This window comes from Pseudomonas sp. RL_5y_Pfl2_69 (assembly GCF_963970465.1).
GTDB lineage: Bacteria > Pseudomonadota > Gammaproteobacteria > Pseudomonadales > Pseudomonadaceae > Aquipseudomonas.
Genome location: NZ_CAXAOU010000003.1, coordinates 111,117 through 504,648, shown reverse-complemented (window position 1 = coordinate 504,648; position 393,532 = coordinate 111,117). Strand labels below are relative to the sequence as shown.

352 protein-coding genes, 2 tRNA genes, 1 other RNA gene and 1 pseudogene (1 of these 356 running past the window's edge) are annotated in these 393,532 nt (G+C 57.8%); 176 read left to right on the top strand and 180 right to left on the bottom strand.

Annotation, left to right across the window (positions count from 1 at the left end; translation table 11 throughout):
* From AACY07_RS08470 to AACY07_RS08420, 11 genes are all read left to right on the top strand, one after another.
* Positions 1-587, top strand: a 587-nt coding sequence (locus AACY07_RS08470) for an electron transfer flavoprotein subunit beta/FixA family protein (protein ID WP_339474358.1), incomplete at its 5' end; no start/stop codon positions are given.
* 2 nt (positions 588-589) lie between these two features.
* Positions 590-1,519 carry an electron transfer flavoprotein subunit alpha/FixB family protein gene (locus AACY07_RS08465; RefSeq protein WP_339474356.1) on the top strand — a complete coding sequence of 310 codons (930 nt, stop codon included), beginning with the start codon at positions 590-592 and terminating at the stop codon, positions 1,517-1,519.
* Between the two features lie 137 nt (positions 1,520-1,656).
* On the top strand, positions 1,657-2,475 hold the full coding sequence (locus AACY07_RS08460) for a substrate-binding periplasmic protein (RefSeq protein ID WP_339474354.1): 819 nt from the start codon (positions 1,657-1,659) through the stop codon (positions 2,473-2,475).
* Positions 2,476-2,484: 9 nt separating this feature from the next.
* Positions 2,485-2,841 carry a DUF4398 domain-containing protein gene (locus AACY07_RS08455; protein ID WP_133075626.1) on the top strand — a complete coding sequence of 119 codons (357 nt, stop codon included), beginning with the start codon at positions 2,485-2,487 and terminating at the stop codon, positions 2,839-2,841.
* Entirely contained in the window at positions 2,838-3,653 is an 816-nt protein-coding gene (locus AACY07_RS08450; RefSeq protein ID WP_339474352.1) for an OmpA family protein, read from the top strand. Before AACY07_RS08455 ends, AACY07_RS08450 begins: the two co-directional genes overlap by 4 nt.
* A 247-nt stretch (positions 3,654-3,900) precedes the next feature.
* Entirely contained in the window at positions 3,901-5,373 is a 1,473-nt protein-coding gene (locus AACY07_RS08445; protein ID WP_339474350.1) for an aminotransferase-like domain-containing protein, read from the top strand.
* A 71-nt stretch (positions 5,374-5,444) separates the two neighbouring features.
* Positions 5,445-5,918 (top strand): translation initiation factor 2, encoded by a 474-nt coding sequence (locus AACY07_RS08440; RefSeq protein WP_219262513.1) that lies wholly within the window; start codon positions 5,445-5,447, stop codon positions 5,916-5,918.
* A 153-nt stretch (positions 5,919-6,071) separates the two neighbouring features.
* Complete coding sequence (locus AACY07_RS08435; RefSeq protein ID WP_133075623.1) at positions 6,072-6,326, top strand: YkgJ family cysteine cluster protein; 255 nt, start codon at positions 6,072-6,074, stop codon at positions 6,324-6,326.
* A 47-nt stretch (positions 6,327-6,373) separates the two neighbouring features.
* A complete protein-coding gene (locus AACY07_RS08430) occupies positions 6,374-6,982 on the top strand; it encodes an START domain-containing protein (protein WP_133075622.1) in 609 nt (202 codons plus the stop codon).
* A 264-nt stretch (positions 6,983-7,246) separates the two neighbouring features.
* Positions 7,247-7,588 (top strand): ribonuclease E inhibitor RraB, encoded by a 342-nt coding sequence (locus AACY07_RS08425; protein ID WP_019827425.1) that lies wholly within the window; start codon positions 7,247-7,249, stop codon positions 7,586-7,588.
* Between the two features lie 642 nt (positions 7,589-8,230).
* Positions 8,231-8,953 (top strand): amidotransferase, encoded by a 723-nt coding sequence (locus tag AACY07_RS08420; RefSeq protein ID WP_339474346.1) that lies wholly within the window; start codon positions 8,231-8,233, stop codon positions 8,951-8,953.
* 110 nt (positions 8,954-9,063) lie between these two features.
* Here AACY07_RS08420 and AACY07_RS08415 read toward each other — a convergent pair whose 3' ends face one another.
* From AACY07_RS08415 to AACY07_RS08405, 3 genes are all read right to left on the bottom strand, one after another.
* On the bottom strand, positions 9,064-10,035 hold the full coding sequence (locus AACY07_RS08415; protein ID WP_339474345.1) for a magnesium and cobalt transport protein CorA: 972 nt from the start codon (positions 10,033-10,035) through the stop codon (positions 9,064-9,066).
* 83 nt (positions 10,036-10,118) lie between these two features.
* Positions 10,119-10,901 (bottom strand): lysophospholipid acyltransferase family protein, encoded by a 783-nt coding sequence (locus tag AACY07_RS08410; RefSeq protein WP_339474343.1) that lies wholly within the window; start codon positions 10,899-10,901, stop codon positions 10,119-10,121.
* Positions 10,902-11,120: 219 nt separating this feature from the next.
* Positions 11,121-11,810, bottom strand: coding sequence for a crotonase/enoyl-CoA hydratase family protein (locus AACY07_RS08405; protein ID WP_339474341.1), 690 nt, complete (start codon positions 11,808-11,810; stop codon positions 11,121-11,123).
* Between the two features lie 306 nt (positions 11,811-12,116).
* On the opposite strand from AACY07_RS08405, the gene AACY07_RS08400 reads away from it, so the two are divergent.
* Positions 12,117-12,206 (top strand) — tRNA-Ser (locus AACY07_RS08400).
* Positions 12,207-12,353: 147 nt separating this feature from the next.
* Here the strand turns inward: AACY07_RS08400 and AACY07_RS08395 are convergent.
* Genes AACY07_RS08395 through AACY07_RS08385 form a run of 3 tightly spaced genes read right to left on the bottom strand, consistent with a single transcriptional unit; the run spans position 12,354 to position 13,998 of the window.
* Positions 12,354-12,584 (bottom strand): pyocin S6 family toxin immunity protein, encoded by a 231-nt coding sequence (locus tag AACY07_RS08395; protein WP_339474339.1) that lies wholly within the window; start codon positions 12,582-12,584, stop codon positions 12,354-12,356.
* Positions 12,585-12,615: 31 nt separating this feature from the next.
* The gene (locus AACY07_RS08390) at positions 12,616-12,855 is read right to left on the bottom strand and encodes a pyocin S6 family toxin immunity protein (RefSeq protein ID WP_339474338.1); all 240 of its coding nucleotides are present in this window, start codon (positions 12,853-12,855) and stop codon (positions 12,616-12,618) included.
* Positions 12,856-12,867: 12 nt separating this feature from the next.
* Positions 12,868-13,998 carry an S-type pyocin domain-containing protein gene (locus AACY07_RS08385; protein WP_339474337.1) on the bottom strand — a complete coding sequence of 377 codons (1,131 nt, stop codon included), beginning with the start codon at positions 13,996-13,998 and terminating at the stop codon, positions 12,868-12,870.
* 464 nt (positions 13,999-14,462) lie between these two features.
* On the opposite strand from AACY07_RS08385, the gene AACY07_RS08380 reads away from it, so the two are divergent.
* The 5 genes from AACY07_RS08380 (at position 14,463) to AACY07_RS08360 (ending at position 18,911) form a co-directional block, all read left to right on the top strand.
* Entirely contained in the window at positions 14,463-14,981 is a 519-nt protein-coding gene (locus tag AACY07_RS08380; protein WP_339474336.1) for a hypothetical protein, read from the top strand.
* 363 nt (positions 14,982-15,344) lie between these two features.
* Entirely contained in the window at positions 15,345-16,520 is a 1,176-nt protein-coding gene (locus tag AACY07_RS08375) for an acyl-CoA dehydrogenase family protein (protein ID WP_339474335.1), read from the top strand.
* Positions 16,521-16,522: 2 nt separating this feature from the next.
* Entirely contained in the window at positions 16,523-16,798 is a 276-nt protein-coding gene (locus tag AACY07_RS08370) for a MoaD/ThiS family protein (RefSeq protein WP_339474333.1), read from the top strand.
* 4 nt (positions 16,799-16,802) lie between these two features.
* Positions 16,803-17,636, top strand: a complete 834-nt coding sequence (locus AACY07_RS08365; protein ID WP_339474332.1) for a hypothetical protein — start codon at positions 16,803-16,805, stop codon at positions 17,634-17,636.
* A 63-nt stretch (positions 17,637-17,699) separates the two neighbouring features.
* Complete coding sequence (locus AACY07_RS08360; RefSeq protein ID WP_339474331.1) at positions 17,700-18,911, top strand: ThiF family adenylyltransferase; 1,212 nt, start codon at positions 17,700-17,702, stop codon at positions 18,909-18,911.
* 102 nt (positions 18,912-19,013) lie between these two features.
* Here AACY07_RS08360 and AACY07_RS08355 read toward each other — a convergent pair whose 3' ends face one another.
* Positions 19,014-19,349, bottom strand: coding sequence for a hypothetical protein (locus AACY07_RS08355; protein ID WP_339474330.1), 336 nt, complete (start codon positions 19,347-19,349; stop codon positions 19,014-19,016).
* A 210-nt stretch (positions 19,350-19,559) separates the two neighbouring features.
* Here AACY07_RS08355 and AACY07_RS08350 point away from each other — a divergent pair, with 210 nt between their 5' ends.
* Complete coding sequence (locus AACY07_RS08350; protein WP_339474328.1) at positions 19,560-20,078, top strand: DUF4142 domain-containing protein; 519 nt, start codon at positions 19,560-19,562, stop codon at positions 20,076-20,078.
* Positions 20,079-20,141: 63 nt separating this feature from the next.
* Here AACY07_RS08350 and AACY07_RS08345 read toward each other — a convergent pair whose 3' ends face one another.
* From AACY07_RS08345 to AACY07_RS08335, 3 genes are all read right to left on the bottom strand, one after another.
* Positions 20,142-20,438 carry a DUF6388 family protein gene (locus AACY07_RS08345; RefSeq protein ID WP_133077879.1) on the bottom strand — a complete coding sequence of 99 codons (297 nt, stop codon included), beginning with the start codon at positions 20,436-20,438 and terminating at the stop codon, positions 20,142-20,144.
* A 106-nt stretch (positions 20,439-20,544) separates the two neighbouring features.
* Entirely contained in the window at positions 20,545-21,747 is a 1,203-nt protein-coding gene (locus AACY07_RS08340; protein WP_133077878.1) for an MFS transporter, read from the bottom strand.
* 147 nt (positions 21,748-21,894) lie between these two features.
* Positions 21,895-22,212, bottom strand: a complete 318-nt coding sequence (locus AACY07_RS08335) for a DUF883 family protein (RefSeq protein ID WP_133077877.1) — start codon at positions 22,210-22,212, stop codon at positions 21,895-21,897.
* A gap of 178 nt (positions 22,213-22,390) precedes the next feature.
* On the opposite strand from AACY07_RS08335, the gene AACY07_RS08330 reads away from it, so the two are divergent.
* Positions 22,391-22,642 (top strand): hypothetical protein, encoded by a 252-nt coding sequence (locus AACY07_RS08330; RefSeq protein ID WP_133077876.1) that lies wholly within the window; start codon positions 22,391-22,393, stop codon positions 22,640-22,642.
* A 102-nt stretch (positions 22,643-22,744) separates the two neighbouring features.
* Here AACY07_RS08330 and AACY07_RS08325 read toward each other — a convergent pair whose 3' ends face one another.
* Complete coding sequence (locus AACY07_RS08325; protein ID WP_339474325.1) at positions 22,745-23,227, bottom strand: GreA/GreB family elongation factor; 483 nt, start codon at positions 23,225-23,227, stop codon at positions 22,745-22,747.
* 124 nt (positions 23,228-23,351) lie between these two features.
* Between AACY07_RS08325 and earP the strand changes: the two genes are divergently transcribed.
* From earP to AACY07_RS08310, 3 genes are all read left to right on the top strand, one after another.
* The gene (earP, locus tag AACY07_RS08320; protein WP_339474324.1) at positions 23,352-24,485 is read left to right on the top strand and encodes an elongation factor P maturation arginine rhamnosyltransferase EarP; all 1,134 of its coding nucleotides are present in this window, start codon (positions 23,352-23,354) and stop codon (positions 24,483-24,485) included.
* Between the two features lie 49 nt (positions 24,486-24,534).
* Positions 24,535-25,107 carry an elongation factor P gene (locus AACY07_RS08315; RefSeq protein ID WP_016780001.1) on the top strand — a complete coding sequence of 191 codons (573 nt, stop codon included), beginning with the start codon at positions 24,535-24,537 and terminating at the stop codon, positions 25,105-25,107.
* 134 nt (positions 25,108-25,241) lie between these two features.
* Entirely contained in the window at positions 25,242-25,994 is a 753-nt protein-coding gene (locus AACY07_RS08310) for a sulfite exporter TauE/SafE family protein (RefSeq protein WP_339474323.1), read from the top strand.
* Here AACY07_RS08310 and AACY07_RS08305 read toward each other — a convergent pair.
* Positions 25,984-26,841 carry a LysR substrate-binding domain-containing protein gene (locus tag AACY07_RS08305; protein WP_133077872.1) on the bottom strand — a complete coding sequence of 286 codons (858 nt, stop codon included), beginning with the start codon at positions 26,839-26,841 and terminating at the stop codon, positions 25,984-25,986. The two genes, AACY07_RS08310 and AACY07_RS08305, sit on opposite strands and share 11 nt — an antisense overlap.
* A gap of 96 nt (positions 26,842-26,937) precedes the next feature.
* On the opposite strand from AACY07_RS08305, the gene AACY07_RS08300 reads away from it, so the two are divergent.
* Entirely contained in the window at positions 26,938-27,117 is a 180-nt protein-coding gene (locus tag AACY07_RS08300) for a DUF1127 domain-containing protein (RefSeq protein ID WP_133077871.1), read from the top strand.
* 135 nt (positions 27,118-27,252) lie between these two features.
* Here AACY07_RS08300 and AACY07_RS08295 read toward each other — a convergent pair whose 3' ends face one another.
* Entirely contained in the window at positions 27,253-28,599 is a 1,347-nt protein-coding gene (locus AACY07_RS08295; protein WP_339474320.1) for a class II 3-deoxy-7-phosphoheptulonate synthase, read from the bottom strand.
* Positions 28,600-28,757: 158 nt separating this feature from the next.
* On the opposite strand from AACY07_RS08295, the gene AACY07_RS08290 reads away from it, so the two are divergent.
* The gene (locus AACY07_RS08290) at positions 28,758-29,513 is read left to right on the top strand and encodes a spermidine synthase (RefSeq protein ID WP_133077869.1); all 756 of its coding nucleotides are present in this window, start codon (positions 28,758-28,760) and stop codon (positions 29,511-29,513) included.
* Between the two features lie 370 nt (positions 29,514-29,883).
* On the top strand, positions 29,884-31,554 hold the full coding sequence (locus AACY07_RS08285) for a DEAD/DEAH box helicase (protein ID WP_133077868.1): 1,671 nt from the start codon (positions 29,884-29,886) through the stop codon (positions 31,552-31,554).
* Between the two features lie 172 nt (positions 31,555-31,726).
* On the opposite strand, the gene AACY07_RS08280 is transcribed toward AACY07_RS08285, so the two are convergent.
* On the bottom strand, positions 31,727-32,494 hold the full coding sequence (locus AACY07_RS08280) for a DODA-type extradiol aromatic ring-opening family dioxygenase (protein ID WP_339474319.1): 768 nt from the start codon (positions 32,492-32,494) through the stop codon (positions 31,727-31,729).
* A 101-nt stretch (positions 32,495-32,595) separates the two neighbouring features.
* Between AACY07_RS08280 and AACY07_RS08275 the strand changes: the two genes are divergently transcribed.
* Positions 32,596-33,261: a thiopurine S-methyltransferase gene (locus AACY07_RS08275; protein ID WP_339474318.1), complete on the top strand. Its 666-nt coding sequence runs from the start codon at positions 32,596-32,598 to the stop codon at positions 33,259-33,261.
* A gap of 55 nt (positions 33,262-33,316) precedes the next feature.
* On the opposite strand, the gene htpX is transcribed toward AACY07_RS08275, so the two are convergent.
* Together htpX and AACY07_RS08265 are read right to left on the bottom strand one after the other, a co-directional pair.
* Positions 33,317-34,204: a protease HtpX gene (gene htpX, locus AACY07_RS08270; protein ID WP_133077865.1), complete on the bottom strand. Its 888-nt coding sequence runs from the start codon at positions 34,202-34,204 to the stop codon at positions 33,317-33,319.
* Between the two features lie 313 nt (positions 34,205-34,517).
* Complete coding sequence (locus AACY07_RS08265; protein ID WP_339474316.1) at positions 34,518-35,729, bottom strand: pyridoxal phosphate-dependent aminotransferase; 1,212 nt, start codon at positions 35,727-35,729, stop codon at positions 34,518-34,520.
* 222 nt (positions 35,730-35,951) lie between these two features.
* Here AACY07_RS08265 and msrB point away from each other — a divergent pair, with 222 nt between their 5' ends.
* A complete protein-coding gene (msrB, locus tag AACY07_RS08260; RefSeq protein WP_133077864.1) occupies positions 35,952-36,347 on the top strand; it encodes a peptide-methionine (R)-S-oxide reductase MsrB in 396 nt (131 codons plus the stop codon).
* Between the two features lie 15 nt (positions 36,348-36,362).
* On the top strand, positions 36,363-36,848 hold the full coding sequence (locus AACY07_RS08255) for a glutathione peroxidase (RefSeq protein WP_326425728.1): 486 nt from the start codon (positions 36,363-36,365) through the stop codon (positions 36,846-36,848).
* A gap of 126 nt (positions 36,849-36,974) precedes the next feature.
* Here AACY07_RS08255 and AACY07_RS08250 read toward each other — a convergent pair whose 3' ends face one another.
* Positions 36,975-39,290, bottom strand: a complete 2,316-nt coding sequence (locus tag AACY07_RS08250; RefSeq protein WP_339474313.1) for a response regulator — start codon at positions 39,288-39,290, stop codon at positions 36,975-36,977.
* 175 nt (positions 39,291-39,465) lie between these two features.
* On the opposite strand from AACY07_RS08250, the gene AACY07_RS08245 reads away from it, so the two are divergent.
* Together AACY07_RS08245 and AACY07_RS08240 are read left to right on the top strand one after the other, a co-directional pair.
* Positions 39,466-40,359, top strand: coding sequence for an ATP-binding protein (locus AACY07_RS08245; protein ID WP_133077861.1), 894 nt, complete (start codon positions 39,466-39,468; stop codon positions 40,357-40,359).
* Positions 40,352-40,834: a GAF domain-containing protein gene (locus AACY07_RS08240; RefSeq protein ID WP_339474312.1), complete on the top strand. Its 483-nt coding sequence runs from the start codon at positions 40,352-40,354 to the stop codon at positions 40,832-40,834. The genes AACY07_RS08245 and AACY07_RS08240 overlap by 8 nt, the downstream gene beginning before the upstream one ends.
* Before the next feature lie 6 nt (positions 40,835-40,840).
* On the opposite strand, the gene AACY07_RS08235 is transcribed toward AACY07_RS08240, so the two are convergent.
* The 8 genes from AACY07_RS08235 to AACY07_RS08200 form a co-directional block, all read right to left on the bottom strand.
* Positions 40,841-43,795, bottom strand: coding sequence for an HD domain-containing phosphohydrolase (locus tag AACY07_RS08235; protein WP_339474311.1), 2,955 nt, complete (start codon positions 43,793-43,795; stop codon positions 40,841-40,843).
* Positions 43,796-43,890: 95 nt separating this feature from the next.
* Positions 43,891-47,514, bottom strand: a complete 3,624-nt coding sequence (locus AACY07_RS08230; protein WP_339474310.1) for a transporter substrate-binding domain-containing protein — start codon at positions 47,512-47,514, stop codon at positions 43,891-43,893.
* Between the two features lie 8 nt (positions 47,515-47,522).
* Positions 47,523-48,149, bottom strand: coding sequence for a response regulator transcription factor (locus tag AACY07_RS08225; RefSeq protein WP_219262499.1), 627 nt, complete (start codon positions 48,147-48,149; stop codon positions 47,523-47,525).
* A 388-nt stretch (positions 48,150-48,537) separates the two neighbouring features.
* Positions 48,538-49,869, bottom strand: a complete 1,332-nt coding sequence (locus AACY07_RS08220; RefSeq protein WP_339474308.1) for a deoxyguanosinetriphosphate triphosphohydrolase — start codon at positions 49,867-49,869, stop codon at positions 48,538-48,540.
* 107 nt (positions 49,870-49,976) lie between these two features.
* On the bottom strand, positions 49,977-50,315 hold the full coding sequence (locus AACY07_RS08215) for a hypothetical protein (protein WP_133077855.1): 339 nt from the start codon (positions 50,313-50,315) through the stop codon (positions 49,977-49,979).
* Positions 50,312-50,686, bottom strand: a complete 375-nt coding sequence (locus AACY07_RS08210) for a phage holin family protein (protein WP_133077854.1) — start codon at positions 50,684-50,686, stop codon at positions 50,312-50,314. Before AACY07_RS08210 ends, AACY07_RS08215 begins: the two co-directional genes overlap by 4 nt.
* Position 50,687: 1 nt before the next feature.
* Positions 50,688-51,002: a DUF883 family protein gene (locus AACY07_RS08205; protein ID WP_339474306.1), complete on the bottom strand. Its 315-nt coding sequence runs from the start codon at positions 51,000-51,002 to the stop codon at positions 50,688-50,690.
* A 141-nt stretch (positions 51,003-51,143) separates the two neighbouring features.
* Positions 51,144-52,877, bottom strand: coding sequence for a cation:proton antiporter (locus AACY07_RS08200; RefSeq protein ID WP_339474305.1), 1,734 nt, complete (start codon positions 52,875-52,877; stop codon positions 51,144-51,146).
* Positions 52,878-53,087: 210 nt separating this feature from the next.
* On the opposite strand from AACY07_RS08200, the gene AACY07_RS08195 reads away from it, so the two are divergent.
* Together AACY07_RS08195 and AACY07_RS08190 are read left to right on the top strand one after the other, a co-directional pair.
* Positions 53,088-53,324 carry a glutaredoxin family protein gene (locus AACY07_RS08195; RefSeq protein WP_046809656.1) on the top strand — a complete coding sequence of 79 codons (237 nt, stop codon included), beginning with the start codon at positions 53,088-53,090 and terminating at the stop codon, positions 53,322-53,324.
* A 67-nt stretch (positions 53,325-53,391) separates the two neighbouring features.
* Positions 53,392-54,282 (top strand): pseudouridine synthase, encoded by an 891-nt coding sequence (locus AACY07_RS08190; RefSeq protein ID WP_339474304.1) that lies wholly within the window; start codon positions 53,392-53,394, stop codon positions 54,280-54,282.
* 75 nt (positions 54,283-54,357) lie between these two features.
* On the opposite strand, the gene AACY07_RS08185 is transcribed toward AACY07_RS08190, so the two are convergent.
* Positions 54,358-54,579 (bottom strand): YgdI/YgdR family lipoprotein, encoded by a 222-nt coding sequence (locus AACY07_RS08185; RefSeq protein ID WP_133077850.1) that lies wholly within the window; start codon positions 54,577-54,579, stop codon positions 54,358-54,360.
* Between the two features lie 104 nt (positions 54,580-54,683).
* Entirely contained in the window at positions 54,684-55,253 is a 570-nt protein-coding gene (gene mobA / locus AACY07_RS08180; protein WP_339474303.1) for a molybdenum cofactor guanylyltransferase MobA, read from the bottom strand.
* A gap of 78 nt (positions 55,254-55,331) precedes the next feature.
* Here mobA and moaB point away from each other — a divergent pair, with 78 nt between their 5' ends.
* Positions 55,332-55,871 (top strand): molybdenum cofactor biosynthesis protein B, encoded by a 540-nt coding sequence (moaB, locus tag AACY07_RS08175; RefSeq protein ID WP_133077848.1) that lies wholly within the window; start codon positions 55,332-55,334, stop codon positions 55,869-55,871.
* Complete coding sequence (locus tag AACY07_RS08170; protein WP_339474302.1) at positions 55,855-57,081, top strand: molybdopterin molybdotransferase MoeA; 1,227 nt, start codon at positions 55,855-55,857, stop codon at positions 57,079-57,081. Before moaB ends, AACY07_RS08170 begins: the two co-directional genes overlap by 17 nt.
* 75 nt (positions 57,082-57,156) lie before the next feature.
* On the opposite strand, the gene AACY07_RS08165 is transcribed toward AACY07_RS08170, so the two are convergent.
* Positions 57,157-58,605 carry a mannose-1-phosphate guanylyltransferase/mannose-6-phosphate isomerase gene (locus AACY07_RS08165; protein WP_339474301.1) on the bottom strand — a complete coding sequence of 483 codons (1,449 nt, stop codon included), beginning with the start codon at positions 58,603-58,605 and terminating at the stop codon, positions 57,157-57,159.
* Between the two features lie 158 nt (positions 58,606-58,763).
* Between AACY07_RS08165 and yegS the strand changes: the two genes are divergently transcribed.
* The 3 genes from yegS to AACY07_RS08150 all read left to right on the top strand — a co-directional run bounded on the left by yegS (position 58,764) and on the right by AACY07_RS08150 (position 61,565).
* Positions 58,764-59,660, top strand: coding sequence for a lipid kinase YegS (yegS, locus tag AACY07_RS08160; protein WP_133077845.1), 897 nt, complete (start codon positions 58,764-58,766; stop codon positions 59,658-59,660).
* A 91-nt stretch (positions 59,661-59,751) separates the two neighbouring features.
* Entirely contained in the window at positions 59,752-60,687 is a 936-nt protein-coding gene (locus tag AACY07_RS08155) for a chemotaxis protein CheV (RefSeq protein WP_339474300.1), read from the top strand.
* Between the two features lie 71 nt (positions 60,688-60,758).
* A complete protein-coding gene (locus AACY07_RS08150; RefSeq protein ID WP_339474299.1) occupies positions 60,759-61,565 on the top strand; it encodes an MOSC domain-containing protein in 807 nt (268 codons plus the stop codon).
* Between the two features lie 182 nt (positions 61,566-61,747).
* On the opposite strand, the gene AACY07_RS08145 is transcribed toward AACY07_RS08150, so the two are convergent.
* The gene (locus AACY07_RS08145; RefSeq protein ID WP_339474298.1) at positions 61,748-63,676 is read right to left on the bottom strand and encodes a transglycosylase SLT domain-containing protein; all 1,929 of its coding nucleotides are present in this window, start codon (positions 63,674-63,676) and stop codon (positions 61,748-61,750) included.
* A gap of 214 nt (positions 63,677-63,890) precedes the next feature.
* Here AACY07_RS08145 and AACY07_RS08140 point away from each other — a divergent pair, with 214 nt between their 5' ends.
* Positions 63,891-65,807, top strand: coding sequence for an ATP-binding cassette domain-containing protein (locus AACY07_RS08140; protein ID WP_219262488.1), 1,917 nt, complete (start codon positions 63,891-63,893; stop codon positions 65,805-65,807).
* Between the two features lie 77 nt (positions 65,808-65,884).
* On the opposite strand, the gene AACY07_RS08135 is transcribed toward AACY07_RS08140, so the two are convergent.
* Positions 65,885-66,325 (bottom strand): universal stress protein, encoded by a 441-nt coding sequence (locus tag AACY07_RS08135; protein ID WP_019827477.1) that lies wholly within the window; start codon positions 66,323-66,325, stop codon positions 65,885-65,887.
* Between the two features lie 103 nt (positions 66,326-66,428).
* Between AACY07_RS08135 and AACY07_RS08130 the strand changes: the two genes are divergently transcribed.
* From AACY07_RS08130 to AACY07_RS08100, 7 genes are all read left to right on the top strand, one after another.
* A complete protein-coding gene (locus AACY07_RS08130) occupies positions 66,429-66,866 on the top strand; it encodes a hypothetical protein (RefSeq protein ID WP_339474295.1) in 438 nt (145 codons plus the stop codon).
* Positions 66,867-67,274: 408 nt separating this feature from the next.
* Positions 67,275-69,422 (top strand): fatty acid oxidation complex subunit alpha FadB, encoded by a 2,148-nt coding sequence (fadB, locus tag AACY07_RS08125; protein ID WP_133077839.1) that lies wholly within the window; start codon positions 67,275-67,277, stop codon positions 69,420-69,422.
* 27 nt (positions 69,423-69,449) lie between these two features.
* The gene (gene fadA / locus AACY07_RS08120; RefSeq protein WP_133077838.1) at positions 69,450-70,625 is read left to right on the top strand and encodes an acetyl-CoA C-acyltransferase FadA; all 1,176 of its coding nucleotides are present in this window, start codon (positions 69,450-69,452) and stop codon (positions 70,623-70,625) included.
* Between the two features lie 86 nt (positions 70,626-70,711).
* On the top strand, positions 70,712-70,948 hold the full coding sequence (locus AACY07_RS08115; RefSeq protein ID WP_133077837.1) for a DUF1653 domain-containing protein: 237 nt from the start codon (positions 70,712-70,714) through the stop codon (positions 70,946-70,948).
* 114 nt (positions 70,949-71,062) lie between these two features.
* A complete protein-coding gene (topA, locus tag AACY07_RS08110; RefSeq protein ID WP_339474293.1) occupies positions 71,063-73,690 on the top strand; it encodes a type I DNA topoisomerase in 2,628 nt (875 codons plus the stop codon).
* A gap of 279 nt (positions 73,691-73,969) precedes the next feature.
* Complete coding sequence (locus tag AACY07_RS08105; protein ID WP_339474291.1) at positions 73,970-74,491, top strand: DUF6586 family protein; 522 nt, start codon at positions 73,970-73,972, stop codon at positions 74,489-74,491.
* 119 nt (positions 74,492-74,610) lie between these two features.
* Complete coding sequence (locus AACY07_RS08100) at positions 74,611-74,844, top strand: hypothetical protein (protein WP_003446620.1); 234 nt, start codon at positions 74,611-74,613, stop codon at positions 74,842-74,844.
* Positions 74,845-74,913: 69 nt separating this feature from the next.
* Here the strand turns inward: AACY07_RS08100 and sulA are convergent, their stop codons facing one another.
* Positions 74,914-75,387, bottom strand: coding sequence for an SOS-induced cell division inhibitor SulA (sulA, locus tag AACY07_RS08095; RefSeq protein ID WP_133077834.1), 474 nt, complete (start codon positions 75,385-75,387; stop codon positions 74,914-74,916).
* Positions 75,388-75,397: 10 nt separating this feature from the next.
* Positions 75,398-76,006: a transcriptional repressor LexA gene (lexA, locus tag AACY07_RS08090; RefSeq protein ID WP_019827486.1), complete on the bottom strand. Its 609-nt coding sequence runs from the start codon at positions 76,004-76,006 to the stop codon at positions 75,398-75,400.
* Positions 76,007-76,266: 260 nt separating this feature from the next.
* On the opposite strand from lexA, the gene AACY07_RS08085 reads away from it, so the two are divergent.
* Positions 76,267-76,974 (top strand): TetR/AcrR family transcriptional regulator, encoded by a 708-nt coding sequence (locus AACY07_RS08085; protein WP_133077832.1) that lies wholly within the window; start codon positions 76,267-76,269, stop codon positions 76,972-76,974.
* A 181-nt stretch (positions 76,975-77,155) separates the two neighbouring features.
* Positions 77,156-78,154: a beta-N-acetylhexosaminidase gene (nagZ, locus tag AACY07_RS08080; protein ID WP_219262539.1), complete on the top strand. Its 999-nt coding sequence runs from the start codon at positions 77,156-77,158 to the stop codon at positions 78,152-78,154.
* Between the two features lie 202 nt (positions 78,155-78,356).
* Here nagZ and AACY07_RS08075 read toward each other — a convergent pair whose 3' ends face one another.
* Together AACY07_RS08075 and mfd are read right to left on the bottom strand one after the other, a co-directional pair.
* Positions 78,357-81,059, bottom strand: a complete 2,703-nt coding sequence (locus tag AACY07_RS08075; protein WP_339474289.1) for a DEAD/DEAH box helicase — start codon at positions 81,057-81,059, stop codon at positions 78,357-78,359.
* A gap of 11 nt (positions 81,060-81,070) precedes the next feature.
* On the bottom strand, positions 81,071-84,520 hold the full coding sequence (mfd, locus tag AACY07_RS08070; RefSeq protein ID WP_339474288.1) for a transcription-repair coupling factor: 3,450 nt from the start codon (positions 84,518-84,520) through the stop codon (positions 81,071-81,073).
* Positions 84,521-84,806: 286 nt separating this feature from the next.
* Here mfd and AACY07_RS08065 point away from each other — a divergent pair, with 286 nt between their 5' ends.
* The gene (locus AACY07_RS08065) at positions 84,807-86,270 is read left to right on the top strand and encodes a glyceraldehyde-3-phosphate dehydrogenase (protein WP_133077828.1); all 1,464 of its coding nucleotides are present in this window, start codon (positions 84,807-84,809) and stop codon (positions 86,268-86,270) included.
* 154 nt (positions 86,271-86,424) lie between these two features.
* Here AACY07_RS08065 and AACY07_RS08060 read toward each other — a convergent pair whose 3' ends face one another.
* Positions 86,425-87,723 (bottom strand): MFS transporter, encoded by a 1,299-nt coding sequence (locus AACY07_RS08060; RefSeq protein WP_339474287.1) that lies wholly within the window; start codon positions 87,721-87,723, stop codon positions 86,425-86,427.
* Between the two features lie 155 nt (positions 87,724-87,878).
* Positions 87,879-88,442: a chalcone isomerase family protein gene (locus tag AACY07_RS08055; RefSeq protein ID WP_339474286.1), complete on the bottom strand. Its 564-nt coding sequence runs from the start codon at positions 88,440-88,442 to the stop codon at positions 87,879-87,881.
* Between the two features lie 325 nt (positions 88,443-88,767).
* Here AACY07_RS08055 and sthA point away from each other — a divergent pair, with 325 nt between their 5' ends.
* Entirely contained in the window at positions 88,768-90,162 is a 1,395-nt protein-coding gene (sthA, locus tag AACY07_RS08050) for a Si-specific NAD(P)(+) transhydrogenase (RefSeq protein ID WP_219262483.1), read from the top strand.
* A gap of 42 nt (positions 90,163-90,204) precedes the next feature.
* Here sthA and AACY07_RS08045 read toward each other — a convergent pair whose 3' ends face one another.
* Both AACY07_RS08045 and AACY07_RS08040 read right to left on the bottom strand, forming a co-directional pair.
* Entirely contained in the window at positions 90,205-90,927 is a 723-nt protein-coding gene (locus tag AACY07_RS08045; protein WP_133077824.1) for a glycerophosphodiester phosphodiesterase, read from the bottom strand.
* 36 nt (positions 90,928-90,963) lie between these two features.
* Complete coding sequence (locus AACY07_RS08040) at positions 90,964-91,548, bottom strand: PilZ domain-containing protein (protein WP_133077823.1); 585 nt, start codon at positions 91,546-91,548, stop codon at positions 90,964-90,966.
* Between the two features lie 94 nt (positions 91,549-91,642).
* Between AACY07_RS08040 and AACY07_RS08035 the strand changes: the two genes are divergently transcribed.
* The 3 genes from AACY07_RS08035 to AACY07_RS08025 all read left to right on the top strand — a co-directional run bounded on the left by AACY07_RS08035 (position 91,643) and on the right by AACY07_RS08025 (position 94,892).
* Positions 91,643-92,893: a lipoprotein-releasing ABC transporter permease subunit gene (locus tag AACY07_RS08035; RefSeq protein ID WP_219262481.1), complete on the top strand. Its 1,251-nt coding sequence runs from the start codon at positions 91,643-91,645 to the stop codon at positions 92,891-92,893.
* Between the two features lie 7 nt (positions 92,894-92,900).
* The gene (gene lolD / locus AACY07_RS08030) at positions 92,901-93,584 is read left to right on the top strand and encodes a lipoprotein-releasing ABC transporter ATP-binding protein LolD (RefSeq protein WP_219262480.1); all 684 of its coding nucleotides are present in this window, start codon (positions 92,901-92,903) and stop codon (positions 93,582-93,584) included.
* A gap of 63 nt (positions 93,585-93,647) precedes the next feature.
* Positions 93,648-94,892, top strand: a complete 1,245-nt coding sequence (locus AACY07_RS08025) for a lipoprotein-releasing ABC transporter permease subunit (RefSeq protein ID WP_339474284.1) — start codon at positions 93,648-93,650, stop codon at positions 94,890-94,892.
* Between the two features lie 103 nt (positions 94,893-94,995).
* Here the strand turns inward: AACY07_RS08025 and AACY07_RS08020 are convergent, their stop codons facing one another.
* On the bottom strand, positions 94,996-96,345 hold the full coding sequence (locus tag AACY07_RS08020; RefSeq protein WP_339474283.1) for a heavy metal sensor histidine kinase: 1,350 nt from the start codon (positions 96,343-96,345) through the stop codon (positions 94,996-94,998).
* Complete coding sequence (locus AACY07_RS08015) at positions 96,345-97,025, bottom strand: heavy metal response regulator transcription factor (RefSeq protein WP_219262478.1); 681 nt, start codon at positions 97,023-97,025, stop codon at positions 96,345-96,347. The genes AACY07_RS08020 and AACY07_RS08015 overlap by 1 nt, the downstream gene beginning before the upstream one ends.
* A gap of 154 nt (positions 97,026-97,179) precedes the next feature.
* Here AACY07_RS08015 and copI point away from each other — a divergent pair, with 154 nt between their 5' ends.
* Together copI and queF are read left to right on the top strand one after the other, a co-directional pair.
* Entirely contained in the window at positions 97,180-97,716 is a 537-nt protein-coding gene (gene copI / locus AACY07_RS08010; RefSeq protein ID WP_133077817.1) for a copper-resistant cuproprotein CopI, read from the top strand.
* Positions 97,717-97,797: 81 nt separating this feature from the next.
* Positions 97,798-98,628: an NADPH-dependent 7-cyano-7-deazaguanine reductase QueF gene (gene queF, locus AACY07_RS08005; protein WP_219262476.1), complete on the top strand. Its 831-nt coding sequence runs from the start codon at positions 97,798-97,800 to the stop codon at positions 98,626-98,628.
* A gap of 109 nt (positions 98,629-98,737) precedes the next feature.
* On the opposite strand, the gene AACY07_RS08000 is transcribed toward queF, so the two are convergent.
* A complete protein-coding gene (locus AACY07_RS08000) occupies positions 98,738-99,211 on the bottom strand; it encodes a peroxiredoxin (RefSeq protein WP_133077815.1) in 474 nt (157 codons plus the stop codon).
* Between the two features lie 13 nt (positions 99,212-99,224).
* Complete coding sequence (locus tag AACY07_RS07995; RefSeq protein ID WP_133077814.1) at positions 99,225-99,785, bottom strand: glycine cleavage system protein R; 561 nt, start codon at positions 99,783-99,785, stop codon at positions 99,225-99,227.
* A 326-nt stretch (positions 99,786-100,111) separates the two neighbouring features.
* Here AACY07_RS07995 and dapA point away from each other — a divergent pair, with 326 nt between their 5' ends.
* From dapA to AACY07_RS07970, 5 genes are all read left to right on the top strand, one after another.
* On the top strand, positions 100,112-100,990 hold the full coding sequence (gene dapA, locus AACY07_RS07990) for a 4-hydroxy-tetrahydrodipicolinate synthase (protein WP_339474279.1): 879 nt from the start codon (positions 100,112-100,114) through the stop codon (positions 100,988-100,990).
* Between the two features lie 17 nt (positions 100,991-101,007).
* Complete coding sequence (gene bamC, locus AACY07_RS07985) at positions 101,008-102,123, top strand: outer membrane protein assembly factor BamC (RefSeq protein ID WP_133077812.1); 1,116 nt, start codon at positions 101,008-101,010, stop codon at positions 102,121-102,123.
* Between the two features lie 4 nt (positions 102,124-102,127).
* Positions 102,128-102,886: an MBL fold metallo-hydrolase gene (locus AACY07_RS07980; RefSeq protein WP_133077811.1), complete on the top strand. Its 759-nt coding sequence runs from the start codon at positions 102,128-102,130 to the stop codon at positions 102,884-102,886.
* Positions 102,887-102,914: 28 nt separating this feature from the next.
* A complete protein-coding gene (gene purC, locus AACY07_RS07975) occupies positions 102,915-103,628 on the top strand; it encodes a phosphoribosylaminoimidazolesuccinocarboxamide synthase (protein WP_019410660.1) in 714 nt (237 codons plus the stop codon).
* 91 nt (positions 103,629-103,719) lie between these two features.
* Positions 103,720-103,809, top strand: a tRNA-Ser gene (locus AACY07_RS07970).
* A gap of 249 nt (positions 103,810-104,058) precedes the next feature.
* Here the strand turns inward: AACY07_RS07970 and AACY07_RS07965 are convergent.
* From AACY07_RS07965 to AACY07_RS07955, 3 genes are all read right to left on the bottom strand, one after another.
* A complete protein-coding gene (locus AACY07_RS07965) occupies positions 104,059-104,496 on the bottom strand; it encodes a hypothetical protein (RefSeq protein WP_339474278.1) in 438 nt (145 codons plus the stop codon).
* 388 nt (positions 104,497-104,884) lie between these two features.
* Entirely contained in the window at positions 104,885-105,262 is a 378-nt protein-coding gene (locus AACY07_RS07960; protein ID WP_339474277.1) for a hypothetical protein, read from the bottom strand.
* Between the two features lie 41 nt (positions 105,263-105,303).
* Entirely contained in the window at positions 105,304-106,119 is an 816-nt protein-coding gene (locus AACY07_RS07955; protein WP_339474276.1) for a P-loop NTPase, read from the bottom strand.
* Positions 106,120-106,587: 468 nt separating this feature from the next.
* Between AACY07_RS07955 and AACY07_RS07950 the strand changes: the two genes are divergently transcribed.
* Entirely contained in the window at positions 106,588-107,565 is a 978-nt protein-coding gene (locus tag AACY07_RS07950; RefSeq protein ID WP_339474275.1) for an AraC family transcriptional regulator, read from the top strand.
* A gap of 231 nt (positions 107,566-107,796) precedes the next feature.
* Here the strand turns inward: AACY07_RS07950 and AACY07_RS07945 are convergent, their stop codons facing one another.
* Complete coding sequence (locus AACY07_RS07945; protein WP_339474274.1) at positions 107,797-108,519, bottom strand: pirin family protein; 723 nt, start codon at positions 108,517-108,519, stop codon at positions 107,797-107,799.
* A gap of 249 nt (positions 108,520-108,768) precedes the next feature.
* On the opposite strand from AACY07_RS07945, the gene AACY07_RS07940 reads away from it, so the two are divergent.
* From AACY07_RS07940 to ycaC, 5 genes are all read left to right on the top strand, one after another.
* On the top strand, positions 108,769-109,719 hold the full coding sequence (locus AACY07_RS07940) for a GlxA family transcriptional regulator (RefSeq protein ID WP_339474273.1): 951 nt from the start codon (positions 108,769-108,771) through the stop codon (positions 109,717-109,719).
* Between the two features lie 122 nt (positions 109,720-109,841).
* Positions 109,842-110,666, top strand: coding sequence for an alpha/beta fold hydrolase (locus AACY07_RS07935; protein ID WP_339474272.1), 825 nt, complete (start codon positions 109,842-109,844; stop codon positions 110,664-110,666).
* A 115-nt stretch (positions 110,667-110,781) separates the two neighbouring features.
* Positions 110,782-111,393 (top strand): antibiotic biosynthesis monooxygenase, encoded by a 612-nt coding sequence (locus AACY07_RS07930; protein ID WP_339474271.1) that lies wholly within the window; start codon positions 110,782-110,784, stop codon positions 111,391-111,393.
* Complete coding sequence (locus AACY07_RS07925) at positions 111,390-113,228, top strand: amidohydrolase (RefSeq protein ID WP_339474270.1); 1,839 nt, start codon at positions 111,390-111,392, stop codon at positions 113,226-113,228. The genes AACY07_RS07930 and AACY07_RS07925 overlap by 4 nt, the downstream gene beginning before the upstream one ends.
* A gap of 32 nt (positions 113,229-113,260) precedes the next feature.
* Complete coding sequence (gene ycaC, locus AACY07_RS07920) at positions 113,261-113,887, top strand: isochorismate family cysteine hydrolase YcaC (protein WP_133077800.1); 627 nt, start codon at positions 113,261-113,263, stop codon at positions 113,885-113,887.
* Positions 113,888-114,023: 136 nt separating this feature from the next.
* Here ycaC and AACY07_RS07915 read toward each other — a convergent pair whose 3' ends face one another.
* A complete protein-coding gene (locus tag AACY07_RS07915) occupies positions 114,024-115,451 on the bottom strand; it encodes a mechanosensitive ion channel family protein (protein WP_339474269.1) in 1,428 nt (475 codons plus the stop codon).
* A gap of 118 nt (positions 115,452-115,569) precedes the next feature.
* Here AACY07_RS07915 and AACY07_RS07910 point away from each other — a divergent pair, with 118 nt between their 5' ends.
* The 4 genes from AACY07_RS07910 (at position 115,570) to AACY07_RS07895 (ending at position 118,951) form a co-directional block, all read left to right on the top strand.
* Positions 115,570-116,466 (top strand): LysR family transcriptional regulator, encoded by an 897-nt coding sequence (locus AACY07_RS07910; protein WP_326398280.1) that lies wholly within the window; start codon positions 115,570-115,572, stop codon positions 116,464-116,466.
* A gap of 175 nt (positions 116,467-116,641) precedes the next feature.
* Positions 116,642-117,691 carry an alpha/beta hydrolase gene (locus AACY07_RS07905; protein ID WP_133077797.1) on the top strand — a complete coding sequence of 350 codons (1,050 nt, stop codon included), beginning with the start codon at positions 116,642-116,644 and terminating at the stop codon, positions 117,689-117,691.
* Positions 117,692-117,705: 14 nt separating this feature from the next.
* Complete coding sequence (locus tag AACY07_RS07900) at positions 117,706-118,191, top strand: (R)-mandelonitrile lyase (protein ID WP_339474267.1); 486 nt, start codon at positions 117,706-117,708, stop codon at positions 118,189-118,191.
* Positions 118,169-118,951, top strand: a complete 783-nt coding sequence (locus tag AACY07_RS07895; RefSeq protein ID WP_445261362.1) for a carboxymuconolactone decarboxylase family protein — start codon at positions 118,169-118,171, stop codon at positions 118,949-118,951. The genes AACY07_RS07900 and AACY07_RS07895 overlap by 23 nt, the downstream gene beginning before the upstream one ends.
* Here AACY07_RS07895 and AACY07_RS07890 read toward each other — a convergent pair.
* The 5 genes from AACY07_RS07890 to poxB form a co-directional block, all read right to left on the bottom strand.
* Entirely contained in the window at positions 118,939-119,832 is an 894-nt protein-coding gene (locus tag AACY07_RS07890; RefSeq protein WP_339474265.1) for a LysR family transcriptional regulator, read from the bottom strand. The genes AACY07_RS07895 and AACY07_RS07890 overlap by 13 nt on opposite strands.
* A 24-nt stretch (positions 119,833-119,856) precedes the next feature.
* Positions 119,857-120,648, bottom strand: a complete 792-nt coding sequence (gene map / locus AACY07_RS07885; protein ID WP_339474264.1) for a type I methionyl aminopeptidase — start codon at positions 120,646-120,648, stop codon at positions 119,857-119,859.
* The gene (locus tag AACY07_RS07880) at positions 120,645-120,887 is read right to left on the bottom strand and encodes a ParD-like family protein (protein ID WP_133077793.1); all 243 of its coding nucleotides are present in this window, start codon (positions 120,885-120,887) and stop codon (positions 120,645-120,647) included. Before AACY07_RS07880 ends, map begins: the two co-directional genes overlap by 4 nt.
* A gap of 483 nt (positions 120,888-121,370) precedes the next feature.
* Positions 121,371-121,718, bottom strand: coding sequence for a DUF6124 family protein (locus AACY07_RS07875; protein WP_339474262.1), 348 nt, complete (start codon positions 121,716-121,718; stop codon positions 121,371-121,373).
* 617 nt (positions 121,719-122,335) lie between these two features.
* Positions 122,336-124,057, bottom strand: a complete 1,722-nt coding sequence (poxB, locus tag AACY07_RS07870; RefSeq protein ID WP_339474261.1) for a ubiquinone-dependent pyruvate dehydrogenase — start codon at positions 124,055-124,057, stop codon at positions 122,336-122,338.
* Between the two features lie 407 nt (positions 124,058-124,464).
* Here poxB and AACY07_RS07865 point away from each other — a divergent pair, with 407 nt between their 5' ends.
* Entirely contained in the window at positions 124,465-125,844 is a 1,380-nt protein-coding gene (locus tag AACY07_RS07865) for a glutamine synthetase family protein (protein ID WP_339474259.1), read from the top strand.
* A gap of 130 nt (positions 125,845-125,974) precedes the next feature.
* Complete coding sequence (locus AACY07_RS07860; protein WP_339474258.1) at positions 125,975-126,625, top strand: class I SAM-dependent methyltransferase; 651 nt, start codon at positions 125,975-125,977, stop codon at positions 126,623-126,625.
* On the opposite strand, the gene ampC is transcribed toward AACY07_RS07860, so the two are convergent.
* A complete protein-coding gene (gene ampC / locus AACY07_RS07855; protein WP_339474257.1) occupies positions 126,622-127,782 on the bottom strand; it encodes a class C beta-lactamase in 1,161 nt (386 codons plus the stop codon). The genes AACY07_RS07860 and ampC overlap by 4 nt on opposite strands.
* A 253-nt stretch (positions 127,783-128,035) precedes the next feature.
* Between ampC and rnd the strand changes: the two genes are divergently transcribed.
* The 3 genes from rnd (at position 128,036) to AACY07_RS07840 (ending at position 130,518) form a co-directional block, all read left to right on the top strand.
* On the top strand, positions 128,036-129,169 hold the full coding sequence (rnd, locus tag AACY07_RS07850; RefSeq protein WP_219262456.1) for a ribonuclease D: 1,134 nt from the start codon (positions 128,036-128,038) through the stop codon (positions 129,167-129,169).
* Positions 129,166-129,459 carry a YcgL domain-containing protein gene (locus AACY07_RS07845; protein WP_133079337.1) on the top strand — a complete coding sequence of 98 codons (294 nt, stop codon included), beginning with the start codon at positions 129,166-129,168 and terminating at the stop codon, positions 129,457-129,459. The genes rnd and AACY07_RS07845 overlap by 4 nt, the downstream gene beginning before the upstream one ends.
* Before the next feature lie 126 nt (positions 129,460-129,585).
* Positions 129,586-130,518 carry a D-2-hydroxyacid dehydrogenase gene (locus AACY07_RS07840; RefSeq protein ID WP_339474256.1) on the top strand — a complete coding sequence of 311 codons (933 nt, stop codon included), beginning with the start codon at positions 129,586-129,588 and terminating at the stop codon, positions 130,516-130,518.
* Positions 130,519-130,609: 91 nt separating this feature from the next.
* Here AACY07_RS07840 and AACY07_RS07835 read toward each other — a convergent pair whose 3' ends face one another.
* Positions 130,610-131,203, bottom strand: coding sequence for a nitroreductase family protein (locus AACY07_RS07835; RefSeq protein ID WP_339474255.1), 594 nt, complete (start codon positions 131,201-131,203; stop codon positions 130,610-130,612).
* A gap of 155 nt (positions 131,204-131,358) precedes the next feature.
* Between AACY07_RS07835 and AACY07_RS07830 the strand changes: the two genes are divergently transcribed.
* The 8 genes from AACY07_RS07830 (at position 131,359) to AACY07_RS07795 (ending at position 141,204) form a co-directional block, all read left to right on the top strand.
* On the top strand, positions 131,359-131,808 hold the full coding sequence (locus AACY07_RS07830) for a YcgN family cysteine cluster protein (RefSeq protein WP_133079340.1): 450 nt from the start codon (positions 131,359-131,361) through the stop codon (positions 131,806-131,808).
* Positions 131,809-131,835: 27 nt separating this feature from the next.
* Positions 131,836-133,065, top strand: a complete 1,230-nt coding sequence (locus AACY07_RS07825) for a hypothetical protein (RefSeq protein ID WP_339474253.1) — start codon at positions 131,836-131,838, stop codon at positions 133,063-133,065.
* 157 nt (positions 133,066-133,222) lie between these two features.
* On the top strand, positions 133,223-133,312 hold the full coding sequence (kdpF, locus tag AACY07_RS07820) for a K(+)-transporting ATPase subunit F (protein WP_037032648.1): 90 nt from the start codon (positions 133,223-133,225) through the stop codon (positions 133,310-133,312).
* 8 nt (positions 133,313-133,320) lie between these two features.
* The gene (gene kdpA, locus AACY07_RS07815) at positions 133,321-135,015 is read left to right on the top strand and encodes a potassium-transporting ATPase subunit KdpA (RefSeq protein ID WP_339474251.1); all 1,695 of its coding nucleotides are present in this window, start codon (positions 133,321-133,323) and stop codon (positions 135,013-135,015) included.
* A 10-nt stretch (positions 135,016-135,025) separates the two neighbouring features.
* Positions 135,026-137,098 carry a potassium-transporting ATPase subunit KdpB gene (gene kdpB, locus AACY07_RS07810; RefSeq protein WP_133079343.1) on the top strand — a complete coding sequence of 691 codons (2,073 nt, stop codon included), beginning with the start codon at positions 135,026-135,028 and terminating at the stop codon, positions 137,096-137,098.
* Positions 137,099-137,116: 18 nt separating this feature from the next.
* The gene (gene kdpC / locus AACY07_RS07805) at positions 137,117-137,668 is read left to right on the top strand and encodes a potassium-transporting ATPase subunit KdpC (RefSeq protein ID WP_133079344.1); all 552 of its coding nucleotides are present in this window, start codon (positions 137,117-137,119) and stop codon (positions 137,666-137,668) included.
* Between the two features lie 131 nt (positions 137,669-137,799).
* The gene (locus tag AACY07_RS07800) at positions 137,800-140,466 is read left to right on the top strand and encodes a sensor histidine kinase (RefSeq protein WP_133079345.1); all 2,667 of its coding nucleotides are present in this window, start codon (positions 137,800-137,802) and stop codon (positions 140,464-140,466) included.
* A gap of 36 nt (positions 140,467-140,502) precedes the next feature.
* Positions 140,503-141,204 (top strand): response regulator, encoded by a 702-nt coding sequence (locus AACY07_RS07795; protein WP_133079346.1) that lies wholly within the window; start codon positions 140,503-140,505, stop codon positions 141,202-141,204.
* On the opposite strand, the gene AACY07_RS07790 is transcribed toward AACY07_RS07795, so the two are convergent.
* Entirely contained in the window at positions 141,171-142,208 is a 1,038-nt protein-coding gene (locus AACY07_RS07790) for a patatin-like phospholipase family protein (protein ID WP_133079347.1), read from the bottom strand. The two genes, AACY07_RS07795 and AACY07_RS07790, sit on opposite strands and share 34 nt — an antisense overlap.
* Positions 142,209-142,418: 210 nt before the next feature.
* Here AACY07_RS07790 and AACY07_RS07785 point away from each other — a divergent pair, with 210 nt between their 5' ends.
* From AACY07_RS07785 to AACY07_RS07775, 3 genes are all read left to right on the top strand, one after another.
* On the top strand, positions 142,419-142,697 hold the full coding sequence (locus tag AACY07_RS07785; protein ID WP_016780105.1) for a hypothetical protein: 279 nt from the start codon (positions 142,419-142,421) through the stop codon (positions 142,695-142,697).
* 28 nt (positions 142,698-142,725) lie between these two features.
* Positions 142,726-143,493, top strand: a complete 768-nt coding sequence (locus tag AACY07_RS07780) for a CHAD domain-containing protein (RefSeq protein WP_133079348.1) — start codon at positions 142,726-142,728, stop codon at positions 143,491-143,493.
* A gap of 77 nt (positions 143,494-143,570) precedes the next feature.
* Entirely contained in the window at positions 143,571-144,368 is a 798-nt protein-coding gene (locus AACY07_RS07775) for an acyl-CoA thioesterase (RefSeq protein ID WP_339474249.1), read from the top strand.
* On the opposite strand, the gene AACY07_RS07770 is transcribed toward AACY07_RS07775, so the two are convergent.
* From AACY07_RS07770 to AACY07_RS07760, 3 genes are all read right to left on the bottom strand, one after another.
* Positions 144,369-144,614: a terminase gene (locus AACY07_RS07770; RefSeq protein ID WP_339474247.1), complete on the bottom strand. Its 246-nt coding sequence runs from the start codon at positions 144,612-144,614 to the stop codon at positions 144,369-144,371.
* Between the two features lie 99 nt (positions 144,615-144,713).
* Positions 144,714-146,195: a methyl-accepting chemotaxis protein gene (locus AACY07_RS07765; RefSeq protein WP_339474246.1), complete on the bottom strand. Its 1,482-nt coding sequence runs from the start codon at positions 146,193-146,195 to the stop codon at positions 144,714-144,716.
* Between the two features lie 256 nt (positions 146,196-146,451).
* Positions 146,452-147,258, bottom strand: a complete 807-nt coding sequence (locus tag AACY07_RS07760) for a TatD family hydrolase (RefSeq protein WP_326425842.1) — start codon at positions 147,256-147,258, stop codon at positions 146,452-146,454.
* Between the two features lie 237 nt (positions 147,259-147,495).
* Here AACY07_RS07760 and AACY07_RS07755 point away from each other — a divergent pair, with 237 nt between their 5' ends.
* The 3 genes from AACY07_RS07755 to AACY07_RS07745 all read left to right on the top strand — a co-directional run bounded on the left by AACY07_RS07755 (position 147,496) and on the right by AACY07_RS07745 (position 150,005).
* The gene (locus AACY07_RS07755) at positions 147,496-148,914 is read left to right on the top strand and encodes a transglycosylase SLT domain-containing protein (protein ID WP_339474243.1); all 1,419 of its coding nucleotides are present in this window, start codon (positions 147,496-147,498) and stop codon (positions 148,912-148,914) included.
* A 103-nt stretch (positions 148,915-149,017) separates the two neighbouring features.
* Positions 149,018-149,452: a DoxX family protein gene (locus AACY07_RS07750; protein WP_133079354.1), complete on the top strand. Its 435-nt coding sequence runs from the start codon at positions 149,018-149,020 to the stop codon at positions 149,450-149,452.
* Positions 149,453-149,696: 244 nt separating this feature from the next.
* Positions 149,697-150,005 carry a class I SAM-dependent methyltransferase gene (locus AACY07_RS07745; RefSeq protein ID WP_133079355.1) on the top strand — a complete coding sequence of 103 codons (309 nt, stop codon included), beginning with the start codon at positions 149,697-149,699 and terminating at the stop codon, positions 150,003-150,005.
* Between the two features lie 165 nt (positions 150,006-150,170).
* Here the strand turns inward: AACY07_RS07745 and AACY07_RS07740 are convergent, their stop codons facing one another.
* The 4 genes from AACY07_RS07740 to AACY07_RS07725 all read right to left on the bottom strand — a co-directional run bounded on the left by AACY07_RS07740 (position 150,171) and on the right by AACY07_RS07725 (position 155,038).
* Positions 150,171-151,448: an NAD(P)/FAD-dependent oxidoreductase gene (locus AACY07_RS07740; RefSeq protein WP_339474240.1), complete on the bottom strand. Its 1,278-nt coding sequence runs from the start codon at positions 151,446-151,448 to the stop codon at positions 150,171-150,173.
* Positions 151,441-153,030, bottom strand: a complete 1,590-nt coding sequence (locus tag AACY07_RS07735) for an aldehyde dehydrogenase (NADP(+)) (protein ID WP_339474238.1) — start codon at positions 153,028-153,030, stop codon at positions 151,441-151,443. Before AACY07_RS07735 ends, AACY07_RS07740 begins: the two co-directional genes overlap by 8 nt.
* 84 nt (positions 153,031-153,114) lie before the next feature.
* Positions 153,115-154,062 (bottom strand): dihydrodipicolinate synthase family protein, encoded by a 948-nt coding sequence (locus AACY07_RS07730; protein WP_339474235.1) that lies wholly within the window; start codon positions 154,060-154,062, stop codon positions 153,115-153,117.
* 49 nt (positions 154,063-154,111) lie between these two features.
* Positions 154,112-155,038, bottom strand: a complete 927-nt coding sequence (locus AACY07_RS07725; protein WP_339474233.1) for a 4-hydroxyproline epimerase — start codon at positions 155,036-155,038, stop codon at positions 154,112-154,114.
* Between the two features lie 166 nt (positions 155,039-155,204).
* On the opposite strand from AACY07_RS07725, the gene AACY07_RS07720 reads away from it, so the two are divergent.
* Positions 155,205-155,978, top strand: a complete 774-nt coding sequence (locus tag AACY07_RS07720) for a helix-turn-helix domain-containing protein (protein ID WP_133079360.1) — start codon at positions 155,205-155,207, stop codon at positions 155,976-155,978.
* A 3-nt stretch (positions 155,979-155,981) separates the two neighbouring features.
* On the opposite strand, the gene greB is transcribed toward AACY07_RS07720, so the two are convergent.
* From greB to AACY07_RS07705, 3 genes are read right to left on the bottom strand one after another with little or no spacing between them, the layout of a single operon-like run.
* Complete coding sequence (greB, locus tag AACY07_RS07715) at positions 155,982-156,479, bottom strand: transcription elongation factor GreB (protein WP_133079361.1); 498 nt, start codon at positions 156,477-156,479, stop codon at positions 155,982-155,984.
* Between the two features lie 34 nt (positions 156,480-156,513).
* Positions 156,514-159,018 (bottom strand): ABC transporter permease, encoded by a 2,505-nt coding sequence (locus AACY07_RS07710; protein WP_339474231.1) that lies wholly within the window; start codon positions 159,016-159,018, stop codon positions 156,514-156,516.
* A complete protein-coding gene (locus AACY07_RS07705; protein ID WP_133079363.1) occupies positions 159,018-159,701 on the bottom strand; it encodes an ABC transporter ATP-binding protein in 684 nt (227 codons plus the stop codon). The genes AACY07_RS07710 and AACY07_RS07705 overlap by 1 nt, the downstream gene beginning before the upstream one ends.
* A 10-nt stretch (positions 159,702-159,711) precedes the next feature.
* Between AACY07_RS07705 and AACY07_RS07700 the strand changes: the two genes are divergently transcribed.
* The 3 genes from AACY07_RS07700 (at position 159,712) to AACY07_RS07690 (ending at position 161,795) form a co-directional block, all read left to right on the top strand.
* Complete coding sequence (locus tag AACY07_RS07700) at positions 159,712-160,317, top strand: arylesterase (protein ID WP_133079364.1); 606 nt, start codon at positions 159,712-159,714, stop codon at positions 160,315-160,317.
* A 58-nt stretch (positions 160,318-160,375) separates the two neighbouring features.
* Positions 160,376-160,669, top strand: coding sequence for a hypothetical protein (locus AACY07_RS07695; protein ID WP_003446817.1), 294 nt, complete (start codon positions 160,376-160,378; stop codon positions 160,667-160,669).
* 97 nt (positions 160,670-160,766) lie between these two features.
* Positions 160,767-161,795, top strand: a complete 1,029-nt coding sequence (locus tag AACY07_RS07690; protein ID WP_133079365.1) for a L,D-transpeptidase family protein — start codon at positions 160,767-160,769, stop codon at positions 161,793-161,795.
* 138 nt (positions 161,796-161,933) lie between these two features.
* On the opposite strand, the gene oprI is transcribed toward AACY07_RS07690, so the two are convergent.
* Positions 161,934-162,185 carry an outer membrane lipoprotei OprI gene (gene oprI / locus AACY07_RS07685; RefSeq protein ID WP_003172710.1) on the bottom strand — a complete coding sequence of 84 codons (252 nt, stop codon included), beginning with the start codon at positions 162,183-162,185 and terminating at the stop codon, positions 161,934-161,936.
* A gap of 498 nt (positions 162,186-162,683) precedes the next feature.
* Between oprI and AACY07_RS07680 the strand changes: the two genes are divergently transcribed.
* Positions 162,684-162,965, top strand: a complete 282-nt coding sequence (locus AACY07_RS07680; RefSeq protein ID WP_019827604.1) for a GNAT family N-acetyltransferase — start codon at positions 162,684-162,686, stop codon at positions 162,963-162,965.
* 49 nt (positions 162,966-163,014) lie between these two features.
* Here AACY07_RS07680 and AACY07_RS07675 read toward each other — a convergent pair whose 3' ends face one another.
* The 7 genes from AACY07_RS07675 to AACY07_RS07645 all read right to left on the bottom strand — a co-directional run bounded on the left by AACY07_RS07675 (position 163,015) and on the right by AACY07_RS07645 (position 169,625).
* Positions 163,015-164,112: a 2Fe-2S iron-sulfur cluster-binding protein gene (locus AACY07_RS07675; RefSeq protein ID WP_339474229.1), complete on the bottom strand. Its 1,098-nt coding sequence runs from the start codon at positions 164,110-164,112 to the stop codon at positions 163,015-163,017.
* Position 164,113: 1 nt separating this feature from the next.
* Positions 164,114-165,178, bottom strand: a complete 1,065-nt coding sequence (locus tag AACY07_RS07670; protein WP_339474227.1) for an aromatic ring-hydroxylating dioxygenase subunit alpha — start codon at positions 165,176-165,178, stop codon at positions 164,114-164,116.
* 240 nt (positions 165,179-165,418) lie between these two features.
* Entirely contained in the window at positions 165,419-166,519 is a 1,101-nt protein-coding gene (locus AACY07_RS07665; protein ID WP_339474225.1) for a DUF2817 domain-containing protein, read from the bottom strand.
* A 29-nt stretch (positions 166,520-166,548) separates the two neighbouring features.
* On the bottom strand, positions 166,549-167,316 hold the full coding sequence (locus tag AACY07_RS07660) for an ABC transporter ATP-binding protein (RefSeq protein ID WP_219261589.1): 768 nt from the start codon (positions 167,314-167,316) through the stop codon (positions 166,549-166,551).
* A gap of 27 nt (positions 167,317-167,343) precedes the next feature.
* A complete protein-coding gene (locus tag AACY07_RS07655; protein ID WP_019827609.1) occupies positions 167,344-168,057 on the bottom strand; it encodes an ABC transporter permease in 714 nt (237 codons plus the stop codon).
* The gene (locus tag AACY07_RS07650; RefSeq protein WP_133079371.1) at positions 168,054-168,743 is read right to left on the bottom strand and encodes an ABC transporter permease; all 690 of its coding nucleotides are present in this window, start codon (positions 168,741-168,743) and stop codon (positions 168,054-168,056) included. Before AACY07_RS07650 ends, AACY07_RS07655 begins: the two co-directional genes overlap by 4 nt.
* A gap of 111 nt (positions 168,744-168,854) precedes the next feature.
* Complete coding sequence (locus tag AACY07_RS07645) at positions 168,855-169,625, bottom strand: ABC transporter substrate-binding protein (RefSeq protein WP_133079372.1); 771 nt, start codon at positions 169,623-169,625, stop codon at positions 168,855-168,857.
* Positions 169,626-169,974: 349 nt separating this feature from the next.
* Between AACY07_RS07645 and AACY07_RS07640 the strand changes: the two genes are divergently transcribed.
* Positions 169,975-170,910: a LysR substrate-binding domain-containing protein gene (locus AACY07_RS07640; RefSeq protein ID WP_339474221.1), complete on the top strand. Its 936-nt coding sequence runs from the start codon at positions 169,975-169,977 to the stop codon at positions 170,908-170,910.
* A 110-nt stretch (positions 170,911-171,020) separates the two neighbouring features.
* Here the strand turns inward: AACY07_RS07640 and AACY07_RS07635 are convergent, their stop codons facing one another.
* Positions 171,021-172,097: a 3-deoxy-7-phosphoheptulonate synthase gene (locus AACY07_RS07635; protein WP_133079374.1), complete on the bottom strand. Its 1,077-nt coding sequence runs from the start codon at positions 172,095-172,097 to the stop codon at positions 171,021-171,023.
* A 131-nt stretch (positions 172,098-172,228) separates the two neighbouring features.
* On the bottom strand, positions 172,229-172,675 hold the full coding sequence (locus AACY07_RS07630) for a PilZ domain-containing protein (RefSeq protein ID WP_339474219.1): 447 nt from the start codon (positions 172,673-172,675) through the stop codon (positions 172,229-172,231).
* Here AACY07_RS07630 and AACY07_RS07625 point away from each other — a divergent pair.
* The 4 genes and pseudogenes from AACY07_RS07625 to cysB all read left to right on the top strand — a co-directional run bounded on the left by AACY07_RS07625 (position 172,674) and on the right by cysB (position 175,696).
* Positions 172,674-173,059 (top strand): annotated as a pseudogene (locus AACY07_RS07625) (thioredoxin family protein). The gene AACY07_RS07630 and the pseudogene AACY07_RS07625 sit on opposite strands and share 2 nt — an antisense overlap.
* Positions 173,060-173,097: 38 nt before the next feature.
* Complete coding sequence (locus AACY07_RS07620) at positions 173,098-174,015, top strand: 5'-nucleotidase (RefSeq protein ID WP_133079377.1); 918 nt, start codon at positions 173,098-173,100, stop codon at positions 174,013-174,015.
* A 92-nt stretch (positions 174,016-174,107) separates the two neighbouring features.
* Entirely contained in the window at positions 174,108-174,608 is a 501-nt protein-coding gene (locus AACY07_RS07615) for a universal stress protein (protein WP_133079378.1), read from the top strand.
* 113 nt (positions 174,609-174,721) lie between these two features.
* The gene (cysB, locus tag AACY07_RS07610) at positions 174,722-175,696 is read left to right on the top strand and encodes an HTH-type transcriptional regulator CysB (RefSeq protein WP_133079379.1); all 975 of its coding nucleotides are present in this window, start codon (positions 174,722-174,724) and stop codon (positions 175,694-175,696) included.
* 77 nt (positions 175,697-175,773) lie between these two features.
* On the opposite strand, the gene AACY07_RS07605 is transcribed toward cysB, so the two are convergent.
* From AACY07_RS07605 to AACY07_RS07570, 8 genes are all read right to left on the bottom strand, one after another.
* Positions 175,774-178,347, bottom strand: coding sequence for a T6SS phospholipase effector Tle1-like catalytic domain-containing protein (locus tag AACY07_RS07605; protein ID WP_339474217.1), 2,574 nt, complete (start codon positions 178,345-178,347; stop codon positions 175,774-175,776).
* Positions 178,332-178,865, bottom strand: coding sequence for a DUF3304 domain-containing protein (locus AACY07_RS07600; protein WP_339474215.1), 534 nt, complete (start codon positions 178,863-178,865; stop codon positions 178,332-178,334). The genes AACY07_RS07605 and AACY07_RS07600 overlap by 16 nt, the downstream gene beginning before the upstream one ends.
* Positions 178,850-179,368 carry a DUF3304 domain-containing protein gene (locus AACY07_RS07595; RefSeq protein WP_339474213.1) on the bottom strand — a complete coding sequence of 173 codons (519 nt, stop codon included), beginning with the start codon at positions 179,366-179,368 and terminating at the stop codon, positions 178,850-178,852. Before AACY07_RS07595 ends, AACY07_RS07600 begins: the two co-directional genes overlap by 16 nt.
* Positions 179,365-179,991 (bottom strand): DUF4123 domain-containing protein, encoded by a 627-nt coding sequence (locus AACY07_RS07590; RefSeq protein ID WP_339474212.1) that lies wholly within the window; start codon positions 179,989-179,991, stop codon positions 179,365-179,367. The genes AACY07_RS07595 and AACY07_RS07590 overlap by 4 nt, the downstream gene beginning before the upstream one ends.
* Positions 179,912-181,633 (bottom strand): type VI secretion system Vgr family protein, encoded by a 1,722-nt coding sequence (locus AACY07_RS07585; protein WP_445261361.1) that lies wholly within the window; start codon positions 181,631-181,633, stop codon positions 179,912-179,914. Before AACY07_RS07585 ends, AACY07_RS07590 begins: the two co-directional genes overlap by 80 nt.
* A gap of 88 nt (positions 181,634-181,721) precedes the next feature.
* Positions 181,722-182,240: an Hcp family type VI secretion system effector gene (locus tag AACY07_RS07580; RefSeq protein WP_219261057.1), complete on the bottom strand. Its 519-nt coding sequence runs from the start codon at positions 182,238-182,240 to the stop codon at positions 181,722-181,724.
* Positions 182,241-182,799: 559 nt separating this feature from the next.
* On the bottom strand, positions 182,800-183,936 hold the full coding sequence (locus AACY07_RS07575; RefSeq protein WP_326425874.1) for a catalase family protein: 1,137 nt from the start codon (positions 183,934-183,936) through the stop codon (positions 182,800-182,802).
* Positions 183,937-183,979: 43 nt separating this feature from the next.
* Complete coding sequence (locus AACY07_RS07570) at positions 183,980-185,794, bottom strand: di-heme-cytochrome C peroxidase (protein ID WP_339474210.1); 1,815 nt, start codon at positions 185,792-185,794, stop codon at positions 183,980-183,982.
* 244 nt (positions 185,795-186,038) lie between these two features.
* Between AACY07_RS07570 and AACY07_RS07565 the strand changes: the two genes are divergently transcribed.
* The 4 genes from AACY07_RS07565 to AACY07_RS07550 all read left to right on the top strand — a co-directional run bounded on the left by AACY07_RS07565 (position 186,039) and on the right by AACY07_RS07550 (position 188,324).
* Positions 186,039-186,758 (top strand): FKBP-type peptidyl-prolyl cis-trans isomerase, encoded by a 720-nt coding sequence (locus AACY07_RS07565; protein WP_219261577.1) that lies wholly within the window; start codon positions 186,039-186,041, stop codon positions 186,756-186,758.
* Between the two features lie 415 nt (positions 186,759-187,173).
* Positions 187,174-187,515 (top strand): helix-turn-helix domain-containing protein, encoded by a 342-nt coding sequence (locus AACY07_RS07560; protein ID WP_133078115.1) that lies wholly within the window; start codon positions 187,174-187,176, stop codon positions 187,513-187,515.
* The gene (locus AACY07_RS07555) at positions 187,512-187,880 is read left to right on the top strand and encodes a hypothetical protein (protein ID WP_339474209.1); all 369 of its coding nucleotides are present in this window, start codon (positions 187,512-187,514) and stop codon (positions 187,878-187,880) included. The genes AACY07_RS07560 and AACY07_RS07555 overlap by 4 nt, the downstream gene beginning before the upstream one ends.
* Positions 187,881-188,324, top strand: coding sequence for a tetratricopeptide repeat protein (locus AACY07_RS07550; protein ID WP_133078117.1), 444 nt, complete (start codon positions 187,881-187,883; stop codon positions 188,322-188,324).
* 54 nt (positions 188,325-188,378) lie between these two features.
* Here AACY07_RS07550 and AACY07_RS07545 read toward each other — a convergent pair whose 3' ends face one another.
* A complete protein-coding gene (locus tag AACY07_RS07545; RefSeq protein WP_339474207.1) occupies positions 188,379-190,460 on the bottom strand; it encodes a carboxy terminal-processing peptidase in 2,082 nt (693 codons plus the stop codon).
* 139 nt (positions 190,461-190,599) lie between these two features.
* Between AACY07_RS07545 and AACY07_RS07540 the strand changes: the two genes are divergently transcribed.
* Positions 190,600-191,562 (top strand): NAD(P)H-quinone oxidoreductase, encoded by a 963-nt coding sequence (locus AACY07_RS07540; RefSeq protein ID WP_339474204.1) that lies wholly within the window; start codon positions 190,600-190,602, stop codon positions 191,560-191,562.
* Between the two features lie 103 nt (positions 191,563-191,665).
* Here AACY07_RS07540 and AACY07_RS07535 read toward each other — a convergent pair whose 3' ends face one another.
* The 6 genes from AACY07_RS07535 to AACY07_RS07510 all read right to left on the bottom strand — a co-directional run bounded on the left by AACY07_RS07535 (position 191,666) and on the right by AACY07_RS07510 (position 196,982).
* Entirely contained in the window at positions 191,666-192,319 is a 654-nt protein-coding gene (locus AACY07_RS07535; protein ID WP_133078120.1) for an HAD family hydrolase, read from the bottom strand.
* A gap of 34 nt (positions 192,320-192,353) precedes the next feature.
* A complete protein-coding gene (locus AACY07_RS07530; protein WP_133078121.1) occupies positions 192,354-193,343 on the bottom strand; it encodes an ABC transporter ATP-binding protein in 990 nt (329 codons plus the stop codon).
* The gene (locus AACY07_RS07525) at positions 193,340-194,140 is read right to left on the bottom strand and encodes an ABC transporter permease (protein WP_339474202.1); all 801 of its coding nucleotides are present in this window, start codon (positions 194,138-194,140) and stop codon (positions 193,340-193,342) included. Before AACY07_RS07525 ends, AACY07_RS07530 begins: the two co-directional genes overlap by 4 nt.
* On the bottom strand, positions 194,127-194,963 hold the full coding sequence (locus tag AACY07_RS07520; RefSeq protein WP_019827637.1) for an ABC transporter permease: 837 nt from the start codon (positions 194,961-194,963) through the stop codon (positions 194,127-194,129). The genes AACY07_RS07525 and AACY07_RS07520 overlap by 14 nt, the downstream gene beginning before the upstream one ends.
* A complete protein-coding gene (locus AACY07_RS07515) occupies positions 194,960-195,775 on the bottom strand; it encodes an alkaline phosphatase family protein (RefSeq protein WP_339474201.1) in 816 nt (271 codons plus the stop codon). The genes AACY07_RS07520 and AACY07_RS07515 overlap by 4 nt, the downstream gene beginning before the upstream one ends.
* Before the next feature lie 139 nt (positions 195,776-195,914).
* Positions 195,915-196,982 (bottom strand): ABC transporter substrate-binding protein, encoded by a 1,068-nt coding sequence (locus AACY07_RS07510; RefSeq protein ID WP_339474200.1) that lies wholly within the window; start codon positions 196,980-196,982, stop codon positions 195,915-195,917.
* 346 nt (positions 196,983-197,328) lie between these two features.
* On the opposite strand from AACY07_RS07510, the gene AACY07_RS07505 reads away from it, so the two are divergent.
* Complete coding sequence (locus AACY07_RS07505) at positions 197,329-198,048, top strand: UTRA domain-containing protein (RefSeq protein WP_339474198.1); 720 nt, start codon at positions 197,329-197,331, stop codon at positions 198,046-198,048.
* A 140-nt stretch (positions 198,049-198,188) separates the two neighbouring features.
* Here AACY07_RS07505 and AACY07_RS07500 read toward each other — a convergent pair whose 3' ends face one another.
* The 7 genes from AACY07_RS07500 to minC form a co-directional block, all read right to left on the bottom strand.
* Positions 198,189-200,348, bottom strand: a complete 2,160-nt coding sequence (locus AACY07_RS07500; RefSeq protein WP_326398255.1) for a mechanosensitive ion channel domain-containing protein — start codon at positions 200,346-200,348, stop codon at positions 198,189-198,191.
* Between the two features lie 118 nt (positions 200,349-200,466).
* Positions 200,467-200,649 (bottom strand): hypothetical protein, encoded by a 183-nt coding sequence (locus AACY07_RS07495; RefSeq protein WP_019828579.1) that lies wholly within the window; start codon positions 200,647-200,649, stop codon positions 200,467-200,469.
* Positions 200,650-200,851: 202 nt separating this feature from the next.
* Positions 200,852-202,141 carry a M18 family aminopeptidase gene (locus AACY07_RS07490; RefSeq protein ID WP_339474194.1) on the bottom strand — a complete coding sequence of 430 codons (1,290 nt, stop codon included), beginning with the start codon at positions 202,139-202,141 and terminating at the stop codon, positions 200,852-200,854.
* A 175-nt stretch (positions 202,142-202,316) separates the two neighbouring features.
* Positions 202,317-202,952: an RluA family pseudouridine synthase gene (locus AACY07_RS07485; RefSeq protein WP_016780153.1), complete on the bottom strand. Its 636-nt coding sequence runs from the start codon at positions 202,950-202,952 to the stop codon at positions 202,317-202,319.
* 90 nt (positions 202,953-203,042) lie between these two features.
* A complete protein-coding gene (gene minE, locus AACY07_RS07480) occupies positions 203,043-203,297 on the bottom strand; it encodes a cell division topological specificity factor MinE (RefSeq protein ID WP_019828577.1) in 255 nt (84 codons plus the stop codon).
* Positions 203,298-203,300: 3 nt separating this feature from the next.
* Positions 203,301-204,113 carry a septum site-determining protein MinD gene (gene minD / locus AACY07_RS07475; protein ID WP_019828576.1) on the bottom strand — a complete coding sequence of 271 codons (813 nt, stop codon included), beginning with the start codon at positions 204,111-204,113 and terminating at the stop codon, positions 203,301-203,303.
* 188 nt (positions 204,114-204,301) lie between these two features.
* Positions 204,302-205,039 (bottom strand): septum site-determining protein MinC, encoded by a 738-nt coding sequence (minC, locus tag AACY07_RS07470; protein ID WP_339474190.1) that lies wholly within the window; start codon positions 205,037-205,039, stop codon positions 204,302-204,304.
* Between the two features lie 119 nt (positions 205,040-205,158).
* Here minC and AACY07_RS07465 point away from each other — a divergent pair, with 119 nt between their 5' ends.
* Positions 205,159-206,091, top strand: a complete 933-nt coding sequence (locus AACY07_RS07465) for a lipid A biosynthesis lauroyl acyltransferase (protein ID WP_339474188.1) — start codon at positions 205,159-205,161, stop codon at positions 206,089-206,091.
* A 27-nt stretch (positions 206,092-206,118) separates the two neighbouring features.
* The gene (locus AACY07_RS07460) at positions 206,119-207,264 is read left to right on the top strand and encodes a patatin-like phospholipase family protein (RefSeq protein WP_339474186.1); all 1,146 of its coding nucleotides are present in this window, start codon (positions 206,119-206,121) and stop codon (positions 207,262-207,264) included.
* A 134-nt stretch (positions 207,265-207,398) separates the two neighbouring features.
* On the opposite strand, the gene AACY07_RS07455 is transcribed toward AACY07_RS07460, so the two are convergent.
* On the bottom strand, positions 207,399-208,187 hold the full coding sequence (locus AACY07_RS07455) for an MlaA family lipoprotein (RefSeq protein WP_339474184.1): 789 nt from the start codon (positions 208,185-208,187) through the stop codon (positions 207,399-207,401).
* A complete protein-coding gene (locus AACY07_RS07450) occupies positions 208,180-209,478 on the bottom strand; it encodes a serine/threonine protein kinase (RefSeq protein ID WP_133078132.1) in 1,299 nt (432 codons plus the stop codon). Before AACY07_RS07450 ends, AACY07_RS07455 begins: the two co-directional genes overlap by 8 nt.
* Before the next feature lie 227 nt (positions 209,479-209,705).
* Between AACY07_RS07450 and AACY07_RS07445 the strand changes: the two genes are divergently transcribed.
* The gene (locus tag AACY07_RS07445) at positions 209,706-210,068 is read left to right on the top strand and encodes a hypothetical protein (protein ID WP_339474182.1); all 363 of its coding nucleotides are present in this window, start codon (positions 209,706-209,708) and stop codon (positions 210,066-210,068) included.
* Between the two features lie 100 nt (positions 210,069-210,168).
* Here the strand turns inward: AACY07_RS07445 and AACY07_RS07440 are convergent, their stop codons facing one another.
* Positions 210,169-211,719 (bottom strand): glycoside hydrolase family 17 protein, encoded by a 1,551-nt coding sequence (locus tag AACY07_RS07440; protein ID WP_339474180.1) that lies wholly within the window; start codon positions 211,717-211,719, stop codon positions 210,169-210,171.
* A gap of 291 nt (positions 211,720-212,010) precedes the next feature.
* Between AACY07_RS07440 and AACY07_RS07435 the strand changes: the two genes are divergently transcribed.
* The 3 genes from AACY07_RS07435 to AACY07_RS07425 all read left to right on the top strand — a co-directional run bounded on the left by AACY07_RS07435 (position 212,011) and on the right by AACY07_RS07425 (position 215,058).
* On the top strand, positions 212,011-212,868 hold the full coding sequence (locus tag AACY07_RS07435) for a glycine betaine ABC transporter substrate-binding protein (protein WP_133078135.1): 858 nt from the start codon (positions 212,011-212,013) through the stop codon (positions 212,866-212,868).
* Between the two features lie 223 nt (positions 212,869-213,091).
* Positions 213,092-213,403 (top strand): DUF485 domain-containing protein, encoded by a 312-nt coding sequence (locus AACY07_RS07430; protein WP_133078136.1) that lies wholly within the window; start codon positions 213,092-213,094, stop codon positions 213,401-213,403.
* The gene (locus AACY07_RS07425) at positions 213,400-215,058 is read left to right on the top strand and encodes a cation acetate symporter (protein ID WP_339474179.1); all 1,659 of its coding nucleotides are present in this window, start codon (positions 213,400-213,402) and stop codon (positions 215,056-215,058) included. The genes AACY07_RS07430 and AACY07_RS07425 overlap by 4 nt, the downstream gene beginning before the upstream one ends.
* Before the next feature lie 260 nt (positions 215,059-215,318).
* Here the strand turns inward: AACY07_RS07425 and gltA are convergent, their stop codons facing one another.
* Complete coding sequence (gene gltA, locus AACY07_RS07420) at positions 215,319-216,608, bottom strand: citrate synthase (protein ID WP_019828565.1); 1,290 nt, start codon at positions 216,606-216,608, stop codon at positions 215,319-215,321.
* A gap of 350 nt (positions 216,609-216,958) precedes the next feature.
* Here gltA and sdhC point away from each other — a divergent pair, with 350 nt between their 5' ends.
* The 11 genes from sdhC (at position 216,959) to brnQ (ending at position 231,346) form a co-directional block, all read left to right on the top strand.
* On the top strand, positions 216,959-217,345 hold the full coding sequence (gene sdhC / locus AACY07_RS07415; protein ID WP_019828563.1) for a succinate dehydrogenase, cytochrome b556 subunit: 387 nt from the start codon (positions 216,959-216,961) through the stop codon (positions 217,343-217,345).
* Entirely contained in the window at positions 217,339-217,707 is a 369-nt protein-coding gene (gene sdhD / locus AACY07_RS07410) for a succinate dehydrogenase, hydrophobic membrane anchor protein (protein ID WP_003446906.1), read from the top strand. The genes sdhC and sdhD overlap by 7 nt, the downstream gene beginning before the upstream one ends.
* 3 nt (positions 217,708-217,710) lie before the next feature.
* Positions 217,711-219,486: a succinate dehydrogenase flavoprotein subunit gene (sdhA, locus tag AACY07_RS07405; protein WP_219261568.1), complete on the top strand. Its 1,776-nt coding sequence runs from the start codon at positions 217,711-217,713 to the stop codon at positions 219,484-219,486.
* Between the two features lie 11 nt (positions 219,487-219,497).
* On the top strand, positions 219,498-220,202 hold the full coding sequence (locus AACY07_RS07400) for a succinate dehydrogenase iron-sulfur subunit (protein ID WP_133078138.1): 705 nt from the start codon (positions 219,498-219,500) through the stop codon (positions 220,200-220,202).
* A gap of 259 nt (positions 220,203-220,461) precedes the next feature.
* Positions 220,462-223,293 (top strand): 2-oxoglutarate dehydrogenase E1 component, encoded by a 2,832-nt coding sequence (locus AACY07_RS07395; RefSeq protein WP_339474176.1) that lies wholly within the window; start codon positions 220,462-220,464, stop codon positions 223,291-223,293.
* A 41-nt stretch (positions 223,294-223,334) separates the two neighbouring features.
* Entirely contained in the window at positions 223,335-224,549 is a 1,215-nt protein-coding gene (gene odhB, locus AACY07_RS07390) for a 2-oxoglutarate dehydrogenase complex dihydrolipoyllysine-residue succinyltransferase (RefSeq protein WP_019828557.1), read from the top strand.
* A 105-nt stretch (positions 224,550-224,654) separates the two neighbouring features.
* Entirely contained in the window at positions 224,655-226,091 is a 1,437-nt protein-coding gene (lpdA, locus tag AACY07_RS07385; protein ID WP_133078139.1) for a dihydrolipoyl dehydrogenase, read from the top strand.
* 226 nt (positions 226,092-226,317) lie between these two features.
* Positions 226,318-227,484: an ADP-forming succinate--CoA ligase subunit beta gene (gene sucC / locus AACY07_RS07380; protein ID WP_133078140.1), complete on the top strand. Its 1,167-nt coding sequence runs from the start codon at positions 226,318-226,320 to the stop codon at positions 227,482-227,484.
* Positions 227,484-228,365, top strand: a complete 882-nt coding sequence (gene sucD, locus AACY07_RS07375; protein WP_019408932.1) for a succinate--CoA ligase subunit alpha — start codon at positions 227,484-227,486, stop codon at positions 228,363-228,365. The genes sucC and sucD overlap by 1 nt, the downstream gene beginning before the upstream one ends.
* Positions 228,366-228,643: 278 nt before the next feature.
* On the top strand, positions 228,644-229,543 hold the full coding sequence (locus AACY07_RS07370) for a zeta toxin family protein (protein WP_339474174.1): 900 nt from the start codon (positions 228,644-228,646) through the stop codon (positions 229,541-229,543).
* 489 nt (positions 229,544-230,032) lie between these two features.
* Complete coding sequence (gene brnQ, locus AACY07_RS07365) at positions 230,033-231,346, top strand: branched-chain amino acid transport system II carrier protein (protein ID WP_133078141.1); 1,314 nt, start codon at positions 230,033-230,035, stop codon at positions 231,344-231,346.
* A gap of 170 nt (positions 231,347-231,516) precedes the next feature.
* Here brnQ and AACY07_RS07360 read toward each other — a convergent pair whose 3' ends face one another.
* Positions 231,517-231,786, bottom strand: a complete 270-nt coding sequence (locus tag AACY07_RS07360) for a hypothetical protein (RefSeq protein WP_133078142.1) — start codon at positions 231,784-231,786, stop codon at positions 231,517-231,519.
* Positions 231,787-232,019: 233 nt separating this feature from the next.
* Between AACY07_RS07360 and htpG the strand changes: the two genes are divergently transcribed.
* Both htpG and AACY07_RS07350 read left to right on the top strand, forming a co-directional pair.
* The gene (gene htpG / locus AACY07_RS07355) at positions 232,020-233,924 is read left to right on the top strand and encodes a molecular chaperone HtpG (protein ID WP_339474171.1); all 1,905 of its coding nucleotides are present in this window, start codon (positions 232,020-232,022) and stop codon (positions 233,922-233,924) included.
* 58 nt (positions 233,925-233,982) lie between these two features.
* The gene (locus AACY07_RS07350) at positions 233,983-234,711 is read left to right on the top strand and encodes a dienelactone hydrolase family protein (protein ID WP_133078144.1); all 729 of its coding nucleotides are present in this window, start codon (positions 233,983-233,985) and stop codon (positions 234,709-234,711) included.
* Between the two features lie 106 nt (positions 234,712-234,817).
* Here the strand turns inward: AACY07_RS07350 and trhP are convergent, their stop codons facing one another.
* The 9 genes from trhP to AACY07_RS07305 form a co-directional block, all read right to left on the bottom strand.
* Entirely contained in the window at positions 234,818-236,158 is a 1,341-nt protein-coding gene (gene trhP / locus AACY07_RS07345) for a prephenate-dependent tRNA uridine(34) hydroxylase TrhP (protein WP_339474169.1), read from the bottom strand.
* A gap of 65 nt (positions 236,159-236,223) precedes the next feature.
* A complete protein-coding gene (locus AACY07_RS07340) occupies positions 236,224-237,090 on the bottom strand; it encodes an aldose 1-epimerase (RefSeq protein WP_339474167.1) in 867 nt (288 codons plus the stop codon).
* 27 nt (positions 237,091-237,117) lie between these two features.
* On the bottom strand, positions 237,118-238,032 hold the full coding sequence (locus AACY07_RS07335; protein ID WP_133078147.1) for an EamA family transporter: 915 nt from the start codon (positions 238,030-238,032) through the stop codon (positions 237,118-237,120).
* 147 nt (positions 238,033-238,179) lie between these two features.
* A complete protein-coding gene (locus tag AACY07_RS07330; RefSeq protein WP_339474165.1) occupies positions 238,180-239,460 on the bottom strand; it encodes a TRAP transporter large permease in 1,281 nt (426 codons plus the stop codon).
* A complete protein-coding gene (locus AACY07_RS07325) occupies positions 239,461-239,988 on the bottom strand; it encodes a TRAP transporter small permease (RefSeq protein WP_339474164.1) in 528 nt (175 codons plus the stop codon).
* A 62-nt stretch (positions 239,989-240,050) separates the two neighbouring features.
* Positions 240,051-241,034 (bottom strand): TRAP transporter substrate-binding protein, encoded by a 984-nt coding sequence (locus tag AACY07_RS07320; protein ID WP_133078151.1) that lies wholly within the window; start codon positions 241,032-241,034, stop codon positions 240,051-240,053.
* Positions 241,035-241,083: 49 nt separating this feature from the next.
* On the bottom strand, positions 241,084-241,971 hold the full coding sequence (locus AACY07_RS07315; protein WP_339474162.1) for a glucurono-1,5-lactonase: 888 nt from the start codon (positions 241,969-241,971) through the stop codon (positions 241,084-241,086).
* 47 nt (positions 241,972-242,018) lie between these two features.
* The gene (locus AACY07_RS07310; protein WP_339474161.1) at positions 242,019-242,846 is read right to left on the bottom strand and encodes an NAD-dependent epimerase/dehydratase family protein; all 828 of its coding nucleotides are present in this window, start codon (positions 242,844-242,846) and stop codon (positions 242,019-242,021) included.
* Between the two features lie 240 nt (positions 242,847-243,086).
* Positions 243,087-244,382, bottom strand: a complete 1,296-nt coding sequence (locus AACY07_RS07305) for an OprD family porin (RefSeq protein ID WP_445261360.1) — start codon at positions 244,380-244,382, stop codon at positions 243,087-243,089.
* A gap of 236 nt (positions 244,383-244,618) precedes the next feature.
* Here AACY07_RS07305 and AACY07_RS07300 point away from each other — a divergent pair, with 236 nt between their 5' ends.
* Positions 244,619-245,701 carry an AI-2E family transporter gene (locus tag AACY07_RS07300; protein ID WP_339474160.1) on the top strand — a complete coding sequence of 361 codons (1,083 nt, stop codon included), beginning with the start codon at positions 244,619-244,621 and terminating at the stop codon, positions 245,699-245,701.
* Here the strand turns inward: AACY07_RS07300 and AACY07_RS07295 are convergent.
* Positions 245,698-247,815: a TonB-dependent receptor family protein gene (locus AACY07_RS07295; RefSeq protein ID WP_339474159.1), complete on the bottom strand. Its 2,118-nt coding sequence runs from the start codon at positions 247,813-247,815 to the stop codon at positions 245,698-245,700. The two genes, AACY07_RS07300 and AACY07_RS07295, sit on opposite strands and share 4 nt — an antisense overlap.
* Before the next feature lie 1,092 nt (positions 247,816-248,907).
* Here AACY07_RS07295 and AACY07_RS07290 point away from each other — a divergent pair.
* On the top strand, positions 248,908-249,177 hold the full coding sequence (locus AACY07_RS07290) for a short-chain dehydrogenase (RefSeq protein ID WP_339474158.1): 270 nt from the start codon (positions 248,908-248,910) through the stop codon (positions 249,175-249,177).
* A 651-nt stretch (positions 249,178-249,828) separates the two neighbouring features.
* On the opposite strand, the gene AACY07_RS07285 is transcribed toward AACY07_RS07290, so the two are convergent.
* From AACY07_RS07285 to AACY07_RS07165, 25 genes are all read right to left on the bottom strand, one after another.
* Entirely contained in the window at positions 249,829-250,257 is a 429-nt protein-coding gene (locus AACY07_RS07285; RefSeq protein WP_339474156.1) for a DUF4304 domain-containing protein, read from the bottom strand.
* A gap of 94 nt (positions 250,258-250,351) precedes the next feature.
* On the bottom strand, positions 250,352-250,957 hold the full coding sequence (locus AACY07_RS07280; protein WP_339474154.1) for a hypothetical protein: 606 nt from the start codon (positions 250,955-250,957) through the stop codon (positions 250,352-250,354).
* A 240-nt stretch (positions 250,958-251,197) separates the two neighbouring features.
* The gene (nuoN, locus tag AACY07_RS07275; RefSeq protein ID WP_339474153.1) at positions 251,198-252,667 is read right to left on the bottom strand and encodes an NADH-quinone oxidoreductase subunit NuoN; all 1,470 of its coding nucleotides are present in this window, start codon (positions 252,665-252,667) and stop codon (positions 251,198-251,200) included.
* A 7-nt stretch (positions 252,668-252,674) separates the two neighbouring features.
* The gene (gene nuoM, locus AACY07_RS07270; RefSeq protein WP_339474152.1) at positions 252,675-254,207 is read right to left on the bottom strand and encodes an NADH-quinone oxidoreductase subunit M; all 1,533 of its coding nucleotides are present in this window, start codon (positions 254,205-254,207) and stop codon (positions 252,675-252,677) included.
* 38 nt (positions 254,208-254,245) lie between these two features.
* Positions 254,246-256,099 carry an NADH-quinone oxidoreductase subunit L gene (gene nuoL, locus AACY07_RS07265; RefSeq protein ID WP_339474150.1) on the bottom strand — a complete coding sequence of 618 codons (1,854 nt, stop codon included), beginning with the start codon at positions 256,097-256,099 and terminating at the stop codon, positions 254,246-254,248.
* Entirely contained in the window at positions 256,096-256,404 is a 309-nt protein-coding gene (gene nuoK / locus AACY07_RS07260; RefSeq protein WP_019412103.1) for an NADH-quinone oxidoreductase subunit NuoK, read from the bottom strand. The genes nuoL and nuoK overlap by 4 nt, the downstream gene beginning before the upstream one ends.
* 1 nt (position 256,405) lies before the next feature.
* A complete protein-coding gene (gene nuoJ, locus AACY07_RS07255) occupies positions 256,406-256,909 on the bottom strand; it encodes an NADH-quinone oxidoreductase subunit J (protein WP_019828520.1) in 504 nt (167 codons plus the stop codon).
* A gap of 9 nt (positions 256,910-256,918) precedes the next feature.
* Complete coding sequence (gene nuoI, locus AACY07_RS07250; RefSeq protein WP_016780194.1) at positions 256,919-257,467, bottom strand: NADH-quinone oxidoreductase subunit NuoI; 549 nt, start codon at positions 257,465-257,467, stop codon at positions 256,919-256,921.
* 12 nt (positions 257,468-257,479) lie between these two features.
* Positions 257,480-258,487 carry an NADH-quinone oxidoreductase subunit NuoH gene (gene nuoH / locus AACY07_RS07245; RefSeq protein ID WP_019828518.1) on the bottom strand — a complete coding sequence of 336 codons (1,008 nt, stop codon included), beginning with the start codon at positions 258,485-258,487 and terminating at the stop codon, positions 257,480-257,482.
* The gene (gene nuoG / locus AACY07_RS07240; RefSeq protein ID WP_339474149.1) at positions 258,484-261,198 is read right to left on the bottom strand and encodes an NADH-quinone oxidoreductase subunit NuoG; all 2,715 of its coding nucleotides are present in this window, start codon (positions 261,196-261,198) and stop codon (positions 258,484-258,486) included. The genes nuoH and nuoG overlap by 4 nt, the downstream gene beginning before the upstream one ends.
* Before the next feature lie 132 nt (positions 261,199-261,330).
* Positions 261,331-262,686 (bottom strand): NADH-quinone oxidoreductase subunit NuoF, encoded by a 1,356-nt coding sequence (gene nuoF, locus AACY07_RS07235; RefSeq protein WP_086796175.1) that lies wholly within the window; start codon positions 262,684-262,686, stop codon positions 261,331-261,333.
* Positions 262,683-263,180 carry an NADH-quinone oxidoreductase subunit NuoE gene (nuoE, locus tag AACY07_RS07230; RefSeq protein ID WP_016780198.1) on the bottom strand — a complete coding sequence of 166 codons (498 nt, stop codon included), beginning with the start codon at positions 263,178-263,180 and terminating at the stop codon, positions 262,683-262,685. Before nuoE ends, nuoF begins: the two co-directional genes overlap by 4 nt.
* Positions 263,181-263,182: 2 nt before the next feature.
* Entirely contained in the window at positions 263,183-264,967 is a 1,785-nt protein-coding gene (nuoC, locus tag AACY07_RS07225; RefSeq protein WP_019828515.1) for an NADH-quinone oxidoreductase subunit C/D, read from the bottom strand.
* Positions 264,968-265,041: 74 nt separating this feature from the next.
* The gene (locus tag AACY07_RS07220; RefSeq protein WP_016780200.1) at positions 265,042-265,716 is read right to left on the bottom strand and encodes a NuoB/complex I 20 kDa subunit family protein; all 675 of its coding nucleotides are present in this window, start codon (positions 265,714-265,716) and stop codon (positions 265,042-265,044) included.
* Positions 265,717-265,726: 10 nt separating this feature from the next.
* Positions 265,727-266,140: an NADH-quinone oxidoreductase subunit A gene (locus AACY07_RS07215; RefSeq protein WP_048358577.1), complete on the bottom strand. Its 414-nt coding sequence runs from the start codon at positions 266,138-266,140 to the stop codon at positions 265,727-265,729.
* Positions 266,141-266,811: 671 nt separating this feature from the next.
* Positions 266,812-268,137, bottom strand: coding sequence for an isocitrate lyase (aceA, locus tag AACY07_RS07210; protein ID WP_003446991.1), 1,326 nt, complete (start codon positions 268,135-268,137; stop codon positions 266,812-266,814).
* Between the two features lie 242 nt (positions 268,138-268,379).
* Positions 268,380-269,117 (bottom strand): secretin N-terminal domain-containing protein, encoded by a 738-nt coding sequence (locus AACY07_RS07205; RefSeq protein ID WP_339474148.1) that lies wholly within the window; start codon positions 269,115-269,117, stop codon positions 268,380-268,382.
* A 123-nt stretch (positions 269,118-269,240) separates the two neighbouring features.
* The gene (locus AACY07_RS07200; protein WP_019828511.1) at positions 269,241-269,663 is read right to left on the bottom strand and encodes a GNAT family N-acetyltransferase; all 423 of its coding nucleotides are present in this window, start codon (positions 269,661-269,663) and stop codon (positions 269,241-269,243) included.
* Complete coding sequence (locus AACY07_RS07195) at positions 269,656-270,822, bottom strand: ribosomal protein uL16 3-hydroxylase (protein WP_133078164.1); 1,167 nt, start codon at positions 270,820-270,822, stop codon at positions 269,656-269,658. The genes AACY07_RS07200 and AACY07_RS07195 overlap by 8 nt, the downstream gene beginning before the upstream one ends.
* 83 nt (positions 270,823-270,905) lie before the next feature.
* A complete protein-coding gene (gene purB, locus AACY07_RS07190) occupies positions 270,906-272,276 on the bottom strand; it encodes an adenylosuccinate lyase (protein WP_019828509.1) in 1,371 nt (456 codons plus the stop codon).
* Positions 272,277-272,404: 128 nt separating this feature from the next.
* Positions 272,405-273,028 (bottom strand): high frequency lysogenization protein HflD, encoded by a 624-nt coding sequence (gene hflD / locus AACY07_RS07185; protein WP_019828508.1) that lies wholly within the window; start codon positions 273,026-273,028, stop codon positions 272,405-272,407.
* Positions 273,025-274,158, bottom strand: a complete 1,134-nt coding sequence (gene mnmA / locus AACY07_RS07180) for a tRNA 2-thiouridine(34) synthase MnmA (RefSeq protein ID WP_133078166.1) — start codon at positions 274,156-274,158, stop codon at positions 273,025-273,027. Before mnmA ends, hflD begins: the two co-directional genes overlap by 4 nt.
* A gap of 59 nt (positions 274,159-274,217) precedes the next feature.
* Positions 274,218-274,664 (bottom strand): NUDIX hydrolase, encoded by a 447-nt coding sequence (locus tag AACY07_RS07175; RefSeq protein WP_339474146.1) that lies wholly within the window; start codon positions 274,662-274,664, stop codon positions 274,218-274,220.
* A gap of 194 nt (positions 274,665-274,858) precedes the next feature.
* Positions 274,859-277,084 (bottom strand): NADP-dependent isocitrate dehydrogenase, encoded by a 2,226-nt coding sequence (locus tag AACY07_RS07170; protein WP_219261555.1) that lies wholly within the window; start codon positions 277,082-277,084, stop codon positions 274,859-274,861.
* A gap of 540 nt (positions 277,085-277,624) precedes the next feature.
* Complete coding sequence (locus tag AACY07_RS07165; protein ID WP_339474366.1) at positions 277,625-277,903, bottom strand: cold shock domain-containing protein; 279 nt, start codon at positions 277,901-277,903, stop codon at positions 277,625-277,627.
* 228 nt (positions 277,904-278,131) lie between these two features.
* Between AACY07_RS07165 and clpS the strand changes: the two genes are divergently transcribed.
* Both clpS and clpA read left to right on the top strand, forming a co-directional pair.
* Positions 278,132-278,494, top strand: coding sequence for an ATP-dependent Clp protease adapter ClpS (gene clpS, locus AACY07_RS07160; RefSeq protein WP_019828502.1), 363 nt, complete (start codon positions 278,132-278,134; stop codon positions 278,492-278,494).
* Between the two features lie 29 nt (positions 278,495-278,523).
* Positions 278,524-280,794: an ATP-dependent Clp protease ATP-binding subunit ClpA gene (gene clpA / locus AACY07_RS07155; RefSeq protein ID WP_019828501.1), complete on the top strand. Its 2,271-nt coding sequence runs from the start codon at positions 278,524-278,526 to the stop codon at positions 280,792-280,794.
* A 53-nt stretch (positions 280,795-280,847) separates the two neighbouring features.
* Here clpA and AACY07_RS07150 read toward each other — a convergent pair whose 3' ends face one another.
* The 6 genes from AACY07_RS07150 to aat all read right to left on the bottom strand — a co-directional run bounded on the left by AACY07_RS07150 (position 280,848) and on the right by aat (position 288,069).
* Complete coding sequence (locus AACY07_RS07150) at positions 280,848-282,476, bottom strand: Na/Pi cotransporter family protein (protein WP_339474143.1); 1,629 nt, start codon at positions 282,474-282,476, stop codon at positions 280,848-280,850.
* 95 nt (positions 282,477-282,571) lie between these two features.
* A complete protein-coding gene (gene mgtA, locus AACY07_RS07145; protein ID WP_339474142.1) occupies positions 282,572-285,286 on the bottom strand; it encodes a magnesium-translocating P-type ATPase in 2,715 nt (904 codons plus the stop codon).
* A gap of 228 nt (positions 285,287-285,514) precedes the next feature.
* Positions 285,515-285,754 carry a hypothetical protein gene (locus AACY07_RS07140; RefSeq protein WP_046809210.1) on the bottom strand — a complete coding sequence of 80 codons (240 nt, stop codon included), beginning with the start codon at positions 285,752-285,754 and terminating at the stop codon, positions 285,515-285,517.
* 555 nt (positions 285,755-286,309) lie between these two features.
* Positions 286,310-286,528 carry a translation initiation factor IF-1 gene (gene infA, locus AACY07_RS07135; RefSeq protein ID WP_002553999.1) on the bottom strand — a complete coding sequence of 73 codons (219 nt, stop codon included), beginning with the start codon at positions 286,526-286,528 and terminating at the stop codon, positions 286,310-286,312.
* A 98-nt stretch (positions 286,529-286,626) separates the two neighbouring features.
* Entirely contained in the window at positions 286,627-287,334 is a 708-nt protein-coding gene (locus tag AACY07_RS07130; protein ID WP_339474140.1) for an arginyltransferase, read from the bottom strand.
* Between the two features lie 54 nt (positions 287,335-287,388).
* Positions 287,389-288,069 carry a leucyl/phenylalanyl-tRNA--protein transferase gene (aat, locus tag AACY07_RS07125; protein WP_133078172.1) on the bottom strand — a complete coding sequence of 227 codons (681 nt, stop codon included), beginning with the start codon at positions 288,067-288,069 and terminating at the stop codon, positions 287,389-287,391.
* Positions 288,070-288,432: 363 nt separating this feature from the next.
* Here aat and ftsK point away from each other — a divergent pair, with 363 nt between their 5' ends.
* The 6 genes from ftsK to cysG are packed head-to-tail and all read left to right on the top strand — an operon-like array spanning position 288,433 to position 295,949.
* Positions 288,433-290,874 (top strand): DNA translocase FtsK, encoded by a 2,442-nt coding sequence (gene ftsK, locus AACY07_RS07120; RefSeq protein WP_374105697.1) that lies wholly within the window; start codon positions 288,433-288,435, stop codon positions 290,872-290,874.
* A gap of 38 nt (positions 290,875-290,912) precedes the next feature.
* Complete coding sequence (lolA, locus tag AACY07_RS07115) at positions 290,913-291,533, top strand: outer membrane lipoprotein chaperone LolA (protein WP_133078174.1); 621 nt, start codon at positions 290,913-290,915, stop codon at positions 291,531-291,533.
* A 28-nt stretch (positions 291,534-291,561) separates the two neighbouring features.
* The gene (locus AACY07_RS07110) at positions 291,562-292,887 is read left to right on the top strand and encodes a replication-associated recombination protein A (RefSeq protein WP_048350824.1); all 1,326 of its coding nucleotides are present in this window, start codon (positions 291,562-291,564) and stop codon (positions 292,885-292,887) included.
* Positions 292,884-293,258: a fluoride efflux transporter CrcB gene (crcB, locus tag AACY07_RS07105; protein WP_133078176.1), complete on the top strand. Its 375-nt coding sequence runs from the start codon at positions 292,884-292,886 to the stop codon at positions 293,256-293,258. Before AACY07_RS07110 ends, crcB begins: the two co-directional genes overlap by 4 nt.
* A 15-nt stretch (positions 293,259-293,273) precedes the next feature.
* Positions 293,274-294,554, top strand: coding sequence for a serine--tRNA ligase (gene serS / locus AACY07_RS07100; protein ID WP_339474136.1), 1,281 nt, complete (start codon positions 293,274-293,276; stop codon positions 294,552-294,554).
* Positions 294,555-295,949, top strand: coding sequence for a siroheme synthase CysG (gene cysG / locus AACY07_RS07095; RefSeq protein WP_339474135.1), 1,395 nt, complete (start codon positions 294,555-294,557; stop codon positions 295,947-295,949).
* A gap of 1,082 nt (positions 295,950-297,031) precedes the next feature.
* Here the strand turns inward: cysG and AACY07_RS07090 are convergent.
* Genes AACY07_RS07090 through AACY07_RS07080 form a run of 3 tightly spaced genes read right to left on the bottom strand, consistent with a single transcriptional unit; the run spans position 297,032 to position 301,764 of the window.
* On the bottom strand, positions 297,032-298,219 hold the full coding sequence (locus AACY07_RS07090; protein ID WP_019828486.1) for an osmoprotectant NAGGN system M42 family peptidase: 1,188 nt from the start codon (positions 298,217-298,219) through the stop codon (positions 297,032-297,034).
* Between the two features lie 23 nt (positions 298,220-298,242).
* On the bottom strand, positions 298,243-299,988 hold the full coding sequence (ngg, locus tag AACY07_RS07085) for an N-acetylglutaminylglutamine synthetase (RefSeq protein ID WP_339474134.1): 1,746 nt from the start codon (positions 299,986-299,988) through the stop codon (positions 298,243-298,245).
* Between the two features lie 3 nt (positions 299,989-299,991).
* Positions 299,992-301,764: an N-acetylglutaminylglutamine amidotransferase gene (locus AACY07_RS07080; RefSeq protein WP_339474133.1), complete on the bottom strand. Its 1,773-nt coding sequence runs from the start codon at positions 301,762-301,764 to the stop codon at positions 299,992-299,994.
* A 349-nt stretch (positions 301,765-302,113) separates the two neighbouring features.
* Here AACY07_RS07080 and AACY07_RS07075 point away from each other — a divergent pair, with 349 nt between their 5' ends.
* On the top strand, positions 302,114-306,910 hold the full coding sequence (locus AACY07_RS07075; protein ID WP_339474131.1) for an NEL-type E3 ubiquitin ligase domain-containing protein: 4,797 nt from the start codon (positions 302,114-302,116) through the stop codon (positions 306,908-306,910).
* On the opposite strand, the gene mnmC is transcribed toward AACY07_RS07075, so the two are convergent.
* On the bottom strand, positions 306,897-308,876 hold the full coding sequence (mnmC, locus tag AACY07_RS07070) for a bifunctional tRNA (5-methylaminomethyl-2-thiouridine)(34)-methyltransferase MnmD/FAD-dependent 5-carboxymethylaminomethyl-2-thiouridine(34) oxidoreductase MnmC (RefSeq protein WP_339474129.1): 1,980 nt from the start codon (positions 308,874-308,876) through the stop codon (positions 306,897-306,899). The two genes, AACY07_RS07075 and mnmC, sit on opposite strands and share 14 nt — an antisense overlap.
* Positions 308,877-309,015: 139 nt before the next feature.
* On the opposite strand from mnmC, the gene pap reads away from it, so the two are divergent.
* Positions 309,016-310,521: a polyphosphate:AMP phosphotransferase gene (gene pap / locus AACY07_RS07065; RefSeq protein ID WP_339474127.1), complete on the top strand. Its 1,506-nt coding sequence runs from the start codon at positions 309,016-309,018 to the stop codon at positions 310,519-310,521.
* A gap of 98 nt (positions 310,522-310,619) precedes the next feature.
* Here pap and AACY07_RS07060 read toward each other — a convergent pair whose 3' ends face one another.
* Positions 310,620-312,011 carry a class II fumarate hydratase gene (locus AACY07_RS07060; RefSeq protein ID WP_339474125.1) on the bottom strand — a complete coding sequence of 464 codons (1,392 nt, stop codon included), beginning with the start codon at positions 312,009-312,011 and terminating at the stop codon, positions 310,620-310,622.
* A 192-nt stretch (positions 312,012-312,203) separates the two neighbouring features.
* On the opposite strand from AACY07_RS07060, the gene AACY07_RS07055 reads away from it, so the two are divergent.
* The 7 genes from AACY07_RS07055 to AACY07_RS07025 all read left to right on the top strand — a co-directional run bounded on the left by AACY07_RS07055 (position 312,204) and on the right by AACY07_RS07025 (position 319,974).
* Positions 312,204-312,719 (top strand): DUF2059 domain-containing protein, encoded by a 516-nt coding sequence (locus AACY07_RS07055; RefSeq protein ID WP_095036428.1) that lies wholly within the window; start codon positions 312,204-312,206, stop codon positions 312,717-312,719.
* 11 nt (positions 312,720-312,730) lie between these two features.
* Complete coding sequence (locus AACY07_RS07050) at positions 312,731-313,027, top strand: BolA family protein (RefSeq protein WP_019826801.1); 297 nt, start codon at positions 312,731-312,733, stop codon at positions 313,025-313,027.
* Between the two features lie 100 nt (positions 313,028-313,127).
* Positions 313,128-314,066: an oxygen-dependent tRNA uridine(34) hydroxylase TrhO gene (trhO, locus tag AACY07_RS07045; protein WP_133077093.1), complete on the top strand. Its 939-nt coding sequence runs from the start codon at positions 313,128-313,130 to the stop codon at positions 314,064-314,066.
* 1 nt (position 314,067) lies between these two features.
* The gene (locus tag AACY07_RS07040; RefSeq protein WP_339474124.1) at positions 314,068-314,703 is read left to right on the top strand and encodes a DsbA family protein; all 636 of its coding nucleotides are present in this window, start codon (positions 314,068-314,070) and stop codon (positions 314,701-314,703) included.
* Between the two features lie 34 nt (positions 314,704-314,737).
* On the top strand, positions 314,738-316,519 hold the full coding sequence (locus AACY07_RS07035; protein WP_339474365.1) for an ABC transporter ATP-binding protein: 1,782 nt from the start codon (positions 314,738-314,740) through the stop codon (positions 316,517-316,519).
* 163 nt (positions 316,520-316,682) lie between these two features.
* The gene (locus AACY07_RS07030) at positions 316,683-319,142 is read left to right on the top strand and encodes an EAL domain-containing protein (RefSeq protein ID WP_339474122.1); all 2,460 of its coding nucleotides are present in this window, start codon (positions 316,683-316,685) and stop codon (positions 319,140-319,142) included.
* Positions 319,143-319,188: 46 nt separating this feature from the next.
* Positions 319,189-319,974 carry a TenA family transcriptional regulator gene (locus tag AACY07_RS07025; protein ID WP_339474121.1) on the top strand — a complete coding sequence of 262 codons (786 nt, stop codon included), beginning with the start codon at positions 319,189-319,191 and terminating at the stop codon, positions 319,972-319,974.
* A gap of 80 nt (positions 319,975-320,054) precedes the next feature.
* On the opposite strand, the gene AACY07_RS07020 is transcribed toward AACY07_RS07025, so the two are convergent.
* The 4 genes from AACY07_RS07020 to AACY07_RS07005 all read right to left on the bottom strand — a co-directional run bounded on the left by AACY07_RS07020 (position 320,055) and on the right by AACY07_RS07005 (position 323,606).
* Positions 320,055-320,795 carry a YciK family oxidoreductase gene (locus AACY07_RS07020; RefSeq protein ID WP_133077097.1) on the bottom strand — a complete coding sequence of 247 codons (741 nt, stop codon included), beginning with the start codon at positions 320,793-320,795 and terminating at the stop codon, positions 320,055-320,057.
* A gap of 42 nt (positions 320,796-320,837) precedes the next feature.
* Positions 320,838-321,509, bottom strand: coding sequence for an N-acetylmuramic acid 6-phosphate phosphatase MupP (mupP, locus tag AACY07_RS07015; RefSeq protein WP_339474119.1), 672 nt, complete (start codon positions 321,507-321,509; stop codon positions 320,838-320,840).
* A 3-nt stretch (positions 321,510-321,512) separates the two neighbouring features.
* Entirely contained in the window at positions 321,513-322,211 is a 699-nt protein-coding gene (gene ubiG, locus AACY07_RS07010; RefSeq protein ID WP_339474117.1) for a bifunctional 2-polyprenyl-6-hydroxyphenol methylase/3-demethylubiquinol 3-O-methyltransferase UbiG, read from the bottom strand.
* A gap of 63 nt (positions 322,212-322,274) precedes the next feature.
* Positions 322,275-323,606, bottom strand: a complete 1,332-nt coding sequence (locus AACY07_RS07005) for a TRZ/ATZ family hydrolase (protein WP_339474116.1) — start codon at positions 323,604-323,606, stop codon at positions 322,275-322,277.
* Between the two features lie 106 nt (positions 323,607-323,712).
* On the opposite strand from AACY07_RS07005, the gene mtnA reads away from it, so the two are divergent.
* From mtnA to AACY07_RS06895, 22 genes are all read left to right on the top strand, one after another.
* Positions 323,713-324,789, top strand: a complete 1,077-nt coding sequence (gene mtnA / locus AACY07_RS07000; RefSeq protein ID WP_339474115.1) for an S-methyl-5-thioribose-1-phosphate isomerase — start codon at positions 323,713-323,715, stop codon at positions 324,787-324,789.
* A 410-nt stretch (positions 324,790-325,199) separates the two neighbouring features.
* On the top strand, positions 325,200-327,860 hold the full coding sequence (gene gyrA / locus AACY07_RS06995) for a DNA gyrase subunit A (protein WP_133077102.1): 2,661 nt from the start codon (positions 325,200-325,202) through the stop codon (positions 327,858-327,860).
* Positions 327,861-328,075: 215 nt separating this feature from the next.
* Positions 328,076-329,161 (top strand): 3-phosphoserine/phosphohydroxythreonine transaminase, encoded by a 1,086-nt coding sequence (gene serC / locus AACY07_RS06990; RefSeq protein ID WP_219261545.1) that lies wholly within the window; start codon positions 328,076-328,078, stop codon positions 329,159-329,161.
* Complete coding sequence (gene pheA, locus AACY07_RS06985) at positions 329,161-330,255, top strand: prephenate dehydratase (RefSeq protein ID WP_016780245.1); 1,095 nt, start codon at positions 329,161-329,163, stop codon at positions 330,253-330,255. Before serC ends, pheA begins: the two co-directional genes overlap by 1 nt.
* A gap of 11 nt (positions 330,256-330,266) precedes the next feature.
* The gene (gene hisC, locus AACY07_RS06980; protein ID WP_326425921.1) at positions 330,267-331,379 is read left to right on the top strand and encodes a histidinol-phosphate transaminase; all 1,113 of its coding nucleotides are present in this window, start codon (positions 330,267-330,269) and stop codon (positions 331,377-331,379) included.
* 4 nt (positions 331,380-331,383) lie between these two features.
* Positions 331,384-333,615, top strand: a complete 2,232-nt coding sequence (locus AACY07_RS06975; protein WP_339474114.1) for a bifunctional prephenate dehydrogenase/3-phosphoshikimate 1-carboxyvinyltransferase — start codon at positions 331,384-331,386, stop codon at positions 333,613-333,615.
* A complete protein-coding gene (cmk, locus tag AACY07_RS06970; RefSeq protein WP_445261359.1) occupies positions 333,612-334,295 on the top strand; it encodes a (d)CMP kinase in 684 nt (227 codons plus the stop codon). Before AACY07_RS06975 ends, cmk begins: the two co-directional genes overlap by 4 nt.
* A 126-nt stretch (positions 334,296-334,421) precedes the next feature.
* Positions 334,422-336,116 (top strand): 30S ribosomal protein S1, encoded by a 1,695-nt coding sequence (rpsA, locus tag AACY07_RS06965; RefSeq protein ID WP_019826775.1) that lies wholly within the window; start codon positions 334,422-334,424, stop codon positions 336,114-336,116.
* 335 nt (positions 336,117-336,451) lie between these two features.
* Positions 336,452-336,748, top strand: a complete 297-nt coding sequence (gene ihfB / locus AACY07_RS06960) for an integration host factor subunit beta (RefSeq protein WP_003447108.1) — start codon at positions 336,452-336,454, stop codon at positions 336,746-336,748.
* Positions 336,749-336,772: 24 nt separating this feature from the next.
* The gene (locus AACY07_RS06955) at positions 336,773-337,024 is read left to right on the top strand and encodes a LapA family protein (protein ID WP_219261541.1); all 252 of its coding nucleotides are present in this window, start codon (positions 336,773-336,775) and stop codon (positions 337,022-337,024) included.
* A 1,040-nt stretch (positions 337,025-338,064) separates the two neighbouring features.
* A complete protein-coding gene (gene rfaH / locus AACY07_RS06950) occupies positions 338,065-338,586 on the top strand; it encodes a transcription/translation regulatory transformer protein RfaH (RefSeq protein ID WP_445261363.1) in 522 nt (173 codons plus the stop codon).
* Positions 338,587-338,747: 161 nt separating this feature from the next.
* Complete coding sequence (rfbA, locus tag AACY07_RS06945) at positions 338,748-339,644, top strand: glucose-1-phosphate thymidylyltransferase RfbA (RefSeq protein ID WP_339474110.1); 897 nt, start codon at positions 338,748-338,750, stop codon at positions 339,642-339,644.
* A complete protein-coding gene (rfbC, locus tag AACY07_RS06940) occupies positions 339,641-340,201 on the top strand; it encodes a dTDP-4-dehydrorhamnose 3,5-epimerase (protein ID WP_339474109.1) in 561 nt (186 codons plus the stop codon). The genes rfbA and rfbC overlap by 4 nt, the downstream gene beginning before the upstream one ends.
* 477 nt (positions 340,202-340,678) lie before the next feature.
* Positions 340,679-341,827 carry a dTDP-4-amino-4,6-dideoxygalactose transaminase gene (gene rffA / locus AACY07_RS06935; protein ID WP_339474107.1) on the top strand — a complete coding sequence of 383 codons (1,149 nt, stop codon included), beginning with the start codon at positions 340,679-340,681 and terminating at the stop codon, positions 341,825-341,827.
* Between the two features lie 4 nt (positions 341,828-341,831).
* Positions 341,832-343,121, top strand: coding sequence for an O-antigen translocase (locus tag AACY07_RS06930; RefSeq protein ID WP_339474105.1), 1,290 nt, complete (start codon positions 341,832-341,834; stop codon positions 343,119-343,121).
* The gene (locus tag AACY07_RS06925) at positions 343,112-344,020 is read left to right on the top strand and encodes a glycosyltransferase (RefSeq protein ID WP_339474103.1); all 909 of its coding nucleotides are present in this window, start codon (positions 343,112-343,114) and stop codon (positions 344,018-344,020) included. Before AACY07_RS06930 ends, AACY07_RS06925 begins: the two co-directional genes overlap by 10 nt.
* A gap of 5 nt (positions 344,021-344,025) precedes the next feature.
* Positions 344,026-345,234, top strand: coding sequence for a hypothetical protein (locus AACY07_RS06920; RefSeq protein WP_339474101.1), 1,209 nt, complete (start codon positions 344,026-344,028; stop codon positions 345,232-345,234).
* 45 nt (positions 345,235-345,279) lie between these two features.
* Positions 345,280-346,440 (top strand): glycosyltransferase family 4 protein, encoded by a 1,161-nt coding sequence (locus AACY07_RS06915; protein WP_339474099.1) that lies wholly within the window; start codon positions 345,280-345,282, stop codon positions 346,438-346,440.
* Positions 346,437-347,420 (top strand): NAD-dependent epimerase/dehydratase family protein, encoded by a 984-nt coding sequence (locus AACY07_RS06910; protein ID WP_339474097.1) that lies wholly within the window; start codon positions 346,437-346,439, stop codon positions 347,418-347,420. Before AACY07_RS06915 ends, AACY07_RS06910 begins: the two co-directional genes overlap by 4 nt.
* Positions 347,420-348,436, top strand: coding sequence for an MraY family glycosyltransferase (locus tag AACY07_RS06905; protein ID WP_339474095.1), 1,017 nt, complete (start codon positions 347,420-347,422; stop codon positions 348,434-348,436). The genes AACY07_RS06910 and AACY07_RS06905 overlap by 1 nt, the downstream gene beginning before the upstream one ends.
* 120 nt (positions 348,437-348,556) lie before the next feature.
* A complete protein-coding gene (locus AACY07_RS06900; protein WP_339474093.1) occupies positions 348,557-350,548 on the top strand; it encodes a polysaccharide biosynthesis protein in 1,992 nt (663 codons plus the stop codon).
* A 110-nt stretch (positions 350,549-350,658) separates the two neighbouring features.
* Complete coding sequence (locus AACY07_RS06895) at positions 350,659-350,988, top strand: ComEA family DNA-binding protein (RefSeq protein ID WP_339474091.1); 330 nt, start codon at positions 350,659-350,661, stop codon at positions 350,986-350,988.
* Between the two features lie 65 nt (positions 350,989-351,053).
* On the opposite strand, the gene AACY07_RS06890 is transcribed toward AACY07_RS06895, so the two are convergent.
* Complete coding sequence (locus tag AACY07_RS06890; RefSeq protein WP_133077121.1) at positions 351,054-351,617, bottom strand: TetR/AcrR family transcriptional regulator; 564 nt, start codon at positions 351,615-351,617, stop codon at positions 351,054-351,056.
* Positions 351,618-351,754: 137 nt separating this feature from the next.
* On the bottom strand, positions 351,755-351,922 hold the full coding sequence (locus AACY07_RS06885; protein WP_019826736.1) for a DUF2897 family protein: 168 nt from the start codon (positions 351,920-351,922) through the stop codon (positions 351,755-351,757).
* A gap of 220 nt (positions 351,923-352,142) precedes the next feature.
* Here AACY07_RS06885 and pyrF point away from each other — a divergent pair, with 220 nt between their 5' ends.
* Positions 352,143-352,841 carry an orotidine-5'-phosphate decarboxylase gene (gene pyrF / locus AACY07_RS06880; protein WP_326399106.1) on the top strand — a complete coding sequence of 233 codons (699 nt, stop codon included), beginning with the start codon at positions 352,143-352,145 and terminating at the stop codon, positions 352,839-352,841.
* Positions 352,842-352,889: 48 nt separating this feature from the next.
* Here the strand turns inward: pyrF and AACY07_RS06875 are convergent, their stop codons facing one another.
* Complete coding sequence (locus AACY07_RS06875) at positions 352,890-353,894, bottom strand: NADP-dependent oxidoreductase (protein WP_339474090.1); 1,005 nt, start codon at positions 353,892-353,894, stop codon at positions 352,890-352,892.
* A 195-nt stretch (positions 353,895-354,089) separates the two neighbouring features.
* Here AACY07_RS06875 and AACY07_RS06870 point away from each other — a divergent pair, with 195 nt between their 5' ends.
* Entirely contained in the window at positions 354,090-354,851 is a 762-nt protein-coding gene (locus AACY07_RS06870) for an SDR family oxidoreductase (protein ID WP_339474088.1), read from the top strand.
* Positions 354,852-354,855: 4 nt separating this feature from the next.
* Here AACY07_RS06870 and AACY07_RS06865 read toward each other — a convergent pair whose 3' ends face one another.
* Entirely contained in the window at positions 354,856-356,046 is a 1,191-nt protein-coding gene (locus AACY07_RS06865) for a benzoate/H(+) symporter BenE family transporter (RefSeq protein WP_339474086.1), read from the bottom strand.
* 226 nt (positions 356,047-356,272) lie between these two features.
* Between AACY07_RS06865 and AACY07_RS06860 the strand changes: the two genes are divergently transcribed.
* On the top strand, positions 356,273-357,040 hold the full coding sequence (locus AACY07_RS06860; protein ID WP_339474084.1) for a GntR family transcriptional regulator: 768 nt from the start codon (positions 356,273-356,275) through the stop codon (positions 357,038-357,040).
* Positions 357,041-357,289: 249 nt separating this feature from the next.
* Here the strand turns inward: AACY07_RS06860 and guaD are convergent, their stop codons facing one another.
* Genes guaD through xdhA form a run of 4 tightly spaced genes read right to left on the bottom strand, consistent with a single transcriptional unit; the run spans position 357,290 to position 363,272 of the window.
* The gene (guaD, locus tag AACY07_RS06855; protein ID WP_339474082.1) at positions 357,290-358,588 is read right to left on the bottom strand and encodes a guanine deaminase; all 1,299 of its coding nucleotides are present in this window, start codon (positions 358,586-358,588) and stop codon (positions 357,290-357,292) included.
* 8 nt (positions 358,589-358,596) lie between these two features.
* The gene (xdhC, locus tag AACY07_RS06850) at positions 358,597-359,454 is read right to left on the bottom strand and encodes a xanthine dehydrogenase accessory protein XdhC (RefSeq protein WP_339474081.1); all 858 of its coding nucleotides are present in this window, start codon (positions 359,452-359,454) and stop codon (positions 358,597-358,599) included.
* Positions 359,447-361,822 (bottom strand): xanthine dehydrogenase molybdopterin binding subunit, encoded by a 2,376-nt coding sequence (gene xdhB / locus AACY07_RS06845; protein WP_339474080.1) that lies wholly within the window; start codon positions 361,820-361,822, stop codon positions 359,447-359,449. The genes xdhC and xdhB overlap by 8 nt, the downstream gene beginning before the upstream one ends.
* Positions 361,815-363,272: a xanthine dehydrogenase small subunit gene (gene xdhA / locus AACY07_RS06840; RefSeq protein WP_339474078.1), complete on the bottom strand. Its 1,458-nt coding sequence runs from the start codon at positions 363,270-363,272 to the stop codon at positions 361,815-361,817. Before xdhA ends, xdhB begins: the two co-directional genes overlap by 8 nt.
* A gap of 224 nt (positions 363,273-363,496) precedes the next feature.
* On the opposite strand from xdhA, the gene AACY07_RS06835 reads away from it, so the two are divergent.
* The 8 genes from AACY07_RS06835 (at position 363,497) to recR (ending at position 374,997) form a co-directional block, all read left to right on the top strand.
* Positions 363,497-364,156, top strand: a complete 660-nt coding sequence (locus AACY07_RS06835; protein ID WP_133077131.1) for a GntR family transcriptional regulator — start codon at positions 363,497-363,499, stop codon at positions 364,154-364,156.
* A gap of 2 nt (positions 364,157-364,158) precedes the next feature.
* Positions 364,159-367,647, top strand: coding sequence for a chromosome segregation protein SMC (gene smc, locus AACY07_RS06830; RefSeq protein WP_339474076.1), 3,489 nt, complete (start codon positions 364,159-364,161; stop codon positions 367,645-367,647).
* A gap of 258 nt (positions 367,648-367,905) precedes the next feature.
* On the top strand, positions 367,906-368,784 hold the full coding sequence (gene zipA / locus AACY07_RS06825) for a cell division protein ZipA (RefSeq protein ID WP_339474075.1): 879 nt from the start codon (positions 367,906-367,908) through the stop codon (positions 368,782-368,784).
* 96 nt (positions 368,785-368,880) lie between these two features.
* Positions 368,881-371,241 carry an NAD-dependent DNA ligase LigA gene (gene ligA, locus AACY07_RS06820; protein WP_339474074.1) on the top strand — a complete coding sequence of 787 codons (2,361 nt, stop codon included), beginning with the start codon at positions 368,881-368,883 and terminating at the stop codon, positions 371,239-371,241.
* 245 nt (positions 371,242-371,486) lie between these two features.
* An RNA gene (gene ffs, locus AACY07_RS06815) (signal recognition particle sRNA small type) lies at positions 371,487-371,583 on the top strand.
* Positions 371,584-371,805: 222 nt separating this feature from the next.
* Positions 371,806-373,857, top strand: a complete 2,052-nt coding sequence (gene dnaX / locus AACY07_RS06810) for a DNA polymerase III subunit gamma/tau (RefSeq protein WP_339474073.1) — start codon at positions 371,806-371,808, stop codon at positions 373,855-373,857.
* An 80-nt stretch (positions 373,858-373,937) separates the two neighbouring features.
* Positions 373,938-374,276 carry a YbaB/EbfC family nucleoid-associated protein gene (locus tag AACY07_RS06805; RefSeq protein WP_019826710.1) on the top strand — a complete coding sequence of 113 codons (339 nt, stop codon included), beginning with the start codon at positions 373,938-373,940 and terminating at the stop codon, positions 374,274-374,276.
* Positions 374,277-374,394: 118 nt separating this feature from the next.
* Positions 374,395-374,997, top strand: a complete 603-nt coding sequence (gene recR, locus AACY07_RS06800) for a recombination mediator RecR (protein ID WP_133077147.1) — start codon at positions 374,395-374,397, stop codon at positions 374,995-374,997.
* Positions 374,998-375,122: 125 nt separating this feature from the next.
* On the opposite strand, the gene AACY07_RS06795 is transcribed toward recR, so the two are convergent.
* The 18 genes from AACY07_RS06795 to ccoN (AACY07_RS06710) all read right to left on the bottom strand — a co-directional run bounded on the left by AACY07_RS06795 (position 375,123) and on the right by ccoN (AACY07_RS06710) (position 391,510).
* Positions 375,123-375,668: an adenine phosphoribosyltransferase gene (locus AACY07_RS06795; protein WP_133077148.1), complete on the bottom strand. Its 546-nt coding sequence runs from the start codon at positions 375,666-375,668 to the stop codon at positions 375,123-375,125.
* A 52-nt stretch (positions 375,669-375,720) separates the two neighbouring features.
* Positions 375,721-376,455 (bottom strand): fumarate/nitrate reduction transcriptional regulator Fnr, encoded by a 735-nt coding sequence (gene fnr / locus AACY07_RS06790; RefSeq protein ID WP_133077149.1) that lies wholly within the window; start codon positions 376,453-376,455, stop codon positions 375,721-375,723.
* 119 nt (positions 376,456-376,574) lie between these two features.
* Positions 376,575-377,957 (bottom strand): oxygen-independent coproporphyrinogen III oxidase, encoded by a 1,383-nt coding sequence (gene hemN / locus AACY07_RS06785; protein ID WP_339474072.1) that lies wholly within the window; start codon positions 377,955-377,957, stop codon positions 376,575-376,577.
* Between the two features lie 205 nt (positions 377,958-378,162).
* Entirely contained in the window at positions 378,163-378,846 is a 684-nt protein-coding gene (locus AACY07_RS06780; protein ID WP_133077151.1) for a sulfite exporter TauE/SafE family protein, read from the bottom strand.
* The gene (ccoS, locus tag AACY07_RS06775) at positions 378,839-379,069 is read right to left on the bottom strand and encodes a cbb3-type cytochrome oxidase assembly protein CcoS (RefSeq protein WP_133077152.1); all 231 of its coding nucleotides are present in this window, start codon (positions 379,067-379,069) and stop codon (positions 378,839-378,841) included. Before ccoS ends, AACY07_RS06780 begins: the two co-directional genes overlap by 8 nt.
* A gap of 19 nt (positions 379,070-379,088) precedes the next feature.
* Positions 379,089-381,539: a heavy metal translocating P-type ATPase gene (locus AACY07_RS06770; RefSeq protein ID WP_339474071.1), complete on the bottom strand. Its 2,451-nt coding sequence runs from the start codon at positions 381,537-381,539 to the stop codon at positions 379,089-379,091.
* A gap of 93 nt (positions 381,540-381,632) precedes the next feature.
* Positions 381,633-382,175, bottom strand: a complete 543-nt coding sequence (locus AACY07_RS06765) for a FixH family protein (protein ID WP_133077154.1) — start codon at positions 382,173-382,175, stop codon at positions 381,633-381,635.
* Between the two features lie 11 nt (positions 382,176-382,186).
* Positions 382,187-383,602, bottom strand: a complete 1,416-nt coding sequence (gene ccoG, locus AACY07_RS06760) for a cytochrome c oxidase accessory protein CcoG (RefSeq protein ID WP_133077155.1) — start codon at positions 383,600-383,602, stop codon at positions 382,187-382,189.
* A 216-nt stretch (positions 383,603-383,818) separates the two neighbouring features.
* A complete protein-coding gene (locus tag AACY07_RS06755) occupies positions 383,819-384,229 on the bottom strand; it encodes a type II toxin-antitoxin system VapC family toxin (RefSeq protein ID WP_339474070.1) in 411 nt (136 codons plus the stop codon).
* A complete protein-coding gene (locus tag AACY07_RS06750; RefSeq protein ID WP_219261519.1) occupies positions 384,229-384,477 on the bottom strand; it encodes a type II toxin-antitoxin system Phd/YefM family antitoxin in 249 nt (82 codons plus the stop codon). Before AACY07_RS06750 ends, AACY07_RS06755 begins: the two co-directional genes overlap by 1 nt.
* A 144-nt stretch (positions 384,478-384,621) precedes the next feature.
* Positions 384,622-385,599 carry a cytochrome-c oxidase, cbb3-type subunit III gene (ccoP, locus tag AACY07_RS06745; RefSeq protein ID WP_133077158.1) on the bottom strand — a complete coding sequence of 326 codons (978 nt, stop codon included), beginning with the start codon at positions 385,597-385,599 and terminating at the stop codon, positions 384,622-384,624.
* Positions 385,596-385,787, bottom strand: coding sequence for a CcoQ/FixQ family Cbb3-type cytochrome c oxidase assembly chaperone (locus AACY07_RS06740; RefSeq protein ID WP_003447209.1), 192 nt, complete (start codon positions 385,785-385,787; stop codon positions 385,596-385,598). The genes ccoP (AACY07_RS06745) and AACY07_RS06740 overlap by 4 nt, the downstream gene beginning before the upstream one ends.
* Positions 385,788-385,792: 5 nt before the next feature.
* Positions 385,793-386,401, bottom strand: coding sequence for a cytochrome-c oxidase, cbb3-type subunit II (ccoO, locus tag AACY07_RS06735; protein ID WP_374105696.1), 609 nt, complete (start codon positions 386,399-386,401; stop codon positions 385,793-385,795).
* 2 nt (positions 386,402-386,403) lie between these two features.
* Complete coding sequence (gene ccoN / locus AACY07_RS06730) at positions 386,404-387,846, bottom strand: cytochrome-c oxidase, cbb3-type subunit I (RefSeq protein WP_339474067.1); 1,443 nt, start codon at positions 387,844-387,846, stop codon at positions 386,404-386,406.
* A 478-nt stretch (positions 387,847-388,324) separates the two neighbouring features.
* Positions 388,325-389,263 carry a cytochrome-c oxidase, cbb3-type subunit III gene (gene ccoP / locus AACY07_RS06725; RefSeq protein WP_219261518.1) on the bottom strand — a complete coding sequence of 313 codons (939 nt, stop codon included), beginning with the start codon at positions 389,261-389,263 and terminating at the stop codon, positions 388,325-388,327.
* Positions 389,260-389,451, bottom strand: a complete 192-nt coding sequence (locus tag AACY07_RS06720; RefSeq protein ID WP_019826673.1) for a cbb3-type cytochrome oxidase subunit 3 — start codon at positions 389,449-389,451, stop codon at positions 389,260-389,262. The genes ccoP (AACY07_RS06725) and AACY07_RS06720 overlap by 4 nt, the downstream gene beginning before the upstream one ends.
* Before the next feature lie 15 nt (positions 389,452-389,466).
* Entirely contained in the window at positions 389,467-390,075 is a 609-nt protein-coding gene (gene ccoO, locus AACY07_RS06715) for a cytochrome-c oxidase, cbb3-type subunit II (RefSeq protein WP_133077162.1), read from the bottom strand.
* Between the two features lie 10 nt (positions 390,076-390,085).
* Positions 390,086-391,510 (bottom strand): cytochrome-c oxidase, cbb3-type subunit I, encoded by a 1,425-nt coding sequence (gene ccoN / locus AACY07_RS06710; protein WP_133077163.1) that lies wholly within the window; start codon positions 391,508-391,510, stop codon positions 390,086-390,088.
* 73 nt (positions 391,511-391,583) lie between these two features.
* Between ccoN (AACY07_RS06710) and AACY07_RS06705 the strand changes: the two genes are divergently transcribed.
* The gene (locus AACY07_RS06705) at positions 391,584-392,270 is read left to right on the top strand and encodes an alpha/beta fold hydrolase (protein WP_339474065.1); all 687 of its coding nucleotides are present in this window, start codon (positions 391,584-391,586) and stop codon (positions 392,268-392,270) included.
* A gap of 90 nt (positions 392,271-392,360) precedes the next feature.
* Here the strand turns inward: AACY07_RS06705 and AACY07_RS06700 are convergent, their stop codons facing one another.
* Positions 392,361-392,708 (bottom strand): DUF6124 family protein, encoded by a 348-nt coding sequence (locus AACY07_RS06700; protein WP_339474063.1) that lies wholly within the window; start codon positions 392,706-392,708, stop codon positions 392,361-392,363.
* A 794-nt stretch (positions 392,709-393,502) separates the two neighbouring features.
* Positions 393,503-393,532, bottom strand: the 3' portion of a protein-coding gene (locus AACY07_RS06695; RefSeq protein ID WP_339474062.1) for a methyl-accepting chemotaxis protein. The gene runs 1,536 nt beyond the window's last position; 30 of the gene's 1,566 nt are visible here — the last part of the coding sequence; its start codon lies beyond the right edge, outside the window; it ends in the stop codon at positions 393,503-393,505.

The window sequence follows — 393,532 nt, the reverse complement described above, 5'->3', positions numbered from 1 at the left end:
CGACTGAAATCGTCGTCGTCTCCATCGGCCCGACCACTGCTCAGGAACAGCTGCGTACCGCGCTGGCACTGGGTGCAGATCGCGCCATTCTCGTCGAGTCCGCCGAAGACCTGACCTCCCTGGCCGTAGCCAAGCTGCTCAAGGCCGTTGTCGACAAGGAACAGCCTCAGCTGGTGATCTTGGGCAAACAGGCCATCGACAGCGACAACAACCAGACCGGCCAGATGCTGGCTGCGCTGACCGGTTTCGGTCAGGGCACTTTCGCTTCCAAAGTCGAAGTGGCAGGTGACAAGGTTGCCGTGACCCGTGAAGTGGATGGCGGCGCGCAAACTGTTTCGCTGAGCTTGCCAGCGATCATCACCACTGACCTTCGTTTGAACGAGCCGCGTTATGCGTCCCTGCCAAACATCATGAAAGCCAAGAAGAAGCCGCTTGAAGTGCTGACCCCGGACGCGCTGGGTGTTTCCACGGCTTCGACCAACAAAACCTTGAAAGTTGAAGCGCCTGCAGCACGCAGCGCTGGCATCAAGGTCAAGTCGGTGGCTGAACTGGTCGAGAAACTGAAAAACGAAGCGAAGGTAATCTAATCATGACTATCTTGGTAATCGCAGAACACGACGGCAAGACGCTGGCTCCGGCCACGCTGAACACCGTAGCCGCTGCCGCTAAAATCGGTGGCGACATCAACGTTCTGGTTGCAGGCCAGGGCATTGGCGCTGTAGCCGAAGCCGCCGCGAAAATCGCTGGCGTGGCTAAAGTGCTGGTCGCCGACAACGCGGCTTACGCCCATCAGTTGCCTGAAAACGTTGCACCGCTAGTTGCTGAGCTGGGCGCTGGCTACAGCCACATCCTGGCGGCTGCCACTTCCAACGGCAAAAACATCCTGCCGCGCGTTGCTGCGCAGTTGGACGTGGATCAGATCTCCGAGATCGTTTCGGTCGTCAGCGCTGATACCTTCACGCGTCCGATCTATGCCGGTAACGCCATTGCCACCGTGCAGTCCACTGCGCCGGTAAAAGTGATCACCGTACGTGCGACCGGTTTCGACCCGGTTGCCGCAGAAGGGGGTTCGGCAGCGGTTGAAGCGGTTGCAGCGGTTCACGATGCAGGCACTTCGTCGTTCGTTGGCGAAGAACTGGCCAAGTCGGACCGCCCTGAACTGACCGCAGCCAAAATCGTCGTTTCCGGCGGTCGCGGCATGCAGAACGGTGACAACTTCAAACTGCTCTACACCCTGGCTGACAAGCTGGGCGCTGCTGTTGGCGCATCTCGCGCAGCAGTGGACGCAGGTTTTGTGCCTAACGACATGCAGGTCGGTCAGACCGGCAAAATCGTTGCGCCACAGCTGTACATCGCGGTGGGCATTTCCGGCGCGATCCAGCATCTGGCCGGCATGAAAGACTCCAAGGTGATCGTTGCGATCAACAAGGACGAAGAAGCACCGATCTTCCAGGTGGCCGATTACGGCCTGGTAGCGGACTTGTTCGAAGCCGTACCTGAGCTGGAGAAGCTGGTTTAATCCAGTCGCTTCACTTATAAAGAGCCCGGTCATCCGGGCTGTGGGGAAGGGCAGGGCACTCAGTGTCTTGCACCGTCTTCATGGCCGGGGTGACCGGGCTTTTTTGTGGGTCTCAATTGTGTGTGGAGCGTAGGGCTATGGATGTGCGTCAACTGAGCAGGTTGCTATTGGGGTTGGCGTTATTGCCTGTGTTGTCTGAGGCGGCGGGCAAGTGTGAGCGCCTGATCGTCACTGGCAGTCCCGATGCACCGCCTTATTTGTGGCGCGACCCAGCCGACCCTGCGCACTTGATCGGCGCCAGTGCTGATCTGATCCAGCAGGCGGGTCATGAGCTGGGGATAAAGGTTGAAGTGCTCTACGGTGGCAAGCGTGCCCAGGCCCAGGACGAAGTGCGTGCCGGGCGCATGGACATGTTGCTGGATGCGCCGCTGACGGTTGGCGGGCTTTCGTCGTTCGACTACATTCACCCGCCCTTGGTGCGTAACGACTATCTGGTGTGGACCCGCAAGGACTCCACCCTGGTCTACGAAACGCCTGCCGACTTGCATGGGCATGTGGGCGCTGTCTCTGAGAAAGCCCGGCTAAGCGAGACATTCAATGAGTTCGCTCAGCATCAGCTCACCCTGGAGCGTCAAGCCGGCTTGACCCAGGCTTTCCAGAAATTGCTGCTCGGCCAGGTCGAATACGTTCTGGCCGGGCGCTATTCCGGTATGGCCACTGCGCAAACCCTGGGCATTGCCGATGACCTATTGGCGCGCTCGCAGCCCATTGATCAGCCCGGGCTGTTTTTGGCCATTTCCCATGACTCGGCCTGCAATGAGCCGTGGTTGCGCGGACAGCTCGCCAAAAAGATGACAGAATTGCCCGCGTCCGGCCTGACCGAGGCGGTACTGCAACGCAATCTAGAGCGGTGGAAGGCCCAATTGCTACAACCGCTCAGCGCCCCAAAACAGTAGGAATCCCTAGTGACAATTCGACCTCTTTTCGCTGCCCTGGCCGTTTTGGCTCTGGCGGGGTGTGCAGCCGATCCTGCGCCGAATGAACAATTGCGTTTGACCGAGCAAGCCCTGGAGCAAGCCAAGGCCGTGGGTGCCAAAGCCGATGACTTGGCTGAGTTGAAACAAGCCGAAGACAAGCTGGCCCAAGCGCTGGCAGATATGGCAGATGAATCCTACAAAGACGCGCGCATGCAGGCCGAACAAGCCGAACTGGATGCCCGATTGGCCGAAGCCCGTGTGCTGACGCAAAAAAGCCAGGAACAACTGAACGTGCTCAATACCCGTATTTCGCGCTTGCGCAAACAACTGGCGGAGGCGCAATGAGCCTTACGCACAGAGCTTTCATGGGGGTGCTGGTTGCGGGTTGCGTCAGCCTGACCGGATGCGCCGGGCATCACAACAGCGAACTGGCCTTGCAGCAGGCCAGCACGGACTTTCAGACCGTGAAGGAAGACACCAATGTGCTGCGCATCGCGCCCAAGGACGTGATCCGTGCCGGTGAGTCCCTGGCCCGTGCTGATCGTTTGTCCAGCTTCTGGGGCAGTGGCGAAGACGTTGCGCATTACGCCTATTTGAGCCAGCGCTACAGTGAAATCGCCCGTGAGCACACGCAACAGGTGCTCAATGAGGAGCGTGGGGCCAAGCTGGAACTTGAGCGTCAGCGTCTGCAACTGGCGCTGCGTGAAGCCAAGTTGTTGAGTGTTCAGCAACAGGGGCAATGGCTGGAAGAGCAAATCATCAGCCTGGCCACTACTCAGACTGACCGTGGTCTGGTCATGACCCTGGGTGACGTGTTGTTCGACACTGGCGAAGCCGACTTGAAAAACTCGGCCAACCGCACGGTGCTCAAGCTGGTGCGGTTCCTGCAACTGAACCCCAAGCGCATTGTGCGGATCGAGGGCTACACCGACAGCACCGGAGGCAAGGAGGATAACCTCAAGTTGTCCCGTGATCGCGCGCAGGCCGTGGCCGATGTGCTGGTCGATCTGGGTATCGACGAGAAACGTATCCAGGTGGAAGGTTATGGCGATCAGTACCCGGTTGATGTCAATGCCACGGAGCGCGGCCGGGCACAGAACCGTCGGGTTGAGATCGTCTTCTCTGACGAAAAAGGCCAACTGGGCGCAGCGCGCTAAAGCCCGATATCGCTGGCTGAATATGGGAGCGGGCTTGCCCGCGATTGAATCAAAGCGGTGTGCCTGGCGCATCGCGGCGGCGAAATCGCGAGCGAGCCCGCTCCCACAACGGGTTCTGTCGCCCATACAGTTTTCCCCCGCACACCCCCTGTACGGCTTAGTTAAGTGACAACTGTGCCCGTACACTTCTAAACTGTTCCGGTATTGTTCTCCACAAAAATAAAGTTTGAACATCGAGAGCGGCGCCATGACCAACCTTTTGCTCTATCAACGTATCGCTCAGCAGTTGGCTGAGGATATTCGGCGTGGCGTTTATCAGCCTGGCGAACGTGTGCCTTCGGTTCGCAAGATGAGCTCTCAGCTCAACGTGAGCCATGCCACGGTGTTGCAGGCTTACGCCAATCTTGAAGATCAGGGCTTGATCAGGGCACGGCCGCAGTCCGGCTATTACGTGCACCAGACCCCCGCATTGACTGCGCCCACGCCTGATATCGCACGCGTGGAGCGTCCGGGCCTGGTCACCCGCAGCAGCATCATCCAGCAAGTATTGGTCGAATCCCGTCGCGAAGGCGTGTTCCCGCTGGGCGCAGCCGTGCCCAGTGTCGATTACCTGCCTGTACGGGCGCTGCATCAGCAATTGGCGAAGGTCACGCGCTTTCATAGCCCGCGGGCGTTCAGCTACATGTTCAGTCCGGGTTTTGAGCCGTTGCGCCGGCAGGTGGCAATCCGCATGCGTGACGCTGGGGTGGTGGTCGATCCCAGCGAAGTGATCATTACCCACGGCTGTGTCGATGCGCTGCAAATGTCGTTGCGCGTGCTGACCCGTCCCGGAGACCTGATCGCGGCTGAGTCGCCGACTTACTACGGGCTGCTGCAGCTGGCTGACCTGCTGGGCTTGAAAGTCATCGAGATCCCCAGCGATCCTGCTACTGGCATGAGCCTGGAAGCCTTGCAGCTGGCGGCCAATCAATGGTCGATCAAGGCCTTGGTACTGACCACGCGCCTGAGCAATCCCCTTGGCGGGACCATGCCAGAAGAGCGGCAAAAGCAGTTGCTGCGTCTGGCTTCCGATTTTGATATCCAGATTGTCGAAGACGATATCTACGGCGAGTTGATGTTTGAGGTTGGGCGCACCAAGGCGCTGAAAGCCTATGATCGTCTGGATCGGGTCATTTATTGTTCGAGTTTTTCCAAAACCCTGTCCCCCGGCGTGCGTATCGGCTGGATGATCGCCGGCAAGTTTCAGCAGGAAATCCAGCGTCTGCAAACCTTTACCACCCATTCGGCATGCAGTGTGACGCAGATGGGGGTGGCGGCTTACCTTGAAAACGGCGGTTACGACCGCCATTTGCGTTATATCCGTCAGGAATACAGAAAGAACCTGAGTGCCTTCCAGCTGGCTGTTCAGCAGCACTTCCCGGAAGGGACGCAGATGTCACGGCCTAGCGGGGGCTTTATCTTGTGGGTCAGTTTGCCGGGCCGGGTCAACACCCAGGAACTGCATGTCCGGGCATTGCAGCAAGGTATCAGCATCGCGCCGGGACTGATTTTCAGTAATACCGAGCAGTTTAACCACTGCATACGACTTAACTGTGCCACACCCTGGAACCGGGAAGCCGATCGGGCCCTGATGACCCTTGGCATGCTTGCCAATCAGCTCTGCCAGGAAGCCGCAGGCCTGTATGGAGGAAGCTCGGTAGCTGCCGGGATGGCATTTTGACCATAATCACCTTGTCACCCTGTGCGTAAAGCGCGAGCATACGCACCTGAACCGTTAAAGCTGTGGGAGTTATGAGAGCGACATTTTGTGTTGGCCTTTTGTTGGTGGGCGCCTTGAGTGCGCTCAATGCTGTGGCTGCGACAGCGGCCCCGGTACAACCTCCATCAACCTCCAGTCAGGCGCAATCTGCCCACTCGCCCGCCAAGCCTGGCGCCAGTGCGAAAAAGGCACCGGTCAAAAAGCGTGCACCCATCGCATCCAAATCCAAGTCGGCCCATGAAATCGCCAAGAAGCGTTTGCCCGCGGCGACTCTCGACTTGCGCTTGCCGCCCGAGATGGTCAAGCAACTGCATCCTTTGGGCACTGTTCCCATGCCTGTGCACAAGCCGTTGCTGCCCAACATGTTTGGCGAGAAACCCGCCGAAGACAGCCCTTTTCAGCTCAACGGGCGGTTGCTCAGCAATGAGATGAACCTGCAGTTGCGCAATGAGGCCCGTCACAATGAAATCGAAGGCGCTGCGCTGGATTTCGAGTTCAAGCAATAAGTGTCGAGTGCTCAAAAACAGGCTTCTAAACTGACTGCTCAGTCACTGTCGTTTATCAGCACATTCTGCTGAACGGTCAATTTCAAACACCTGTTCCAGCGAGTACTATCCCTTGTCATCAACACACTTTGCCCCGAATGAGGTGCTAACGTCATGAATTGCCGTGAAGGCTGTGGCGCTTGCTGCATCGCCCCTTCCATCAGTACACCGCTGCCAGGCATGCCCAATGGCAAGCCGGCCGGGGAACGCTGCCTGCATCTTTCAGCCGACTACTTGTGTGGTTTGTTCGGCCAGCCACAACGTCCTGCAGTCTGTGGAGACTTCAAGGCCGACATCGAGGTATGCGGCAATAACCGGGAAGAAGCCATTAACCTGATCGGTTGGTGGGAGCAGATGACCGCGGCATAGTGTGTTTGTGACCAGTGAACAGACCTTCAACAATAAGGAATAAGACAATGGGTTCGTTGCATCGAGTGGCATTGGTATGTGGTTTGAGTGTTCTGCTGGTGGGCGTGGCCCAGGCCGAAGACTGGAAGGTCGCCAAGGATCAGGACGGCATCAAGGTCTCGCTGAGTGAAGTCGCCGGCTCCCAATACAAGGCCTACCAGGGCGTGACGACCATCAAGGCGCCGCTGGCCAAGATCAGCAAAATACAGGAAGACGTGGCGGGCGCTTGCGCCTGGATCCATGAATGCCAATCGCAAAAGCTGCTCAAGCATGAAGGCGATCAGAGCTGGACCTACACCCAGTTCAAAACACCTTGGCCGGTCACCCCGCGTGACTCGGTGCTGCTGGTGACGACTGCACAGGGCGCAGATGGCAGCCTGACCCGTACGCTCAAAGGCATGCCGACCTACGTCCCGGAAGAAAAGGGCTTTGTGCGGGTGGCTCAGGTCAATGGTTTCTGGAAGCTTGTGCCTAAAGGCGACAACTTGACCGAGGTGACGTATCAGGTTCATACCGAGCCGGGCGGCAGCGTGCCTTCCTGGTTGGCCAACAAGTTTGTGGTCGATGCCCCGTTCAATACCCTCAAGGGGCTTAAGGAGCGTGCTGAAAAGCCATAACGCTGATCGGGCATGCCTGGTCCTGGGCAGCGCATCTGTCCAGGTGCCGGGTGCAGGTTTTGCAGGCAAGCGTAAAACCTGTTGAATTTCATGGCTTACCCCCTTGGCAGGCGCTGCGCCGTGGAGCTACTCTGCATCCAGACCAGCGAAGTAATCGACTGGCTCTGATCTTGTTCGCTACATGCTTATTACTCCCCTTGTCACGGCATACCTGCTGCCGATAGGGGAGCGCTGAATGTCTATCCATTGCGAGGAGGACGTTTCATGAGCACAGCCCATCAAGAAGACCTCAGCAGCTATGTGCTGCGCCGCATGAAAGAAGGCGGTTTTGATTTTTCACGCATCCATCCAATCGAGTTTTACGCGATCTTCCCGGACGAGGAGCGGGCGCGCAGGGCTGCAGGTAAATTTTGTGGTGAATCCCTGAACGCACAAATCAATGTGCGTGATGACGGGGCGTGGTATCTGGAATTAAGCAAAGTGATGTACGCCACCTATGGTGGTATCGGTGATTTTGAGCAGGACTTTGAAGCTGTCGTGGTACCGCTTGGCGGCATTATTGAAGGCTGGGGTGTAAAGCAGGAGGTGCGCGGCCTGTTGAATTGATACATGTTTGACCGGTTAGCGGCTGGCCTCAGGGCTGGCCGTTCTGGTTTTTGCGCCAGGCAATTGAGCCCCCGCAACCTGTAGTCGACGAAGACGCGCAGCAGCTGCGCGTCTTCGGTATTTGGGCGAGTCTTTAGCCGATGACCTTGGTCAAGTTCGGCAAGATCAGCAGCAAGGTGGTAGCAAAGAGGATGAGTCCGGCCTGGCGTACTTTCGTATGTTTGAACATGGCTATCTGCCTTTTTTTGTTATTCCTGAACGACAATGCCTGCGCCAAGAGCACCACGCCTTGAAAACAAAGCGGTCCTGACGACAGGCTTAACCTTAGAGCCCCCATAAGATATGGCTTAGAACCCTTTAACATCATTCAAGTGCAGTAAGTTTCTAAAACGCTATTAGGTTTATTGAGTTCGCCCTGTCAGCCCGTTGCTAGACGCAACGGACTCTTTGCTCGTCAATATTCTTAGCGCCCTACCGTTCGTCCGGGAACATTGTCCAGCCAGGTTTTGCCCTGCAAAAGCCCGGTGCCGTGAGGCTCGAGGGGGTATTACTACGTTCAGTACTTGCCATGAATTACCCTTTCAAGGCAGGCTCTGTCGAGTTGCTATCACTACTTTCGCCTTTATCGTGCCAGGTACTTTTATGTCGCTACGCATCTGCATTCTGGAAACCGACATTCTGCGTCCAGAGTTTGTTGATCAATATCAGGGTTACGGGCAGATGTTCGTGCGCCTGTTCTCCACGCAGCCTATCGCGGCACAATTCAGTGTTTTCAACGTGATGCATGGCGAGTATCCGTCTGACGACCAGTCTTTCGATGCTTATCTGGTAACCGGCAGCAAAGCTGACTCGTTTGGTTCCGATCCCTGGATCCAGACCTTGAAAACCTATTTGCTGACCCGCTATGAACGAGGCGACAAGCTGCTCGGCGTCTGTTTTGGTCATCAATTGCTGGCGCTTCTGCTGGGCGGCAAGAGCGAGCGCGCCATTCAGGGCTGGGGCGTCGGAACCCATCAGTACAAGCTGGCCGCCAAGGCGCCGTGGATGAGCCCTGTGGTTGAAGAGTTGACGCTACTGATCAGCCACCAGGACCAGGTCACGGCCTTGCCGGAAAACGCCACGGTAATCGCCTCCAGCGATTTCTGCCCGTTTGCCGCTTACCACATCAACGACCAGGTGCTGTGCTTCCAGGGGCATCCCGAGTTTATCCACGACTATTCGCGGGCCTTGCTTGACCTGCGCCAGGAACATTTGGGCGAGCAGATCTACAGCTCCGGCATCGCCAGCCTGGATCAAGACCATCATGGGCGCACGGTTGCCGAGTGGATGATGCGTTTTGTTTCGCACAAGCCGCAAACCGCCTGATACCCGGTTTGGCTCTTGTGGGAGCGGGCTTGCTCGCGATGGTTTCTACTCGGCATCGCTGATGCGCCGAGTTGTTTGAATCGCGAGCAAGCCCGCTCCCACGGGGCAGGTTACAGCCAGCCAGAGCGCTTGAAGCTCGCCCACAGGCCGGTCACGCCCAGCGTAATAAACCCCAGTACGCCGAAGTAACCGTAATGCCAGCTTAGCTCCGGCATGTTCTGGAAGTTCATCCCGTAAATGCCCGCCACTGCCGTGGGGAAGGCCAAAATGGCCGCCCAGGCGGCGAATTTGCGCTGCACGATGCTCTGGCGTGAGGACTCCAGCAACACGACGATCTCAATCGTCTGGGTGGCGATATCACGCAGGTTGGTGAGGTCTTCCATCTGGCGGGTGACATGAATCTGCACATCGCGAAAATACGGGCGCATGTTCTTGTCGATAAAGGGGAACGTCAGGCGTTGAAGTTCTTCGCTGATTTCCACCATGGGCGCTACATAACGGCGCAGTCGCAGCACGTCGCGGCGCAGGCCATGCAAGTGCACGATGTCAGCTTCATTGAGGGCGTTGCCCATGATGCTTTGTTCAAGCTGTTCGATTTCGGCGTGGATGGCCTGGCTGACGGGCTGATAGCTCTCAGTCACGAAGTCGAGCAGGGCGTACAGCACAAAGTCCTCGCCATGCTCCAGCAGCAGCGGGCGAGCCTCACAGCGCTGGCGCACGGACTTGTACGAAGCCGAGTGGCCATTGCGGCTGGTGATGATGTAGCCGTTGCCAGCAAAGATATGGGTTTCTACAAACTCCAACTGGCCTTCATGGCGAATGGGCGAGTAGATAACGATAAACAGCGCGTCGCCAAAAGTTTCGAGTTTGGGCCGGCTATGTTGCTCAAGGGCATCTTCGATGGCCAGTTCATGCAGATTGAACTGGCGCTGCAAGTTGCTCAGCTCTTGCGCGTCGGGCTGCTCCAGACCAATCCAGACGAAGTGGTCGGGCTTTTTGGCCCACTCGATCCCTTCGTCCAGAGTGATATTGGTGACTTTCTTGCCTGCGCTGTAAACCGCAGCAGCAACAACTCTCCCCATAGTTCTAATCGCTTCTTCTTCAAAGGGTTATGGCACGAAGATGCAGCTTAGCGTGCAATCCACCACTTTGAGTCTACAAACGTTCAGAGGTTCGGGTTGGACGCAGTCGTGTTGCCCCCTGCCACGGGCGGCACGTGACGGTTTTGTTGGCTCAGCAACTCTCGATCCATGGCTTCGATGCACTCGCGCATCTGCTCGTGGCACTGCTCCATGAGTTGCGGGATGTCGTCCAGAGTCAGGCCGGCGGTCGGTATCGCGGGCAAGGAGCGGATCTGGATATCGGCACTGTGCCAGCGGTTGAGCTTAAGGTGCTGGCTGTAGGTGCTGACACACACCGGCACAATAGGCACTCCGGCAGTAATTGCCATCTGGAATGCGCCTTTTTTGAAGGGCAGCAGGGTTTTGCCCAGATTGCGCGTGCCTTCCGGAAAAACCCAGATGGACGTGTCTTTTTCCTGCAGAGTGCGGGTAGTGGTCAGCATCGATTTGCGGGCTTTCTGGGCGTTGCCCCGATCAATCAGCACGTTGCCCGCCAGCCAGAACAGTTGGCCGAACAACGGTACCCACTTAAGGCTTTTCTTGCCGATGCACACCGTGCGGTGCGGCACTACGTTGCCGAACACAAACAGATCGTAGTTGGATTGATGGTTGGCAATGACCACACAGCTTTGCGGCTTGTCCATCAACGGCCCAACCTCGGTCTTGAGCTTGTAGCCCAGGATCCATCTGGATGGCCAGGCATACAATCGTGCGCACAGACGACTGTTGTCCGGGTTGAAAGGACGACAGATACCCAGCAGTACACCCAGCACGCCTGCGATCATAAAATGCAGACACATCAACAACATACGTATCGAAAGTAGCATTTACAGGCTCGCGAAAACAAAAGTCGGCGCAGTGTACGGATGTGCACTGTATTCAGCAATTACCCCGATACAACTAGGAGATGACTGAAGTTTAAGCAGTTGTTTCAACGTGCTTGTTGAGGGGCGGGCTAGAGATGTTCAGCAAGATATGGCTCAAGGCCAGGGGAGTGAGAATCCCGACCGCAGGCTGCAATCGGGACCCGTCGACAGGGGGCAGGGTCAGAGCGGGTGGAGCTGATCCTCTTCGATGGCCTTGTCCAGCGTCTCCAGCAGCGCTTTGCGTACCTTCAGCTTGGTGTTTTTGTGCGCCTTCATATTGATCTTCTTTAACTGACGGGCCACTTCGAGGGCGGCGGCCTGCAACTCTTCCGGCTTGACCACCTTGTCGAGGAAGCCTGCGTCGACGGCGGTGAGCGGGTTAAACATTTCGCCATTGATGACCGAGCGATGGAATGCGGATTTGCGCAGCCGGTCGCGGGCCAGTTCAATGCCGGCGTGGTGCATGGTCATGCCGATCTGCACTTCGTTCAGGCCGATGCTGAACGGGCCTTCGACGCCGATGCGGTAATCCACCGACAACAACAGGAATGCGCCCTTGGCCACCGCATGACCGGTGCAAGCGATAACCACCGGGAATGGGTGCGCCAGCATGCGGCGAGCCAGGGTCGACCCCTGCCTGACCAGCTCAATGGCTTGCTCGGGGCTGGCCGTCATCACCTTCAAGTCATAACCGCCCGAGAGAATGCCAGGTTGCCCGGTAATAATGACCACCGCGCGATCCTGCTCGGCGCGGTCCAGCGCGGCATTAAACGCAGTGATCACATCCGGTGAAATGGCATTGACCTTGCCATTGCTCAAGGTCAGCGTGGCGATACCGTCTTCCAGGTGGTAGGCAATCAAGTCACTCATGGCGCAATTCCTTGTTATGAAGTGGGGCAGACGTTACCCAGCCCCACGGCACAGGTAAAGGGCTATGACTGACTGGTGAGTCATGGGATTGGCCTTCGCCCTCTATATAGAAGGCAGCGGGGCAGCGATCGGGGCCGAGAGAGCAGCGCGTCAGAACCGGAATTTGGCAGAATCACCCGCGAAGGGCATGCCTCAAAAACGACTATTTTCGTAAGCACATGAAAATTCTGAAAAAACATTTGTCATATCGAAAGCTTTCGACTACATTAGCGCGCCTCGACAGACAGAACTTGTTTGAAGAGATACGGTGAAGTGTCCGAGTGGCTTAAGGAGCACGCCTGGAAAGTGTGTATACAAGAAATTGTATCGAGAGTTCGAATCTCTCCTTCACCGCCACATTAAGTAAACACAAACCCCTGATTTTCCTAGAGAAAGTCGGGGGTTTGTGGTTTCTGGCGTCTGAAAAAGGGCGATATGGGGCCAATCTGGGGCTGGGGTCGGTATTTTGGGGTTGTCAGTCAGCAGGGTTTATCTTTAAGGCGCTCACTTGTACGGACCGGACACATGGTTGATGGGATCACCCAGCACCATCATAACTGCCTTGGATTGATCTGGAGTTAGATCATTTTCACCCATCGGCACATCTCCTAGGCTGTTCCAGCCCATTGCAGCGAGTACTGCTGGCTGTAACTCTTGCGGCACGACTTTTTCGTACAGTATTGAATTGTCAGGGTTGGGATCTGGGTAAAAACCACTGATCAGGATAGCCGTCATGCATATAGCCAAGACCAGTCAGTGAAAATTATCAGGCTCGTACACCTATAAACATGTCTAACGTCATTGGCAGTTGTTCATTTATCGCTGAGGAAATTTTCCGGAGCTGCTCATCGGTCAAAGGCTGCTCGCCATCGCATTCGGCAGCTAAATTTTCCCAGCCTAGAATATCCATTACTGCTTTTTCAAACTCAGGTTGCACTTCCAGTTCAAATTTGATTGAGCTGTCTTCGCTGTCATCTGCAAGAAAGCCTGTGATTTCTAAGAACATGTATTTCTCCATTTACTTTGGTGTTGTTCGGCCTGGCTTTGGAGGCTTGGTCAGCTCGCCAGTCTCGGGATTGAACTCACCTAAGTGTTTGCCCTGTTTGTCATATATTTCAACGGCTCCATGCTGGCTATCCCATTCATAAATCTTGCCTTTTTTATCTTTCCAGCGACTACGTTTCTTGCCGCCCCCTTGAACACTAGATTTAGGACTATCACGTACTGCATCGGGAAAAGCTGTCAGCCCTTTTGGAGCTGGGTGGTAGCTATGGCCGCCACCAAACGGCTTTGCATACACCACATACAGCGACTTTAAGCCGGTTTCTGCCGGAAAGACCAGAATGCAGTCGTCGGTTGTAATGTCATCGCCGGGAAGACCTTCAATCTGGCTGTCAGTGTTTTCCGGGATCGGGTGTACGAGGATGGTACCCAGTTGCTTGCCGCTTTCGTCGGGGTAAGTCAGCGGAGGCATGCCTGAAGAGCTGTGCGGGGGCGTCCAGAGGACGGTGATCCCATTGAGTTCGGCCTCCATCGCGGTTTTGGTTGCGTTCCATTTCACCTGCACGATGCGTACTGAGTCATCACCTGACGCGCCGGTGTGAATACCGTAAATCTGTAGTACGCCTTCTGCATCACGGCGAAATTGAAAACGTACTCGTGTGGGTGCCTTGTTCATGCTGCGCAGTTGTTCGTCAGTATGGAGTGTGCCGTCTCCCATTTTGGCGGGGAGCATGCCCATTATAAAAACGCTAACCGGTCCCCCCGCGCCACGTATTGCCCACGTCATACGCTGTTGCATGATGCCGCCGCCAGCAATACGGGCTAGTCCTGCATCAGCTCCGATGGCCATTGCTATCGCATCTGACGAGGAAGGCAAAAGCATGGAGGCAACCACCATGATGTTGCCGAAGTTAGAGGCGGGCTCGGTGGCAGTCCCTGCGTCGGTTCTGCACCAGTTTTCAGAAACGCAGGACTTGGCGAAGACCAGGTCTGCGCGTTCCTTGGGGGATGGCCATTCATCTTTTGGGACGTACACCGGCTCTGGCACTGGGGGTTTTGCCCAAGCGGCCCATGAGGCGCCACCATTTGGGCGACTCTTCTGCCAAGGCGAGGTTAAAAAAGGGTTGTCCTTTTCGTCCTTCTCCATGTGAAGCCCCTGTATAAGCCCATATCGAACCAAAAAGGTTGCGTCCTGGTATCGGCTCGGGTCAATTGGACTTGGTAACTGGGAGTTTCAGCACGTCGGTGCGTTACAGGGGATTTGACGTGCTTCAACACCGGCACGAGCTGCCCGCAGGCGGCACTCAACCCTGTTTTACTTGGTCTATGCACTGGACTAGATCTATTGACTAACCCATGGGAGGTGGCGACATGCAAACCCACAACATCCATGCAGCCATACGATCATCGTTTGAGCTGTACGTTGCTGTCTTCTTCACCCCCCCCCCCACTCAGCCAATGCCAGCCCTGATTTTCCTAGAGAAAGTCGGGGGTTTGTGGTTTCTGCCGTCTGAAAAAGGGCAGTATGGGAACAATATGGGAACACGACCGCTGAACGGCCCGTATTCTGCTTGAAGGCTCTTCTTCGAACTCAAATGGATTTAGACGATTATGAAAGTGCTTCCCCTTGGTGTGCTGGTGTTGCTGACTGCAGGTTGCGTCCAGGTCCAGCAGTACAGGCCCCCTCCCGGTGCCCCTCAGGCGCAGATCCGCAGCGAAATGGACGCCTTGAGCAATTATCGAAACTACCTGACCCTGACCGAAGCTCCGATTGTGGGCTGCAAGTACGGCAGAACCGTGGCGGTGAAGCCAGGTCGGCAATTGTTCGCCGTGCGGGACAAAACATCCCGGCCAGCAGGCTTTATCCCGGTAGAAGCGGCAAAACCCATCCATTTGGTAGTGGATGGCGCAGCTAATGCCGGCCGTAGATGCAAGATCGAATTCGTCAGCGAGTTCGCCCCGGCTGCCCGTTATGTCATTAAGGGAGGCATTGTCGAGAGCCCCGAGACTTACGATTCGTGCCAGGTCAAAATCTTCAACGAGGACACCGGAGCGCCTCTGTTGATGCTCGAGCCGTCAACGCTCAAGAACGACTGTGCTCTGGACAAGTTGCCGTTTACGGCGCGTTGATTGTTGCAGGCAAGGACGTGTAGTCGCTGACAAGCGGCGTGAGGCTGCGTCGGTCGACGCAGTCGTCGCCCAATGTGCGGCTGCAAGGCACCCGCTAAATCCGAATGGCTGGATGTGTGATCGCCGCGCCAGCGGGTCACGTTAATGATGCCAACAGTCTCATTTTTAATAGTGAGCGTTATCGGTAACTTAGAAGAGTATGAGCGGTGTCATATTTAACGGGTCGGGTTTATTTGCGCTAAGGCGCCTTGCATGTTTTTAGTTCTGACCTAATATCTGTTCGCACTAAGCAGCGCGACACGATTCCAGGACCGGTTTTCTGTCGCGCCTGCTTTCCAATCGTTTGACGTAGAAGGAACTACGATGAATGTTGACTGGCAAGGTGCGGGTGATATTCAGGCTATTTTCGGCACACTGATCGACAAGGAGCTTAATTGCACCGTCGAAGAACGTGACCGTCTCTCTATTCCTATTTCCAACGCGCTGATAGAAAAGTTTGCCCGACGGGGGTTGTATAAATACAACTTGCCCGCCGTGTGGGGCGGTCAGGAAGTTGGTTATGCCCAGTGGGGCCGTGTGCTGGAAAAGCTCGGGTATTTATCCACGGACTTATCGTTTCCCTTTTTGATATCCGTGAGGATGTCATTTATTTCTTTTTTAATTGCGGTAGGGCGGGAGGATATAAATAACGAATACCTGGTTCACCTGATTGAGGGTAAAACAGGTGGTGCATTTGCTTATACAGAAGATGCCGATGCTTTTTCTTTTGTCTCCCGTGCCGTGCCCTCTGCGGACGGTAAAACCTATACGGTTAATGCCGTGAAAAAGATCGTTACCGGCGGTGAGACGGCGAATTATTTTTTACTGTTTGTCCATGGTGATACTGCGGACATGCAAGTGTTTCTTGTGCACGCCGACGATCCGGGTGTTGTGGTGACACCGAGCGTGATGCATGGCTGTCGTTCAACAGGGATTGCCTGCTTGACATTGACAGATGTGCAACTGGATAAACACCGCTTGTTGCTGGCCACGGACGGCCTGAGTTTTGCGCAGCGTTACTTCCTTAATTGCAGGCGCTCATTGCAAACCACCTTGTTTTTAGGGCGCGCCCGCGCCGTGATTGAAACTACCGTGGCGTATTTGCAAAACACTGTGCGTTACGATCAGCAGTTGATCGATATGCAGCATGTTCAGGCCTGTATCGGTGAAATGTATATGGCGCTTGAGTCATCCCGCACCTTGGTCCATTACTCACTGGAGCGTCAGGTCAGGCAAGAGTCTGACGTGTACTGGGATGCAGTGGCTTCAATGGCCAAGTATCAGGCGGTGGAGGATGTGAACAAAATCGCCCTCCAGGCCCTGAACCTGACGGGGGGCTGGGGCTATACCGAAAGCAGCGGTATCGGCCGGGCGCACCGTGACTTTACGGCCCTGGTGGCAGGGGCCGATCCGCAGGAAAAGCTCAAGGTTGATATGGGGATTCGGATGGTGCACGACCTGGACATGATGTCCCGGCGTTCTTCAAAAAAGGAGAGTTGAACATGAAGATCAAGTTGTCAGGCAATTTGGCACGTTTTGTTAACTACAAAAAAGAGTTGCAACTTGAGGGGGATGGTTTTCAGACCGTGGGCGATGCGCTGCACGCGTTGGTGGGGAGTTATCCGGTATTGAAGGATATTATTTTCGATAAGGATCGCAACGTTAAAAAAGGCTATTTGATTTCTTTGAATGGCGAAAAAGTTGACGCGGCAGCTCAGGTAAGTAAAGGCGGTGAGGGTGACTGTATTGATATTTTCACTGCGATAGCAGGGGGTTGATGCTATGCAAACCAGAACAATAAAGGTTTCCCATCCGGTAGAGTCCATGCTGTTTGGACCTTTCCAGTTTCATGCCCATTCGCTGATGTTGCTGAGTTTCAGTTCGATGTGGTCCTGGGGCAGTACCTACTTGTCAGTTTCCTTTCCGGGGATGATCAAGGAGTATCATCAGGGTATGGTGGCTGTGGGCGCCGAAGTTGAATATGTCGAACCTTTTGAAATGTTCTCGGCCGACGAATTTTCGGTGTCGGTCGATGAGTTCAAGGTGCGCCAGGGCAACTCTGTGTTTCAAGTACTGCACCTGATTCGTGCCAAGGGCATTGTGGTTGCCAGGGTCAAGGTTCGCTGGAAACTGCTGGAACTGGATGGTGATGAAGCACTGTCCGCAACCCCAGGGGTTATTCGGCCCGCTTTTTTGCAAAAGTTTCTTCCCGAAGAAGTTGATCCTTCACGGGTTGAGCGGCCTTTACTTGCACAACTGGAAAACTTGAAAGAGCATGGGCAACTCTGTGCCGAGTTTGAACATGACTTCACCCTGTTCCGACATCGCTGTGAAGTGGCTGATCAATGGGCGTTCTTTGAGTTGCCTACACTGGCCTCGGAAAGCAGGGAGTCATTAATCGATTCCCTGCAGGAAGATCCAGGTGAACTTGCCAGTTCACTGGGCTTGGCCCTGAATACTATTTGCATGGAATGGCGTTGCCCTTTTTATCTTTTGGAAAAGGGCCGTGTTAAAACCCAGGCTTATCGGCTGCAGGGAAAACTGTATTTTACACATCATGTTTTCAACCTGACGCGCGCCAATACATTGGCCGCGATCGTGATTGAAGCGTTTTAAAGCGAATCAGGCTTTTTGCCTGTCTCGTCAACCCGATCCTGAAAAAGTGAAGGGAGCAACACCATGAGCAGGGAGGCTAATGCGATCGAGTATGACCAGCTTACCGCGGGTGAGATGGGGATGTATTCCCGTCACTTGCTGATCCCCGCGATCGGCGTCAAAGGTCAACTGGCATTGAAAAATGCCAGTGTACTAATGATTGGAGCGGGCGGCCTGGGGTGCCCGGCGCTGCTTTATCTGGCGGCTGCCGGGGTGGGGCGGCTGGGAATTATCGATGCCGACCAGATCAATGTGTCCAATGTGCACCGCCAGGTGCTGTTTCGCATCACCGATAAAGGTCAGAACAAGGCCGATGTCGCCAAGCGGCGTTTGCAAAAACTCAATCCCTACATCGAGATCGAAACCTGGATCGAGCGCTTTAACCTCGACAATGCCCAGGCGCTTGTGGCCGATTACGACATCATTGTCGATGGCACTGACAACTTTACCGCCAAGTACCTGATCAACGATGCCTGTGTCTATGGCGGCAAGCCGCTGGTGTATGGCGCCATCATGCAGTTCGAGGGGCATGTCACGGTGTTCAACGCGCTGGATGAGCAAGGCCGTCGTGGCGCCAATTATCGTGATCTCTACGATGGTCCGCCTGACGCCGCGTTGGCACCCAACTGCGCAGAAGCCGGGGTGCTGGGGGTGCTGCCCGGCATGATTGGCTGCTTTCAGGCCAATGAGGTGATCAAGCTGATTACCGGGATCGGGCGGCCGCTGATCAACCGCCTGATGGTCTACGACGCCCTTGAGGCCACGAGCCGGGAGATCGGATTTTCGCCTGTCGCCGATAATCCCCTCAGGGACCCGCTGCGCCCGCCAGTGCTGGAAGAAATGGCACAAGTCTGTAACGCGCCAGGCGTCAGCGATGACTTTGTGCTGAGCATTGACGACTTTGCCGCGCTGATCGGTGAAACGTCGATCCATCTGATTGATGTGCGTGAAGGGCATGAGCGCGAACAGGTATCGATCGGTGGCGAACATGTACCGTTAGGGCAGGTGGGCGAGTGGGCAGCACAGTGCCTGGACGACAGGCCGATCGTGATTTACTGCCAGTCGGGTGTTCGCAGCCAGAAGGCTGCGAGAATCCTCGCGCAGCAAGCGCTCAGGTCACCGATTTTCAGCTTGAAAGGCGGCTTGAGTGCGTTTTTGGGCGCAGATAGTTATGCGCAGATGATGGCAGAACTGGTGTTCTGTGAATGTCCCATGAGCCATCAGGCTCGCGTGTAAAAAACGTGTGGGTCAGGCTTGTTTGCGATGCAGATGAAGTGGCTTGTCTGGCATTCAGTCGCAAGCCTGCCTGCTCCCACAGGGTCGTTGTTAGCGCGATGATCAGGTAGACGGGCGATTGATATCCAGCGCCTTGGAGATGGCTTGCTCTGCCTCGACGAAGGCAGGTGTCCTGCCAGCGTCGGCATAAATGTCTTCACCTTCTTCAACCCTGATGACCTCATTACCCTTCACGTATGGCATGGCCTCTTCCGCTTGCATGAGCGCACTGTGGATCAGCCCCCGGGTGATGGTGGCCTCATCCAGCCCGTAGGCTTGCGCGAAGGCCTTGATTTTGACCAGATCATGTTTGTGCAGCTCAAGGGTGTATTCAACCCGCTCACTTGATTCCTGAGACCTGGATTCCCAGTTGTTGAGCATGTCCTTTAAGACGTCCATAAAGCTTCTCCTGTTTGACGGCAGTGTTTGCGGACAGTATGGCTCACGGTTCGCTGACATGATGGCAAGTCCGGCGCAGATCGTTGTTCGGCAAGGGCTGATAGCCTGAAGTGCCACCCGTCAGAAAAAACGGTATTTATCTAAACCTTTGCTCCCACAGGCCTTCAGATCCTGTGCAGGGAATAAACCTGCCTTTTTTTGGAGGACGTGATGAAAACCCTGATTGGCCCTAAACGCTGGCTGGCAAGTTGTGCCTTGGTCTATTCCCTGGTCGCGACAGCCACAGCATTCGCAGCCAGTCCGGCAGACTTTGTTGATGAAGCCCATGCAGCAGGGATTGCCGAGATTGAAACCAGCCGCATGGCGATCAGTAAAACCTCTTCGACGGACATAGAAAGCTATGCCGTGGAGGCAATCAAGGACCATACCAATGCCAACCGGGACTTGAAGGAGATTGCCAGCAAGCTGGACCTGCAGGTTTCCAGCGATGAGCAGCTACTGGACAGGGCCAAAAAGCAGATGCTTGAAGTGCAGGAGGGGGATTCTTTTGATGCGGCCTTTGCGGCCAATCAGGTTAAAACCCATGAAGAGACTATTGAGTTGTTCAAACAGCAGGCCAGCAATGCTGAATCGCCCGAGTTGCAGGCATTTGCCGAGAAATATTTGCCCAAGCTTGAAATGCATCTGGTGATGGCCAGGAAACTGATGGATGCCCATCACAAATCCTGATGCCTTGAAAAAAACAACGCCCGGTGAGTAATCAACCGGGCGTTGTGTGTGCAGCGGGCTGGTTCAGACGGTTATTTCGTTGAAACCGCAATACTCTTCCCAGCTCATGTCCAGCGCCTCGGCGACTTCCTGATGCACTTCAAGGCGCATGCTCTTGAGCTCTTCGGGGGAGCGTGCGATCAGTTCCAGCGCCAGCTCCCAGGCTTCAAGGCCGCGACTTTCGGCTTCGTCTTCAAAGGCCCACAGAATCTGCTGCTGGCGGTCCTCTGCGCTCAGATCTTTCATTTCTTCGATCAGTTCAGGGTGCGCCTTGATAAAAGTATCCAGGGCCAGTTCGTTACGGGATTCTTTAGGGATCATATGGCGTCTCGGATCGTTAGGACGGCCTGCGTGGGCAGACCGTCGTCAGGGCGTTTTCTCGCATGCTAGCGAGTTAGCAATACGATGAAAAGCGCCATATGACCGGTCAGCCTGCGGTTTGTATCTTGCTTTCGCGTTGCAGGCTGTAGCCCCAGACCGCCAGCGCCAGCGTTGCGACCACCGAGCCAACTACCACGATGCCGTCCCAGCCGTACACCGGATAGGTCTGCGCGCCCGCCAGGGAGCCCAGTGCGCCACCAATGAAGTAGCAGGTGATGTAACCGGCGTTCAGGCGGTTGCGTGCGGCAGGACGTACCTTGAACACCGCATTCTGATTGCTGACATGGACCAGCTGCACTGCAAAATCCAGGGCCAGTACGCCGATCAGCAAGGCGATCAACGAGTGACCGGCGAATGCCATTGGCAGCCAGCTCGCCAGCAGGACCAGCAGGCCGACGGTCGTGGCCTGTTGGCCTTTGCCGCGATCGGCCATGCGTCCGGCCCAGTTTGCCGCCACCGCACCGACTGCCCCCGCCAGGCCAAACAGACCGATAACCGCATCCGAGTAGCTGTAGGGCGGTACTGCCAGCAGAAAGGCCAGTGGGGTCCAGAACAGGGCAAACAGCGAGAAAGTCAGCAGGCCCAGTAGCGCGCGCAGGCGCAGTATTGGCTCTTCGACAAACAGGGTGAACACCGATCCCAGCAGTTTTGGATAGCTCAGGCCAGCGCTCTGGTGATGGTTGGGCAGGGCGCAAAACAGGGAGATGGCACTGACCAGCATCAAGGCGGCAGCCACTAGATAGATGGTTCGCCAGTCACCGGCCGACGACAGCGCCCCGGCCACGGTGCGCGCCAGCAATATCCCCAGCAGCAAGCCGCTCATCAGCGTCCCCACCACTCGGCCTCGGCTCAGGGGGTCGGTCAGGCTGGCAGCCATTGGCACCAGTACTTGTGCCGAAACTGAAAACAGCCCGGTTATCGCCGTGCCGACCAAAAGCCACGTCACCGACGGTGCAAACGCGCTGAGCAAAAGGCCCAGTGCGCTGAGCACGGTCATGGTAACGATCAGCCGCCGTTGTTCGAACAGATCGCCCAGTGGTACCAGCAGCAACAGGCCGGCGCCGTAACTCAATTGCGCGGTGATCACCACGTTACCGGCGCTGCTCATGCTCAAACCCAGTTCCTGGGCGATGGTGTGCAGCAAGGGTTGTGCGTAATAGTTACTGGCGACAGCCAGGCCGGTGGCGGTGGCCATCAGCAAGATGAGGGCAGTGCTTAAAGGTTTGGTGGCAGTTGTAGAAGCGGACATTGACTGTCTCATCGGCATGGGGAGTGCGCGGAAGTATCAGAATGCCTGCGTAGAATGTCACTGAATATGTCGATAATTTAATTCTATAAACAACAAAGCCCTTGGCTATGACGGCCAGGGGCTTTGTTTTAAGACGGGATGCGTGACCTAGTTGCGACGGCCCAGCAGCAAGCCCACGACCAGTCCGAAGCCGGCCGAAATAGCCACGGTTTGCCACGGATGGCCACCGATATAGCTTTCAGTGGCATCGACCACAGGCTTGGTACGTTCACGCACGTTAGTGACCGAGTCCAGCGCTTGCTTGAGCTTGAGACCAACCTGCGCACGCAGGGTTTCACCTTCTTCACCGACCAGGGACACGCTCTCCTTGAGCAGCTTTTCAGATTCGGCAATCAGGTCTTGAAGTTCGCTGAACGCTTGATCCTTGATTTGATCTTCAGCTTGTACGGCATTTTTGCGAGCCATTGCGGTACTCCTTGCAGTTGAAATGGGTGATGAGTAATGGAGTCAACCCAATGCCAAAAAGTTGCATCTGTTTTGAGCCGGGTGTTGTTCTGACCTGACAGCGTAGTCAAAAACCAGACGGAGACACTTCTTTGTAGGGTGTAAGATGTCCCCTAAATTTACGCCGCAGGAAATTCTCATGAGCTTCAACCTCGCCAACAAGCCTCTCGCTGAGCGTGCTGCGCTTGAAGATGAAAAATCCCGACTGTATGACCTTTGGCAGAGCAATCTGGGCAAGGCCAAAGGGGATGCGGCGCGCTTGTTCGGGGAGCGCGCCAAGCGCAAGGGCAAGTGGGCTGAATGGGTGCGTTCGGAGCTGGACGCCATGTCGCCACCCGAATACGCCAACATGGTGCGCAGTGAAGTGAATCGCATGATGGCCGCCAAGTAAGCGTTCTGCAAAACCCGTGGGAGCGGGCTTGCTCGCGATGAGGGCGACGCGGTTTACCTGGCTGCTCGAGGTGATTTCATCGCGAACAAGCCCGCAGGTCGCTCAGTGAATCTCGCAGACGGTAAATATTTGCAGCGCCCCGCCCACATTGATCTGCACCTCGTCATCCAGCTGCTTGCCCAGCAAGGCAGCTCCCAGCGGTGAGCGCGGGGTGATGACGGTCATTGAGCGCCCGTCCTGTTCGAGTTTGAGGCCGGCAGCGTCAGGGGCCAGGAACAACCACTGCTCGCTGCCGTTTTCAGCCTCCAGATTGACCAATGCCCCGACTTGAATGCCCTGCGCCGCGCAGTACGGACCCAGGGTCATGCTGCGACAGTTCTTGAGTGCCTGGCGAATCTCTTCAACCCGGCGCGCCTGGCCTGTAGCCAGGTAGGATGCTTCAAGCCCAAGGGTGTCGTACTTGTTCTCGGCAATATTTTCCGCGTGGGTCGCAGCTTCATAGGCGGTTTGAGCTGCGCGCTGGAGCACATCAAGGTCGATTTCGAGTTTTTCCAGCATCAGCAGGTGCACATCGGTCTTGTTCATGGTCGCAGCTTGAGAGTGACGAACGGTGATTGTCGCACGAGTGTCGCGCAGATTTATCCGCCATAAACCTTCTGTACGCGTTGAATTATGCGGACAATCAGCCCTTTGAATGTTGGAGCCCGGAATGAAAGCCTCCTGGGATATTTTTTGCAGTGTGGTCGATAACTACGGCGACATTGGTGTGACCTGGCGTTTGGCCCGCCAGTTGGTGGCCGAGCATCAGCAGGGCGTGCGTCTGTGGGTCGATGATTTGCGGGCGTTTGTGCCGCTGTGCCCTGAGGCCGATGTCGGCGCGGCACGCCAATGGCAGCAGGGGGTCGAAGTGTGTCAGTGGCCGCAGCTGTGGCAATCCGTCGACGTTGCCGATGTGGTGGTCGAAGCATTCGCCTGCAAACTGCCCGAAGGCTACCTGCAGGCGATGAAGGCCCGCGAAACCCCAGCGTTGTGGATCAATCTTGAATATCTGAGCGCAGAAGACTGGGTCAGTGGTTGCCACGGTTTGCCCTCCCTGCGCCCCGATGGCTTGAAGCGGATGTTCTTCTTTCCGGGTTTTGATGCGGGCACTGGTGGCCTGTTGCGCGAAGCCGACCTGTTGCAGCGACGTCGAGCCTTTGAGCTGGATCCCCAGGCCAGGCAGGCGTTTTTGCAGGGGCTGGGTGTTTTTCCGGCAAGCAACGCACGTCTGATTTCACTGTTTGCCTATGAAAATACCGGGCTTGCCAGCTGGCTTGATGCCATGGCCGCGGGCAGCGTGGCGACGCATCTGTTGGTGCCCCAAGGGCGGATCATGGGCGATCTGCTGCGCTGGCTTGAGGTGGATCAGTTGGGGTTGGGGGATGTGCAGCAGCGCGGGGCTTTGACCGTTCAGGCCTTACCGTTCGTCCGTCAAGAAGATTACGACCACCTTTTGTGGAGCTGTGATTTCAATGCGGTGCGAGGGGAAGACTCGTTTGTGCGGGCGCAATGGGCAGGCAGGCCACTGCTTTGGCATATTTATGAGCAGGAAGAAGACGCCCATTGGGTCAAGCTCAATGCGTTCCTCGCGCTGTATGTCAAAGACCTTACGCCGGCCGCAGCCCAGGCATTTACCGGGTTGTGGCACGCCTGGAATGGTGGCTGCGATATGGCTCAAAGCTGGAATCTGCTGCTTGAGCACTGTCCCGAGATCACTGCGCATGCCGAGCAGTGGTGTCTGGAACAGTCATTGCAGGCCGATCTTGCGCAAGCGCTAGTACTGTTTTATAGAAATTGGATATGATACGCGGCCTAGATTTTTGTAAATCTCAATCCAAATTCGGATACTCGCAATGAAAACTGGTAAAGAGCTTAAACCCGGTACAGTCATCAAGCTCGAAAACGACCCTTGGTTGGTTCAGAAAGCTGAATTCACCAAGTCCGGTCGTAACAGCGCAATCATGAAGACCAAGCTGAAAAACCTGCTGACTGGCTACAAGACTGAAATCGTATACAGCGCTGACGACAAGCTCGAAGACGTGATCCTGGATCGCAAAGAAGCGACCCTGTCCTTCATCAGTGGCGACACCTACACGTTCATGGACACCACTGACTACACCATGTACGAGCTGAACGCTGAAGACATCGAAGCCGTTCTGCCATTCGTGGAAGAAGGCATGACCGACGTTTGCGAAGCCATCTTCTTCGAAGACCGTCTGGTTTCCGTAGAGCTGCCGACCACCATCGTGCGTCAGGTTGACTACACCGAAGGTTCCGCTCGCGGCGACACTTCGGGCAAGGTGATGAAGCCTGCCAAACTGAAAAACGGTACCGAGCTGAGCGTTGCTGATTTCGTAGAAATCGGCGACTGGATCGAAATCGATACCCGTGACGGTGGTTCCTACAAGGGCCGCGCCAAGGTTTAAACCTTGCGTTAACCGCACGATGAAAAAGCCCGGTCTTATGGCCGGGCTTTTTTTTGCCTGTCAAAAAGCCTGGTTTAGAGCTTTGCCCTGAGTAGGGGACTGGTTAGCATGGGCGCTCATCATGAGGGGCTGTAATGCTGATCGATTTTGCAATGTATACAGCCCTGGGCCTCGCCCTTGGCGCACTGGGCGGGTTGTTCGGGATTGGCGGCGGCTTGATCGCGATCCCGGTTTTGGGATTATGGTTCGGGCTGGATCAGCAATTGGCGCAAGGCACTGCCCTGGTCATGGCGGTGCCCAATGTGTTTCTTGCCCTGTATCGCTATCACCAGCGCAATAAAATCGATCTGCGCCAGGCCGTGCCGTTGGTGCTGATGAGCTTTTGCTTTGCCTGGCTGGGGGCAATGCTCGCGGTGGGGGTGGATCCGCGCAGCATACGCTGGGGTTTCATCGTCTTTTTGCTGGCGATTACCCTCTACAACCTGATCAAACTCTATAGCTCGCCCGCTCAACCGGTTGCAGGCTCGCGTTACGGCTGGCCCTGGTATGGCGCGCTGGGCGCCTTGGCAGGCACCACGGGCGGGTTGTTTGGTGTCGGCGGTGCCGTAGTGGCGGCGCCGGTACTGACCAGTGTGTTTGGCACCACCCAAGTGGTGGCTCAGGGCTTGTCGCTGGCCCTGGCTGCACCGAGCACTGCGGTGACGTTGCTGACGTACGCGGTGCATGACGAGGTCAACTGGGTCATGGGTGTGCCGCTGGCCATTGGCGGGCTGTTGAGCATCAGTTGGGGGGTCAGGGCCGCCCACGCCATGCCGGAGCGGGTATTGCGCGGCTTGTACTGCGCCTTTCTGTTGTTGTGTGCGGGCTTGCTGGCAATCAAAGCTTAAAACCTTCGACGATGTACTCGGCAAAGCACTCAATGATCGGCGACGACGCACTGTTGGGTTTGCGTAGCAGCACAATACTGGCGGAGGGCAGCACGGGCAGGTTCTCCGCCTCGCCGATAATGCGCAGGTCGGGCGTCAGCAGGCTCTGCAACTGCGCAGTCACGGCCAGCCCGGTGCTCACCACGGCATTGATGGCTGCCAGACTGGCGCTGGTGTAGGCAACCCGATACTCGCGCTGCTGGATATCCAGTGCATTGCAGGCCCAGGTTCGGCAAAAACAGTCGGTATTGAACATTGCCAGTGGCAGGGGCGTTTGTTCGTGGGGCGAGAAACCTTGTGCCACCATCCACACGAACCGCTCCTGACGCAGGATCTGGCCCATCTCGGTGCCAGGTTTGCGGGTCACGATGGTCAGGTCCAGGTCATTGCGCTGCAACAGTTGCGATGACGGTTCACAGTGCACTTCGACATTGATCAGCGGGTAGTCCTGGGCAAAACGCGACAGCACGCCAGGCAAAAATCGCATCACGTAATCATCAGGCGAGCCGATTTTGACGGTGCCCACCATCTGCGGCTGACGCAGTGTGTTGAACACTTCGCTGTGCAGTTTGAGGATACGTCGTGCGTAACCGAGTAACACGTGGCCCTCGGGGGTAAGGCTTACGTTGCGTCCTTCACGCTGAAACAGCGCACATTGCAGCACGTCCTCTTCCAGTCGCTTCATCTGCATGCTGACCGCTGACTGGGTGCGGTTGACCACTTCGGCTGCACGGGTGAAACCACCCTGATCGGCGATCGCAGCAAAGGTGCGCAGCAGGTCGGTGTCGATACTGGGAAATTCGGCCATTGATCAATCTCGCAGATGTATCGCATAAGAAACATTCGTTGGATTGATCTTAAGCCCGGGCCGAGACTTGAGCCATACCTCAGGAGGGCTCAGGTGATGAAAGGTCAAAAAAGTGTGATGTGGTTTGCCCGTATATCCCGCTGGTATCAGCTGTCGCGGGAAAGGGCGAATCTGAGGCAGATCAGTGATGCGGCGCTCAAGGATCTTGGGCTGAGCAGGGCGGATATCGAGATCGAAAGCCATCGGGCTTTTTGGGATGATCCGTTCAACAGGTGAGGCGGGCTCACCTCAACCCACCTGTGGGAGCGGGCTTGCTCGCGATGCAGACACCCCGGTGCCTCAGGCAAAGCGGGTTGATGCCATCGCGAGCAAGCCCGCTCCCACAAGAGTTTCATCCGCAAGGTGTGTGGATCAGCGTTTAACTTGCTTTAACGTCTCGGCAATCAAAAATGCCAGTTCCAGCGATTGATCGGCGTTCATGCGCGGGTCGCAGTGGGTGTGGTAACGGTCCGACAAGCCATCCTCGGTAATCGGGTTGGCGCCGCCGATGCACTCGGTGACGTTCTGGCCGGTCATCTCGATGTGAATCCCGCCGGCGTAGCTGCCTTCAGCCTCGTGAACCTGGAAGAACTGCTTCACTTCCCCAAGAATCTGCGCAAAGTCGCGGGTTTTGTAGCCGCTGCTGGCCTTGATCGTATTGCCGTGCATCGGGTCGCAGCTCCACAGCACCTGTTTGCCTTCGCCCTCTACGGCGCGGATCAGCTGCGGCAGGTGATCGCCAACCTTGTCGGCACCCATGCGCACGATCAGGTTAAGGCGGCCCGGGTCGTTGTCCGGGTTGAGAATGTCGATCAGGCGGATCAGGTCTTCGTTGTTCATGCTTGGGCCGACCTTGACCCCGATCGGGTTGTTGACCCCGCGCAGGAACTCGACATGGGCGCCGTCCAGCTGGCGCGTGCGGTCGCCGATCCACAGCATGTGCGCCGAGCAATCGTAGTAGTCGTTGGTCAGGCTGTCGCGGCGTACGAAGGCTTCTTCGTAGTTGAGCAGCAGTGCTTCGTGGGCGGTAAAGAAGCTGGTCTCGCGCAGTTGTGGCGAACTGTCCATGCCACAGGCGCGCATGAAGGCCAGGGTCTCATCGATACGATCGGCCAGTTGGCTGTATTTATCAGCCAATGCCGAGTTGGCGATAAAGTCCAGGTTCCATTTATGCACTTGATGCAGGTCGGCAAAACCGCCCTGGGCAAAGGCGCGCAGCAGGTTCAGGGTGGCGGTGGACTGGTGATAGGACTGCAGCAGACGTTCAGGGTCAGGGACACGGCTTTTTTCATCAAAGCCGATGCCGTTGACGATATCGCCGCGATAGGCCGGTAGCGTGACCCCGTTAATGGTTTCGTCATTGGCCGAGCGCGGCTTGGCGAACTGACCGGCCATGCGTCCGACCTTGACCACCGGGCAGCCTGCCGCGAACGTCATCACAATGGCCATTTGCAGCAGCACCTTGAAGGTGTCGCGAATCTTGGCTGCCGAAAACTCCGCAAAACTTTCAGCGCAATCGCCACCCTGAAGCAGAAACGCCCTACCTTGAGTGACCTCGGCAAACTGACGGCGCAGTTCGCGGGCTTCGCCGGCGAAGACCAGTGGCGGATAACTGGCCAGGCTTTGCTCGACGCGCAACAGGTGTGCTGCGTCAGGGTAGTGGGGTTGTTGCTGAGCTGGCAGGGCGCGCCAGCTGTCAGGTGTCCAGATTTGGCTCATCGCAGACTCTAGTATTTGTAGGAGATGGCCCATGTTAGCAGCAATTAGTGCGTGACCTCTTGCGCCGCAATGGCCGACAATTGCGCCTTTGCGCTCGACATCGAGTGGCTGTTTTCTACAGCGTTGCGGGTGATGCCGGGACGCGGCAAGGAGAGGAAATGTCTGAGGAGCGCGTAGAGCGTCTGCTCGCTGAAGTCCATGATGACTTCGGCATGATTCGAGTGCTGGAAGTGGCTGACTATCGCTTCCTCGAATTTGGCGATGCGATCGAGCAAAGTTGCGTGTTCACTGCGGATCCCAGCTGGCTGGAATACGACTACACCCGCGCCATGCTGATCGGTGCGCTGTGCCATGACGCCCCCGAGAGCGCGCTGTTCCTGGGCCTTGGCGCTGGAACCCTGACCCAGGCCTGCCTCAAGTTCTTGCCTCTTGAAGATGTTGAAGCCATTGAACTGCGTCCGGATGTGCCGCGCCTGGCTATCGAGTACCTGGGGCTGGACGATGACCCTCGGTTGTATATCCGCATTGGAGATGCCATCGAACTGCTGGACAGCGCCGAGCCGGCGGACCTGATTTTTGTCGACCTTTATAACGACTTGGGGCCTGCCGCCGGGCACCTGGCGTGGACATTCCTTGAAAACTGCCAGAAGAAGCTCGCTCCCAACGGTTGGCTCATCATCAATCAGTGGGCCACCGATGACGGCAAGCCGCTGGGTGCTGCCTTGTTGCGTGGCTTGTATCACCGGCATTACTGGGAACTGCCCGTCAAGGAGGGTAATGTCATTTTGATGGTGCCTGCCGATCTTGATCAGGATCTGGATATCGACGCCTTGACCGCTCGGGCGCAGGCCCTGGCACCCCGTTTGGGCTATTCGCTTGAGTCGTTGATCAAGGCGGTTCGCCCTGCGACCTGATGCCCAAGGATGAAACGTTTTAGCGTTTGCCCCAAGGTGGCCAGGCGTTAAACGTTTTTTTAAGGTCGAAAATATCTTTAAAGCCCGGTCTATAGAGGGATACAGACGATTGTGCCCCAAAAAAACGCTTCTTTTTTTTGATAAATCCGGTATAGTGCGCGCCGGCCTTTAGCCGGGCCACGTTTAGGTGTCGCATTTCCCGAAGCACGCTTCGGCTGCTCGTCCGTTTCGCGGACAACCCTGAACGCTCCATTCATTTAACGTTTTCGCAAATCCCCGCCGACAAAGCAGCCAGGGCGACTCTTGAGTCTTACACGGCATGCGCAGCTTTGGAGCATGGGTCTTTGCGGATGCACTTAGAGGCAGACCCATGACCCAGGAAACCGGCGGCTTCGCCGCTTTTAATCTTAATCCGAACATTCTTGCAGCTGTCATTGCGACTGGCTACGAAGAACCTTCGGCTATTCAGCATCAATCGATCCCGATCATTATGGCCGGTCACGACATGATTGGTCAGGCGCAAACCGGTACGGGTAAAACCGCCGCGTTCGCACTGCCGATCCTGCACCGCATCGATCCTGCTAAGCGCGAGCCGCAAGCCCTGATCCTGGCGCCAACCCGTGAGTTGGCGCTGCAAGTAGCAACCGCTTTCGAAACCTACGCCAAGCAAATGCCGGGCGTTACCGTTGTGGCCGTTTACGGCGGCGCCCCTATGGGTCCACAACTGAAAGCAATCCGTAATGGCGCACAGATCGTTGTCGCCACTCCGGGCCGTCTGTGCGACCACCTGCGTCGTGACGAAAAAGTTCTGTCGACCGTGAACCACCTGGTTCTGGACGAAGCTGACGAAATGTTGAAACTGGGTTTCATGGACGATCTTGAAGTTATCTTCAAGGCTCTTCCTCCAACCCGTCAGACCGTATTGTTCTCGGCAACCTTGCCGCAGTCGATCCGTGCCATTGCCGAGCGCCATCTGCGCGATCCGCAACACGTGAAGATCCAGACCAAGACTCAGACCGTTACCGCGATCGAACAGGCTCACCTGTTGGTTCACGCTGACCAGAAGACCTCGGCTGTATTGAGCCTGCTGGAAGTTGAAGATTTCGACGCCCTGATCATGTTCGTACGCACCAAGCAAGCGACCCTGGATCTGGCCAGCGCCCTTGAAGCCAAAGGCTACAAAGCTGCTGCGCTGAACGGTGACATTGCCCAGAACCAGCGTGAGCGCGTAATCGACTCCCTCAAGGATGGCCGTCTGGACATCGTTGTGGCGACCGACGTTGCTGCTCGTGGTCTCGATGTTCCACGTATCACTCACGTGTTCAACGTTGACATGCCTTACGATCCAGAGTCCTACGTTCACCGTATCGGCCGTACAGGCCGTGCAGGTCGCGAAGGTCGCGCACTGCTGCTGGTAACTCCTCGTGAGCGCCGCATGCTGCAAGTGATCGAGCGTGTAACCGGTCAGAAAGTTGCTGAAGTCCGCCTGCCGGATGCTCAAGCTGTTCTCGATGCTCGCATCAAGAAGTTGACCAACAGCCTGACTCCACTGGTTGCTGACGCTGAATCGACTCACGGTGACCTGCTGGATCGCCTGATTGCCGATATCGGTTGCAGCCCGCGTGCTCTGGCCGCTGCTCTGCTGCGCAAGGCCACCAACGGTCAGGCCCTGACTCTGGCTGCCATCGAACGTGATCGTCCACTGGTGCCGAACAGCGCGCCACGTGAGCGTTCAGAGCGTTCGGGTGACCGTCCGGATCGTGGTGATCGTGAGCGTCGTGCTCCGGTTCCATTGGCTGAAGGCCGTGCTCGTTGCCGTACCGCTCTGGGTGCGCGTGATGGCATCGCTGCCAAGAACCTGCTGGGCGCTATCCTCAACGAGGGTGGCCTGGCACGTGAAGCAATCGGTCGCATCCAGGTGCGTGACAGCTTCAGCCTGGTAGAGCTGCCGGAAGTAGGTCTGGAAGGTTTGCTGGCCAAACTGAAAGACACCCGCGTTGCTGGCAAGCAGCTCAAGCTGCGTCGCTACCGCGAAGATTAATCACTGCTTGCTGTGATTGATCGCTGAAAAAATCCCCGACTGGTTCGGGGATTTTTTTTGTCCGTGATTTGTAGTCGCTGCCGAGGAACGAAGGCTGCGAGCTTTTATTGCGCAGCGCCCAAGATGAAGAGCTCGCAGCCTTCGTTCCTCGGCAGCGACTACGGGCCCGGATTCAACCAAATCTATAGATGTCCATCCCCAGCGCACCCAGTGTCCAGCCCTGGTGGGCAATGCTGAACGGGCCACCTGCGCCCCGGGCGAAGTACAGTGGCAGCAGGTGTTCATCGCTGGGATGATTTTTGGCTGCAAAGGGCGCCAGTTTTCGGTAGTCGTGCAGCATCGTTTCGTCGTCAGAGGCCAGTGTCTCGATCATCCAGTCACGAAAGGCTTTGGCCCAGGGCTCTATGCTCTCTGGGCCAGCGTGCCAGTCCAGTTCGCGCAGGTTGTGGGTGATGCTGCCCGAGCCGATGATCAGGATGCCTTCATTTCTCAAGGTGCCCAGGGCGCGTCCTGTCTCGGTCTGGGCTTTCGGGCCCAATTGGCTGGGCAGTGAAACCTGGACCACAGGAATATCGGCTGCCGGGTACATCAATGACAGTGGCACCCAGGCACCGTGGTCAAAAGGGCGATTGGGGTCCAGCCGGGCCGGTAAGCCTTTGTCTGCAAGCATTTGAACAATGCGGGCGGCCAGCGCCGGATCCCCGGGTGCAGGGTATTGCACGGCAAACAATGCGGGCGGAAAACCACCAAAGTCGTGCCAGGTTTCAGGTGCGTGATGGCTGGCGACCCTTAGATCAGGGCTTTCCCAGTGCGCGGATACCAGCACGATGGCTTTCGGGCGGGGCAGTTCGTTGGCCAGGCGCGTGAGCGCCGGGCCACTGGCGCCCGGTTCCAGTGCTAGCATTGGCGAACCGTGGGAGATGAACAGGCTGGGAAGCATGAAAAACACCCTCAAGGTTAAGATGTCTCATCTTCGTCCTGATCATTGATCTAAATCCAATATAAGTTTTAGTGCTTATCTATCGAATTTAAAGGTGAATCATGCAGCCCGAATTTTGGCACGACCGCTGGGACCGCAATCAGATCGGTTTTCACCTGCAGCAGGCCAATCCGTATCTTCAGCGCCTGTGGCCCACCCTTGGGCTTGAGCAGGGCGGCCGTGTGCTGGTGCCGCTATGTGGAAAGAGCCTGGATTTGAGCTGGCTGGCGGCCAACGGCTACGAGGTGCTGGGCGTAGAGCTCACGCAGACGGCCGTGGAGCAGTTTTTCAGTGAGCAGAAGGTCGAGCCGCAGATTAGCCAGCGGGGCGCCTTCAGGGTGTATGAGGCGGGCCCTGTGACGATCTTGTGCGGTGATGTCTTTGCACTGACTGCGGCCGATGTCGCCACGTGTGTGGGGGTGTATGACCGGGCAGCGATGATCGCGTTTCCCCCCGACATGCGCGAAGCCTACGCTCGGCATCTGACGAAAATCCTCACGCCGGGATGCCAGGGGCTGTTGATCACGCTCGATTACGACCAGTCTCAGATGAATGGCCCGCCGTTCTCGGTGCCGGACGCCGAAGTACAGCGCCTGCTGTCGCCTGACTGGGCGCTGGAAGTCGTCGAGGAGCCGGATGTACTCGACCAGGAATGGAAGTTCCTCAAGGGCGGTGTGACGCGTCTGGTGGAGCGGGTCTATCGCCTGGAAAAAACCGGCAAGGCCTGAATGCGGGCATGAAAAAGGGCGACCTCAGTCGCCCTTTTCTTTGGTTGCCGTGGGGTTAGCCGCGGCGACGCAGTGCATCGATACGTTCTTCCAGTGGCGGGTGGCTCATGAACATCCGCGCCAGGCCTTGTTTGAGGCCGCCGTTGATGCCAAAAGCAGCCATGGTGTCCGGCATGTGAACCGGTAGACCCTGTTCGGAGCGCAAGCGCTGCAGGGCACTGATCATGGCCGACGTGCCAGCAAGCTGTGCACCGGCTTCGTCAGCCCGGAACTCGCGTTTGCGCGAGAACCACATCACGATGGCGCTGGCCAGGAAACCCAGGACCAGTTCAGCGAAGATGGTCGCAACGTAGTAGGCAATGCCGCGGCCTTCGTCGTTCTTGAAAATCACCTTGTCGACAAAGTTGCCGATGATCCGGGCGAAGAACATCACGAAGGTGTTCACCACGCCTTGCACCAGTGCCAGGGTCACCATGTCACCGTTGGCAACGTGACCGATTTCGTGTGCCAGTACGGCTTTTACTTCATCTGGCGAAAAACGCTCCAGCAAACCTTGGCTGACAGCGACCAGCGCATCGTTTTTATTCCAGCCCGTGGCAAAAGCGTTGGCTTCATATGCCGGGAAAATTCCCACCTCGGGCATTTTGATCCCGGCTTCGCGGGACAGTTGTTCAACGGTTTGCATCAACCATTGTTCATGACGAGTGCGAGGTTGAGTGATCACCTGGGTGCTGGTGCTCATCTTCGCCATCCATTTGGAGATGAATAGCGAGAACAAAGACCCTGCAAAACCAAAGACCGCACAGAACACCAACAGCTGACTGAGGTTCAGATCAACCCCGTTGGCCGCCATGAACCCGTCAAAGCCGAACAGGCTCAGGGTGATGCTGGCAATCAGCACGACCGCCAGGTTAGTGGCCAAAAACAGCAGAATGCGCATCATGGTTGTAAGAATCTCCTCGTCTTAAGGGTGTTGCCGTATGCGGGTATATAAGGTGCCGCCTCAGGCTATTCAACCGGGTGACTATTTCAAACTGTGTCCTACAGGCTGATTCTAGTGGCATGCCCGACATTTCCTAATCTGAATGAGCACTTTTTTTGAACAAAAGTTCCACCCAAAGCCAGTAAATAAAGGGCTTTAACGATTTTGGTTTTTTTAAAAAGGAGAGTGCGGGTAGGGAAAGACGGCATGTGAAGAATGTTTCATCAGACACATGCTGTGCGACTTTTGATTGGTCGCACAGCATGTTCAGACGTTACTGACGGTAAGTCTTCAGGAAGTTACCGATCCGGCCGATGGCCATATCCAGTTCGTCAACACGGGGCAGGGTCACGACGCGGAAGTGGTCAGGCCAAGGCCAGTTGAATGCCGTGCCTTGAACCACCAGCAGTTTTTCCGAGAGCAGCAGGTCCAGAACGAACTTCTCGTCGTTGAGGATCGGGCACATCTTGGGGTCGATACGCGGGAATGCGTATAGAGCACCCATCGGCTTCACGCAGCTGACGCCGGGGATGTCGTTGAGCAACTCCCAGGTGCGGTTACGCTGTTCCAGCAGGCGGCCGTTGGGCAGGACCAGGTCGTTGATGCTCTGGTAGCCACCAAGTGCAGTCTGGATGGCATGCTGGCTGGGTACGTTGGCACACAGGCGCATGTTGGCCAGCATGTCGATGCCTTCAATGTAGCTTTGGGCATTTTGCTTGGGCCCGGAGATGGCGATCCAGCCCGAGCGGAAACCCGCGACCCGGTACGACTTGGACAGGCCGTTGAAGGTCAGGCACAGCACGTCCGGGGCCAGCGAAGCGGTGCAGATGTGCACAGCGTCGTCGTACAGGATCTTGTCGTAGATCTCGTCCGAGAACACCACCAGGTTGTGCTGGCGCGCAATCTCCAGCATGCCCAGCAGGACTTCCTTGGAGTACACCGCACCCGTCGGGTTGTTCGGATTGATAATGACCATGGCTTTGGTGTTAGGGGTGATCCGGGCTTTTATATCCTCCAGATCAGGCCACCAGTTGGCTTGCTCGTCGCACAGGTAGTGCACGGGGTGACCACCGGCCAGAGTCACGGCAGCGGTCCACAGCGGGTAGTCGGGTGCTGGCACCAGGACTTCGTCGCCATTGTTGAGCAGCGCTTGCAGCGACATCACGATCAACTCGGAGACGCCGTTGCCCAGGTAGATGTCTTCAATGCCGACACCTTCCACCTGCTTTTGCTGGTAGTACTGCATCACGGCCTTGCGCGCGCTGAACAGGCCTTTGGAGTCGCTGTAGCCCTGGGCGGTCGGCAGGTTGCGGATTACGTCCTGAAGGATTTCGTCCGGCGCTTCAAAACCAAAGGGGGCCGGGTTGCCGATATTCAGCTTGAGGATGCGATGACCTTCCTCCTCCAGACGTTTGGCGTGCTTGAGCACTGGGCCGCGAATGTCATAACAGACGTTGGCGAGCTTGTTTGATTTGCTGACCTGCATGGCGATGTGATCCCGAAAATGAACGATCCAGGCAATGTGATGATCACGGCTCTGGGAAATTCTGTGTTTTCACACAGTGGCTGACACCGGCTTGCTTCAATAATCCGTTTGAATGCAACTAGTGCGGGTGCCAGACTGGCGTTTAACGAGGCGCAATCATACGTGCCACCCGACCCCTGGAAAAGCCACCGATCGGGGTTTTTCAGTTGCAGAGGCAGAACCATGGAAAAGTTGAACAAAACCCTGGACGAATGGAAGGCCATGCTCGATCCGGAGCAATACAACGTGTGCCGCCTCAAGGGCACTGAACGGCCGTTTTCGGGTAAATACAACGCCACTAAAACCGACGGTGTTTATCACTGTATCTGCTGCCAGGAGCCGTTGTTTGATTCGCGCGCCAAGTTTGATTCAGGCTGCGGCTGGCCGAGCTTCTATCAGCCGATTGGCGAAAGCGCGATGGTCGAGATCCGTGACGTCAGCCACGGCATGGTGCGTACCGAAGTGGTCTGCGCCAAGTGTGATGCGCATTTGGGGCATGTGTTTCCCGACGGTCCGCCACCCACCGGTCTGCGCTACTGCATCAACTCGGTGTGCCTGGACCTGGTTCCCCGCGACTAATTTTGAGGCGCCGTCATGAACGACAATCTGCTCAATGTTGCATGCACCACTCTTGGCGGCGAGCCTAAAACCCTGGCGGACTACGGGGGTAAAGCGTTGCTGGTGGTCAATACCGCGAGCAAATGTGGATTTACCCCGCAGTACAAGGGGCTCGAAGCCCTGTGGCAGCAGTACAGGGATCAGGGCCTGGTGATTCTGGGATTCCCGTGTAATCAGTTTGGGCAACAGGAGCCGGGTGACGAAGCCGCCATCTCTGAGTTCTGCGAGTTGAATTTTGGCGTGACGTTCCCGCTGTTCAAAAAAGTGGACGTCAATGGCAGCCAGGCCCATCCGCTGTTTGTCCAGCTCAAGAAACGTGCGCCCGGGCTGCTGGGCTCCCAGGGTATCAAGTGGAATTTCACCAAGTTCCTGATCAGTGGCGATGGCAAAAGCATCAAGCGTTATGCCCCGACCACCAAGCCGGAGGCGCTCAAGTCGGATATCGAGGCGTTACTGCGCTAAGCCGTTGTCGCTCTGAGTCCTTGTAGCCGCTGACTCGCGGAGCGAGGCTGCGTCCGGCGGCGCAGCCGTCGCAAAAGCATACGCGGCGGCTCGCCAGTTAAACCAGGTACTACAGGCAATGCCTTTTCAGGCTGTTTGCGGCACCCAGGTATCGATCAGCGCAGCCAGCTCTTCGCGCCTGAACGGTTTGGCCAGATAGTCGTTCATCCCCGCCGAGCGGCAGCGCTCGCGCTCTTCGGGCATTGCATTGGCGGTCAGGGCGACGATGGGTAACTTTGGCCAGCGCCCACGGTGACGAATTTGTCGGGTGGCCTCATAGCCGTCCATTACCGGCATGTTGCAGTCCATCAACACCAGATCAAAGGTTCTCTGCTCCAATTGTTTCAGCGCCTCGCCGCCGTGGGCCGCTACGACTACGTCACACCCCAATTTGCTCAACATACCCTTGGCCACGAGTTGGTTGACCGGGTTGTCTTCGACCAACAGAATCCGTGCGCGGTGCGAGACAGGCGTGCTGCTGGTCCGATCCGCCGGGATGTCTTGATCGTTTTTCTGTAGCAGATACTGCAAGGTTTGATACAGCGCATGGCGCGATAGCGGCCTGGCTTTTTGCTGCAGGGGTGCCAGTGCACTGACCTGATCACTGGGCATGAAGTTGCCATAGGCAGTGACCAGCAGGATCGGTGCGCTGATTGCAGGCCGCAGGCCAAACAGGCATTCGGGGCAATCAGTAATCAACAGATGAGGGTCTGTGCCGTCCAGGCAGGCGTCCAGTGAATAGTGTGTGTAGTCGAGCCCCCACACTGGCAAAAAGCTGGCAAGCAACTCGCTCAGGCCGCTGCTCGCCGCGCTCACCACAATAACCCGCCCGGACAGTGGTTTGGGCGTGATGGCGGGGGCGTAGCAAGGCAAAGGCAGTTCGGCACAGAACTGGCTGCCAAAACCGATTTCCGAACTGATGGTCAGTCGTCCGTGCATGACCTCGCACAAGCTGTTGGTCAGGGTCAGCCCCAGCCCTGTGCCCCCAAACTGACGGGTAATGCTGGCTCCAGCCTGGGTAAAAGGGCTGAAAATTCGCGCCTGAGCATCTTGGGCAATGCCGATGCCGGTGTCGCACACCTCGATGCGTACCTGATCGCCCTGTGCGCTGAGGCGCACATCCACCCGTCCGAACCGGGTGAATTTCAGGGCATTGGATAGCAGATTGCTGACGATCTGGCGCACCCGTGTCGGGTCACCCAGCACCAATGCCGGGAAGTTCGGGTCGATCAGGCACGTCAGCTCCACGCTGGGGGCTGCATTCTGCGATAGCAGGTTGGCAGTGTCTTCGATCAGCGAACCCAGGTCGAAGGCAATGTGTTCGAGTTCCAGTTGGCCGGCATCGAATTTCGACAGGTCGAGAATGTCATTGAGCAGTTCGACCAGGACTTTGCCAGAGTCGTGGGCTATGGACAGTTGCTGGTGTTGCTCGGCATTGAGCGGGCTGTCCAGGCACAGAGCCAGCATGCCCAGCAAGCCATTGAGCGGGGTGCGTATTTCGTGGCTCATGTTGGCCAGAAAGGCAGACCGTGCCTGGGCCATTTCCAGTGCAGTGCTGCGCGCAGACTCCAGCTCTTCATTGGAGTGACGCAGTTGTTCGTTGATGGTTTCCAGCTCTTTGGTGCGCACCGAGACGATGGTTTCCAGTTGCGCCAAGTACTCGGTGAGGCTGTTTTCAGCGCGGCGCCGATACTCCATTTCACGGGCCATCGCCTCGAACTGTTGATTGGCGGCGTTGACCAGCACACCGATTTCATCGTCTTCATGGCCGCAAGGGTACTGCACCTTCGATTGGCCAGGGTCACCGGGCTGACGCTGGCTTATCTGTCGAATCACCCGTACCAGCGGCTTGGTCAGCATGACGTAAAACAGGCCCAAGAGGATAAAGGTCAGGATGATGCTGCGAATGAAACCGCTGAGCAGCGTGACTTCCGCGCGCTGCAAAAAACGCTTCCCGAAGGGATAGGTATCCACCTCGAGGTGTAAAACCCCGATGCTTTGTTCAGGCAAGTGATTGAAGTACAGTCGTTGGTCAAATGAGCGATTGGAACCAAACAAATAATCGCTGAGTGCTCGATAACGCCCGCTTTCAGGCTGATCCTGAACAGCGGCCAGGACCACATTGTCGCTGTCGACAAGTTGTGCGCCGGTGATCGCCGGTGATCGCAACAGACCGAGCAAAAGCTCTTGTGCCAGCTCTGAGTCGAGGTTGTAGGCAATGCGCGATGCCGGGTTGTGGCTGATCTCAAGCAGGGACTGGATTTCGCGATTGATGGCGGCGTTTTCACTGGCATAATCGATGCCGATTTGTAGCAGGCTAAGGATGGATCCGAGAACCAGGCCGACCAGCACAGTCAGTTTTGCTTGTTTGAAAGACAGGCGATGGGTGAGTTTTATATCCATGGGGTGCTGCACCTGTTTCCATTTCCTTGCGGCGTGCAAGAGTAGTCGATGTGTAGGACAACCGGCAGGTATAACTGCGGTATTTGCCGCAAACCGGGTGAGTCATGTCGTTGATGGCGGATAAATGTACGTCATATCAATATGCCATCATTGTGTATCAGTCTGAGGAAATGTTGTGAATTCTAAACTGGATGCCTTTTTGGAGCGTGCCGAAGCGGTCCTTGCACGTCTTGAACCCTTGCTGCCAGCGCAGCGTGAACCGATTGAGTGGCACGAGTGCCTGGCTGCCCGTTGGCAGCGTGAAGGTCGCTCCGGTTACCTGCTGCCGTTGCAGGTCAGTCTTGAAATGCGCCTTGCGGACCTTATCGGCATTGATAATCAGCGTGATCAGTTGGGTCGCAACACCCGGCAGTTTCTCGACGGTTTGCCAGCCAACCATGCCCTGTTATGGGGATCACGGGGTACGGGCAAGTCATCGATCATTCGTGCCTTGCTGGCGGAGCACGCAGATGCCGGGCTGCGCCTGATTGAAATCGAGCGCGATCATCTGGCCGATCTACCGCGAGTGGTCGAACTGTTGCAGGGCTTGCCTCAACGTTTTGTATTGTTTTGCGATGACTTGTCCTTCGAGGCTGGCGAAAGCGATTACCGGGTGCTGAAAAGCGTCCTCGATGGCTCCCTGGAGCAAGCGCCGGATAACGTGTTGCTTTACGCAACCTCGAACCGTCGCCATCTGGTGCCTGAAAAAGAGAGCGACAACGAAAACTGGAAGAACGTCGACGGTGAGCTTCATCCCAACGAGGCTGTAGAGGACAAGATTGCCTTGTCCGACCGTTTCGGCCTCTGGCTGTCGTTCTATCCCTTTACCCAGGAGCACTTCCTGAGTGTGGTCGAGCACTGGATCGACGTATTGGCCAGCAAAGCCGGTTTGCAGTGGCAACGCGACGAAGCGCTGGATATTCTTGCCGTGCGCTGGGCGACCGGGCGAGGCAATCGCAACGGCCGTTGCGCCTATCAGTTCGCGCGTTACTGGGTGGGTTTGAAATTGTTGGAGCAAGTGAATGATTGATTTGAATGCCACAGGTGCCGGTCTGAACGGCTACACCTTGTTGCAGGCTCAACTGGAGTCGTTGTTGGCGGATGAGCGGGACTTTATTGCCAATGCCGCGCAATTTTCGGCATTTTTGTTTCACCAGCTTGATGATCTGAACTGGGCAGGGTTTTACCTCAACCGCAATGAAGAGTTGGTGCTGGGCCCGTTCCAGGGGCAGATCGCCTGTGTCCGGATTCCTTTCGGACGTGGCGTTTGCGGGGCCGCGGCTGCGAGCAGGCAAACACAGCGGGTTGAGGATGTTCACGCATTTGCCGGGCATATCGCTTGCGACAGCGCTTCCAACAGTGAGCTGGTCGTTCCGCTGATCAAGGATGGCCGGCTGATCGGTGTGCTCGATCTGGACAGCCCAAGTGTCGGGCGGTTCAGCGAGCAGGACCAGCAAGGCATTGAAGCACTGGCTGCGATCTTTCTACGTCTGAGCGATTGCTGATACCGGTCAAGTCGTCAGCCCGGCCTTGAGCATGAGCGCATCGATGTCGACTGAATCGATTTGTTCCGGTTCGAGAAACTGCCGGGCGTACTGCATAAACACCTGTTCGTGCATAAACAGCGCGAACAGTTGGGGGTCAATATGGGCATCGCGGCACATCGTGGCCATGATGCTCAGGGCCTCACTTAACGTCTTGCTGCGTTTATAGGGGCGATCCGAAGCGGTCAGTGCCTCGAAAATGTCGGCAATCGCCATCATCCGCGACTCCAGGCTCATCTCCTCACGCTTCAAGCGTTTTGGATAACCGCTGCCGTCCATTTTTTCGTGATGTCCACCTGCGATCTCCGCGATGTTGCTCAGGTAACTGGGCAGGGGCAGGCTGCTGAGCATCAGGATGGTTTGAACGATGTGATTATTGATGATGTAGCGTTCCTCATTGGTCAATGTGCCGCGCTTGATGCTCAAGTTGTACAGTTCGCCGCGGTTGAACTTGTAGTGCGGCACGTCGAGTTTGAAGCCCCAAGGGTTTTGCGCAGCAATCACGTCGGCTTCAGGCCGGATGAACAGGTGCTCCGGTTTGTCGGCGAGCAATCGCTCTGTGACCGGCAAGGCTTGTTCCTCGCGGGTGGACTGGCGTTTGTGCTCTTCCCAGGACACCCCAAGCCGATCGTCCAGAGTCCGGCTCCATGTGCGTCGTGAAATGGCGTTCAAACGCTCAAGATCAGCTTCCATCATGGCTTCACCTCCCACATTGCATTGGGCGACAAAGGCAAAATCGTCATCCAGCGCCGACAAGCAGGTGTCGCGCTGCTCCGTGAGTTGTTGATCATTGCCGCCCAGGGCGCGCGCTTGCCAGTAGTTGATCCATGCATCGCGCTTGAGCACTTCAAAACGGGTGCGGATCTCGTGAATGCGGTCGTACAAGGTTTCAAGCTTGGTGGCCTTGTCGACCACATACTCCGGCGTTGTGACCTTGCCGCAGTCGTGTAGCCAGGCCGCGATGCGCAGGGCCTCCCATTGTTCGTCCGAGGGGTTGTACTGCTCAAACGGTGGCTGCTGGCTCGCCGCCGCCGCTTGGGCCAGCATCAGCGTGAGGGTTGGAACTCGCTGGCAATGGCTTGCCGTATACGGGCTTTTGGCGTCAATGGCTCCAGCCAGCAGTTGAATCAAAGCATCCAGTAACTGCTTTTGCCGTGCTTGCAGGCGCTGGCTCTCAATGGCGACCGCAGCCGTGCCTGACACCGCCTGGATAAAGGCAATCCGGTCAGCCCGCAGATGATCCTGATCGTCAAGCGAGCCACTGTTGTTCAACACCAGAACCAGAATGCCGACGGTCTCGCCGTGGCGGTTGTGCAGGCGAATGCCGATCAGATGGATGCTCTGGCTGCCCAGTTCGTGCATCAGGGGTTGCAAGTCGCCAGCCTGCTCGAGAGTGAGTGCGCGGGCCACACTGTCATGGCCTTCGAAAAGTGCGCGCAGCCATTCGGGGCTCTGGCTATCGTCAGGGTCTAATACCGACTGCGGCTGGGTTGTGAGGTCCTGGGGCTGGCCATTCATGATCAAGCCTTTTAGCTCCAGCTGCGTACTGTCGGTTTTTGCAAGGTAGATGAGCCCGGCCTGTGCCTGCGCAATTTTGAGCGTCTCAAACAGGACTGACTGCAACAAAGGTTCAAATCGGGTGTGAGCAGAGAGGCTGGAGGTGATTTCAAAAAAACTGGCGAGCGTTTGTCTCATTCGTCCCATGGAGGCTTCCAGCTGGTCGATTTCAAGCACGGGCGACTGCTTCCTGGGCGCGTAGTTGAAATCAAACCGCCGAATGGCATCGGCCTCACGCACCAGCGCCTGCAAGGGTTTGACCAGTAATCGTGACGTCACCCAACCCATGGGTACGCACAGGAGGAGGGCGACCAGCGTCACCACAGCACCTTGCCATCGCAACTGATAGGCATCTGCCAGCAGTTCGTCTTCCGGGACCATCATGGCCAGTTGCAAACCATTGGAGCCGCCGTCGTCCACCTTGAATTGTGACGTGATCCATTGGCGATGACCGTCGTTCAGGCGCTGCTCGGCGGTTGCACCCTGCTCGATCAAATAGCTCAGGGCCGGGCTTAATTCCGAGACTTTGGGCAGTTTTGCGGGATCCTGGGCGGTTAACAGTTTGTTGAAATCCGGATAGGCGATCGCCCGGCCATCGCCATCGAATAGAACGATTTGCGTACCGGGCGTTGTCTGATGGCTGGCGAGGGTGCTGGACAGCTGAGACAGGGTTACGTCGGCACCCATCACTGTATTCGTAGCGCTGCGTCTGGCTAAGGTGGTGCCCACTTCCCGGGTGGAAAAAAACAAATAGGGGCTGGTGGTGGCTTGATTGTTGTCGGCGTGCACCGGGATAAACCATTTTCGGGTGCGGGGGTCATAGGTTTCATCCGGGATGTTTCGCTCTTCCAACTGGGTCAAATGTTCATCCAGGTATATTTTTTTTGACTCAACCGTACCGTTTGGTTCCGAGCGTTTTATCGACCAGACTTCGTAATTCGCTTGTGGCGGTGCGTGCAACTGCAGCCTGACCGCTTGATTGCGCAAAGGCCTGACCAGGAAAAAGTTTCCGTTGTCGTCTCCCAGGAACAAAGCAGACAGGGTGTGGTTGTCTTCGAGGGTTTGTACGAAGGGCTGCAACAGCCCCATTCTCAGTTCGACTCGATCAGTCATGGCATCAGGATTGAGAATCAACAGGTTCAGTGCGTGCCTTATGGGTTGGTAGGCATTGAGCAAATCATGCTGCACATCCTGTTCGATATAGCCGAACAGCTTTTTACTGCTGTCTAGAATGATGTGGGTGGTTTGTAGATAGTTAAAAACGCCCAGCACCACGCCGAGCATAAGCAACAAAAATGTAAACATCGCACTGATGTGGACATGCAAAGGGAACTGGCGTTTGTGGGAGTGCGCAGTGTTGCGCATGAGCGTTTTCTCCGCAGACAAAAGCGTGCTGGTGCATGTAAGCATAGTAAAACCGGGCCAAATTGCTCATTTTTTGGTCCGGTTCAGCCGGCGGTTCAGGTGTTGTTAGCCAGCTTTTCAAGTTGCCGGGTCAACGCCTGTTCGAGTTCCTGCAAGGCGCCTTGTACCCGATGGCGAGCCTGGGTGAGGTTGGCCCGGTTTGCCTGCTCCAGCGCTTCACACTGCGTGATCAGGGTATTGGCTCCCACAATGCGGGCCGCGCCTTTTATCCGGTGAGCAATGTCGCCAAATGCTTGCAACTCCCCGTTGTCAGGAATCTCAAGCAACGCTTTGAGATCCTGCCGGTTACTGCGTATCAGCTCTTCCAGCAGGCGTCGGGTCTGTACGGTGTTGTGTCCTGAAAGTGAGTAAAGGCATTCAACGTTGAACACCTGCGAGCAAGGGTAAAGTGGCTCAAGGGTTGTTATTCGTTGGCTCAGCAGGGTCAGGCTGATGGGTTTGAACAGGCAGTCGTCCATCCCGGCCTGCTCGCAGCGCTGGCGCTCTTCAGGTTGGGCATTTGCAGTAAACCCCAGCACCGTACAGGGGGGTTGTTGTAGCGTCCGCTCATGCTGGCGTATGGCTCGAGTCAGGTCATAGCCGTTCATGACAGGCATGTTGCAGTCAGTAATGACCAGATCGAATGCACCCTTTTTCCAGGTTTCGAGTCCAGATGCACCATCGTGTTCTGTGGCAAAACGATGCCCTAAAAATCCCAGTTGCTGGCACATCAGCAACCGATTCGCGGGATGGTCATCGACTACCAGAATATTAAGTTGGCGAGCCGCCGGATTGATTGCAGGTTCTTGCGTTGCAACCATCGGAGAGGGTGCCAGGGTTGGAACCTTGAGTGATATTTGAACCAGGGTTCCAACCTGGGGTTGGCTGCACAGTTCGAGACTGCCGCCCATCATTTCGCACAGGCTGCGGCAAATTACCAGACCGAGACCTGCGCCGTTGAGGGCGAGTTGCCCGCTGTTTTCCACTTGTGCGAAGGGTTCAAACAGGCGTGCCTGATCGCCCTTGCTGATGCCGATGCCTGTGTCTTTGACACTCAACTTGAGTTCAACCTGATCAGCAGTGTTGGTGGGTAGCAAGTTGAGTTCGAGGGTTACCTGGCCTTGTTGGGTGAACTTGATTGCATTGCTGATCAGGTTGGTCAGGATTTGCTTGAATCGAAGTGGGTCGATCAGTACATCGGGGGCGTTGTCTTCGGGATTGAATATCAGGGAAAGGGTCAGGCTTTTTTGCCGGGCCAGGCCATCAAAAACCCTGATCACGGAACTTGCAAGACATCGCAGGTTGACGCGTTCAGGAGACAGATTCAGCCGCCCGGATTCGATGCGGGCAATATCGAGAATATCGCCGATCAGTTCCAGCAGGTCCTTGGCCGAGTTGTAGGCAACCTCAATGGAGGGACGGTCCAGATGTCCCTGGTCGGCACGCTTCAAGGTAAGTTCAAGCAAACCGATCACCGCGTTCATGGGTGTGCGAATCTCGTGGCTCATGGTTGCCAGAAAGGTGCTTTTGGCCCGGTTGGCGTCATCGGCCAACTCTTTTGCAGCGCGGAGTTCATCCAGGAGCTGGCGACGTTCACTGATATCGATCCAGCCTCCGATAATGCCCTGAACCTCACCCAGCGAATCCCGATAAGGAAGGATCCAGTGGTAGATGGTGAACGTTTTGTCGCCAATATTCAGTGGCCGATCAACGATAAGTGGTGTGCCTTCACTCATGACCCGCAAGTAGTCGGCCTGATAATCATGGGCTTCATACGTGTTGTTCAAGAGGCTGCAGGTTTGCATCACCGTTTTGCCTATGATTTCTTCTCGCTTGGCTGAAAAAGCTTCCAGGTAGCTGTTGTTACAGGTTTTAAGAATGCCTTCTCGATCACGCACATAAATTGGGTGAGGCGTGCCATCGACCAGCGCCCGCATGAACTCGAACTGATCACTGAGTGCGCGTTCAGCCATTTTTCGTTGGCGGATCTGACGCCGCATATAGGCATTCCAGACCAGTGACAGCAGCAGTAGAAGGCTTGTGCCAATGATGATCTGGTAGATCAGACGGTGATAATTGCGCCAGTAACTGTCCGATGCCGGAATGTACCCACGCCAGCGGCTGTTGATAATGCCCAGCTCATCTGGAGCAATGCTCAACAGTGCCTTGTTGAGGATTGAGGTCAGTTCGGTGGCATCTCGTGCCGTAGCGAGGGAGAAAGTGGCGGGTTGGGTGCCGATGGTGGCGCTGATTTGCAAACGATCCTGAAACAGCTCGGAACTCAGCAAATAATTGGCAATCACCAAGGTGCTGACCGCACCTTGCACCAGGCCATCGGCCAGAAGTTCTGTGGCGCCATGTATGTCCTCGGTTTCAATCAGGTTTATCTGTGGGTATTCACTGCGCAGGTATTCGGTCAGGGGGTTGCCTTGGGGCAAGGCCAGTTTTTTACCCGACAGCTGCTCAAGGCTTGTGGGTTGTTCATAGCCTTTTGCTGTGAGCAGGACAAATGAGTTCACGAGATAGGGACGAGTGAAGTTGAGGGTGTCCTCCCGGGATACTGAAGGGCTGATGGCGGCGATGATGTCGACTTCGTGTTGATTGATCATCCGGATCATGGATCTGAAGCTTTGTGCGCGCTGTATCTCGAAGCGCAGCCCTGTACGCAAGCGAATCATCTCCAGCAGATCGGCAGTGATGCCTCTGAAATTTCCGTTGGCGTTAAAGAAGGTCAGTGGCACCAGGGTCTCGTTGACGACTACCTTGACCACCGGGTGCTGAGCCAGCCAGCGTTCTTCCAGGTTTGTCAGTTGCAGTTTTTGATCGGAGAGTAAAATGTCACTGCCTGCGCTCCAGCGTTTGGCAATGCTTTCTTGTTCACTGTTGGGCACGGCCTTGAGCGTGGCATTGATGATGTCGAGCAGTTCCAGATTGTCACGGCGTACGGCAAAACTGAAACCGTGGGCCTCGTGCTTGCCAAAATTGGCCATTTTGATGTTCTTCAGATACCCCTTGTTGATCATGTAGTGGGTCGATACCGTGTCGCCCAGAAACACATCGGCCTGATCGAAAGCCACAGCGTTTATGGCGTTTTGATAGGAAGGGTAAGACTGAATGATTGCCTTGGGGTACAGCGCCTTGACCTCATTGAGTGGCAAATAGTGGTAGACCATGCTCAGGCGCAAGCCTGCCAGTCCTTGGGAGAGCGAGCGAGTTTCTCCTTCCCGGGTGACCAGTACGGACTGATCGATGGCGTATGGAGTGGACAGCAACAGGTTCTGGTTGGCGGCTTCGAAGCCATTTGACGTGCCGAGCAGGTCGATCCGTCCCTCTTCAAGTGCCTTGATGGCAGCGTCTCTGGAAGCAAAACGCTGAACTTTTATCGAAACGTTGAGGGCTTTGGCCAGAATGCCAACGTAATCGGCGGTGAAACCTTCGTAGTCCTGACCGCTGTCGGTTATGTCGAAGGGCGGGTAGTCTGCGGTGGACGTACCCACTACAAGTTCGGGGTTGTTCTGTAGCCAATAGCGCTGTGCTTTATTCAGCGGGATGTCCATCTGATAGGAGCCCGAGCGGCTGAGCAATGAAAAGGTTTCAGTGCGGGGTGGCTCGGCGAACACTGATGTACACAGGATCAACCCTGCGAACAGTGATAAATACTTGTTTAACCGCGTGGGCATCCTATTTCTCACACCAGGGCGTTACGTTTGGCCAGTTCGATAAGGTCTACGAGAGAATTGGCTTTTAATTTCTGCATGAGCCTTTTTTTGTAAGTGCTCACCGTTTTGTTGCTGAGGAACATGCCGGTGGCGATTTCCTTGTTTGTTTTACCTTGTGCAAACAGTTTTAGAACCATGAGCTCCCGATCATTAACTTGTTTGAAAAGCTCAATTTCCGAGAAGTTGTCAGTTTCATTTTTTTCAGGAGTCAATGCTTGGCTTGGGAAGTAATTGTAGCCGGAAAATACAGCTTTTATTGCACTGACAAGTTCACTCAGTTCCTCTTGCTTGCACACGTACCCCGCAGCACCGGATTGCATGCAGCGCATGGCAAAAAGCTTGGGAGACTGAGCGGTAAGGACCAGTGTCTTAAGTGTTGAATTCATTGTGTTGAAGCGTGATAACACTTCCAGGCCATCGAGTTTTGGAATGCTGATATCGAGAATTATCAGGTCTGGCACGCACTCCCGGATCATTTGCATTGCATCTACGCCATTGTCGGTTTCTCCGACTATTTCATAACCTTCATGTTCTAACAACATTCGAATGGCCAGCCGGATAACCGGATGGTCGTCGACAATAAAAACGGTGTTCATATTAACGCTCCCATAAACTAATTCATAGAAAGCGCGCACCTTAGCTCAGATATAAGAGCGTGAGCACGAATCGATATGCCTTCAAGCGTAGTATGGGAATTTTCCTACGGTAAATCAGGCGTGAACTCACGCTTTGTTTGAAGTGGTGGAGTATTTTAGTCGTATTTGGAGTTGTGAGTTTAAAGTGGTGGTTAGGAGGTTTGCACTGTCATGGGAATAATCCTACGTAAAGTTTCTTTGTGTCTACATAATGTTTTATGTGTGTCTCTTATATTCGGGTTGTTGTTTTTTTGATTGGGTTGAAAGTTTATAGGAGCCTGCAGTCGGCAGAAACGATCAGTCCGAGAGGATGAATGCCCTCCCTTTGAACAAGGGCGGGCATCAAGTATCAGCCCGGGCTGGATTGGCCCGTCATTGCCCGTGCCATTTCGGTGGCATAGCTATCGGTCATACCGGCGATAAAATCGATGATGCGCATGAACGAGCGATGGAGTGGCCAGTGCGGATCGGGTGCGTTATTGCCCAACAAGTCGAGAATGCGGCGATTTTTGAATGATGGAACTCGTCCTCCATGCTGCTCCAGTGCGGCGCCACAAAAGGCATTGAGCAGGATTTCCAAAGAGGTATAGGCGCCGATTTCATGCAGGGTCTTGCGTTTGTCCTGAAAGATTTTCTTGCGCGCCATGTCCTTGGCATCCAGTACACAGCGCTTGGCCGGGCCGTGCATGTGCTCGACCAGATCCCCCGGCAGAGTGCCGGCCAACAGCGCATCCTGTTGCTCGACAAAGGCCTGGGCGGCAGCGTTGGTCAGATGCTCGATTGCCTTGCCACGCAGTATGGCCAGCTTGCGTCGTCGGGAATCACCGGGGCCCAGCAGGCGGTAGGTTTCCGGCAAGTCATCACCCACCAGATCCAACAGCAGGGACTCGACTTCAGCGTACTGCAGCAGGTCCATCTCCAGGCCATCTTCAAGGTCGATCAGCGCGTAGCAAATGTCATCGGCCGCCTCCATCAGGTAGACCAACGGATGGCGCGCCCAACGCTGGTCTTCTATCTGGGGCAGGCCCAGTTTATGGGCGATTCCTTCGAGCAGGTGCAGCTCGCTCTGGTAGCACCCGAACTTGTGCTTCTTGTAGCCCAGCGAGTCAGCGTGGCGCGCAGTCCAGGGGTACTTGAGGAAGGTGCCCAGCGTTGCGTGGGTCAGGCGCGTGCCGCCATCAAATTGGTGATATTCCAGCTGCGTCAGCACGCGAAAACCCTGGGCGTTGCCTTCGAAACTCAAGAAATCATTGCGTTCAACGTCACTCATGTCGTCCAGCCAGCCACGTTTGGCTGCCTGTTCAAACCAGTTGCGAATGGCATCCTCTCCGGAGTGACCGAAGGGCGGGTTGCCAATGTCATGGGCCAGGCAGGCCGATTGCACCACCATGCCCAGGTCGGCCGGATCGCACCATTCAGGCAAGGCGCTACGGATTGTTTCACCCACGCGCATGCCCAGTGAACGACCGACACAGCTGACTTCGAGTGAGTGGGTGAGGCGGGTATGGATATGATCGTTGCTGTTGACCGGGTGGACTTGAGTCTTGCGTCCCAGGCGACGAAATGCCCCAGAAAAGATAATCCGGTCGTGATCTTTGTGGAAAGGGCTGCGCCCGAGCTCTTCGGGGCTGTGATGAGGTTTTCCCAAGCGTTCGCGATTAAGCAGGGTTTGCCAATCCAAGGCGCAGTGCTCCGTTAATGACTGATGGCGCAGCTTCTCGCTTCAGGCCGGATGCTGCAAGAGGGGCAAGCCCCGTCCTGCAGAATGAAGGAGGGTGGTTGCGCCGCTCAAGGCTTGCGCGATGCCTGGATAACCATCTTGATCAGCGGTATCAAACCTGTGGTCAGGCCTATCCAGCGGGAAGCACCTTCGGCGTTTTTACTTTTGGCGCCTCTGCCTGTCAGAAAACCGAGCAAGGTCACAATCCCGACTCCCCACAGGGGAGCGTGCTTGATTCCAAGGGTTTCCTGCCAGTTGCTGGTCATCCCGCGCATTTTTTGCAAGGGCTGCAGCAACTGTTGGGATTCATGACGAATCTCCTGGCGATGCATTTCCATGCGCAAGCGAATCAGTGTTTTACGCAATTCCTGGCGTGAGGCGTTTTTTGGCAGTTCAGGCAGGCTCATGGCAGCAAACGCTCGCGGTCTTTGGCCAGCTCTTCAAGCGTGGCGTTGAAAGGAGATGATTCATCGAACACCGCGGCTTTGAGGCGCAGCCCGCAAAAAACAGCGGCCAGCGTATAAAACAGACAAAGCCCGATGATGCCCGGGATGCGGTAACTGTCCCAGAGCAAAATCATGACCAGCGCCGACAGCCCGATCAACAGCAGAAGCCCGAACACGAGTGCCAGGCCGGCAAACAACAACAGGCTGACCGTGCGCGCCTTCTGCTCTTGCAGTTCAATGCCCAGCAGCTCGACATGACTGTGCAACAGACCCAGAAACGCGGCACCCAGGCGCCGCGGTGAGGAACGGGGGGTACCTGATTCGTCTGTCATATCAGCGCCGCGTTGCCAGCAGGCCAATCAAAAAGCCTACGCCAGCCGCAATACCAACGGACTGCCAAGGGTTGGTCTGAACGTAATCTTCAGTGGCGATCACGGCGGCTTCGCCACGGTCTTTCAACGATTCCTTGGTTTCTTCCAGTGTTTCACGGGCTTTGTACAGGCTGTCCTTGATCTGGGCGCGCAGCTCTTCAGCTTGATCCCCGGCCAGGGAAGCGGTGTGCTCCAGCAGCCGTTCGGCGTCAAGCACCAGAGCCTGGAAATCGGCCATCAGTATTTCTTGAGCATTCTTTGCTGTTTTGCGGGCCATGATTAACTCCGTTAGTGGCTTGATGATCGTTCGAGTGTAGGTCTTCGGCGAAGGTTCACTCGCTTCTGCGCCTTCGCATGAGCGTTGGCAAGGCGCAGGCAAGAGATGTTTGTGTTGAACAGGGACCAACCTTAGCTTAAATCAATCGTTTTCGCGGGGGGTGGATGCATCACGGGAGTCTGTATTTTCAAAACAGCCTTCAAGCAAGTGATACCGATCATGACGCACTTGATCCACTCGGCGTTGCACGGTTTTTTCAGGCAGCCCAAGCATGATCAGTGCGTGGGAGGCGAGCATAAGGCTGGACTCCAGCAATTCGGGAACCACTTCAGTTGCACCGGCAGCCTTGAGGTCTGCCAGTTGGCTGTCGTCGCGGGTTCTGACCAGGATGGGGACTTCGAGTGTGATCAGCCGGGCCTCCTTGAGCACGCACATGGCGACCTCGGTGTTGTCGACGGCAATCACCAGCAGTCGCGCCCGATCCACGCCGACGGCACGGAGTAAATCCCCGCGACGTGCGTCGCCGTAGTGCACGCTGTTGTCCGTTTTTGTAGCCTCCTGAATGCGGTCAGGGTCGTAGTCCAGTGCGACAAAGTCCTTGTTTTCACGGCGCAAGAACCGCCCGATGGACTGGCCTACGCGGCCATAGCCACACATCACCACGTGCCCGTGCAGTTCGGCACTTTGAGCGGCTATTTCTTCCAGTTCGGCCTCTTCATAGGACTGGCGGTGCAAGCTGGCAGCAATTTTCGGTGCAGCCCTTAACAGCAGAGGCGTCAGCAGCATTGAGCAGAAAGTGGCTGCCAGCAGGTAGCCTGCTATCTCTGGGGGAATGAGCGAGTTGAGCTGCATTTGGGCCATGAGTGCGAAGCAGAACTCGCCGCCCTGGGCCAGTGCCAGGCCACTGCGCCAGGCCGTCTCACCGTCACTGCCGCGCAGCTTGACCAGCAGTGCAACCACGCAGCCCTTGATCAGCATCAGGGCCAGTGTCAGGCCCAGAATCAGGAAGCCATCGTGAACGAATAGTTGCAGGTCAATCAGCATGCCGATACTGACGAAAAACAGGCCCAGCAAGATGTCGCGGAAGGGCCGGATATCGGCTTCAATCTGATGCCGGTAATGGCTTTCGCCCAGCAGCATGCCGGCAAGAAAGGCACCCAGGGCGGGTGACAGGCCGAGCAGGTGAGTGAGCCAGGCGGTGAGCAGCACGATCACCAGCGCCAACAATACAAACAGCTCGGCTGAGCGTGATGCGGCTACTTCGTGGAACAGGCGCGGCAGCAGAAAGCGGCTGGCAAACACAAGCCCGAAAAACAGAATCACTGTCTTGCCCAAGGTTATCGGCAAGGCCCAGTACCAGGCCTGATCGCTGCTGCCAGCGAACACCGGCACCAGGGTCAGCAGCAGCACCGCGACCACATCCTGAAACAGCAGTACGCCGATGGCGTTCTGGCCGTGACGACTGAAGATTTCTCCCAGGCTGGTAAGCTCTTTGCTCACGATCGCCGTGGACGACAAGGCGAGCCCGGCGCCCAGTAAAAATGCACTGTTGAGACTCATGCCAAACGCATACAGCAGGCCGCCCAGCGCAACGGCTGAGCACAGCACTTGCAGGCTGCCAAGACCAAACACTACCCGGCGTAGCTTGAGCATCTTGGGCAATGAGAACTCCAGCCCCAGGGAGAACAGCAGGAACACCACCCCAAGCTCTGCCAGGTCTGGCAGATCCGGGCTGTCATTGATCCAGTCCAGTGCGGTGGGGCCGACGAACAGGCCAACACACAAATAACCCAGCACCGGTGGCAGTTTCAGGCGCCGGAACAGTGCAATGACTACCAGTGACGAGGCAAGGATGATGAGCAAATTGGCAAACACGAAAGTCTTCCCTGTCAGATCGAGTAAAAAAGCCGCGAGCATCCGGTAATTGAGAAGGGATGGCGCTGATGTGGGTCAAGCGTAGTCGCAAGGACTGCAATAGAGCGATTGTATTGCCAGGCCAGCCAAGTGACTGGTGGTGCCGGCTGCAGGTCGACGTCTTCGGGCAAGGCTCTTAAGATGAGCACTTTATTCCTCAGGTCGTTATTTATGCCTCCCGAATGTCAATTGTTCGGCACCCTGGGCTGTCATCTGTGTGAGCTGGCCGAAGCGATTCTAATGCCTTTGGTTGAACATGGGCTGATGGTCGAGCTGGTCGATATCGCCGACAGCGATGCGTTGTTTGAAACCTACGGTCTTCTGATCCCCGTATTGCGCCGGGTTGACACTGGCCAAGAGCTGGGCTGGCCGTTTGATACCGAGCAGGTGGTGAGCTTTCTCGGATAAATCCTGATGGGGTTCACCGGGTCTTTGCGCGATAATCGCCAGCTGCATTTATCGCCTGAGTGTTTCTATGTCGCCCCAGCCTTTCAACGCCGCCGAGCATCAAGCCAGCACTTTGTACCTGCCGCCGGGCAGTTGGCTCACGGTGCTCGACTGCCTGTGTGAGCACTTTCGAGCCATCAGCCGCGATCAGTGGCTCGACCGTATTGCCCGTGGCCGGGTACTGGATGCCAATGGAGCGCCGATCAGTGCGCAGTTGGCCTACAAGGAAGGGCTGCGCATTCACTACTTTCGCGAAGTACCGAACGAAACGCCGATCCCCGTGCAGGAAACCATCCTGTATGCCGATGAGCATCTGGTTGTCGCGGATAAACCGCACTTTCTGCCGGTGACCCCTGCGGGCGAATATGTTGAGCAAACGCTGTTGCGACGCTTGATTCGAACTCTGGATAACCCTCATCTGGTCCCCCTGCACCGGATAGACCGGCACACGGCAGGCCTGGTGCTCTTTTCGGCCAACCCTGAGACTCGCTCGGCGTATCAGTCGTTATTTCCCACGCGTAAAATCGAAAAACGTTACGAGGCAATTGCTCGGGCCTTGCCTGATCTGGAGCTGCCGCGCGTGCACAAAAGTCGCTTGGTGGAAGGCGAACCCTTTTTCCGCATGCAAGAAGGGCAGGGCGTCAGCAACACTGAAACCTTGGTCGATATCTGTGAGAAAAAGGGTGATTTGTGGCGCTACGCGCTGTATCCCGTGACAGGAAAGAAGCATCAGTTGCGGGTGCACATGGCGGCCCTCGGGGCAGGGATCTGCAATGATCCGTTTTACCCTGACGTGATCAAGGACGCCGTCGATGACTATGCCAATCCGCTAAAACTGTTGGCCCAGAGCTTGCGCTTTGAAGACCCGCTGACGGGTGAGGCGCGTTTTTTCGAGAGCCGGATCAAGCTGGACTGGTAACAACATAATCCGCACAAGGGGAATGCGGTTCACGAAAGGGGGGGGAGCGAGCCTGCTCGCTCCCCCAAAGCCGGATTACAGCTCTTTTACGGTGCGAATCTGGTCTTTGTTGATGCGGGTTTTTTTGCCGTCCAATTGCTCGAACTGATAGAAACCCGAGGCATCATCGTACTTTGGCGCATCGACTGTCTGGATTTCACGGCCGTCGTTAAGTGTGATCACTGAAGGCGAAGAGCAGCCAGCAAGGGCAGCCAGGCCAGCAGCAAGCATAAGGGCGGCGAGAGTCCGGTGAGTCATGGTGTATCTCCAACAAGTGAATGTGCTGTTATGGATTACTGTCCCTGAGACGTATACATCGTCTGCAAGTTCCATTGCTAGTGTCTGGCATACGCCTGCGCGGTTTATTCCAGTAAATCCGGGGTGTTGAAATTGATCAGTCGGGGATCATTTTCGGCGCATTGCCAGGCCTGTGCATTGAGCTGAAGCATTATTTTTCGCGGACTGCGCTCACCCGCCTGCCAGGCGGCTTCGAAGGCAGGCGCCAGTGCAGTCGGGATGACACACAGCAGCGGCTCCCACTGTTCGCCGTGGCGCACCATCACCGGTTGATCAGGGTGCTGGCGGGCTGCGTCAAGCAGGGCAGCGAGCAAATCGCTGTCAATGTTTGGTACGTCACAGGGCAGCACCAGCATGTGCGTGTTCCGGGCAGCGGCCAGCCCCGCACGTATCCCTGCCAGAGGTCCGTCAAAGTCATCATTGCCATCACTGACCAGTTGATCGGCGTAGGGTGCGTATTGCTCGCGGTTGCGATTGCACGAAATGATCAGGTCATCGCTCAGCGGTCTGGCGAGGCGCTGCACGAACTCGATCAGCGGCTGGCCCCGCCACGTCACCAGGCCTTTGTCCTGGCCGCCCATGCGCTGGCCGCGCCCCCCCGCCAGCAGCAAAATGGAGCATTGAAACAGGCTCATCCGGTACTCCGCACAACCAGCGAAAAGAAGGGCTGTGATATAACACCGGGCTGTTTATCCTACAACTGGACCTCGTCTATGAAAGCCAAGGTTGATGCACCTTTCGTACCTTTGAACATCGCTGTTCTGACGGTTAGTGACACCCGAACCCTCGAAACCGATACCTCTGGCCAAGTCTTTGTCGATCGCCTGAGCGATGCCGGGCACACCCTGGCGGCGCGGGTATTGCTCAAGGATGACCTGTATAAAATTCGCGCCCAGGTCGCCACCTGGATTGCCGAAGATGAGGTGCAAGTGGTGCTGATTACCGGCGGCACCGGGTTTACCGCCCGCGACAGCACGCCAGAAGCCGTGAGCTGCTTGCTGGATAAACAGGTTGATGGCTTTGGCGAGTTGTTCCGTCAAATCTCGGTGGCCGATATCGGCACTTCGACCGTTCAATCCAGGGCCCTGGCCGGTCTGGCCAATGGCACGCTGGTGTGCTGCCTGCCGGGTTCGACCAATGCGGTACGCACCGGCTGGGACGGGATTTTGGCCGAGCAACTGGACTCCCGCCATCGCCCATGCAACTTCGTCGCCCATTTGAAGCAGGCGCCGGCCTGTGACACCCGTGGGTAAGCCGGGTCGTACAGGCGAGCTGATGCCTGTCGAAGTGGCGTTGGCGCGCCTGCTGGCGCTGGCAGAAGCTGCGCCGATCCGCGACACCGAGTCGGTCCTTCTGGCGGCGAGCGAAGGCCGGGTGCTGGCCCATGACCTGATCTCAAGCCTTGACCTGCCGCCGTGGCCCAACAGCGCCATGGACGGGTATGCCCTGAATGTGGCGGAATGGTCGGGCGAGCCGCTAACGGTCAGCCAGCGTATTTTTGCCGGTGCTGCCCCCGAACCACTGGCTCCTGGGACCTGTGCACGGATCTTTACCGGCGCACCGATGCCAGCGGGTGCGGACTGCGTCGAGATGCAGGAAAACGCCCAGGTCCAGGCCGACGGTCGAGTGGTTTTTACCCATGCCTTGCGTACAGGTCAGAACATTCGTCCTCAGGGGCAGGAAACCACCGTTGGTGAGGTCGTCCTGCCTGCAGGCACGCGCTTGGGGCCGATTGAACAGGGCCTGGCAGCGTCCTTGGGATGCGCAGCACTGGACGTGATTCGTCGGGTCAAAGTCGCGGTGTTGTCCACGGGCGATGAGTTGATCGAACCGGGCCAGCCGTTGGGGCCGGGGCAAATCTACAACAGCAACCGCGTGTTGCTGTGCAGCTGGCTCACGCGACTGGGCTGCGAAGTGGTCGATGGGGGTATTTTGCCTGATGACTTGCCTGCAACCCGTCAGCGCCTGGGTGAGTTGGGGGCGGTCGACCTGATTCTTTCCTCGGGCGGAGTGTCGGTGGGCGAGGCGGACTTTTTAGGTATTGCGCTTCGCGAAGAGGGCGAGCTGGCCTTGTGGAAGCTGGCAATCAAACCGGGCAAACCCCTGACCTGCGGGCATTTCCGCGGTGTGCCGGTGATCGGCTTGCCGGGCAATCCTGCGTCGACTCTGGTGACGTTCGCGCTGCTTGCACGGCCGTACCTGTTGCGCCTTCAGGGCGTGCAAGCCGTCGAACCACTGAAATTCCAGGTGCCTGCCGGGTTCGTCTGGCCCAAGCCGGGCAATCGCCGCGAATACTTGCGCGCACGGTTGGAGCAGGGGCGTGCGGTGATCTACAAAAACCAGAGTTCGGGGGTTTTGCGCAGCGCAGCATGGGCCGAGGGCCTGGTGGAAGTCCTTGAGGAACGTACCCTGGTTGAAGGCGACTGGGTGGGGTTTATCCCGTTGAGTGAAGTGCTGGGGTAAGCCTGGCGTGCTGTAGCCGCTGACGAAGGCCCTTCGATCCTTATCGCAGCCTGCGCCAGCGGCTACACAATCGAGTCATTCAGCGAGGGGCGCTCGCCCATAAATATCAGTCAGGCGCACGATGTCGTCTTCGCCCACATACGCGCCGCTTTGCACTTCGATCATCACCAGATCATGTTCTCCTGCGTTGCTCAGTCGATGAGGGCTGCCGGGGTTGATCAGGGTGGACTCGTTGATGCCGAGGACGAAATCAAGGTCGCCATTAGTCACCTGCGCCGTGCCGCTGACTACGATCCAGTGTTCGCTGCGTTGTTGATGGACTTGCAATGACAGTGCGGCCTGAGGCTTGACCACAATGCGCTTGATCTTGAACCCCGGCCCTTCCTCCAGCACGGTGTAAGTGCCCCAGGGGCGGGTCACTGTACGGTGCAGGCGATAAGCATCGTGGCCCTGAAGCTTGAGCGCCTGGGCGATATGCCTGACGTCCTGGCTGCGCCTGGCATCGGCGACGAGCAGGGCATCCGGCGTGTCGATAATGATCAGGTCATTGAGACCGACCCCGCCCACCAGGCGCTTGGGCGAATCGATGTAGCAGTTGTGTACATCGTGCAGCACGTTTTCGCCATTGCACTGGTTGCCATTGGCATCTGCCGGGCTCAATTCACGTACCGCCTCCCATGAGCCGATATCGCTCCAGCCCAACTGGCAGGGCACTACGGCGACTTTTTGCGAGTGCTCCATCAGTGCGTAGTCGATGGATATATCGGGCACCAGGGCAAAGCTCTGGCTATCCAGTTCCAGATGGCGCTGCTGTTTACCCTGGAACACCTGGCTGTGCTCGAGGCAGTTGATCACTGCAGCCAGAACATGGGGGGCGTGAGTCTTGAATTCGCGCAGCACACTGTCGACGCGCAAGCAAAACATGCCGCTGTTCCATAGATGCAGCCCGCCCTCGAGGTAGTCCTGGGCCGCCTGTGCTTCAGGCTTTTCAACAAACCGCTCGACTTTGTAGCCGTCGCTGCCCAGCTTCTGGCCTTTTTCGATATAGCCAAAGCCGGTTTCAGCCCGGGTTGGCAAAATGCCAAAGGTCACCAGCCAGCCCTGGTCGGCCAGTTGCCGGGCGCGGTCTACCGCCCGGCTGAAGGCGGCAATATCGGTAATCAGGTGGTCGGCGGGCAGCACCAGCAGTTGGGCGTCTTCGCCGTAACGCCGGGCAACGTGCAGCGCGGCAGCGGCGATGGCCGGGGCGGTGTTGCGGCCAAAGGGCTCGAGGATAAAGTCCAGCTCCAGGTCTGCGTTGTTCAGTGGACGATAATCGTCGAGGGTGCGGAAAAACACGTCCCGGTTGGTGACGGTCAGCAACCGGTCCACGTCGCGCAGCCCGATTGCGCGATTGAAGGTCTTCTGCAGCAAGCTCTCGCCATCCGGCAAGCACATGAAGGGCTTTGGCATGGCCTCTCGTGACACCGGCCACAGCCGGGTGCCAGCGCCACCGGCGATGATGCAGGGAACGAGTGTGCTCATTCAAAACGCCTCTAGAATCATTGGATTGCTGTCAGAGGGTGAAGTCTGACGGGTTATGCGGCTTTGATCGACCCGTGGAGGTTAAATCGCGGGTACATGAGTCGTTCTTGCAAGGCTGTTGTCCAAGCTATCAGACCGAATTTGTCGAGGGATGGAACATGAGTGCAGGTAAGGCGTTTTTGATTCTGCATGGCAAGCAAGCGCTCAATGAAGAGGTGCGGGCGGCCGTTGAGCAGCAGCGTGCGGCCGGGTGGGAATTGGCGGTACGCCTGACATGGGAAGCCGGTGATGCCCAGCGTTTGGTGCACGAGGCGCTGGATGCGGGTTATACCCATCTGATTGCGGGCGGTGGCGATGGCACATTGCGTGATATTTGTGAGGCCATGGCGCTGGCCGATACCGAGGCCAGTCTGGTGCCGTTGCCTTTAGGCACGGCCAATGATTTTGCGCGGGCGGCGGGCGTGTCGCTTGAACCGAGCGAAGCCCTGGCCTTGCTCAATGTGCCAGCCCGGGCCGTTGATCTGGGCGAAGTGGGTGGTCAATTGTTTTTGAACATGGCCACCGGGGGCTTTGGCAGTCAGGTGACGGCCAACACCTCGGAGGATCTGAAAAAGGTGCTGGGCGGCGCGGCCTATCTGTTTACCGGGCTGACGCGCTTCAGTGAACTGCATGCCGCCTACGCCGAGTTGCAGGGGCCGGACTTTCACTGGAAAGGCGAGCTGCTGGCGCTTGGGATTGGCAACGGTCGCCAGGCGGGAGGCGGGCAAATGCTGTGCCCTGATGCCCTGGCCGATGATGGCATGCTGGATATCAGTATTTTGCCTGCCCCCCAGGAAATCGTAGGCACCCTGAAAAGCCTGATGGCTGAGGGTTGGGGGCTGGATAACCTGTTCGTCCGGGCGCGTTTGCCCTGGGTTGAAATCAAGGCGGCCGAAGGCCTCTCGATGAATCTCGATGGCGAGCCGCTGGAAGGTGATGCCATGCGCTTTACCGTGCGCAAGGGTGCATTGAAGGTTCACTTGCCCGAGGGCTCGCCTTTGCTGGGCAGTGAGTGACTGCGGGTTAGTTGATGGCTATCCAATATCAAGTTTCCGGGAATCCGGCCGATAACGTCAGTCATCAAGTCCCCACGCTCAGGAGTCACTCATGGCCGGCATTCTCGATACGGTAGACCAGCGCACTCAGTTGGTGGGTGCAAACCGGCTGGAGCTTCTTATGTTTCGCCTGGCCGGTCGGCAGTTGTTCGCGATCAACGTGTTCAAGGTGCAAGAAGTCCTGCAGCTCCCCAAACTGACGCTCATGCCACATCGTCATCCCCACGTGTGTGGCGTGGTCAACCTGCGCGGCAAGACCCTTCCGGTGATCGACCTGTCCCGGGCGATTGGCATGCGGGCCCTGGTGCCCGGCCCGGACAGCACCATTATCGTGACCGAGTACAACCGCTCGGTGCAGGCGTTTTTGGTGGGCGGGGTTGATCGCATCGTCAACATGAACTGGGAAGCCATCCTGCCGCCGCCCGCCAGTGCCGGGCGCAGCCATTACCTGACGGCCATCAGCAAGGTCGAGGAGCAACTGGTCGAGATCATCGACGTGGAAAAGGTCCTGGCCGAAATTGTGCCGTACAACGCCAAAGTCTCACGGGAGAAGCTGGCCGATCCCATCTTCGAACAGGTACGCGGACGAGAAGTGCTGCTGGTCGACGATTCCAGTGTCGCCTTGGCCCAGCTGCGCGAAACGCTTTCGCAGTTGGGGATCAAGATGCACATCGCCAGCGATGGCCTCAAGGCGCTGAACATGCTCAAGGACTGGGCCGACACCGGCCAGGTCATGACAGACAAGTTGCTGATGATTTTCACCGATGCCGAAATGCCGGAAATGGACGGTTACCGTCTGACCACCGAGATCCGAAACGACCCGCGTTTGCGAGATTTGTATGTGGTGCTGCACACCTCTCTGTCAGGCAGCTTCAATGAGTCGATGGTTAAAAAGGTGGGTTGCGACAACTTCCTGTCCAAATTTCAGCCGGACAAACTGGTGGATGTTGTCCGCCAGCGCTTGATACTGGATCAAGTCCCTGCGTGAAACCTTGTGTCTTTTCATGGGTGATCTGCTCGTATACTGTGGCTTTTTTTACCTTGCAGGGAGCATGAGCCATGCTGCGTCTAAGCGCGCTTTATCGTTTTCCACTTAAGTCCGGCAAGGGCGAAAGCCTGCTTCAGGCCCGGCTGGACAAGCTGGGGCTGGTCGGTGATCGGCGCTGGATGCTGGTGGACCAAGCCAGCGGGCGTTTTCTTACCCAGCGCGCCGACCCCAAAATGAGCCAGCTTTCGGCACTCTGGAACGCTTCGGGTGGCTTGACCCTGAACGCGCGGGGCTTTGAAGCACTGGACGTGGCGGTGCCGGATGTCGACACCGACCTGCGTGGCGTCACCATCTGGCGTGACACCTTGCGGGTGCCGGATGCGGGTGATGCCGCCGCCGATTGGTTAAGCCGCTTTATCGAAAAGCCAGTGCGCCTGGTGCATGTGCCACTGGAGCGTGCACGTACCACTGAGGCCGGCTATGGCCGTGATGATGACAAGGTCGCGTTTGCCGATGGCTACCCGCTCTTGCTGATTGGTCAGGCGTCGCTGGATGACATTTCACACAAGGTGGGACGCCCTCTGGATATGCTGCGTTTTCGGCCCAATCTGGTGATCGAAGGCAGCGAGGCCTTTGCCGAAGACGGCTGGAAGCGCATCCGCATTGGTGATGTCGAGTTTCGCCTGGTCAAGTCCTGCTCGCGCTGCATCCTGACCACCATCGACCCGCACACCGGTGTGCGTGATGAGCAGCGTGAACCGTTGGCGACCCTGATGACTTATCGCAAACAGGAAGACGGCATCATGTTCGGTCAGAACCTGGTGAATGATGGCAGTGGCGTGCTGGAAGTCGGGATGCCGGTGACGGTGCTGGAATAACGCCGGAGCTTGTAGTCGCTGAGGAGCGGAGCGAGGCTGCGATCGGCGGCGCAGCCGTCGCGAAACCTGAGTCCCCAATCTATCTGGGCTACGGCGGTGCCTGATTTACGACGGCTGCGTTGGAGTGCCGCACCACGCCAACGCAGCCTCGCTTCGCTCCTCAGCGGCTACACGGATCAGCATTACTGATCATCAAAATACCGCTCATGCCAGTCCACTACCGGCTGTGGCGCATTGAGCTTCTGCCCGTAGATCACCGAATAAGACAGCACGTTCTGCACATACTGGCGGGTTTCGTCGAAAGGGATGCTTTCGATCCAGACGTCGAAGCCCAGATGATTGGCGCCCTTGAGCCACTGCCGAACACGGCCGGGCCCTGCGTTATACGCCGCCGAAGCCAGCACCCGGTTGCCGTTGAACTGGCCATGCACCTGGCTCAGGTAAGCGGCACCCAACTGGATGTTTTTGTCCGGATTGAGCACTTGCTGCGGTGATGCCAGTGGAATATTGAATTTTCGCGCTGTCTCTTTGGCGGTGGCTGGCATCAACTGCATCAGGCCGCTGGCGCCCACGCCAGAGCGGGCGTCATCCATAAAGGCACTTTCCTGACGGGTAATGGCGAACACCCAGCTGGAATGCAGGCCGCGAAGCTTGGCTTCACGCACCAGGGTGTCGCGGTGGGCCATCGGGAATCGAATATCCAGATCATCCCAGTACTGGGCCTGGCTGATGGTTCGAATGGCCGGGAAATACCACTTCAGGTCGTAGGCAAGCTTGGCCTGGGCGACCATTTCATCGCGGCTGAACAGGCGGCTGACGTAGTACCACTCGCGACGGCCATCGACGATCTGCCCGCGGTCATGGAACTCCAGTGCCCGTTGCACACCCGGTGTGTTGCGCACTTTTTTGACCAGTTGCGGGCTGAGCATCAATGGTCTGTTGTTGAGCTGATAAGGCGTCTGCGCCCGATCGGCGGCCAGGAATCCGTAGAAATCACGCTCGTTGGCGACTTTTTTGAACAGCACTTGCGCCTGCGGGTTTTTAGGTTCGGCCAGCTCAAGGCTGCGGGCCTGCCAGTAGCGCCAGCGGCTGGTGGTTGCCAGGTCCTGAGGCAGCTTGCGGGTCAGCTGGTAGGCGTCTTCCCAGCGGCCCAGGCGCAGCAGCAGGCGCAGGCGCCATTCGGTAACAGTGTTGTCCCGCAGCTCCGGGTCATATTTGGTCATGATGTCCAGGCCGCGACTGTCGTAGCGGCGGGCGAATGTCAGACCGATTTCCCGTGCAATGGCGACTTTCTCGTCGCGCGAGAAATGCATGTTGGTGGCGTAGGTGTCGAGCAATGACGCGGCTTTTTCCGGGTCCTGGCGGGCCAGGCGGCGCAGGCCCAGGCCTACGGCGTCAGACATGGCCTCACTGGCCGGAGCAAAGCGTGAAGGCTGGCTCAGCATGTCGGGCTTTTGCGCCACGTCGATCATCAGCCTGGCTTGTGGCCCCAGCGTATTGAGGCCGTTGGCCAGTTGGGTGGCCAGGGCGTAATTGCGCGCTTCGGCGGCAAGCTTGACCCGCTGCCAGCGTTTTTGCTCGGTCAACTGGCCATCGGCGGCCCATTGGCTGAACAATGCATCGCATGCGGCTGGCTGCGCTTTACCGACCAGCCACAGTTTTTCGGCGTTGGCATAGCCTTCGGCCTTGCGGTTGTGCTGCAGCTCATATTGACCGTTGAGGCAGTCCAGTTCGGTGAAGTTGAGTTTTGGGTCGTAATACTTGGCGAAGGTTGCCCAGTCGCCACGGTCTGCGAGCCAGCGCAACCAGCGCAGTTTCATCCAGTTGGCTTGAGGCAGGTCGCCGTGCTCGGCCAAAAACTGCTCAATTTCCGTGTTGTTGGCTGACTTCAGGCGGGCGGTCAGTTCGTCATAGGCAAGATAAGGCGTCAGCGGGTAGCTGCGCAGGGCCGCGGCACTTTGAAAGTAAGGGCCGGAGTCACCCTTGGCCAAGGCACGCTTGGCCTGGTCGTAAAGTTGGCGTTGTTGAGTCAGGTCTGCGCCATGGGCGGCTTGCACGGCACAGCTGGTGAGAAGCAGGCAGGATAAAAAATTGAAGAGACGACTGCGCATGAGGCTTCCGTACTGATAAAAACGCGACGAGCGCAGGTCTGGCCTGCACTGATTATTTCCTAGCTTAGCCTTTTGCCAGCAGCACGTGAAAGCCTTGCCGGTTAACCGGTGCAACTTGGCACTAAATGAAGGGGAGCGGGGGCGGTACAAGAAATACCCGGCCGCCCAAGGGGTTAAATCAGGTAGAATGCGCGCCCAGTTTTTGGAGAAGCTCATGACCCTGCTCAAATTCAGCGATGTGTCCCTTGCTTTCGGCTCTATGCCGTTGTTGGACAAGGTGTCCTGGCAGATCGCCCGTGGAGAGCGGGTGTGCATCATCGGCCGCAACGGTACCGGCAAGTCCAGCATGATGAAGCTGGTCAAAGGTGATCAAAAACCCGATGACGGCTCTGTTTGGCGCGCGCCCGGCCTCAAGATTGGCGAATTGCCGCAAGAGTTGCCGGTAGCCGACGAGCGGACCGTGTTCGACGTTGTGGCCGAAGGCCTGGACGGTGTTGGCGAGTTGCTGGCCCAGTACCATCACCTGAGCCAGAACATCGTGACCGATGCTGACCTGGACAAGCTGATGCATGTTCAGCAAGACCTCGAAGCCCGTGATGGCTGGCGCTTGCAGCAATTGGTAGACAGCACCCTGAGCCGTCTGCAGTTGCCTGCCGACAAAACCCTCGCCGAATTGTCCGGTGGCTGGCGTCGCCGCGTCCTGCTGGCGCAAGCACTGGTTTCCGAACCGGACTTGCTGCTGCTCGACGAACCGACCAACCACCTGGATATCGGCGCAATCGCGTGGCTGGAAGAGGCCTTGAAGGACTTCCAGGGCGCGGTTCTGTTTATTACCCACGACCGTTCATTCCTGCAAAATCTGGCTACCCGGATTCTGGAACTGGACCGTGGCGGCCTGATCGACTGGAACGGCGACTACGCCAGCTTCCTGGTCCACAAGGAAGCCACCCTGGCTGCTGAAGAGACAGCCAACGCGCTGTTCGACAAGCGTCTGGCCCAGGAAGAAGTGTGGATCCGTCAGGGTATCAAGGCCCGTCGCACCCGTAACGAAGGCCGTGTACGCGCCCTGAAGGAATTGCGCGTAGAGCGCAGCGAGCGTCGCGAGCGTACCGGCAAGGCCAACATCCAGCTGGATACGGCAGACAAGTCCGGCAAGCAAGTGATGGTGCTGGAAAACGTCAGCTTTGCTCACCCGGGTGGCCCGTTCCTGCTCAAGGACTTCTCGATGGTGCTCCAGCGTGGCGACCGTATCGGTCTGCTGGGTGCCAACGGTACAGGTAAAACCACGCTGCTGAAGCTGATGCTGGGCGGCCTGGTACCGACCGAGGGCACGGTTGAGGAAGGTACACGCATCGACGTGGCTTACTTCGATCAGTTGCGTCATCAGCTGGATCTGGAAAAAACCGTGATCGATAACGTGGCTGAAGGCCGCGACTTTATCGATATCGACGGTCAGAGCCGCCATGTACTCAGCTACCTGGGTGACTTCCTGTTCAGCCCTCAGCGTGCCCGCACGCCGGTCAAGGCGCTGTCGGGTGGTGAGCGTGCGCGTCTGTTGCTGGCCAAGCTGTTCAGCAAGCCAGCCAACCTGCTGGTGCTCGATGAGCCTACCAACGACCTGGACGTTGAAACCCTGGAGCTGCTCGAAGAGGTCTTGCTGACCTTCAAGGGCACCGTGCTGATGGTCAGTCACGACCGGGCATTCCTCGACAACGTGGTCACCAGCACCCTGGTTTTCCAGGGCGAAGGCAAGGTTCGCGAGTACGTGGGCGGTTATCAGGACTGGCTGCGTCAGGGCGGTTCACCGCGCCTGCTGGGCGTGACCGAGAGCAAGTCCGGCAAGGCCGACCTGAACTCTGCCGTGGTCGAGGCTGCGCCGGCTCCTGTTGCCGCACAACCTGCTCCTGCTGCGAAAAAGAAGCTGAGCTACAAGTTGCAGCGTGAGCTGGAATCGTTGCCGGCGGATATCGACGCGAAAGAACAGGCAATTGCTGCGGTTGAAGCAGAGATGGCTGATGCGGGTTTCTATCAGTTGCCTGCTGCCAAAACTGCAGAAGTCATTGCCAAGCTTGAAACGTTGCAAGCCGAGCTTGAGCAACTGGTTGAGCGCTGGGCTGAGCTGGATGCCTGATTGACTGCGTGCTGAACTGAAAAAGCCCGGCCCTTTAACAAGGTGCCGGGCTTTTTTGTTGTTACATGCAGATAAACTTAGTCAGGTTTTTTCAGGCTGACTGCCAGTACGTCGCACGGAGCGCCATGCAGTACGTCGTTGGCGGTGGAGCCCAGCAACAGGGCGAGGCCGTGACGGCCGTGGCTGCCGACCACGATCAGGTCGCATTTTTGTGCTTTGGCCAAGGCATGGATTTCCTGGCGCGGCTGACCGTAGTTCAGGTGGCAGTAATCCTTGTGCAGTTGCGGGTACTTGGCGATCAGCCGCTCAAGGCGCTCCTTGGCCTGATCGAACTGTTGTTGCTGCAGTTGCGAGAGATCCATGGGCACGTCGCCGCCAAACGCCATCGCCATCGGCTCGACGATATGTATCAGTGACAGTTTGGCACCGTTAGCCTTGGCGCTTTCGCTGGCGCGATTGATCACGGGGTCACATTCGTCGGTCAGGTCAACAGCGACCAAAATATGTTCGTAGGGCATGTGGGGTGCTCCTGTAGATGGCGATTAGTTATGAGTATGGCCCTTTTCCAGAGCCTTGGTTCAAGTCCGGGTCACTCGTTTATCACGTAATGAGAGTACAGATATGACGGTATGGATAGTGGTGTCAATCCTGGCGCTGGTTCTGAGTCCCCTGGCCTGGTTGCGGCCTTCCCGGGGGCAGAGTGGGCGTATGGATTTGCGCATGGAGGCACGGCGCATTGGTTTGTCCATGCAGCTGGCGCCTCAGGAATGGCCGTACTGGCTTGAGCCCCAGCCGCCCGGTTCCTGCGCGCAGTACCATCGCCCGCGCCGCAGTACTAAGCCTGATGTTTGGTGCTATTGGCAATCGGCACCTGGAAAATGGCTCAATCGCTGGCAGGAAGAATGTGAAGATGAACGCCTGCTGACGCAGTTCAAAAAGCTGCCGGCCAATGTTTACAAAGTTGAGGCCGATGCACAGATGATTGTGCTGGTGTGGGGCGAGAAGGGTGAGGCTCAGGTGCTCAAGGCGATTGATGAGGTGCTCAAGGCGCTGGCATGACCTTCGTGGGAGCGGGCTTGCTCGCGATGGAATCGGCGTGGTGTGGCGGACAAACCGCGTCGTCTGAATCGCGAGCCAGCCCGCTCCCACAATTTTCACCTGCAGGGCGCTTCAATGGTTTCGAGCACTCGTACCGCAGGTGTCTAAACTGACTGCCGGGTCGTTTTGTCATCGTTGTTTCGGACAATTGACAATCGATCGCTTTTCCCTGAAGGTGTCGACACCCAAATCAAACGGGCGTATGAATTGAGCGTTTGTCATGTAAGACAGCTCTCATTTTCAATCCCGATTATCGCGTTGGCGGGTGTGCCTGGCGGATTGGCAACAGCATTGACACAAAGGTCAGTGACAGCCAGACGCTAGCTTCTGACGTGTACTGTTCAGCTTCCATATCCTGGAGATCAGTTGATGATTTACGAAGGTAAAGCCATCACGGTTACGGCTCTTGAAAGTGGCATCGTCGAACTGAAGTTCGACCTCAAGGGTGAGTCCGTCAACAAATTCAACCGTCTAACCCTGAACGAATTGCGTCAGGCTGTAGATGCGATCAAGGCAGATGCTTCGGTCAAGGGTGTCATCGTTTCCAGTGGTAAAGACGTCTTTATCGTTGGCGCCGACATCACCGAGTTCGTCGAAAACTTCAAGTTGCCGGATGCCGAGCTGATCGCTGGCAACCTCGAAGCCAACAGGATCTTCAGCGATTTTGAAGACCTCAACGTACCCACCGTCGCGGCCATCAATGGCATCGCGTTGGGTGGCGGTCTGGAAATGTGTCTGGCAGCTGACTTCCGGGTCATGGCGGACAGCGCCAAAATCGGCCTGCCGGAAGTCAAGCTGGGTATCTATCCGGGCTTTGGCGGTACCGTACGTCTGCCGCGCCTGATTGGCGTTGATAACGCGGTTGAGTGGATTGCTTCCGGTAAGGAAAACCGCGCCGAAGACGCTCTGAAAGTGAGCGCCGTAGATGCTGTGGTAACGGCTGACAAACTGGGCGCTGCAGCGCTGGACCTGATCAAGCGCGCCATCAGTGGCGAACTGGATTACAAGGCCAAGCGTCAACCCAAGCTTGAAAAACTCAAGCTGAACGCAATCGAACAAATGATGGCTTTCGAAACCGCTAAAGGTTTTGTGGCCGGCCAGGCTGGCCCGAACTACCCGGCCCCGGTTGAAGCGATCAAGACCATCCAGAAAGCCGCGAACTTCGGTCGTGACAAGGCGCTGGAAGTGGAAGCCGCAGGTTTCGCCAAGCTTGCAAAAACCTCAGCTTCGCAATGCCTGATCGGCCTGTTCCTGAACGATCAGGAGCTGAAGAAAAAAGCCAAGATCTACGACAAGATTGCCAAAGACGTGAAGCAGGCGGCCGTTCTGGGCGCAGGCATCATGGGTGGCGGTATTGCCTATCAGTCGGCCTCCAAAGGTACGCCGATCCTGATGAAAGACATCAACGAGCACGGCATCGAGCAGGGGCTGGCCGAGGCTGCCAAGCTGCTGGTAGGTCGCGTTGATAAGGGTCGCATGACACCGGCGAAAATGGCCGAAGTGCTGAACGGCATTCGTCCTACTTTGTCATACGGCGATTTCGGTAACGTCGACCTTGTGGTCGAAGCGGTAGTCGAGAACCCGAAGGTCAAGCAGGCTGTACTGGCGGAAGTGGAAAATCACGTTCGCGAAGACGCTATTCTGGCTTCCAACACCTCGACCATTTCCATCAGCCTGCTGGCCAAGGCCCTCAAGCGTCCGGAAAACTTCGTCGGCATGCACTTCTTCAACCCGGTGCACATGATGCCGTTGGTTGAAGTGATTCGTGGCGAGAAGTCCAGCGACCTGGCCGTAGCAACCACCGTTGCCTATGCCAAGAAAATGGGCAAGAACCCGATCGTGGTCAACGACTGCCCGGGCTTCCTGGTCAACCGCGTCCTGTTCCCGTACTTCGGCGGTTTCGCCAGGCTGGTCAGCGCCGGTGTCGACTTTGTGCGTATCGACAAAGTCATGGAAAAATTCGGTTGGCCAATGGGCCCGGCGTACCTGATGGACGTGGTCGGCATCGACACCGGCCACCACGGTCGCGACGTTATGGCCGAAGGCTTCCCGGACCGCATGAAAGACGACCGTCGTTCGGCGATTGACGCTCTGTACGAGGCCAAGCGCCTGGGTCAGAAGAACGGCAAGGGCTTCTACGCCTACGAAGAAGACAAGCGCGGCAAGCAGAAGAAAATCGTTGATTCGAGCGTGCTTGAGGTCCTCAAGCCTATCGTCTACGAGCAGCGCGACGTGACCGACGAAGACATCATCAACTGGATGATGATCCCGCTGTGTCTTGAAACCGTGCGTTGCCTGGAAGACGGCATCGTTGAAACCGCAGCCGAGGCTGACATGGGCCTGGTCTATGGCATTGGCTTCCCGCTGTTCCGTGGCGGCGCGCTGCGCTACATCGATTCGATCGGTGTTGCAGAGTTCGTGGCCCTGGCCGATCAGTACGCTGAACTGGGCGCGCTGTACCACCCGACTGCGAAGCTGCGTGAGATGGCCAAGAACGGCCAGAGCTTCTTCGGTTAAGCGCCCCATTAGAGTGAGAGTGAAATTATGAGCTTGAATCCTAGAGACGTGGTGATTGTAGACTTCGGTCGTACCCCGATGGGCCGCTCCAAGGGTGGCATGCACCGCAACACCCGTGCTGAAGACATGTCTGCGCACCTGATCAGCAAAGTGCTGGAGCGCAACAGCAAGGTTGACCCGGGTGAAGTGGAAGACGTGATCTGGGGCTGTGTGAACCAGACCCTGGAGCAAGGCTGGAACATTGCGCGCATGGCGTCGCTGATGACCCAGATCCCGCACACCTCGGCTGCACAGACCGTGAGCCGCCTGTGCGGCTCGTCCATGAGCGCCCTGCACACGGCGGCGCAAGCGATCATGACCGGTAATGGTGACGTTTTCGTGGTGGGCGGCGTCGAGCATATGGGTCACGTGAGCATGATGCACGGTGTCGACCCTAACCCGCACATGTCGCTGTACGCGGCAAAAGCCTCGGGCATGATGGGTTTGACCGCTGAAATGCTGGGCAAGATGCACGGCATCACCCGCGAACAGCAGGATGCATTTGCTGTGCGTTCTCACCAGCTCGCCCACAAGGCGACGGTAGAAGGCAAGTTCAAAGACGAAATCATCCCGATGCAGGGTTACGACGAAAACGGTTTCCTGAAAGTTTTCGACTACGATGAAACTATTCGTCCAGATACCACCCTGGAAAGCCTGGCGGCGTTGAAACCTGCGTTCAACCCTAAAGGCGGTACCGTGACTGCGGGCACTTCGTCGCAAATCACCGATGGTGCTTCATGCATGATCGTGATGTCTGCCCAGCGTGCAAAAGACCTGGGGCTTGAGCCGCTGGCAGTGATCCGCTCGATGGCAGTTGCGGGTGTGGATCCTGCGATCATGGGCTATGGTCCAGTACCGGCTACACAAAAAGCATTGAAGCGTGCAGGCTTGAATATGGCCGATATCGACTTCATTGAGCTCAACGAAGCTTTCGCTGCACAGGCCCTGCCAGTGCTGAAAGATTTGAAAGTGCTCGACAAGATGAATGAGAAGGTTAACCTGCACGGCGGTGCCATCGCTCTGGGTCACCCGTTTGGGTGCTCGGGTGCTCGTATCTCCGGCACTTTGCTCAATGTAATGAAGCAAAATGGCGGCACGTTCGGGTTGTCCACCATGTGCATTGGTCTTGGCCAGGGCATTGCCACCGTCTTCGAACGCGTCTAAGCGTTGCGTTGATGGAAGCCGGGGCCTTGTGCCCCGGTTTTTGTTTTTAAGCGTGTTTAATTTTTTATTTGCAGAGGGGCCGCAACATGTCGCTACAACCTGGGCTCTATCAACACTACAAAGGTCCTCAGTATCGTGTTTTCAGTGTGGCTCGCCATTCTGAAACCGAAGAAGATGTAGTGTTCTACCAAGCCCTGTATGGCGATTACGGCTTTTGGGTACGCCCGCTGAGCATGTTCCTGGAGTCAGTCATCGTAGAGGGCGAACACGTCCCGCGCTTTGCCTTGATTCAGGCCGAACCCAGCCTTTTTTCCCGGCCATAAGGCAAGGTCGCGCAGAACCCTGTGCTTGACCTCACCTTGTAGCCACTATATATAGCGGTGCCGCGTCAGGCGCGAACCGCCTTTCACTTCTAGAATTCAGGAATTTTCTGATCCATGGGCAAATCGCTGGTCATTGTGGAATCCCCGGCTAAGGCCAAGACCATCAACAAGTACTTGGGCAACGAGTACGTGGTGAAGTCGAGTATCGGCCATATCCGAGACCTGCCCACCAGCGGTTCGGCTAGCGCCAGCAAAGAACCGGCTGCCAAGCGTGGCAAGGCAGCGGCGGGCGAAGTGCCGGCCCTGTCGCCAAAAGAGAAGGCGCAGAAGCAGCTGATCTCGCGCATGGGCGTCGATCCCGAGCATGGCTGGAAAGCCAAGTACGAGATCCTGCCCGGCAAGGAAAAGGTCATCGAAGAGCTGCGCCGGCTTGCCAAGGATGCTGACACCATCTATCTCGCAACCGACTTGGATCGCGAGGGGGAAGCCATTGCATGGCACCTGCGCGAAGCCATCGGTGGTGATGACACCCGCTACAAGCGCGTGGTGTTCAACGAAATCACCAAGAAAGCGATTCAGGAAGCCTTCTCCAAGCCGGGCGAGCTGGATATCAACCGCGTTAACGCACAGCAGGCCCGCCGCTTCCTCGACCGCGTCGTGGGTTACATGGTTTCGCCGCTGCTGTGGGCCAAGGTAGCCCGTGGCCTGTCGGCAGGCCGTGTGCAATCGGTGGCCGTGAAGCTGGTGGTGGAGCGTGAGCGCGAAATTCGTGCGTTCAACCCTGAAGAGTACTGGGAAATTCACGCCGACCTTGGCACTGCCAAGGGGGCGAAAGTGCGTTTTGACGTTGCCCGTGAAAAAGGCGAGGCGTTCAAGCCGCTCAACGAAGCTCAGGCAATGGCGGCGCTGGAGAAGCTCAAGGCTTCGAACTACAGCATCGTCAAGCGTGAAGACAAACCGACCAGCAGCAAGCCGTCGGCGCCTTTCATTACTTCCACCCTGCAACAGGCCGCGAGCAATCGGCTGGGCTATGGGGTGAAGAAAACCATGATGATGGCCCAGCGTTTGTATGAAGCTGGCTACATCACGTATATGCGTACCGACTCCACCAACCTCTCGGCCGATGCGGTCGAGATGGCGCGTACTTATATTGAAGGTGAGTTCGGCGCGTCGTACCTGCCGCCGGCACCCAATGTGTACAGCAGCAAGGAAGGCGCACAGGAGGCTCACGAAGCGATTCGTCCTTCTGACGTAAACATGCACCCGAGCAAGCTGTCGGGCATGGAGCGCGACGCTGAGCGCCTTTACGAGCTGATCTGGCGCCAATTCGTGGCGTGCCAGATGCTGCCGGCCAAGTACCTGTCCACCACCGTCACTGTGGCGGCCGGTGATTTTGAGCTGCGTGCCAAGGGCCGCATCCTCAAATTCGACGGTTACACCCGTGTGATGCCGCAAATTGCCAAGCCGGGCGACGACGATGTGCTGCCAGACATGGCTCAGGGCGATGCCCTGAAGCTGATCGAGCTCGACCCGAGCCAGCACTTCACCAAGCCGCCTGCGCGTTACTCCGAAGCCAGCCTGGTAAAAGAGATGGAAAAACGTGGCATTGGTCGTCCTTCGACCTATGCGGCGATTATCTCGACCATTCAGGATCGTGGTTACGTGGCGTTGCACAACCGCCGCTTCTATTCCGAAAAAATGGGCGACATCGTTACCGAACGCTTGTCCGAGAGCTTCTCCGACCTGATGGACTACGGCTTCACAGCCGGTATGGAAGAGAACCTCGATGATGTGGCGCAAGGCGAGCGTGACTGGAAAAACGTACTGGACGAGTTCTACGGCGACTTCAAGAAGAAGCTCGAAGTAGCTGCTGCGCCGGAAGGCGGCATGCGTGCCAACCAGCCAGTAATGACTGATATTCCTTGTAAGGAATGTGGTCGTCCAATGCAGATTCGCACGGCTTCAACCGGCGTGTTCCTGGGTTGTTCGGGCTACAGCCTGCCGCCCAAAGAGCGTTGCAAGGCCACTGTCAATCTGGTGCCGGGTGACGAAATCGCGGCCGACGACGAAGGCGAATCCGAATCCCTGGTGCTGTTGGGCAAACACCGTTGCCCGATCTGCAGCACGGCAATGGATGCCTACCTGCTGGATGAGAAGCACAAGCTGCACATCTGCGGTAACAACCCGGATTGTGTCGGCTACGAAATCGAAGAAGGTAACTACCGCATCAAGGGCTACGAAGGTCCGAGCCTTGAGTGCGACAAGTGCGGCAGCGAAATGCAGCTCAAAACCGGTCGTTTCGGCAAGTTCTTCGGCTGTACCAATGCCGAGTGCAAAAACACCCGAAAACTGCTGAAAAGCGGTGAAGCGGCGCCACCGAAAATGGATCCGGTGAAAATGCCGGAACTTAAATGCGAGAAGGTAAACGACACGTACATCCTGCGTGACGGTGCTTCAGGGTTGTTCCTGGCGGCAAGCCAGTTCCCGAAAAACCGTGAGACTCGTGCTCCGTTGGTGATCGAAATTGTGCCCCACAAGGACGAGATCGATCCCAAGTATCACTTCTTGTGCGAAGCGCCGAAGAAAGATCCGGATGGCCGTCCTGCAGTGATTCGCTACAGTCGCAAAACCAAAGAGCAGTACGTGCAGACTGAAGTGGATGGCAAACCGACTGGCTGGCGTGCGTTCTACGACGGTGGTAGCTGGAAAGTTGAAGACAAGCGTAAAGAAAAAGACGTTTGATCTGAGTGGATCGCTGAATAGAAAACCGCGCAAGGGCTGTATGCCTTGCGCGGTTTTTTTGTTTACCAACCCCGGGCCTGATTGCCGCTGCTTGAGTGCTTTTGTGGGAGCAGGCTTGCTCGCGATGGCATCGGCACGGTTTGGCTGAAGCACCGCAGCGCCTGCATCGCGGGCAAGCCCGCTCCCACAAAAGCGCAGGGAACGTAGGCCTTGCGCCAGCACGGCCTGATCCCTGAGACTGCACTACCTGCCTTTACCTATTCGATGTGGAGCGCCCGCATGGCTCACGAACTCTATACCCGTACCAATCAGAAGATCTATTTCGCTGGCCTGGCCCTTGAGGCCATGAACAAGGCGAGTGAAGGTCGGGCCATGAATGCTCAGGCGCTGGTTCAGGCAGAGCGCGAGTCGGCGGTATTTCATCTATATGGTGCGCTGCTTGGCTTGTGTCATGAGATTGCCGGCTTTTATCGTCTGTCCCAAGCCAATGCACCTCGGGTCGAACTGCTGCTCACCCAGCAAGTGCTGGACGAGAAGGCCATCCCGGAACTGGCCGAGCTGGTTGAACTGGCACAGGCGCCGCAGACATGGCTGGCGCAACTGGTTGCGACCCACGCTGCTCTGTATCAGCCGTTACAGGCACCCAAAAAGGTCAAGGCGGATGTGTTCCAGCCCTTGATCATTGCGGTCAACCTGGAGGATGAGGCACCCCAGGAGTTGAGTCGCGAAACCATGGAGGAGTGGCGTCAGAACCTCAAAAGTATGGCCATTCGGTTCCGTGATGGACTCAATGAGTGCTAAGGGTCGAAACCGAAACGGTACAGTCATTCATCAGTCTGTAATCGAAAGCGCTACAGATCACGGGAAATTCCCGCGGGATGGCTGATATACTCCCGCGCTTTCGTGGAGAACAAATTTATATGCCAACGTCTTTTCTAGAAATTGTCGAGTTGCCAGACGGCCGCATCGAGTTGCGCCGTGCTGAGGACGAAGGGTCTTTGGTAACGCTGAATTTTTCTGAAGATGCCAAGGCTTTTCTTCAGGGGCAGCACGTAGAGGTGGCGAAAGCCATGCTTAGCGTCGGTGTACAAATGGCGGGTCGGCTGGCCGAAGGCGAGCTCGAAAAAGACGATGGGCCACGCATTCTTCACTAAGCGACCCTGACTCGTGCTCCGCAGCCAGGCGAGTGCGTTCTGCACTGGCCCTGCGCAGGCATCAACTGTTTAACCCAAGCGAATATTCAGACTTTGCCCGTGACCGGTGCGAGCTGCGCTGATCAACTGATTGCGCGCAGCGCTGGTCAGCGGGTTGATCCAGCTCACTACCGTGTGGCTGCGACCCAGTCGCAGCGCTTCGCAGGTCAGTTGCAAGGCGCTTTTGTTGCCATTGGGTTGCAGCAGCAGAATGCGCTCGCGGTTCAGTCCGGCATCGCGTAACCAGCTTTGGGTCAGGCTTGCAGGTGGCGCAATCAGTGTCAGCCAGCGGGCGTTTTGTTGCTCGCTCAGTTCGCGCAGCATGGGGGCAAGCAGGTTCAGGCAGTTTCCGGCGGCACCGCGTAGCGACAGTTCACTGAACACCTCGGGTTCGGCGCTCCAGGGGGAATCGAGCACGTCCTTGATCGCGGGCGTCATGGGTTGAGCCATGAACGCTTCAAAAAGGGTGAGTTGTGCTGGCAGCGGTGTGTGTGGGAACTGCATGAAGCCTCCTTTAGCGGCGAATTACGCCGACACTCAAGCCTTCAATGACCAGTTCCTGGTCTTTGAGGTTGACTTCAATCGGGGCGAATTCAGGGTTCTCGGCAATGAGCCAGACCTTGTTGCCTTCACGCTTGAAGCGTTTGACCGTGACTTCGTCGTCGATACGGGCCACGACAATCTGGCCGTTACGGGCTTCGCGACAGGTATGCACGGCAAGCAGATCGCCATCGAAGATGCCGACATCCTTCATGCTCATGCCTTGTACCCGTAGCAGGTAGTCGGCTCTGGGGTGAAAGAAGGTCGGGTTGATGTTGCAGGACTCTTCGACGTGCTCCAGCGCAAGAATCGGAGCACCGGCAGCTACTCGGCCAATGATGGGCAGCGTGGACTCGTCAGACTTGGCTTCGAAGCCGGGTATGCGAATACCGCGGGAGGCACCGGGGGTCATCTCGATGGCACCCTTGCGGGCAAGCGCCTTGAGGTGTTCTTCGGCGGCGTTGGGGGATTTGAAGCCCAGCTCCTGTGCGATCTCGGCACGGGTGGGCGGGTATCCGTTGTCATCCAGGCATCGCTTGATGAAGGCCAGGATCTCAGCTTGGCGTGGCGTCAGTTTTAGCATGTTGATCGCTCTGTCTTTTTATACAGTGACTGGGATTATATACAGTGAAAGCTTCTTGGCAATCACCCATTTCCAGCGGTCCGCTGGACGGTCATTAATAAGTCGGGCGACCCGTACTTTATCAGGTGGGGCCGCACTGGCCGAGGCTGTGGTTAAATGCAGAACTGTCCGGTCCTGAAACGAATGCCTCATCTTGACTTTTTACAATCTGAAACGTATGTTTCAAACAAGTGTTTAAATGTTTGTCAGGCGGAGTAGTCATGGCCCAGTCGGAAACCGTTGAACGTATCCTTGATGCTGCCGAGCAGCTGTTCGCGGAAAAAGGGTTTGCTGAAACCTCATTGCGGCTGATTACCAGTAAAGCCGGGGTCAATCTGGCGGCGGTCAATTACCATTTCGGTTCTAAAAAGGCGCTGATCCAGGCTGTCTTTTCACGCTTCCTGGGGCCTTTTTGCGCCAACCTCGATCGTGAGCTGGAGCGTCGCCAGGCCAAGCCTGAGAACCGTCCCAGCCTTGAAGAGTTATTGGAGATGCTGGTCGAGCAGGCGCTGGTGATCCAGCCACGCAGTGGTAACGACCTGTCGATTTTCATGCGCTTGCTCGGGTTGGCGTTCAGTCAGAGCCAGGGTCACTTGCGTCGCTATCTTGAAGACATGTACGGCAAGGTTTTTCGCCGCTATATGCTGCTGGTCAACGAGGCTGCCCCACAAATCCCGCCCATCGAGTTGTTCTGGCGCGTGCACTTCATGCTGGGTGCTGCGGCCTTCAGCATGTCGGGAATCAAGGCGTTGCGTGCAATTGCCGAGACTGATTTCGGTGTCAACACCTCCATCGAGCAGGTGATGCGTCTGATGGTGCCATTCCTCGCGGCAGGCATGCGTGCACAAAGCGGCGTCACGGATTCTGCAATGGCCAGTGCCCAGCTTCGCCCTCGCAGTAAAACCGCCCCGGTTACCGCCAAGGTTTGACCCGCGGCGGGTGGGCGCGGCAGCTTTGTTCCGCTAAGCTAGTTGCCATGCCCAACCCTGACTTATTCCCGTCTGTCGATTCGCCGCTGCCTCTCTGGAGTGCGGCGCGCAGGCGCGTGGCTGCGGATCCGGACCGGGCAATGAACGCTCTCTTTTTAAAGGATTTCCCATGAGTTCTGCCTTGCAAGGCTCCTTGATGGTGGACGTCGCCGGTACTTGGCTGACGGCTGAAGATCGGCAATTACTGCGCCAGCCTGAAGTAGGCGGGTTGATTATCTTTGCACGCAATATCGAGCATCCGCGCCAGGTGCGTGAATTGAGCGCGTCGATTCGCGCGCTGCGTCCCGACCTGTTGCTGGCGGTCGATCAGGAAGGCGGCCGGGTGCAGCGCCTGCGTCAGGGGTTCGTGCGCCTGCCAGCCATGCGTGCCATTGCCGATAACCCCAACGCCGAGTACCTGGCTGAACAGTGTGGCTGGATCATGGCCACTGAAGTGCTGGCTGTAGGGCTGGACTTGAGCTTTGCCCCGGTCCTGGATCTGGATTACCAGCGTAGCGCTGTGGTCGGTAGCCGTTCGTTCGAGGGCGACCCTGAGCGCGCAGCCACATTGGCCGGGGCTTTTATTCGCGGGATGAACGACGCGGGCATGGCGGCGACCGGTAAGCATTTTCCGGGACACGGATGGGCCGAGGCTGATTCTCACGTCGCCATTCCAACTGACGAGCGCAGTCTTGAGCAGATTCGCGCCCATGACCTCGTGCCTTTTGCCCGCTTGAGCAAGCATCTGGCTGCTGTCATGCCGGCCCACGTGATCTATCCACAAGTGGACAGCCAGCCTGCAGGATTCTCGCGTCGCTGGTTGCAGGATATTTTGCGCGGCGAGCTTCAGTTCGACGGCGTGATTTTCAGTGACGACCTGTCGATGGCGGGTGCGCACGTAGTGGGTGATGCCGCCAGCCGGATTGAGGCGGCCTTGTCGGCGGGTTGTGACATGGGACTGGTATGCAACGACCGTGCGGCGGCGGAGTTGGCACTCAGCGCTGCTCAGCGGTTGAACGTTACCCCTTCGCCCAGGATTGCACGCATGCGCGGTCAGGCCTGGGCCAGCACTGACTATCGCCAGAGCCCGCGCTGGCTGGTGGCAATGGGTGCGCTCAAGGATGCTCAATTAATAGATTGAGCACATCCATGCCGCTTTGACGCTAGGCGAAGCAGAAAGACCGTATCGCCTGAATCGCAGGCAAGCCAGCTCCCACAGAAATCGAGCCCGACCTCAGATTTCGCAAGCACCACAAAGCCCGTGGGAGCGGGCTTGCTCGCGATGGCGTCAGCGCGATCAAGCAGAAAGACCGCGCCTGCAGTTAATCAATAAGTCGGGTGTCTCAGCGCTTCTCTGTTTTGGGTGGCAGCGGCGCGAAGAGTGCGTCGATGTCGTCGTCCTGCAGTTTCCAGTCACCGGCGACTCGTCCGTCCAGAACTCCTGCGGCCAAATCCGATTTTTCCTGCTGCAAGTGCTGGATTTTTTCCTCCACGGTGCCGCGGGCAATCATCTTGTAAACAAACACCGGTTTTTCCTGGCCGATACGGTAGGCGCGGTCGGTGGCCTGGTTTTCAGCCGCCGGGTTCCACCACGGGTCATAGTGAATCACCGTGTCGGCTTCGGTGAGGTTTAAGCCCACGCCGCCAGCCTTGAGGCTGATCAGGAATATTTGCAGGGTACCGCTCTGGAAGTCTTTGACCGGTGTGCGTCGGTCACGGGTTTGCCCCGTGAGGATGGCGTAGCGCACTTTGCGTTTTTTCAGTTCGATTTCGATCAGGCCGAGCATCGAGGTGAACTGGGAAAACAGCAGGATGCGCCTGCCTTCGGCAAACAGTTCTTCGAGCATCAGCATCAGGCTGTCTAGCTTGCCCGAGGAACTGCCTTTTTTCGGCGGGGTGTCGCTGACCAGTCGCAGATCGCAGCACACCTGACGCAGCTTGAGCAGCGCCTCGAGGATAATGATCTGGCTGCGCCCGACACCTTTTCGGGTGATTTCGTCGCGCACCTTCTTGTCCATCGCCAGGCGCATGGTCTCGTAGACATCGCGCTGGGCCTCGTTCAGGTCGACCCAGTGAATGATCTCGGTCTTGGGCGGCAGTTCGGTTGCGACCTGTTCCTTGGTGCGGCGCAATAAAAACGGTTTGATCCGCGCATTGAGATGCTGCAGGCGTTCGTTGCTGCCCTGACGCTCGATGGGTATGCGGTAGTCGCGGTTAAAGGTTTTAACGTCGCCCAGCCAGCCGGGCAGCAGGAAGTGGAACAGAGACCACAGTTCGCCCAGGTGGTTTTCCAGCGGGGTGCCGCTCAGGCACAGGCGTTGCCGCGCAATCAGTTCACAGGCCGCCTGGGTGGCCTTGCTGCCGGGGTTCTTGATGTACTGGGCCTCGTCCAGGACCAGCAGGTGCAAGGGCAGTTTTGCCAGGTGCTCGATGTCCTTGGGCAGCAAGGCGTAGGTGGTCAGGATCACGTCGTAGTCATTGAGGTGTGCAAAGTGTTTTTTGCGGGTGGCGCCAAACAGTGCCAGCACCTTGAGCTGCGGGGTGAAGTGCGCAGCTTCGTCCAGCCAGTTGGGGATCAGGCTGGTGGGCATCACCACCATTGCCGGGCGATCCAGGCGGCCGGCATTTTTTTCGCACAAGATATGGGCCAGGGTCTGCAGGGTTTTGCCCAGCCCCATGTCGTCGGCCAGTACGCCACCGACTTCGAGCTGGCGCAGCGACTGCATCCAGCTCAGGCCTTCAAGCTGGTATGGGCGCAAGTTGGCATTGAGCCCTTGGGGAACTTCGACGCTAAAGTCCTTGATGTCGCGCAGGCGCTGGGCAAAACCGCGTATCTGCTCGCCACCTTCCCAGCGCAAGGGCAGGGCATCGAGAGCATTGAGGCGTGGTGCGTCAGCGCTTTTGATCCGCAGGGAGGTCGCGTCCGGTTCACCCAGATAGAATTCGTCCAGGGTTGCCAGTACCGGTTTCAGCCGTCCGTACGGCAGGGCGACCTGCAGCGGGCCATGATTGCTGCCGGGGTTGGCCGGGATATTCACCAGAATCAGTTCGTCATCCCGACGCCGGGCGAGTTTCTCGGGGTTGAGGATGTCGCTGTGGGAGCGCATCAGGTTCAGCAGTATCGGCAGCAAGCTCAGGTGTCGGCCGTTGACGATAATGCCCAGTTCCAGGTCGAACCAGTCACGCTCCGGGGCCTCGTCGACATTGGCATACCAGTCTTCGACCGGGGTCAGGTCAAAGCCGAAACCTTCATCGATCTGCAGCTCCCAGCCTTGTTCCCTCAGGCCCTGCATCTGGTTGAGGGTGAAATTCAACCAGGCACTGTCATTGACCAGTTCAAACAGCTCTCCAGCACTTTCAGGCAGCGCCTTGCTTTGGCGGGTCGCAATCTTGAAGCCCAGGCTGCGCAATTGCTCGCGGTAGAGGTTCTCTGTGTCGGGATGACGCTTGATCCGCAGGGTTTGCTGTTCCTGGCGCAGCAGGATATCGGTGTTCTTTTGCCCGCTGACGTATTGATCCAGGTAGTTGAACGACAGTGCGGCGCGGTGCTGGATGTAGCGTTGCATCTTGCCGTTGCGCGGTTCGAAGGCGCTGAATTCAGCGCTGGCCAGCCACAGCCGTGGCACCGGCTTTGCATCGTCGACCCTAAGTTCTGGCAGGTTGTTGGGACGACGTGAGTCGAGTACGGCCTGGAGTTTTTCCAGAAGCTCGGCATCCTGAGCGGCGGCAGGGTAGTTCAAGGTTTCTTCAATCTTCAGTAAGACGGCAGCGGTGTGCTTGCAATGGGTGCGTACCGGACAGGTGCAGGTGGCGTCCACCAAAAGCAAAGTGCCTTTGGCGGACTCACGCAGATGTATGGTCTGGCGGTAGGGGTTTTCGCCTGAGCCCTGGCAGCTCGCGCTGATCATGCTGTCGCCGATCTGGACGATCCTGACACGGTTTTCCTTGGCGTAGCGGCGGCCACGCTCAAGGCTTTGCTCTTTGAAGCGGCTGGTCCAGGTCGGTGCGAGCGGCTTGGTCAACCGGGGTGTCTGGCTCAGGGTCATGGGTAGTTCATTTAGGAAGACTTCGGCGTCAGGCGCTCAAACAGCGCCTCGATGGTATTGAAGCGTTCTTCCGGGCGCTCCATGGGCACCATGAACTTGAACAGGGTTGCGCCTTCGAATTTGTAGCGGTTGGGTTGGCCCTGGATCAGTTTGATCAGCACCATCGGGTCAACCGGTGTGTCCGCTGCAAATTCGATTCGCCCGCCTTGTGGGCCGGCATCGACCTTTTTGATTCCCAGTTGCTCGGCCTGCAATTTGAGCAGGGTGATGCGTACCAGGTTCTTGGTCGATTCCGGAAGCAGGCCAAAGCGGTCGATCATCTCGACCTGCAAGTCTTTGAGGCCTTCTTCGTCGGCGGCCGAGGCAATGCGCTTGTAGAGAATCAGCCGAGTGTGCACATCGGGCAGGTAGGCCTCGGGAATCAGCGCGGGCACCCGCAGGTTGATTTCCGGACCGCCGCCCAGTGGCTGGTCGAGGTTGGGCTGTTCGCCCTTGCGGATCGACTTGACCGCCCGTTCGAGCATTTCCATGTACAGGGTAAAACCGACGGCCTGGATCTGGCCGCTTTGGCCATCGCCCAGCAGCTCGCCTGCGCCACGGATCTCAAGGTCGTTGGTGGCCAATACAAAACCGGCCCCCAGATCCTGGGTGTTGGCGATGGCTTCCAGGCGCTTTTGCGCATCCCCGGTGATTTGCTGGCGCGGGGGGGTCAGCAGGTAGGCGTAAGCCTGGTGGTGACTGCGCCCCACGCGACCGCGCAACTGGTGCAGTTGTGCCAGGCCGAATTTGTCGGCGCGCTCGATGATGATGGTGTTGGCGCTCGGCACGTCGATGCCGGTCTCGATGATGGTCGAGGCGATCAGCACGTTGAAGCGCTTGTGGTAGAAGTCGCTCATCACCTGTTCGAGTTCACGTTCGCGCATCTGCCCGTGGCCGATGCCGATCCGCGCCTCGGGTACCAGCTCTGCCAGTTCGGCGGCGCATTTTTCGATGGTTTTGACATCGTTGTGCAGGTAGTAAACCTGCCCGCCGCGCAGCAACTCGCGCAGCAGTGCCTCTTTGACCGTGCTTTTGTTCTGCTCCATGACAAAGGTACGCACCGACAACCGGCGTGCCGGTGGCGTGGCGATGATCGACAGGTCACGCATGCCCGACACCGCCATGTTCAGCGTACGCGGGATGGGTGTTGCGGTGAGGGTCAGAATATCGACTTCACTGCGCAGGGCCTTGAGCTGCTCTTTCTGGCGAACCCCGAAGCGGTGTTCTTCGTCGATGATCACCAGGCCCAGGTTTTTGATTTTGACGTCGTCCTGCAGCAGCTTGTGGGTGCCGATCACGATATCGATCTTGCCTTCGGCCAGGTCGGCCACTGCCTGGTTGATCTCTTTGGCCGACTTGAAGCGGCTCATCACCTCAACGGTTACCGGCCAGTCGGCAAAACGGTCGCGGAAGCTGTTGTAGTGCTGTTGGGCGAGCAGGGTGGTGGGGACCAGAATGGCGACCTGACGACCACCATGCACGGCAATGAAGGCCGCCCGCATGGCCACTTCGGTTTTGCCGAAGCCCACGTCGCCACACACCAGGCGGTCCATCGGCTTGGGCGACAGCATGTCGGCGCGCACGGCTTCGATGGTGGTTTGCTGGTCCGGGGTTTCTTCAAACGGGAAGCCGGCACTGAAGGTGGCGTAATCGGCTTTAGGGTCCGCAAACGCATAGCCTTCACGGGCAGCCCTGCGGGCATAAATGTCGAGCAGTTCGGCAGCCACGTCACGCACTTGCTCGGCAGCTTTGCGCTTGGCTTTTTGCCAGGTTTCAGAACCCAGGCGGTGCAACGGAGCCAGTTCATCATCGCTGCCGGTGTAGCGGGCGATCAGGTGAAGGTTGGCCACCGGCACGTAGAGCTTGGCGCCCTCGGCGTATTCCAGGGTCAGGAATTCGGCCACCTGATTGTCCACTTCCAGCGTTGCCAGGCCCTGATAGCGACCGACACCGTGGTCAATGTGGACAACGGGTGCGCCTTCACGCAGCTCGGTGAGGTTCTTGATGACGGCATCGTTGTTGGCATCGGCGCGTTTTTCGCGACGCCTGCGCTGCATTACGCGCTGGCCGAACAACGGGCTTTCGGCAATCAGTGCCAGTGCCGGGTCGTCCAGCAGCAGGCCTTCATCCAGCGGGGCAATGGTGATTGCCAGGCGATGCTTGCTGGCGACGAAGTCCGGCCAGCTGTCGACCGTTTTTGGTCGCAGCTTCAGGCGCTCCAGCAGTTCGAGCAGCACCTCGCGCCGACCCGCCGATTCAGCGGTAAACAACACGCGGCCATCAAACTGCTCAAGAAACCCGGACAAGGCAGCCAGTGGCTGATTGGCCTTGGCTTCAATCGCGAGATTGGGCAGCGGTTGGGCCGGGAACCGTTCACGGCTGCTGCCGGTGTCCAGGTCATCCTGGCTTGCGACTACCCGTGGCCAGCTTTTGAGGCGCGCGAAGCAGTCTTCAACCGGCAAAAACAGCTCGGCAGGCGGCAGCAAAGGACGCGACGGGTCGATGCGGCGTTCTTCGTAGCGGTTGCGCACGTCAGACCAGAAATTCTCGGCCGCCTGCTCAATGCCTGGCAGCGAGAACACTTGCGTGTCGGCCGGCAGATAATCGAACAGGGTTGAGGTTTCATCGAAAAACAGTGGCAGGTAGTACTCGATACCCGCAGGTGTAATCCCGCTGGTCAGATCCTGAAAGATCGGGCATCGACGGAAGTCGACATCAAAGCGCTCACGGAAGCGGGCCTTGAAGCGGGTCACGGCGTCTTTTTGCAGCGGGAACTCGCGAGCGGGCAGCAGCCTTACCGACTCGACCTTGTCGATCGAGCGCTGGTTCTCCGGGTCGAAGGTGCGCAGGGTCTCGATTTCGTCGTCGAACAGGTCGATCCGGTACGGCAGCTTGCTGCCCATCGGGAACAGGTCGATCAGGGCGCCTCGCACTGCAAATTCACCATGTTCATACACGGTGTCAACGCAGCGATAACCACTGGCCTCAAGCCGGGTACGCATCTGTTCCACGTCCAGCTTCTGGCCGATATCCAGCACCAGGCTGCTGCCGAGCAAGAACTTGGTCGGCGCAAGGCGATGTAGGGCGGTGGTAATCGGCACTACCAAAACCCCGTGACTCAGCTCCGGCAGCCGGTACAGGCTGGCGATACGCTGGGAAATGATGTCCTGGTGCGGAGAAAACAGATCGTAGGGCAGGGTTTCCCAGTCGGGAAAATGCAGCACCGGCAACTCGGGCGCGAAAAACCTCAGCTCTTGCTCAAGGCGTTCTGCACTTTGGCTGTCGGCGGTCAGGAGCAGGGTGAAGCGCTTGGCGGCGCTGGCGGCCTCGGCAATCGCAAGGCTCAGGGCGGCACCGGGCAAGTTGCTCCAGTGCTGTTTACCTGCCGTAGCAGGGAGTTTCGGTAGACGCAGGACGGGCACGGAAGGTTGAGCTCCAAGCGTTGCGGCAAAGTCTGCAATTGTAACGGGCCAAGGGGCAGGCTGTCAGTTGCAGTCTTTGAACGGCGTTGAATTCAGCGTGACTTATCGAACATGGGGGTGCCAGAGGGGCTGCTCAAGGGCTGCAGGCCCATAAAAAAGCCGGTGTTATAAAAATATTCGCCTATATTTACGGGTGCTTAATCGTTTCAGTAACGGCGTATGACAGGCGTGCATTGCCCCTGAATGGGCGCAGCGGCATAATGTAGCCCCTTTTTTCAGCCCCTACATGTGGAAGGTTCCCGTGACTCAGAAGCCCGACCAGTGTCTTGGTGAATGGATCGACCGTGAAGCACTCGCAGAAGCGATGATTCCGCTTATCGGTCAGCTATACCGCAATAACAATGTGGTTAGCTCGATCTATGGCCGCAGCCTGATCAACCGTTCAGTCATTGCGATTCTCAAAGCTCACCGCTTTGCTCGCCATCGTCAGTCCGATGATATCGAATTGTCCGTGCACGAAACTTTCCCTCTGCTAAAGGCAATGAGCGAGCTCAAGCTCGGCGCTGCCTCGGTAGACCTGGGCAAGCTGGCCGTCAAGTTCAAGGCCGAAGGCAATGGCCGCACGGCTGAGCAGTTTGTACGCGAAGAGCTGGCCGATGTAGTGGGTCAGCAAAACGCTTCTGCACGCAAAGGTACTGACGTTGTTCTGTACGGCTTCGGTCGTATCGGCCGTCTGCTGGCGCGCATCCTGATCGAGAAAACCGGTGGTGGCGACGGTCTGCGTCTGCGTGCCATCGTTGTGCGCAAAGGCGCCGACAACGATCTGGTCAAGCGTGCAAGCCTGCTGCGTCGTGACTCGGTACATGGCCCGTTTGATGGCACCATCGTTGTCGATGAAGTCAACAACACCATCACTGCCAACGGCAACCTGATCCAGGTGATCTACGCGAAGAACCCTACCGAGGTGGATTACACCCAGTACGGCATCAAGAACGCCCTGCTGGTGGACAACACCGGTGTTTGGCGTGACGCAGACGGCCTGGGCCAGCACTTGCAGTGCCCTGGTATCGACCGCGTTGTCCTGACCGCTCCGGGCAAGGGCAAGCTGAAGAACATCGTTCACGGTATCAACCACGGCGAAATCACTGCTGACGACAAGATCGTTTCGGCGGCATCCTGCACCACCAACGCCATCGTGCCGGTGCTCAAGGCTGTCAACGACAAGTTCGGCATCGTCAACGGTCACGTTGAAACGGTTCACTCGTACACCAACGACCAGAACCTGATCGACAACTTCCACAAGGGCGATCGCCGTGGTCGCAGCGCCGCGCTGAACATGGTTATCACCGAGACGGGTGCTGCTACCGCTGCTGCCAAGGCTTTGCCTGAGCTGGCCGGCAAGCTGACCGGTAACGCGATCCGCGTTCCGACGCCAAACGTTTCGATGGCCATTCTCAACCTGAACCTTGAGAAACCGGCTACCCGTGAAGAAATGAACGAGTACCTGCGCCACATGGCGTTGCACTCCGATCTGCACAAGCAAATCGACTACGTGAGCTCGCAGGAAGTGGTTTCCACTGACTTCGTGGGTTCGCGTCACGCCGGTGTAGTGGATGCTGAAGCCACTATCTGCAATGACAACCGCGTTGTGCTGTACGTTTGGTACGACAACGAATTCGGTTACAGCTGCCAGGTAGTACGCGTGATGGAAGACATGGCCGGAGTTAACCCGCCAGCGTTCCCACGCTAAGCAAGCGCCGCAACTGAAAACGCCCCGACTGGTTCGGGGCGTTTTTGTTTGTGCTGCAAACCCCGTGGGAGCGGGCTTGCTCGCGATTGGATCAGCGCGGTTGTTCAGGCAGACCGCGCCGCCGGTATCGCGAGCAAGCCCGCTCCCACAGTGGTCAGGCGTTGCTGGCCACTGCCGATTGCGCCGTACGCAACTGGTGCTTGTCGCCGCGGAACAACACCACGGTCGCGATCAGCCCCAGCACTGCTGCGCCGGTCAGCCACAGGCCGGGAGCGGCCTTGTTGTCCAGTACGTGGATCAGGTAGGTGCAGGCCGCCGGGGTAAAGCCGCCGAAGGTCGCAGTCGCCAGGCTGTAAGCCAGTGAAAACCCGGTGGTGCGCACTTCAATCGGCATGATTTCGGTCAGGGCAACCACCATTGCACCGTTGTACGAGCCATACAGGAAGGACAACCACAGCTCGACAATCAGCAGGTGGCTGAAGCTCGGGTTGGCCACCAGCCATGACAGCGCCGGATAGGCCGTCAGGATCGCAAGGATGGTTGCGCCCAGCAGCAGCGGCTTGCGCCCAATCTTGTCTGACAGCGCACCCATGACCGGTAGCCAGAAGAAGTTCGACAGGCCAATGCACACCGTCACCAGCAAGGCTTCAAGGTCGGTGAGGTGCAGCTCTGCCTTGCCGAATGTCGGGGTGTAGGCGGTGATCAGATAGAACGACACGGTCGTCATGACCACCAGTGCCATGCCACCCAGTACCAGGCCAAAATTCAGCCTGATAGAGCGCATGATTTCCCCCAGGGTCGGGTGATGTTTGCGGGCTTCGAACTCGGGGGTTTCTTCCATTGAGCGTCGGATGACAAAGATCACCGGGACGATCATGCATCCCAGCAGGAACGGGATGCGCCAGCCCCATTCACCCATTTCTTCGGGGCTCAGCCAGTGGTTGAGGCCAACCCCGAGCAAGCCGGCAAATACCACCGCAGCCTGCTGGCTTGCAGATTGCCAGCTGACGAAGAAGCCTTTGCGCCCTGGAGTGGCGATTTCAGCCAGGTACACCGACACCCCGCCCAGTTCCACGCCAGCCGAAAAGCCTTGCAGCAAGCGACCGAGCAATACCAGCAGAGGAGCCGCCACACCCAGGGTGGCGTAGCCCGGCACGCAGGCAATCAGCACCGTGCCCATCGCCATCAGAGCAAGGGTAATGATCAGCCCTTTGCGGCGGCCATGGCGGTCGATGTAGGCGCCGAGGAAAATCGCACCCAGTGGGCGCATGAGGAAGCCCGCACCGAAGGTCGCCAGGGCGAGCATCAGAGAGGCAAAGGCGCTATCGCTTGGAAAGAAGGTTTTGGCAATGGCCGTGGCGTAAAAGCCAAAGACCATGAAGTCGAACATCTCTAGGAAGTTACCGCTGACAACGCGAAAAATCGCCTTGCCTTTGCCCGTACTGGAGGCCATCAGAAATCACCCGCTTTTATCTGTTTTTATGCGCAATCCGTGTTTTTACTCGTCCTCACTGCAAGATCAAGGCGTACGCCATTGTGCAAAACAGTTTTGTAACCATATGTGTATCAGGAATTGTAGGCAACATTTGTTGTCGCTACACGGGCGGGCTAGGGCTGTTGCGCCAATAAAGCCAGGCGAAGTTTGTCGGGCAAACCTTGAGGTGCGAGCCAGATTCCCAGATAGACCTTGGCCAGTTCCTGATTCTGGCTATTGAAAATAACGGCGCCATTACGCTCGACGTTCAGCCCGCGTTGGGGGTTGTAGTCCAGGGCATAGCGATCACCGCGCTTGATGTTGCCGAAGCTGGCTTGCAGTTTTTTTAACGGGGCGTCGAGGCTGGCCAGGGTGGTGGCGGGGTGTTGGCGTTTCAGGATGGTGGCAGATGCCTGGGTGATATCGCTGTGATCCAGATCCCGCAGATAGAACAACTCGAGACGCAAGTCGCGTTGTTCGTTAAACGCCTGCTCAGGGCTGATGCCGGGAGGGGTGAACAGGGCGGCGGCGTAGATGTCGGCCCAGAGATAGGTCAGTACGATCTGGCCTTTACGTTCCATTGGTGTTGTGTCGGCTTGTGCCAGGGCGGGGAAGTTGGCTTCCTTTAATCGTGCAGCCTCGTCTGCCGGGCTGGCGGCGCTATAGAGCAGCAACAATACGATCAATAACTTGCGCATGATGGATGTGCTCTGGTCGATGGGTTTGATCGCCGGGCTGTAGTCGCTGCCGAAGGCTGCGATTGGGGGAGCCGCGCAGCTTTCAGGAAAACGGGTTGCTGCGCAACCCTTCGCAGCCTACGGCAGCGACTACATCGAAGAGTGAAGCTCAATCGCCGATGTAGTGAATACAAAAATAGCCAACGACCAGACCAAGGGTTAATGTTCGCGGCGTTCAGGCTTCTATAGACTGTGCCCCACGTTTTGATCCTTCATGGCGCTGGCCGCGACATGATTTAGCCGCAGGTGCCCACAGGGGTGCCACGGCCTGTTCTGAGGAGTACGCATGGCTGTCTACAACTACGACGTAGTGGTACTGGGTTCCGGCCCGGCAGGAGAAGGTGCGGCAATGAACGCCGCAAAAGCAGGGCGCAAGGTAGCGATGGTCGACAGTCGACGTCAGGTCGGCGGCAACTGCACGCACTTGGGCACTATCCCGTCCAAAGCCCTGCGTCACTCGGTTCGCCAGATCATGCAGTTCAACACCAATCCGATGTTTCGGGCCATTGGCGAACCGCGCTGGTTCTCGTTTCCGGACGTACTGAAAAGCGCCGAAAAAGTCATCTCCAAGCAGGTCGCCTCGCGCACCGGCTACTACGCCCGTAATCGCGTAGACCTGTTCTTCGGCACCGGCAGCTTCACCGACGAGCAAACCATCGAAGTGGTCTGCGCCAATGGCGTAGTCGAAACCCTCATGGCCAAGCAAATCATCGTTGCCACCGGCTCGCGTCCTTATCGCCCGGCCGATATCGATTTCAGCCACTCCCGTATCTACGATAGCGACACCATCCTGAGCCTGGGTCACACCCCGCGTAAGCTGATTGTTTACGGTGCTGGCGTGATCGGGTGTGAATACGCGTCGATCTTCAGCGGCCTGGGTGTGTTGGTCGAGCTGGTGGATAACCGCGAACAACTGCTGAGCTTCCTCGACTCCGAGATCTCGCAGGCATTGAGCTACCACTTCAGCAACAACAACATCACCGTACGCCACAACGAAGAGTACGAGCGGGTTGAAGGCGTTGAAAACGGCGTGATTTTGCACCTCAAGTCGGGCAAGAAGATCAAGGCCGATGCCTTGCTCTGGTGTAATGGCCGTACTGGCAACACCGACCAGCTTGGGCTGGAAAACATTGGCATCAAGGCCAATGGCCGTGGCCAGATCACCGTTGATGAAAACTACCGCACCACCGTGCCGAACATCTATGCCGCAGGCGATGTGATCGGCTGGCCAAGCCTGGCCAGTGCCGCCCATGACCAAGGGCGCTCGGCAGCGGGCAGCATCGTCGATAACGGCAGCTGGCGCTTCGTCAATGATGTGCCGACCGGTATCTACACCATTCCCGAGATCAGCTCGATCGGCAAGAACGAGCAAGAGCTGACCCAGGCCAAGGTGCCGTACGAAGTGGGCAAGGCGTTCTTCAAGAGCATGGCGCGGGCGCAGATTGCCGGTGAGCCTCAGGGCATGCTGAAAATCCTGTTCCACCGTGAAACCCTTGAAGTGCTGGGTGTTCACTGCTTCGGCTATCAGGCGTCAGAGATCGTGCATATCGGTCAGGCGATCATGAACCAGCCGGGTGAACTCAATACCCTGAAGTACTTTGTGAACACCACGTTCAACTACCCGACCATGGCTGAAGCCTATCGGGTAGCGGCTTACGATGGCCTCAACCGGCTTTTTTAAGCGGCTCCGGCCGGTGGCCTGAGCCGGCCGGGGAGACCGATTTCAGCCATTCCCGAGGGTGGCAGTGGCCAAACCGGGAAAGTCTGTAATCAGGCTATCTACGCCGAAGTCGGCGAGCCTGCGCATCAGCGCAGGTTCGTTGACTGTCCACACCGACACATGCAAGCCCTGGCGCTGCGCTTTTTCAAGGCGTTCAGGCGTACAGAGTGTCCAGTTGAGTGCCAGCATCTCGCAGCCATAACTCTGGGCGACCTTGATCGGGTCGAGCCAGGCGTATTCGGCTACCAGTCCCCGTGACAGGTCCGGGGTCAATTCCAGCGCAGCCTTGAGCACTTCGCGCGAACTTGAAGTGACGGTGACTTTGTCCATCACGCCGTGACGTACCGCCATTTCTCGAATCGCCAGCACGGTCGTTGCTGCGCGGGTGCGCGATGCGCTTTTGACTTCCAGTTGCCAGTGTTCGAAATCGCACTTTTCAAACAGTTCTTCAAGGCGCGGGATCGGGCACGGGTGCATCCAGCCCGGGCCGCCCTTGCGTGCGTCATAAGTCACCAGGTCGGCAGCGGTATGCTCGATCACCTTGCCGCGCCGGTCGGTGGTGCGCTTGAGAGTGGGGTCGTGGATAACCATCAACTCGCCATCTTTGGACAAGTGCAGGTCGAGTTCACAACGACGCACGCCATGCTTGAGGCATTGCTCAAAGCTGGCAAGCGTGTTTTCCGGTGCTTCGCCCTTGGCGCCGCGATGGCCATAAATCAGAGTCACAATTGCTCCTTGTAAAGAGTGCTCGGGGCCCGGTACTTACTCGGGCGCAGATTCGTTTTGTTCGCGGGCCAGGCGACGTGCCTGAGCCTGTTTTTGCAGAATGTAGCGCGCCAGCAGCTGGCGCTGGGTGTCAGTGATCGATTCAAATTCGGCGATGATCGTGAAACGGTCATCCTGCGCCAGGCACTCGATGACGCGGGCGCGCAACAACAAGCCCAGGGCTTGTGGCATCAGTACCAGCTTGAGCGAAAGGTGGCTGCCCGCCAGGCAGGCCTGGGGATGATGAAATTCGATACCGCCCTCGGACAGTTTGACCGGCTGCAGTTCACCGATCTTGCCCAGTACGGTTTGCGCGACAATCTGGCTGAGCAGCTCGACGCGTTTGTTCAGGGTCTTGAGGTAGCTGGAAAGCGTGCGGTCACGTTCGCTGATCTGGCGCAGCAAGTGTTGGGACTCGAATTCGCTCAGGTGTAATTCACTGAGCAAATTGAACAATGGCGACGCATCCTGCAACACTTCACCGCTCGCGGCTTCGAGGGCCGACAGCGGGGTTATTTCCAGTGCGATCATATCCTCGATACGGTAGTATTCGCGGCGATCTGCGTCATTTAATGTCGACATGGCGAACCCGTGATGGCGGCTGTGGTCTGAGTGTAAAGCTGCTTATCAGGCCCCGCCACAAGGACGTCTTCTTTTCCCTCGAACAAGCCCCGACATGTTCAGACCTCTCTCTTTATTTATCGGCACGCGTTATACCCGTGCAAAGCGCCGCAATCATTTTGTGTCGTTCATTTCTCTGACTTCAATGATCGGACTCGCCCTCGGCGTGGTTGTGATGATTGTGGTGTTGTCGGTGATGAACGGTTTCGATCATGAGATGCGCACCCGCGTGCTGGGCATGGTGCCCCACGCGACCATCGTCGGCGATCAACCGATCAGCGACTGGCAAAGCCTGGCCGCCAGGGTCAAGCAAAACCCCAAAGTGGAGGCCGTGGCGCCATTCACCCAGATGCAGGGTTTGCTGACCAATGACGGCAATGTGCAGAAGGTACTGCTCAATGCCATCGACCCGGCGCAGGAGCGCAATGTCTCGATCATCGATCAATTCATGCAGCAGGGGCAGCTCGACTCGCTGACCCCCGGCAGCTTCGGCATCATCATTGGCGACAAGGCCGCGAAAAAACTCGGTGTGGCCGTTGGCGACAAGCTGACGTTTGTCGCGCCGGAAGTCACGGTGACGCCGGCCGGGATGTTCCCGCGCATGAAGCGATTCACTGTGCAGGGCATTTTTCATGTCGGCGCCGGTGAGATCGACGGCTACCTGGGTATTACCAACTTGCAGGACCTGGCGCGCCTGCAGCGCTGGAAACCTGACCAGGTGCAAGGCCTGCGGCTGAAGTTCGATGATCTGTTCGAGGCGCCACGTACCGCGTGGGAAATCGCCCAGCAGTTGGGTGAAAGCCAGTATTACGCCCGTGACTGGACCCGTACCCACGGCAATCTGTACCAGGCCATCCGCATGGAAAAAGCCATGATCGGCCTGCTGTTGCTGCTGATTGTGGCCGTGGCCGCGTTCAACATCATTTCCACGCTGGTGATGGTGGTCAATGACAAGAAAGGCGATATCGCGATCCTGCGTACCCTGGGTGCGACCCCGGGCACGATCATGGCGACCTTTATGGTGCAAGGCACTGTTATCGGCGTGGTCGGGACCGCGATCGGTGCGGTGGTCGGCATGTTTGCGGCGCTCAATGTCAGCGCCGCAATCTCTGCGCTCGAAGGCCTGATCGGGCACAAGTTTCTCAATGCCGACGTGTATTTCATCGACTACCTGCCTTCGCAATTGCAGGCGCAGGACGTGTTGATGGTGTGCGGTGCGGCATTGGTTCTGAGTTTCCTCGCGACCTTGTACCCGGCCTGGCGTGCTGCGCGCACCCAGCCTGCGCAGGCGCTTCGTTATGAGTGAGTTGGGCATGAAAGATCAAGCAGTGTTGAGTTGCCGCGACCTGGGCAAGTCCTACGAGGAAGGCCCTGAGTCGGTGGTGGTGCTGTCGGGCCTGCAGCTTGAGCTGCACCCCGGTGAGCGGGTGGCGATCGTCGGTACTTCGGGTTCGGGCAAAAGTACGTTGCTCAATATGCTCGGCGGCCTCGATACCCCGACCACCGGCAGCGTCTGGCTGGCCGGTGAAGAGCTGTCGGCGCTGGGCGAAAAGGCCCGCGGCCTGTTGCGCAATCGTTCGTTGGGTTTCGTTTATCAGTTCCACCACTTGTTGCCCGAGTTCACCGCACTGGAAAACGTCTGCATGCCATTGTTGATCGGCAAGACGGCGATCCCCGAGGCGCGCGAGCGTGCGACAGCACTGTTGACCCGTGTTGGCCTGGGTCATCGACTGGAGCACAAGCCGTCGGAACTGTCGGGTGGCGAGCGTCAGCGTGTGGCGATTGCCCGCGCACTGGTCAACAAGCCGGGGCTGGTGATGCTCGATGAGCCTACGGGCAACCTTGACTCCCACACCGCCCAGGGTATCCAGGACCTGATGCTGGAACTCAGCACTTCGATGCGCACTGCGTTCCTGGTGGTGACTCACGACATGAATCTGGCCCGCCAGATGGACCGCGTGTTGCACCTGCAGGACGGTCGTCTGACCCCGATCTGATCGGCCAGAACCCGACGCCTGCAAACGGGCGTCGGGTCTTCAATTTTTATACGGTGCCCGCGAATGTTCAGACCGTTATCGATTTTTATCGGCACGCGCTATACCCGCGCCAAGCGCCGCAATCGTTTTGTTTCGTTTATCTCCATGACCTCGATGATCGGCCTCGCCCTGGGCGTGCTGGCGATGATCGTGGTGTTGTCGGTGATGAACGGTTTTCAGCGCGAAATGAGTAACCGTATCCTGGGTATGGTGCCCCACGCGACCATCGTTGGCGTAAAGCCGATCGATGACTGGCGCCCGGTTGCCGAAGCCGCGATGAAGAACCCCGAGGTCACGGCAGCCGTGCCGTTTACCGAGCTGGACGGCATGCTGTCCTTCAAGGGTTCGATGCAGCCGATCCAGATCAGCGGTATCGATCCGGCGCAGGAAGGCAAAGTCTCGATCGTGACCCAGAACATCGTGCAGGGCAGTCTTGAAGACTTGAAGCCCGGTGAGTTTGGCGTGGTGCTGGGTGACATTACCGCACGGCGCTTTCGTCTGGCGGTCGGGGACAAGATCACGTTGATCGTGCCTGAGGCCAGTACCGCACCGGGCGGGATTACCCCGCGTTTGCAGCGCCTGAATGTGGTGGGCATCTTCAAGGTCGGTGCCGAGCTGGATGGCACCATGGGCCTGATCCATAGGGAAGATGCTGCCGCCATTCAACACTGGGAACCCAATCAGGTGCAAAGCGTGCGTCTGGCGGTCAAGGACCTGTACGCGGCGCCGCAGGTTTCACAGCAGGTCGCAACTGGCCTGGGCGCGGCCTACAAGGCAGATGACTGGACCCACACCCAGGGCAGTCTGTTCAGTGCCATGAAAATGGAAAAAACCATGATCGGCCTGTTGCTGCTGATGATCGTTGCCGTTGCCGCGTTCAACATCATTGCCACGCTGATCATGGTGGTGAATGACAAGGGGGCGGATATCGCGATCCTGCGCACCATCGGTGCCACGCCGCGGCAGATCATGGCCATCTTCATGGTTCAGGGCACGGTGATCGGTATTGTCGGCACCTTGATTGGCGGTGTGCTGGGGGTGATCGCGGCCTTGAATGTCAGTGCGCTGGTGGGCTGGATGGAGCGGGTGTCCGGGCAGCACATCTTCAGTTCCGATGTGTACTTCGTCAGCAACTTACCATCAGAGTTGCAAGGCGGCGATGTGGCATTGATCTGCGGTGCGGGCTTTGTGCTGAGCTTTCTGGCCACGCTTTATCCTGCGTACCGGGCGGCGAAAATCCAGCCGGCCCACGCGTTGCGTTATTCCTGACAGGTGGGAGCGGGCTTGCTCGCGATGCAAGCTGCGCGGTGTTTAAGTCACACCGCGTCGATGCCATCGCGAGCAAGCCCGCTCCCACAGTTAAGTAAACCGGTCAGACCGGCAACTCAATCACAAACCGCGTTAGCCCCTCCTGCGACTCACACCTGATCTGCCCGCCATGGGCGCGAATGATCGATTGGGTGATCGCCAGCCCCAACCCTGCATGTTCGCTACTGCCTTCGCGGCGGGCAGGGTCTGCCCGATAAAACCGGTCAAACAGGCGCGGCAGCAGTTCTGCAGGAATCCCCGGACCAGTGTTCTCAATGCAGATGCGCACACTGCCCGGCAAAGCCTCAATCAGCACCTTGATCGCACCGCCACCCGGCGTGTAGCGCAGGGCGTTATCCAGCAGGTTGGAGAGGGCGCGGCGCAGCATGCTGCGGTCGCCTGCAAGGTGCGCACTGCCTTGGCGTGTCAGTTCGATCTGCGAGTCCTCGGCCAGTAGCGCGTAAAACTCCAGCAACGCATCGACTTCCCTGCCAAGGTCCAGCGGTTCGCGGCGCGGTGTGAGCAAGCCATGATCGGCCTTGGCCAGGTACAGCATGTCGTTGACCAGCTGCGCCATCCATTGCAGTTCTTCAAGGTTGCTGTGCAGGGTCTCGCGATACTCTTCGATGTCTCTTGGACGAGTCAGGGTGACTTGGGTGTGGGTCAGGAGGTTGGACAGTGGTGTGCGCAGTTCATGCGCAATATCGGCGGAGAAGGCCGACAGTCGCTGAAAAGAATCGTCCAGGCGCTCCAGCATGGCGTTAAAGGCCGTTGCCAGGTCTGCCAGCTCGGCAGGCATTTGTTTCTGGGGCAGGCGGGCGTTGAGTGAGTCCGCCGAAACACTGGCTGCAATCGCGCTCATGCGACGCAAGGGCCGCAGGCCGCTACGGGCCGCCCAGGCGCCCAGGATCGCCGTGGCCAGCGCCGAGAGGCCGACGGTCATCCAGATCAGGCGTTGCATGCGCTGCAGGAAGTGCTGGTGGTGGGTGATGTCCAGTAACAGTGTTAGATGCGGCGTGTTGGGGGTGTTGTCCTGCGGCACCAGTACGCGGTAATCGGTGCCATTGATTTGCAGGCTGCCCAGCCCTGGTTGCGTCGAAAGTTCCAGGGGTAGCCGCGGCGAACTGTCAAACCACAAATGCCCGTCCTGACCGCGGACCCGTACTGCAAGATCCGGCTGGTGGGCCAGGTCCTGTAGCAGTGCCGGCAGGCGCAGGGTGAAACGTTCCAGGGTGTCCGCCCCTTGCAGGGTGTTGCGCAAGACCGCGAGACGGCTTTCCATCAGTTGCTGGTCGAGTTCGACGAAATGCACTTCACTGGCCCGTCCGAACAGCACCCCGGCAAACAGCGACACCACCGCGGTACAGCCCGCAAACAGCAGTGCCAGGCGGCTGCTCAGTGACAGGTTGCGCATCAACTGCTGCGCTCTTCGAGTACGTAGCCCATGCCGCGTACGGTGTGGATCAGCTTTTGCTCATGGTTGTCGTCGATTTTCAGGCGCAGGCGGCGAATCGCGACTTCGATGACGTTGGTGTCACTGTCAAAGTTCATGTCCCACACCTGCGAAGCAATCAATGACTTGGGCAGGACTTCACCCTGACGACGCAGCAACAACTCCAGCAGGGAAAACTCCTTGGCGGTGAGGTCAATGCGTTGGCCGTTGCGTTCTGCGCGGCGGCGGATCAGGTCCAGGCGCAGGTCGGCCAGCTGCAGGCTGGTTTCCTGGGGGGCGTTGTTGCCCCGGCGCAGCAGGCTGCGCACCCGTGCCAGCAATTCGGAAAACGCAAACGGCTTGACCAGGTAATCGTCGGCCCCCAGCTCGAGGCCGTGGACTCGGTCTTCGACCGCATCCCGTGCGGTCAAAAACAACACCGGCAAGCTCAGTCCTGCGCTGCGCACCGCTTGCAGGATTTGCCAGCCATCGCGGCCCGGCAGCATGACGTCGAGAATCAGCAGCGAGTAATCGCCGGTCAATGCCAGGTGTTGTCCGGTAATGCCATCGGCGGCCAGTTCGGTGGTGAACCCGGCCTCGCTCAAGCCCTGGCGCAAGTACTGTCCGGTTTTGACCTGGTCTTCGACAATCAGCAGTTTCATGGTCGACTCATCGTAAAAATTAACCTCGGTCTTATACCTTGGTGCTGGTGATGCAGGTTCAAGCTGACAAATTTGTAATCTTACGGTCAGTTGAATGCCAGTACCGGGATTTTAAAGTGACGCAAAGCCTCACCTTTGGTTTCTGGGAGTAAGTATGACTGTACGTATCCGTTTGTCGCTCGCGGGCTGTTTGTTGGCCCTGAGCTTGCCTGTCATGGCGTCGCCTGCGGGGCACTCTGATTTTGGCCAGCCTGCGCCCGCCGCCAGTGCGACGCGCACGGTGGAGATCGACATGACCGATATGGCTTTCACACCCAAGTCGTTGGACGTGAAAGCCGGTGAGACCGTACGTTTCGTGCTGGTCAACAAAGGGCAGTTGCTCCATGAATTCAATCTGGGCAATGCGGCGATGCACGCGGCGCACCAGAAAGAAATGCTCGAAATGCAGCAAAGCGGCATGCTCACGCCGACGGGCATGGGGCATGGGGGCATGGATCACTCATCCATGGGGCACGGTTCGAAGGCCATGCCCGGCATGAAGCATGATGACCCCAACAGCGTGCTGGTCGAGCCGGGTAAAACCGCCGAGCTGACCTGGACCTTCACCCGGGGCGATAACCTGGAATTCGCCTGCAACGTGCCCGGTCACTACCAGGCTGGCATGGTCGGCAAAGTCAACGTAGCGCCTTAAAACACCCTGATCGTCAGTGAACGCTGAAAGCCTGGCTCAAACCCGATAGAATTACCGGGTTTTTCTAGCCAGGTTTTTGTCATGCATCCCGCCGCCGAACATTCCCCGCTGGGCAAGTCCAGTGAATACATCAGCACCTACACCCCGTCCTTGCTGTTCCCGATCCCGCGTGCGGCGAAATGGGCAGAGCTGGGGCTGAGCGCCGAAACGCTGCCTTATGTCGGGGTGGATTTCTGGACCTGCTTCGAGCTGTCGTGGCTGTTGCCATCGGGCAAGCCGGTCGTCGCCATTGGCGAGTTCTGCTTTGCCGCCGATTCGCCGAATATCGTCGAGTCCAAGTCGTTCAAGCTGTACTTGAACTCCCTGAACCAGAGCGTTTTTGCGGATACGCCGAGCCTTGAAGCCACATTGCAGGCAGATTTGTCCGCAGCATCCGGCAAGCCTGTCAGCGTGCGCGTACGCAGCTTGAATGATGTCCAGGCCGATGGCGTAGGCGTTTTGCCGGGTATCTGCATTGATGACCTGGATATCTCGGTCAGCGATTACGAACAGCCCCGTCCTGAGTTGCTCCAGTGCGATGGTTCACAGGTCGTGGAAGAAAGCGTTTACAGCCACTTGCTCAAATCCAACTGCCCGGTTACCAGTCAGCCTGACTGGGGCACTGTCGTGGTGCAATACCGTGGCGCGGCGCTGGATCACGCCAGTTTGCTGGCGTATCTGGTGAGCTTTCGCCAGCACTCGGACTTCCACGAGCAATGTGTGGAGCGGATCTTTCTCGACTTGCAGCGTTTGCTCAAGCCCGAGAAGTTGACCGTGTATGCGCGCTATGTGCGCCGTGGCGGGCTGGATATCAACCCGTACCGCAGCACCGAAGCGGTCGAGTTCCAGAATGTGCGGTTGGTGCGTCAGTAATACGCTGTGACTCATGTGGGAGCGGGCTTGCTCGCGACAGGTCCATGCGGTTTGCCTGGCAATCCGCGTCGCCTGAATCGCGAGCAAGCCCGCTCCCACAGAGTTTTGCTTAGCCGTTATTCAGCGCCTTGGCCTGCTCAAGTACTGCCTCGACATGCCCCGGCACTTTCACGCCGCGCCACTCGTGGCGTAGCACGCCGTCCTTGTCGATCAGGAATGTGCTGCGATCAACGCCCATGTACTCTTTGCCGTACAGTTTTTTCAGCTTGATCACATCAAACAGCTGACACAGCGCTTCGTCCTTGTCGCTCAGCAACTCAAACGGAAAACCTTGCTTGGCCTTGAAGTTCTCGTGGGACTTGAGGCTGTCGCGGGACACACCGAACACTTCGGTGTTGGCCGCCTGAAACTCGGCGTAATGGTCACGAAAACCCTGGCCCTCGGTGGTACAGCCAGGCGTGCTGTCCTTGGGATAGAAGTAAATCACCACCTGCTTGCCTTTGAGCCCCGCCAAAGTGACGGTCTGCTCGCTGGTTGCCGGGATCTGGAAGTCGTCTACGGGTTGGTCAATTGCAACGGCCATTGAGTCGGTTTCCTTACATCGGGTTCTGTGGGCGCCACGGTTCGATCAGTGCATCCAGGTTCAGCGCATCGGCGAAGTCCAGAAACTGATCACGCAGCCAGCTGATTTGTATGCCGGCCGGCAAGGTCACGGTGAACGTGGCATTGAGCATGGTGCCGCCGGTTTGTGGAGCCTGATAGGTGTCGCATGTCAGGTTTTCCAGCTCTACGTTGTGGTCCATGAAGAACTGGCACAGCTCGTTGATGATGTCCGAGCGGTAGGCCGAGCTCACATAGGCTACGTAGGGTAGCGCTTGCGGGCGGGTTTCAAGGGCGGCACTGCGCACAACATTGACGCTGAACGCATGTTTTTTGGCCAGCGCGGGCAGGCCGGCTTCGAGGCGCGCCAGGGCGTCCCAGCTGCCTGTTATTTCCAGGATCAGCGCACTGCATTCGCCGTGGCGAGTCAGGCGCGAGGTTACGACGGCGCAGCGATTATCATGGCTGGCGCGACACAGGACGTTAGTCAGCTCCATTGGGTTGGCGCCAAGGGCACTGATGACAAGGAATTGTTCGCGGACTGTGGGGGTGGACATGCAGCCTTCCTAAAACGATGAGCGGTCAGTACGGTCGATGGGGAGCGAGCTGAATATCAGCCGACACTTGAGCGCCGAAGCCCGCCAATACAGCGTTACAGGCGGTTTGCAGGCTCTGCAAACCGCGCTCGGCGGCGTTTGGGCGGGGCTTTGGGCGCTTGCTGAAGGCCTGTGAAACAGACTTGCGCACACATCAGTACCAATCAAAGGCTGAAGGGTAGCGAAAAGCAACGCTAAGGGGAATGCTCATCGGGCGCGCTGTTGCTTGTGCAAGGGTCATGGCGCCAGTACCATTACGGCTCTCTTTTTCCGGCAGGAGCGGTTGCATGATTGCGGGCAGTATGGTGGCACTGGTCACACCCATGGATGCACAAGGTCGTCTTGATTGGGACGCTCTGAGCAAACTGGTGGACTTTCACCTGCAAGAGGGCACCAACGCCATTGTTGCCGTTGGCACCACAGGTGAATCGGCAACTCTGGATGTGAACGAACACATCGAAGTGATTCGTCACGTTGTCAAACAGGTTGCAGGACGTATCCCGGTGATTGCCGGTACGGGCGCCAACTCGACGCGTGAAGCGATCGAACTGACCGCCAATGCGAAGGCCGCTGGCGCCGACGCATGTCTGCTGGTGACTCCGTATTACAACAAGCCGACCCAGGAAGGTTTGTACCAGCATTTCAAGGCCATCGCCGAAGCGGTCGATATCCCGCAGATCCTTTACAACGTTCCGGGCCGTACCGCCTGCGACATGCTGCCGGCAACCGTTGTGCGCCTGTCGACGGTGCCGAACATCATCGGCATCAAGGAAGCCACCGGCGACCTGACCCGCGTACCGGCCATCCTGGCAGGCGTCAGCAGCGACTTCCTGGTGTACTCCGGTGACGACGCGACCGCAGTCGAGCTGATCCTGCTCGGCGGCAAGGGCAATATCTCGGTGACCGCCAACGTTGCGCCACGAGACATGAGCGACCTGTGCGCCGCTGCGATGCGTGGCGATGCCGCCACTGCTCGCGCGCTCCACGAAAAGCTGATGCCGCTCAATAAAACCCTGTTTATCGAATCCAACCCTATCCCCGTGAAATGGGCGCTGCATGAAATGGGCTTGATGTCGGACGGTATCCGTCTGCCTCTCACCTGGCTCAGCGAGCCTTGCCACGAACCACTGCGTCAGGCAATGCGCCAGTCCGGTGTCTTGGTTTAATTGAGGAAGCACTACGCATGAAGCGATTGGCCGGACTTTCCGCACTAGCCGTGATTATTTCCAGCACCAGCGGCTGCGGTTGGCTGTGGGGTCAAGACGGGTATTTCCGTGACCGTGGCAGCGATTATCTGGAGGCGCGTCAAACCCCTCCCATGCAGTTGCCACCCGGTGTCCAGACTGACAAACGCCTGGTCCCGCTGTTGCCGATCCCTGGCAACGTGCCTGACGACAACGTCAAGGGCGAATTTGAGGTGCCGCGTCCACAGCCATTGGCTGTAACCGCCAGTGCCAGCGACTTCAGCCTTCAAAAAAGCGGCGACAGCCGTTGGGTGATGGCGCAGCGCTCTCCGTCCGAAGTCTGGCCGGTGGCAATGCAGTTCTTCCAGGACAACGGTTTCAGCATTGACGAGCAGCGCCCGCAAACCGGCGAATTCACAACCACCTGGCAGCGTGCTGACGAGCTTTCGGCTCCGATGGCCCGCCATGTGGGCAGCAGCGGCCTGGCCGCCGACAGCGAGACCCGCCTGCGGGTTCGCATCGAGCCGGGTGTGCAGCGCAACACCAGTGAAATCTATGTCGTCAGTGCCAACCGCCCGGCCGGCAGCACTGCCGACGTCGATTTCGCCACCCGTTCGGTCAACACCGGTCTGGATGCAGCCCTGGTTGATGAGATGCTCATCAGCATGAACCGTAACGCCGAGAAGGGCGGTTCGGTATCGTTGCTTGCAGCACGTGATTTCGACACCCCGGCGCGCGTCAGCCTGAGCGAAGACGGCAGCGGCAACCCGGTGCTGACGCTGACCGAAGACCTCGATCGCGCCTGGTCCAGTGTGGGTCGCGCGCTTGAGCAGGGCGAATGGCGTGTTGAAGACATCAACCGCACCTTGGGCCTGTACTACATCAACCTTGCCGAAAAAGCCGAGAAGAAGGACGAGAAGCCTGGTTTCTTCTCCGGTCTCTTCGGCAGCAAGCCGGACAAGGAAGAAGTTGAAGCCCGTGCCCAGCGCTATCAGGTTCGCCTGAGCAAGGTCGGTGACAGCGTACAAGTGACTGTCGAAGAAAACATCAACACCGTTGCCTCGCCAGAAGTGGCGCGCAAAGTGTTGGGCGTTATCCAAGACAACCTGGGTTGATTGCATGCGCTTTGCCGTTCTCGGCAGTGGTAGCCAAGGGAATGGCACGCTGATAACCAGCGACAACACTTATGTACTGGTCGATTGCGGTTTCTCCTTGCGAGAAACCGAGCGTCGCCTGGCAAGGTTGGGCGTCAGCGCCCACCAGCTGAGCGCGATTCTGGTAACCCACGAACATGCCGACCACGTGCATGGCGTGGGTTTGCTGTCTCGGCGCTACAATTTGCCGGTGTACATGAGTCGTGGCACTCAGCGCGGGATGCGCAAGCCCCTGGAGCCGGCCGGATACGTTGCCGGTGGCCAGACATTGCAAGTCGGGGCGTTGACTATCAGTGTGACCCTTGTGGCCCATGATGCTCAGGAACCCACCCAGTACGTGTTCAGTGACGGCAAGCGGCGGTTTGGCTTGCTGACCGACCTGGGCTCGTATTGCGCGGGGGTACTGGACAGCTACCGCAACCTGGATGCACTGATGATCGAGGCAAACCATTGCCGCGACCTGCTTGCCCGTGGTCACTACCCTGCTTTTCTCAAGCAGCGGGTAGGGGGCCAGGAAGGACATTTGAACAACCATCAGGCTGCAAGCCTGGTGGCCGAGTTGGGCTGGCAAGATCTGCAACACCTTGTACTGGCACACCTCAGCAGCAAGAACAACCTGCCGCAGCTGGCCCGGCAATGTTTTGTCGACACCCTAGGGTGCGACCCGGACTGGCTGCAACTGGCCGATCAAGATTCAGGGCTCGACTGGCGCACAATCGCCTAGCCCACCTACTTAGCATGCGGAGCCCATCATGGAAAAACGTGAAGAACTCTATCGCGGTAAAGCGAAATCGGTTTACAAGACCGACGACGAAAACCGCTTGATCCTGCTGTTTCGCAACGACACCTCGGCGTTCGACGGCAAGCGTATTGAACAGCTTGATCGCAAAGGTATGGTGAACAACAAGTTCAACGCCTTCATCATGCAGAAACTCGAAGAAGCCGGCGTGCCGACCCAATTCGACAAACTGCTGGGTGACAACGAGTGCCTGGTCAAAAAGCTCGACATGATCCCTGTCGAGTGCGTTGTGCGTAACTACGCGGCAGGCAGCCTGGTCAAGCGCCTGGGTGTCGAAGAGGGCATGAAGCTCAACCCGTACACCTTTGAACTGTTCCTCAAGGACGACGCCAAGGGCGACCCGTTCATCAACGAATCCCACGTCGTGGCATTCGGTTGGGGCACTGCCGAGCAACTGGTTCGCATGAAAGAACTGTCGCTCAAGGTCAACGATGTACTGAACAAATTGTTCGACGACGCTGGCTTGCTGCTGGTGGACTTCAAGCTTGAGTTCGGCGTATTCCATGACGGCTCCATCGTCCTAGGTGACGAATTCAGCCCGGACGGTTGCCGTCTGTGGGACAAGGCCACTGGCAAGAAAATGGACAAGGACCGCTTCCGTCAGGGTCTGGGCGATGTCATTGAAGCCTACGAAGAAGTTGCAAACCGCCTCGGCGTCCCGCTTTAAGCAGTAAAGGCGCGCAAGCAACTGATAGCACGCGGTTTTTTTGAAAAAAGGCTTTGCCATAATCAGAAACCGCGTTATGATGCGCGCCGTTGGAGAGATGCCAGAGTGGCCGAATGGGACGGATTCGAAATCCGTTGTACTGGCGACAGTACCTAGGGTTCGAATCCCTATCTCTCCGCCATTATTGAACAAGACGAAGCCCCTGAAATGGTTAAACATTTCAGGGGCTTTTTCGTGGGCGGGTATAAAGTCGGGGCCTTTTGAGGGCAAAAATGCACAAATAACTACCTGCCAACTTTGGGCTAGCGCTGCATGTGCCAATGGAAGGCGCAATTAATGAGCTATGAAGCCAAGGTCTACAACGTGATGATGGCTCTCGGCTTCCTCAACGACGCAGCACAACCCGCGTTTATCTCAAGCGGCGCTGAAGTCAAAGGAGCCCAACGGCAGGGGCGATGATTTTTGCGCCCGTGATGAGTTCCTCGGCAAGCAAGCCCTTAACGCTTTCCTTGCTGCCTTCTCTGGCAATCTCGGCCAGTTGCTCGCGCAGGGAGTGAGCATGAGTCAGGCTGCGCGGGGTTGCGTTGAGAGCTTCGAGGCCTTTCACAGTGAGTACGGCATCCGAGACATGGGTGTTGGAAAACAGCCCCCCGCTGATGTACCCCGCGTTGATCAGCCATCCCGTTGTCGCGATAAAAAACTCAGCCTCTTTGCTGGGCAGATCCATTTGACGCTCTTCACTCCACTCCATTGCCGATTCAACAAAATGCTCTGCGGTCAGGTTGAGGGGCACAGGGAAGTTCAGATACAGCTCACCCAGCACCTTGCCGGTCAGCTCATTGAATTTATCGATATTGGAACCAGACATGTCACAGAACTCCGACAAAAAAGCACTCAGCGTGCAGAGAATCAAAGCTGCTGTTGAGCCATAGCGGCTCCAGCGAAATGTTGGCTAAAGCGTTCACAGATGCACTGGCGAGCAACTACGCGGCAGGGCAGACAAAAGCGAAGCCAGCCACTACTTTGACCCATATCCCCCTTGGCGTCACCTCAACTCAAGAGAATCCACACGTTCCATACCCCAAACCACCTCGACGCGGTTGAGGCGGCCATCTCACGCGGCGAGAAAACCGGGCGCCATACCGACTGCGCCGTAAGATGAGCATTTAAAGTTTATGTACCTTGCGGCTCACGACAGACCATTCCGGAATGGAGTCAGATGCTTTTCATATGTGGTCAGTGAGGCGGTTGAGTTCTTAATTTAGTGGTGTCTGTTTAATTGATTCATTATCGCTACTGATGAGTGAGATGCACTCAGCGTATGCTCTCATGGCAAACAGGGGATGAACGTCAATGAAGTGTTTCTTGACGGTCGTGCAGTAGTGCTCATAGTTAGCGTCCTCCAGGCAGTCATGGGTGCCCAGGCAGTAACTGATCTGTGTGTGGATATAGATAACCTTGGCAAATGCACTGCCTCGGCTGGATATTAATTTTTTTTGTGCTGGCCTGCCCATGCAGTTGTGGTGGCGAAAGTCTTGAAAGGTTTCTTCCAGTAGTTTTAAAAGCCGGGGGAATTCATCGTTAACCGTCATAAATTTGTCAGAGGTGAAGCGGTCTTTGAACGTCCATGCCATGTGAATTTTCACCCTGAAAAGTCTGTGTTTTTACGGTGTGTTTATACGGTATGGGATTTTTGGATGAGGGATTCCAAAAAGAATTCTATGTGGCCTGTGGGTGTTTCGCGCAGGGGCCATTTTTCAATTGATTTGGCTATTTTTTTAATATCGTAAGCAAAGTCTGACTTGGGGAACATGTCATACAAAGCCTTGCCTTTACTGGCCGCCATTCGGGATGACTTGTGTTCATGAACGTACCCGGCGTAACTCAAAAGCACATCATTGTTCTTGTTTAATTGTTGAAGGGTGTTGAATGCTTTTTGACCTTCATGTGTGTCATGGGCTTTGTTGATCAGTATTCTGAAGTTGTGTAAGTCGTAAGTGCTGTGCAGTATATGTATAAGAGCCTGTGTGCTGGCGATGGCCGTTGGTTCGCTGCAGGTGACAAGCAAGATTTCTTGTGAGGCGCGTATGAAGTTGAGCGTGCCCTTGTTAATGCCGGGCGCGGTGTCAATGACAAGGATGTCGAGTTCTTTGGCAATAGTGCTGAGCGCGTTAATGATGCCAAAGTGATGGGCAGTCGATAAGTTTCTCATCGATTTCGACAGGTGGCTGCCGAGCATCAAGTTGATGCCTTTAGGTCCGTTATAGATGACCTCTCGAAGGGAACTGGTCCCTTCGATTAAATCTGTAATGGTATAGTCAGGTGAAATGTTCAAAAGCGTGGCAATGCTGGGAAGTTCCAGGTTAGCGTCGAGAATCGCAACGCGTTTACCAAGGTCTGCCAGTGCCATTGAGAGGTTGATCGATAAGGTACTTTTGCCCGTCCCACCTTTGCCACTCGCAATCACTATGACTTGAGGGTGTTGGCTCATTATACGTGCGCCGCTTGATAAGTTCTAAGTGGTTTGTGTCACGGTGCAAATCGTTACCTGGATTGAACATTCACCGTTTTATTCGAAACTTTGTGTAGCTGTCCGTGCGTCCAAATATGCCGGTATCGCCTGTCAAGAGGTAGAGCGTCGCTCGAAAAAAAGCGGTGGTGATTGAAAATTGATAGGACCTTATCTTTTTGAAGGCCCATATCCATCCTTTGCCTTGATTGCGCTTTTGATTGAGTGTCATCGTTGATTGAACTACTTAATTGAAGTATTGGATCCAGTTTTTTTCAACGGTATAGTGGCACGATTCTGATTGAATGATAAGTGTTCTGGTGCGATAGAATGGTGTCCATGGGCGCATGCACTATTGACGTCCAAGCACCCCGTCATTAAAGATTTAATCGTTCATATAAGCTGCTCTACTCTGAGCTTGCAGTATTTTATATCAGGGATGTGTCGTAGATGTTTAATATTAGTACGGCGTATGTGCGGTTGCTTGGTCATGCACTTGGTTATCACTTTTCGAATAAAGACAGCTTTGAAGTGGAAGTGCTGGAGTCTGGTGAATATATAGATATTGCACGGGTGTATGAATGGTTGAATGATTTGACGGCCAAGGTGGGGGACCCAGACCTTGGTTTGAAAGCATTTGGCAAGGCACACCCCGCCATGCTGGGTGTTCTCGGGTACGCGGTGATGTCATGTTCAACATTGGGGCATGCGCTGGAGCGGTTGGTCACGTACCATCCCTTAATTAGCAATGGCTCTTTTTTGAAAGTCGAGTTTCGCGGAAAATATCTAAAGGTTCTGGGTTTTGAAGTGGGTGATAAACCACCAAGAGTGTTCATTGATTCAGGAGCGTCAGTGTTCTTAGGGTTGATGCAGTGGCTAGTCCCCCATCAGGCTGTTCAACCAGTCGCTGCGGAATTTACATATGCTGAGCCGGTAGAATTAAATGCATTAAAAGCAATATTTGGGAAAAATATTACCTTTTCTTCAGCGTCGAATAGTCTGCTTTTCAGGAGGGAGGTGTATGATTATCCTTTGATATCTGCCTCGCCGACATTGAATGTCGTGCACACGGATGTGCTGAATGTTTATTTGCAAAATTCAATAAGCGGGCTCATGTCATCCAGGATTAAAAAAATCGTATCTGATGGGTTGTTGGTTGGCTGTATTCCTACCGTTCAAACGGTATCGAGAGCCATGAAGGTGAGTGCCAGAACACTGCAAAACTATTTGCAGCGTGAAGACACTACGTTTACGGCTATTTTTGAGGCCTCTCGAAAAGAGCTGGCGCGTCATTTGTTGAAGGATTCGGCGTATAACTTGAAGTATATATGCGCGACTCTGGGTTTTTGTGATAAGAGCAGCTTCCACAAGGCGTCGTTGCGTTGGTTTGGTATGACGCCCCAGAAATATCGTGAATTGGCAGAGTAAGAAATAAAGTTGCAGTGCTGACGGTCTTGTCGTGCGGCTATAAAGAGACGAGTTTTGGTAGGCCGGGGTTTTAATACGCCGTGTGCCTGCTGCAATTAAAATGTTTGATAGCACTCTCCTTCGCAAGCAATGCTCGAATGATGGTACCGCCAGCGTGTTTTATCACCGGCAGCACCCCAGACGACTTGTTAGCGACGCCATTGATCGTACGCATAACCCAGCTTCAGCCCGTCAAGGCATCTGCGGCAATTCCTGCGCCCGCAGATCGAACACCAGCACCTCGGCATCACTACCATTGCCCAAGGTCAGCCGTTGCTCCTTGCGCACGCGCACGCCGTCGCCTTCCTGCAGTGCCATGCCGTTGAGTTCGACGCTACCACGTGCCACGTGCACGTAGGCGTAGCGGTCGGCGGCAAGTTCCAGCGTGGCGCTTTCCTGGCCGTCTATCAGGGCTGAATACACCCGGGCATCCTGGCGTACGTGGAGCGAACCATCGGCGCCATCGGGCGAGATGATCAGTTGCAGGCGTCCGCGTTTCTTTTGCGTGGTGAAGTGCTCTTGTTGGTAGCGGGGTTTGGCGCCACCGACGTCAGGCACGATCCAGATTTGCAAAAAGTGCACAGGCTCGTTGTGCGAGTGGTTGTACTCGCTGTGCGCCACGCCGCTGCCGGCGCTCATCAATTGCACGTCACCCGGACGGATCACCGAACCTGTGCCCAGGGTGTCCTTGTGTTCCAGCGCACCGTCGAGCACGTAGGAGAAAATTTCCATGTCGCGGTGGGGGTGCTGGCCGAACCCTTTGCCCGCTGCCACGCGGTCGTCGTTGATCACCAACAGGTCGGAGAAGCCTTGTTCATCCAGGTTGCGATAGTTGGCAAATGAGAAGGTGTGGAAGGATTTCAACCAGCCATGGTTGGCGGCGCCGCGATCGGATGCTTTGCGAAGGGTCAGCATGATGACATCTCCTGTGTGGACGTTGATTCGTCCGAGTGAGGAGAAGGTTAATGGTTACTGATCAGTAAATTAAGTAGATGGAAACTGAAACAGTGTCTCTCTGTGGTTGACAATTTTAGCGGATTTATCACGTATGATTTTTCCGACGCCCGCTCATGAACTGCGCGTTTGCAGTGGCCCGGATGCGGCGCACTATTGTTAATCCACAGCGGACTCGCGCATGCAGCTGCCTACAGTGAAATCTATCTTATGAAAACCGTGGCGATGGTGTTGTTTCCAGACTTTCTGCTGCTCGACATGGCGGGGCCCATGGAGGTGTTCTCGATTGCCAACCGCTATCTACAGCCGGATCAGCAGTATGAATTGACCACTCTGGCGACCGAGCCCGGCCTGCTGCGCGCCTCGAATGGCGTAAAGCTGCAGGCGGATCGGCATATTGACCAGGCCAGCGGGCACTATGACTTGCTGCTGGTACCCGGCGGCCCGGGGGCCTACAACGATAAACCGCAGGCATTACTGGAGTGGCTCAAGGGCGCCGTGACCCGTGCCGGGCAATACGGGTCCATCTGCACCGGGGCATTCGTGCTGGGCTTTGCCGGTTTGCTGGATGGCTATCGCGTCACGACTCATTGGCACTACACCGAGCGGCTGATCAAGGCCTTCCCCTCGGCCCGGGTAGAGGTCGACCAGATTTTCGTGCAGGACCGCAATCTCATTACATCTGGCGGCGTCACGGCCGGTATCGATCTTGCGCTGTCGGTCGTCGCCAATGACCACGGCAAAAAAATCGCCCTGGACGTGGCCAAAGTCCTGCTGGTGGTCATGAAACGTCAGGGCGGCCAGGCGCAGTTCAGCCCGCTGATGGCCTCGGTTGGCCCCCAGGAAACCCCCATCACCCGGGTTCAGAACCATATGCTCGAACACCTCGATCAGGCTTTCAGCATTGAATCCATGGCCAGCCTGGCCAGTATGAGTGCCAGGCACTTTGCCCGGGTTTTTGCCCGTGAGGTCAACATGACGCCCATGGATTTTCTTCAGGGCGCGCGTATAGACCGGGCCAGAAACCTGCTGGAGACCAGTGAGTTGCCCCTGAAAACAGTCGCTTTCAAAAGTGGCTTCGGCAGCGTCAGGCACATGCGTTTTCTGTTCAATGAAAAGCTTGGCCTGACCCCGGCGCAGTACCGCGAGCAGTTCAGCTAGCCTCTACTGTCCGTGGTGGGCACCGATATGGCCGTAACGCTCCTACCAGAGCAGTTGTGCTGTCATCGATGCCTGCCAAGATAGATGAGAACTCTTTGCACTTGCACAAGGATGACCGCCCCATGACTACGTTCACCACCCGCGATGGCACCGAAATCTACTACAAGGACTGGGGCACGGGGCAGCCCGTGGTGTTCAGCCACGGCTGGCCGCTGAACGCCGATAGCTGGGAATCGCAGATGCTGTTCCTGGCGTCCAAGGGCTATCGGGTGATCGCCCATGATCGCCGCGGCCATGGGCGCTCCAGCCAGCCGTGGGCAGGCAACGACATGGACACCTACGCCGATGACCTGGCGCAGTTGATCGAGCTGCTGGACCTGCAGGATGCCGTGCTGTTCGGTTTTTCCACCGGCGGCGGTGAAGTGGCGCGTTATATCGGTCGTCATGGTACGGGCCGGGTGGCCAAGGCGGGGCTGATTTCATCGGTGCCGCCCTTGATGCTCAAGACCGAGGCCAACCCTGGCGGCTTGCCGCTTGAGGTGTTTGACGGGATTCGCCAGGCGTCACTGGCGGACCGTTCGCAGCTGTACATCGACCTCGCGAGCGGCCCGTTCTTTGGTTTCAACAAACCGGGGGCCAAACCCTCCCAGGGCATGATCGACTGGTTCTGGATGCAGGGCATGACCAGCGGCCACAAAAACGCCTACGACTGCATCAAGGCGTTTTCTGAAACCGACTTTACCGAAGACCTGAAAAAGTTCGACATACCGACCCTGGTGGTCCATGGCGACGCTGACCAGGTGGTGCCGATCGAAGCTGCGGGCATTGCGTCGGCAGGTTTGGTCAAAGGTTCTACGCTGAAGATCTACCCCGGTGCCCCCCACGGGCTGACGGATACCCACAAGGATCAGCTCAATGCCGATCTGCTGGCGTTTCTCAAGGGCTGATACGCGTTGCTTCACTTCAACTCTGTAGCGATCCACCGTGGGAGCGAGCCTCTCGTTCCCGCGGTTGAAGTGTCTGCAGGGAATATTCGACTGGATAGGGTTGGAGCCTTGCGTCATGTCTGAATCCACTGAGATCAATCCGCCGACCCGGGCTTTCGATGAGGTTGTGACCCTGGTGGTCAAGCATCGGGTCAAGGCCGGTTTTGAAGTGCCCTACAACGCGTGGCTGCGCAAGATCGTGCGCATCGCCGGGCAGTGGGACGGGCATCTGGGGGTGGATGTCGTGCCCGGAAAGAGTGCCGGTCTGGACACCTATACCTGCGTGCTGCGCTTTTGCTCCACTGACGCCATGCAGCGCTGGCTGGACTCGCCGCAACGTCGCGAACTGGTCAACGAAGCCACTCCCATGCTGGCGGACGGCGACCAGACCGAGGTCAATCCGCTCAACGAATTCTGGTTCGCACCCCACACCGAGTCCCGAACGCCACCACCGCGCTGGAAGCAGGCCGTGCTGACGCTGATGGTGATTTTCCCCCATACCTTGCTGGTGCCGCTGATCTGGAAGCCCTTGCTGGGCTTGAGCCCTTTTTTCTCCCAGTACGTGGTCGCCACCTTTGTGATCACGCTGACCATCGTTGTTTCGGTGGTTTATCTGTTTATGCCAATGGCGACGCGTGTGTTCGCGCCCTGGCTGACTGCTGCCACTGAACCCGAGGAACCGCGATGAACGCCGATCTGATCTTATTCAATGGCCAATTTAATACCGTCGATCGCGAAAACCCCCATGCCAGTGCCGTGGCCATCCGCGACGGCCGCTTTGTGGCCGTCGGCACCGATGCTCAGGCAATGGCCCTGCGCGGTACGGGCACGCAAGTCATCGACCTCAAGGGGCGCTGTGTCATTCCGGGCCTTAATGACTCGCACCTGCACCTGATACGTGGCGGCCTGAACTACAACCTCGAACTGCGCTGGGAAGGCGTGCCATCCCTGGCCGATGCGTTGCGCATGCTCAAGGATCAGGCCGATCGCACGCCGACTCCGCAATGGGTGCGCGTGGTCGGCGGCTGGAACGAATTCCAGTTCGCCGAAAAGCGCCTGCCCACCCTGGAGGAACTGAACCAGGCGGCCCCGGACACTCCGGTCTTTATCCTGCACTTGTACGACCGGGCGTTGCTCAATCGGGCCGCTCTGCGAGTGGCTGGCTATACCCGCGATACCCCGAACCCGCCGGGTGGCGAGATTGTGCGCGATGCCAATGGCAATCCGACCGGCATGCTGGTGGCGCGGCCCAACGCGATGATCCTCTATTCGACCTTGGCCAAGGGGCCGAAGCTGCCGCTGGAGTATCAGGTCAACTCCACCCGCCAATTCATGAGCGAACTCAATCGCCTGGGCCTCACCAGCGCGATTGATGCGGGCGGTGGTTTCCAGAACTATCCAGATGATTACCAGGTCATCGAGCAACTGGCCAAAGACCAGCAATTGACCATCCGTATTGCCTACAACCTGTTTACGCAAAAGCCCAAGGAAGAACTGACCGACTTCAAGAACTGGACCAGCAGCGTCACCCTGCATCAGGGCGATGACTTTTTGCGGCACAACGGCGCCGGTGAAATGCTGGTGTTCTCGGCAGCGGACTTCGAGGACTTCCTTGAGCCGCGCCCGGACTTGCCGCAAACCATGGAAGACGAACTGGAGCCCGTGGTGCGCCACCTGGTGGAGCAGCGCTGGCCGTTCCGTCTGCATGCCACCTACAACGAATCCATCAGTCGCATGCTCGACGTGTTCGAGAAGGTCAATCGCGATATTCCGTTCAATGGCTTGCCGTGGTTTTTCGACCATGCCGAAACCATCACCCCCCAAAACATTGAGCGGGTAAGGGCCTTGGGCGGCGGCATTGCGATTCAGGATCGCATGGCGTTCCAGGGCGAGTATTTCGTCGAGCGATACGGCGCCAAAGCGGCCGAAGCCACGCCACCCATCAAGCGCATGCTGGCCGAGGGCGTGCCGGTGGGGGCGGGCACCGATGCCACCCGCGTGTCCAGCTACAACCCGTGGACTTCGCTCTACTGGATGGTCAGCGGTCGCACGGTCGGTGGTCTTGAACTGCACGCCGAAGGCCTGCCCCGGCTTACTGCGCTGGAACTGTTCACCCACGGCAGCGCCTGGTTTTCATCCGAGCAGGGCAAAAAGGGCCAGATCAAGGTCGGCCAGTTGGCAGACGTGGCGGCCCTGAGCGCGGACTTTTTCAGCGTCGACGAAGAAGCCATCAAGTGGATCGAGTCCGTGCTGACCGTGGTGGGCGGCAAGGTGGTGTATGCCGCCGGCGACTTCGAAAAACTTGGCCCGGCCCGCGTACCGGTGTTGCCCGACTGGTCGCCGGTGGTGAAAGTCCCCGGCCACTGGCGCCCGGGTGCGCCGCTGCAGGCGCAGGTCCACCAATGCAGCGGGCCATGCGCGGTGCATGCCCACGGTCATGAAAAAGCACGTTTGTCGAATGCACCGGTCAGCGACTTTGCCGGATTCTGGGGCGCCTTTGGCTGCTCCTGTTTCGCCTTTTGATCCCGTAACACCTATCTATCGAGGAGTTTCACATGAGCACTGTTCCGTACAAGCGCCTGAACAAAGATGATGCTGTGGTGTTGCTGGTTGACCACCAGACCGGTCTGATTTCGCTGGTCCAGGATTTCTCGCCAAACGAATTCAAGAACAACGTGCTGGCGTTGGGCGATGTGGCCAAGTTTTTCAAACTGCCGACCATTCTGACCACCAGTTTTGAAAACGGCCCCAACGGCCCGATGGTGCCGGAGCTTAAGGAACAGTTTCCGGACGCCCCGTACATCCCGCGTCCTGGCCAGATCAATGCCTGGGACAACGAAGACTTCGTCAAGGCGGTCAAGGCGACCGGTCGCAAGCAACTGATCATTGCGGGTGTGGTGACGGATGTATGCGTGACTTTCCCGACCCTGTCGGCGCTGGCTGAAGGTTATGACGTGTTTGTGGTGACGGATGCGTCGGGCACCTTCAACGAAACCGTGCAACAGGCCGCCTGGGCGCGAATGACGGCAGCGGGTGCACAGTTGATGAACTGGTTCTCGGTGGCGTGCGAGCTGCAAGGGGATTGGCGCAATGACATGGAAGGCCTGGCGAACCTGCTGTCGCCGCGCATTCCCAACTACCGCAACCTGATGAACAGCTATTCGGTATTGACCGCCAAGTAAGGCAGTTCCGTTGCTGTTGTAGTCGCTGCCGTAGGCTGCGATAAGGGCCGCAGGACCTTCGTTTGGTTTTGGAACGAGGGTCGCTTCGCAACCCGTCGCAGCCTGCGGCAGCGGCTACAGATATCACCCTCCCTTCTCAGCGCCTGTGCAACCAACTCAAAAAACCGCCTTTGATGGCCGGTGCCGGCGCGGCCATCAGCGCTATGCGGCTACTTTGCTGGCGCACGGCCTGCAACCTGTTCAACGCCCGTCCTACCTCTGTGCGCTGCGCCATGCATTCGCGGGTCACAGACTTGTCGAGCCGATAAATGATGCTTGAGGTCAAGGTGGTAAAGGTCGCCTGGGACGGCGAATCCGTGAGAATGCTTTCCTCGCCCATGATCTCTCCCGGCCCCATGCGTCCGGCCTCAACAGGCCCCGCTGCGTCGGGCACGGTCACGCTGACCACTCCGGTGGCGATGACCATCAGGCTGTCCGGCACCTCGTCCAGCGCCAGCACCACCTGACCGGCCGCGTACTGCTGGGCAACCATGGAGAGGGCGATCTGGTCCCGCTCTTGCTCACTCAGGGAACGGAAGACTTTCACCTCGTCGAGCAAGGCCCGCGCCCGGCCCGCGGGTTCGATTATCGCGTCAGGCTGGCGTGAAATACCCGCCGCTTCCAGGTGTCGGTGGGCCAGGTCAAACAATTGGTTGCGCACTTCACTTTTCCTGGCCAAGTCGGCAATGAACCCGCTGGCCACGTATTCGGACATGATCTCGCCAGCCTCCTTGAGCACCGCTTTGGGCGCAGGATTGAGCAGCAGGCTGCTGCTGCCCTGCAGCGTGCGCTCCAGTGCATCGAGCACCCGGCGGGGGCGAACATGGTTGGGCACCTGAATGCTGATCGACACGCCATGCAGATTCGTGGGCCGGCTCAGGTTGACGATCTTGGCCTTGGCCGCCACCGAGTTGGGCACGACCGCCGTACTGCCCGCGCTGGTCAGCAGGTGGGTGGCGCGCCAGTCGATATCCAGCACCTTGCCTTCGACACCGTCGATCACCACCCAGTCATCCACCTGATACGGCTTGGTGGTGTTGAGCACGATGCCGGAAAACACGTCACTGAGGGTGCTCTGCAAGGCCAGGCCGACCACAATGGCGACCACCCCGGACGTCGCCAGCAAACCTTTGACCGGCAACTCCAGCACGTACCCGGCTGCGGCGACGATGGCCGCCAGAAACACCAGGGCGCCAATCACATCCTGCAGCAGGCGGCCGCTGTGACCGATGCGGCGCATCAGCGCCAGGCCGATCACTTCGGTCAGCACCCGAGCCGCGTACAGCCACCACACAATTCCCAGCGCCGTCGCCCCCAATTGCTCCACCCGGTCATCGGTAAACAGCGGGGCCTGCAACGGGCTGACGCCAGCGTTGATGATCAACGCGCTGAACATCGCAAACAGCGCCAGACGCACCCCCACCCGGGTGACTCGTTGCTTGAACGGCGCCAGATGCCAGAGTGCGGTGTCGATCACCAACAGCACGGCACCCCAGGACAGCGGGTGATCGAGGAGAAAGGACATGGGCAAACTCCAGTTTCAGAAAGCAGGCGAGAGAGGGGGGCCGTGCACAGAGAATAGACGGGTGTTGAAAAGGGAAAAAGCCGCTATAAAGGGTTTAACTGTCCACCAGGTAGTGACAATGAACCCCTTTGAAGACATGCGTATTTTTTGCCAGGTCATGGACTCCGGCAGCTTCACGGCGGCGGCCGACCAACTGGGCCTGTCCAAGCAATTCGTGAGCCGACGATTGATGCAGCTGGAGGCGCGACTGGGCGTGCGCCTGCTCAACCGCTCTACCCGGCGACTGGACGTCACGCCCCTGGGGCAGACCTATTACGAGTCGGCCATGCGCTTGCTCAACGACGTCGAGCACATGGAGCAGGGCATCGCCGGCCAGACCAGCGAGCCGCGCGGCACCCTGCGGGTCAGTGCGCCGCTGTCCTTTGCGATGGCCCATCTGGGCTGCCTGCTGCCGTTGTTTTTGCAGCGCTACAGCGGCGTGACCGTAGAGGTGGACCTCAGCGACCGGCCAGTGGACTTGCTCAGCGAAGGCTATGACCTGGCCTTGCGCATCGGCGTGTTGGAAGACTCGACCCTGATTGCCCGCCGTATCGCCAGCATCGATCGCGTGTACTGTGCCAGCCCAGCCTACCTGGCCGAGCGGGGCACACCGCTCAAACCCCAGGAGCTGCACGAGCATGATTGCCTGCCCTACGGTCATGGCCGTCAGGTGCAGTGGCGTTTCGAAGGGCAGGGCAAGCCCCTGACCCTCAACGTCAGCGGGCGCATGCGGGTCAATAATGGTGAGTTGCTCAAGGATGCGGCCATCGCCGGGCTGGGGATTACCTACCTGCCGACCTTTATCGTCGGCTCGGCGCTGGAGAGCGGGCAATTGGTCCGGGTGCTGGACGATTACCGCTGCGCGCCGCTGGCGTTATCGGCGGTCTATCCGCAGCACCGCCAGCGCTCGCAGCCGGTGCAGGCATTGATCGAGTTCTTGCGCGAGCGGCTGGATCAGGTGCAAGGAGGGTTGTAGCGCCATTGTGCAGATCAGGCCAGGGTGGGGTATTTATGCGTGCTTGATATAAGTGCTATCCGGTAAGCGCCGTTTATCAATTAACTCCCAGCCGCTAAGTTACTTCTATATTGAATGCGCGCACGTCTATGGCGGCCGTTTCCTACAGAAGTTTCACTTTGATGGGGAGATTTTTATGACGTTTACGGTGCTTAAAGCCACGCTAATGGCCGCAATGGTCGGTATGTCCGCCGCCGAGGCGGGCGACTACAAAGCCAACCCGTTTACCTTGACCTACGCTGGCGCAATCACCCGCAACGAACCAGGCAAGGTCAACATTCATCCGGTTACCTACACGCTCAACGGCCTGGATATTGCCGCCAACGTTTACACTCCGGCGAACTACGATGCCAACAAAAAATACCCGGCCATTGTTGTTGCTCACCCCAACGGCGGAGTCAAGGAGCAGGTGGCGGGCCTGTATGCCCAGCGCCTGGCTGAAAAGGGCTACATCACCATCACCGCGGATGCCGCCTATCAGGGGGCCAGTGGCGGTCAGCCGCGCAATGTGGATAAACCTGCCAACCGCGTTGAAGACATCCACGGCATGGCTGACTTCATCGCCCGTTACCCAGGTGTTGATCCTCAGCGTCTTGGCCTGCTGGGCATCTGCGGCGGCGGTGGCTATGCCTTGAAGGCGGGGCAAAGCGACAAACGCTTCCAGTCGATTGCCACCGTGAGCATGTTCAACTCCGGGCTGGTTCGCCGTAATGGCTTCATGGATTCGCAACTGGACACTATCCAGGAGCGTCTGCAACAGGCATCCGCAGCCCGTGCCCAGGAAGCGGCAGGCGGGGAGGTGGTGTACACCGGTGATGTCAAACTCACCGACGAACAAATCGCCAAGCTGCCTTTCGACCTGTATCGCGAAGGCTTCGAGTATTACGGCAAGACCCATGCCCACCCCAACTCGACCTTCAAATACACCCTGAGCAGCCTGCTGGACCTGATGAGCTTCGATGCCACCAACCAGCTCGAACTGCTTAACACGCCGCTGCTGATGATTGCCGGCAGCAAGGCTGACACGCTGTACATGACCGAGCAGGCGTTCGCCAAGGCTACGGGGACCCAGGACAAGACGTTGTTCAAGATCGAGGGCGCGACCCATATCCAGACCTACTGGGTGCCTGAATATGTCGACGCAGCCATCAACCAGCTGGCCGATTTTTACGCCAGGACACTCTGAGTCGGGAGGCAGGCATGAACAGGACACTATGGACGCTTGCGCTGTGTGCAGCGGTGCCCCTGACTGACGCCGCCGCTGGCGGTAGTGACAGGGCCCGTACGCAGCAGATCACCCGTGGCGACACTCAGGTACCGTCGCCGGGGCCAGCGGATTATTTTTCAGGAGTGGTGCGCGTCGATCCCTTGTTTGCTGCCAGCGATGAAATCAATGCATCGGGTGCCTATGTCACGTTCGAGCCTGGAGCACGCTCGGCCTGGCACACCCATCCAGCCGGGCAGCGGCTGGTGGTGGTTTCCGGGGCAGGCCTGACGCAGGAGTGGGGCAAACCGGTGCAGCAGATTTACCCGGGCGACGTAGTGGTCTGCCCGCCGGGCATCAAACACTGGCATGGCGCAGCGCCAGACGGTGCCATGACCCACCTGGCCGTCACCGGCACGGTGGACGGCAAAAGCGTGACCTGGATGGAGAAAGTCACGGATGAACAATATCGGGCCCGTTAAATTCCAGGCATCTGCGATGCTGGCCGTGGCGTTTACCTTCAGCCTGGGCCTGGTCACCGCCTGGGCTCAAGCAGCCCAACCGGCCGGGGATTCGCCCGCTGCCGGCGGGGTGGTCGAGCAGGGCCTGTCGCCCCGCCAGCGCGCGATTCCCCTGATCGCCGCCGCGATGGCCAGCAGTAATATGCCAGCGCTTGATCGTGCCCTGAATCAGGGGCTCGATGCGGGTCTGACGGTCAGCGAGGTGAGGGAGATCCTGGTGCAGTTATATGCCTACACCGGTTTTCCGCGCAGCCTCAACGCCCTCGGTGAGTTGATGAAGGTGCTGCAGGCCCGTCAGCAACGTGGCATTGAAGATGCGCCGGGGCGTGAGCCGGAGCGTGTGATCCCCACCGGCGACGAGTTACTGGCGGCGGGCAAGGCCAACCAGACCCGTATTTCAGGTGCACCGGTACAGGGTCCGTTGTTTGACTTTGCTCCGGTGATTAACCAGTACCTGCAGGCGCATTTGTTCGGCGACATTTTTGAACGCGACAATCTGGACTGGCAAAGCCGCGAGCTGGCGACCGTCGGAGCACTGGCTGCCACGCCCGGGGTTGAGCCGCAACTGCGCTCACACATGGGCGCGAGCCTGCGGGTGGGTCTGAGCGAGGCGCAACTGCGCGAGGTGAGCCAGGTATTGGCCCAAAGCGGTGATGGAGAGGCCGCCCGGCGCGCCGTCGAGGCGCTGGACGCGCAACTGGCAGCGCGTCAGTCGGGGTAGCGCAGGGCTTCGCGCAACAGGGTGAAGGCCGGGGAAGACTGACGACGGCTCGGGTAATAGAGGTGGTAGCCAGAGTAGGGTTCGCACCAGTCCTCCAGCACGCGGATCAAACGGCCCTGCTCGACATGGGGCCGCACCACATCTTCCGGCATATAGGCCAGGCCCAGCCCCTGCAGGACCGACTCCAGGCGCATGGCAATGTTGTTGAACACCAGTTGGCCTTCTATCCGCACCTTGAGCGCCTGGCCGTTTTTCTCGAACTCCCACATAAACAGGCCGCCGTGGGTAGGCATGCGCAGCGTTATGCAGTTGTGTGACACCAGGTCGGCCGGGGTCACCGGCTTGGGGTAGCGACTGAAGTACGCGGGGGAACCGACCACGGCCATGCGCATATCGGGGCCGATGCGCATGGCAATCATGTCCTTGGCCACCTGTTCGCCCAGGCGCACGCCAGCGTCGAAGCCCTCGGCGACAATATCGGTCAGGCCGTAGTCAACGATGATTTCAATGTTCAAGTCGGGGTTGTCAGGCAACAGCTGAGCCAGCACCGGTTGCAGGACCGCGATCGAGGCATGCTCCCCTGCCGTGATGCGCAATGTGCCCGCAGGTTTGTCGCGGAACTTGCTGAGCAGCGCCAGTTCGTTGTTGATCTCGTCGAAGCGTGGCGCAATCACCTGCAACAGGTGCTCCCCCGCTTGCGTGGGGGCAACACTGCGGGTTGTCCGCGCCAGCAACCTGACGCCCAGCCGCTCCTCCAGCTGGCGCATGGCCCGGCTGAGTGCTGGTTGCGATATGCCGAGCCGGGCCGCGGCGCGCGTAAAACTGCGCTCTTGGGCGACGACCGAGAAGATTGCCAATTGCTCGTAATTTTCAACCGCCATATCGCCGTCCCTATGCAGTGCCCGTCAAACGATGGCGGGGTAGTCGGCCATCGTGTCCGGCCACGGGCTCAATACTTCAAAGCCATCGTCGGTCACGGCGACCATGTGCTCCCACTGAGCCGATAGCGCGCCATCCTTGGTGACCACGGTCCAGTGATCGGGCAGGGTTTTGACATGGCGTTTGCCGGCATTGAGCATGGGCTCGATGGTGAAAATCATGCCGGTCTTGAGCTTCATGCCCTGGCCCGGATAGCCGTAGTGCAGCACTTGCGGCTCGTCGTGATAGACCTTGCCGATGCCGTGGCCGCAGTACTCGCGCACGACGCTGAAGCCTTCTTTCTCGGCGAGGGTCTGGATGGCATGGCCGATATCGCCCAGGGTTGCTCCGGGGCGCACCATGCGGATACCGGCGCACATGGCGTCGTAGGTGGTCTTGACCAGATGCCGTGCGGCGGCACTGGGTTCGCCGACGAAGTACATGCGGCTGGTGTCGCCGAACCAGCCATCCTTGACCACCGCAATGTCGATATTGACGATGTCGCCGTCCTGCAGCACCCGGTTCGACGGGATGCCGTGGCACACCACTTCATTGACCGACGCGCACACGGTTTTCGGAAAGCCGTGGTAGCCCACGTTGCCCGGAATGGCCTTCTGCACATTGACGATGTAGTCGTGGCAGATCTGGTCGAGCTGGTCGGTGGTAACGCCCGCCTTCACGTGCTCGCCGATCATGGCCAGCACCTCGGCGGCCAGTTTGCCCGCCACCTTGGACTGGGCAATCTGTGCCGGGCTATTGATAACGACGTTGTTTCTCATTGATTTGCTCCCGCAGTGGCATCAGCCAGTTCGCACACGTGCTTCAAATCGAGACCGCCTTGCAGTTCGGCCTGTATCAGCAAGCGGCAGATCTGGTTGTGGTCCAGGTCGGGATGCAATTCGGTCAACATGCCGATACGCATCCAGTGCTCTGCCTGTGCATTGATCGAACGGTTGAGTGCGTTGCTGGCGACCCGCAAGTTTTCATGGGTGGCGTCCGAGATCTTTACGATGCCCATCTGAATGCTCAATATGAAATGTATATGAAACGTATATTAATCGAGAGCGACCCACGATCGCAACCTCGCTCCTTGGCCTGCTCGAAGGTTTTGGTTGGCGGCATGACCAGTTCCTGGCGGGCGCTGACTACATTCACTAGCACCGGGCCATCAGCGTTTGTCCAGGCCGTCGAGGGGCTGGTCAAAGCCAGTGGGCTGGAGCAATCCCTCGCAGCCTCGCTTCGCTCCTCAGCGACTACAGGTTTCGTCGTCCACTACGCGTCGTAGCAGTTGACGAGTAGAACGAGGCTACGTCCGATCGCGAAGCGGTCGTAAAGCCAGTACACGCGGTATGTCTGATGAACCGTGAAAGCTGATTTTACGACGGCTACGTCGGGGTACCGCATCACGCCGGACGCAGCCTCGTTCTACTCGTCAGCTGCTACAGAAACCTTTCCGTCATTGAGCAATGACGCGCCTGTCGCCAATCAGGCGCGTGCTGCTTCAGTGCGTTGCCAGTGTGTCCAGCGACGTGTCGACATACCCCTTGGCCAGCTCCACTAGGTGCATGACCGACAACACCAAATCGCGCGCAGGCCCGCTCAAGCCATTCCCCGCCTCATTCGCGCAAGCACCCGCACAGCGCAACAAGTCTGACGCCTGGGCTAAAGCCGCTTCTGAATTGACACTGTGCGGGATGGCCAGCATGGCCGTGCCTATAGGGCGATAAGGCTTATGGTTTTGCAGGTAGTAATTGAGCGCACGTTCGACGGCGGCACGGTCCAGCAACGGGTCGTGACTGTCAGCAGCATCGAGGGGTAAAGCAGGGGGATCGGGGGTGATTTTTTTCATGGCGTAACTCCGATTGTACTCAAGGAGCTGCCAGCACTCGCGACTAAGCAAATGGGAGGCAGCCGTGCGCAGGTTAGTCGACCGGTACATTCGGAAAAACCGGCGCGCTCGAAGGCGCCCTGCGCACGGCCACCATAAAACGCAGGCCGTAAAAAAGCGCCTCGCGGAGGTGGCGCCTTGCGCCGAATGTACACGTCGGGCGACTAAACCCGACCGCTGTTTTGCAGCGATTGGCCGAGACTATTCCCCGATTTGAACAGGCGCAAGCGAGCGGAATCTTCTCGGATGTTTCATGAGAATGAAAGCGAAACGTCGTACGAAATGGCTGATTTCCAAGGCCTGAACACCGCGTGTAGTCGCTGCCGCAGGCTGCGATAAGGGCCGAAGGCCCTTCAAGCAGGGTCGCTGCGCAACCCCTCGCAGCCTCGCTTCGCTCCTCAGCGACTACAGGTTTCGTCGTCAGCTGCTACGGATCGCGAGTACCACCCACCTCGCCCTGGGGGCGAAACCCATAGTTTAGTTGGACACAAATGCTGGATATGTACTCGAAATACCTGTTTTGCGCGCAGCCACTAGAGGAACGCGTTTGACCGGCAACAGAGCACCCACAGAGTTGCTCAACGCCACAAATTGACTTTGGCCAGATCGATCAGCTCCCGTGCGCGGCCGTCCATCACTGTCTTGAGCATAAACAGGCTGAAACCCTTGGCCTGCTCGAAGGTTTTGGTCGGCGGCATGACCAGTTCCTGGCGGGCGCTGACTACGTCCACCAGCACCGGGCCATCATGGCTGAAAGCTTCGCGTAGTGCGGCTTCCAGCTGTGCCGGGTGCTCAACCCGTATCCCTTTCACGCCCATGGCCTGGGCCATTGCCGCAAAGTTCGGGTTTTTCAGGTCGCAGCCCACATCCGGGAAGCCCGCGGCTTTCATTTCCATTTCCACAAAGCCCAGGGTGCCGTTGTTGAGTACGATGACCTTGACCGGCAAACCCACCTGATTGAGGGTCAGAAAGTCGCCCATCATCATGGTGAATCCGCCATCCCCAGACATTGAAATGACCTGGCGATCAGGGAACGTCGCTTGCGCCCCGATGGCTTGCAGCATGGCATTGGCCATCGAGCCGTGGTTGAAGGAGCCGATCAGGCGCCGTTTGCCATTCATCTTCAAATAACGGGCAGCCCATGCGGTAGGTGTGCCGACATCGCAGGTGAAAATCGCATCCTCTGCCGCCAGTTCACTGACCAGGCGATTGAGGTACTGCGGGTGGATGATCGAACTGTTGGGGCTGCTTTCAGCCAGCGCATCGAGGTCTTCGCGGGCTTTTTTGTAGTCGGCGCGGGCGGCATCGAGGTGTTCGTGATCGGGGTTTTGCATCACTTTGGGCAGCACCGCCTGTAGCGTCAGCTTCACATCACCCAGCAGGCCCAATTGCAGCGGGCAACGGTTGCCCAGGGCTTCGGGGCGCAAGTCGATTTGCGCGATGTAGCTGTGCTGCGGGTAAAACTGGCGATACGGAAAATTGGTGCCGAGCATCAACAAGGTGTCGCAGTTCATCATCGCCTTGTAACCCGAGGCGAAGCCGATCAGTCCGGTCATGCCAACGTCATAGGGGTTGTCGTATTCGACATGTTCCTTGCCGCGCAGGGCATGCACGATGGGCGCGTTCAAGCGCTCGGCCAGCGCCAGGATTTCGCTATGGGCACCGGCGCAGCCTGCGCCGCACAGCAGCGTGACCTTCTTGCCATCATTGAGAAACGACGCCAGCCGGTCGATATCGGCCGGAGCAGGGCAAATCATCGGTTGGGCAGGCTTTATCCATTGCGGGACTTTGGCCTCGGTGGCCTGCAGCGCTACATCGCCGGGAATCACGACGACCGCGACCCCGCGTTTGGCGATGGCCACGCGCATGGCCCGCTGCAGAATCTGCGGCAACTGCTCGGGATGGGACACCAGTTCGACGTAGTGGCTGCATTCCTTGAACAGGCTTTCGGGGTGGGTGGCCTGGAAGTAATCGATACCGATCTCACTGCCGGGAATATGGGCGGCCAGCGCCAGTACCGGTACGCCACTGCGATGGGCGTCGAACAGGCCATTGATCAAGTGCAAGTTGCCCGGCCCGCAACTGCCGGCGCATACCGCAAGCTCACCAGTCAAATGGGCCTCGGCCCCGGCGGCAAAAGCAGCGGACTCCTCATTACGCATATGGATCCACTCGATCTGCTCCTGGCGGCGCAGGGCATCGGTAAAACCGTTGAGGGAATCGCCCACCACGCCGAACACGCGTTTTACGCCGGCTTGCTGCAGGGTTTCGGTGATGAAATCGGCAACCGTTCTGGTCATGGGGCTGGCTCCTCGAAGCAGTAAGGTGGATCAAGCAGGATAGACACTGCATGCGACCTTGCCGGTCTTTGAAACGTTCACCGGCCTGCGGGATGGGAATGTTTAGCGCTGGTGTAACCAAAGGTATAAAACCCTGCATTTAAACAAACGGGCCAGCCGTGTGAGGCTGGGTTCCCTTTTTGGCAACGGTTGCAGGTATGAGGCGTGGTCTGAGCAGTATTCAGTGCCAACGGCAGTCGCGCGCTCCTGCCGTGCGGCGTGTGCCATGCCTGCCCTCAGAACTGGCTTTCTGGGCCCTGTTTCACTGCCGCCATGCCCGCCCGCCGGATGCTCGTTAGCCGTTAAATCCTGACTGTCGCGTACCCTCAAGGGGGGCGCCTGCCTGATACGAATCTACGAGTATTGCCATGAGTGCCTCAACCGCGTTTGCCCCGCTACAAGAAGCCCTGGATTTTCTGGAACAGCACCCGGACATCGAGATGTTCGAGCTGTTCATCATTGATAACAACGGCGTGCCCCGGGGCAAGTTGTTGCACCGCGACGAATTGCGGGCGGTGTACGAGAGCGGACGGCCGCTGCCCAGCACAATTCTGGGGTTGAGCATCAATGGCGATGATGTGGAAAACACCGGGCTGGTATGGGATGTGGGTGATATCGATTGCCGCGCTTACCCGGTCAGCGGCAGTTTGCAGCGCATGCCGTGGCGCTTGATTCCTACAGCGGCAGTGCAAGTCAGCATGCACCCGCAGCAGGGAATGCCCGCCACCGTGGCCGACCCCAGGCACTTGCTGGCCAAGGTGATCGACGGCCTCAAGGCGGACGGTTACTACCCGGTGATGGCGGCAGAGCTGGAGTTTTATCTGCTCGATCAGCAGCGTGACAGCAATGGCCGCCCGCAACCGGCACGCGATGCCGATGGTCAGCGTCCGCGCGCTACCCAGGTGTACGGGCTGCGTGAGCTGGAGCAAATCGAGCCGTTTCTGGCCGACCTTTACAGCGCCTGCAAGCTGCAAGGGATCCCGGCCCGCACGGCGATTTCCGAGTACGCACCGGGGCAAGTGGAAATCACCCTGGAGCACCGCAGCGACGCGCTGCAAGCGATGGACGAGGCCGTGCGCTACAAGCGCCTGGTCAAGGGCGTGGCGCACAAGCACGGGATGGTTGCCTGCTTCATGGCCAAGCCATTCGATGACCTGGCCGGAACCGGCATGCACATGCATGTGAGCCTGGCCGACAAGGAGGGCAACAACCTGTTTGCCAGTGAGGCGCCGGACGGTACGCCCTTACTCAGGCAGGCGGTTGGGGGGATGCTCAGTACCTTGCTCGATTCGTTGTTGATGTTTTGCCCCAATGCCAACTCGTATCGCCGTTTTCAGAGCAACAGCTATGCGCCGCTGGCCGCGACCTGGGGCGTGGACAATCGCACGGTGAGCTTGCGGGTTCCGGGCGGTCCGGCGTACTCGCGGCATATAGAACACCGTATTTGTGGCGCCGACGCCAATCCCTACCTGGCCGCAGCCGCCATTCTGGCCGGTATTCATCGTGGCATTCGTGAGCAGCTCGATCCGGGCGCGCCGATTGAAGGCAACGGGTATGCCCAGGCCACCGAAATGCTGCCGAACGACTGGCTGACCACCTTGCGGGCGCTGGATGGCTCGCAGTGGGCGAAAGAGGCATTCGGGCCAGCCTTCTTGAAGGTGTACCTGGCCGTGAAGAAATCGGAGTACCGACAGTTCATGGGTGAGGTGGGCGAGCAGGACTGGCGTTGGTATTTGCAGCAGGCGTGAACACAGGGTCGACAGCGGCTACAACGAAACTGCTTCATCCCTGTGGTTTTCATGCTTCTGTGACAATTTTTTCACTGGTGTCCCGCTAACCTCCGTGTCGAACATCATCAAACACAAGAGTTCGCGGGCCATGTCATCGCAGCCACCTTCTACCCATATTGAGCATGAGTTCGCCGAGCGTTATGACCGCGAGCATGCGAAGGTTTGCCTGCAGGCTCAGCCCCAGGGGTTTGTTCGCAGGTTGGCGTTGTGGCGCGAGAAGCGTCTGGTTCGCCGTGCGCTGAAAGTGGCGGGGGAACCCGGGCTGGTCCTGGACCTGGCCTGCGGTGCCGGGCGTTTCTGGCCTGTATTGGCCGAGCACGGCAATCGGGTGATCCTGGCCTCGGATTCGTCGCAAGACATGCTCAATCACGCCCAGACCCACCATCCAGCCAGCTTGCTGGCGCGCATCAAGCTGTTTCAGAGCTCGGTGTTCTCCATCGATATTTCCGAGAACGCGGTGGATTGCATTTTTTGCATGCAGCTGTTCCACCACGTGCGCGACAGTGACCATCGACTGGCCATTTTGCGTGAGCTGCACCGGGTCAGTCGCGACAGTCTGATCCTGTCAGTGCCTCTTGGCCGTGGGGCAGAGCCGGTCAATGACCCGCAACGTATCGTGGTCAGCAGGGGCGAAATTGAAACTCAGTTCAAGCAGGCGGGTTTCAGCATCCTCAAGCAGTATGAAGTGCTGCCCGGTTTTGGCATGGGCAGCATCTATATCTTGCGCAAAGATACTTAGTTCAACGCTTTCAAGATCTCGTACGCGAACTCGACACGTGCGCTGTTCGGGTAGTTCTTGTTGGCCAGGATGACAATCGATTTTTGCTCGGACGGCACCACCACCGCGTACCCGCCAAAACCGTTGGTTGACCCGGTCTTGTTGATCCACACCGCCTGCTGTGGCGCCAGGGGCGGGTTGAGGGCGATGGCGTCGTTGTTCTCATAGGCCATTTTGTCCGAGTTGCCCACCAGCAGTGATTTGAGTTCGACAGGGTAAGGGTACTGCTCCCAGATCAAATCCTGAATCAAGGGGCCAACGCGATAGTAACCAACGCGGGTGTCAGCCAATGCCTGGCGAATGATGGGGCTGGCATCGCCCTGGCCCAGGCTCAGCTCGGTAAAGTGAATCAGGTCGCGGGCCGTGGTTTTCACGCCGTAGGCTTCGTTGCCCAGTACGCCAGGGTTGAGCCTGACGGGTTCATCCTGTTTGTTGTAGCCCTGGGCATACACCCCCATTTTGTCCGCGGGCACCGTCAGGTAGGTGCTTTTCAGGCCCAGTGCCGGGAACAGTTGCTGCTCCATTGCCTGGGTAAACGGCATATTCATGCTTTTGGCCGCAATCTGGCCGAGCATGCCAATGCTGGGGTTGGCATAGCTGCGCTGCGTGCCGGTCGGGTAAACCGGCTTCCAGTCTTTGAGATAGCTCATCAACTGGCTTTGGTTCTGCACGCTGTCAGGCAGCTGCAACGGGAATCCGCCAGCAGTGTGAGTGGCCAGATGGGTCAGCGTAATTTTGCCAAAGGGCGTGCCTTCGAGTTCAGGCTCGTATTTGGCAACGGTGTCGTTAAGTGATAGCTGGCCTTCGGCTTGGGCATAGGTGGCCAGGGTGGCGGTAAACACTTTGCTGATGGAGCCGACTTCAAAGAGAGTGTCCGGAGTCATGGGTTCTTTGGTGGCTTTTGACGCTACACCGAAGTTGTAAAAGTGTTGTTTGCCGTTAACGCTCACGGCGATAACCAGACCGGGTACTGCGTACTCTTGCATCACCTTTTGGGCGCCGTCTTGCACAGCGGCATCCAGCGCGGGTTCAGGGTTTTGAGCCAGTGCAGCATTGGCAAAGGCACAAAGACCTACCATCGAGAGAGTCATTGCTGACAGTTTGCAGGATATTTTCATTGGAGTTTCCTCGGTTTTTATAGGGCGCAAATCTACTCGTGTCGTCACGATCCGGTCCTGTCGGCTTGTCACATAATGTGTTGTAACAAATCGTATGGGCGTGAAGTCAGGCAACCTACCGGTAATAACGGTAAGTAGATGCAGGTTTTTGACTTAACTTTTGTAGGTTTTTTCGCACACAACATGACGAGTCGATGTCCGGAAATACTTGAGGGCGATATATACTGCGCGCCATTCTTCAAGGGAGAGCCGTGTGGCCATCGATATTCACTGGATTCGCGACAACGATAGCCTCGGCCAACATTGCGCCGAATGGCAACAATTGCCGTTCGTAGCCCTCGACACCGAATTTATGCGGGTCGATACCTTTTACCCGATTGCCGGCCTGATCCAGATTGGCGACGGCACGCGGGCTTACCTGATTGACCCGTTGACCATCGACAACTGGCAGCCATTGGCTGACTTGCTGGAAAACACGTCGGTCGTCAAAGTCCTGCACGCGTGCAGCGAAGATCTTGAGGTGTTGCTGCGTCTGACCTCCAGCTTGCCGGTGCCTTTGTTCGACACCCAATTGGCAGCAGCCTACCTGAACCTTGGCTTCTCCATGGGTTATTCACGCCTGGTCAAGGAAGTGCTGGATATCGACCTGCCCAAGGGTGAAACCCGCTCCGACTGGCTGCAGCGTCCGCTGTCTGAAACCCAGATCAGCTATGCCGCAGAAGATGCCGTGCATCTGGCTGAAGTCTACAAGTTGCTGTTTCCACGCCTGTCTGACGAAAAATACAGCTGGGTGCTGGAAGATGGTGCCGAGCTTGTCGCCAACCTGCGCCGCGAAGTAGACCCTTACGAGGTGTACCGCGAAGCCAAGCTGGCCTGGAAACTGTCACGGGATCAGTTGGCTGTGTTGCGTGAAATTTGCGCCTGGCGCGAGCACGAAGCCCGTGCCCGGGATCTGCCGCGCAACCGTGTGATACGTGAGCACGCGTTATGGCCTCTGGCCAAGACGCAGCCCGACAATCTGGTCGCGCTGGCGCGGATCGAAGACATGCACCCGCGTACCGTGCGTCAGGATGGCGAGTTTTTGCTTGATCTGATCAAGCGTGCTGGCAGTCTACCGCCAGAGCAATGGCCGCCCGCCGTGCCCGAGCCGTTACCGGTCGAGGCGGCGCTGCAGATCAAGCGTCTGCGTGCCATCGGCCAGGCCCAGGCCGAGCGTTTGAACATTGCGCCGGAACTGATGCTGCGCAAGAAAACCCTGGAAGCCCTGCTGAAAAGCGGCTTTCCCAATGGCCCTTACCAATTGCCGGAATCACTGCGCGGCTGGCGCCGTGAGCTGATGGGCCAGGCCTTGCTCGATTGCCTGGCCACCGCTGGAGAACAGTCTTGAAACGTATTTGCTCTATTTATCGCAGCACCAAACGCAACGAAATGTATCTTTATGTACTCAAGGCCGATGCCCTGGAGCGCGTGCCAGAACCCTTGCTGGCTGCCTTCGGCAAGCCATTCCATGCCTTTGACCTGGTACTGAGCCCCGAGCGTACCTTGTCGCGCGAGGACATTCACAAGGTGCTGGAAAACCTGGAGACCCAGGGCTACCACTTGCAAATGCCTCCGGCCGAAGACGAATATATCGAGCACTTGCCCGAAGAGCTGCTGCGTCGCAACGATCCGATGTAAGTGCAGCGCCAGGTGTCCGGTTCCGGGCACCTGTCTTAAACGAACTCATTTTGATTGGCGGTGGCCGAACGCTCCGAGGCAAACCTCGGCGACGGGTGCTGGCAGTGGTTTAGAAAGGTTAGAAACATGCGCATCCTGATCGCCGAGAAAGACTACCCGCTCTACACCCAACTTCTGCAACGCATCGCGCCGGATCTGGAGGTTCAGTCCAGCGGCGACTCCGAGCAACTGTCGCGCATGGCTGGCGAGTGCCAGGTGTGGCTGGGGCAGCCGGACCTGTTGGCGACCCTGTTGCGCCAGGGCCACACGCCGGACTGGCTGCAGTCGACCTGGGCGGGGATCACGCCGTTACTGGCTGAAGGTTTGCCCCGTTCATACCGTCTGACTCGCGCGGTGGGTATTTTTGGTCAGGTGATGGCTGAATACGTGTTGACTTACATGCTCGGTCACGAGCGCGAAGTCATGGCCCGCCTGGTCAGCCAGGTCGAGCGCAAGTGGGACAACCGCATGGGCCAGAGCCTGGTCGGGCGCAAGGTCTTGATCGTCGGGGCCGGCGACATTGGCCAGACCGTTGCTCAGTTTCTGTTGCCCTTTGGTGTTGAGTTGTATGCCATTGCCAGCACCGCCCGTGAACTGGCGCCGTTCAAGGAAGTCGGTGTGTTGAGCGACTTGCCGCGCATGGTCGGGCAGATGGATTACGTGATCAATCTGCTGCCCAATACCGCAGACACCCATGACGTCTACGATGCGTCGCTGTTTGCGCAGTTCAATCCCAATGCCGTGTTCATCAATGCCGGACGCGGCGTAGCGGTGGTGGATGCCGATTTGGTCGAAGCCTTGCGAGTGGGGCATCTGGCGGGCGCGGTGATTGATGTTTGCCGCCAGGAGCCATTGCCGGCCAAGCATCCGTTCTGGACTGCCTGGGGCTTGCTGCTGACAGGCCACAGCTCGGCACCGACCTCGCCACCGATGATGGTGCAGCTGTTTGTCGATAACTTGCGGGCGTTTCAGGCGGGTGAAGCACTGCGTGGCGAAGTGGATTTCGAACGCGGGTACTAAACCGGTAGTCGCTGCCGCAGGCTGCGAGCTTTTGATGTTGAAAAGCTCGCAGCCTGCGGCAGCGACTACCAGGTTTGCACCAAGAGGTGCATTACAGGCTGAAATCGCCTTCAGCCACCAGCTTGCTCAGTGGCTCGCGCTGGCTTGGCACTTCCTTGGCCTGCAGGTAATCCACCAGCGTCGACTTGTCGCCGATCTTGCCGATGGCAACCATCGCCTGCACTGCGTAACCCTCAGGAATTTTCAGCTCTGTGCGCGCCCGCTCGAAATCCAGGCCGCTCATGCCGTGGGTGTGCCAGCCGCTCAAGTGCGCTTGCAGCGCCAGATGGCCCCAGGCCGCGCCGGTGTCGAAGGCGTGGGTTGGCGCAGGCTTTTCTTCGGTGGTACCCGGTGCTCCAAAGGTGGTCTTGGACACAATCACCACCAGAGCGGCCGCATGCTTGGCCCAGCCCTGGTTGAACTCCACCAGCAGGCTCAGGTAGCGGTCAAAGTCCGGGGTGCCGCGCAGGGCAAACAAAAAACGCCAGGGTTGCGCGTTGTAGGCCGATGGCGCCCAGCGTGCCGCTTCGAAAAAGCTCATCAGGGTCGCTTTGGCGATGGTCGCGTCGGCAAAGGCGCGGGGCGACCAGCGCAGGGTAAATTGCTCGTCAATCGTGTGATCGGCTTTACGGCTGTTAGCAGGCATGGCGGTTTCCTGAGGTAAATGTTACGTATTAATTCAGGGCCTAAAACTACTGTGATGTCGTCAAGGTGACAAGTCTGACGACAAGCCCTTGGCCCCAAGGGCCTTGGGCACTAGACTGGCGGCCTTTTCCACTCCCTGATGTTGATGTTTGAGCCATGGCCGCAATCGTTGAACCGTTCTGGATCCGCAAAACCCTCGATCAACTTGATCAAGAGGAATGGGAGTCGCTGTGCGACGGCTGCGGGTTGTGCTGCTTGCAAAAGCTCGAAGATGAAGACGACAACAGCGTCTACTACACGCGCATTGCCTGCAAATTGCTTGATATGAAAACCTGCCAGTGCACCGACTACCCTAACCGTCGTGATTCGGTTCCGGACTGCATTCAGCTGTCGCCGGGCAAGGCCGAGGAATTCAAATGGCTGCCGCCGACCTGCGGCTATCGTCTGGTCAGCGAGCGCAAGGACTTGCCGCTCTGGCACCACCTGGTCTGCGGTGACCCGGACGCTGTACACCATGAACGCATTTCGCAGTCGGGGCGCATGCTTGCTGAAGGCAGCGTGCCTGAAGACGACTGGGAAGATCATCTGATTTTCCGCGCCGGTTAAGTGCCGCAGCGCAGCAAAGGAGTGTGTATGGCGCTGCATTACAAATGGCCCCTGGGCCTGAGTCTGCTGCTGTTGCTGATCTGCGGCCCGCTGTGGGCCGGGCAAAAAGTCGATCTCAACTACCACGTGCGCCTGTTGCCGCAAAGCGACCAGGCCGAGGTGCGGTTGACCCTTGCTGAAGGTTCAGCGGTGCGCAGCCTGGATTTCGACCTCGGCGAGCAGGGCAGTTACACCGACTTCAAGGCCGACGGGCAGTGGCAACTTTCTGCCAAGAGCCGGGGGTTGTGGCGGCCCGCACCGGGCAGTGCCAGCCTGAGCTACCGCGTGCGGTTGAACCAGCCGCGCAAGAACGGCAGTTTTGATACCCGTATCACTCCTGAGTGGGCCTTGTTTCGCGGCGAACAGTTGATCCCTCCTGCCAATCTCGACCAGCAGGATGGCGTCGAACTGGTGTCGCGTCTTGAGTTCGAGTTGCCCAACGGCTGGAAAAGCGTTGAAACCGCCTGGCCGCGCATCGGCAAGAACCGCTTTCGCATCGATGATGTCTCGCGTCTGTTTGACCGGCCCACCGGCTGGATGCTGGCGGGTAACCTGGGCAGCCGTCGCACCACTGTGGGCGAAACCGAAGTCACGGTGAGTGCGCCTAAAGGTCAGGGCATGCGCCGCATGGATGTGCTGACCTTGCTGACGTTTGTGTGGCCGCAAGTCCAGGCGGTATTCCCGCGCAACCCGCCCAAGCTGCTGATAGTCGGCGCGGGTAGCCCGATGTGGAAGGGCGGTGCAGCGGCGCGCAACTCGATTTATCTCTACAGCGGCCTGCCGCTGGTCAGTGAGAACGGCACCAGCACCCTGTTGCGTGAAGTGGTGCAGGTGTTCAGCGGCATCAATGACGAGCCGGGCCATGACTGGATCGGCGAAGGCTTGAGCGAGTACTACGCCATTGAACTGATGCGTCGTGCAGGTGGCATGAGTGACGAGCGTTATCAGACCCTGCAACACAAGTTCAATGCCGCCGGCAAAAACGTCACCCGGCTGCGCGGCCAGCAGGCAGGCCCGGCAATGGTTGCGCGGGCTGTGACGCTGTTGCAGTCGCTGGACCGCGAAATTCGCTTGCAGACCCACAATAAACGCTCCCTGGATGACGTCAGCCAGGCGCTGATGCGCATGGACAAGGTCAATACCGCGAGTTTTATCCAGTTGAGCGAAAGCGTGCTCGGCGGTCACTCCGAGGTGCTGGACAGCCCGCTGTTGCGCTGAGATCCCTCCACCCACATCCGTAGCAGCTGCTACCGCAGGCATCCCTGCTTCTTTACGCCTTCTTTACGCCCCCGCATCCCTCTCGATCTCGATCCTTTACGCCCTCATTCCCCACACTCTCTCCATACGCGGCAAGTGCCGCTTTGGGAGAGTTGTCATGGGCGTTCTGGATGGGGTGTCGCTGCTGCTGGCAGTGTCGCTGTTCGTTTATCTGCTGGTTGCGCTGTTGCGCGCAGACCGGAACTAGGAGCGGGTATGCACAGTTATGACTATGGGCTGATCCTCGCCTTCTTTGCCCTGGTACTGTTACCGGCGCCGTGGCTGGGACGCTTTTACTACAAGGTAATGGAAGGCCAGCGTACCTGGCTGACCCCGGTGTTCGGGCCCGTCGAAAAGGTGTGCTACCGCATCGCCGGGGTAGACCCCGGCATCGAGCAAAGCTGTCAGAAATACACCCTGGCCCTGTTGGTCTTCAACCTGATGGGCTTTGTGCTGCTGTTTGCAATTGTGCTGTTTCAGCAGTATTTGCCCCTTAACCCGCAGCAGTTGCCGGGGCAGGAATGGACGCAAGCCTTCAACACTGCCGTGAGCTTTGTCACCAACACCAACTGGCAGAGCTACAGCGGTGAAGCCAGCCTGAGCTACTTCAGCCAGATGGCCGGTTTGACCGTGCAGAACTTTGTCAGCGCCGCCACCGGCCTGGCGGTACTGGTTGCACTGTGCCGTGGCATCAGCCGTCGCTCGGCCCATACCCTGGGCAACTTCTGGGTCGACATGACCCGTGCCACCCTCTACGGCTTGCTGCCGCTGTGTGTCGTGCTGGCGCTGTTTCTGGTCTGGCAGGGCGTGCCGCAAACATTTGCCCATTACGTCAATGCCGTCACCCAGCAGGGTGTGGATCAAGTCATCCCCCTGGGCCCGGCCGCCAGCCAGATCGCGATCAAGCAACTGGGCACCAACGGCGGTGGTTTCTTCGGCGTCAACTCGGCACATCCGTTCGAGAACCCGACGGCCTGGAGCAACCTGTTCGAGCTGGCCTCGATCATTCTGATCCCGGTGGCGCTGGTGTTCACCTTCGGCCACTACGTCAAGGATCTGCGCCAGAGCCGGGCGATTGTGGCCTGCATGCTGGCCTTGTTCCTGATCGGCGGCGGCACTGCGCTGTATGCCGAGTATCAGCCGAACCCGGCGCTCAACAGCCCGCTGGTTGAGCAGGCGGCACCGCTGGAAGGCAAGGAAGTGCGCTTCGGCACAACCGGCACGGTGCTCTGGACCGAAACCACGACCTCGGCCTCCAATGGCTCGGTCAACGGCATGCACGACAGCCTCAACCCGCTGACCGGGATGGTGGCGCTGGTCAACATGATGGTCGGCGAAGTGATCTTCGGCGGCGTCGGTGCGGGGCTCTACGGCATGTTGCTCAACGTGTTGATCGCCGTGTTCCTCGCCGGCCTGATGATTGGCCGCACCCCTGAATACCTGGGCAAAAAGCTGCAAGCCAGGGAAGTCCAGCTGCTGGTGGTGACCTTGCTGGTGATGCCGGTGGGCGTGCTGGTACTGGGTTCGATTGCGGCCGTGCTGCCCAGTGCCGTGGCCTCGGTCAGCAACCCCGGGCCCCACGGTTTCAGTCAGGTGCTGTACGCCTTTACCTCGGCCAGTGCCAACAACGGTTCAGCCTTTGCCGGACTCAATGCCAACACGCCGTTCTACAACCTGATGCTGGGGCTGGGCATGTTGATCGGGCGCTTCGGTTACATCCTGCCGGTGCTGGCGTTGGCCGGTAGCCTGGCGCTGAAGAAGTCCGCACCCATTGGCCAGAACAGTTTTCCAACCCACGGCCCGCTGTTTGTAGCCCTGTTGACCGTGACCATTTTGCTGGTGGGCGGCCTGACCTTTCTGCCGACATTGGCCCTTGGCCCAATCGCTGAACAACTGACCCTGGGCTTCTAAGGAGACGATGATGACTATGCCTGCTCCTGTTTCAACGTTGACGCCAACCCCGGAGGCCAAGGCCCCCGAGTCGCCGAAAACTTCGTTTGCCGATATCTGGCGCCCGGCGCTGCTGCAAGCGTTCGTCAAGCTCGACCCGCGCCAGCTCAAGCGCTCGCCGGTGATGCTGGTGGTTGAACTGACTGCGATTTTCACCACGGTGCTGTGCTTTGTGCCCGAGCCTGCGGTGCCCACCGGGGTGGCTGTGCAAATCGCCCTGTGGCTGTGGTTTACCGTGCTGTTCGCCAACTTTGCCGAAGCACTGGCCGAGGGTCGGGGCAAAGCCCGTGCCGATAGCCTCAAGGCTGGCAGCGTGGGCCTGAGTGCTCGTCGTCGGACCCCTGCGGGAAGTTTCGAGGTCGTACCGGCCACCCGTTTGCGCAAGGGCGATGTGGTGCGAGTCGAAGCGGGGGAGATGATCCCTGGCGACGGCGAGGTGATTGCGGGGATTGCCGCGGTCAACGAAGCGGCAATCACCGGCGAATCGGCGCCGGTGATCCGCGAGTCGGGAGGAGATCGTTCGGCAGTGACCGGCAACACGCGTCTGGTCAGTGACTGGCTGCTGGTGCAAATCAGCGCCAACCCCGGCGAGTCGACCCTGGACCGCATGATTGCGCTGGTCGAAGGCGCCAAACGCCAGAAAACCCCCAACGAAGTGGCCCTGGATATCCTGCTGATCGGCTTGACCCTGATCTTTCTGATCGTGGTCGTGACCTTGCAGCCGTTTGCCTACTTCGCCGGTGGCAGCTTGCCGCTGGTGTTTCTGGTGGCGCTGCTGGTCACGCTGATCCCGACCACCATCGGGGGGCTGCTGTCGGCGATCGGGATTGCCGGGATGGACCGCCTGGTGCGCCTCAACGTGATCGCCAAGTCCGGTCGCGCCGTGGAAGCGGCCGGTGATGTGCATGTGCTGATGCTCGACAAGACCGGCACCATCACCTTCGGCAACCGTCGCTGCACGGCCTTGTATGCCACCCCTGGCGTGACGGCCAGGGAGCTGGCAGAGGGCGCGTTGCGCGCTTCGTTGGCGGACGAGACGGCCGAGGGCAAGTCCATCGTCGAGTTTATTCGGGGCCAGCACAGCCTGGACGAGCTGCCGGTGTCCGATTTCACGGCGGTGCCGTTCACGGCCGAAACCCGTCTGTCGGGGATTGATTACAACGGCCAGGTGTACCGCAAAGGGGCTGTGGATTCGGTGCTGGCGTTTGTCGGCCTCACACGGGGCGAACTGTTGCCGGCCCTGTCGCGGGAAATCGACAAGATCGCCCAGAGCGGCGGTACCCCGTTGCTGGTCTGTGCCCAGGGCAAGTTGCTGGGTGCGATCCATCTCAAGGACGTGGTGAAACCGGGGATTCGCGAGCGCTTCGCCGAGTTGCGCAAGCTGGGGATACGCACCGTGATGGTGACGGGCGACAACCCGCTGACCGCGGCTGCGATTGCCGCTGAAGCGGGGGTGGATGACGTGCTGGCAGAGGCCACGCCGGAGAAAAAACTGGCACGCATTCGTCATGAACAGAATGACGGGCGACTGGTGGCCATGTGCGGTGACGGTGCCAACGACGCCCCGGCCCTGGCCCAGGCAGACGTGGGCATGGCCATGAACGACGGCACCCAGGCTGCACGGGAAGCCGCGAACATGGTCGATCTGGACAGCGATCCGACCAAGCTGCTGGATGTGGTGCAAATCGGCAAAGAGTTGCTGGTGACCCGTGGCGCGCTGACCACGTTCTCGATCGCCAACGACGTGGCCAAGTACTTTGCGATCCTGCCTGCGTTGTTTGCTTCGATCTACCCGCAGCTGGGCGTGTTGAACGTGATGGGCCTGAGCAGCCCGCAAAGCGCAATTGTGTCGGCCATCGTGTTCAACGCACTGATCATCGTGGTGCTGATCCCGCTGGCATTGCGTGGGGTGCGCGTTCAGGCGGCCAGTGCCGCGCACTTGCTGCGTCGCAACTTGCTGATCTATGGCGTGGGCGGGCTGGTGGTGCCGTTTGTGGGCATCAAGCTGATCGACATGCTGCTCACAGCGCTGCATCTGGTTTAAGCATTGGAGGGTTACACCATGACTACTTTTCTACGTCCGGCCCTGAGCCTGATGCTGTTGATGACCGCCATAACCGGCGTGATCTACCCGCTGACCGTCACCGGCATTGCGCAACTGGCGTTCCCCGAGCAGGCCAACGGCAGCCTGGTGCGCGACAGCGCCGGCAAGGTGCTGGGGTCGGCGCTGATCGCTCAGGACTTCAGCGGTGACACCTGGTTTCACCCGCGGCCATCGGCGGGGGCTTATGCCACCGTGGCCAGTTCGGCCAGCAATCTGGCGCCGAGCAACCCGGCGCTGGCCACACGGGTCAAGGACAGCGCCGCCCAGCTCGCCGTGCCGGGGCAGGGCCCGGTGCCCCTGGCGTTGCTGACCACCTCGGGCAGCGGGCTGGACCCGCACTTGCCACCAGAGGCAATACGCTATCAACTGGCCCGTGTAGCTGGCGCGCGCAATGTGCCGGTGCAGGCCGTCGAGCAGTTGGTGGCTGAACATACCGAGCGGCCACTGGTGGGGCCGCCGGTGGTCAACGTATTGCTGTTGAATCAGGCGTTGGCGCAGCTCAAGAACTGACACCTTCATGTGTGGGAGCGGGCTTGCTCGCGATGGCAGCACTGCGGTTTATCTGACGACCGCATTGTTTGCATCGCGAGCAAGCCCGCTCCCACAGGTCACATACACACACCCGATTTACAGGTAAACCCATGAGTCATTCCGGTCGCGCCGATGCGCTGTTAGCTGATTTGCCCCGCGCAGGCCGTGGCCGGCTCAAGGTGTTCCTTGGCGCGGCACCCGGTGTGGGTAAAACCTACGCCATGTTGCAAGCCGCCCACACTCAACTGCGCCAAGGGGTCCAGGTGCTGGCCGGGGTCGTCGAAACCCACGGCCGCGCCGAGACCGAGGCGTTGCTCAACGGCGTACCCCAGCAGCCCATGCTGCGCTCGGAATATCGTGGCGTGCAGCTCGAAGAAATGGACCTCGACGGTCTGCTCGCCGCCAGGCCCAAGCTGGTGCTGGTCGATGAGCTGGCCCACAGCAACGCCCCCGGCAGCCGCCATGCCAAACGCTGGCAGGACGTGCAGGAACTGCTGGCGGCCGGGATCGACGTGTACACCACGGTCAACGTCCAGCACCTGGAAAGCCTGAATGATCAGGTGCGCGGGATCACCGGGGTGCAGGTGCGCGAAACCCTGCCCGACTGGATCGTGCAGGAAGCCTATGAACTGTTGCTGATCGACCTGCCGCCCCGTGAACTGCTGGAGCGCCTGCGCGAGGGCAAGGTGTATGTGCCGGAACAGGCGCGGGCGGCGATTGATGCGTTTTTCAGTCAGACCAACCTCAACGCCCTGCGCGAACTGGCGATGCAAACGGCGGCGGTGTACGTCGATGATGAACTGGACAAGGGCTATCGCCAGCAGGGGCAGTCGGCCCCGGCGTTGCGCGGGCGCTTGCTGGTCGGGATCGATGGCGATGAGCATGCCGAGCGCCTGGTGCGTCACGCCAGCCGGGTCGCGGAACGTCGGCATCTGCCCTGGAGCCTGGTGCATGTGGACAACGGCACGGTGCGCGACGAGCAATCACGCCTGCGCCTGCAAAGCGCCCAGCAACTGGCCGAGCGCCTGGGGGGCGAAGTGGTCCTGCTGCGTGCCGGTGAAGTGGCCAGGACCCTGATCCAGCACGCCGCTGAACGCCGTGCCAGCTTGCTGCTGGTCGGCCAGTCGCGGCTGACGTGGCGCCGACGCCTGTTCGGTGGCGGGTTGGCGGCGCGCTTGTTGCGCGACTCCCATGGCCTTGAAATCAACGTGCTCGACAATGAGCAATCACCCGCACCGACCGTCAGCCGTCGTGAACATTCGCTGGTGTGGTTTGACTATGGGCTGGCCCTGATTGCCACGGTACTGGCCAGCGCCCTGGCCTGGGGGGTGGCCAGTGTGTTGGCCCTGCCCAATATCTCCCTGGTGTTTCTGGCCGCTGTGTTGCTGGTTGCCGTGCGCAGCAGCCTGGGGCCGTCGCTGGCCTGTGCGGCGATGTCATTTCTGGCCTATGACTTTCTGTTCATCCCGCCCAACTTTTCTTTCAGCATTCAGCGCGAAGAAGACGTGCTCACCCTGGTGTTCTTTCTGCTGATGGCGGCGTTGACCGGCAACCTGGCGGCCCGTCAGCGTCGTCAATTGCAGGCCTTGCGCGATACCCAGCAAGAAACCACCGAGCTGCTCGATCTGTCGCGCAAGCTCACCGCCGCCACCGACCGCAAGGCCGTGGTCAACGCTGCCAGTCAGCATTTGAGCGGCTGGAAAGAACTGGATGTGTGCCTGCTCAACCGCAATGGCGAGGGTGGCTGGGAGATTGAAACGGGCGGGCCGCTGCAGTTTTCCGAAGCCGAGCGCGCCGCTGCGGACTGGGCCTGGAGCCATGACCAGCCCGCGGGCAAGGGCACGGGGACGTTGCCGATGGGGCGTTGGTGGTGGTGGCCGATAAGCGCCGAGGAAGGGCCGCTGGCCTTGCTCGGCGTGTGCCCCAGGCAGGGGCAGTCGCTTAGCGGCCAGCGCCGTCGCTTGCTGATGGCTTTGAGCCAACCCCTGGCCCAGGCGCTGGCGCGCGCACGGTTGGCCCAGGACCTGGAAGCAGCACGCCTGCACGGCGAAACCGAGCAGTTGCGCAGCGCGCTGCTGGCGTCGGTGTCCCATGACCTGCGCACGCCGCTGACCAGCATGCGCGGCAGTATCGACACCCTGTTGGCACTGGGCGAGGCCATTCCCCTGGCCGATCGGCGCGAATTGCTTGAAGGCACCCGCGATGAGGCGGAGCGCCTGGACCGCTATATCCAGAACCTGCTGGACATGACCCGGCTGGGCCACGGTGCCTTGAAGCTGGCCCGTGACTGGGTATCGCCCGCCGACATTGCGGGCAGTGCCCTGAACCGCTTGCGTGCGGTGCTGGCGCCCTTGCAGGTGCAGGTGGATGTGCCGCCGCAATTGCCGCTGCTCCACGTCCACGGTGCATTGATTGAACAGGCACTGGTCAATGTGCTGGAAAACGCCGCGCGCTTTTCACCGCCCCACGGCCAGCTGCAACTGACGGCTGGTGCAGACGAGGGTGAGCTGTGGTTTGCCGTCAGTGACCAGGGGCCAGGCATCCCGGAGGAAGATCGGGCGAAGATATTCGACATGTTTTACACCGCTGCCCGTGGCGATCGCGGCGGACAGGGCACCGGGCTCGGCCTGGCCATCTGCCAGGGCATGGTAGGCGCCCACGGCGGGCGTATCACGGTCGGCGACGGCATTGCCGGGCAGGGCACGTGCATCACCTTGTATCTACCGGTCAGCGCGCAGCCGGGCCTTGAGCATGAAGGACCGGAACGTGAAGACTGATACTCTGGGGCCATTCCTTTGCCACGATCCGAAGCCATGAGCCAGAGCGCGACTATTTTGGTCATCGATGATGAACCGCAGATTCGCAAGTTCCTGCGGATCAGTCTGGTATCCCAGGGCTACACCGTGCTTGAGGCTGCGACCGGCGCCGAGGGCCTGAGCCAGGCGGCCCTCAAGCGACCCGACGTGATGGTGCTTGATCTGGGCTTGCCGGACATGGACGGCCAGCAGGTACTGCGTGAGTTGCGTGAGTGGTCCGGCATTCCGGTACTGGTTCTGTCGGTGCGCGCCAGTGAAGCGCAGAAAGTCCAGGCGCTGGACGGCGGGGCCAACGATTACGTGACCAAGCCCTTCGGTATCCAGGAGTTTCTGGCGCGGATTCGTGCGTTGCTGCGTCAGGCACCCGCGGGTGAGGCTCAGGAGGCGGCGCTTGAACTCGGCCCGTTGACCGTTGACCTGGCCTTTCGCCGGGTGTTGCTCGACGGTGTCGAAGTGGCGCTGACGCGCAAGGAGTACGCGGTGCTGGCACAACTGGCGCGCCATCCCGGACGGGTCATCACCCAGCAGCAATTGCTCAAGGATATCTGGGGCCCTACCCATGTCGAGAACAGCCATTACCTGCGGATCGTTGTCGGCCATTTGCGCCAGAAACTGGCGGATGACCCGACCCGGCCCCGGTTTATCGTGACCGAGGCCGGGGTCGGTTATCGGTTGTTGGACGCCTCGTCCCTTTCGTAACGGTCCAGGGTGTCCCTGGCAATCATGCGCCCCAGTGCAATCAGCTCCTGAGCCTTGTAGAACTCGAAAAACCGGCACACCCGCTTGGGCACGTTGATCAGGATATCGGGCGGGTAACCGGCAATCTTGTATTGCGCCAGTGAGGTTTGCATCACCTCGAAACTCTGGTTGATCAAGTCCAGCAGCGAAGCCGGGCCGACGTTGTCTACGATCACCGATCCGGTGGCCGACTTGGGCGAGCCTTGGGCGGCGGCAGGGCGGGCAGGTTGCGCCGAGTCGAGCCAGGGATTGGTCAGGGGCTCGACCAGCGGGTTGAGCATCTCCTGTTCCAGATTGAGCAATTGCTCGGCGTGCTTGTTGCGAAACGGCATGCGCGAACCCAGGGAAGTCATCAGGTTGTCAAAGCGCCCTTTGAACGCGGCAGGGCGCTGGATGACAGGCAGTTGGTAGTTGCTGGGATGGGATGAATTCAGGTTGACGGCGATGATCAGGTCGCAATGGCTGGAGACCACCGGCACGATAGGGAGCGGGTTGAGCAGGCTGCCATCGACCAGCATGCGGTTGCCTTGCATCACCGGGGTGAACAGGCTGGGAATCGCCGCCGAGGCGCGCATGGCCTGGTGCAGGCAGCCTTCCTGAAACCAGATCTCCTGCTGATGGGTGAGGTCGGTGGCGACGGCGGTGTAGGGGATGCGCAGGTCTTCGATATTGATTTCGCCGACCATGTTGCGGATCTGGCCGAAGACTTTTTCGCCACGAATCGCTCCCAGTCGAAAGCTGACATCCACCAGACGCAACACGTCGAGGTAATCCAGGCTTTGAATCCAGTCGCGATACACATCAAGTTTGCCTGCGGCGTAGATCCCGCCCACCACGGCGCCCATGGAGCAACCGGCGATGCAGGCAATGTCATAGCCCCGGCTCTCAAGCTCTTCAATCACGCCAATATGGGCATAGCCCCGTGCGCCACCTGAGCCCAATACCAATGCAATACGTTTTTTCATGAGCCCAACCTTTGCCTGACAATGACCCACAATGCCTTTTTGTGGCCCTGAGTGACAGCTTTTGGCATGAACGCGTATCTACAAGCTAGGCTAGTGCCTTGTAGCCATGATGGGTAGGCGCTGTCTGTTTTTTGATTGTGGCGTTGTGGCACTTTTAGGCGGGTTGTTCGTCTGAGAGTGCACTGAACCTTTATTCCTGAGGAAAACAACATGAAAGCATGGATTTGTGTGCCGTTGATTGCACTGGCATTGGCAGGTTGTGCGGGCACCAAGGCGTACCGTGATACGTGTGCGACCAACCTTGATGCGGCCTGGCATGAGCTGGACCTGGCCAAGGCGGAAGGTTTTGCCGGTACTGTCAGCTACTCCAAGGCCTTGTCCTTGCTGACCGCAGCCAAAACCCAGCAGCAATTCGAAGCCTTTGAGGGTTGCACCAAAAAAGCCGAGAAGGCACGTTTCTATATTCGTGAATCCCGCGCCGGACGTTGAGCCGGCGCAGTGAAGGTGGAGGGTGAGGATGTCTGAGCTGGTTGACCGGATTGTTGCAAACGTTGTGCGCCTGGAGGTCAGGCTGCTGGCCTGCCAGGCGCGTCTTGAAGCCGACACGGACCCTGAGGCCCTGCATGATCTGCGCACTACGGTTCGCCGTTTGCGCAGCCTGCTGCGGCCATTGCGCGGGTTGCCGGGCGTGGTGCAACTGGAAATGTCGGCGGCCCAGGTGGGCACGTTGACGACCCCCTTGCGCGACCTTGAAGTGCTGGCGGCGCACTTGCAGCAGCAGGGCTTCCCGACTCAGGCACAACGGCGCCTGCAACAGTTGTCCGGCAGTTACGCCCGGGTGGCTGACAGCGAGCAACTGGCTCAGCTGTTGATGATCCTTGATGTGTTTCCGCGCTTTCTGCGGGCCGCCGAGCGTGAAAACATGCTGCGCGGTTTGCGTAAGCGGATCGAAAAGGTGCTGGAAAAACAGTGGCAAACCCTGGAGGCCGCCCTCAATGATCCGGGCCATGACCGCCATCGTGTCAGGTTGTTGATCAAGCGCGTGCGCTACGCCGCAGAGGCTTACCCTGAGTTGAATCAGTTACCGCCTCTGGTGGTGACGCGACTCAAGGGCGCGCAACAGGCCCTGGGCGAGTGGCACGATGCCTGGCAGTGGTTGTTGCAAGCCGAGCAGCAGGCCGATTTGCAGCCCTGTGTTGCTCAATGGCAGGCAACCCTTGAACGGGGTGAAAAACGGGCTGACAAGGCGCTGATCAAATTGAGTGCGGCGTGCTTTCACTCCTGATATTTGTCCGATTCAGCACTGTGCAGAGTCAGATCGATGGGTAGTATCCCGTCATATTTTTCTGTTTTGAGGTGCTCATGCAGTTTTGCGAATTGGTTGCGGCGGTGCGCAACACGCCCCTGAACGTCACAATCCCGGCAGACTGGGGGCAGGGACGTGCCAGCTTCGGCGGGTTGGTGGTGGCCTTGCAGTACGAAGCCATGCGCGCCCATGTGTCTGTCGAGCGGGCTTTGCGCTCGCTGGCAGTGAGCTTTGTGGGCCCGGTTGCCGCCGATGTGCCGATCAGCTTTGAGGTCGAGGTGTTGCGCGAAGGCCGGGCCGTCAGCCAGGTCGTGGGCCGCGCCGTGCAGAACGGTCAAGTGATGACGCTGGTGCAAGCCAGTTTTGGCGCGTCGAGGGAATCAGCGGTGAGCGTCGACAGCGTACCGGCCCCGGAAATGAAAGCGGTGGCGCAGTGCCCGCTCTTGCCCTACATCAAGGGCATCACCCCGGAGTTCATGGGGCACCTGTCCATGGCCTGGGCCGTTGGCGCATTGCCGTTTACGGGCCGCGGGACGCGCGAAATGGGGGGTTGGGTGCGTCTTGCCGGGGAGGTTCAGGATGAACCCCTGACTGAAACCCACTTGCTGGCACTGGTCGATGCCTGGCCACCTGCGCTGCTGCCACTGCTGAACAAGCCGACAGCGGGCAGCACGCTGACCTGGACCATCGAATTTGTGCAGCCATTGCCCAAGGCCAGCACGCTGGAGTGGTGCAAGTACCTGGCGGTCATCGAGCATGCCCGTGACGGCTACGGCCATGTGGCGGCCAACCTGTGGGCGCCGGGTGGCGAGCTGATTGCAATCAGTCGCCAGACCGTAGCCGTCTTCGGCTGATCAGAAGGTCTGGCTGTTCTCTTGCGAGCGGCCCTGGTGTTGCAGGATCAGCGCCGCAAACAAGGCAACCAGGCCGATCACCGCGCTCGTGGCGTTTTCACTGAACACGCCCGACACCAGCAGTAGAAAGGCCACCACCATAATGGGGATCGCGATCAGGTTGATGGCCTGATGCGTGCTGCCCTGATGGCTTTGCGGGTTGGAGCGCCATTGCCAGGCCGGTAAGTTTGGATGACGTTTGCCCATGATTGCTCTCCTTGTTCGAGGGTTCAGTTGTCGCTGAACCGGATAAACAAATCATAGATTTATGGCCGCCCCACGGCGAATCAACAATGGCTATTGGCCTTATAGTTTTAACTGACCAATGGCTATGTTCAGTTGAGCGGCCAGGGTTGCCAGCTCATTGCTGGTGGTGGCCGACTCGACGGTTTGTTGCACGGTGTTTTCGGTGACATCACGGATGCTCACCACGGCGCGGTTCATCTCTTCTGCCACCTGGCTTTGCTGCTCGGCAGCCACGGCAATCTGCGTGTTGCTTTCACGCATCTGCGCCACGGCATGGGTGATTTCGGCCAAGGCCACGCCCGCTTCCTGGGCCTGCTGTACGCAGTCGTCGGCCTTGAACGAGCTTTCCTGCATGAAGTCCACCGCGTCACGGGTGCCCGCCTGCAGGGCCGAGACCATTGTGGTGATTTCGTCGGTGGAGGTTTGCACGCGTTTGGCCAAATGCCGCACTTCATCGGCGACCACGGCGAAGCCCCGGCCCATTTCGCCTGCGCGAGCGGCTTCAATCGCTGCGTTCAAGGCCAGCAGGTTGGTCTGTTCGGCAATGCTGTGAATCACACTGACGACGCTGTTGATCTTCTGACTGTCCTGGGCCAGTTGCTGGATCATCTCGGCAGTGGTTTGCACCCCGGTGGACAGGCTGGCGATGGATTGCTGCACGCGGCTGACCACCTGCTGGCCGCTGCCGGCCAGGTTGTCTGCTGTCTGTGACAGGTCGCGGGTGGCGCCCGCGTGTTGCGCAATGTGATAGACGGTGGCCGTCATTTGATTGATCGCGGTGGCGGCCTGGTCCGTCTCGCTTTGCTGGCCGAGCATGCCGTGGCGTACCTCGTCCATGCTGCTGGCCAGGCGGGCGGCACCGGCATCCAGTTGCGCAGCGGTTTCGGCCACGGTATTGACCACGCGCTGGTAGCCGGCCTGCATGGCGTTGAAGGCGCTGGCCATCTGCCCGACTTCATCGGTACAGGCCAAGGGAACCCGGGCGGACAGGTCGCCGGTTTGCTCGACATGCAACATCACGTCTTTCAGGGTATTGAGCTGGCTAAGCAGAAAGCGGATCAGCAATTGCGAGGCGCAGAGCATGGCCAGCATCAGGATCAGCACTGCGCCTGCATAGTTGGGCAGTCGCTCGACAAATACCTGGGCCAGGCTTGGCGTATAGGCCAGTACCGCGATTTTCTGTCCGTCATCGCGGGTCAGCACATCGGCGCCCAACAACAGATCGTGGCCGAACAGCGGCATGGGATTGATCGAAATCCAGCCCTTGGCGCTGTTTAGCTGTGGCAGGGGTTGATCGTCGACGCTGGCGATCTGGTTGGGTTCAAGGCGCAGCAAGTGCCGGGTTTCAGGCAAGGGTTGCCCGGTGGGCCATGCCTTGAGCAAGTGCGCCTGGTCCCGGGCGTTGGCCTGGGCGGCGGCGCTGCGCGATTGTTGCTCAAGCTGCACGGCGTAAAGCACCAGCAGCAGGGTGGTGACAAACGCCACCCCGTTGACGGCCCAGAATTTGTATTTGAGCGAGATGTTGCTAAGCCAGGTACCCATGGGAGGTCTTCTCTGATTTGGCGCAAACAATATTGGCAAGGTGCCATCATTGTGCCGCTATTCAGTGACGATCTTGTTGATGTGGGTCAACCCTGCGGGTGAGACAAACTTCGTAGTCGCTGACGAGGAACGAAGGCTGCGAGCTTTCGCCTGCTCCGCAGTCGTTGCAAAACTATCAGGACTGCGTTTGGGAATGTATCCGGGACACTTCACCAAAAAGCTCGCAGCCTTCGTTCCTCGTCAGCGACTACTCAGATCAGGCGACCACCGGCAACCCATAAAACGCCCGCGCACACGCGGTGGTGTGCTCAGCCAGGTCCTGTTCGCTCTCGCCACGGTGCACGGCCACTTCGCGCAATACGTCGGTCAGGTAAGCCGGTTCGTTACGGCCATTTTTTGGTTTGGGCCGCAAGGTACGGGGCAGCAAGTAGGGCGCGTCACTTTCCAGCATCAGGCGACCCCGGGGGATGTCCCGTACCAGCGGGTGCAAGTGGGTGCCGCGGCGCTCGTCGCAGATCCAGCCGGTAATGCCGATGTGCAGGTCCAGATCCAGATAACTGAACAACGCCTTTTTCTCGCCGGTGAAGCAGTGCACTACGGCGGCGGGCAAGCGATCGCGGAAGTCGCGCAGGATTTCCAGTAACCGCTGGCTGGCATCGCGCTCATGCAGAAAAACCGGTAACTGCAGATCAACAGCCATTGCCAGGTGTTCTTCCAGCACTTTTTCCTGCTGGGCACGGGGCGAGAAGTCACGGTTGAAATCCAGGCCGCACTCACCGACAGCGCACACACCGGGCTCCTTGAGCAAGGCAAGCAAGTGTCGGGCGCTGTCGCCGTTCCAGTCACTGGCCGAGTGCGGGTGAATGCCGGCGGTGGAGAACAGTCGCTGACCGCTTTCATCCAGCTCGCGGCACAGTTGCAAGGCCTGTTCGCTGCCTTCAACGCTGGTGCCGGTCAGCACCAATTGGCACACGCCAGCCGCGTAAGCACGGTCCAGGACCGCCTGGTGTTTGCCGTCGAAGCTTGGATTGGTCAGGTTGACGCCGATATCGATGAGTTGCATGGTGCTACCTCAGGCCACAAGCCGCGAAGCATATCAGAGCTGTAGATTTATAAGAAAAACCAAGAACTACAGACAGTTATGGTTGTCTTTGAATGCCGCAACAACGCAATGCCCGGTTTTCTTCAGGGCGCATTGACTGTTTTGCGCGCTGTTTCCAGCGCTTAAAAGCCCCAAAAAGGGCAACCGGTTGTCGGTTAATCCGACAGGGTGCTGGGCTGTATTCTTTCCGGAGAACGGATGACAAGACCGACGCTATTGATTGCGCTGTGCCTGATGCTGATGCCACTCCCGGCACTGGCACGACTGGCCGGACCCTTGCAGGTCGGGCAGCCGAGTCAGGTCCGCGATCTGGCGCAAATCCGCAGCAGTCAGGTGCTGCGGGTGCTGGTCAATCAAAGCCGCAACAGTTCGGGTGAAGTGCAAGGCCAGGCCATTGGCGTTGAATACCACCGTCTGCGGGCGTATGAACGCTTTCTCAACAGCCATGCCCGCGACGGCCAGGAAGTCACCCTCAAGATCATTCCCAAAGCCAAGGACCAGCTTCTCGGCGCCTTGTCCCGTGGAGAAGGCGATGTGGTTGCGCCGGGGGAACTGATCGATTTCAAGCCCACCCGCGCCATCAGCGCCAGTGACCCGATCGTCGACGATGTGCCGTTGCTGCTGGTGGGGGTCAAGGGCGAGCGCCGCTTTACCCACCTGGAACAGCTGTCGGGACGCACGGTGGCGTTGACCACGGGCAGTGCGGCGGGTGCCGCGGTCAATTTGATCAATCAAAAGCTGGCGCTGCGCAAATTGCCGCCGGTCAGGATCGAATGGGTAGACCCGACTCTGGCCGTGGAAGATGTGCTGGAAATGGTGCAGGCAGGCATTTTTCACCTGACTATCGTTGAGCGCCCGATTGCCGAGCGCTGGGCCACGTTGATGCCCAAGCTGCGTTTTGACCGCAAGGTGCTGGTCAGCGAACCCGAAGCGATGCGCTGGTACGTGCGCCGTGATGCCTCGATGTTGCGTGCCAGTATCGACCGCTTTCTGGACGGCTATAAGGCACCGGCCGATCAGGATGTGGCGTTTGAGCGGGTTTATCGCCGCTTGTACCGGGTGCATTACCCCTTGGCCCGAGCCGACCGGCAGAAGCTTGAAAAACTGCGTCCGGTGTTGCAAAAGCATGCCCGGCAGCAGGGGATGGACTGGTTGAACCTGGCGGCACTGGCGTTCAAGGAATCAACCCTTGACCCGAATGCCAAGGGCGTTGGCGGGGCGACGGGGCTGTTGCAAATCACCCCCTCTGCGGCGCAACGGGTGGGGGTCAGCAATATTCAAAACGTCGATAACAATGTACAGGCCGGTGCCCGGTACCTGGCCTTGATCCGTCGCAAGTTCTTTGCCAGCCCCAAACTCAACGAGCGCGAGCGCATGGCCTTTGTCCTGGCGGCCTACAACATGGGCCCCGAGCGGGTACAAGGCATGCGGGCCGAGGCCCGGCGGCGCGGATTGAACCCCAATCAATGGTTCTTTCAGGTTGAACGTATTGCCATGGAGCAGGTGGGAATGGGCGCTGTCAGCTATGTTAATAGCGTGAATAAATACTATTTGGCCTTTGATCGGGAGCGCGACTCCCTGGAACCCGCAAAAGCTGAACTGGCCTCACGCAAGTAATCGAATAAACTGATGGTTGTCTTGGGTTTATTCGACTTTTAACATTCTAAAAACTGATTAGTATGGCGAGCATTCCCCAACTGATTACCTAAAGGATTCCACCATGAGCAAATTGATCCATACCGTACTGGGCAGCCGCGCAGGTTATGGTTTGACTGTTTTGCGTATTTTCGTAGGCATCATCTTTGCTGCTCACGGTTCGCAAAAACTGTTTGGCTGGTTTGGCGGCGGCGGGTTGGCAGGAACCGCGCAATGGATGGAAAGCATCGGCCTGGCACCGGGCACGCTGATGGCAGCGCTGGCGGGCGGTACCGAGTTTCTGGGTGGTCTGGCGCTGATCGTGGGGCTGCTGGCGCGACCTGCGGCATTGGGCCTGACGTTCACCCTGCTGGTGGCGATCTTCTCGGTGCATATCCACAACGGACTGTTCATGGCCAACAACGGTTATGAATTTGCCCTGGCCCTGCTGGGCGGCACTATTGCGGTCTTGTTCGAAGGTGCAGGCAAGGTGTCCCTTGACCGTGCGATAACCGACTGAAAACCGAATGTTCGCCAAAAGGCCCGCCCAGCGCGGGCCTTTTTCGTTTTACTGGATTGTTGACAGTTGTAAGCCGGTTTATCTAGGATGTTTTCTTGCGCCGATTTAAACAGCTACTTGCGGGGCGCCAGAGGGTCCAGGGACCGTCTAAGAGGCTTGAAGCACGCCTCGAAATACCGCTAAAGCGCTGGTTCGGTGATGCCTCTCACCTGCCACGCAGAATCTTGAGGCGGAGAACCGATACATGAGTCACCCACGTCCCCTAGTACGTCTTGCGCCGATCTCGGCCAGTCCTGCCTTGCGCAATCCAAAAATCCTCCTGGGCGGTAAACACCAGCCCACACTGCTGCGTTGCCTGGATGGCTGGCCGCGTCGCAAGGGGCGCGCTACTGCGTTTTTGATCCAGTTTGTGGAAGAGGGTGATCAGCTGGCGCGATTTGCCGCTGACAGTTTCGACCTGGCAGTGATTCAGTCCCCCGGCGCCGATGATGCCGAGCGAGTGATTCACCACCTGACCCGCGTGTGCCGTCAGGGGCTGATAACCCTGCGTTGAGGCTCAAACCCCGTAGCAGCTGCCGTAGGAACGAGGCTGCGTCCGGTTGCGAAGCGACCGTAAATCCTGAGCCCGGGCTTTACCTGACCCACCTCGATATCTGGTTTTACGACTGCTTCGCAGCCGAACGCAGCCTCGTTCCTACGGCAGCTGCTACGGATGGGATCAGAAACGGTCCAGCCGGTAAGGGTGCAGCTCAGGTAGCGCATGGGCACTCGTTGCCCCCGCCAACTGCGTAATCATTTCTGCAGTCACCGCTGCCTGGGTCAGGCCCAGATGCTGATGACCGAAAGCAAGCAGCACCTTGCCGTCGCACACGGTGTCGATGATCGGCAACGAGTCTGGCAGCGACGGCCGAAAGCCCATCCAGGGCGTGGCGGCTTCTGCGCTCAAGTCCCGACGGAACAACCCTTTGCTCAGTCGATGCAGCTGCCAGGCGCGCTCCATGCTCGGTGGCGCCTGCAACCCTGCGAACTCAACCGTACCCGCCAGCCTCAGACCGTCAGTCATCGGGGTCATGATGAACTTGCGCTCCAGCGAGGTGACGGCAAAAGGCAGCCGGTCATGTTCGTGGGGCAGCATCAGGTGATAGCCGCGCTCGGTATCCAGAGGGACCTTTTTGCCGGTCAGCTCGGCAGTGAGTTTCGCCGAGTGGGCGCCGCAGGCGATCACTACCCGCCGGGCCGTCACACGGCCCTGAGGGGTAACCAGGTTTACGCCGGCTTCGCTCAGTTGCCCGCCCGTGACCGGTTGCTTGAGGAACTGCACACCGCAGGTTTTGGCGGCGTTCACCAGTTCGCAGACCACGCGATAGGGGTCGATAAAATGCCCGGTAGCCGGAAAAAACAACCCGCCCTGAATCTGCTCGCTGAGTTGCGGTGCGGTCTCGTGTACCGCCCTGGCTTGCCAGAACTCGACCGGTACCTGTTGCTGACGCATACGCGCCTGAAGTGCTTCGAGCGCCGGGCGCGATTCAGGTCGCTCGTAGACCAGCAACGAGCCGTCCTCCCTCATCAGACCGGGGCAGTCAATGCCGTCGAGCAGCCGGTGCCAGGCCAGCAGGCTGCTCTCGTTGAGGGCGCGGATACCGGCGACGGTGCGCTGGAATGGCGCCGGGCGCAGGTTCAGCAGCAGGCGGGTAAACCAGGGCAGGGCGCGGGGCATGTATTTCCAGTCCAGGCGCAGGGGGCCCATCGGGTCCATGAGCATGGCGGGCAAGCGCTTGAGAATGGACAGGTCGGCAATCGGGAATACCTGTTCGGTTGCCAGGTGCCCGGCATTGCCGAACGAAGCACCCTGGCCCGGTTCCTGTTGGTCGATGACCACCACCCGCAGGCCCTGGCGTGCCAGCTGCAGGGCGCAGGCGACGCCGATAATGCCAGCCCCGACCACTGCGATGTCAGGGGTCGGGTGCGCGCTGTTCGAGCTGAAATGATCAGGCATTGGGTTGGGCTTCTCTGTGGCCATCGAGCAGGCGACGCAGTTGCAGAGGATTGTCATGCTTGAGTGCGCTGGGCAACAAGCTGTCCGGGAAGTCCTGATAGCAGACCGGGCGCAGGAAACGCAGGATAGCCGCAGTGCCGACCGACGTGGTACGGGTGTCCGAGGTGGCCGGGAAAGGACCGCCGTGGACCATCGCGTCGCACACCTCAACCCCGGTCGGCCAGCCGTTGACCAGCAGGCGTCCGGCTTTGCGTTCCAGAATGGGCAGCAAGGCCCTGGCACTTTCCAGGTCTGCGTCATCCAGTTGCAGGGTGATGGTCAACTGACCTTCCAGGTGTTCGAAGACCTGGCGGATTTCTTCATCATCGGCGCATTGCACGACCAGCGACGCGGCCCCGAATACCTCGGCCTGCAACGCCGGATCGGCGATAAAGTCCCGGGCCCGGGTGACGAACAGGTGAGCCTGGCATTGGTTGGGTGTATCGCCTTTCAAGCCTGCTGCGGCTTCTTGCGCGCTGCTCAGTTCGTGCAGCGAGCCGACGCCAGCTTCATATGCCTGGAAAATCCCGGGGGTGAGCATGGTCTGCGCAGGGCTGCTCTTTACCCGCTCGGCTGCGGCGCTGATGAATAGATCCAGAGCGGGGCCCTGGTGGGCAATGACCAGCCCCGGGTTGGTGCAAAACTGGCCAGCCCCTTGGGTCAGGGAGGCCACAAAGCCTTGTGCCAGGGCTTCGCCGCGAGCCTGTAGCGCGCCAGGGAAGAGCACGACGGGATTGATCGAACTCATTTCCGCGTACACCGGGATGGGTTCGGGGCGCGCCTGTGCCGCCTTGCACAAGGCCAGGCCACCGCTGCGAGAGCCGGTAAAGCCGACGGCTTTGATGCGGGGATCGCTGACCAGGGCGATGCCCACCTCGCGACCGGAGCCGAACAGCAGCGAAAACACACCGGCATGCAGGCCCGATTTTTTCACCGCCCGTGCAACCGCATGGCCAACCAGTTCGCTGGTGCCGGGGTGAGCGCTATGGGCCTTGACCACCACCGGGCAGCCAGCGGCCAGGGCCGATGCGGTGTCGCCACCCGCGACGGAAAAGGCCAGCGGGAAGTTGCTGGCACCGAACACCGCCACCGGCCCGAGGGGCACCTGGCGTTGACGCAGGTCTGAACGGGGCAGGGGCTGACGCTCTGGCAAGGCACTGTCTACCCGGACATCGAGCCATTCACCGGCGCGCACGGTGCGGGCAAATGTGCGCAGCTGCTGGCAGGTCCGGCCACGCTCACCGACGATGCGCGGGCGCGGCAAGCCTGACTCGCTCACGGCACGGTCGATCAACTCATCGCCCAGGGCTTCGATTTCATCGGCAATGGTTTCGAGGAACGTGGCGCGAGCCGCCAGGGGTGTTTCACGAAAGCGGTCAAAAGCTTCCCAGGCCAAGGCGCACGCCAGCTCGACATGTTCGCCGGTACCGCCGGGGTAGGCCGGATCGAGCGCAGTGCCGGTGGCGGGGTTGATCGCGCGGATGGCTTCGCGGCTACCGGTGATGGCTTGCTGACCGATCAGCATGTTGCCTGTCAGAGTCATGACGTGTTCCTGGGAGAATGGGTTGGGGCGCGAGCAAGGCGGCGCACCTGATGTGCGCCGCGGGCTTGAGGGTGCAGCGAAGCCTTAGGCGACGCTCTGTTCTGCGGACCAGTTTTTGTACCACTGGCGGAACAGGGTGTACTGGTTCTCGGCGTAATGGCGCTGGGCATCGCTGAGCGCGTCGGTATCGTTGAAGTGCAGGGTGTACTCGGTGTCGCCATTGAGCACCATCAGGTGCTTGTAGTAGAGCACCAGGTCGGTGCCTTCATCGAATGACGAGAGCACGCCAAGGGCGGCTTCCAGCTCGCGGGCCAGACGGCGGGCCTTGGGATCACCGGTGGCGGCCTGCTTGCTCAGGGCTACCAGTTGCAGCACTTCCCGTGGCAGGGCGTTGCCGATACCGGTGATGGCGCCGGTGGCGTTGCAGTTGACGAAACCGTGGACCACTTGGGTATCGACACCGACCATAAGGGTCACGTCATCGTCCTTGGATGTGATGTTTTCGGCGGCGTAACGCATGTCGGCAGCACCGCCGAACTCTTTGAAGCCGATCAGGTTCGGGTATTCGCGGCGCAGTTCGAAGAACAGGTCGGCGCGGGTGGCGAAGCCATAATAAGGGCTGTTATAGATCACCGCCGGCAGCTCTGGAGCCGCCTGCAGGATGGCGGCGAAATGGGCTTTTTGTGCAGCAGGCGAGGCTGCGCGGGACAGCAGTCGCGGAATCACCATCAGGCCCTTGGCGCCGACCTTGGCTGCGTGCGCTGCGTGGGACACGGCTTCGCGGCTGTTTACGGCGCCGGTGCCGACGATGGTCGGGATGCCCGCAGCCACCAGTCGTGCCACACCTTCCTGACGTTCGGCTTCGGTCAACAGAGGCCAGTCACCCATTGAGCCGCAGTAAACGACTGCGCTCATGCCGATGTCGATCAGTTCGCGGCCTTTGGCGACCAGGGCGTCGAAATCCGGCTTGCGCTGGGCGGTGCAAGGGGTCATCAGGGCAGGCATGCAGCCGGTGAAAATGTTGTCGCTCATTGTTGTAACTCCTGGAGTCGTTTATTCGGACGGGTGTGGAACCGGGGGCTTAAATGCCCCACGCGAAAGGATCTTTTTCGTCAATCAGCAGCGTGCTGTCGGCGGTCATGAAGGCCTGGCCGGTAATGAACGGGCGGATACGTTCGCCTTCCCACTGGTAGCTGCCGACGAACTGGCTGGCGGTAATGCTTGCTTGCACCCAGGGCTGGCCTGGAGCCAGTTTTCCATCGGCCGCCAGGCATGCCAGCTTGGCGCTGGTGCCGGTGCCGCATGGGGAGCGGTCGTAGGCCTTGCCCGGGCACATGACGAAGTTGCGGCTGTCTGCCTGGTCGTCGTCGGCAAACAGTTCGATGTGGTCGATCAGGGCGCCGTCTTCGCCGTGGATACCTTGGGCCTCCAGGGCTTTGAGCATCGCCCAGGTGTACTCGGTCAGGGCTTCGACGTTGTCCAGTTGCAGGGCATGGCCATGATCGGAAACCAGGAAAAACCAGTTGCCGCCCCAGGCGATATCGCCGAACACCTGACCGTGCCCCGGTACTTCAACGGCCACCTGCTTGCGGTAGCGGTAAGCGGGCACATTGCCCACGGTCACGCTGCCATCCTCGTGCAGGGTGGCGCTGACCGGGCCGACCGGGGTGTCGATTTTGTGCACGCCGGTCTCGATCAGGCCCAGGTGGTGCAGCGAGGCAACGAGGCCGATGGTGCCGTGCCCGCACATGCCCAGGTAGCCGGCATTGTTGAAGAAGATGACGCCGCAGGTGGCATCTGGCGAAACCGGTTCGCAATACAGCGCGCCGACCAGTACATCATTGCCGCGAGGCTCCAGCAGGCAGGCCCGGCGCCACTGGTCATGCTGGTCGCGCAAGGCATCGCGCTTCTCGACCATGGTATGACCGGACAGTTGTGGAAAACCTTTGATCACCAGGCGGGTGGGTTCGCCGCCGGTGTGTGAGTCAATGATATGTACCTGCTTCATAAACCTATCCATTAGAAGAGAGCAGCGGCCGGGAGGTGTGCAATGTCTTTAGATTGAAGGCCTGAAGAGGTTTGCGATTGATCTTTTCGGTTGATGCCGATGACGAAATCGGCACAATGGCCCAAGGCTGGTTTCGCACAGGTTGTGCAGTTTTGGAGTGAGATTCATGACGCAGAATGCTTTTGCAGCCCTGTGCCAGGGGAGCGACCTGAGTCGTCCCGAGACCCTTGAACAATTGCTGTCAGGCGTGGCGCTTTTGCTGCCGATGCTGGATGTGATTCCCAATGCCGCGATCTTTATCAAGGACATTCAGGCGCGCTACGTCTTGGCCAACCGCACGCTGGTGCAGCGTTGCGGCTTGAAGCAGTTGCAACCCCTGCTGGGCAAAACCAGCGCCGAGGTATTTCCTGAGCAATTGGGGCCTGGCTATACCGAACAGGATCGACGCGTGCTGGAGCAGGGGCTGGTGCTGGAAGATCAGCTGGAACTGCATTTGTACGGGAGCCGGGAGCCGGGCTGGTGCCTGACGCACAAGCGCCCCCTGTACAACCGGGACGGTGCAATCATCGGCCTGGCCGGGATTTCGGTTGACCTGCAGTCGGCCAGTGACACTCACCCGGCCTATCAGCGGCTGGCGGCGGTAGACGAGCACATCCGCCTGCATTTCAACCGTCGCGTCACCCTGGGCGAGTTGACGCGCATTGCCGGGATTTCAGTGGCGCAACTGGAGCGGTACTGCAAGCGGGTGTTCCACCTTACGCCGCGGCAGATGATTCAGAAGGTTCGTCTGGAGCATGCTCATCGGCTGTTGCTGACCGATATCCCCATCACTGAAGTTGCCCTGCAGTGCGGCTACACCGACCACAGCGCGTTCACCCGACAGTTCAAGGCATTGACCGGCTTCACCCCGCGTCAGTACCGACAGGCCACGGCACCCTGAGCGCTACGGGTAGTCAATCGCGACGATGTACACCCACTGCTCCCCGGTGGGTGTCTGTACCTGGACTTCGGCATCCAGCGCCTTGCCGATCAGCGCCCGGGCAAGTGGGGAGTCGATGCTGATCAGGCCTTGCTTGAGGTCAAGCTCATCGGGCCCGACGATGCGGTAGCGCGACTGTTTGCCGTCTTCATCTTCAATGGTGACCCAGGCGCCGAAATAAACCTTGTTCGGATCGCTGGGTTTTTCGCTGACCACCTTGAGGCTTTCAAGACGCTTGGTCAGGAAACGCACGCGGCTATCGATTTCGCGTAGCATTTTTTTGCCGTAGGTGTATTCGGCGTTTTCAGAGCGGTCGCCCTGGGCTGCGGCTTCGCTGACAGACTGCGTCACCTGGGGCCTGCGCACGTGCCACAACTCGTGCAGCTCGGCGCGCATCCGCGCTTCACCTTCAGGGGTGATCAGCGCGGTGCCGGCAGGGCGGGGAGGGCGATAGCGGCTCATGGGCAATCCGTGTGCAGAGGAGGGCGCGAGTCTATCAGCCCTCGCGCAACACTGTCAGCGGGCTGGCATTGAGCGCTCTGCGCGTCCCAAACACGCCTGCACCCCCCACCATCAGGGCGCCCAGCACCGGCAACAGCAGCAGCCACGGGTGCGGGGACCACGGCAGGTCAAAGGCAAAGCGGTAAAGCACCAGGCTGACCAGCTCGGCGCCTAACGCTGCGAGCAAGCCGCTGGTGGCACCCAGCAGGCCGAACTCGATGCGCCTGGCCTTGATCAGCAACTGCCGCTCGGCGCCCAATGCCCTGAGCAGGGCGCCCTGGCGAATGCGTTCATCCAGGGTGGACTGCAAGCCGGAAAACAGCACCGCCATGCCCGCTGCCAACACGAACAGCAGCACGTATTCCACGGCGATGGTCACTTGCGCCAGGATGCTGCGCAACTGCTCAAGCAGGGCATCGATGGGCAGAATGGTCACGGCCGGAAAGCGGCGCGACAACTCGATGACTTCCTTGTCGTGCCCCGGAGCCAGGTAAAAGCTGGTGAGGTAGGTGGCCGGCAAGTCCTGCAAGGTGCCGGGTTGGAAAATCATGAAGAAGTTGGGCTGGAAGTTGTCCCAGTTGATGCTGCGCAAACTGGTGACCTGTGCTTCACGGTTGACCCCGGCCACGGTGAAGATCAGGCGATCGCCCAATTTCAGCTTCAGGCTTTCGGCGACTTTGGCTTCGACCGAGACGCCGGGTACATCGGCGGCTGGCTGTTGGGTCCACCAGGTGCCTGCGGTCAATTCGTTGTCCGCAGGCAGGTTGGCCGCCCAGGTCAGGCTCAAATCGCGCTGAATGGCCCGGTCGCCGCTGGAGTCCTTGCTGACGATGTCCTGCACCGGCTCGCCATTGATACTGATCAAGCGCCCCGGAATAACCGGGTACAGCGGCGCAGCCTGAGCCTGCAGGGTCATCAGGTGGGCGCCGAATGCGTCCTTGTCGGCGGGCAGGATGTTGAGGGCAAAGTAGTTGGGCGCGTCCTTGGGCAACTGGTTTTGCCAGGTGTCGAGCAGTTCGCCGCGCAGCAGGGCGATCAGGCCCATCGACAGCAGGATCAGGCCAAAGGCCAGGGCCTGGCCCGCGGCTGCCAGCGGGTGGCGCAGCAACTGGCCCAGCCCCAGGCGCCAGGGCAGCGAGGCGCGTGCCAGCAGGCGGCGCAGGCTTTGCAGGCCCAGCAGCAGGATGCCGCCCAGCACCAGCGCGGCAATCACGCCACCCCCCAGCAGGGCGAACGTCAGCACCAGATCGAGGCTCATGCGCCACATGATCAGGCCCAGTGCCAGCAGCGCCGCACCGTAGACGGTCCAGGTGCTGGCCGGGATAGGCAGCATGTCGCGTCGCAAGACCCGCAGCGGCGGTACGCGACCCAGTGCCGCCAGTGGCGGCAATGCGAAACCTGCCAGCGCCACCAGCCCGGTGCCCATCCCGGCGATCGCCGGCATCAGGCCGCCGGGCGGCACGTCAGAGGGCAGCAGGTCGTGCAGCAGGGCGAACAGTCCGAGCTGGGCCAGCCAGCCAAGCATGGCGCCTGCAAGGCTGGCCAGCAGCCCGAGCACGGCCAGTTGCAAGGTGAACAGCCACAGTGTTTCGCGCCGCGACAGGCCCAGGCAGCGCAGCAGGGCACTGGCATCGAAGCGGCGATTGGCAAAGCGCGTTGCAGACAACGCCACGGCCACGCCCGCCAACAGGACCGCCACCAGGCTGGCCATGTTCAAGTAGCGCTCGGCCTTGCCCAGCGCCCCGCCGATTTGTTGATTGCCATCACGGCCGTCCAGCAGGCGCTGGTTGGGGTCCAGGCCGGGTTTGATTAACCCTCGATAGGATTCAAGGGCTGGCGCTTCACCTCGCCACAGTTCGCGATAGGTGACCCTGCTGCCCGGTTGGACGATCCCGGTGGCGGCCAGATCCTCCAGGTTGATCAGCACCCGCGGGGTAAGGCTGTACAGATTGCCGGCGCGGTCAGGCTCGTAAGTCAGTACGCGGGAAATGCGTACGGTTTTTGAGCCGACATCGATTTGATCGCCGATGTTGAGATCCAGGGCGGTCAGCAGTCGGGCTTCGGCCCAGGCTTCCCCGGGCCTGGGGCCACCGCCGGGTTGTTCTTCGGCATAGGGTTGGGGGGCGCTTTTCAGCTCGCCGCGCAACGGGTAGGCATCGTCTGCCGCCTTGATGCTGGACAGCTGAATGCCGTTGTCGGTAGCGATCACGCTGGCAAACTCGACCACGCGAGCGTGCTTGAGTCCCAGATCGGTACCGGCCTTGATTTGTTCTTCACGGGCCGGGGAGCTGCCATCAAGCACCAGGTCGGCGCCCAGGAACTCGGTGGCGCGCAACAGCATCGCGCCATTGAGGCGGGCACCGAAGTAACCGATGGCGGTGCTGGCTGCGACCGCAACCAGGAGGGCAAAGAACAGCACGCGCAACTCGCCTGCGCGGGCATCGCGCAGCAATTGGCGTACGGCAAGGCTTAGCAGGCGCAACAGCGGCAGGCGTGCCATCAGGGCTCCAGAGGGCCGACCAGATGGCCAGCTTCAAGGCGGATCAGGCGACGGCAGCGATGGGCCAGGCGTTCGTCGTGGGTCACCAGCACCAGGGTGGTGCCGCGTTCCTTGTTCAGTTCGAAGAGCAGGTCGGTGATGCGCTCGCCGGTGTGACTGTCCAGGTTGCCGGTGGGTTCATCGGCAAACAGCACATCCGGGTTGGCCGCAAATGCCCGTGCAATGGCGACCCGCTGTTGTTCACCGCCGGAAAGCTGGCGCGGTGAATGGCTCAGGCGCTGGCCCAGGCCGACACGTTCCAGCAAATGGCGGGCATGTTCGCGGGCGTCCTTTCGGCCCTCAAGCTCCAGGGGCAGCATGACGTTTTCCAGGGCGTTGAGACTGTCGAGCAACTGGAAAGACTGGAACACAAAACCCACGTGTTCGGCCCGAACCCGGGCTCGCTGGTCTTCGTCCAGTGTGCTCAGGGCCCGACCGGCCAGTATCACTTCACCTTGGCTTGGCAGGTCCAGGCCAGCCAGCAAACCCAGCAAGGTGGACTTGCCCGAGCCGGATGCGCCGACAATCGCCAGACTGTCGCCCTTGCTCAATTCAAGGTTCAAGGGGTGCAGGATGGTTAACTCGCCTTCCGCGCTGGGAACCACTTTGCTAAGGTTCTGCGCGGTGAGAATACTTTCGCCCATGGAGAATCCAATGCGTGTGTGGTTTTTAAGTGCTGCTCTGGCCCTGATGTGCATGGCGCAGACGGCAACGGCGGGAACAATACTGATTGTTGGCGATAGTATCAGCGCGGCTTTCGGACTGGATACCCGTCTGGGATGGGTGTCTTTGCTCGAACAGCGGCTCAAGGAGCAAGGATACGACGACCAGGTGGTCAACGCTTCGATCAGCGGTGACACCAGCGCTGGAGGGCTTGCGCGCCTGCCTGCGCTGCTTGCAGAGCATAAACCCGATGTGGTGATTGTCGAATTGGGTGGCAACGATGGGCTGCGTGGCCAGTTGCCAGCGCAATTGAAACAAAATCTTGCAGGCATGATTGACGCCTCCAGGCAGGCGGGTGCCAAGGTGCTGTTGCTGGGTATGCAGTTGCCGCCCAATTACGGTGCGCGCTACACCCAGGCTTTTGCCGCCGTGTATGGCGAACTGGCCAAGGAAAAAAACGTCCCGCTGGTGCCGTTTTTCCTTGAGGGCGTGGGGGGTAAACCCGAGCTGATGCAGGCCGATCGCATCCACCCGGCGGTCGGGGCGCAGGGGCTTTTGCTGGATAATGTGTGGCCGGCGCTAAAACCCCTGCTTTGATGCTTTTCTAGTGGCAGTGTTTCGGCTAAGGTGGCGCCCCCCCGATTTGGAGCCCCCGATGTCGCGTCCTGCCTGGTCTTTATATGCCTATCAACTGATCGAGCCTGACGAACAGCTCGATCTGTTCGCCTGCCAGGAGGTACGGGTGCATCTGGTGACGCGTCAATTGGAGCTGGGAGGCACCATTGACCGTACGTTGTGTGGCTCATTGCTGCCTGCCCAGCCGCGCTGGTCGGATGTCACGCGCAAGGTCTTTCAAGACCACCGGCTATGCCCGCTGTGCAGGGCAATTATCGAGTCCCAGCGGCGTGGCACCGAGCCTATCTGGCCAGAGTTACGCTTTGAACTATGATGTTACCTGTTTGATGCCCTAGCCGGCTCACGCTCCCCGTGGGCGCGGTGTACACTCCCTTTTTTGTCCCCCGTTGATTATGCGAAGGATGTTCCGGATGTTGTCGCGCCTACCTGCCGTCACCCGCTACCTGTCAGTTGCCGCACTTTGTGTTGCGGGTCCCGCTGTTGCGCTTGAATTCCCGCTGCCACCGCCTGGCGAAGATGTGGTCGGCGAAGTGCAGGTCATCAAGGGCAAGTACGAAGACTCCTTTGCTGATCTGGGAAACAAGTACGAACTGGGCTATTCGGAAATGATCGCAGCCAACCCGGGAGTGGATGCCTGGTTGCCGGTCAAGAAGAACCTGGATGGTACGATCGTCGACACCGATATCGTGTTGCCAACCCAGTTCATCCTGCCGCCGGGCAAACGTGAAGGGATCGTGATCAACCTGGCCGAATATCGTTTGTATTACTTCCCCAAGGACCAGAACAAGGTCTACACCTTCCCGCTGGGGATTGGCCGCGAAGGTTGGGGCTCGCCTCTGGGCCAGACCAAGATCACCGCCAAGACACCCAATCCGACCTGGACGCCACCGGCTTCGATCAAGGCCGAGCACGCCAGAAACGGCGATCCGCTGCCCAACGTCGTGCCTGCAGGGCCTGACAACCCGTTGGGCCCTTTCAAGTTCACGCTTGGCATGCCGGGTTACCTGATCCATGGTTCGAACGCCAAGTTCGGCATTGGTACCGGAACCAGCCATGGCTGCTTCCGCATGCTGAACCAGAACGTGCTTGAAATGTCGCGAATGGTGCCTGTCGGAACACCGGTGCGAATCATCAACGAGCCGTACAAGATTGGTGTCAGCGGCGGCAAGGTCTTCCTTGAGGTCCATGAGCCGTTGAACGTCAAGGATGGCTCGCTGCTGGCCGTCAGCGACAAGTCCCATTTGACCCCTGAAGACTTGCAAAACAAGTACGCCGCGTTCATGAACTTTTTGCTCAAGCACAAAGCCCTGGAAAACAACATCCAGATAGACAAAGACAAGGCGTTCCCTGTTGTGGGTGCCGAGACCGGTATACCTGCAGAGATCGGCATATCCAATTCGCCAGTGGCGGATGGCCAGTCTCTGGATTACGTGCAGTAAAACGCACTAAAAACGCGCAATAAAAAGCCGCCGCGGTTAATACCTTCGGCGGCTTTTTTATTGCCTGCTTAGTGGCCGGCAGGCAATAAAAAAGCCGACCTATAAATAGGTCGGCTTGATAACAATCCCGAAGGACTATTACTTGCGGCTTGCTTTTTCAAGCATGCGCAGAGCGCGCTCGTTTGCTTCATCAGCAGTCTGTTGTGCTTTTTGAGCAGCAGCCAGAGCTTCGTCAGCTTTACGGTAGGCTTCGTCAGCACGAGCCTGGGAGCGAGCTGCTGCATCTTCAGTTGCAGTCAGACGGGCTTCAGTTTCTTTAGATACGCTGCTGCAACCGGTAGCCAGAACTGCGGCCAATGCCAGAGCAGAGAATTTCAGAACGTTGTTCATCGTGTTCCCCTTCAAGGACTTTCTAATTAAAGCTGCTCCTTCAAAGTGAGGAAACAGCCGGCGTACATAGTACCCATTACTTGTAGTAAGTAAAATGACCTAGCGCAAGAACCAAAAAAAATATTTGGCCAGCATTGTTGATGGGCTAGCTTTAACTGATTGTGCTTGTAAAACAGTCAGTTTGGAGTGCGGTCAGGGGCGTGCTCGTTGAGGGCACAACGTGACTTTAAGTGTGGTTCTACGTCATAGCCTCAACCTTCCGGAAATGTTCAGGGCTACTTTAAGGTTGTCGGGCTGACGAAACGTTTTAGCAGGCTTGTTTTGCGGACAATTGCCGACCCCATGAATTGAACATTTGCATTGAGAGTGGCTACTCTTTAATCAGGCGGGTTCACACATTCTGTGCTGGCAGCGCGTGCCTGATGGCGTAGTAGTTCCCTCGGCGGAAAAACAACAGTAAGGTAGGGGTCACGGTACAAGACCCGCGAAGGAGCAAAGATGAGCGAGGCGTTGTCTATCCACCATGACCAGGCAGGTCACCAGTTTGAGACCACTGTCGACGGTCATCGTGCTTACCTGACCTACATGGATTTGGGCAAGCAGACTCTGGATATCTATCGCACGTTCGTGCCTAACGCCCTGCGTGGTCGGGGTATTGCGGCAGCATTGACGGAGCAGGCGCTCGATTACGCCGACAAGATGGGGTACGAGGTGATTCCTTCATGTTCGTATGTCGAACGTTACATGGAGCGTCACAAGCGCCCTCAGGCCAATACCTGAAACCAGATTCATAAAAACGCCGGGCTTGCCCCGGCGTTTTTGTGTCTGGCTACAACTGCACGGTAATGGCGCTGGTGGGGCGTGTGCAGCACAGCAGGATGTTGCCGGGTTGGGGTGTATCCAGGGGTTCTTCCAGATACTCCACGGTGCCCTCCTGCAGCCGGACCTGGCAGGTGTTGCACAGCCCCGCACGGCAGTTGAAGGCGGGTTCCAGCCCGGCCTGTTCGGCCAGTTCCAGCAGCGAGTTACAGCTTTCATTCCACATCACCCGGGTGCCGGACGGCATGAAGCAGACACTCAGGGTGTCGTCATCCGTGCGTGCAGAAGTCGGGACGATGGCGGGTTCTGCAACCGCACTGACTTCGTCTTCTTCCAGCACGGCGGCCGGTCCAAAAAATTCATAGTGAATACGCTCCCTGGCGACCCCGAGGCTGCGTAACAGGCGCCAGTTTGCCTGCATGAACGGACGGGGCCCGCACAGGTAGACATCGTAATCGTCCAGTGGCAGCAGCTGTTGCAGGGTTTGGCGCGTGATCAGTCCTTCGCTGTGATAACGCCCTCTGTCGTCTGCAGCCGGGTTGCGGTAGCAAAAATGCACGGCAATGCCCGAGCGCCTGTCGGCCAGCGCCAGGACCTCCTCGCGCAAGGCATGTACCGCCCCGTTCTCGCAGGCATGCACAAAGTGCACGGCCCGGCCGGATTGCTGGCTCAGGGTGTGGAGCATGCTGACCATGGGTGTCAGACCGACCCCGCCGCTGAACAGCAGCACAGGCCGGGTACTGATCTCGTCCAGCACAAACGTGCCGGACGGCCCCGCCACTTCCAGCAGGTCTCCCACCTGCACACAGTCGTGCAGATGGCTGGAGCCCAGCCCGGAAGGCAAATGGGGCTGGTCGAAGGGCGCAGGTTCGCGCTTGACCGAAATCCGCACCTGGCGCCCATTGGCAGCGCAGGCACTGAAGCTGTAATTGCGTAGCACCGTGCTGCGGTCTGTCAGTGTCAGGCGCAGTGTGAGGAATTGGCCGGGGCGAAAATCAAGCTGGCTGATACCGTCTGCGGGCGCCAGGACGAAGGAGGTGATGAGTGCACTTTCAGGTTGCTTGTCGATCACCCGCCAGGCGCTGAAACCCGGTGTTTGAGTGCTCATCTCAGGCCTCCACGGCATTCGGGGCGGACACCAGCGGAATCAGTTCCTGGGGTTGCTCAAGGGCAATCAGTCGCGCGAGATTGCGTCGAAACCGCAGCGGCCCCGCGTCGGAAGCCAGGTCAATATTCGGGCTGCGCTTGTGGGTCATGCCCTGATGCACAGCGCTGAGTACAACCCGGTCCTCGGCAAACGCGTGGCGCACGTCTTCGTCAAACTGACGGGAAATGTCCTCGTTGTCCTGGTCGAAATTACGCACTTGAAACCAGTAGTAGCGCGTGTTCGAGTCGTCGATGGGGGTCATGAAGTTGTAGGAGTTCATCAGGAATACCTGCTCATGCAGCGCGCCGTCATCACTGCCTGTGCCCGCCGGGGTGAAGATGGCCTTGATGATGGCCTGGGCCGGGTAGTGGACTTCGTAGTGTTGCTTGCGATCACAGTGGCCGCTGAATTTGACGAACTTGGCATAGAAGGGCGCGACTTCAACGTCACGCATCCAGCGCGAAACGATCACGCCGACATCGGTCACTGTGGTTTGCAGCGGTTCCTGGGCACAGGCGGCATTGCCGAAAGAGGACTGGTGGACCCAGGCCACATGGGACGGATCAAGCAGATTGTCGGTCATGTACAGGTAGTTGCAAGGAATGATCATGCTGTCGCCACGGTTCAGGCCCCAGTCAGGATCGCCCCACTCGGGTACGTGACAGATCTTGTCGGCATCGGCCAGTTCGGCGCCGCCCATCCAGATCCAGATCAGGCCGTAACGCACCTGCAGCGGGTAGCTGCGCACTTTGGCGCCTTTGGGCACATGGCTGCTGCCAGGGGCTTTTACGCAGCTGCCGGAGCAGTCGAAGGTCAGGCCGTGATAGCCGCACTCGATGTCATCACCTTTGCGTCGGCCCAATGACAGCGGCAGCTTGCGGTGCGGACACGCATCCTCCAGGGCTACCGGGGTGCCATCACCCTTGCGGTACAACACGACAGATTCGTTGAGCAGCTTGACCGCAAGCAACTCCTCACCCAACTCGGTTTCACTGGCTGCGACATACCACGCGTTGCGCATAAACATGCGGTCTCTCCTTATTATTCTGGTGGTGCCCTGTGCGAGGACGAGACCAGAATAAGAGGCATCGCATGAGTAAGAATAGAGGTCTAAAACTGTTGTGTGTTTTAGTTTTTCTTAACTGATGAGCATCGGATACGCAAAAAAACCGTGGGAGCGGGCTTGCTCGCGATGCAAGCAACACGGCACATCCGGCACGCTGCGCTAATGCCATCGCGAGCAAGCCCGCTCCCACAGGACAAAGGTCTACCGGGTAAGGGACGCTAGCGCCCGCTCCCAGATCTGCCGTGTACGCACCCATACAAGCTCTTGCCAGTCAGGGTCGGCCGGGAAGAATTGCTCCAGCAGTTTGAGTTTGATCTGCCGGGCTTGCGGGCTGAACAGGTCGCCGTGCAGGTGCAGCCACTGGTCATCGCGCAACACCCCGTGAATCTGCTCGCCGGGATAGGTACCGCATTCGATTACAAACGGCATCAACCGCACATGCGGCAGGGCATCAATCAGCGCTTGCGAGGTGTACCCGGTAGCCGTGGCGGCGACGCCTGTGTCGCTGTGGCTGCCAGCACCGGTCATCAGGGTGAACAGCCACGGGCCAAACAGTCGCTGGGCATCCTCCAGTGCCGGATAAGGTGCTTGGGCGATGGTCATCAGCATCGGATGGCCGTAATCACCGGCACCGGTGTGCAGGTCAAAGCACATGACGCTGCTGGCGTGGGCCACATGCTCCTGCAAGATCGTGTGCAAGGTGCGATTCGACCAGCTGGCGCCATTGCCGCCGTAAAACAGCCCGTCGGGATGGCGATACTGGCCCGCTTCGACAATCGACATCACCGCCGACCAGCCGTCGCGCTGAACCCGTGCATTGAGCAGGGCGTCAGCCTGTTCGCGTTGCGGTCCGCGCAGTTGGTCGCAGGTGTAGATCCCGTGCAACGCTTCGTAAGCCTGGTTGTCGGGCGGTGGCTGGTTGAAGTCCAGGTGGTTGCGATTGAGGTCGATATTGTCTTCGTTGACCCGGCGCATCCAGGCCGTGCCCCACGGGTTGATCAGGTGAATCATCAGCACGGCGACTTCATCGGGCAAGCTGCGCTCGCCAAAGGTCTGCAGCCATTGGCGCTGACAGTCGGAGCCGTAGTAACCCTCTACACCGTGGGTGCCGCTCAGTGCCACCAGCAAGTGTTTTGCCTGGGGGTTGCCAATGAGGGCAACGTCGGTGCCAAGCGCCTCGCCGAACGGGCCGCGAAGCGGATGCGGGTACTCGTAAAGTTGTGCGCCTGCCTCGTTGGCCGCCGCCAGGAACTGCTCACGCTGGAGGGTAAAACTGCGGTGTGAAGGGAAACCTGTTGTCATGCCTTGCTCCTGTTGAACGACTTGCCTGCTCACTTCAAGCGCCCGGAAAGAAACTGGGTCAAGCGCTCGCTCTTGGGGTTGACCAGCACGTCGCCCGGCGGGCCTTGCTCCTCAACCAGCCCCTGATGAAGGAACATCACATGGTTGGACACATTGCGCGCAAAGCCCATTTCATGGGTCACCACCACCATCGTGCGGCCCTCTTCGGCTAGGGCCTGCATCACTTTGAGCACTTCACCGACCAGCTCCGGGTCCAGGGCCGAGGTGGGTTCGTCGAACAGCATGACCTCCGGCTCCATCGCCAGGGCCCGGGCAATGGCCACACGCTGCTGCTGACCGCCGGACAGGTGAGACGGGTACTTGCTTTCGACCTCGGGTGCCAGACCCACCTTGTGCAAGTATTGGCGCGCCCGCTCGATGGCTTCCTTGCGCTTGATGCCGAGCACATGGACCGGGGCTTCGATGATGTTTTCCAGCACGGTCATGTGTTGCCACAAGTTGAAATGCTGAAACACCATTGCCAGCTTGGTCCGCACTTTCTGCAGCTGACGCGGGTCAGCCACGCACAGTGCCCCGTTCAGATCCTGCCGGGTGCGGATGGGTTCGTCGTTCACCGTGATGCTGCCGGCGCAGGGTTGTTCCAGAAAGTTGATGCAGCGCAAAAACGTGCTCTTGCCTGAACCGCTGGAGCCAATGATGCTGATCACGTCACCGGCCTTGGCCTTGAGTGACACGCCCTTGAGGACTTCGTGATTGCCGTACTTCTTGTGCAGCCCTTCGATACTGAGTTTGTACATGCTCGATGTTCTCCAGGTGACGCCGGTTCAATGGGCCTGCGGTTGCAAGAAGGCTAGCCAGCGGTTTTCGCAGCGGCGAAACAGCCAGACCAGGGTAAAGACCATCACCGCGTACAACACGGCGGCCAGGCCAAAGGCTTCAAACGAGGAGTAAGTGGCCGAGTTCACATCGCGGGCGACCTTCAACAGATCCGGCACCGTGGCGGTGAAGGCCAGCGTTGTGGAGTGCAGCATCAGGATCACTTCGTTGCTGTAGAACGGCAGCGAGCGGCGCAGCGCCGAAGGCAAGATGATGCGCCGGTACAGGGTGAACTCGGACATGCCATAGGCGCGGCCGGCTTCAATTTCGCCGTAGGGCGTGGCGCGGATGGCGCCCGCGAAAATCTCCGTGGTGTAGGCGCACGTGTTGAGGGCAAAGGCCAGCAGCGTGCAGTTGATGCCCTCGCGAAAGAATGCATCCAGCGTCGGTTGGTCGCGCACTACCTGCAGGCTGTAAATCCCGGTGTAGAGAATCAGCAGCTGGATGTACAAGGGGGTGCCGCGAAACACGTAGGTGTAGAACCACACCGGAAGGCGCAGCAGCGGATTGCGCGATACCCGGGCTACCGCCAGTGGCACGGCCAGGGTGCCGCCGATGGCGATAGAGGCAACCAGCAGCCACAAGGTCATGGCTACGCCCGAGAGTTGATACCCATCGAACCACAGGTAGGATTTCCAGTATTCCTGGATGATTTCGTTCATAGCTGGGCACCTCTGACGCCGACCGAATAGCGGCGCTCAAGCCACATCAATACACCGTTGGACACCGTGGTCAGGGCCAGATAAATCAGCCCGCCGATCACGCTGAAAAAGAACAGGTCCATCGAGTTCTTGCCGGCATCCTGGGTGACTTTGACGATATCGATCAAACCGATGATCGACACCAGCGCGGTCGCCTTGATCAGTACCTGCCAGTTATTGCCGATGCCCGGCAGCGCGAAGCGCATCATTTGCGGGAACAGCACGCGGATGAAGACCTGACGCCGATTCATGCCGTACGCCACGGCTGCCTCAAGCTGGCCTGCCGGCACGGCCTGAAAGGCGCCGCGAAAGGTTTCGGTGAAATACGCCCCGTAAATGAAGCCCAGGGTCAGTACCCCGGCGGCGAACGGGTTGATATCGATTTGCTCGACCTGCAGCCATTCGGTGAGGTTGTTCAGCCAGATTTGCAGGCTGAAGAACAGCAGCAGCATGATGACCAGATCCGGCACGCTACGGATCAGCGTGGTGTAGCCCGCTGCCAGGTAGCGCACGGCCGGTTGCCTGGACAGCTTGGCTGACGCGCCGATCAGTCCCAGCGTGACGGCCAGCAGCATCGACAGCAGTGCCAGCTGGATTGTCGCCAGCGTCCCGTCGACGATCAGTGAGCCATAGCCCTGTAAGAACATGTTCTGTCGCTCCATGGGCAACGACGGTCCGCAGACCGGTTGCACGAAAGTGAACTGCAAGGCACCGGATCACCTGCATGCAGGTGATCCGGCACCGTTCAGACGCGGGCTTCAGTTATAGATGTCGAAGGTGAAGTACTTTTTCTGGATCGTGTCGTAGGTGCCGTCCTGGTGCATGGCGGCCAATGCCCGGTTGATGGCTTCGAGCAGTACCGGGTCGTCCTTGCGCAGACCGATGGCGATGCCTTCGCCGAGGATCTCGATGTTGGACACCGCGTCGCCGGCGAAGGCGAAGCCGTTGTTTTTGCTGGTTTGCAAGAAGCCGATATCGGCCACTGCCGCATCGGTCAGGCTGGCGTCGATCCGGCCGCTGACCAGGTCGGGATACAGCAGGTCCTGGTTGGGGTAGGTGACCATGATCACCCCTTGCGGCGCCCAGATGGCTTTGACGTAAGCCTCTTGAGTCGTGCCTTGGGCGACGCCCACGCGTTTGCCTTTCAGCGATTCCGGGGTCGGCAGCAAGCCGCTGTCTTTTTTGGCGATCAATCGGTTAGGGGAGTTGTAGAGACGGTCCGAGAACGCGACGTTCTTTTTGCGCTGCTCGTTAACGGTCATGGCCGACAACACCGCGTCGAATTTCTTCGCCCGCAAGGCAGGGATGCTGCTGTCGAACGGGGTCTCGACCCATTTGCACTTGACCTTGAGTTCGGCGCAGATGGCATTGCCCAGATCAATATCAAAACCCACCAGTTCACCCTTTTCGTTTTTTGATTCGAAGGGTGCGAAGGTCGGGTCGACGCCGAAGCGAATCTCGGTCAAGTCCTTGGCCAGGATGCCGGTGGATGTCAGGGCTAAGACAGCTGCGAGGACAAGTTTTTTCATTTTTATTTTCCTTTGTCTGACGGGGGCGGCGTGATGACCGTGCTACAAATACGTCGTGCATTGATCGTACCTGTATATACATGATGAGCAATTTACAGGCCAATTCCGCTGGATGGCGTGCCAGAGCAGTTGCCTGGATAGGTTAGGGCCAGGAATGCACGGGCCATGTCACTCAACAACGGTGTGTCGTTACGTAGAGTTACATTCGTGTGGGAAATTTCCTCGTTCTGCTGCGGGGGGTGGCAAGACCAGAATACGAGGCTTTCATTTTTCTAAAAGAGGGTGAAAGCTGTGGCTTCCTATAGCTGCGCTAAAGTATCAACCCGTCGATTTGCCTCAGGAGATGTTGATGAACAGCTTGCCTTCCCTGCGTGCCCTGCAGGTTTTTGAAGCCGTTGGACGTTTCGGCGGGATTGTTGAGGCGGCCAGACGCCTCGGGATTTCGGCAGGAGCGGTGAGCCAGCAGATGAAGCTGCTGGAAGACACTCTGGGGTTGAGCCTGACCCACAAGGTCGGCAAGCGCATCCGCCTGACCGTTGCCGGTCAGCGTTACCACGAGAGTTGTGCTGCGGCTTTTGAAAGCCTGCGCGTTGCCCAGACCGAGGTCGAACGCTCGAAAAATGCCAGCAACCTGCGCATCAGTGCTTTGCCGTCGTTGCTCTCGGAGTGGCTGGCACCCCACGTCTATGCCTGGCAGGACGAGCATCCGCAGCTCAATGTGTTTCTCGACGCCAGCCATGCAGAGCCCTCGACTGAGGGGTATGACATCGACTTTCGTTTCACCTACGGCGATTACGTGGCGGGCGAAAACGCTATCGAGCTGTACCGCGATTGCGTGGTGCCCGTGCTGAGCCCGAAGTTATTACGCGCCGACGCTGCGCTCAATAGCCCCAAGGACTTGTTGGCGTATCCCTTGCTGTCGATTGACTGGTTGCCCAAGTTCGCGTCGCCACCGTCCTGGCGCGACTGGTTCAAGGACCGGCAGGTGGACTATGAAGGCCTGCGTGATGGTTATCGGGTCTATTCACTGTCGTCCATGGCGATCCATGCGGCGCTGGCGGGGCAGGGCGTGGTGCTGGCGCAGTATTCGATGGTGGCTGATGCGTTGGCGCAAGGGCGCCTGATCATGCCGTTTGCCCACGGCTTGCCCTTGCCTTCGGCGTATTTTCTGGTGGGTGCAAAGGGGGCTTTTGACAAGGCGCACTGTCGCGACTTTCATCGCTGGATGGTGGCCAAGGGGCGGGAACAGAGAGTGGCGAGTCAGCGGTTGCTGGAGAACACATAACCTGAAACCAGCGTGGGAGCGGGCTTGCTCGCGATGCCGGCGACACGGTCATTCAGCCAGACCATGTAGATGCCATCGCGAGCAAGCCCGCTCCCACCTGTCAGTGCGCTTTAGCCGCGATCACGCTTGGGCAGTACATCCTTGAGCTTGGCGCGCATGCTGCGCAGGGTGCTCTCGGTGGACGCCCAGTCGATGCAGGCGTCGGTAATCGACACGCCGTACTGCAAGTCTTCAAGGTTTTTAGGGATTGCCTGGCAGCCCCAGTTCAAGTGACTTTCAACCATCAGGCCGATAATCGACTGGTTGCCCTCGACGATCTGGTTGGCCACGTTCTCCATTACCAGCGGTTGCAGTGCCGGGTCTTTGTTGGAGTTGGCGTGGCTGCAGTCGACCATGATGTTCGGGCGGATTTTCGCCTTGTTCAGTGCCTGCTCGCAGAGCGCAACGCTGACCGAATCATAGTTCGGCTTGCCGTTGCCACCGCGCAATACCACGTGGCCGTAGGCGTTACCCTTGGTGGTAACGATCGACACGCCGCCTTCCTGGTTGATACCCAGGAAACGATGGGGGCTGGAGACCGACTGCAGGGCGTTGATGGCAACGGTCAGGCCGCCATCGGTGCCGTTTTTGAAACCTACCGACGAAGACAGGCCAGAGGCCATTTCGCGGTGGGTCTGGGATTCGGTGGTGCGTGCGCCAATGGCCGACCAGCTGATCAGGTCCTGCAGGTACTGCGGGGAGATCGGATCAAGGGCTTCAGTGGCCGTTGGCAGGCCCATTTCAGCCAGGTCCAGCAGCAGCTTGCGGCCGATGTGCAGGCCGTCTTCGATCTTGAACGAGTCGTCCAGGTACGGGTCGTTGATCAGACCTTTCCAGCCAACAGTGGTGCGTGGCTTTTCAAAATAAACGCGCATGACCAGATACAGCGTATCGCTGACTTCTGCGGCGAGCACTTTCAGACGCTCGGCATACTCGTGGGCAGCCTTGATATCGTGGATCGAGCAAGGCCCGATGACAACGAACAGTCGATGGTCAGTGCCATCCAGGATGTTGCGAATCACCTCACGCCCTTTGGTCACCGTCTGCAGAGCCGTTTCACGCAAAGGCATTTCGCGCTTGAGCTGTTCAGGTGTGATCAGGGTTTCGTTGGAGGCAACGTTTAGGTCGTCGATCGGTAAATCAGCCATCGTGTTACTCGTCAGGTCACGGGTGCCGGCCGCCAGCGATCCCCGTGCGGCGGAGCACAGCTTGATTGAGCGCATCGGGGAGCCGAACCTTAACGCGTTATCCGGTAAGTCGACAATGGGCAGGCACAGCTTTAATCCAGTACCGCCTGCGCCATTGCGTGATCCAGGGTTGCCTGAGAGAACTCTACGGCGTGGTGGCTGACCCATTCCAGGGCAAGGGCTTCCAGATCTTGCGGACATGAGTTTTGTTGTTGCTGGAGGCGGGAGTAGTGCTCGATCTGGCAGATCTGTTCGCCCATGCGCGCCCCGAACAGCGCTTGTTCGTCGATCAGGGCCACCCCGATGCGATAGCCGTTCAGGTGTTTCTCGCACCAGGCTATATAGCCCGGATAGTGTGCGCTTTCCCCCAGGGTGGGCATGTACATGTCGACGGCGGTACCCCGTCGCCAGGCTCTATCAGTGTTGCATGACACGCCTGCGAGGCTGATAGAGTGCAGCTTGTGGCGCGAAAGTGAAGGTTGTTTGCGTCGCGTTATCTCAACGGGAATATCGTCTGGGTGAGGTAAAAAACGACCCATGAAAGCTGACTCCAAGTGCCATCAAATTAGTATTGTCTTTTGAGTATAGTGACTGAAATGGAACTGACAGACTTTGATGCCGATCAGCGCCTGCTGGCGTTGCCCGGGACTTCACTGGTGATCTTCACCAGCGCGGGCTGTTCGGCCTGCCGTACTGCGCGGCGCATGTTGCCCGCTATGCAGTTGCCCGTTGATCGGTTGTGCTGGATCGATGCCGGTGACAATGGTGGTCTGGTCGAACGTTACGAGATTTTCCATCTGCCCACCCTGTTTGTGGTGCGCGACGGGGCCTTCTACGGTGAGTTGAAGTCCCGCCTGAGTGAGGGCGAACTGGCGCACCATATTCGACTCGCCTTGATGCATGAGCCTGACGAGCTACCGTGAAGCGGTGTCCGAACCCGCTTGAAACCTGTGGAGGCAACATGAGCAAAGGCTTAAAGGGCAAGCTGGTGCTGGCCATTTCTTCTCGGGCCCTGTTCGATTTGAGTGATAGCCATCAGGTGTATCTGAACAAGGGGATCGAGGCCTACCGGCAATACCAGATTGAGCATGAAGATGAAGTACTGGCGCCGGGGGATGCCTTCGCGCTGGTCAAAAAGCTCCTCAGTTTCAACGCAAGCCTTGGGCGTGACCGGGTCGAGGTGGTGCTGGTGTCACGCAACAGTGCCGATACCGGGTTGCGGGTATTCAATTCCATCCAGCATTACGGCCTCGATATTTCCCGTGCAGCCTTCAGCGGCGGGCGCAATCCCCATCCGTACCTCAATGCCTTTGGCTGTGACCTGTTTTTGTCGACCCATGCCGAGGATGTGCGCAGTGCACTGGATGCAGGTTTTGCGGCGGCGACCATCCTGTCGGGGGGTGCACTACGGGCCGAGAGCAACGAGTTGCGCATTGCCTTCGACGGTGACGCGGTGCTGTTTTCCGATGAATCGGAGCGGGTTTTCCAGTCCGGTGGCCTGGAGGCTTTTCAGTCTCTTGAACGCGAATCTGCCCGCAACCCGCTGCGTGGTGGGCCGTTCAAAGGTTTCCTGGAGGCGCTGAACCTGCTGCAGCGCGAGTTTCCTGATGACGCCTGCCCGATTCGTACCGCGCTGGTCACCGCACGGTCGGCCCCAGCCCATGAGCGGGTGATCCGTACGCTGCGCGATTGGGATATTCGCCTGGACGAGTCGCTGTTTCTCGGAGGACTGGACAAGTCGGCGTTTCTGGAGGCCTTTGCTGCCGATGTGTTTTTTGATGATCAGGCGGGTCATTGCGAAAGGGCGCGCCAGGTTGTCGCTACCGGTCATGTTCCACACGGCATCAGCAATGAATCCCGGGATTCGGTGCCCGAGTAAGCCTGCATGCAGGTGGTCGAGGGGGCTTCGTAGTTGTCCGGGCGCTGCTAAGCTGAATCTACCTCGTTCATCAAAGCTGTCGGGAAGGTCGCATGATTCGCTCAATTCTCTATGCCACTGACCTCGGCGTTTATGCGCCCGTTGTAATGCAGCATGCGCTGGGGCTTGCCCGCAGCTTCGGCGCCGATCTGTTTGTGGTGCATGTAGTCGAACCCATGGGGCTGTTTGCCGAGTCAGTCCTGCAGAGTTATCTCGATGAGCATGCGTTGAACGAACTGCACCGCCAGGGCATGCACACCATGCTGTCGAATATTGAATTGCGTGTCCTTGAGAATCTTCGTGAGGAGTTGGCAGGGTGGGAGTTGGAACTGGCCCTGATTCGCTCGGTCAAGGTTATTCAGGGAGAACCTTCACAAGTCATTCTGGAGCAGTCGAAAAAGTTGTGCGTAGATCTGCTGATCCTGGGCAGTCACGCCCAGCCCACGGGGGGCGAGTCGCATTTGGGGCGAACCGCAACCAGGGTGATCGAGCTGGCGCAGATGCCGGTATATCTGGTGCCGCTGACACAGCGTCGGCGCAGCGCTGATGTGTAAGGCTGATGAATCGATAAAAACGATAAAAAGTTCTAGATTTCTTATTCCAACCTTCCATATAGTTATATATCGCCGCCGATACCCTTGGCGTCTATCAGCTTTGAGGGATGCATATGAAGCTTCAACAATTGCGCTACATCTGGGAAGTGGCGCACCACGACCTCAACGTTTCGGCCACTGCACAGAGCCTTTACACCTCACAGCCGGGTATCAGCAAACAGATCCGCCTGCTTGAAGACGAACTGGGGGTCGAGGTTTTTGCCCGTAGTGGCAAGCACCTGACCCGAGTGACACCGGCGGGCGAGCGCATCATCACGACGGCTGGCGAGATCCTGCGCAAGGTCGAAAGCATCAAGCAGATCGCTCAAGAGTTTTCCAACGAGAAAAAAGGCACGCTGTCGATTGCCACCACCCACACCCAGGCGCGTTACGCCTTGCCGCCGGTGATCAGCAATTTCATCAAGCAGTACCCGGATGTCGCGTTGCATATGCATCAGGGTTCGCCCATGCAAATTGCCGAGATGGCCGCTGATGGCACCGTTGACTTTGCAATTGCCACCGAGGCCCTGGAGCTGTTTGGCGATCTGGTGATGATGCCGTGCTACCGCTGGAATCGCTGCGTGGTCGTGCCACAAGGTCACCCGCTGACCAAACTGCCAAAGCTGACCCTCGAAGCCCTGGCTGAATTCCCGATTGTGACTTACGTATTCGGCTTTACGGGCCGTTCCAAGCTCGATGAAGCCTTCAGTCATCGCGGCCTGACCCCCAAGGTGGTGTTCACCGCGGCTGATGCTGACGTGATCAAGACCTATGTACGTCTGGGCCTGGGTGTTGGCATCGTGGCCAAAATGGCCGTGGACACCAAGCTCGACAACGACCTGGTGGTCCTGGATGCCAGCGAACTGTTCGAGTCCAGCATCACCAAGATCGGTTTCCGCCGTGGCACCTTCCTGCGCGGATTCATGTGCGACTTTATCGAGAAGTTTGCCCCGCACCTCACCCGTGAAGTAATGGCAAAGGCCATTGCCTGCCACAACAAGCAAGAGCTCGAAGAACTGTTTGAAGGGGTCGAGCTGCCGGTGCATTGAGTGCAGCGTTTACCCCGTAGGTGTGGCTTTGTGCGGCGCCTGCGGGGTGCTTGTCACGACCTGTGTGAGCGTTCCAGTTAGAAGCTTCCCGCCACGCCCCTCGCCTGATCCAGCCAGCCCTTGGTTGGCTCAGCCTGGGGCGTTTGTGTTTGCAGCGCTTGTTCCAGCAGGTTGTTGGCTTCAAGTGCTTGCGCAGCCTTTAGGATCGCAATCAAATTATCCGTAGTGGCGGTTTTTTCGGTCAGTGCAGGTGGCACGGGCAGCGCCTGGGCCGCTTTCACTGCGTCGCCGGTGTTTTTGGTAAAGGCGCATACGGTTTCTATGTTTTCGATCATCGGCAGTGACAGGCGGGTCACGGTGTCAAACGCACTGATAAACGGGAACTCCACCTTGCCGCGAAGCACCGGAGTGCCCAGGCTTGGCAGAATCAGCCCCACCAGATAACGCGGGTTCTGGCGCCTGATCGTCAGGCCGACACTGGCCACCGCCAGGGCCACGCCCACCACGCGCCCAACGTTCACCAGCAGCGACAGCTCGTTGTTGGATTGAGTGTCGAAGAAGATCCCGCGGTACCGAAAGTAGTCGCTGAACACCTCCCGCTCGTTCAAGGCCGCGTTCATGAACCAGGCGCGGGAATCATGCACATGCTCGTCAAACAGGCCCACGATCGCCCAGGCTTTGTCGTTCACCGGCTTGCCGTTGGCGCCGAACAGCAGGGCGTAATTTTCTTCACCGGCCTGGCGCAGCTGGGCATAGTGCTCGGCCTCATCCTGGCCGTTGGTCATATACACCAGCCCGCCCACCAAGGTGTTGGCGAGGGTGCCAAAGCTGATCATCTCGCTCAAGGTCAGTTTCCACTCCGGCACGTAGTCGCGCCGAAAATCGGCCATGGCGTTGCTCAACTGCCGGTAATCCAGGTTGGGCTCGAACACTTTGCTGGTGTTGAACGAGGCGGCAGGTTGGGTGCCGGTGCGCTTTTCATAAGCTTCTTTTGTGGCTTGATGTTTTTTTTGCGACGCCAGTTCGGCGTCGGACCAGACCGGCGCTTTAGAGCCGGCGCGCATGGCGGCATCTTCTTCGAGCTGCATGGCGTGCAGGGCCTCGAACGCGTCGACTTCGTCGCCGTTCATATCGCTCGCGGGGCCGTTTTGCAGCACCCGCCGATTGAGACTCGTCCACTTGATCCAGTTCATGGCGTAACGGCTGATGCGCCAACCGGTAATCACCCCGGCCTCGCGGGCCATGACCTCTTCCAGCGGGCCGTTGTCCATATTGTCGAGCCAGGTGTTGAAACGTTCAATCAGGGTGGGGTCGACGTCGTATTCGTTTTCGGTTTGTACGTCCATGACCAACCATGGCCAACGCTTTTTCAATTCCTCATTAAACGCCAGCGGAGGCGCCTGAAGAGGCGCTCCAATCTTGTACGCCTCGCTGTACATATGGTGCAGGGCAATTTGCGATAACACCTCATGGCCACCTGCTGCAGCTTTGCCCTGATCGCCGGGCGGGTAGCCGCCGCCAACGTCGGAGTGCATGCCGGGGTAGATATATTCCCTGGTGCCGCTGCGATAGGTGGACAGGCAGTCCGGGTCGTCGGGGTTGGCCTGGCGCCGGATCGAGTCCAGAGGGAAGCAACTGCGCTGCTCGTGGGCTGCCACCATATGCACGCAGCGCTCCAGAAATTCTTCGGAGTCGGACAGGCGCAGGGTGCCATCGGCCCAGCCCATATGGCCTGCGGCAAATGGCGCCAGATAGGGGATACCCACTGAGGCCACGGTATCGAACAGCCCCATGAACACAATCTTGATCGGCAGTCCGGCAAACAGGTAGCAAGTGGTGCCTTCCACTTCAACCTTGGTCAGGGCTTCCAGCCAGTTGGCAAATGCCCGCGCCTGGGCGGCGCCCCGTGAAAAGCCGTACACGAACAGGCGTACAGCCTTGATGGTCGGGATGGTCTTGCCGGCATGTGCGGCGTCGATCTGGGCTTTGAGTTCGGCCAGGGGCTGGGCCAGCACTTCCTTGCGGCGGGTATAGCTGTTTTTGAAAACCGATGCTGCGAGCATATCTTCGGTGAGACTGGTGCCCATTTTTTGTACGAGGGCGTAGCTTTCGGACATGGTCCGAGGCTTTTGATTGCACGCTTTTTTCAGTGCATCTATCAAACGGGTCAGCCCCCAGTTGATCCGGTTCTCGCCGCCTGTCGACATCGTCAAACCTTGGCTATCCGGATTGAATTCGCCTATTTCCTTGAACTCGGTGCCGACGCCTTGCATGTAATAGCGATAAAAACCCTCTCTCTGCTCGGCTTCATGTTCAGAGTCTCCCAAGCTCGCATGAAACAGACGTGCCACATTGGTAGTGGTCGAAGGTAAAGCCAGGTTGTCCGTCGGTTCATGGTTGTTGGTGCCGTCAAAGCAAAGGGTGATCGTCACGATTTGCATACAGGGCCGGCCCGCGTAAGCCCATCCGGCTGCATGAGCAGCGTCCATTGCTTGTTGTTCGAACGGGTCGAAGGCTTGCTGTTGCTTTCGATAATTGAAAAGCACATCTCCCGGTGTTTGGGGTAAAAGCCCGCCCATTTTGAAGTCGGGGGTCAGGCTGAGAAATTCGCCAGTGGATCTTTTAGGGCGCGGCGTCATGGCTTCGGACATGTGGCAGGCTCCTGCATTTTTTGAGGGTAATGAAACGGATAATCCGGCCGGCCGGGATAGGTCGCTCCAGCTGATACCGCAACTTGGTTACATGGTAAGAAATGCACGTTTACAAGCCCCAACTCCTCATACGGCGCCACTGCTACAACGGCACGATGGCGGGTGTATTGAGCTTCTTTCTCTCGAGCGGCTTTGAACCAGGCATCGGAATAGCGGGGCTTGGGCCAGTTGGCGGAATCATACGGATTAGGGTCTTTCTCCCACTCGACCACCACGGTCAAGCCGGGGTGCCATTTCACGGGAAGCGTGGCGCAGCAGTTCTGTTTGCCGCCGCCGCCATAGGGGCTGATATTGGGCCCGCCATTGCGATTGACCGAAAACCGGTTGATCGCCGCCGAGGTATGGCTATAACCCTCGATTGGCGCGCCCAGTCGGTCAGGCAGGGAGTCGGCACAGCCCTGTAACGCAATCCCGGCGATAAACATCACCAACAGTGAGCGAGTCATGGTTTCGGACATGTGGCAGGCTCCTGCATTTTTTGAGGGTAATGAAACGGATAATCCGGCCGGCCGGGGTAGGTCGCGCCAGCTGATACGGCGACCTGGTTACACGGCAAGAAATGCACGTTCACAAGTCCCAGGTCTTCATACGGCGCAACAGCGGCAACAGCGCGATGGCGCGTGTACTTGGCCGCATGCAACTTGTAGGCAGCCCGGTAGCCATCGGTCCCAAGGGGCGGCCAATGTGCAGAGGCATGCGGATCAGGGTCTTTCTCCCACTCGACTACCACGGTCAAGCCGGGGTGCCATTTCACGGGAAGCGTGGCGCAGCACATTTGGCCGCCGCCGTATCCGTAGGGCGCCAGATTGGGCCCGCCATTGCCATTCACCGAAAACCGGTTGATCGCCGCCGAGGTATGGCTATAGCCCTCGATTGGCGCACCGAGTCGGTCAGGTATGGAGTCGGCACAGCCCTGTAGCGAGAGACCGCTGATTAACAGCAAAAGAGGCAAGCGACTCATGAGTGGGCCTTGTGCCAGGTCGAGGTGATTGGAAGATGGATGCTCAGCGCCGTGGCGATAAAGTCTTCGTGTTCATGTTTTTCCAGCTTCTGCCGGCTGATATCCAGATGGATTTCAATCAGGCAACGAATCATGGCTTCGCGTGAAGTGAAGCCATGCTCATGGGGCGTCTTGGCGTGCTCCTTGAACCAGCGAAGGGCCGCGCTGACAGCTTGCAAGTGCAGCACTTGCTCATTGCTCAGGCTCATGCCGGTTTGCGCAGCCTGATCGCCCGGGCGGGTGTCGAACCCTGATAGCGCTGCAGCTTTGTTGTCGTGATCGATCCAGTGCCACCGGCTGACCGGGGCGTGAAACAACTTGAGTTGAGGGGGATCAAGCTGCTCGCAGAAAGACTTGAACAGGCGGGTGTCGTAGTAACGCAGTACACCGCTGCACGTATTCTGGTTCCAGCAAGCCCGGGTAGCCCCACGCAAGTGCGCGGCCAAGGCGTCGAAAGGCCAGCGACTGGTCAGTGCCAGCACACAAAAGTTGTGGTGTACCGCGTCAAGCAGCGCCAAAAGCCCGGCGCACTGTTGCTCGTGGGGCAATTCGATGCGCAGCAGCAGTGGGCCAAAACGGGCCACTTCGTGCTCCAGCGTTTGCTCGAACAACCAGGCGCTGGCAGGCGCCGGTGATGGTTTCATGGCGCTCGTTGCCAACTTCAAGGCGGCTGTCATGCCCGATGTTCTGTTCCATGTCGCGCTGGGCACGCAGATAGATCAGCTCCTGACCGGCGCGATCTTCAAGGTGCAGTTCGTTGAAACCCCGGCCTCCCGGTGAACTGCGGCTGCGCAAGACACTGCGGGTCTTGTGCGCTGGCAACTCATAAGGCACCGGGTTCAGGCTATTGGCCAGGCAGCCGCTGACCACGGGCCGGTCGGGGTCGCCCTCAAGGAAGGTGACCAGCACCTCCATCCCGACCCGCGGAATCGTGACCCCGCCGTAGCTGCCGCCCGCCCAACTGGAGGCCACCCGTAGCCAGTAGCTGGACTTGTCATCAGCCTTGCCTTCGCGGTCCCAGTGGAACTTGACCTTGATCCGGCCATAGGCATCGCAGTAGATCTCTTCGCCGGCTGGCCCGGTGACCAGGGCCGTTTGGCTGCCCAGCACGCGGGGTTTGGGGTATGGCTGTTGCGGGCGATAAAACACATCCCAGGGCGTTGCCACGAAACGGTTGCGATAGCCCTGTTCAAGCTGTTCTGAATCAGGTGAGGGGGCATGGCTGATGCTCTCTTCCAGTACCTGCGGCTGATAGCCCTGGTGATGGACTTCAGTCAGTAACCAGAGCGCGTTCCACTCTTTGCGCGGGTGTTCGCTGAGCAACATGAAGTGCCCACTGACCAGCGTTGGCTGATCGCTGTTGCCTTCGGATTGACGGTAATCGGCTCGGTGACGCTCAAGGGCGCGCCGGGTCAAGGGCTTGCCGCGCTCACCCTGGACGAACAAACCTGGATAGTCATAGTCCTCAAGATCGGGCTGAGGGCTCTGGGATTCAGGGTTATGGGCGGCCTGGACGGTAAAGCCGGCTTTCTCGAAGTTGTAATCCCTGCGCGTGGTGCGACTGGTACGGGCCTCAACGCGCAGGTTGAAGTGCTTGATGGCAGGCTCATCGGCCACCATGCCGCTGTCCTGCAGGTAGGCGGTGGGTTTATCCAGTAGGGGAAACCCCGTCTGGTCATCGCCGAATACCAGCAAATGGGCGTGCCTGGAGTGTTCGAAGTGGTAATGAATACCTTCTTCGCGGCACAGGCGCTGGATGAAGTGCAAGTCCGACTCGTTGTACTGGACGCAGTATTCTCGCGGCGGGTAAATCGCGTTCAGTCGAAGCTGGTAGGCATCGCCAAGGATTGCGTGTTCTTCAAGGATCTTGCTGATGATTTGCGCAACCGTGCGCTGTTGGAAAATACGCTGATTGGTGCGATGTCTTAGATAGGCAAGGTGCGGGACCAGCGTCAGGCTGTAACGTGTCAGACGTTTGCCTGAATCGCCTTGGGCAATACGATATATCTGCCCATGAATACCGTTACCACTATTGTTGAAAGCCAGAAAAGCTTGTTTGTGAAGCATGCTTTCAAGGTCAAGACTCGGGCGTTCGCTGACGAGTTCTACCTTGATGGCAAACGGTGTGCTGATGGCTTCCGTTCCTTGAAATTCAAGCACACGCAGATCGTGTTCAAGCCCTTCGATAGTGAGCGTGAACAGTGTTTCGTTAGCAGGGTTGAACATGTTTTTTTCCTCAAGCCTGACCCTCAAAAGCTCATGAGCGGTATCAACCGTTAAACAACGATTGATACCGTGAAACACTCAGTCAGTGTCAGCCTGCGACTGGGGTACGCCAGTCATCAGAACCGGAAGTGCCGGACACTTCGTGGGTCCAGGTGATTTTGCGATAGGTGAACTCAACGTCTTCCAGATGGGTGAAGTGCGAATTCGACGGGTCCTGGCAGTTATGCATGTAGTCCTTGATGTCGACGATGATCGCGTCTTCAAGTTTGGTGGTGAAGTAGTGCTCCTGAGTGCCTGCCGACGAAGTGCGATACCACTCGATAGTGATTTCAGTCAGGCGCTCGCCGGACGTCAGTGCAGCCAGCAGCAGCGGTGACGACTTGTCGAAGACCTTGGTGATCTTGACCGGCTTGTGAACGCGTTGACCGGTTGGTTGACCCGATTGCGGATCGCGAGGAATGATCACTTCGTGACTGAAACCTTGAACCATGACCTGGTCTTCGTGACCTTCCTGATAGGTGTTGCCGACCGAGTCGGCGGTGAAAGCACCGGCGGTAATCAGACCCTGTTTGGTACCGGTGATGGACATATACGCTGGCGTTGCCATGGATGATTTCCTTACTGATAAATATAGAAGCCCGCAGGCTTTTTTAATGGCGGGCGCCTATTTGCTATCAAAGCCCATGCCAGAAAAAATAAAGTCGTTGTTTATCAGGGGTGTAGGATTACTAGTTGGATTTAATTTGTTTTATTAATGAAAAGTTCCGATAAAAGTGCGCAAGAAGTTGCGCAAGAAGTTGCGCAGTAGTGTGCAACTTCTTGCGCACTTGGCTGTACACCAAGATCTGCAGGCGTTACAGGGATCTATTCACAGGGTTATCCACATTCAAGTGTGCAACTTGTTGCGCATAGTGGCTAATTAGGGAGCTTGGTTGTGCGGTGCGTTGTTCGTTGTTTTTGTGAGCGGCACATTAGGTGTTGTTTGATGGGTGTCAAGTTGTGCGTATGGCAGATATATAATTTTTAAGTGTGGGAAATATCTTAATTAAAGCGTGCGCCCAATCCTGTGGGAGCGGGCTTGCTCGCGATGAAGGCGACGCGGTCTTTGAGTCAGATCGCGTCGATGCCATCGCGAGCAAGCCCGCTCCCACATTTATCTGGGCGTTTTATTGCTGCGCATTGCGCGTATGCCGATACTCGCTCACGGCGTCATACACCGCCTTGCGCAGGCGGTTGATCCCGCCAATCGGACGATGCTCTTCGATGCCATGCCACGGGCTGAACGACAGGTTGTCACACGCCAGATTCTGGCTTGGGGTGTCGAAGTCCTGAGGGGCAATCCTGACCCGTGCCACCGTCTCGAAGGGCGCGTCAGACTCTTTCCATTCGATGCTCGTATCTTCAATCGGCATGAAGCGGTTGGCGTTCTGGCGTTGCACCTGCAAGACAAAACAGGCAGGTACACGGTCGGTGGAAAGTTGCTGGTTCAAGGCATTGCGCAAGAAATTGGGCAGTGCCTCATTTTGCGCCGGCAATGTGTATGCCGGGCAGCTCTCAGGGTCGGGGGCCACGCGGTATTTGGCATTGGCCGTGCCGAACTTGTAGGGCGACACTGAAAAATACGTGGTTTGCGTGGGGCTGGCGGGGGCGGGTGCCAGTGTCGCCAGGGCGATAAACAAATGGCGGACCTGCCAGCTGCGCGGATCCCACGACGGGAAGAAGGCCAGCACCTTTTTGCCATCTGCCTGGGCACCAATGTTCTGACGGTATTCGGCTACGTCGCTGACGAAGAAGTTGGGATGGTTGAACATCACAAAATCCTGTTCTCCACGACCCTGCTGGCTTGGCAGCAACTGAGCCCCCGGTACGTCGAGCAACTTGATCGCCATCCCCCGGGCATCCCGGATGCTGTCAAATTGCGGGTAAGCATTGCCATTGGACAGACGCATCACCGCTTGCCAGGTTTTACCCGGTGCGGCGAATACGCCCTGGCGCAATGCCGGATCGAGATCGTCGAGCACCTGGACCTGGGCTTTGACGCAGCCGTGGGCCTTGGCGTGGGCATCGCGTAGATAACGGGTGTTCTCGCGGTGCTGGTCAACGATCCTGATCGCCGTCTGGATAGTGTCCTGGGTCATGGCGGCTTCACCCGCGGGGATCTGTTCCTGGGCCGAGACCGGGCCGCGATGCTGCCAGGCGTACCAGCCCGTGGCCAATCCCCAGCCAAGCAACCCCAGAGCGATCAGCGCCAGTAGTAACGTGCCCAGCCATTTGCCGAGTCGAAGCCAGAAAGCGGTCAGCATGCAAACATCCTTTTAGGGAAATCTTCGGTGTGTCGAACAAACTTCATTCGTTGGGCAACTGGTGTTCAAGGGGCCCGCCGAGCACTTTCAAGTACTCCAGCAACGCCCAGCGCTCTTCGGGTTGCAGCAGGCGTCCGATGACGCCATTGCCGCGAGGGCCGGGGCGGAACTCGTGCCCGCTGTTGTGGTTGCCGCTGATACGCGTATCGAGCACAAAACCACCGTCAAAGGCTTCGGTGCGGTAGCCCAAATGCCGCGGGTCGTACTCAAAGCTGCCGCGATAGAAGGTCTGGTCGCGCTCGGCCTGTGGCGACAGCAGTTGGTACACCGTAGGCACTGAGCCGTTGTGCAGGAAGGGCGCTGTGGCCCAGATCCCGTCGAGGGGCCGCGCCTTGTACGCACGCACTTCCAGAACACCGATAGGCAGGCCGAAACCGTTGAGACGCGCCTGCTCTTGTGGGCCAATGCTGGCGTCATGGTAGGCCCGTTTTTCAACAAACGCAGTGACGTAGGCCAGGCCCTTGGCCACTGACAGTTTGCTCATGTCCAGAGGCGTATCGGTTTTGGGGTACAAATCCACGTTCATGCCAGCCAGTTCAGCCGGATCCCACTGCAAGGGGCTCAGATCGTATCGATTGTCGGCAATGTTGTTCGCGGTATTGGGATCGGTGCCGATGACCTCGACCGGCAACATTTTGAGCTGCTTGACCAGGCGCCCGTTCTCCTCGACCACCGGTGGTACATGACACCCGGCGCAGTTTTCGTTGAATAGCGCACGGCCTTTGGCTGCCAGGGGGCGATCGATGTTGCCGAACAGTACCTCGGGCCAGACCGGGGGCTTGAGTTTTTGCAGGGTCTCTTCAATCAGGTGCAAGTCGTTTACCCGAACACTCGACGGGTAGCGGGCATCGCCTTGCAGTGGCTGGCCATGCTCATCGAAAAAATTCAGGGTGGCGCCAACACCAAGGGCTTCACCAATATTGCGTGCCATCGGCTGCTTGGCCGAACCGTTCCACTGCACCCAGTCGAACGTCCACATATCCCACAGGTGCGGATAGTCAACCGGAGCGTTGGCTACGCGGTAGTTGGACGGGGAAATGGCATCACCGAAACTGGCGTTGGCGATCCTTCCGAAAGCATCGGTACGGCCCGGCCCTTCGAGTGTGGGATAGAGGCCGCGATGGGTGTCATTCCAGGCCACCGCCAGAAACGTATCCAGGGATGCCTTGAAATCTTTGCGCAGTTGTTTGTGCTGCGCTTCGTACTGCTCGCCCAGCACCGTGCGTGCGAAGCGCTCGAATTTCCAGGGGTTGTAGTAGGTCGCGGCGAGGCTGGCTACCAGCGCCTGACCAAAACTGCCGCCGCGCAAGGTCGGTACGCTGGATGGAAGCACGTGTTGTGCCGGGGCACCATCGATGCGCAGTGCCTGGCCTTTGTAGCGCAGTTCACCGGTGTGGCAGGCGGCGCAGGTGATGTCCAGGTACTCGACCTGGCTGCCCGGGTTCTGGTGGCGAGTAAAGCCCACTGGCAGGTTGCCCGGGTTGGCGGTAGTGGCCTGTTGCTTGGGATCGACCAGAAACCCGAAGCGCGCCAGATACTCGGGCGCTGCGAAAGGCTGTTTTGAAAAGGGCAGTTCGAGGGCGCTGAACCAGTCGTAATGCAGGCCTTTAACCTGGGTCCCCTGGGGGGTGTAGTAATAGGTCTGGCGTTCGGCAGGGGTCCACTGATCCAGATAGTGCAGTTGCTGAGGGGGCTCGTAGGCAGGCAGTTTCGGGTTGGCTATGAAGTAGATCACCAGGCCAAGCCCCAGGACCAACGCCAGCAGCAGTCCCAGCAGAACACGGTAAAACAGACGCACAGTAACGCTCCTTGTAAAAATAATTACAGCCTTATGCCTCAGGTACGGTCAGGCATCAAGTGACCCGATGGCATTGTCGGGTTTACAGATGTGTTAATAAAAGTTGCTGTAATCGTGAATTGTTATTAATGCATGAACTTATCGGCATTTCGCCCCTCTTATGCCGGTAGCCATTGGTCGCGGCCGCCTGATAAGCTCGCGGCTTTATTCGATTGCCCATTTGGCGCATGAACAAGGAAATAGCATGAAACAGCATCGGTTGGCGGCAGCTGTGGCTCTGGTAAGCCTGGTACTGGCGGGTTGTGATTCGCAGACCAGCGTAGAGCTGAAAACTCCAGCGCAAAAAGCCTCGTACGGCATTGGCCTGAACATGGGTAAAAGCCTGGCTCAAGAAGGCATGGATGATCTGGATTCCAAGGCCGTAGCCCAGGGCATCGAAGATGCCGTCGGCAAGAAAGAGCAAAAGCTGAAGGACGATGAGCTGATCGAAGCGTTTGCAGCACTGCAGAAACGTGCTGAAGAGCGTCTGACCAAGATGAGCGAAGAAGCTTCTACTGCTGGCAAAAAATTCCTGGAAGAAAATGGCAAGAAAGCAGGTGTTGTCACTACCGCTTCTGGCCTGCAGTACGAAGTCATCAAGAAAGCCGATGGCCCTCAGCCTAAAGCCACCGACGTGGTGACTGTTCACTACGAAGGCAAATTGATTGATGGCAAGGTGTTCGACAGCTCGGTTGAGCGCGGCAGCCCGATCGATCTGCCGGTTAGCGGCGTGATCCCGGGTTGGGTTGAAGGTCTGCAACTGATGCATGTTGGCGAGAAGTACAAGCTGTACATCCCTAGCGAACTGGCCTACGGCGCACAAAGCCCAAGCCCGTCGATCCCGGCCAACTCGGTGCTGGTTTTCGATCTGGAACTGCTGGGCATCAAAGATCCTGCCAAAGCAGAGCAAGACGCTGCCAAATAAGTAGCATGTTGTACGCGTAACGCCCCGTCTCGACGGGGCGTTGTCGTTTCTGCAGTCAGGTTTTTGTTTGCGTCAGTGTTGTCCTGCACCCTTTCAAATCGCCCATAAGTTCCCTTGGCTAGTGGTTGCTGACTGCCAAGTCAATGAATTTATGGGTTTTTTTATGTGTGTAAAAAACGCCCGATCTGACTCCAGCCCTTATGGGGCGGGCCTTTCAGCCTTAAAAAACAGCTCTGTTCACAAGGTTATCCACAATTTGTGTGGATAACATTTTCCTCCCGGTGGGGCGTTCAGGGCTGTTTTCACAAAAATTTCACTTGCGAGTGAAAACCCGAGAGACCTTGGTGGCTGATAGGATTAAGCTTCAAGGGAAAGTTCTGACTCGATTTATTTAAAAGTCTGACGGGGTTTAGTAATGGATCTTCAAATCATCAAGCGTAATGGTGAGCCTGAATACGCCGTTCTTTCATGGGAAAGTTATCAGGCGCTGCTCAAGGCTGCAGGCCTCAAGGAGCGAACTGCAGCGCCTGACCCTGTACTACAGGCATCTGCCCCCGAGCAGGTGCATCCCGGACTCGATCAACTGCGCAGCCTGCGCGAGAACAAGGGCCTGGCCCTTGAAGTGCTGGCTCGCACAGTCGGTATCAGTCCGTCCTATCTGGGAATGATAGAAACCGGTGAGCGTCTCCCCGACCTCGCCATTCGTCGAAGCTTGGCCTGGGAGCTTGGTATCCCGGGCTGGAGGGAAGCACCATGAGCGTTCGCATCAGTCGTCAACACTGGGATGGGTTGTTGGCTGAGCTCGATCAGGCGCGCCGACAGCGCCACTTGCTGACTTACCGTGCACTATTGGAACGGTTGCAATTACCGAGCCCTGCAATGTTGACCCTTACCGCAGCACTTGAGCACCTAGCGGCGATGGATGCCAGGGCCGAGCAGCCCTTGCGCAGTTCGCTGGTGATCAGCCAGGGCGCAAGTCGCCTGCCACGCACGGGCTTTTTTGAGTGCGTTGAGCGGCTTGGGCGTTTTCCCGGCCCGCCGGATGGCATTGCCGCCGCGTCATGGCATGCCTCAGAGGTGGTGCGCGTGTTTGAGCATGCTTATGAGCACGAGGAGGCTTGAGTGCTCTGGCGGTTTAAGGCGCGCCTGAGCTACTGGCTGGCGCGCAAGTTGTTTCGCTGGCCCTGGTGCGTGCGCCAGCCGCGCGTCTGGGGCTGGATGGAAGGGCAGTTTGCACGTATGGCCAACCTGGGCGATACCCGTGCCCAAAGCTTCTACGGGCACATTCTGGCCTTTCGCGGTCAAGGCCTTGGAGCGAAGGAGGAGGGCGTACGCCTGTTGCGTCTGGCGGCATTGAGCGGCGACGCGAAGGCAGCTTATCAAGTGGGTGTTTTCAGCCTGGCGGGTTCGCTCGGCAAGACCCCGGATGCTGCAGAAGCGGCGCGCTGGTGGACGATGGCGGTAAAGGCGGGACATCCACTGGCCGCGCACAAGCTGGCGATGTTGTATCAGGAAGGTGGCCCGGGATTGCTGGCTGATCCGCAACTGGCCCGGCTTTACCAATAGCCAATAAAAAGGGCGGGACGCATAACGCGGCCCGCCCTTTTTTTCAGCCTTGATTTACTTCTTTGCCACTTGCGAGCTGAGCTTGAGGTAGTCCAGCAGAATCCGCCCGGTTTCACTCAGGTAGGCGTCATCTTCCGGTTTGGTCTTTTCACGCTCTACCGGCAACGCATCCTCGTCTTCTTTCTTCATTTCCTTGAGCGGTGCTTCGCCTTTGGCCTGACGGCGAGCGTTCTCCATCACCAATTGCTTGGCATCGATATCGGCGTGCTGTGCACGACGCTCGGCCTCGTTCAGGCTGACGGTCTTCTCGGCCATCAACTTCTCGGCCAGGGCCAGCTTGTCGCGGATAAAGATGAACTCGGCATCCTTGGTCGCGCGGGCATCATGGTTGGCTTTGAGCCGGTCAATGTAAGGCTTGAACGGATCAGACGCCGGCTTGATGGCAGGGCGGATGGTGTCCCACGGCATGGCTTCAGGCAGTGCGCTTTCGCCGATTTCCTTGGTGTCGATGATCGACGGGAAGGCAACGTCAGGCAGTACGCCCTGATGCTGGGTGCTCTGACCGGAAACCCGGTAGAACTTGGCCAGAGTCAGTTTCAGCTCGCCGTGGTTCAGTGGCTGGATGGTTTGCACCGTACCTTTGCCGAACGTCTGGCCGCCGATGATCAGCGCGCGATGGTAGTCCTGCATGGCGCCGGCAAAAATCTCCGAGGCCGAAGCCGAGAGGCGGTTGACCAGCAACGCCATCGGGCCTTTGTAGAACGCGCCCGGGTTTTCGTCTTCCAGAACGTCCACCTTGCCGTCGGCGTTACGCACCAGAACCGTCGGACCCTTGTCGATAAACAGACTGGTCAGTTCGGTCGCTTCCTGCAACGAGCCGCCACCGTTGTTGCGCAGGTCGATAATCACGCCATCGACTTTTTCTTTCTGCAACTCGGTCAGCAGTTTTTTGACGTCGCGGGTGGTGCTCTTGTAGTTCGGGTCGCCAGCGCGGAACGCTTTGAAATCCAGGTAGAAGGCCGGGATTTCGATGACGCCGAGCTTGTAGTCCTTGCCATCCTGTTTCAGGTTGAGGATCGACTTTTTGGCAGCCTGTTCCTCAAGCTTCACCGCTTCGCGGGTGATGGACACAATCTTGCTGGTCTGGTCGTTCGGCGCGTTGCTGGCCGGAATCACTTCCAGGCGCACCACGGAGCCTTTAGGGCCACGAATCAATTTGACCACTTCGTCCAGACGCCAGCCGATGACGTCGACCATTTCCTTGTCGCCCTGGGCAACACCGATGATCTTGTCAGCCGGTGCGACTTGTTTGGTCTTGTCGGCAGGGCCCGCGGGCACCAGCCGGACAATTTTCACCTGGTCGTTATCGCTCTGCAACACGGCGCCGATGCCTTCCAGCGACAGGCTCATGTTGATGTCGAAGTTCTCCGCGTTATCTGGCGACAGATAGTTGGTGTGCGGATCGTAAGACATGGCGAAGGTGTTGATGTAGGCCTGGAAGATGTCTTCGCTGCGGGTCTGATCAAGGCGCGACAACTGATTCTTGTAACGCTTGGTCAGCAGCTCCTGAATTTTTGCGGGCTCTTTACCAGCGATCTTCAAGCGCAGGACTTCGTCCTTGATGCGTTTGCGCCACAGGTCATTGAGTTCGGCTTCGGTCTTGAGCCACGGAGCGTCCTTGCGGTCGATCTGCAAGGTTTCGCGAGCCGTGAAGTCCAGAGAGTCAGGGCCTTTGTTCAGCTCTGCAAGGGCGAAGTCCAGGCGCGATTTGACGCGGTCCAGGTAGCGCTTGTAGATGATGAAGCCGGGATTGAGATCGCCGCTTTTGAGGAAGTCGTCAAACTGATACTTCCATTTGTCGAACTCGGCAATATCGCTGGCCAGAAAATAGCTTCGAGAAGGGTCAAGCAGCTTCAGGTAGCTGTCATAGATGATCGCGGAGCGCGCGTCATTCAGTGGCGGCTTGCTGTAATGATGGCGCTTGAGCAGCTCAACAACGTTAAGACTGGCAATTACCTCATCACGATCGGGCTGAAGGTTATCCCAACTGTTAGCGGCGAACGAATTGGCCGAAAACGGCAAAACGCCTAGGCCAATGAATAGGGCAAGTGCGGTGCTAGGGAATAAATGCTTCATGCTGATTCGACGCGGGGGCAATTGATAACGCATATTAGGCCGTCTTTGAAGTCGCCGGTTCCATCAAGGACCGGTCGCATAATGCAAAAAGCCCGGCGCAACAGCTCCGGGCTCAGTCCAGACTCACTATGGAGGCACTGTGAAAGCATTGCAAGGCGTTGAAGGTCAAGTGACATGGGTTGAAGAGCCAAGCCCGGCATGTGATGTAGGACAAATTCGAATTCGTGTGGCGGCTGCGGGGCTCAATCGGGCCGATCTGTTGCAGAGCGCCGGGTTGTATCCGCCGCCGCCGGGCGCCAGTCAGGTGTTGGGCCTGGAGTGCTCCGGAGTGGTCACTGAAGTGGGGCCGGGTTCGTCCTGGCAGGTGGGCGACCGGGTTTGCGCGCTGCTGGCGGGCGGCGGCATGGCGCAAGAGGTGGTGGTCGATGCCCGTCACGCCCTGCCAGTGCCTGAAGGTCTGTCGCTGATCGAAGCGGCAGCCTTGCCTGAGGTGTACAGCACTGCGTGGCTGAACCTGTTCCAGCTGGCCGCTTTGCAGCCAGGTGAAAAAGTGCTGCTGCATGCTGGCGCAAGCGGTGTTGGTTCAGCGGCCATTCAGTTGTGCAAGGCCTTCGGCAGCCCGTGCTGGGTCACTGTGGGTTCGGCTGATCGTCTGGCTTACTGTCAGGCGTTGGGTGCACAGGGCGGTGTGGTGCGTACCGAGGGGCTGGATAGCCTCAAGGCCATGGGGCCTTTCGATGTGGTACTTGACCCGGTGGGCGCCAACTACGCCGAGTCCAACCTCAAGTTGCTGGCGCTGGACGGGCGTTGGGTGTTGATCGGCTTGATGGGCGGTCGCAAGGCCGAGCTGGATCTGGCACTGGTACTGGGCAAGCGTATCCAGCTGCTGGGTTCGACTCTGCGTAGCCGCAGCGATCAATTCAAGGCTGACCTGCTCAGTGATCTGGGGCAGCAGGTATGGCCATTGTTCACTGAAGGTCGCCTGAGCCCGCAACTGGCCAAAACCTTTCCGATTGAAGAGGCTCAGGCGGCATTTGCCGAACTGGCAAGCAATCAGGTGTCGGGCAAGCTGGTGCTGGTGATAGACAGCAGCCTGAGCTGATCCTGGTTGGAGCGGGCGTGCTCGCGATGGTATCGACCCGGCGTGCCTGACAAAACGCGGCGTCTGTATCGCGTGTAAGCCCGCTCCCACAGGTATTGGGGTGTCACTTCCAGTGATGGATCGGCCACCCGGCCTTTTCTGCCTGTTCACGCAATACCGGATCAGGATTCACCACGTGCGGGTGATCAACCTTGAGTAGCAGCGGCAAGTCGTTGCGTGAGTCGGAGTAAAAGCTCGCCCCCTCAAGGTTTTCTTCCTGCTCATCAAGCCATTCCAGCAGGCGCGTGATCTTGCCTTCGCGGTACGTCAAGGTTCCCACGGTGTTGCCGGTGTAAAAGCCGTGTGCAACTTCCAGCTCGATCCCCAGCACTTCATCGATCCCCAGCCGCTCTGCAATCGGCTTTACCAGATGGGTGCCCGAGGCCGAAATCACCAGGATCCGGTCCCCTGCCTTGCGATGGGCCGCAATGGTTCTTGTGGCGTCGCTGAAGATGATCGGTTCGATGAAGTCTTCAACCCACGGCCCGACCAAGTGTTCAACCTCTTCGGGGGTGCGGCCTATCAACGGTTCCAGGCTGAAGGCCATGAACTCTTCCATGGCCAGCTTGCCTTGGCTGTAGGCGTCCATCAGCTCGTTGTTGCGCTGCATGAACGACGCGGGATCAACCCAGCCCAGGCGGCCCATCTGCTCGCTCCACAGGGTGGCGCAGTCGCCATGAATCAGGGTTTCGTCCAGGTCAAAAATTGCCAAAGCCATCAGCGCAACTCGCTCTTCAGTGAATTCAAGAACATCAGGCTACCTCACAAAGGGTGCTTGAATCGATGGACAGCGCCACACGCTGACCATCCGGATACAGATCACCGGGTGCCCGGTTGAGTACATCGACGATCAGTTGCACACCACGTGCCTCTACCCGGTAGCGGATGACGTTGCCCAGCAGGCTGTGGTTGAGGATCACCCCGTCGAGTTCGCCCTGCAGGCTCAGACCCACGGTTTCAGGGCGTATGGCGATGCGGCTGTTGATCGGGCGTTGCAGCAGGCGGCTGGCAGTTTCGGGGTCCAGCAGGTTGTAGTTGCCGATAAACCCGGCGGCGAATGCATCCACGGGTGCGGCATAGAGGGTTTGGGCATTGCCGCTTTGAACGATGTGGCCCTTGTTCATCAGGAATATCCGGTCGCTCATGACCAGTGCTTCTTCCTGGTCGTGGGTGACGAAAATCGTGGTCAGGCCCAGCTCGCGCTGAATAGTGCGGATTTGCTCGCGCAAGTGCTTGCGAATTCGCGCATCCAGCGCCGACAGCGGCTCATCCAGCAGCAACAGGCGCGGACGCGTGACCAGCGAGCGCGCCAGGGCCACGCGCTGGCATTGACCACCCGACAGCTGGTGCGGGTAGCGCTTGGCAAAATCATTCAGTTCCACCAGTTGCAATGCTTCGGCCACGCGCTTGTTGCTGTCATCAGTGCTGACCTTCTGCATGCGCAAGCCGAACGCGACGTTTTGCTCGACGGTCATGTTGGGGAACAGCGCATAGCTTTGAAACACCATGCCGATGCCACGCTTTTGCGGGCTCAGCGGCACGATGTCCTGGCCATCGAGCAGGATTTTGCCACCGTCCACGGGCGTTAATCCCGCGATACAGCGCAGCAGCGTGGACTTGCCGCAACCGGATGGCCCCAGCAGGGTCACGAACTCCCCCTTGGCGATGCTGCAGTTGATATCGCTGAAAATCGCCGTGCCGGAATAGGATTTTTGCAGGTGTTCGACGCTGACGAAGCTCATTGGCTTTTGTCCTTGTTCAGGAAGGTGGCAACCCAGGTCAGCACCAATACAAAGAGGAAATAGGAGATCACCAGGGCGCTGGTGAAGTGGCCACTGCTGTTACGCATGTTGTTCAAGAACACCTGCAAGGTTTCGTAGCGGGTGCCCACCAGAATGTTGGCGAACACAAACTCGCCAAACAGGAACGAGAACGACAGCAGCAGGGCAACCATCAAGCCTTTGCGCAAATTGGGCAGCACCACCAAAAACGCCGCCTGCCAGGTGCTGGCACCCAGCAGTTGGGCTGCGTCCATCAGGTCGCGCAGGTTGATTGCCTGCAGGTTGTTGGTGATCGCCCGGTACATAAAGGGCAGCGCCACGGTGAAATAGCAGCCGATCAGAATCCAGGGGGTGCCGACCATTTGCAGCGGGCCTGAACCGTAGAGCTGCAACAGGCCCACCGATGACACCACTGGCGGTACGGCGAAAGGCAGCAGGATCAGGATGTTCATCAGCGCATCGAGCCTGGGGAAGTGGTAGTGCACCACAAACAGCAGCGGCAGGATCAGAATGACGGACAGCACCAGCGCTGCAACGCACACCAACAGCGACTGGCCGAAGGCTGCGAGAAAGCGCGGGTCGCTCCACAACTGGCTGTACCACTTCAAGGTAAAACCACTGGGCAGGATGCTCGCCGACCAACTGCTGGCGATGGAGTAAACAAGAGTGCCCAGCAGCGGCAGCAACAAGATCAGAAACAGCAGCCAGACCACGCTGCGGTGGTAAATGCCGGGGGAACCCGATTCAGCGCGCGACATGGTAGCTCCTCTTTAACAGCCACTGATGCACCAGGGTCACCAGGGTCATCAATCCCACCAGAATCACCGCCAGGGCGCTGGCCATGTTCGGATCCAGGCTGATATCTCCCGAGACCATTGCAGCAATACGGATCGGCAGTACGTTGAAGTTGCCCGTGGTCAATGCATACACCGTGGCGTAGGCGCCCAGTGCGTTGGCCAGCAGGATCACGAAAGTGCCGAGCAATGCCGGGGTGAGGACGGGCAGGCCGATATGGCGCCAGAACTGCCAGCTGCTGGCCCCCAGCAAGGACGCCGACTCACGCCAGTCTTCGCGTACGGCATCAAAGGCGGGGTAAAGCAGCAGTACGCCGAGGGGAATCTGGAAGTAGGTGTACAGGATGATCAGGCCGGTCTTGGAGTAAAGGTTGAAGTCCTCAATGATCCCGGCCTGTTTGAGCATGATCGTAATGCTGCCGTTAAACCCCAGCAGAATGATGAAGGCGAAGGCCAGCGGAACCCCGGAGAAGTTGCTGGTCATGTTGGCGAACGCGTTGACGAAATTGCGCAGCCGCGAATCCACCTTGCGCAAGGAGTAACTGCCCAGTATGGCGATCACAATGCCGAACAGACTGGACCAGAAACTGATCTCCAGGCTGTGCTGGATGGCTTGCAAGTAGAATTTCGAGTTGAAGATCTTGATGAAGTTGGCCATGCCCCAGCCGCTTTCTTCAGATTGCACGCTGTGGATCAGCACCCACACCAGCGGGGCAATTTGAAACACGATAAAAAAAACGGCGAAGGGCACCAGGCACAGCAACGCAAGCCATTTGCCACGGCTCATGGCGCTGGCCTCAGCAGGTCGCGACACAACGGTTTGTCATGGGTCACACCCAGCAACTCGCAGATCGTGCCGCACAACTCGGTTTGTTTGGGGGTGACATCCGGGTTGAGGCTGAACGCATCGCCCAGTACAAACAGGGGGACTTCACGCTCTTCGGGCAGCATGCCGTTGTGTGAGCGGTCGTTGTTCATGCCGTGATCGGCTGTCACCAGCACCTGATAACCGGCCTGCAGCCAGCTTTGCAGGTAGTCGGCCAGAATGATGTCGGCCGAGCGCGCACTGTTGCGGTATTGCGGGGTATCGAGGCCGTGCTTGTGCCCGGCATCATCAATGTTCATGGGATGAACCAGTAAGAAATTCGGTGTGTGCGCTACACGCAGGCTTTCGGCGTCGGCGAACAAATGGGAGTCGGGGTAGTGATCGTTCCAGTAGAAATGCCCGTGCTGAATCGGCAAATCGGCGGCAACGGTATGGCGGTCCCGGGCCATCACAAATGGCGAGCGGTTATACAGTTCGCTGACCCAGTGATAAGCCGCGGCGGCCGTGCTCAGGCCACCGTCGCGAGCGTAATGGAACACGCTGCGCTGGTTGGACAGGCGCGACACATTGTTGTGCACGATGCCGCTTTCAATCGGCGGCACGCCTGTGAGGATGCATTCGTAAAGAGGGCGTGACAGCGCGGGCAATTCGCAAGTGAGCTTGTAGAGTGCAGCACGACCCGCCCCGACGTAGGCTTGCAGATGGCCCATCGCCTGGCGGGCTACCTCGTAATTCAAGCCATCGAGGACTACCAGGATAACGTTGTGTTTCATGTCCGGCGACTCCGCTGGCACAGCGCATGGACTGTGGGAGCGGGCTTGCTCGCGATGCTATCGGCGTGGTGGACCTGAAACACCGAGGTGTATGTATCGCGAGCAAGCCCGCTCCCACAGGGAACAGGCGGGGTGCGGGTTACTGCATATTGATGATGACTTCTTCCTGCCACAGTTGCGGCAGGGCCTTGGAGGTTTTTTCCCAGGCGTCAGCGTCCTTGATCGGGGTCACGTTTTTGTACTGGTCGTTGGAGAGCAGCTTGGCTTGAACGTCTTCAGGCAGCTTCAAGTGCTCGGCACGAATCGGCCGTGCATTGCCCCGCGCCAGGTTGGTTTGACCGGCATCGCTGAAGATGAATTCGCGAGTCAGCTTGGCCGCGTTCGGGTGCTTGGCGTATTTGTTGATGATGGTGGTGTAGCCCGAGATCACCGAACCGTCCGATGGAATCAGCACCACGTAGTCATCCGGGTTGACCATTTTGGCTTTGTAGCTCAGGCCGTTGAAATCCCAGACCACGCCCACTTCCACTTCCCCTTTTTCCATGGTGGCGATGGTCGGGTTGGCCAATGACAAGCGGCCTTGCTTGGCGATGTCGGCAAACATCAGCAGGGCAGGCTGGATGTTCTTTTCACTGCCGCCATTGGCCAGTGCAGCAGCCAGTACGCCGTTGGTGGCTTGCGCTGCGGTGCTCACGTCACCGATGGAAACCTTGTATTTGCCGGATTTCAGGTCAGCCCACTTGGTTGGAACTTCGGAGCCGTGCAGCAGCTTTTTGTTGACGATAAACGCAATGGTGCCGGTGTAGGCCAGCGCCCAGTTACCGTCTTTGTCCTTGGCCCAGTCCGGGATCTGGTCCCAGGTGGTCGGCTTGTACGGCTGGGTCACGCCCTTGGCCACTGCAATCGGGCCGAAGGCCGCGCCTACGTCACCGATGTCGGCACTGGCGTTGTCTTTTTCAGCGGCGAACTTGGCCACTTCCTGGGCCGAACTCATGTCGGTATCGATGTGCTTGAGGCCATAGAGCTTGTTCAGATCTGACCACGTGCCTTTCCAGTTGGCCCAGTCATCGGGCATGCCGACGCTGTTGACCGTTCCCTCTGCCTTTGCTGCGGCTTCCAGGGCTTTTAAATCCACATCGGCGGCCATGGCCGATGTGCACAGGGCGATGCTTGAACCTAACAGTGATGCCAGGAAAAACCGTTTCATCCGAAGCTCCTTGGGCGTTTTCAACGCTGGGTTTTATTGCTCTTTTGCGGTGGGTTGGTCTAGGTCAGCAATACCTGAGCCAATTTAAGCCCGGCAGATGACACTTTAATGTCGGCACTGGTTGTGCAGGGGATGTTGCAGGTTCGCGTGTGCGTTTCGAGTAAGCGTAGACCATCGCGCAGGGCTTGATTGGCAAGGCCTGTGGCATTTTCTGATGGGCCTTGTCGCAGGCGCTGTCATGCAACAGTCATGTGGTCTGACTAGGCTTCGGCTATCGAGGTTTGGTGATTTTTCAGGCCGTGCCTGCCCACATTTGGTGCTGGACTAGTCCAGTCAGGTAACGTTGATGCGAGAAGGTGTACCTAAAGCGGTGACCGCGATCAGTCGCACGCTCCAAGAGCAAATTGAGCACGGCCTGTTGGCGTGCGGCAGTCAGTTGCCGGCCGAACGCAAACTCAGCGAGTTGTTTGCAACTACTCGGGTTACGGTGCGCGAGGCGTTGCTTCAGCTCGAAGCCCAGGGGATGGTCTATCGGGAGGAGCGTCGCGGCTGGTTTATTTCGCCGCCGCGCCTGGCCTATAACTTGATGCAGCGTAGCCACTTCCACGCAATGGTCACGGCCCAGGGGCGGGTGGCGTCCACTGAAGTGATTTCGGCGCGCCTGCTACCGGCCACGGCGGCGGTGTGCGACCGCTTGCAGTTGCCGGCGCTGTCCAGTGTGATCCAGATATGCCGTGGCCGGCGCATTGACGGGAGGCTGGTGCTGTACGTCGAGCACTATTTGAACCCTCAGTATTTCCCTCGAATTCTTGAACTTGATCTCACCGGGTCGATTACCGAGCTGTATGCCCGGCATTACGACTTGCATTACGGTCGGGTGCGTTTCGAAATCGTACCTACATCATTGCCGATGCAAGCAGCAGCCACGCTCAAGGTTTCAACCGGCAGCCCGGGTTTACGGATTGCGCGGGTCAATTATGACCAGCACGAACGGCTGATCGACTGTGACCTGGAATATTGGCGACATGATGCGATTCATGTCGGGGTGGATGTGCAGGAGCGTTGAATTCCCCCTGGTTTCTGGAGGCAACTCACTCTGTGGGAGCGGGCTTGCTCGCGATGCATTCGGCGTGGTGTGTCAGGTAAAACGCGCTGATGTCATCGCGAGCAAGCCCGCTCCCACACAAGTTGAGGCAGCATCCAGGATCAATCCTTCTGCAACATTCCGCTGCCTGCGGTCACGACTTGTACGCTCAGGCGCGGGGTCGCCAGGTCAAGTCCGGCTTCATCCAGATGCCGCTTGAGGGACAGGTTGAACGCCCGCGACACTTCCCATTGCTTGATAGGCGCGGTCTTGAAACGGGCGCGCAAGATGGCGCTGCCCGACTCAAAGCTTTCGACCCCCTGGATCTCCAGCGGTGACCAGATATTGCGTCGCTGCAGTGGGTCGTTCCGCATTTTTTGCCCGACTTCACGCATCAGTTTGATCGCATCGTCGATGTCCATGTTGTAGGGGATCGCAACCCGGAAGATGGCGTAACCGAATTCCCGGGAGTAGTTCTTGATGCTTTTGATTTCGCTGAACGGGATGGTATGCACGATGCCGTCGATATCCCGCAGGCGCACTGTACGAATCGTCAGCCCTTCAACCGTGCCCAGGTGCCCGCCGACATCGACGTAGTCGTCGATGGCCAGGGAGTCTTCAATGATGATGAACAGGCCGGTGATCAGGTCGGCAACCAGTGATTGCGCACCAAAGCCGATGGCCAGACCGATCACACCGGCACCCGCCAGCAGGGGGGTGACGTTCATGCCCATGTTGGCCAGGGCCACGATCAGCGCGATGATGAAAATCGCCACAAACAACACGTTGCGAATCAACGGCATCATGGTTTGGGCGCGGGCATTGGCCAGGCCTTTGCGCGAGCGGGTCAGTGCGTGGTGCACGGCGGTGTCGGAAAGAATCCAGATCAGCCAGGCAAACAGCAGCGTGCCGCCGAGGCTGAACAGTTTGACGCTGATCTCATGACCTTCGCCTTCGGTGAAGCTGATCAGTGACATGCCCCACACCCGCAGCCCCAGCTCGATGAATACCAGCCACACGATCAGATGCGCCAGGGTGTAGAGGAAGCTTTTCAAGCGCTCGGAATACAGCGCATGACGTTTGTGTCCGCGTTGCGGTCTTTGGGAATGACGTCGTACCAGCCCGTTGATCACCATGCACAGTACCACCAGCACGGTGCAAATCAGTGACTGGCGCAGCGCGGTGCTGGTATCGCCTGCCGAGACAAACGTCGCGACCAGAGAAATACCCACCAGAATCAGGGCCGGTATGAACCAGTAGGTCCCAAGGATATCGATGCTGTCGCTCAAGGCCCGTCGGGTCAGGCGACGCGACAATGGCTGGTTGCGAATCAGGTGGGCAATGGGGCGACGGAACCGGATGATAAACAGCCCGGTGGACAGGGCGGCCATTACATTGGCAAAGGTAGCGGCCGTATGGGCCAGATGCACACCCAGGGTAGCCACCAGTCGCGGGTCACTGAGTGCTTCGCCAAAGGCTGCAAAGCTGCCGATCCACCACAGAGGGCGAAACGCCTGATGCCGCAAAATATGCAGGGCACGATGACGGTGGGGGCCATCGAGCAGTGAGAACAGGATGACGCAAATGGCCGAGAAGCAAGTGCCGATAACCAGTGCGTAAGCCAGCACCATCGCCAGGTCTTTGCCCAGCGACGAGGGCAGGGCGTAACTCATGTACACCGTGATCACCAGCGCCACCATCCACGGCCCCAGTTTGCGCAGGGCAAAGCGCAGCATGTCCACGGCCTTGGGGTGTTGCGGCAGTTCTTCGCTCAGTCCAAAGCGCACCCGGACACGGTGGCTGACCCAAATCAGCAGTGCCGCCGACAAACTCCAGATCATGATGATTAATGCAAAGCCAAAGATGATCGGCAGCCATTCGCTGGCGGGCAGCATCAGTGCCGACAGCTCTTCGTTGGCTTGGGATATTTCCTTGGTCCAGCGAGAGGTCGGGCTGTCAGCGCCGGAGAACTGTTTTTCGAGGTCTGCCAGGGTGCTGCCGATCAGTCCCAGAACGCCGATCTCGGCTTCAGGCTGGGCTTTTTTGGTGGCATCGCGCAGTTTTTTCAGATCGGCCAGCAGCTTGCTGCGCTGCTGATCGCTTTCGAGGTTTTTGATGACCTCGTCCAACGATTGGCCCAGCGGCTCGGTGGGTTGTGCCTGGGTTTTATCCGAACTGCCGAGCATGCCCGGCAAGCCAACGGCCTGTGCGCACGTCATGGGCAACAGCGTCAGCAGGCAAACCAGCAGGACATGGGGCAAGGCAAAAAGACGGAGAAACACTGGGCGATCAACCTCGAAGGGTGCGAATTGGCCGAGTGTACGCTAGGGCCCGCGATCATTCATTTCTTGTCACATAAAAATGAATGATCGTTAATTCAAAGGGCGAATGACACCACGCCTATTCGTTCAGCTTGGCGAGGATCTTGAAAACGATGGTGCCAAAAATCAGCAGCATGCCGCACCAGATCATCAGCACGCCGACGCCGCTACTGCGTTCGCGAAAGTTGAAGCCAATGGTGAGCAGCAGCATGCCGCAAACAATGGGAATCATCATGGAGTGGAACGCAGACATCTCGAACATGGTTATGGACCTTTGGAAAGCAATGCCCCCAGTCTAGGTCGGTTTACGCAGATGTGTGGTGATGTGTATCAAAAATGAATCAGCAAGATGCAGCACCTTGTAGCCGCTGCCGCAGGCTGCGATGGGTTGCGCAGCGACCCTGCTTTTTTGAAGGTCCTGCGGCCCTTATCGCAGCCTGCGGCAGCGGCTACAAAGAACGGTGTTACGGCAACTGATGGCTGGCGTAAAACGCGCTGAGCACTTTGACCAGATGCGCGAGGTCATGGCTGCCGGCCAGTTCGCGGATCGAGTGCATGGCGAATGTCGGCAGACCGATATCCACGGTACGTACACCCAGATGGCTGGCGCTGATCGGGCCAATGGTTGAGCCGCAGCCCATGTCGCTTCGCACTACAAAGCTTTGCACCGGGACTTCTACGGCCATGCACAGGTGGCGGAAGAACCCGGCCGTTTCGCTGTTGGTGGCGTAACGCTGATTGCTGTTGACCTTGATCACCGGCCCGGCATTGAGCTTGGGGCCGTGGTTGGCGTCGTGCTTGTCGGCGTAGTTGGGATGAACACCGTGGGCGTTGTCTGCCGATACCAACAGCGATTTCTGGATCGTACGTACGTACTCGTCGCCTTCAGGCAGTACGCGTTGCAGGATCTGCTCCAGCATCGGGCCATCGGCGCCGCAGGCTGAACAGGAACCGACTTCTTCGTGGTCGTTGGCCACGAACAGGCAGGTTTCTTCGGTCTCGGTGGTGAGCAGGGCTTGCAGGCCGGCGTAGCACGACAGCAGGTTGTCGAGGCGAGCGCCGGCGATGAAGTCACCGTTAAGGCCAATGACCGCAGCACTTTGGGTGTCGTAGAAACTCAGCTCGTAATCGAGCACCACATCGGCATTGAGGCCGTGCTCGCGGGCCAGTTGGTCGGCCAGCAGGGCACGGAAATCCACTCGCTCGTCGCCTGCTACCTGGGCCAGAATCGGCGGCAGCTCGGTTTGCGGGTTGATCGCCCAGCCTTCGTTGGCGGTGCGATTGAGGTGGATCGCCAGATTGGGAATGGTCGCAATCGGTGCCTTGAAATCGATCAGCTGGCTTTCGACCTGGCCGTCGCGGCGGAAGGTCACGCGTCCGGCCAGAGACAAGTCGCGGTCAAACCATGGCGCGAGCAGGGCCCCGCCGTAGACTTCTACGCCCAGTTGCCAAAAGCCCTGGCGTTGCAGTTCAGGCTGTGGCTTGACGCGCAGGCACGGGCTGTCTGTGTGAGCGCCGACCATGCGGATACCGCCCTGGAGCGGCGAGTGACGACCCAGCTTGAAGGCAACGATAGACGAGTCATTACGGGTGACGTAATAACGACCGTTGGCTTCGGTGAACCATGTTTCGCGTTCGTCGAGGCGCTGGTAACCGGCAGCCTCCAGGCGCTGAACAAGACTGGCAGTGGCATGAAAGGGGGTAGGGGAGGCCTTCAGAAAGTCGATCAGGCCTTGGTTCAACTCTTCGCGCATAAGTTACTCCAGACAGCAAGGCCGCGAGTTTAGCGCATTGATCGCAAGATTTGATCCCAATCGAACATCATTCACGTAGTCGCTGCCGAGGAACGAAGGCTGCGAGCTCTGGATGGTTAAAAGCTCGCAGCCTTCGTTCCTCGGCAGCGACTACGTCAGGTGGTCATGCCTGCGGTCAAAACGGTGCCGGGCACTCAAAGCGCAGGCGTTCGCCGGTTTGCGGGTGAGTAAAACTCAGCATGCTCGCGTGCAGGCACAAGCGAGGCCATGCGGCCAGGGCTTGCGGATGGGCATACAGGCCATCGCCCAGCAACGGGTGGCCGATAGACAGCATATGGACGCGCAACTGGTGCGACCGGCCGGTAATCGGCGTCAGCTCTACTCGGCAGTAATCGCCGCAACGCTCCAGCACTTTCCAGAAGGTCAGCGCGTTCTTGCCAAACTCGTGGTCGACCACGTGCCGGGGCTTGGTCGGCGGGTCGTAACGCAGGGGCAAGTCGATGCTGCCACTGTCGAGCTCGGGTTGACCCCAGGCCAGCGCGGTATAGGCCTTTTCGGTTTCACGGTCGTGAAATTGACGGGACAGTTCGCGGTGAGTGTCAGCATCACGGGCCAGCAGAATGATCCCGGAGGTTTCCCAGTCCAGACGATGGACGATGCGCGCTTCGGGGTAGCCGTTTTCTTGCAGGCGGGTGATGAGGCAGTCCTTGTTGTCATCGGCCCGGCCGGGCACCGACAGCAACAGGGTGGGTTTGTTGACCACCAGGACGCCAGCGTCCTCGTGGATGATGTGAATATTGGACAACGGCATTAAAACAGCCTCTTAACAAACACCAACGGCGACGAGGGAACCTTCCCGGCAGGGAAGGCGCCCAAGTCGCCGCGGTGTCAGCCGGATCGATTAACGATCAGGCAGTGTGATGTTGAGTTCCAGAATCGAGCAGCTACCCTCGTTCTCCAGGGCGATCTGTACTTGATCATCCCCGATGTTGACGTATTTGCGGATCACCTCGACCAGCTCTTTTTGCAGGGCTGGCAGATAGTCCGGGGTGCTGCGTTGGCCACGCTCGTGCGCCACGATGATCTGTAGACGCTCTTTCGCGACCGACGCGGTGGATGGCGTTTTGCGGGTACGAAAGAAGTCAAAAATGTTCATTGTCTAGTTGCCTCCAAACAGGCGCTCGAAGAATCCCTTCTTCTGTACATCCAGGAATCGGTGCTCCACGGTTTTGCCCAGCAGGCGATCAACCGCATCGCTGTAGGCCTGACCGGCGTCGCTCTGATCATCAAGGATCACGGGTACGCCCTGGTTGGATGCCTTCAATACCGCCTGGGATTCAGGAATCACGCCCAGCAGGGCAACGGCCAGAATTTCCTTGACGTCTTCAACGCCGAGCATTTCGCCCTTGGAAACACGATCCGGGTTGTAGCGGGTCAGAAGCAGGTGTTCCTTGATAGGGTCCTGGTTCAGTTCGGCGCGGCGCGATTTGCTGGCCAGCAGGCCCAGCATGCGGTCGGAGTCACGTACCGAGGACACTTCCGGGTTGGTCACTACAATCGCTTCATCAGCGAAGTACATGGCCAGGTGAGCACCGGTTTCGATGCCAGCCGGTGAATCGCAGACCACGTATTCGAAGGTTTCCTTAAGTTCCATCAGAACTTTTTCGACGCCTTCCTTGGTCAGCGCATCCTTGTCACGGGTCTGGCTGGCGGCCAGCACGTAGAGATTTTCCAGGCGCTTGTCTTTGATCAGTGCCTGCTGCAGGTTGGCTTCGCCGTTAACCACGTTGACGAAGTCATACACCACGCGGCGCTCGCAACCCATGATCAGGTCGAGGTTACGCAAGCCAACGTCGAAGTCGACGATCACTGTTTTGTGGCCGCGCAGAGCGAGGCCGGTACCGATAGCGGCGCTGGTGGTGGTCTTACCCACACCACCCTTGCCGGATGTAACCACTAGAATCTTGGCCAAGGTGTTTCACCCCTAAGGAAAAAGGACTTTTTAGCCCCTGAATAACATCTCTATAAACGACTGCAGGCAAACAGCCTTGGCGGGTCATCATCCGAGAGCGTAAACGCTGTTTGGGTGTTGGTTGCCTACAAGGTGAAATCTGTTTTCTCTACGAAATTGAGATGCTTGGAAAATGGCGAGAGTATCCGTTAAAGACGGGTGATGTTCAACATGTCACTTGACAGACTGATCTGAACGCCTGTTCCCCACAGCGGATCTCTTCGCAGGTCTTCAGATACCTTGTACTTGCCCGCAATCGACACCAGTTCGGCGCTCAACTGCTGGCAGAAAATCCGCGCCTTGGTGTTGCCTTTGTGGCCAGCCAGCGCTCGGCCACGCATTGGCCCGTAAACATGGATGTTGCCATCGGCCATAAGTTCCGCACCGGGGCTTACCGAGGCGATAACCACCAGGTCACACCCCTCGGCATACACCGTCTGACCGCCACGTACAGGGCTGGTGATGATTTTGGTCGGCTTGATGGTCGGCTCAGGCGGTTTTTCGGGTTTTTTCGGCGCGACGACTTCGACAGGGTCAATCGGTCGTTCGCGAGCGCCTGAAGGCGGAAGCACCGGCAGGTCGATGGCAATGGCCGCTGCGATGTCTTCAATGCGATTGGCGCGAAGGGCCAGGGTGCGCAGCCCATGCTGACGGCACACGCGCATCAGCCCCGGCAAATCGATAGCCCCTTCGCTGGCAGGCAGTTTGTCCAGCGCCAGGACGAGCGGGGTGTTACTGAAAAAATTAGGCGCCTGGGCCACTTTGGTCGCCAGTTGACGGTCAAGGGCTTCAAGGTCGTTGTGCGCCAGTTCCAGCACCGTAATGGCGAGCATACTGCCCTTTAACTGGAACACAGGGGCTTGGTCTAGCGATTCGGTTTGGCTCATGGTTGCTTAACGCGACTTGTCACTTAAAGTGCTGAGACTTATAACGAGAACGCCCGCAAGCCGCAAGCCGGGTCGAACGTTGTAGAATGCCCGACCCTTGTGTCTGTCCGGAATCATTAATGGATCGCCCGCGTTTTCGTGCTGTTTTTTTTCATCCGCGCTTTTGGCTGCTATGGCTGGGGCTGGGCGTGCTGTGGCTGGTTGTTCAACTGCCTTATAAAGTACAACTGTGTATCGGCCGAGGGCTGGGTGCGTTGATGTACCGGGTGGCCGGTGATCGTCGACGCATTGCGTCGCGTAACCTTGAGTTGTGCTTCCCCGAGAAAACGGCCGCCGAGCGCAAGCAGTTGCTCAAAGACAACTTTGCCTCCACCGGTATCGCGTTTTTCGAGATGGCCATGAGTTGGTGGTGGTCCAAACCACGACTGGCCAAATTGGCCCATGTCGAAGGGCTGGAGCATCTCAAGCAGGCGCAGCTGGAAGGCAAGGGCGTCATCCTGATGGCGTTCCACTTCACCACGCTGGAGATTGGCGCTGCCTTGCTCGGCCAGCAGCACACCATCGACGGCATGTACCGCGAACACAAAAACCCGCTGTTCGACTTTATCCAGCGTCGGGGGCGTGAACGGCATAACGTCGACTCCCTGGCGGTTGAGCGCGATGACGTACGCGGCATGCTCAAGTTGCTGCGCTCCGGCCGGGCGATCTGGTATGCACCCGATCAGGACTACGGCGCCAAGCAAAGTATTTTCGTGCCGTTGTTCGGCATTGAGGCCGCCACGGTTACGGCTACCAGCAAATTTGCCAAACTGGGCAAAGCTCAGGTTGTGCCCTTTACTCAACAACGACTGGCCGACGGCAGTGGTTACAAGTTGGTCATTCATCCTCCCCTGAAGGATTTCCCCGGAGACAGCGATGAGGCCGATTGCCTGCGAATCAATCAATGGGTCGAGCGGGCGGTACGCGAGTGTCCCGAGCAATACCTGTGGGCCCATCGCCGGTTCAAGACCCGTCCACCGGGCGAGCCCAAGCTCTACGACAAACGCGGCTGAGGCAACTCGCGCCCAGGCCTGCCCGCAGTGACGTCAGTCGCACCGGTCACGGGCCTGATCCTGTCTGGCGGCGGGGCGCGTGCGGCCTATCAGGTCGGCGTGCTGGCGGCGATTGCCGAGCTGCTGCCTGCCGGTGCGCCAAACCCGTTTCCAGTGATCGTCGGCACCTCCGCTGGGGCGATCAACGCAGTCAGTCTGGCCAGCGGGGCGATGGATTTTACCCGTGCGGTCGAGCACCTGACCGCGTTCTGGCAGGGCTTTGAAAGTCGCCGCGTATTGCGCAGTGACTGGCCGGGGGTGCTGCATCAGGCCAGTCGATTCGTGGGGCACAGCCTGCTCGGGCTGGGCTCCCACGTTCCCGTGGCATTGCTTGATAGCTCACCCCTGCGGGATCTGCTGCGGGACAAAATCAACTTTCCCGGCATTGAGCAGGCGATTGCCGGGCAGCACCTGCGCGCCGTGGCTGTCACGGCATTTGGCTACTCGTCGAGTCAAGCGGTGACCTTTTATCAAGGCAAGGGCACGATCAATGGCTGGTTGCGTCACCGGCGCATCGGCATGCCTACGGCGTTGACGGTAGAGCACTTGCTGGCCAGTTCGGCGATTCCGCTGCTCTTTGCCCCGGTAAAACTGGGCGAAGAATACTTTGGCGACGGTGCCGTGCGCCAATCGGCGCCAATCAGTCCGGCCCTGCATCTGGGGGCCAGCCGGGTGCTGGTGGTGGGGGTGAGCGGCAATCCGCGAGGGCCGGATATACAAGATGGCCAGCCGCGTTTCTACAACGCTCAACAACCGACCCTGGCGCAAATTGGCGGTCACATGCTCAACAGCACGTTTATCGACAGTCTGGAGAGCGATATCGAACTGCTGGAGCGCCTGAACCACTTCAGCCGCTTGCTGCCCAGACAGACCGACAACCTTGGCCTGTCGCCCGTGGAAGTGCTGGTGATTGCGCCGAGTCAGCCCATAGACGAAATCGCCGCCCGCCATCGACATGAATTGCCCGCAGCATTACGCATGTTTCTGCGGGGCCCCGGTGCGACCAAAACCAGTGGCGCAGGGGTGCTGAGTTATTTGCTGTTCGAGTCTGGCTATTGCCGGGAGTTGATCGAGCTTGGGCGTCGGGATGCGATGGCCAAGCGTGATGCGTTGTGCCAGTTTTTGCGGGTTTGAAGGATTAGGTTTTGTAGTCGCTGCCGAAGGCTGCGATAAAGCCCGCAAGGGCCTTTCACGCAACATTCAGGAGAACGGGTTGCTGCGCAACCCTTCGCAGCCTGCGGCAGCGACTACGGGGTTTGCATACAACGCTACTCCGCAATCTGCAGTTTGCGGGCTTCGGTATAGATATAGCGCAGCTTGTCGTACTCAAACGGCGAGTCGAACTGGCCATAGCGGAAGCTGGTGTTGTAGCGCTTGTCGACTGCGCCCAGTACCCAGATTTCCGGATGGCGGGTGCTTTCGTGAGGCACGTTGAGAAAGTTGATTTCCTGATTGACGCCAAAGTCGACCGCAAGGCCGGTGGTGTCGCGCAGGTTCGACGGCCCGAGGATCGGCAGCATCAGGTAGGCACCACCCGGTACGCCGTAAAAGCCCAGGGTCTGGCCGAAGTCTTCGCTCTGACGGGGCAGGCCCATCGCCGTGGCCGGATCCCACAGCCCGCCTATGCCGATCGTCGTGTTCAGCAACAGCCGCCCTGTTGTTTCCAGCGAGCGATGGCCCTTGAGCTGCAGCAGGCTGTTGAACAGGTTGGGCACATCACCCAGGTTGTTGAAAAAGTTGCTCACGCCAGTGCGCAGAAAACTTGGCGTGACGTAGCGATAGCCATTGACCACCGGCAGGAAGACCCACTGATCAAAGCGGTAGTTGAAGTGGTAGATCCGGCGGTTGAGCGGTTCCAGCGGGTCATAGATGCTCAGCGCGTTCATGGTGGCGCGTTCAAACTCGCGCTGGTCCAGGCCCGGATTGAATTTCAGCAGTTTCAACGGCTGGGTGAAGCCGTCGACATCGGGTGTGAGCTCCGTGTGAGCCTTGCTGTTATCCGCTTGGGCGAAGCCTGCGCCGAGCAGGGCGGCGAGAAGCAATAATTGTTTAGCCACGGAAGAACTCCAGCATATCGTCAGCGTTGACACGGTAGTTGAGATTGCCGCAGTGGCCACCATACGGGTAAACCGTCAGGCGATTGCCGAAGGTCTTGCGCAGGAATCCCAGATCGCCTGGCCCCAGGATGATGTCGTCGGCGTTATGCATGACGGCAATTTTCGGGCTGTTTTTCAGGTAGTCCTGAAGTGCATACAGGCTGACCTGGTCGATCAGTTGCAACAGGCTGCCGCCATCGGTTTTGGCGCGCCACATCGGAATCACCTGTTCAGTCAGGTAGCAGTCGAAATCACACTGCAACGAGCGCTTGAGGAACGGTGTCAGGCTGGTGCCTTCGGTGATCGGGTAATTGGGCGGCGTGATCAGGCCACGACGGTTGATCAGGTCCGAGGTGAACACGATATCGGCCGACGAGAAGCGGAAAACGGTGCCGATCAGCATCGCCATCTGTTCGTTGGTCAGGCGCTCCTTGGAATTTTGCAGGTCATAGACCAGGGCCGCATTGAGGTCCACATGGCCTTTGTCCTGGAAGTAGCGGGTCAGCTTGCCCAGTACCAGTTCGTAGAATGTCGTGGTGTTGTTGATGCCTTTGACCTCTGTCTGCACCAGCTTGTCGAGGTTGCTGATGGAGGTGAAGAGGTTGACCGGGGGGTTAAGCATCAACACTTTCTTGAAATTGAAACTCTTGCGGGTTTCATCCAGGTGGCTGACGAACGCTGCATCCAGTGCTCCCAGGCTATAACCGGCCAGGTAGTAGTCGGTCACCGGGACGTGGGCCTGTTGGGCGCGCACGGCTTGCATCACGTGATACAGATCCTCGGCGTCATACTGGCTGATACCGGGGGTGGCCAGGCGCGAGGCCGCACTCATGAAGTCGTAGCTGGTCGGTGATGACAGCTGCACAACGTGGTAACCCTCCTGATAGAAGAGTTTTTTCAGGTACTCGTTGAGGCTGCTGTCGTAAGCCGCACCGGTACCGGCAATCAGAAACATCAGCGGCGCCGGGTGATCCTGTTTGGCCATGCGGTAAGTCAGCTTTTTCACGGCCCAAAAGTTGGCGGGCAGCGTGAACTCGCGTTCGGGGCGCAGGCTCAGGGTGTAATCCGATTGATTGATGTCGTCTTCGTCAGGCAGCAGCGGGCGCATTTGCGGCGGCGTGGTGGCAATCGTGGCTTCAAACGGATTGGTGATCGGGTAGCCATAAGTTGCGGGATCGACATCGACCGCCTGCGCGGACGCACTCAAGATAAGGCTGCCAAGCAAGGCAACGAGGGGCAGAGAACGTAGCATGAAGACTATCCCTAAGAAGGTGCGCAAAAGATTCGCAGGCTATGACCACAGGGCTAGTGCTGAAGTGCCATATGGCGGCACTAAAAAACCCAAAAGAGTCTCGAAAAGGCAAAAAGCCACTCAAGATACACGCTGAATGACTTTAGTTAACAGATATCTCATTGCAAGGCTTGCATAGGCAAGGATGGGGATTAAGCTGGGCGCCGCTTTTGTCTATCGGAGTTTTTATGCGACCTCGTTTGCCGTTGATCTTGCTGCTTATCGCCCTGCCTGTGTGGCTGGCAGCCAGTTATGGGTTGCGTTACGGCTTGATGGAAGACCCGCAGTGGGTTGGGACCTGTGTGGCCGAGGCTGCGCGTTGGGAATGCCAGCTGCGTTCAAACCTGGGGTTGTTGATTCATTTCAGGGTGCTGGGTTGGGTGGCGTTGGTGCTGTCGATTGTCGCGTTTTTTGTGCGCGGGCACGTCGGCCGTGCGCTGGCGGTACTGGCCTTGTTGTCCGGTTTTCCTGCGCTGGCGCTCTACAACGCCAGCCTGGCAGTGTTTGCCGTTGTGATCGCCGGGTTGCGACTGGTTCGGGCAGCCAGGTAAGGCAAGAGGAGCGGGCTTGCTCGTCAAGGCATCAACGCGGTCTGCCTGACAGATCGCGTCGCCTCTATCGCGAGCAAGCCCGCTCCCACAAGGTTGGGCGTTAGGCTTTCTGTCGCACGCTACGCCACAACGCCATCACCATCAGAGTGCTCACCAATGCCCACATCCAGGCCTGTTCGTTGTTCAGGCCCTCGCGGTACAGCTGCAGCGGTATGCCTGCGCCGATGATCAATGCCAGCAGGCCGAATTCACGGCGTGGCCCGTGTACCGGACGCAGCAGGTAAACCAGTGCAGGCAGTATCAGTGCTGCACTCGGGAAGCTGCGATAGCGCGGTTCAAACACCAACCCCAGCATCATCACCGCACCGGCAAACCCTGCCGCTGCCAGCCACCAGCCAGCACGGCGCTCCAGCACATTGAACAGGCGCTCGCGCCAACCTTCTTTCTGGCCCAGTGCCAGCGCTGCATGTGCCAATACAATCAGGTTCAAGCCGACCAGCAGGCCGGCCCAGGCCCACTCTCCGGCATAGCGGCTGGTCACGGAGGCCAGTTCTGCCCAGGCCACGATGCTGCATCCCGCCACAGCGCCCAGTGCTGGCAGCAGCAGGGCTGAACGTGGCGTGCGAACGCGCCCGCCAAGCACCAGAGTGCTCAGAAACACCAGTGCGCCCAACCCAAGCCAGGCAGGCCAGTGCGGCAGATTGGAAACTGGGCCGGCCAGAATGCCCTTGTCCTGACGGTCTGCATCAAACAAGCCCCAATAGCCGCCAACTGCGCCTTCGCTGCCGCGTTTCCAGGGTTGGTCGAAGGCTTCGATCAGGTTGTACTTCCAGCCGTTTTGCTCGGCCAGGGTGACAAAACCGCGAATATATTTGGCTTCATTGACCCGGCCAGGTACGGCGGTTTCGCGCTGGCGTCCTTCGCTGGGCCAGCCGGTCTCGCCGATCAGGATGTCCTTGGGCGCAAACTTGTTGCCGAAAACCTGGCGGATCTGCGCGACATGGTTCACCGCCTGATCAATACCTGCAGGGTCATCTTCCCAGTAAGGCAGCAGGTGAATGGTCAGAAAGTCCACCGCCGGGGCGATTTCCGGATGTTGCAGCCAGAACTCCCAAACATCTGCATAGGTCACGGGTTGCTTGATCTGGCTTTTCACCTTGTCGATCAGCTTGACCAGTTGTGGCGCGGTGACTTCTTTGCGCAGCAAGGCTTCGTTGCCAACGATGACCGAACTGACAACGTCCGGGTTGGCATTGGCCGAGGCGATCAGGGCGTCGACTTCCTGTGCGGTGGCAACCGGGTCGCTGCTGACCCAGGCCCCTATCATCAGCTTCAGGCCGTGTTTGCGTGCAAGGTCTGGCAGGCCTTCAAGACCTGCCTGCGAGTAGGTGCGGATGCACTGAAAGCGCGTGGCCAGCAACGCCAGGTCCGCGTCCATGCGCTCGGCCCGAGGCACGAAAGGCTGGTCGAACGGCGATTGGTCCTTGTCGAACGGCGTGTACGACGCACATTGCAGTTTATGGGTCGGTGTTGCGGCATCAGGCAAAATCACCGGTTGGCCAAGGCCGTACCAGAAACCGGCAATGGCAAACATGCCCAGCAAGCAGGCAAGGAGATAAGGCAGCACGGGGAAGCGGGCAGTCGCAGACATGGTCAGGCCGTATGGGAACAAAGCCGCGCATCTTACCTGCAATTGAGCAGGTGCAGCGCCCGCGTATAATTTTGACATGCAAAGTTCGGGCAGCCATCTGGGCAAAGCATGCGGGCATCTAATTGGGTGTAGTGGCAATGTCGCTGCTGGTTGTATGGGGGTCGTCGTCAGAGCAGGACGGCAAGCAGTCGAGGTTGATGATCGGGTGCAAGTGATACGGGGTAGAAAAACCTTGTAGGAAACTTGTAGTGGCCCGGCACTCGTCGGGCCCGGCACTGTGGGGAATCAAAGATGAAGATGCGACGTATTTTGAGCGCGGGAGCAGCCTTGGTGCTGGCGATGAGTGCGGGCCTGGCGAGCGCCCAGAGCAAGCCGACCCTGAATATTGGCTATGTGGATGGTTGGTCGGACAGCGTGGCAACTACCCATGTGGCTGCCGAAGTCATCAAGCAAAAGCTGGGCTATGACGTGAAACTGATGCCCGTTGCGACCGGGATCATGTGGCAGGGCGTGGCCACGGGGAAACTGGACGCCATGCTGTCTGCCTGGTTGCCCGTTACTCATGGCGAGTACTGGGCCAAAAATAAAGACAAGGTGGTCGACTACGGGCCCAACTTCAAAGATGCAAAAATTGGCCTGATCGTTCCTGAGTATGTAAAGGCCCAGTCCATTGCCGACTTGAAGGGCAGCGACGAGTTCAAAAACAAGATCGTCGGTATTGATGCCGGTTCAGGTGTCATGCTCAAGACCGACCAGGCAATCAAGGATTATGACCTCAAGGGCTACAAGCTACAGGCAAGTTCCGGAGCGGCAATGACCTCGGAACTGGGTCGTGCCTATGCCAAAAACGAACCGATCGCCGTGACCGGCTGGGTGCCGCACTGGATGTTTGCCAAGTGGAAACTGCGTTTTCTCGAAGATCCCAAGTCCGTGTATGGCGCTGCAGAAACCGTTAATAGCATTGGCAGCAAAGAACTGGGTAAAAAAGCACCTGAAGTTGCAGAGTTTCTGGAGAAATTTTCCTGGAACTCAAAAGATGAAATTGGTGAAGTAATGCTGGCTATTCAAGAGGGGGCAAAGCCTGAAGCGGCGGCCAAAGAGTGGGTCGCCAAGCACCCAGAGCGTGTGGCCGAGTGGACAGCTAAATAATCGCGACGCGTCTAGCTCGCAGTACACAAGACCGCCTGGTGTTTACATCAGGCGGTTTTTGCATTTCTGGAGTTTCATGCTTATGTGCATCGTCCTTGCAGACTAGATAAAACGCGGGCTGCAGCTGATTCAGGGCTCTACTACTAAAGTCGTCTGGAATTGAATGTGCGGCGCCCTAATAGTGAAAACGTTCCATCTCATCTGTGCTGCGAGGACAAAAATAATGAACGACAGCATTTACCTCTCGATTCAAAACAGCCCGCGTTTCAAGGAGCTGGTTAAAAAAAGAGAGCGGTTCGCCTGGATTCTCTCGGCAATCATGCTCGGACTATATGCCGCCTTTATCCTGTTGATTGCTTATGGGTCACACATCATGGGGACCAAGTTGAGTCCCGGTTCGTCTATTACCTGGGGTATTCCGATTGGTGTGGGGTTGATTGTTTCGGCCTTCATTCTTACCGGTATCTATGTGCGCCGGGCCAATGGCGAGTTTGATGAGCTGAACAATGCAATTCTCAAGGAGGCAGGGCAATGATCGGGCGCCTATTGGCAACACTGGGCGTTGCAGCCCTTGCACCTGCGGTCTGGGCGGGAGAGGCCCTGACCGGCGAAGTGCAGAAGCAACCGCTTAATATCGCGGCGATCATCATGTTCGTCGTTTTTGTGGGTGCAACTCTGTGCATTACGTACTGGGCGTCAAAGCGTAACAAGTCTGCTGCCGACTACTATGCTGCGGGCGGCAAAATTACAGGTTTTCAGAACGGCCTGGCGATTGCGGGCGACTATATGTCCGCCGCTTCCTTCCTGGGTATTTCCGCGCTGGTTTACACCTCTGGCTACGATGGCCTGATCTATTCGATCGGCTTTCTGGTGGGTTGGCCCATCATCCTGTTCCTGATCGCAGAGCGTCTGCGTAACCTGGGCAAGTACACCTTTGCTGATGTTGCCTCGTACCGTTTGGGTCAAACCCAGATCCGCTCGCTGTCGGCTTGCGGTTCATTGGTGGTGGTTGCGTTCTACCTCATCGCGCAAATGGTCGGTGCCGGCAAGCTGATTCAGCTGCTGTTCGGCCTGGACTACCACGTTGCGGTGATCCTGGTAGGCATTCTGATGTGCATGTATGTGTTGTTCGGCGGCATGCTGGCCACCACTTGGGTGCAAATCATCAAAGCGGTGATGTTGTTGTCGGGTGCGACGTTCATGGCCGTGATGGTAATGAAACACGTCAACTTTGATTTCAATGCCTTGTTTGCCGAAGCCGTCAAAATTCACCCTAAAGGTGAGGCGATCATGAGCCCGGGCGGCCTGGTTAAAGACCCGATCTCGGCCTTTTCCCTCGGTCTGGCCCTGATGTTCGGTACTGCCGGCCTGCCACATATCCTGATGCGCTTCTTCACCGTTAGCGATGCCAAGGAAGCCCGCAAGAGCGTGTTCTACGCAACTGGCTTCATCGGTTATTTCTACATCCTGACCTTCATCATCGGTTTTGGCGCGATCATTCTGGTCAGCACCAACCCTGCATTCAAAGACGCTGCTGGCGCCTTGCTGGGCGGTAACAACATGGCGGCCGTGCATCTGGCTGATGCGGTGGGCGGCAGCATGTTCCTGGGCTTTATCTCGGCCGTAGCCTTCGCCACTATCCTTGCGGTAGTTGCGGGTCTGACCCTGGCCGGTGCCTCGGCGGTGTCTCACGACCTTTATGCAAGCGTGATCAAGAAGGGCAAGGCCAACGACAAGGATGAGATTCGCGTTTCCAAGATCACTACCATCGCCCTGGCGGTGCTGGCGATTGGCTTGGGCATCCTGTTCGAAAGCCAGAACATCGCATTCATGGTGGGCCTGGCGTTCTCCATTGCTGCGAGTTGCAACTTCCCTGTGCTGCTGCTTTCCATGTACTGGAAAAACCTCACCACTCGCGGCGCCATGATTGGCGGCTGGATGGGGCTGATCAGTGCGGTTGGCTTGATGATCCTGGGCCCGACCATCTGGGTGCAGATCCTGCATCATGAGAAAGCAATCTTCCCTTACGAGTACCCTGCACTGTTCTCCATGATCATTGCGTTTGCGGGTATCTGGTTCTTCTCTATTACCGACAAATCCAAGGCGGCAGAGAAAGAACGTGCGTTGTTCTTCCCGCAGTTTGTGCGTTCGCAGACGGGTCTTGGGGCGAGCGGGGCGGTGGATCACTAATCAGCGGCAGGCGTTATGTGTAAAGCAATCCCCCTGTCGTGAGGCAGGGGGATTTTTTTGTGTTGAGGTTTGTGTGGGGGCGGGCTTGCTCGAGATGGCATCACCGCGGCCTGTCAGGCGAGCCGCAGCGATACCATCGCGAGCAAGCCCGCTCCCACAGCAGTCAGTTCTGCACTGGGTTAAAACGGCGCAAAACAAAAACGGCCTCTATATATAGAGGCCGTTTTGTGTGCAGCTAAGACTATATCGTGGGATATGCCTTACTTGCGGTCTTCCAGGTTGGTCAGGTCACGCTGCTCGTAACCGGTGTACAGCTGGCGCGGACGGCCAATCTTGTACGGGCTGGAGAGCATTTCTTTCCAGTGCGAGATCCAGCCGACTGTACGCGACAGGGCGAAGATCACGGTGAACATGCTGGTTGGAATGCCGATCGCCTTGAGGATGATCCCCGAGTAGAAGTCGACGTTCGGGTACAGCGAGCGCTCGATGAAGTACGGGTCGGTCAGAGCGATCTCTTCCAGGCGCATGGCCAGTTCGAGTTGCGGATCGTTCTGGATGCCCAGTTCTTTAAGCACTTCGTCGCAGGTCTTTTTCATCACTGTGGCGCGTGGGTCGCGGTTTTTATAAACCCGGTGACCAAAGCCCATCAGTTTGAACGGATCGTTTTTGTCCTTGGCCTTGGCGATGAACGTGTCGATGTTCGAAACATCGCCAATTTCGTCGAGCATGGTCAACACGGCTTCGTTTGCACCGCCGTGGGCAGGGCCCCACAGTGCGGCGATACCGGCAGCAATACAGGCGAACGGGTTGGCACCCGAAGAGCCCGCCAGACGCACGGTAGAAGTCGAGGCATTCTGTTCGTGGTCAGCGTGCAGGATAAAGATCTTATCCATTGCCTTGGCCAGCACCGGGCTGATCGGTTTGATCTCGCACGGTGTGTTGAACATCATGTGCAGGAAGTTTTCGGCGTAGGTCAGGTCGTTACGCGGGTACATCATGGGTTGACCCATGGAGTACTTGTAAACCATCGCTGCCAGGGTTGGCATCTTGGCAACCAGACGGATCGCGGAAATTTCGCGATGCTGCGGGTTATTGATGTCCAGGGAGTCGTGGTAGAAGGCCGAGAGGGCGCCGACTACACCGCACATGACCGCCATCGGGTGGGCGTCACGACGGAAGCCGTTGAAGAACGTCTTCAACTGCTCGTGAACCATTGTGTGGTTCTTCACGGTGCTGACAAATTGAGCCTTCTGCTCTGCAGTCGGCAGTTCGCCGTTCAGCAGCAGGTAAGCGGTCTCAAGGTAGTCAGAGTGTTCAGCCAGCTGTTCAATCGGGTAGCCGCGGTGCAGCAGGATACCGTTGTCACCATCAATATAGGTGATCTTCGACTCGCAAGATGCGGTCGACATGAAGCCAGGGTCAAATGTGAATCGGCCCGTTGCCGTTAGGCCTCGCACATCGATTACATCGGGACCCACGGTGCCAGTTAAAATGGGCAGCTCGACGGGGGCTGCGCCCTCGATGATCAACTGCGCTTTTTTGTCAGCCATGTGGCCTCCTATTTATGCTTGAAATCATCAGACAGACCCCCCACGCAGGGCCCGCACCACTATAGTGAGATAAATTTGAATGTCAATTTGCCTAAAGTCTTGCTGTACAAGGCTTTGGGGAGTCATTTTTCACGAATATCCCTGCCGTTTACGCCTTTTATAGCCAGAGCGCAATGCGCTATTAGGGGGAGGTCTTTGCGTTGTCATTAGCGACCTAACTGTCTATACTCGGCAGCCGACCGCCAGGGGCTTTTGGGCCTGTTTAGATGGGGGTCGTCACTCCCGGGTGGTGGGTACCTGACCAGTGCGCATCCCAACAAACTTGCCCTGATTGTTAGGGGCTCTTCAGTGTGAAAAAAGCCGTGAATAGCCAACGACCTGTAAACCTAGACCTAAGGACCATCAAACTCCCCATCACCGGCGTTACGTCATTTCTGCACCGTGTATCGGGCATTATTCTTTTTCTCGGCCTGGGCATCATGCTTTATGCATTGAGCAAATCCCTGGGTTCGGAAGAAGGTTATGCCGAGGTGAAGGCATGCTTGACCAGTCCTCTGGCCAAATTCGTTGCGTGGGGCCTGCTCTCTGCCTTGCTGTATCACCTGGTTGCCGGTGTGCGCCACTTGATCATGGACATGGGCATCGGTGAGACGCTTGAAGGCGGCCGACTGGGCTCGAAAATTGTAATCGTCATTTCCGTGGTGATGATTGTTCTGGCGGGAGTTTGGATATGGTAACCAGCGTTACGAACCTGTCGCGTTCGGGCCTCTATGACTGGATGGCACAGCGTGTGTCTGCGGTTGTTCTAGCGGCTTATTTCATTTTCCTGATCGGATACCTCGTTGCGAACCCTGGCATTGGCTACGCCCAATGGCATGAGCTGTTTGCAAGCAACTGGATGCGTATCTTCAGCCTGCTGGCCCTTGTTGCTCTGGGCGCACACGCCTGGGTAGGCATGTGGACCATCGCGACCGACTACCTGACGCCAATGGCGCTGGGCAAGTCCGCGACAGCAGTACGTTTCCTCTTCCAGGCAGTCTGCGGCGTTGCAATGTTCGCTTACTTCGTCTGGGGTGTGCAGATTCTTTGGGGTATCTGATTCATGGCTAACACAGTTAATACACTTTCGTTCGACGCCATTATTATTGGCGGCGGCGGTGCTGGCATGCGCGCTGCTCTGCAGCTGGCACAAGGTGGTCACAAGACTGCCGTAATCACCAAGGTTTTCCCGACTCGTTCGCACACTGTATCGGCTCAGGGTGGCATCACCTGCGCGATCGCTTCTGCAGATCCGAACGATGACTGGCGCTGGCACATGTACGATACCGTCAAGGGTTCCGACTATATCGGTGACCAGGACGCTATCGAGTACATGTGTTCCGTAGGTCCGGAAGCCGTGTTCGAACTCGAGCACATGGGTCTGCCGTTCTCCCGTACCGAACAGGGTCGTATCTATCAGCGTCCTTTCGGTGGTCAGTCCAAGGACTTCGGTAAAGGCGGCCAGGCTGCCCGTACTTGCGCTGCAGCCGACCGTACCGGTCACGCGCTGTTGCACACCCTGTACCAGGCCAACCTGAAGGCCGGCACTGTATTCCTGAACGAATACTACGGTGTCGATCTGGTTAAGAACGAGGCTGGCGATTTCGTCGGCATGATCGTTATCTGCATCGAAACCGGTGAAACCTCCTACGTTCGCGCTAACGCCACCGTACTGGCGACTGGCGGTGCAGGTCGTATCTACTCTTCGACTACCAACGCCCTGATCAACACCGGTGACGGTATTGGCATGGCGCTGCGTGCTGGCGTGCCGGTACAGGACATCGAGATGTGGCAGTTCCACCCAACCGGTATTGCCGGCGCCGGTGTACTGGTTACTGAAGGTTGCCGCGGTGAAGGTGGATACCTGATCAACAAGCACGGCGAGCGTTTCATGGAGCGTTATGCTCCGAACGCCAAAGACCTTGCCGGTCGTGACGTAGTTGCTCGCTCGATGGTTAAGGAAATCATCGCGGGCAATGGTTGCGGTCCGGATGGCGACCACGTGATGCTGAAACTCGATCACCTGGGTGAAGAAGTTCTGCACAGCCGTCTGCCTGGTATCTGCGAACTGTCGAAAACGTTCGCGCACGTTGACCCGGTTCTGGCTCCAGTTCCAGTGGTTCCTACCTGCCACTATATGATGGGCGGCGTTGCCACCAACATTCATGGCCAGGCAATCACTCAGGACGCTGACGGCGTTGACCAGATCATCCCTGGCCTGTTCGCAGTGGGTGAAGTGGCTTGCGTATCGGTACACGGTGCCAACCGTCTGGGCGGCAACTCGTTGCTCGACCTGGTGGTATTCGGTCGTGCTGCCGGCCTGTTCCTTGAACAGACCCTGAAAGAAGGCGTTGATTACGCTCGTCCACGCCAGTCCGACATCGACGCTGCCCTGGCACGTCTGGATGGCCTGAACTCGCGTACCGACGGCGAAGACGTGGCAACCCTGCGTAAAGAGCTGCAGAGCTGCATGCAGAACTACTTCGGTGTATTCCGTACTGGCGAATACATGCAGAAGGGCATTGCCCAGCTGGCAGATCTGCGCAAGCGCATTGCCAACGTGAAAATCAACGATAAGAGCCAGGCGTTCAACACTGCTCGTATCGAAGCCCTTGAGCTGCAAAACCTGCTCGAAGTGGCTGAAGCGACTGCAATCGCTGCTGAAGTTCGTAAAGAATCGCGCGGTGCTCACGCCCGTGAAGACTTCGAAGATCGTGACGACGTTAACTGGCTGTGCCACACCCTGTACTTCCCGGGTGACAAGCGCGTAGCCAAGCGTGCGGTGAACTTCTCGCCGAAAACCGTTCCGACCTTCGAACCTATGGTTCGGACTTACTAAGGGTGGCCGATATGTTGAAAGTCAGTGTTTATCGTTACAACCCTGATCAGGACGCCGCTCCGTTCATGCAGGAATTCGAGGTCAATACCCACGGTAAAGACCTGATGGTGCTGGACGTACTGGCCCTGATCAAAGAGCAGGACGAGGGTTTCTCCTATCGTCGCTCTTGCCGTGAGGGCGTTTGCGGCTCCGACGGCATGAACATCAACGGCAAAAACGCTTTGGCATGCGTCACGCCACTGTCTGCTGTCGTTAAAGGTAACAAGCTGATCGTTCGTCCACTACCAGGTTTGCCGGTTATCCGTGACCTGGTCGTCGATATGAGCATCTTCTACAAGCAATACGAAAAAGTTAAGCCGTTCCTGCAGAACGATACTCCGGCTCCGGCCATCGAGCGTCTGCAATCGCCAGAAGAGCGTGAAAAGCTCGACGGTCTGTACGAGTGCATCCTGTGCGCTTGCTGCTCGACCTCGTGCCCGTCCTTCTGGTGGAACCCGGACAAGTTCCTGGGCCCTGCTGCACTGTTGCAAGCCTACCGCTTCCTGGCTGACAGCCGTGACACCAAGACCAGCGAGCGTCTGGCTTCACTGGATGACCCGTTCAGCGTATTCCGCTGCCGCGGGATCATGAACTGCGTAAACGTGTGTCCGAAGGGCTTGAACCCGACTAAGGCCATCGGTCACGTGCGTAGCATGCTGCTGCAAAGCGGCGTGTGATCCAAGGCTGTACCGCAGGACCGCTTTAACCGTAAATGCTGCGGCGCAGGCTTCAACCGGCGCCGTAGTTTTAACCTGAGCAACAGCTCAAAAGCTGCGGCTCTTATTTTGAAGAAATGAGACCAGCAGGGGCATCCGGGCTGGTACCCGGACTATCAGCGTGATCCTAAGTGGCTTGTTTTAGTCGCTGTATTCGGACTTTCTCAAGCATGCTCTGGTGTTCTCGTCGATGGTGTCCCCTAACCGAGGGTGACCAAGCATGCAAGAAAGCGTGATGCAGCGCATGTGGAACAGCGGCTATCTTTCAGGTGGTAACGCTGCCTATGTGGAAGAGCTCTATGAGCTCTACCTGCACGACCCTAACGCTGTGCCAGAAGAATGGCGCACCAAATTTCAGACGTTGCCTACTGACGGCAACTCTGCCAACGATGTTTCGCACTCCACAATCCGCGATCATTTCGTGCTGCTGGCAAAGAACCAGCGCCGCGCCCAACCGGTTTCCGCCGGGAGCGTGAGCAGTGAGCACGAGAAGAAGCAGGTTGAAGTGCTGCGATTGATCCAGGCCTATCGGATGCGCGGCCACCAGGCAGCCCAGCTTGATCCGCTGGGGCTGTGGCAGCGTCCTGCACCTGCAGACCTGTCGATCAATCATTACGGCTTGACCAATGCCGATCTTGATACGACCTTCCGTGCCGGCGACCTGTACATCGGCAAAGAGGAAGCGAGCCTACGCGAAATTCTCGAAGCGTTGCAGCAGACATATTGCCGCACCATCGGCGCAGAGTTCACGCACATCGTCGATTCCGAGCAGCGCCACTGGTTTGAACAGCGCCTCGAAAGCGTACGCGGCCGCCCAACGTATTCGGCTGAAGTCAAAGGCCATCTGCTTGAGCGCGTGACTGCTGCTGAAGGTCTGGAAAAGTACCTGGGTACCAAATACCCGGGCACCAAGCGTTTCGGCCTGGAAGGTGGCGAGAGCCTGATTCCTTTGCTGGACGAGCTGATCCAGCGTTCGGGCAACTACGGCGCCAAGGAAATCGTTATCGGCATGGCCCACCGTGGCCGTCTGAACGTATTGGTGAACACCTTCGGTAAAAACCCGCGCGAGTTGTTCGACGAGTTCGAAGGCAAGAAAAAGATCGAGCTGGGTTCCGGTGACGTTAAATACCACCAGGGCTTCTCCTCCAACGTCATGACCGGTGGTGGCGAAGTCCACCTGGCAATGGCGTTCAACCCGTCCCACCTGGAAATCGTTTCTCCAGTGGTTGAAGGGTCTGTACGTGCTCGCCAGGACCGTCGTAACGACAGCACCGGCGAAAAAGTACTGCCAATTTCCATCCACGGTGATGCTGCATTCGCAGGTCAGGGCGTGGTCATGGAAACCTTCCAGATGTCGCAAACTCGCGGCTTCAAGACGGGCGGCACCATTCATCTGGTGATCAACAACCAGGTGGGCTTCACCATCAGCAATCCGGAAGACTCGCGCTCCACCGAGTACTGCACGGACGTTGCGAAAATGATCCAGGCACCGATCCTCCATGTGAATGGTGATGATCCGGAAGCCGTTCTGTTCGTAACCCAGCTGGCTATCGACTACCGCATGCAATTCAAGCGTGACGTCGTGATCGACCTGTTCTGCTACCGCCGTCGCGGTCACAACGAGGCCGACGAGCCAAACGGTACTCAGCCGCTGATGTATCAGCAGATCGCCAAGCAGCGCACTACCCGTGAACTGTATGCCGAACGTCTGACGCAAGAGAAAGTGGTGGACGCAGAACGCGTTCAGGCCAAGATCGACGAATACCGCAACGCGCTGGACAACGGTCTGCATGTTGTGAAAAGTCTGGTCAAAGAGCCGAACAAAGAGCTGTTCGTAGACTGGCGCCCATACCTGGGTCACGCCTGGACTGCGCGTCACGACACCCGTTTTGATCTCAAGACCCTGCAAGAGCTGTCTGCCAAGCTGCTGGAAATTCCGGAAGGCTTCGTTGTTCAGCGCCAGGTTGCGAAGATCTACGAAGATCGTCAAAAAATGCAAGCCGGCGGCCTGCCGATCAACTGGGGTTATGCCGAAACAATGGCATACGCAACCCTGCAGTTCGAAGGTCACCCGATTCGCATGACGGGTCAGGACATCGGCCGCGGTACGTTCTCGCACCGTCACGCCGTGCTGCACAACCAGAAAGATGCTGGCACCTACATTCCTCTGAAGCACCTGTTTGAAGGTCAGCCACGTTTTGACCTGTACGACTCGTTGCTGTCGGAAGAAGCGGTATTGGCGTTCGAATACGGCTACTCGACCACCACGCCTAACGCGCTGGTGATCTGGGAAGCCCAGTTCGGCGACTTCGCCAACGGCGCCCAGGTTGTAATCGATCAGTTCATCACCAGCGGCGAGCACAAGTGGGGCCGTCTGTGCGGTCTGACCATGCTGCTGCCACACGGTTATGAAGGTCAGGGCCCGGAGCACTCCTCTGCACGTCTTGAGCGTTACCTGCAGCTGTGCGCCGAGCACAACATTCAGGTGTGCGTGCCGACTACTCCTGCGCAGATTTATCACCTGCTGCGCCGTCAGGTCATCCGTCCGCTGCGCAAGCCGCTGATCGTCCTGACTCCGAAGTCGTTGCTGCGTCACAAATTGGCAATCTCGACCCTGGAAGATCTGGCCGAAGGTTCGTTCCAGACCGTTATTCCGGAAATCGATGCACAAGATCCGGCGAAAGTCGGTCGCATCGTGCTGTGTAGCGGCAAGGTCTACTACGACCTGCTGGAAAAACGCCGTGCCGAAGGTCGTGATGACATCGCCATCGTGCGTCTTGAGCAGCTGTACCCGTTCCCTGAGGACGACTTGATTGAAGTCCTGGCTCCGTACAAAAACGCCAAACATATTGTCTGGTGTCAGGAAGAGCCGATGAACCAGGGTGCCTGGTACTGCAGCCAGCACCACATGCGCCGCATCATCAGCGGTCACGACAAATCTCTCGTACTTGAGTACGCGGGCCGTGACGCTTCTGCTGCACCTGCTTGTGGTTACGCATCGATGCACGCTGAGCAACAGGCAAAACTGTTGCAAGACGCGTTCACTGTTTAACGCCTTCGCGCACTGAAACCGAATTTAAGGAACCAAAGAACATGGCTATCGAGATCAAAGCCCCAACATTTCCGGAATCGGTTGCCGATGGCACCGTTGCCACCTGGCACAAACAACCGGGCGACGCTGTAAAGCGCGACGACCTGATTGTTGACATCGAAACCGACAAGGTTGTGCTGGAAGTGCTGGCAACAGCTGACGGCGTACTGGGCGCTATCGTCAAGAACGAAGGCGACACCGTTCTGTCCGACGAAGTTCTGGGCTCCATCGTTGAAGGCGGCGTTGCTGCTGCTCCAGCCGCTGCTGCACCTGCTGCTCAGGCTGCTGCTCCAGCTGGCGAAGGCGAAGACGATCCAGTGGCTGCGCCTGCTGCTCGCAAAATCGCTGAAGAAAACGGTATCAACATTGCTTCCGTTGCCGGTACTGGCAAAGGCGGTCGTGTGACCAAGGAAGACGTAGTTGCCGCTGTTGCTGCCAAAAAGGCCGCGCCTGCTGCTGCGCCTGCCAAGGCTGCCGCACCTGCCGCTGCTGCTCCGGTTTTCGCTGCTGGCGACCGCGTAGAAAAACGCGTTCCAATGACCCGCGTTCGTGCCACCGTGGCCAAGCGTCTGGTTGAAGCTCAATCGAACATGGCGATGCTGACCACTTTCAACGAAGTGGACATGACTGAAATCATGGCACTGCGTTCGAAGTACAAGGACCTGTTCGAGAAGTCGCACAACGGTGTACGTCTGGGCTTCATGTCGTTCTTCGTCAAGGCCGCTACCGAAGCGCTGAAACGCTTCCCGGCGGTCAACGCTTCGATCGACGGTTCCGACATCGTTTACCACGGCTTCGCCGACATCGGTGTTGCTGTATCCAGCGACCGTGGTCTGGTAGTTCCGGTTCTGCGTAACGCCGAACTGATGAGCCTGGCTGAAATCGAAGGCGGCATTGCTGCTTACGGCAAAAAAGCCCGTGACGGCAAACTGTCCATCGACGAAATGACCGGTGGTACGTTCACCATCACTAACGGTGGTACTTTCGGTTCGATGATGTCGACCCCGATCGTTAACCCGCCGCAAGCCGCGATCCTGGGCATGCACAACATCCTTCAGCGTCCAATGGCAATCAACGGTCAGGTCGTAATCCGTCCGATGATGTATTTGGCTCTGTCTTACGATCACCGCTTGATCGATGGCAAAGAAGCTGTAAGTTTCCTGGTAGCAATCAAAAACCTGCTGGAAGACCCGGCTCGTCTGCTGCTGGATATCTAATAGAAGCGGCTGCAAGCTTCAGGTGCCAGGCTGCGAGAAAAAGCAGCCTGGCTTTGGCTTGTAGCGTGCTGCTGACAGCTTGTAGCTAATAGAGGATCTATTTTCATGTCTCAGAAATTTGACGTTGTAGTGATTGGTGCGGGCCCTGGCGGCTACGTTGCTGCCATCAAGGCTGCTCAACTGGGCCTTTCGACTGCTTGCATCGAAAAATACACCGACAAGGAAGGCAAACTGGCGCTGGGCGGTACCTGCCTGAACGTTGGCTGCATTCCATCCAAGGCGCTGCTGGACAGCTCCTGGAAGTACCACGAAGCCAAGGATGCATTTGCCATCCACGGCATCACCACCGGTGAAGTGAAGATGGACGTTGCTGCGATGGTTGGCCGTAAAGCCAACATCGTTAAAGGTCTGACTTCCGGCGTTGCTACCCTGTTCAAGGCTAACGGCGTTACTTCCCTGCAAGGCCACGGCAAACTGCTGGCCGGCAAGAAAGTTGAACTGACCAAGCCAGACGGCACTGTCGAAATCATCGAAGCCGAGAACGTGATTCTGGCTTCGGGCTCGCGTCCGATCGACATTCCACCTGCTCCAGTTGATAACAACGTCATCGTTGATTCGACCGGCGCCCTGGAATTCCAATCCGTACCCAAGCGTCTGGGCGTTATCGGCGCTGGCGTTATCGGTCTGGAACTGGGTTCGGTATGGTCCCGTCTGGGTGCTCAGGTAACGGTTCTGGAAGCTCTGGACACGTTCCTGATGGCTGCTGACGCTGCCGTATCCAAAGAAGCCTACAAAACCCTGACCAAACAAGGTCTGGACATCAAGCTGGGCGCTCGCGTTACCGGTTCCAAGGTTAACGGCGAAGAAGTCGTTGTGACCTACACCGACGCCAACGGCGAACAGACCATCACCTTCGACAAGCTGATCGTAGCCGTTGGTCGCCGTCCGGTGACTACCGAACTGCTGGCAGCTGACAGCGGCGTGACCATCGACGAGCGCGGTTTCGTGTTTGTTGACGATCATTGCGCGACCAGCGTACCGGGCGTTTTCGCCATTGGTGACGTGGTACGTGGCATGATGCTGGCACACAAGGCATCGGAAGAAGGCATCATGGTTGTCGAGCGCATCAAAGGTCACAAGACCGAGATGAACTACGACCTGATTCCATCGGTTATTTACACTCACCCGGAGATCGCGTGGGTCGGTAAAACCGAACAGGCCTTGAAAGCTGAAGGCGTTGAAGTTAACGTCGGCACCTTCCCGTTTGCAGCCAGTGGCCGTGCCATGGCAGCAAACGACACCGGTGGCTTTGTTAAAGTCATCGCTGATGCCAAAACTGACCGCGTACTGGGCGTCCACGTGATTGGCCCGAGCGCAGCAGAGCTGGTTCAGCAAGGCGCGATCGGTATGGAATTCGGCACCAGCGCTGAAGATCTGGGCATGATGGTTTTCTCCCATCCAACCCTGTCTGAAGCCTTGCACGAAGCAGCACTGGCAGTGAATGGCGGCGCCATCCACATTGCCAACCGCAAGAAACGTTAAGACCAGACAATAAGAAACCACGGCGGTTTGCCCGTCGTGAGCCTTGCTAGCAAGCCTCACCGCGGAACTTCCGCCGGACGCAGTCTTGTCTTGTTTGACTCAGGCCCGGCTCCGCTCACGCGGGTGTCGGGCTTGTAAAGGCAGCACAAGCAGCAGTCACAGGTGGTGCGGCACTAATAAAAGTGCAGCGCCGAATGCGCAGTACCTAACGAAGACGGTAAAAAGCATGAATCTTCACGAGTATCAGGGTAAGCAGCTGTTCGCTGAATACGGCCTGCCAGTATCCAAGGGTTATGCAGTAGACACCCCGGAAGCAGCCGCAGAAGCTTGCGACAAAATCGGTGGGACCGAATGGGTTGTCAAAGCCCAGGTTCACGCAGGTGGTCGCGGTAAAGCGGGCGGCGTTAAGCTGGTTCGCAGCAAAGAAGACGCTAAAGCATTCGCACAACAGTGGTTGGGCAAGCGTCTGGTGACTTACCAGACTGATGCCAATGGTCAGCCGGTCACCAAGATCCTGGTTGAATCGTGCACTGATATCGCTAAAGAGCTGTACCTGGGCGCTGTCGTTGACCGTTCCAGCCGTCGTATCGTATTCATGGCTTCCACCGAAGGTGGCGTGGATATCGAGAAGATCGCTCACGACACTCCAGAAAAAATTCTGAAAGCAACTATCGATCCACTGGTTGGCGCTCAGCCATTCCAGGGTCGCGAGTTGGCTTTCCAGTTGGGTCTGGAAGGCAAGCAAGTTACTCAGTTCGCCAAGATCTTCGTAGGTCTGGCCAAACTGTTCAAGGATCACGATCTGGCCCTGCTGGAAGTGAACCCGCTGGTTATCAAGGCTGACGGCGATCTGCACTGCCTCGATGCAAAAATCAACATCGACGCTAACGCCATGTACCGTCAGGCCAAGCTGAAAACTTTCCACGATCCGTCGCAAGACGATCCGCGCGAAGCGCACGCTGCCAAGTTCGAACTGAACTACGTAGCACTGGAAGGCAACATCGGCTGCATGGTAAACGGCGCTGGTCTGGCGATGGGCACCATGGACATCGTTAACCTGCATGGCGGCAAGCCAGCCAACTTCCTCGACGTTGGCGGCGGTGCTACCAAAGAACGCGTTACCGAAGCGTTCAAGATCATCCTGTCCGACAGCAATGTCGCTGCAGTACTGGTCAACATCTTCGGCGGCATCGTTCGTTGCGACATGATTGCCGAAGGCATCATCGGTGCAGTGAAAGAAGTCGGCGTGAAAATCCCGGTGGTTGTTCGCCTTGAAGGCAACAACGCTGAACTGGGCGCTAAAGTACTGGCAGAAAGCGGCTTGAACATCATCGCTGCTACCAGCTTGACCGACGCTGCTCAACAAGTTGTTAAAGCTGCGGAGGGCAAGTAATGAGCGTCCTGATCAATAAAGACACCAAAGTTATCTGCCAGGGCATCACTGGTTCGCAGGGCAGCTTCCACACCCAGCAAGCCATCGAATACGGCACCAAGATGGTGGGTGGCGTTACTCCGGGCAAAGGCGGCACCACTCACCTGGACCTGCCTGTTTTCAACACCGTGAAAGAAGCCGTAGCTGCCACTGGCGCAACCGCCAGCGTTATCTACGTACCGGCTCCTTTCTGCAAGGACTCCATCCTTGAAGCAGCTTTCGGCGGCATCAAGCTGATCGTTTGCATCACTGAAGGCATTCCTACCCTGGACATGCTGGACGCTAAAGTTAAGTGCGACGAACTGGGTGTTACCCTGATCGGCCCTAACTGCCCAGGCGTTATCACTCCAGGCGAATGCAAGATCGGCATCATGCCAGGTCACATTCACTTGCCAGGCAAAGTAGGCATCGTGTCGCGTTCTGGCACCCTGACTTACGAAGCTGTTAAGCAAACTACTGACGCCGGTTTCGGTCAGTCGACTTGCGTAGGCATCGGTGGTGACCCGATCCCTGGTTCCAACTTCATCGACATCCTGAAGTTGTTCCAGGAAGACCCGAAGACCGAAGCGATCGTAATGATCGGTGAGATCGGCGGTTCGGCTGAAGAAGAAGCGGCTGCCTACATCAAGGCACACGTGACCAAGCCAGTTGTTTCCTACATCGCTGGTGTGACTGCCCCTGCTGGCAAGCGCATGGGCCATGCTGGCGCAATCATCTCTGGCGGCAAGGGCACTGCAGACGAGAAGTTTGCTGCTCTGGAAGACGCAGGCGTTAAAACCGTGCGTTCGCTGGCAGACATCGGCAAGGCTCTGTCCGAGCTGACTGGCTGGGCAATCAAATAAGCCACGTGCTTAGCTGATAGCTACACCAGACAAAGGCCACCTTCGGGTGGCCTTTGTGCGTTTTGGCTGTTGGAGTTTCGTTGTCAAACACCTATACATGGCTTCAGGTCGAAACAATTAACTTTATAGTTGATCCTGTACTCTTTACTGGCGCGGGAATAAACATAATGCGAGAGGGTGTTGCTGAAATATCCGCATGTATATTGGTTTTTCAGTTTCTTGACTGGTTATTTATGGAGAATGAAAATCTTAACTTCTCAACTAATGGAAGTTAAAGCATGAAAGGTATTTTTCCAGGAATGGTCGGCGTGCAAAAGTCCGCCAGTTTTCATGAGCTTCGGCAAAATCAAGTTTCTTCAGATCCCAGAAAAATAGAGTCATTGGGCAGTGAGGATAAACTCAAATTATTACAGGCTGTTATAAAAGAATTAGCGGCCACTGCAACTTCTCAGAAAAACCCTGCGGCCCACATTGTCACCGGCCAGATGGGCGCTGGAAAATCAACGGCGATAAACAGTCTTTCAGCACAGTTTAAAGGTAACTGTGTGATCGTCGATTACGATGATCTGAAACGTTTTGTCCCTGGTTACGCTGAGGCGGCGCGAGCGGGTTATCCTGGCACTGTGCCCGGCAGCAAGGAGATAGCCCGCTATCTGGAGGAGGGTCTGCAAAAGCATGGGCTCGAAAACAGGCTCAACATGGTCATCCAGAAATCCATCAATAGTAGAAATCATGAAGTGCTGGCGGCAGCCAAAGCGTCCAAAGAACATGGTTACCGTGTATGCCTTAATATCCTGGCAGTTGATAAGGCCACCAGTACGATGGGTGTATTCTCACGGTATGAGTCTGGTCTGAAAGACATCAATGAACATAATGACTCACGGGATGGTGCCAGAAGAACACCCATGGATTATCACGATGATGCGTATGTCAGTACCTCGAACCCCGAACGATACGAAAGCCTTGTGCCTGAACTGGATGAAGTTGTAGTGAGTGGCAGGGCGGGTGAGGTTTATTATCGTGGAACGACAGATATATCACCTGGCAAAATTGTCGCGGCTATTGAACGGGGGAGGGAAAGTGGAAAGTTCGAACCCGTTCCATTGTTCGAGAAGCTGTCGTCACTTGTTTCGTTTAATGCGCAGTTCGCCAATCCAGAGCTAAGAGACAAAAAATAACTGATGGGCCATCGCCTGTCAGATACAAAACCCGCTTGACTGCGACACTGCTCAAGTGTGGGAGCGGGCTTGCTCGCGATGGTCGTTAACGATGCCCCACACTTACCTAATAAATACGACGCTCTGAAGACCATCGCGAGCAAGCCCGCTCCCACAGAGGCAAAAATCACTTACGTGAACAACATTGCACCTTCGGGTGGCCTTCGTGCCTACCCCATCGCGGCAGCGCCAACGCTGCAAAACCACATCAAATCAATTTTCGATGTCATCCAGGCGACAACTGCGTTCGTTCATCGGACAGTCCGCCCTCTAACAGTGCGTTGTAGGAAAAAAATCGGTAATCTTGCCGCCATTCTGCATTTCTGCGTGTGCATCCCAAAAGGAAGCCGCGCGCTAGACGGGTCGGACTTATACAGACCGACAGCATTTCCCACATCCGCACGGGAAATTCCCCTCTAAATTCCGATTCAGTAGTGTGGTATTTCCGTAATGAAAGTATTGAAAGGCCAGGACATCCTGGCACTTGGGTTTATGACTTTTGCCCTGTTCGTTGGGGCTGGCAACATCATTTTCCCGCCAATCGTTGGCCTGCAGGCTGGACCTAACGTCTGGATGGCCGCATTGGGCTTCCTGATCACCGCGGTAGGTCTGCCGGTGGTCACTGTTATTGCGCTCGCCAAGGTTGGCGGCGGAATGGACGCACTGAGCAGCCCGATCGGTAAAGTGGCTGGCGGCTTGCTCGCGGCTGTGGCCTACCTGGCTGTTGGTCCGTTGTTCGCCACCCCGCGTACCGCCACCGTATCCTTCGAGGTCGGTCTGGCGCCGTTGACGGGTGAAAGCCCGCTGGCGCTGTTCTTGTACAGCTCGGTGTACTTCCTGATTGTGTTCTTCGTTTCGCTGTATCCGGGTCGTCTGCTCGACACGGTAGGGCGCTTCCTTGCACCGTTGAAGATCATCGCGCTAGCGATTCTCGGTATTGCCGCCGTAGCCTTGCCTGCGGGTGATATTGGCGTTGCGACCCCTGAATACGTCGCCGCACCCTTCTCCCAAGGGTTTATCAATGGCTACCTGACCATGGATACCCTGGGCGCGCTGGTGTTCGGCATTGTGATCGTGAACGCCATTCGTTCCCGTGGGGTTGAATCGCCGAAGCTGATTACCCGCTACGCAATCATTGCCGGCCTGATCGCCGGTGTTGGCCTTGCACTGGTCTACATCAGCCTGTTCCGCCTGGGGGCGGGCAGCCATGAAGTGGCGGCGGGCGCAACCAATGGCGCGGCAGTACTGCACGCCTATGTACAGCATACGTTCGGTTCCCTGGGCAGCGGCTTCCTGGCTGTACTGATTGCCCTGGCTTGCCTGGTAACGGCCGTTGGCCTGACGTGCGCCTGTGCTGAATACTTCAGCACGGTGTTGCCACTGTCTTACAAGACTCTGGTGATTATCCTTGCGGTGTTCTCGCTGGCCGTGTCGAACCTTGGTCTGACGCAGTTGATCGCCTTCTCCATCCCGCTGCTGACGGCGATTTACCCGCCGTGCATCGTGCTGGTGGCGTTGAGTTTCTGCAAAGGCCTGTGGCATGCCCAGGCGCGGATCGTGGGTCCGGTGATGCTGGTGTCGTTCATCTTCGGTTCGATCGATGCGCTCAAAGGTGCAGGCCTGGCTGGCTGGATTCCGAGCCAGCTTGCGAATATGCCCTTCAGCGACCAGGGTTTGGCGTGGCTGGTGCCATGCCTCGTGACCTTGGTGGGCGCATTTATTTGCGACCGTCTGCTGGGCAAGCGTGCTGAAGCACTCGCGTAATTATTCGGTTCGCCAAAAGCGTTCCTGAATACCTGAAAAAGCCCTGCATCTCACGGATGCAGGGCTTTTTTTATGGCGCTGTGTTCGGGTATCGAAGCAAGAAATCTTGAGCCCGGGACACAACAAAGCCCGCACTTGGCGGGCTTTGTGTTACCTCACAAAAAGCCGTATTACTTGCTTTCTGGAGTTGCCACTGGAGCAGCAGGAGTAGCAGGAGCGGCTTCTTCAGCGGCGGCTTTGTTGGACTCGGCCTGAGCTTTGGCAGCTTCGGCGTTTTCTTTCGCCGCGTCGTTCACTTTGTCCTGGGCTTCAGACATTTTTTCTTGAGCTTGCTCAGCGTGCTGAGTGGCTTCCTGGGCTTTATCTTCGGACTTCTTGTCACACGCAGCCAGACCAAGGGTGGCAGCCAGCATCAAGGCAACAGCAAAAGTATTACGCATGGGGTGTTTCTCCTTATGAGTAGATCTACGGGGCGTTTGAGCATTGGCTCAATGCTTAAGTTCCATGCTTTCAGACATATATAAGTAAAGCATCCTGGGTCGAAACGGCTGGTAAAAAACCGATGCCTTGCCATCAGGCCTTGAAATTTGAACCTGAGCCCCCAACTTTCATGACATCCCGCCGCCAACCCACTAGGGCGTGGCTCATGCCATCCAATCGGAGTTTGATAACAATGAGCGTGGAAACTCAAAAAGAAACCCTGGGCTTCCAGACCGAGGTCAAGCAACTGCTGCACCTCATGATCCATTCGCTGTACTCCAACAAGGAAATTTTCCTTCGCGAATTGATCTCGAACGCCTCTGATGCTGTCGACAAATTACGTTTTGAAGCACTGTCCAAGCCTGAGCTGCTGGAGGGCGGTGCCGATCTTAAAATCCGTGTGAGCTTTGACAAGGACGCCAACACCGTCACCCTCGAAGACAACGGTATCGGTATGAACCGTGATGACGTGATCACCCACCTGGGTACGATTGCGAAATCCGGCACAGCTGATTTCATGAAAAACCTGACAGGCGATCAGAAGAAAGACTCGCACCTGATCGGTCAGTTCGGTGTGGGCTTCTATTCCGCCTTCATCGTCGCCGACAAGGTTGACGTCTACAGCCGCCGCGCCGGGACTCCTGCCAGCGAAGGCGTGCACTGGTCCTCCAGGGGCGAAGGCGAATTTGAAGTTGCCACCGTCGAAAAAGCTGATCGCGGCACCAAGATTGTTCTGCACCTGAAGTCCGGCGAATCCGAGTTCGCTGACGGCTGGCGCTTGCGCAACATCATCAAGAAGTACTCCGACCATATCGCCTTGCCGATCGAGCTGCCTAAAGAGCAAACCGTTGCCGAAGGCGAAGAAGCACCTGCACTGGAATGGGAAACCGTTAACCGCGCAAGTGCCTTGTGGACCCGCCCTCGTACTGAAGTCAAGGACGAGGAATACCAGGAGTTCTACAAGCACATTGCCCACGATTACGAGAACCCGCTGGCCTGGAGTCACAACAAGGTTGAAGGCAAGCTGGAATACAGCTCGCTGCTCTACGTGCCGGCACGTGCTCCATTCGACCTGTACCAGCGTGAAGCGCCTAAAGGCCTGAAGCTGTACGTACAGCGTGTCTTCGTGATGGACCAGGCCGAGTCGTTCCTGCCTCTGTACCTGCGCTTCATCAAGGGCGTGATCGACTCCAACGACCTGTCGCTGAACGTGTCGCGTGAAATCCTGCAAAAAGACCCGATCATCGACTCGATGAAGACCGCGCTGACCAAGCGTGTGCTCGACATGCTGGAAAAACTGGCGAAGAACGAGCCTGAGAAATACCAGGGCTTCTGGAAAAACTTCGGCCAGGTGATGAAAGAAGGCCCGGCTGAAGATTTCGCCAACAAGGAAAAAATCGCCGGTCTGCTGCGTTTCGCTTCGACCCATGGTGACGACGGCGAACAAAACGTTTCTCTGGTCGACTACCTGGCTCGCGCCAAGGAAGGTCAGGACAAGATCTACTACCTGACCGGCGAAACCTATGCGCAGGTCAAAAACAGCCCGCACCTCGAAGTCTTCCGCAAGAAAGGCATCGAAGTCCTGCTGTTGACCGACCGTATCGACGAGTGGCTGATGAGCTACCTCAGCGATTTCGACGGCAAGAGCTTTGTTGACGTGGCACGCGGCGACCTCGATCTGGGCAACCTGGACTCCGAAGAGGACAAGAAAGCTGCAGAAGAAGTGGCCAAGGCCAAAGAAGGTCTGGTTGAACGCATCAAGGCAGCCCTGGGTGAAAGCGTCAGCGAAGTGCGTGTATCCCACCGTCTGACTGATTCCCCGGCGATTCTGGCCATCGGCGAGCAGGACTTGGGCATGCAAATGCGTCAGATCCTGGAAGCTAGCGGTCAGAAAGTGCCTGAGTCCAAGCCTATCTTCGAGTTCAACCCGGCTCACCCGCTGATCGAGAAACTCGATGCAGAGCAGAGCGAAGAGCGTTTTGGCGACCTGTCGCACATCCTCTTCGATCAGGCAGCCCTGGCAGCCGGTGACAGTTTGAAAGACCCTGCGGCTTATGTCCGTCGGCTTAACAAATTGTTAGTAGAGTTGTCGGTCTAACCGCGCTATAAAAACCCGCTTCGGCGGGTTTTTTTTGTTTTGAGCTCAGGAGTTTTTAATGAAATCTATTACGGTCAGTTCTGTGGCCTATCAAATCGACGGCCAACCTTACGAAGGCCGCCTCGCGTTTGACCCGAGCCGAGAAGATCCACTGCCGGGCTTGCTGATGGCGCCTAACTGGATGGGCATCAGTGCGGGTGCCGAAGAGATCGCCAAGTCGGTTGCAGAGCAAGGCTACGTGGTACTGATCGCGGATTTGTACGGCCAGGCCATCCGTCCGGGCAATGCCGACGAGGCGGGCGCTGCAATGATGCCGCTCAAGAATGACCGTGCCCTGTTGCGCAAGCGGATGTGGGCAGCGTACGACATGCTGAAAAATCAGGGCCTGGCCCAGGTCGACAGCAACAAGCTGGCCACCTTTGGCTTCTGTTTTGGCGGCTGCTGCTCACTTGAACTGGCGCGCAGCGGTGCACCGCTTCAAGCGGCGGTGTCCTTCCACGGCAACCTCGACACGCCCAATCCGATCGATGCCCAGAGCATCAAGGGTGCGGTGCTGGTGTTGCACGGCGCTTCTGATCCGTTGGTGCCAAACGAACAACTACCGGTTTTTGAGGCCGAGATGAATGCGGCAAGCGTGGACTGGCAATTGACCAGCTACGGCGGCGCGGTGCATTCCTTCACCGATCCCCACGCCAATGTGCCGGGCAAGATGATGTACGACGCCAAAACTTCCAGCCGTGCCTTTACGGCGATGCACAACCTGCTGGATGAAGTGTTCCGCGATTAATCGCAATCACCCAGTCTGTGGGAGCGGGCTTGCTCGCGATGCTGACGGCTCGGTCGTCAGACAAAACCGGGCGATGCTCTCGCGAGCAAGCCCGCTCCCACAGCGCTCACGCCGAGCGCTCCATCACTTCACTTACCGTCAAGTCCCGCATCAACAATCCGTACTTCAAGTCCACCTGCTCGGGGATCGGCAGGTACACCGTGTGGCCGTCACCCGGTGCAACCTGGGTCGGCAACCCCGCGCTGTTGTGTAACCGGTCGAGATCAAAGTGGTAGTTGCCGTGGGGGGTCATCAGCTCCAGATGGTCACCCAGGGCAAAGCGGTTTTTGACCTTGACCTCGGCCAGGCCGTTGCGCCGTTCGCCGGTCAACTCCCCGACAAACTGCTGGCGGTGCGACAGCGAGCTGCCATGCAGGTAGTTTTGATATTCATCGTGGACATGGCGCCGCAAAAACCCCTCGGTGTAACCGCGCTGGGCCAGTGACTCCAGGTCCGTCATCAGGCTGCGGTCAAACTCACGGCCTGCCACCGCATCATCAATCGCCTTGCGATACACCTGAGTCGCCCGCGCACAGTAGAAGTGCGACTTGGTTCGGCCCTCGATTTTCAGCGAGTGCACGCCCATCCCGGTCAGCCGCGCCACATGCTGCACGGCGCGCAGATCCTTGGAGTTCATGATGTAAGTGCCGTGCTCGTCTTCGAACGCCGTCATCTGTTCGTCCGGGCGTTGGGACTCGTTGAGCACGAACACTTCGTCGGTGGGCGCACCCACGCCCAGGGTCGGCTCGACCACATTGACGATATTGCCCAGTTCGTTTTCCGTGGCCGGTTTGGCGTCGTATTTCCAGCGGCAGGCATTGGTGCAACTGCCTTGATTGGCGTCGCGCTTGTTCATGTAGCCCGACAACAGGCAGCGCCCCGAGTAGGCCATGCACAATGCGCCGTGAACGAAGATCTCCAGTTCCATGTCCGGCACTTGCTGGCGAATCTCTTCAATCTCTTCCAGCGACAGCTCTCGCGACAGGATGATCCGGCTCAGGCCTTGCTGGCGCCAGAACTCGACACTGGCCCAGTTGACCGTATTGGCTTGTACCGACAAATGAATCGGGACATGGGGGAAGTTTTTGCGCACCAGCATGATCAGCCCCGGGTCGGACATGATCAGGGCATCCGGGCCCATGGCGATTACCGGTTCCAGATCCTTGAGGAAGGTGCGCAGCTTGGCGTTGTGGGGGGCAATATTAACCACCACGTAAAAGCGTTTGCCCTGCGCCTGGGCTTCGGCGATCCCGATGGCCAGATTGGCATGGTCGAATTCGTTATTGCGTACCCGCAAGCTGTAGCGCGGCTGGCCTGCATACACCGCGTCGGCGCCATAGGCGAAGGCATAACGCATGTTTTTGAGGGTGCCGGCAGGGGCGAGGAGTTCGGGCGGTGCAAGGCGCATAGTCAGGTCATTCGCAAAAAGGCGCGATATTAATCGAGCCTGAGTGCGGGATTATTGACCTGGATCTATGGGTTGAGTTTGAAGCTGACACTGATGTTCGTTGATTGTCCCTTATGCAATAACGTCAGCCCGGGGTGGCCGGGCAGGTGATGGGCATTGACCGGGTGGCTGACGGGTTCGAAGCAGAAAAAGTCCTCTCCCGGCGGGCAATACACCAGGCAGTAAGGGCTGCCCGTTGCCTGACAGCCCAGCGTATAGCCCAGGTCCGGCTGGCTGATCACTGCGTTGCCATCCCACTCGGTGAAACAATTGTCGAGCCGGGTGTGCGGCAAGGCGTTGCTCTGGTTGAAGTCCCATTCGATCGGCAGGGGCGCAAGCTCCGTGGGCAGGCCCTGGTCATCGCACAGCCAGACCTGAGCAGACTTTGCCTGCAATCGTGTGTTGGCGGTGCGCGGCAGATACGGGTGTAGCCCCAGGCCATGCCAGGCCGCGTGCTCGTCCTGATGGGTCACGCTCAGCTCGATACGCAGTTGGCCGTCGCTCAGGCTGTAGCGCAGCTGCGCACGGTAGGCAAAGGGGACGGTGCTGTCGAGTTGCAGGCAGGCATGGTGCGGGCTGTGTTCGGTCACGCTCCAGGCCTGCTGCCATGCACTGCCGTGGATGGGCAGCAGGCCTGGAGGATTGTTGGGCTGCAAGGCGAACCAATGGCCTGCGCCTTCGAAGCCGCCATCCCCGATCCGGTTCGACCAGGGCACCAGTGGATAACAGGCCAGCTGGTTGGCCGAGTTGCTGTCCAGGGCATCGGCTGCACTTGCGCGAAACAAGGGCTGGCCGCTGGCAATGATGCTCCAGTCAAGAATGCTGCCGCCTATGTGCGGTGCCAGAGTCAGACGGGTCAGATCATCTTCAAGGGTCAATGTTTCTGTGGGCATGGGGCTCTACCGTTAGGGAATGACAGATCAATCGGTGGCACGGCGCCAGGTCAGCATCACGATACCCGCGACCACGATCAGGCCGCCGATGATTTGGCCGCTGCTGAGCAACTGGTCCAGGATCAGCCAGCCAAACAGCAGGCTTGCCACTGGCTCAACGTTCATCACGGGTGCGTTGCGGGCCATGTTCAGGCGCGTCATGCAGATAAACAACAGGCAGAACCCTAGTCCATAAAGCGCCACCAGGCAGGCCAGAGCTGTCCAGCCGGTGGACGAGGAGGGCAGCGACACGCCGCCGGGCAGCACACCGCTGACCCCGGCCAGGGCCGCTGCGCAAAATACAATCAGCATGGTCAGCATGCTGCGCACCGTGCCACGCAGGCTCGACAGCTTGTGATCGGTAATCCAGAGCGCACAGGCGAACACGGAGGCCGCGGCGAACCCGAACAGAATGCCTTCGAGCCATTGCGCTTCGGTGGTGCCCTGATTGGACAGGCGCTCAGGGACGTCCAGCGCAAAGACCAGGCCGCACATGATCAACCCCATGAGCAGCGCCGCTCGCCGTGTCGGGGCTGCACCGCCCAGGGCCCAGGTCAGCAGCACCAGCAGGATCGGCGCCACGTTGGCAATCAACAGCGCCAGTGCCACGGGAATCCGTGCCACGGCCGAATAGATAAAGAAACTTTGTGCCGCGATCAGCAGCCCTAGCAGCACTTGCCAGCGCCAGTTGGCAGGGGTCAGGCGCGGGCGTTCGCGTTGCCACAGCACCAGGCTGGTCAACACCAGCAAGGTCACGCCAGCGCGGCACAGAATGGCCAGTAACAGGCCTGTGTCGTGGTCGAAGGCGATGCGGGCGGCGATATGGTTGCCCGCGAATGCGCAGGCCAGCAGGACCAGAATCAACACGGCGATATGGCGGGGGAACAAAGCAGGAGCAGACATAAGTAACCAGCCTCCTTGGCTGGAAATAAAGCCTCTTGGATAAGCATTGTGGGAGCGGGCTTGCTCGCGATGGGATCGCTGCGGTGTATCAGGTACACCGCGTCGTCTGCATCGCAAGCAAGCCCGCTCCCACGGGCAGGGGACGGGTTACAGCACCAGGTTTGGCAACCACAGCGAGATGGCCGGAACGTAGGTCACCAGCATCAGCACCATGAACAGCGCCACGTAGAACGGCAGCAGGGCTTTAACCGTGTTTTCGATGGTGACTTTGCCCACGGCAGCGCCCACGAACAGCACTGCACCTACCGGCGGTGTAATCAGTCCGATCCCCAGGTTGACCAGCATGATCATGCCGAAATGCACGGGATCAACGCCGATACCGATGATCACGGGCAGCAGGATTGGCGTCAGGATCAGAATCAGTGGCGCCATGTCCATCACGGTGCCCAGCAGCAGCAACATGACGTTGATGCACATCAGGATCACGTAACGGTTATCCGACAGCGTCAGGAACGCGGTGGTGATCTTCATCGGGATTTCCATCAGCGTCAGGATATAACCGAAGCTGGCTGCAAAACCGATCAGGATCATCACGATGGAAATGGTACGTACCGCCCGGTGCATCAGCTTGGGCAGGTCGCGCCATTTGTAGTCGCGATAAATGAACATGGTGACAAAGAACGACCAGACCACCGCAACGGCTGCCGACTCGGTGGCGGTGAAGATGCCTGTCAGGATCCCGCCGAGGATGATGACCATGGCCATCAGGCCCCACATCGCTTCACCGGCGATTTTCAGCGCCCGGCGCAGCGGAATCACTTCACCCTTGGGGTAGTTGCGCTTGCGCGCAAAGATCATGCACAGGCCCATCATCACGGCGCTGAGCAGCAATCCCGGCATGATGCCCGCCATGAACAGCGAAGCGATCGACACCGTACCGCCAGCGGCCAGCGAGTACAGCACCGAGTTGTGGCTCGGCGGTGTGAGCAGGGCTTGTACCGAACCGCTGACCGTCACTGCCGTGGAGAACTCGCGGGGGTAGCCGGCACGCTCCATCTCTGGAATCAGTACCGAACCGACCGACGCCGTGTCAGCCACGGATGAGCCGGAAATCGCGCCGAAAAAGGTCGAGGCCACGATGTTGACCAGTGACAGCCCGCCCCGTACGAAGCCCACCAACACCCCGGCAAATGCCACCAGCCGGCGTGACATGCCCCCTTCGGCCATGATCGCCCCCGCCAGTACGAAGAACGGGATAGCCAGCAGGGAGAATTTATTCACGCCCCCAGCCACCTGGATCATCAGGGCGTCGAAAGGAATATCGATCCACCAGGCGCCGACCAGTGCCGACAGGCCCAGCGCGTAGGCGACCGGCATGCCGAGAAGGATCAGGGCGATAAAGCTGCCCAACAATACGAAAGCGTCCATTTATACGGCCTCTTCGCTGGCTTCTACGATGTCGAACCGCACGGCACGGCGGTGGCTTTGGTCGCCCAGGAACAGTTTTTCCAGGACGAAGCAAAGGGTTATCAGGCCGCCAATCGGGATAGGTAGATAGGAGATGCCAACCCGCACGGACGGCATCTCACCAATGAACTGATTCCAGGTGGTCGCACACAATTTGAACCCCTTCACGGTCATGAACAGGCAGACGATCACCATCAGTATTTGCACCAGCACGGCGACTTTGGGGCGGATGTGCCCGGGCATCCGTTCCACGGCCATCGCCACGGCCATATGGGCCCCGGCGCGGTAACTGGCGGCGGCCCCGAAGAAGGTGAATACCACCATCAATAAAATGGCGGTGGGCTCGGGCCAACTGGAGCCGGTCCCCAGCACGTAGCGGGCAAAGATGCCCCATGGAATGATCAGGGTCATGGTCAGTACCGACAGGCCGGCAATCCCGATACACACCCGGTACAACATGTCGTTAAAGCGCAGCACGGTATTTTTCATGGGGCTCACCACTGCGGCGGAAAACGGGCTGGAGCCCGTCACCGCGGCATTATCGGACTGACTTATTGAACGGCTTCAATACGGGAGATCAGGTCTTTGTAGTCAGCGCCATACTTGTCACGCACCGGCTGAGTCGCGTCGTAGAAGGCTTTTTTCTGTTCTGGCGTGAGGGTGATGAACTCAACACCGCCGGCCTTGAGTTTGGTGACGCTTTCGGCGGATTTTTTGTCCCACAGCTCGCGCTCTTCAAACTGCGCCTCGCGGGCAAGTTTCTGCACCAGGGCTTGCTGCTCCGGGTTGAGCTTTGTCCAGGTGGATTTGGCGATCACGATCGGCTCGGGCAGGATCAGGTGATCGGTCCAGGTGAAGTACTTGGCGTTCTGGTAGTGGTTGTGTTCAAGAAAGGTAGGCGGGTTGTTCTCTGCGCCATCGATCACGCCGGTCTGCAGGGCGCTGAAGATCTCGCCGGTGGCCATGCCGATACCATTGCCGCCCATGTCGTTGATGGTCTGGATAAATACCGGGTTGCCCTGGACGCGGATTTTCATGCCCTTGAGGTCGGCAATTTCGCGTACGGGCTTCTTGGTGTACAGGTTGCGGGTTCCGCCATCCATCCAGGCCAGCGCGACCATGTTGAAGTCGGAGTTGGTGATTTTATCCAGCATCTCCTGGCCAATTTCACCGTCGATGATTTTGCGCATGTGGGCCTGGTCGCGGAACACGAACGGCAGGTTGAACGCGTTGGTTTCCGGCACGACCGGCCCGAGGATGCCCAGGCTGACACGGGTCATCTGTATCGCGCCGGACTGGAGTTGCTCGACCACCTCTTTCTCGGAGCCCAGCACGCCACCGGCAAACATCTTGAAGGAAATATCCCCGTTACTCTGGGCCTGAAGCTTCTTGCCCATTTCCTGTTCAGCGACCACAGGCGGATAGCCAGTGGGGTGAACCTCGGCGAATTTTATTTTGATTTCGGCCTGGGCCATGCCTGAGAGGCAGAAAGCCAGCGGGAGCGCAGCGATAAGCAAGGTGCGTTTGAAATCCATGGGTCACTCCACATATTGTTTTTGTTATTTAAAGGTGTTGGATCAGCAATCAGTGATTGAAGGCGGGCTCCGGCAGGCCTTTGACGCCTGGCCTGAGGGCAAACACCCCGCCTGCCAGCGGTTGGTCGGCGAGATCCCCGGCAGGGCGAATCGAGGTCACGAACAGGGTGTCCAGGTCTGCGCCGCCAAAGGCGCACATCGCGGGTTTTTTGACCGGTACGGCCAGGGAGCGGTCGAGCTTGCCTTCAGGGGTAAAGCGATGGATCAACCCCGCATCGTTGCCGCAGATCCAGTAGCAGCCATCCGCGTCGACGGCGGCGCCATCAGGGCGGCCTGCCTGTTCGGTCATGTCCACGAACAGGCGGCGGCCATGGGGCGTGCCGGTGTCGGTGTCGTAGTCAAACGCCCAGATCTTTTGCACATCGGGATGTGAATCCGAGAGGTACATGGTTTTGCCGTCCGGGCTGAACGCCAGGCCGTTGGGTACGGTCAGTCCTTCAAATTGCGCCGTGAGTGGCTCTTGCTGGCCCGCGCTGTAGCGATACATCGCGCCCACCGGCGCCCCTGCGGCCATGTTCATCAGCATGGTGCCGGCCCAGAAGCGTCCCTGGCGGTCGCAGCGGCCATCGTTAAAGCGCATCCCTGGCAGGGCGTGGGTCACGCTGGCCAGCAGGCGACTGTCGAGGCTGCCATCGGTGTGGGGCGTGATGGCGAACAGGCCGTTCTCCATACCGGCGATCCAGCTGCCATTCCCTGCCTGAGCAATGCACGCGAGCATTTGCGAGGCTTGCCAGCTTTGGTTTTTGCCATCGGCGGGGCTCCAGCGGTGCAGGCGTTTTTCCGGGATATCCACCCAGTAAAGTGCCTGTTGCGCAGTGCTCCAGACCGGGCTTTCGCCGGTGGCGTTGCGTGCATCCAGAATCAGTTCAGCAGTCATGGCGGCTCGATCCTTGTCCGTATTCAGTGGTGTGCCCAGGGAGCGGTTTACTCGTCCCCGAACGGACCTGCCGCAACGAAGGCCCCGCCCTGGTAAACCATGGCTGGATCGTTGGCCGCAGGCACAGGCTGGGCGTCGATCTTGGCGCGGAATACTTCAGAGGTGTCCCTGGGCTCAAAACCCAGGTGGGCGGCAAAGCGGTTGTCCCACCACACATTGAGGTTGTTGGAGGCGCCATAGACCACGGTGTGGCCGACATTGGGGGTGTACAGCGAGCGCTCGATCAACTGCGTGAGGTCGGCAAAGCTCAGCCAGGTGCTCATCATCCGGCGGTTTTGCGGCTCGGGGAACGAGGAGCCGATGCGGATGCTGACGGTTTCGATGCCGTAGCGATCGAAGTAGAAGGTGGCCATGTCTTCGCCGTAGGACTTGGACAGACCGTAATAGCCGTCCGGACGTCGCGGGGAGTGGGCATCCAGGGTTTCGTCCTGCTTGTAGAACCCGATGACATGGTTGGAGCTGGCGAAGATCACGCGCTTGACACCATGACGGCGTGCGGCTTCGTAGATATGGAAAATACCGCTGATGTTGGGGCCCAGAATCTCTTCGAACGGACGTTCTACCGAGACCCCACCAAAGTGCAGGATGGCGTCTACGCCCTCAACCATCTGGTGAACAGCGTGCTTGTCGGCAAGATCACAGAGGACTATTTCTTCGTGGCTATCGGCCGCGGGTGCTATTTGGACGATATCAGAGAGTCGCAACACCTTGGCGTAGGGCTTGAGGCTTTCGCGCAGTACCTTCCCCAGACCGCCGGCTGCACCGGTGAGAAGAAGGCGATTGAAGGGGGTTTGGACAGTACGTGTGGTTGTCATCAAAAATCCCTGTATTTCTTGTTATTGTCATCTGTTGTCGTATGACTTGGCTTGGATTATTCACAGCCATTGTGGTGGTTGTCAATGCCGAATCCGTACTTGTAACAGCTAAGGTTTTACGCTTGGGGGAGCGTCACATACCTGTGGGAGCTGGCTTGCCGGCGATGCAGACACCGCGGTGTGGCGCGTTGCACAGATGCCATCGCGAGCAAGCCCGCGCCCACAGATCAAGAAGGGCGCTTACAACAACGACAGCGGATAGCTGATGAAGATGCGGTTTTCGTCGAATTCGTGCGCGCTGTAATCGCGACGGATGCTCGCGTTGCGCCAGCGCAGGTTCAGGTCCTTGAACGTGCCGCTTTGCACGGTGTAGGCCAGTTCCGATTCGCGGCCCCATTCCTTGCCATCCGTAATGGCGCCGGTGTGGATGTTATCGCCGCTGATATAGCGGTTCATCATCGTCAGGCCGGGGACGCCAAGCACTGCAAAATCCAGGTCGTGGCGCAGTTGCCAGGAGCGTTCCTTGGCGTTGTCGTAGCTGGAGTTGTAGCTGTCGTTGGCCAGTGTGCCGCCGCTGGTGCCGTTGACGCGGAACCAGCCATCGTCGCCGCTGATTTTCTGCAGGCCTACATAGAGGGTGTTGCCTTTGTATTTGGCCGAAAGCAGGGCGTAGGCGGTTTTGTTGTCCAGATCGCCAGCCAGTTTGTTGCCGTCTTCCTTGCCCCAGAAATAGCCAAGGTTGGCGCCCAGGGTCACATCGCCGATGGGCTGGGTGTGCAGAACGTTCAGGAATTGCTGCTGATAGATGTCTTCCAGCTGGGCATACCACACGCCGACCTGAGTGCGCTTGTCGTTGAAGCTGTAATCACCGCCGGCAAAGTTGAAACGGTCGGAGGTAAAGGCACCTTTACCGTTGAGCGACATTTCTTCCATGCTGGCATCGTTACGCGGACTGTTGGCACGGAACTGACCGCCATAGAGGTTCAGCCCGGCGATTTCTTTTGACGTGATCTGGCCGCCACGGAAGGTTTGCGGCAGGGAGCGCCCGTCATCCGAACGCAGGATTGGCAATACAGGCATCCACTCGCCGATTTTAAGCTCCGTGCTGGATATTTTGGCCTTGGCTGCCACGCCCAGGCGGCCGAAGTTATCGGCGGGCTCACCATCGCTATGGGTCGGCAGCAGTTGTGTGCCGACTGTGCCTTTACCGCCATCGAGCTTCTGAGAGTAGAGCCCCAGCACATCGACCCCGAAACCGACCGTGCCTTGGGTAAAGCCGGACTTGACGTCGAGAATGAAGTTTTGCGTCCACTCTTCGGCTTTGCTTTGCGGATAGTTGGGGTTGGTGTAATTGCGGTTGATATAGGCGTTGCGCAGGGTCAGGGTGGCCTTGGTGTCGTCCACAAAGCCCTCTGCCATGCCCGTTAACGGCAAGGCCAGGCCCATGCTGCCGAGGCCGAGCAGCGCAAGGGAGCGGGTACTTTTGGCGTTTATCGAGCGGGTGAGAAGCGAGAGGGCGCAGGTAGGTGAAATCATCCGTAGAGCTCCTTGAGCATTATTATTTTTGTTATCTGTTGTCATACAACTGGACGGATTTTTTACAGAGTGCGCACAGGGTTGTCAATGCTGTGTGATGTCGTTTTCATGGCTGCTGGCGCAAGTCGCGGGATTGAGCTTGAGTGTTCAAGGGGCAGTGCTTCTTATCGCAGCCGGTGTCAGGGGCTACACTGCGTCTATTCCAAGCATTCGCGGCCTACTGACATGGATGACACATGAACGAAACAAGTCTTCAACGCAAAACCCTGCTCCTGTTGCTGGCCTTGGTCACGATTGCCTTCATCTGGATTTTACTGCCGTTTTACGGGGCGATTTTTTGGGCTGTGGCCCTGGGGATCCTGTTCGCACCGCTACAACGCAAGTTGCTGCTCAAGATGCGGGGGCGCCGCAATCTGGCAACGTTCACCACGTTGGGTGCGTGTACGGTGATCGCGATCATACCGGTGGTCATCACCACGGCCTTGCTGGTGCAAGAAGTGGCCACTCTCTACAAGGACGTTGAGAGCGGCAAGATCAACGTCGCCAGTTATGTCATGCAGTTCAAGGACATCTTGCCGCCCACGGCGCAGGACTGGCTTGATCGTTTCGGCCTGGGCAGCATTGACGGTCTCAGTGAAAAAATCTCCAAGGGCGTACTCGAAGGCAGCCAGTTTTTTGCCACTCAGGTCTTCAGTTTTGGCCAAAGTACCTTTGACCTGGTGGTGAGCTTTTTCATCATGCTGTACCTGCTGTACTTCTTTATTCGTGATGGCCAGCAAATGGTGCGCAACATTCGCAACGCGGTACCGCTGGCGGAACAGCAAAAACGCCTGTTGCAACTCAAGCTGCGCCGTGTGGTTCGGGCTTCGGTCAAAGGCAACCTGGCCGTGGCGATCACTCAGGGCGCGCTGGGTGGCGTGATCTTCTGGGTGCTGGGTATTCACAGCGCGCTGTTCTGGGCGGTACTGATGATGTTCCTGTCTTTACTGCCTGCCGTAGGCGCCGGGATCGTCTGGGCTCCGGTCGCGGTTTACTTTGTAGTGACCGGTGCGGTCTGGGAAGGGGTGGTGCTGGCGCTGTATGGGGTATTCGTGATCGGCATGGTGGACAACGTGCTGCGCCCGATCCTGGTGGGTAAAGACACCAAAATGCCGGACTTCCTGATCCTGATTTCGACCCTGGGCGGCATGGCGATCTTTGGCCTTAATGGCTTTGTGATCGGGCCGTTGATCGCCGCCCTGTTCCTGTCCAGCTGGGGATTGTTCAGCGGCACCCGCCGCAAGGTGCGGTTGCCTGCCGATATCCAGACGGAGGATTAACGCAAGCTGTAGGAAACCCCTATGTAGGCGCCCATGCCTTCCCCAGGCGTGGAGCGTGCCGCATCCAGGCCTTTGTCGTCATAGCCGGGGGTAATGGTGGCGGCGTAGCGCTCACCGGTGAGGTTGCGCAGGTCGAGCCAGGTTTGCCAGTCCTGCTTGGGGGAGTTGTAGCCCAGCGTTGCGCCAAACAGCATGTACGACGACGCGTAGTACGAGTTGGCGTAATCCACCGCCATCCGTGAAGCCACCTGGGTGTTTACCCCGGCATAGAAGCCTTGCGGGTGGTCATAGCGGACTTCGGCCTGGTAGTAGTGTTGTGGGATACCCGGCAATTTGTTATCACCAAAGCGGTCGTCATCACGGTAGTGGAAGTCGCTGAACGTGTAGGCCTGACGCAGGGATACTTTGCCTGCGGCTCGACCTTCCCACAGGAGGCTGTTGAGGCCTGCTTCGATGCCTTGGTGCACGGTTGGGCTGGCGTTGGATTCGCCCACAATCGGCCCCAGGTTTTGCGTCGCTGCTTGCAACTCAACGGTCAACAGCTCATGGCGCACGGCCGAGTAATACCAGGCCAGATCCCACTGCCCGAGCCATGACTCGCCACGGGTACCCAGTTCCAGGGTTGTGGCGGTCTGATTTTGCAGGGCGATAGGCGTGCTTTGGCGGCCGGTTGCCGCACCGCTGCCAACCGGGAACACATAAGGGGAACTCCAGATCATCGACCAAGGGTGCGGTGGTTCGACCGAGCGACTCAGGTTGGCGTATACCTGCAGGTTCGGGTTGAACTCATAGCGAAGGCCGACGCGCGGGGCGTAGTCCCAGTCATGCTGGCTGACCTTGCCACCGCTCTCGGGGTAGCTCACATCGCTCTCGCGGCGGGTATAGATCAACGCCATGCCGGTGGTCAGCCACAGGTCAGGCATCAGCTCCAGATCATTGCTGGCATGCAGCACGCTGTCCGAACCCTGGTAGCTGAAGTCGCGCATCTTGGTGCCGGGTGCGTAAGTCGCCGTATTGCCTCGAGGGATTCGTACATATTCCGACGCACCGCTGTTAGGCAGGTGCTTGGTGTTGCGCAGGCCCACAGTGGTGTTGCTTTCAAGCCCGAACAGGGTGTCGCGACGCTTGTAGTTCAGCGTGCCGCTGACATCGGTGTAGGCAACTTTCAGGCGATTGGGGCCTTCGCGCAGATCCATCGGGTAGTCGTGATAGACCAGGCCCACTTCCAGTTGCGAATCGTCATCCAGGTACATCGTGGTCTTGTTGCCCAGCCAGGTACTGCCGGGTTGCGGGCGGGTGTAGTCACCGCTGACGTAGGCCGGGTTGGCTGCCCGGGGATGATGCTTGATGCTGTCTTTGGTCACGCGCCCGGCCAGTTCGTTATCGGTTTCGCGATAGCGCAGGTAGAAGCGGGTTTCCAGTTGCGGGCTGAAGCGATAGCCGACGTTGGCGGCAATGCCTTTGCTGTTGCCAGCGGTGTGGTCCTGATAGCCGTCAGTGTTGGAATCTGTGAGGGAGACGTAGTAGTCCAGATCCCCCAGCACCTGCCCGGAGCTGATCTGGCGTTTCTGATAGCCGTAGCTGCCGGCTTCATAGCGCACCTGCAAGGGCGCCGCGTCGTAGCCGGTATGGGTGACATAGTTGATCGACCCGCCCAGGGCCAGCGAGCCGGTCTCGAAACCGTTGGCGCCGCGCAGCACTTCGGCGCGGCTTAGCCACAAGGGTTCAAACAGTTCATAGGGCGTACCGCCGGGGCCGGTCAGCGGTAATCCGTCGAACATTACATACAGGCCTGAACCGTGGGCGCTGGGCGCGCGGTTGATACCCGAGCCGCGTACCGAGACCTTGGCCCCGTCATTGCCCGCTGATTGCGCATAGATCCCCGGTTGATAGGCCAGCACATCGGCATTGCTGGCAGTGCGGCCGTTTTCGACGCGGGTCATGTCGATCAGGTTGCTGGCGCCGGGGATTTGCTCAAGCGCGGCCTTTGCGGCCTCAAGCTCACTGCTTTCTTCGCTGCGTACCTGAACCTCGCCCAGTTCCAGGGCACTGCCATAGGCGGGGGCGCTGCAGATCAGCGCCAAGGGTAAAAGTGAAGAAAGAGCAGAGCGCATTAATGGAGCTTCCAGGTCGATGGGCGGGCGGCGCGCCAGCCTATACAAGCCGAGAATCACTCGCAACGTGCGGGCAGCATAAATTGAGTGGGAGCGGGCTTGCTCGCGATGTGTTTCACGCCGATTCTGTTGATCTCAAGCATCTGGCCACTGTTGCCGCTCATTTGCTGCGTGATGGTTGATATCACTTGGTTAACTGATGTGTTGAGTACATATCCGGCATCTAGGTCTAACTGGACTATTGGTTTCGCTCTTACAGCGAGTCCCTTTTTGAGGGACCAAAAAGGAACCAAAAAGTCCTCGCCCCAGCGTACGGCCTTCGCTTCGCTCAGGTTCCCTCGTTCCGGTCCCGCTCCGTGGGCCCGCCGTGACGGGCCATCCTTGGCCCAACACGGCTATCCCGGCATCCATGCCGGGATGCCCACTGCGCAGAACCTTCTCTCGGCCTCCCGAAGGGGCGGGCAGATCAAAAGCATTTCGCGCCGAGGCGGCCGACCGGCCGGCCTGTTTGGTGTAAGTGTGCGCTGCTAAATCTGTAGTCGCTGACGAGCCGTGCGAGGCTGCGTCCGGCTGCGTAGCAGTCGTAAAACCAGACACAGCGGTCGTTCAGGTAAACCCCGGACTCAGATTTTACGGTCGCTTCGCAACCGGACGCAGCCTTCGTTCCTCGTCAGCGGCTACAGGGTTTTGCGCAAGGTTCTGTGACGCATTCTTACCGTTACACCGTTCCGTCTGTATTGCAGGCAATTGAGTGGGAGCGGGCTTGCTCGCGATGCTACAAGCTCACGTTTTTTCGGGATTTTTCGCACAGGGTTGGCAATTGCTGGGGGCTTTGTGCGGGGCCTATAGTCGGTGCTCGCCGATAAGGCGAACGGATTTGGCGATCCGGAGTAACTTTAAATAAGTACATAATTGCTATATACGGTTGAGCGTGTATTTTGCTCGCAATGTTTTATGGCAGCTGTACGTGGGAGATCTTCGGGTCTGCCGGGTTTTCTTAAAGTTACCGGTTCGCCAACCCGCGTACAGCGGCCACCTTTTTTGTTTGGCGACAAAAACGGATGGCTAAATCCAACTTTAAGAGACTTACATATGACGAATTCACCGTACATTCCGCTTACCGCCATCGACTGCACCATCCCCGCCTTGCTGATCGACCGCAACGCCCCACTCGATGTACTCCATGCCAACGCAGTCGCCCGCGTTCTGGCTGTAACTCAACTGATGGAATCGTTCTCCAGCCGCGAAGTGCAGCAGGCCGATGCTGTTGACCTCAAGCATCTGGCCACTGTTTCCGCTCATTTACTGCGTGATGGTTGTGACCTGCTGGATGTTCTCGGTTGGCGGTTGCGGCCTGCTTGATGTTGTTTGTTTAACGGGCACGTTGAGTACATATCCGGCATCTAGGTCTAACTGGACTATGGGTTTCGCTCTTACAGCGAGTCCCTTTTTGAGGGACCAAAAAGGAACCAAAAAGTCCTCGCCCCATCGTACGGCCTTCGCTTCGCTCAGGTTCCCTCGTTCCGGTCCCGCTCCGTGGGCCCGCCGTGACGGGCCATCCTTGGCCCAACACGGCTATCCCGGCATCCATGCCGGGATGCCCACTGCGCAGAACCTCCTCTCGGCCTCCCGAAGGGGCGGGCAGATCAAAAGCATTTCGCGCCGAGGCGGCCGACCGGCCGGCCTGTTTGGTATAAGTGTGCGCTGCTCAATCTGTAGTCGCTGACGAGCCGTGCGAGGCTGCGTCCGGCTGCGTAGCAGTCGTAAAACCAGACACAGCGGTCGTTCAGGTAAACCCCGGACTCAGGTTTTGCGGTCGCTTCGCAACCGGACGCAGCCTTCGTTCCTCGTCAGCGGCTACAGGGGTCTGCTTGATATCGCTTGTTTAACGGGAATATCGGTTTTGCCCTTACGGCAGATCACTTTTCCAGACGCCGAAAAAGTCCCACAAAAAGCGTTCCCCTGTGTATCACCGCACGTCACGTCTGAGAAACTCATCCCGGGTCGAAAGGCTTACGAGGTTGAGTTGTCACAGAGCGGGCCTTTGGCCCAATGCTCAGTCGCTTCAGCGCTCAGGTAAGGCAGTACCTCGCGGGCCGTATCTTCGAATCGGGTAGTGCGGGTGCCTTTATTGTCGTATCTGAACCAGTGGTCTCCTTCCATGGCCGCGCCCAACCGAATGCGTTTATTGGGATGCAGGTGCGTGGCGACCACTTTTGCCGCGGGGATCTGCTCGCCCCAATGCAGGGTGACTCCCTCAGTCGGACTGACAGCGACTTCAATGACAAAACCGCCTCCATGTTTATCAAACTGAAACGTTAGCAGGTCAATTTGCTGTCCCGTGTTACGGCGAAAGTGAGGAAAAGATCCCTTGAACCCCATGCTGCGAAGTACCGGGACGACATGTTCTTTTAATGCGGCATCAATGTTCTCGCGTTCCATGGCATGACTCCATTTGGCAGGCAGTTATTCGGTAAGACATGCGCAGGTGCCAGTCGAACAGCATTGCCGTTGTTCGGGCATGGCAGGTTTTTACTCAGCAGTTGAATACTGGCGCATAGCGTTCTTCACGTTTTTTAAAGTGGATGGGTGCCATGGGCACTTTTTCACCATTCACGTAAATATCCGGGAAGGTGAGTGTGAAGTCATCCATGTCGCCCTTGCCCAGTGGCGTTCCTTTACGGCTGCTGCTGGTGTGTTCCTGCGGGTCAAAGCCGGTTTCCAATTGATCGATACTGACTTGATAGGTTTCACCCGTCGCCAGCGTTACGCTCACCTTGGGGGAGGCGGCACTCACCCACAGAGGCGGGTCGGTTTGTTTGTAGGCTGCTCGGCGTTGATCCGGGGTGTTCAGGTTGCGCAAGCGTGGAGGTATGTAGAGTCGGCCAAATAGCCGAAGCTCGGTATCAACTGAGCGCAGGTTACCCGGCCAGCTCGATGTGCCCGGCGGCGCTACATAGACCAGTACATGCACCCAATTGAGTTCTTCCGAGAGGGGGGCAAAGCTCATCGCTGCTTCCGGACCAGGGCAGGTGCGATGAAGCACGGCGTTTTTACCCGTTGCGGATTCCGGATACAGATAGGGCCCCGTGCTGCATCCTGCGAGCAACGCCATGAGCGGATAGAGGACGTATTTCTTCATTGGGGGGCAACTCCATTTGCGGTATTGCCGACTATGTCATCTCTGCGATGGCTTCTCATCAGTTCTGTTTCGGGTTCTGCTGGCCATCCTGGGCCTGCAGACGGTGCGCACAGATCAAAAGCAATGCGTGTCGAGGCAGCCTGTTTTCGTGTTGACGACCCGTAGCCAGCGGCTACAAATCCAACAAAAAACCCCGTGAAGGCCGGGCCTTCACGGGGTTTCGGGTACAGCGCTTAACGCTTAGCCAGCAAAGCTCAGCGCCGCGTGTTGCACCAGTTCCAGCATTGGCTGCGGGTATACACCCAGGAAGAACACCATGACCGAAACCGCCAGCAACATAACGCCGCCGGCTTTTTGTTCCCAGTTCAGCGGAGCATCGTGGCGATGCAGTTTCGGCTCGACCAGGTACAGGGTCACCATCACACGCAGGTAGTAGAACACGCCAATGGCGCTACCCAGGATCAGGGAACCGACCAGCCACCATTGGTGAGCTTCAACGCCCGTGGCAATGATGTAGAACTTGCCGATAAAGCCTGCAGTCAGCGGAATGCCCGCCAGCGACAGCATCATCACGGTCATGACCGCCGTCAAGTACGGACGGCGCCAGAACAGGCCGCGATACTCGTAGAGGGCGTCTGCGTCACGGCCTTTGTACGGCGAAGACATCAGGGTAATGACACCGAATGCACCCAGGCTGGTCAGCACGTAGGTGATCAGGTAAACACCGATCGCTTCCATGGCCATGCCCTTGCTCGCCACCAGGGCGATCAGCAGGTAGCCGAAGTGGGCGATGGACGAGTAACCCAGCAGTCGCTTGAGGTTGTTTTGGGTCAGGGCCAGCAAGTTACCGAACAGGATCGAGGCAATCGCGATCACGCTCAGTACATCGCTCATCACACCGGTAGTCGCCGAAGGTGTGATCTGGAACAGACGCACCATCACGGCAAACACGGCCACTTTCGACGCGGTAGCCAGGAAGGCGGCGACCGGAGCCGGGGCACCTTCGTACACGTCTGGCGTCCAGAGGTGGAAAGGAACCAGGGACAGTTTGAATGCCAGGCCCACCAACATCATGCCCAGACCCAGTTGTGCCAGCGGCGCAGGTACGCCAGTGGCTGCCAGGGCCAGACCAATGCCGCTGAAGCTCAGGCTGCCGGCTTCGGCGTACAGCAAGGCCATGCCGAACAACAGGAACGCGGAACCGGCTGCCGACAGCACCATGTACTTGATGCCGGCTTCCAGGGAGCGCTTGTTGAAGAAGGCATACGCCACCAGGCCGTAAACCGGTACCGAGAGCAGCTCCAGACCGATAAACAGGCCCGCCAGGTGTTGTGCGCTGACCAGCACGATACCGCCGGTCGCAGCCAGCAGCATCAGCAGGTAGAGCTCTTCACGGTTGCCCGGGTAGCCCGTGCCGCCTTCGCCCAGATAGGCGTGAGCCAGGGTGACGCAGGCCAGGGTCGCGGCCAGGATCAGCCCGATGTACAGAAAGGCGAAGTTGTCCATCATCAACAGCGGGGTGACAGCCAGTGGAGCAACTTTCAACGCCGGGAAGATCGACAACAAGGCCAGGTTAAGACCCGCCACCGAAAGCAGGAAGGTCTGTGAGTGGTTGCGGCGCCACGCGATTGCCAGCATCACCACAACAACGGTGAGGCTGGTAATCAGCAGTGGAGCAAGCGCGATAAAGTGTTGGATCGTGAATTCCATAGCGCTCTTACCGGGCCGAAGCGAGTTGAGTGAAGGCGGTGCCGAGCCATTGCTGTACGCCATGCATGGTGGCAGCCGAGGTATCGAGGAACGGTTGTGGGTACACGCCGATGAAAATCAGCAATACCGCCAGACCGAGCACCATGATCAGTTCACGTGCATCCATGCCGGCCAGTACAGCGTCGGACTTGGACGGGCCGAAATAGGCACGGTGAATCATGATCAGCGAGTAGACCGAACCAAACACCAGACCGGTCGTTGCAATGGCCGTGATCCATGGGAAGCTGGCGAACGAGCCAATCAGGATCAGGAACTCACCCACAAAGTTACCGGTACCCGGCAAGCCCAGGGACGCTGCCGCGAAGAACAGGCTGATGGCGGGCAGGTAAGCGATCTTGGACCACAAACCACCCATCTCACGCATGTCACGGGTATGCAGACGCTCGTACAGTTGACCGCTGAGGATAAACAGCGCGGCAGCCGAAACACCGTGGGCCAGCATCTGGATCACGGCGCCTTGCAGGGCCAGCTGGCTGCCGGAGTAGATACCGATCAGTACGAAGCCCATGTGCGAAACACTGGAGAACGCGATCAGACGCTTGATGTCGGTTTGTGCGAAGGCCAGGAATGCACCGTAGAAAATCCCGATCAGGCCCAGGGCCATGGCAATCGGCGCAAACTCGGCCGAAGCATTCGGGAACAGCGGCAAGGCGAAACGCAGCAGACCATACGCAGCGGTCTTCAACAGGATACCGGCCAGATCGACCGAACCTGCGGTAGGTGCCTGTGCGTGAGCATCCGGCAGCCAGGAGTGGAACGGTACAACCGGCAGCTTCACGGCAAAGGCAATGAAGAAGCCCAGCATCAGGATGTACTCAGTGGTGAGCGACATCTTGGTTTTCAGCAACTCGGCGTAGCTGAAGGTAATCACGCCGGTGTTGTTGAAGTTGACCAGCACCAGACCCAGGATCGCCACCAGCATGATCAGGCCGGAAGCCTGAGTGAAGATGAAGAACTTGGTCGCGGCGTAGATACGGGTTTTCTTGCCGTCCGATGAGCTGTGACCCCAGAGCGCGATGAGGAAGTACATCGGCACCAGCATCATTTCCCAGAAGAAGAAGAACATGAACAGGTCGATGGCGAGGAACACGCCAACCACGCCGCCCAGGATCCACATCAGGTTCAGGTGGAAGAAGCCCACGTGACGCTGAATTTCTTTCCAGGAACACAGAACCGACAGCACACCGAGCAAGCCGGTCAGCAGGATCATCAGCAGCGACAGGCCGTCCAGCGCCAGGTGCACGCTGATACCGAAGCGTGCAATCCAGGTGTGCTGGAACTCAAGGGCCCAGGTCGGATCGGCGCCAGGCGCCGGTGCAAATGAGTAGTTCCCCTGGGACCACAGCCAAAGGCCGAGGGCAAGCTCAAGGGACATGGTCAGCAATGCAATCCAGCGGGGCAGGGTGGAGCCGAAACGCTCACCCAGCCAGCACAGGAGGCCGCCGATAAAGGGGATCAGGATTAGCCAAGGCAGAATCATGACGGGCTCAATTCCTTTCGCAAAGTCGAAGGTTCATATCAGACCGCTACCAACACGATGGCGCCCATGACCAGTACAGCACCGGCGGCCATGGATGCAGCGTACCAACGCAGTTGACCGGTTTCGCTGCGGCTCAGGGCGTTATGCCCGGCCTTGGCCATCTTCGGGATCAAACCAATGGTCTGGTCCAGAGGATCTTTGGCCAGCAAGCGGCAGATCAACAGGTACGGTTTGACGAACAGTTTGTCGTACAGCCAGTCGAAGCCCCAGGCAGCGAACCACCAGGCCGACAGGAAGCGACCGATGCCGCTGTTGGCGACTGCGGTTACAAAGCGACGCTTGCCCAGGTACAGCAGGGCGGCGAGCAGGATACCGGCCAGGGCGATGGCGCCCGAGGCGATTTCCAGGCTGTGCTTGGCTTCACCGCCAGCATGGCCAACGCTTTGTGGCAGTACACCGGCCAGTGGCGGGGTGATCATGGCGCCGATGAAGGTCGACAGTACGATCAGCACGCTCAATGGCAGCCAGTAGGTTACGCCGTGGCCCGCATGCGCTTCAGTCTTGGCTTCACCGTGGAACGTGACGAAGATCAGGCGGAAGGTGTACAGCGAGGTCATGAACGCACCGACCAGACCGGCATACAACAGTTCGTTGTTACCGCTGGCGAAGGCTTCCCAGAGGATTTCGTCCTTGGAGTAGAAACCGGCCGTCAGCAATGGCAAGGCAGACAGCGCCGCGCCACCAACGATAAAGCTGGCGTAGGCCAGAGGCAGTTTTTTCCACAGGCCGCCCATCTTGAAGATGTTCTGCTCGTGATGGCAGGCAACGATCACCGCACCCGATGCAAGGAACAACAGCGCCTTGAAGAAGGCGTGGGTCATCAGGTGGAAGATCGCGCCGTCCCAGGCACCTACGCCCAATGCCAGGAACATGTAGCCGATCTGGCTCATGGTCGAGTAGGCAAGGATACGTTTGATGTCGGTTTGTACCAGTGCAGCAAAACCGGCCAGGACCAGGGTCACACCGCCGACGATGCCGACCAGGTGCAGCACGTCAGGCGCCAGGGTGAACAGACCGTGGGTACGGGCAATCAGGTACACACCGGCCGTTACCATGGTTGCGGCGTGGATCAGGGCCGACACCGGGGTAGGACCGGCCATGGCGTCTGCCAGCCAGGTTTGCAGCGGCAGTTGCGCAGATTTACCGACAGCGCCGCCCAGCAGCATCAGGGTCGCCAGTACGATCCAGAAATCACCGGCCTGGAACTTCTGAGGTGCCAGAACCAGCAATTCCTGAATATTCAGCGTGCCCAGTTGCTGGAACAGGATGAACAGGCCGATGGCCAGGAACACGTCGCCGACGCGGGTCACGATAAAGGCTTTGAGTGCGGCGTTACCGTTGTTGCGGTTGCTGTAGTAGAAACCGATCAACAGATACGAGCACAGGCCCACGCCTTCCCAGCCGAAGTACACGAACAGCAGGTTATCGGCCAGGATCAGGAACAGCATGCTGGCGATAAACAGGTTGGTGTAGGCAAAGAAACGCGAGTAGCCGTTTTCGCCGCGCATGTACCACGAAGCAAACACGTGGATCAGGAAGCCCACGCCAACCACCACGCCGAGCATGGTGACCGACAGGCCGTCCAGGTGCAGGGCGAAGTTGGGCTTGAAGCCTTCCACCGACATCCACTGCCACAGCACTTGCGTGTACTCGCCGCCGGGTGGCGGTGCGACGTTGAATTGCCAGATCACATACGCGGCCACGATGGCCGACAGGCCAATGGAGCCAACGCCGATCAAGGCCGAGAGGTTTTCGCTGAAGCGTCCACGGGAGAACGACAGCAGCAAAAAGCCGATCAGGGGGAATACGAAAGTCAGAAAGAGAAGGTTCATCCGCGCATCTCACTGGCAGCATCGATATCAAGCGTATGGAAGCGGCGATACAGCTGCAGCAGGATCGCCAGGCCAATACTGGCCTCAGCGGCTGCCAGGGTGATCACCAGGATGAACATCACTTGTCCATCCGGCTGCGCCCAGCGTGCACCGGCAACGATGAAGGCCAGTGCAGCGGCGTTCATCATGATTTCCAGACTCATCAATACGAAGAGAATGTTGCGACGTACCATCAGGCCGACCAGACCGAGGCAGAACAGGATGCCCGCTACCGCGAGACCATGTTCGAGAGGTATTCCTGGCATGTTATTGCTCCTTCGCCTCAGTGCGGCCCAAGTGGAACGCCGTCACAGCTGCAGCAAGCAGCAGCATCGAGGCGAGTTCGACCACCAGCAGATACGGGCCGAACAGGCTGATGCCCACGGCTTTGGCATCAATGGTGGTTTGACCGATTGCCGCACCGCTCTGGTGAGCGAACAGCACGTACAGCAATTGAGCCAGCAGGATGGCCGACAAAATGCTCGGCCCGATCCAGATGCCCGGCTTGAGCCAATGGCGTTCTTGCGTCACCGAGGCAGGGCCCTGGTTGAGCATCATCACCACGAACACAAACAGCACCATGATGGCACCGGCGTAGGCGATCACTTCGAGCACACCGGCAAAGGGTGCACCTAGGCTAAAGAACGTCATCGCCACGGCAATCAGCGAAATAATCAGGTAGAGCAGGGCGTGCACAGGGTTGGTGTTGGTGATCACGCGTAGCGTGGACACGACAGCGACACCCGATGCGAAATAGAAAGCGAATTCCATCGTTCTTCCTTAAGGCAGCAAGCTCTTCACGTTGATCGGCTCGGCTTCGTTCTGGGCAGCGCCTTTCGGCTTGCCCTCAACGGCCATACCCGCAACACGATAGAAGTTGTAATCAGGGTTCTTACCGGGACCGGAGATCAGCAGATCTTCTTTCTCGTACACCAGATCCTGACGTTTGAACTCGGCCATCTCGAAATCCGGTGTCAGCTGGATCGCGGTGGTCGGGCAGGCTTCCTCACACAGGCCGCAAAAAATGCAGCGTGAGAAGTTGATGCGGAAGAACTCCGGGTACCAACGACCATCTTCGGTTTCGGCTTTTTGCAGCGAGATGCAGCCTACCGGGCACGCGACGGCGCACAGGTTACAGGCTACACAACGCTCTTCGCCGTCCGGGTCGCGGGTCAGGACAATCCGGCCACGGTAGCGCGGTGGCAGGTAGACCGGTTCTTCCGGGTATTGCAGCGTGTCACGCTTGCGGAAGGCATGGCCAAACACCATCACCAAGCTGCGAAGCTGGGTGTAGGTGCCATGCACGATGTCAAACAGGTACTTGAACATGGGTCTCTATCCTCACTGAACCGCGCCGGCAGGCGTGTTCAACAACACGACTGCGGCGGTCACCAGCAAATTGATCAGGGTCAGCGGCAGGCAGAACTTCCAGCTGAAGTCCATCACTTGGTCATACCGTGGGCGCGGAATAGAAGCGCGCAACAGGATGAAGATCATGATGAAAAACGCGGTCTTCAGGGCGAACCAGATAAACGGGATCTGCGGCAGGATGCCGAAAGGCCCGTGCCAGCCACCGAAGAACAAAGTCACCAGCAACGCCGAGATCAACACGATCCCGATGTATTCACCAACGAAGAACATGCCCCATTTCATGCCGGCGTATTCAATGTGGTAACCATCGGCCAGTTCCTGTTCTGCTTCTGGCTGGTCGAAGGGGTGACGGTGAGTCACGGCCACGCCTGCGATGAAGAAGGTCAGGAAACCGAAGATCTGCGGAATGATGAACCACAGGTTCTGCGCCTGGTATTCAACGATGTCGCGCATGTTGAACGAGCCAACCTGCACCACGATGCCCATCAGCGCCAGGCCCATGAACACTTCGTAGGAAACCGTCTGTGCCGAGGCGCGCAAAGCACCCAGCAGCGCGAACTTGTTGTTGCTCGACCAGCCTGCAAACAACACCGCATAGACCGACAGGCCGGCCATCGCGAAGAAGAACAGGATACCGACGTTCAGATCCGCCACGCCCCAGGTCGGGGTGATCGGGATAATCGCGAAGGCGATCAGCAAGGCGCTCATGGCCACAACCGGTGCCAGGGTGAAGATCACCTTGTCGGCAAACGGTGGGGTCCAGTCTTCCTTGAAGAACATCTTGATCATGTCGGCGGCGATCTGGAACGCGCCGAACGGGCCCACGCGGTTCGGACCGTAACGGTCTTGCCACAAGGCCAGCAGGCGACGCTCGACCCAACTGAGCAGCGCGCCGCACACCACAACGGCGAGCAGGATGACCACGGCTTTGAGCACCGAGATAATCACGTCGATCACTTCAGGGGTGAACCAGGTCATTGGGCTGCCTCCTGCAAACCGTCAACGGTAAGGCCAAAGATCGCAGGCGGGATACCGGCGAGGCCTGCTGGCAATGCCACCAGACCTGAACCCAGCTCTTCATTGATACGCAGCGGCAGACGCAGGGTCACGCCGGCAACGTTCAGGCTGAGCAGCGCGCCATCATTGACACCCAGACGGTCGGCTTCGGATTTGGCCAGTGCGATGTAGGCAGCCGGAATGCGTTCCTGAACCGGCGCGGCTTTGGAAGAGTTCTCTTCGCTGCCCAGCAGGTGGAAGAACGGCACGACTTGCCAGGTGCCACGTGCCGGGTTGAATGCGCCCGGGATGTTGGCGAACCAGCTCAGCGAATCACCTGTGCTTTCGATCAGGCGGGTGCCCGGGTCGCCAGCGCGGATATGACCACCCACTTCGTCCTGGAACTTGTTCCACGCTTGTGGCGAGTTCCAGCCCGGCGACCAGGCGAACGGCACTTGCTGGCGCGGTTCGACGGAGCCCGAGTAACCTTCCATGGAGAAGGCGAACGCGGTATCCGGGTCTTGCGGGGTACGAGGTTCGTGCACGCTGATGTTGGCACGCATAGCGGTACGGCCGCTGTAACGCAGCGGTTCGCGAGCCAGTTTCATGCCCTTGATGCGGAACGCAGCAGACGGCGCGGCATCAACGATGCGTGCCAGTGCCGGTGTGCTTGCAGCAGTGGCTTGCGTGACGTGGTCGAGCAAGGTCCAGTCAACCGGCTTGTTCAGCAGGGTGCTGCGCAGGGCATGCAACCAGCGCCAGCCTTCGTGAACCAGGATGTTGGCATCCAGGTAAGTCGGGTCGAACACCTGGAAGAAGCGCTGGGCGCGGCCTTCCTGGCTGACCAGAGTACCGTCGCCTTCAGCGAAGCTGGCTGCCGGCAGTACCAGATCGGCACGGTCGGTGGTCGCAGTCTTCTGGTGGTCGGCAACGATCACCACTTTGGCAGCGTCCAGCGCAGCGTTGACCTTGACGGCGTCGACGCGGGTGAACAGGTCGTTTTCCAGTACCACGATGGCGTCGGCTTTACCGTCGATCACCGCTTGCAGGGCTGCGTCTACCGAATCGCCGCCCAGCATGGCCAGGCCGAGGCTGTTGGCTTCCGGCACGACGAGGCTGATGGAACCGGCTTTTTCGCGCAGGTGCAGGGCTTTGGCGATGTTGCCTGCAGCTTCGATCAGGGCCTTGGAGCCCAGGGAAGTACCGGCAATGATCAATGGGCGTTTGGCCGCGAGCAGGGCGTCGGCGATGCGCTTGGCCAGCTCCAGTGCCTCAGCGTCCAGGCCGGCAACGGCAGGGGCGCTGGCATCGATGGCGTGAGCCACGGCGAAACCGATACGGGCCAGGTCATCCGGTGCTGCGTGTACGCATTCTTCAGCCACGTCATCGAGCTTGGTTTCGGCCAGGCTTGCGATAAACAGCGGGTTCAGCGCGTGCTGGCCGATGTTCTTCACGGCGGCATCGAGCCACGGCTGAACGCGCATGGCGTCGGCCATGTCCTCTGCCTTGCCCTTGACCGATTGACGCAGCGACAGCGCCATGCGGGCGGCGGTCTGGGTCAGGTCTTCGCCGAGGACGAAAATGGCGTCGTGATCTTCGATCTCGCGCATGTTCGGCACTGGCAGCGGGCTGTCTTTCAATACTTGCAGCACCAGGCGGATGCGCTCCAGCTCACCGGCTTCGATGCCCGAGTAGAAGTGCTCGGCGCCGACCAGTTCGCGCAACGCGTAGTTGCTTTCGAGGCTGGCCCGTGGCGAACCGATACCGACAATGTTGCGACCGCGCAGCAGGTCAGCGGCTTTATCCAGCGCGTTGTCCAGGCTTAGCTTGGTGCCGTCGGCCAGCAGTGGCTGACGTGGACGATCGGTGCGGTTGACGTAGCCATAGCCGAAACGGCCACGGTCACACAGGAAGTACTGGTTGACCGAACCGTTGAAGCGGTTTTCGATGCGACGCAGTTCGCCATAACGCTCGCCCGGGCTGATGTTGCAGCCGCTGGAGCAACCGTGGCAGATGCTCGGTGCAAACTGCATGTCCCACTTGCGGTTGTAGCGCTCGGAGTGGGTTTTGTCGGTGAACACACCGGTCGGGCAGACTTCGGTGAGGTTGCCCGAGAACTCGCTTTCGAGCACGCCGTCTTCAACGCGACCGAAGTACACGTTGTCGTGGGCACCGAATACGCCCAGGTCAGTGCCGCCAGCGTAGTCTTTATAGAAGCGTACACAGCGATAGCAGGCGATGCAGCGGTTCATCTCGTGAGAAATGAACGGGCCCAGTTGCTGGTTCTGGTGGGTACGCTTGGTGAAGCGATAACGGCGCTCGTTGTGGCCGGTCATCACGGTCATGTCTTGCAGGTGACAGTGACCGCCTTCTTCGCACACCGGGCAGTCGTGCGGGTGGTTGGTCATCAGCCATTCAACAACGCTGGCGCGAAACACTTTCGCCTCTTCGTCGTCGATGGAGATCCAGCTACCGTCGGTGGCCGGGGTCATGCATGACATGACGATACGACCACGCTTGTCGTTCTCGTCGGTGTACTGCTTGACGGCGCATTGGCGGCAAGCGCCAACACTGCCCAGGGCAGGGTGCCAGCAGAAATACGGGATATCGAGGCCCAGCGACAGACACGCCTGTAACAGGTTGTCTGCCCCATCGACTTCGAGATCTTTGCCGTCTACGTGGATAGTGGCCATTGTTCAAAGGTCTTCGTTGGCCCGGTGTCAGCGGGCGTGGCTAATGGAATCTTGTTATGCGTTCGAAACAACTCAGCCTCACGGCGTTATCGAACGATCAAAGAGCGGCACGGACCGCTCTCCTACAGAGCGTTACGCGCCGATTACAATCGGGCGTGCCAGAGGCGGTACACCGGGTTTTGCTTGCGCAATGCCGGCTTCGAACTCTGGACGGAAATACTTGATCGCGCTGCCCAAAGGCTCCACGGCACCCGGTGCGTGAGCACAGAACGTCTTGCCAGGGCCGAGGAAGCCGACCAGACCCAGCAGGGTCTCGATATCGCCGGGCTGACCTTCGCCGTGTTCAATCGCCATCAGGAGCTTGACGCTCCACGGCAGACCATCACGACAAGGGGTGCAGAAACCGCACGATTCGCGAGCGAAGAACTGTTCCATGTTGCGCAGCAGGGAGACCATGTTGACGCTGTCGTCGACGGCCATTGCCAGGCCGGTACCCATACGGGTGCCGACCTTGGCGATACCACCGGCGTACATTTGTGCGTCAAGGTGCTCCGGCAGCAGGAACCCGGTACCGGCGCCGCCTGGCTGCCAGCATTTGAGCTTGAAGCCGTCGCGCATGCCGCCAGCGTAGTCTTCGAACAGTTCGCGAGCGGTCACGCCGAACGGCAGTTCCCACAGGCCAGGGTTCTTCACTTTGCCGGAGAAGCCCATCAGCTTGGTGCCGTGGTCTTCGCTGCCTTCGCGGGCGAGGGATTTGTACCAGTCAACGCCGTTGCCGATGATGGCCGGTACGTTGCACAGGGTTTCAACGTTGTTCACGCAGGTCGGCTTGCCCCATACGCCCACGGCAGCCGGGAACGGCGGCTTGGAGCGCGGGTTGGCGCGACGGCCTTCGAGGGAGTTGATCAGTGCGGTTTCTTCGCCGCAGATGTAACGCCCGGCGCCGGTGTGAACGAACAGTTCGAAGTCAAACCCCGAGCCCAGAATGTTCTTGCCCAGCAGGCCTGCTGCCTTGGCTTCTTCGACAGCACGGCGCAGGTGCACTGCAGCCGTGGTGTATTCGCCACGCAGGAAGATATAGCCGCGGTAGGTCTTGAGCGCACGGGCACTGATCAGCATGCCTTCGATGAGCAGATGGGGCAGTTGCTCCATCAGCATGCGGTCTTTCCAGGTGTTGGGTTCCATTTCATCGGCGTTACACAACAGGTAACGGATGTTCATGGACTCATCTTTTGGCATCAGCCCCCACTTCACGCCCGTGGGGAAGCCCGCACCGCCGCGGCCCTTGAGGCCCGCGTCTTTCACGGTCTGGACGATGTCGTCCTGGGCCATGTCAGCGAATGCCTTGCGCGCAGCGGCGTAACCGTCCTTGGCCTGGTATTCGTCGAGCCACACCGGCTCGCCGTCGTCACGCAGACGCCAGGTCAGGGGGTGGGTTTCTGCCGAACGCTTGATCAGGTTGGCAGGGCCGAAAGAAGTCAGGCTCATGGGTAGGCCTCCAGCAACGTGGCGACGCCAGCAGGCTGCACGTCACCGAATGTGTCGTCGTCGATCATCAACGCCGGCGCCTTGTCGCAGTTGCCCAGGCAGCACACCGGCAGCAGCGTGAAGCGGCCGTCTGCAGTGGTCTGGCCCAGGCCGATGCCCAGCTTGTTCTGGATTTCGCCAACCACGGATTCGTGGCCGCCGATGTAGCAGACCATGCTGTCGCACACGCGGATGATGTGACGGCCAACGGGCTGGCGGAAGATCTGGCTGTAGAACGTGGCCACACCTTCAACGTCGCTGGCAGGGATGCCCAGCAGTTCGCCGATGGCGTAAATCGCGCCGTCCGGCACCCAGCCGCGTTCCTTCTGAACGATCTTCAGGGCTTCGATCGACGCTGCGCGTGGATCTTCGTAGTGATGCATCTCGTGCTCGATGGCCGAGCGCTCGGTTTCGCTCAGGGCGAAACGGTCTGTCTGGATAAGCGTGCTGTTCATGCTTAGCGGTCCACGTCGGCCATAACGAAATCGATACTACCCAGGTACGCAATCAAGTCCGCGACCATTTCACCTTTGATCACCGAAGGGATCTGCTGCAGGTGCGGGAAGCTTGGAGTACGAATCCGGGTGCGGTAGCTCATGGTGCCGCCATCGCTCGTCAGGTAATAACTGTTGATGCCCTTGGTCGCTTCGATCATCTGGAAGGATTCGTTGGCCGGCATGACCGGGCCCCACGAAACTTGCAGGAAGTGCGTGATCAAGGTCTCGATGTGCTGCAGCGTGCGCTCTTTAGGCGGCGGCGTGGTCAGCGGGTGATCCGCCTTGTACGGGCCTGCCGGCATGTTGCGCATGCACTGCTCGATGATTTTCAGGCTCTGACGCATTTCTTCGACACGCACGATGCAACGATCGTAGGCATCGCCGTTGGCTGCCAGCGGGACTTCGAACTCGAAGTTCTCGTAGCCGGAATACGGGCGCGCTTTACGGATGTCGAAATCACAACCGGTCGAACGCAAGCCAGCACCGGTGACGCCCCATTCCAGGGCCTCTTTGGTGTTGTAGGCGGCAACGCCGATGGTACGGCCACGTAGGATGCTGTTGTCCAGAGCGGCTTTCTGGTACTCGTCCAGACGCTTTGGCATCCAGTCGATGAATTCCTGAACCAGCTTTTCCCAACCGCGGGGCAGGTCGTGTGCAACGCCGCCGATGCGGTACCAGGCCGGGTGCAGACGGAAACCGGTAATGGCTTCGATCACTTTGTAGGCGCGCTGACGGTCGGTGAAGGTGAAGAACACCGGGGTCATGGCGCCCACGTCCTGGATGTAAGTACCCAGGAACAGCAGGTGGCTGGTGATGCGGAAGAACTCGGCCATCATGATGCGGATGGTATCGACCCGATCCGGAACCTTGATGCCGGCCAGCTTCTCGACCGAGAGCACGTACGGCAGGTTGTTCATCACGCCGCCGAGGTAGTCGATACGGTCGGTGTACGGGATGAAGCTGTGCCAGGACTGGCGCTCTGCCATTTTCTCGGCACCACGGTGGTGGTAGCCGACGTCTGGCACGCAGTCGACGATCTCTTCACCGTCCAGCTGCAGGATGATACGGAAGGCACCGTGGGCCGAAGGGTGGTTCGGACCCAGGTTGAGGAACATGTAGTCCTCGTTTTCGCCCGAACGCTTCATGCCCCAGTCTTCTGGACGGAAGCGTGCGGCTTCTTCTTCCAGTTGCACCTTGGCCAGCGTCAGGCTGTACGGGTCGAACTCGGTGGCACGGGCCGGGAAGTCCTTGCGCAGCGGGTGACCTTCCCAGGTCGGCGGCATCATGATGCGCGACAGGTGAGGGTGGCCTTTGAAGTCGATGCCGAACATGTCCCAGACTTCGCGCTCGTACCAGTTGGCGTTCGGCCAGATACCGGTCACGGTCGGTACGCTGAGGTCGCTCTCGGACAAGGCGACCTTGATCATTACGTCACTATTACGTTCAAGCGACATCAGGTGATAGAAGACGGTGAAGTCCGCACCCGATGGCAGGCCCTGACGCTTGGTACGCAGACGTTCGTCTACACCGTGCAGGTCATAGAGCATGACGTAAGGTTTTGGCAGGTTGCGCAGGAAGGTCAGGACTTCAACCAGTTTTGCGCGGGTAACCCAAAGCACCGGCATGCCGGTGCGCGTGGCCTGGGCGGTGAACGCCTCAGGGCCAAAGCGGGTATTGAGTTCGACAACCACATCTTGGTCGTCAGCCTTGTAAGGCGGGATGTACAGAGCGGAGCCTGTAGTCATGGTTTTTTTATCGCTTTCGGTCAACGTAAAGAATGAAGCCAGGGTTTCGTTCTATTGATAGAAACGGTGCTGGATCAGACTTCGTCGGGGCTGCGCAGGTTGGTTACCTGAATACGCTGTTCACGGCGCTGTTCCTTTTGGGACGGCATCTCGGCGCGGTAAACGCCTTGCTCGCCGACAACCCAGGAAAGTGGGCGACGCTCCTGGCCAATCGACTCTTGCAAGAGCATCAAGCCTTGCAGAAAAGCTTCAGGGCGGGGTGGGCAGCCTGGCACGTAAACGTCCACGGGCAGGAACTTGTCGACCCCTTGAACCACGGAGTAGATGTCGTACATGCCACCGGAGTTGGCGCAAGAACCCATGGAAATAACCCACTTAGGCTCAAGCATTTGCTCATAGAGACGCTGAATGATCGGCGCCATCTTGATGAAGCAGGTACCGGCAATAACCATGAAATCCGCCTGGCGCGGCGATGCCCGGATAACTTCGGCGCCAAAGCGTGCGATGTCGTGGGGCGCCGTGAAGGCGGTAGTCATTTCCACGTAGCAGCAGGACAGGCCGAAGTTGTACGGCCACAGGGAGTTTTTACGCCCCCAGTTGACCGTGCCGTTCAGCACGTCTTCCAGCTTGCCCATGAAGATGTTTTTGTGGACTTGATCTTCTAACGGATCGGCAACGGTTTCCCGTGTGCCGATCGGGTATTGCTCGTTAGGAGCATCCGGGTCGATCCTGGTGAGTTCGTATTGCATTGCCAAAGCCTCATTGTTTCAGCTTGGCCTGCCGCTTACGACGAGCTTCCGGTGCCCAATCAAGAGCACCCACCCGAAATAGGTAGACAAGGCCTGCCAACAGAATTGCTATGAAAACGAGAGCTTCGACGAATCCGGTCCAGCCGCTTTCGCGAACAGACACAGACCATGCAAAGAGATAGAGGGCTTCGATATCGAAGATCACGAACAGCATCGCGACCAGATAGAATTTGGCTGAGAGCCGCAAGCGGGCGCCACCGGTGGGTAGCATGCCGGACTCGAACGGTTCGTTTTTGCTGCGACCCCAGGCTTTTGACCCGAGGAGGCTGGAGACACCGAGCATGAAGGCGCAGAGGCCGACAACGCCGAGAAGGAAAATGGCAAAGCCCCAGTTGTGGGCTATGAGTCCTGTCGCTTCGGGCATGCTGGAAATCCTTAACAGAGAGCAAAGGTCTCTGAGCTTAAAAAGGTAATAAAGCAGTGACGTTATGTCGCAGTGCTATTGATTGCCGGGATTTTATGGCTAAACACCCAGCAAGTAAATTTTCTAAGATGAATTAATTCAGTCCTTTAGTGGTATGGCCTTCCTGGAATGTGCTGTAAGCCTTGTGGTACGGGCATTACAGCGAGTTTTGTTGATTATGTTTTACGGCACCGGTAATCATCAACAGCGACTCTAAATGATAATCAATATTGTTTAAGTGCAGCGCGGTGCTTTGTTCCGGTTGAAGTTGGCTTATATAAGCGCACTTCGCAAGTTTTGAACTTGGCTTTTTAACCCGGTTTCTGTTTTCGGTTATGGATCTGGGTCAGGGTTTTGACGGATGGGCCTGATTCCTGATTCTTCTGATCCAACTCAGCTTTCTGATCCCGTAGTCGCTGCCGAGGAACGAAGGCTGCGAGCTTTTGATTTTCATGGCGGCTTATAAACAGCTCGCAGCCTTCGTTCCTCGGCAGCGACTACGTTTGGAGTTTGGTGTTTGGTGATGGTAATGGGAGTTAGCAGGCAAAAAAACGCCCCGAGCCAGTCGGGGCGTCATGTGCGAGGCATTGCGTTTTTGCTTTACGAGCCGGGCAATGGCCGTGGTTCCACTATCAGTGGAACTGTTCTTCTTCAGTCGAGCCGGTCAGGGCAGTGACCGAAGACGAGCCACCCTGAATCACGGTGGTCATGTCGTCGAAGTAGCCGGTGCCCACTTCCTGCTGGTGAGCCACAAAGGTGTAACCCTTGGCGGCGTCAGCGAATTCCTGCTCTTGCAGTTTTACGTAGGCAGTCATGTCGTTGCGGGCGTAGTCGTGCGCCAGGTTGAACATGCTGTGCCACATGTTGTGGATGCCCGCCAGGGTGATGAACTGGTGCTTGTAGCCCATTGCCGACAGTTCGCGCTGGAACTTGGCGATGGTCGCGTCGTCCAGGTTTTTCTTCCAGTTGAAGGAAGGCGAGCAGTTGTACGACAGCAGTTGGTCCGGGTATTCCTTTTTGATCGCTTCGGCAAAGCGACGGGCTTCGTCCAGGTCAGGCTTGGCAGTTTCGCACCAGATCAGGTCGGCATAAGGCGCATACGCCAGGCCGCGAGCGATGGCTTGATCCAGGCCGGCGCGTACTTTGTAGAAGCCTTCCTTGGTGCGCTCGCCAGTTACGAACGGCTGATCGTACGGGTCGCAATCAGAGGTCAGCAGGTCGGCGGCGTTGGCGTCGGTGCGGGCCAGAATGATCGTCGGTGTGCCTGCAACGTCGGCGGCCAGACGAGCAGCGGTCAGCTTTTGCACAGCTTCCTGGGTCGGTACCAGTACCTTGCCGCCCATGTGCCCGCATTTTTTAACCGAGGCCAGCTGATCTTCGAAGTGAACGCCTGCGGCGCCTGCCTCGATCATGCTTTTCATCAGTTCGTAAGCGTTGAGAACACCGCCGAAACCGGCTTCAGCGTCTGCCACGATCGGTGCGAAGTAGTCGATATAGCCCTGGTCGCCCGGGTTTTTACCGGCTTTCCACTGGATCTGGTCAGCGCGGCGGAACGAGTTGTTGATGCGCTTGACCACGGTTGGAACGGAGTCCACCGGGTACAGCGACTGATCCGGGTACATGGATTCGGCAGAGTTGTTGTCTGCCGCCACTTGCCAACCCGACAGGTAAATAGCCTGGATACCGGCTTTAACCTGTTGAACCGCTTGGCCCCCGGTCAGGGCGCCCATGCAGTTGACGAAATCTTTCTCAGGACGGAAGGACGGGTGTGCGCCCTGTGTCACCAGTTTCCACAGCTTGTCGGCACCCATTTTTGCAAAGGTGTGCTCGGGTTGAACCGAGCCGCGCAGGCGGACCACGTCAGCAGCGGAGTAATCGCGAGTCACGCCTTTCCAGCGTGGGTTTTCGGCCCAGTCTTTTTCAAGGGCTGCAATTTGCTGTTCGCGTGTCAGTGCCATGGAGATAAACCTCGTCGCATAGGTCTGGGTTGAAAAATGGTTGCTCCACCAGGCACACAACAATGTTGTTTGAAGTGAGTGCGTGAATGGCTGCTCGCTATGGGCGGTACTGGCCCCAGGGCCTTTGCAGGGCCTCTGATCAGCGGGAGCGGGGCCATCATGCCCTTGCATTTTTGAGGCGTCAAATGTTTTGTAGTGCTTTTTTTATAACACTACATAATTGCGGAAAAACGACTCGCCAGTCAGTTTTGGCCCTTTTGGTCGAGTGCGTCGACTTTCACTCGTACAGTCATGTCATCCCGGCTTTGAGTAGAGTAGGTGCGGGTTGTGGGCGGTTGGCGGGATATATTGCGGCCGCTGATGCCGGCCAGGGTTATCCATTGGCCCAGGGGGCCGCTGACTTCTGTGTCGGTACTTTGTGTTTCCACTACATCAGAACGCTCCTGGCTCATTCGGTCACGATTTGTACGGATGGCCAGATGTACGGTGTTTCCCGTGACGTTCGCGGTGACGTAAAACCCACGGGTTACATCGCGGTAATCGGTCTGGCTCAACATGCGGCCATAGGCATCGGTCTGGCTGCTGGTCAGCGGCACGGTGCTGCCCGTCTGGATCAGGGCGGGTACGCCTTCTGTGGCTTGAATCTGTTGGGTGCCACCTTCCCGGCTGGCTGTGCTGTAGACCCGGGCATTGCTGTCGGGCGGGCTGTTATCGCTGGTATCAACACTGATCAGCAAGCGCCGCGCCGGCTTGTCGAGTTTGGCCAGCAGCTCCTGCAGGCTCTGGATTCTCGCTGCCGGGGCGTCGACGATCAGTTGATTGCCGTAGGCGCTGACTTTTCCGGTGATGCCGATATAGTCCCGGGCTATCGGCAGCAGGCTGGCGCTGGTGCGGTTTTGCAGGGTAATGACCTGGGTTTCGGCGATCGCGCTGGCGCTGACTATCAGCAGCAGACTGGCGATAAAAGGGCGTAGTGGCATCTGTGTTTTCTCCGCGGTGCTCGAGAGGGCGATGGGAAGAGTGTGGCAGATAGCAAAACGCCCTGCGATCCGGGGATGGCAGGGCGTTTTGGGGTTGCCTGGTTCTTGTGGGGGGCGTGATGATCAGCTCCCGCGCACCATATCAACGTGGGGAATCCCTGCTTCCAGGAATTCGTCGCTGACAATCTTGAAGCCCAGGCGCTCATAGAACGGCGTGGCATGCACTTGTGCGCTGAGCATTTGCTGCTTGAGGCCGCGTTTTTCAGCCTCGTCGATCGTGGCTTGCATCAACGCGTCGCCGACTTTCAGGCCGCGCCAGTCCTTGAGAACTGACACGCGGCCGATATGGCCGTCCGGCAGCAGCCGGGCGGTGCCAATCGGAAAGTCGCCTTCATAGGCCAGAAAATGCACGGCATCGGCATCGTCTGCATCCCACTCCAGTTCTGGAGGTACAGATTGTTCGGCAATAAACACCGCCTCACGAATGCGTCGAAGTTCGGCGTTGTCCTTTTGCCAGTCGGCGACACGTACGTGAATGCTATTCATCAGCGAACCCCAGGCTTCCTTGTTTAACCAGCTCACAGAGCAGGTTGCGTCCATCTTCATCGGCCAGCCATGTGCCGAGGTTGTCACTGTGCAGCGCATCGGCGGCACAGATCATTTTCAGCAGCTCGCGCAGCTTGCCCGGCAGCAGGCGGCTCTGGCCGCTGGCGAAGAGCAGCAGGTCCTCATCGACTTCGGACCAGGCCAGGCGGGCGCTCGGGTTGCGGATCAGGATCGCGCCCTGTTCCAGGCTGCCCAGCAGGTCTTCTTCTTCGAGTTCAGGGCCGACCACGAGTTCCGGATAACGTGGCTCGGTCATGAACTGGCCGAACCAGGTCAGCAGCATGCGCTCGTCGCTCATGTGCTCGGTCAGCAGGCTCTTGAGACGGCCCAGGGCGTCGTGCTGGATCTGGTGCGGGTCGCTCACCGGCTGCGCGTCGGCGTCGGTGTAGCGGTCTTCGTCCGGCAGGTACTGGCTGAGGAAGTCGGTGAAGTGGGTCAGCACTTCAGCGGCGCTCGGCGCGCGGAAGCCCACCGAGTAGGTCAGGCAGTCGTCCACGGCGACGCCGCAGTGGGCCAGGCGCGGCGGCAGGTAGAGCATGTCGCCGGGCTCCAGGGTCCACTCGTCGGTGGCCTGGAAGTCGGCCAGGATGCGCAGGTCGGCGTGCTCCAGCAGCTTGCTCTCGGAGTCGCACATCTGGCCGATCTGCCAGTGACGCTGGCCGTGGCCTTGCAGCAGGAACACATCGTAGTTGTCAAAGTGCGGGCCCACGCTGCCACCTGGGGCGGCGTAGCTGATCATGACGTCGTCGATGCGCCAGCTAGGCAGGAAACGGAAGTTCTCCAGCAGCTCATTGACTTCAGGTACGAACTGGTCGACCGCTTGCACCAGCAGGGTCCATTCGCGCTCAGGCAGTTTGCCGAATTCGTCTTCAGCGAACGGGCCGCGGCGCAATTCCCATGGGCGCTCGCCGTGTTCGATGATCAGGCGCGATTCGACTTCTTCTTCAAGGGCCAGACCGGCCAGTTCGTCGGCGTCGATCGGGCTTTCGAAGTCAGGAATGGCCTGACGGACCAGCAGCGGTTTTTTCTGCCAGTAGTCGCGCATGAACTCGCGTGCAGTGATGCCGCCCAGAAGTTGAAGAGGAATATCAGGATTCATGTGTAACCTATTGAAAAAATGCACTTTGTAATCGGGAATAAAAACGCCCGGCACGGCCGGGCGTTAATAGGTCGTTGCAGCGATCAGATGCGCTTGGCTTGCTCGACCGCGTTGCCAATGTAGTTGGCAGGCGTGAGCAGCTTCAGCTCGGCTTTGGCCGCTTCCGGCATTTCAAGGCCGTCGATGAAAGTTTGCAGTGCTTCAGGGCTGATGCCCTTGCCGCGGGTCAGCTCTTTGAGCTTCTCGTACGGGTTTTCGATGTTGTAGCGGCGCATCACGGTCTGGATCGGCTCGGCCAGGACTTCCCAGCAAGCGTCCAGGTCGGCAGCGATTTTCTGCGCGTTCAGTTCAAGCTTGCTGATGCCCTTGAGGCTGGCTTCGTACGCGATCACGCTATGGGCAAAGCCCACGCCGAGGTTGCGCAGTACGGTGGAGTCGGTCAGGTCGCGCTGCCAGCGGGAGATTGGCAACTTGCTGGCCAAATGCTGGAACAGGGCGTTGGCGATACCCAGGTTGCCTTCGGAGTTTTCGAAGTCGATCGGGTTGACCTTGTGCGGCATGGTCGAGGAACCGATTTCGCCGGCAATGGTGCGCTGCTTGAAGTAGCCCAGGGAGATGTAGCCCCAGATATCGCGATCGAAGTCGATCAGGATGGTGTTGAAGCGGGCGATTGCATCGAACAGCTCGGCGATGTAGTCGTGCGGCTCGATCTGGGTGGTGTACGGGTTGAAGCCCAGGCCCAGTTCGTCTTCGATAAAGGCGCGGGCGTTTTCTTCCCAGTCGATCTGCGGATAAGCCGACAGGTGGGCGTTGTAGTTGCCTACGGCGCCGTTGATTTTGCCCAGCAGCGGTACGGCTGCAACCTGAGCGATCTGACGCTCCAGGCGGTAAACCACGTTGGCCAGTTCTTTGCCCAGGGTGGTCGGCGAAGCCGGTTGACCGTGGGTGCGCGACAGCATGGGCACGTCAGCGAACTTGATGGCCAGTTCGCGGATGGCTTGGGCGGTTTGACGCATCAGCGGCAGCATCACGTCATCACGGCCTTCGCGCAGCATCAGGGCGTGGGACAGGTTGTTGATGTCCTCGCTGGTGCAGGCAAAGTGGATGAACTCACTGACGTTGGCCAGTTCAGGCAGCTTGGCAGCCTGTTCCTTGAGCAGGTACTCAATGGCTTTGACGTCGTGGTTGGTGGTGCGCTCGATCTCTTTGACGCGCTCGGCGTGTTCCAGGGAGAAGTTTTCGGCCAGTTCATTCAGAACGGCGTTGGCTTGCTCGGAAAAAGCCGGGACTTCAGGGATGGCAGCGTGAGCAGCCAGGCGCTGGAGCCAGCGAACTTCAACCAGGACGCGAGCACGGATCAAGCCGTATTCGCTGAAAATTGGGCGCAGGGCCTGGGTTTTGCCGGCGTAGCGGCCGTCAACAGGGGAAACCGCAGTGAGCGAAGAAAGCTTCATGGGGTGTTCTCGGACAGTCGGGCAACGAAATGGGGCGCGTATCATACATGAAAAAAACGGCCGGTCCGTTGCCAAGTGACCGGCGTCATACGCGTATCGATTTTCAAACCTGTGCCAGCTGGCGTGCTTCAGTTGCCGCGCAGCATCGGATAAAGCTCTTTGAGCAGCTTGCGGCGGCTGATGACCAGCTGCCAGCGGTGGCCACCCAATTGACGCCAAAGCCGCGCTGAGCGGATACCGGCCAGCAGCAGGGCGCGAATTTTTGATGCGTTGTTCGGTTGTTGCAGGTTGCGCATGTCGCCATGTACCTGGATTCGCTGACGCAAAGTGCTCAGGGTGTCCTGGTACAGCGCACCACAGGCGGCCACCACGTTTTCGTGGGCCGGGCCGAAGTGCTCGACCTGGGACTGGATCTGCGGCAGGCGTTTGCCGATCAGCTCCAGCATGTCATTGCGCTTGGCCAGTTGGCGTTCAAGTCCCAGCATCGACAACGCGTAGCGCAAGGGTTCGCGCTGCAGGGTGTTGGGGTCGCGCTCAAGGGCGCCGATCAGGGCTCGATAGCCTTCTCGCAGGTTGATGTCGTCACCGCCAAACACTTCAAGCGTGTCCTTGGGGTCGCGCACCAGCAGGCTGCCGAGCATGCAGCTCAGGTCGGCCTCGCTGACCTGTCCGGTCTTGGCGATCTTGTCCACCAGTACGGCGGCCAAAAACACGCCCCCCAGGGCTACCAGTTGCTCCTGAGTGGCGTTCATGTCCGGTTGCCCTTGCTGGACCATGGCTCGGCCACTTCGATCACACCGCCGCCCAGGCAGACTTCGCCGTCATAAAACACCACGGACTGGCCGGGAGTGACCGCCCGTTGCGGGTCGTCGAAGGTCGCGCGATATCCCGTAGCGGTTTTTTCCAGGGTGCAGGGTTGATCGCTTTGGCGATAGCGAACCTTGGCTGTCAGGCGCAGCGGGGTGCTCAGGTCGATCGGGTTGACCCAGTAGATTTCGGAGGCGAGCAGGGCGCCGGAGAACAGCCACGGGTGATCATTGCCCTGGCCAACGATCAGTTCGTTGTGTTCCAGGTCCTTGATCAGCACGTACCACGGCTCGTCGCTGGCGTCTTTCAGGCCGCCAATGCCCAGGCCCTGGCGCTGGCCGATGGTGTGATACATCAGGCCGTGGTGGCGGCCGATCACTTCACCTTCGGTGTTTTTGATCTCGCCGGGCTGCGCCGGCAGGTATTGCTTGAGGAAGTCGCTGAAGCGGCGCTCGCCGATAAAGCAGATCCCGGTGGAGTCTTTTTTCTTCGCGGTGGCCAGATCGTGTTTTTCAGCGATCCTGCGCACTTCGGGTTTTTCCAGTTCGCCGACCGGAAACAGGGTCTTGGCGATTTGCTCGCCGCCAACGGCGTGCAGGAAGTAGCTTTGGTCCTTGTTAGGGTCCAGGCCCTTGAGCAGTTCGGTGCGGCCATCGATGTCGCGACGGCGCACGTAATGGCCGGTGGCGATCAAGTCGGCACCGAGCATTACGGCGTAGTCGAGGAACGCCTTGAACTTGATTTCGCGGTTGCACAGGATGTCCGGGTTCGGCGTGCGACCGGCCTTGTATTCGGCCAGGAAGTGCTCAAACACGTTGTCCCAGTACTCGGCAGCAAAATTGGCGGTGTGCAGCTTGATGCCAATTTTGTCGCACACAGCCTGGGCGTCTGCCAGATCATCCATGGCGGTGCAGTAATCCGTTCCGTCGTCTTCCTCCCAGTTCTTCATGAACAGGCCTTCCACCTGGTAGCCCTGCTCCATGAGCAGAACGGCGGAAACGGAAGAATCGACACCGCCGGACATGCCGACGATGACGCGCTGCTTTTCGGGGGCGACTAGGGCTGGATCACGCATAAGGTTTCAATGAGTGTCTTGAAAAAGGACGCGATTCTAGCAGGCCCGAGCGCTCAAGGCTAAACCGAAGGGCGGATTAACGTCAGGTCGAACAGTTTACCGTCCAGATAATCGTCGATGCACTGCAGGGTCAGCTCGCTGCGCCAGCGTTCACGCTGGGCTATCAGCTCGTCGCGGGTCAGCCACAGCGGGCCGATAATGCCCGTGTCCAGTTGGTATTCGGGGTGGTGCTTGATGGCCTTGCCGGCAAAGCAGATACGCTGGTAGGTCACGCCATTGCTGGGGGCGGTATACAGGTAAATGCCGATCACGCCGGTCAGTTCGACGTCGTAACCGGTTTCTTCGAGGGTTTCGCGGATGGCGGCCTCGATCAGGCTTTCGTTCGGGTCCAGATGCCCGGCCGGTTGGTTGAGCACGGCGCGGTCGCGCTTGAGCTCTTCAACCATGAGGAAGCGGCCATTGTCTTCGACGACAGTGGCGACGGTGATGTGGGGTTTCCATTCCATGGGGTGGGTCTCGGTTTGTTGGTGGGTGCATATGCCCTGCAGGAGCGGGCTTGCTCGCGATGCAGGCGCTTCGGTCTGTGCTTTTTACGCGGTGATGCGATCGCGGGCAAGCCCGCTCCCACAGGGTTTGTGCGGGCCGTAAAAACACAAACCCCGGCGTCGTGGGCCGGGGTCTGTGGTGTTGCCTGTTGCTCTTACACCAGTGAGGCGATGATCGCGTTCAGCGTGGCGCTAGGGCGCATTACCTTGCTGACCTTATCGGCATCGGCGTGGTAGTAGCCACCGATATCGACAGGCTTGCCCTGCACGGCGTTGAGTTCGGCAACGATTTTTGCCTCGTTCTCGGCCATGGCTTTTGCTACTGGAGCAAACTGGGCTTGCAACTCTTTGTCTTCAGTCTGGGCGGCCAGGGCCTGAGCCCAGTACAGCGCCAGGTAGAAGTGGCTACCGCGGTTGTCGATGTTGCCGACTTTGCGCGATGGCGATTTGTTGTTGTCGAGGAACTGGCCGGTAGCCTGGTCCAGGGTCTTGGCCAACACCAACGCTTTCGGGTTGTTGTAGGTAGTGCCCAGGTGCTCCAGGGAAGCAGCCAGTGCCAGGAATTCACCCAGCGAGTCCCAGCGCAGGAAGTTTTCTTCCAGCAGTTGTTGAACGTGCTTGGGGGCCGAACCGCCTGCGCCGGTTTCGAACAGACCGCCGCCATTCATCAGAGGAACGATCGACAGCATCTTGGCGCTGGTACCCAGTTCCATGATCGGGAACAGGTCGGTCAGGTAGTCACGCAGAACGTTGCCGGTTACCGAGATGGTGTCCAGACCCTTGCGGGTGCGCTCCAGGGTGAACTTCATGGCGTCTACCGGGGCCATGATGCGGATGTCCAGGCCGCTGGTGTCGTGATCCTTCAGGTAGGTTTCTACCTTTTTGATCATTTCAGCGTCGTGGCTACGCTTTGGATCAAGCCAGAACACGGCCGGGGTGTTGCTGGCGCGGGCGCGGTTGACGGCCAGTTTGACCCAGTCGCGGATCGGCGCGTCTTTGGCCTGGCACATGCGCCAGATATCGCCTTCTTCGACGTTCTGTTCCATCAGCACGTTGCCGTTGCTGTCAGTTACCCGTACTACGCCCGGGGTCTTGATCTGGAAGGTCTTGTCGTGGGAACCGTATTCTTCGGCTTTTTGCGCCATCAGGCCAACGTTTGGCACGCTGCCCATGGTGGTCGGATCGAAGGCGCCGTGTTGCTTGCAGTCTTCGATGGTCGCCTGGTAGATGGTGGCGTAGCAGCGATCCGGGATCACGGCCTTGGTGTCTTGCAACTGGCCTTCGGTGTTCCACATTTTGCCGGAATCACGAATCATGGCCGGCATCGAGGCGTCGACGATAACGTCGCTCGGCACGTGCAGGTTGGTGATGCCTTTGTCGGAGTTGACCATGGCCAGCGCAGGGCGGTTGGCGTACACGGCTTCGATGTCGGCTTCGATTTCAGCTTGCTTCTCGGCTGGCAGCGCCTTGATGCGGGCGTACAGGTCGCCGATACCGTTGTTCAGGTTGAAACCGATTTCTTTCAGGACGTCGGCGTGTTTTTCCAGCGCATCCTTGTAGAACTCAGCCACGATCTGACCAAACATGATCGGGTCGGAGACCTTCATCATTGTGGCTTTCAAGTGAACCGAGAACAGTACGCCCTGTTTCTTGGCGTCTTCGATTTCGGCCGCTACGAACTGGCGCAGGGCTTTTTTGCTCATCACGGAGCAGTCGATGATCTCACCGGCCTGGACGGCGGTTTTTTCTTTCAGGACGGTGGTGGTGCCGTCTTGAGCGATCAGTTCGATTTTAACGCTGCCCGGTGCTTCGATCAGGGCGGCTTTTTCGCTGGCGTAGAAGTCGCCTTCGCTCATGTGAGCGACGTGGGACTTGGAGTCTTTCGCCCAGGCGCCCATTTTGTGCGGGTGCTTGCGAGCGTAGTTCTTGACCGACAGCGGTGCGCGGCGGTCAGAGTTGCCTTCGCGCAGAACCGGGTTTACGGCGCTGCCCATGACTTTGCTGTAACGCGCTTTGACTTCTTTGTCAGCGTCAGTGGTCACGGTTTCCGGGTAATCCGGGATATCAAAGCCCTGCGCTTGCAGTTCCTTGATCGCGGCCTGCAATTGCGGGACCGAGGCGCTGATGTTAGGCAGCTTGATGATGTTGGCTTCAGGAGTAACGGCCAGGGCGCCCAGTTCGGCGAGGTGGTCTGCTACAGCCTTGTCACCCAATTGCTCGGGGAAGCTTGAGAGGATGCGGCCTGCCAGAGAGATGTCGCGCGTTTCAACGGCGATATCGGCGCTGGCGGTAAACGCCTCGATGATAGGCAGCAGTGAATAGGTGGCGAGCGCCGGAGCTTCGTCGGTGAAGGTGTAGATGATCTTCGAACGGTTGGGCATTTCGGATTAACTCTCTTCTTTGCTGAGCGTGCTCAGATACTCGAGATGCGCAGGGTAGGCGCTTTCGTTCACAGTGAACAATGAGCCGAAAGTCGAGGTTCTTCGCGGTGATTGAATGCATCAGTAGAGCGTCAAGCGGTCGAACCGGGGTAACGGCTCAGCCTTTCTAGGCCTGAAAGACTCATTCCAGTAGGTGTTTCACTGTGACTCCGTGGTCACCGGCGCAGTATACATAGGTCACTAAGGTTGCTGCGAGGGGGGCGGCCTATCACGAATCATCAATTGGTCTAAGTCCCTGCGTCAAAATGCCCTTATTGTTGGCGCTTTAGCCTGTGTTTGCGGGGTTTTCAGGGAAGTTGAAGAGGCTTTTGTCGTGGGCCTGGAACATTTGATCTACGTGCTGATTCAGCCGGCGGGCACTCGGGATCGGGATGATGTCCCCGCCAACTCCCGGTATTGACCCTGGGCACCAGGCATAAAAAAACCGGGCGATTCGAGTGATTGAATCGGCCGGTTTCTTTTTGCTGCGGTTCGGTCCGGTCAGACCGAGAGGCTGGTTATCTCTTGCGCAGCCACCGGGGCAATGGCAGGCGCCTCGGCGTTAGTAATCGCCACAGCATGCAGGCCCTTGGGGCCTTGGGTTATTTCGAAGCTTACAGGCTGGCCAGCCTTGAGGGTCTTGTAACCATCCATCTGGATTGCTGAAAAATGTGCAAAAAAGTCGATCGGGTTTCCGTGTTCATCGATGCCTTCCTTGGCCTGCGTATTAATAAAGCCGAAGCCTTTCGCGTTGTTGAACCACTTGACCTTGCCTTGCATACTCATATCCCTCTGCTGCAAACAACTCCATCACTGGAGTATCATCCAGTTCACTCGCACAGAAACCAGTAATTATGGTTGACTGTGCGGACCATTTTTCCCACTGTGGGCACTAATGGTTGTAACACCGTTTTACCGATAGTCAAGGTCACGCGGCGGCGCGGTTGAAATTTGAGACGTGTGCCTCCATCACTGTATCTGTACAACCTACGACGAACCTTTTTTTCCATGCATGCAATCAGCCAGACTCGACTAACATTCAATCAGGATCATCCGGATTTTGATGACGAAGATTCCGCTGGCTTGGCTGTGCAAGAGGCTAAGCCTGCGCTTCAGGCGCCGCCGATGTACAAGGTGGTTTTGTTTAATGATGACTACACTCCCATGGATTTTGTTGTCGAAATCCTTGAGGCGTTTTTTAACTTGAATCGCGAATTGGCGACCAAGGTCATGCTGGCCGTCCATACAGAAGGACGGGCTGTGTGCGGCATCTATACCCGCGACATTGCCGAGACCAAGGCGGCGCAGGTAAACCAGTACGCACGCGAAAGCCAGCATCCGCTACTCTGTGAAATCGAGAAGGACGGTTAACGCCGACCACTTGGGTATGAGGTGAAGCCATGTTAAATCGCGAGCTCGAAGTCACCCTCAATCTTGCCTTCAAGGAAGCCCGCTCCAAACGTCATGAGTTCATGACGGTTGAGCATCTCCTTTTAGCGCTTTTGGATAATGAGGCGGCCGCAACCGTTCTACGCGCCTGTGGCGCAAACCTCGACAAACTCAAGCATGACCTGCAAGAGTTTATTGACTCCACGACACCCCTTATCCCTGTCCACGACGAAGACCGCGAAACGCAGCCAACCCTGGGTTTTCAGCGTGTCTTGCAGCGTGCCGTATTCCACGTGCAGAGTTCCGGCAAGCGTGAAGTGACGGGCGCCAATGTACTGGTTGCCATCTTCAGCGAGCAGGAAAGCCAGGCTGTGTTCCTGCTCAAGCAGCAGAGCGTGGCGCGCATTGATGTGGTCAACTTTATTGCCCACGGCATTTCCAAGGTGCCGGGGCATGGCGATCACACTGACAGCGATCATGAGATGCAGGATGAAGAGGGCGGCGAGTCGTCGTCTTCAAGCAATCCTCTGGATGCCTACGCCAGCAATCTGAACGAGTTGGCCCGCCAGGGTCGCATCGATCCGCTGGTTGGGCGCGAAATGGAAGTTGAGCGCGTTGCTCAGATCCTGGCCCGTCGTCGCAAAAACAACCCGTTGCTGGTCGGTGAGGCAGGTGTGGGTAAAACCGCGATTGCCGAAGGTCTGGCCAAGCGCATCGTCGACAATCAAGTGCCTGACCTGCTGGCTAACAGCATCGTCTACTCCCTTGATCTGGGCGCGTTGCTGGCGGGTACCAAATACCGCGGTGACTTCGAGAAGCGCTTCAAGGCGTTGCTCGGCGAGCTGAAAAAGCGTCCGCAAGCGATTCTGTTTATCGACGAAATTCACACCATTATCGGTGCTGGCGCGGCTTCTGGCGGCGTGATGGATGCCTCCAACCTGCTCAAGCCCTTGTTGTCTTCGGGCGACATTCGGTGCATCGGCTCCACTACATTCCAGGAATTTCGCGGGATTTTCGAGAAAGACCGTGCCCTGGCGCGACGTTTCCAGAAAGTCGATGTGTCCGAACCTTCGGTTGAAGACACCATTGGCATACTGCGCGGGCTTAAAGGTCGTTTCGAGCAGCATCACGGTATCGAATACAGCGATGAGGCCCTGCGTGCAGCGGCTGAGCTGGCTTCGCGCTATATCAATGACCGTCACATGCCGGACAAGGCCATCGATGTGATCGACGAGGCGGGCGCCTACCAGCGTCTGCAGCCGGTCGAGAGCCGGGTCAAGCGCATTGAAGTGGCGCAGGTGGAAGATATCGTGGCGAAAATCGCCCGTATTCCGCCAAAACATGTCTCTGTCTCTGACAAGGAACTGTTGCGCAACCTTGAGCGCGACCTGCGTCTGACCGTATTCGGCCAGGACGCGGCAATCGATTCGTTGTCCACGGCGATCAAGTTGTCCCGTGCCGGGCTCAAGTCGCCAGACAAGCCTGTGGGTTCGTTCCTGTTCGCAGGGCCGACCGGTGTCGGTAAAACCGAGGCCGCGCGCCAGTTGGCCAAGGCGTTGGGGATCGAGCTGATCCGTTTCGACATGTCCGAGTACATGGAGCGTCACACCGTATCGCGTCTGATTGGTGCGCCTCCGGGCTATGTCGGTTTTGATCAGGGCGGTTTACTGACTGAAGCTATCACCAAGCAGCCTCATTGCGTGTTGCTGCTCGACGAAATCGAGAAGGCCCACCCTGAAGTCTTTAACCTGCTGTTGCAGGTCATGGATCATGGCACGCTGACCGATAACAACGGGCGCAAGGCTGACTTTCGCAATGTGATCGTCATCATGACCACCAACGCGGGGGCTGAAACGGCTTCTCGGGCTTCGATCGGGTTTACGCATCAGGATCATGCTTCCGATGCGATGGAAGCGATCAAGAAGAGCTTCACCCCCGAGTTCCGTAACCGCCTGGACACCATCATTCAGTTTGGTCGCCTCAGTCACGAGGTTATCAAGCACGTGGTGGACAAGTTCCTTACCGAACTGCAAGCCCAGCTGGAAGACAAGCATGTGCAGCTTGAAGTGTCGGATGCGGCTCGCGGCTGGTTGGCGGCGGGTGGCTATGACGCTCTGATGGGCGCACGCCCAATGGCGCGCTTGATCCAGGACAAGATCAAGCGTCCGTTGGCCGAGGAGATTCTCTTTGGGGAACTGGCCGACCATGGCGGTGTGGTACACATCGACTTGGAGAATGGCGAGTTGACCTTCGAGTATGAAACCTCAGTCGAAATGGCTTGATGTGACATCGCAGTAAAAAAAGGCGCCTTCGGGCGCCTTTTTGCTGTCTGCAATCAGGTGGTCGGGCTCAGCGCGGTGTTGCGCTCCAGTACCGGGTAGCCCAGGGCGGCAATATGGTGATGAACGCGACGGTAGTCGCGCAGCACGCGCTGGAAGATGTCTCCGGATTCTGCCCATGCCGTCTTGTCATTCTGCAGCTTGCGAAAGTGTTCGCGGCTGGCTCTTGCTTCCAGCTTGCGCATGGTCTCCTTGTGGCTGATCAGTGCATCGGCAGCGGCTACGTCTTCGCGCAAAAACGCGGTAATGGCCAGGTTCAGGCTGTCCAGCAGGGCCAGGTGCATGGCCTGGATGTGAACCAGTTCGAACGAAGAGAAGCGTTCACCCCGGCGAGTCCTGCGAATAGCGAGCTGCGCCAGGTTGTTGAGGATGTCACCGGCATGTTCCAGATTGATCACGAACATCAGGATTTCCTGGGCGCGGTCGGCATCGGCATCGCTCAGGCCATCCTGGCCGATGTCGGCAAGATAAGCGCGGATCGCCGCACTTAGCAGATCGATGGAGTGATCCAGTTGGCGCACGTTGTCCATCGTGCGCTGATCGGGTTTCTCGAACAGCTGCAAGACCTGGTTAAGCATCAGGGATGTCATGTCCGCCAGGCGCAAGGCTTCACGCACACTGTTGGACAGGCCGATATTGGCCACTTCCAGCCCGGCTTCGTCCAGATACTGCGGCATGCCCGGGTCTGCTGGCGGTTCTTGTTGTGGAAACAGGCGGGTCAGCAGGCGAGCGCAAGGTTCGGTCAGGCCGATAAACACCACTGCCAGCACCAGGCTGAACGCGGTATGCAGGTAAACAACCCAGTGCGCGAGACCGATATCGGTGCCAGCCAGCCAGGTGGCCATCAGCGGCAGGCATGGCAGCAGGGCCAGGGTGCCCAGCAGACGGATCAGCAGGTTGCCCACCGGCAGGCGTCGCGCGACTGGCGAACTGGCGCTCATCACAGACGGCAAGGCGCCGCCGATATTGGCGCCGAGCATCAGGGCGATGGCGGTGACCGGGGTCATCATGCCTGCGCCCGCCAGCGAAGCGATAAGCAGCACAACCGCGACACTGGAGTGGCAGATCCAGGTCAGTAGCACGGCGGCGAGCACTGCAATGACCACGTCACCTTCCAGGCTTTGCATCACGGCGCGAAACACCGAGGTTTCTTCCATGTGGCCCAGGCTGGCGCTGAGCAAGCCCAGGGCCAGCAGCATCAGGCCCAGACCAATCAATGCGCAGCCAACGCTTTCATGGCGCGAATCATCGCGCAGGCGAAAGATGATAAAGCCCACCAGCAAAATGACAGGCATCGCCAGGGAGGTATCGAAGCTCAGCAGCTGCACCACCAGGGTCGAGCCGATGTTGGCCCCCAGCATCACGGCCAGGGCTGGCGCCAGGCTCAAGGTGCCTGCGGCGGTAAACGAGGTTGCCATCAGGCTGACTGCCGTACTGCTTTGCAATACGCCGGTGATACCCATTCCGGAAATCAGCGCCATCCAGCGGTTATTCAGGTTGCGCCCCATCCAGTTGCGCAGTTGGGTGCCGAAACCGCGCAGCAGGGCTGTAGAAATCATGTGGGTGCCCCATAGCAAAAGTGCGATGGCGCCCGCGAGGTTGAGTAACAGAGTGGTTCCCGACATGAGGAATCTCCACAGTACAAATAGTCATGTTTTACGAGGTCGTAATACGAAAGCATGGGCTGGCGCAGTGTTGCGCCAGCCCATGGCGGTTCAAGTCAGTACCACTGCTTGAAACGACGGATGTAGATGATTTTCATCAGTTGCGCGACGCAGCAATAGCTGAACAGGGTGGCCACCAGCCAAGGGAAGTACGACAGCGGCAGCGGCTCCAGGCCGACCATGATGCCCAATGGCGAGAACGGCACGTAGATCCCGAGCACTATCACAATGATGGTCATCATGGTGACAGGCCATGCGGCAGTGCTCTGGAAGAACGGGATCTTGCGGGTACGCAGCATGTGGACCACCAGGGTTTGCGACAGCAACCCCTCGATAAACCAGCCGGACTGGAACAGGGTCTGCATTTCCACGCTGTTGGCCGAGAACACGTACCACATCAGGGCGAACGTGGTGATGTCGAAGATCGACGAAGTTGGCCCGATCCAGATCATGAAGCGCCCGATGTTCTTGGCGTCCCACTTGCGTGGTTTTTGCAGGTATTCCTTGTCCATCTTGTCCCACGGCAAGGCCAGCTGGGAGATGTCGTACATCAGGTTTTGCAGCAGCAGGTGGATCGACAGCATCGGCAGAAAAGGGATGAAGGCGCTGGCCACCAGCACCGAGAACACGTTGCCGAAGTTGGAGCTGGCAGTCATGTTCAGGTACTTCATGATATTGCCGAAGGTCTCACGTCCTTTGAGCACGCCTTCTTCGAGCACCATCAGGCTCTTTTCCAGGAGGATGATGTCAGCCGACTCTTTGGCGATGTCCGTGCCGCTGTCCACCGAGATGCCAACGTCGGCGTCGCGCAGGGCAGGGGCGTCGTTGATGCCGTCGCCAAGGAAGCCCACGGTGTGGCCGTTGGCTTGCAGGGCTTTGAGCACCCGGGATTTCTGCAGTGGGGTGAGCTTGGCGAACACCGTGCGCTGTTCGACCTCCAGTTGGAGTGCGGCGTCGTCCATCGTCTCGATCTGCGGGCCCAGCAGCGGTGTGCCGGGTTCCAGGCCCACCTGACGGCAGATCTTGCTGGTGACAACCGCGTTGTCGCCGGTCAGCACCTTGACCGCTACACCGATATCTTGCAGGGCGGCAATTGCCGGGCCGGCCGTCTCTTTTGGTGGATCGAGAAAGGTCAGCAAGCCACGGATCACCAGATCCCGCTCGTCAGCAGTGTTGTATTGCTTTTGCGCCTGGGCCTCGGGGATTTCGCGGGTGGCTATCAGCAGTACGCGAAAGCCATCCTCATTGTATTCGGTGGCCAGTGCCAGCAATTGCTCGCGGCGTGTGGCATCCAGTGCAACGCGGGTGTCGCCTTCCATGACATGGGTGGCGATGCCGAGCATTTCTTCGACGGCGCCCTTGCACACCAGCAGGTGGTCGCCTCGGATGTCCTTGACGATGATCGACAGGCGCCGACGCACGAAGTCAAAAGGCAGCTCATCGACTTTGCTGTAGTTGAGCGGCGCATTGAACTTGGGATCCTGCCGTGAAAACTGCACCACGGCCTGATCCATCAGGTTGCGAATGCCGCTTTGGTGATGGCTGTTGAGCCAGGCCAGAGCCAGTACCGACTCATCGCGTTGGCCGCTTGGATCAACGTGATGCTCAAGGATGATGTGGTCCTGGGTCAGGGTGCCGGTCTTGTCGGTGCACAGCACGTCCATCGAGCCCAGGTTCTGGATTGCATTCAGACGCTTGACCACCACTTTGCGCTTGGCCATGGCGGTCGCACCCTTGGCCAGGTTGGCGCTGACAATCATTGGCAGCATTTCCGGAGTCAGGCCAACCGCCACTGCCAGGGCAAACAGGAAGGCATCGCCCCAATCGCCCTTTGAGAACCCATTGAGAAAAAACACGATGGGCACCATGACCAGCATGAAGCGGATCAGCAGCCAGCTGACGCTGTTGACCCCGCGGTCGAACGCGGTTTGCGAGCGAGAGCCGACGATTGCTTTGGCCAGCGAGCCGAAGTAGGTGCGCGGCCCGGTGGCCACCACTACGGCCCGGGCGGTGCCGCTGACCACGTTGGTGCCCATGAAGCAAATGTTGGGCAAGTCCAGCAGATTGCTCTGGTCGGCTGCGGTGCTGGAGGCGGACTTTTGTGTCACATCCCCCAGGGTGTCGTATTTCTCCACGGGCAAGGCTTCGCCGGTGAGCACGGCCTGGCTGATAAACAGGTCCCGGGACTCGATCAGGCGGATGTCCGCCGGGATCATGTCACCCGCTGACAGCTGCACGATATCCCCGGCGACCAATTCGCGCATCGGCACCTCATGGACAGAGGTTTTGCCGCTGGCTGTGTCCCGCCGAACGACGGTGGCGGTGGTGCGGACCATGGCTTTGAGGGCTTCGGCGCTCTTGGCAGAGCGGTGTTCCTGCCAGAAACGCAGCAGGCTGCTGAGGCCGACCATCAAGCCAATGATGATGACTTTGGTCAGGTCGCCTTCTTCGCCATCGCGCTCCGGCAGCCAGTAGTCGGTGACAAAGCTGATAACGCCCAGGGTCAGCAGTACATAGATGAAGGGGTTGTGCAGGGCCAGCAGAAATTGCACCAGGGCGTGAGGTGGCTTGTCGTGAGCTACCTCGTTGTAGCCATCGCTTTGCAGGCGTTCGGCGGCGTCCTGCTCGGTCAGGCCTGCGGTGGTGGCGCGCACATTGGCCAGGGTGGCCGAGAGACCGTTCTGGGCTTCCCGAGCGGCACGCATGGACAGTTTGTTATTGTCGCTGGCGTTGTTCTTGTCCCGAACTTCAGTGTTTTTTACGGCGCTCATGATGAGTACTCCTGTCGCCAACTCTTGACCGGGCATATGTTGATTTACCTTTTAAGAGGCGAGCCAATATATGCCGAGTCGCAAACTTCGCAATCGGTTTAGTTGAAGTGTTAAGTGCGCTTTATATTCCCGCTGCGGCGAGGTAATTAATACTCGCGCAGCGGGTAACTACTGGCTTCTTCCATAAGGAACTCCAGTTCATTAACAACTGTTTTAATGGGGTGGAACTTAGCGCAAAAAGCGACTCTGCGGGTCCTGAGAGTCGGCCATGCTCCAGCGCTGTTCCAGCTGGCCGGTGGCCGGACTGACGCGCCATTGCACCTGGCGGTGCGCAGGTTTTACACCGGTTACGGGGATGGAGAAGGGGGATTTTGCCGAGCGAGCATAGGTGGGCTCGCGGGACAGTTTCACGCGCATGCTGGAGGCAAAGGCGCGAACGCCGGGTAGAACATGGGTTTTAAAGGTCATAACACACCTCGTGACCGGACTGCTGCCGGTGAGGTCGTTACGTTGGAGCGTCAGGCTCTAGCGCAGTTGACCCCGCCGTGCAGGCGAGTCCCGTCAATGTCTGAGTTGGGCGTCCGGATCTCCGTTTTAACGGTGACCGGACAGCGACTAGATACTGTGTCCATTGGCTTCTTTTGTGAAGTTTATAGGCGGCCTGAATGACCGACCTGTGCAATCTACTCAGTGGGTGGTGGCGCGTCAACTTTAAAACCCGATAAGTGTGGCTGGTACAGCATCGGTTCAGGAAGTTTGAAAGTTATTGGAGTGGTTCGCCGGGCAGGTCATTAATATGACAGGGAAGTTACAGGTTTAGAAGTTTGAAGTGTGCAACACTCATTGTGGGTACGGGATATACGCCTGGCCACACACGCCTTGTGGGAGCGGGCTTTGCGGTTAAGCTGGAATATCGCGCCGCTTGCATCGCGGGCAAGCCCGCTCCCACAGGTCCTGGGTACAGACTCAAATCGCAGACAAACAAAAACGCCCGGCAGAGCCGGGCGTTTTGTATTGACTTGATTAGCGAGCGCGGTAAGTGATGCGCCCTTTGCTCAAGTCATAGGGCGTCAGCTCGACGCGCACTTTGTCACCGGTAAGAATACGAATGTAGTTCTTGCGCATCTTGCCGGAAATATGCGCGGTTACGACGTGCCCATTTTCCAACTCCACACGAAACATGGTGTTGGGCAGGGTGTCGACGACAGTGCCTTCCATTTCGAAGCTGTCTTCTTTCGACATGCAGTAAAGCCCTCGGTGTCCAATGAATGGCCCGGTGCAACTGCGCCAGGCAAAAGCGGCGTGCATTGTGCCCGAAAAATGGGGTTTAAGCCAAGGGTTCAATCAAGAGAGCTCCATCTCTGATTAATCAGCAGCTCAATGGGCCTGTATTCGGTCTTGTAATTCATCTTTTTGCAGTTCTTGATCCAGTACCCCAGGTACAGCGCATCCAGCCCCAGGCGCTGCGCTTCTGCAATTTGCCAGAGAATGCCGTAACGCCCCAGGCTGCGCCGCTCTTCGTCAGGGTCGTAGAAGGTGTATACGGCAGACAGGCCGTTGGGGAGCACGTCTGTGACGGCAACAGCCAGCAAGCGCCCGTCCAGGCGGAACTCGTAGAACTTGGAGAATGCGAGGTCGCGTACCAGGAATGTCGAAAATTGATCGCGGCTGGGTGGGTACATGTCGCCGTCGGCATGCCGTTGCTCGATATAGCGCTGGTAAAGGTCAAAGTTCTCTTCGCTGAAACCAGGCTTTACCGGTCGGACCTGTAAATCGGCGTTGCGCTTGAAAATGCGTTTTTGCTGACGATTGGGCTTGAACCGGGCGACAGGAATGCGCGCGGGGGTGCAGGCATCGCACTTCAGGCAATGGGGGCGATACAGATGGTCGCCACTGCGCCGAAAACCCATTTCGGACAAATCGGCATAAACCTGCACATCCATCGGCTGACTGGGGTCGAGGAACAGCGTGGTGGCCTGTTCGTCAGGCAAGTAGCTGCAAGCGTGAGGTTGAGTGGCATAAAACTTCAGACGCGCCAGCTCGGTCATGATGGGCCCTCGGGAAATCTTTAAATTAAGTGTAAGCCAGTGTGTAAAAGTCGCCTATAAAACCCACTGTGCAGTTGTGGGTTGATCCAGGTGCTGGTGCAAATAATCGGCGAATTGCTGACGCGGGATCGAACGTGCGCCCAGGCTCTGCAGGTGATCAGTCGGCATCTGGCAGTCAATCAGCACAAAGCCCCAGGCCTTGAGGTGTTTGACCAGTGTGGCAAAACCGAACTTTGACGCGTTGTCGGCACGGCTGAACATGGACTCGCCAAAAAACAACTGGCCCATTGCCAGGCCGTACAGCCCGCCCACCAGTTCGCCGTCATCCCAGACCTCAACCGAATGGGCATGGCCGCGAGCGTGAAGTTCGATGTAGGCGTTTTGCATGTTGTCGGTAATCCACGTGCCGTCCGCATAGTCACGCGGTGCTGCACAGGCTTGAATCACGGCGGCAAAGTCACGGTCAAAGCTGACTTGATAGCGCTGCTGGCGCAACAGCTTGCCCAGGCTGCGGGACACGTGCAGCTCTTCAGGAAACAGCACTGTGCGCGGGTCAGGTGACCACCAGAGGATCGGCTGGCCTTCGCTGAACCACGGAAAGCAGCCGTGACGGTAGGCCTGGATCAGTCGGTCTGCCGACAGGTCGCCACCTGCGGCCAGAAGGCCATTGGGTTCGCGCATGGCTTTTGCCAATGGCGGAAATGTCAGGGTGTCGCGTTTTAACCAGGTCAGCATGGCAATCAGTCTTACAGAAGAAGGGAAGGGCGGCTGCAACTCTGTCGCGCAAGTGCGGTCTCAGTCGATCTGCCAATGAAATGCGAGCTCTGTTTTGACGGTGGTATAAGTCTTTGTCACAAAAGGTAATACATGCTCAAATTGGCGCTTCCCGGCCAGTTTCGGGACGAATCGGACCGCACCTTGAGCCAGCATGGCATCAACGGCTCAAACCCGTACAATGGCTGGCCTGTTTGAGCTGATCTAAGCTACACCCACCTTGCAGCAGGTTACTGCTGGCAAAATAATACAAGGCTGGTTTCATTTCACGTTTGAGCGTGTCGCCTGTTCGATACGAACAGTATTTTGCAGTCACATTAGTCAATTAATAGTTGGGCGCGCCACAGGCGCAGGAAAAGACCCGTTTTGAAGAAATCCACAGCAGCACCCAAAGCAGTTCCTCTCTGGCGTCAGCAATTGCACTACCGACTCAAGGAAGGTGCATTGATCGCTATCGGCGCCCTGTGCCTGTTCCTGATCATGGCCCTGTTGACCTACGGCAAGGACGACCCCGGCTGGAGCCATAACAGCCGTGTCGTGGATGTGCAGAACTTTGGTGGGCCAGCCGGCTCCTACAGTGCAGACATCCTGTTTATGGTGCTTGGCTATTTTGCCTACATCTTTCCGTTGCTGCTGGCGGTCAAGGCGTACCAGATCTTCCGCGAGCGGCATCAGCCCTGGCAGTGGAGCGGGTGGCTGTTCTCGTGGCGCCTGGTTGGTCTGGTGTTCCTGGTGATCTCGGGCGCAGCCCTTGCCCATATTCATTTTCACTCTGCCGTGGCCCTGCCTGCAGGCGCGGGCGGTGCGCTGGGCGAAAGCCTGGGTGATCTGGCCAAGAATGCGCTGAATATCCAGGGCAGTACCCTGTTGCTGATTGCGTTGTTCCTGTTTGGCCTGACGGTGTTTACGGACCTTTCATGGTTCAAGGTCATGGATGTGACGGGCAAGATCACCCTTGACCTGTTTGAACTCATCCAGGGTGCGGCCAATCGCTGGTGGTCCGAGCGCAACGAGCGCAAACAGCTTGTTGCCCAACTGCGCGAAGTCGACAGCCGGGTCAATGAAGTGGTTGCCCCAAGCGTTTCCGACAAGCGGGAGCAGGCCAAGGCCAAAGAGCGTCTGATTGAACGTGAGCAGGCGCTGACCAAGCACATGTCCGAGCGTGAAAAGCACGTACCGGCAGTTATCGCGCCGGCACCGCCCAAGGCACCTGAACCGAGCAAGCGTGTACAGAAAGAGAAGCAGGCGCCGCTGTTTGTGGACAGCGCGGTTGAAGGCACGTTGCCGCCGATCTCGATTCTTGACCCTGCTGAAAAGAAGCAACTCAATTATTCCCCTGAATCCCTGGCGGCCGTTGGCCATTTGCTTGAAATCAAGCTCAAGGAATTCGGGGTTGAGGTCACGGTGGACTCGATTCACCCCGGCCCGGTCATTACCCGCTACGAAATCCAGCCTGCTGCCGGGGTCAAGGTCAGCCGTATTTCAAACCTGGCCAAAGACCTGGCGCGTTCCCTGGCTGTGACCAGCGTGCGGGTGGTTGAGGTTATTCCGGGCAAGACCACGGTCGGTATCGAGATTCCCAACGAAGATCGTCAGATCGTGCGCTTCTCCGAAGTGCTGTCGACCCCTGAATACGACAATGCCAAGTCTCCAGTGGCCCTGGCCCTGGGCCATGATATCGGCGGGCGTCCGGTGATCACCGATCTGGCAAAAATGCCGCACTTGCTGGTGGCCGGTACAACCGGTTCCGGTAAGTCTGTAGGCGTTAACGCCATGATCCTGTCGATTCTGTTCAAGTCTGGCCCTGAAGACGCCAAATTGATCATGATCGACCCGAAGATGCTTGAATTGTCGATCTACGAAGGCATCCCGCATCTGCTGTGCCCGGTAGTGACGGACATGAAGGATGCCGCCAACGCCCTGCGCTGGAGCGTTGCCGAGATGGAACGCCGTTACAAGCTGATGGCCAAGATGGGCGTGCGTAACCTCGCCGGCTTCAACCAGAAGGTCAAGGACGCCCAGGACGCTGGCGAGCCCCTGGTTGACCCGCTGTACAAGCGTGAAAGCATTCACGACGAAGCCCCGCTGTTGGTGAAGTTGCCTACCATCGTGGTGGTGGTCGACGAATTTGCCGACATGATGATGATCGTCGGCAAGAAGGTTGAAGAGCTGATCGCCCGTATTGCCCAGAAAGCACGGGCGGCGGGTATCCACTTGATCCTCGCTACCCAGCGCCCGTCGGTGGACGTGATCACCGGCCTGATCAAGGCCAACATCCCGACCCGTATGGCGTTCCAGGTATCGAGCAAGATCGACTCGCGCACCATCATCGACCAGGGTGGCGCCGAGCAACTGCTGGGCCACGGTGACATGCTGTATATGCCGCCCGGCACCAGCCTGCCGATTCGGGTGCACGGCGCGTTTGTTTCCGACGACGAAGTACACCGTGTGGTCGAAGCCTGGAAGCTGCGAGGCTCCCCGGACTACAACGAAGACATCCTTGCCGGCGTCGAAGAGCCTGGCAGCGGTTTTGATGGTGGCAGCGAAGGCAGCGATGACGCTGAAACCGATGCGCTCTATGACGAGGCCGTACAGTTTGTACTCGAAAGCCGTCGTGCCTCTATTTCTGCGGTACAACGCAAGTTGAAGATCGGTTACAACCGCGCTGCGCGAATGATTGAGTCCATGGAAATGGCCGGGGTCGTGACCTCGATGAACACTAATGGCTCGCGCGAAGTACTGGCGCCAGCCCCGATGCGCGATTGATCTGCCCCACGGCATCTAACTAATCAATGAGGATCTCCATGCGTTTTGTCAGCATGCTGTTGCTACCGGTACTGGCTTTTTCTTCGCTGTCGGCCCATGCCGACGCCGAGAGTGTGAAACGTCTTGGCCAACTGTTGGGCTCCGACACCATCACCGCCCGTTTTTCCCAGCTGACCCTCGACGGTAGCGGCACCCAGTTGCAGGAAACTGCAGGTGAAATGTCGGTAAAGCGTCCGGGTTTGTTCTACTGGCACACCGACGCACCGCAAGAGCAACTGATGGTCTCCGATGGCCAGAAAGTCTCGCTCTGGGACCCGGATCTGGAGCAGGTCACGATCAAGAAACTCGATCAGCGCCTGACCCAGACCCCAGCCTTGTTGCTGTCGGGTGATGTGTCGAAAATCAGTGACAGCTTTGACATCACCTCCAAACAGGCCGGTGACGTCATGGACTTCACCCTCAAGCCCAAGACCAAGGACACCCTGTTCGACTCCCTGCGCCTGTCCTTTCGCGGCGGCAAGATCAACGACATGCAGTTGATCGACAGCGTGGGTCAGCGCACCAACATCCTGTTCACCGGGGTCAAGGTCAACGAGCCGATTCCTGCGTCCAAATTCAAGTTCGATATCCCGAAAGGGGCTGATGTCATCCAGGAATAAGCCCTGGAAGAGGTTTCAAGCGCTGCCCATGGATCTGTTTCGAAGTGCCCCGATTGCCCAGCCTCTGGCTGCCCGTTTACGTGCGGCCAATCTGGACGAGTACGTCGGTCAGGAACACCTGCTCGCCCGCGGCAAGCCCTTGCGTGAAGCGCTGGAGCAGGGCGCGCTGCATTCGATGATTTTCTGGGGGCCGCCGGGGGTGGGTAAAACCACCCTGGCGCGACTGCTGGCAGAAGTGTCGGATGCGCATTTCGAAACCGTTTCGGCGGTGCTGGCCGGGGTCAAGGAGATCCGCCAGGCCGTCGAAATCGCCAAGCAGCAGGCGGGCCAGTATGGCCGGCGCACCATCCTGTTTGTCGACGAAGTGCATCGCTTCAACAAGTCACAGCAAGATGCCTTCTTGCCCTACGTTGAAGACGGCACCCTGATCTTTATCGGTGCCACCACCGAAAACCCATCCTTTGAACTGAACAACGCATTGCTTTCGCGGGCGCGGGTCTATGTGCTCAAAAGCCTCGACGAAGCGGCCCTGCACAAGCTGGTGCAACGCGCGCTGACTGAAGACAAGGGCCTGGGCAAGCGTGACCTGACCCTCAGCGATGAAGGTTTCCAGATATTGCTGCGGGCGGCTGACGGTGATGGCCGGCGCTTGCTCAACCTGCTGGAAAACGCCTCGGACCTGGCTGAAGACCACAGCGAAATCGGCACCGATCTGTTGCATAACCTGCTGGGCGATACCCAGCGTCGTTTCGACAAGGGTGGCGAAGCTTTTTACGACCAGATTTCGGCGTTGCACAAGTCGGTGCGTGGTTCCAATCCGGATGGTGCCCTGTACTGGTTTGCGCGAATGATCGACGGCGGATGCGACCCGCTGTATATCGCCCGGCGCGTCGTGCGCATGGCCAGCGAAGACATCGGTAACGCCGATCCACGGGCCTTGAGCCTGTGCCTGTCGGCCTGGGACGTACAAGAACGTCTTGGCAGCCCGGAGGGTGAGTTGGCGGTGGCCCAGGCCATTACCTACCTGGCCTGCGCGCCCAAAAGCAACGCGGTGTATATGGGGTTCAAGGCCGCACTGCGCAGCGCCGCCGAGTATGGTTCGCTCGAAGTCCCGCTGCATTTGCGCAACGCGCCGACCAAACTGATGAAGCAGCTGGGGTATGGCGACGAATACCGTTATGCCCATGACGAACCGGACGCCTATGCCGCTGGCGAGGACTATTACCCCGATGAGCTGGAGCCGTTGAACCTGTATCAGCCTGTCCCTCGGGGCCTTGAGCTTAAAATCGGTGAAAAGCTTAAACACCTCGCCGCACTCGATCGAGCCAGCCCCAAACAGCGGAGAAAACCGTGATTCCATTGGTGGTTGCAGTCTCGGTGGGTGGCATTGCGGGCACCCTGTTGCGCTTTGCCACAGGAAACTGGATCAACGCCAATTGGCCGCGGCACTTTTATACCGCGACGTTGGCCGTTAATATCGTGGGCTGCCTGCTGATTGGCGTCCTGTACGGACTTTTTCTGATACGCCCGGAAGTACCGATTGAAGTCCGCGCAGGGCTGATGGTCGGTTTCTTGGGTGGCTTGACCACTTTTTCATCCTTTTCACTGGATACGGTGCGCCTGCTTGAAAGCGGGCAGGTGCCACTGGCACTGGGCTACGCGGCCCTCAGCGTATTCGGCGGGCTGCTCGCGACGTGGGCTGGCCTGTCCCTGACCAAACTTTGATAACGAGAAACCGACATGCTTGATTCCAAACTGTTACGTAGCAACCTGCAGGACGTAGCGGATCGCCTGGCATCCCGTGGCTTCAAGCTGGACGTGGCGCGCATCGACGCGCTGGAAGCCAAGCGCAAGGAAGTCCAGACCCTGACCGAGAAGCTGCAGGCCGAGCGCAATGCCATCTCCAAAAGCATTGGCCAGGCCAAGGCTCGCGGCGAAGACATCGCGCCACTGATGGCCAGTGTTGAAACCATGGGCAGCGATCTGGCCAATGGCAAGGTTGAGCTGGACGCCATCCAGGCCGAACTGGACGCCATCCTGCTGGGCCTGCCCAACCTGCCGGATGCTTCCGTGCCGGTAGGTGCTGACGAAGACGACAACGTCGAGATCCGTCGCTGGGGCACCCCGACTGCCTTCGATTTCGCGATCAAGGACCACGTGGCCCTGGGCGAGCAGCATGGCTGGCTGGACTTCGAAACCGCCGCCAAACTGTCCGGTGCCCGTTTTGCCCTGCTGCGCGGCCCGATTGCCCGCCTGCATCGCGCGCTGGCCCAGTTCATGATCAACCTGCACACCGGTGAGCATGGCTACGAAGAGGCGTACACGCCTTATCTGGTTCAGGCCCCTGCACTGCAAGGCACTGGCCAGTTGCCGAAGTTCGAAGAAGATCTGTTCAAGATCAGCCGTGAAGGCGAAGCCGATTTCTACCTGATTCCGACCGCTGAAGTGACGCTGACCAACATCGTTGCCGGCGAAATCGTTGAGCACAAAGCCCTGCCGATCAAGTTGGTGGCGCACACGCCGTGCTTCCGCAGTGAAGCCGGTGCGTCGGGCCGTGATACCCGCGGCATGATCCGTCAGCACCAGTTCGACAAGGTCGAAATGGTCCAGATCGTTGAGCCTTCTACCTCGATGGATGCACTGGAAGGTCTGGTTGGCAACGCAGAGAAAGTTCTGCAATTGCTTGAACTGCCATACCGCACCCTGGCGCTGTGCACCGGCGACATGGGCTTCAGCGCCGTCAAAACCTACGATCTGGAAGTGTGGATCCCGAGCCAGGACAAGTACCGCGAAATTTCGTCGTGCTCCAACTGCGGTGATTTCCAGGCCCGTCGCATGCAAGCACGTTTCCGTAACCCGGAAACCAACAAGCCTGAACTGGTTCACACCCTCAATGGTTCCGGTTTGGCAGTAGGCCGTACGCTGGTAGCCGTACTGGAAAACTACCAGCAGGCAGACGGCTCGATCCGTGTGCCTGACGTACTCAAGCCTTACATGGGCGGCATTGAGGTCATCGGCTAAATGGAGTTTCTGCCGCTGTTTCATAACCTGCGTGGCAGCCGTGTACTGGTGGTCGGCGGTGGGGAGATTGCCTTGCGCAAATCCCGGCTGCTGGCCGATGCCGGTGCCGTGCTGCGGGTGGTTGCACCCGCCATAGAGCCCCAGTTGTGCGAGTTGATAAACAGCAGCGGTGGCGAACAGGTGCTGCGCGGCTATGTTGAGGCTGACCTTGAAGGGTGTGTCCTGATCATTGCTGCAACGGACGATGAGCCACTCAACGCCCAGGTCTCCGCTGACGCCCATCGTCGCTGCGTGCCCGTCAATGTGGTGGATGCTCCTGCCTTGTGCAGCGTGATCTTCCCCGCAATTGTCGACCGCTCGCCGCTGGTGATCGCCATTTCCAGTGGCGGTGATGCGCCGGTGCTGGCGCGCTTGATTCGCGCCAAGATCGAAACCTGGATTCCTTCGACCTACGGTCAGTTGGCGGGCCTTGCCGCTCGTTTTCGCACTCAGGTCAAAGGCTTGTTTCCGGATGTGCAGCAGCGCCGCGGTTTTTGGGAAGACGTTTTCCAGGGCCCGATTGCCGACCGCCAACTGGCCGGGCAGGGCACTGAGGCCGAGCGTTTGCTGCTGGCCAAAATCAATGGTCAGGCGACCGTAACCACCGGTGAGGTTTATCTGGTGGGTGCCGGGCCGGGTGATCCGGACCTGCTGACATTCCGCGCGCTGCGACTGATGCAACAGGCTGATGTGGTGCTTTACGACCGCCTGGTGGCACCGGCAATTCTTGAGTTGTGCCGTCGCGATGCCGAACGCGTTTATGTCGGCAAGCGTCGCGCCGAGCATGCGGTGCCGCAAGACCAGATCAACCAGCAATTGGTGGACCTGGCCAAGCAAGGCAAACGCGTGGTGCGGCTCAAGGGTGGCGATCCGTTTATCTTTGGTCGTGGCGGTGAAGAGATCGAAGAGCTGGCCGCTCACGGGATACCGTTCCAGGTCGTGCCGGGCATCACCGCTGCCAGCGGTTGCGCAGCCTATGCCGGTATTCCGCTGACCCATCGTGATTACGCGCAATCTGTGCGTTTCGTGACGGGCCACCTGAAGGACGGCACCAGCAATTTGCCCTGGAGTGATCTGGTTTCTCCGGCACAGACCCTGGTGTTCTACATGGGCCTGGTGGGTTTGCCGACCATCTGCCAAGAGCTGATCAAGCACGGTCGTTCGGCAGACACCCCGGCTGCGTTGATTCAGCAGGGCACTACGTCCAACCAGCGGGTATTTACGGGCACCCTGGCTGACTTGCCAACATTGGTGGCCGAGCATGAAGTTCATGCGCCGACGCTGGTGATCGTGGGCGAAGTGGTTTTGCTGCGTGAGAAACTGAAGTGGTTTGAAGGCGCTCAGTCACAGGTTTAGGTGCATGTGGGGGCAGGCAAGCCAGCTCCTATAGAAAGCGAGTTCATCCCACGTTTCGCGAGCACCGCAAGGTCTGTGGGAGCCGGGCTTGCCCGCGATAACATCAGCGCGGTCATTCAGTTGCACCGCGTTGATTGCATCGCAGGCAAGCCAGCTCCTACAGAAAGCGAGTTCATCCCACGTTTCGCGAGCACCGCAAGGCCTGTGGGAGCCGGGCTTGCCCGCGATAACATCAGCGCGGTCATTCAGTTGCACCGCGTTGATTGCATCGCAGGCAAGCCAGCTCCTACAGAAAGTGAGTTCATCCCACGTTTCGCGAGCACCGCAAGGCCTGTGGGAGCCGGGCTTGCCCGCGATGGCATCAGTGCGGTCATTCAGTTGCACCGCGTTGATTGCATCGCAGGCAAGCCAGCTCCTACAGAAAGCGAGTTCACCCCCACGTTTCGCGAGCACCGCAAGGCCTGTGGGAGCCGGGCTTGCCCGCGATGGCATCAGTGCGGTCACTCAGTTGCACCGCGTTGATTGCATCGCAGGCAAGCCAGCTCCTACAGAAAGCGAGTTCATCCCACGTTTCGCGAGCACCGCAAGGCCTGTGGGAGCCGGACTTGCCCGCGATAACATCAGCGCGGTCATTCAGTTGCACCGCGTTGATTGCATCGCAGGCAAGCCAGCTCCTACAGAAAGCGAGTTCACCCCACGTTTCGCGAGCACCGCAAGGCTGTGGGAGCCGGGCTTGCCCGCGATGGCATCAGCGCGGTCATTCAGTTGCACCGTGTTGATTGCATCGAAGGCAAGCCAGCTCCTACAGAAAGCGAGTTCATCCCACGTTTCGCGAGCACCGCAAGGTTTGTGGGAGCCGGGCTTGCCCGCGATAACATCAGCGCGGTCATTCAGTTGCACCGCGTTGATAGCATCGCAGGCAAGCCAGCTCCTACAGAAAGCGAGTTCACCCCACGTTTCGCGAGCACCGCAAGGTCTGTGGGAGCCGGGCTTGCCCGCGATGGCATCAGCGCGGTCACTCAGTTGCACCGCGTTGATTGCATCGCAGGCAAGCCAACTCCCACCATTGCTTCTGCAGTGCTTCAGTTCCGGTTGTCCCCCACCAGACTCTCCACCGACGGCACTCGCGTGTCGCTTTCCATCTGCGCGTCGTGTTCGATCTGATGACTGAAGCGATCCAGTGAGCCCTGCGCCGGCTGCGCATCGCTGGCAAAAACCGGTGGGCTCAGGATGTAAGCCCCCAGCAATCGGCTCAACGCCGCCAGGCTGTCGATATGGGTACGTTCATACCCGTGGGTCGCATCGCAACCAAAAGCCAGCAAGGCGCACCGAATATCATGCCCGGCAGTGACGGCCGAATGGGCATCGCTGAAGTAGTAGCGGAACATGTCACGGCGCACCGGCAGTTCATTATCGCTGGCCAGGCGCAGCAGGTGCCGCGACAAGTGATAGTCATACGGCCCGCCCGAATCCTGCATTGCCACGCTCACCGCGTGCTCGCTGGAGTGCTGGCCCGGCGCTACCGGGGCAATATCAATCCCGACAAACTCGCTCACATCCCACGGCAATGCGGCGGCCGCGCCACTGCCCGTTTCTTCGGTGATGGTGAACAGCGGATGACAGTCGATCAACGGTTGTTCGCCACTGTCCACAATGGCCTTCAATGCGGCGAGCAGTGCTGCCACCCCGGCCTTGTCGTCCAGATGCCGCGCGCTGATATGGCCGCTTTCGGTGAATTCCGGCAGCGGATCAAATGCCACGTAGTCGCCGATATTGATCCCCAGGGAATCGCAGTCGGCCCGGGTCGCGCAATATGCATCCAGTCGCAACTCGATGTGGTCCCAACTGATCGGTAACTCATCCACCCCGGTATTGAAGGCATGGCCGGAAGCCATTAATGGCAGGACACTGCCGCGGATCACGCCATTGTCCGTGAACAGGCTGACCCGGCTGCCTTCAGCAAAACGGCTGGACCAGCAGCCTACGGGCGCCAGGACCAGACGGCCGTTGTCCTTGATCGCCCGCACGCTGGCGCCGATGGTGTCCAAATGCGCGGAAACGGCACGGTCCGGACTGTTCTTCTGGCCCTTGAGGGTCGCGCGCAAAGTGCCGCGTCGGGTCAGCTCAAAGGGAATCCCCAGCTCATCGAGGCGTTCGGCGACATAGCGCACGATGGTGTCGGTAAACCCGGTGGGGCTGGGGATGGCGAGCATTTCCAGCAGTACCCGTTGCAGGTAGTCGAGGTCGGGTTCAGGGAGGGTGCGATTCATAAAAGCTCCTGAGGGCCGGTCAGCTAGAGAGCAGGCTGACAGTGGGGGAAGAGTAAATCGATAAAGCGTTCGGCTGTCGGCTGTGGCTCATGGTTGGCGAGCCCGGCCCGTTCGTTGGCTTCGATAAATACGTACTCGGGCTGGTCGGCGGCAGGCACCATCAAGTCCAGGCCTACCACGGGAATATCCAGCGCCCGGGCGGCGCGAATGGCCGCGTCGGCCAGCGCCGGGTGCAGCACGGCGGTCACATCTTCGAGGCAACCACCCGTGTGCAGATTGGCCGTACGGCGCACGGCGAGCACCTGGCCTGCGGGCAAGATACTGTCGTACTCATAGCCAGCGGCCTGTACGGTGCGCTGGGTTTCTGCGTCCAGCGGGATGCGGCTTTCACCCGCAGTGGCGGCCTGACGGCGTCGGCTTTGTGCTTCGATCAGTCGATGGACTGTGTGCAGGCCATCACCCGTGACCTGGGCAGGTCGGCGGATGGCGGCTGCCACGACCTCAAAGCCGATCACCACAATTCGCAGGTCGAGCCCCTCGTGGAAGCTTTCGAGCAGCACCCGGCTATCGAATGCACGCGCTGCTTCGATGGCCAGTTGCACCTGTTCGAGGCTGTCCAGATCCACCGCCACGCCATTGCCTTGCTCGCCATCCACAGGTTTGACCACCACCCGCGTGTGTTGCTCAAGAAAGCCCAGGTTGTCGTCAGCATTACCGGCCAATTGCTGGCTTGGGACATTCAGTCCTGCCTGGTGCAACACTGAGTGGGTCAGGCATTTGTCCTGGCACAGACTCATGCTGATGGCGCTGGTCAGATCGCTCAGGGATTCGCGGCAACGAATCCGTCGTCCGCCGTGGCTCAGAGTGAAAAGTCCGGCGGGCGCGTCGTCAATTTGCACATCAATACCGCGTTTGAAGGCTTCTTCGACCAGGATTCGGGCATAGGGGTTGAGCCCGACTTCAGGCCCGGGGCCGAGAAACAGCGGTTGGTTGATGCCATTTTTGCGCTTGATGGCAAAGGTCGACAGGGTACGAAAGCCCAGTTTGCTGTAGAGGCTTTTCGCTTGGGCGTTGTCGTGCAGCACGGACAGGTCGAGGTAGCTCAAGCCGCGGCTCATGAAGTGTTCGATCAAATGCCGGACCAGCACTTCGCCTACACCGGGCCGCGAGCAGTGGGGGTCCACTGCCAGGCACCAGAGGCTGCTGCCTTTTTCCGGGTCGTGGAACGCGGTGTGATGGTTCAGGCCCATGACGCTGCCGATCACCGCGCCGCTGTCTTCATCCTCGGCCATCCAGTACACCGGCCCGCCCTGATCCCGGGAGGTGAGCAATGTCGGGTCGATGGGCAGCATCGAGCGCGCCTGATACAGCGTGTTGATTGAGTTCCAGTCTGCTTCGCTTTGTGCCCGACGGATCCGGAAGCCGCGAAACACGCGGGTAGCCGGGCGGTAATCGGTAAACCACAGGCGCAAGGTGTCCGAAGGGTCGAGAAACAACTGTTGTGGCGACTGGGCCAGCACTTGCTGCGGCGCCGCCACATACAGCGCGATATCGCGCTCACCGGGTTGTTCGTTGAGCAACTCGTTGGCGAGGCTGGCGGGGTCGGGAAAGGTATGCCCGATCAGCAACCGCCCCCAGCCGCAATGCACGGCCACGGGTTGTGCGTCGAGTGGGCTGCCGTCTTCGGCCAGGCGCGCTTGCAGGCGTTCGTAGGACGGTGTTTGACCACGCAACAGACGCTGGCTGTAAGCCGTAGCGAGGGGTTTCATCGATCAGATTCCTTGTTCGCTCAGCCACAGGTTCAAGGCTGCCAGTTGCCATAGCTTTGAACCGTTAAGAGGCGTCAGCTGGCTTTGTGGGTGGGTCAGCAGTTGATCAAGCATCGCCGGTTGAAACAGCCCTCGATCCTGGCTCGGGTCCAGCAGCAGGTCACGGACCCAGTTCAGCGTGTCGCCCTGCAAGTGCTTGAGACCAGGCACCGGGAAGTAACCTTTCTTGCGGTCGATCACTTCGCTTGGGATCACCCGCCGCGCCGCTTCCTTGAGTACCTGCTTGCCGCCGTCCGGCAATTTGAACCGCGCCGGAATACGTGCCGAGAGTTCGGCCAGACGGTAATCCAGAAACGGTGTACGGGCCTCAAGGCCCCAGGCCATGGTCATGTTGTCGACCCGTTTGACCGGGTCATCCACCAGCATCACCGTGCTGTCCAGTCGCAGGGCTTTGTCCACCCCCGCGCTGGCGCCCGGCTGGGCAAAGTGCTCGCGCACAAAATCGCCGGCCGCATCATTGGCCGTCAGCCATTGCGGCTGCACCGTGGCCTTGTACTCGTCGTAACTGCGATCAAAAAACGCTTCGCGGTAAGCGGCATAAGGGTCGTCGGCGGCATCGACGGGCGGATACCAGTGATACCCGGCAAACAGTTCGTCGGCGCCCTGGCCGCTCTGCACCACCTTGCAGTGCTTGGCCACCTCCCGCGACAGCAGATAAAACGCGATGCAGTCGTGGCTGACCATTGGTTCGCTCATGGCGCGAAAGGCCGCAGGCAGTTGCTCAATGATTTCGTGCTCACCAATGCGCAGTTGGTGATGGCGGGTGCCGTAATGCCGGGCGATCAAGTCCGAATACTGGAACTCATCGCCGCGCTCGCCGCCCGAGTCCTCAAAACCGATGGAAAAGGTCGACAAGTCCTGTACGCCCACTTCGCGCAACAAACCCACCAGCAAGCTGGAGTCGACCCCGCCCGAGAGCAGCACGCCGACATCCACTGCCGCACGTTGGCGAATAGCCACAGCTTCACGGGTACTGTCCAGAACGCGGTCGCGCCAGTCTTCGAGGGTCAAGTCGAGTTCATCGGCATGGGGGCCGTAGGGCAGGGTCCACCAGGTTTTCTGCTCGGTTTGACCGTTGGCATCGATACGCAGCCAGGTGGCGGGAGGCAATTTTTCAATCCCGGCAATCAGCGTGCGGGGCGCGGGCACCACGGCATGGAAATTCAAATAGTGATTGAGTGCCACGGGGTCGAGCATTGGATTGATATCGCCGCCCTTGAGCAGCGCGGGCAGGGTGGAGGCAAAGCGCAAACGCTCCCCGGTACGCGACAGGTAAAGAGGCTTAACCCCCAAACGGTCGCGGGCGATAAACAGGCGCTGGGTGTCGCGCTCCCAGATGGCAAACGCAAACATGCCATTGAGTTTGGGCAGCAGCGCTTCACCCCAGGCGTGATAGCCCTTGAGCAGCACTTCAGTGTCGCCGTCGGAGTAAAAGGCATAACCGAGGTGTTCAAGCTCGGCTCTCAATTCGGGGAAGTTATAGATTGCGCCGTTGAACGCCAGTGACAGGCCCAGTTGGCTGTCGACCATCGGTTGAGCGGAGCCGTCCGACAAATCCATGATTTTCAGACGGCGGTGGCCGAGGGCTATCGGCCCCTGGCTGTGGAAACCCCAGGCATCAGGTCCACGGGGGGCCAGGTGGTGGGTAATGCGTTCGATGGCTGCCAGGTCGGCAGGGTGTTGATCAAAACGTAACTCTCCAGCTAATCCGCACATGGTGTTTAAATCCTTGGTATTTCGGCATGTGGTGCTACAGGTTGAGTCAGCGTCTTTGCGGGACGCCATGTAGCGCTTGGGCCCGGTTTTAAAGGGGCGATGAAGCGTCAGGCGCCATCGCCAGCCCGTGCGGCGCAGGGCAAAAGACACCCGCGGCGCGGTAAACGACCGTGTTTTATCGAGTAACTGAGGCCCGGATCGTTCAATAAAACTTACAAGAGGTCGATTACTCAGCCACTTGCATGGGGTGCAGGGCTGGGGGGTGGTCGGTAGTTATCTATGGGTTTTCGGTGCTTGCGTGGCGCTAGGTTGGTGGACTCCTTTTAGTCACTGATCTGGACATTTCCCTATGCCGTTTACTCACGCTAAGCCCCCGCTGGATGCCCGTCAGAGCACACTCAGCGATCTCGAACCGCTGGAGCTGGTTCACAGCCATATGCCGACCTGGTTGCTGGATGCTTCACCCGACATCATTGCGGCCCTGAATGGCGCAATGGCTAAAAGTCGTTCGTTACATACCCAGGTGGGCAAGAAATTTGCGCGACTGCAAAGTGTCGAGGCTTATTGCGGGACGTTACTGGCAGCAATGGTCACTCAGGAATTTGGGACGTCACTGGATATTCATCTCGATTACTTGTCTGTCGTGCGTGTTCAGGTGGAGACCGATGACACCTTGCTCGCCACCATTCGCCATACCAAAGTGCGCGATGAGCCCAAAACCCTGTTGTGGTCTGCCTTGCAGAACTTTTCGCAGAGTGAGGCGCAGGCAGACGGTTTTAATCCAGACAGCAAAATCCTTGATGGCGGACCTGGCGGGCTTGCCAGTTCGATCAGGCCGCACCGGTTTGCCGCGTTGTGCCGCAGGCTTGATCTGGGCCTCAGCTATCAAGAGTACTTGCAGCAGTTTCTCGGGGTTGCGGCGACCGGAACGTCAAGCCCTGACGCGACGCAAGTGGCCACTGAAGCCAAATTGCGGCAACTGAAAACCTGTGACATGGAGGTGGATGCCCATGTTGCATGCTTGAAAAAACACATCAGTGAATCAGCTTACAAAGCCTTGTTGGCGGTGTTGGCACAACAGCCTGGTACCACGCTTTCGGCGGCGGCGAAACTGGATGGAAAACCGGTTTTCCACAGTTCAGTGTCTATCCTCGATACGGTTATAGACGGGGTGGTGATCTTCTCCCCGGATACCTTGTTGCTGCACCCGGAAAACCGGGTGATTGCGTATATCCCGAATGATCCGGTAGCCCCTTTTTTCGAGTTCAGTTCGCTGCAGGTTTTTACGGATGAACTCAAACACCGCCTGCGGACCCCGGCCTATGTAGATTTTTTTGCGCGCTTTGTAGCCTTGAGTGCTCGCCCGGTGTTTATGCAAAAGGTCAATTCCCTGCCAGAGAGGCTGTACGTCACGGCGACGCCTCTGGGTATGAGTGCGGCGCATTATTTGACTCTGGTGCAGCTCAAAAACATGTTTGCCGATGCGCAAATACTGGCTGTGCCCACGGGGGTGCTGGATGAGAAAGAACGCGAGGAGCGCTGGCAGTCCTACAAGACGGCTGGGCTGTTATTGATCAATGTCGCGGCGCTGTTTGTTCCGGTACTGGGTGATCTGATGCTTGCCGCAGCCATCGGTGAAATGTTGAAGGAGGTGTATGAGGGGGTGGAGGACTGGAGCCAGGGCGATACGGACCACGCGCGCGAGCATCTGCTGAATGTCGCCAAGGACATTGCCATCAACGCCACCGTGGCCGTGGGTGCGGCGGCGGTGAGCACGGCGGCCAGACGATTGAGTCAGGCAACCCTCAGCCATTTCGAGGGGTTTGAGCCCATTGTGCGCGATGACGGCACGGCGCGGCTCTGGAACAAACAGCTTGAGCACTATGCGCAACCGTCTGCTGGCGCCGGGTGGCACAAGGCGGACGCTCAAGGGTTTTTCAGCCATCAAGGCAATCAATACGTCGAGGTGGACGGCAAGCACTTTGCTGTCGAGTTCGATGAGCGACTCAAACAATGGAGGATTCTTCACGCCAACAGAGCGACTGCGTTCAAACCGGCCTTGCTGCATAACCGCCAGGGGGCCTGGCAGCATGCCCATGAGCGGCCGCTGGAGTGGGAGGGCAGCGCGACACTGCTGGGGCGCGTGGGTGGCCCGGGCGCGACACTTGACGAGCAAACGCTGGAACACGTACGGCAATTGACCGATACGTCCCATGGGCTGATGCGCCGCGTTCATCTGGATAACCTGGCGCCACCGCCCTTGCTGAACATCAGCCTCAAGCGCTTTGAAATTGACCGGCAGATCACGGCGTTTATCGAGCAGATGAGTACCCTTGAATACAACGCCCGGCGATGGACTGACCTGCAATTGCAACTGTTGCCCCATGTGCCGGGCTGGCCAGCGGGCAAGGGCCTGGCGGTGACCGACAGTGCGGGCCGCAGCCTGGCGCATTATGGCAACCCGCTGTGGCCCACCCGCACGCGAATCAATCTGCCCCCTGCGGTACTTGAACAGGGCAAGTTGCTTGACGCCGTGCTGGCCGCGTTGTCGGACTCCGAGCGTGTGGCTTTACTGGGTGATGAGACGAATGCCCTGACCGTGCCGGCGCAGACGTTGGCACGGGCCCTGGGTGCGCAGGCCGGTGAAGATCGAGCCTCGATCTTTGAACGTCTGTTGGCGCAGTTCGATGTGTCCTCTTCACCGCTTGCCATCCCCATTGAAAGGGCTTTTCCGGGGTTGCCCCGTTCAGTGGTGCAAACCCTGGTCGAGTCAGCCACCGATAGCCAGCGCGATGTACTGCGCACCGCCCGGGTGCCTTTGGCGCTGGGCGAGATGGCGCGCCTGTATGTCAGGGAGGGCAGGATCAATCGTGCACTGGAGGGCTTTTACCTCAGATCCCGGGCGAACGCAGATACGGATGCATTGACCTTGCATTTCCTGACGCGGCTGCGGGATTTCCCCTCCGACCTGACCCTGGAGATCCGCGAAAACTCGTTGCAGGGCAGTGTCACCCAGCGCTGGGGCAATGCTGAAGCGATGGGCTCGCGGGTGCTGGTCAAGACTGCACTGGGCTTTCAGCGATACCGGCCGCGAGGTCAGGTGCATGTACCGGAACCGGGTGGGCCGGTGCCATTGTTGACGGCGTTGTTTGACACCCTGAAACCCCATGAACGCCTGGCGATGGGGTTTCCATCGCAGAGTGACGCCCGACAATTCAACGCAGCCTTGGCCAGCCTGGCCGCCGGGGCGCGTCAAGAGTCAGCCCGGGTTCTGGGTTTACAGCCAATCAGGCCCGGGTTCAAACACCCTGTGACACTGCCCGGCGGTCAAATTGGCTATCCATTGTGCGGGCTGGGCGCCGGTGCGTACTCTGCAGCGCTGCAACGACGGGTGCGAGATATTTACCCCGAATTTGATAATGATCAGGTGGTCACTTACCTCGAAGACTTGATTGAAGGCGGGCTCGACCCGTTGCGCATCCTGCGTGAGCGCAAGCGTGAGAGAAAGGCCCTTATGGCGAGTTTGCAGAGCTGGGTTGATGCCGCACCCGATGTGCAACCCGGCTCCAATCCCGTCCATGACTACTCCGAAAACAGGTACCGGGTTGCGTTCCTGATTGCGCGCAGTTGGAGTAAAAGTCCCAAGCATCTTTCCTGGGCCAATCCCGACGAGGTGTACAGCCTCAACCTGGACGGTTTCAGGCTGGATGAATTCCCGACACTGCCAGACGTGGCTGACTTGAGCCATGTACGTGAGCTCAAACTGAGCAACATGGACTGCAGAGATACAGCCAGTGCTTTTCTGGAGCACTTCAGTGGGGTGGTGTCACTGGAAATGGACAATAACCGCATGACCCATTTACCGCCTCAATTGGCGCGCATGCCCAACCTGCAACGCCTCTCTCTGGCGCGCAACCGGGTGTATCTGAGCGCTGCAAATGTGGCCATGCTGGGTGCCTTGAGCAAGCTGGAAGTGCTTAATCTCAATGACAACGTGTTAGGGCCACTCTTGACCCTGGATGGTCTGAGCTATTTACGCCGGGTGTATCTGCGTCGTACATCGATCGACAAGTGGCCCCAGGGCCTTATTTCCAGGCCGCTTCTGGAATCTGCCGACCTGCGGGAAAACCGCATTACAGAAATACCCGAGCATGTTTACCTGGCCTCGCCGAGCTTTACCCGAAGTGTCTCGTTGTCCAGCAATCCGTTGTCGGCGGCCAGTCGTTTGCGCCTGGCCCGCAGTGTGATGCAGGGCGGCGGCAGCATGGGAATCAGAAGCGAAGCATTGATTAGTGAGGCTGCGGCCTTCGAGTTCTGGACGGTGGGCATTACCAGTCAGGAACTCAGGCGCCGAGAATTGCTATGGAACACGTTGCGCAGCGAACCCGCCGCCCATGACTTTTTTGTTGTACTCAGCCGCTTGACTGCGACTGCGGAGGCTCAGAGTGTGCGCCACGATCTTAGCCGGCGCGTGTGGGAAATGATCGAGGCTGCCAATGGAAACAGTGCCCTGCGTCGTGGCGTTCTGGATGTGGCAGCCTCCCCGCGCAGTTGTTCGGACAGCGTGGCCTATATCTTCAGTGCCATGGAAATACAAATGGAACTGGCCGCTGTGTCGGGCGATACCGCGCTCAAAACCGGACAACTGTTGAAGGTGGCCAAGAGGCAGTTCAGGTTGCATAAAATCTCGCAAATCGCCGCAGCGCATTACACCCGACAGTTGGCTGAGGCCGGGGCGGCGGATGAGCTTGAGATACATCTGGCTTACCGCATCGGGCTGGCCCGGGCCCTCGATTTGTCGGGACAGCCCTCCAGCATGTTTTTTTCGAGGCTGGCCGGAGTGACTCAGCAAGACATCGAGGTTGCCCGATACGAAGTCGAAAATGCCGAAAAAACGCCGCAGATGAACCTGTTTATCAGCACCCTGCAATTTTGGAAGGAGTACATGACCAAGACCAACAAGGTGGAATACTCCGCGCTGACCAAACCCCATTTCGACAGGTTGGCCGAGCTGTTGTTGAATTCCCCGCAAATGAGCGATGAACGCTATTTGCGCAGGGTGGGGGAAATCCGCCAACAAATGGATGAAGCTGTCGATGCCTGGAGCCTGGAGAAAACCAACGCCTTGCTTGCTACAGCCCCTTGATCAGCGCTCGCAGCCCGAAACGGTTTGGCAGGCAGGCTTCGGCCACAACCCGTGGCAGGGGCAGAGGCTCATTGTTGATCCAGGCCGCCAGTAGTTCACCGGACAGCGGCGCGGTAATCAGCCCTCGGGAACCGTGGCCGCTGTTGATATACAAGCCTGCGAGCCAGGGGCAGGGCGTGTCTGGTACCTGGCGGGCATCCTTGCGCAAAACGGCATAGGCACTTGCAAACTGCTCCGGGTCCGTCAGTGGGCCAACAATCGGCAAATAGTCCGGGCTGGTGCAACGGAAGGCAGCCCAACCCTGCAGGGTATGGGGATCGAGTTGCTCGTCACCGAGTCGATGGGCAAGGTCCGGGGATATTTCTTGCAGCAGGTCGAGGTTGCCCTGATGCCCCTCGGGGGTGGTGGTCAGGTCTTCGTTATGAAAGTCGAAACTGGCACCCAGCGTGTGCTCACCCAGGCGGCCGGGGGCCACATAACCTTCGGCACAGACCACCGTTTTAAGCACGGCGCTGTTCTGGGTTTCAACCAGCTGAGTGATTTGTCCCCGAATGCGCTTGAGCGGCAAGTCGCTACTGGCCGGGAAACGCTTGACCTCTGCAGCACCTGCGAGAATCACGACCGGTGCCTGAGCCAGTAGTGTGTCGTCCTGACAGGCTTGCCACTGGTCATCGACCTTGTGCAGTTGCAACACCTCATGGTGCGTCAAGACCTGAACACTGGGGTGCAAGGTCTGGTAATGGCAAAGTGCGGGTGGGTGAACCCAGCCTCCCTCGGGATAGAACAGCCCGCCGTGAGCCAGCTCTATTCCGGCCAGCGCTTGTGCCTGGGGCTGATCCACCAGATGCACCAGCTCAGGTGGAAATGCCGCGGCCAGTTGGGCCTGGCGTTGGGCTTCCTTGGCATTGAAACCCAATTGCAGAACGCCGCAATCATCCCAGTCACGCCCGCGTTGCAGGTGTTCCAGCAGGCGACGGGTGTAGCCGAATCCGCTGACAATCAACTGCGACAGGGTTGTACCGTGTGCCGACAGCTTTAGGTACAGCACGCCCTGGGGATTACCCGATGCTTCCTTGGCCAGCCGCTCATGGCGCTCCAGCAGAACCACCTGCCAACCGCGGCGGGCCAGGCTGTTGGCACTGGCGCAACCCGACAGGCCGCCACCAATGACCAACGCTTTGCGTGGGCCTTGTACCTGAGGCGGGCGGGCAAACCAGGGTTTGACGCCGGGTGTCGCGGTCACGCTGTCAGGCAACCCGACAAAAGTGCCGCGCAGGATTTCCCATTTATGACCGATGCCAGGCGTGCGGCGCATCTTGAAACCCGCTTCGTTCAGCGCCCGGCGCACCCAGCCGGTGCTGGTGAAGGTACTGATGGTGGACTCGGGAGCTGCCAGGCGCGCCAGTTGCGCGAACAGTTCGGGTGTCCACATCTCGGGGTTTTTTGCCGGAGCGAAGCCATCGAGAAACCAGGCGTCGACTTGCGCGTCCAGTTGCGGCAGTTGCTCCAGCACGTCACCGATCAATAACGTGAGAGTTACCCGGCCATTGTCCAGGCTCAGGGTCTGGAATCCCGGGTGAATCGCAAAGTAGGCCGCCAGCAACTGATCGCTGAATGGCGTCAGTTCGGGCCACAGGGCGAGGGCCCGCTGCAGGTCCTGGCGGGTGAGCGGGTACTTCTCGACACTGATGAAGTGCAGGCGGGCGTCGGGCCGTGCCGTTTGTTCAAACAACTGCCAGGCGCACAGAAAATTCAGACCGGTGCCGAAACCGGTCTCGCCAATCACCAGCTGGGCATTGGCGGGCAAAGCCGCGAAACGCTCTGCGAGTGCGTTCTGCTCGATAAAGACATAACGGGTTTCTTCCAGGCCGGACTTGTCCGAAAAGTACACGTCATCAAACACCCGCGAATGGGGGCGACCTTGGTCATCCCAGTCAATCTGGGCGTTGGGCATTTCAGTAGTCATGTGCGGCTCGGCAACGTTAAGGCGGCCATTCTAGCGGATCAGCAGCGGTGCGACTGATCCATGACAGTTTTGTGAGTGTTGTTCCTACACGTTTAGACGCAATCCGCTAGGCTTGTGAAATCTTGCCAGGGAGCTTTCTATGTTCGAATCCGCTGAAATCGGTCACTCCATCGATAAAGAAACCTACGACAGGGAAGTTCCCGCCTTACGCGAAGCGTTGCTTGAAGCTCAATACGATCTCCACCAGCAGAAGCGCTCGGCTGTCATCGTGTTGATCAATGGTATTGAAGGCGCCGGCAAAGGCGAGACGGTCAAGCTGTTGAGTGAGTGGATGGATCCGCGGCTGATTGAAGTGCGAACCTTTGATCAGCAAACCGATGAAGAGTTGGCGCACCCGCCCGCCTGGCGCTACTGGCGCCAGTTACCGGCCAAAGGTCGCATGGGGGTGTTCTTCGGTAACTGGTACAGCCAGATGCTGCAAGGCCGGGTTCATGGTCGTTTCAAGGATGCCGTGCTCGATCAGGCCATCAATGGCGCGGAACGTCTGGAAAAAATGCTGTGTAACGAAGGGGCGGTGATTTTCAAGTTCTGGTTCCATTTGTCCAAGAAACAGATGAAAGCCCGTCTCAAGGCACTCAAGGATGACCCGTTGCATAGCTGGCGTATCAGTCCACTGGATTGGCAACAGTCAGAAACCTACGATCGCTTCGTACGGTTTGGCGAGCGTGTGATTCGTCGAACCAGCCGTGACTACGCGCCCTGGAACATCGTTGAGGGTGTCGATCCGTATTACCGCAGCCTGACAGTGGGCAAGATTCTGCTTGAGGGTCTGCAAGCCGCGCTGAATGAACCCAAGACAAAAGTGCGCGCCACCCATGTCGCGCCGTTGACTGAAACCCAGGACGGTTTGAGCCTGCTCGATTGCCTGGATATGACCCAGCATCTGGAAAAAGACGATTACCAGGAGCAGCTGATCACCGAGCAGGCGCGCCTGTCAGGATTGATGCGCGACAAGCGGATGCGTCGCCATGCGCTGGTATCGGTGTTTGAAGGCAACGATGCGGCAGGCAAGGGCGGATCGATCAAGCGCGTGGCGGCGGCACTTGACCCGCGTCAGTACAATATCGTGCCGATTGCTGCGCCTTCTGAAGATGAGCGCGCACAGCCCTACTTGTGGCGCTTCTGGCGACAGATTCCGGGGCGCGGCAAGTTCACCATCTTTGATCGCTCATGGTATGGGCGGGTACTGGTGGAGCGGGTCGAAGGCTTTTGCACCCCGGCTGACTGGATGCGCGCCTATGGTGAGATCAATGACTTCGAGGAGCAGTTGCGTGCTGCGGGCGTGATTGTCGTCAAGTTCTGGCTGGCGATTGATAAAGATGTCCAGCTTGAGCGTTTTCATGAGCGTGAAGAAATTCCGTTCAAGCGCTTCAAAATCACCGAGGAAGACTGGCGCAACCGCGAGAAGTGGGATGTGTATCGCAAGGCAGTGTGCGACATGGTTGACCGCACCAGCACCGAGATTTCCTCCTGGACACTGGTTGAAGCCAATGACAAGCGCTGGGCGCGGGTCAAAGTGTTGCGCACGATCAACGAGGCGCTGGAAGCCGCATTCGAGAAGAGCGACAAGAAGCGCAAGAAGTAGTCGCTGCCGAAGGCTGCGTAGGGGGGGCGAAGCCCCCCGTTTTCTTGATGCCCCTGCAAGTCCCTCCCAGCCTTCGGCAGCGGCTACAGGGTGGCGTTTCAGTGCTTGCCAGCACCCAGCATGTTTTCCGGGCGTACCCACTGATCGAACTCGGCATCGGTCAGATAGCCCAGCTCCAATGCCGCTTCGCGCAGGGTCAGTCCTTCGGCGTAGGCTTTTTTGGCAATCTCGGCCGACTTGTCGTAGCCAATGTGCGGGTTGAGCGCTGTCACCAGCATCAAGCCGCGCTCCAGATGCTCGGCCATTTTTTCGGCGTCGGCTTCAAGGCCGGTGACGCAGTGTTTTTGGAAGTTGACGCAACCGTCCCCCAGCAACTGAATCGACTGCAGCAGGTTGTGAATGATCACCGGTTTGAAGACGTTCAGCTGCAGGTGCCCCTGGCTTGCAGCAAAGCCGATGGTCACGTCATTGCCCATCACCTGGCAGGCCAGCATCGACAGGGCTTCGCACTGGGTCGGGTTGACCTTGCCCGGCATGATCGAGCTGCCCGGTTCATTGGCCGGCAGCTTGATCTCGGCCAACCCGGCACGCGGGCCAGAACCCAGCAGGCGGAAGTCATTGGCCAGTTTCATCAGGGTAACAGCCAGGGTTTTGAGTGCGCCGGAGAGGGTGGTCAGGGGTTCGTGCCCTGCCAGTGCAGCAAACTTGTTTGGCGCCGTGATAAATGGCAACCCGGACAATGCGGCGATCTCAGCGGCAATCGCTTCGGCAAAGCCGTGTGGCGCGTTGAGTCCGGTCCCTACCGCCGTGCCCCCTTGCGCCAGTTCATACACCGCCAGAATGGCTGAGCGTATGGCTTGCTCGGCGTAATCGAGTTGGGCGATATAGGCTGAAAGTTCCTGGCCAAAGGTAATGGGTGTGGCGTCCATCATGTGGGTGCGGCCGGTTTTAACCAGTTTCATGTGCCGCGCCGACAACTCGGCCAGTCCGCCTGACAGCTCGCTGATCGCGGGCAGCAAATGCTCGTGTACCGCTTTGGCGGTGGCGATATGCATGGCGGTCGGGAAGCAGTCATTGGAGCTTTGTGAACGGTTGACGTGGTCATTGGGGTGCACGGGGGATTTGCCGCCCCGGCCTTTGCCGGCCAGCTCGTTGGCGCGTCCGGCGATCACTTCGTTGGCGTTCATGTTGCTTTGCGTGCCGCTGCCGGTTTGCCAGACGACCAGCGGGAACTGGTCGTCGTGCTCACCGTCGAGTACTTCATCGGCAGCCTGTTCGATCAGGCGGGCGATGTCGGCGGGCAGGTCGCCGTTGCGGTTATTGACCCGGGCAGCGGCTTTTTTGATCAGCACCAGGGCGTGCAACACGGCCAGGGGCATCTTTTCGTTGCCGATGGCGAAATTGATCAGCGATCGTTGAGTCTGAGCGCCCCAATAAGCCTCATCGGCCACACTTACTTCACCCAGGCTGTCGGTTTCGATACGGCTCATCGGCTCTTTCTCCTATAGGTCTGACCAGACAGCTTAGGCGCTGGTTTGCACCGGGGGTTCAATCTGATGTTTTTAATGCTTTTGGTCAGATGATGAGAACGTCTATCAGACTCGGGGTTGAGTGACACACTTTATTAGGCGCAGAATGGCCGCCCTTGGGGTTCAACCTCGCTTGCTAGAAAAGGAAACTCGATGACCCGTCTTCGCGCCATCTGTACAGCGGTTGCTCTGGTTTGCGCCAGCGGCCAGGTTTTCGCCGATGCAGCTAGCCACGCTGCCAGTGCTGAAACGTTCCTGAAACTGGCACATGCCGATAAGCTGGGTACCCCGGTGTATATGCAAGTGCAGCAAATGTTCGCTCAGCGTTTCGAGCAAACCAAAGCGCCAGCCTCCAAGAAAGCCCTGCTGGAAACCTACCAGGCCAAAGCCAACACCGCTCTGGACCAGGCCATCGGCTGGAATAAACTCAAGCCGGACATGGTCAAGCTGTACACCACCAACTTCACCGAGTCCGAGCTCAAGGACCTGGTAGCGTTCTACCAGTCTCCACTGGGCAAGAAAGTCCTGGAAAAAATGCCGCAGCTGACCCAGCAATCGGCACAAATGACCCAGGCCAAACTGGAAAGCGCAGTGCCGGTCGTCAACAAGCTGTTGGCCGACATGACCGCCGAGCTGGAGCCAGCAGCGGCCCCGGCCAAGAAGAAGTAAGCGGAGCCTGAATGGACATGCAGCAACGTATCGAATCGACGCTCAGCGCGTTGCAACCTGAGCACCTGAGTGTGCTGGATGAAAGCCACATGCACAGTCGCGGGTTGCAGACCCACTTCAAGGCGGTGGTGGTCAGCGAGCAGTTCGCCGGGCTCAACAGCGTCAAGCGTCACCAGAAGGTCTATGCCACCCTGGGTGACCTGATGGGCGAGTTCCATGCGCTGGCCCTGCACACGTACACGCCTGAGGAATGGGCAAAAATCGGCACGGCCCCGGCATCGCCGACCTGTGCTGGCGGTGGGCACTAAGTCGTCTTTTTGCTAGAATCCGCAGCGCGCCGCTTAGCCGGCGCGTTTTTTTTGCGCCCGGTTCACCCTTTGCGAGGGTAGCCACCTGGAGAGAAACACGATGACCGCGCCAATTGTTGTCGCTGCACTGTACAAATTCGTCACCCTTGAAGATTACGTTGAACTGCGTGAACCGCTGCTCAATGCCATGGTCGCCAACGGCATCAAGGGCACCCTGCTGATTGCCGAAGAGGGCATCAACGGCACGGTTTCCGGAACTCGTGAAGGCATTGACGGGCTGATGGCCTGGCTCAAGAACGATCCGCGCATGGTCGATATCGACCACAAAGAATCCTACTGCGATGACCAGCCGTTCTATCGGACCAAGGTCAAGCTCAAGAAAGAGATCGTTACCCTTGGCGTTGAAGGCGTAGACCCGAACAAGAAAGTCGGAACCTATGTCGACCCCGAGAACTGGAATGCGCTGATCAGCGATCCAGAGGTGTTGCTGATTGACACCCGTAACGACTACGAAGTCTCGATCGGTACGTTTGAAGGTGCCATTGACCCGAAGACCACCAGCTTTCGCGAATTTCCTGACTACATCAAAGCCAATTTCGACCCGGCCAAGCACAAGAAAGTCGCGATGTTCTGCACCGGCGGTATTCGTTGTGAAAAAGCGTCGAGCTACATGCTCAGCCAGGGTTTTGACGAGGTTTACCACCTTAAAGGCGGAATCCTGAAGTACCTCGAAGAAGTGCCGCAGGAAGAAACCAAGTGGCAGGGCGACTGCTTTGTATTCGATAACCGCGTCACTGTGCGCCATGACCTGAGTGCCGGCGAGTACGACCAGTGCCATGCCTGCCGCACGCCGATCAGCATCGCCGATCGTGAATCCGAGCACTATCAGCCCGGCATCAGTTGCCCCCATTGCTGGGACACGCTGAGCGAGAAAACCCGTCGCAGCGCAATTGATCGGCAAAAGCAGATCGACCTGGCCAAGGAACGTAACCAGCCGCACCCGATTGGCCACAACTACCGTAAAGCTGCCGAGGCCTGATATGACAGCGCGCCTGCTCTATGTGATGGACCCTATGTGCTCTTGGTGCTGGGGCTTTTCGCCCATCGCCGAAGCGCTGGTTGAGCAGGCGCAGGCCGCAGGCGTCGAGTTGCACCTGGTGGTGGGTGGATTGCGCACTGGCAGTGGCTCGGCGCTTGAGCCCGCCACGCGACGCTACATCCTTGAGCATTGGCAGGCGGTCACAGACGCTACCGGGCAAACCTTCAATTTCGACGGTGCCTTGCCGGACGGTTTTGTGTATGACACCGAACCTGCCTGCCGGGCTGTGGTGGCGGCACGCAGTCTTGCGCCCGATTGCGCCTGGCGGCTGGTCAAGCTGATTCAGCAGGCCTTTTATGTGCAAGGGCGCGATGTCACCCAGGCCAGTGTGCTGGTTGAGCTCGCTGAAACGGCAGGGGTGCCGCGTATCGAGTTTGCTGCCGCCTTTGACTCGGCCGAACAGCATACGGCCACGGGCGCCGATTTTACCTGGGTACAAGACCTGGGAATTGCCGGTTTTCCGACGTTGCTCGCCGAGCGTAACGGTCAACTGGCCTTGCTGACCAATGGCTATCAGCCACTTGAGCCATTGTCTGACCTGCTTGCCCGTTGGCTTGAACGCGCTACGCGTGTTTGACCCTTCTGCGGTGCAGTCCTCGCCCTCGTCCCCTGTGACGGATCGCCTGACCTGGGCTGAAATCCGTCGCCTGGCCTTGCGCCATAAAAAAGCACTGTGGATTGCCAACGGCGTGGCCGTGCTGGCTACGCTGTGCAGCGTCCCCATCCCGTTGCTACTGCCCTTGCTGGTGGACGAAGTGTTGCTGGGCAACGGTGATGCAGCGCTGAAAGTCATGAACCACTGGCTACCGACAGCCTGGCAAAGTGCAGCGGGTTACATTGGTCTCATGCTGGCCATTACTTTGATGCTGCGCTGTGGGGCATTGCTGTTTAACGTCCTGCAGGCCCGTCTGTTTTCACGGCTGGCCAAGGACATCGTGTTTCGCATTCGCTTGCGCCTGATTGAGCGCTTGAAGCGAATATCCCTGGCTGAGTATGAAAACCTGGGCAGTGGCACGGTGACCACCCATCTGGTCACCGATCTCGAAACCCTCGACAAGTTTGTCGGCGAAACCTTGAGCCGGTTTTTGGTGGCCATGCTCACGCTGGTGGGAACTTCGGCGATTTTGCTATGGATGCACTGGCAACTGGCTCTGCTGATCTTGCTGTTCAACCCGCTGGTGATCTACGCCACGGTGCAACTGGGCAAGCGGGTCAAGCATCTGAAAAAACTCGAAAACGACAGTACGGCGCGTTTCACTCAAGCATTGACCGAGACACTGGACGCGATTCAAGAGGTCCGTGCGGGTAACCGTCAGGGCTTTTTCCTCGGTCGTCTGGGGTTGCGTGCGCGGGAAGTCCGGGACTTTGCCGTGGCTTCGCAATGGAAGAGCGATGCTTCAAATCGTGCCAGCGGGTTGTTGTTCCAGTTTGGTATCGATATTTTTCGCGCCGCTGCGATGCTCACGGTACTGTTTTCGGATTTGTCCATTGGCCAGATGCTCGCCGTGTTCAGCTACCTGTGGTTCATGATCGGGCCCGTCGAGCAGTTGCTTAACTTGCAATATGCGTTCTACGCCGCCGACGGTGCCGTGACGCGAATCAACCAGTTACTGGCACGCAGCGACGAGCCGCAATACCCCGCAGGTGTTAATCCGTTTCTGGGCCGCCAGACCGTGGGTATCGAGGTGCGCGACCTGAGCTTCAGCTATGGCGATGAAAAGGTACTGGATCATCTGAACCTGACCATTGCTCCGGGCGAAAAGGTGGCCATCGTGGGCACCAGTGGCGGGGGGAAAAGCACGTTGGTGCAACTGTTGCTCGGGCTGTATACGCCGCAGTCGGGGAGCATCTACTTTGCAGGTGCGAGCCAGCCAGAAATCGGTCTGCAGACCATTCGCGAGCATGTCGCGGTGGTGCTGCAACACCCCTCGTTGTTCAACGATACCGTGCGCGCCAATCTCACAATGGGCCGTGAGCGAACGGATGAGGCGTGCTGGCATGCCCTGGAAATCGCCCAGCTCGACGGCACCATTCGCACGCTCCCCCAAGGGCTGGACAGTATTGTCGGGCGTTCAGGCGTGCGATTGTCGGGTGGTCAGCGCCAGCGTCTGGCCATTGCACGGATGGTGCTGGCCGAACCCAAGGTCGTGATCCTGGATGAGGCGACCAGCGCCCTGGATGCGGCCACCGAATACAACTTGCATCACGCTTTGGGAAAATTCTTGAGCGGGCGTACCACTTTGATCATCGCCCATCGTTTGTCTGCGGTAAAACAGGCAGACAGAGTGCTGGTGTTTGATGGTGGATGCATTGCTGAAGAAGGCGGTCATCAGCAATTGATTGCAGAGGGAGGGCTTTACGCCAAGCTCTACGGGCATCTTCAACAAACTTGATACAAGCGGTTGTCTTTAAAGGGCAGGGGGGCTGCCCGGGTTCGGGATTTTTTGTCGGTTTCGGGCAATACGCACTGCTCAAGTTTTTGAAAATTGGCCTAGGCTGATTTGTAGTGAGATTTTCTCTCTGGTTTTCATCCGACGCCATGAAGCAAGGAAACTCATGAAATCAAAACGCCCCCATGGGACACCACGCTTGCTGGGCATTGTTTGGCCCTTTATTGCCGTCGTGCTTTTCCAGGCGCTATTGGGGTGCGTGAGTCTGTATATGCTCTCTGCAGTGCGCAGTTATGTAGGGGGCGAAAGTTTGTGGTCCAAGGGCCAGAAAGATGCCATCTACTTCCTCCACTTGTATTCCGATACTCAAGATCCGCTTTACTTCAGCAAATATCAGCAGGCTATAAGTGTCCCTCAGGGCGGCCACAAATTGCGGCTTGCGATGGATCAATCTCCCCCTGATGTAGTCGCTGCCCGCGAAGGTATTTTGCAAGGCGGTAACAGTGAGCAAGATGCTTCCAGCATCATTTGGTTCTACCGCTACTTCCGTAACGTCAGTTATATGAAAACGGCCATTGAGAAGTGGACCCTGGGAGATGCTTACCTCATTCAGCTCGATGAGCTGGCTCAAGACATGCACCAGGCATTGCTTGGCGGCCCGGTCAGTGAAGTGGACGTCAAGCGCTGGGAAGACAATATCTTTGCCATCAATGAAGGTATTGCACCGGCGGCCAAGGCTTTTAGCGATGCTCTGGGTGAGGGGTCGCGTTTTATCTGGCAGTTGCTGGTCGCCATCAATTTAGCCACAGCCCTGGGGCTGATCCTTCTGGTGCTCAAGCGGACTCATAAAGTACTTGCTCAGAGTCGGGCATTTGCAGAAGCGCTGCAGCTGGAAAAAGAACGGGCACAAATCACGCTTCAGTCCATTGGCGACGGCGTCATAACGACCGACGTGAATGGTGCCATTGCCTACCTGAATCCGGCGGCCGAGCAACTGACCCAATGGAAGTCCGAGCAGGCACAGGGCGTCACCCTCGCGGCGCTGTTCAAGTTGCTCGACGACAATGATCAGGACGACGGCTTCAAACTGATTGATCGTATTCTCAGCGGCCAGTTGGGTAACAGCCGCGAGCATTCCAGGCAGATTCAGCGAATGGATGGCAGTACCGTCGCGGTTACGCTGGTGGGGGCACCTATCCTTCACGGGGGGGAGGTGAGCGGTGCGGTGCTGGTGCTGCATGACATGACCCAGGAGCGTCAATACATCGCCAACCTGTCCTGGCAAGCCACCCACGACGGGCTAACCGGTTTGGCCAACCGCCGTGAGTTTGAATACCGCCTGGAGTTGGTGCTGAAGAATCTGGGCCGACAACAAGGCCGGCATGCACTGATGTTTCTCGATCTTGACCAGTTCAAGCTGGTCAATGACACCTGCGGCCACGCGGCAGGTGATGAGCTGTTACGACATATATGTGTGTTGCTGCGAGCCGGGTTGCGCGAAGGCGACACCCTGGCGAGATTGGGAGGGGATGAGTTCGGCATCCTGCTGGAAAACTGCCCGGTCGATATGGCAGAAAAAATAGCGGGAGGTTTGCGCCAGTCGGTGCAAAACCTGCATTTTGCCTGGAAGGGGCGACCGTTCATGAGCACCATCAGCATTGGCCTGGTACACATCCATCAACCCCCCGCGACCCTGGAAGGGTTGATGCGCGCTGCGGACATGGCCTGTTATATGGCCAAGGAGAAGGGCCGCAACCGGGTGCAGGTCTATCACGTGGATGACACCGAGCTTTCGTTGCGTTTTGGTGAAATGGCATGGGTGCAGCGTTTGCATGTGGCCCTGGAGGAAAACCATTTCAGCCTCTATGCACAAGAAATCACGCCCTTGGGGGAGGTGCAGGAAGGCGGCGGGCACATCGAGATTCTGCTGCGGTTGCAGGATGAAAGCGGGCGAATGATTTTTCCTGACAGTTTTATTCCCGCCGCCGAACGTTATGGGTTGATGAGTCTGATCGACCGCTGGGTAGTCGAAAATGTATTCAGGGTCATTTCCGAATGTTCAGCCCAGGCGAACGGACAGCCGATGGCAATGTGTGCCATCAACTTGTCAGGTTCGACCATTGGGGATGACGATTTCCTGGAGTTCCTGCATGAGCAATTTGATTTTTACGGCGTGTCGCCCAAACTGATCTGCTTTGAAATAACCGAAACCAGCGCCATTGCAAACTTGGGCAGTGCCATCCGATTTATTAATGATCTCAAGGCGTTGGGTTGTCATTTTTCGTTGGACGACTTTTGTGCCGGTATGTCGTCATTTGCATACTTGAAACATTTGCCGGTCGACTTTTTGAAAATTGATGGCAGTTTCGTCAAGGACATGCTGGATGATCCAATCAACCGGGCCATGGTTGAAGTTATTAATCATATTGGCCATGTCATGGGTAAACGCACGATTGCAGAGTTTGTTGAAAGCACGCAAATCGAACAGGCGCTGATCGAAATCGGAGTTGATTATGCGCAGGGCTATATAGTTCAGCGTCCGCAGTTGTTTACCTTTGACAGTTTATTAAAGCGCCCTGTGCGATCCAGATCTTTGACATTGAAGTTGCCGGGAACTTTACGTTGAGGTGTTGTACAGTTTCTGAAGTCTCTTCTCAAAAAGGATTTGGATTGTGATTACTGTATTTAACCGGACAGGGCCTCTCATGGAAGAGGCCAGTTATCCGCAGTGGGCGCAGCAGTTGATTCGCGACTGCAGCGAGAGCAAGCGCCGGGCTGTCGGGCACGAAATATACAAGCGCATGCGTGATAACACCCTGAGTCCCCGGGCCATGCGAACGTACCTGATTGGCGGCTGGCCGGTCGTCGAGCAGTTTTCGTTGTACATGGGACGTAACCTTGGGAAAACCCGTTATGGGCGTCATCCCGGTGAGGACATGGCGCGTCGCTGGCTGATCCGTAATATTCGGGTCGAGCTCAACCATGCCGATTATTGGGTGTACTGGGCTCGGGCGCATGGCGTGAGCCTTGAAGAGCTGAACGCGCAGGACCTTCCCGCTGAATTCCAGGCCCTCAACGATTGGTGCTGGCATACCTGTGCAACGGATTCACTGGCCGTGGCCATGGCAGCAACCAATTACGCCATTGAAGGTGCGGTGGGTGAGTGGGCGGCCGCCGTGTGCTCAAAGAATATCTACGAAGAGTCGTTCCCGCTCGAGGGGCGTAAACGCGCGATGAAATGGCTGAAGATGCATGCCCAGTATGATGATGAGCATCCTTGGGAAGCGCTTGAAATCATATGTACGCTGGCAGGCATGAACCCTGGCCAGGAGTTGATTGACGATCTGCGCAAGGCGATTTGCAAGAGTTACGACTACATGTACCTGTTTTTGCAAAGTTGCTTGCAGCTCGACAATGCGGTTGCTGTGCGTGGACGTCGTGAGTTGGTTGAGAGCTGAATGCCCAGTGCCAGATTTCACGGGTAAAAAAACCGCAGGCTGCATTCACATGCAGGCTGCGGTTTTTGTTTGAGGCGTTGTTACTGCGCGTCGAAAGCCTGACCGTTGATTCCGGTACTGTCCGGGCCCATCAGGTAGAGATAAACCGGCATGATCGCGTGCGGTTCAGGATTGTTTTCAGGGTTTTCGCCTGGATATGCCAGCGCGCGCATGCTGGTGCGGGTCGCGCCAGGGTTGATGCTGTTGGAGCGCACCGGGGCGACGCTCTCGACTTCGTCGGCCAGGGTTTGCATCAAGCCTTCGGTAGCGAACTTCGATACACCATAAGCACCCCAGTAAGCACGGCCTTTGCGGCCCACGCTGCTGGAGGTGAAGATCACCGAGGCGTCCTGGGAAAGCTTGAGCAGTGGCAGCAGGGTGCTGGTGAGCATGAACATTGCGTTGACGTTGATGTGCATCACGCGCATGAAGTTCTCTCCGGACAACTGCTCCAGCGGTGTGCGCGGGCCAATGATCGAAGCGTTGTGCAGCAGCCCGTCAAGATGGCCGAACTCGTTTTCGATCATGGCGGCCAGCTCATCGTATTGATGGGGCTGGGCGGTTTCGAGATTGAACGGGATGACGACCGGTACAGGATGACCCGCGGCTTCGATTTCGTCGTAAACCTGGCTCAGGTTGGCCTCGGTCTTGCCCAGCAGCAGGACGGTTGCGCCGTGAGCGGCATAGGTCTTTGCAGCCGCAGCACCGATGCCACGTCCAGCGCCGGTGACTAGAATGACCCGGTCCTGAAGCAGGTTGGGGCGGGCGGAATAATCAAACATATCAAACCTCAACAAAAATCTAGGATCGTCAGCTGGCGCTTGTCAGCAGCTGCACATCGCGTTATCCAGCACTTTGCGCAACTCGCCCGGGTGGTCGACCACCACGTCGGCACCCCAGTGGTCGGGATTGTCGTCAGGGTGGATATACCCAAAGCGCACGGCGGCAGTTTTGGTTCCGGCGTCCCGTCCGGACTCGATGTCGCGCAGGTCGTCACCCACAAACAGCACGCTGGCCGGGTCGAGGTCGAGCATTTTGCAGGCCAGGATAAGCGGCTCGGGATCGGGCTTGCTGTTGGTGACATGATCCGGGCAGATCAGCAGGGCCGACCGTTGTGCCAGGCCCAGTCGCTCCATGATCGGCTGCGCAAAACGTACGGGCTTGTTGGTGACGACGCCCCACACCAGGTGCGCTTTTTCGATATCGGCCAGCAACTCTTCCATGCCATCAAACAGCTTGGTATGCACCGCGCAATCGCGCTGGTAGCGCTCAAGGAACTCCTGGCGCAAGTCTTCGAAGCCTGGCGCCTGCGGGTCCATGCCGAAGGTGGCCGCCACCATGGCGCGCGCGCCCCCGGAAATTTCGTCGCGTATCAGCTTGTCTGCGATAGGGGGCAGATCGCGATCAGCCCGCATGGCCTGACAGATCGCGATAAAGTCCGGCGCGGTGTCGAGCAGGGTGCCGTCCATGTCAAAAAGAACTGCTCTTAAACGCATGTGTTACTCCTCGCGAAGGGTCTGGATCATGTAGTTGACGTCAACGTCGGCCGCCAGCTTGTAGTGTTTGGTCAGCGGGTTGTAGGTCAGGCCGATGATGTCCTTGACGCTCAGTCCGGCCTGGCGGCTCCAGGCACCCAGTTCGGAGGGGCGGATGAACTTCTTGAAGTCGTGGGTCCCGCGGGGGATCAGCTTCATGATGTATTCAGCGCCGATGATCGCGAACAGATAGGACTTCGGATTGCGGTTGATGGTCGAGAAAAACACCTGGCCGCCGGGTTTGACCATGCGGTAGCAGGCGCGAATCACGGAGGCCGGATCAGGTACGTGCTCCAGCATTTCAAGGCAAGTGACCACATCGAACTGCTCGGGCAGTTCGATGGCCAGGTCTTCGGCGGTGATCTGGCGGTATTCAACACTCACGCCGGACTCAAGCTGATGCAGTTGCGCAACAGCCAGTGGGGCCTCGCCCATGTCGATACCCATCACGGTAGCACCGCGCTGAGCCATGGATTCGCTGAGAATGCCGCCGCCGCAACCGACGTCGAGGACTTTTTTGCCGGCCAGTTGCACGCGCTCGTCAATCCAGTTGACGCGCAGCGGGTTGATGTCGTGCAGCGGCTTGAACTCGCTTTCACGGTCCCACCAGCGATGGGCTAGCGCTTCGAATTTAGCGATCTCGGCGTGGTCAACGTTGCTCATGGGTAAATCCTCTAAAGCCTAATAATCTGGTAAAGCTCCGGGCGCAGGCCCGAAGATACTGAATCAATGAGTATGGCCGCTAATGCGCTCACCCCAGGACCTGGCTGTTGCGCTGAGCTGTTGCTCGTCCAGTCGGGTCAGGCGCCGGTCGTCCAGTAGGTGTTTGCCTGCAACCCACAGATGTTTTACACACTCTCGGCCTGTGGCGTAGATCAGCTGTGAAACGGGGTCGTAGACCGGTTGTTGGGCCAGTCCGCTGAGGTCAAATGCAACCATGTCAGCGGCTTTTCCGACTTCTATGGAACCGGTGTCGTTTTCAATGCCCAGGGCGCGTGCGCCGTTGAGGGTCGCCATGCGCAGTGCGCGGTGCGCGTCCAGTGCGGTGGCCGACCCTGCGACGGCTTTGGCCAGCAGGGCTGCAGTGCGGGTTTCGCCGAGCAGGTCGAGGTCATTGTTGCTGGCGGCACCGTCGGTGCCGATCGCCACATTGACACCTGCTTGCCACAAGCGCTCCACCGGGCAGAAGCCGCTGGCCAGTTTCAGGTTGGACTCCGGGCAATGAATCACGCTGGAGTTGCTTTCTACCAGCATTGCCAGGTCGTCATCGCTGATCTGGGTCATGTGTACGGCCTGGAAGCGCGGGCCCAGCAAGCCCAGGCGTGCGAGGCGGGCGACGGGGCGCTCGGCATGCTGCTCGACGGCCTGATGCACTTCAAAGGCGGTTTCGTGTACGTGCATGTGAATCGCTGCGTCCAGTTCATCGGCGATGACCCGGATTTTTTCCAGGTTTTCGTCGCCGACGGTGTAGGGCGCGTGGGGGCCAAAAGCAATTTTGATCCGCGGGTGGAACTTCAGGTCGGCGAACAGCTCGACGGCCTGGCGCAGGGCCTCGTCTGTGTTGCTGGCGCCGGGGATCGGGAAGTCGAGAATCGGAATGGCGATTTGCGCGCGAATCCCGCTCTTGTGTACGCACTCACTGGCAACTTTCGGGAAAAAGTACATGTCGCTGAAACAGGTGATACCGCCTTTGAGTTGCTCGGCGATCGCAAGGTTGGTGCCGTCGCGTACGAAGTCTTCATCAACCCATTTGGCCTCTGCGGGCCAGATATGCTGTTCCAGCCAGGTCATCAGTGGCAGGTCATCCGCCATGCCGCGGAACAGTGTCATCGCGGCGTGGCCGTGGGCATTGATCAGCCCGGGGCTGAGCAGCATGTCAGGCAGCTCGCGGGTTTCGATGGCCGTGAGCTTAAGGGCATGCTGGCGCGGACCTATGAAAACAATGCGCCCGTCCCGAATGCCTACGCCGTGCTCCTTGAGTACGACACCGGCCGGTTCTACAGGCACCAGCCAGGTGGGTAGCAGCAATAAGTCCAGGGGCAGGGTCGGAGTCGGCATCGAAAACAGTTTCCAGTGCGTGTAAAAGGAGGCGAAGTATACCCGAGCGTCTTATGGGTGGGCTCGCTATAATCGGCGGCTTTGTTACCGGGTGATGGGGAAAGGCATGCGCGATCGACTGTTGGCTGCGGAAAAGGTTAAGGCCATCGATTGGCGGGACGACGCCCTGTATCTGCTGGATCAACGCAGCTTGCCACGTGAAGAGAACTGGCTGGCCTACACCTGTGTCGAGGGTGTTGCTCAAGCCATTCGCGATATGGTCGTGCGTGGTGCCCCGGTGATTGGCATTGCGGCGGCCTATGGTGTAGTGCTGGCTGCCCGGGCGCGCAAGGCCGAGGGTGGTGACTGGTTGGCTGCGCTGGAGGAAGATTTCACCTTGCTGGCAGGCTCGCGTCCTACGGCGGGGAATCTGTTTTGGGCATTGAATCGCATGCGTGACAGATTGGCCCGCGCCAAAACCCGTCCAGATGTCTTGCAGGTACTTGAAGCCGAAGCCGTCGCCATTCATGAAAGTGACCGTGAAGCCAACCTGACGATGGCGCAGTTGGGGGTCGATGTGATCCGCCGCCACCAGGGCAATGCGCAGGCTGTACTAACCCACTGCAATACCGGTGCGTTGGCCACGGGCGGCTTTGGTACGGCGCTGGGGGTGATCCGGGCTGCCTGGCTGGAGGGCATGATCGAGCAGGTGTACGTCGATGAGACCCGGCCCTGGCTGCAGGGCTCGCGCCTCACGGCGTGGGAACTGGCCAATGAAGGCATCCCGGTGGTGCTCAATGTGGATGCCGCCGCGGCACACATCATGAAAACCAAGGGTTTGACCTGGGTGATCGTTGGGGCTGACCGGATCGCGGCCAATGGTGATGTGGCGAACAAGATCGGCACTTACCAACTGGCGGTCAATGCCATGCACCATGGTGTGCGCTTTATGGTCGTGGCCCCCAGCTCGACGATCGACATGGACCTGGCCACGGGTGATGACATTCCTATTGAGGAGCGTGACGGTAGCGAGGTGCTGGAGGTGGGTGGCCATCGGGTCGGTGCCGATGTGCAGGCGTTCAATCCGGTCTTTGACGTGACGCCTGCCGACCTGATTGATGTGCTCGTGACCGAGAAGGGCGTGGTTGAGCGTCCGGATGCCGCCAAGTTGGCCCAGTTGATGTGCCGCAAGCGATTGCACTGAAGCGCAACTCTGTCGTCGCTGCCGAAGGCGGTGAGGGCGGCTGCGAGGGTTGTTACAAAGAGAATCGCGGGGGCTCCAAATTAACGGGTTGCTACGCAACCCTTCGCAGCCTTCGGCAGCGACTACGGCCTTCAAATCGCCTTCAGAGTCCCTCTGAGCCCCTTCACGCCGACAAGCGTCGCAATTACTACGCTCCATGCGCATCTGAGGGATAGGTGCGTGGCGGCGATTGTGATAACATTCGGCGGTTTCCAGGGTCGCCCGCAAGGGTTGCCCTTACTGCGCAAATCCGTGACATAACTTGTTGATTTGTCGTAAGTCGTTGCATGGCACGTGGCCAGCGGCGGCGAGCTTCGTTCGTCCCGAATGGATGTGGCGAAGTTTCACCCGAAAAAGGAATCAGGCTTCTCATGGGCGAACTGGCCAAAGAAATCCTCCCGGTCAATATCGAAGACGAGCTGAAACAGTCCTACCTCGACTACGCGATGAGCGTAATTGTCGGGCGGGCACTGCCTGATGCACGCGATGGCTTGAAGCCCGTGCACCGGCGTGTGCTGTTTGCGATGAGCGAACTGAACAACGACTGGAACAAGCCGTACAAGAAATCTGCCCGTGTGGTCGGTGACGTGATCGGTAAGTATCACCCGCATGGTGATACCGCCGTTTACGACACCATCGTTCGAATGGCTCAGCCATTCTCCCTGCGCTACCTGCTGGTAGACGGTCAGGGCAACTTCGGTTCGGTCGACGGCGATAATGCCGCTGCGATGCGATACACCGAAGTGCGCATGACCAAGTTGGCCCACGAGCTGCTGGCCGACTTGCACAAAGAGACCGTGGATTGGGTGCCGAACTACGACGGCACGGAAATGATCCCGGCTGTCATGCCGACACGAATTCCCAACTTGTTGGTCAACGGTTCCAGCGGTATCGCTGTGGGCATGGCCACCAATATCCCGCCGCACAACCTGGGCGAAGTCATCGACGGTTGCCTGGCGCTGATCGATAACCCGGAGCTGAGCATCGATGAACTGATGCAGTTCATCCCTGGCCCGGACTTCCCGACAGCTGCGATCATCAACGGTCGCGCCGGCATCATCGAAGCCTACCGCACCGGTCGTGGTCGCATTTACATGCGCGCCCGCTCGATGATCGAAGACATCGACAAGGTCGGTGGTCGCCAGCAGATCGTGATCACTGAGCTTCCTTACCAGTTGAACAAGGCGCGTTTGATCGAGAAGATCGCCGAGCTGGTTAAAGAGAAGAAGCTCGAAGGCATCACCGAGCTGCGCGACGAGTCAGATAAAGACGGTATGCGCGTCGTGATCGAGCTGCGCCGCGGTGAAGTGCCGGAGGTTATCCTGAATAACCTTTACGCCCAGACCCAGCTGCAAAGTGTTTTCGGTATCAACATCGTTGCGCTGATCGACGGCCGTCCACGCATCCTTAACCTCAAGGATCTGCTGGAAGCCTTCGTCCGTCACCGTCGTGAAGTGGTTACCCGCCGTACTGTTTTCGAACTGCGCAAAGCCCGTGAACGTGGTCACATCCTTGAAGGCCAGGCGGTTGCCCTGTCCAACATCGACCCGGTCATCGCGTTGATCAAGGCTTCGCCAACCCCGTCTGAAGCCAAGGAAGCGCTCATCAGCACGCCTTGGGAGTCGAGTGCGGTGGTGGCGATGGTTGAACGTGCCGGTGCCGATTCGTGCCGTCCCGACAACCTCGACCCGCAATACGGTCTGCGCGAAGGCAAGTATTTCCTGTCGCCAGAGCAGGCTCAGGCCATTCTTGAGTTGCGCTTGCACCGTCTGACCGGCCTTGAGCACGAGAAGCTGCTGGCCGAGTACCAGGAGATCCTCAACCAGATTGGTGAGCTGATCCGCATCCTGAACAGCGCCGAGCGCTTGATGGAAGTGATCCGTGAGGAACTGGAAGTCATTCGTGCTGAATACGGTGACGTGCGCCGTACTGAAATTCTGGATCACCGTCTTGACCTGACACTGGGCGACATGATTCCGGAAGAAGAACGTGTTGTAACCATTTCCCATGGTGGCTATGCCAAGACTCAGCCGTTGGCTGCGTACCAGGCCCAGCGTCGTGGCGGTAAAGGTAAATCGGCTACTGGCGTTAAGGATGAGGACTACATCGCTCACCTGCTGGTTGCCAACAGTCACACCACGCTGCTGCTGTTCTCCAGCAAAGGCAAGGTGTACTGGCTCAAGACTTATGAGATTCCCGAAGCATCCCGCGCTGCCCGTGGTCGTCCGCTGGTCAACCTGCTGCCGCTGGGTGAGGGTGAATACATCACCACCATGTTGCCGGTCGAGGACTACACCGAAGGTCACTTCATCTTTATGGCAACCGCTAACGGTACCGTGAAGAAGACCCCGCTGGAATCCTTCAGCCGTCAGCGCAGCGTCGGCTTGATCGCGCTGGAGCTGGACGAAGGCGACGTGCTGATCAGCGCCGCGATCACCGATGGCGAGCGCGAAGTCATGCTGTTCTCCGATGGTGGCAAGGTCACTCGCTTTAAAGAGTCCGATGTCCGTGCAATGGGTCGTACAGCCCGCGGCGTACGCGGCATGCGTCTGCCAGAAGGTCAGAAGCTGATTTCGATGCTGATCCCTGAAGAAGGCAGTCAGATCCTCACCGCTTCGGCGCGTGGTTATGGCAAGCGCACGGCAATCAGCGAGTTCCCTGAGTACAAGCGTGGCGGTCAGGGCGTTATTGCCATGGTCAGCAACGAGCGTAATGGCCGTCTGGTCGGTGCGGTTCAGGTGCAGGACGGTGAAGAAATCATGTTGATTTCGGACCAGGGCACCCTGGTGCGCACGCGGGTTGATGAAGTATCGAGCCTGGGTCGTAACACCCAGGGCGTCACCTTGATCAAGCTGGCCAGCGACGAAACGCTGGTAGGGCTTGAGCGGGTTCAGGAGCCTTCGGAAGTTGAAGGTGAAGAGCTTGAAGGTGAGGGTGAAGGCGGTGCAGAGTTCGACGGTGAGGCCATCCATGATGGCGTTGACGACGAGCAGCCGCTAGAGGCTGGCGCTGACGAAGAACCGCAAGAATAAGCGGACACACAGGGGGCGGATGAGAATTCGCCCCCTTGTTGTATGTCCGGCATGAAAGTTTGCGACACTGTGGGAGCGGGCTTGCTCGCGATGGCATCAGCGCGGTATGTCAGATAGACATTACTGCCCGTATCGCGAGCAAGCCCGCTTCTACAAGTAACACAGTGTCGAGTGTTGATTTATTGCGTGACCACCAAATCAGAGTGAGAGTGGAAGTGAGCAAACGAGCCTATAACTTCTGCGCAGGTCCTGCTGCGCTACCTGAAGCTGTCCTGTTGCGTGCCCAGTCCGAGTTGCTCGACTGGCATGGCAAGGGCCTCTCGGTCATGGAGATGAGCCATCGCAGCGATGAGTTCGTATCCATTGCGACCAAGGCTGAGCAGGATTTGCGTGACCTGCTGTCTATTCCCTCGAACTACAAAGTCCTGTTTCTGCAAGGCGGCGCAAGCCAGCAATTTGCACAGATCCCGTTGAATCTGCTGCCTGAAAATGGCAAGGCGGATTACATCGATACCGGTATCTGGTCTCAAAAGGCCATTGAAGAAGGTTCGCGCTTCGGTCACATCAATGTGGCAGCCAGCGCCAAGCCTTACGATTACTTTGCGATTCCAGGCCAGAACGAGTGGAACCTGTCGAAAGACGCGGCCTACGTTCACTACGCGCCAAACGAAACCATTGGCGGCCTGGAGTTCGACTGGATTCCGGAAACTGGCGATGTGCCTCTGGTCGCAGACATGTCCTCGGACATTCTGTCGCGTCCGGTTGATGTTTCCCGTTTCGGCATGATCTACGCAGGCGCCCAGAAAAACATCGGTCCGAGCGGAATTGTGGTCAACATCGTTCGTGAGGACCTGCTGGGTCGTGCGCGCTCGATCTGCCCGACCATGCTTGATTACAAGGTCGCGGCTGACAACGGCTCGATGTACAACACGCCGCCGACGCTGGCCTGGTACTTGTCCGGCCTGGTGTTCGAGTGGCTGAAAGAGCAGGGTGGTGTCGAGGCTATCGGCAAGCTCAATGAAGTGAAAAAACGTACCTTGTACGATTTCATCGATGCCAGCGGCCTGTACAGCAACCCGATCAATATCTCTGACCGCTCCTGGATGAACGTACCGTTCCGCCTGGCTGACGACCGCCTCGACAAACCTTTCCTGGCGGGTGCCGAAGCGCGCGGGCTGCTGAACCTCAAAGGGCATCGCTCGGTAGGTGGCATGCGTGCTTCGATCTATAACGCTGTGGACATCAATGCAGTTAACGCATTGGTGGCTTACATGGCAGAGTTCGAAAAGGAACACGGCTAATGTCCGAACAAGAACTCAAGGCGCTGCGACTGCGCATCGACAGCCTGGACGAAAAAGTTCTGGAGCTGATCAGCGAGCGCGCGCGCTGCGCTCAGGAAGTGGCGCGAGTCAAAATGGCTTCGTTGGCTGAAGGCGAAGTGCCGGTATTTTACCGGCCTGAGCGTGAGGCTCAGGTGCTCAAGCGTGTCATGGAGCGCAACAAAGGCCCATTGGGCAACGAAGAGATGGCGCGACTGTTCCGCGAAATCATGTCTTCTTGCCTGGCCCTGGAGCAGCCACTGAAAGTGGCTTATCTCGGTCCGGAAGGTACTTTTACCCAGGCAGCAGCCATGAAGCACTTTGGCCATGCGGTCATCAGCAAGCCAATGGCCGCTATTGATGAAGTGTTCCGTGAAGTTGCAGCGGGTGCAGTGAATTTTGGTGTGGTGCCGGTGGAAAACTCCACCGAAGGCGCAGTCAACCACACGCTCGATAGCTTCCTTGAGCATGACATGGTGATTTGTGGCGAAGTCGAGCTGCGCATCCACCATCATCTGCTGGTTGGCGAAAACACCAAGACTGACAGCATCAGCCGTATCTATTCCCATGCGCAGTCGTTGGCCCAGTGCCGCAAGTGGCTGGATGCGCATTACCCGAATGTCGAGCGTATTGCAGTGTCGAGCAATGCCGAAGCCGCCAAGCGGGTCAAGGGTGAGTGGAATTCTGCTGCCATTGCCGGCGATATGGCTGCGGGCCTTTACGGCTTGACCCGACTGGCTGAGAAAATCGAAGATCGTCCGGATAACTCCACGCGGTTCTTGATGATTGGTAGCCAGGAAGTCCCGCCTACCGGGGATGACAAGACTTCAATCATCGTTTCGATGAGCAACCGTCCTGGTGCGCTGCATGAATTGTTGGTTCCGTTTCATGAAAACGGGATCGATCTGACGCGTATCGAGACACGTCCTTCGCGTAGCGGTAAATGGACTTATGTGTTTTTCATCGACTTTGCTGGCCATCACCGCGACCCTCTGGTCAAGAGTGTTCTGGAGCAGATCAGTCAAGAAGCCGTAGCGCTTAAAGTGCTGGGTTCTTACCCGAAAGCGGTTCTTTGAGGCGATAAAACATGAGCGGTGATTTCCTCGCCCTGGCACAGCCGGGCGTGCAACAACTTTCGCCTTATGTCCCGGGCAAGCCTGTGGACGAGCTGGCCCGTGAGCTGGATCTGGATCCAGCCACAATTGTGAAGCTGGCCAGCAATGAAAATCCTTTGGGTGCGAGCCCCAAGGCTCTGGAAGCCATCCGTGCTGAGCTGGCCGAGCTGACGCGCTATCCGGACGGCAACGGCTTCGCCCTCAAAAGCCTGTTGGCTGAACAGTGTGCGGTGCAGATTGATCAGGTGACGCTGGGTAACGGCTCAAACGATGTTCTTGAGCTGGTTGCGCGTGCTTATCTGGCGCCAGGCCTGAATGCCGTGTTCAGCGAGCACGCGTTTGCCGTATATCCGATCGTTACCCAGGCGGTAGGTGCGCAGGCACGAGTAGTGCCCGCCAAGGATTGGGGGCATGACTTGCCTGCCATGCTTGACGCTATCGACAGCAATACCCGTGTGGTTTTCATTGCCAACCCGAATAACCCGACCGGAACCTGGTTTGGTGTCGATGCGCTGAACGAGTTCTTGCAGGATGTTCCCGAGCACGTGCTCGTGGTGCTGGACGAAGCCTATATCGAGTACGCCCAAGGTGGTGATCTGCCAGACGGTCTTGAGTTTTTGTCGGCGTATCCCAATTTGCTGGTTTCGCGCACGTTCTCCAAGGCTTACGGCCTGGCCGCTTTGCGGGTGGGCTATGGCCTGTCGACGGCAATCGTTGCAGATGTGCTGAATCGCGTACGTCAGCCATTCAACGTTAACAGCCTGGCCTTGGCGGCCGCTTGTGCGGCTCTTAAAGATACCGATTACCTGAACCAGAGCCGGCGTCTTAATGAGGCCGGGATGCAGCAGTTGCAGGACGGTTTTCGCGAACTTGGCCTGAGCTGGATACCATCCAAAGGCAACTTCATTGCTCTGGACCTCGGTCGGGAGGCGGCTCCCGTTTATCAGGGGCTGCTGCGAGAGGGCGTAATCGTGCGTCCGGTTGCTAACTACGGAATGCCGAACCATTTGCGTATCACTATTGGTTTGCCCGCGGAAAATATCCGTTTGCTTGAGGCGCTGGCCAAGGTGCTTGCTCGTGGTTGATGTAATGTCTGTGCAATTGGTAAAGCCTGTTTTGGGTCGTTTGGTTGTTGTCGGTTTGGGGCTGATTGGCGGCTCTTTCGCCAAGGGTATGCGCGAGAGCGGGCTGTGCGGCGAAGTGGTTGGTGTTGATCTCGACCCCAAGTCCTGTGCAATGGCTGTGGAGTTGGGGGTGGTCGACCGCTGTGAGGCTGATCTGGCAACCGCTTGTGCGGGCGCTGACGTGATTCAGTTGGCGGTGCCGATTCTGGCCATGGAGAAAATGCTTGGCCTTTTGGCGGGCATGGATCTTGGGCAGGCGGTGATCACTGATGTTGGCAGTGCCAAAGGCAATGTCGTGCGCGCTGCAGCCCATGCCTTTGGCGGTATGCCCGCCCGTTTCGTCCCGGGTCACCCGATTGCCGGTTCTGAACAGAGCGGTGTCGAGGCCTCGAACGCCAGCCTGTTTGAGCGTCACAAAGTTATTTTGACGCCAGTGGCGCAAACCGATGCTGACGCTCTGGATCTGGTCGATGGGATGTGGCGCGCCCTGGGTGCGGACGTCGAGCATATGCAGGTCGAGCGTCATGACGAGGTTTTGGCTGCAACCAGCCATTTGCCTCATCTGCTGGCCTTCGGGCTGGTGGACTCTCTTGCCAAGCGCAACGAGAATCTGGATATCTTCCGTTACGCAGCGGGTGGCTTTCGTGATTTCACAAGAATCGCGGGTAGCGACCCGGTAATGTGGCATGACATTTTTCTCGCGAATCGCGAGGCAGTGCTGCGCACATTGGATACATTTCGCAGTGATCTCGACGCTTTGCGCGACGCGGTCGATGCAGGGGATGGGCATCAATTGCTGGGCGTCTTTACGCGCGCCCGGGTTGCCCGCGAGCATTTCAGTAAAATCCTGGCCCGCCGGGCATATGTGGACGCTATGAATTCCAACGATCTGATTTTTTTGGCAAATCCTGGTGGTCAAGTTACTGGCCGGATCCGCGTACCAGGCGACAAATCCATTTCTCACCGCTCGATCATGCTCGGCTCACTGGCCGAAGGCACGACTGAGGTGGAAGGTTTCCTTGAGGGTGAAGATGCCCTGGCAACGTTGCAGGCATTCCGTGACATGGGTGTGGTCATCGAAGGTCCTCACCATGGTCGTGTGACCATTCATGGTGTTGGCCTGCATGGCTTGAAAGCTCCGCCTGGCCCAATTTATCTGGGTAACTCGGGTACTTCGATGCGTCTTTTGTCTGGCCTGCTGGCCGCGCAAACCTTCGATACGACCCTGACCGGCGACGCTTCGCTGACCAAGCGTCCGATGAATCGTGTGGCTAATCCATTGCGCGAAATGGGCGCCGTGATCGAGACCGCTGCAGAAGGTCGTCCGCCGATGACCATTCGCGGTGGCCACGCTCTTAAAGGCATGAACTACACCTTGCCGATGGCCAGTGCTCAGGTTAAGTCTTGCCTGTTGCTGGCGGGCTTGTATGCAGAAGGCAAGACGTCGGTCACCGAGCCGGCTCCGACTCGCGATCACACCGAGCGCATGCTGCAGGGTTTCGGCTACCCCGTAACTGTTAATGGTCCTACGGCTTCGGTTGAGTCGGGTCACAAGCTGACTGCGACGCATATTGAAGTCCCTGGCGATATTTCTTCGTCAGCGTTCTTCCTGGTTGCCGCTTCAATCGCAGAAGGCTCTGATCTGCTGCTGGAGCATGTGGGGATCAACCCTACCCGTACTGGCGTAATCGACATTTTGCGTCTTATGGGTGCGGATATCACCCTTGAGAATCAGCGTGAAGTGGGTGGCGAGCCGGTAGCTGATCTGCGTGTACGTGCCGCAAAGCTGAAGGGAATCGAGATTCCTGAAGAGCTGGTGCCGCTGGCGATTGATGAGTTCCCGGTACTGTTCGTGGCGGCGGCTGTTGCCGAAGGTCGTACGATCCTGCGTGGGGCAGAAGAGTTGCGCGTCAAGGAGTCTGACCGGATTCAGGTGATGGCGGACGGTTTGCTGGCGCTGGGTGTGAAGTGCGAGCCGACACCGGATGGCATCATCATTGATGGCGGTACTATCGGTGGCGGTGAGGTTCATGGGCATGGCGATCACCGTATTGCGATGGCCTTCAGCGTGGCTTCGTTGCGTGCAACCGCTCCAATCCGTATTCACGATTGCGCCAACGTGGCGACCTCATTCCCGAACTTCCTTGCGCTGTGCAAGCAGGTGGGCATGCGTGTTGCTCAAGAGGCGAACTCGTGATTTCGGCACCGGTTATTACCATCGATGGTCCTAGTGGTTCCGGTAAAGGTACCGTTGCCGGGATCCTGGCCAAGCGCCTGGGGTGGAATTTGCTGGACTCCGGTGCCTTGTACCGCTTGCTGGCTTTTGCTGCGGGCAATCACGGTGTTGCCCTCGATAACGAGGCGCTACTGGAGAAACTGGCTGCACATCTTGATGTGCAGTTCGTCGGGGCGACCGACGGCAAGCCCGCTCGCATCATTCTCGAAGGCGACGACGTAACTCACGCTATCCGCAGTGAGGCTGTGGCAGCTGGAGCCTCCAAAGTCGCGGCTTTGCCGGCTGTTCGTGATGCTTTGTTGCAGCGTCAGCGTGCATTTCAGGAGTTGCCAGGCCTGGTTGCCGATGGTCGTGACATGGGTACGGTGGTATTTCCTGATGCCCCGTTGAAGGTTTTTCTGACGGCCAGCGCTGAAGAGAGGGCCCGTCGCCGTTACTTGCAGTTGAAGGCAAAGGGCGATGATGTTAGTCTCTCGGGTCTGCTAGATGAGATTCGTGCCCGCGATGAGCGTGATACGCAGCGTGCAATAGCCCCGCTTAAGCCGGCGGCTGATGCCATACAGCTGGACTCTACGGAGTTATCCATCGAGCAGGTGCTGGAACGCATCATGAGTGAAATCGCACTTCGCGATATTGCCTGATGACCAAGAAAGCGTGCAGGAGACCAGAAATAGTCCTGCATGCCTTCTTTTATATAAACGTAACCCACATTGTCTGGAATGTGGCAGATGGGCGTATTCCTTCGCCCTTGATCAACAGGAATTAAAATGAGCGAAAGCTTTGCAGAACTCTTTGAAGAAAGCCTAAAAACCCTGAATCTTCAGGCTGGCTCGATCATCACCGCTATCATCGTTGATATCGATTACCAAGCTGGTTGGGTTACCGTTCACGCTGGTTTGAAGTCGGAAGGCCTCATCCCGCTGGAGCAGTTCCACAACGACGCTGGCGAACTGAACATCAACATCGGTGATGAAGTTCACGTTGCGCTGGACGCGGTCGAAGACGGCTTTGGCGAAACCAAGCTGTCCCGTGAAAAAGCCAAGCGCGCTGAATGCTGGATCGTTCTGGAAGCAGCCTTCGCAGCAGAAGAAGTGGTCAAGGGCGTTATCAACGGTAAGGTTAAAGGCGGCTTCACTGTCGACGTTAACGGCATCCGTGCGTTCCTGCCAGGTTCTCTGGTTGACGTTCGTCCAGTGCGCGACACCACGCACCTGGAAGGCAAAGAGCTGGAATTCAAGGTCATCAAACTTGACCAGAAGCGCAACAACGTTGTTGTTTCGCGTCGCAGCGTTCTTGAAGCAGAGAACTCGGCTGAGCGTGAAGCTCTGCTGGAATCCCTGCAAGAAGGCCAGCAAGTCAAAGGTATCGTCAAAAACCTCACCGATTACGGCGCATTCGTCGATCTGGGTGGCGTCGATGGCCTGCTGCACATTACCGACATGGCTTGGAAGCGTATCAAGCATCCTTCCGAAATCGTCAACGTTGGCGACGAGATCGATGTCAAGGTTCTGAAGTACGATCGCGAACGCAATCGTGTTTCCCTGGGCCTGAAGCAACTGGGCGAAGATCCATGGGTTGCTATCAAAGCCCGTTACCCAGAAAGCACTCGCGTTACCGCTCGTGTAACCAATCTGACCGACTACGGCTGCTTCGCTGAGCTGGAAGAAGGCGTTGAAGGTCTGGTACACGTTTCCGAAATGGACTGGACCAACAAAAACATCCACCCTTCGAAAGTCGTACAAGTCGGCGACGAAGTGGAAGTTATGGTTCTGGACATCGACGAAGAGCGTCGTCGTATCTCCCTGGGCATCAAGCAGTGCAAATCTAACCCATGGGAAGATTTCTCTGGCCAGTTCAACAAGGGCGATAAAATCTCCGGCACCATCAAGTCGATCACCGATTTCGGTATCTTCATTGGTCTGGACGGCGGCATCGACGGCCTGGTTCACCTGTCCGACATTTCCTGGAACGAAGTTGGCGAAGAAGCCGTACGTCGTTTCAAGAAAGGCGACGAGCTTGACACCGTTATCCTGTCTGTTGATCCAGAGCGTGAGCGTATCTCCCTGGGTATCAAGCAGCTGGAAAGCGATCCGTTCTCCGAGTACGTACAAGAGAACGACAAAGGCGCAATCGTTAAGGGCATCGTGAAAGAAGTTGACGCTAAAGGCGCCATCATCACTCTGGCCAACGATATCGAAGCTACTCTGAAAGCATCCGAAATCAGCCGTGACCGCATCGAAGATGCACGTAACGTTCTGAAAGAAGGCGAAGAAGTAGAAGCCAAGATCATCAGCGTTGATCGCAAAAGCCGCGTAATCCAACTGTCCATCAAGTCGAAAGACGTTGAAGACGAGAAGGAAGCAATCCAGAGCCTGCGCGACAAGCCAGCTACCTCTGAGATCGCTGCTGGTCCGACCACTTTGGGCGACCTGCTGCGTGCACAAATGGAAAAACAGAACTAAGTTCTGATTGACCATAAAAAAGGGCGACTTAGGTCGCCCTTTTTTGTGCCTGAGATTTGATAGCCAGGATAGCTTCCGACCATGAGTTCTTGTGTAGGCGTGTTTGCAGGTCGCTTATGATTTGGCTTGGGAAGGGCGGGGGTTTATGTCGAGCGAGCTGTGTGAGGGCTTGGGAGGTGGTTGCAGTGGGCTAAGGTTATTACTTGGCCTGATGGGAGTTTGGGGGGGCGACAAACTTTGCAAAGATAAGTCAATCCCTGGGCTGTTCAAAATCTATCGATCATGCTAAAACCTTTGAAGCGCTGATCTAGCTGCTTGAAAAAGAAGGGAAAAATATGACGAAGTCGGAGTTGATCGAACGAATTGTCACCCATCAAGGGCTGCTCTCATCCAAGGATGTAGAGTTGGCCATCAAGACTATGCTTGAGCAAATGTCCCAATGCCTGGCGACTGGTGATCGGATTGAGATCCGCGGTTTTGGCAGCTTCTCGTTGCATTACCGAGCCCCTCGAGTTGGCCGCAATCCCAAGACTGGTCAGTCAGTCAGTCTGGATGGAAAATTTGTTCCTCATTTCAAGCCCGGCAAAGAGCTACGGGATCGAGTAAATGAAGATGAGGAAGACGACATTTAATCCTTCGTGGAACAGGAGTTGCCGATGCGTAGCGTCAAGCGTGCAGTGTTAGTGGTGTTTGCCCTGATTGTCATTTTCGGGATAGTGATTTTTATCCTCGAAAACCAGCAGCCCACAGCACTGGTATTTTTGGGTTGGCACACTGCGCAACTTCCGCAATCGCTGTTCTTTATCGGTGCTTTACTGGTTGGTATGGCTATCGGGCCTGCAATGGGTTTTGTGGCCTACAAACGCAAAGCTGCCAGATTGAAGCGTAAGCTGTTGGTCGAGTCTTAAGGCTGCCTTTCCAGGTCTCTCATATGGATAGTGTGAGAGGCTTTTGTGCGTCGAGTGATATCCGAAAAGTAAGCGCCGCAATCAAGCTGGGCTTGTAATTTGGGATATTTCCTACAAGTTGCTAGCTTGCATTGCTTAGTGGATCTGGCAGAGTGCTCGACTCTCAGTGCTTGGCGCGTACTCGTGCGCTCATTGATATTTACGTAGGATGCAAAAAATCCATAATCTCGAGTCTATTCAAGGGGTTTTTGTTGTTCGATATTTCATTTTTGTTATGAGGCTTCTTTCGGTTTCGATCTGCAGTGCTCATGTTTCATTGGGGTATTGTCTGATTAGGTGAGGTTGCTCATCTTGTCAAAGTTGTATTTTATTCAGGATAAAGGTTACGACTGTAGTTCTGCATGTTGTAACTGTATAGCGGTCGGCTCCCTATTTTCAGACAAGTATCTGCGGTATTCCCGCCTGAAAATCAGAGTAAACCGATTTATCAATCGGAGCTTACGTTAGGCGTGCAAGGTGCTTCCCCTTCCTGGTCCTCTAACCAATTCATATGATTAGTATCATACATTGCCCTGGAATCGACGGGCATTCCGGTCTCCCTGTGTCCGCTGGTTTGTGTGGGGGGGCGCTAACTCTCCTTTTAAAAGGGCGTAAACACAGGTTGCCGTGCGCTCGTCCGGTTGTACGCCAGTGGTCGCATAGTCAATTCCCTCAGGGCAATGCTGGGTAACAATGTGCTCTATCCAGGCTTTTGGGCACATGGAATACCTGTCGCGGTGATACAAAAATACGGCCTGCGAGGTGGTTTTGTTGAAATGGAGAGGGAGCGCTGTATCATTCGCGCAGGCGTTTGTATTTTAGGCATTGCTCTGGCCATGCGGATCAGCAAGCTGTGCGCAACTTTGTTTAGGTTATGTTTGGGCTATTGGCCCTGCTGCGGTTTAACCTCGTAGCGATGATCAGAACTCAACTGGTGCCATTGGCACAGGCGCTGCACGATGGTAAACACGGAAGAACCTATTAATGAGTCACCCATGCACATGACAAGCAGCGCAGCAACCCAGGACCCGGTTGCATCCCGGTCCGGCGACTGGTATCTGGTGCAATGCAAGCCAAGACAGGACGAGCGGGCAGAGGAGAACCTTCTGCGCCAGGGCTATAAGTGCTCACGTCCAGCCTGCCGCCGCGAGCGGTTGCTGCGCGGCCAGATGCAGCACGTTCAGGAGTCTCTCTTTCCTGGCTATCTTTTTATCCACATGCCTCAAGGTGCCAACTGGGCTCCGTTGCGTTCTACACGCGGCGTAGCACGCGTTGTGGCCTTTGGCGGTCGTCCCCTTGCAGTCAGTCATGAGTTAGTATCCCAACTACAAGACCGTGCAGAGAGTCACATCATCACCGCGTTCAAGCCCGGTGAAAAAGTCACCATCCTTGATCAAGGCTTTGCAGGTATTGAGTCCATATTCATGACTATGGACGGCGAAGAACGAGTTATTTTGCTTATCAACTTAATGAACCGGCAGCAACAAATCAGTTTGCCGTTGGCGAGTATTAGCAATCATTGAGTAAAACCTTGGTCACAGCCGGGGCAAAGACAACAAAGCGCGTTCTCAGGAAATTGACGATGAATCCTGGGGCGGTAGCGTGTTTGTTTCAGACAGAATTAAGCCATCGCCTGCCCAAGTTACAGGCGATGCACTCCACAAGTTAAGGAAGTGCTTTAACCATGACCTCCCTCAAACGTAAAGGCATCATCCTCGCTGGCGGTTCAGGTACGCGCCTGCATCCACTTACGTTGGGTGTGTCAAAGCAGATGCTGCCAATCTACGACAAACCAATGATCTTCTATCCGCTGTCAGTTCTGATGCTGGCGGGTATGCAAGAAATACTGATTATCTCAACGCCCGAAGACCTACCGTGTTTCAAAAAATTGCTGGGTGACGGTAGACAGTACGGTATTGAGTTGAGCTACGCGGAACAGCCTAGCCCCGATGGATTGGCGCAAGCCTTTATCATTGGTGAAGAATTTATTGGTAAAGATCCGGTTTGCCTGATCCTCGGTGACAATATTTTTTATGGTCAGAATTTTTCTGGGAACCTGCGTGCAGCCATGTCCCAAGAAAAGGGCGCCACGGTTTTTGGCTACCATGTTTCGGACCCGGAGCGTTTTGGTGTCGTTGAGTTTGATGACACAGGCCGTGCGTTAAGCATTGAAGAAAAGCCTACGAAGCCAAAATCAAACTACGCCGTGACGGGGTTATATTTCTACGACAATCAGGTTGTCGAAATTGCAAAAAACATCAAGCCATCTTCGCGAGGTGAGCTTGAAATTACCGATGTCAATCGCGCTTATCTTAAGCAAAACACGTTGACGGTTGAAATGCTGGGGCGTGGTTTTGCATGGCTGGATACCGGTACTCATGAGTCTCTGCTGGAGGCCAGTCATTTTGTGCACACCATCGAGCAGCGTCAGGGTTTGAAAGTGGCTTGCTTGGAGGAGATTGCTTATAACAGTGGCTGGATTACACCTGAAATCTTGGGTGCGCAGGCTGAAAAGTTGAAAAAGACAGGATATGGGCAATACCTTGCCAAGTTGTTGTCATTTGAAAGAGTTGCGCCATGAAATTTTCTTCTGCAGAACTCCCAGGGGTAGTGATTATTGAACCGGTTGTTTATGAAGATGAGCGTGGCTGGTTCATGGAAAGTTTCAATCAACAGCGATTTGAAGAAGGCTTACATAGTTTAGGTCAACCGATTCCAAGCACTTTTGTTCAAGATAATCAGTCGTGCTCTAAAAAGGGAGTGATTCGAGGATTACACTACCAATCAGAACCTTTTGCACAAGGCAAGCTTGTGAGCGTAGCTCAAGGTGCTGCTTTTGATGTGGTGGTGGATATCAGACTGGATTCGTCCACATTTGGCCAGTGGTTCGGTACTGAGTTAAGCGCAATAAATAAAAAAATGTTGTGGATCCCTGCCGGTTTTGCACATGGCTTTCTTGCATTGGAAGATGGTACCCACTTTAGTTATAAAACCACTAGATTTTACAATAGAGACTCGGAGAATAGCCTGCTCTGGAATGATCCAGCAATAGGCGTCAAGTGGCCTAAATTGGATGGGTATATAATCAGCAATAAAGATCGGGCAGCACCAATGTTGTCAGATATTGAGGTAATGTGACTTAGGACGTATTTGTATCATATTTTGTGGAGTTATAATGCCATATTCTCGGATCGATGATTTTTTGTAATTTCAGGCAATATTTTCATCGAAAAGTACAATCATATTACCGTTGCGTGCCTGGTAACAGGAGAGGTGCCAGGCATCGTCTTTGGGGGTTTTTGTAGAGTCGCTTATGGTGTAAAGGTTTTCACTCTGTCGGATAATTACACAGGCGAAACATTGACCAATTTCTCAGTGCGGACAAAGTACAAAAATAAATTTTTTCTGCAGTCAATCTTCAGCGCCATGTAATACTGGGTGCGAATTTCGCTTTTTTCCAGTGTCACTTTGTTCGAAGGATGTTCAATTGGTGCCATGATGTTAGTTACTTAAAGTACTGAACCATGGGGTATATACGTAGGCGTCCCAGCCCATCAAGGAAAGGGAAAGAGACCTTGTCCTGTTAGAAACTGAATTCTTAAAAGAGCAAGAATAATGATTCCATTCAATAAACCGCCGTACACGGGTAATGAAGATCAATACGTGATGGCTGCCATGCGCAGTCATAAAATGTCAGGGGATGGAGAGTTTACGCTTAAATGCCAGGCGTGGTTTGAAAATAAACTGTCATGTGCGAAAGCCCTTCTTACTCCATCGTGTACACAGGCTTTGGAGATGGCAGCAATTTTGCTGGATGTGAAAGAAGGCGATGAAGTCATAATGCCGAGTTTCACATTTGTAAGCACTGCTAATGCATTTGTGTTGAGGGGGGCAAAAATAGTATTTGTAGATATCCGCCCTGATACTATGAATATCAATGAAGAGCTTATTGAAGCAGCCATCACAGATAAGACCGTAGCGATTGTAGTGGTTCATTATGCGGGTGTGTCCTGTGAGATGGATACGATAATGGATCTGGCTAAACGAAAAAATATCTTTGTCATAGAAGATGCTGCCCAAGGCATGCTGTCGTATTACAAAGGAAGGCCATTGGGCTCTATAGGCCATATGGCGGCCTATAGTTTTCATGAAACCAAGAACTATACCAGTGGGGGAGAAGGTGGTCTCTTAATTATCAATGACAAACAGTTTGTCAGTCGTGCAGAAATTATAAGAGAAAAAGGTACTAATAGAAGTCAGTTCTTTAGAGGGGTGATTGATAAATATACATGGGTTGATATAGGTAGCAGCTATTTACCAGGAGAGCTTCAAGCCGCATATTTATATGGCCAGCTTGGGCGAGTAGATGAAATAAGTTCCGCCAGAAACTTAATTTGGAAAACTTATTTTGAAGGTTTAAAAGATCTCGCGCCCGCATTCATTGCGCTTCCGTCTATCCCTGAGTCTTGTGTTGGCAATGCACATATGTTTTATCTGAAACTACCCGATATCAAGACGCGAAGTGATGTGCTCAATCGTTTGAGTGCTGCCAAAATTGGTGCGGTGTTTCATTATGTTCCATTGCACTCATCCCCAGCGGGCAAAGAGTTAGGTCGTTTTAATGGTGCTGATATTTATACGACGAAAGACAGTGAGAGGTTAATAAGATTGCCTGTCTGGTTTGGTATGACTTTAGCAGAAGTGCAACATGTTATTGGCTGTGTTCGGACTGCTGTGACTGAAACCTCTTGTACAAAGGATTGAGCACGTGACCAGTATTGCTGGGCGGAATATACTTTACGGAGCTGCACTTACAACGGCTGCTCAGTTATCAAAAATCGGTGGTGGTTTTTTACTGTTAAAATTGATTGCGGTGTATCTAGGGCCCGGGGGTATGGGGCAGATTGGTAATTTTATGAGTGTTGTGACAATTCTCTCGTTGCTTGCAGGAGGGGGGGTTGTAAATGGGGTGATTAAATATGTAGCTGCACTCAGGGCGAATAAAAAAGAGCTGTTAATATTTGTGTCCTCGGTGAAGATATATTCGTTTGTTTTTAGTTTTGTTATAGTAGTTATCGGGTGTGTGTTTTCTGAAAAGATAGCGTTTTATATATTTGATGATTCTTCAAAATATTGGTTAATTATTGTATTGGCTCTTGCTCAGATGGGGTTTGGGTTTACAAACCTTGTGACGGGAGTTGCTAATGGGTTGATGGATACTAGAAGTTATGCACTTATTCAGGTCGTGGGGAATGTATCGGTGCTTCCCATAGCTTGGGTGCTAGTATCAAATTTTCTTTTTGTAGGGGCTGCCCTGTCTGTCGTGCTGTTCTATTTGTCTTATGCATTGCCAGCTTATTATTTTTATAAGAAATCAGTTTTTTTTAAAAGATCTCTTAGATTCAGCTTGTTGCGAACTAATACGGTGAGGCTATCGGTGTATACCTTGATGGCCTGCGTAGGGGCAATTAGTGTTCCTTTGGTTGAAATCATAGTGAGGGGGCAGTTGATAAACAGTTCAGGGCTGGATGTGGCAGGTCTTTGGCAAGGTTCTATAAAGTTATCCAGCGCATACATGGGTTTTTTCACGGTGTTCTTGGCTGTTTACTTTATGCCGCTTATAGTGAAGCAGGAGGGGAATAAAGAATTATCATCTACAGTTGTTCGATTTGTAATAGTAGTAATGGCTGTTTTTTTTGTAGGTGCATTAGTGCTTTATTTGTTCCGGGCGATGTTGATTCCATTGTTACTGTCTCGCGACTTTTCTGATCTAGGGGATTTGATACAGTATCAACTCATTGGGGATTTCTTTAGAGTGTCGGCTTATGTTGTTGGCTTTGTTGTGATTGCCAAGTCTTCGTTGAAAATATATTTGTTTTCCGAGGTGGTACAAGGGGTGTTGTTTATGACGTTATGCAGTATTTTCCTGGGGCAGGGCATGGCTTTAAAAGGAGTTTTTATAGCTCATATAATAATGAATATGGTTTATTTTTTTGTATCCATGATTGGTTTTTTTATATATTTGAATTGTTATTCGGGTGGTAAAAAGTGCAGTTAGTCAGTGTGGTGGTGTCTTGTTATAATCAGAAAGATTATATCGTTGAGTGCCTAGATAGCATTCTATCTCAAGAGGTAAACTTTCCGTATGAGTTAATTATATCGGATGATTGCTCAACAGACGGTACGCAGCAGGTGTTGCAAGGCTATCATCTGGTTAATGATTCTAGAATCAGTCTTGTGTTAAGAACAAAAAACGTTGGTGCTGCGGCTAACTATCATGGCCTCCATGGAATGGTCAAAGGTGATATAGTTTTTCACTTCGATGGTGACGATATCATGTTGCCTGGTAAGCTTCAGAAGCAGTTTGATGTTTTTGCTGACTATCCTGATGTCAATTTAGTAATGCACAAAGCAATTTATTTTTCTGATGATGGGCTGTATTGTTCGGAAACCCAATTTCCTGACCCGTCGATTGATGAGTTGTTGTTTTTTAGCGCCTCTGAGTTAGCACGATGGGGGACTATTGCGGTGCATGGTTCATATGCTTATCGACGCTCTTCTCGTAAGGCCGTAATAGATCGGGAATTTATGGAGTGGTTTTTTGCTATGGATTCGTTGATGGAAGGAGGCAGAGGTGTATTTCTAAATAAGGCATATGTTAAGTACAGGTGTAATGTCCAGGGCTCATCGTATCTTTCAAGTCGGAAGGGGAAAATAAAAGCCTATAATCTGTATTTTTCGGATCTTTACGAATACTTTAATAGTAACAAAGATTTGCAGGTGGACTTGTATGCTAATTTTTTGGTTACGGCTTTGGCAATGTACAGATCTGTGCGTACGACTCCGCTGAATGGTGTGCACTTCTTTATTAAGAACATTGCCTGCTTCAGGCCATCGAGTTTTATTGAAACCTTCAAGGTTAGAATGAAGGTCGGTCCAAAGGAAAGGATAAGGTAAAAATATTGAAAACACATGATGTTGGCTTGGTTGTCTCTGGTATACGCTCAAAGTATAGTTCAATTTTGTTATCTGCTTTCGTGCTACTTGTAATTATAGGGTATCCGCGTATTTATGCGACTGAGTTACCCATGGCGTTATTTCTTGTGCCATTTTACCTGCGTCGTTTTTTACAGTTTCAAGCAACGAATTTTAAATTTTTTTTGGTATTTATTGGGTTGTTCAGTTGCTGGCTGTTTGGAGGGGTGGCTGCATGTTTAATGGGCGATGGTACGACGCAGGATGTTTTTTTTCATGTGGTCGTGTCATTTAAAATATTATTGAATATTTTCTTTGGGTACGTGGTGTACTCAGTGCTTAAGGAAAATGATGCTGCATTGCTTATATGGTTGCTGGTTCAGGTATTGGTCATATGTGTCTCGATGGTGAGTTTGGATTTTTACCTGGTTCTCCTCGGTTTCATATCTCCACGATCGGCCGATGTATTCCAACACATATATGGTCTAAGAGCATTAGGTTTTGGGCTGTACCATGTTGATGGAGCCCTGACACTTATTATTGCCGCCTTTTACTATCTGCTCATTACCAAGGCCTCGTTTACGAAGACATTGCTGCTTGTACTCATGCTACCAGTGTCAATGGCCGTAGCCCGAAGTGCTATTGTCCCATATGCAATATTAGGCGTATTGAAACGCGGGGTTCTAGTTAAGCTATGCCTGTTTATATCGATGCTCACTATGTTTATATTAAGTATGATTGTCAGCGATGGCCCGATTTATGAGTCTGCTGAGATCTTTAGAAACTTTCTGAATCGAGGGGTATTACATAGTGATAGTGTCAACGCGTTGGCGGATATGTATGTCCTTCCAGATAATCTCAAGGTCTATCTGTTTGGCGTGGGCAAATATTTCGACTCGACTTCATCGGAACTGATGTTCTATATGGGTACAGATGTCGGGTATTTGAGGCTGCTATTTTATTCTGGGTTGGGCTCGATTTTTGTTTTTGTAGCGTTGAATGTTTTCGGGCTTGCAGGTGTTATTTGCTCTCGTAGTTACCCTGGAAGTTATGACGTAAAAGCATTTGCTTTCGCGCTTTTTTGCGTTTTTATTATAGTGAACTTTAAAGGTCTGCAGGTAATGTCAATATTTGCATTTGCGCTATATTTTTATGCGTCAGATAAAAAAAATCAGACCGAAACAGTAGCGCACTAGCGTTCGAGATAGCTGTCGTTGTCGAGTTAAAGAGGGAGAGTAAAGGTGCAGATTGACAAATTAAATATTGCTCGTGTGTCAACGGTCCCATTTTTTGTACTGACTCAATTGAAAGCACAGATAGAGGCGTTGAGTTCGTCAGGTATGCGGGTGACCGTTATTACCAGTCGTGACGAAATGAGCGATAAGTTGGCGTCAAATAAAAATTTCACCTATGTCCCGGTTAACATTGAGCGAGCGATCAGCCCATCCAAAGATTTTTTCAGTCTGATTGCGTTGTATCGTGTTTTCAAAAAATTAAAATTTGATATTGTTCATTCGACAACGCCAAAAGCTGGGCTGCTTAGTGCAATAGCAGGTTATTTCGCAAAAACACCTGTGAGACTCCATACCTTTACCGGGCAACCGTGGGTGACCACAACCGGGATCAAACGATCCGTATTGATATTCTGTGACAAGATCATTGCTCGCTTGAACACACATTGCTATGCAGACAGTTCAAGTCAGAGAGATTTTTTGATATCTAGCGGAATAATCAGCGCTGATAAAATATCAGTCATTGGCGCGGGCTCCTTGGCGGGTATTGATCTGAAACGGTTCGACCCATGCCGGTATGGCGTTGATGAGTTGCGTGTTCTTAGAGATGATTTAAATATCCCCGAGGCTGGAAAAATATTGTTGTTTGTTGGGCGCATTACGCCTGATAAGGGTATTGGTGAACTGCTCTCGGCATTCAGTGATATAGTTAAAGATAATCGTAATGTATTTCTTGTCCTCGTTGGGCCCTTTGAGTCTGTCGGAGAAAATGTCGTTAATCAAATCGATGAAGCTTTAGTCCGTGACAATATCAGAACGGTCGGTTTTTCCAGCGAACCGGAAAAGTACATGGCTCTTGCAGACTTGCTTTGTTTACCCAGCTATCGTGAAGGCTTCGGGACTGTAGTAATTGAAGCGGCGGCGATGGGGACACCGGCCATAGGCAGTGATATTTATGGTTTGTCAGATGCTATAGTAAATGGCAAAACAGGAATTTTAGTCCCTGTGAGAGATTCGGAATCCCTTAAAGAGGGTATTCTTTGTGCGTTGAATGACCTCAACCTGCTTTCTACCATGGGCGTTGCTGCACAAGATCGTGCAATTCGCGATTTTGGATCGAAAACAAGTTCTGAACTGTTGATGAAAGAATACAAGAGGTTTTTTAATTGACTATTGATACCAGTCCCGCCCCTCTGCGTGTTCTGATCACTGGAGCTACGGGCTTTGTAGGCTCTGCACTGGTCAAGACCCTGGATAATGATCTGCGTTATGTATCCATTTCAGTGGTACGATCGAAAGCACCGAATTTATCTAACGAGAAACACACTTTTTGTATTTCGGAGTTATCGTCTACAACTGACTGGCGCGAAGCTTTAATGGGTTGTGCGGTAGTCGTACATGCTGCCGCACGGGTTCACGTGATGAATGAAGTGGCAGCGGATGCGTTAGCCGAATTCCGAAAAGTTAATGTCGCTGGTACTGTTCGCCTGGCCCAGCAGGCTGCAGATGCAGGAGTCAGGCGTTTTGTTTTCATCAGCTCCGTCAAAGTTAATGGTGAGTGTACAGACGGCCGTCGCCCTTTTGTCGCTGATGATGTACCTGCGCCTGTTGATCCCTACGGTGTTTCCAAGCACGAGGCGGAGGAAGCTCTGCGACGTATTTCAGCTGAAACCGGGATGGAAGTCGTAATCATACGGCCTACTTTGGTGTATGGCCCGGGAGTCAAAGCAAACTTTCGAAATATGATGGGCTGGCTTAAGAAAGGTGTTCCCCTACCTTTTGGGGCCATTCATAACAAACGCAGCCTAGTCTCTATTGATAACCTTGTCAGTTTGATTACTGTTTGCCTTAACCACCCGAAAGCGGCGGGTGAGACTTTTCTGGCTAGCGATGGTGTTGATCTGTCGACGACAGAGCTGCTGAAGAAGACGGCCTTTGCGCTTGGTGTCCAAAGTCGCTTGCTTCCAATACCCGCCGGGTTATTGACTGCCTGCGCAATTATTGCGGGTCGTCGTTCGTTGTCACAAAGGCTTTGCGGCTCTTTGCAAGTTGATATTCAGAAAGCCCAGACACTTCTCGGTTGGTCACCGCCGGTCTCTATAGATGATGCCTTGAACAGAACCGCCAAAGAATTCCTGGGACGTCACTAATGTTGAATTTGTACTGGTTTTTACCATTGGTTTTGCTGAGCTCTCTGATAGGTACTGCCGGGTTACGACGGTATGCGCTGTCAAATAGCTTGATTGATATTCCCAATGCTCGAAGTTCTCATGTGCTACCCACACCAAGAGGTGGAGGTGTAGCTATTGTCTTTTCATATCTCCTTGGCGCGCTCTTTCTAGCCTTGACGGGATTAGTAGCATGGAACGTCACCTGGGGGATCGTTATTCCGGGTGCTTTGGTGGCAGTAGTCGGCTTTCTTGACGATCATGGCCACATACCCGCGCGGTGGCGTTTGTTGGGGCATTTTACGGCTGCGATCCTGGGTATGTATCTGCTCAAGGGGTTACCGGAAATTTATTTTTTCGGTATTGCCGTCGATTTCGGTTGGGCAGGCTACTTGTTGGGATGTGTCTATCTGGTCTGGATGCTGAATCTATATAACTTTATGGATGGCATCGACGGGCTTGCCAGTATGCAGGCAATTTTTGTGTGTTTAGGGGGAGCACTACTCTACGTTCTCTGCGCACACTCCAGCTTCGTATGGGGGCCGATTACACTGGCGCTCGCAGTTGCGGGTTTTCTGTATTGGAATTTCCCCCCTGCTCGTATTTTCATGGGGGACGCAGGCAGTGGTTTCTTAGGTATTACGTTAGGTTTCCTGTCTTTACAAGCTGCGTGGGTCAACCCGGTACTGTTCTGGGGATGGCTGATTTTACTTGGAGTATTTATAGTCGACGCGACGTGTACCTTGCTTGTCCGGCTTTTCAAAGGTGACAAGGTGTACGAAGCTCACCGCAGCCATGCTTATCAGTTTGCGTCTCGACAGTATCGTAGTCATTCTGTAGTCAGTTGGTCAGTAACGGCTATAAATCTGGTTTGGTTGTTACCGATTGCAGCCCTCGTTACTTTAGGCAAAGTGGATGGTTTTACCGGCTTGTTGATAGCCTACGCGCCGCTCACTCTTGTGGCTTTGCGCTTCAAAGCAGGTCAGCGTGAGAATTAAGCAGTGCGCGCTTTCTGCACTTCCATGCGGGTACACAGAAAATTCAGCTGTTTGAGTTTTAGGGTATGAAACGCTTGAGCATTGAACGTGTTGCTCGCTACTTTTGAAAAGGACATTGAAATGCTTCGCCAATGGTTACTCCAACTTCCTCGGCGGCAAAAAAGGCTGATACAGGTTGCGACTGATGTTGTGCTGGTCTGGGCTGCACTTTGGTTGGCGTTCGTGGTGCGCCTAGGCATCGACGACATGATCAACCTCATCAAATTGCACTTTTGGCTATTTGTAGCAGCCCCAATTGTTGCCATCCCCTTTTTTATTCGCTTTGGCATGTATCGCGCTGTTATGCGGTATTTTGGCAACGATGCCTTGATCGCAATTATCAAGGCCGTCAGCCTTTCTTCCCTGGTTTTGGCCGTGGTGATGTACTGGTACAGCACTCCCGTCAATGTCGTCCCGCGCTCGATCATATTTAATTATTGGTGGCTGAGCCTGGTAATGCTCGGTGGTTTGCGCCTGGCCATGCGGCAATACTTCCTGGGGGACTGGTTCTCTGCTGCTCAGCACGTCCCCTTCACCAGTCGCGACGATGGCCTGACGCGCGTAGCCATTTACGGTGCCGGTGCAGCCGGTAATCAGCTGGTTGCAGCGTTGCGAATGGGGCGGGCCATGCGGCCTGTGGCGTTCATAGATGATGATGAGGGGATTGCTGGTCGCATCATCTCCGGCTTGCAGGTATTCAAACCCGAGCACATTCAGCAGATGATTGATCGTACGGGAGCCCAGGAAGTGCTGTTGGCGGTTCCTTCATCGTCCCGCGGTCGGCGTCGTGAGATCCTGAGTTTGCTTGAGGGCTTTCCGCTGCATGTTCGCAGTGTTCCTGGCTTTATGGATCTGGCCAGTGGCCGGGTCAAGGTTGATGACATTCAGGAAGTGGACATAGCCGATTTGCTGGGGCGTGATCCGGTTCCGGCCCAGGGTGAGCTGCTGGAACACTGCATTAAAGATCAGTGTGTCCTGGTGACCGGGGCAGGTGGTTCCATCGGCTCGGAGCTGTGTCGCCAGATTCTGGCTCTTAGACCGACTACTTTGCTGCTGTACGAGCATAGCGAATTTAATCTTTACAGTATTTATGGCGAGCTGGAGCAGCGGGTTGGTCGCGAGTCCCTTTCGGTGAAGGTGCTACCGATTTTGGGTTCGGTGCGTAACCCCCATAAATTACTGGATGTGATGAAGACCTGGCATGTCGATACGGTCTATCACGCAGCGGCTTATAAGCATGTGCCCATGGTTGAGCACAATATCGCCGAAGGTGTACTCAATAACGTCATGGGCACGCTCAATACCGCCCAGGCGGCTCTGCAGTCCGGTGTCGCGAATTTTGTACTGATTTCAACTGACAAGGCTGTGCGGCCGACCAATGTGATGGGTAGCACCAAGCGCTTGGCCGAGATGACGTTGCAGGCACTCAGTCGCGAAATTGCGCCTGTGCTATTTGACGATGCCGCTAATGTGTCACGGGTTAACAAGACCCGATTCACTATGGTTCGTTTCGGCAATGTACTGGGCTCTTCCGGGTCTGTGATTCCGCTTTTCCATAAGCAGATCAAGGCCGGTGGTCCGCTGACAGTCACTCACCCCAAGATTACCCGCTATTTCATGACTATCCCTGAGGCCGCGCAGTTGGTCATTCAGGCCGGCTCGATGGGGCAAGGTGGCGATGTCTTTGTCCTGGACATGGGTGAGCCGGTGCGCATTGTCGAGTTGGCCGAAAAGATGATTCACCTCTCCGGTTTGAGTGTTCGCTCTGATAAAAACCTGCATGGCGACATAGAAATCGAGTTCACTGGCTTGCGGCCTGGCGAAAAGCTTTACGAAGAGTTACTGATTGGTGACAACGTAGTCGCAACTCGTCATCCAATGATCATGTGCGCGAATGAGGACATGTTGCCTTGGGATGAGTTGAAAGAGCGTTTGTCTCAACTGCTTGATGCTGTTGATGTGGATGACTATGTCCGGGTACGCCAGTTGTTGCGTGAGACCGTCAGTGGTTATGCGCCCGAGGGTGAAATCGTGGACTGGATCCATCAGCAGCGTCGCAGCGAGTTTTCCTGACTACATACTCTGCAATGCACTGATTTTTGACACTCGACCCCCATCGCCTACGTTTGGAATACAGCTCAGGAGAGCTGTATTCCACTTAACGATGTAATGGAGTGTCACTTATGCGTATCGCTTTTATCTCTTCGATTTTTTTGGCTTTGATGGTGGGTTTTTCGAGCGTGATTCATGCTGCCCCGTCGGTAGAGGCACCTGAGCCGGTTGTCGCTGCGCAAGTTGCATCAGATGCGCAAGTGGTGACGATCAACCTCAACACCGCGGATGAGGCGACGCTTCAACGTGAACTCTCTGGTGTTGGTGCTGTTAAAGCCAAGGCAATCGTGGCTTACCGCGAGGCTAACGGTGACTTCACGTCAGCCGATGAGTTGCTTGAGGTCAAAGGGATAGGCAAAGCCATCTTTGAAAAGAATCGGGATAAGGTTGCGGTCAAGTAACCCGGGCAGTTAAGCGAAGAAAGCCAGTCATTGACTGGCTTTTTTTTTATTCGTGGCGCACGTATTCAGGTGTGTGGCGTTGATTGCTTCAAGGCGCTACGCGTTATGTCGAGGATCTTGTCCTTTAAGGCCGTGCTCTCAGCCCCGCGTGCTAGAACCAGTGCTCCGACCAGAGTAGCGAAAATGACAATGCTTTGGTCCTCGGCATCTGGCCCTTGCAGTGTGGCCTGGATCTGTTTGAGCCTTGCATCGATCACGTAGTCAGTGGTCGAGCTAGCCTGTCCCTGTTGTGCCATTTCTGCTGACATGGTTGGTAACGGGCAACCCTCGTGGGGGGAGGTCAGGTGCCACTCGGACAAATATGCATCAATGAATGCGTGCAGCGGTTGTGGCTGGCTGAACAGTTCGGCACAAATGCCGTCAACCTGGCCAGCAGCGTGCTGCAATGCTTTTTCTACCAAGTCGTTTTTGGATGAGAAATGAGCATAAAAACCGCCGTGGGTGAGGCCCAGGGATTTCATCAGTGGCTGCAGGCCCGTCGCACCAATGCCGTCTCGACGGAACAGGCCTGATGCTTCCTTAACGATGCGCTGATGGGTTTGGGCTTTATGATCTTGTGAGTAGCGCATGACACATGTCTCTTTATGCAATGGACCATCATAGCGTTGAGCTCAAAGGCGATGCATTGGATGTTCATGTAAGGGTGTGTAGCTTTTTGCCTTTGGAACCCGTTCCTTGTGATTCAGCTCCTGACCAAATCAGGTGTTTATCGGTCCTTGGATTCTTTGGCGTCCATTTCTGCGTTGCGTTCGGCTACGCGCTTGCGTTGCTCATCGGTGAGTTCCACTTTGTTGGCAGTGTCACGCAGGGTCATCAGACCACCCACGATGGCACCGATGGCGACAATAAGTATTAACCAGGCATACCACGGCATCGCGTTCTCCTTGGTTCGAACTTCACTGGGCAGGGATTGCGCAGTGCATTACTGTTTATGTCTGTAGGAGTGTACTAGTTCCATTGTAGGCCGCTTATACGGTAGCGCGCGTTATTACCCCGGTAATGACTAAAATCATGAATTTACGATCATCGGGTGCCGGTTGGCGGCTGGTTCCGCTACAATGCGCGCCGATTTCGACCAGCCTGAGAACCCGCTAATGTCCGACTGCCAGACTCCTATTATCGTCGCCCTGGATTTCCCAACGCGTGACGCCGCACTGAAGCTGGCTGATCAGTTGGACCCCAAGTTGTGCCGCGTCAAGGTAGGCAAAGAGCTGTTCACCAGCTGCGCTTCGGAAATTGTCGGCACTCTGCGTGACAAGGGTTTCGAGGTGTTCCTGGATCTCAAGTTTCACGACATCCCCAACACCACGGCAATGGCGGTCAAAGCTGCTGCTGAAATGGGCGTATGGATGGTTAACGTGCACTGTTCTGGCGGTTTGCGCATGATGGCTGCTTGTCGTGAAGTGCTCGACAAGCGTACCGGTCCACAGCCGTTGCTGATTGGGGTAACTGTACTGACCAGCATGGAGCGCGAAGACCTCGCCGGTATAGGCCTGGATATTGAACCTCAAGAGCAGGTGTTGCGACTTGCAGCCCTGGCCGAGAAGGCCGGTATGGATGGCCTGGTATGTTCTGCCCTTGAGGCGCAAGCGTTGAAGGCCGCGCACCCGACTCTGCAGCTGGTGACCCCGGGGATCCGTCCTGCCGGCAGTGCTCAGGATGATCAGCGCCGTATTCTGACCCCGCGCCAGGCACTGGATGCCGGCTCTGATTACCTGGTGATCGGCCGTCCAATCAGCCAGGCGGCAGATCCAGCCAAAGCGCTGGCTGCAGTGGTCGCGGAACTGGCTTAAAGCAGTGTGCGGGAGTTGGCAAGCCAACTCCCGCAGCAACATGTCGCCTCAGAGCTTCAAAACCAGCTTGCCGAAGTTTTCCCCGCTAAACAGTTTCATCAGGCTTTCCGGAAAGCTTTCCAGCCCTTCGACAATATGTTCTTTGCTTGTTAGTTGGCCTTTAGCCAGCCATCCCGCCATTTCCTGTCCGGCAGCTACGTAGCGATCGGCATAGTCCATCACTACAAAGCCTTCCATGCGTGCGCGATTGACCAACAGTGACAAGTAGTTAGACGGGCCTTTCACGGCCTCCTTGTTGTTGTACTGGCTAATTGCACCGCAAATGATGACACGAGCCTTGAAGTTCAGGCGGCTAAGCACGGCGTCGAGAATATCGCCGCCGACGTTGTCGAAAAACACATCAACGCCCTTAGGGCATTCTCGTTTAAGCCCCGCGACAACATCCTCATTTTTGTAGTCGATCGCGCCGTCAAAGCCCAATTCCTGGGTCAGCAACGCGCACTTTTCTTTCCCGCCAGCAATGCCCACTACGCGGCAGCCTTTAAGCTTGGCGATTTGACCGGCAATGCTGCCCACTGCGCCTGCTGCGCCAGAAATCACCACGGTGTCACCCGCCTTGGGGGTGCCTACTTCGAGCAGGGCGAAGTAGGCGGTCATGCCGGTCATGCCCAAAGCGGACAAGTACACAGGCAGTGGCGCAAGTGCGGGGTCTACTTTGTAGAACCCGCGCGGCTCACCCACGAAGTAATCCTGAACCCCCAAGGCGCCATTGACGTAATCACCGACGGCAAAGCCGGGGTGGGCGGAGGCGATGACTTTGCCTACACCCAGTGCGCGCATGACTTCACCCAGAGCCACTGGCGGGATATAGGACTTGCCTTCGTTCATCCAGCCGCGCATGGCCGGGTCGAGGGACAGGTACTCGTTCCTGACAAGGATCTGTCCTTCTTTAGGTTGTACGACCGCAACTTCCTGAAAAGTGAATGCATCGCGGGTCGCTGCACCGACTGGACGTTTGGCGAGCAGGAATTGGCGATTTGTCTGGTCAGTCATTGCAATAACCCCTTGGAAAATGATGTCTGTTGATAGACCTTCTTGAGCCTCAGGGCAAGTGAATCCCGGATCACGAATAGGTTTTTATCAGTTGTGGTGATGGTTATATGCAGGCCTGTATCACTCGGATAAATAAGTCGATGACTGCACCAGAACCGTTCACAGTGCAGGCGTACCCCTCAGAGGACAACAACAATGGGCATGACGTTTGCCGGGCAAGTGGCAGTGGTTACGGGCGCTGGAGCAGGTATCGGCCGAGCCGCGGCCCTGGCATTTGCGGGCGAAGGCTTGAAAGTGGTGGTGGCCGATCTGGATGTGGCAGGGGGCGAATGCACGGTCGACCAGATAAAGGCGGCGGGTGGCAGTGCTGTTTTCGTAAGGTGTGATGTCACCGTGGAGGCGCAAGTCAGGCAGTTGATGGAGCAGGTCATCAGCGCCTACGGTCGGCTGGATTATGCCTTCAACAATGCGGGGATCGAGATCGAGCATGGTCGCCTGGCTGATGGCACGCTGGACGAATTCGACGCGATCATGGGAGTGAACGTCAAAGGTGTCTGGTTATGCATGAAATATCAGCTGCCATTGATGCTGGCTCAGGGCGGTGGGGCGATCGTCAACACGGCATCGGTTGCGGGGTTGGGGGCTGCGCCGAAGATGAGCATCTACTCGGCGTCCAAACATGCGGTGATCGGGCTGACGAAATCAGCGGCCATCGAATATGCGAAAAAGCATATTCGGGTGAACGCGGTGTGCCCGGCAGTGATTGATACCGATATGTTCCGGCGAGCCTATGAAGCCGATCCGCGCAAGGCCGAGTTCGCTGCCGCGATTCACCCGGTGGGGCGCATCGGCAAGGTTGAGGAGGTAGCCAGCGCCGTCTTGTACCTGTGCTCGGACGGCGCGGCGTTTACCACCGGCCATGCGTTGGCTGTCGATGGTGGGGCGCTGGCGATCTGATCAGTCAGCGTGATTTAAAGTTCAGGATTATCAGGGTAAGCACACCCGCGACAATTCCCCAAAAGGCCGAGCCGACCGAGAACAGGCTCATGCCCGATGCTGTGACCATGAAGGTCACCAGGGCCGCCTCGCGCTCTCTGGATTCACTCATGGCAATGGTCAAGCCATTGATGATCGAGCCGAACAGGGCCAGTGCAGCAATGGACAACACCAATTCCTTGGGCAAGGCTGCAAACAGCGCAGCAAGGGTGGCGCCAAAAACGCCGGCAATGCCATAGAAAATCCCGCACCACATGGCCGCGGTGTAGCGCTTTTTAGGGTCTTCGTGGGCATGGGGGCCGGTGCAGATAGCGGCGCTGATCGCAGCCAGGTTGATCCCGTGGGAGCCAAAAGGGGCAAGCAGCAGTGAAGCCACGCCGGTGGTGGTGATCAGCGGCGAAGCGGGCACGCTGTAACCGTCGGCCCGCAGCACGGCGATGCCCGGCATGTTTTGCGACGTCATGGCGACGACAAACAGGGGAATACCGATGCTGATGGTTGCGGCCAGCGAGAATGAAGGTGTGGTCCATACCGGCACCGCCACTTCGAGGGCGAAACCGCTGAAGTCCAGTAGCCCGAGCAAACCCGAGATCAGAGTGCCAATCACCAGGGCCGCCAGTACCGCATAGCGGGGCGACAGGCGCTTGACGATCAGGTAAGTGAAAAACATGCCAATGACCAGGCCGGTACGGTGCTGGGCAGCGACGAATATTTCGCTGCCGATCTTGAACAGGATTCCTGCCAGCAAGGCCGCAGCCAGAGACGAGGGAATACGTTTGACCAGACGTTCAAAGCTGCCGGTCATGCCGCAGATGATCACCAGCACCGCACAAGTGATGTAGGCGCCGATGGCTTCGTGGTAGCTGACACCGCCCAGGCTGGTGATCAGCAGCGCAGCCCCCGGCGTTGACCAGGCGATGGTAATCGGTGTGCGGTAGCGTAAAGACAAGCCTATGCTGCAAATGGCCATGCCGATCGACAGCGCCCAAATCCATGACGAGATCTGCCCGCTGGTGAGTCCCGCTGCCTGACCTGCTTGAAACATGAGGACCAGGGAACTGGTGTAGCCAGTCATCATGGCGATAAACCCTGCGACTACAGCCGAGGGAGAGGTGTCTGCCAGAGGGTGCAAGCGTGGCTGAGTGGCGTCCGTCATGGAGCGGCATTCCTTGTTCTTGATAAGAGTTAGAGCAAGGCGCAAGCCTAAACGCAAATGTCACATTTCATTGCGATACAGACGGGATCGTATATGACCGTACAGTCGTACTGGCACTCTGGCTTGTGTACAATGAGTCTTGCTTTTTGCATTAATTACCAGTCAGCGACGCCCGTTTACGTATTAGCGTAACTTCATCCGCCGCCGCTTCCCCACACGAGTAACCATGAACGAACAGTTGCAGCCTCTCAAGAAACAATCCCGCGCTGGCAAGGCCGGCCGCAGTGGAACCCAGGACGATATCGTCTATGCGCATATTTTTGAGGCGATCCTCGAACAGCGTCTGGCGCCTGGCACAAAGTTGAGTGAAGAGGCATTGGGCGAAATCTTCGGGGTGAGCCGCACCATTATTCGTCGTGCATTGTCGCGCCTGGCCCATGAAGGGGTGGTGCTGCTGCGTCCCAATCGTGGTGCGGTGGTAGCGAGCCCGAGCGTAGAAGAAGCGCGGCAGGTGTTTCTGGCGCGTCGACTGGTTGAAAAGGCCATTACTGAATTGGCGGTGGTCCACGCTACTGCCGATGACTTGTCGCAACTGCGCAAAATGGTGCAGGACGAGCGCGACAGCTTTTCGCGAGGCGATCGTGGCGCGGGTATCCGGCTGTCAGGCGAGTTCCACTTGAAGTTGGCAGAAGCGGCTAAAAATGCGCCGCTGATCAGCTTTCAGCGCAGCCTCGTATCGCAAACCTCGTTGATCATTGCCCAGTACGAGAGTGGCAACCGCTCACATTGCTCCTACGACGAACACATGCAGTTGATCGATGCCATTGAAGCCCGTGATGCTTCCCAGGCCGTGCACCTGATGATGCACCACATGGATCACATCGACAGCAAGCTCAACCTTGACGAAGAGAGCGCCTCGGATGACCTGCACGCGGTGTTTTCGCACTTGCTGCAAACCAAGAGCAAAGGCCCCCGGCCTGCTGCCAAGCTCTAAGATTCGTTGCAATCGTGTGGCTACTTGTCTGCAACGCGAGTCAAATCCCGTAGCAGCTGCCGAGGAACGACGGCTGCGTTCGGCGGCGCAGCCGGCGTAAAATCTGAGACTGCGGTGTATCAGTTAAACCCGGTTTTCAGGGTTTACGACGACTACGTCGCCGAACGCAGCCTCGTTCCCTCGGCAGCTGCTACAAGGCTTTAACTCTCTATGGCCTGCAACAGTGTGCAGGCCAAGGTAGCCATTCATTCAGCGCTGATGGACCAGATTGCCCGCTGCATAGGTCTGTTGCACCGTGCGGTCGTCGCCCAGGGTCATCAATACAAACAACGTTTCAGCGATGTTTTTTGATTGCTTCAGGCGATAGCTCATCAGCGGCGTTGCGTTGTAGTCCAGTACCACGAAGTCGGCATCGCTACCCGGTTGCAGGTTGCCGATCCGGTCTTCCAGGCGCAGTGCCCGCGCGCCGCCCAGAGTGGCCAGATACAACGATTTGAACGGATCCAGACGAGCGCCTTGCAACTGCATGACCTTGTAGGCTTCGTTCAATGTGTTGAGCAACGAGAAGCTGGTACCCGCGCCGACATCCGTTCCCAGGCCCACATTGAGTTTGTGCTTCTCGGCCATCGGCAGGTTGAACAGGCCGCTGCCCAGAAACAGATTGGAAGTCGGGCAGAAAGCCACCGCAGAGCCTGTTTCGGCCAGGCGTGCACATTCCTCATCACACAGATGCACGCCGTGGGCAAACACCGAACGCTCACCCAGCAGTTGGTAGTGGTCATACACATCCAGATAGCCTTTGCGCTCAGGGAACAGCGACTTGACCCACTCGATTTCCTGAAGGTTCTCGCTGATATGGGTATGCAGGTACACATCCGGATATTCACCCAGCAACTTGCCCGCCAGGGTTAATTGTTCCGGGGTGCTGGTCGGCGCAAAACGCGGGGTGACGGCGTAATGCAGGCGGCCTTTCCCGTGCCAGCGTTCGATCAGCGCCTTGCTTTCGATGTAGCTGGTTTCGGCGGTGTCGGTCAGGTATTCGGGGGCGTTGCGGTCCATCATCACTTTGCCGGCGATCAGGCGCAGGTCCAGTCGCTGTGCCGCTTCAAACAAGGCATCGACCGATTGCGGATGCACACTGCCAAACACCAGCGCCGTGGTGGTGCCATTGCGCAGCAGTTCCTTGAGGAAAATATCGGCAACTTCGTCAGCATGTGCCTTGTCGGCGAACTGGTTTTCGCACGGGAAGGTGTAGGTGTTGAGCCAGTCGAGCAATTGCTCGCCGTAGGCACCAATCATCCCGGTCTGCGGAAAGTGGATGTGCGTATCGATAAAGCCCGGTGTGATCAGGGCATCCTTGTACTCGGTGACGTCTATGTCGCCAGCCAGTGTTACGAGCAGTTCGCTGGCAGGCCCGACCGCTTTGATCTGCCCGTTTTCCACCACCAGCAGACCGTCTTCGAAGTATTCATAGGAGGCCTCGATCCCGACGTCGGCGGGATCGGCAATGCTGTGCAAAATGGCGGCGCGGTAGGCTTTACAGGTCATGATAATTCTCAGTGTGTGGCATGGCTGCGTCGTGAAGACGGCAGCAATTGTTTAATGGATTTGGATGACGCGCTGTCGGCACAGGCGGTGTGCTGGCCGAAGTGGGTGTTGTAGGTGGCGATGATTTCGCCTGCGATGGAAATTGCGATTTCGACAGGCAGTTTGCCTTTGACTTCGCTCAATCCCATCGGGCAGCGCATGCGCTGCACATGTGATGCGCTGATACCCCGGTCACGCAGGCGGTGTTCGAACTTCACGCGTTTGGTTTTAGAGCCAATCAAGCCGAAGTAGGTAAAGTCGTTGCGTTTGAGCAGGGCGGCGCTGAGTTCCAGATCCAGGGCGTGATTATGCGTCATGACGATGCAGTAGCAACCCGCTGGCAGTGCTTGAATCTCGTCGACGGGCTCGTCGGTGACGATTTTTTCTACGCCTTGGGGGATGAGCGCCGGGAACTCCTGCTCCCGCGAGTCAATCCAGCGCACCCGGCAGGGCAGGCTGGCGAGCAGGGGCACCAGTGCCCGGGCCACATGACCTGCGCCAAATACGGCGATGTGTGCCTGGACCTGGCCCATGGGTTCGAACAGCAACACGGTCACTCCTCCGCAACACTGGCCCAGGCTGGCGCCCAGGCTGAAGCGTTGCAGATGGGTGTCTTGCTTGCCGCTGCCCAGCATCTGGCGGGCAATCTCCATCGCCTTGTATTCCAGATGACCGCCGCCAATGGTGTCGAATGTCTGGTGCGCGCAGATCACCATTTTTGAACCGGCATTGCGAGGTGTCGAGCCTTGCTCCTCAATGATGGTGACCAGCACGCAGGGCTCTCCCTGCTGCTGCAACTCGGCCAGGGCGCTGATCCAGTTATTCATGCTGATCTCCCGACAAAACCTTGCGCATTTGCTCACAGCCCCACAGGACCCGTTCCGGGGTGGCCGGGGCGTCAATGGCAGGTTGTACGCGATAGTCGGCCAAGCTCGCCACGGCGTCCTTGATCGCACACCAGGCCGCGATACCGAGCATGAACGGCGGCTCGCCGACTGCTTTGGAGTGGAATACGGTGTCTTCCGGGTTTTTTCGGTTTTCTACCAGCGTGACGCGCAGGTCCAGTGGCATATCCGCCACGGCAGGTATCTTGTAGCTGGCGGGGCCGTTGGTCATCAGCTTGCCTTTGGCATTCCACACCAGTTCCTCCATGGTCAGCCACCCGGCGCCCTGAATATAGCCGCCTTCCACCTGGCCGATGTCGATGGCCGGATTCAGCGAAGCGCCAACGTCGTGCAGGATATCCGTGCGCAACATTTTGTATTCGCCGGTGAGGGTGTCAACGATCACTTCGGCGCAGGCGGCACCAAAGGCAAAGTAGTAAAACGGCCGTCCCCGTGCCTGAGTGCGGTCATAGAAAATCTTTGGCGTTTTGTAGAAGCCTGTACTCGACAGCGACACCTGGCCGAAATAGGCCTGCTGGATCAGGGTTTCAAAGCTGATGACCTGTTCGCCAACGCGCACCTGGCCATTGTGGAAAATCACCTCCTGTTGCTCGACCTGATACTTGCCGGCGGCAAACTCCACCAGCCTTAGCTTGATGGTCTCGGCTGCATTTTGCGCGGCCTTGCCATTGAGGTCAGCCCCGCTTGAAGCCGCTGTAGGCGAGGTATTCGGGACCTTGTCCGTGTTGGTGGCAGTGATCTGCACCCGGCTGATATCCACCTGAAACACTTCGGCCACCACTTGCGCGACCTTGGTGTTCAACCCCTGGCCCATCTCGGTGCCGCCGTGGTTGAGATGGATGCTGCCATCGGTGTAGATGTGAACCAGTGCTCCTGCCTGATTGAGAAAGCTGGCGGTAAAGGATATTCCGAACTTGACCGGAGTCAGTGCCAAACCTTTCTTAAGGATGGGGCTATTGGCGTTGAACGCCTTGATTAACTCACGGCGTTCAGCGTAGTGGCTGCTGGCTTCCAGGTCGGCGGTCATTTCTTCCAGCAGGTTGTTCTCCACGGTCTGGTAGTAGTGAGTCACATTGCGTTCGGTTTTGCCGTAGTAGTTGGCCTTGCGCACGGCCAGGGGATCCAGACCCAAATGGCGGGCAATGTGGTCCATGACTTCTTCGATTGCGACCATGCCTTGCGGGCCGCCAAACCCGCGGTAGGCAGTGTTTGACGCGGTATTGGTCTTGCAGCGATAGCCATTGATCGTGGCATCGCCCAGGTAGTAAGCGTTATCGGCGTGGAACATGGCGCGGTCGACGATGGAGTTGGACAGGTCCGGTGAACAGCCGCAGTTGCCCGCCAGATCCAGCTTGATGCCCTGCAGCCGACCACGGGCGTCAAAGCCGACGTCGTACTCGATATAAAACGGGTGGCGCTTGCCGGTCATCAGCATGTCTTCGACACGTGGCAGGCGCATTTTGGTCGGCTGCCCGGTCAGGCGTGCCACCACTGCACACATGCACGCAGGGCCTGCAGCCTGCGTCTCCTTGCCGCCAAAGCCGCCGCCCATGCGCCGCATGTCGACGACGATTTTGTTCATCGAAACATCCAGTACTTCAGCCACCAGCTTTTGCACTTCGGTGGGGTTTTGTGTGGAGCAGTACACGATCATCCCGCCGTCTTCGGTGGGCATTACCGATGAGATCTGTGTTTCGAGATAGAAGTGTTCCTGTCCACCGATATGCAAACTGCCCTGCAGGCGATTGTCGGCCCCCGCCAGCGCGCCGCTTGAGTCGCCGCGTTCATGGGTGTGGGTGTCGAGCACAAAGTGCTTGTTGCGTAGCGCCTGGACTACATCAAGCACTGGCTCCAGGTCTTCGTATTCGATAATGGCGGCCATTGCCGCCATGCGCGCGGTGTCCAGGTCATGGGCGGCTACCGCCAGGACTGCCTGGCCTACATATTCCACCTTGTCGATGGCCAGCAACGGGTCGCCGGGCAGCAGCGGGCCGATGTCCTTGAGGCCGGGAATGTCCTCGTGGGTAATGACCAGACGCACACCTTCAAAGGCGTAGCAGGGCGTAGTGTCGACGCGGACGATTCTGGCGTGAGCCCGGTCTGACAGGCGTGCGTAGAGATGCAGCTGGTTGGGGAATTCGAGCCGGTCATCGATGTACTGCGCCTCACCCGAGACGTGCTTTTCGGCGCTGTCATGCTTGACGCTGCGACCTACACCCGTTTTCAGGTCCTGTTGGAACAGAGCCGTCAATTCGGCCTGGGTTGGCTCGATCTTGTGATGGTTAGACATAAGCTGTTACCCGCGTCTCAAGCTGTGGTGCCTGCAGTTCGATGAAGTACTTGCGCAGCAGGTTCTGGGCACTCAGCAGGCGGTATTCCTTGCTGGCGCGAAAGTCTGACAACGGGGTGAAATCTGTTGCCAATGCCGTGCAGGCGCGTTCAATGGTGATCGAGTTCCAGTCTGCGCCGAGCAGTGCAGCTTCGCAGGCGTTGGCGCGTTTGGAGATGGCGGCCATGCCTCCGAAAGCCACGCGAGCCCCGCTCACCACGCCGTTGTCGATACGCAGGTTGAATGCCGCACATACGGCGCTGATGTCATCGTCCAGACGCTTGGAGATCTTGTAGGCACGAAATGAATGGCTGGCGTCAGCACGGGGAATAATGATTTTTTCGATAAATTCCCCTTCCTGGCGCGCGGTTACCCGGTAGTCGATGAAGTAGTCCTCGATCGCCAGGGTGCGTCGGCTTTGGCCCTTGCGCAGTACCAGCTGCGCGCCCAGAGCGATCAGCAGCGGCGGTGAGTCACCAATCGGCGAGGCATTGCCGATATTGCCTCCCAGGGTTCCCTGGTTGCGGATTTGCAGCGAGGCGAAGCGCTGCAGCAGTTCGCCGAAGTCCGGGTACTCGGCCTTGAGCGTGCCGTAAGCGTCTGTCAGCGAAACGGCCGCGCCTATTTCAAGGCGATCATCGAAGCGCTCGATGAGCTTCATTTCGGCCACGTTGCCGACGTAAATCATGACCGGCAGCGGACGATGGAACTGCGTGACTTCCAGGGCCAGATCGGTGCCTCCAGCCAGCAGGCGTGCCTGGGGTTGGGACTCATACAGCTCGGCCAGATCACTGATGGTCAAGGGCAGTAGGCAGCGTTTGTCACCGCTGTTCAGTTCCCCGGTCTGTGTAGGGGAAATGGACTTGAGAAGGGTGATGGTTTCGTCTTGATACGCATCAAACTGGTCATGCTGTTGTGCGCCGCAGGCTTGTTCGGCGGCGGCCAGGATCGGCCTGTAACCGGTGCAGCGGCACAGGTTGCCCGCCAGTGCTTCGTGGGCCTGATGGCTATCAGGCTGGCCCGAGCTGTTTTTTTGCAGGGCGAACAGGGACATCACAAAACCCGGCGTGCAGAAACCGCACTGTGAACCGTGGCAGTCGACCATTGCCCGCTGCACGCTGTGCAGTTGGCCTTTGTGCTTCAAGTCTTCGACGCTGATCAGTTGCTTGCCGTGCAACGCCGACACAAAGGTCAGGCACGAGTTGAGACTGCGATAGCGCACACGCTCAAGGCCCTGGTCATTTGTGTGCAGTTCGCCTACTACCACTGTGCAGGCGCCACAGTCGCCGCTCGCACAACCTTCCTTGGTGCCGGATTTGTGCAGGTGTTCACGCAAATAATTGAGCACGGTTAAATTCGGGTCCAGCGTGTGCTCGGTGCGCAGCGTCTGGTTGAGTAGGAACTGGATCACGGAAGGCCTCGCATAATCATTATTGTTGTAACGCGGGATGTACTGAATTTAGCTAAAGCTGACCTGCGGGTCAAGAAATAGAGATCGGTCATCCCTGTGATTTGAATCCACGGGATTTATTTGCTTATTTCGTGCCATATTCGGCCCTTGATGCTCTGCGCGAGCACGCACCAAGTGCGTTACACTGCGCCGCCTGCACTGATCAAAGATTTTGAAGGTAAAACATGACGTTCAAGGCGCCGGACAGCCTCGCCGAGCAAATCGCTCACCACCTCGCCGAACGCATCATTCGCGGCGAGCTAAAGCCTGGGGAACGCATTCAAGAACAGAAAGTGACGCTGGCGCTCAATGTCAGCCGCGGCTCTGTGCGCGAAGCGTTGTTGATCCTTGAGCGCCGACATCTCATCGCCATCCTTCCGAGACGTGGCGCCCATGTGACCGAGCTCACCGCACACAATGTGCAGAGCCTGTGCACCCTGATGAGCGAGATGTACATCCTGCTCGGCAATGCCGTTGCCCAGCGCTGGGCCGTGCAGGCCGATCTGGGTCCGTTTCTGCAAATCCAGCAACGCCTGATTGCCAGCTACGAACGCCAGGACATCAGCAGCTTCGTTGAAGACAGCTTCAATGTGATGCGTGCGGCGTACCCGTTTGCCGACAATCCCTACTTGCAGGAAACCGTCGAGAACCTGCACCCGGCCATGAGCCGCGCCTATTACCTGGCGCTGGATCAACGCAAGGCTGAGATGAGCGAGTATCTGGCGTTGTTTGCGCAGTTGCTCGAAGCCGTACTGGCTCGCGACCTTGTGCAAATTCGCGTGGTGCTGAGCAACTATGCCCAGCGCAGTTGTGCCCTGGTGCTGTCTGCCTTGACGGATGCCTGAGCGTGCGCCTGACGTGTATCAAGCTGGCGGGCTTCAAGTCTTTCGTTGATCCGACAACGGTGACCTTTCCCAGCAACATGGCTGCGGTTGTAGGTCCCAACGGCTGCGGAAAGTCGAACATCATCGATGCCGTACGCTGGGTCATGGGCGAAAGTTCGGCCAAGAACCTGCGTGGCGAGTCGATGACGGATGTCATCTTCAACGGCTCCACCACCCGCAAACCGGTGAGTCAGGCCAGCATCGAGCTGGTTTTTGACAACTCCGACGGCACGCTGCTGGGTGAGTATGCGGCCTACGCCGAAATTTCCATTCGGCGCAAAGTCACCCGTGACAGCCAGACGACCTATTACCTCAACGGCACCAAGTGCCGTCGTCGTGACATCACCGACATCTTCCTCGGAACGGGCCTGGGGCCGCGCAGCTACTCGATTATCGAACAGGGCATGATCTCCAAGCTGATCGAGTCCAAGCCTGAAGATTTGCGCAACTTCATCGAGGAAGCGGCCGGCATCTCCAAGTACAAGGAGCGTCGCCGCGAGACCGAAAACCGTATTCGCCGCACCCACGAAAACCTCGCCCGTCTGACGGACCTGCGGGACGAGTTGGGTCGTCAGCTTGAGCGCCTGCATCGTCAGGCCCAGGCGGCTGAAAAGTATCAGGAGTACAAGGCCGAGGAGCGTCAGCTCAAGGCGCAGCTGTCGGCCTTGCGTTGGCAGGCGCTGAACGAGCAGGTGGGGCAGCGCGAAGCGATCATCGGCAATCAGGAAGTCAGCTTTGAAGCCCTGGTGGCCGAGCAACGCAATGCGGATGCCAGTATCGAACGCCTGCGTGACGGGCACCACGATCTGTCAGAGCGCTTCAATCTGGTGCAAGGGCGCTTCTATTCGGTAGGGGGGGACATCGCCCGTGTCGAGCAGAGCATTCAGCATGGTCAGCAGCGTTTGCGCCAATTGCAGGATGACCTGCGCGAAGCCGAGCGCTCGCGCCTGGAAACCGAATCCCATTTGGGTCATGACCGCACGATGCTTGCGACCCTGGGTGAAGAGCTGCACATGCTGGAGCCCGAGCAAGAGCTGACCAGCGCTGCCGCCGAAGAAGCCGCTGCTGCGCTGGAGGTGTCCGAGCACACCATGCACGGTTGGCAGGAGCAGTGGGACAGCTTCAATCAGCGCTCAGCCGAACCCCAGCGCCAGTCCGAAGTCTTGCAGGCTCGCATCCAGCAGCTGGAAACCAGCATGGAGCGTGTGGCCGAGCGTCAGCGCCGGTTGGCTGAAGAGCGCGCCTTGCTGGCGGCAGACCCTGAAGATGCGGCGATCCTTGAGTTAAGTGAGCAACTGGCCATCAGCGAGTTGTCCCAGGAAACATTACACGCCAGCGAAGAACAACTGGTCGAGCGTCTGGAGCAAGTGCGCCACGACTTGCACCAGGCGACCCAGAATCAACAGCAGGCTCAGGGCGAGCTGCAGCGGCTCAATGGTCGCCTGGCTTCCCTCGAAGCTCTGCAACAGGCAGCGCTCGATCCGGGCACTGGCGCTGGTGAATGGCTGCGTCAGCAACAACTGGCTGAACAGCCGCGACTGGCCGAGGGCTTGCGGGTTGAAGCAGGGTGGGAGCTGGCGGTCGAAACCGTGCTGGGTGCCGATTTGCAGGCCGTGTTGGTCGACGACTTCGCACGGCTGGATCTGGCCGGTTTTGCCCAAGGTGATTTGCGCTTGTTCAGTGGCGGGGCCCAGGCCTCTCATTTGGCGGGCAGTTTGCTGGAAAAGGTCGAGGCCGACTTTGATCTGGCGCCCTGGTTGGGTCAGGTAAAACCGGTCGAGAGCCTTGAGCAGGCCCTGGCATTGCGTGCGCAATTGGTTGACGGCCAAAGCCTGATCAGCCGTGACGGCTATTGGGTTGGACGCAACTTTTTGCGGGTGCGACGTGCCAGTGAGGCCGAAAGTGGCGTCTTGGCGCGTGGGCAGGAAATCCAGCGTCTGGGGCTTGAGCGCGAAGAGCGCGAAGCGACGCTTGCGACTCTGGAAGAACAGCTCCAGCGTCTGAGAGAGCAGCAGCTCACTCAGGAAGACGCGCGCGAGCAGGTTCGTCGTCGCATGCAGGACGAGGCGCGTCAGCAGGGCGAGATCAAGGCCAGGCTGTCCGCCAGCAAAGCCAAGGTCGAGCAATTGACCCTGCGCCGTCGTCGTCTGGATGAAGAGCTGGCCGAGCTGGGTGAGCAGCGCGCACTTGAGCATGAGCAGGTGGGCGAGGCGCGCCTGCTCTTGCAGGATGCACTGGATGCGATGGCCACCGACACTGAGCAGCGCGAACTGCTGCTGGCCCAGCGCGACAGCCTGCGCGAGCGTCTTGATCGGGTGCGGCAGGATGCCCGGCAGCACAAGGATCACGCGCACCAGTTGGCGGTTCGACTGGGCTCGCTGAAAGCGCAGCACGATTCGACCCGCCAGGCTCTTGAGCGACTGGAGCTGCAGGCCGAGCGCCTGGCTGAAAAGCGCGAGCAGCTCAGCCTCAATCTGGAGGAGGGCGAAGCGCCGCTTGAAGAGTTGCGTCTGAAACTCGAAGAGTTGCTCGACAAGCGCTTGAGCGTGGATGAAGAACTCAAGATTGCCCAGACCGCACTTGAAGATGCAGACCGCGAATTGCGGGATGCTGAAAAGCGCCGAAATCAGGCTGAGCAACAATCGCAGTTGATTCGTGGCCAGCTGGAACAGCAGCGTATGGAGTGGCAAGCCCTGAGCGTGCGGCGTACGGCGTTGCAGGATCAGTTACTGGCAGACGGCTATGATTTGCATGGGGTGCTTGCCACCCTGAACAGCGAGGTCAATGAGCAGCAGGCCGAAGAAGAGTTGGAGCGCATTGCGGCGCGAATCCAGCGTTTGGGCGCGATCAACCTGGCGGCCATCGATGAGTACCAGCAGCAATCGGAGCGCAAGCGCTATCTGGATGCCCAGGATGCCGATCTGGTCGAGGCGCTCGATACGCTGGAAAACGTAATCCGCAAAATCGACAAAGAGACCCGGAGCCGCTTTAAAGACACCTTTGATCAGATAAATGGTGGATTACAGGCGCTTTTCCCAAAAGTTTTCGGTGGTGGCAGCGCTTATTTGGAACTGACGGGCGAAGATTTACTCGATACAGGGGTGACCATCATGGCGCGCCCGCCGGGCAAGAAGAACAGCACCATTCATTTGCTGTCCGGTGGCGAGAAGGCCCTGACGGCATTGGCATTGGTGTTTGCCATTTTCAAGCTCAATCCGGCGCCGTTTTGCATGCTCGACGAGGTCGATGCACCGCTTGATGACGCCAACGTAGGCCGCTATGCACGGTTGGTGAAAGAGATGTCGCAGACGGTGCAATTCATCTACATCACCCACAACAAAATCGCCATGGAGATGGCGGATCAGCTGATGGGTGTGACGATGCATGAGCCTGGTTGCTCACGTCTTGTAGCGGTAGATGTCGAGGAGGCGATGGCAATGGTCGACGCTTGAGCTATAAGCATGTAGGACGATTTTTTTCTTCTTGTAAGAGAAATATCAACTATTTGACCGATATGACTTACAAGTCGGGGGCTATATGGGCCTAGCTCAGTACGACAGACGGTGTAAAGTTATCTTTGGTCGTGTTAATTTAACGTCTAATTATTTTGTACGTGGGTAAAACGCCAGTCAGAACATAGAGTTGGCGCCACGTTTTAAAGGGCTTTAGGCTCTTCTTCATAGAATCATTTTTTAGGGGCACGGGATTACATGGAAATCGGTCTGCGCGAGTGGCTGATAGTCATCGGCATAGTGGTTATCGCCGGTATTCTTTTTGATGGCTGGCGCCGTATGCGTGGCGGCAAGGGAAAGCTCAAATTTCGTCTTGACCGCAGCTTTTCAAACGCCCCTGACGACGAAAGCAGCCCCGAGCTCCTGGGCCCTTCACGGGTTCTGGATACCCCCAATCATAAAGAGCCGCTGCTTGACGAGCACGACCTGCCATCCGTAAGCATGCCGGCGCGAGATAAAGGCACCAAGCGTGGCAAGCGTGGCGGTGAGCCGAGTCAGGGTGACCTGAACCTCAATCTTGACCTGGATGACGGCCCGAGCATCAGCGCCCGCGATGATGACTTTGCGCAAGAAGCCAAACCCCGTGGTCGTTCGGCTCCAAGCGTGTCGGCTGTTGAAGTCAAAGAGCAGCAACCGCAGCAGGCGGCTGAAGAAGTCCTGGTGATCAGCGTGATCAGCCGTGACCCTGCCGGGTTCAAAGGTCCTGCACTGTTGCAGAACATTCTTGAAAGCGGTTTGCGGTTTGGCGAAATGGATATCTTCCACCGTCACGAAAGCATGGCCGGCAATGGCGAAGTCCTGTTCTCCATGGCTAACGCGGTAAAGCCGGGCGTATTCGATCTGGATGATATTGATCTGTTCAGCACGCCTGCGGTGAGTTTCTTCCTTGGCTTGCCGGGTCCGCGTCATCCCAAGCAGGCTTTCGACGTGATGGTTGCGGCAGCACGCAAGCTGTCCCAGGAGCTCAATGGCGAGCTCAAAGACGATCAGCGCAGTGTGTTGACGGCTCAAACCATTGAGCACTACCGCCAGCGCATCGTTGAATTCGAGCGTCGCGCCCTGACTCAAAAACGCTGAACATGTGGGGGCGGCCTGGCTGCTCCCGCACACATGCTGAATGATTATTACAAGGAGCAGCCACGGCTGCTCTTTTGCTTTGTGAGAGAACACCCCATGACCGCCGCCAATACCCGCATTCTCGAGCTGCGCGCTGAACTGGATCAGCATAACTACCGTTACCACGTACTGGACGAGCCGAGCATTCCGGACGCCGAGTACGATCGCCTGTTTCGTGAGTTAAAAGCCCTGGAGGCCGAACATCCAGAGCTGGTCACCGCCGACTCGCCGACCCAGCGCGTGGGGAGTGCGGCGCTGTCCGCCTTTACTCAGGTGCGTCACGAAGTGCCCATGCTGAGTTTGGGTAACGCTTTCGATGAAACCGACATGCGCGAGTTTGATCGTCGTGTCAGCGAAGGTCTGGATTTGCCCGCCGGGGATCTGTTTGGCGGTGGCGCCGAAGTTGAATACAGCTGCGAGCCGAAGCTCGACGGGCTGGCGGTGAGCTTGCTGTACCAGGATGGCAATCTGGTGCGCGGCGCTACCCGAGGTGATGGCACCACGGGTGAAGATATCAGCGTCAATGTGCGCACCGTGCGCAATATCCCTCTCAAGCTGCATGGCAGCGGCTGGCCCGCAGTGCTGGAAGTGCGCGGCGAAGTGTTTATGTCCAAGGCCGGTTTTGAGCGTCTCAATGAGACTCAGCTCGCCGCTGGCGGCAAGACCTTCGCCAATCCGCGCAACGCGGCGGCGGGCAGCTTGCGTCAGCTGGATTCCAAGATCACCGCCAGCCGGCCGCTGGAATTTTGCTGCTACGGCCTGGGGCAGGTATCCGAGGAGTTCTCTGACACTCATATCGGCAATCTCAAGCAGTTGCAGCAATGGGGCATGCCCATCAGTCACGAGTTGAAACTGGCCCGCGGGATTGCCGAGTGCCTGGATTACTACCGTGATATTGGCGAGCGCCGAGCGGCGCTGCCTTACGAGATCGACGGGGTGGTGTTCAAGGTCAACAACCTGGCGTCACAACGTGAGTTGGGCTTCAGGGCGCGCGAGCCGCGTTGGGCGATCGCCCATAAGTTTCCGGCAATGGAAGAGCTGACCGAGTTGCTGGATGTGGAGTTTCAGGTCGGGCGCACCGGTGCGGTAACGCCCGTGGCACGCCTCAAGCCGGTCAAGGTGGCCGGTGTGACCGTATCCAATGCAACCCTGCACAACATGGATGAAGTGGCCCGTCTGGGGCTGATGATTGGCGACACGGTGATTATTCGTCGTGCAGGGGATGTGATTCCCCAGGTGGTGCAAGTTGTGCTAGAGCGTCGTCCTGAAGATGCCCGTGCGGTGCATATTCCTGAAAGCTGCCCGGTGTGTGGCTCCCATGTCGAGCGCACGCAACTGATCAAGCGCAGCAAAGGCCGTGAAACCATCACCGAAGGCGCGGTTTATCGTTGTGTGGGACGTTTGGCCTGCGGTGCTCAGCTCAAGCAGGCGATCATTCATTTTGTCTCGCGCCGAGCGATGGACATAGAAGGCCTGGGCGAAAAAAGCGTCGAGCAGTTGGTGGACGAGGGGCTGGTGAGTTCGCCGGCCGATCTTTACACCCTGGCTTTCGAGCAGATAGTCGATCTTGAAGGCTTTGCCGAGTTGTCGAGCAAGAACTTGCTGCAGGCCATCGCCGACAGCAAGCGTCCGACATTGGCTCGCTTTATCTACGCGCTGGGTATTCCTGATGTGGGTGAAGAGACTGCCAAGGTGCTGGCGCGCTCCCTGGCCTCTCTGGAGCGGGTACAGCGTGCCTTGCCGCAAGTGCTCACCTATTTGCCTGATGTCGGGCTGGAAGTGGCGCACGAAATTCACAGCTTCTTCAGCGATGCGCATAACCAGCAGGTGATCGCTCAATTGCTGGAGCGTGGACTGGAATTGCAGGATCAGGGCGACCTGGGTGCCGAGTTCGCGGCCAGTACGACGCTGGGTGGTCTGATCGACAAGCTGCACATTCCTTCGGTTGGGCCGGGCGGGGCGCAAAAGCTGGCCGAGAAATTTGGCTCGCTCGAAGGCGTGATCAATGCGGACTGGCTCGATATGCGTCAGGCATTACCTGAAAAGCAAGCCAAGGCCGTACGTGAGTTTTTCGATCACCCTGAAAATGCCCGTCTGGCCCTCGAAGTCGAAGCGCAGCTGCGAGATTTCGGCATGCACTGGCAAAGTGAGAAAAAGGCCGTGGAAGGCTTGCCGCTGGCGGGTCAGACCTGGGTGCTGACCGGTTCGCTGGAATTGATGAGCCGGGACATTGCCAAGGACAAGCTGGAAAGCCTTGGGGCCAAGGTCTCGGGTTCGGTTTCCGGCAAGACCCATTGCGTGGTCGCGGGTCCGGGAGCGGGCTCCAAGCTGGTCAAGGCTAATGAGCTGGGGCTCAAGGTGCTGGATGAAGAAGCCTTTGTGGCGTTTTTGAAAGAGCAGGGTATTTCGATTCAGTAATGGCTGTGGGAGCGGGCTTGCTCGCGATGCAGGCGACGCGGTGTCTCAGTTGAACCGCGCACAAGCCATCGCGGGCAAGCCCGCTCCCACAAATGACCTGTGCCGGGTTGCGAGGCTGTGTTTCAACCCGAATCCAAGTACTTGAACCCATTCATTTTTTTATTATTGCAGCAGCGGTTGTAAGTTTTTCTCAGACAGGTACAATGGCGCCGTTCGCTGCTAGGCGGATGTTGTTATGGTGACCCTATCGGTCCCCCCGCAACGATTACCCGTGAACCTGGTCAGATCCGGAAGGAAGCAGCCACAGCGGGAACATTGTGTGCCGGGGTGTGGCTGGTGGGGTTGCCTCCATTTTAAAAATCCTCAGTCCTGCAGGGTTTTAGTCAAAATTCCAATCGTGTGATCCTGTCTTCAGGCCTTCTGCTGAATTGTCGGCGCGTTGCCGTGTGTGGGTAAAACCTGTTGCGCAGAGACTGCGAGCAGTTAAAAGTGCTCATCGGATGCAATTTTGCCCTTGCTCCGCTAGCATTAGCCCCTTCCGCTTTTCAGATGCGACGGTTATCAATGAGTTATCAGGTTCTTGCACGTAAATGGCGTCCGCGCTCGTTCCGCGAAATGGTCGGCCAGACCCATGTGCTCAAGGCTCTGATCAATGCCCTGGACAGTCAGCGCCTGCACCATGCCTACCTGTTTACCGGTACCCGTGGCGTCGGCAAGACCACCATCGCGCGGATCATCGCCAAATGCCTGAACTGTGAAACAGGTATTACGTCGACTCCCTGCGGCGAGTGCTCGGTGTGTCGCGAAATCGATGAAGGGCGTTTTGTCGACCTGATCGAAATCGACGCCGCCAGCCGTACCAAGGTGGAGGACACCCGTGAACTGCTCGACAACGTGCAGTACGCACCAAGCCGTGGGCGCTTCAAGGTCTACCTGATCGACGAAGTGCACATGCTTTCCAGCCATTCGTTCAATGCGCTGCTCAAGACCCTCGAAGAACCGCCGCCCTACGTAAAATTCATTCTGGCGACCACTGATCCGCAAAAATTGCCGGCCACGATCCTGTCGCGCTGCCTGCAGTTTTCTCTGAAAAACATGACGCCCGAGCGTGTGGTCGAGCATTTGACCCACGTGCTCAGTGCTGAAAACGTGCCATTTGAAGACGACGCGCTGTGGCTGTTGGGTCGTGCAGCTGATGGTTCGATGCGCGATGCCATGAGCCTGACCGATCAGGCCATTGCATTTGGCGAAGGCAAGGTTCTGGCTGGCGATGTGCGCGCCATGCTCGGTACCCTCGACCACGGCCAGGTTTTTGACTTGCTGCACGCCTTGATCGAAGGCGATGCCCGGGCGCTGCTTGAGGCTGTGCGTCATCTGGCCGAGCAGGGTCCGGACTGGAATGGCGTGCTGTCCGAAATTCTTAACGTATTTCACCGGGTTGCCATTGCCCAGGCGTTGCCCGATGGCGTCGACAATGGTCACGGCGACCGCGATCGCGTGCTGGCCCTGGCCAAGGCGCTGCCGGCCGAAGACGTCCAGTTTTATTACCAGATGGGCCTGATTGGCCGGCGTGATTTGCCGCTGGCGCCAGACCCGCGTGGTGGCTTTGAAATGGTCATGCTGCGAATGCTGGCCTTCCGCCCGGCAGATACCGGCAATGCGCCGAGTCAGCCGCTAAAGCCAGTGGGGATCAGCCAGGCCACAGTTGATTCCGCCCAAACCCTGGCGGCTGCAACACCTGTTGCGCCAGTAGTCATTGCGCCTGCTGTTGCGCCCATGCCGGTTGTCGAGGTTGCAGAGCCCGTGATCGCTCCTGCGCCTGTGGAGCCTCACAGGGCGCCTGCCGTGCCAGAAAAGGACTTACCCTGGAACGAGCCGTCAGTACCGGTGATCGAGGTCGAGGCTGCGCCTGAGTCGGTGCTGGACACCGTCGGTGAGCCGCCCGAGTTGCCGCCGATGCCCCTGCCTACGCCAGACAGCGTTGTGCCGGATGCGCCGCAGTGGAGCGAGGAGTCCATCCCCGAGCCGACCCCGGAGCAGGTTGATGCGGCACTGTCGGGTATGGATCGCGACGATGAGCCGCCGCTGGACGAAGACTATATCGAGCCGGACATGGATTCGGCGGCCTACAGCTACCTTGACGAGCTGGCCAGCGAGCATGCGGCCGAGCCATCTCCGGAGCCCGAGCCGTTGCCTGCGGCCATGCCTGCCACCGGGCTGGCCCTTGAATGGCTGAACATGTTCCCCAAATTACCGGTATCGGGCATGACCGCCAGCATTGGCGCCAACTGCACCTTGATCGCCGTTGACGGGGATGACTGGTTGTTGCATCTGGATCCGGCTCACAGTGCGCTGTTTAACCTGACCCAGCAGCGCCGACTCAACGAGGCGTTGAACCAGTACACTCAACGCACGCTCAAAGTGACTATCGAACTGGTCAAGCCGGAACAGGAAACCCCGGCCCAGGCTGCTTCGCGTTTTCGTGCAGAGCGTCAGCGACTGGCAGAGGAGTCGATCTATGCGGATCCGCTGATCCAGCAAATGATCGAACAGTTCGGTGCGGCAGTGCGGGAAGATACGATTCAACCTGTCGATGTTGCGCAGGCCCAGGCTTAGTAGCGCCAGGGTAAAAACTCACAGCCCGCAGTCGTTTTGATTGCGGGAGCATTGTCCAAATAACGTTTGAGGTGATTCCCATGATGAAAGGTGGCATGGCCGGCCTGATGAAGCAGGCGCAGCAGATGCAGGAAAAAATGGCCAAGATGCAGGAAGAACTGGCCAATGCAGAAGTCACCGGCAAGGCCGGCGGCGATATGGTGACTGTGGTCATGACCGGTCGTCACGACATCAAGCGTGTCAGCATTGATCCGGCTCTGCTTGAAGGCGTCAGCGAAGACGACCGTGAAGTGCTGGAGGATCTGTTCGCCGCTGCGGTCAACGACGCCGTGCGCAAGATCGAAGCCAACAGCCAGGACAAAATGTCTGGCGTGACCGCCGGCATGCAACTGCCGCCGGGCATGAAGCTGCCGTTCTAAGGCGCTCCTGAATGCCAGGCCCTGAGCCTGGCATTTTTTTGCCTTATTTACGGGCATTTGACGTCATCCCGCACCGCGGGTATAAACCGCGTCTCGTTGTTTTGTCGGACCTTTCCCTATGAGCTTCAGCCCCCTGATTCGCCAACTGATCGATGCCTTGCGTACCTTGCCGGGTGTAGGTCAAAAGACCGCGCAGCGCATGGCTCTGCAATTGCTTGAGCGTGATCGCAGCGGCGGCTCGCGTCTGGCGCTGGCCTTGACCCAGGCGATGGAAGGCGTGGGGCATTGCCGTCTGTGCAGAACCCTCACCGAAGACGATCTGTGCCCCCAGTGTGCCGACGTGCGCCGTGATGACACCTTGCTGTGTGTGGTCGAGGGCCCGATGGACGTGTATGCCGTGGAGCAGACCGGCTATCGCGGACGTTACTTCGTGCTCAAGGGCCACTTGTCACCGCTGGATGGCCTGGGGCCAGAGGCCATTGGCATTCCGCAATTAATGACCCGCATTGCTGAGCAGGGCACCTTTGCAGAAGTGATCCTGGCGACCAATCCCACGGTCGAAGGCGAAGCTACTGCACATTACATTGCTCAACTGCTCAGCAATAAAGGCCTGATCGCTTCGCGTATCGCTCATGGTGTGCCGTTGGGAGGCGAGCTTGAGCTGGTCGATGGCGGCACCCTGGCTCATTCGTTCTCGGGGCGTCGACCGATTACGCTCTGACTGGGATTGCCGGGGGGTGACGCCTGTGGGAGCGGGCTTGCTCGCGATGGCATCAGCGCGGTTCAACTGAATGCCGCGGTGTATGTATTGCGAGCCAGCCCGCTTCCACGGGTGATGTGTCGGTATTACTCGGTCAACGAAAATTCGGTCAGGCAGAATGTCGGTATACCCAGATCCTGCAGGCGCTGCGAGCCACCCAGCTCAGGCAGGTCAATGATCGCTGCCGCTTCGAATACCTGGGCGCCCATGCGGCGAACCAGGTTGGCCGCGGCGATCAGGGTGCCGCCAGTGGCGATCAAGTCATCGACGATCAGCAGCGAGTCGCCTTCGCACAAGCTGTCGGCGTGAACTTCCAGAAACGCTTCGCCATATTCCGTCTGATAGCCTTCGGCCAATACGTCAGCGGGCAATTTGCCTTGTTTGCGAAACAGGATCAGCGGTTTGTTGAGCTGGTGAGCCAGTACCGAGCCAATCAGAAAGCCGCGGGCATCCATGGCGCCGATGTGGCTGAAGTCAGCCTCGACGTAGCGCTCGATAAAGCGGTCGGCGATTTCGCGCATGGCGCGGGGCGATTGGTAGAGCGGGGTGATGTCGCGAAAGATGACGCCCGGCTTGGGGAAATCAATTACCGGGCGGATCAGGGATTTGAGGCAAAAATCGTCGAAGACCATATCAGGTGTCCTGGCGTGCGTTAAGCGCGCCAGTATAACCTTTCAAGCCGTTTTAGACTTCCAGTGAACCACCCGCCAGGGCGCACAACTTGATCGGATCAAGGATATGCACTTCTTTGCCTTCGGCCGTGATCAGCTGGTTTTCCTGCAGGCGTGTGAACACGCGGGACACGGTCTCTACGGCCAGGCCCAGGTAGTTGCCGATTTCGTTGCGCGACATGCTCAGGCGGTATTGATTGGCCGAGAAACCACGGGCGCGAAAGCGCGCTGACAGGTTGACCAGAAAGGTGGCGATACGTTCGTCGGCCGTCTTTTTCGACAGCAACAGCATCATTTGCTGATCGTCGCGAATTTCGCGGCTCATCACACGCATCAGCTGGCGGCGAAGCTGGGGCAGTTGCACGGAAAGTTCGTCCAGGCGCTCGAACGGGATTTCGCACACGGGAGTGGTTTCCAGCGCTTGAGCCGATACCGGGTAGGTTTCCGTGTCCATCCCGGAAAGGCCGACCAGTTCGCTTGGCAGGTGGAAGCCGGTAATTTGCTCCTCACCGTTGTCGCTCAGGCTGAATGTTTTCAATGCGCCAGAACGGACGGCGTAGACCGAGCCAAACGTGTCGCCTTGGCGAAACAAAAACTCGCCTTTTTTCAGTGGACGCCCGCGCTTGACGATTTCTTCCAGCGCGTCCATGTCTTCCAGGTCCAACGAAAGTGGCAGGCAGAGAGGTGCCAGGCTGCAGTCCTTGCAGTGGGCCTGGTTATGAGCGCGCACTTTTACTGGCTCGGGCATTTCTTAAATCCTTGTAGGAAAACACACATAAGATGCAAGGGTACCCCAGTGCGGGAGGCTAGGCCAGCCGCACCACACCGGTGCATTCATCTCATGCTGTAGAGGTCGTGTTCGCGACCTTAAATCACCCGCGAATATCGCTGGCGGGTTTGTTGTTCCAGGTAGGCATCGAACACCATGCACACTGAGCGCACCAGTAACCGCCCGGCAGGCAATACGGTCAATTGCCGCTCGTCCAGAGCAATCAGCCCGTCAGCCGCCATGGTTTTGAGCATCGGCCATTGAGGCGCGAAATATCCACGGAAGTCGATATTGAACGCCTGCTCGATGTCTGCGAATGGCAGGTGCAAATTGCAGATGATCTGCTGGATGACTGCCCGGCGGATGCGATCGTCCTGATTGCACAGCAGGCCACGGTGGGTGGCGAGCTGGTCACTGGCCAGGGTGTGCTGATAGCTCGCCAGGTCGCTGTCGTTCTGGCAATAAAGATCACCAATCTGGCTGATGGCCGAGACGCCAAGCCCGATCAGGTCGCAATGGCCGTGGGTGGTGTAGCCCTGAAAGTTGCGCTGCAAGGTTGACTCTTCCTGGGCAATTGCCAGTTCATCGTCCGGCAGCGCGAAGTGATCCATGCCGATATAGCGATAGCCGGCGCCCGTCAGTTGCTCGATGGTGCGCTCCAGCATCTGCAGTTTCGCGGCAGGCGAGGGCAGGTCGTTAGTATTGATCCGGCGCTGAGGCATGAAACGTTCAGGCAAGTGGGCATAGTTGAACACTGACAGGCGATCCGGCTGCAAGCTGATCACTTCGTCAACGGTTCGCGCAAAGGCCTCGGGGGTTTGCTTGGGCAAACCGTAGATCAGGTCGATATTGATCGAGCGAAACTGCAGGGTGCGTGCGGCATCGATCACCGCCCGTGTTTCTTCCAGGCTTTGCAGGCGATTGACGGCACGCTGTACGTCTGGATCTAGGTCTTGCAGGCCGATACTGACCCGGTTGAAGCCCAGTTCACGCAACAGGCCCATGGTCGACCAGTCGGCTTCCCGCGGGTCGATTTCAATGCCGTAATCACCTGAGTCATCGTCCAGCAGATTGAAGTGCTGACGCAGCGTGGCCATCAAATGGCGCAATTCGTCGTGACTGAGGAAAGTAGGCGTGCCGCCACCAAAGTGCAGTTGCTCGACCTTTTGTTTTGGGTCGAGGTGACAGGCAATCATCTGGATTTCTTGCTCAAGCCTTTGCAGGTAGGGCTGTGCCCGGCCACGGTCTTTGGTGATGACCTTGTTGCAGGCACAGTAATAGCAAATGTTGGCGCAGAACGGCACGTGTACATACAGCGACAGCGGGCGCAGTGCCTTGCGGCTTTCGCGCAGGGCGTGCAGCAGGTCGAACGGGCTGACCTGATTGTTGAACTGCATCGCTGTCGGATACGAGGTGTAGCGCGGACCCGCCAGATCGTAGCGGCGGATCAAATCTGGGTCCCAACGAATGGCGTCGAGCATGCGGGCATTCCCCTGGGATGGCTGGCAATGCACAGGAGTCTAGGGGGTGAGTCGATGTTGCATCTTGATTTGCATCAAGGGCTGTGATTTGGCTTAGTCCCTGTAGTCGCTGCCGCAGGCTGCGATAAGGACCGCAGGGCCTTCAAAAACCAGGCCTGCTACGCAGTCCATCGCAGCCTGCGGCAACGACTACAAGGTGCTTGATTTAATGCCCCATCAACCAATGCTGATGCGGGCCGGGCAGGGTCCAGATGCCGAACAGGATGACCAGCAGCCCTCCGGTCATGCGCACGCTGCGTTTACGCAGCAATGCAGTCACCCGCTCGGCAGCCAGGCCGGTGGCCAGCAGTACGGGCCAGGTGCCCAGGCCAAACGCAAGCATCAGCAATGCACTGTCGATCGCGCTGCCCTGGCTGGCTGACCAGATCAACGTGCTGTACACCAATCCGCAGGGTAGCCAGCCCCAGAGCGCACCCAGCAGCAATGCCCGCGGCAGGCTCGACACGGGTAACAAGCGGGTGGCCACGGGCTGGATATGCCGCCACAGGCCGCGCCCCAGGCTCTCAATCCGGGTCAGTCCGCTCCACCAGCCAGCCAGGTACAGGCCCATGCAAATCAGCAGTAGCCCGGCCAGGATGCGCATGAACATGGCTGCGGGGCTGTTGGCCACTGCCCAGCCTGCCATCCCCAGCAGCAGTCCAGCCGTGGCATAGCTGAGAATTCGCCCAAGGTTGTAGGCCAGCAACAACCTGAAGCGTCGGCTGCGCTGCTCTTTGGGGATGGCAAGGGTCAGCGCACCCATCAGGCCGCCACACATGCCCAGGCAATGCCCGCCGCCGAGCAGGCCCAAAATGACGGCCGAGACCAGCAGTGGCGCCAACTCAAGCATGGGGGGGCGTTTTTTTGTCGGTGTCGGTGATCGACTCCGGATGCTGGTTCCTGGCTTCTTCGACCGCTGCGGTGTGTTGCGGGTCCTGGTCGTCGAACAGGATGCTGTGGGCCGGGCTGTCCAGATCGTCGTACTGGCCGCTGTCCACGGCCCAGAAAAAGATGTAGATGGCGATGGCGACAATCAGCAAGGCCGCAGGAATCATGACGTATAGCGCTGGCATATAGGCTCCAGGCAACCGGTCAGGCCGGAAGCGGGCGGGTGTGTGGCGTGGCACAGGCAGGTGCCACGCCAGGCGTGCGCGTCAGGCGCAAGGCATTGAGCACCACGGTCAACGAGCTGACCGACATGCCGATGGCGGCCCAGATCGGCGTGATCCAGCCCAGTGCGGCAAATGGCAGCATAAGGCCATTGTACAGGCCAGCCCACAACAGGTTCTCGATGATCACGCGGCGAGTGCGTCGTGCCAGGCTGAAGGCTTGCACCAGGGCGCCCAGGCGATTGGAGAGCAGTACTGCATCGGCACTGGTCTTGGCCAGGTCCGTGGCCGACCCCATTGCCACGCTGATATCGGCAGCGGCGAGTACCGGGACATCGTTGACCCCGTCACCCAGCATCAGCACCTTGCGCCCCTGTGCATGGAGCTGTTGCAATATTTGCAGCTTGTCGTCCGGGCGCAACCCGCCCCGGGCTTCATCGATCCCCAGTTCGGCGGCCACGCTGGCGACCATCGGCGAGCTGTCTCCCGAGAGCAGCAGCGTCCGCCAGCCTCGTGCCTTGCACGCGGCCAGCAACGCGGGGGCATCCTCGCGCAGGCGGTCATCCAGAACAAACCAGGCCAGAGCGCCCTCGCCATTACCCAGCAATAACCATTGCCCGGGTTCATCCGGCATGGTCGGGACCTGGCACTGGCTCAGCTCGCAGACAAAACCCGGCTGGCCGATGCGCAAATGCTGTTCCCCAACCCGTCCTTCAAGGCCCAGGCCCGGCGTGCTGTGGACTTCCTCTGCGGCTTGCGGGGCACGGCCAAAAGCGCGGGCAATGGGGTGTTCGGAGCGGTTTTCGAGGGCTGCCGCGAGGGCCAGGCACTGATCGCTGTCCAGGTCGCTCAAGGGGCGAATGGCCCGCAGCGCCAGGCGACCTTCCGTCAGTGTGCCGGTCTTGTCGAAAATCACGGTGTCGATCTGGTTAAGTCCCTCGATCACATGGCCGCGGGTCAGCAGTAGACCCAGTTTGTGCAGCGTGCCGGTTGCGGCAGTGAGTGCAGTGGGGGTTGCGAGGGACAGAGCGCAAGGGCAGGTAGCCACCAACATCGCCAGGACAATCCAGAAGGCCCGCGATGGATCCAGTTGCCACCACAGCAAGCCGATCCCGGCCGCTGCGATCAACGAGAACAGCAAGAACCATTGCGCGGCCCTGTCGGCAATTTCAGCCAGGCGCGGTTTTTCGCTTTGAGCGCGATCCAGCAACCGCACGATGGCGGACAGGCGGGTGTCCTGGCCGAGGGCCATGACTTCAATGGTCAGGGCGCCTTCGACATTCAGGGTGCCCGCCGTCACGGCGTCGCCGATACAGCGAGGTTGAGGCAGATACTCGCCGGTCAGCAGGGATTCATCGATGCTTGATTGGCCATCAAGAATTTTGCCGTCTGCCGGAAGGATCGCGCCGGGGTGGACCAGTACCTTGTCGCCGACTTTAAGCTCGGTCAGCAGGATGCGCTCGCTTTGGCCGTCGTCAGTCAGGCGCAGGCAGGAGGCGGGTAGCAGGTTGACCAGTTGTGCAGTGGCGGCAGCAGTGCGCTCGCGGGCACGGCGCTCGAGGTAGCGCCCGGCCAGCAAGAACAGGGCAAACATGCCGACCGCGTCGAAATACAGCTCGCCGACGCCGGTGATGGCGGTCCAGATTCCGGCGATGTAGGCCCCGCCGATGGCCAGGGACACCGACACATCCATGGTCAGATGGCGGGTGCGCAGGTCGCGCATGGCACCTTTGAAGAAGGGTGCACAGCTGTAAAACACAATGGGGGTGGTCAGAAACAGCGCAACCCAGCGCAGGATAGTGTGCATCTCGGGGCTGAGGTCGATATTGAATTCGGGCCAAGTGGCCATCGTTGCCATCATTGCCTGAAACCACAGCAGCCCGGCGACACCCAGTTGGCGCAGGGCCAGGCGGTTTTCGCTGGCCAGTTGTTCAGTGGCGCGATCGGCCTGGTAAGGGTGTGCGGCATAACCGATATGACGCAGTTCGCTCAGGATGGCGCTCAGCGCCAGTTGGTTCGTGTCCCAGCTTACATGCAGTCGATGGTTGGACAGATTGAGCCGGGCTTCGCTCACGGCAGGCAGGCTTCGCAGGTGTTTCTCAATCAGCCAGCCACAGGCCGCGCAACTGATGCCTTCGATGAGCAGGGTGGTTTGGGCCTGCTCACCCTCGTGGCGCACAAATGGTTTTTGCACGTCGGGGCGGTCATACAGTGCCAGTTCTTCTACCAGTTGCACGGGTAGGGCGTCAGGGTTGGCTGACGCCTCGCTGCGGTGTTGGTAGTAGCTTTCGAGGCCGCCCGCCACGATGGCCTCGGCCACCGCCTGGCAGCCCGGGCAGCAGAACTCGCGAACTTCGCCCAGGACAACGGCGGTAAACCGGCTGCCCGGCGGAACGGGCAGGGCGCAGTGATAGCAGGGTACGGGAGAGGTCATGGCGGTCTATCGCGATATGGTGTCGCCGGGAAATACGTCGTCGCGATCAAGTCCGCTGCCATAGCGGTGGCGGCGGGCTTGATCGCAAAGAGGTTACTTCTTGTTGTGGTCTTCAGCGCCTTGCAGCGGCTCGTCGCCCAGCAGCAGGTCCTTGTCGTGGCCGACCAGTTCTTCTTCAAACAGGCGCCACGTATGGCCGTCTTCAACGCCCATCAACTCGACAAAGCGGCGACCTTCGATCTTGTCATCCAGTTGGCCGATGTAGCGCCCTGGCTCCGAAGCGCTCTGGCTCAGGCTGATTTTGCGGTCTTTTTCGGGTTGGGTCGGGGAGATCAGGTTCAGTTCCAGAACCTGCGGCTTGCTGTTGCCTTCCAGCAGCAGCACCACTTCGCCGGTCATCTCGTCCAGACGCAGCCTGGCTTTGAGTTGCAGGGTCTGGCCCAGCAATTCACGGTCAAGGGAGCGGTTGATGCCTTTGCCGGCCTCGTAGTAATTGTCGTTAACCAGGTGGTCCGGGTTGTTCACGGCAATAGTGACCATCGACAGGGTCAGGGTCACCGAACAGGCGAGGATGGCAATGATGATCCACGGCCAAATATGCTTGTACCAGGGGCTGGAGGCTTTTGCTGCGGGCATGTCGAATTCTCTTATCTGATTTGTGGGCCGATGAATCGGCTCTTGGCTTTAACGTTGATGTCGTTGTTGTCGGCGTCCTTGAGGATGAAGAACACTTCGTTGGTACTGGATGGCAGCTTCTCGGGGGCAATCGACAGCTCGACCGGCAGGCTGACGATATCGCCGGCCGCGACCTTGATTTCGCGTTTGCCTTGCAGCTTGAGGTCGGGCAGGCCGGTGGCGTCCAGCACGTAGGTATGGTCTTGCTGATCCTTGTTCATGATCTTGAGGCTGTAGACGTTTTCGATGCGGCCTTCAGCGTTTTCGCGGTAGAGCACGCGGTCTTTGCTGACGTCGAAACCGACCAGTGTGCGGGTAAAGAAGGCGGCTGCCAGCAACCCCATCATGGTCAGCAATACCAGGGCGTAACCAATCAGGCGCGGGCGCAGCTTCTGGGTTTTCTGGCCTGAAAGGTTGTGTTCGGTGGTGTAGCTGATCAGGCCGCGGGGGTAGTTCATTTTGTCCATGATGCTGTCGCAGGCGTCGATACAAGCGGCGCAGCCGATGCACTCGATCTGCAGGCCGTCCCGTATATCAATCCCGGTGGGGCATACCTGCACGCACATGGTGCAGTCAATGCAATCGCCCAGGCCTTGAGCCTTGTAGTCCGCATCTTTTTTGCGTGGCCCGCGGAGTTCGCCGCGACGGGGGTCGTATGAAACGATCAGGGTGTCTTTATCAAACATCACGCTCTGGAAGCGAGCGTACGGGCACATGTAAATGCACACCTGCTCACGCAGCCAGCCCGCGTTTCCGTAGGTCGCGAGGGTGAAGAAGCCGACCCAGAAGTACGCCCAGCCATCGGCCTGGCCGGTAAAGAAGTCGATGACCAGTTCACGAATCGGCGAGAAGTAACCGACAAAGGTCATGCCGGTGACAAAGCCGATCAACAGCCACAGGCTGTGCTTGCTCAGCTTGCGCAGGAACTTGTTGGCGCTCATCGGCGCTTTGTCGAGCTTGATGCGTTGGTTGCGGTCGCCTTCGGTGACCTTTTCGCACCACATGAACACCCAGGTCCATACGCTTTGCGGGCAGGTGTAGCCGCACCACACACGCCCGGCGTAAACGGTAATAAAAAACAAACCAAAGGCGGCGACGATCAACAGTCCGGACAGGAGGATGAAATCCTGTGGCCAGAAAGTGGCACCAAAAATAAAGAATTTACGCTCCGGAAGGTTCCACCAGACAGCCTGGTGGCCGCCCCAGTTGAGCCACACCGTGCCGAAATACAGCAGAAACAGGAGAGCGCCGCCACCAATGCGCAGGTTGCGGAAAAGGCCGGTGAAGGCACGGGTGTAGATTTTTTCCCGGGCTGCGTACAGATCGGTGCTTTCAGTGGTTTTTTTGCCAGGCGGAGTGACGTCGTGTACAGGAATCTGATTGCTCATTAGTGCGTCCCACGGCAGTGGAAAATGCCTCGGTCAGTACATGCCGACCGCGGTCAGAAGGTGTTGCAGTAACGTAATGATACGCCTGTGACTCTAGCTCAAGGGTGCGACCTTTGGTCGCGTTCCGGAAAAGAAGAAGTTGGTATAGGAGTTGTAACAAGTCATGACATGGATCAATTGACTTAAGGCAGCGGGTGAGTTGCGCGCAGCCTTGAATCAGAGTTCCCAAGGGTTGAGCAGGGAGGCACCGCTGAAGGCGAAATCCTTCGTGTTGCGGGTGACAACGGTCATGTCGTGAACCAATGCCGTGGCAGCGATCAGGGCATCACTCTCATTGCTGCGGTCAGGGACGTGGAGGCGGGCGCATCGTCGGGCAACGCTGCCATCCACTGACAGAACGCGTCCGGCAAAGGCAGGGATGACATGGTTGTCCAGCCAGTTGCGCAACGGTACGGCTTGCGCAGGGTCGCGCCGCTCTAGGCGCAGGATGCCGGTTTCGATTTCAAGCAGGCTAATCGCCGAGATGTACAGCCGGTAGGCCGGGACAGTGCTGGCCCAGGCCACCACGCCGGGATTGGCCTGGGGTTTGCGCAGTTCAGAGATGACGTTGGTATCGAGCAGGAACATTAGAAGTCCACTGGGCGCGGCGTGATAATTGCGCGTTCGGGTTCGAATTCAACCGCTGGCTCCGGCATGACGAGCAGGTCGACGATGCTGGCGTTCAGTCCGGTCAGTCGTTGGTACTCTTCCATGCATAGCAGTACATGGGCGGGACGACCACGATCGGTGATGTAAACCGGCCCATTCTGGGCTGCTTTTTTGGCACCACTTGTGTCCTGGTTGAAGTCGCGGCTTGAAATGGTCGTGATGGACATGGGCTGCTGCTCCCCTGAAAATACAATGTAGAAACGTTACTACCTTTTGGGCGGGCGCTGCAACAGCTTGCCGGATCCTGAAACAAAATGGCCCCGCCAACTCTCGTTGGCGGGGCCATTTTTTGCTGCATTCAGACGTCTGCGTTATTCGTCTGTCTTGGCTTCATCGCCATGGGACAGGCTGTAAACGTAGGCGGCCAGCAAGTGAACCTTGTCGTTCCCTTGCAGGTCAGCCTGTGCAGGCATCTGGCCCTGACGGCCGTAACGGATGGTCTGCTGCAGTTGAGCGAAGCTCGAACCGTAGATGAACGCCCCGGGGTGAGTCAGGTTCGGTGCACCCATCAGCGGGTTACCTTTACCTTCCGGACCGTGGCACACCGCACAGTTGGTAGCGAAAAGCTCCTTGCCCTTGGCAGGGTCGGCTTTCGCACCTTCCGGCAATTTACGGCCATCCAGACTGGTCAGTACGTAGGCAGCTACGTCGCTGACGCCTTGCTCGCCAATCACTTCGGACCAGCCCGGCATGACGGCGTGACGGCCGGCCATGATGGTGGTCTTGATGTCGGCAGGCGTACCGCCCCAGCGCCAGTCGGCGTCGGTCAGGTTCGGGAAGCCGTAGGCGCCCTTGGCGTCGGAGCCGTGGCACACCGAGCAGTTGGACGCGAACAGACGACCGCCCATTTTCAGTGCTTGCGGATCCTTGGCGACTTCTTCAATGGGCATGGCAGCGAACTTGGCGAAGATCGGGCCAAATTTGGCGTCCGATTTGGCCATTTCCTTTTCCCACTCGTGAACGCCGGTCCAGCCGGTCTGGCCATTGGCAAACTGGGTTTGCTCTTTGGTGTCCAGGTACTGGTAGCCCGGCAGCAGGCCTTTCCAGTTACCCAGGCCCGGGTACAGAACGAGGTAGCCGAGGGCGAAAATGACGGTGCCGACAAACAGCATGAACCACCATTTAGGCATTGGGTTGTCGTACTCTTCGATCCCGTCGTAAGCGTGCCCGACTTTCTCGTCGGTCTGCTCGCTGCGCTGGCCCTTGCGGGTGGCCAGCAACAGCCAGGTCAAGGCGAAGATGGTACCCAGAGTGAGGACTGTAACGTACAGACTCCAGAACGTAGTCATTCTTTGTTACTCCTAGAAGCTTGCTCTTGCTCGACGTGCTTGATGGCTTCGGGATCATCCTTGAACGGCAACAAGGTAGCGTCGTCAAATTCTGACTTGCGTCGCGGGCTGAATACCCACAAGGCCAAACCGATAAAAGCCACCATCACAACGACAGTGCCCAGGCCACGAATCATCCCGATATCCATTCAGATCACCGTTTGCTTTTGATGATGGTGCCCAAGCCCTGGAGGTAAGCCACCAGTGCGTCCATTTCAGTTTTGCCCTTCACAGCATCCTTGGCACCGGCGATGTCTTCGTCGGTGTAAGGAACGCCGAGTTCGCGCAAGACTTCCATTTTTTTCGCGGTGTCCTTGCCGTCCAGCTTGCGCTCTACGAGGAACGGGTACGCCGGCATGATCGACTCGGGCACAACGTTGCGCGGGTTGTACAAATGCGCACGCTGCCAGTCATCGGAGTAGCGGCCGCCAACGCGGGCCAGGTCCGGACCGGTACGCTTGGAGCCCCACAGGAACGGGTGGTCCCAGACGCTTTCACCGGCAACCGAGTAGTGGCCGTAACGTTCGGTTTCGGCACGGAACGGACGGATCATCTGCGAGTGGCAGCCGACACAGCCGTTGGCGATATAGATGTCACGGCCTTCCAGTTCCAGCGCGGTGCGTGGCTTCATGCCCTCGACCGGAGTGTTGGTCACGTCCTGGAAGAACAGCGGAACGATTTGGGTCAGGCCGCCAATGCTCACGGCGATGACCATGAAGAAAGCCATCAGGCCAATATTCTTCTCGATTGTATCGTGCTTGATCATCAGTGAGCTCCAACTACAGCAATCTTGCTCGCCGCTTCAGCTTCTGCCGGGTTCGAGGCACGCACGGTGCGGAACACGTTGTAGGCCATGAACAGCATGCCGCTGGCGAAAATGGCACCGCCCAGGGCGCGAACGATAAAGCCGGGGTGACTGGCTTGCAGTGCTTCCACGAACGAGTAGGTCAGCGTCCCGTCGTCGTTGATTGCACGCCACATCAGGCCCTGTGTGATGCCGTTGACCCACATCGAAGCGATGTAAAGCACGGTACCGATTGTTGCCAGCCAGAAGTGCACGTTGATCAGGCCGGTGCTGTACATCTGCTTTTGGCCATAGACTTTCGGGATCATGTGGTACATGGCGCCGATCGAAATCATCGCAACCCAGCCCAGTGCACCGGCATGTACGTGGCCGATGGTCCAGTCGGTGTAGTGCGACAGCGCGTTGACGGTCTTGATTGCCATCATCGGGCCTTCGAAGGTCGACATGCCGTAGAAGGCCAGGGACACAACGAGGAAGCGCAGGATCGGGTCCGTGCGCAACTTATGCCATGCGCCAGAGAGGGTCATCATGCCGTTGATCATGCCGCCCCAGCTTGGAGCCAGCAGGATGATCGACATTGCCATGCCCAGCGACTGGGCCCAGTCCGGCAGAGCGGTGTAGTGCAAGTGGTGCGGACCTGCCCAGATATAGAGGGTGATCAGCGCCCAGAAGTGCACGATGGACAGGCGATACGAGTAGATCGGGCGCTCGGCCTGTTTCGGCACGAAGTAGTACATCATGCCCAGGAAGCCAGTCGTCAGGAAGAAACCTACCGCGTTGTGGCCATACCACCACTGGATCATGGCGTCTGTCGCACCGGCGTATGCCGAGTAAGACTTGAAGAAGCTCACTGGCAGGGAGGCGTGGTTGACGATGTGCAGCATTGCCGTCACGAGAATGAAGGCACCGTAGAACCAGTTACCGACATAGATATGCTTGGTTTTACGCTTGGTAATGGTTCCGAAGAACACAATGGCGTAGACCACCCAGACGATCGCCAGCAGGATTGCCAAAGGCAATTCCAGCTCTGCGTATTCTTTGCTCGTGGTGTAACCCATCGGCAACGTGATGATCGCGCCGATGATCACTGCCTGCCAACCCCAGAAGGTAAACGAGGCGAGCGTGTCGGAGATCAGTCGCGTTTGGCAGGTGCGCTGCACGACGTAGTAAGAGGTGCCAAACAATGCACAGCCACCAAAGGCAAAGATCACAAGGTTGGTATGCAGGGGGCGAAGACGGCCGAAGGTCGTCCATTCAAGGCCAAGGTTCAATTCAGGCCACACAAGCTGTGACGCGATGAAAACCCCGAGCCCCATGCCAAGGATCCCCCAGACCACCGTCATGATGGCGAACTGGCGGACTACCTTATAGTTATAAGCAGTCGGACTGATTGCTGTGCTCATTCTAAGGTTCCACGGTTTAGGTGTTTTATTAGGATAAAAATCGGTCGCAAGTATGTATAAAGCGTAGGGGTATTGCAACGAAGCATGACCCCGGTCAATGCTTTCCAAGGCTTATTCTGCGGCCTTTCCATGCGGGGAGTAAGGTCAAACGGACCTCTCTAAAATGCCGCGCGGAGGGCAAAACCGAAGGGGGAGAAGCGGGCAGGTTCAAGTGGGGGTAAGGCATGGCGAGAGCATGGCGAACTTCGCAATGGACGACAGCCGTTGTAAACCCACTAGTGTGGCCCGTAACAGTGCCCTTCAACTTACCGATTAATTTCACTTGACGTAGAGCCGGGAAAATCCCGATCACGCAAGACAAGAGCTTAGTCCTGAATGGCGGGAGAGCAATAACGGACTAGAAAGAGGTGCGACACTTGGTCGCGCTTTGAGGCGGGAACTGCCGCACCAAAATGATGCGGCAGGAAATGTCTGGTAATTATTCGGCTGTTTTTTCCTCTTGATTACCATGTGACAAGCTGAACACGTATGCCGCCAGTAACTGCACCTTGTCGTTGCCCAGCAACTCGTTTTGCGCAGGCATGTGACCCTGGCGACCGTGGCGAATGGTTTGCTGCAATTGCGCCAGGCTGGTGCCGTAGATAAAGCCCGCAGGTTGGGTCAGGTCCGGCGCGCCCATCAGCTGCATGCCCTTGCCGTTTGCCCCGTGGCAAGCCACGCAAGTGGTGTCATAGGCTTGCTTGCCCGCCGCCAGATCCACCGAAGTGTCTTGCGGCAATGGCAGGCCCGCCAGGTCGTGACGCACGTAGGCGGCAACGTTCTTGACCCCGGCTTCGCCCAATACTTCACCCCAGGCCGGCATCGCGGCAATACGTCCGCCCATGATGGTGGCCTTGATGGTGTCGGCATCGCCGCCCCAGCGCCAGGTGTTGTCGGCCAGATTCGGGAAGCCGAAAGCGCCTTTGGCGTCCGAGCCGTGACACACCGAGCAGTTGGAGGCAAACAGGCGTCCCCCCATTTTCAGTGCGGCCGGATCCTGCGCGACTTGCTCCACCGGCATGGCAGCGTATTTGGCGAAGATCGGCCCGAACCTGGCATCCGCCTTGTCCATTTCCTTCTGCCATTCATTGGCGCCGGTCCAGCCATTTTCATAACCGGGCAGCAGGCCTTTCCAGTTGCCCAGGCCCGGGTAAAGGATCAAGTACCCCACCGCAAACACCAGCGTGCCGACGAACAACATGAACCACCATTGCGGCAGCGGGTTGTCGTACTCCTCGATGCCATCGAAGCTGTGGCCCATGGTCTCGACGGTATCGCTTTTGGTTTCACCCTTGCGCGTACTGACCAGCAGCCAGGTCAGGCCGATCAACGTGCCAATGGTCAGCACGCATATATAAAGACTCCAGAAGGTGGTCATGCTTTGTTACTCCTAGACGCTTGTTCTTGCTCGACGTGTTGAATCGCCTCTGGATCGTCCTTGAATGGCAGTAAGGTCGCGTCTTCAAACTCCGATTTGCGTCGCGGGCTGAACACCCACAAGGCCAGACCGATAAACGCCACGGCCACCACCACGGTGCCCAGGCCGCGAATCATTCCACTACTCATCTCGAAGACCATGACTTACCTCTTGCTCTTGATGGCAGTGCCGAGCACTTGCAGATAGGCCACCAGCGCGTCCATCTCGGTTTTGCCTTGCACCGACTGCTTGGCGTTGGCGATGTCTTCGTCGGTGTACGGCACGCCCAGGGTGCGCATCACTTCAAGTTTTTTCTCGGTATGGCTGCTGTCTACCGGGGCCTCCACCAGCCACGGGTACGCTGGCATCTTCGACTCGGGCACGACGTTGCGCGGGTTGTACAAATGCGCGCGGTGCCAGTCATCGGAGTAACGGCCGCCGACACGGGCCAGGTCCGGCCCGGTGCGCTTGGAGCCCCACAGGAACGGGTGATCCCACACGCTTTCACCGGCGACCGAGTAGTGACCGTAACGCTCGGTCTCGGCGCGGAACGGGCGGATCATCTGCGAGTGACACTGCACGCAGCCTTCGCGGATATAAATGTCGCGACCTTCCAGTTGCAGCGCGGTGTAAGGCTTCATGCCCTCCACCGGGGTGTTGGTCACGTCCTCGAAGAACAAAGGGACGATTTGCGTCAGGCCACCCACACTCACGCACAGGATCATCAGCAACAGCATCAGGCCGATATTTTTTTCAATGACTTCGTGTTTCATTGCCAACTCCTCAGGCCATCTGCGCGGCGGCTACGACTTCAGCGGGCTCGGCGTTACGCACGGTGCGCCAAGTGTTGTAAGCCATCAGCAACATGCCGCTGAAGAAGATCGCACCACCGACCAGTCGTACGACATAGCCCGGATGGCTGGCCACCAGGGTTTCGACGAAGGAGTAGGTCAGCGTTCCGTCTTCGTTGACTGCGCGCCACATCAGGCCTTGAGCAATGCCGTTGACCCACATCGACGCGATGTAGAGCACGGTGCCGATAGTGGCCAGCCAGAAGTGCGCGTTGATCAGGCCCATGCTGTACATCTGCGGGCGACCGAAGATTTTCGGGATCATGTGATACAGCGCGCCGATCGAGATCATCGCTACCCAGCCCAACGCACCGGCGTGTACGTGGCCGATGGTCCAGTCGGTGTAGTGGGAGAGGGCGTTGACGGTCTTGATCGCCATCATCGGGCCTTCAAAGGTCGACATGCCGTAGAACGCCAGTGACACCACGAGGAAGCGCAGGATCGGGTCGCTGCGCAACTTATGCCAGGCGCCCGAGAGGGTCATCATGCCGTTGATCATGCCGCCCCAGCTCGGTGCCAGCAGAATCAGCGACATCACCATGCCCAGCGACTGGGCCCAGTCCGGCAGCGCGGTGTAGTGCAAGTGGTGAGGGCCGGCCCAGATGTACAGGGTGATCAGCGCCCAGAAGTGCACGATGGACAGGCGATAGGAGTAGATCGGACGTTCGGCCTGTTTAGGCACGAAGTAGTACATCATCCCCAAAAAGCCCGCGGTCAGGAAAAAGCCCACAGCGTTATGCCCGTACCACCACTGCACCATGGCGTCAGTGGCGCCACCGTAGAGCGAGTAGGACTTGGTGAAGCTGACCGGGATTTCCAGGTTATTGACGATGTGCAAAATGGCCACGGTCACGATGAATGCGCCGAAGAACCAGTTGCCCACGTAAATGTGCTTGGTCTTGCGTTTCATGATCGTGCCGAAGAACACGATGGCGTATGCGACCCAGACGATGGTGATCAAAATGTCGATCGGCCATTCCAGCTCGGCGTATTCCTTGGAACTGGTGTAGCCCAGCGGCAGGCTGATGGCCGCGAGCACAATCACCAGTTGCCAGCCCCAGAAGGTAAACGCCGCAATCTTGGGCGAGAACAGCGTGGCCTGGCAGGTGCGTTGCACCGAGTAGAACGAGGCGGCGAACAAGGCGCAGCCGCCGAAGGCAAAAATGACGGCGTTCGTGTGCAAAGGGCGCAGACGCCCGAAACTGGTCCAAGGCAAATTGAAGTTGAGTTCTGGCCAGACCAACTGCGCGGCGAGAAAAACGCCGAGCCCCATACCGACGATGCCCCAAACCACCGTCATAATGGCAAATTGGCGGACCACCTTGTAGTTGTAGGCGGTACTTGTAGAAGTGTTCATGGTTCCCCATCCACGGTTCAGGCGAATACAAAGGCACGCCTGGAGTTATAGGCAGACTAAAAGCGAGGCAAGCATGGGTGTAGCAGGCAAGGTCGGTATTGACGGGGATCAATGGCTGCAGTGCGTGGAACAGCGGGGCTGGTTGTGGAATGGCGCCTGTGGAGCCTCATCCGCGACACTGATCCTGGCTCACGGTGCGGGTGCGCCGATGGACAGCATCTGGATGGACGGAATGGCTGAACGCCTTGCTGCACGCGGGGTGAGCGTGTTGCGCTTCGAGTTCCCATACATGGCACAACGACGTCTCGATGGTGGCAAAAGGCCTCCAAATCAGCAGGCCAAATTGCTCGAATGCTGGCGTGAAGTGTTTAGCGAGGTGCGACGGCATGTCGCTGGGCCATTGGTCATTGGCGGCAAGTCAATGGGCGGGCGTATGGCCAGTATGCTGGCGGATGAATTGCACGCGGATGGGCTGGTGTGCCTGGGTTATCCGTTCTACGCGAGCGGCAAACCGGAAAAACCCCGTGTGGCACATCTGGCTGAGCTCAAGACGCCCACCTTGATCGTGCAAGGTGAGCGTGATGCCTTGGGCAATCGAGAGGCGGTGGAGGCCTACACGCTGGCGCCTGGCATTGAAGTGTTGTGGCTGGTGTCAGGAGATCACGACCTCAAGCCGTTAAAGGCCTCGGGGTTTACCCATGAGCAGCATCTGGATGATGCGGCGGACAGGATTGCGCAGTGGTTGCAACACGCCGTGTAGCAGCTGGGAAGGAACGCAGCCTCAGTTGCTACAGAAACCCTTCCGTCATTGAGCAATGACGCGCCTGTCGCCAATCAGGCGCGTGCTGCTTCAGTGCGTTGCCAGTGTGTCCAGCGACTTGTCGACATACCCCTTGGCCAGCTCCACCAGGTGCATGACCGACAACACCAAATCGCGCGCATGCCCGCTCAGGCCATTCCCCGCCTCATTCGCGCAGGCACCCGCACAGCGCAACAAGTCTGACGCCTGGGCCAAAGCCGCTTCTGAATTGACACTGTTCGGGATGGCCAGCATGGCCGTGCCCATGGGGCGTTGAGGCTTATGGTTTTGCAGGTAGTAATTGAGCGCACGTTCGACGGCGATACGATCCAGCAACGGGTCGTGACTGTCAGCAGCATCGAGGGGGACAACAGGGGGATCGGGGGTGATTTTTTTCATGGTTAAAACTCCTGACCAACTTAAAGGAGCTGTCACCTGTCGCTACTAAACGAATGGGTGGCAGCCGTACGCAGGTTAGTAGACCGGTGATCAGGAAACCCGGCGCGCTCGAAGGCGCCCTGCGCACGACCACCATAAAGCGGGGCCGAAAAAAAGCGCCTCACTAAGGTGGCGCCTTGCGCCTGATCACATCGTCGGGCTACTAAACCCAACCGCTGATTGACAGCGATTGGCCGAGACTATTCCTCGAAATGGACAGGCGCAAGCGAGCGGAATCTTCTCGGATGTTTCACGAGAATGAAAGCGAAACGTCGTACGAAATGACTGATTCCCAGGGCCTGAACACCACGTGTAGTCGCTGCCGCAGGCTGCGATAAGGGCCGTAGGACCTTCAAGCAGGGTCGCTGCGCAACCCCTCGCAGCCTCGCTTCGCTCCTCAGCGACTACAGGTTTCGTCGTCAACTACGCGTCGTAGCAGTTGACGAGTAGAACGAGGCTACGTTCGATCGCGAAGCGGTCGCAAAGCCAGTACACGCGGTATGCCTGATAAACCGTGAAAGCTGATTTTACGACGGCTACGTCGGGGTGCCGCATCACGCCGGACGCAGCCTCGTTCTACTCGACAGCTGCTACGGATCGCGAGTACCACTCACCTCGCCCTAGGGGCGAAACCCATAGTTCAGTTGGACACAAATACTGGAGATGTACTCGAAATACCTGTCTTGCGCGCAGCCACTAGAGGAGCGCGTTTGACCGGCAACAGAGTATCTACGCGGTAGGTGTATTCAATACCCTCAGCGGTTAAACCGTTCCACCAGCGAGTA

Bases quoted from the DNA above. Each gene is read 5' to 3' on its own strand.
- AACY07_RS08465 (WP_339474356.1), top strand. From the start codon at position 590: ATGACTATCTTGGTAATCGCAGAACACGACGGCAAGACGCTGGCTCCG.
- AACY07_RS08460 (WP_339474354.1), top strand. From the start codon at position 1,657: ATGGATGTGCGTCAACTGAGCAGGTTGCTATTGGGGTTGGCGTTATTG.
- AACY07_RS08450 (WP_339474352.1), top strand. From the start codon at position 2,838: ATGAGCCTTACGCACAGAGCTTTCATGGGGGTGCTGGTTGCGGGTTGC.
- AACY07_RS08445 (WP_339474350.1), top strand. From the start codon at position 3,901: ATGACCAACCTTTTGCTCTATCAACGTATCGCTCAGCAGTTGGCTGAG.
- AACY07_RS08440 (WP_219262513.1), top strand. From the start codon at position 5,445: ATGAGAGCGACATTTTGTGTTGGCCTTTTGTTGGTGGGCGCCTTGAGT.
- AACY07_RS08435 (WP_133075623.1), top strand. From the start codon at position 6,072: ATGAATTGCCGTGAAGGCTGTGGCGCTTGCTGCATCGCCCCTTCCATC.
- AACY07_RS08430 (WP_133075622.1), top strand. From the start codon at position 6,374: ATGGGTTCGTTGCATCGAGTGGCATTGGTATGTGGTTTGAGTGTTCTG.
- AACY07_RS08425 (WP_019827425.1), top strand. From the start codon at position 7,247: ATGAGCACAGCCCATCAAGAAGACCTCAGCAGCTATGTGCTGCGCCGC.
- AACY07_RS08420 (WP_339474346.1), top strand. From the start codon at position 8,231: ATGTCGCTACGCATCTGCATTCTGGAAACCGACATTCTGCGTCCAGAG.
- AACY07_RS08415 (WP_339474345.1), bottom strand. From the start codon at position 10,035: ATGGGGAGAGTTGTTGCTGCTGCGGTTTACAGCGCAGGCAAGAAAGTC.
- AACY07_RS08410 (WP_339474343.1), bottom strand. From the start codon at position 10,901: ATGCTACTTTCGATACGTATGTTGTTGATGTGTCTGCATTTTATGATC.
- AACY07_RS08405 (WP_339474341.1), bottom strand. From the start codon at position 11,810: ATGAGTGACTTGATTGCCTACCACCTGGAAGACGGTATCGCCACGCTG.
- AACY07_RS08395 (WP_339474339.1), bottom strand. From the start codon at position 12,584: ATGACGGCTATCCTGATCAGTGGTTTTTACCCAGATCCCAACCCTGAC.
- AACY07_RS08390 (WP_339474338.1), bottom strand. From the start codon at position 12,855: ATGTTCTTAGAAATCACAGGCTTTCTTGCAGATGACAGCGAAGACAGC.
- AACY07_RS08385 (WP_339474337.1), bottom strand. From the start codon at position 13,998: ATGGAGAAGGACGAAAAGGACAACCCTTTTTTAACCTCGCCTTGGCAG.
- AACY07_RS08380 (WP_339474336.1), top strand. From the start codon at position 14,463: ATGAAAGTGCTTCCCCTTGGTGTGCTGGTGTTGCTGACTGCAGGTTGC.
- AACY07_RS08375 (WP_339474335.1), top strand. From the start codon at position 15,345: ATGAATGTTGACTGGCAAGGTGCGGGTGATATTCAGGCTATTTTCGGC.
- AACY07_RS08370 (WP_339474333.1), top strand. From the start codon at position 16,523: ATGAAGATCAAGTTGTCAGGCAATTTGGCACGTTTTGTTAACTACAAA.
- AACY07_RS08365 (WP_339474332.1), top strand. From the start codon at position 16,803: ATGCAAACCAGAACAATAAAGGTTTCCCATCCGGTAGAGTCCATGCTG.
- AACY07_RS08360 (WP_339474331.1), top strand. From the start codon at position 17,700: ATGAGCAGGGAGGCTAATGCGATCGAGTATGACCAGCTTACCGCGGGT.
- AACY07_RS08355 (WP_339474330.1), bottom strand. From the start codon at position 19,349: ATGGACGTCTTAAAGGACATGCTCAACAACTGGGAATCCAGGTCTCAG.
- AACY07_RS08350 (WP_339474328.1), top strand. From the start codon at position 19,560: ATGAAAACCCTGATTGGCCCTAAACGCTGGCTGGCAAGTTGTGCCTTG.
- AACY07_RS08345 (WP_133077879.1), bottom strand. From the start codon at position 20,438: ATGATCCCTAAAGAATCCCGTAACGAACTGGCCCTGGATACTTTTATC.
- AACY07_RS08340 (WP_133077878.1), bottom strand. From the start codon at position 21,747: ATGTCCGCTTCTACAACTGCCACCAAACCTTTAAGCACTGCCCTCATC.
- AACY07_RS08335 (WP_133077877.1), bottom strand. From the start codon at position 22,212: ATGGCTCGCAAAAATGCCGTACAAGCTGAAGATCAAATCAAGGATCAA.
- AACY07_RS08330 (WP_133077876.1), top strand. From the start codon at position 22,391: ATGAGCTTCAACCTCGCCAACAAGCCTCTCGCTGAGCGTGCTGCGCTT.
- AACY07_RS08325 (WP_339474325.1), bottom strand. From the start codon at position 23,227: ATGAACAAGACCGATGTGCACCTGCTGATGCTGGAAAAACTCGAAATC.
- earP (WP_339474324.1), top strand. From the start codon at position 23,352: ATGAAAGCCTCCTGGGATATTTTTTGCAGTGTGGTCGATAACTACGGC.
- AACY07_RS08315 (WP_016780001.1), top strand. From the start codon at position 24,535: ATGAAAACTGGTAAAGAGCTTAAACCCGGTACAGTCATCAAGCTCGAA.
- AACY07_RS08310 (WP_339474323.1), top strand. From the start codon at position 25,242: ATGCTGATCGATTTTGCAATGTATACAGCCCTGGGCCTCGCCCTTGGC.
- AACY07_RS08305 (WP_133077872.1), bottom strand. From the start codon at position 26,841: ATGGCCGAATTTCCCAGTATCGACACCGACCTGCTGCGCACCTTTGCT.
- AACY07_RS08300 (WP_133077871.1), top strand. From the start codon at position 26,938: ATGAAAGGTCAAAAAAGTGTGATGTGGTTTGCCCGTATATCCCGCTGG.
- AACY07_RS08295 (WP_339474320.1), bottom strand. From the start codon at position 28,599: ATGAGCCAAATCTGGACACCTGACAGCTGGCGCGCCCTGCCAGCTCAG.
- AACY07_RS08290 (WP_133077869.1), top strand. From the start codon at position 28,758: ATGTCTGAGGAGCGCGTAGAGCGTCTGCTCGCTGAAGTCCATGATGAC.
- AACY07_RS08285 (WP_133077868.1), top strand. From the start codon at position 29,884: ATGACCCAGGAAACCGGCGGCTTCGCCGCTTTTAATCTTAATCCGAAC.
- AACY07_RS08280 (WP_339474319.1), bottom strand. From the start codon at position 32,494: ATGCTTCCCAGCCTGTTCATCTCCCACGGTTCGCCAATGCTAGCACTG.
- AACY07_RS08275 (WP_339474318.1), top strand. From the start codon at position 32,596: ATGCAGCCCGAATTTTGGCACGACCGCTGGGACCGCAATCAGATCGGT.
- htpX (WP_133077865.1), bottom strand. From the start codon at position 34,204: ATGATGCGCATTCTGCTGTTTTTGGCCACTAACCTGGCGGTCGTGCTG.
- AACY07_RS08265 (WP_339474316.1), bottom strand. From the start codon at position 35,729: ATGCAGGTCAGCAAATCAAACAAGCTCGCCAACGTCTGTTATGACATT.
- msrB (WP_133077864.1), top strand. From the start codon at position 35,952: ATGGAAAAGTTGAACAAAACCCTGGACGAATGGAAGGCCATGCTCGAT.
- AACY07_RS08255 (WP_326425728.1), top strand. From the start codon at position 36,363: ATGAACGACAATCTGCTCAATGTTGCATGCACCACTCTTGGCGGCGAG.
- AACY07_RS08250 (WP_339474313.1), bottom strand. From the start codon at position 39,290: ATGGATATAAAACTCACCCATCGCCTGTCTTTCAAACAAGCAAAACTG.
- AACY07_RS08240 (WP_339474312.1), top strand. From the start codon at position 40,352: ATGATTGATTTGAATGCCACAGGTGCCGGTCTGAACGGCTACACCTTG.
- AACY07_RS08235 (WP_339474311.1), bottom strand. From the start codon at position 43,795: ATGCGCAACACTGCGCACTCCCACAAACGCCAGTTCCCTTTGCATGTC.
- AACY07_RS08230 (WP_339474310.1), bottom strand. From the start codon at position 47,514: ATGCCCACGCGGTTAAACAAGTATTTATCACTGTTCGCAGGGTTGATC.
- AACY07_RS08225 (WP_219262499.1), bottom strand. From the start codon at position 48,149: ATGAACACCGTTTTTATTGTCGACGACCATCCGGTTATCCGGCTGGCC.
- AACY07_RS08215 (WP_133077855.1), bottom strand. From the start codon at position 50,315: ATGAGCCTGCCTGAACTGCCAAAAAACGCCTCACGCCAGGAATTGCGT.
- AACY07_RS08210 (WP_133077854.1), bottom strand. From the start codon at position 50,686: ATGACAGACGAATCAGGTACCCCCCGTTCCTCACCGCGGCGCCTGGGT.
- AACY07_RS08205 (WP_339474306.1), bottom strand. From the start codon at position 51,002: ATGGCCCGCAAAACAGCAAAGAATGCTCAAGAAATACTGATGGCCGAT.
- AACY07_RS08195 (WP_046809656.1), top strand. From the start codon at position 53,088: ATGCCTCCCGAATGTCAATTGTTCGGCACCCTGGGCTGTCATCTGTGT.
- AACY07_RS08190 (WP_339474304.1), top strand. From the start codon at position 53,392: ATGTCGCCCCAGCCTTTCAACGCCGCCGAGCATCAAGCCAGCACTTTG.
- AACY07_RS08185 (WP_133077850.1), bottom strand. From the start codon at position 54,579: ATGACTCACCGGACTCTCGCCGCCCTTATGCTTGCTGCTGGCCTGGCT.
- mobA (WP_339474303.1), bottom strand. From the start codon at position 55,253: ATGAGCCTGTTTCAATGCTCCATTTTGCTGCTGGCGGGGGGGCGCGGC.
- moaB (WP_133077848.1), top strand. From the start codon at position 55,332: ATGAAAGCCAAGGTTGATGCACCTTTCGTACCTTTGAACATCGCTGTT.
- AACY07_RS08165 (WP_339474301.1), bottom strand. From the start codon at position 58,605: ATGAGCACACTCGTTCCCTGCATCATCGCCGGTGGCGCTGGCACCCGG.
- yegS (WP_133077845.1), top strand. From the start codon at position 58,764: ATGAGTGCAGGTAAGGCGTTTTTGATTCTGCATGGCAAGCAAGCGCTC.
- AACY07_RS08155 (WP_339474300.1), top strand. From the start codon at position 59,752: ATGGCCGGCATTCTCGATACGGTAGACCAGCGCACTCAGTTGGTGGGT.
- AACY07_RS08150 (WP_339474299.1), top strand. From the start codon at position 60,759: ATGCTGCGTCTAAGCGCGCTTTATCGTTTTCCACTTAAGTCCGGCAAG.
- AACY07_RS08145 (WP_339474298.1), bottom strand. From the start codon at position 63,676: ATGCGCAGTCGTCTCTTCAATTTTTTATCCTGCCTGCTTCTCACCAGC.
- AACY07_RS08140 (WP_219262488.1), top strand. From the start codon at position 63,891: ATGACCCTGCTCAAATTCAGCGATGTGTCCCTTGCTTTCGGCTCTATG.
- AACY07_RS08135 (WP_019827477.1), bottom strand. From the start codon at position 66,325: ATGCCCTACGAACATATTTTGGTCGCTGTTGACCTGACCGACGAATGT.
- AACY07_RS08130 (WP_339474295.1), top strand. From the start codon at position 66,429: ATGACGGTATGGATAGTGGTGTCAATCCTGGCGCTGGTTCTGAGTCCC.
- fadB (WP_133077839.1), top strand. From the start codon at position 67,275: ATGATTTACGAAGGTAAAGCCATCACGGTTACGGCTCTTGAAAGTGGC.
- fadA (WP_133077838.1), top strand. From the start codon at position 69,450: ATGAGCTTGAATCCTAGAGACGTGGTGATTGTAGACTTCGGTCGTACC.
- AACY07_RS08115 (WP_133077837.1), top strand. From the start codon at position 70,712: ATGTCGCTACAACCTGGGCTCTATCAACACTACAAAGGTCCTCAGTAT.
- topA (WP_339474293.1), top strand. From the start codon at position 71,063: ATGGGCAAATCGCTGGTCATTGTGGAATCCCCGGCTAAGGCCAAGACC.
- AACY07_RS08105 (WP_339474291.1), top strand. From the start codon at position 73,970: ATGGCTCACGAACTCTATACCCGTACCAATCAGAAGATCTATTTCGCT.
- AACY07_RS08100 (WP_003446620.1), top strand. From the start codon at position 74,611: ATGCCAACGTCTTTTCTAGAAATTGTCGAGTTGCCAGACGGCCGCATC.
- sulA (WP_133077834.1), bottom strand. From the start codon at position 75,387: ATGCAGTTCCCACACACACCGCTGCCAGCACAACTCACCCTTTTTGAA.
- lexA (WP_019827486.1), bottom strand. From the start codon at position 76,006: ATGCTAAAACTGACGCCACGCCAAGCTGAGATCCTGGCCTTCATCAAG.
- AACY07_RS08085 (WP_133077832.1), top strand. From the start codon at position 76,267: ATGGCCCAGTCGGAAACCGTTGAACGTATCCTTGATGCTGCCGAGCAG.
- AACY07_RS08075 (WP_339474289.1), bottom strand. From the start codon at position 81,059: ATGACCCTGAGCCAGACACCCCGGTTGACCAAGCCGCTCGCACCGACC.
- AACY07_RS08065 (WP_133077828.1), top strand. From the start codon at position 84,807: ATGTGGAAGGTTCCCGTGACTCAGAAGCCCGACCAGTGTCTTGGTGAA.
- AACY07_RS08060 (WP_339474287.1), bottom strand. From the start codon at position 87,723: ATGGCCTCCAGTACGGGCAAAGGCAAGGCGATTTTTCGCGTTGTCAGC.
- AACY07_RS08055 (WP_339474286.1), bottom strand. From the start codon at position 88,442: ATGCGCAAGTTATTGATCGTATTGTTGCTGCTCTATAGCGCCGCCAGC.
- sthA (WP_219262483.1), top strand. From the start codon at position 88,768: ATGGCTGTCTACAACTACGACGTAGTGGTACTGGGTTCCGGCCCGGCA.
- AACY07_RS08040 (WP_133077823.1), bottom strand. From the start codon at position 91,548: ATGTCGACATTAAATGACGCAGATCGCCGCGAATACTACCGTATCGAG.
- AACY07_RS08035 (WP_219262481.1), top strand. From the start codon at position 91,643: ATGTTCAGACCTCTCTCTTTATTTATCGGCACGCGTTATACCCGTGCA.
- lolD (WP_219262480.1), top strand. From the start codon at position 92,901: ATGAAAGATCAAGCAGTGTTGAGTTGCCGCGACCTGGGCAAGTCCTAC.
- AACY07_RS08025 (WP_339474284.1), top strand. From the start codon at position 93,648: ATGTTCAGACCGTTATCGATTTTTATCGGCACGCGCTATACCCGCGCC.
- AACY07_RS08020 (WP_339474283.1), bottom strand. From the start codon at position 96,345: ATGCGCAACCTGTCACTGAGCAGCCGCCTGGCACTGCTGTTTGCGGGC.
- AACY07_RS08015 (WP_219262478.1), bottom strand. From the start codon at position 97,025: ATGAAACTGCTGATTGTCGAAGACCAGGTCAAAACCGGACAGTACTTG.
- copI (WP_133077817.1), top strand. From the start codon at position 97,180: ATGACTGTACGTATCCGTTTGTCGCTCGCGGGCTGTTTGTTGGCCCTG.
- queF (WP_219262476.1), top strand. From the start codon at position 97,798: ATGCATCCCGCCGCCGAACATTCCCCGCTGGGCAAGTCCAGTGAATAC.
- AACY07_RS08000 (WP_133077815.1), bottom strand. From the start codon at position 99,211: ATGGCCGTTGCAATTGACCAACCCGTAGACGACTTCCAGATCCCGGCA.
- AACY07_RS07995 (WP_133077814.1), bottom strand. From the start codon at position 99,785: ATGTCCACCCCCACAGTCCGCGAACAATTCCTTGTCATCAGTGCCCTT.
- dapA (WP_339474279.1), top strand. From the start codon at position 100,112: ATGATTGCGGGCAGTATGGTGGCACTGGTCACACCCATGGATGCACAA.
- bamC (WP_133077812.1), top strand. From the start codon at position 101,008: ATGAAGCGATTGGCCGGACTTTCCGCACTAGCCGTGATTATTTCCAGC.
- AACY07_RS07980 (WP_133077811.1), top strand. From the start codon at position 102,128: ATGCGCTTTGCCGTTCTCGGCAGTGGTAGCCAAGGGAATGGCACGCTG.
- purC (WP_019410660.1), top strand. From the start codon at position 102,915: ATGGAAAAACGTGAAGAACTCTATCGCGGTAAAGCGAAATCGGTTTAC.
- AACY07_RS07965 (WP_339474278.1), bottom strand. From the start codon at position 104,496: ATGTCTGGTTCCAATATCGATAAATTCAATGAGCTGACCGGCAAGGTG.
- AACY07_RS07960 (WP_339474277.1), bottom strand. From the start codon at position 105,262: ATGGCATGGACGTTCAAAGACCGCTTCACCTCTGACAAATTTATGACG.
- AACY07_RS07955 (WP_339474276.1), bottom strand. From the start codon at position 106,119: ATGAGCCAACACCCTCAAGTCATAGTGATTGCGAGTGGCAAAGGTGGG.
- AACY07_RS07950 (WP_339474275.1), top strand. From the start codon at position 106,588: ATGTTTAATATTAGTACGGCGTATGTGCGGTTGCTTGGTCATGCACTT.
- AACY07_RS07945 (WP_339474274.1), bottom strand. From the start codon at position 108,519: ATGCTGACCCTTCGCAAAGCATCCGATCGCGGCGCCGCCAACCATGGC.
- AACY07_RS07940 (WP_339474273.1), top strand. From the start codon at position 108,769: ATGAAAACCGTGGCGATGGTGTTGTTTCCAGACTTTCTGCTGCTCGAC.
- AACY07_RS07935 (WP_339474272.1), top strand. From the start codon at position 109,842: ATGACTACGTTCACCACCCGCGATGGCACCGAAATCTACTACAAGGAC.
- AACY07_RS07930 (WP_339474271.1), top strand. From the start codon at position 110,782: ATGTCTGAATCCACTGAGATCAATCCGCCGACCCGGGCTTTCGATGAG.
- AACY07_RS07925 (WP_339474270.1), top strand. From the start codon at position 111,390: ATGAACGCCGATCTGATCTTATTCAATGGCCAATTTAATACCGTCGAT.
- ycaC (WP_133077800.1), top strand. From the start codon at position 113,261: ATGAGCACTGTTCCGTACAAGCGCCTGAACAAAGATGATGCTGTGGTG.
- AACY07_RS07915 (WP_339474269.1), bottom strand. From the start codon at position 115,451: ATGTCCTTTCTCCTCGATCACCCGCTGTCCTGGGGTGCCGTGCTGTTG.
- AACY07_RS07910 (WP_326398280.1), top strand. From the start codon at position 115,570: ATGAACCCCTTTGAAGACATGCGTATTTTTTGCCAGGTCATGGACTCC.
- AACY07_RS07905 (WP_133077797.1), top strand. From the start codon at position 116,642: ATGACGTTTACGGTGCTTAAAGCCACGCTAATGGCCGCAATGGTCGGT.
- AACY07_RS07900 (WP_339474267.1), top strand. From the start codon at position 117,706: ATGAACAGGACACTATGGACGCTTGCGCTGTGTGCAGCGGTGCCCCTG.
- AACY07_RS07895 (WP_445261362.1), top strand. From the start codon at position 118,169: ATGAACAATATCGGGCCCGTTAAATTCCAGGCATCTGCGATGCTGGCC.
- AACY07_RS07890 (WP_339474265.1), bottom strand. From the start codon at position 119,832: ATGGCGGTTGAAAATTACGAGCAATTGGCAATCTTCTCGGTCGTCGCC.
- map (WP_339474264.1), bottom strand. From the start codon at position 120,648: ATGAGAAACAACGTCGTTATCAATAGCCCGGCACAGATTGCCCAGTCC.
- AACY07_RS07880 (WP_133077793.1), bottom strand. From the start codon at position 120,887: ATGGGCATCGTAAAGATCTCGGACGCCACCCATGAAAACTTGCGGGTC.
- AACY07_RS07875 (WP_339474262.1), bottom strand. From the start codon at position 121,718: ATGAAAAAAATCACCCCCGATCCCCCTGCTTTACCCCTCGATGCTGCT.
- poxB (WP_339474261.1), bottom strand. From the start codon at position 124,057: ATGACCAGAACGGTTGCCGATTTCATCACCGAAACCCTGCAGCAAGCC.
- AACY07_RS07865 (WP_339474259.1), top strand. From the start codon at position 124,465: ATGAGTGCCTCAACCGCGTTTGCCCCGCTACAAGAAGCCCTGGATTTT.
- AACY07_RS07860 (WP_339474258.1), top strand. From the start codon at position 125,975: ATGTCATCGCAGCCACCTTCTACCCATATTGAGCATGAGTTCGCCGAG.
- ampC (WP_339474257.1), bottom strand. From the start codon at position 127,782: ATGAAAATATCCTGCAAACTGTCAGCAATGACTCTCTCGATGGTAGGT.
- AACY07_RS07840 (WP_339474256.1), top strand. From the start codon at position 129,586: ATGCGCATCCTGATCGCCGAGAAAGACTACCCGCTCTACACCCAACTT.
- AACY07_RS07835 (WP_339474255.1), bottom strand. From the start codon at position 131,203: ATGCCTGCTAACAGCCGTAAAGCCGATCACACGATTGACGAGCAATTT.
- AACY07_RS07830 (WP_133079340.1), top strand. From the start codon at position 131,359: ATGGCCGCAATCGTTGAACCGTTCTGGATCCGCAAAACCCTCGATCAA.
- AACY07_RS07825 (WP_339474253.1), top strand. From the start codon at position 131,836: ATGGCGCTGCATTACAAATGGCCCCTGGGCCTGAGTCTGCTGCTGTTG.
- kdpF (WP_037032648.1), top strand. From the start codon at position 133,223: ATGGGCGTTCTGGATGGGGTGTCGCTGCTGCTGGCAGTGTCGCTGTTC.
- kdpA (WP_339474251.1), top strand. From the start codon at position 133,321: ATGCACAGTTATGACTATGGGCTGATCCTCGCCTTCTTTGCCCTGGTA.
- kdpB (WP_133079343.1), top strand. From the start codon at position 135,026: ATGACTATGCCTGCTCCTGTTTCAACGTTGACGCCAACCCCGGAGGCC.
- kdpC (WP_133079344.1), top strand. From the start codon at position 137,117: ATGACTACTTTTCTACGTCCGGCCCTGAGCCTGATGCTGTTGATGACC.
- AACY07_RS07800 (WP_133079345.1), top strand. From the start codon at position 137,800: ATGAGTCATTCCGGTCGCGCCGATGCGCTGTTAGCTGATTTGCCCCGC.
- AACY07_RS07795 (WP_133079346.1), top strand. From the start codon at position 140,503: ATGAGCCAGAGCGCGACTATTTTGGTCATCGATGATGAACCGCAGATT.
- AACY07_RS07790 (WP_133079347.1), bottom strand. From the start codon at position 142,208: ATGAAAAAACGTATTGCATTGGTATTGGGCTCAGGTGGCGCACGGGGC.
- AACY07_RS07785 (WP_016780105.1), top strand. From the start codon at position 142,419: ATGAAAGCATGGATTTGTGTGCCGTTGATTGCACTGGCATTGGCAGGT.
- AACY07_RS07780 (WP_133079348.1), top strand. From the start codon at position 142,726: ATGTCTGAGCTGGTTGACCGGATTGTTGCAAACGTTGTGCGCCTGGAG.
- AACY07_RS07775 (WP_339474249.1), top strand. From the start codon at position 143,571: ATGCAGTTTTGCGAATTGGTTGCGGCGGTGCGCAACACGCCCCTGAAC.
- AACY07_RS07770 (WP_339474247.1), bottom strand. From the start codon at position 144,614: ATGGGCAAACGTCATCCAAACTTACCGGCCTGGCAATGGCGCTCCAAC.
- AACY07_RS07765 (WP_339474246.1), bottom strand. From the start codon at position 146,195: ATGGGTACCTGGCTTAGCAACATCTCGCTCAAATACAAATTCTGGGCC.
- AACY07_RS07760 (WP_326425842.1), bottom strand. From the start codon at position 147,258: ATGCAACTCATCGATATCGGCGTCAACCTGACCAATCCAAGCTTCGAC.
- AACY07_RS07755 (WP_339474243.1), top strand. From the start codon at position 147,496: ATGACAAGACCGACGCTATTGATTGCGCTGTGCCTGATGCTGATGCCA.
- AACY07_RS07750 (WP_133079354.1), top strand. From the start codon at position 149,018: ATGAGCAAATTGATCCATACCGTACTGGGCAGCCGCGCAGGTTATGGT.
- AACY07_RS07745 (WP_133079355.1), top strand. From the start codon at position 149,697: ATGAGTCACCCACGTCCCCTAGTACGTCTTGCGCCGATCTCGGCCAGT.
- AACY07_RS07740 (WP_339474240.1), bottom strand. From the start codon at position 151,448: ATGCCTGATCATTTCAGCTCGAACAGCGCGCACCCGACCCCTGACATC.
- AACY07_RS07735 (WP_339474238.1), bottom strand. From the start codon at position 153,030: ATGACTCTGACAGGCAACATGCTGATCGGTCAGCAAGCCATCACCGGT.
- AACY07_RS07730 (WP_339474235.1), bottom strand. From the start codon at position 154,062: ATGAGCGACAACATTTTCACCGGCTGCATGCCTGCCCTGATGACCCCT.
- AACY07_RS07725 (WP_339474233.1), bottom strand. From the start codon at position 155,038: ATGAAGCAGGTACATATCATTGACTCACACACCGGCGGCGAACCCACC.
- AACY07_RS07720 (WP_133079360.1), top strand. From the start codon at position 155,205: ATGACGCAGAATGCTTTTGCAGCCCTGTGCCAGGGGAGCGACCTGAGT.
- greB (WP_133079361.1), bottom strand. From the start codon at position 156,479: ATGAGCCGCTATCGCCCTCCCCGCCCTGCCGGCACCGCGCTGATCACC.
- AACY07_RS07710 (WP_339474231.1), bottom strand. From the start codon at position 159,018: ATGGCACGCCTGCCGCTGTTGCGCCTGCTAAGCCTTGCCGTACGCCAA.
- AACY07_RS07705 (WP_133079363.1), bottom strand. From the start codon at position 159,701: ATGGGCGAAAGTATTCTCACCGCGCAGAACCTTAGCAAAGTGGTTCCC.
- AACY07_RS07700 (WP_133079364.1), top strand. From the start codon at position 159,712: ATGCGTGTGTGGTTTTTAAGTGCTGCTCTGGCCCTGATGTGCATGGCG.
- AACY07_RS07695 (WP_003446817.1), top strand. From the start codon at position 160,376: ATGTCGCGTCCTGCCTGGTCTTTATATGCCTATCAACTGATCGAGCCT.
- AACY07_RS07690 (WP_133079365.1), top strand. From the start codon at position 160,767: ATGTTGTCGCGCCTACCTGCCGTCACCCGCTACCTGTCAGTTGCCGCA.
- oprI (WP_003172710.1), bottom strand. From the start codon at position 162,185: ATGAACAACGTTCTGAAATTCTCTGCTCTGGCATTGGCCGCAGTTCTG.
- AACY07_RS07680 (WP_019827604.1), top strand. From the start codon at position 162,684: ATGAGCGAGGCGTTGTCTATCCACCATGACCAGGCAGGTCACCAGTTT.
- AACY07_RS07675 (WP_339474229.1), bottom strand. From the start codon at position 164,112: ATGAGCACTCAAACACCGGGTTTCAGCGCCTGGCGGGTGATCGACAAG.
- AACY07_RS07670 (WP_339474227.1), bottom strand. From the start codon at position 165,178: ATGTTTATGCGCAACGCGTGGTATGTCGCAGCCAGTGAAACCGAGTTG.
- AACY07_RS07665 (WP_339474225.1), bottom strand. From the start codon at position 166,519: ATGACAACAGGTTTCCCTTCACACCGCAGTTTTACCCTCCAGCGTGAG.
- AACY07_RS07660 (WP_219261589.1), bottom strand. From the start codon at position 167,316: ATGTACAAACTCAGTATCGAAGGGCTGCACAAGAAGTACGGCAATCAC.
- AACY07_RS07655 (WP_019827609.1), bottom strand. From the start codon at position 168,057: ATGAACGAAATCATCCAGGAATACTGGAAATCCTACCTGTGGTTCGAT.
- AACY07_RS07650 (WP_133079371.1), bottom strand. From the start codon at position 168,743: ATGTTCTTACAGGGCTATGGCTCACTGATCGTCGACGGGACGCTGGCG.
- AACY07_RS07645 (WP_133079372.1), bottom strand. From the start codon at position 169,625: ATGAAAAAACTTGTCCTCGCAGCTGTCTTAGCCCTGACATCCACCGGC.
- AACY07_RS07640 (WP_339474221.1), top strand. From the start codon at position 169,975: ATGAACAGCTTGCCTTCCCTGCGTGCCCTGCAGGTTTTTGAAGCCGTT.
- AACY07_RS07635 (WP_133079374.1), bottom strand. From the start codon at position 172,097: ATGGCTGATTTACCGATCGACGACCTAAACGTTGCCTCCAACGAAACC.
- AACY07_RS07630 (WP_339474219.1), bottom strand. From the start codon at position 172,675: ATGGGTCGTTTTTTACCTCACCCAGACGATATTCCCGTTGAGATAACG.
- AACY07_RS07620 (WP_133079377.1), top strand. From the start codon at position 173,098: ATGAGCAAAGGCTTAAAGGGCAAGCTGGTGCTGGCCATTTCTTCTCGG.
- AACY07_RS07615 (WP_133079378.1), top strand. From the start codon at position 174,108: ATGATTCGCTCAATTCTCTATGCCACTGACCTCGGCGTTTATGCGCCC.
- cysB (WP_133079379.1), top strand. From the start codon at position 174,722: ATGAAGCTTCAACAATTGCGCTACATCTGGGAAGTGGCGCACCACGAC.
- AACY07_RS07605 (WP_339474217.1), bottom strand. From the start codon at position 178,347: ATGTCCGAAGCCATGACGCCGCGCCCTAAAAGATCCACTGGCGAATTT.
- AACY07_RS07600 (WP_339474215.1), bottom strand. From the start codon at position 178,865: ATGTCCGAAACCATGACTCGCTCACTGTTGGTGATGTTTATCGCCGGG.
- AACY07_RS07595 (WP_339474213.1), bottom strand. From the start codon at position 179,368: ATGAGTCGCTTGCCTCTTTTGCTGTTAATCAGCGGTCTCTCGCTACAG.
- AACY07_RS07585 (WP_445261361.1), bottom strand. From the start codon at position 181,633: ATGTTCAACCCTGCTAACGAAACACTGTTCACGCTCACTATCGAAGGG.
- AACY07_RS07580 (WP_219261057.1), bottom strand. From the start codon at position 182,240: ATGGCAACGCCAGCGTATATGTCCATCACCGGTACCAAACAGGGTCTG.
- AACY07_RS07575 (WP_326425874.1), bottom strand. From the start codon at position 183,936: ATGCTGACCGCTTTCTGGCTTCGACTCGGCAAATGGCTGGGCACGTTA.
- AACY07_RS07565 (WP_219261577.1), top strand. From the start codon at position 186,039: ATGAAACAGCATCGGTTGGCGGCAGCTGTGGCTCTGGTAAGCCTGGTA.
- AACY07_RS07560 (WP_133078115.1), top strand. From the start codon at position 187,174: ATGGATCTTCAAATCATCAAGCGTAATGGTGAGCCTGAATACGCCGTT.
- AACY07_RS07555 (WP_339474209.1), top strand. From the start codon at position 187,512: ATGAGCGTTCGCATCAGTCGTCAACACTGGGATGGGTTGTTGGCTGAG.
- AACY07_RS07545 (WP_339474207.1), bottom strand. From the start codon at position 190,460: ATGAAGCATTTATTCCCTAGCACCGCACTTGCCCTATTCATTGGCCTA.
- AACY07_RS07535 (WP_133078120.1), bottom strand. From the start codon at position 192,319: ATGGCTTTGGCAATTTTTGACCTGGACGAAACCCTGATTCATGGCGAC.
- AACY07_RS07530 (WP_133078121.1), bottom strand. From the start codon at position 193,343: ATGAGCTTCGTCAGCGTCGAACACCTGCAAAAATCCTATTCCGGCACG.
- AACY07_RS07525 (WP_339474202.1), bottom strand. From the start codon at position 194,140: ATGTCGCGCGCTGAATCGGGTTCCCCCGGCATTTACCACCGCAGCGTG.
- AACY07_RS07520 (WP_019827637.1), bottom strand. From the start codon at position 194,963: ATGAGCCGTGGCAAATGGCTTGCGTTGCTGTGCCTGGTGCCCTTCGCC.
- AACY07_RS07515 (WP_339474201.1), bottom strand. From the start codon at position 195,775: ATGAAACACAACGTTATCCTGGTAGTCCTCGATGGCTTGAATTACGAG.
- AACY07_RS07510 (WP_339474200.1), bottom strand. From the start codon at position 196,982: ATGAAACGGTTTTTCCTGGCATCACTGTTAGGTTCAAGCATCGCCCTG.
- AACY07_RS07505 (WP_339474198.1), top strand. From the start codon at position 197,329: ATGCGAGAAGGTGTACCTAAAGCGGTGACCGCGATCAGTCGCACGCTC.
- AACY07_RS07495 (WP_019828579.1), bottom strand. From the start codon at position 200,649: ATGTTCGAGATGTCTGCGTTCCACTCCATGATGATTCCCATTGTTTGC.
- AACY07_RS07490 (WP_339474194.1), bottom strand. From the start codon at position 202,141: ATGCGCGAAGAGTTGAACCAAGGCCTGATCGACTTTCTGAAGGCCTCC.
- AACY07_RS07485 (WP_016780153.1), bottom strand. From the start codon at position 202,952: ATGCCGTTGTCCAATATTCACATCATCCACGAGGACGCTGGCGTCCTG.
- minE (WP_019828577.1), bottom strand. From the start codon at position 203,297: ATGAACATTTTTGACTTCTTTCGTACCCGCAAAACGCCATCCACCGCG.
- minC (WP_339474190.1), bottom strand. From the start codon at position 205,039: ATGAGCCAAACCGAATCGCTAGACCAAGCCCCTGTGTTCCAGTTAAAG.
- AACY07_RS07465 (WP_339474188.1), top strand. From the start codon at position 205,159: ATGGATCGCCCGCGTTTTCGTGCTGTTTTTTTTCATCCGCGCTTTTGG.
- AACY07_RS07450 (WP_133078132.1), bottom strand. From the start codon at position 209,478: ATGCTACGTTCTCTGCCCCTCGTTGCCTTGCTTGGCAGCCTTATCTTG.
- AACY07_RS07445 (WP_339474182.1), top strand. From the start codon at position 209,706: ATGCGACCTCGTTTGCCGTTGATCTTGCTGCTTATCGCCCTGCCTGTG.
- AACY07_RS07440 (WP_339474180.1), bottom strand. From the start codon at position 211,719: ATGTCTGCGACTGCCCGCTTCCCCGTGCTGCCTTATCTCCTTGCCTGC.
- AACY07_RS07435 (WP_133078135.1), top strand. From the start codon at position 212,011: ATGAAGATGCGACGTATTTTGAGCGCGGGAGCAGCCTTGGTGCTGGCG.
- AACY07_RS07430 (WP_133078136.1), top strand. From the start codon at position 213,092: ATGAACGACAGCATTTACCTCTCGATTCAAAACAGCCCGCGTTTCAAG.
- AACY07_RS07425 (WP_339474179.1), top strand. From the start codon at position 213,400: ATGATCGGGCGCCTATTGGCAACACTGGGCGTTGCAGCCCTTGCACCT.
- gltA (WP_019828565.1), bottom strand. From the start codon at position 216,608: ATGGCTGACAAAAAAGCGCAGTTGATCATCGAGGGCGCAGCCCCCGTC.
- sdhD (WP_003446906.1), top strand. From the start codon at position 217,339: ATGGTAACCAGCGTTACGAACCTGTCGCGTTCGGGCCTCTATGACTGG.
- sdhA (WP_219261568.1), top strand. From the start codon at position 217,711: ATGGCTAACACAGTTAATACACTTTCGTTCGACGCCATTATTATTGGC.
- AACY07_RS07400 (WP_133078138.1), top strand. From the start codon at position 219,498: ATGTTGAAAGTCAGTGTTTATCGTTACAACCCTGATCAGGACGCCGCT.
- AACY07_RS07395 (WP_339474176.1), top strand. From the start codon at position 220,462: ATGCAAGAAAGCGTGATGCAGCGCATGTGGAACAGCGGCTATCTTTCA.
- odhB (WP_019828557.1), top strand. From the start codon at position 223,335: ATGGCTATCGAGATCAAAGCCCCAACATTTCCGGAATCGGTTGCCGAT.
- lpdA (WP_133078139.1), top strand. From the start codon at position 224,655: ATGTCTCAGAAATTTGACGTTGTAGTGATTGGTGCGGGCCCTGGCGGC.
- sucC (WP_133078140.1), top strand. From the start codon at position 226,318: ATGAATCTTCACGAGTATCAGGGTAAGCAGCTGTTCGCTGAATACGGC.
- sucD (WP_019408932.1), top strand. From the start codon at position 227,484: ATGAGCGTCCTGATCAATAAAGACACCAAAGTTATCTGCCAGGGCATC.
- AACY07_RS07370 (WP_339474174.1), top strand. From the start codon at position 228,644: ATGAAAGGTATTTTTCCAGGAATGGTCGGCGTGCAAAAGTCCGCCAGT.
- brnQ (WP_133078141.1), top strand. From the start codon at position 230,033: ATGAAAGTATTGAAAGGCCAGGACATCCTGGCACTTGGGTTTATGACT.
- AACY07_RS07360 (WP_133078142.1), bottom strand. From the start codon at position 231,786: ATGCGTAATACTTTTGCTGTTGCCTTGATGCTGGCTGCCACCCTTGGT.
- htpG (WP_339474171.1), top strand. From the start codon at position 232,020: ATGAGCGTGGAAACTCAAAAAGAAACCCTGGGCTTCCAGACCGAGGTC.
- AACY07_RS07350 (WP_133078144.1), top strand. From the start codon at position 233,983: ATGAAATCTATTACGGTCAGTTCTGTGGCCTATCAAATCGACGGCCAA.
- trhP (WP_339474169.1), bottom strand. From the start codon at position 236,158: ATGCGCCTTGCACCGCCCGAACTCCTCGCCCCTGCCGGCACCCTCAAA.
- AACY07_RS07340 (WP_339474167.1), bottom strand. From the start codon at position 237,090: ATGCCCACAGAAACATTGACCCTTGAAGATGATCTGACCCGTCTGACT.
- AACY07_RS07335 (WP_133078147.1), bottom strand. From the start codon at position 238,032: ATGTCTGCTCCTGCTTTGTTCCCCCGCCATATCGCCGTGTTGATTCTG.
- AACY07_RS07330 (WP_339474165.1), bottom strand. From the start codon at position 239,460: ATGGACGCTTTCGTATTGTTGGGCAGCTTTATCGCCCTGATCCTTCTC.
- AACY07_RS07325 (WP_339474164.1), bottom strand. From the start codon at position 239,988: ATGAAAAATACCGTGCTGCGCTTTAACGACATGTTGTACCGGGTGTGT.
- AACY07_RS07320 (WP_133078151.1), bottom strand. From the start codon at position 241,034: ATGGATTTCAAACGCACCTTGCTTATCGCTGCGCTCCCGCTGGCTTTC.
- AACY07_RS07315 (WP_339474162.1), bottom strand. From the start codon at position 241,971: ATGACTGCTGAACTGATTCTGGATGCACGCAACGCCACCGGCGAAAGC.
- AACY07_RS07310 (WP_339474161.1), bottom strand. From the start codon at position 242,846: ATGACAACCACACGTACTGTCCAAACCCCCTTCAATCGCCTTCTTCTC.
- AACY07_RS07305 (WP_445261360.1), bottom strand. From the start codon at position 244,382: ATGATTTCACCTACCTGCGCCCTCTCGCTTCTCACCCGCTCGATAAAC.
- AACY07_RS07300 (WP_339474160.1), top strand. From the start codon at position 244,619: ATGAACGAAACAAGTCTTCAACGCAAAACCCTGCTCCTGTTGCTGGCC.
- AACY07_RS07295 (WP_339474159.1), bottom strand. From the start codon at position 247,815: ATGCGCTCTGCTCTTTCTTCACTTTTACCCTTGGCGCTGATCTGCAGC.
- AACY07_RS07290 (WP_339474158.1), top strand. From the start codon at position 248,908: ATGACGAATTCACCGTACATTCCGCTTACCGCCATCGACTGCACCATC.
- AACY07_RS07285 (WP_339474156.1), bottom strand. From the start codon at position 250,257: ATGGAACGCGAGAACATTGATGCCGCATTAAAAGAACATGTCGTCCCG.
- AACY07_RS07280 (WP_339474154.1), bottom strand. From the start codon at position 250,957: ATGAAGAAATACGTCCTCTATCCGCTCATGGCGTTGCTCGCAGGATGC.
- nuoN (WP_339474153.1), bottom strand. From the start codon at position 252,667: ATGGAATTCACGATCCAACACTTTATCGCGCTTGCTCCACTGCTGATT.
- nuoM (WP_339474152.1), bottom strand. From the start codon at position 254,207: ATGATTCTGCCTTGGCTAATCCTGATCCCCTTTATCGGCGGCCTCCTG.
- nuoL (WP_339474150.1), bottom strand. From the start codon at position 256,099: ATGAACCTTCTCTTTCTGACTTTCGTATTCCCCCTGATCGGCTTTTTG.
- nuoK (WP_019412103.1), bottom strand. From the start codon at position 256,404: ATGCCAGGAATACCTCTCGAACATGGTCTCGCGGTAGCGGGCATCCTG.
- nuoJ (WP_019828520.1), bottom strand. From the start codon at position 256,909: ATGGAATTCGCTTTCTATTTCGCATCGGGTGTCGCTGTCGTGTCCACG.
- nuoI (WP_016780194.1), bottom strand. From the start codon at position 257,467: ATGTTCAAGTACCTGTTTGACATCGTGCATGGCACCTACACCCAGCTT.
- nuoH (WP_019828518.1), bottom strand. From the start codon at position 258,487: ATGACCTGGTTCACCCCTGAAGTGATCGACGTGATTATCTCGGTGCTC.
- nuoG (WP_339474149.1), bottom strand. From the start codon at position 261,198: ATGGCCACTATCCACGTAGACGGCAAAGATCTCGAAGTCGATGGGGCA.
- nuoF (WP_086796175.1), bottom strand. From the start codon at position 262,686: ATGAGCCTGACTTCTTTCGGCCCTGCCAACCTGATCAAGCGTTCGGCA.
- nuoE (WP_016780198.1), bottom strand. From the start codon at position 263,180: ATGAACAGCACGCTTATCCAGACAGACCGTTTCGCCCTGAGCGAAACC.
- nuoC (WP_019828515.1), bottom strand. From the start codon at position 264,967: ATGACTACAGGCTCCGCTCTGTACATCCCGCCTTACAAGGCTGACGAC.
- AACY07_RS07220 (WP_016780200.1), bottom strand. From the start codon at position 265,716: ATGCAATACGAACTCACCAGGATCGACCCGGATGCTCCTAACGAGCAA.
- AACY07_RS07215 (WP_048358577.1), bottom strand. From the start codon at position 266,140: ATGCCCGAAGCGACAGGACTCATAGCCCACAACTGGGGCTTTGCCATT.
- aceA (WP_003446991.1), bottom strand. From the start codon at position 268,137: ATGGCACTGACACGCGAACAGCAAATTGCAGCCCTTGAAAAAGACTGG.
- AACY07_RS07205 (WP_339474148.1), bottom strand. From the start codon at position 269,117: ATGCCACTACGCCCTTTTATCGCCAGTCTGCTGCTGATAGTCAGCGCC.
- AACY07_RS07200 (WP_019828511.1), bottom strand. From the start codon at position 269,663: ATGAATAGCATTCACGTACGTGTCGCCGACTGGCAAAAGGACAACGCC.
- AACY07_RS07195 (WP_133078164.1), bottom strand. From the start codon at position 270,822: ATGAATCCTGATATTCCTCTTCAACTTCTGGGCGGCATCACTGCACGC.
- purB (WP_019828509.1), bottom strand. From the start codon at position 272,276: ATGAAGCTTTCTTCGCTCACTGCGGTTTCCCCTGTTGACGGCCGCTAC.
- hflD (WP_019828508.1), bottom strand. From the start codon at position 273,028: ATGAACGCCACTCAGGAGCAACTGGTAGCCCTGGGGGGCGTGTTTTTG.
- mnmA (WP_133078166.1), bottom strand. From the start codon at position 274,158: ATGCGTGATCCAGCCCTAGTCGCCCCCGAAAAGCAGCGCGTCATCGTC.
- AACY07_RS07175 (WP_339474146.1), bottom strand. From the start codon at position 274,664: ATGGAATGGAAACCCCACATCACCGTCGCCACTGTCGTCGAAGACAAT.
- AACY07_RS07170 (WP_219261555.1), bottom strand. From the start codon at position 277,084: ATGCCCAACCGTTCGAAGATCATCTACACCTTCACCGACGAAGCTCCG.
- AACY07_RS07165 (WP_339474366.1), bottom strand. From the start codon at position 277,903: ATGCAAGGCAAGGTCAAGTGGTTCAACAACGCGAAAGGCTTCGGCTTT.
- clpS (WP_019828502.1), top strand. From the start codon at position 278,132: ATGCATGCAATCAGCCAGACTCGACTAACATTCAATCAGGATCATCCG.
- clpA (WP_019828501.1), top strand. From the start codon at position 278,524: ATGTTAAATCGCGAGCTCGAAGTCACCCTCAATCTTGCCTTCAAGGAA.
- AACY07_RS07150 (WP_339474143.1), bottom strand. From the start codon at position 282,476: ATGTCGGGAACCACTCTGTTACTCAACCTCGCGGGCGCCATCGCACTT.
- mgtA (WP_339474142.1), bottom strand. From the start codon at position 285,286: ATGAGCGCCGTAAAAAACACTGAAGTTCGGGACAAGAACAACGCCAGC.
- AACY07_RS07140 (WP_046809210.1), bottom strand. From the start codon at position 285,754: ATGACCTTTAAAACCCATGTTCTACCCGGCGTTCGCGCCTTTGCCTCC.
- infA (WP_002553999.1), bottom strand. From the start codon at position 286,528: ATGTCGAAAGAAGACAGCTTCGAAATGGAAGGCACTGTCGTCGACACC.
- AACY07_RS07130 (WP_339474140.1), bottom strand. From the start codon at position 287,334: ATGACCGAGCTGGCGCGTCTGAAGTTTTATGCCACTCAACCTCACGCT.
- aat (WP_133078172.1), bottom strand. From the start codon at position 288,069: ATGCTGACCTGGTTAAAACGCGACACCCTGACATTTCCGCCATTGGCA.
- lolA (WP_133078174.1), top strand. From the start codon at position 290,913: ATGCGTTTTGTCAGCATGCTGTTGCTACCGGTACTGGCTTTTTCTTCG.
- AACY07_RS07110 (WP_048350824.1), top strand. From the start codon at position 291,562: ATGGATCTGTTTCGAAGTGCCCCGATTGCCCAGCCTCTGGCTGCCCGT.
- serS (WP_339474136.1), top strand. From the start codon at position 293,274: ATGCTTGATTCCAAACTGTTACGTAGCAACCTGCAGGACGTAGCGGAT.
- cysG (WP_339474135.1), top strand. From the start codon at position 294,555: ATGGAGTTTCTGCCGCTGTTTCATAACCTGCGTGGCAGCCGTGTACTG.
- AACY07_RS07090 (WP_019828486.1), bottom strand. From the start codon at position 298,219: ATGAATCGCACCCTCCCTGAACCCGACCTCGACTACCTGCAACGGGTA.
- ngg (WP_339474134.1), bottom strand. From the start codon at position 299,988: ATGAAACCCCTCGCTACGGCTTACAGCCAGCGTCTGTTGCGTGGTCAA.
- AACY07_RS07080 (WP_339474133.1), bottom strand. From the start codon at position 301,764: ATGTGCGGATTAGCTGGAGAGTTACGTTTTGATCAACACCCTGCCGAC.
- AACY07_RS07075 (WP_339474131.1), top strand. From the start codon at position 302,114: ATGCCGTTTACTCACGCTAAGCCCCCGCTGGATGCCCGTCAGAGCACA.
- mnmC (WP_339474129.1), bottom strand. From the start codon at position 308,876: ATGACTACTGAAATGCCCAACGCCCAGATTGACTGGGATGACCAAGGT.
- pap (WP_339474127.1), top strand. From the start codon at position 309,016: ATGTTCGAATCCGCTGAAATCGGTCACTCCATCGATAAAGAAACCTAC.
- AACY07_RS07060 (WP_339474125.1), bottom strand. From the start codon at position 312,011: ATGAGCCGTATCGAAACCGACAGCCTGGGTGAAGTAAGTGTGGCCGAT.
- AACY07_RS07055 (WP_095036428.1), top strand. From the start codon at position 312,204: ATGACCCGTCTTCGCGCCATCTGTACAGCGGTTGCTCTGGTTTGCGCC.
- AACY07_RS07050 (WP_019826801.1), top strand. From the start codon at position 312,731: ATGGACATGCAGCAACGTATCGAATCGACGCTCAGCGCGTTGCAACCT.
- trhO (WP_133077093.1), top strand. From the start codon at position 313,128: ATGACCGCGCCAATTGTTGTCGCTGCACTGTACAAATTCGTCACCCTT.
- AACY07_RS07040 (WP_339474124.1), top strand. From the start codon at position 314,068: ATGACAGCGCGCCTGCTCTATGTGATGGACCCTATGTGCTCTTGGTGC.
- AACY07_RS07030 (WP_339474122.1), top strand. From the start codon at position 316,683: ATGAAATCAAAACGCCCCCATGGGACACCACGCTTGCTGGGCATTGTT.
- AACY07_RS07020 (WP_133077097.1), bottom strand. From the start codon at position 320,795: ATGTTTGATTATTCCGCCCGCCCCAACCTGCTTCAGGACCGGGTCATT.
- mupP (WP_339474119.1), bottom strand. From the start codon at position 321,509: ATGCGTTTAAGAGCAGTTCTTTTTGACATGGACGGCACCCTGCTCGAC.
- ubiG (WP_339474117.1), bottom strand. From the start codon at position 322,211: ATGAGCAACGTTGACCACGCCGAGATCGCTAAATTCGAAGCGCTAGCC.
- AACY07_RS07005 (WP_339474116.1), bottom strand. From the start codon at position 323,606: ATGCCGACTCCGACCCTGCCCCTGGACTTATTGCTGCTACCCACCTGG.
- mtnA (WP_339474115.1), top strand. From the start codon at position 323,713: ATGCGCGATCGACTGTTGGCTGCGGAAAAGGTTAAGGCCATCGATTGG.
- gyrA (WP_133077102.1), top strand. From the start codon at position 325,200: ATGGGCGAACTGGCCAAAGAAATCCTCCCGGTCAATATCGAAGACGAG.
- pheA (WP_016780245.1), top strand. From the start codon at position 329,161: ATGTCCGAACAAGAACTCAAGGCGCTGCGACTGCGCATCGACAGCCTG.
- hisC (WP_326425921.1), top strand. From the start codon at position 330,267: ATGAGCGGTGATTTCCTCGCCCTGGCACAGCCGGGCGTGCAACAACTT.
- AACY07_RS06975 (WP_339474114.1), top strand. From the start codon at position 331,384: ATGTCTGTGCAATTGGTAAAGCCTGTTTTGGGTCGTTTGGTTGTTGTC.
- rpsA (WP_019826775.1), top strand. From the start codon at position 334,422: ATGAGCGAAAGCTTTGCAGAACTCTTTGAAGAAAGCCTAAAAACCCTG.
- ihfB (WP_003447108.1), top strand. From the start codon at position 336,452: ATGACGAAGTCGGAGTTGATCGAACGAATTGTCACCCATCAAGGGCTG.
- AACY07_RS06955 (WP_219261541.1), top strand. From the start codon at position 336,773: ATGCGTAGCGTCAAGCGTGCAGTGTTAGTGGTGTTTGCCCTGATTGTC.
- rfaH (WP_445261363.1), top strand. From the start codon at position 338,065: ATGACAAGCAGCGCAGCAACCCAGGACCCGGTTGCATCCCGGTCCGGC.
- rfbA (WP_339474110.1), top strand. From the start codon at position 338,748: ATGACCTCCCTCAAACGTAAAGGCATCATCCTCGCTGGCGGTTCAGGT.
- rfbC (WP_339474109.1), top strand. From the start codon at position 339,641: ATGAAATTTTCTTCTGCAGAACTCCCAGGGGTAGTGATTATTGAACCG.
- rffA (WP_339474107.1), top strand. From the start codon at position 340,679: ATGATTCCATTCAATAAACCGCCGTACACGGGTAATGAAGATCAATAC.
- AACY07_RS06905 (WP_339474095.1), top strand. From the start codon at position 347,420: ATGTTGAATTTGTACTGGTTTTTACCATTGGTTTTGCTGAGCTCTCTG.
- AACY07_RS06900 (WP_339474093.1), top strand. From the start codon at position 348,557: ATGCTTCGCCAATGGTTACTCCAACTTCCTCGGCGGCAAAAAAGGCTG.
- AACY07_RS06895 (WP_339474091.1), top strand. From the start codon at position 350,659: ATGCGTATCGCTTTTATCTCTTCGATTTTTTTGGCTTTGATGGTGGGT.
- AACY07_RS06890 (WP_133077121.1), bottom strand. From the start codon at position 351,617: ATGCGCTACTCACAAGATCATAAAGCCCAAACCCATCAGCGCATCGTT.
- AACY07_RS06885 (WP_019826736.1), bottom strand. From the start codon at position 351,922: ATGCCGTGGTATGCCTGGTTAATACTTATTGTCGCCATCGGTGCCATC.
- pyrF (WP_326399106.1), top strand. From the start codon at position 352,143: ATGTCCGACTGCCAGACTCCTATTATCGTCGCCCTGGATTTCCCAACG.
- AACY07_RS06875 (WP_339474090.1), bottom strand. From the start codon at position 353,894: ATGACTGACCAGACAAATCGCCAATTCCTGCTCGCCAAACGTCCAGTC.
- AACY07_RS06870 (WP_339474088.1), top strand. From the start codon at position 354,090: ATGGGCATGACGTTTGCCGGGCAAGTGGCAGTGGTTACGGGCGCTGGA.
- AACY07_RS06865 (WP_339474086.1), bottom strand. From the start codon at position 356,046: ATGACGGACGCCACTCAGCCACGCTTGCACCCTCTGGCAGACACCTCT.
- AACY07_RS06860 (WP_339474084.1), top strand. From the start codon at position 356,273: ATGAACGAACAGTTGCAGCCTCTCAAGAAACAATCCCGCGCTGGCAAG.
- guaD (WP_339474082.1), bottom strand. From the start codon at position 358,588: ATGACCTGTAAAGCCTACCGCGCCGCCATTTTGCACAGCATTGCCGAT.
- xdhC (WP_339474081.1), bottom strand. From the start codon at position 359,454: ATGAATAACTGGATCAGCGCCCTGGCCGAGTTGCAGCAGCAGGGAGAG.
- xdhB (WP_339474080.1), bottom strand. From the start codon at position 361,822: ATGTCTAACCATCACAAGATCGAGCCAACCCAGGCCGAATTGACGGCT.
- AACY07_RS06835 (WP_133077131.1), top strand. From the start codon at position 363,497: ATGACGTTCAAGGCGCCGGACAGCCTCGCCGAGCAAATCGCTCACCAC.
- zipA (WP_339474075.1), top strand. From the start codon at position 367,906: ATGGAAATCGGTCTGCGCGAGTGGCTGATAGTCATCGGCATAGTGGTT.
- ligA (WP_339474074.1), top strand. From the start codon at position 368,881: ATGACCGCCGCCAATACCCGCATTCTCGAGCTGCGCGCTGAACTGGAT.
- dnaX (WP_339474073.1), top strand. From the start codon at position 371,806: ATGAGTTATCAGGTTCTTGCACGTAAATGGCGTCCGCGCTCGTTCCGC.
- AACY07_RS06805 (WP_019826710.1), top strand. From the start codon at position 373,938: ATGATGAAAGGTGGCATGGCCGGCCTGATGAAGCAGGCGCAGCAGATG.
- recR (WP_133077147.1), top strand. From the start codon at position 374,395: ATGAGCTTCAGCCCCCTGATTCGCCAACTGATCGATGCCTTGCGTACC.
- AACY07_RS06795 (WP_133077148.1), bottom strand. From the start codon at position 375,668: ATGGTCTTCGACGATTTTTGCCTCAAATCCCTGATCCGCCCGGTAATT.
- fnr (WP_133077149.1), bottom strand. From the start codon at position 376,455: ATGCCCGAGCCAGTAAAAGTGCGCGCTCATAACCAGGCCCACTGCAAG.
- hemN (WP_339474072.1), bottom strand. From the start codon at position 377,957: ATGCTCGACGCCATTCGTTGGGACCCAGATTTGATCCGCCGCTACGAT.
- AACY07_RS06780 (WP_133077151.1), bottom strand. From the start codon at position 378,846: ATGCTTGAGTTGGCGCCACTGCTGGTCTCGGCCGTCATTTTGGGCCTG.
- ccoS (WP_133077152.1), bottom strand. From the start codon at position 379,069: ATGCCAGCGCTATACGTCATGATTCCTGCGGCCTTGCTGATTGTCGCC.
- AACY07_RS06770 (WP_339474071.1), bottom strand. From the start codon at position 381,539: ATGACCTCTCCCGTACCCTGCTATCACTGCGCCCTGCCCGTTCCGCCG.
- AACY07_RS06765 (WP_133077154.1), bottom strand. From the start codon at position 382,175: ATGCCCGCAGCAAAAGCCTCCAGCCCCTGGTACAAGCATATTTGGCCG.
- ccoG (WP_133077155.1), bottom strand. From the start codon at position 383,602: ATGAGCAATCAGATTCCTGTACACGACGTCACTCCGCCTGGCAAAAAA.
- AACY07_RS06755 (WP_339474070.1), bottom strand. From the start codon at position 384,229: ATGTTCCTGCTCGATACCAACGTCATCTCTGAACTGCGCAAACCCCAG.
- AACY07_RS06750 (WP_219261519.1), bottom strand. From the start codon at position 384,477: ATGTCCATCACGACCATTTCAAGCCGCGACTTCAACCAGGACACAAGT.
- ccoP (WP_133077158.1), bottom strand. From the start codon at position 385,599: ATGACTACGTTCTGGAGTCTGTACGTTACAGTCCTCACTCTGGGTACC.
- AACY07_RS06740 (WP_003447209.1), bottom strand. From the start codon at position 385,787: ATGGATATCGGGATGATTCGTGGCCTGGGCACTGTCGTTGTGATGGTG.
- ccoN (WP_339474067.1), bottom strand. From the start codon at position 387,846: ATGAGCACAGCAATCAGTCCGACTGCTTATAACTATAAGGTAGTCCGC.
- ccoP (WP_219261518.1), bottom strand. From the start codon at position 389,263: ATGACCACCTTCTGGAGTCTTTATATATGCGTGCTGACCATTGGCACG.
- AACY07_RS06720 (WP_019826673.1), bottom strand. From the start codon at position 389,451: ATGAGTAGTGGAATGATTCGCGGCCTGGGCACCGTGGTGGTGGCCGTG.
- ccoO (WP_133077162.1), bottom strand. From the start codon at position 390,075: ATGAAACACGAAGTCATTGAAAAAAATATCGGCCTGATGCTGTTGCTG.
- ccoN (WP_133077163.1), bottom strand. From the start codon at position 391,510: ATGAACACTTCTACAAGTACCGCCTACAACTACAAGGTGGTCCGCCAA.
- AACY07_RS06705 (WP_339474065.1), top strand. From the start codon at position 391,584: ATGGGTGTAGCAGGCAAGGTCGGTATTGACGGGGATCAATGGCTGCAG.
- AACY07_RS06700 (WP_339474063.1), bottom strand. From the start codon at position 392,708: ATGAAAAAAATCACCCCCGATCCCCCTGTTGTCCCCCTCGATGCTGCT.